The sequence below is a fragment of the Micromonospora sp. NPDC047527 genome, from assembly GCF_040643015.1.
In the GTDB taxonomy this organism is placed as follows: Bacteria; Actinomycetota; Actinomycetes; order Mycobacteriales; family Micromonosporaceae; genus Micromonospora.
In genome coordinates, this window is sequence record NZ_JBEYTK010000001.1 from 431,530 (window position 1) to 892,902 (window position 461,373).

Consider the following 461,373-nt stretch of genomic DNA (forward strand, 5'->3'; position numbering starts at 1 on the left):
TCTGTACCTCGTCGAGGACAACTGCGACGCGGTCGGTTCGACGTACCGTGGCCGACTGACCGGCACCTTCGGCGACCTCACCACGGTGAGCTTCTACCCGGCGCACCACATCACCGCCGGCGAGGGGGGCTGCGTGTTGACCGGCAGCCTGGAGTTGGCCCGCATCGTCGAGTCGCTGCGGGACTGGGGCCGGGACTGCTGGTGCGAGCCCGGCACCGACAACACCTGCCTCAAGCGGTTCGACTACCAGTTGGGCACCCTGCCCGCCGGCTACGACCACAAGTACGTCTACTCGCACGTCGGCTACAACCTGAAGGCCACCGACCCGCAGGCCGCGCTCGTGCTCAGTCAGTTGCGCCGGCTCCCGGAGTTCGTCGAGGCCCGGCGGCGCAACTTCCGCCACCTGTACGAGGGGCTGGCGGACCTGCCCGGCCTCCTGCTGCCGGAGGCGACCCCGGGCAGCGACCCGAGCTGGTTCGGCTTCCCGATCAGCGTGCGGCCCGAGGCCCCGTTCACCCGCCAGGAGTTGGTGGCGTGCCTGGAGGACCGGAAGATCGGCACCCGCCGGCTCTTCGCCGGCAACCTGACCCGGCACCCGGCGTACCAGGACGTGCCGTGCCGCATCGTGGGGGACCTGGCCAACTCGGACTTCGTCACCGAGCACACCTTCTGGATCGGCGTGTACCCCGGCATCACGCTGGAGATGGCCGACTTCGTCATCGACACCGTCCGCACCTTCGTGACCGGGCGGCACTGACGCTCAGCCCTGCTCCCACAGGGCCTCGATCGACTCCCGGACCCCGATGCGCGGGGTCCACCCCAGCAGGCGTTGGGCCTTGCGGATGTCGGCTCGCGTCCACGGGCCCCCGTTGCTGGGCACCGGGGCTTCGATCAGGGACACCGCCTCCGGTCGGATGCCGGACGTCGTCAGCAGGATCCGGACCAAATCCCGAACGTCCTCGGCGACGCCCCGCCCGATGTTGATCGCCTGCCCGGTGACCGGGGCACGGCCCGCCAGCACCACCGCCTCGGCCAGGTCGCGGGCGTCGACGAAGTCCCGGCGGGCCGCGGCGAGGCGTACCGTCAGCCCTTCCGGGCCGGCCCGTCGCAGCCGGTCGCGCAGCGCCCCCAGGAAGCTCGCGGGCGTGGTGTACGGGCCGTACACGTTTACCGCCCGCAGCACCACGGCGTCCACCGTGCCGGCCTGCGCCGCCCGGAGCACGATCCCGCTCCCGGCCCGTTTCACCCGACCGTAGGCGGTGTCCGGCCGGAGCTCGGCCGTCTCGCTGACGCTGGTGCCCTCGGCGACCACGCCGTACTCGTGAACCGAGCCGATGTGCACCAGCCGAGGCCGGGTCTCCATCGCGCCGAGGGCGGCGACGAGCCGGCGGACGAGCTGGACGTGGCTCCGCTTCAGCTCCTCGGCGCGTGCCCACCCGCCAGCGGCGTTGACCACTGTGTCCACGCCCTCGTCGGCGAGGATCCGGGCCAGGTCGGCGGGCGCGGTCGCGGCGATGTCGAGGGGGAGCAGAGCGGCGCCGACGTCGGGCAGCGGTGTCCGGGCGACGGCGAGGACCCGGTCGCCGCGCCGGGCGTACGCCGCGCAGACGGCACGCCCGACGCAGCCGGTCGCGCCCAGCACGGCGACCCGCGTCGGGCCGTCGGTGGTCGTCGCGTCGATCATCCCCACACCTCCGTACGGCCCTGCGTCAGGTGGCGGGACGGCAGCCGCCCCGCCGCCGCCGTGCCGGGCCGTGCGGGGCGGCGGCGGGGCTCGGGTACGTCGGCGGGGCCGACAGGTGGTGGCAGCGTAGGTCGTGCCGCTCGACGGCCGGTTGAACCTTGATCGAGGGCCGTCGAACGCGACGCGGAGGGCGGCGGGCACGGTAGAGGATGCGGACGCGACGTGCCGCCGATGACCATAAACATCCGCTCACGTCGACACGAGCAGGGGCGCGCGTGAAAGCTACGGATCAACCTATCGAGATGGCCGTGCTGGGACCAATGTCCGTACGCGTGCGGGGAGTCGACTGGACGCCGACGGCGCCGAAGGTACGCAACGTCCTCGCCGTGCTGATCGCGCACGCCGACCAGCTGGTGCCCGCGTCCTCGCTGAGTACCGAGCTGTGGGGGGACGACCCGCCAGCCAGCGCGTCGACGACCGTGCAGACGTACATCCTCAGCCTGCGCAAGCACCTCGCGGCCGCGACCGGCTGGCCCGTGGCGGCGGTCAGCACCGATCTCCTGGAGACCCGCACCGGCGGGTACCTGCTGCGTAGCCGTCTGACCGGCCTGGACCTGCGTCGGTACGAGCTGCTGGCCCTGCGGGGGCGGCAGGCGCTGGCCGACGGTGACGACGACCGGGCCGTGCGGCACCTGTCGGAGGCGTTGCGGCTGTGGCAGGGACGGGCGTTGGTGGACGTGTCCGTGGGCCGGCTGCTGGAGGCGCGACGCCGGCAGCTGGAGGAGTCCCGGCTGGTCACCCTGGAGTACCTGGTCGACGCCGAGCTGCGGCTGGGCATGCACCGCGAGGTGCTGACCGAGCTGGCCGCCCTGATCGTGGAGAACCCGCTGCACGAGGGGCTGCACGCGCAGTACATGTGGGCGCTGCACCTCAGTGGCCGGCGGGCGCAGGCGCTTGAGGTCTTCCACCGGGTGCGGGGCAACCTCGTCACCGAGTTGGGCCTCGAACCCGGTGCTCCGGTCCAGCGCCTGCACCAGGCGATCCTCAACGCCGACAACGACGTGGACGCCTGGTCGTCGCAGCGCAGGCCCTTCGTGGGGCCGCGTCCGTCCCCGGCCGGACGGCCGTGACAAACGGGTGATCGCCCCGCTCCGCAAGGCGGAAGAAGCATCCGTGTACGGGGGGCGACGACACTACCGGGGAGATCGACAGTTGCACGTGGCGCTCGGCGCCAGCGACGGGGTCGCCAGTCTCCGTCCCATCGTTTTCGTCAATTCAAGGGGAGGAGAGGGGCATGCGCGTAGTCGTATCCGGCCGACGTGGCCGGGCCCGATCAACCAGGGCGGCCCAGGCCGGGGTCGTCGCACTCGTGGTGGCTGCCGGGGTGGGGCTCAGCGGCCCGGCCCACGCCGGTGGCGGCTCGGACCGGGTCCTCGGTCTCTGGGAGGTGCAGAGCATCGACGGCTCCGGTAACAACCGGGCGAACCCCACCTGGGGCATGATCGACACCATCTACCCCCGGGTCGGGCCGGCCTGGTACGCCGACGGAATCAGCGAGATCGTCGACCTGCCGCCCGAGCGGTACGTCAGCAACCGGATCTTCAACGACACCGACGTGAACATCTACTCGCCGAACCAGGTGAGCCAGTGGGGCTTCGTGTGGGGCCAGTTCGTCGACCACTCCGTCGCCCAGCGGCTCGGCCGGCGCCTGGTCAGCCCTCCCGGCGAGACCCGCAACATCGTGTTCGACAACGCCGACCCGATGGAGTCGTTCCGCAACGACATCGGCATCGTCCCGTTCGACCGGTCCCGCCCGGCCGACAACACCGGCGTCACCACACCCCGGGACCAGATCAACACGGTCAGCTCCCAGCTCGACGCCGCCGCCGTCTACGGCAACAGCCACGACCGGCTGGACTGGATGCGCGAGGGCGTCGTCGACGGCAATCCGCGCAACAACAAGGCCAAGCTGCTGATGGCCGACGGTTATCTGCCCCGACGGGACGCCCGGGGGGACGCGTCCACGGCGCCGAACATGGTCGCCGGTGGGCAACTGTTCAACACCCCGGAGAAGGCGGCGGTCGCCGGTGACCAGCGAGCCAACGAGAACCCGGGGCTGCTGGCCATCCAGACGCTCTTCGCCCGGGAACACAACCGGATCGTCGCGCAGCTGCCGAAGTGGCTCTCCGAGCAGGACAGGTTCGAGATCGCCCGGGCGGTGGTCATCGCCGAGCAGCAGCACATCACCTACACCCAGTTCCTGCCGTCGCTCGGCGTCGAGCTGCCCCGCTACACCGGCTACAAGCCCGGGGTGGACCTCTCGGTGAGCAACGAGTTCGCGACCGTCGGATACCGCGCGCACAGCCAGATCCGCGGTGACTTCCGGCTTGAGGCCGAGGTCGGTCGGTACAGCCAGCAGACCCTCGACCGGTTGCGGGAGCTGGACGTCGAGGTGACCGTCCAGGGCAACACCGTCCGGCTGATGATTCCGTTCGGCGAGGACGCCTTCTTCAACCCCGACCTGCTGGAACTGATCCAACTCGGACCGATGCTGCACGGCGTCGGGCTGCGTCCGCAGACCCGCAACGACGAGCTGATCAGCAACATGCTGCGCAGCTTCCCGTTCTTCATCCCCGTGCCGGGCAACCCCAGTTGCTCGGACGACCCCGCACTGCCGGCCTGCCTGCCGGGCCGCAACGACCTGGGCTCGATCGACATCGCGCGCAGCCGCGACCACGGCATGCCGAGCTACAACGACATGCGGAGGGCCTACGGGCTGCCGGTCAAGCGGTCGTTCACCGCGATCACCGGGGAGCGGTCGGAGTCGTTCCCGGCCGACCCGAAGCTCACCCCCGGCGCGGAGATCGACGACCTGGACAGCCTGGACTTCACCGCCCTCTACAACGTCGCTGGGAAGAAGACCACGGTGGCGGCCGACGACGCCGTACGCGCCGAGCGTCGTACGCCGCTCGCGGCCCGACTCAAGGCCGTCTACGGCAGCGTCGACCGGCTCGACGCGTTCGTGGGCATGTCGGCCGAGCCGAACCTGCCCGGCAAGGAGTTCGGTGAGCTGCAACTGGCGATCTGGCGCAAGCAGTTCACCGCGATGCGCGACGGGGACCGGTTCTACTACGGCAACGACCCGCTGCTGCCGCTGATCCGGGCCGCGTTCAAGATTGACTACCGGAAGTCGCTCGGCGACATCATCGCCCTGAACACCGACGTTCCCCGATCAAAACTGTCGGCCGACGTGTTCCGTACGCCGCAGGGCCAGCACCGGTCCGTCCGTGCTCCCGGCGGCGAGAAGCTGCTGCCCGGCAGCGGGACGCGTGGTCTCGGCATCGGGAAGGCCGGCTCCGCGAAATCGTCGCCGGCCGTGCTGCTCCCGCCGGGCCTGGCGCCGAGCGGCTCGGGGGCGCGGGCACCCCGGCGCGGGTCGCGCCGTGACAACCGTCCATAACCGCTGACCGATCACGATCGGGCCGGGTGCGTCGCGCACCCGGCCCGATCCGCGGGCTCACCCGACGGGTCAGGTCGAGTCGGTGACGTTGTCCCGCGCCGACGCTTCGCGCGTCGGAGTGCCGCCGGAGGGCGTGCGGTCCGTCTGGTGCTGGGCCGTCAGGAGGGCGAGCAGGCGCAGGTTGTCGTGCGAGAGGCTTCCGGGGTCGGTGGTGTAGACGAACAGCGTCTGCTCCTCGTCGCCGGGCAGCGCCAGCGCCTCGTACCGGATGGTGATGGGGCCTACGGCGGGGTGGCGCATGTGCTTGGTGCCGTGCGTGCGCTCGTGCACGCGGTGGCCGTTCCACCAGGTGCGGAATTCCGGGCTCTTGATGGTCAGCTCGCCGACCAGTTCGTTGAGCTGGGGGTCGTCGGGGAACCGCCCGGCGTAGAGACGCAGGGTGCCGACCACCTCGGCCGCCACCGTCGGCCAGTTGAGAAAGGCGTCCCGGGCCGCCGGGTCGAGGAAGACCCACCGGGTGTAGTTGCGGTGCCGGGGCGGCAGGCGTGTCCAGTCGGTGAGCAGGGCGCGTGCCAGCACGTTCGAGGCGAGGACGTCCGTGCGGCGGCCGACGACGAAGGCCGGGTGGTCGACCATCGAGGCGATCATCTGTTGCAGTGCCGGCCGGACCCGCTGAGGCGGGGCCTGCTCGACGCGGCGCCGGGCCGGCCGAGCCAGGTCGGTGAGGTGGGCGCGGGCAGCCGCGTCGAGCCCGAAGACCCGCCCCAGCGCGTCCAGGACCGCTCGGTGACCCCGTGAAGGCCGCCGCCGCGATCATCACCATCGCCCGAGCCGGCACCGCGCCCCTGCACCAGGTCCTCGGCTCCGACTCGTACGCGCTGGCCACCGCCCAGGTCCAGAACCTCGTCACCGACCTCGAAGCCGGCCACGCCCTCGCCACCACCACCGACATCACCGAGGAGTCGAGGTGACGACGCCGCGTCGGTGAGTTCGCCGGAGCAGGCCGCCGGGGTGTGCGCGGCGAGCGCGCCCCGGCGGTCGGCCGGTGGTGTCAGGCGTCGGGTGGAAGAGGGTTCCGGCGCGAGACCGCCACCAGCAGAGCCGTCACCGCACCCCGGTTGTGCAGCGCCCGCAGCGGCAGAGCGGCCAGCCACAGCACGTCGCCGCACCCGACGGTCTGTCGCGTGCCGCTGACCGCCTCCAGCTCGACCTGGCCCTGCTCGATCACGACGATCGCGTCCCGCCAGTCGGCCTCGTCGTAGTCGAGTGCACCGCCCGGCGGCAGGGCCACCACCCGCATCCCCATGTCCGGCCCGAGTCGGGAGCGCAGGAAGGAGAACGGTCCCTCGCCATCGTCCATCAGCAGGCGGCACGCAGGCCGTACGCGCCGCGTGCGCAGGGGAGTGGGGATCGGGTCGCCTGAACCACTGTCACGTACCACTCCCCGGTCGTCTGTCGGCCTCGTGCCGTGCTTGCAGATATGACGGCCGGGGGCCGGAAAAGTCATCGCCTCCGTCGCGGGGTCGCCAGCGGAGCGCCGTTTTTGGGCCGTGAGCCCAAACCTGGTCGTCGAAAGTGCGCAACCGTGAAGAAGAGTGACGGCTCGGTGACGCCTAGTGTGTGTGCTGAGATATCCAGCCCCCTGGATGGAGTTGACACATGAGCGTGGCCAAGGAAAGCACCTCGCGTCGCGGGCTGATGGGTGCGATCAACGGACCGCACCATCGCACGGTCCTCTGGTTGTACATGGCCATCGTGCTCGCCCACTGGGCCGAGCATCTGGTGCAGGCCTTCCAGATCTGGGGGCTCGGATGGGCCCGCCCGCAGGCGCGTGGCGTCCTGGGCATGCCGTTCCCGTGGCTGGTCAGCTCGGAATGGCTGCACTACGCGTACGCGATCGTCATGCTGATCGGCTTGTTCGCCCTGCGTCCCGGATTCGTCGGCCGGGCGAAAACCTGGTGGACGATCGCTCTGGTGATCCAGTTCTGGCATCACATCGAGCACCTGCTGCTGCTGTTGCAGGTCCAGATGGGCTTCCTGCTGCCCGGCACGGCCGCCCCAACCAGCCTGGCGCAGCTCATCGTGCCCCGCGTCGAGCTGCACCTGTTCTACAACTCGGTCGTCTTCATCCCGATGCTGGTCGCGATGTACCTGCACCTGCGTCCGAACGACGACGAGCTGCGGCAGACGCAGTGCACCTGCGCCCCCACGGACCAGCGCCAGCTGACGTCCGTCGGCTGAGCGGGCCGTCTTGTCCGCCGCACGCCGTCGCACCCTGGCGGTCGCCACCGCCCTGGCCTCCGTCGGGGTCGCCGCCGTCGTCGGGGTCGCCGTCCGACAGTCCGGCAGCGAACCGGCTCGCGTGCTGGCGGTGACCCCGGCCGGCGACTCCGTGCTGGCGACCACGCCGGACGAGATCACCCTGCGGCTCTCGACCAGCGCCGACCCGGTGCTGTCGCACGTCACCGTCCGCGACAGCACCGGGGCCACGGTCAACGACGGGAAGGTCAGCACCGCCGGGGAGACCGGGTTACGCCAGCCGGTTCGCGTCACCCTGGCCGGTGACTACAGCGTCGCCTACCACGTCACCTTCACCAACGGGCAGGACGACAGCGGCGCGCTGCGGTTCAGTGTCGGCACCGGCACGGTGCCCCGCGACACCGGCGAGATCCTCGACGCCATCCCGGACAACGAGGGGCATGCCCACGGCATCGACCCGTTCGGCGCCACCCTGCTGGTCGCCGACGGCCTCGTGCTCATCGTCGTGCTCGTCCTGTTGCTGCGTCCCGCGCGCCGACGTCGCACCGTCGCGTCGGAGCCAGCGGAGCACGGATACGCGTCGGAGCCAGCGGACCGCGGATAGGCGCCGCTGACCGAGATCGGACGTTGTGTGACGCGTGACCCGCTCACCGCGGGCGGATGAGACACATTCCGCCCGTGGTGGGCTGGTCCATCGTGGCCAACGCGTCGGGCACGTCGTCGAGGCCGATGGTGCGGGTGATCAGGTCGGCCGGGCGCAGCACGCCGGCGGTGACCAGCCCCAGAAGCTCCGGGTAGGCGTGTGCGGCCATGCCGTGGCTGCCGCGCAGCTCCAACTCGTACGCGATCACGAACTCCATCGGCAGCGCCGGACGACCCTGGGCGGGGGGAAGCAGCCCGACCTGGATGTGGCGTCCCCTGCGCCGCAGGCTCTCGATCGAGGCGGTGCAGGTGGCGTGACTGCCCAGGGCGTCGAGGGACAGGTGCGCTCCGCCACCGGTCACGTCCCGAACGGCGGCGGCCACCGCGCCGGGGCCGGTGAGAGCGCCGCCGTCGAGGCAGACCGTGGCCCCGAAGCTCCGGGCCAGGTCGAGTGCGCCCGGTGCGATGTCGACCGCCACCACCCGCGCACCGCAGGCCGCGGCGATCATCACCGCGGACAGTCCCACACCGCCGCAGCCGTGCACCGCCACCCACTCACCCGCGGCCACCCGCCCCTGCTGCACCACCGCGCGGAACGCCGTGGCGAACCGGCAGCCGAGCGCCGCGGCGGCCGGGTAGCCCAGCTCGTCGGGGAGCCGGACCAGGTTGACGTCGGCGTCGTGCAGCGCCACGTACCCGGCGAACGACCCCCAGTGGGTGAAGCCGGGCTGCGTCTGCCGCTCGCAGACCTGCTGGTCGCCGGCGAGGCAGGCCGGGCACCGCCCACACGCGCACACGAAGGGCGCGGTGACCCGGTCGCCGGGCCGCCAGCCGCGTACGTCGGCGCCGACCGCCGTGACGACACCGGCGAACTCGTGACCGGGGACGTGGGGTGGGCGGATGTCGGGATCGTGTCCCTGCCATCCGTGCCAGTCGCTGCGGCACAGGCCGGTCGCCTCGACCTGGATGACGGCGCCTCCGGGCGGCGGCACCGGGTCCGGGACGTCGCGGACCTCGGGGCGGGCTCCGAACTCGTCGAAGATCACGGCACGCATGGCCCGTATCCTCACACGTTCGCTGGGCTGCCGGTTCAGCTGCCCGCCGGGGCCGGCCAGGTGTGGCCGACCCCGGCGGACACGCCGGTCAGGGCGCCCAGGGCGTGGTGATGTTCCAGGTGCTGTCGGCCGCCCACAGCGCTGGTGTGTTGTACGCGTCGCCGCCGGTGCCGTTGCTGAGCCAGACCTCCGAGTTGTAATGCCGCAGGAACTTGCCGCGGAAGTTGTACGACTCCAGCGACACGCCGCTGCCGGTCAGACCGACCCGGGCGCACCAGGTGGCGTCGGCACGCAGCAGCGCGGTCCCGTCGTTCGGCGAGTTGCGGACCCGGGACTCCTGGTGCCGCAGGTACTGCCCGGGGAAGTTGACCGACTCGAACGAGTAGCAGTTGGTGTCGGCCAGGCCGGGCCGGACGGTGTACGTGGCGTCGTTCTTGAGCAGGGCCGAGCTGCCCGCCTCGACCACCTCGGTGTACGCGAGGCTGTTCTGGTGGCGCAGGTACCTGTTCGTGTAGCCGGGCGTGGTCACCTGCAACGACCGGCGGGTGTTGACCGGCAGGGCGACGGGTGCGGAGCTGCCGATCGACTTCGAGGCGTTGATGAGGGCGGTGTTGGCGGCGCGGACCCGGGCCTGATCCATCTTGACCACCTGCCGGTCGTAGGTGAGGAAGCCGTTCAGCTCCCCCTCCTGATCGGTGATCTCGGTGTAGACGGAGACGCTCAGTCCCTTGCCGAGCATCAGGTTCTGGGTGCCCTGCACCAGCCCCACGTAGCGATCGGTGAGCGCCGCCGACGTGGGTTGCCACTCGTAGGCGAAGAACTGGCCGTTGGGGCTGTATTCGTGGCCGGGCGTGTGCAGGCCCAGACCGCCGAACTCGCCGAGCACGGCGATCCGGCTGGCCGACGGCGAGGGGGAGTCCGGGCCCAGGTAGACGTGCCAGTCGTCGATGTCGCCGTTGCCGGGGTTGCCGAGCGACTGGCAGCAGTTGTAGCCACTGTGGGTGTTGACCAGCCGGGTGGGATCCTGGTTCTTGATGTTCTGCCCGACCCGCCGGGTGTCGGCCAGGTTCCGCTCACCCCAACCCTCGTTGTACGTCGTGTAGGCGACGACCGCCGGGGAGCTGCGATGCTCGTCGACGATCTCCCGCGCCTCGGTCTCGAACTGCGCCTGCTGGGCGTCGTTGGCGTCGACGTCCTGTGCGGTCATCGACGGGATGTCCTGCCAGACGAGCAGGCCGAGGCGGTCGGCATGGTAGAACCAGCGCTGCGGCTCGACCTTGATGTGTTTGCGGACCATGTTGAAGCCGAGGTCCTTGTGCTTCTGCAGGTCGAAGGCGAGCGCCGCGTCGGTGGGTGCGGTGTACAACCCGTCCGGCCAGAAGCCCTGGTCGAGGGTGCCCACCTGGAACACGAACTGACCGTTGAGCTTGGGGCGCAGCACCCCGTTCACCAGGCCCGTGGTGATCTCGCGCATGCCGAAGTAGTGCGTGGTGCGGTCCACCGTCGCGCCGCCGGCGTTGCGCAGCGTGACCCGCAGGTTGTAGAGGAACGGGTCGTCGGGTGACCAGCGGCGCGCGTTGGGCACCGGCACACTGAACTCGGTGAAGCCGCCGGTGGCCGAGCCGACCACGGTGCTGCCGTTCAGCGCCTCGGCGAGCACGCTGTGACCGCTGACGTCGCCCCGGGTGAAGACCCGTACGCGCAGGGTGTTGTTGGCGAGGTTCGGGTAGACGTCCACGCTGCTGATCGACGCGGCCGGCACGGGCTCCATCCACACCGTCTGCCAGATGCCGGAGCTGGGCGTGTAGAAGATCCCGCTGGGTGTCTTGGTCTGCTTGCCGATCGCCGGGAGACTGCCGTTCTGCCGGGTGTCGGTGGGGTCCCACACCTTGACGACGATCTCGTTCGAGCCGGCACGCAGTTGCGGGGTCACGTCGAAGGTGAAGGCGTCATAGCCGCCGGTGTGCGCCCCGACGCGTACGCCGTTGACCCAGACGGTGCTCTGCCAGTCGACCGCGCCGAAGTGCAGCAGCGTCCGTCGGCCCGACCAGTTCGGCGGGACGGTGACCGTACGCCGGTAGAAGAGGTAGTTGCGGTTGTCGTTGGCGGCCCGCTGGATCCCGGAGAGGGCGCTCTCCACCGGGAACGGCACGTTCACCCGTTCGGGCAGGTTGGTGCCGAACTGTGGGGCGTCGTCGGTGGCGGACTGGCGCAGTTGCCACTCACCGTTGAGGTTGAGCCAGTCCGGTCGGGTCATCTGCGGTCGCGGGTACTCCGGCAGCGGTGTGCCGACCAGCGCCTGACTGGTCCAGGGAGTGGTCAGCGGCGGGGTCTTGGCCGGGGCGGCCTGTGCCTCCCGGGTGGGCGCGGCGAGTACGCCGGCGACCAGGGTGAGGATGAGTAGCAGGGGCAGGGCGGGGCGGATGGGGACTCGACGTGTCATGCCGTCTCCGGGGGACGAGTCGCCGCGGGCGGTGCAGCTGGCCCGAAGCGCGCGGGCGGTGGGCATCCGGTGGTCGCTGGGCAGGGGCGGAGGACGTCGGCGGGGGGTTCCATCAACGACGATCGGCAACACTATTGACATCCGCCGTATCTATATAACGTTATAGATGAGCGGCGGACGTTCGGTCAATGTCTGTCGATGCATACTCGGGTGGTCCGCGCCGACCGCCACCCTCGGGTGGTCTCCGGAAAGGGTGGGTCGATGGGCGTCAGCCTGAAGGACATCGCCGAGCGCGCGGGTGTCTCGCTGGCCACGGTCTCCAATGTGGTCAACGGATACCGACCGGTGGGGGAGCGGACCCGCCAGCGCGTGCAGCAGGCGGTCGACGAACTCGGCTACAGCCCCAACCTCAGCGCCCGGCACCTACGCCGGGGGCGTACCGGGTTGATCGCCCTGGCCATTCCGGAGCTGACCAACCCCTACTTCGCCGAGCTTGCCGAGATCGCCATCCGGGAGGCGGCCGGGCTCGGCTACACCCTGGTGATGGAGAACACCGCCGCCGACCGCGATGCGGAACAGTTGCTCCTCGACGGCTCCCGGCGCCAGATCATCGACGGTCTGATTCTCAGCCCGGTACGTGTCGGCCGCGCCGAGGTGCTCGACCGCAGGGCCGGCACGCCCCTGGTGCTCATCGGCGAGGGCGTCTACGACACGCCGTACGACCACATCGCCATCGACAACGTGGCCGCGAGCCACGCGGCGATCCGGCACCTGGTGGCGATCGGCCGCCGCCGGATAGCGTTCATCGGCGCGCCGCCCGGCGACGAGCGACAGTCGGCGCAGTTGCGCCTCCGTGGCTACCGGGAGGCCCTGGCCACGGCCGGCCTGCCGTTCAGCCCCCAGTTGGTCGCCCGCACCGACGGGTTCGACCGGATGGAGGGCAGGCGCGCCATGCGGGACCTCCTCGCCCTCGACGAGCCACCGGACGCGGTGTTCGGCTACAACGACCTGATCGCGATAGGCGCGCTGCGTGCCCTCACCGAGGCCGGCCGCCGGGTGCCCGAGGATGTCGCGGTGGTCGGCATCGACGACATCGAGGAGGGGCGGTTCGGCGCGCCGACCCTCACCACCATCGCGCCGGACAAGGAGGCGATCGGCCGGCTGGCGGTGCGGCGCCTCGTCGCCCGGATCGAGAGCACGCCGGCGGCCGGCCCGCTCACGGTGCAGACGCCGTTCCAGCTGATCCGCCGGGAGAGCACCGCCGCGCGGGCCGGCTGAACCGGCCCGCGCGAGCCACTACACCGGCCCGCAGACGCGCGGCGCTGTCAGCCGGCGGGGCGGGGTTCGATGCCGAACTGTTCGCAGGCCTCCCGGTACATCCGGACCACCTCGCGGCGGATCTCGGCACGTTCGGTGAGCCGGTGGGCGAACGGGACCCGGACCGCCACATCGAGGCCGTCCACCGTGGCCACGAAGTCCATCCCGTCGGCGTCCAGACCGGTCGTCCGGGCCTGGGTGGCCGTCGGGCAGCCGCCGAGAGAGCGGCAGATCAGCAGGGTGTCCGCGGCGTGGTCGTCGTTCATGTGCCGGCTGACGGCAGCGACCACGTCCGGGCCGAACGGCTGCCCGCTCATGCCACGGCCGCCGTGGCATCGGTGCCGCCACCGGCCGGCACGTGTCCGGCCAGCGCGGCGAAGACGTCGGTGTTGTACTGGTATGCCACGAGTACCTCCTCCAGCAGCGCGTTCGCCGTCGCCTCGTCGAGTGGCAGCGCGTCCAACCGGGCCCGGTAGGCGTCCTTGTACACCTTGGGGCGCGGGATGTCGTCGAAGCGGTAGAAGGCCACCCCCGCTCCGTCGTCGAGACCGTAGTGTCGGGCCACCGACCGGCCGATGTGCAAGCCGCCGGAGAGGTCGCCCAGGTAACGGGTGTAGTGGTGGGCGATGAAGCGCTCCGGCGAGTCCGCGCAGACCTCCCGGATCCGCTCTACGTACGCAACGGTGGCCGGAGTCCGTACGGTCCGGTCGGCCCAGTCGGGGCCGACCAGGTGCGCCAGATCCGCTTCGAGGGCGGGGAGCCGGATCAGCGCGGCGTCGACGAAGGGCCCGGCCAGCGGGTCATCGTGCAACCGGTCACCGGCGGCTTCCAACGCGGCGTAGATGGCGTGGTGCTGCACCACCAGGTCGGCGTATCCGGCCAGGTCGAGCTCTCCGGCCAGCAGGGCGGAGACGTACCGCTGGGACTCCGCGGTCTCGTGGGCTCCCGCGGTGGCGGCCCGGACGCGGGCCGAGAACGGGGTCGTGGTGTCACTCATGTCTTCTCCGAAGTCGCGGTAAGGCCGGTCGATGGCGTCGTTGACGGGTGCGCGGCGGGGTGGTGGCGGAGGGGTACGACCAGCGGCAGTTGGTTGCGCGGGTGCGGGACGACCTCGATGTCGTGCCGGTACACCTCGCTGAGCAGCGCGGCGGTGAGCACCTCGGCGGGTGGGCCGACGGCGCGGACCCGGCCGTCGCCGAGCAGGGTGATCACATCGGCGTACGCCCCGGCCAGAGCCAGGTCGTGCAGCACGACGACGACGGCGTCCCCGTCTGCGGCGCGATCCCGGGCGATCCGCATGACCAACTCCTGATGGTGCAGGTCGAGCGCGGCGGTCGGCTCGTCGAGCAGGAGGACCGCGGCGCGCTGGGCCAGCACCCGGGCCAGCGCGGCGCGGGCCTGCTCCCCACCGGAGAGCGACGGGAACTGCCGGGAGGCGAGGCGGGCGACGTCGCACAGGCTCATGGCCTCGGCGACGATGGCGTCGTCCTGCTCCTCCTCGGGCAGACCGGCCCACGGCGCCCGTCCCATCCGGACCGTCTCCTCGACGGTGAAGGGGAAGCTCAGTGTGCTGCGCTGGGTCAACACCGCCCGGCGCATGGCCAGCTCCGCCGGCGACCACTCCCGCAGCGCGCGGCCGTCCACCTCGATGGTGCCGGTGGCCGGCAGATCGCCGCTGATCGCGGCCAGCAGGGTGGACTTGCCGGCGCCGTTCGGGCCGACCAGGGCGTGCACCTCGCCGGCGCGTACCCGCAGGTCGACCTGGTCCAGCACGGGCCGGCCGGCGCGCTGCACCCGCAGTCCGGCGACGTCGATGCGTACGTCCGGGGTGTGGGTCGGCGCGTGCGGCGGGGCGACCCGCCGTCGCCGGCCGAACAGCCGGAAACGTTCGGCGCCCATCCGTTCGGTCCGGCTCATCCCCAACCTCCGGAGCGTTCCCGGGTGCGCCGCAGCAGCCAGAAGAACGCCGGCCCGCCGACCACCGCCGTGAGCACGCCGAGCGGAAGTTCCTGGTGCTCGACGATGGTACGGGCGAAGAGGTCGGCGAGGACCACCACGATCGCGCCGCCGAGCGCGCTGGCCGGCAGCAGCACCCGGTGGCCCGGCCCGGCGACCATCCGCACCAGGTGCGGGACGACCAGGCCGACGAAGCTGATGATGCCGGTGAAGGCGACCGCGGCGGCCCCGAGCAGCGCGGTGACCACGATCATGCGGATCCGCAGCCGCTCCACGTCGACGCCGAGGTGCCGGGCCGAGCGCTCGCCGAGCGCGAGCAGGTCGAGCCGGCGGGCGTCGACGAGAGCGACGGCCAGACCGAGTGCCAGGCACGGCGCGGCCAGATAGACCGCCGACCAGTTGGCCTGGGCCAGGCTGCCGAGGTTCCAGAAGGCGATGGACTGTACGCCGGACTCGTCGGCGACGAACATGAGCAGCCCGATGGCCGCCCCGGCGACCGCGTTGACCGCGACGCCGGTGAGCACCAGGGTCACCACCTCGGTCCGGCCGTTGGACCGGGCCAGCAGGTAGACCAGGTACGTGGTGACGAGCCCACCGGCGAACGCGGCCGCCGGCACGGTCCAGGCGCCGAGGACGGTGACCCCGGCGGCGATGGCCAGCGCGGCGCCGACCGCGGCTCCGGCGGAGACGCCGATGACACCTGGCTCGGCCAGTGGGTTGCCGAAGACGCCCTGCATGATGGCCCCGGCAGAGCCGAGCGCGGCGCCGACCACGGCGGCGAGCACCACCCGGGGAAAGCGGACGATCCAGAGCGCGTTCTCGCCCTGCGGGGCGGCCGGCAGGCTGCCGACGTCCAGACCGAGCCGGTGCAGAATCGAGCCGAGCACCTCGGCCGGGGAGATCTGGACCTGCCCGCGACCCGCCGCGACCAGGGCGACCACCAGCAGGGCGAGCGCGAGCCCGGCGACCAGCAGCCGGCCACGCCGGGGGTGCTTCCCGGCGGGGCGTCCGGGGCCCGGCCGTGCGACGGGACGTGTGTCCACATCGGTCATGACGCCGCTCCGCACGCGTGTACGGCGCGGGCCAGGGCCTGGACGGCCTGCCCGGAACGGGTGCCGAAGGTGAGCAGGACGCCGTCGTCCATGTCGACGATCCGACGGGCGGCACCAGCGGGGGTCTGCGCGACGCCGGGGAGTTTCAGCAACCCGTCGACACCGCCGACGGATGCCAGCCCACCGCTCATCACCAGGATCACGTCCGGGGCGGCGTTGATCAGACCTTCGCTGGTCAGCGGACGGAACTTCGACAGCCCGATCGCGCTGCCGGCGTCCTCGCCGCCCGCTGCCTCGATCATGGCGTCGGAGCCGGCGCCCTCGCCGCCGATCAGGTAGACACCGGCGGTGCCGCGCAGGTAGAGGAAGGCGACCCGGGGTGCCGTGTTCCGGGGTACGCCGCGCTTCGCCTCGGCGATCTCGCCTTCGACCCGGCTGACGAGCTGGTCGCCGGCCTCGACGACGCCGAGAGCGGCGGCGACCGCGCGGACGTGTGCACCCACCCCGGCGAGCGTCTGCTCGGCGTCGACCAGCACGACCGGGATCCCGGAGGCGCGGAACTGCTTCAGCGCCTCCGGTGGGCCGATGCTGTCGTCGGCGATGATCACGCTCGGGTTCAGGTCGAGCACCGCCTCGGCGGAGAGGTCGTGCCCGGCTGGGGTGACCACGGGCAGGTGCGCGGCGGCGGGGAAGGTGGTGGCGGTGTCCCGGCCGATGACGTTGCCGCCGAGGCCGAGACTGAACACGATCTCGGCGATCGAGCCGTACAGGTTCACCGGCAGGATCCGGTCGGCGTTGGTGACCGTGGTGCGGACGCCGTCGGCGGAGGTGATGGTCACCGGCAGGGCGGGAACCGGTGTCGGGGTGAGCGGTGTGACGTCGGACTGGCCGACGGTGGCGGTGACCGGACCGCAGGTGGTGGCCGACGGGGCGGCGACGGTCTGCTCGGCGCAGCCGAACGCGGTGCCGGCGAGCAGGACGAGCAGGGCGGAGAGGACGGCGGTGCGGCGGTTCACTGGGCCAGCTTCCGTCGCCGGCGGCGCAGTCCGATCAGGAGCGTCACGAGCACGAGGATCGCGCCGAGCGCGACCGGCCACCAGCGGCCGACGTCGACGTTCGATGCCGCGCTGACCCGGGTGACCTCGGCCTGCGCGGACGCGGTGCCGCCGGTCGGGGCGGTGCCGCCCGCGTCGACCGGTGCGCCGCCGGTCGCACCGCCGCCAGCGGTGGTCCCGGCGGCCGACGGGAGCGCCGCGGTCGACGGCCCGGCGGCAACCGTGCCGGCGCTGCCCGGCTGGGCCGCACCGGCGGCGGTGCCACTGCCGGTCGTCGGTGGTGCCGCGCTGCTGCGGCTCGGCGCGGGCGCGGCGGCGAAGGTCACCGGCACCCGTACGTCCTGGGATCGGTCGGCGGGTCGGGTGTGGTCGGTGCGGGTGGCGACCACGCACCGGCGAACCGTGCAGTCGACGTCGCCGATCGTCGGGGTGATCTTCACGGTGACCCGGAACGAGCCACCCGAGCCGTACGGGGTGGCCAGGTCACCCGCGTAGCTGGGCGGGTTGTTCGAGATCCAGTGCGAGGCGCCGAGGCTGCCGCTGGTGTCGGCTCCGCCGCCGCAGGGTGTCGGTGTCTGGCCGGCGCCGTTGTCGACGCAGTATCCGACGTAGATGCCCTTGGTGGTGTCGTACCCACTGCCGGTGACGGTGACGCTCGTCCCGGCTCGGCTCACCCCGGTGCTCGGCGTGGCGGTGAGGGTCTGACCTCCGGGGCCGCGGGCGGTGCCGGCGTATGCCGGAAGCGCACCGACGACGACACTCACCGTAATCAAGGCGGCGGGCAGAGCGGCGCGACGCAGTGCTCGCATCGGACTCCTCACAAGATGGATCGCCAGAGAATTGGCTAAGGTTTGGCTAACCTAAGTTAGAAACACGCAGGTCACAAGGGGTTCTTCGGATGAAGATCTTTTAGCCGAACGAGTGAGGGTGTACTTAGTTAGGTTTGCCTAACCTTTGCGGGTCCGCAGTGCGTTCCGTGAAGGGAAACAACATGGTCCGATCCAGAGCCGGTACCGCCTGGCGCCGGTCGATGCTGTGGGCGGCAATCGTCGCCCTCGGCGCGTCGGCCGCCCTCGTAGGGGCCGGCCCCGCCTCGGCGGCCGAGGCCGAGATCACCGGAGGCAGCCTGAACTGGGGTTTCAAGTCGTCGTTCCGCAGCTACGTGAAGACCGGCAACGGGAATCCGCCGCTCGCGGCGAGTGACGGCGCCACCATCAAGGCCGACGGGACCTTCACCTTCCCGTCGACGGGTGGCACCCACGACCCCGCCACCGGGGCGATCACCGCCGAGTACGGCGGGAAGGTCGTCTTCTCCTACCCGGCGCACTTCTTCACCATCACCCTGGCCAACCCGACGGTCTCCGTCTCCGGCGGCTCCGCCGAGTTGAAGGCCGACGTGGAACTGGTCACCAACGAGGTCGAGCCGGTCTCGGTCCACCAGGCCACCATCGCCACCATCGCCGGCAACCCCGCCAGCAGTGGCGGTACGGTGACCGGCACCAACCTGGCGGCCACGCTGACCGCCGCGGGTGCCAGCGCCTTCAACGGCTTCTACGCCGCCGGCGAGGCGCTCGACCCGCTGTCGTTCACCTTCACCACGGGCGATGCCGAACCGGCCGGCCCGGCGGTCACCGTCACCCCGCCCGGCGGGCTCGACCCGAACGGGTCGACCATCACCGTGCGGGGCAGCGGCTTCGACCCGGAGGCCAACGGCGCGGCCGGCTTCTACGTCTCCTTCGGACCGAAGGTCGCCGAGCACTGGGCCAACGCGGGAATCCTGCAGACCACCAAGTGGGTGAACAAGACCAACGAGCCGACCGACGCCCGGGACCGGCTCAACGCCGACGGCACCTTCAACACCACCCTGTCGGTCAGCGCGGCCTACACCGCCCGTACCGGTGAGGAGGTCGACTGCATCGCCGTGCAGTGCTACGTGATCACCTTCGCCGCCCGCGGCTCGGCCGACCGCAGCCAGGACACCTTCACCCCGGTCACCTTCGCCGGCGGTGGTTCGGGCGGCGCGAACGCCAGTCAGCGGATCACCGCCACCGTCACCGGCGGCCCGCTGACCCTCGGTGTGGCCGGTGACACGGTCGCCCTGCCCGCGGTGAGCAACGGCCAGGTCGCCAGCGGGGCGCTGCACGCCGCCACGGTGGCGGACCTGCGCGGCACCAACGCCGGCTGGAGCCTGGTCGGTCAGGTCTCCGACTTCACCTCGGCCGGCGGCAGCATCGCCGCCGACAACCTGGGCTGGGTGCCGAGCGCCAGCGTGGTCGCCGACCCCCTGGGTGGTACGCCCGGTGTGGTCACCCCGGGTGCGACCGCCGCACCCGGTGCCGGCCTGGGTGGGGCGCGTGCGCTCTGCACCTCGCCCACCGGCACGAGCAACGGCACCTTCAACTGCGGTGCCCAGCTCAACCTGGGGATCCCGGCGTCGGCCACGGCCGGCGACTACGCCGCGACCCTCACCCTGACCCTCTCCTAGGTCAGCGTCGGTAGCCGGTGGGGCGGGAACTCCCCGTCCCGCCCCACCGGCCCGACCGCACCTGGTAACACCCCGGAGCCGCACCCATGCCTCGCACCACCGCCCTGTCCCGGACCTGCGCCGCGCTCGTCGCCGTGCTGGCCGCGACGGTCCCGGCCTCGCTGGCCGTCGCCGCACCGAGCCCCACCCCTGCTCCGGCCGCCGGCAACTCGGTCGCGCGGTGGGCGGTACAGCCGTCCAGCCCCGACGGGCCCACCGGACGCAACTACTTCATCTACGACCTGACACCCGGCAGCACGCTCACCGACCATCTCGGCGTCACCAACCTGAGCGATCGGCCGCTCACCTTCGACGTGTACGGCACCGACGCCCACACTACGACCGACGGCGCGTTCGCCCTGCTCCCCGCCGACCAGGCCGCCGTGGACGTGGGCTCCTGGATGCGCCTGGAGCAGCGTCGCTGGACGGTGCCGCCCGGCAAGCGGGCCGACATCCCGTTCCGGCTGACCGTGCCGAGGAACGCCTCCCCGGGCGACCACGCCGGTGGGATGATCGCCTCCCTGTGGCAGGCCGGCACCACCGCCGACGGTCAGCGGGTCCGGATGGACCAGCGGCTCGCGGCCCGGGTCTACCTCCGGGTGACAGGGGACGTGCGACCCGCCGTCGCCGTCGAGTCGGTCAGGGTGGCGTACGACAATCCGGTCAACCCGCTCGGCGGCGGCGACCTGACGGTCAGCTACCTGCTGCGCAACACCGGCAATGTTCGGGTCGGCGGAACGGGCTCGGTCATCGTCGACGGGCCCTTCGGCTGGGAACTCGCCCGGACCGCCCCCGTGGACCTACCGGAGTTGCTGCCCGGCGCCACCTTCGCGGTGACCGAACGGATCACCGGGGTTCCGCCGACACTGCGCTTGTCCGCCACTGTGGACCTCGCCCCGACCACCACCGACACCGCGCTACCTCCGGTGCTCCGCACGGCGGGCGTCTGGGCACCCCCGTGGCTGCTCATCGCCCTGCTCGCCACGGCGGTCGGCTGGTTCGGCGTACGGCGCTGGCGTCGCCGCTCCGCCACCCGCCCGGCGACCACGACCACCGCATCGGCTTCCGCGAGCAGGTCACCGACCGCTGCCGAGCCGACCGCTGCCGAGCCGCGCGGTGGCGACCCGCGCGGTGCTGAGCCGCTCAGCGGCACGTCGTGAAGCGGCTTGCACTGCTCGTCCTCTCTGTCGTCGCCGTCCTGCTGTCGTCCACCGGGTCGGCCCTCGGCACCGACCGGGCACCTGACGTTCAGCCCCGCGTGGCGCTGCCCGAGGGGACCCACCGGGTGGGAGACCGGGTGCTGGTGGCGCTCGACGGTTGGCCGGCCGGCGTGGTCCAGATTCTGCTGTTCGCCGGCGCCGGTCGGCGTGTCAGACGGAGATGACCACTTTCGCCCGGGCGTGTTCCCCTTCGAGGTACCGGATGGCGTCGGGCACCTCGTGGAGCGGATAGGTCCGGTCGACGATCGGCGTGAGGCGGCCGGCCTCGGCGTGGGCGCGCAGCGATTCGAGGTGCTGCCGGCTGGGGGCCGCGGTGAGGGTGACGATGCGCTGCCGGACGAACGGCGCCAGCAGCCGTCCGCGAGCGAGGAGCCAGACCGGTCCGACGAGGCTTCTGCCGTGGTAGACCCCGCCGCCGGAGAGCACCAGCGTCCCGGTCGGGGTGAGCGCCTGCCGGAGCGCGGTGAGTGAGCGGTTGCCGACCAGGTCGAACACGACGTCGTGTCGGCGTGCGTCGTGGGTGAAGTCGTCGCGCGTGTAGTCGACGATGTGGTCGGCGCCGAGAGCGCGGACCAGGTCGACGTTGCGGGTGCTGCACACCCCGGTCACGGTCGCGCCGAGCGCCTTGGCCAGTTGCACGGCGAGGGTGCCGACACCGCCGGAGGCGCCGTTGACGAGGACACGGTGCCCTGGCTGGACCTGCCCGACATCGCACAGTCCCATGAGCGCGGTGACGCCGGCCAGCGGCAGCGCGGCGGCTTGCTGCGGCGTCAGGTTCGCCGGGGTCGGTGCGACCAGGTTCGCGGGCACGCACACGTACTCGGCGAAGGCGCCGTTGGCGTCGCCGAGATCGCCGAAGACGGCGTCGCCCGGGCGGACCTGTCGAACGTCGGCGCCGACCGCCTCGACGCGGCCGGCGAAGTCGCGGCCACGGATTCGCGCGCGGGGCCGTGACCCGCCCATGGCCAACCGCGCCATCCGTGGCTCACCCCGCATGATGTGCCAGTCGTACGCGTTGAGCGCGGCGGCCTCGACCCGCACGAGTACCTCGTCGGCGGCGGGCACCGGTGTGTCGACGTCCGCGAGTTGGAGCGTCTCCGGCGGGCCGTAGCGGTCCTGGACGATCGCCTTCATCTTCGCCTCCCTCTCAGGTGTACGGCGTACACCTCCTGTGTCGACCAGCGTAGGTGTACGCCGTACACCAGTCAATGCGGTTATGGTTTCTACCGCCGCCGGAAGACGAGGATCGAGATGGCTGAGCAGGTGGAGATGCTGCGCCGGACGCCGCTGAGCAGGGATCGGATCCTGCGCGCCGCCGTCGCGCTCGCCGACGAGGCCGGGATCGAGTCCTTGAGCATGCGCAACCTCGCCAAGGACCTCGGGGTCGTGCCGATGGCCCTCTACAAGCACGTGGCCAACAAGGACGAGTTGCTCGACGGCATGATCGACGTGGTTGTCGCCGAGATCGACCCGCCGGCACCCGGTGACTGGAAGCACGTGGTGCGCGGACGCATCCTCTCCGCACGGCGGGCGCTGCTGCGCCACCCCTGGGCGCCGCTCGCGATCGATACGCGGAACATGGCGACGCCGGCCGTCCTCGCCTACCTCGACTCGATGGTCGGGACGCTCCGGGCCGGGGGGTTCTCCGCCGATCTGACCCACCACGTGATGCACGCGATGGGCAGCCGGATCCTGGGCTTCAGCCAGGAGTTGTTCGGCGACTCCCGGCGCGCCGGCCGGTCCGGCACGACCAACGCGGAGCCGCCAGCGCCCCTGCCGCCGGAGGTCGCGCTCCGGTTCCCGTACCTCGCGGAGATCGCCACGGCGGCGTCGCACGACGACGCCTCGGTCGTGGGGCAGGGCTGCGACGACCAGTTCGAGTTCGAGTTCGCGCTGGACCTGCTGCTGGACGGCATCGAGCGGCTGCAACGGCAGGGCTGGACCTCCGCGCACCCACCCCGCTGAGCAAACGCCGCCGCCTGGCGAGATCGTGCTCGAACGCGGAAGTAGTGGCATCCCCAGCACGCGGAGGCCACTACTTCCTGGATCGAGCACGACCATGAAGGGCCGGCGGGCGCCTCGTGTCGCAGCGGTCAGCGGGCCCGCGCAGCGGCGATGACCCGTCCGCGCTCCGACTCGGGGAAGCGGTCGAGCATGGCACGCACCTCGTCCGCGCTCACGTTGGCGCCGAACAACTCGCTACCCGGTTCGAGTCGTACGCCCTCGGCGAGGCCACCGGCGACGACCGGGTCGAAGCCCAGCGCGTCCACGAGGGAGGCGACCGCGGTGAGGTCGGCGGCGTCGTCGCCGGCGATGGCGATGGCCTTGCGGTCGGCCGCTCCCGCCGGCCGCGCCCCCTCCTCGAGATCGTGGTAGCCCATGTGGTTGAACGCCTTGACGACCCGCGCGCCGGGCAGGAACGCCCGCACGGTCTCACTGGACGACGTGCCCGGGTCGGTGAGGTCGTCGCGGATGCCGTCGACCTCCCACCAGTAGTTCATGGCGTCGATCACGAGCTTGCCGCGCAGCGCCTCGGCGGGAACGGTGCGGTACCTGCCCAGCGGCAGGGCGAGGATGACCACGTCGGCGACGGCCGCCGCGTCGACCGCTGTGGTGGCGACCGCCCCGGGCGTCAGCACCTCGACGGTGAGGGCGATCTTCGCCGGATCGCCGGAGCCGGCGATGAGCACCCGGTAGCCGGCGGCGAGGGCGAGCCTGCCGAGCACGGTGCCCACCTTGCCGGCACCGAGCACGGCGAGGGTCTGGCCGTTGTCGAGCATGTCTTCCCTCCGGGTACGCGCGGGACCGGTCAGCTGGCCAGCATGTCGCGGACCATGGGGATCACCGTCGAGCCGTACAGCTCGACCGCTCGCATCCGGGCACTGACCGGCTGCGCTCCCGCCGTGTAGATGAGATCGAACCGGCCGACGCCGAGGCCGCGGATCGCGTCGGCCATCCGGCGGGCCACGGTCTGCGGCGAGCCGATGTAGAGGGATCCGTGCTCCACCTCGGCGTCGAACTCGGCACGGCGGATCGGCGCCCAGCCCCGCAGCGCACCGATCCGGTCCCGCATGATCCGGTAGTGCGGCCAGTAGATCTCCTTGGCCTCCTCGTCGGTGTCGGCGATGAAGCCCGGCGAGTGCATCCCGACCGGGTGCGCGGTCGTGCCGAGCTGGTCGGCCGCCCTGCGGTACAGGTCGATGTAGGGCGCGAAGCGCTCGGGTGAGCCGCCGATGATGGCGAGCATCAGCGGGAGACCGTAGCGGGCGGTACGCACGACCGACTGCGGTGAGCCGCCCACGCCGACCCAGGTGTTCAGGTGGCCCGATTCCGTCTTCGGGAAGACGTCGGCGTTGTCCAGCGCGGCACGCAGGGTGCCGTTCCAGGTGACCGGCTTCTCGTCCAGGAGCTTCACGAACAGCTCGATCTTCTCCTCGAACAGCGTGTCGTAGTCGCGCAGGTCGTAGCCGAAGAGGGGAAAGGACTCGGTGAACGAGCCACGACCGAGGATGACCTCGGCCCGGCCGTGCGACAGCGCGTCCACCGTGGCGAAGCGCTGGAACACCCGGACCGGGTCGTCCGAGCTCAGCACTGTCACCCCGGACGCCAGCCGGATCCGCGACGTACGGGTGGCGATCCCCGCCAGCACCGTTTCCGGCGTCGACACCGAGTACTCCGGCCGGTGGTGCTCGCCCAGGGCGATGACGTCGACGCCGAGCCCGTCGGCGAGCACCGCCTCGTCGACGACCTGCCGGATCGCGGCGGCGTGCGAGAGGGGCATGCCGGCGTCGTCCTGCGGTACGTCGCCGAAGGTGTCGAGCCCGAACTCGAGGTCAGACATGGTGTGCTCCTTTGCGGTCGAACCAGCCGTGAAGGCGTCTCGCCGGTTGACGTGTCAATGATGCTAACGTGGTGATTGACACGTCAATTCCGGGGGAGCAGATGACGGAGGCCACACCCGAGCGGCGGCGACGCCAACTGCCGACGGCGGAGGAACTACGGATCTGGCGAGACTTCATCGAGACGACGGGGGCACTCAATTCCCAGCTCACGTCACGCCTCCAGGTCGAGTCCTCGCTGTCACCGGGGGACTACGCCGTCCTGCTCGCGCTCAGCGAGGCACCGGACCAGCAGATGCGCTCCTCCGAACTCGCGTCGCACATCGGGTGGGAGCGCAGCCGGCTCTCCCACCACCTCGGCCGGATGGAGCGGCGCGGGCTCATCCGCCGCCAGGAGTGCCCGACCGTCCCCCGAGGGGCGGAGGTGCTCCTCACGCCGAGCGGAGCGGAGGCTTTCCGGCGGGCGACCGTTCCGCACCTGCGCGCCATCCGTGAACTCTTCGTCGACGCTCTCACGCCGGATCAGCTCCGCGCGGCCGGCGAGATAGCCGCGGCACTTCGCGCGCATCTCGATCAGCGAGGTCGCGGCCTCACTGAACGATAGGCAGGAACACCCGGCCCCGAGGGCGGGCTCCGGAAATTCCCCGGCCCGACCGGATCGCCGACCGTGCTCGGCCCGCCGCCGCGAATGCATGCGCCGCGGCGCGACGGGTACGCCGCTACTCGATCCAGGGAGGCTGCGATGTGCCCGAAGGCTGCCCAGGCCGACGTGAGTCGGATGTCGAGCGTCGAGAGCCTCGACACGAAGCTTGAGGTGATCGCCGTACCGGTGTCGGACGTCGACCGCGCGAAGGCGTTCTACGAGCGCCTCGGGTGGAGGCTCGACCAGACACCGCCCGGCGTGGTCCAGTTCACCCCGCACGGCAGTGGATGCTCGGTGCAGTTCGGCCCGAGCCTCACGTCGGCCACGCCCGGTTCGTCCACGGCGTACCTGATCGTGTCCGACCTTGAGGCGGCCCGCGACGCCCTGGTCGGCGTCGGCGTCGAGGTGGGCGACGTCTTCCATGTCGGGCCGGACGGCCCGGTCGCCGGGCTGGATCCCGAGCGGCGCAGCTACTTCTCGCGCGCCACGCTCCGCGACCCGGACGGCAACACCTGGCTGATGCAGGAGATCACGACCAGGCTGCCCGGCCGCGTCGAGGGCGGCCTGACGTCGTTCGGCTCGGCGAGTGACCTGGCGAGCGCGCTCCGGCGCGCAGCGGACGCTCACGGCGAGCACGAGAAGCGCACCGGCGCGAGGGATGACAACTGGCCCGACTGGTACGCGGCGTACATGGTGAGCGAGCAGTCGGGAGCCAAGCCGCCGGAGTGAGCCGTGCCGTCACCGCACCCTGCGCGAGGCGCGCTCGTGCCGGTCGACAGCTCGGGCGTGGGCCACCGTGAGCAGCCGGTCGATCTCGGGCAACATCTGCGGGCCGGGCATGACGATGCTGCCGAAGCCGTGCAGCGCGTAGCCGGGGTGCGGCACGACGGTGTCCAGCCTCGCGAAGTCGAAGCTGTCGCGATGGGCCTCGAAGTCCTTGGGCGCGAAGCCGAACAACCTTTCGAACTCGACTCGGCCCAGATCCAGGTTGAGCCGGAAGACGCCGGGCCGGTCGAGCTGGGAGCTCTCGTCGAAGCCGGGTACGTCGTGCTCGACGATGGTCGCGAACGGCTGGCGGCGGTCCGGGCCGACGTAGAAGAAGCGGTCACCCCAGGCGCCCTCCGGTGCCCCGCTCTCGGCGCTCGCCACGAGCTGCTCGGCGCCGGGCAACGCGAGAATCCGATCGGCGAGCGCCGCCGGGTCGATGCCGGTCGGAATGTGCAGCACCCCGTCCGCGTGCGCGATCGTGGCCTCGTCGAGCGGGAAGTACCGGTAGTCGTGCGACCTCTTCTCGGCCGGCTCCACGTCGGCGGCGCGGACGTACCGGGGAAGGTGTGTCAGGCGCTGGAGCGTGCCCTCGTACGTCGAGGCGGCGGGCGCGTCGATGCCGAGCGCGGGGCTCGCGCCCAGGCTGCCGACAAGCACCGCGTACCGGTCACCGAGCAGCGCGCCGACGATCGCGCCGGCACCGAACCACGGCTGATCGGTTCCGGCCACGGTCATCGTGCTCGGATTGCGCTGGAGGTGCCGGTTGTGCGCGAAGGCCAACGTCGGTCCACGGTGCGCCTCGGCCGCGCGGATCGCGAGCAGGTTCTCGGCCATCAGCGCGTCCCGGACCTGGGCCAGTCGGGCGAAGCGTTCCTCCCGCGCGAGCGGTGCGGCGGCCTCGGCGTGGTAGCGCAGCAGGGCGACCGCGCTGGTCGCCGCCACGTTCGCCGCCGGCCAACCCTCGGGTCGCCGGGGTGCCCGCAGGTACATCTCGGTCAGCAGGTCGTCGGCGATCACCCGCAGCCGCTGGGCGTCGGCGGAGCGTCCGACCGACCGGCCCGGCTCCCAGATCGCGGCCGGGTCGCTCCATCGGGCGTCGTCACCGATCAGGCCGTCGATCTCGGCGAAGCGGCCCGAGCCGAGATAGTCGCAGACCTGGGCGAGGTGACGCCGCGGGCTCGGCGCGTGATCCATCTCCAGCGGGGCGTCGAAGCCGTGGAACGTCAGGCGCTCGGCCGCCGGCCGCCCGCTGTTCCACTCGCGCATCCACAGCAGCAGGTCACGGTTGGCCGGTGCGGAGCCGAGCCCGTGGCTGAAGCCCTCGGTGAGCGCGCGGTCGAGCGTCACGCCGATGTCGCCCTGGACGAACGCGTCGGCGATCAGCCCCGCCGCCCGGTCGCTCTCCACCGCGATCGACCGGTAGCCACTCTCGGTCAGTTGCGCGAAGGCCTCGTTGCGGATCTGGAGGAAGGCGGATTCGCCGTGCGTCGGCTCGCCGAGCGCGAGCAGGGCCGGCGGTATGGCAAGTAGGTCGAGTGGGAACGTCATTCCATCAACCGTATCGTTGAACCACCGTTTGAGACTTCCGAGCGATTGAGCGCGATGACACCCACAAAACCTTCAAACCCGGGGGTACGTCGGCCAGTCGACCTCGCGCGGGCGCACGGCCTCTCCGCGCAGGCCGTGCGCAACTACGAGCGAGACGGGGTCCTGCCGCCGGCGCAGCGCAGCCCGAGCGGCTACCGCCGGTTCACCGAGGCGCACGCCTTGGCGCTGGGCGCCTACCTCGCGCTCATCCCCGGCCACGGTTACGCGGCCGGTGGCGAGATCATGCGCGCGGTCAACCGGGGCGAGATCGACACGGCGTTGCGGGTCATCGACCGCGGCCACGCCCTGCTGCAACGTGACCGGGAGACTCTGGACGCGGTGGAGGCGGCGGTCCCGCTCCTCGTCGGGATCGAGCGTGAGCCGCAGGGCCGCAATGTCGTGCCGATCAGCGCGCTGGCGCACCGGCTCGGCGTACGACCGGCGACCCTGCGCAAGTGGGAGCGCGCCGGCCTGCTCCAGCCGGCGCGCGACTCGGCGACCCGCCACCGCCTCTACTCGCCGGACGACGTCCGTGACGCCGAACTCGCCCACCTGCTGCGCCGCGGCGGGTACCGGCTCGACCACATCGCCGGCGTCCTGGGTCAGGTGCGCGACGCCGGCGGCGCGGAACCGCTCGCCGCGTCACTGCGCCAGTGGCGGCACCGGCTCACCGTGCGCGGCCAGGCCATGCTCAACGGCGCGGCCCGGCTCTCCGAGTACCTCGACAGCGGCGCCGGCACCGGGTGACCGGGTGGGGTCCGAACCGGGCGAAAACCTCCTCTTCGCTCTATATGCTGCATCGAGTATCGGGAGGTCGATAATCACGAGACGGACCGCCGCAAGCCCCGCAACAGTGGAGATCCGATGGCCAGCACTGGATCCGGGCAGCCAGCGCGCCCTCCGAGTCAGCTCGACCCGCAGGACGCCTACCGCGAGTTCCGCTATCCGATCCTGGCCCTGGCGGTGACCACGGCTATCGCCGGCCTCGTCGACGCCTTCGCGTTCCTGCGTTACGGCGTCTTCGTCGCCAACCAGTCCGGCAACGCGATCTTCCTCGGCATCGGTCCGGCCGGGCGGCACCCGGCCTGGCCGGCCGCGTTGACCTCACTGGTGGCGTTCGGCGCCGGTGCGGGGGTGGTGGCGCGACTGCGAGCGATGGGCCCTCCCCGTAGGTCGGCGACCCGCGGTCTCGCCGCCACCGTGATCGCCGTGGCGGTCTGGTCGGCGGTCAACGTCCTCCTCGAGTACGGCCGCACCAGCCCGCAGTCCCGGGCGGTGCTGGCTGCCTTCGGCGGCTTGGCCATGGGCTCCCTGGCGACGCTGTTCGTGCGTACCGCCGGGGTCGCCACCACCATCACGTACCAGTCGGGCACCGTCGCGAAGACCGGGGAGCGGATCGTCGGCTGGATCGCTGGTCCGGGCAACAAACGGTCGCAGGCCCGGAAAGGCTCACTGCTCGGGCTGCTGACCCTCGCCACGTACGTGGTCGGGGGTGCGCTCGGCACGTTGGCGCAGCAGTGGCCCCTCTGGGTGCCGGTCTGGGCGACGCTCGTCCTGGCGGCAATGGCGCCCGCGCTCCGTCGTTCCTGAGCTGGAGGCCCGGTCGGGGGACGTTCTGCCGATTCTGGCCGGGCGGGGCCGCCCCTGCCGTAGCCTCGGTGGCCGGTGATCTCATCCATCGGGCGTCGATTCCAGGCGCTGCCCCGCGAGCGGCCGGGCAGCCCGCAACGCGGTCCAGCAGCCACCGGGCCGCGTTGGCCCGCTCCGCCGGGTGGGCGGGACGTGAGCGAGCCGAGGCCGGCGACAAACTTGATTTATTCCAAAACAGCGGGCTATGGTCTGCACGTGACGTCCGACATCGAGGCCCAGCTTCGGGCGGTCTCGATGCGTGTGACCCGGCCCCGGCTGGCTGTGCTCGCGGCGCTGCGGGACCATCCGCACGTCGACACCGACACGGTGATCGCGCTGGTCCGGGCGGACCACCCCACGATCTCCCACCAGGCGGTGTACGACGTGCTGCGCGCGCTCACCGACGCCGGTCTGGTGCGGCGCATCCAGCCGGCCCGTGCGACAGCCCGTTACGAGTCGCGGGTGGGGGACAACCACCACCACGTCGTGTGTCGCTCCTGCGGCGCGATCGCCGACGTCGAATGCGCCGTCGGCCACGCACCCTGTCTCACCGCCTCCGATGACCACGGCTTCGTGGTCGACGAGGCGGAGGTCGTCTACTGGGGCACCTGCCCCGGCTGCGCGACCGCACGCACCTCCCAGTGATCCGCCAGTTCGGAAGGAAGTACATGAGCGACACCCAGGACAACCGTCCCTCCAGCGCCCAGGGCGTGGATGAGAAGGCGGCGGCCGGCTGCCCCGTTGCGCACGACTCCGTGACCGCGCACGGCAGCGAGAGCGAGAACCCGGCGATCGACTCGCCGACCCCGAAGACCGGCGGTCGTCCGCGTACGAACCGGGACTGGTGGCCCAACCAGCTCGACCTCTCGGTGCTGCACGCGCACTCGCCGAAGGGCAACCCGCTGGGGGCGGACTTCAGCTACGCCAAGGAGTTCGCCAAGCTCGACGTCGAGGCCCTCAAGCAGGACATCACCACGGTCCTCACGACCTCGCAGGACTGGTGGCCGGCCGACTTCGGCCACTACGGCGGCCTGATGATCCGGATGAGCTGGCACGCCGCCGGCACCTACCGCATCCAGGACGGCCGTGGCGGCGCCGGCGACGGTGGCCAGCGGTTCGCCCCGCTCAACAGCTGGCCGGACAACGCCAACCTCGACAAGGCCCGGCGGCTCCTGTGGCCGGTCAAGCAGAAGTACGGCCAGCAGATCTCGTGGGCCGACCTGCTCGTGCTCGCCGGCAACGTGGCCCTGGAGTCGATGGGCTTCAAGACCTTCGGCTTCGGCTTCGGCCGGGAGGACGTCTGGGAGCCCGAGGAGATCTTCTGGGGCCCGGAGGACGCCTGGCTCGGCGACGAGCGCTACGTCTCCGAGAAGGAGATGGCGGCCGACGTCGGCGCCACCGAGATGGGGCTCATCTACGTCAACCCGGAGGGCCCGCGCGGTAACGCGGACCCGCTCGCGGCGGCGCACTTCATCCGGCAGACCTTCGCCCGGATGGCGATGAACGACGAGGAGACCGTCGCCCTCATCGCCGGTGGCCACACCTTCGGCAAGACCCACGGCGCCGGTGTCGCCGACGACCACGTCGGCCCCGAGCCCGAGGGCGCCCCCCTGGAGGCGCAGGGCCTGGGCTGGCTGAGCACCTACGGCAGCGGCAAGGGCGGGGACACGATCACCAGCGGTCTCGAGGTGACGTGGACCGACCGGCCGACGCAGTGGAGCAACCGGTTCTTCGAGATCCTCTTCGGCCACGAGTGGGAGCTCACCACCAGCCCGGGTGGGGCGAAGCAGTGGGTCGCCAAGGACGCCGAGGCGATCATCCCGGACGCGCACGACCCGTCGAAGAAGCACATCCCGTACATGCTGACGACCGACCTGTCGCTGCGCGTCGACCCGGCGTACGAGAAGATCTCGCGGCGCTTCCTGGAGAACCCCGACGAGTTCGCGCTCGCGTTCGCCAAGGCCTGGTACAAGCTGCTGCACCGCGACATGGGTCCGGTGGACCGCTTCCTCGGGCCGTGGGTCCCGGAGGCCCAGCTGTGGCAGGACCCGGTGCCGGCCGTCGACCACGAGCTCGTGGGTGACGCCGATGTCGCCGCCCTCAAGGCGAAGGTGCTGGAGTCCGGCCTCACGACCGCCCAGCTGATCTCGACCGCCTGGGCGTCGGCTGCCAGCTTCCGGTCCACCGACAAGCGCGGCGGTGCCAACGGTGCCCGGATCCGCCTTGAGCCGCAGCGCAGCTGGGAGGTCAACCAGCCGGAGCAGCTCGCGACGGTCCTGGAGACCCTCGAAGGCATCCAGCGGGAGTTCAACTCCGCCGGTGGCGCGAAGATCTCGCTCGCGGACCTGATCGTGCTCGCCGGCTCGGCCGCGGTCGAGAAGGCGGCGCGTGACGCCGGCGTCGAGGTGACCGTGCCGTTCCGGCCGGGCCGCACCGACGCCACCCAGGAGCAGACCGACGTCGAGTCGTTCCGGGTCCTCGAGCCGCGCGCGGATGGCTTCCGCAACTACCTGCGTCCCGGCGAGAAGACCCAGCCGGAGGTGCTGCTCATCGACCGCGCGTACATGCTCAACCTGACCGCGCCCGAGATGACCGTCCTCATCGGCGGCCTGCGCTCCCTCGGGAACAACGTCGGCGGAGCGGCCCACGGTGTCCTCACCGACCGGCCCGGCGTGCTCACCAACGACTTCTTCGCCAACCTGCTCTCCCCGGGCACCCGGTGGAAGGCGTCGGAGTCCGAGGAGCACGTCTACGAGATCCGGGACCTGGCCACCGACGAGGTGAAGTGGACCGCCACCGCGGTCGACCTCATCTTCGGCTCCAACTCCCAGCTGCGGGCCCTCGCCGAGGTCTACGCCAGCCAGGACGCGCGGGACAAGTTCGTGGCCGACTTCGTCGCGGCCTGGACGAAGGTCATGGAACTCGACCGGTTCGACGTGGCCTGACCCCTGCCCCAACCGACGAGCCCTGGTCGATCCTCAGCGATCGACCGGGGCTCGTTCGTCGTCGTGACGCGCCGTCGCGACAGGTCGGTGTCCGGTCGATGAGTTTGGGATGCTGTGGCGGTCTACCTGCTGACATCACCTGATTCGAAGGAGCACCGCCATGGCGAAGGTCATCTCCACGCTGTTCATCTCGGCCGACGGGGTGGCCGAGATCGACCCCGACTGGCACTTCCCGTACTTCGACGAGAACATGGGCCGCGCCGTCGGCGAGGACTACGACACCTCCGACGTGCTGCTCATCGGCCGCGAGACGTACGACAGTTTCGCGGGCGCCTGGCCTGAACGTGAGGCCGCGGGCGGGGAGGACGCCGGGTTCGCCAAGCAGCTCGGGGACGTCCGCAAGGTGGTCGTCTCGCGCCAGCCGCTGGAGTTCACCTGGCGCAACTCGGAACTGGTCGAGGGTGACCTGGTCGCCGCGGTCGCCGCGCTCAAGGCCGACGCCGGCATCAAGGGCATCCTCATCCCCGGCTCGATCTCCGTGGTGCAGCAGCTGCTCGCCGCGGGGCTGGTCGACGAGCTGCGTCTGCTGGTGCACCCGGTGGCGGCGCGCAAGGGCCGCCGGCTCTTCGACGACGGCGACACGCCGTACCACCTGAGGGTCACCGCGACCGAGGTGTTCCCGACCGGCGCGATCCGCGTGATCTACACGCCGACCGACGCGCCCGCGACGGTCACCTACGACGAGGTCACGGACCTGGTCCCGGCCGGCGAATAGCTCCCCGGCCGTGCCTCGTCGCGCCTTCGCGCCGACGTGGGATGTGACCGCCGGGACTCCGGGGAGGTGCGCGGGCCGCGCACCTCCCCGGAGTCCGCCGTCCTCAGGCGAGGGTGCAGGACGCGCCGTTGAGGGTGAACGAGGCGGGTCGAGCGGTGTTACCGGTGTGGGTGGCCTGGAAGCCGATGGTGACCGATCCGTTGGCGGGGATGGTGGCGTTGTAGGAAAGGTTTCGGGCCGTCACCTGCCCCGAGGTGGGGGAGTAGGAGGCGTTCCAGCCCGAGGTGATGTTCTGCCCGCTGGGCAGGGCGAAGGCGAGGGACCAGCCGTTGATGGCGGTCGCGCCGGTGTTGGTGATGGTGATGTTCTCCGTCAGCCCGTTGTTCCAGGCGTTGACGGCCACGGTCACACCACAGCCGCTGGCCGGGGGCGGAGTCGTCGGCGGCGGGGTGGTCGGGGGCGGAGTCGTGGGCGGCGGGGTGGTGGGCGGCGGCGTGGTCGGCGGTGGGGTGGTGGGCGGCGGGGTGGTCGGCGGGTTGGTCAGGCCGAAGAACTGGACGGCGGCCGCGGCCATGCCGGAGCTGGGCAGGCTGTGCCCGGCGCCCTGGACGCTGTACGCCTCGACCTGGACGGTGCCGCTGGTGTCGGCGTACCTGCGTCGGTTCCAGTTCGCCTGCGGCGTGTCGGTGGAGGTGGGTGTCTGGCTGAGCCCGAACACGTTGGTCCACTGCTCGATCGTCTCCTGCAGCAGCGAGAACGGCACGAGCGTGTCGTTGGTGCCGTGCCACAACTGCACGCGGGGGCGAGTGCCGGAGTAGCCGGGGTATGCCTGGCGGACCGCGTCCCCCCACTGCTGTGGCGTCCGGTTCATGTTCCCGCCGGTGCACTGGCTGGCCCCCGGCGGGTAGTCCGCCGCGTTGGCGAAGCAGTTGAAGGGCACGCCCATGAAGGCCGCCCCTGCCTTGAACACGTCGGGGTAGAGCGCCAGCATGTGGTTGGTCATCATGCCGCCGGACGAGCTGCCGGTGGCGTACACCCGGTTGGCGTCGCCGCCGTACTGCTGCTGGGCGTAACGGATCATGGAGATGATCGACACCGGGTCGCTGCCGCCGCCGCGGCGCTTGGCGGCGTCGGACCACGTGTCGAAGCAGTTGCCGAACCCGGCCTGTTGGGTCGCGCTCGGGTAGATCACGATGAATCCGTACCGGTCGGCCTGGCTGGCGAACTCACTGCCGGAGTAGAAGCCGGGGCCGGAGCCACCGCAGCCGTGCATGGCCACCACGATCGCCGGCCTGGCCGGGCGGTTGTCCGGCACGTAGACGTGCATGCGCATCCGGCCCGGGTTGTCGCCGAAGCTGGTCACCTCGGCCAGCGACGCGGCGTATGCGGGTTGGAATGCGGGGATCACCAGGCCGATCGCGGCCAGTGACGCGGTGAGGCCGAGCAACAGTTTCCTTCTGATTCTCACGGGGACGACTCCTTCGATCAGCTGTGCGGGCTGGGATCGGCCACGCGCGTCCGGCTCGCGGGAACTCCCGGCTCCCCGCGGTGATCGCGCATCGCCTACAACGTGTGCTCGCCCTGTGCCCGGCTCAGTGCGGCGTCGCGTTGCAGATAGTGTTATCCCCGGGCCAAGAAGTGTCAATCGACGTGCCTCGATCAGGTTTGGTCGGTTCCGCCGGCCTCTGCGACCATGGCTCGCCGACGGTCCGTCTACAGTCGGTAGACCGTTCCTGAGCAGAGCCCGGAGTGCCTGTGGCGATTCCGTTCAACATCGAGGAGATCTATCCGGACGATGGGGAGCACTCGCTCCGGATGCCCCGGCGACAGGCCGGCAGCTCACCGCAGGGCGTCACGGTGACCCTGCTGGCGGACTACACACTGCGAGCCCGCGCCACGCTCCCGTCCGCCGCCATCGTCGCGTTGCTCGCCGAGTCCGGCGTGACGACGGCCGGCGCCCGTGCCGCGATCAGCCGACTGGCCCGTCGGGGTGTTCTTGAGGGCAGCCGGCAGGGACGACACAGCTCCTACCGGCTCACTCAGGCCGCCGCCGTCAGCCTCTCGGCCGGAGGCCACTGGATCCTCGCCTCCACCACGGCGGCCGAGCCCTGGGACGGGTGCTGGACGACAGTCGCCTTCTCGCTACCCCAGGACCGCGGCGCGCAGCGGCGGGCCCTGCGTGGCCAGCTCCGCTGGCTGGGGTACGCGCCGCTGTACGACGGGCTGTGGATCTCACCGTACGAGTTGACTCCGCCGGCTCGGGCGCAACTCGCCCAGCTCGCCGGTGGCGCCGTCACGGTGTTCCGGGGACGACAGGTGGCGCTCGACGCGGACAGCCAGCGCGCTCCCATCGATGCCTGGGACATCGACGCGATCAGGGGGCACTACGAGGCGTTCCTGCGGAGGTGGGCGCCCCTGGTGCCGCAGGTGCGCTCGGGACAGGTCGACGGCGCGGCGGCGGTGCGGACGCGTACCGAGGTCATGGACACCTTCCGGCGCTTCCCCATCCTCGACCCGCAACTGCCCCGGGAGATCCTCCCGGCCGGATGGCTCCGGCAGCCGGCCCGGGAGTTGTTCGCGGCCGTCTACGACGGTCTCGCCGAACCGGCGGAGCGACACGTGCGAGCGGTCGTCGGGCAGTTCACCGACAGTGCGCAGCCCGGCATCCAGGCGCACACCACCACCGACCTGCTCGCCGGGGTGCGCGGCGACGTGGGCCGGGCGAGACCGGCCCAGCGCGGGCCGGCCCTCGCATCGACGGCTGACTGTGTATCTGGTGGAGAGCGACGCGGCGACAGGGGGCCCGGGTGACCATCCGCAGCGGAGAGCCTCGGCGGGCGGACGCGCCGCAGCCACGCCCGTCCGACCAGGACGTGTCCTTCAACGGCGCCGTCGCCCGCGTCGGCTGAGGACAGCGCGCCGGGGGCGTACCACCGACCTCGCCCTGAGCGATCGTCGGTGCGGCCCGCCGGCCGCGGTCGGCTAGCTGGCCCGCATCAGCGGGTCTTCTTCGTCGGCCGCTTGCGAGGCGGCGTCAGCAGGTCGGCGATCGCCGCGATCGCGGACGGCACGATCCGGTAGTACGCCCAGACGCCGCGCTTTTCGCGCTCGATCAGGCCGGCCTCGGTGAGGATCCGGAGGTGATGGCTCACGGTCGGCTGGGAGAGATTGAGCGGCGCGGTCAGGTCGGTGACCGACGCCTCGCCCTCCGGCGCCGACTGGATCAGGCTGAGCAGGCGCAGGCGGGCCGGGTCGGCGAACGCCTTCAGCACCCCCGCGAGTCGCTCGGCGTCGGCGCGCTTGATCGGCTCACCAGCGAGGGGCGAGATGACAGGCATAGAAGTTTCCGCAGTTCCCACGTCATGCATAGTTCCACCAAGACTGTCGGTTGACCGGCGGAATCGGACACTTCGCCAAACCAGTGGTACGAGTCACGCCCGACGGCGGCCTGCTCCGCGTACCGGACACGGGCGGCGCCCAGGCGCGTCTGGAGCAGCGAGAGCAGTCGAGCTGAGGTCCTCGGCACAGCCGTCGATGGCACCCTACGAGAGGCGGACACAGCCTGACCTCTTCACCTGCGATCGTCGTCTCGTGCCCGACACCGACCGGAAGGACGCGTCGCCATGACCGCCACGACCACCCCAGCCGCGGTGCTCGACCCGGAGCGGACCGACCTGCTCGACCAAAGCGCCCGCCTCGCCCTGATCACCACGTCACCCGCCATCCGAGACCGCCGAGGCGCCCGATGACGGTTCTCGACAACCGGGCGCTCAACCGCGCGACGCTCGCCCGGCAGCTGCTGCTCGATCGCGCCGACCCGCCGGTGCCCGGGGCCGTCGCGCAGCTCGGCGGACTCCAGGCACAGGAACCGCAGGAGCCGTTCGTCGGGCTCTGGTCGCGACTGCGTGCCTTCGATCCGGCGGTGCTGTCGGACCTGCTGGTCCAGCGGCAGGTGGTGCGGACGCACCTGATGCGCCGTACCGTCCATCTGGTCGTCGCCGCCGACGCCCTGGCCTGGCGCGCCCGGCACGACGCCATGCTGCGCCAACGGACGCTCGGGGCCTACCGGCGCGAGCTGGACGGGGTGGACCTCGACGAGGTGGTCGCGGCGGGCCGGGCGCTGATGGCCGACGGCGTGCCCCGCACGATGACCGAGATCGCGCGGGCGCTCGCCGATCGCTGGCCGACGCCGGGGCCGCGGGCACTGGGTGAAATGGTGGTCGCCGCGCTCGTTCCGATGGTCCAGTTGCCGCCGCGCGGGGTGTGGCGCGCGAAGGCAGGTGTGCGCAACGTCCCGCTCTCCCTGTGGCTGGGTCGGGAGATCGACTCGCCGTCGCTGGAGCCCTCCGACCCCGCCGGTCAGGCGCTCGTACGGCGGTATCTGGCCGCGTTCGGCCCCGCGGCCACGGCCGACCTGCGGGCCTGGTGCGGCCTCACCGGCCTGCCACCCGCGGTGGCCGCGCTGCGCGAGGAGCTGGTGACCTTCCGAGACGAGCGTGGCCGCGAACTGATCGACCTCCCCGACGCGCCGCGTCCCGACCCCGACACACCCGCGCCGGTACGGTTTCTGCCGGCGTTCGACAACGCGATACTCGGCTACGAGGATCGCAGCCGGATCATCGACCACGCTCATCGCGGCCTGTCGGTCGCCGGTGAGCGGGTGGTGCTGGTCGACGGCCGGGTCGCCGCGACCTGGACCGTCGACGCCGAAACCGTGCGCGTCACACCGCTGGGCCGCCTGTCCCGAGGCGATATCGCCGCCGTGACCGAGGAGGGGGAGGCTCTGGCGTCGTTCCTCTCCGACGGCGACAGCGACCGGGTCCGCGTCGACCTCTGAGGGCGGTGCGCCGTGCCGGCGCTGGTCCTGCGGGGCGTCCGCCGCCCGCCCCGCAGGACCAGGTCCCGAAGGTCAGCCCGCGGTGCAGGAGCGGATCTGTGGTCGGGCGTTGCTGTTGCCGTTGAACATCGTGGTGAAGCCGAAGGTGTTGCCGCTGCCATTGGACCGCACGGTCATGACGTTGCCGCTGCTGTCCCAGGTGGCGCTGCCGTTCCAGACGCTGGAGACCTTCTGCGGCGCGGTGAGGGCGACGACCACGGACCAGGTGCTGGCGCCGCTGACGGTCACCGACGTGTTGTAGCGGTCACCCCAGACGTTGGGGGTCGTCGCGGTCGCCGTGCAGCTGCCGCCGGAGGGCGGCGGCGTCGTGGCAGGCGGCGGGGTCGTGCCGGGTGGCGGGGTCGTGGCGGGTGGCGGCGTCGTGCCGTCCGGCGCGACCGCACGACCGGTGGACGGCGAGATCATGCCGGGGCACAGGTTGCGGCTGGTGAGGTTGGCCATGATCTGCCCGATGGCGTCGCGGGTGTTCTGGATCCCGTCGTGCATGAGGATGACCTGGCCGGCCTGGAGGCGACTGGCGTTGGACACGATCTGACTGACGCTGGCGCCGTTCCAGTCCTGGGAGTCCACGTCCCAGATCACCTGTCGCATGCCGAGCGACGAGGCGACGGACTGGAGGGTGGAGTTGGTCTCCCCGTACGGGGGCCGGAACAGCTGTGGCCGGCTGCCGGTGGCCGACTGGATAGCCGAGCTGGTCTGTGACAGGTCGGACTGCATCTGCGCCTGGCTCATCGACGTCATGTGGGCGTGGTTCCAGCTGTGGTTGCCGACCCACATGCCGGCGGCCACCTGGGCCTGTGCCGCCGAGCGGTTGTTCTGGACGTTCTGACCGACGTTGAACATCGTGGCCCGCGCGCCGTTGTTGCGCAGCACGCTCAGCAGCGCGCTGGTGCTGCCGCTCGGTCCGTCGTCGAAGGTGAGCCCGACGTAGCCGTTGCAGGTGGCGGCGCTGGACGGGGTCGCGGTGGCCGCGACGACGACGCCGCACGCCGCGACGGCGGTGGCGAGGATGGACAGCCCCGCGCGTAGTCGCTTCGACCGTACGAGGGTGCGGAGGGGGACGGTGCTCATCTGGTGCCCCTTCTACCGGGCTGGGAGGCGTGGAGGCGCACGCCGGCCATCCGGATGGTGGTGGGGAGATCGACCGAAACCCGACGAAGCGGGGCTGCATCGACCGTGATGGATCGGAGTATTACAGCGGGAATTCCGACGCGTCAACAACTTCCGGAAGCGCTCTCGGCGGGGAGATCTGATCCGGAAGTTGATCGGAACTATCGGCCTCGATCGGCGTGCCGGGCGGACGCCGCCGCCGAGGGCCGCAACCATGCTCGGGAAGGCAGCCTCGCAGCCTGGGTCAACGAGCCGCCTCCGGAGCCGTTGGCCGGCGAGGGTTACCGCAATGTTTCCGAGAAATGTTGACAGCGCGTCGTGGCCGTACCAATACTTTCGCCATCGGCGGACCTCGACGGCTGTCGATCAAGGCCGCCGCAGTTCCACACCATGCCGGCACGCCGCCCCCCGCCGGCACTCACAAGGAGGAAGCATCACATGACCGATGTTTCCACCCACCCGAAGAGCCGGCGGCTGCTCCGCCACGCTGTCTGCCGGCCAGCAGTGGGGCGACCGCTACAACCTCAACGTCGCGGTCTCGGGCTCCAACAACTGGACGGTGACGATGAACGTGCCGTCCCCGGCCAAGGTCCTCTCCACCTGGAACATCAACGCCAGCTACCCCAATGCCCAGACGCTGACCGCGACGCCCAACGGCAGCGGCAACAACTTCGGCGTCACCATCGGGACCAACGGCAACTGGACCTGGCCATCGGTCTCCTGTAGCGCGAGCTGACCCTCGTACACCCGGATCAGCGCACTGTGGCACGGCGGCTCCCGGCCGCCGCGCCACGAGGCTGTCACGGCCTGCCAGTACGCGGATCAGCGACGGGGCGGGTGCGGGCAACGACCTCCTCGGGGGTCAGCGGCGCCCTCGGATGATGCGTGAGGCACAGCGGGGTGCGGACCTTGACGAACGAGAAGCCCGCCCCAGCCACGTAGAACTCACCGCTGCTCAAAAGGCCGATGTCGGGCAGCCGTCCGCCCTTGGCCTCGGCCAGCTGGCGGGCGGCGTCGATCTGCGCCGGCGCGTTGAGCAGCCCGAAGAACTGGGTCGTCGCGTTGCCGGAGATCTGGTTGTGTAGACCCTTCGGCGCCTGGGTGGCGAAGACCAACCCGAGCCCGTACTTCCGGGCCTGGGAGGCGAGCGCGATGGAGCTGGCCGTGCAGGCCGTGTTGCCCGTCGACGGCGCGAGTGTCTGCGCTTCGTCCATCACGAAGAGGCCGCCCAGCGGACGGTCACCCGCCGGGTGCCGCTTCACCCAGGCGAAGAGCGCCATCTGCAACTGGTTGACGAAGCTCTGGCGTTCCTGGTCGGAGGTGAGGCCGACGAAGCTGATGACCGAGACCCGTGCCCGCCGCCCCGGCGACGGCGTCAGCAGCAGCCCTGGGTCGGCCGGCGCGCCGACCCCACCGAAGAGCGGGTCGGTGACCATAGCCGCCTTGAGCGTCTCGGCCAGTTCCTGGGCGAGCTTGTCGGCCCGCGTCAGACGGCTGACCCCGTCGGGCAGATCGGCGAGGAACTCGGTGAAGCCGTGCAGTCCGACCATGCCGCTGCGCGCGTACGCCTGAAGGGCCTCGGTGAGCACCGCCTTGCCCTGCTGGGCCAGCTTGGTGGGCCGGTCGACGCCGGCCCGTGGTGCGAGCGCCTCCACGGCGGACCGGATCGCCTGGTCGAATTCGTCGGGCCATTCGCGCAACGACGTGAAGTCGGGCAGTGGTTGGAAACTCAGCGGACGGCCGGCGGTGACGCGGGGCGTCCACACGACCACCTCGGTGTGGGCGAGATAGTCGGCGGCACGCTCAGCGTCACCGGAACCCCAGCCGGCGGGTGCCTCGGGCCACGGGTCGCCCAGCCGCGCGAGGTCGTTGTTGGGGTCGAGCACGATCGAGGAAACGCCCTGCCGGGCGCACTCCTCGACGAGCCGGCGGATGAGCACCGTCTTGCCGGAACCCGACCCGGCGAACAGCACGGCGTGCCTGCGGAGAGACTCCAGGTCCACCGTGAAGGGACGGCCACCCTCGATCGTGCGTCCCAACCCGATCGACCGTCCGTCGCGGGCGGCCGCGGAGTCGGGCGGATCAGCGGCGGGCGGCGAGGACGAGACGACCGGGTCCACGGACGTTTCGCCGGCGATGCCGACGGTCGTGCCAGACGGGCCGGGCGCGGTGGTGAGGGGCGCGGTGGTGGCGGGAGCCGGTTCCGGCCCCGGCAGGACCGCCCGCAAGAGTGCCGTTGTGCTTGCCGGGCGGCGGGCGATCAGCCACTCCTGCAAAGCCGCGGACGGCTCGCCCGCCATCACCTGCAGGGCCGCGAAGACCCGCAGGTCCGCCTCTGTCACCGCGCAGCGGACGCCGCCGGCCGCGTCGAAGGCGGTCAACACCTCCGTGGTACGTCTGCCCGTCGGCCACGGACCGTTGCGCAACAGCACCAGTCGCCGCTGCGGCAGGTCCCGGTCCAGCCCGGCCATGGTGCACGCGGCCTTGACCCGCGCGGTGACCGCGATCGCGTTGGGATGCGCGATCGCCCGGAAGCACCAGTGCGCCTCGTTCTCGGTGGCCTCGTCGAGGACCTCGATCAACCGTCCGTGCAGCGCGGGCTTGCGGCTGGGCGGTGGGTCGTACTTGTAGGTGGCGCCGGTCGGCGCCTGCTCGGCGATCCAGGCGGCCAGGCCGGCCGCGAGCAGCGGTGGCATCCGCTCGTCCTCGCCGGCCGGCGTGAGCGCGGCCGATACGTCCGCCGCGGCCACCAGTTCGGCGAACCGGGCGTCCAACGTGCGCAGCTTCTGCTCGTCGGCCGCCTGGTCGTTCGGCCGGCCAGGCACGACGGCCGGGGACGGTGCGGCGTCGACGCCGTCGATGAGCCGGTCGAGTTCGGTGACCTCGTCGCGGTCCCGGCACCAGGCGACGTGGCGGTCCACCCGCCGCAGCAGAGCACGTGGCGTCAGGGTTGGCGCGTCGGCGAAAGCGGAGGGGTCGATGGGCCAGGTCGGGTACGGCGGGTCGAAGCGCGATCCCGCGAACGCGGCGGTGAGCCGTTTCACCACGATCGCCAGGCCGATCTCCGGAGTGGGTATCCGGTCCGGCAGGGTCGCCTGCCGGAACCGGTCACTGACCGGCGTGGGCGCGCTGCGGGTCAGCAACTCCCAGGTGTCGGGTAGGCAGGAGACGACGATCAGCGTGCGACGGGTGACGTCCCGGAGCTTGAGCAGGCCGTCGGCGATCGGGCCGACCACCCGCGCCTGGCCGTCCTCCAGGCCGGCGTGCTGCTCCCACAGCGAGGTGCTGCTCTGGGCGAAGAGCGTGTCGAGCTGATCCACGGCGATGACCGTCGGGTCCAACGTCAGAGCCATCAGCCGGGAAATGTCCTGCACGATCTGCTGCGGGGTCCGCAGCCCAGGGCTCAACCCCCACGCCGCTCGCGCCTGCGGGTCGCCCGGCTCGGAGATCAGGTGGGCGTAACCGACGTCCTGCGCCTCGAAGTCGATGGCGCCGTGCAGGATCAGCGCCCGGGCGGTGTCCTGGCAGTCCCGCCCGACCTCCCGGTCGCGGCTGCGCAGCCCTCGGATGAAGGCGTCCAGGTGTTCGCGGGTCACCGGCTGGGTGCCGGCGACCGCGTCCCGGACCTCGACCGGCAGGCCGAGCTGGGCGGTGAGCCGGCGCAGGAAGGTACGCAACTGGGTGCCCCAGCCGATCGCGTCGCGACCCATGCCCTCCACCAGGGCGAGGGCGACGCTCTCCCAGAACGTCTTGCCGCTGACCATGTCGACCAGGAAAAAGTAGCCGCCGTCGCGCTGGACGCGCTCACGGACCGCGCCGAGCAGGTGCGTCTTGCCGGCACCCGCCCGACCCTGCATGGCCACGCCGAGCGGCACGGTCGTGTCGTCGGTGCGCGCCCGTCCCACCCCGCGCAGGATCTCCGCGACCACCTTCTCGTGCAGCTCGGGGACGTTGTGCGGGCTGGCCCGCCAGACGTCGTCCGGGGTGACGGCCGGGTTGAAGCTCACCGCCTCCAGGGCGGCCCGCTGCTCGTCGGAGATCATGCCGGGCCGATCGCCATGGCGTGATTGTCCTCGTTGCCGATCCGCACGGCCGCCGCCCGGTCGCGCGCGGTCAGCGACTTGGTGTTCGCCACCGGGATGATGCGTACATCCGCACGCTCGACCATGGCCCGCAGCGCGGTGTCGACGGCGGACCGATCGGTGTCGGCGAGGCGGTCCCGTACGTCGGCGAGACCGACCCAGGCGCCCGGTGCGGCGGCCAGATCCCGGTACGCCGCGCGTACCAGCGCCTCCACGTCCACGGCGGGGGCGCGGGCGGGGGGCTCCGGCGTGGCGGCGACCGGCGCCCCACCGTCGGTCTGCTTGAAGAAGTCGCCGTGGCTGAGCCGGAGTCGGTCCAGCGAGCGGTGCAGGTTGGTCAGGACGGTGAGCAGTGAGCGGGTCGCCGAGCCGGCCGCCTTCGGTGGGGCGGCGGTGTGCAGCTGACGGACCACCCGCCAGCCCTCGTCGGTCAGCTCGTGGGCGAACGGACGGTGCTGCCGGTCCGTCACGACCAGGCCCAGGTCGACGAGCCGCTTGTTGTCCTTACCGGTCAACGTGAAGCCAGCCAGCTCACGCAGCTCGACGTTGGTGAGTCGGCGCGCCTCGACCATCAGCACCACGAGGGCGTTGATCTGGTTCGGCGTCAGGCTCGGTACGTCCGCCGGGCTCGTCATGATGTCTCATCTCCAAGGGGATGCGTGCCGTCCGCGCGTCTGCGCGCCAGCAGCCGACGGATCCCGTCAACCACCGCCGGTACGTCGGACAGCACCTGCTCATTGGTGAAGCGGAGCACGCTCAGCCCGAGCAGTTGCAGCCGAACGTCTCTCCGCCGGTCGTTGGCGAAAGCGATTCGCCCCCGATGCTCCGGCCCGTCCACCTCGACCGCAAGACCCTCGGCGGGCCAAAAGAGATCCAGCCGGTAGGGCTCGCCGAGCGGATGCGGCTCGTACGTCTGATTCCACCGTCGGCCCCGCGCCCAGAGGTGTGGCGTGAGCGCGCGTTCCAGCGCCTGTTCGGCCGCGCTGTCGCCGCGCGGTACACCGGCGATCGGTGGCCAGGCCAGCAACGCGGGCTCCGGTGGGCCGACCATGTCTGGTACCTGACCAGTCGCGTTGGCCAGGTCGACGAAGCGGGCCGGCACCGTGACCGGCACCGAACGGACCCGGTCCGTGTGATGCATTCCAGCGCCAGCCAGCCACACTGTGAAGTCGCCGTGCCGCACCAGCCACTCGGCGGCAGCCACGAGTGTCCGTTCGGCGTCCGGGCCCAGCTCGGGCACGGTGACGAGAAGGACGCACTCCTTACGGCCGTACGCCTCGGCGATCACCCGGGCGAGCCCGGCGGCGCGTACCTCCGCCGGAAAGCGGAACCGGTCGCCGGGCCGCCGGGAACCGCGTGTCGAGCGCTCGGCCAGGTCGGTCAGGAACGGACCGAAGTGCCGCGAGCGGACAGCGGTGCGGGCCGCCAGCGAGCGGGCCGCCGCCACGCTCAGCGTGCCCTGACCGTCAAAGCCGTCCGCGCCCGGCAACCAGCTGGGAAACATCGCGACCGCCACGCTGTCCAACTGGTCGAGGAGGGTGCTCACCAGGTCACCCAGCGGACCCACGACCACGGGCCGGTAGTGCACGAGAGCTGGCGCTTCCGGCGGCAGCGGGTCGAGCGCGACCCGCAGCAGTTCGGGATCGACGCCCGGCAGGTGGCTGACACGTCGGGGCGCCGAAGCGGCCCACCAGGTCGGGCTCATCGTGCGGTGGCACCGCGATTCCGGCTGTGGCTGCCCCCGTACGCCCCACAATGCTGGGCCTCAGGCCGAGCCGGGCGCGCCATGCTGGCACCATACGACAGGGATCGGTCCGACCGCCGCCCCGGGACAACACCTCTCGGTGAACTGAGAGCCAAGATCGGGGCGTGCCCAGGCGCCCGACGAGGTTCCGGGGCCACCGCCCCGCTCGTGGCGGCACCGTCGGCGCTCCTCCGGGTCAGCGACGTCGCAGCGTCGGGTCGAGCAGGGCGGGCGGGGTGTCGAACTTCTCGTGGGCGGCCAGGTCGACGCCCGGAGCGACGATCGAGTCGATGGCGTCGAGCACGTCGCCGGAGAGCACGGTGTCCGCGGCGGCGAGCTGGGAGCGCAGGTGGTCCATGGTGCGGGGGCCGATGAGCGCGCTGGTCACGGCGGGGTGCGCGGTGACGAACCCGAGCGCGAGCTGGATCATGGTGAGGCCGGCCTCGTCGGCGACGGCGGCCAACTTCTCGACGGCGTCCATCCTGGCCTGGTTGGCCGCGATGGTGGTGTCGAAGCGCTCCGGCAGTATCGTCGAGCGGCTGGTGGTGATCTCCCGGCCGGCCCGGACCGCGCCCGACAACCAGCCCGTGGCCAGCGGGCTCCAGGCCAGGACGCCGAGGCCGTACTGCTGCGTGACCGGCAGGACGTGGGTCTCGATCCCGCGCTGCAAGATCGAGTAGCTGGGCTGCTCGGTGACGTAGCGGCTCAGGCGGTGCTCCCGGGCGGCCCACTCGGCCTGCACGATGCGGTACGCGGGGGCGGTCGAGGAGCCGAAGTAGCGGATCTTGCCGGCCCGTTGTAGGTCGGTCAGCGCCGACAGGGTTTCCTCGTCGCTGGTGGTCGGGTCCCACCGGTGGATCTGGTAGAGGTCGACGTGGTCGACGCCGAGGCGTCGCAGGCTGTTGTCCAGCTCGGTGACCAGCCAGCGGCGCGAGCTGCCCCGATGGTTGCGCTCGTCGCCCATGGGCAGGCCCGCCTTCGTGGCCAGCACGATGTCGTCGCGGCGGCCGGCGATGGCCCTGCCGACCAGCTCCTCCGACTCGCCCTGGCTGTACATGTCGGCGGTGTCGATGAGGTTGATGCCCGCGTTCAGGGCGGCGTCGACGATCGCCGTCGCCTCCTCCTGGGTGGTTCGTCCGATCTTGCCGAAGTTCATCGCGCCGAGCGCGAGCGTGCTGACCTGGACGCCGGTGCGACCCAAGGTGCGGTACTGCATGGCTGTTCCTCCGTGCGGTAGGGGTGAAGCTGGCTGCGGCCCGCCTGTTCTGGCACACTGAACAAGTGGAACCATGTTCCGCTAAAGAATATACGGAACACTGTTCCGTTTGGCAACCAGGGTGACGGAGGTAGCGGCGCAGTGGCCGACATCGACAGCGGATCAGCGCGGCCGGCACCGCGGAAACGGGCCGACGCCCGGCGCAACGAGGCGACGCTCCTGGACGCCGCCGCCTCGGCCTTCATCGCCTCCGGCGTCGACGTGCCCGTCCGCGACATCGCGGCCCGGGCCGGCGTCGGTGTCGGCACGATCTACCGCCACTTCCCGACGCGCGCCGACCTCATCGTGGCCGTCTACCGACACCAGGTGGAGGCGTGCGCCGAGGCCGGACCGACCCTGCTGGCCAGCGGCGGCACACCGCGTGCTGCCCTGGCGCGATGGATCGACCTCTTCGTCGACTTCCTCGTCACCAAGCACGGCCTCGCCGAGGCACTACAGTCCGACAACGCCGCCTTCCAGTCGCTGCACGCCTACTTCCTCGACCGCCTGGTGCCCGTGTGCGCCCAACTGCTCGACGCCGCCGCCACGGCGGGCGAGATCCGATCCGACCTGACCGCCATCGAACTGCTGCGCGGCGTCGGCAACCTCTGCGTCGGCGCGGACGACCCCCGCTACGACGCGCGTCGCATGGTCGGCATCCTCGTCGCGGGGCTGGGCGTCATCGACGACGACTGAGCAGCGACGGCGGTCGCACGGCGACGCGACCGTGCGATGAGCGCTCAGGGTTCCTCGGTGGAAGACCTGAGGCGAAGACCGGGGCTGTGCCAGGGCAGCGCCCGGAGGTCGGACCGACGCCGACGGCCAGAGGATGGCATTCATGAGAAGAGCTTCGATCTTTCTGGTCGCCGGGCCGACCTGCATCGTCGGCTACGGACTCCTCCGGCTGTGGGGGAGGTCCGACGGAACGTACGGGCCGGGCCTGGACTGGCAGGCCGCGCACCTGGTCGGCCTCGCGGGCATGGTGTTCTTCGTACCGGCCGTCCTGGCGTTGGCCCGCCTGCTGCCCCGCAGCCCGTGGCGCACCGGCGTGGTGGCCCTCACGCTGGTCGGGCTCGCCGCCACGATGGTGCAGTTCGGCGCCGACATCGTGGAGGGGCTGATGGCGGCGGACCGGGCGGAGATGTCGGCGCTCGGCGCCGACTTCAAGGACATCCCCGGCGTCGAGATCGCCTTCTACGACGTCGTACCCCAGCTCTTCTTCCTCGGTCTGGTCGTCCTCGCGGGCATGCTGGTCGCCAGCCGGCGACTGCCGTGGTGGAGCGTTCCGCTGCTGCTCGCCGGCATCGTCGCGCCGGTCGTCACGCTCGATCTGCTTCCGCTGGGCGGCCTGTGCATGCTGGTGGCGCTCGCGCCGGCTCTGCCGGCCCTGCGGCAGCGACCGATGCGATCTGTCGGGATCCACTGAGGACTGCGCTCCCAGGTCCGCCGGGCGTTGGCCTATCGTGGGGCAGGCCGCGGGGGAGTGCCGCGCGGACGGCACCGAGGCGCTTCCGGAGTGCGGCGGCCGGGCGCGGGGCGGGAGGAACTGTGGCGTCCGACGACCACTGGCTGGTGAACACCCCTATCGCACACCGTGGACTGACCGGCGACGGCCGGCCGGCCAACTCGCTCGCGGCATTCGAGGCCGCCGCCGACAACGGCTACGCCAGCGAGTTGGACGTGCAGCTCACCCGGGCGGGCGAACTCGTCGTCGTCCACGACTACGAATTGACCGCGCTCACCGGCAGGCCGATCCGGACGGCGGAACTCACTCCGACCGATCGGCGGCAACTGCGGTTGCAGGGCACCGACCAGTGCATTCCCACCCTGGTCGAGGTGTTGGACCTGGTCGCCGGTCGTGTCCCGCTGCTGATCGAACTCAAACGGCCGACTCTGTCACTGAACTTCGACCTCGTGAACGAATTGTTACGTCAGACGGCCGACTACTCGGGGCGATACGCGGTCGAATCCTTCGACCCGTTACTGGTGGCGGCGCTGCGGGTCGCGGTGGTGCGAATGCCGGCCGACCGACGCGTGCCGGTGGGGCGAATCTGCGGACTCCTACGCACGGCCGGGCCGCTGACCCGGATGGTCGGCCGCAGCATGGTCAGCAACCTGGTCAGCCGCCCGGACTTTCTGACCTACGAGGTCGACGGATTTCCCTCCGCCCTGACGGCGTGGTGGCGACGGCGCGGCGTTCCGGTGATTGCCTGGCCGGTCGCTTCCGCCGACCAGGAGTCGTACGCCCGTCAATTCTCCGACAACATCGTATTCTCGGGCTATAGACCGTCTTCTGGCCAGGACCTAGCATCGTGACGTGTCTGTTGAACAGGGGCAGAGCGGTTCGGTGACCGTGATTACGGTCGACCCACTACAGACCTATCGCGCGCTCGCCGAAGAGAGCGTCAACAAGCTCCGCGACCAATACGACTGGCGGGCGAAATGGCACCGCCGACTGTTCCGTTTCAGCGGCATCCTGGTCATCGTCCTCAGCGCGTCCCTGCCGTTGCTCGCCGGCTTCGGCTATCCGGGAAAGAACATGGTGATCGCGGTCACGGGTGTGGTCATCGCGACGGCCACCGCGCTGCGGACCTTCTACCAGTGGGACCAGATGTGGGCACTGCTGCGGCGTACCCACTTCGGGCTCATCGAGGCGAGCAGCCAGTGGAGACTGGCGTTCGCCCGCGCCGAGGCGACAGTGGATCCTGTGGAGCGGGAACAGCGAGCGTACGAGGCCACCGACACTCTGCTCGCGAAGATCGAGGGCCTTCGCAGTGCCGAGACGGAGAAGTTCTTCAGCTCGCTGGCCTTCCCGGAGGATTCGCCCCTGGCCGGCAAGCCGTTCCGCTCCTGAGCCCCGAACGGGGCCTGCCACGGTTCAGTCGTCGGCGACGGCCACCGGCTCCGAGCCGATGCAGCGCACCTTCAGCTCGTGCTCGCCGGTCGACCCCTCGAACGTGACCTCGACGTCGTCGTCCGGGCCCCGGTCCACGTCGCGGACCCGGTAGCCCTGCGCGGGCGCCCAGGAGACGAGGCGTACCCCGTCGGGGCCACACTCGGCCACGGCCGTGCCGCCCACGGTGGCGAACACCCGGCGGACCCCGGAGCTGGCGCTCGGCGCGGCGCTCGTCGTGCCCGGCGCGACGCCCGTCGTGCCGGTGGGTGTCGGCTCCGGCGACGCGAGCGCTCGCTCGATCTCCGCCTCGCTGCGCACCCCGCCGGGGGTGCCGGTGATGCTCTCGCCTACCAGCCGGATCGCACCCAACCCGATCAGGGTGGCCACGGCGGCGGTCGCCACCCACCCGGTGGCGACGAGGATCGAACGACGGCCCATTCCCTGACTATCCCCGATCCATGGTTGTGGCCGGCACATCCGGGCGTTAAGGCAGTGCTAACGCGCGCCCCGGTCCGGGCCGCAGCGGCTAGCCTGCCAGCTGTGGCCCGCCTGCTGCTCGTCGAGGACGACCTGACCATCCGTACGCCGCTGATCCGGGCTCTGCGCGAACGCGGGCACGCGGTGGCCGCGGCCTCGACCGCGATGGCGGGGCTCCGCGACGCCCTGGAGGACCGACCCGACCTCGTCGTGCTCGACCTGGGCCTGCCCGACCTGGACGGGCGTGAGCTGCTGCGGATGCTGCGCGCGGTCAGCTCGGTGCCGGTCATCGTGGCCACCGCCCGCGACGACGAGACCGAGATCGTCCGGGTCCTCGACGCGGGCGCCGACGACTACGTGGTCAAGCCGTTCACCGCGGCGCAGCTCGACGCCCGCGTCCGCGCGGTGCTGCGGCGTGGCCCCGCCGGCGCCGACGCGCAGGACCCGGCGCTCGTCGTCGGCGGCCTGCGCATCGACCCCCGGGGCCGGCAGGTCACCCTGGACGGATCGACGGTGGAGCTGACGCCCCGCGAGTTCGACCTGCTGCACCACCTCGCGGGACGCCCCGGCCAGGTGGTCACCAAACGTGAGCTGCTCACCGAGGTGTGGCAGATCCCGTACGGCGGCGCCGACAAGACCGTCGACGTGCACCTGTCCTGGCTGCGCCGCAAGCTGGGCGAGAGCGCCCAGCAGCCCCGCTACCTGCACACCGTGCGTGGCGTCGGGGTGCGGCTGGAGGCGCCGGTGGCGCAGCGGTGAGGGCCCGCCTCGCGCTGCTGGTCGCGGCGGTCAGCGTGCTCACCCTCATCGCGTTCCTGGTGCCGCTGGCGCTGCTGGTGCGTACCGTCGCCGAGGACCGGGCCACCGTCCGGGCCACCGCCGACGCGCAGAGCCTGGTGCCGGTGGTCGGCACCGCCGACCCGGCGACCATCCGGCTCACCGTCGAGCAGCTCGCCGCCGAGTCCGGTCGACCGGTGAGCGTCTTCCTGCCCGACGGCACGGTGCTCGGCGCCCCGGCACCCCGTACGCCCGCGGTGGCCCTAGCCGCACGCGGGCAGAGCCTGACCGGTGAGTCGGCGGCCGGCCGGGAGGTGGTCATCGCCGTGCAGGGCCGGGCGGACGGCACCGGAGTGATCCGCACCGTCGTTCCGAGGCAGGAGCTGACCGCCGGCGTGACCCGAGCCTGGCTGGTGTTGGCCCTGCTCGGCGTGCTCCTTGTGCTGATCGGGCTGGCGGTCGCCGACCGGCTGGCGCGCACGCTGGTCCGGCCGATCAGCGAGCTGTCCGCCGTGTCGCACCGACTGGCGAACGCCGAGTTGGACGCCCGGGTGGTGCCGGCCGGCCCGGCGGAGCTGCGCGAGGTCGCCGGGGCGCTCAACCACCTGGCGGGCCGGATCCAGGTCCTCCTGGTGCAGGAGCGTGAGCAGGTCGCCGACCTGTCGCACCGGCTGCGTACACCGTTGACGGCGCTGCGGCTGGAGGCCGAGGCGCTGCGCGACCCGGACGACGCGGCCCGGATCACGGCCGCCGCCGACGGGCTCGAACGGGCGGTCACCGGGCTGATCCGGCAGGCCCGCTGGCGTACACCGACGCCAGGCGCCGCAGCCTCGGACGCCGCGGCGATCGTCGCCGACCGGGTCGCGTTCTGGTCGGTGCTGGCCGAGGACACCGGCCGGGCCGTCAGCCTCGACCTGGCCCCCGGCCCGCTCCTCGTCGGTGTGCCTGCCGACGACCTGACGGCCGCCGTGGACGCCCTGCTGGGCAACGTCTTCGCGCACACCCCCGACGGGACACCGTTCGCCGTGCGGCTGGCCGCCGAGGCGGGGGAGGTGCTGCTCACCGTCGCCGACGAGGGCCCGGGAATGCCGGCCGGCGCGGTCCAGCGGGGCGCCAGCCCGGGCGGGTCGACCGGCCTCGGCCTGGACATCGCCCGCCGCGCCGCGCAGGCCGGCGGTGGCCGGCTGGAGCTGCGGACCGGCCCGGCAGGCGGGACGCAGGTGCTGCTCCGGCTCGGACCGCCGACGCCGGCGCGCCCGGGCGGCGGCGGGTCCACGCCGGCCGCCGACGGCTTAACCGGGCCTTAGCGTCCGCGCAGCGCGCCCCTATCGGACTTTGGTCGATCCTCGAACTACCAACGAGGAAGGGTGACACCACGATGAAGCGCAGCTCTCTGCTCCTGGCGTCGGTCGGCGGGGCGGCCGTGCTGGCCGTGGCCGGGGCCGCCGTCGGCGTCAGCGCCGCCGCCGACCCGCCGAGCCGTGGTACGGCGCTCGCCGCCGCCACGGTCAACCCCACGGCCACGCCGGATGACAGCGCCACCAGCAGCGGCACCCCCACTCCGGGGACCAGCGTCGCTCCGTCGAGTGCCAGCGCACCGGCCGGCGGGGCGGTCGACCAGCAGCGCGCCGGTGAGATCGCGCTGGCCCGCGCCGGCGGCGGTCAGATCGTCGAGGTCGAGGCCGAGCAGGAGAACGGCCGACCGGTCTGGAGCATCGAGATCGTCGCGGGCGACACCGAGCACGAGGTGGACGTCGACCGGGACAACGGCACGGTGGTCAAGGCCGAGCAGGAGCCGGTCGATGACGACGATGACGACGACGATGACGACGACGATGACGAGGCCGGCGACGACGACTGACCCCGGCCGAGCGTCGCCGCCCACCACGGGCTCACCGTGGTGGGCGGCGCCCTGCGGGCACTGCTCAGACGGCCACGACGCGCTCCTGCGGGGCCGCCGGCTCGTCCTGGTCGAACTGGGTGCGGTAGAGATCCTGGTACCGGCCACCGGCGGCGAGCAGTTCGCTGTGTCGTCCGCGTTCGACGATGCGGCCGTCCTCGACGACGAGGATCTGGTCCGCCGCCCGGATGGTGGACAGCCGGTGTGCGATGACCACACTGGTCCGGCCGTCCAGCGCCTCGGCGAGCGCCTCCTGAACGGCGGCCTCCGACGTGGAGTCCAGATGTGCCGTGGCCTCGTCGAGAATCACCACACGGGGACGGGCAAGCAGGAGCCGCGCGATGGTGAGCCGCTGCCGCTCCCCGCCCGACAACCGGTATCCCCGCTCACCGACGACCGTGTCGAGCCCGTCCGGAAGTGAGCGGATCAGAGTGTCCAGCCGGGCCCGCCGCAGCACATCCCACATCTCCTCCTCGGTCGCGCCCGGCGCGGCGAACTCCAGGTTGGCGCGGATGCTCTCGTGGAACAGGTGCCCGTCCTGAGTGACCACGCCGAGCGCCGCACGGATCGAATCGGCCGACAGGTCGCGTACGTCGACGTCGGCGAGCCGCACCGCGCCCTCCTCGACGTCGTACAGGCGCGGCACGAGTTGGGCGATTGTCGACTTGCCCGCCCCGGAGGAGCCGACGAGGGCGACCATCTGGCCCGCCTCGGCGCGGAACGACACGCCGTGCAGCACCTCATCGCCGCCGCGCGCATCGAGCTTCGCCACATCCTCCAGGGACGCGAGCGACACCTTCTCGGCCGACGGGTAGCCGAACCGTACCCCGTCGAACTCCACCGCGACCGGTCCGTCCGGAAGCGGCCGGGCGTCGGACTTGTCGAGGATCAGCGGCTTGAGGTCGAGGACCTCGAACACCCGCTCGAAGCTCACCAGCGCGCTCATCACCTCGACCCGGGCGCTGGCCAGCGAGGTCAACGGCGCGTAGAGACGGGACAGCAGCAGCGCGAGCGCGACCACGGTGCCGGCGTCGAGGCTGCCCCGCAGGGCGTACAGCCCGCCCAGCCCGTAGACCAGGGCCAGCGCCAGCGAGCCGACGACGGTCAGCGCGGTGATGAAGACCCACTGGAGCATGGCGGTGCGGATGCCGATGTCGCGTACCCGCCGGGCCCTTGCCGCGAACTCGGCCGACTCCTCGGCCGGACGTCCGTACAGCTTGACAAGCGTCGCCCCGGGCGCGGAGAAACGTTCGGTCATCCGGGTGCTCATGGCCGCGTTGTGTTCGGCCGCCTCGCGCTGCAACCGGGCGAGCCGCGAACCCATCCGTCGGGCCGGGAGCACGAAGATCGGCAGGAGTACGAGCGCCAGCAGCGTGATCTGCCACGAGAAGGTGAGCATCACCGCCAGGGTCAGGGCCAGGGTGACGGCGTTGCCGACCACGCCCGACAGGGTGTCGCTGAAGGCCCGCTGCGCACCGATCACGTCGTTGTTCAAACGACTGACCAGCGCACCGGTACGGGTCCGGGTGAAGAACGCCACCGGCATGCGCTGGACGTGGTCGAAGACGGCTGTCCGCAGTTGGACGATCAGCCCCTCACCGATGCTGGCGGACAGGAAACGCGTCACCAGGCCGAGGCCGGCCTCGGCCAGGGCGATCACGGCGATCAGCACCGCCAACCGGATCACGACGCCGCTGTCGGCGCCGTCGACGATCGCCTCGATCACTCGGCCGGCGAGGACCGGCGCGGCCACCGTGAGTACGGCTGTCACCACGCTCAACAGCAGGAACCTGACGATCAGGGCGCGGTGCGGCTTCGCGAACCGCCCGATGCGCTTCAGGGTGGCACGGGACAGTGGTCGCTCGTCCTGCGCGTTCATGGCGTGGTGCAGGGACGTCCACGCCGCAAATTCCATACTCATTCCGTACCTCCGCAAGGAGGCTAGAACCTCGCGTGCGGTTGAGGTCAAGACGGCACGCAGGACGCATAGCCGGTGTGGTGTCGGGTAGCTGCGATCCATGGCGCGGTACACGAAGCCCGAGCTTCGGGAGCAGATCAAGGAAGAGATCAAGGCTTCCGACAAGGGCGGCAGGCAGGGACAGTGGTCGGCTCGCAAGTCGCAGCTGCTCACTCAGGAGTACAAGCGGCGCGGCGGGGGATTCCTGGGCGAAAAGGACGAGCGGCAGAAGTCTCTCCAGCGCTGGGGCAACGAGAAGTGGCAGACCAAGGAGGGCGACACCCGTGCCCGCCGGGGCGGTACGACGAGTCGCTACCTGCCCAAGCGCGCGTGGGAGGAACTGTCGGACAGCCAGAAGCGCGCGACCGACGCCAAGAAGCGTGACGCGTCCCGCTCCGGCAGGCAGTACGTCGCCAACACCGGCCCGGCCAAGCGGGCGCGCAAGGACGCCACCGGCCCGGCCAAACGGGCGCGCAAGGACGCCACGACGGCCGGCCGGATGTCGGAGATGTCGGTCGCCGAGGCGGCCAAGCTCGTTCGTGGCCTGGACACACGGCAGCTCCGGACCGCCCTGCGCAACGAACGCGACGGCAAGGGCCGCAAGACGCTCATCCAGCGGCTCCAGGCGGAACTCGACCGCCGCTGACGGTCACAGGCCGGCGTGCGCGGCCAGGGTCTGCCGCAGATAGGTCTTCGGCCTGGACCCGACGATCGAGCCGACGACCTCGCCACGGCGGAACACCAGCAGCGTCGGTAGGGACATGACGGCGTACGTCCGCGTGGTCCGCGGGTTGTCGTCGCTGTTGAGCTTGGCCACGACCATCTGGCCGGCGAACTCCCGCGCCAGCTCGGCGAGGCTCTTCTCGATCATCTTGCAGGGCGGGCACCAATCCGCCCAGAAGTCGACCACCACGGGCCGCTCGCTGGCCAGCACCAGCTCGGCGAACGTGTCGTCGGTGACGGTGATCAATGATCCGACTGCCGTTTCCTGGGGCATGATTCCTCCCGGTGTGCGATGGCGTGACTGAGTTGGGTGTGCAACTGCTGACGTACCGCGCCGAGCCGGTCGAGGTAGTCGTCGACCTCCGCGAGCTTGCGTCGCAGCACGAGCACCGAGTCCGGACAGACGTCGCCGGACGCGTTGCCCGCCCGCAGGCAGGCCACGAACGGGCGGACGTCGTCGAGGCCGAAGCCGACATCGAGCAGCGCCCGGATCTCCCGCACGACCCGCAGCTCCGCCTCGTCGTAGACGCGGTAGCCGTTGGCTGACCGCTGTGGCCGCACCAACCCGTGCGCCTCGTAGTAGCGCAGCGCGCGGGTGCTCGTGCCGGCCCGCTCCGCCAGCTCGCCGATCAGCATCCGACCTCCTCGACCAACCCTGGCGACCACGCTAAACGTTGTCGCCAGCGTCAAGGCAAGGGGCGCACGGTCACCGCGGGCCACGGCGCCGCGCGGTCGAGAACCGTCGCGCCTGCGAGGTCGGGTTCGCCGGGGCGGGTAGCGTCGCTCACCGATGCGTCAGTTGCTGGCGACCGGTCGACGCGCAGGCAACGGGGTGCCGTCGCAGCGATGAGTCTGCGGGTGCCCACGGGTCTACCTTCCGACCGAGACAACCCACTCATCGGGGGTACGGCATGGGCCTGATCCACATCGAGATGTTCGCAACCCTCGACCTCGTCGGGCAGGCGCCCGGCGGCCCCGAGGAGGACCCGGCGGGGTTCCCGTTCGGCGGCTGGCAGGCGCCCCTGCTGGACGAGGTCTCCGGGGCGCAGGTCTTAGCCGCGTACGAGGGCACCGACGCCCTGCTGCTGGGCCGGCGGACGTACGACATCTTCGCCGCCTACTGGCCGCACCAGGAGGGCGGCCAGGACAACGCGTTCGCCACGCTCTTCAACAGCGTCCCCAAGTACGTGGCCTCCCGGGGCAGGCCCGACCTGTCGTGGGCCGGGTCCACTCGGCTCGGCACTGATCTGGCCGGCGCGGTGCGCGAGATCCGCGACCGGCACGAGCACGTCAAGGTCGTGGGGAGCCTCAACCTGGTGCAGACCCTCCTTCGGGAGAGGCTCTTCGACCGCCTCGACCTCTGGGTGCACCCGATCGTGCTGGGCGTCGGTAAGAAGGTGTTCGACGGTGGCGCGGTGCCCACCAACGTCACCCTCCTCGAACCGCCGGTGGCCAGCCCGACGGGCACGGTCTACCTGCGCTACGGCCTCGCCGACGGCACGCCCGGCACGGGCGACATGAGCGCACCCGATCGCGGGCGCGACGGCTGAGCCGCCCCGCGCCGGCGGGCTAGCCGATCCGGAACTGGTCGCCGTAGACGGCGAACACCAGCGGCGTGTTCAGGTTGAGGTTGCCGTTGTTGAGGAACACCCGCTGGGCCGTGTCGACGCGGGACGTGTCCGAGTGGGCCGCCTCCTTGCGCATCTCGATGACCCGCTCGTCGAGGAACGCGTGGAGCCAGGCCCGCTCGTCGCCACCCTGGGCCGGCGGCTTCGCGCGGGCGAGGGCCCGACTGCGGATCTGACGCATGCCCTCGTACCCGTGCATCACCGCCGCGTCGTAGTAGGCGAACTGGCCGAGCGCCCGGACCTGGTCGTTCTTGCCGTCGCGTACCGACGGGTTGAAGTACACCCGGTCCCGCTCGGCCTCCTGGGCGTCCCGGAACACCGGGTCGGTGGCCGCGGCCCGCCAGTCGCGGGGGAAGTTGGGGTCGAGGCCCGCGTGCGACGCCGTGCCGTTGACGGCGCGCAGCGCCGGCAGGTACGCGGCCAGCACGTTCCCCGGCTTGGTGCGGGTGTACGCCTCGACCAGTTCGAGCATGTCGCCGGTGCCGGAGCAGAAGCCGATGATGCCGGCGGTGTAGCCTCGCCCGTCGCCGATGTCCTCGATGTAGGAGAACTGCGCCCGCCAGTCGAGCGAGGAGTTCTCCGCCGCCGAGACGAGTTGCATGGCGACGTCCTTCTTGGTCGGGTCGTCGAGGTTGACCCCGGCCGGAGTGGTCGGGGTGGGGGTGCCGCCACCGCCGCCGGGAAGCGTCCAGCGCTGGTTGGTGGTGCCCGAGCAGGTCCAGATCTGCAACCGGGTGCCGTTGGCCGTGCTCCGGTCGGTCACGTCGAGGCACTTGCCCGAGCCGGTGTTGACCAGCGCGCCGTTGCTGGCCGCCCATGTCTGGGCGCCGGTGTTGTTGCAGTCGTACAACTGGACCTTCGCGCCGTCGGCCGTCGACGCGGCGGTGACGTCGAGGCACTTGCCGAGCGCGCGGATCGAGGTGTCGGTGTTGCCGACCGTCCACGTCTGGGCCGCGGTGCCGTTGCAGTCGTAGAGCTGGACCGGTGTGCCGTTGGCCGTGGCGGCCCCGGCGACGTCGACGCACTTGCCGCCGAGGCCGGTGATCGGGCCGGCGGTCGCGGCGCTGGCCGACGGCAGGCCGAAGCCGACCGCCGCGACGCCGATCAGCAGCGCGCCCACGACGTAGGCGGTTGTCCTCATGCGCACCATGATGCTCCTCGGGGGATGCGGCGGCGCACCGCCGGCCGGCCGCTGGCGTGTCGGCCGTGGACGTCGCAAAATCAGGAAACTGTATTTACAGTTACCAGTACGTCGATGCGACGTCAAACGTTCAATCGGCCGGCCAAGCTGCGGTGCCGACCGGGAGAAGGATCGCTTCCCCGGTCGGCACCCCCCGTCGTCAGTGCTCCTGATAGGTGGCCAGGTCGAAGTCGGCGTACACGCCGTCGCCGCCGAGATCCTGCACCCACAGGCCGAGGAACGCCCCGGTGAAGCCCCACGCCGCCGGCTCGCCGTCGATGATCAGTGCCGCGTGCTCGTCGGACAGGATGGTCGCGTCCAGGTCGACGGGGAGCCGCTGCCAACCGCCGCCGAGGTCGTAGTCGAAGCGCACCACCGGCCCGTCGAACACCGCCCGCAGACCGACCCGGGTGACGCCGCTGGCGTCGACGGTCAGCTCCGGGTGCGCGGTGCGCCGACCGTTGTCGGAGCTGAGCAACTCCAGAACCGTACGCCCGTCGTCGGCACGGGTCAGGTAGAGGTGGTGCCAGTTGAGGCTGTTGTAGTAGGCGGTGATCCCGGCGAGCTGCCGGTGGTCGAGCGGGTCGAACTCGACCGAGGTCTCCAGCGAGCAGTGCGTCGCGCCGACGCGCCGTGCCACCAGACTCGGGGCCTGCCGCCCCACCGGCGACTGTCCGCCGTGCACCCGCAGGTGCGACGGACGCGAGCGCAGGTCGATCCAGTCCGCGGTGGCCGGTCGGCGCAACGTCGACCAGCACGGCCCCAACTCGGGTTCGTCGAAGTGGTCGGTGGCGGGCTCCGCCGGCCACGGGTGCGGAGGCAGGTCGGGGGCGACGACCTCCTCGGCCGGCACGCCTCCGTCGATCCGGGGCCAGCCACCCGAGGGCCACTCGACCCGCTGGATCGCGGTCTCGCGCCCCAGCACGCAGTTGCCCAGCGGCGAGTAGGGCCGGGCCACCAGGTGCGCCAGATACCACCCGCCGTCCGGGGTGCGGACCAGGCTGCCGTGGCCGGCCTTCTGCAACCGCAGGTCGGGGCGGCCGACGGAGGTGAGCAGCGGCCCGTCCGGGTCCACCTCGTACGGCCCGAACAACTCCCGCGACCGCGCCACGGTGACCTGGTGCTCCCAGCTGGTGCCGCCCTCGGCGGTGATCAGCCAGTACCAGCCGTCGTGGCGGTACAGGTGCGGGCCTTCGGTGACCCCGACCGGCGTGCCGGTGAACAGGATCCGGGGTCGGCCGACGAGACGGCGCGCGGCCCGGTCGTACTGCTGGATCTCGATGCCGCCGAAGCGGTCCCGGCCGGGTCGCCAGTCGGCGCTCATGCTCAGCAGCCAGCTGGTGCCGTCGTCGTCGTGGAACAGCGCGGCGTCGAAACCTCGGCCGTGCAGTTTCACCGGGTCCGACCAGGGCCCGGCGATGTCGGGCGCGGTCACCAGGAAGTTCTGCGGGTCCCAGTAGCCGCTGGCGAAGCTGGCCACGTCGCTGTAGACGAGGTGGAACTCGCCGTCGTGGTACGTCAGGTCGGGCGCCCATACACCGTTGGAGTCGCCACATCCCCGCAGGTCGAGCAGGCGGCGGTCGGTGATGATCCCGCCCAGGGTGCGCCAGTTGACGAGGTCGCGCGAGTGGTGCACGCGGACCCCCGGATACCACTCGAAGGTCGAGGTAGCCAGGTAGAAGTCGTCGCCGACGCGCAGCATCGACGGATCCGGGTGGAACCCGGCGAGGACGGGGTTGCGGATCAACCAGGCAGCGGTCGCCACGTCAGCGGTGTCGGTCGACACGAGGGCTCCTCTGTGCGCGGGTTTAAGAAATTTCCGGAAATTATGCGGTACCAAGCCATAGGAAGTCTTCACTACGCTAGCCGGTCTTTTCCCGACTGGACAGGGGTCTTGACCGCCACCGAAACTGCTCGTAGCGTGCCGGCCATCGATCGGCAATACCGACGAAGCATTGAAAGTTCCGGAGATCCAGGTCTGAACCCTTGCCGGCCTGGCCGGCGTTTCCGCACCGTCAGTGAGTCCCCGAAGGGATGGATCATGACCACCCACCTCACCCGCCGAACGCTGCTCGGCCTCGCCGGTGCCGGCGCCGGTGCCTACCTGCTCAGCGCGTGCAGCGGCGACGAAGCGTCGAGCGACCCGAACGCCCCGCAGACCATCAACTGGTGGCACATCCAGAACACCGAACCGATGCTGCCCGTGTGGGCCGCGCTGTCCGAGGAGTACAAGACCGCGCACAGCAACGTTTCCTTCTCCATCCAGCCGCTGGAGAACGAGGCGTTCAAGGCCAAGCTCACCACCGCCACCCAGGCCGGCGACCCTCCGGACCTCTTCCAGTCCTGGGGTGGCGGCGTGCTCAAGCAGCAGGTCGATGCCGGTCTGGTCAAGGACCTCACCGACGACGTGAAGGACGTGGTCGGCGGCATCCTGCCCGCCGCCATGGAGCCGTACACGATCGACGGCAAGGTCTACGGCATCCCGTTCGACATCGGCATGGTCGGGTTCTGGTACAACAAGGACCACTTCGCCCACGCCGGCATCACCGAAGCCCCCACCACCTGGGCGGCACTGCTCGACGCGGTCCGCAAGCTCAAGGCCGCCGGGGTCACCCCGGTCGCCCTGGCCGGCAAGGACAAGTGGCCGGCCCACTTCTACTGGTCCTACCTGGCCATGCGAATCGGTGGGGTCGACGCGCTGCAGAAGGCCGTAGACGGCAAGAACTTCGACACCCCCGACCTCGTCGCCGCTGGTGAGCGGCTCAAGGAACTCGTCGACCTGCAACCGTTCCAGAAGGGCTTCCTCGGCGCTGAGTACGGCTCACCCGACGGTCAGGCCGCCACCATGGGCAATGGCAACGCCGGCATGGAGCTGATGGGGCAGTGGGCGCCGGCGGTGCAGGCGTCCAGTTCCACCAGCAAGAAGGGCCTCGGCGACAAGCTGGGCTTCTTCCCGTTCCCGTCCGTGGACGGCGGCAAGGGGTCCTCCACCGAGGTGTTCGGCGGCGGCAACGGCTTCGCTGTCGGCAAGGACGCGCCGGGGGCCACCATCGACTTCCTGAAGTTCCTGCTCAGCGCCGCGAACCAGCGTCGATCCGCGGAGACCGGCGCGGTGCTGCCCACGGTGAAGGAGGCCACCTCGGCCATCAGCGACCCCAACAACAAGGTCGTCGCGGAGGCCCTGGCCAAGAACACCGGCTTCCAGCTCTACCTCGACCAGGCGTACGCGCCCGCACTCGGCCAGCAGATCAACGACAGCGTGGCCGAACTGATCGCCGGCAACAAGCAGCCCGCGGCGATCGTCAAGGACATCACGCAGGTGGCGAAGACCGTCTGATCGTGTCGACCCGCCCATCCGTAGCCGGCCGTAGAACCCGAGTGGAGCAGGCATGACCAGGCCATCGACCGTGTCGGACGTCAGACGCGGCGACACGGCGACCGACCCGCCGGCACCGGGGCCGGGCACCGCGCGACAGCGCGGCCGCCAGCCCCGGCCCGGCCGGGGTCGCGTGCTCGCTGTCTTCCTGGCGCCTGCCCTGGCGCTGTTCCTGCTGCTGGTCGTCGCCCCCATCGTGGTGGCCGGCTACGCCAGCTTCTACAAGTGGAACGGCTTCGGGCTGCCCGAGAACTTCGTCGGGCTGGACAACTACACCCGCGCCTTCAGCGACCCGACCTTCCGCGGGGACCTGTGGCGCGGGTTCGTGCTGGTGGTGCTGTCCCTGGCCGTGCAGTTGCCCGCCGCGCTGGCCCTGGCCATGCTCCTCAACCAGCCGCTGCGTGGTCGGGCCGCCTACCGGCTGATCTTCTTCGCGCCGTACGTCCTCTCCGAGGTCACCACGGCCGTCCTGTTCACGCTGGTGTTCTCACCCAACCGGGGCCTGGGCGAGGGGGTCGCCCGGTGGTTGGGTGCCGACGCGGGCACGATCTTCGCCGACCCGGACACCGTGCTGTTCGCCGTCTTCCTGGTGGTGTCCTGGAAGTACTTCGGCCTCTACATGATGCTGTTCCTGGCCGCTCGCCAGGGCATCCCCAAGGAGCTGTCCGAGGCCGCGGTCACCGACGGCGCCACCGCCTGGCAGGCGTTCCGACACGTCACGCTGCCGCTGCTCGGGCCCACGATCCGGATCAGCGTGTTCCTGTCGGTCATCGGCACCATCCAACTGTTCGACATGGTCTGGGTGCTCACCGGCGGCGGCCCGGTCCACTCCTCGGAGACCCTCGCCGTGACGATGTACCAGTACGGCTTCCGCCGCTTCGAGGTCGGCTACGCCAGCGCGATCAGCATCATCATGTTCCTGCTGAGCCTCGTCTTCGCACTGTTCTACCAGCGCATCGTTCTGCGCCGGGACACCGCGGGCGCGATCACCAACCAGGGAGACCAGCGATGAGCGGCACGGTGAACCGCGCCCAGCGAACCCGCAGCGTCGTTCTGCACCTCGTCTGCGTCGCCGTCGGCGCGCTGATCGTCGTACCGGTCTGGTTCGGGGTGCTCGGCGGCTTCAAGGACAACGGACAGCTGTCCACCAACCCGCTCGGCTGGCCCGATCCCTGGGTGCCGAACTACCTGGAGATCCTGGGCACCGAGGTGTTCTGGCGGCAGCTCGGCAACAGCCTGCTCATCGCCGTGAGCAGCACCCTCATCGTCGTCGGCGCGGCGGCGATGGCGGCGTTCGTCTTCGCCCGCTACGCCTTCCGGGGCCGTGAACTCCTGGTGACCCTGTTCGCGATCGGCCTGATGTTCCCGTTCGCGGTGGCCATCCTGCCGCTGTTCGTCCTGCTGCGCAGCGTTGGTCTGCTGGACAACCCGCTCGGCGTGATCCTGCCCCAGGCCGCCTTCGGGCTGCCGATCACCATCATCATCCTGCGGCAGTTCTTCCGCACCATCCCCGCCGAGGTCGAGGAGGCCGCCGTCCTCGACGGGTGCGGCCCCTTCGGCTTCTTCTGGCGGGTCCTGCTGCCGATGGCCCGTCCCGCCCTGGCCACCGTCTCCGTACTGGCGATCGTGACCAGTTGGAACAACTTCATGCTGCCGCTGGTGGTCTTCAGCGACCAGAGTTGGTGGACCCTGCCCGTCGGGGTCCAGGCGTTCCAGGGCCAGTACGCCGACGACACGGCCCGGGTGCTCGCCTACGTCGTCCTGTCCATGCTTCCCGCCCTGGGCTTCTACGCCGTGGCCGAACGGCAGCTCATCGGCGGCCTGACCGGCAGCGTCAAGGGGTGACAGCGAACCGTCAGCCGACCTGAAGCAACCCGCCAGACGAAGGAGGGGACCGTGGGCTCCGACAACGGCCGAAACGTCACCATCGCCATGATCGCGCGACTGGCCGGTGTCTCCGTGCCCACGGTCTCCCGGGTCATCAACGGCCGCTCCGACGTCGCCCCCGGCACCCGGGAACGCGTCGAGGCGCTGCTGAACCAGCACGGCTACCGTCGTCGCTCGCAGGCCAGGCGGACCGACGCCGCCCTCATCGACCTGGTCTTCAACGACCTGGACAGCCCCTGGGCCGTGGAGATCATCCGCGGGGTGGAGGACGTCGCCCAGAGCAGCGGCGTCGGCACCGTCGTCTCCGCCATCCACTGGCGCATCACCTCGGCCAAACAGTGGCTGGACAACATGCGTACCCGCTCCACCGAGGGCGTCATCTTCGTGACCTCGATGGTGAACCCACCGCTGCAGGCCGAACTGCGCCGGCTGCACCTGCCGGTGGTCATCATCGACCCCGCCGGTGTCGACCCGCTGGAGTCACCCACCATCGGCGCCACCAACTGGGCGGGCAGCCTGAGCGCCAACCAGTACCTGCTCGAACTCGGCCACCGCCGCATCGGCTTCATCGCCGGGCCGCCGCACCTGATGTGCAGCCGGGCCAGGATGGACGGCTACCGCGCCGCACTCGGCGCCGCCGGTGTCCCCGTCGACGAAGCACTCATCCGACCCGGCAACTTCTATCACGAGGCCGGCTACACCTCGGCCATCCAACTGCTGGCCCTGCCCGACCCGCCCACCGCCATCTTCGCCTCCAGCGACCAGATGGCCCTCGGCGTCTACGAGGCGGTTCGTAAGCGGGGCCTGCGCGTTCCCGACGACATCAGCGTGGTCGGCTTCGACGACCTGCCGGAGGTCCGCTGGTGCTCCCCGCCGCTGACGACGATCCGCCAGCCCCTGGCCGAGATGGGCATGCTGGCCGCGCGAACCGTGCTGCGGCTCGCCAGCGGCGAGAAGACCGAGAGCCCGCGCATCGAACTCGCCACCGAACTCGTCATCCGCGACAGCGCCCGACCGCCGCGCTGACCAGCCCGACCCCCGTCAGGCGTCGCGCAGAGCGTCGTCGACGCCGGTCTCCCGGCGTCCGAGGTGCGCCGGATCCCGGCCGGAGAGCACGTCCAGCGCCGCCTTCAGACAGGCGCCGTTCTCGCGTACGGAGCTGACCCGCCACGTCTGGGCGTACCGCCTCGCGGTCTCGTCACCCACACCGTTCGCGTCGATGCCCAGGCGGCGGCACAGCGCCACGGCGCGGGGGAGGTGGAAGGACTGGGTCACCACCGTGGCCCGGGTCACCCCGAAGATCCGCTCCGCCCGCGCGCACGAGTCGTACGTGTCGAAGCCCGCGTAGTCCAGCACCACGTTCCGCGCCGGCACACCCCGGTCGACCAGCCACCGCAGCATCGCGGCCGGCTCGTTGTAATCGGCGTTCATGTTGTCGCCGGACACCAGGATCGCCCGCACCTTGCCGGCGTCGAACAGCCGCCGGGCGATCTCCAGCCGGGCCGCGAGGAACGGTGACGGCGTGCCGTCGGTGTCCACCTTGGTGCCCAGGACCAGGGCCACCGGCGCGTCCGGCACGTCGACCTCGCTGTAGAGGTGGCCGTCCGCGGCGCCGCGGACCCACGTCACGCTGCCCACCGTGCCGCCGGCCAGCGTCACCGCGCCCGCCACCAGCACGAGGAGCGTCCAACGGACGTACCGTCGGCGTCCCGCGTACCAGCGTCTGGCCGCACGCAATCGTCCCCGCATCTCGCGAGACTATTCCGGCGGCGCTCCCGACGACCGCCTCGGGGTCGAGCTACGTAAGGGCCGTGCTGGCGCGGGTCGCGTGGCGTACCCCTTGAGATCGTCGAACCGTCCGTGACATTCTTGGCCGTCGATGAAGCCACGCGCGGGGCTGACCGCCGTCCAATGGGCAGCCGGGACGCAGCACGGGTCCCGGGGGACGGTGACACGAGCGATGGAGCACCGGGAGCCATCCGTCCACGGGTCCGCCCGCCGCCGCGCCGCACCCTGACCGGCTGGGCGACTCACTGTTCAGTCTCCGCGAAGGAACTCCGCCCATGCGTAAACCGAAAGCCCGCACGGCATTTCTGGTGAGCCTGTTGCTCACCGCGGGCGCGCTCTCCGGCATCAACTCCTCCACCGCCAGCGCGGCGGCCGACCCGGTCGCCGTGACCGTGAACGCCCGCGCGGGGCTGGCGACCGTGCCCGACACGGCGTTGGGCGTCAACCACGCCATCTGGGACCAGAACCTGGGCACCGCCGAGACGTCGGACCTGCTGCGCGACGCCGGTGTGCAGATGATGCGCTACCCCGGCGGCTCGTACGCCGACATCTACCACTGGAAGGACCACACCGCGCCCGGCGGGTACGTGGCGCCCAACACCGACTTCGACACCTTCATGGCGGCGGTCAAGCGGGCCGGCGCCCAGCCGATGATCATCGCGAACTATGGCACCGGCACGCCGGCCGAGGCCGCCGACTGGGTGCGGTACGCCAACGTGACGAAGGGCTACGGCACGCGGTACTGGACCGTCGGCAACGAGAACTACGGCAACGGGCACTACGGCTCGGCGTGGGAGGCGGACGACCACCCGGACAAGAGCGCGAGCCAGTACGCGCGGCTGGTCGTCGAGTACGCCGACGCGATGAAGGCGGTCGACCCGAGCATCAAGGTCGGCGCGGTGCTGACGATGCCGGGCAACTGGCCGGACGGGATCACCGCCGGCAGTGACCCCGGCCCCTGGAACCGGACCGTGCTCTCCATCGCCGGCCCGAAGATCGACTTCGTGGACGTGCACTGGTACCCGGGCGGCACGGCCGCCGACTCGCTGGCCCGGACCAACCACCTTCCCGACGCGACGTACCTGCTCCGCCAGCAACTCGCCAAGTACGCGGGCCCGAACGCCGGGCGCATCGGCATCAGCTTCACCGAGTTGAACGTCGACGTCGGCCGCACCACCCAGCCGGCGGCACTCTTCCTGGCCGACGTCTACAGCGGGCTGCTGTCCAGCGGTGTCTTCACCGTTCAGTGGTGGAACGTGCACAACGGCATCGGCACGGTGTCCGAGGTGGCAGGCCAGACCGACTACGGCGACTTCGGGCTCCTGTCCAGCGGCGCCTGCACCGAGGACGGCTCGGTGTGTGAACCGCCGCTGAACACGCCGTTCGCGCCGTACCACGGGCTCACCATGATGAAGCTGTTCGCCAAGGCCGGCGACCAGTTCGTTCGCGCCGGCACGAGCGACTCGCTGGTCAGCGCGCACGCGGTACGCCGCCCCAACGGTGACCTCGCGGTGCTGCTGATCAACAAGGACCCGGACGCCGCGCACACCGTCGCCATCGACTACGCCGGGTTCACCCCGTCGACCGCCGCGCCGACAGTGTCCACCTTCACCAACGGGGCGACGGGCATCACCACCAGCCAGTCCGGCTCCGCTACCAGTCGGACGCTGCCCGCGTACTCGCTGACCACGCTTGTGCTGCGACCGGCCGGCGCGACCGCCGGGCGGCCGTCGGCGCCGGGCCAGCCCACCGCCAGTGGCGTCACCGACCGCACCGCGACGATCACCTGGCCGGCGGCCACGCCGGGCGGCAGCCCGATCGCCAAGTACGAGGTGTACCGGCAGAACAGTGCCGTCAGCGAGCAGTTCGGCGAGACGGCGGGCACCTCGTTCACTGTCGGCAACCTGGTGCCGGGCAGCAGGTACACGGTGAACGTCCTGGCCCGGGACACCGCCGGACGGGTGTCGTGGTCGTCGCCGCCGCTCACCTTCGCCACCGGCAGCCCGACCACGAGCGCCTGCACCGTCCGCTTCACCACCAACAACGACTGGGGCAACGGCTACATCGGGGGAGTCGAGATCATCAACAACGGGACGAAGCCGATCACCGGCTGGACGCTCACCTGGACCTGGCCGACCGGCTGGCAGCAGATGAGCAGCGGCTGGAGCGCCAACTGGGAGCAGGTTGGCACGGCCGTGCGGGTCACCCCGACCGACGACAACCGGCAGATCGCCGCCGGGGCCAGCGTGAGTGCCGGCTTCGTCGGCGCGTACAGCGGCCCGAACGTGCTGCCCACGGCGTTCACAGTGAACGGCACCGTCTGCACGAGCGGCTGACGCCGTGCCGGTGGGCTGACGCCGTGCCGGCGGGCGGCGCTGCGCCGGCGGGCTGACGCTGTGCCGTCCGGCTGGCCCGCTCCTCGGGCCAGCCGGACGCGCGGTCAGTCGACCTGCCGGACAGCGGGTGTGGTCGCCCCAGCGCGCCGCCGCCTGCGGGTCGGCGGCGAGCCGGCGGGTCCGCGCCGACTCTCACCTTGGCCGCCGACAGCGGCGATGGCCGGTAGACCGCTGAAACCGCCCGTCGATTGCAGATCTTGGACAGTTTCCGTCAGCCCCGGTAACTGTCAGCCCCGGTAACGGAAACTGTCCAAGATCTACTCGTGTGCCCGGTCGCGGCGAGGTGGGGTCGGAGTCCAGCCAGTGGCCATGAGGGCGCAGCGGACCGTCGCGGCGACCTCGTCGGGGCGGGCGCGGATCCGCCAGGCCGGGAAGCGCAGGATCCGATCGCCGCTGGTCCAGACATCGTTCTGGCGGCGCATGTCAGCCGCCCAGTGCCGGGCGTCCATGTGGTGCGCACCGTCGATTTCACCCTGCACCCGCCATTCTCGCCAGTACGCATCCAGCCAGCGGTTACGGCCCGCCTCGTCAACCCGATGTTCCTGGAGGTCGGGGTGGGTAGGCGGTGTCGGCGGCACAGCCGCAGGAATCGATCTCGGAGAGCGCCTGCGCACCGCCCGCGATGTCGCTGACGGCCTGCCCGATCAGCCGCCGGCGAGGTGCCCGAGGGAGCACGTCGAGCACCGCCCGCAACTCCTCGGGCAGCACCCGGCGCTGCTGGCAACCGGCGGCCAGCACCGCCTGCGCCTCATCCGCGGTGAAGAATCGTTAGAAGCTAGGGTCGATGTTGCCGACACGAACGTCGATCTAGGGGGACGGGCGCTTTGGCCGAGCTGCGGGTGCGGGCGCTCCTAGCCATGCGCCCTCGTCTGGACCGGGTGAGTCGTGCACATGCCGCAACCACCCAGCTCGTCATGGCTACCCGAAGTCATCGACCGACCTCCCGCCGTATCCTCACAGCATGCGGCAGGCAGCGAGATAGATCAATGCCGGCAGTGCGCATCTGGCTAACCGCATGATGCCCATAGGTACGCACAGCAGAGCCGTCCCGACGACACCCCGGTCAAGCGGGCGACCCTGGTCGCTGGTCGCTGGACGCGATCGGCTGGCTCGGTGACTTCTCGCCGACCTGAACGCCCAGCACGTGTTCACCCCACCGGTGCCGCTTAGCGACACGCGCCCCTGGCCGACGAACTACCGCAGAAACTGTCGTAACAGCGCCCTGACGTGCGGGCTGGCGTGCGCCGGCTGCCCACTGGCCCGCATGGAGCCCACGTGCAAGAGGCCGCGTCCAACAGGTGAGCCTGCCAAAGAATTTTTCGTCGTGTCGGCCGGACTGAGGACGACCGCGACGGACGGAGGTGGATCTGTTAGCACCCATCCGGACCGTTGGCAAGAGTCGGTGACCGACCTGTGGTGAATCAGTGGTTGACTTCATCGGCTTTCCGGGGCGTAATGGAGTTACGTTCCCGCAGCGCTGGTTGGCGCGGTCGGCCACACACGCAGCGGGCAGGCACCCCAGACCGGGGTGCCTGCCGTTGTTCGTGCCGACGCCGCGCGGGGGCGTTGAGAGTAGGGAGGCCCCCGCATGAAGGATCGCCTGTCGGCGAGTTGAGCCGCCGCACTACCTGAACGCTTCTGTGGCGTTGACGGTGGTCAGTGTTGATCTGGTGTGGCTCGGCGTGGCCGTCTGCCCTGTGTCCGCGCGCTGATCGCAGCCTGCTGTGCGGGTTGTGGCGACGCCTGCTGCCCTGGTGCCTGCCCCTGCGCGGGGTGGGGCGTGTTCGTTGACTCGACCATCGTGACTGTTTGCCGTTTCCTGTACGCACGAGGGGTCCGCCCGGCCGGGCGTCACCCGGCAGGGTCGCGCCTGCCCGGAAGCTGACCCGAGTGGGCGGGTGCGACCCAGGGGCCGATCCCTGCCGCGCGCCTACAACCTAATTCGAGGAGCAGAACGTGATGTCACACCACACCAACCCGTCCGTGACGGCGGCTGCCGTCGCGGACCGCCGTCACACGACAACGCCGACCGCGGCCGTGCACGCGCCGCCTGGACCCAGGTGGTGGGCCGTTGGCGACACCTGACCAACGACACCCCGACTCACCCACCCTGGTGGCTGCGAGGCGGGAGCGGTGGGAGGACCGCGCCCAGGTAGCGATCATGCTGTTGATCGGCGGCGCGGCTGGTGCAGCGTCGTTCACCCATGTGCACGACGTTGCCGCCGCGCACGGCCAGCCGGGCTGGCTGGCCTGGGCCGACGCGATCGTCCTCGAGCTGATGTCGATCGCCGCCGGTCTGGAGCTACGGCGCAAACGGCGCCTCGGCACGTCCGTCGCCTTCCCCGCCGCGATGCTCGTGGTGGCGGTGCTGCTGTCGCTGGCGGCGCAGGTGGTGGAGGCGGAGGCATCGGTGATCGGCTGGATCGCCGCCGCCCTACCAGCCCTGGGCTTCCTGGCGATGGTGAAGATCGCACTCGGCCGCGCCGACTCTGAACCGCCCAACCAGACCACTCAGCCCGAGCGGACGAAGCCCGGACCGACGTCCGCTGTCGACGCGTCGGTCCCGGACACCACAGCGCCGGTCCCCGGCACCGCCGCCGCGGTCCCGGACCGCGGGACCGCAGTCCCCGCCGTCACGGACCAACCCCTGGCGGTCCTGGACCGCCGAGACACCGAGGCCCCCAGAGACGAGGACGGCCCGGAGGTCACCGCGCTGGTGCCTGCCGCCCGGACCGCCGCCCGCGCCCTCACCGCCGAGGGGACACCGCTGTCCCGCAAAGCCCTCGCCCACCAACTACGCGCGGACGGGCACCAGCTGTCCAACGCCACCGCCTCCGCGCTCGTGCGCGCCCTGCGCGCCGAGACCACCCCGCCCCAACCGGATCTGTCAGCCCGGGAGGCCGCGTGACAGAACTTCGACCCACGGCTTCTGTCAGATCGAGCCGCCGCTGTCAGACCCGCGTCTCCCCGGAGGCGCGGCAGCTGACACCACCTGACCAGACCTGTCAGCGTGTTCCCGCCGCAGCGTTCGGCGCGCACCGCACACCCACCCACATCTTCGACCTTGGAGCTACAACGATGACGACCCAACCCCACGACCTCCACCGGCGTCGCCGACCGGAGGCACGCACACTCTCACGGCACCGTCGTACGGCACCCGCTGCGCCCGGCGGTTCAGCAGTCAGTGCCGCTCTCCGTTTGACCGTCCGCCTTGATCCTGACCCCCAACCCGACCCCCCGCAGCCACTCACAGCCCAGGTCAACCCCGCCGTCAGCAGTCGGGGACCGCTCCAGACAGACCCTCCAGTCTCGGGTCTCCCCCCAGGGGCTTCTGCCCATGGGTAAACACCTACCGACCGTGGACCCACTGCTGCGACTGCAGGCCAGCATCACCGCCCGCGACGACCGGCTCCTCGGCTGGCTCTACGACCACGGCGTCCTCACCACCGACCAGATCGCCGCTGCCCTGTTCCCGTCCCTGGACTTCACCCAACGCCGCCTACGCCGCCTCACCGCCCTGCGAGCGGTCGACCGGTTCCGACCCAACAAGGCTGATGGAGGCTCCTACCCGTACCACTACGTCCTGGACCAGCTCGGCTACGACCACGTTCACGTCCAACGCGGCCTTCCACGAGGACGCCGGGACCAGGCCCGCCGCCGCAAACAATCGCTGACCTCCCGGCCGGACCTGCCGCACCTGCTCGGCGGTAACCAGGTCTTCATCGACCTCGCCGCCCACGCCCGCACACACCCCGACACCGAACTGGTCCGCTGGCAGCCCGCGTCCGCCTACCACCAGCCCGGCACCCTCTACCGCGCAGGCGGCGACCCGCAGATCATCATCGCCGGAGCGACCGGTTTCCCCCGCCCGGACGGCGCCGGGGTGTGGACCGAGCACGGACGGTCCGTGCCGTTCTTCCTCGAGTACGACACCAGCGGTGAGAACCTGCAGGTCCTCATCGACAAGGTCATCAAATACGAGCGGCTGTACACGATGAGCGCTTGGGCGTGGCCGGTGTTGTTCCACCTACCCTCCGCCCGCCGCGAAGCGAACCTGCACCACCGGATCGCCGGCACCGGCCTGGCCACCGTCATCGCCACCACCACCGCCGAGCTACGCACCGCCCTCGCCGCCAGCCCCGCCCACCAGGTCTGGCAACTGCACGGCCGTGCCGGCCGTCACCGCCTCATCGACCTGCCCTATACCGACACCCGCCACGACGAGGAATACCCCAGCCACGACCAGCCCGCCCCGGATGAGCGGCCCGCCTGATGAGGCCAGGCGGGACATGCGGCGCGTGCGGCGGCCTGAAGGCCCACACACCGCGGGCGATAGCCGTTGTTCGCGTACAGGCGCGCACCGAGGCGACGAGAGCGGACCGCGCGCGTCGGACGGGAGCTGTCAGATTCTGTCAGCAGTGCTGTTCGGCGACGGATCAGCGCCCGCCCGCGTACTCACACCGGCGGCACGCCGCTGTGAGTCGCTGTGAGTGGCGAACGCCTTTACTTCCGCGGCCACCGGAGGCACCGTCCGCGGCCCTCCACGCGCTACACGCCGCAGCCGAGGTCACCCGACCGGCGACCGCGTCGATCCGCCGCCCGACACCGGCTGGCGGTATCCGGCGATCGATCTTCAGAACTCCCTGCCGACCGAGAGGAGATGCCATGGCCCTACACCTCACCCCCACGCCACGAGCCGTCCTGGGAGGGACATGGCCACACGCCGTGACCAGAGATCACGCGCGAACACAACGCACCCCTCGCCGTCGCCCCCGCCCACGCGGGCGGCCGACGACGAGGCTCCGACCGGCCCCACCGACACTGCCCCTCTGGTCCTGCCGGGGACGCTGTCGATGGCCCGTCACCTGACCGACCCCGCCACCGAGACCGAAATCCAAGCCCTGGCCGCTGAAGCCGGCCTCCCCACTGTTGACCAAGCCGCCACCCTCGCCCGCCTGCTCCGCCTACACCAACCCGCACCGCCACGCGCCGCCTAACCTGCGCCCGCCCCGCCTCGGGGCGGGCGCAGCCCTCTCCACCCGAATGCCCGCCGAGTGAGCAGCCATCGCGGCGGCGATCTCTGCCGCCCGCGACGAGGCGCGGAGCGAGAAAGCATGGGCTTGACGATCACCACCACGGGGTGACATGGCGGACGTAACAGGGTTCAGGAACCGAGTTCTACCGTGGCGTACGGTTCCCACACGTACATGCCCTCGTCCCGGTTGAGGACGATGAGCTGGCACGAGGTGATCAGGGCGTCCGCGCTGATCTTCGGGGCGGAGGAGAGTGCCTCGATGAGCGGCGCTGCGGGAGCGTCGGTGTTGGTGTAGGCCAGGCTGAGGTGAGGGTTGTAGGGCTCGGCGGCTTCGGGTACGCGGTCCTGCCCCCAGACGTCGGCGATGGCGGCACGAATGGCGGCGCGTAGTTGCCGCACGGGCTCGATCGGGTCGACAGCGATCTGGATGGACTCGGGATCGACACGGGGGGTGCCGATGGTGAGATTGAAGGGTGACAGGCGCGAGCATCGGTCAGTGGCGGCGGCCACGATGGCGTTGACGTCGTCGGTGGCGACATCTTGGACGAAGCCGATGCCCTGCATGGTGAGGTGAAGCCATCGGTTCGGAATGACGTCGAGGCTGGGCTGCGAAGACAGTAGGGACCGGTACTGGTCAGCGAGCTTCTCGATCTCGGGCTGCCCGTCGAAGGTGATGTGCCAGGTGTAGAAGCGGGAGCCGATGCCCCAACCCGGTCGCCAGTACCAGTGGTTACGGATATTGGTGGCGTGCGGGACTGCCATGGGTTCTCCAGGTTTCATGGAAGTTGCCGGGCGGCGCCGGTGGCGCAGAACTCGGTGATGGCTGCTTGGACACTGCGGGCCTCGATGCTCGTGCGCAGCGACGGGTTGCCGGCGATGTTGCGCCCAACGCCGCGCAGGCGGTGCACCAACGGGTCGAGTCTCTGTTCGGGTGGCAGAGCGAGCACCGGTGACAGGACCGAGACCGCGCCGTCGAGGCTGCCGGCTTTGAGATGTGCTGCGGCGGCCCAGATGCGGATCTGGGCGAGCGTGCCGTAGGCGACCGAGGGGTCCGCGGCGGCTTCCGTCAGGGCGTGCTCGGCGTGCTGGATGGCGTTGGCGGCCTCGCCGATGCGGAGCAGCACCGAACCAGCGTAGTTGTGTTGGCGCACTGTGCCGCAGGCGAGAAGGCCACCCACCGGGTCGCGGCTGGCATGTTGGCGGGCCTGTTCGGCGCGTTGCAGTGCTGCCCGGGCCGGCTCGACAGCGCCGATCTCCGCCCACGCGTCCGCTTCCTGGCACGCCAGCATGACCGCCGCGCTGCCCTCGGCGGCATGGCCGTAGCCGCGCACAGCGGCGTTGGCCGCGTCTTCGAACCGCCGCTCCCACAGGTGGGTCTTGCTGATCGTGGAGAGAACCCAGGCGCGGAGGGTGTTGTCGCGGACGGTCTCGGCGCACATCCAGGCGGTGCGTGCCTGGGACTCGGCTGCGGCCGGGTGTCCGAGATCGCCGGCCATCCAGGCGAGCAGTGTGCAGAGGTAGCCCGCCCAGGTGTAGAGCTCCCGCGACTGATCAGGGTTCTGACGCCCGGTCTGCAGAAGGCGGAATACGCGGTCGGCAAGAAGCCCGGCCCGCGCATAGACGACGACGGGCGGCTCGGTCAGGTAGTCGACGGCAATCCTGCGGGTGGAGGCAGCGACATCGTCGAGGGTGAAAGGCCCGACGTTGGAGGCTTGGGCCCATGTGCCGAAGCTCGCCGTGCGTTCTGCCACCGCTATCACCAGTTCCGTCTCGTCCTGCAGGGCGCCGAGGTCCCACCGCAGAGGCTCAGCCATCGAGCCAGGCGGTGCTGAGGATGCGACCGATGGTGCAGGCATCGGGGCGGCGTTCCTGCCGCTTAGCGCCGCTCGGTCTGCTTCTGTCATAGCGGTCAGGTCGTCGAGGTCGACCAGACTGCCCGGTTCGGTGCCGAAGACCTGCGCCAGTGCGTTCAAGGCGGCAAAGGTGGGCCGACGACCGCCGAAGGGCCACCGTTCGTAGTCGCTGATCCGCGCCCCGGTGAACGTCGCCGAACCGTTTCCTTTGGCGTTCAATTTCTCGGCTACCGCGTCCTGGGTCCAACCATGGGCCTGGCGGAAGGCATCTCGGGGACGCAGCCCGAAGCGGCGCTGCAGCTCGGCGGCGATGGCTGTGGGTGTCGCTCCGAAACCGGCCAGTGTCTGGCGTACGTGATCGCGCTGCGCCTTGGTGCCCGTCGTCCTTGCCATCGCGGTCACCTCCTACGTGCGGCTTCCTGTCGCACGGTATCGCCCCTCTCATCGGAATCGGTACGGGGCGCGGCGAGGCCAGCGGCCGTGAGGTGGGTAGCTCGCCGCTAATTGATCAAAGTATGTGCAGGTCGTGGGCGTGCGCGGGTGGGGGAAAATCTCACCACCGCTGGGGATCCATTCACGTAGATGCGCTTGGCAAGCTTGCCGAGCCGGATCACCGTCGGTCCGGATGTAGCCACCGCCGGTGACGAATGGAGTGGCTGCCATAGCAACGTCAACCGCGGATGCCCGTCGCCGCCGGGTCGCTGACGGCCACCCGGCAGGCGTCTCTCCGCGCCCTGCTCGCGCTTCTCATCCTCGTGAGGATTACCGATGACAACCTCGAACGACCTGGCCCGCTACGGCTATCGGCAGGAACTCAGTCGCCAGCTGCGGTTTCGGGACCTGTTGGCGTACGGCTTGGTGTACATGGTCCCGATCGCGCCGATGGCGATCTTCGGCAGCGTCTACGCGGGCTCTGGCGGCATGGTGGCCCTCGCCTACGCCATCGGTGTGGTGGCGCTGGTGTTCACCGCGTTCTCGTACGCGCAGATGGTGAAGGCGTTCCCGATGTCAGGCAGCGTCTACAACTACGCGGGTCGGGGTATCAGCCCGCCCGTCGGGTTCCTCGCCGGCTGGGTGATCCTCCTCGACTACGTGCTCGTTCCCGGCCTGCTGTACCTGGTGGCGTCGGTGGCGATGCACTCCACGGTGCCGGCGGTGCCGGTGTGGCTGTGGCTGCTCGGGTTCGTCGCGGTCAACACCGTCGTCAACTCGGTCGGCATCCGCATGACGGCGGTGGTCACTCGGGTGATGCTTGTCGGTGAGCTGATCGTCCTGGCGTTGTTCCTGGTCGTCGCCGGTTGGGCCCTCGCGACGGGTAGGGGCCGGTTCAGCTGGGACCCGTTCTACAACGCCGACACCTTCACCTGGTCCCTCGTGGCGGGGGCGGTGTCAATCGCGGTTCTGTCGTTCCTGGGCTTCGACGGCATCTCCATGTTGGCGGAGGAGACCCGTGACGGCGCCCGGCAGATCGGCCGGGCGATGGCGGCCGTGCTCGTCCTGGCGGGGGTGCTGTTCATCGCGCAGACATGGCTGGCGGCGATGCTCGTGCCCAACCCCGGCGGGCTGCTGGCCGAGGGCGACGTGAACGGCACCGCCTTCTACGACGCCGCCGCAGTGGCCGGCGGGAGCTGGCTGGCGACGGTGTGCGCGGTGGCGACCGCGATTGCATGGGGTTTGCCGAACTCGATGGTCGCGCAGGTCGCCACGTCCAGGCTGCTGTACGCGATGGCCCGTGATCGGCAGCTCCCCGCATTCCTGGCGAAGGTGTCGGTGCGCCGCAGCGTGCCGATCAACGCGACCCTGCTCACCGGCGTCGTGTCCCTCGCCCTGGGCTTGTACATGGCGACGCGGGCGGATGGCATCACGCTGTTGTCGTCGCTGATCAACTTCGGGGCGATGGTGGCGTTCCTGGTCCTGCACGTCTCCGTGGTCGTGCACCACCTGATCCGCCGTCGCAGCGGCAACTGGTTCGCGCACCTGCTCATGCCCGGAATCGGGTTCGTGATCCTCGCCTACGTGGTGGTGAACGCCAACATCGCCGCCCAGCGCCTCGGCCTGGCCTGGCTTGGCCTCGGCGTGCTGGTCCTGGCCGGTCTGTACCTGACCGGCCGCCGGCCGGTGCTGTCCGGCCTGGCCCCCACCCAGGCCGCCGGGCATGACATGGAGCGGGTGTGATCTCGATGAGTCAATTCACCTACCGGCCTGCCCGTGACGAGTTGGCCTACACCTTCGGCGGCCGTCTCCCGGTGGCTCACGTCCGCTCCGGCGACGTGTTCACCGTGCACACGCAGGACTGCTTCGGCGGCCTCGTACGCGGCCCTGCGGACCTGCCCTCGCAGGTCTGCCAGATGCCGTATCTGAACCCGGTGTCGGGGCCGTTCTTCGTCGAGGACGCTGAGCCCGGCGACACCCTCGCCGTGCACCTCCTGTCGATCGAACCGGCCCGGGACTGGGGCGTATCGGCTACCTTCCCGTACTTCGGGGCACTCACATCGACCTCGCACACAGCCACCCTGCAGCCGCCGCTGGAGGAGCGGGTGTGGGTGTACGACATCGACCGGCACGCGGGCATCGTCCGCTACCGGGCCACCGCCAGCGAGCACACCGTCGAGCTGCCGCTGGATCCCATGATCGGCACCATCGGCGTCGCCCCAGGTGGCATGGAGTCCCGGTCCACGATCGTTCCGGACTACTACGGCGGGAACCTCGACACCCCGGAACTGCGCGCCGGGACCACCCTGTATCTCGGGGTGAACGTGCACGGGGCGATGCTCGCCCTCGGCGACGGTCACGCCCGCCAGGGAGACGGCGAAGCCTGCGGCGTCGGCGTCGAGATCGCCACCGTCACCACCCTCGCCGTCGAGGTCGTCAAGGGCGCCGCCACCGCCTGGCCGCGCCTGGAAACTGACACGACCATCATGTCGGTCGGCTGCGCCCGCCCTCTGGAGGACGCCTACCGCATGGCCCACCAGGACCTCACCGCCTGGACCGTCGACATGTGCGGCCTGCAAACCCTGGACGCCTATCAGCTCATCTCGCAGGCCGGGCGTGCACCCATCGGCAACGTCTGCGACCCCAACTACACCGTTCTGGCGGCCATCGACAAAGCCCTGCTCCCGCAGCCGCAGGCTGCCTACCGCGACGCTCACGCCCGGCTGCGGGACATTGCCGCAGTTCAGGAATAGGGGCATCTGATGACCGCGTCGATACCCCAGCTGTCGCTGCGCGACGAGCTGTTCCTGCTCGGGCACCACGACGACACCGGCCAGCCGCACGTGCACCGTCAAGCCTTGGCCCTCGGCATGGCCGGCGGAGTGCTAATCGACCTGTTCCTCGCCGGACGGATCACCCTCGACTCCTACGGCGACCATCCGGCCACGGACCGGTGGCTACGCCTGAACTCCGACCAGGCAGTCGGTGACCTGATCGCCGACACCGCCCTCGCCGCGATCCACCACTCCCGGACCACCCCGACCGTGAAGGCGTTCCTGCGTAGCTTCGCCGACGATCTGTACGAACGCACCCGCGCCGGACTCGTCGCCGCCGGCATCCTGCGCCACACCGCCCGCCGCCGCCTCGGCGGCCTGGTCCGCGCCGACGCCTACCTCGCCACCGACACCAAGTGGGCCGTCGTCGCCCGCGCCCGGCTGCGCTACCTCGCCGCCGGCCGTGAACAACCGGACAACCACACCGCCGCGCTCGCCGGACTCGTCGCCGTCCTCGGCCTCGCCGACCACCTCTACCTCGACGACGACACCGCCACCCTCACCGCCCACCTGAAAACCATCGCCGCCCAACACCACCGCCCCATCCGGGAGATCACCGCCGCCGTCGACGCCGTGCTCGGTGACCTCGCCACCGCCACCTACCGATAGACCGCCGAGAGGGACGACAACGCCGTGGACTCAAACGTTCGTATCCGCGCCGCTCGCTGGACAGACAGACAGGCCGTCGCCGCGTTGATCGCCGACGCCCTGCACCCCAGCCCGCTCGGTGCCTGGCTGGTGCCGGACGCGGCGCAGCGCCGCCAGGTGATGACCGACGTCGTCGCGGTGTGGGTGGAGCACGCGATGTTCTTCGGCGACGTGCACCTCACCGACGACCTCACCGCCGCCATCGTCGGCTTTCACCGCTACCGACCGATCCCGCCACCGGCCAACTACCCGACCCGCCTCGTGGAGGCCGCCGGAGCACACGCTGAGCGCTTCAACGCCCTTGAGGGCCTGATCGCACAGCAGCAGCCCACCGAACCGCACTACCACATGGCGCTCCTCGCCGTATCCCCAACCCGGCAGAAGACCGGCTACGGCGGCGCCCTGCTCAGCCATCACCGCGCCCGCCTCGACCGCATCGACCTGCCCTCCTGGACCACCGTTCCCGCAGAACCGGAGCACCTGCTCGCCCGCTATGGGTACACGCTCCGCCCGCCCCTCACCGTGCCGAACGGGCCGAGCCTGCGACCCATGCGCCGTAACCCGCACCGCGCCAGTAACCCAATGCCGATCAACTCCCCGCGTCCAGTCGGCAACCGCTGGCAAGACAACACCACCCACACCGGCACCCCCCTACGGCCCTGACAGGCCGTGCACCGGCCGCCGCCCTACCAAGGACCAAGGAGGCTCACCCATGCCCCTCCGTTCCGTCGGTGACCCACCACTCGCCCCCGACCCGCAGCGTTGTCCACCGCTGCCCAGCTCAGACCTGATCACCAATACGTTCGGCGGCCATCCGCGGGTTCTGTCAGAGGTTTGGGCGGTGCCCCTTCACGCGGCGTCTCGGATTTTTCACCTCTGACGGGCGTGCGTCCTCGGCTGGACCCACCACCGCCACTCGCCCCCGACTGATGTCCGACCGGAAGTTCCCCCCCCATGCCACGAGCCGTCCATGGCCACACGCCGTGACCAGACATCACGCGCGAACACACCACACCCGTCGCCGCCGACCCCGCCCACGCGGGCAGCCGGCGGTGAGGCCCCGACCGCACACCCCGACCCCGACCGCGAGCCTGCCGTTCTGCCGGGGACGCTGTCGATGGCCCGATACCTGACCGACCCCGACACCGAAACCGAGATCCAAGCCCTCGCAGCCGAAGCCGGCCTCCCCACCGTCGACCAAGCCACCACACTCGCCCGCCTGCTCCGCCTGCATCAACCCGCACCGCCACGCGCCGCGTGACCTGCGCCCGCCCCGCCTGGGGCGGGCGCAGCCGAGGCCGCCAGTCCCAACTCTCGCAGGTAGGACATCGTCAACAGCGGTAAAGCGAGCAGACCGACTTGGCGTACGTCGCCCAGACGGAGAAGTCACGCGGACCCGAGCACGTCTCCCGACTACCGGTAAAAATGCGCGAGCTGATGCTCACGCCACAGCAGCTCTGCTTTCCATCCTCGTCGTGGAGGGGCCACACCGCCGTGCACGTCCAGCCGCCGCCCGCGTGGCGCCCGAATCTAGCTGCCGATCGATCGCTCATACACGGCGCGGTGCTTCCCCGGCCCCTTGTAGTCGTAGATCACGGACACGCCTTGTTCAGTGGTATCGCCTGAGCGATTACTGAAGCCCAAGCCGAGCCATGCGCTGTGCGCTGCGCGGTTGTCCGGTTCCGACGTGAGGAAGAGGCGTCGGCATCCCCAGAGGGCGCCTTGGCGATGAACCTCTTCCACGAGCGCCCGCGTGACCCCGTGACGGCGGTGGCTGGGATGCGTCATCACGTCCTGCAGGTAGATCTCGGACGGGTCGACCTGGCTCCGGAAGGCGATCACGCTGCCGACGACCTGCCCGTCGATGATGGCGAGTGGGCAGGTGTTGGCGAACAGCGTGGCGTACAGCCAGTAGTCCGATGAGCCTCTCAGCCTGATGTACGGCTCTCCCAGCGCCAGCAGTTTCTCGAGGTCGGGGATCCGGTCGACCGTGAGCGGGGTGATGATCACGAGCAGTGCCCTTCGGTGAGTTCGATCGATGCGGCGAGATCCCGTGCGGCGACGGCGGGATCCAGGGAATCGGTGACTCCGCGACCGACGACGAGGATGTCCCATGAGCGTCGTCGGCTGGCCTCAACGTCGGTGGGTTCGAAACCACCGGAGACCGCGACCGGCAGCTTCGTCCACGACCTGATGAGTTGTGCCTGGTCGAGAGGGTGAAAGCCGGCCACGCCCAGGTCGATGTTCGTAGTGATGGCGAAGCCGTCGACTCCCGCGCGCTCCATGTCCTGCACCCAGCCCTGGACCAGCCGGCCCTCGGGCACGTCGATCATGACGGGGACCCCCAACCGTCTGCTCGCTTCGGCCGCTGCGGACACGCTGGCGATGCTGGCGGGTCCGATGAGCAGTACGACGTCGGCTCCCGCCTCGGTCGCGAGGACCACCTGGTCGCGTCCCCAGTCTGCGGACATCATCTCGGCGACGATCCAGGCACCAGGGGCTCGCTGCTTGACCGCGCTGATGGCCTGAACGCCGACACTCTTGATGAGCGGGTCGCCGACCTCGATGAATTGCACGCTCGCGCTGGCTGCGGCCTGCGCGACGGCGATCGCGTGGTCGACGTCGCGGACGTCGAGCGCGACCTGTAGGGCGCGTCCACCTCGGAGCCGCCGGAAGGCTTCCTTGCTGATGCCTGCGGCTGCGCTCGTGGCTGTGCCGTGGTGTTCGAGGAGGTTGGCTTCGGTGCGTACGAGCCAGTCGGTCGAGGCGACGCCTTGACGGATCAGAGCTGACTGGACGTTCGTGGGTAGCCGCAGGGCACCGGTACGGATCTCGCGGAGCAGGCCGAACAGAGCGCTACGGGAGGAGTCCTCGTCCTGTAGGGGTTTTCTGCCGCATTTGAGTAGAAGTCGCTGGGCGGCGACCCGAACGTTTCGAGGGCCATGGCGCCATGCTTCTTGGCCCCGGATGACAAGGTCTGCGGCCGAGTCCTCGTCCCCAACTCTGATGGATAGCCCTTGGAGGAGGCGTTCGCGAACATGCCAGTTCTGGTCTTCGAGGAGCGCGGCCAGTAGGTGTTCCAGGCCGGGTGCGGTCGATTGGCCGGCGGCTTCGGCGACAGCGGCGCGGACCTTGTAGTCGCGGTCCGCAGCCAACGACTCCATGATCGAAATCGTCGTGTGGTGTGGGATCGCGTGGCCCGCTCGGATCCCCTCGGCGAGGGCGGCGCGGGCTCGCCAATCGGGATGGGCGAGGAGCGTCTTCAGCTCCTGGGAAGCGCCGTCGTCAGCGCTGAGGAAGACGTAGAAGTGCCGGGCGAGGAACACCGCGTCCTCTACGGTGTCGAGCTGCGCGAGGCGGACGAAGTCGTGGACGGCCGCGACGGGCAGCTGCGTCTCGACGCACGCCACGATGTCGGACCAGACTGCCGGCCCGAAGCGGCGCAGCACCCGCAGCATCCAGCGGGGGTACTCCCCGCCCAGCGCGGTAGCGGCTGCGTTGGTGTGCAGGAGGGCTCTGGCAAGCGGTAGGCCATTGTCGTGCAGACACCGGGAGGCGCACACGCGCAGCACCTCGGCGGTGGCGAAGGCTGGACTCTCACCAGTGAGTTCGAGCATCAATGGCAGGGTTTCGGTGATGCTGATCGACGGCGACTGAGCGACGGCCGCCAGCAGCTCCGGTGACGTCGCATCCAAGCCCTGCAACAAGAACTCCAAGACGCCTCGCAAATCGCCCGACAGGCTCGTGCGAGCAGCAAGGTCGTTGAGCAGCTCGATGGTGACGGTCGAACGTCCGTGAGACTCGATGAGCTGGGCGAGCCACCGCGCGAACAGAAACTCACGAATCACGTCGTGATGGAACGTCAGGCTGCCGGACGGGCCGGACCGAACGAGTCTCGCGATCGGAGACGCGGTGAGGTCACCGACGTTCCCTGGCGGATCAACTTTGATCGCAGGAAGCAGGTGGTGCGGCCATGCCGCAGCGAGCTGCTTCCGCGCGAGTGCTGTCAGGTCCGCCGTCGCGCGGTCGACGTCCAGGCTCGCCGCCTTCAAGATCGAGGCGACGCAGAATTCCACGAGCCGGTAGGCGTTGGCTTGCCCGGGCGGCTCGGTCGACTTGGCGGCCCGGATGAGGCTCATGTACAGCGGCAGGCGGGCCAGGTTGCGAATCTTCGGAGGGAGGGCGTCGTACGGAGGTTCATTGGAATGCCGCTGCGCGTTCCACACCTCCCGGGCGGTGGGGGCGTCCCAGCGGTCCAGCCGCAGCGACGGCTCGGCACCCTTGCCCTGACCGGGCATGACCGCTGCCGACAGGACGGGGTAGGGGGCGAGTTCGATCTCCGGCGGTGTGCGCAGTACGAGGAGAAACCTGAGGTTGCCCGAGAGTACCTGTCGCAGTGTGCCGTCGAGCTGGCGGCAGACTTTGTCCACCACGGCGCGGGACTGCGGGCTGTCGATGACGACGAGCAGCGGCCGGGACAGGTTCCGGCTCTCATCTTCCAGGGTCAGTTGTGGATCCTCGCCGGCCGGCTGGGAGCCGTAGCGGAGTATTTCCCGCGCCAGGTCGGTGTCCTCGGTCCACGAGTCCGCGGTCAGCAGTTGAACATCGACTCCGGGGGCCTGCGAAGCCAGGTGGCGGGTGAAGCTGGTCTTGCCGCAACCCGGAGGCCCGATGATCAGATAGACGCGCGCGGTCGAGGCGAGGAAGTCCGCAATCAGGCGCTGAACGTTGGCCGGGGGCGTGTACACGAGATCATCGGGTTGTTGGCCACCGAGCGCCGCGAGGACGGCGGCCGTCCGTTCATGGGCACGGGTACCGAAATCTTGCCTCGTGGGCCGGCTGCCGTCGACAGGCACGATTGAGGCGCTCGGATCTGCGGTCGCTAACGCCTTGAGGGTCTGGGCGAACCGCTGCTTGACCTCGGTTGGTGACCGTGCCAGGTCGACATCGAGCATCTGTTGGGTCTCGTAGCGCATGCGGGTCGCTGAACCCCGCTTCTCCCAGTTAGAGATGGCAGCCGGATTGACGCCCAAGTGCTCGGCGAATCCGCGCACACTCATGCGTAGAGCCAGGCGTAATGCTTTTGCCTCGCGGCCGGTCCACCGCCGTACCGTCTCCACGGGATTGCCCCCAGGCTATGCACTCAGCGTCATTGTCGCAGTCGGCAGCGTAGTAGACGACGGCGGGCGCAGACGAGCTGAAACTAGGACAACACTAGAACGTCCACGCGTCGTCAGGGGACGGGCCGGACCCGCAGGCTGATAGCACAGACAACCACGGCGATGGATGGGCGATTCGAATTTCGCCACCCCTCCGCCGCTGTGGCCAGCCCTCGCGTTTGCGAGCAGCGGTAACGGTGGAGGTGCCCTGTGGCCATAGACGTGCGAAGCGACATTGTGCGCGACCGCGTTCGCTGTGTCGCATCCCGCCGCAGCGGTGAACGGCCAGCGCAGTCCGAACCGCCTGTCTCGAAGGTCTTCACCCTTGAAGGGCTGCTGCTCTGCCGCGGCTGCGGCACGTCGCTGCAGCCCGTGCGGATGCTCGGTCAGCGTGCCTACCGAGGGCCTTGCGGTTGTCGGCTGACCGCCGTGGATGCCGAGGACATCGAACAGCTCGTCCTGGAGGCGGTGGCGGCACCAGTTCCGGGGCTGGTGGCGGACGCGGCACCTGAGGAACTCGGCGGCATTTTCCGCCGCTTGTTCGTCGCCGTGCGGGTCGGCGGCTGCGCCCAGGACTTGGCCATCGTCTGGCGCCTCTAGCAGCCGATCCAGCAGTTCCTGGCTATGCGTCTGCCTGCTGAGCCGCTGCCACCGCTTGCCCAACTCCATCATTGCCGCGAGAGCACCGGCATCGATGACAGACAGGAAGGAACGAAACACCATGCACACCAGGCAGACAACGCCTCCACCGGAGATTGGCGTGGCGCAGGTGCCGCCGGACTCGTCGCGGTTCGGGTACCGGCCTGAGCTGCGCCGCTCACTCGGCTTCGCCGACCTGCTCTTCTACGGGCTGGTGTTCATGGTGCCGATCGCGCCGATGGGCATCTTCGGATCCGTCTACGCAGGTGCCGGCGGGATGGTCGCGCTGGCGTACGTCATCGGCATGGTGGCGCTGGTGTTCACCGCCGCCTCGTACGCCCAGATGGTCAAGGCGTTCCCGCTGGCCGGCAGCGTCTACAACTACGCGGGCCGGGGGATCGGCGCACCGGTCGGCTTCCTCGCGGGCTGGGCCATCCTGTTGGACTACGTGCTGGTGCCGAGCCTGCTGTACCTGATCGCGGCAGTGGCGATGCACTCGACCGTACCGGCGGTCCCGGTCTGGGTCTGGCTGGTCGGCTTCGTGCTGCTCAACACGGTGGTCAACTACCGAGGGATCCGGATGACCGCCCTGATCACTCGCGTGATGCTCATCGGTGAGGTCATCGTCCTGGTGATCTTCCTGGCCGCAGCCGGTCGTGCTCTCGTGCAGGGCAAGGGACAGGGCTTCTCCTGGACGCCGCTCTACAACCCTGACACCTTCACCTGGGCGCTGGTGTTCGGCGCGGTGTCGATCGCCGTGCTCAGCTTCCTCGGCTTCGACGGCATCTCCATGCTCGCCGAGGAGAACAAGGGCGGCGCGGGACAGATCGGCCGTGCCATGGCCGCAGCCCTGGGCGTGGCCGGACTGCTGTTCATCACCCAGACCTGGATGGCCGCGCTGCTGGTGCCCGACCCGGGCGGCCTGCTCGCGAACGGTGACCCAGACGGGACGGCGTTCTACGACGCCGCGCGAATCGCCGGTGGACCCTGGCTCGCCACCCTGTGCGCGGTCGCCACCGCCGTCGCCTGGGGCATGGCGAACTCCCTCGTCGCGCAGGTCGCCACCTCGCGGCTGCTGTACGCCATGGCCCGCGACCGGCAACTGCCGAAGTTCCTGGCCACGGTGTCGGTACGCCACAGCGTGCCCACCCACGCCATCACCCTCACCGCCGTGGTGTCGCTGGCGATCGGCCTTTACATGAACTGGCGCACCGACGGCATCACGCTGCTGTCCAGCCTGATCAACTTCGGCGCGATGACCGCGTTCCTCGTACTGCACCTCGCCGTCGTCTGGCACTACCTGGTCCGCCGCCGCAGCCGCAACTACGTCGCGCACCTGATCCTTCCGGGAATCGGGTTCACGATCCTTGCCTACGTCGTGGTCAACGCCAACGTGGCCGCCCAACGCCTCGGCTTCGTCTGGCTCACCCTCGGCCTGCTGACCCTGGCCGGTCTGTACGCCGCTGGTCGTCGTCCCGAGCTCTCCGGCCTCGCCAGCGGACGGGAGTCGGCATGACCAGCACGGTCACCTACCAGCCGACCGAGAACGAGCTGCGCTACACCTTCGGCGGCAGTCCGGCGGTCGCCGAGATCAAGCCCGGCAGCCTCCTGGTCACCAGCACCGAGGACTGCTTCGGCGGCGCCGTACCCACCGTCGACGACCTGCCCTCGAAGGTGTGCCAGGCGTTCAACCCCGTCACCGGCCCCTTCCACGTGGCCGGCGCGGAACCCGGCGACACCCTCGCGCTGCACTTCGCGGCCATCACCCCCGCCCGCGACTGGGGCATGTCCGCCACCTTCCCGCACTTCGGAGCACTGACCGGCACCCACACCACAGCGATGCTGCACCCGCCGATCGAGGAGCGAGTCTGGCGCTACACCATCGACAGCGCCGCCGGCACCGTCACCTACCACGCCCGCCGCTCCGACCACGCGATCGTCATGCCCCTGGAACCGATGCTCGGCACCGTGGGAGTCGCGCCGGCCGGAGGGGAAGCACGCTCCACGATCGTGCCCGACGCGCACGGCGGCAACCTTGACACCCCGGAGATCCGCCCAGGAGTCACCGTCTACCTCGGCGTCAACGTCCCCGGCGCGCTGTTCGCTATCGGCGACGGCCACGCCCGCCAAGGACAGGGCGAGGTGTGCGGCGTCGCGGTGGAGACCGCCATGAACGTCACCATCGCCGTCGACCTGATCAAAGGCGTGACCACACCATGGCCGCGCATCGAGACCGACCACCGGATCATCTCGATCGGCGCCGCCCGCCCTCTAGAGGACGCGTACCGAATCAGCCAGCACGACCTGGTCACCTGGACGGCACAACTGACCGGACTGGAACTGCTAGACGCCTACCAACTCGTCTCACAGGCCGGCCGCGCCGCACCCGGCAACGTCTGCGACCCGCTCTACACCATGCACGCCGCCCTCACCAAAGCCGTCCTGGCGGGCGCGAGCCCTTACGGCGGGGTGCACCAGCGGCTGCGCCGCATCGCCGAGCCGACCCGGTGACCGGCCATGAGCCACGCCGTCTTCCACACCCCGCCGGTCCGCCTCCCGCTGCGCGTCGAGCTGTTCGTGCTGACCCACAACGACAGCGGCGCTCCGCTGGCCCACCTGCCGTCCCTGTCGCTCGCGCTGGCCGGGGCTATCCTTACCAACCTGGTCGCACCGATCGAGCGGATACGCGTCGTCGGCGACGCTGCCATCGCCGTGCACCGACAACCGATCGGCGATCCGGTCGCCGACTGGGCACTGACGTTCATGGCCCGCAACCACCGTGCGCTGTCCGTCCGTGAGGCCGTGCGGCTGCTGGGCGAACACGCCTACGACAAGGTCACCGCGGGGCTCATCGCCGGCGGCCTTGTCGAGCAAATCACCAGACGCCGCATGCTCGGCCGGTCAATCGCCTACCCGCCGACAGACCCGGCGGCCATCCACCGCGTCCGTGGGCGGCTGCGTTACGGCGTCCTCGGTTACGACGCCCCCGACCCGCAGACCGATGCTCTCGCCGGTCTACTACGGGCCCTGCGACTCGAATCTGAGCTGTACCTCGACGGCTTCGACACCGACCTACGCGACCGGCTCCGCCAGATGCTCGCCCGCGCCGGACAACACACACCCGCCACCGAAAAGATCATCTGCGCCGTCGAAGACCTCATCGGCGAGACCGCCGTATCGGTGTACCGATGAGCGCCCACGCCACCGCCACAAGCAGCGGGCAGCCACCACCACCGAGGGCCATCACGAACTCCCGAACCGGCACCAGGGGAACGACCATGGGAACTGAGGCGATGAGCTGGGCACCCGCCGAGCTTGATCTGAGCCGCCCGAACGCCGCGCGGATGTACGACTACTTCCTCGGCGGCAGCCACAACTTCGCCGCCGACCGTCAAGCAGCCGACGCCGTCCTCGCCGTCGCACCCCACGTCGCTGACGCTGCCCGCGCCAACCGAGCGTTCCTGCGCCGCTCCGTCCGATACGCGCTGCAGCAGGGCATACGCCAATTCATCGACCTCGGCTCAGGCATACCGACCGTCGGCAACGTCCATGACATCGCCCACGCCGTCAACGCCAAGGCGCGGGTCCTCTACGTCGACGTCGAGCCGGTAGCCGTGGCACACGCCAGGGCCCTGCTGGGCGCCGACCCGCGAGTCGACGTCATCCAAGCCGACATCTGCTTCCCGGACTTCATCCTCGACAACCCCGCCACCCAGCGGCTGATCGACCTCGCCCGCCCGGTGGCCATCCTGTTCGTCTCGGTCCTGCACTTCATCCCCGGCGACGTCAACGCCATCGTGGAACCCTTCCGCGCCGCGGCGAATCCCGGCAGCGCCCTCGTCATCTCCCACGCGACCTCCGGCATGGCCACCAGCCAGACCGAGGAGGTCCAGCGGCTGTACCAGCGCACCCCCACTCCACTGCAACTCCGCCACCTCGCCGATGTCCAGGCGCTGTTCGGTGACTTCGCCATGGTCGCGCCCCAACCTGGCGCAGCGTCACGCCCAGGCGGCGCCGCGCTCGTCCCGGTGTCTCACTGGCGCCCCGACCCCGAGGACCACCTCCCGGCGGACGGGTCGTCGGCGAGCCCCTTCCTCGCCGGAGTTGGCATGAAAGGACCCGCTGTCATGACGGAACAGCCAAGGCCAGAACCGGCCGGACAAAGGGCAACCCGACCGTCGGGCAGGCGCTGATGTTCATCGGACACGCCGGGCCGACGGGCGCCGGCAAGACGACCCTCGCACAGCGACTCGCCGAGCGTCTCGGAGCGCGTCTGATGCGCGACCCGTTCGTCCACAACCCCGCTCTACCGAAGCTCTACGGCTCGGGGAAGACCAGCACCGTGGCCCTGGCCCTCCAGGTCGAGTTGACCTTCCTGGCGCTGCGCGTCGCGCAACTTCGCGAGATCCACGACCTGCTCGCCCGCGGCACCCCCGTCGTGGCGGACTGGTCCATGGCGCAGCAGGTCATCTTCGCCCACACCACCCTGCCGCCCGAGGACGCCAGCCGGGTGAGGAAGACCTGCGCCACCTGGAGCGACGCCGCCGCACGACCCGACCTTCTCATCGCACTGACCGCACCGGCGTCGGTCCTGGCCCGCCGGATCACGCAACGCGGCAGACCCATGGAATCCGCGCTGTCCACCGCCTACCTCGAACACCTCACCCGAGCCTTCGACACACCGCTCGGTGACTACGCCAGCCGAATCATCCGGCTCGACACCAGCGAGTTCGACGCCTTTAACGACGAAGACGTCGACGCGCTCCTTGCCCGCCTACCAGCCCTGGAGAGGTCATGACCGAAACCGACGTCGCACAGCCACGAACTGCCCACGCGCCTCCCTGCAGCAGGGTCATGATCACCGGTCCGGGCCAGGTGGAGATCGTCCGCGAGCACCTGCCCGCACTCGGCCTCGACGACGTCTACGCCGAATCCGTCGTCTCCGGCATCAGCCACGGCACCGAAATGGCTTGGGTAGCCGGAGACGCCGCCACGCTGCACCGGTCGTGGGACCCGCAGCGACGCATCTTCCTCGACGGTGCCGGCAGGGACTTTCCGGTAGCGCCCGGCTACGAGACCATCGCGCGGGTCACCGCCGTCGGTGAGGCCGCTGTCGGCAAAGTCAACATCGGCGACCTTGTCACTCTCGACCGCCCGCACGGCACCGCGCACATCATCCCCGCAGACGCCGCCGCATCGAGCCGGTTACCGACTGGCATCGACGCCGAACGCGCGGTCTTCTTCATCCTGGCGCGCGTCGCCCTCGGCGGTGTCCACGACGCCGAGGTGCGCCTCGGCGACACCGTTGTCGTGGTCGGGCTCGGCACCGTCGGCCTTCTCGCCGGCCAGCTCGCGCGGCTCGCCGGTGCCGCCAAGGTCATCGGGGTGGATCGTTACCCGCTGCGCCTGGACACCGCCGACTCCCTCGGCATCACACCCGTGCACGCCGCCACCGCTGACGACGTCGCCGTGCAGGTTCGCAAGCTTTGCGGCCCGCAGGGCGCGGACGTCGCCGTCGAAGCCTCCGGCTCCTACCGTGGTCTGCACGAGGCGATCCGCTGCGTCCGGGTGGGTGGACGGGTCGCGACGGTCGCCTCCTATCACGGCGACCAGAACGGCCTACGACTCGGCGAGGAGTACCACCGCAACCGCATCACCCTGATCTCCTCCATGACCGTCAACGGCTGCCCACAGCGCGCCCACCCCGCCTGGGACCTACCCCGACTCAGCAGCGCCGCCCGAAACCTGGTCATCACTGGGCAGGTGCATGTCGACAGCCTGGTAACCCACCGCTTCCCCTTCAGCGAGGCGGCCAAGGCGTACCGCCTGATCGCACAGCGCCCCGAGGAGACCATCAAGGTGGTGCTCACCTATGACAAGTAGCAGCCACGACGTCCTCAACCCTGTCGACGACCGGTACACCCCTCCACCCTGCGGCGAACTGGACGAAATTCGGGCCACGCTCGGCGACGGCCGCCTCTCCGGCGGCGCCCCGGTCCTTGCCATCTACGAACACGCGCTGGCCAAACGCTTCGGTGCCCGCCGCGCCATCGCCGTCAACTCGGGAACTTCCGCGCTGCACGCCGCGCTCATCGCCCTCGGCGTCGGGCCCGGCATCGAGGTCCTCGTGCCGGCCACCGCGCCCCTGCCGACCGCCATGCCGGTACTCACCTGCGGGGCCACGCCCGTCCCCGTCGACACCCTGCCCGAATCCCTCGCCCTCGACCCCGTAGACCTTCAGCGCAAGCTCACCGGACGCACCCGTGCCGCCATCACGCTGCCGCTCTGGGGCTACCCCAACGACGAACGAGCCAGCGCAGACCTGCTAGCCCAGGCCGGAGTGCCCGTCATCGAGGACGCATGCCAAGCCCACGGCACCCGAGTCGGCAACAAGTTCGCCGGCACCCACGGCGCAGTCGGCTGCTTCTCCACCCACGACCGCAAGCTCCTATCCACCGGCGAGGGCGGATTCGTCCTCACCAACGACGAGGAACTCGGCGAACGCATCCACTGGTACACCCACCTTGGCCACCTGCGCGGCACCACCCACGGCGTCAACTACAAACTCGCAGGACCCCTGGCCGCCATCGGCCTGCGCCGGCTCAAACTGCTCGACGGCCAACTCGACCGACGCCGCCGCAACGCCCAACGCATCCTCGCCGCGCTACCCCCGGGCGGCCTGCTGCGGGAACTGCCGTACGGAGTCCAGGACAAGCCGAACTACTACAACCTCGTCCTTACCATCAAGGACCACATCCCGCAGATCGCCGCCGCATTCGAAGCCGCCGGACTCCCATCCGACTCGATCCGGTGGCGCTACCGGCCGCTGTACCACCAGCCCATCTTCCAGCCCTACGCCAACCAGTGTCCCAACGCCGAAAACCTCGCCACGACCACCATCCAGCTCCCAGTTCACCCCGGACTGACGGACGCGACCGTAGCGTGGATGGCCGACCGCGTGGCCCAGATCGCCCAGGGAGACACCAGAGCATGATCCGCCACTTCACCAGCTCAGCCATCGTCTTCAATGACGAAGGCCACGTCCTGCTCGTGCACCACAACAAGATCGGCCTATGGCTGTACCCCGGCGGACACATCGACCCCGACGAAGACCCCGCCGAAGCTGCGCTCCGCGAGGTACATGAGGAAACCGGGATCGTCGCCGACGTCCTCGGCCCACAACCGTTCCGGCACCCCGCTGTACGCAGCATCCCGACCCCGTTCGCCATCATCGAGATGGACATCGAAGACCGCAAGGTCGGACCACACCGACACATCGACTTCGTCTACGTCTGCCGAGCGACCGGCGGCAACCTGACGACCCAAGCGGAAGAAATCGGCGGCACCAAGTGGGTACCCGTCGAGGACTTGGCGGCCCTTTGCACGCCCGCCGAACTCCCCGCTCTCATCACCGAAGCCGCCAGGTTGATTCCTCAACCGGCTTGAAGCTGCGGCGGCGAGAACAAGCCGGAGGACGCTGGCGCAGTTCGCCCGGCGTCCTCCGGCCACGGGCGACCCCCGACAGACGGCAGTCACGAGATCGCGCGCCGAGCCACGTGCCGCCGAACGTCAAGGCGATCGGCATGCCGAAGTTCAGTTCTGGTGGGTCAAGGCAACTCGCGCTGCAGCGAACCGGTCCGTCTGGGAGCCGGAGACCTACGTCGACGTCAGCTTCTACATGCGCAAGGACACCCTGGTCGACAAGGGCAAGCCCCACATGCTGGCGACCGTGGCCAGAATCCTCACCGGCAGGGCCGAGGACGTGGCCCTGACCCTCAACGGCGACGTGCTGATGCTGACGCGCGTCGCGGGAACCATCCAGAAGCACAACACCGACGGCTGGTACGACGAAGACTACGACAGAATTTTTCATCCCTGACGGGCGTGCGTCCTCGGCTGGACCCACCACCGCCACTCGCCCCCGACTGATGTCCGACCGGAAGTGCCTCACCCGCTGTTGCGGATCGGCGACAACTGACAGGCCAGTGGCATTCACGCCCGCCGCGCCGACCGAATCGTTGCCCTACGCCACGGCGTCTTGGTAACTACCGGGCCGCGACGCCTCTACCGCCAGCGGCGGTTCGCCGCCCGGGATCACGGATGACACTCCCGGTCATGAAGTCGCCGACCAACGCGACACCGATGCCCAGCCATACCGACCCATCGGCCGGAGGGACCGCCGCCATGAACGATGTGCCCTACCTGCAGCCCCGACACGATTCTGATCTGCTGCCGCTGCCGCTGCCGGAGTGCGGGTAGCTAGCGGGCAGACCACCAGCGGGTGAAGCGTTCGATCAGGTCGGCCGGCGGGGCGGTTGGGTTCAGGGCGGCCAGGTTGCTGGCGGCCTCGGCCTGAAGCGTCGCCAGACGGCGAGCAGGGCCGCGCGGTCGAACGGGTAGGTGGCGAGAAGGCGAAGCTTCGCGGGCGAGTAGGGCCAGGCGATGCCACACGTCGTCGGTGTGCGGGACTCCGAGGAGCCCGAAGGGCCAGCGCTGGCCTTCGAGCCGGCTTCCTGGCGGGCGTTCGTCAGCCGAGGTCGGCGTGGGGCTGTCGGCGCCGGACGCGCGAGGTCGCCTGGCGGTCGTAGCCGACCTCGGATCGCGCAGAAGCGCCCGCCCCCAGCTGAGGGGACGGGCGCTTCGCTGTGCCGGGTCGGTCAGCCCACCACGGATCGCAGCGGCACCTGGGCGTCGCGCAGGGCGCGTACCAGGTTGGCGAGGAACGGGTGTTCGTCGACCTGGCGTCCCTCCGGGTTCGGGATCACGACGTACACCGAGCCGTTTTTCGCGGACATCTTCGCGTCGGTGGTGAAGCGTTCGACGATGGCCTGGGCGCGCGGCAGGTCCGCGGCCGCGACCTGGATGGTGATGGGCCGCCACCCGCCGCCCAGGTCCGCCGCGACGGGCGCGGCTGCGGCGCTGGCCCGCGCCGGGTCGACCCCGGCTGAGCGCCGGGCGTCCGGCGCGCCGGACGGGTAGAGCAGCGCGTTGGCCACCAGGTGCAGACCATTTTCGTTGTACGCCCGGAACAGCGGGTTGAACGCGAACAGCACCGCCCGACCCGCGCCGGTCGGCTCGTCGACGACGGCTGCCGTGCCCTTGAGCGTGTCCGCGCCCACTGTGTAGCCGTTGGCCCAGAACGTGTCGCCCGTCGGGTAGGTGAGTACGTTCGTCCCGGTGGTGCTCGGGTTGAGGATCGGGTCGCTGTTGTTGAACTCGAAGTCCTCGGCGGGACGGCCCAGGGCGACAGGGCTGTCGCGGTCGACGTCGACCCGCAGGTGTGAGCCGATCACCAGGTAGTCGGCCGGTTTGGGCTTCTCGGTGGTGGACGTGAGCCCGGCCGCGCGGGCCATCCGTGTGCCCTCGTTGCGCAGTCCGATGTAGGTGTGGCCCTGCGCGATCCAGTCGCGCAGGTTTGCCTGCCCGGTGGCGGTGAGCCCGCCGGTGGCGTTGCTGCCGTCGGGCACCAGCAGCACGGTACGGCCGGTGAACGCCTCGGTGTTGTCGTTGATGTCGGCGGTGGTGACCGGCTTCAGGTCCAGGCCCCACCGCTTGCCGAGCACGTACCGGGCCTCGCCGTGCGAACCCGACGTGGTGGAGATGCCGGTGCCCTGGAACAGCCCGACGTCGGGCAGGCTGAGGCGGGTGCCGGTGGGCCGCCCGGCCGGCGTCAGGGTGACGCCGAGCGACCGGGCCAGGTCGTCGACGCTCCGGCTCACCTTCGACGCCGCGATGGCCACCGTGTTCGTCGTCAGGTCCCGCACGAGGGGTACGCCACGGTCGAGCACTGTGAAGGTGAACTCCGCGGCGGCAGCCGAGTCCAGCTTGTACGTGTACGAGCCCCACGGCCAGGCCACCCCGGACCGGCCGCCGGAGACCTTGCGGACGAGCTGCGCCTTGGGCCGGACGGTGTCGCCGGTGTAGAGGGTGGACACGCCCATCAGCAGCGGGTTGCTCCAGGACGACACGTCGTAGAAGTACGGGAACGGCACGTACGGGTCCTCGCCCATGATCGCCTGGATCCAGTGTTTCTGCGGCTGGTCCATCGGGATCCAGTACGCGCCCTCGGGCACTGTCACGTTCGTGGCGCTGCGGCCGCCAAAGATCCGGGCGTTGGGTACGCGGGTCGGCTTCTGCACCTCGTAGACCTCGACGTCCATCCGGCGCAGCCGTTCGACGAGCTGCCGGACGTCGGCGAGCTGCCGGTCGGGCAGCAGGAAGTACGAGCGGATCGTGATGTCCGGTACCGGGAACTGGACCTCGTTTGTGGGTTGCACCACCTCGTTGGGCTCCAGCGTGCCCGCCCTGCCCTGCGCCAGCGCGTCGGTCCAGATGTCGAAGTAGCCGCTGAGCACCTCGCGCTTGTTGGCGGCGGCCCAGCCGAGCGTCGACCACTGGGTGTGGAACTGCTGCTGCACCCGGTCGGCGACGGCGGAAGCGCTGCCCTTCTCGTACGTCATGCCGGCCGCGCCGAAGCCGGTGGTCGGCACCGTGTCGCCGTAGCCCATGAAGAACATGTCGTACGTGTCGTAGTTGAAGTAGCACTCGGTCGTGACGGTGTCGTCGCAGGCGCCGTTGTAGCCGAAGCCGGCCTTGTTGGCCTCGCCGATCCGGTTGATCCAGTCCACCGCCTCGCCGGCGATCTCGTGGTGGATCGGGTCGGCGTTGGGCGGGAAGAAGTACTGCCGGCCACCCATCTCGTGGGCGTCGATGAAGACCTGCGGCGGGTAGCGGCGCAGCAGTTCGAGCTTGCCGTCGGTCTCCTGCTGGGTGCGGGCGAACCAGTCCCGGTTCATGTCGAAACCGAACTCGTTCTGCCGACGGGTCGCGTCACGGCCGTCCGGGTTCTGCGTCGGGACGATGATGGTGACCAGGTTGTCGTTGCGCTGGGCGACCGCGCAGGACAGGCCCGCCGCCAACTCGTGCAGCGTCTTGAGGGCGGCGTCGGTGCCGCTCTTCTCGCCGCCGTGCACGTTGGCGGTGACCCAGACGATGGCCGGGCTGTCCTTCGCGGTCCGGGCGGCCGTCCGGGCGCTGGTCCGGCGGGGGTCGCGCAGGTCCCGTACGTCGTCGGCGATCTTCCGCAGCGCGGCGGGCCGCACGTTGCGCTCGTTGGACACCACCGCGTACGGCAGCGGCTGGCCGAGCACGCTGGTCGCCATCACGCCGGTGACGACCCGGTCGGAGGCGCGGTCCACGGCTCCGAGGTATCTGCGCACCTCGTCGTTGGTGACGACCCGCTCCTGGCCCGCGCCGAGGGGGAAGCCGAGCACAGCCTCCGGGCTCGGCACCGTGCTGAGTCGGGCCGTCGGGTCACTGCTGCACCGCGACGGTGGGGCGGCGCTCGCTGTCGACGTGCCGCTGACCAGGGGAGTCATGCCAAGCAGGAGCGCGACGGTGGCGGCACCCGCCAGCCGTTTCGGAGGGACCGTCCAGAACGGACGCGACGATGAGGGCATGTCTCGGGTTCCCTTCTGGGGAAGAGCCTCGCAGTGGCCGGAGCCTATGAACAGTGGATACGGCGGTCAAGGCCTGATCGACTTCGGTGAGTCCGTGGGGCTGCCGAAGGCGACACCGGCTGGCAGGATGAGGGAGGGGGGTTTGCCTTCGCCGAAGGGAGAAGACGGTGCCCGCGTCTCAGGAGACCATTACGCTCTCGGTCGATCCGGATCTGCCCTCTGCCGATGCTCGGCGCTCCCTTGCCTCCTGGCTGCGCGCCGAGGACCGGCTCCGCGGGCACGTGACCGCCGCGCCGGCGCCCGGCTCGACGGCTCGGACCGACGAGATGTCGGCCGGGGCCACCGACGTGCTGCTGGTGGCGGTCGGCAGTGGCGGCGCGGTCATGGTGCTGGTGCAGGCCATCGCCGGATGGTTGACCCACCGCCGCGAGGACGTGACGGTGAAGCTGACCCTTCCGGGCGGGTCGTCCGCCGAGTTGGACGTCCGCCGGGCCCGTGACATGGATCAGGTCACCACGCTCATCGATGCTGCCGTCCGCGCGCTGGCCGAGCACGAACCGTCTGCCGAGACGAACGACAGGTGAGCCGCCCCGACCCAACCAGGTCGACCGCGCTGCTGATCGGCACTGCCACGCACAGCCAACAGTCACTTGAAGACCTACCCGCGGTACGGGCTAACGTCACTGAGTTGGCCCGATTGGTGACCACCGGGCCCGTCGATCTGGTCGCCGTGGAACGCTGCACGCAACTCCTCGACCTTGCGCATCCGGGCGAGGCGGGCGTGACCATCGCGGAGCGCTGTGGCGAGGCGGAGGACCTGTTGCTGGTCTACTACGCCGGCCATGGGCTCCTGGACGACAACGGGGAGTTGTTCCTCGCGCTGTCGGGCACGAACCCCCGACCGGACTGGTTGAAGTACACGGCCATCCCGTTCGCCTGGATCCGGGACGCGATGCGAGACAGCCCCGCACGTACCCGGGTGCTGATCCTCGACTGCTGCTTCGCGGGCCGCGCGCTCAACACCATGTCCGCCGCCGATGTCGAGAACGGGTTGGCTGACCGTAGCGAGATCCAGGGGACGTTCACCCTGACCGCTACCTCCGACAACGTCGCCGCCATCGCCCCGGTCGGCGCCGAACACACGGCGTTTACCGGCGAGCTGCTCAGCCTGTTGCGCCACGGGCCCCCGGTGCGCGACGGCCATCCCGACGGGAAAGACCTCACCCTGAGCGCCGTGTACCGGCACCTGGCGGTGACCCTGCCCAGCCAGGGCCTACCCCGTCCGCGTCAACGCAACACCGACCTCGCGGCCGACCTGGTGTTGCGTCCCGCCCCCGCAACTGCGGCCGCGCCGGTGGCCGAGGATCAGCCAGCGAACGAACCGCCCGCCGCCACGCCAGCGGTCGGCCTGCCCACCTCGGCCGAAACCCGGCCGGTGATCGACACACTCAGCCGACCGCAGCGGCTGTTTCACCCGTTGCACCGCGAACTGCTGAGGGCACATTGGCGACGGCTGACGCAGGCCGCCGGCGTCGAAGCCGTGTGGCTCGTCCTGCTGCTGGGATGGTCCATCTCCAGGGGGACCATGCCGGACCAGGTGGGGTGGGTCGACGGTGACCTGATGCTCACGTTCTTGGAACTGGGTGCTGCGGCGATCATCACCGCGTTGGCGGCCACCGCTGCGGGCGACGTGCGGGAAGGGTTCCCGCGAGTTGCAAGGATCAAGTGGGGACTGGCCATCGCCACCTGGGGTGTGGTCGTCGTGATCCTGCTCGTGACGGTCATCGTCTGGGTTCTGACGCCCATTTTCGGTAACGAAATGATCATCGCCGTTCCGTTCAGTGCCTGCGTCCTCGCCTGGTTCGCATGGTGGCTCGGGAGCCGTCGGGTGAATATGTGGTGGCGTACCCCGGTCGCGCTCGCCACCACGGTCGGCGTCGTCTTGTACGCGACTCGGGGTCCGGCGGAGGAGGGAACCCTGTGGTGGCAACTGCTCGAGACCCACACCCTCGGGCTGCTGTGGACGGTGACCGGGATCTTCGTGATCGGCTTTCTGGTCGTCTCCCAACTCGAGGACGTGGTGACCGGCCACCTCGCTCTGGCGAGACGCCCGCTCGTCGTCTCCCTCTCCAGGCAGGGCATCGGCATCCAGACCAGCACACACAACAGGTTCATCGCCTGGCACCACCTCGACCGGATCTTCGTTGCCGGCAACGTCCTCGTCATCGCCTTCAAACGGGACTATCCCGAGGTGGAGAAGCCACGCGAGTTCACCTACTCCACACAGCTGGGCGGCTTTCCGGTGGCCGACCTCCGGCACTTCCCGCACAGCCGGTCGGAGATCCTGCACGCCCTCTCGCACTTCGCGGGGGCCGCCCTGCACGGGGTCACCCCACCCGGCCCGGACGACGATCGGCTTCCCACCAGGCCGGACGGCGGCCTGGCTCGGCGGTACAGCGAGCGCTGGAGCACCCAGTGAGGTGACGGCCCGTCGCCAGTCGAGGAATCGGCCGGCGACGGGCCAGGGGACCGCCGGTTGGTCTGGGTACGCCTACCAGGTGGTCAGGCCGAGACCTATCGTCTTGGTCAGGGTGGCGTTGTCGTCGTCGCCGTCCAGCGACCACATCATGGCGCCGGCCAGGCCGACCCGCCGGATGTAGAGCGTCTTCTGCAGCACGACCGCCGGGTCGTCGTACGTCCACAGCGTCGTACCGTCGAACAGCCAGGCGTGCCCGGCGCGCAGGTCGCGGTGCACGGTGTAGCCCTTGCCGGCGAGGGTTTTGAGCTGCTTGTAGTCCTCGTAACCGGCCTCGTAGGTGGCCGGCGCGGGGCCGGTGGCCGGTTGGAAGAGACCGTTGCCGCCGCCGGTGATGCCGGTCCAACCCCGGCCGTAGTACGGGATGCCGAGGACCAGTTTGTCGCGCGGCGCGCCACGGGCGATCCAGCCGTCGATCGCCACCTCGGCGGAGAAGTCCGGGTTGTCCGGCGCGCCCGCCGGCACACGCAGTGCCGACTGCTGGTTGGCCTTCGCGTCCCAGCCGCCGTGGAAGTCGTAGCCCTGCACGGTGGCGAAGTCCAGGTACTTGAAGATTTTGCGGCCCTCGTAGCCGGCGTCCATCGTGGCCGGGTTGGCCGGCAGGAACGCGGTCAGCGGGTGGTGTTTGCGGGTCGTGCGTCCGTACCCGTCGAGTTGCCGGCGGAACTCGGCGAGCAGCTTGGTGAAGTTCTCCCGGTCCTCCGGGCGGATGACGTTGCCGGGCTCACCGTCCCAGTTGGGCCACTCCCAGTCGAGGTCGATGCCGTCGAAGACGCCGGCTGCGGCACCCGGGCTGCCCGGCAGGTTGCCCTTGAGGTAGATGTCGATGCAGGACGCGACGAAGGCCTTGCGGGAGGCGTCGGTGCGGGCGGCGTTCGAGAAGTACGTCGACCAGCTCCACCCGCCCAGCGAGATGAGCACCTTCAGTTTGGGGTGCTTGGCCTTCAGCTTGGCGAGCTGGCCGAAGTTGCCGTTGAGCGCCTGACCCGGGGCGTCGGCGACACCGTCGACGCTCTCCTCGGCGGGGACGGGTCGCTGGTAGTCGGCCCAGGCGTCGCCCTCGCCCGGCCCGCCGTCCACAAAGCAGCGTCCGTCCTCGGTGACGTTGCCGAAGGCGTAGTTGACGTGGGTGAGGCGGCTCGCCGCCCCGGAGGTGTCGAGCTTCTTGACCGGGAAGGCCCGGCCGTAGATGCCCCACTGGGTGAAGTAGCCGACCCGGTGGTAGCCGGTCCGGTCGGGTTTGGCGCCGGCGCTCGCGGCGGTGGGCGGGGCGGCGGTGATCAGCAGGGTCGCCAGGGCGACGACTGCGGTGAGACGGCGGTGGCGGAATGGTCGCATCGGCACACTCCCACGAGGTATCAAGCAGAATTAGTTAAGAGACTTATCTGATTGATGAAGTTAAGCCGGCTGCCGTCCAGGGTCAAGGGCCGTCCAGCCACATGGGGGATTGTGACGGCGTTACCTGGTGGTAACGATGTTGTGCCATGGACTCAGCATTGACACTGATCGGTCTGCCCATCGCCCTCGGCGTCATCATGCTCGGTCTGGGTCTCGGGCTGACCACCGAGGACTTCCGCCGGGTGGCCCAGCATCCGAGGGCCGCCGTCATCGCGCTGGTGTGCCAGGTGCTGGTGCTGCCGGCGCTCTGCTTCGGCCTCGTCCTCGCCTTCGACCTGGCACCGGAGTTGGCCGTCGGCATGATGCTGCTGGCCGCGTCCCCTGGCGGCACGACGGCCAACCTCTTCAGTCACCTGTTCGGTGGGCACGTGGCCCTGAACATCACCCTGACCGCCATCAACTCGGTGCTGGCCGTGTTCACCCTGCCGATCCTGGTCAACCTGTCGGCGGCGTACTTCCTGCCCGACGGGCGCAGCATCGGCCTGCAGTTCGACAAGGTGCTCCAGGTCTTCGCCATCGTGCTCGTCCCGGTCGCGATCGGCATGCTGATCCGCGCCCGGCTGCCACACGTCGCCGAGCGTCTGAACCGCCCGGTCCGGGTGCTGTCCGTCGTCGTGCTCGTCGCGGTGATCGCCGGGGCGGTGCTCGGCGAGCGCGAGAACATCGCCGACTACTTCGTCTCGGTCGGCCTGGCCGTCCTCGCGTTCAACCTGCTGAGCCTCGCCATCGGGTACGGGGTGCCCCGGCTGGCCGGCGTCGACCGGAGCGCCGCGACGGCCGCCGGGTTCGAGATCGGCATCCACAACAGCACCCTGGCCATCACGATCGCGCTCAGTCCGGCGCTGCTCAACAGCACCCAGATGGCGATCCCGGGAGCCGTCTACGGCATCGTCATGTTCTTCACCGCGGCGGCCTTCGGCTACCTGGTGAACCGCGTCGGCACCCGCTCCGCAACCGCCGTGACGCCCTGACGGCGGGTGTCAGCCGACCTGGCTGTTGTCCTTGAGTGAGCCCCAGCCATGCCAGCGATCGATCTCGATCAGGGCGCTGACCCGATCGCGCTCCCGCCGTGGATAGGCGTTACCCGTGTAGTGCTGTGACAACCGGTCGATGTCCGCGAGGCCCTCGTCCGCGCGCAGTTCCGCGACGTGCCCGATGATGCTGACGTGGGTGTACCAGCCGTCCTCGTCCAGCACGGTGAGGGAGACCCGGGGGTCGTTGCGGATGTGGTCCAGCCGGCGGCGGCTCGCGTCCATGTTCACCAGAACCCGACCGTCCTCCCACAGGTACCAGGTGGCGGCCGACACCGGCTGACCACCCGACTGGAGGGTCGTCATGACGGCCGGGTTCGGCTTGCGCAGCATGGCGATCGCGGGCTCGGGCAGCGGTGGCTTGGACATGGACGTCTCCTCCTCGCGTGAGCGTTACCCCTGCACGTTACGCACCCGCGGCGCGCCGCACGCCGGGACGCGGGCCCCTTCACTCAGCGGCGGGGGATGCGGGGCAGGCGGCTCAGCGAAGCTCCTGAATGCGGACCATGTTGCCGGCCGGGTCGCGGAAGGCGCAGTCGCGGATGCCGTAGGGCTGCTCGGTCGGCTCCTGGACGACCTCGGCGTCGCCGGCCTGCACCTTCTCGAAGGTGTCGTCGAGATTCCGGGTGGCCAGCAGAATCCAACCGTAGGTGCCCTTGGCCATCATCTCGGCGATCATGCGGCGCTCGTCCTCGGTGAGGCCGGGGTCGGCGGTCGGCGGCGCCAGGAGGATGGACGTGCCGGGCTGCTCGACGGGGCCGACGGTGATCCACCGCATCGTGCCCTGCCCGACGTCGGTACGGACCTCGAAGCCGAGGACGTCGCGGTAGAAGGCCAGGGAGGCGTCTGGGTCGACGTGCGGAAGAACGGTGGTGTGAATGGTGATGTCCATGCCGGTCATGCTAGGTACGGACGCAGGCACCGCACTTCTCGATTCCTGATCGATCCGCCAAGTGCGCGTGGGTCGGGTGCGCGATGCCGCACCCCGCCGGAGAGGATGGGGACATGACCGTTCCCGTACTCCCCAGGCGCGTCGTTGTCACAGGCGCCACCGGCAAGCTTGGCCGCGCCGTGGTCGCCCACCTGCGCGGCGTGGGTGTCGACGTGCTGGCGGTGGACCGTGACGGTGGACGCGATCCGCGCGACCTGGACGGCGAGTTCCTCCTCGTCGACCTCACCGACTACGGGCAGGTGGTGGAGGCGTTCACCGGGGGCGCCGACGAGCACGCCGGCGGCATCGAGGCGATCGTGCATCTGGCGGCGGTCCCGGCCCCGGGGCTGATGTCCAACGCGAGGACGTTCGCGAACAACTCCGCCGCCACGTACAACGTCTTCGCGGCGGCCAGGGCGGCCGGCATCAGGCGGGTGGTGTGGGCGTCGAGCGAGACGGTCCTCGGGCTGCCGTTCGACACCCCGCCGCCGTACGCGCCCGTGGACGAGGAGTACGCGCCGCGACCGGAGTCGACGTACTCGTTGAACAAGGCCCTTGAGGAGGAGATGGCGCGGCACTTCTGCCGCTGGGACCCGGAGTTGGTCATGGTGGGTCTGCGGTTCTCCAACGTGATGGACGTCGAGGACTACGCGCCGTTCCCCTCGTTCGACGCCGACCCGCGGTTGCGGCGGTGGAACCTGTGGGGCTACATCGACGCCCGCGACGGCGCCCAGGCGGTCGAGCGGGCACTCGCCCACGACCGGCCCGGCGCCGACGTCTTCATCATCGCCAACGCCGACACCGTCATGACCAGGTCCAGTGCCAGTCTCATGGCGGAGGTCTACCCGGGCGTCGAGATCCGCGGGGAGCTGGGCGAACACGAAACCCTGCTCAGCATCGACAAGGCACGCCGGGTCCTGGGCTACGAGCCTCGGCACTCGTGGCGCGACCATGTGGACACGCCGGTTTCCGAGGCGTGACGCACGCGTCGCGGCGATACTGTCGGCAGCACGGCGGCGACGGGGCTCGACCCGGAGCGATTGCGACACCAGAGCACACGACTTGAGGAGTGCCGGTTGAACTGGACGTTGGAAGTGGTGGTCGTACCGGTCTCGGACCTGGACCGCGCGAAGGAGTTCTATGCCGACCGTCTCGGCTTCGTCGTGGACCACGACACGGCGATCAACGACGACACGCGGCTGGTGCAGCTGACGCCGCCGGGCTCGGGCTGTTCCGTCGTCATCGGCAAGGGACTGGTGCCGGACATGCCGCCCGGCTCGATCAAGGGGCTGCAACTGGTGGTGCCCGACCTGCAGAAGGCTCGCGCGGAGCTGGTGGAGCGAGGTGTCGAGGTCAGCGAGATCCAGGTGATGGGCAAGAACCCCCGTCCGGTGCCGGACCCGCTGGACAACGTGGGCTTCATCTACTTCACCGACCCGGACGGCAACGCCTGGGCGGTGCAGCAGATCTCCAGCCGCGCCTGACCCTGGGCCTGCCGCTGGATCCGCCATAACCGCCAGGGGCCCGCGAAGATCGGGATAAAGTGCCTCAACGGGTACGGGGTGGACCCGTCGGCGAGGGGGCGCGGGGCGATGGTGGCCGTGCTGACGCGATCCTGGATGCGCGGGCTGGGCGAGAGCCGGAGCCCGCGCGGGGCGACCGTCCTGGAGCTGCTCTTCGACATCGTCTACGTCTTCGCGCTGGCCCGCCTGGCCGGACGCGTCGCGGACGACCTGACCATCGTCCGGCACACGCTGCTGTCGGAGGCGGGTCAGACACTGCTGATCTTCACGGCGATGTGGATGATCTGGTCCCTCAACGCCCTGATGGCCAGCAGCTACGACCCCCGGCGCAGCGACATCCAGGTCATCCTGCTGGCGACGATGTTCGGCACACTGGTGCTGGCGGTCTCCCTGCCGCAGGCGTTCGGCCAGCGAGGTCTGATCTTCGCCTGCACGTACGTCATCGTCCAGGTCGGCCGCCCGCTCTACCTCACGCTGGCGTTGCGGGGTCAGCTCGGCGGGCTGCTCGCCGCCCGCGTGCTGGCCTGGCACGTGGCGTCCGGCGTGCTGTGGATCGGCGGCGGCATCAGCGGCGGAATGGGGCGTGGGGTCTTCTGGACCATCGCCCTCGCCATCGAGGTCATCGGCGCCGCGAGCCACTGGCCCGCACCCCGCCTCGGCGCACAACGGTTCACCCGCATGGTCGTGATCTCCGAGGTGCACCTCGCGGAGCGGTACAACCAGTTCTTCATGATCGCGTTGGCCGAGGTGGTGCTCGAAGCCGGTGCCGCAGTCAGCTTCCCGGGCTTCTCGACCGCGCGGACCGTCACCCTCATCGCGGCGTTCGTGGCGGTCGTCGCGTACTGGCGGATCTACTTCTACCACGTCGCTCCGGGGCAGACCGCGACGGGATTGTCGGCCGGGGGCGCCCTGCGGTTGGCCCATTCGGCGGGCTTCAGCCTGCTGCTCATCGTCGGCGGCATCATCTGCACGGCGGTCGGCTTCGGACAGGTCATCGAGGACCCGGACCCGCCGATCGACTGGGCGTTGGTGGTCATCATCTTCGGCGGCCCGGTGCTGTTCCTGATCGGGCGCAGCTTTCTGGAGCGCCCATCCCCGTTCCGGCCGCGCCGCCGGTTGCTGTTGGTGGGCGTCCTGGTGTTGATCGTGGCGGCCCCGCCCATGGTGCTCCTCCCGCCGGTCGCCGTGGCTGCCGTCGCGGCGCTGATCCTGGCCGCGATCGCCGTCGTCGACGGGCTGGCCCACCGGCGCGGAGCGCAGACCAACCCACCGCTGTAGCCCGCCCGCCCAAGATCGCACTCGATGCGGGGCAGAGCGGTGCGGACGAGCACACGACATCCAGGATCGAGCACGATCAGGTCACCGCGACCCGAACGCGCGGGTGGGGCAGCCCGAACACGTCGGACTGCCCCACCCGGGGTACGAACTCGACCTCAGAACCCGAGGGCGGACCGTCCGCCGACCACCGGCAGCCGCAGCTCACTGTCGTTGGGCGCGACCCGCAACTCGGTGCCGCCCAGCGGCAGCAGCGTGTACTCCTGGTCGCTGGAGAAGACGACCACGCCGATCCGGTGACCGGCTGGGAAGACGTAGTCCTTCGGCTCCATCGTCCAGCGGTAGTCGTACAGCTTGCCCTGCTTCACCGGCTCGGTGCGCGCGGCGCTCTTGCGGTTCTGCGGGTCCATCCAGCCCCGGGTCACCACGGTCGGCGCGGCGGTCGAGCCGACCGGGCCGTAGTCGACCAGGTACGCGGTGAGGTTCGCGTCCGGCTTGTTGTCGATCGCCATCCGCAGCCGCATCTCCGGACGGCCGGAGATACGCACGCTCTGGGTCAGCGCGGGGGAGCGGTAGGCGAGCCGGTTCGCGCTCGCCGCGTCCGGGTTGGCGACCAGGGTGTCCGGGTGGATGGTCCGGCCCTCGTCGACGAAGCTCTGCTCGACCTTGGCCTTCGGCGGCTTGCCCGTGGTGAGCGCGCCCGGGGCCGTGGCGTCGGTGGCGGCGAACCGCAGCCCGACCTCGCGTGCGCCCGGGTCGGGCCAGTTGGCGTACGTGGTGTAGGCCCGGTCCTCGCGCTGTAGCACGGCGGTCGGCTCGTCCATGATCCCGTTGCGCACGTTCCACAGCCAGAAGTCGAACCAGCGGTTCTCGGTCTGCTTGTAGGTCCACGTCCGACCGTCGGGCAGGGTCACCGAGGCATTGCTGCCCGGACCGCCGTGCCCGCCCTGGTGCAGCCAGATCTTGCGCGGTACGTCGCGCTTGGCGAGCTGGTCCCACCAGCCGGCGAAGTGCTCGGTCTTCACGTTCCAGTCGTTGAGACCGTGCACGACGAAGACACTCGCCTTGACGTCGCGGGCGTCGAGGTAGTCGCGCTCCTGCCAGAACTTCGAGTAGTCGCCGGTGACCCGGTCCTGCTCCTCGGTGATCGTCGCGAGCTCGTCGGCGCAGGGCCCCTCGGCCCGTGCCTGCCCGGCCGTGTACTGGGCCAGGATGTCGAGATCCTCACCCTGGAACGTGCCGGGGGCGACGACCAGACCGTTGGCCCGGTAGTAGTCGTACCAACTGCTGATCGCCGAGACCGGCACGATCGTCTTCAGGCCCTTGACCCCGGTGGTCGCCACCTGGTTCGGCAGCGTCCCGTTGTAGGAGACACCGGTCATGCCGACCGCGCCCGTGGTCCAGCCGGCGGTGACCGGGGCGCCGCTCGCGTCGTACCCCTTGGCCCGCCCGTTCAGCCAGTCGATGACGGCCTTGGTGCCGAGCGTCTCGGCCTGGTCACCGCTGGTCGGGCAGCCGTCCGAGTCGCCGGTGCCGACGCTCTGACCGAGCACCACGGCGTACCCGCGCGGGACGTAGTAGTCGTCCAGCGAGCCGGGCAGGTTGGCCTTCGCCTGGGCGCGCTGGGCCTCCACGTCGAGCGCCCGACGCCCGGAGTGGCCGTTCAGGCCGTTCTGCGGGAGGTCGTCGACCAGCACGCTCGGGTACGGCACGTCACCCCAGGTGCCCTTGCGGTACGGGCTGTGCTCGAAGATGACCGGCACCTTGAAGCCCTGCGTGGCGGTCTCCCGAGGTCGGGAGATGTCGATGGCCACCCGGTCGGGGCGGCCGTCGTGGTCGGTGTCCACCGGCGTCTGGACGTACACCCGCTCCTCGATGGCGTCGGCGAGTGAGAACACCGGCTGGGTCATGCCGTCGGCGACCACGATGCCGGTCGGAGCGGGGGCCTTGGGTGGGGCCGCCGTCGCCGGGGCAGCGCTGAGGACCAGGACGCCGGACACACCGACGCTGAGTAGTGCCAGATAACGGGGTCGACGCATGCGCGTCTCCCTTCGGTTGGGCTGGTTGCCGGGTTTCGGCAGGGGCCAATCTCGAAGATCCATTCGTCGACATGCTAGGTCCGGGCCGGCGTTCCGTCGATCCCGTCGGGCCGTGCGGCGAGTGAACACGTCCGCGGTGGCCGGCCCGTTCGGAGGCGGTAATCGAACCGACATCGAACCGGGTACGGCGGTGACACATCGCCGAAATCCCTGTCGGGCGGGCGAAGGAGAGGTGTCGTCCAGGGGCCCCGAAGATCACGTACTCGTGCATATGATCTTGCTCGGAGCCGCCGATAAGGCGCGTTTGTCCACATCAGACAGGGAGCAGGATGCTCAAGAGAACACGGTGGCTGCTGGCCGTCGCCGTCACGGCCACGGCGCTGACCGCCGTACCGGGCGGCACCGCCACAGCCGGCCCCAACGACGCCACCCCGGCGGGCGCGCCCGACGCCTCCGCCGACCGGAAGACACACACCGTCACCCTGCTCACCGGGGACGTGGTGACCGTACGGACCACCGGACCGGGATGCCCGCAGGCCACGGTGCAGCCCGCCGACCCCAACACGGTGATCCACCAGAACTGCGGCCCCGACGGCCACCTGCACGTCATCCCCGCCCGCGTCGCGTCCCAGGTCGGCTCGGTCCTCGACCCCGACCTCTTCGACGTCACCGCGCTGATCGCCGACGGGTACGACGACGAGAACACCACGGAGCTGCCGCTCATCGTGCAGCCCGCCACCGCCTCCGCCCGGGTGGCCGCCCTCGGCGACGTCCTGCCGCTGCCCAGCATCGGCGCGGTGGCCGGCCACGTACCCAAGAAGAGCCCGACCACCGCGAAGCTGGCCACCAATTCGCTGCTCGCCGGCGCGAAGAAGGTCTGGCTCGACCGCAAGGTCCACGCCACCGCGCTGACCGGCGGCGGGCACGGCGCCGGCAAGCCCGCCGGCCTCGACCGCAACCTGGCGCAGATCGCCGCGCCCGACGCGTGGAAGGCCGGCTACACCGGCAAGGGCGTCCGGGTCGCGGTGCTCGACAGCGGCGCCGACTTCACCCACCCCGACCTGGTCGGCCGGGTCGCCGACCGCGCCGACTTCACCGTCGACGGCGGCGACGCCGTCGACCACAACGGCCACGGTACGCACGTCGCGTCGACCATCGCCGGCACCGGCGCTGCCTCGAACGGCCAGCGTCGCGGCGTCGCGCCGGACGCCAAGCTGGTCATCGGCAAGGTCCTCGACGACCACGGCTCCGGCGAGGACTCCGGCATCATCGCCGGCATGGAGTGGGCCGCCGCCCGCGCCGACGTCATCAACATGAGCCTCGGCGGCAGCTACCCGGACGACGGCAGCGACCCGCTGTCGCTCGCCGTCGACGCGCTGAGCAAGCAGACCGGCGCGCTCTTCGTGATCGCCTCCGGCAACAACGGTGGCGCCATCTCCTCGCCCGGCTCCGCCGCCAGCGCCCTGACCGTCGGCGCCGTCGACCGCGACGACAAACTCGCCGAGTTCTCCAGCCGTGGGCCGCTGGTCACCAGCAACGTGGCCAAGCCGGAACTCGTCGCACCCGGTGTCGACATCGTCGCCGCCCGCGCCGCCGGCACGGACCTACAGGACCCGATCGACCAGTTCTACGAGGGCAGCACCGGCACCTCGATGGCCACCCCGCACGCCGCGGGCGCGGCCGCGCTGCTCGCCCAGCGGCACCCGGACTGGACGGGGGAGCGGCTCAAGGCGGCGCTCGTCGGCGCGGCCGACCCGCTGACCGGCGTCGACCCGTACGCCGTCGGGGCCGGCCGGCTCAACGCGGCCCGCGCCCTCGGTGGCCCGACCAGCGACCAGCCGGTGGTCAACCTCGGCACCTTCGCGTACCCGCAGTCAGGGACCAGCGAGACGAAGCTGACCTGGACGGGCGACGCCACCCCGGCGACGACCCACCTCGACCTCGACGTGTCGATCGTCAACCACGACGGCCAGCCCGTGCCGCGCGGCGCGGCGTCGCTGTCGACGAGCCGGGTGACGCTCAAGCGCGGCAGCACCGCCGACACGACCCTGCGCGTCAACCGCGCGGCGCTGGCCGCACGGCCCGGCTTCTACCTGGCCACCGTCACCGCCCGCACCGCCGGCCACAAGCTGGTCTCGACCACCCCGGTCAGCTTCTACGTCGAGCCGCCCAGCTACGACCTGACGATCCGCACGAAGCCGCTGCCCGGCCTCAAGGACGGCGCGGAGAGCTGGATCAACATTCTGGTCACCAACCTCGCCGACCCCGTCCTCTACTACGGCGGACCGGGCGGTGTGCCCGGAGACACCTTCACCATCCGGGTGCCGGCCGGCCGGTACGCGCTCCTCGGCTCGTCGGTCGCCTACTACGTCGACAGCGACGTGCTGGAGACGACGCTCGTCGGGGAGTCCGACCTGAACGTCAACGGCCCTCGTAGCGTGACGCTCGACCCGGCGCGGGCCAAGCCGGTGACGGCGACGGTCGACGGCGTCGCCACCACGCCGACGCGGGTCGACCTCACCATCCAGCAGACCGCGCCGAACGGCCTGTCCTGGTGGAGCCAGGCCTTCGGGTACGGGACCGCGACGAGCGTCCGCACCTCCGCGCTGCCGAAGCCCAGCGTCGGTACGCGGCGCAGCTGGGCGGCCGTCAACCTGAACTCGCCCGCCGGCACCGCCAAGCCGTACCGCTACAACTTGGTGCACGAGTACCCGAACGGCGTACCGGCCGACCCTGCCTTCCGGGTGGGCGCCGCCGAGCAGGCCCGGTTGGCGCGGATCGACGAGCGGTTCCACCAGATGGACTCGCCGGGAATGATCACCCAGCTGATCCGGACCGGGTTCACCGCCGACGGGGTGGGCGTGACCCAGACCCACGAGGGGGACCTTCCGCCGAACCGCACCGACTACCTCTCGCCGGAGATCCTCTGGGCCGACGAGGGTGTCTACGGTGGGCTGTCGGCACAGGAGGCGCCCCGCCGCTACCAGCCCGGCAGCAGGCAGTCCAAGGTCTGGGCACGCCAGCCGCTGCACTCCGGCTGGTACGACGACCCGGCCGACAACGGGTGGACCTGCGCCACCCCACCGTCGCGGACCCGGGGCAACCTGCACATCGACCTGGTGTCGCTCACCGACCAGCACCAACGCGCCGACTGCCTGCAGGGCAACTCCATCGGCGTGAAGCGCACCCTGTCGCTGTACCGCAACGGCAAGCTGGTCGAGCAGCGGGACCGACCGCTCGCCGACATCACCGTCGGGCAGCAGGCGGCCGACTACCGGCTGACCCTCGACGTCGACACGAGCCTGATCCTGCCGATCTCCACCAGGGTCTCCACGTCCTGGACGTTCCGGTCCGCCGGGCCGGACGGGACCGGAAGCGTGCCGTTGCCGCTGCTCGCGGTGGACTACGCGCTGCCGATGGACACCGCCAACCACGCCACCGGCGGAACGGCGGAGTTCGCCGTCCGCCAGGCGCACGGCGTCAAGGCGCAGAAGGTGACGTCGTTCCAGGTGTGGGCCTCGACCGACGACGGCGCCACCTGGAAGTCGGCCCGGGTCACCCGCAGCGGGGACACCTACCGGGCCGAGCTGCCCAAGGCCGCCACCGGCAAGCCCGTCTCGCTTCGGGTGAAGGCCGACGGCGACGGCGGTAGCGGCATCGACCAGACCATCATCCGGGCGTACACCGCCGGCTGACGGTCAACGCGGTGGTGCGGGCCAGCTCCGGCTGGGCCGCACCACCGTTTTCCGGGCCGTCACTGGCCCTCCCAGACCGCCATCGCGCCGGAGTCGCCGGTGCGGATCACGTAGTACACGGCGACAGCGGCGGCCACCAGCGACAACACCTGCAACGCCACGGTGAGCGCCCGACCGGGCCGTGCGTCAGTGCTCGTGTCGGCGGGTCGCGCGTCCGCGTTCGTGGTGGCGGCAGGTCGCGGCGCGACGAACCGGACCAGCGCCAGCGCCACGATCGCCAGCCCGATGCTGGCCCAGAGCGTGAAGTCGCCGAACTCCTGGTGTGCCTCCAGCTTCGGCAGGAACTCGGGAGTGACCCGGTTGGCCGACCGCATGCGCTCGAAGAACGCGTCACCGGAGAGCTTCGCCAACAGCGCGGACAGTGGCGCGCCCACGGCCAGCAGCCCCAGCACCCAGCGGGTGTGCGGCCGGATCGGCGGGACGAACGCGTACCCGACCGTCAGGAGAGCCAGCAGCGGCACGAACACGACCGCTGCGTGCAGCACGAGAGGGTGGGCGGGAATGCCCATGAACTCCTCGAACATCGGCGACTCCTCCGGTGAAGACGGACCTCGATGATCCAGGCATGGACGCTATCGGTACCGGCCGGACGTGTCACCCCATGATCGCCGATGGACACTCGACTCAGGTCACCGCGGAGCGGACACCAAGGCCGAGCAGGATCACCCCGGTCAGCCGGTCGAGCACGCGTCGGACGGCGGCCGTGCGAAGCAGCCGGGCGGCGGCGCCGGAAATGGCCGTCCACCCCGCGAGCCAGCAGGTGTGCAGCGCGGAGTGCGCCGTGGCGAGGAGCAGCATGGGTATCAGCACCGGTCGACCTGGTTCGAGGAACTGCGGTGCGAGCGTGAGGTAGATGGCGGCGGCCTTGGGATTGAGGACGTTGCCCAGCAGCCCCTGGAGATAGGGGTGGTCCACCCGCCACGGCAGCTTCCGCACCCGGGTCGGCGCTGACGTGGAGCGCCGGGTCGCGTGGACGAGCATCCAGAGCCCGAGCCCGACGAGATAGGCGGCACCGACCAGCTTGACGACCCAGAACGCCTGCGCCGAGCGGAGCACCAGCGCGGCCAGGCCGACAGCGGCCAGGGTGGCGTGCACGTAGAGGCCGGTGATCGTACCCAGGATCACCCACCACCCCTGCCGCCGGCCACCGGTGGCGACCCGCGAGACGACGAGGGTCAGGCTCGCGCCCGGTGTGGCGGTGATCGGCGCGACGGCGACCAGGAAGCCGAGCACGGCCACGCCCCGCACGCTCAGACCACCACCCGGTAGTGGGTGGTGAACAGGCCGGTGTCGTCGTACACGTGGAACGCGACGCCGGGCGGCTGGGCCTGGGTGGTCAACGCTCCCTCGCCCTCCCAGGGCATCCGCAGGGTGGAGACCACGCCCGGCGCGATCCGGAGTGGACGACCGGCGAAGGTGCTCGCGGCGGCCGTGTGGAAATGCCCGGTCAGCACGGCGACGACCTGAGGGTGGGCGGCGACCAGATCGGCCAGGGGATCGGCGGGCAGCAGCCGCATCGGGTCGATGACCGGGTGGTGCAGCACGACCGGCGGGTGATGCAGGGCGATGAACGTCGGCGTTCCCGCCGGCACCGTCCCCAACTCGTCGGCGAGCCACGCCAGGGTCTCCCCATCCAGGTGGCCGTGGTCCTCGCCGGGCACGGACGAGTCGGCGAGGAGGAAAACCGCGCCGGCGACGTCGTGGCGGGTGTTGATCGGGCCGGTGCCGCCGCCGTCGTCACCGAGCAGACCCTTGCGGTACGCGGCGCGCACGTCGTGGTTGCCGGGGCACGTCAGGACCGGCAGCGGGGAGTCGAAGAGCCTCGCGGCGGTCTCGTACTCGGCCACCTCGCCGTGATCGGCGATGTCCCCGGTGATCAGGACCGCGTCGACCGGTCGCGGCAGGGCGTGCAGGTGCTCCATCACCCGGGCGGCCCGCTCGGCCGACCGAGGGTGGTCGTCGATGTGGGTGTCACTGAGGTGCGCGATGACCAACACGACAACCCCCTAATGGTTCACGATCCCAACCGCGCCCCGCTACCACCAGCGGCACACCACCGCACGATAGCCGCCGCCCTCAGCTGCGGGACCGGGGCAGGCAGTCCTTCTTGTACTTGAGGCCCGAACCGCACCAGCAGGCGTCGTTGCGCTCCGGCGGCCAGGGGATCCGCGCCGCCGGCCGGGCCGCCAGCTCCCGCGCGTACCCGGCCCGGACCTCCCGGTCGGACGGGTCGCCGTCGCGCCGTTTTGCGAACGCGTCCAGCCCGTCGACCGTCGCGCTGAGCACACCCAGCCCGACCTGGCCGGCGCCGGCCAGCCGCACCAGCTCCTTCTCCAGCCGCGCCCGGTGTGCGTCCCAGTCCGGCCCGTACACCTCGGTCAGCTCGCCGTGCGTGGAGAGCAGCCGGTCGAACTCGGCCCGGGGCCAGAAGATCAGATCCGGCTCACCGCCGCCGCGTTCCCCCGCCCGGCGGACGAGTTGGGCCTCCAACCGGTCCGCCAGATCGTCCTGCCGGTCGTGCGGCAGGTTGAGATCCCGGCGTACCCGGTGGCGCTGTTGCAGCAGGAAGAACAGGACGCCGGGCGACTCGGGCGGCCCCACCTCCACCGCCGGCTCGACGGCGGTGATGGCCTGCGCCGACGCCCCGGCGGCTGTGGCGCGCTCGCCCAGCAGGGTGTCGACCGCCTCACTCAGCCACCGCTCGGCGATCGCCGACCGGCCGGCGGCGTCCAACGCCGCACTGACGTAGGCGGGGGCGTCGGGCTGCACGAGCAGCAACGGGCGCAGCGCGGTCAGCTCCGCCATCGCCTCGTCCTCCCGGCCGCCGGCCTGCAACAGCGCCCGTGCCCGCAGCGCCCGGGCGAAGCCGGCCCGAGGATCATCGCCGGACGGGTACGCCGCCAGAGCCTGCTCCGCGTACCGGAGAGCGGCGTCCGGTCTCACCCGGATCTCCGCGATCTCGGCGGCGAGCGTCAGCGCATCCCCAGCGTCGTCCGGATCCTCCAGCCGGCCCTGCTGGACCGCCTCGGCGATCTCGGCGGCGACACCGAGCGGGTTGGCCGTCCCGAGCGCCGAGCGGCGAAGTTCGACCAGGTCAGCCTTGGTGAGTACGTCTTTCGTCGACACGGCTACACGCTACGTCGGGGTGCCCCCGGCCTGCCGGCAGATCACCCGTTACGCCCAACCGCGCGCAGTGATGCCTCCCACTCATCACGCTCGTCCGGGCATCATGTTCTGTAATTGCCCAGCCTCTCCCCGTCAGTCGCCCGCACGATCAGCGCGGCGACGCTTCGCTCAGAACTCCTCGTACACCGCCGGGTCCTGATCCGCGAGGCGCCCGTCCGGGCGGCCCAACGCCGTGATGGCCTCGACCTGCGCGTCGGTAAGCTTCACCTCGAAGACGTCCAGGTTTTCGACCTGCCGCTGCGGCGAGGCGGCCTTGGGCAGCGGGATCACCTGGCGGGCCACGTGCCAGGCGAGAATGGCCTGCGCCGGGCTGACGCCGTGGGCTGCCGCGATGTCCACGATCGTGGGGTGCTGCCGCACGTCGTTGCCCCGGCCCAACGGGCTCCACGCCTGCACGAGGATCCCCCGCGCCCGGTGGTAGTCGATCGCCTCCTGTTGCGGGAAGTACGGGTGCACCTCGATCTGGTTGACCAGCGGGGTGACACCCGTCTCGGCCACCAGGCGGTCGATGTGCTCGGGCAGGAAGTTGGACAGCCCGATGTGCCGGACCAGGCCGCGCTCACGGGCCTCGATCAGCGCCCGCCACGCCTGCACGTACAGGTCGGTCTTGGGGTTGGGCCAGTGGATGAGGTACAGGTCGATCCGGTCCAGGCCGGTGCGGAACACGCTCTCCTCGATCGTGGTCAGCGCCTCGTCGAAGCGGTGGTGCCGCCCCGGCAGCTTCGAGGTGACGACCAACTCGTCCCGAACGTCGCCCGCCGCGCGGACGGCCCGGCCCACCGCCCCCTCGTTCTCGTAGTTCACCGCCGAGTCGATCAACCGGTAGCCCGCCCGGATCGCCTGACCGATCGCGTCGGCACCCGTCGAACCATTCAGCTGGTACGTGCCAAGCCCGATCGCCGGCAGACTCGTGCCGTCACCAGCCGTCAGGTGGGGAATCGTCATGGTGGTATTTGCCCTTCTATCGCCCGTGCCTGGACCCTACCGGCACGAGCTACGCGTTCCGGCGGAGCCCCATTCCGCTATCGGGTGATTGCCTCCCTCGTCGAGGACACGCCGCTCAGCAGTGGGTCGCTACGCCGCTCGCTCTCGGGTAGATCCATCGCTGCGGCCAGGAGATTGCCAAGCCGGCAGGCGTCGTCCAGCCCTTTCCCCTTGCCGGCCCAGTCATCGAAAGTGAGCCTGATGTTCTCGTCCGTGGTGATGACGTCCAGAACGGGGCCGCGCTTGTCGCGTTCGCGGAACCGTACGTAGCGAATCTCCGAGAGCGGGATCTCGCGCTCGATCGTGCCTTGCTTGCGCACGGCGCTCTGCGTCGAGATGAAGAAGCGTTCGGGTGTCACTCCGAGGTAGGCGTCGTCGCCGACGAGGCGGTCGAGATTGACATCGGCGATAGCCAGCAAGGGTTCCTCGCCAGGCACGATCCACCGTAGGATCCGCAGTACTTCCTCCGGCACAGCATCACTGAAGACCGTGAGTGGCGGATCCAGCGGAGCGCGTTGAGTGTGAGTGCGGTTGCGAAGGGCCGCCACCCGTTCGGCCAACGCCTCGGCCATGCCAACGCTGTCTCGGATGCTCTGACGCTTGGCGGTGAACGGCAGACTGAGTTCGGCCGGGAGTTCGGCGATCAAACGGCACTGACGTTCGAGGTCGGCGAGGAGATTCGCCACCTCGTCCATGGCCAGGGTGTGCTCGCGCTGGGTGTCGGCGACCAACTCGGCCAGAAGCCGTTCGTTTTCGACAGCATTCGCCTCGTCGCGGCTGATGTGGCCGGCGCGCAACACCTGCGAGCGATACCAGGACCACTCCGCCATGAGCATGCCGTGAGTGTCGGCGAGAATCTGCTCGATGTTCTTATGGATATGGGCGCGACGGCTCTGTCCGTCAGTAGCGAGTGCCTTGATGTGTCCGCGGACGAGGGACCGGAAGAGGTGCCGTTGCTTGCGTAGGTCTGCGTCCCTGGTGGCGATGGAGGCGAAGATGTGGTCATTGACCGTGCCGGCCGCCTGAGACTCCCGCACAGCGCGCATCGTCGTCTCGTGCAGGCCGAGCAGCGTCGTCCACTGATCCTCGTGTAGCGCTTGGAGAACGTCACGGGTGAGTTTGACGTTCTCGTCGATACGACGCGAGATCGACGCCAACTGCACCTGCAGCGCCAGGAGTGCGGCGGCCGGCCCGAGAGCGGAGAGTATGGAGGCGGTCTGCGCCCCTGTCACGGGCGCCCAGCGCACCGAGGCGGCGATCTTTCCGTTGCTCGTGACGAGCGAACCCAGGTTCCAGCCGCCTGACGTCATCGGTTGCGCCGTCTTGAGTGCCTGCAGAGTCTCGGGCGCCAGACGCACCAGCCCTTGCACGGTAGTCGCAGCCTGTGCACCCTGTGCCGCCAGATTGGCGATGCCCGAGGCCATCGCGAGCTTGTCGGTCAGGCCTTGGCTTGCTTGAGCACCCATCATCTCGAAAGGGATCAGGTCGAAGCCGACGGGCGGCTGGTCCGCGAAGAGTACGGCCACTCCCGGTTCGATCTCGACCAGGCTGACCTCCGGGTCATCGCCAGGGGGCACAGTGGCAACGGGGGCTTGGTCAGCGGGTATGGAGAGTTCGGTCTCGGATCCCTCGGCCTCAGGAGCCATCCCACATCCTTCATGATCGACAATGGGAGCAAACAGTACGTGTCAATGCGGTCACCCCGGTTCAACCGGAGGGGCACCTCATCCTGCGAAGTGTCCAGACGCGAGTGGCTGAACAGGTCTAGTACGCCGAGATCGGTGCCTGCGGGCGGGCGAGGTCGTATCCGGGCTGGTAGGACAAGGCGAAAATCCCTCTTGGTTGAGCCATCTGTCGGGGTCAACTCGTGCAGTTGGCGTTCGGCTGGAGTTGCGCGAGCAGGGTGCTCACCTCGGCGTGCAGCCGGCGCAGCTCCGCCGCAGTGGGGGCCAGTTCGTAGCAGTGGTGGTGCGTGGCCGCGGACAGCGACGCCCAGGCGAACGCCACCCGGCGGGCGGTCTCCGTGCCCGGGCCGAGCCGGCCACGCAGCATCAACTGCTTCGCGCGACCCTGCCGGCACGCCGCCACGGTCGGCTTCACCTGCCGCCAGTAGCCGTCGATCGCCTCTTCGAGGGCGAGCCGGATCAGGCAGGCGCAGGCCCGGGGCCACCAGCCGGCGCCCACCGCCGCGGCACCGAGCAGACCGGCCCCGCGCAGCAACTGGTCGGCCGCCGCCAGGCAGCGCTGCGGCGTCGGCGGGGTCACGACAGCACCGCCGCGAGGAGGCGGGCGTCCGCGACCAGCCCGGGCAGGTCCGCCAGGTTCGCGCCGTGCACGCCTTCCCGACACGCCTGGTACGCGTTGACGGCTCGCCGCCCGTGCCGTCGGCTGAGCCAGCCGAGCACGTCGCCGCCCTTCTCGGCGTCGTCGAAGACCGCCAGGGCGACGGTTGTGGTGACCCGTCGGGAGGCGTCCTCGATCGCCTTCTCGATGTCAGCGTGCGGGACGCCCCGCGCCACCCTGTTCCGCCAGACCGCCCGGTGGCAGGACGCCTCCACCGCAGAGCGGCACAGCTCCGCGACCACCGGTCCGCGTACCTCTGCGGTGATCTCCTCGTTGCGCGCCAGCGCGTACGCGTCGTCCAGATAGCGGGTCACCGGGTCGGAGCCGGGCCGCAACGTCACCACCGACCGCTCCGCGCGGGTCACCTCGATGATCCGCGCCCGGCCCAGGTCGAGCCGTCCGACCGCGTCCGGCAGCCGGGTGTCATGCGTGAAGACCACCACCTGCCGCTGCTCGGCCAGCTCGGCGAGCACTCGTGCGAGACCATCCACCTTCGACGGGTCCATGCTCTGCACCGGGTCGTCGACCACGATGAACCGGAACGGGCTCTCCGGGGCGCAACTGCGCGGCAGGAACGTCGCCAACCCGAGGGCCTGCATCTCACCCTGGCTCATCACCCCCAGCGCGGTGCCGTTGTCGGCGCCATCCACGCTGACCGGAAAGACGACCCGCCGCCGGGTGTTCGCGCCTTCGAGCGTCATCGCCCCCAACTCGACGTTGCTCTCCTGACGCAGTTGCGCCCAGATCCGCTGAGAGTGCCCGGCGAAGGGCGCGACCCGCTCGTTGCGAATCTTCGTACTGGCGTCCTTCAGCCACGCTCGCGCGGTCTTCAACCGGCTCAGGGTCGCCTCCCGCTTGGGCATCTCGCCGGCGGCGGCCACCCACTCGCGTACCCCGGCCACCGCCGCCCGCCAGCCGGTGTCGCGCTGTCGCAGGAACCCCTCGGCGTACGCGCGGGCCGCGTCCGCCGCGGTCACCACCGCCGGGTACCGCGCGGCCAGGTGGTCGGCCAGTTCGGCCGGCTCCCCGGGTACGCGCCACAGCGCGGCCACGGCGTCGCGCAGCGCCTCGACCGACGGCTCCGTCCCCGGGCCGTCGGGCACCACGAGGTCGTCGATCAGGTGATGCGTCTGCCGCAGCAGAGCCGTGAGCCGGGTCGCCGCCGTCTGGGCGGCGACGCTGCGCTGCCGAAGCTCGGTCAGCGCCTCCGTCGCAGCCGCGCGCCACCCACCGTCGAGCGTGCCGGTCGCGCACACCGGACACGATCCGTCGCCCTCGTCCTCGTGATGTTCGAGGGCGAGGCGGAGCAGTTCCGCGCTGCGTAGCGCGGCCCGGGACCGGCCGCCGTCGTACCGCTGAGCCTCGGCCTCCGCGTCCCGTAGTTGACCGGCCAGGCGGATCACCTCGTCGACCGGCGGTGGGGCGAAAGCGGCGAGTTCCCGGCAGAGCATGACGGTCGGGCCGTTGGACGCCTCGTCGGGCTCGTCGAGGATCGCCGACACCGCGGCGAGGTCGACCGCGCCCCGACCACCCAGCAACGCGGCGGTCCGACGAGCCCGGTCGTCGGCGACTCCGCTGAGCGCTTCGACCAGGGCGGCGCGCTGTGCGCGTACCTCCTTGATGGTGGTGTCGTGCGGCCGGGCGGCGCGCAGGAGACGCTGGTCGGCGTCGGTGAGCGCGTCCAGGCCGAGGATCGCGAAGAGCGCGTCGAAGAGCTGGCTCTGCGTGCCGGCGGCAAGCTTGCCCAGCTCCGCGGCGGTGAGGAACGGCCGGTACAGCTCCAGCGGGCGGGCCAGACCCAACTCGGACAGGCCGGCGTGCCGACCCTGGGCGCTGGTGACGGTCACCTCGGCGTCGGTCAGCTCGGCCCCGACCGGCCAGGCCCGGTGCACCCGGGTCGACGTCGCCACCCCGTCGGCGCGCAGCTCCACGCCTACCCAGCACGGGTCCGGGTTGTGCAGGTTGCGCCACCCCGTACGCCAGACGCTGGTCTTGTCGGCCCACCGGGCGCTGTCACCGGTGAGCGCGAACTCGACGGCCTCGGCGAAGCTGGACTTGCCGGAGCCGTTGCGGCCCACGACCAGGGTGAGGCCCGGACCAGGGTCGATCTGGAGGGTCCGCTCCGGGCCGACGCCGCGGAACCCGGCGACGGTCACCGACTTCAACCAGATGCGCTCCGCCGGACCGTCTCCGGTGGGGGAGCGGAGGGCGAGCCGGGTGGGGGTGCCGGCGAGGGCGGCGGTGAGGTCGTCGTCGCCCGTGAGCGCGGCGAGGACCAGCTCGGCGGTCTCGACAGGTACGCCGTCAGCGGCGGCCAACTGGTCGAAGATCAGTTCGATCAGGGGCGCGGTGGGCTGCGGAGGCTGGGTCATGGTCGTCTCCAGGCGTGTGGTGTCCGCGGGTCGACCGGCTCGTCGGCCCGCCCGGGGGAGCGGTCAGAGCGTGGCGTTCGCGTGCCAGTCGAGCAGGAACGCGTCGACCAGGGCGTGCGCCCGAGGACGCAGGTCGAAGGACTCCTCCCGCCGGCGGCGGGCCATGTGCGACAGGCCGTCGGCGGCCTCGTTGAGGGGGTGGCCGCTGTGCCCCTTGACGTGCGCGAACGTCAGGTCGGGGCGGCGGGCCACCTGCTCGGCGAGCCGGACCAGTGTGGGCTGCTCGGACCAGCGGCGCTCCCGCAGGCTGTAGCCGGGCGGCATCGCGCCGGTCTCGCCGGCCTGCCAGCGATGCAGGTAGCGCAGGGCGGCGAGGCAGTCCAGCAGCACCGTCATCCCCACCGGCGTCTCGTCGTACCCGGTCAACAGGTAGTCGACCGCGCGCAGCTCGTTGATCAGCACCCGGGAGACGCCGGTCGGGTCGAGCCGGCCGGTGCCCCGGCCGAGCAGGCCGTAGTGGCCATCGCTGACGACGTACCCGAGACCGCCGACGCGGCCCTTCCAACTGGCGTCGGTCGCGGCGACAAGCGGCGCGGACGTCGTCGCCCAGCGGACCACCCGGCCGCGACCGCGCTGCTGGTCGTCGCCGGACCGGCGGTGGATGTCGTGGTCGGCGGCCAGCCGCTCGGCGGTGTCGAGCAGTTCGCCGGCGGAGGCCAGCTCGTCGTAGTGGGCGGCGGTGAGGGCCAAGCGAACGGCGTCGCCGATGCGCTGGCAGTCGTCGCAGCGGGTGGGACGGGTGAAGGCGCGCAGGGTGAGGGCGCGGTCGTGCAGCGGAGGGGGGAGCAGGGCCAGGGCGCGGAGGAACTCATCGGGACGCACGACGCCTCCTGACGTCTTGTGATGGGGACACACTCATTGAGTTCTCACAGCTCGGACACGTCGGTCACGACGGCGGTCAGCTTGTCGCCGGAGCGCTTCGTGCTGGCCGTCTCCTCCTGCTGGACGGAGGCGGAGTCACCGGTCACCTCGAAGGTGTTGATGATGGGGTCCTCGGCACCCTTGACCTCGTACGTCACCTCGTAGGTTTCGGACGGGTCGAGGCCGTCGCCGGTGTAGGTGACGTCGATCCGGTAGGTGATGTTGCAACCAGCGCTGCCGAAGCACTGCTTCCGCAGGGTCTTGACGTTGAGCTTGAAGTCGCTCTTCGTCGGTTCGTCGTAGGCGGGTGCGGGCGGCGCCGTCGTCGCGGGCGCGGTGGTCGGTGCGGCGGCACTGGTCGGGGCGGACGCGCCGGCCCGCGACTGGGAGGCAGCGGTGTGGTCAGCCTTCCCTTGATCGGATGGCTCGTCACCGTTCGTCATGGCCATTAGCACGCCGAAGCAGACCAGCAGCACCAGAACGGCAGCGCCGACGATGATCCACCGCCCCTGGGACATCTTGCCGACGATGGGCTGCGGATCCGTTGCGCCCACAGTCTCGCGTTGGGCCGGGGTCTCGGGCTGAGCCGAGACCTCGGCCGGCGGGTCCGGCTGGTGGTGGGGCTCGGTCATGACTCTCTCCTCTGTTGGGTGGGAAGCTGTGGAGCTGATGTCGTGAACGGATCAGGTGGAAGGAATGCCGACGACCTCGACCTCGACGCCCTCGTTGCGCAAGGACTTCATCGCCCGGTAGAGCGCGACCTGGGCGAAGGTGAAGAGCGAGTCCACGGTCAACGGCTTGCCGGAACCAAGGGCGATCGCGTAGATGACCTTCCGGGGCTGGAAGTTCAGGTCGATCGCTCGCCCCGACGGCTGCCGCTTGACCATCTCGACGAGCGCGTTGCGGGCGTCAGCCTCGTAGCGCAGAGCGTCGACCGAGACCGCGCCCTGAGCGAAGAGGTGACTCAACGCCGAGCTGCCGGTTGCCCGCTTCACGTGGATCAGCTCGCCGTTGGGACCGAGCAGGTCGCAGGCCTCGATGCGGCGGGGGTGCTGGTTGGTCCGCAGCAGCCGGCGGTCCAGGAGGGTGAGGCCGCAGACCTTCGCGGCGCGGATGTTGTACGCCTCCTCGTCCAGCAGGTCGGCAGTCCATGCCGGGAGCGCGAAGCTGGCCGGGCCGGCCAGGATCTGCTCGATCTCGTCGCGGAGGAACGTCCGGTGCTGGTCACCGATCTCGTACCAGCCGCCCTCGTGCAGCAGGAGCTGACTCGCGCCGTGGGGAAGCTGCGCGGTGAGCCACCGCGACACGGCCGTGGAGCCGATCACCTCGTCGCCGGCCGCGTCCGCGTAGAGGGTGACGCGCCCGTTGCAGAGCGACGTCCACCGCTCGCCGTCCGGAACGCCCTCGGTCTGCGCGAGCACGTCCGCCAGCGTGAGCTCCGCCAGGCGCGCCGGAGGAAGTCCCGACTTCGGCACCCGCAGCTTGTAGGACTGGACCCGGTCGATTTCGCTGACGACCCGGCCCGGCACGGCCAGCCCGACGTCCGCAGGATCCGGTAGCCGGAGCAGCCGGTCCAGCTGCTCCTCCACCTTCGACAGCCGGGGGTCCCGGGCCTGCACCGGTCGGATCTGGGTGATGAACTCCAGGTCAGCGAAGGGTGCTTCCTGCTTGCAGACCCGGTCGATCTCCCGCAGGTCGGCGAGCAAGCTCGCAGGTTCGACACCGAGGTGGATGCGCAGGGTGTCGCTGCCCTCGACCGGGGTGGCCTTACCCGTGGACCGGCAGACGGTGAGGTTCGGGTTGAACGTCCGCCCGCAGACCTGGCCGACGATCTCGCCCCACTTGTCGATGCCGTACATCCGGATGTGCTGACCGCCCGGGACCATGTTGCGGTCGACCCGGCCGGTGGTGCCGAACACCCGCCGTCGTACCTGCTTGATCTCGTCGGGGGCGAGCGAACGCACCGCGAAGCCGATCCCGAAGCCCGAGTTGGCCAGGTCCAGATCGATCATGTGACGGCCGACCGTGCCGTAGGCGAGCGCATAGACGTGGTTGTCGACCGCGACGAGCAGCGCGGCACCGCCACTGCTGAAACCCAGGTCGGTCGCCTCCCCGATCAGCGAGGCGAGCACATCGCACCAGTCGGCCCGTTGGCGCGGCACCGTCCCGTGCACCAGCAGCGCTGGCGCGCCGGCGACCAGGCGCTCCTCGACCATGAAGTCGTGCTGTCGCACATAGCGGTGGTTCACCGCGTCATGCAGTCCCTCGACCGTCGGCGTCACCCGTTCGAGCTGGTAGACCGACGTCAGGTAGGTGCCCTCCGGCCTCTCAGGCAGGTCGAGGTCGAGGTCGAAGAGGGTGGGCGCGTCGTAGGGCGGACGGGTGTCGTCCTTGCGGACGGCACGGCGGTTGGTCGGTCTGGTCGTGGTGCTTCTGGTCGTGGTCGGCTGGCTCGCACGGCGCACGTCGATCTCCTCGCGTTGAGAATCGGGGTGGCGGTGGTGCGGGGGAGGGGTGCGCCGAGGGCGGGCTTCGCGGGTCCTGCCCTCGGCGCGGGTGGTCAGCTGAGGGTGACGTCGACGCCGCCGGAGAACGGCGAGTCGTGCAGCTCGAGCTTGGTGAGCTTGACGTTCTTCGGGATGTCGAAGACCACGACTCCGTTGACCTGGTTGCCGGGGTTGATGTCGTTGAGGAACGTCTCGGCGTTCTTGTTGGCGTAGATCGCCGCGCCGGTGTCGGCGGAGTACTCGGTGCCGTCGGCCGCGTACGCCTTCTGGCTGCTGCCGTCGAACATCTGCGCTTCCTTGCCGATGTTCTTCACGTTGAGCGTGACCAGGCAGAACTGGCCCTGCGCCTTCTGGTCGAGCGGGGCGCTGCCGACCTTGGCCACGCCGCACTTGGACGACTTGACCGTGAACTCGAACTTCCCGTCCCGGGCCGGCTGACCGATCTTCGCGGTCTTGGCCGGCTTCTCCTCGCTCTTGGCGCCGCCCGCGTTGTCACTGGCGCCGCCCGCGTCGTTGCTGGAGCTGCTCGCGTTGTCGGTCGAGCCAGCGCCGCAGCCGAGGGCGACGACAGCGGTGGCGAGCAGAGCGAAGGTGGCCATCTTGCGCATGGAGGTACTCCTGTCGTTACGAAAAGGGGGATGCCGCGGCTTCGTGCCGCCGGCTCGGTGATGCCGCTGAATCAAAACAGCTACGAACGCGTCAGCGCGAGCACAAAGCCATCGAAGCACTGATAACCCGGGTTACCAGAGATGCGGCTGGACCGAGCGCCGGTAGGCGTCTACTGTCGACGCGACTGCAGAAGACGTTCCGGGAAGGAGGTGACGGCCATGAACACCCTGCTCACCGACCTGATCTCGCTGCCTGAGGTCGCGGCTCTGGCCGGTGTGCGCCGTCCGGTCGTCACGACGTGGCGTCGTCGCCACCCATCCTTTCCGGCCCCCGCTCAGGTCGAGGCGGGGCGCCCGCTCTTCAAGGCACGCGACGTCGTCGAGTGGTTGGTGGAGACCAATCGAGCGGTCCGCTCCACCATCGAGCCCGACCTTCGGCTCCACCTGCTCGCCTGCCTGCCACTGCAGGCCGGCGTCTCGACAGGTGTCGGCCGTCGTCGCAATCTGCGACCGCAGGATTTGGTGGGCACGATGACCGCGCTCATCTGCCTGCACCACCTCGATGACGAGCCGCTGCGCCCCGCTGGCTACACGGACCGGCAGGTGATCGACGCCCTCCGCGAACGAGCGGCCGAGGCCGACTGGGACGACGAGCTGCTGCGCAGCGAAATTGACGCCCTGCCGTCGGACGCCGCCTGGCTCGCTGAGGTCGTCGACGAGCTGATCGAGGCCGCCTGGGGTTGCGCCCAGGCGTACGAGCGGGTGCTCGCCGCCCGACAGCGGTTCGGCGTGCAGGCGCTCTACGAGGAAGCGGTCACGCCGCAGCTAGCCCGATTGATGGCCAGCCTCTCCGGTGCCCGGGAACGCGCCGACGAGCAGGGGTACCTTCAGGTGGCCGACTATCGGGCTGGTGCTGGTGATCTGCTGATGGCGGTCCGGCATGAGCTCGGCGATCACGAGCCCGTGGCGATCCACGCGGCCGACTCCGACCCGTTCCTGGTCCGCATCCTGCGTCGTCGGCTGGCGGTGCAGGGCCTGTCACGCGGCAGCTGGCAGGTGGAAATCGCGCCGGGCCCGGCCGCGGGCAGCTCGCCCGCCGATGTCGTGCTCGTGCACGTGCCGTACCGGCCGTCCGAATCGCGCACCGACACAGACCCGTTCGCCGAGATCAACGAGGTCGCCCGTGGGCTCGCCCCGGGCCAGACCGCCGTGGTGCTCGGGCCGGCGGAGCTGCTGGTGGACGCACTGCCGCCCTATCGGACGGCGGCCCGCTCCCGTAATGAACTGCTGAGCACCGGTCGGGTCGAGGCAGTCGTGCAGCTTCCCGGCGGCCTTGCATCCTTTCGGCCCGGCTACCGGACCGCGCTCTGGGTGCTTCGCAGGGAGGATCCGTCACCGTGGCAGGGGCGGGTGCTCCTCGCTGACGTCTCCGACCGCGCGTTGACGGAACGTGTCGTGGACGAGCTCATCGTCGACATCGTGACCTGGCGACGGAACGGGCACCGCCCCGAGGAGCACCTCCGGGCGTACGCCAGCCAGGTGAACATCGCCGATCTCACTGCGCCTCGACGCCCCCTCACGGCCCGGCGGCCAGCCCGTGCGCGGGACGCCGTACGCGACGGTCGGGTGACGGTCGCCGAGGTCACCGAGATGGAGGTCGCGCTCGACGACCTCGCGGGGCCACGGCCACGCCTGCGCAGCCGCCTGGCCGCGCGCGACGAACGGGAGCAACCCGTCACCCGGTCGATCAGCGCCCTGGTCCGCAGCGGGCACCTGCAGATCGTCTCCGGCGTGCGGGTCGTCAGTGACGACGCGCTGACGGACGGCCACCATCCAGTGATCGGTTCGAACGAGGTGGTCGGGCGAGCGCCGATCGGCTCCCGGCTGATCGACCGTGTGGTCTTCGCCGAGCGCTACCCGCGGGCGCGTCCGACAGAGCCGGGGGACGTGGTCGTCAGCCTGACGCCCACGCTGCGCGCCCATCACGACGAGGAGGGCTTCTCCGTTGTCGAGTTCCCGACCCGGGTGGTGCGGATCCTGCCCGACGGGCGATCCGGGTTAACGCCACGGGTGCTCACCGCGCTGATCAACGCCACGCCGCAGCGACGGGCACCCGGCGCGATACGGCCCTCGTCCCGGCTCACCGACCTGCAGCTCCCCCTGCTGGCACCGGCCGACGTCGCCCGCCTCGACGTGCTGCTCGCCGCGTCAGAGGTGCGTCGTAATCTGGCCCGCCGTGAACTCGACCTGCTTGACGGCCTCGACCGCCGTGCTGTGGCCGGGCTCACCGACGGCATCCTGACCATCGCGGACGGGCCGCCACTGACTGGACCGCCTCGCGCCGAAGAGCAAGACTGACCGCACCGCAACGAACGCAAGGAGCAGCATGCCCCCCAGGAAGAGGGCTGCCGGGCAGAACGCATTGCCTGGCATGCCGACCATGGCCGACCTGCGCGACACCCTCTGGAAGGCCGCCGACAAGCTCCGCGGCTCGATGGACGCCGGGCAGTACAAGGACTTCGTCCTGGGGCTGGTCTTCCTCAAGTACGTCTCCGACTCGTTCGAGGAGCGGCGCCAGCAGATCAAGCAGGAGGTGCTTGACCAGGGCATCCCTGAGGATCGGGTCGAGGCCTTCCTCGACGACGCCGACGAGTACGCCGGGCAGGGCGTCTTCTGGGTGCCGGAGGAGGCGCGCTGGGCGTATCTGGCCGAACGGGCCAAGGGCGGCGAGATCGGGCTGCTGCTCGACCACGCCATGGACGTCATCATGAAGGCCAACCAATCGCTGCTCGGCGTGCTGCCGAAGATCTTCAACCGGGACAACGTCGACCAGCGGCGTCTCAGCGAGCTGGTAGACCTCATCACCGACGCCCGCTTCACCGGCCACGGCGACCGGCCCGCCCGAGACGTGCTCGGGGAGGTCTACGAGTACTTCCTGGAGAAGTTCGCCCGCGCCGAGGGCAAGCGCGGCGGCGAGTTCTACACCCCGCGCAGCGTCGTGGGGCTGTTGGTCGAGATGCTGGAGCCGTACTCCGGCCGCGTCTACGACCCATGCTGCGGATCCGGCGGCATGTTCGTGCAGGCCGAGAAGTTCGTGCTCAACCACCGGGGCCGGCGCGACGACATCGCCGTCTACGGCCAGGAGTTGAACGAGCGCACCTGGCGGCTAGCGAAGATGAACCTTGCCATCCATGGCGTCACCGGCAACCTCAGCACGCGCTGGGAAGACACCTTCCACGCCGACAAGCACCCCGACCTGCGCGCCGATTTCATCCTCGCCAACCCGCCGTTCAACATGTCGGACTGGGCTCGCAGCGTCGAGGACCCGCGCTGGCGCTACGGCGTGCCGCCGGCCGGCAACGCCAACTTCGCCTGGCTGCAACACATCGTCTCGAAGCTCGCCGAGCGCGGCACCGCCGGCGTGGTTCTCGCGAACGGCTCGATGTCGTCGAAGCAGTCCGGCGAGGGTGAGATCCGCGCGGCGATGGTCGAGGCGGACCTGGTGTCGTGCATGGTGGCGCTGCCGCCGCAGCTCTTCCGCACGACGGCAATTCCGGTGTGCCTCTGGTTCTTCGCCAAGGACAAGGGACCGCAGGGAGCGAAGAAGCTGGCCGACCGGCGCGGCGAGGTGCTCTTCATCGACGCCCGCAACATGGGGACGATGGTCGACCGTACCGAGCGCATCCTCACCGACGAGGACATCGCGAAGATCGCCTGGACGTACCACGCCTGGCGCGGCACGGCGTCCGCCCGCGTCGAGGATCGAAGGTACGAGGATGAGGCGGGCTTCTGCCACTCGGCCGACCTTGACGAGATTCGCCAGCACGATCACATGCTCACCCCGGGCCGCTACGTTGGCGCTGCGGACGTCGTCGTCTCCGACGACGAGCTGCTCGCCGATAAGATCGAACGCCTCAAGAAGGAGTTGTACACGCATTTCGAGGAGTCTGCGCGCCTCGAGCAGGTTGTCCGAACTCAGATGGAGCGTCTCGATGTCTGAGTGGAAGTCTGTCGCTATCGCGGATATTGCTGTCACTAAGGGGCTTGTAGGTGGGCCTTTCGGGTCATCGCTTGTCAGCAAAGATTATCGACCTGCGGGTGTGCCCGTTATTCGGGGCGTCAATCTCGCGACCGAGGGCCGATTCAATGATAGTGAATTTGTCTTCGTGTCGCCAGAGAAGGTTGATCGGGACCTTAGTCGTAACCTCGCCATGCCGGGCGATGTGATCTTCACTCAGCGGGGGACTCTTGGGCAAGTTGGCATAGTTCCTTCCGGCAGATACGACAGGTACGTCGTGTCGCAGAGCCAGATGCGCCTGAGGGTCAACCGAGAGGTCGCCCTGCCAGAGTTCGTCTACCACTACTTCCGCTCACCCATCGCAGTTGCAAGTATCAAGAAGCATGCAATTGCGACCGGCGTTCCACATATAAATTTGGGGATCCTTGCCTCGCTGCAGATTCCTCTGCCGCACTTGATCGTGCAGCGAGGCATCTGTGAAGTGCTTGAGGCGCTGGACGGCAAGATCGCGGTCGACGAAGCGATAGTGGGCCGTTCCCATGGGCTTCTGCAAACGCTCTGGAAGAAGTCGTCTTTCGGCGTTCGGGACTTCATTCCTGTAGGTGAGTTGGCGAGCGTTGACAAAGGCCTGTCATATAAGGGGTCGGGTCTCGGTAGTGGTGTGCCACTCATCAATCTGGGCAACTTCAGCACGAACGGTCAATTCAAAAGCTCTGCACTTAAGTATTATGACGGCGCTGCGAAGGAGCGCCACTGGGTGAAGCGCGGTGACTTGGTCATGGCGAACACCGACCTTACCCAACGTCGAGAAATATTGGGGCGGCCGGCCCTGGCCTTAACTAGCGCAGCAGAGTCGCTCTTTACGCACCATGTCTTCGCGATTCGCCCGCATGCTGCCGCCCAAGATGATCTGCTCTGGCTGTACGCGGCCTTCAGAGATCCCAACTTTCGGGAGCGTGCCGTGACTTACGCCACTGGGACTACCGTTTTGGCGCTTCCGCGAGATGCCGTCCTGACATATGAGCTCCCCTGGCCAGAGCGGGCTGTCAGACAAGATTGGAACCATAAAGCCCGGGCCCTCATAGACAGCGCGGCCGCACTAAGTAGTGAAATCGAGGGCCTGTCACGGCTGCGTGATGTATTGCTTTCCGGATTGATGTCCGGTGCGATTCGGGTGCGGGACGCCGAGAAGGCTGTGGAGGATGCTATATGAGCGCGGACGGGCCACTGCCACTCAGCGACATGACTGAGGCTCAGTGGGAGACCCTCGCGCTGGAGGCCTTGGCCGAGGTTGGTTGGGAGCCCGTACTCGGATCGTCGATCTCTCCGGGGACGGGAGAGCGCGAGTCGTGGTCGGAGCTGATCCTGCCCGCCCGGCTGCGCGACGCCATCGCTCGCCTCAACCCGCAGCTTCCTCCGGCGCAGGTCGACGAGGCGGTCACCCAGGTGCTGACGGCCCGGTCGCGCGACGCCGTCACCGAGAACCGGCGACTACACGAGTTGATGGTGAAGGGCCTCCGGTCCGTGGTCTACACCGACCAGCACGGCGCCGAACACAACCCGACCGTGCGGCTCGTCGACTTTCGGGACGAGGCAGCCAACGACTACCTGGTCGCCAGCCAGATGACCGTGACCGATGGCGACCACAAACGTCGCTTCGACGTCGTCTGCTACCTCAATGGGCTGCCGGTCGGTCTGATTGAGTTGAAGAAGGCCGGCGACGCGTACGCCGATCTGCGGGGTGCCCACCGGCAGGTCGGCACTTACGTCGAGGAGTTGCCGCTGGCCTTCCGGGCCAACGTGGTCTGCCTGGTCTCCGACGGGATCACCGCCCGCTACGGCACCGCCTTCACCCCCTTCGAGCACTTCGCCCCCTGGAACGTCGACGACTCCGGCGAGCCGGTGCCGCAGCCGCCGAAGCACGACGACGACCTAGCGCTGAACCTGGCCCTCTACGGCCTGTTCACGCCGCGCCGGTTCCTGGAGCTGCTCCGCGGCTACGTCGCCTTCGCCGACGGGGGAGGTGGCGCGGTCAAGCGGATCGCCAAGCCGCACCAGTACTTCGCGGTGGAGAAGGCCGTCCGTAAGACCATCGAGGCGACCCGCAGTGACGGCAAGGCCGGCGTCGTGTGGCACACCCAGGGCTCCGGCAAGTCGATGGAGATGGAGTTCTACGCCCACCAGGTCGCCACCCACCCGAGCCTCGGCAACCCGACCATCGTCGTCATCACCGACCGCACCGACTTGGACGAGCAGCTCCTGGAGGCGTTCGTCGCGAGTGAGCTGCTGCCGGAGCGGCCGGTGCAGGCCGTCACCCGGGAGAGCCTCCGCACCGAGCTGACCAACCGCCGTACCGGCGGGATCATCTTCACCACGCTGCAGAAGTTCGGGCGTACGCGGGAAGAGCGCGAAGCGGGCCGCCACCACCCGCTGCTGTCGGACCGGCGCAACATCATCGTCGTCGTCGACGAGGCGCACCGCAGCCACTACGACAGCCTCGACGGCTATGCGCGGCACCTCCGTGACGCGCTGCCGCACGCGACGCTCATCGCCTTCACCGGCACGCCGATCTCCCACGTGGACCGGGACACCCAGGCGGTGTTCGGCAACTACATCGACATCTACGACCTGACCCGCGCCGTGGACGACGGCGCCACCGTCCGGGTCTACCACGAGAGCCGGCTCATCCCGGTCGACCTGCCCGCCGACATTGACCCGGAGACCATCGACGAGCGAGCCGACACCGTGACCGCCGGGCTGGACGACGCCGAGAAGGCCCGCATCCAGCGCACCGTCGCGGTGATGAACGCTGTCTACGGTGCCCCCGACCGGGTGGAAGCCCTCGCCGCCGACCTGGTCGCGCACTGGCAGACCCGTTCCGAGCAGATGCGCAAGTACATCGGCGGGCCGGGCAAGGCGATGATCGTCTGCGCCACCCGGGACATCTGTGCCCGCCTCTACGACGAGATGATCGCGCTGCTGCCCCAGGGGTGGCACTCGGACGCCGACGATCTCGGCAAGATCAAGGTCATCTACACCGGCGGACCGGACGACGAGCCGCACATCCGCAAGCACGTCCGTCGGCCGTCACAGACCAAGGTGATCCGTGCTCGGGCGAAGAACCCCGACGACGAGCTGGAACTCATCATCGTCCAGTCGATGCTTCTCACCGGCTTCGACTCCCCGCCGCTACACACGCTCTATCTCGACAAGCCGATGCGTGGCGCGGCGTTGATGCAGGCGCTCGCCCGGGTCAACCGGACCTTCCGTGGCAAGGAGGACGGCCTTCTGGTCGGGTATGCCCCGATCACGCAGAGCCTGCACGAGGCGCTCGCCGAATACACCAAGAGCGACCAGGACACCAAGCCCGTCGGACGGGACACCGACGAGGCGGTCGCCAAGCTGCGTGACCTGCACGGCGTGCTCTGTGGCACGATCCTCGCCGGTTACGACTGGCGGGGCGTGCTGAGCTCCGGTGCGAAGAACGCCTTCATGAACGCAGCCTTCGGCACCATCGACTGCCTGCGCGACCCGAGTCTGCCGGAGAACCAGCCGGAGCCGGGCGAGCCGAACCTCGCCGAACGCTTCCGGCGGGCTGCCGCCAGCCTGGACCGGCTCTATGCGCTCTGCTCCAGCAGTGGCGACATCAACGAGCTGCGCGACGACATCGCGTTCTTCCAGGCCGTACGCGTCTGGATGGCCAAGTTTGACGTGGAGGACCGCCGCTCGCGCGGGCTGCCCATCCCGGCGGAGGTTGCGCTGTACCTGCGGCAACTGACCGCTGGCGTCATCGAGGCCGGCGGGGTCACCGACATCTACGCCGCCGCCGGCATTGACCGCCCGGACCTATCTCATCTGGACGAGGCGTACCTGGAGCGGCTGCGTGCCTCCAAGACCCCGAACCTGGCGATCGAGGCGCTCCGGCGAGCCATCGAAATGACGATGCGCAAGGTGACCAGGCACAACATCGTCCGGCAGGAGGCATTCTCCGCACGGCTGTTGGAGCTGATGCGCCGCTACACCAATCAGAACCTGACCTCGGCCGAGATCATTGCGCAGTTGGTTGCGATGGCCAAGGAAGTGAGCGCCGAGGCCGAGCGGGGTCAGCAGTTCAGCCCCGCGCTCACCGACGACGAGTTGGCCTTCTACGACGCGGTCGCGGAGAGCGAGTCGGCCGTCGCGGTGATGGGGGAGGGCCAACTCGCCGCCATCGCACGCGATCTGGTCACGTCCGTCCGCCGGTCCATCACCATCGACTGGACCTCCCGCGACGACGTACGCGCTAAGCTCCGCTCCACCATCAAGCGTCTACTCGCCGTGCACGGCTACCCCCCGGACGCCGCAGAGGAAGCCATCCGGCGAGTGCTCCTGCAGACCGAAACCTTCGCCGAGGAGTGGTCGCCCGATGCAATCCGCCGAGACTGAGGTTCATTCAGCTGACACCGCTTCGACGTCCGGTGTGCCCTACCGGACCGCGTTCGAACTGTCGCTCGATTTCAACGAAGCGATAGCGAGAGTGAAGGAGCAGCTTCGGTCCTGGCTGCGCTTCAAGCAATACGACGTCGAGCAGTTCGATGCAGGGATACCGACTCTCGCACCTCAGGTAGTGCTGCTGCATGCTGCGACCCACGACGCATGCGGCTGGCAGCTACGAGAGACCCGGTCAGACAAGGTGACGTGGGTCAGCACAGTCGCGGTGGTGCGCAGCAAGTCGCAGCGGCGCAGTTGGTTCACGATCAACATTGAGCCCCTTGCCCCGCGCAACGTCTCCGTTGTCTCACCCCGTACCCCTCGGCTTGTCCGGCTGCTGTTGGACGCCGTGGACGCAATCGACGGTGAGGCCATCCTGCGCAGCGCGCCCATCGCCGTAAGTGCTTCAGACGTCGATGATTTGCTCGATATCGTCTGTATGGACGGCCGCCGACTGCCGGTCGTCATCGGTGCGGCGCCGAGCGACACCTCCTTCGAGAACTGGCGCCGTGACTCGGAACGCCTCATGGGGGAACTGGCAGGGCTCGCCAGCCTCTACATCCTCGACCCTGCTGCCGTTCAAGCATTCAACGAGGGCATAGGTGGTACCCATTGGATCGGTCCTGGCAGCGTTCGTACCTACCTGCCTGACGTCGATCCTGCCCTGGTGGAAGACAGCCTGCGGCACCGGGTGCTGAGCAGACGACGCATCGAAGCCGAGCCGCGTCGGGCCGCCCGAGTGCTGTCCGCGCTGCCACGCCAACTTGCGGCGAATTCACTGCCGCCAGTAGCGGTGAAGGGTCTTGAGCTCTCCCTACGGGACTTCACCCGCGGTGCCGGCGCTCGCAACGAGTACGACGACAGGTTGGCCGCTTTCGCAGACCAGGTGCAGATTCTAAATGCACTGCTGGAGACTGCTGACGACGCGGACAGAAGATCGAAGACGGTCATCAGTCGGCAACAGGATGAGCTGTTGGATCTAACTGCGGACCTTGAGTTCAGTCGTAATGAGATCGAAGCGCGAGATGCCACGATCCGTGCGCTGCGACAGCGACTCGCTGCCTTGAACCGACACGCAGAAGCATACGCGCCCGCCCAGATTCCCGACCCGTTGCCCACCTCGTTCGCCGAACTCCTCGATCGGCTTGACGCCATCTCTCCGTATCTCGAATTCACGGGCGACACGGGGCCGGCTCTCGACCTCGATGAGCACCCAGCCCACTCCAACTGGGCGCAGTTGGCGTGGCAGGCGATGTTGGCGCTCGCCGATTATGCCAAAGCCAAGCAGGGCGGGTGGTCCCGCGGCGATTTCAAGTTCTGGTGCGAGTCGCCGGCTGACGATGGCAGGGTGATCTCCGCCGGCAAGGTTGCCAGGGATGAGTCTCAGACAGTGCGGAATAACCGGAAGATGGCCTCCGAGCGGACACTGCCCGTCCCGCGGCAAGTTGATCCTCGGGAAGTTGTCTTCATGGGCACTCACATCAGGCTCGGCACGTCGGCGACGGTATCTCCGCGCCTTCACTTCTTCGACGCGTCCTCCGTTGACGGTAAGGTGTATGTCGGTTACATCGGCCGTCATCTTACAAACACGATGACGTCTTAGCTCTGCTCCACGATTCCTGCTCTCAAGCCAATGCCATAACGTGAGGGTTCGCGCCCGGTGATCGAACTTCAGATAGCCGAACTCTCTCGCGGGCAGTTTCGCCGTTATCCGCGTTGCTCGATACCAAACGTGGTTGCTGCTAGGAGAACCCCTGGCAGTATTTCCGCCATTACAGGAGCTATCGGGGTAGGCGTTGCGGTATCAGATCCACTTCGAGCAGGAACTGCCAGCCGATGCACTGTGTCGATTTCTCAATGAGGGCTACGGCACTCTCACCGGACGCCGCCTACGTGGGACGCGTCGAGGGTCGAGCAGTCGATGACCCTCGGCCGGTCGCCATGCTCAGCCCTCCCCTGGGGGATGATGTGTTCGGCTGGACCCTGGTCGGTGACAACGAGGTCGCCGACGCTACTGGTCAGGGTGAACGAGAGTTGGCGGTTACGTTGGCCCGAACCATCGGGGTGCGGCGTTGGTCGACGACGGAAGCATTTCCCCAGCCGGTGGCTGCTGGTCAGCACCGACGGCAGCAGTGCCGCGTCCTGATCGGCGAGGACGCAGCGGCCGACGGGAAGCTGCGGGTGGTGCACCTCTTGCACCGATAAATGGAGAGCGGCACCTCGCCGTCGGGCACCGCCGCCGGAGTGGGCTCGTGACTGGTGAGCGATTGAAGTAGGCGGCGCCCGCGCACGTGCCTGCACACCGTCGGCGAAGCCGACCTTCAGCTGGCGAGGCCCTCACGTTTGGCAGCCGCGATGAAGTCGGTCCATGCCTGGGCGGCGAAGGTGAGTAGCGGTCCCGTGGAATCCTTCGAGTCGCGGACAGCGACAGCGTCAGGGATGTTGGTGGCGACCTCGACGCAGTTGCCGCCGTTGTCGCCGCTGCGGGTGCTCTTGCGCCAGACGGCGCCGGTCAGGTCAGTCATGCCGCATCTCCCCGACGATTCGCTTGATCATGTCCCTTGAGTCTGCCTGACCGAGCGCGAGCGCATCCAGACCCTTCCAGACGTCTTCGTAGGCCCGAAGCTCGTCTGGCTTGTCGAGGTAGAGCGCCCCGGTCAGCGACTCGCTGTAGACGACCGACGGTTCCGGTGCAGCCCGGCCGCCCTTCGTGGCCGGGAAGTCCAGGAGCACGAAGGATCCTGCGACCGCACCGGGATGTGGCCCTGCCGCGAGCGGCACAATACGAACCGACACGTTGGGCAGTTCCGATGCTTCGAGGAGACGAACGAGCTGTTCACTCATCACGGTCGGGCCGCCGACGACACGGCGTAGCACCGCTTCCGAGAGAACGGCGTCCAGGTGCGGCGGCTGTGGAAGCCGACGGGTGAGCAGGGTCTGACGCTGCAGCCGCACCTCAACCGCCCGTTCGCGCTCCTCGATGCTCAACCGGCTCGTGGGTCGGAAGAGACCGAGTGCGTAGGCGCGGGTCTGGAGCAGTCCGGGGATCAAGTTCTCGCCGTACTCGCGGAGGTGGGCGGCGGCGGATTCCAGCCCCACGTACAGCTCGAACCAGTTCGGCACCGCGTCGCCGTACGCGTGCCACCAGCCCTTCGACTTCGTCTCGGCGGCCAGGCCGCGCATCGCCTCGGTCATCTCGGGTGACACCCCGTACAGCTCGCACATGGCCTTGACGTCGAGCACCCGGACCGAGCCCTGGCCGCATTCGAGGCGCCAGATCTTCTGCCGGCTGTATTCGAGGGCTTCGGCGGCGGCGTCGAGTGTCACGCCGGCCTCGTTGCGGAACTGCCGAAGCAGCCGGCCGAGTTGCCGGCGCGGCACGGTCGATCCGATGTCGTCGGGCATCCGCACACTCCCTGGTTCCATCACGCAACACTGCGTGACCTGCTGCTGCAACTCCTACGGGTTTCAGCAAAGAAAGTCAATGCACAACGGCGAAATTGCGGTCTGGAACGTTGCGCTTTGGCTGCGGACTGTCGCAGGCTGATCACAGCACGGCGGCCGTCGGTCCCCCCGAACGGTCGCCGTGCTTCCCCGACACCCTCGCCCCTGCGTACCAGGAAGGCAGGCAGACATGAGTGCCAGAAACCAGCGACCAGAGCCGGCGAGCGGTGGTACGACGTACCGCTCCGGCGCGTACACCAGTCTGCTGCCGTGGCAGGTGCGTGAGCGCCGCTTCGCGCCGACCGGGCTCGGGCGTCGCGGTCTGAACCCCGACGACGTGTACGCCTTCCTCGACCGGGTCGCCGTCGACATGGCTGCCGTCTACGCCGCTCTCGCCGAGAGTCGCCTCGAAACCGCCCGGATCAAGCACGCGCTGCGTCGCTGGCAGACCGACCACGCCCGCGCTCGCAACGACCGGGACCACAATCGATGAGCCAGCGGTACGTCATCCACCTGCCCGTCGTCGCTGCGGACCTGCCCGCCGCGCAGCGCCTGGCCCGGGTGGTCGGCCACTGGATGCTGGTGCTGCCGATGGCGGACCCGGGGGAGACCACGGTCTCCGAAGAGGACGCGCAGTTTCTGCGCCACCGGGTCTTCTGCGACAGGCTGATGCCTGGCGGCCGGCGCTGTCTGCTCCGCGATGGCCACGACGGCGGCTGTTCCCGCCGCCTGCGAAGGTGAGGGTCACCCGCCCACGCCGTCGCGCAGGTGCCGCAGGCGGTGGGCCGTTAGGCCAGCGGGCTGAAGCTGCGCCCGTCGAGCACGTTGATGAGCTCGTCGTCGCGGGTCACCTCGTAGCCGCGTCGGCGCAGCTCCGCCACCAGCTCGGCCTCTTGATCAAGGGGAATGTTGAGGTAGTCGCCGTTGTGCGCGGTGAACTCGCGCTTCCCGAACTGGGCCTGCACGTCTACGGGAAGCAGTTCGAGCCCTCGCTCGGTGACCATCGGGGGCCAGTCGCCCTCTACGACCGAGCTCACCTCGTTGAGCGTGAAGGGCTTGCCGTCGGCGTACTCTCCGTCCGGCTCGTAGCAGTCCGCGCCGGCGGGGTTCCAGAGGTGAGTCATCTGGACCTTCCGGGCTTCGTCCCAGGTGCGGGCGGCGGCGAGCGCCTTGATTTCTCCGGCCTCCTCGGCTGCGGTGTTCGCGTCGGCGAAGGCGAGGCAGTCGTGCAACTGTGCGTGACCGTAGATCAGGTGCTGAGTGGCGGGGCGTGTTGTCGTCATGATCGACATCCTGCCAGAGAGGTACGACAGCCAAGATCGGATCTTGAAGCGCGTCTTCTGTGACCTGTGGGTGCCGGGCGTCCGGCGCTGCCTCCTCCGCGATGGTCACGGCGGCGACTGCTCTCGCCGCCTGTGTCGGTGACCGGGTCTGACCGAGGTCGCGCAGGAGCGCACTCTCGACGTGTTCCGGCATCACAAGAGCTACCGGGGGTATGAGGTGCAGTACCAGATCCACTTCGAGGCCGCGTTGCCCGCCGATACGCTGCGCCGGCACCTGCAACAGGATTACGGCATCGCCCCCGAGGCCGTGTATGTCGGTCGGATCGGGGACCGGGCGGTGGACGATCCCCGGCCGATGGCCATGTTCACCCCGCCCGACGAGGACGAGGAATTCGGCTGGATACTCACCGGCGACACCGAACTCGCCGACGCCACCGGATGCAACGAGCGGGATCTCGCCATCAGCCTCGCCCGTACCTTCGGGGTGCGGGCTCTTACCGACGACGGCAGTATCTATCCGGACCGGTGGCTGCTGGTCAGCGCCGATGGCAGCAGCGGACGGGTCATGACCGACGAGGACGCCGCCGCCGACGGAGACCTGCGGATCGTGTACGCGCTGGAGCCGATCTCCGGTGAACCGCAGCTCGCCGTGCTGCCACCGCCGGAGTGGGCGCGCGGCTAGCCTCCGCGCGCCGTCGGGGCGCGGAACCGGATGATTCGTCACCTCTATTGCCCGTAGGGCCGAGTGCCCGCGTGATCACGACGTCGCTAACCTCCGCAGCACGGAGGTGACGGGGATGGCCGTTCAGCGTTGGGATGCCCGGTTCGAGGGGGAGCAACTTGTCCTCCGGCGTTGGCGGTTGCTGCCGTGGCCGAAGGCCTACGGCAGGCGGATACCGCTGGCGGCGATCCGCGGTATCCGCTCGGCCACCGACGCAGACCGCGCGAAGCGACGCGCGCAACTCACCGTCCAGGACGCTTCGGCCCCCCACGCCGTCGAGGCAATTCCGGTCAGGTTTACCGCGGAGCAGTGGACGCTTGCCGGCTGGTTCCTTGAGGGGTGGCAGGAGGCCCGGATCCAACCGCCAGGCCCCGGTGCGGCGACACCGTCGGTCGGGGCGGCTCCGCCACGTCCGGCTGCCGAGGTCCCGGCGCGGTCGCGCGGAGAGGCGCGGCCGTCGGTCGCGTCGCAGGCCCACCTCTCGGCCAAGGCGGCCGCGCCCTCGCCGTCGTCCCAGCCCGCCACCCCTGTCATGCGGGTCGACGACGGCAAGCGGCAGGTGTGGTTGTGGCTCCAGAACGGGAAGGTTCAGGGCTCTCTCGTGCCGGTGGCTAATGCCCCGCGACGATTGCTGAGCCCCGCCGAAGTTGCCCATCTCCTGCTCGCTGACCTGTCCAGGACGATGCCGGCGATTCACGCGTTGACGGGCATCTCCGACAGACAACAGGCACTGGCTCAGCTACGGATCTGGCAGCGGTCGGAACCGGTCGTCGTCAACCTTCGTGCCTCCGACCTTGCGGGACGGCGGGTGACGGAGGCGCAGCAAAAACCGGGCCGGAGCAACCCCGACGGCACCGTACGCACCGTGTCCGGCGGACTTCCCAGTCTGAACAAGCGCAGGCGTTGAGCCCCTCGTCGCCCCAGTACCCGGCAACGGTGCAGGCCACCTCCCGAATCCGGGAGGTGGCCTGCGTGCCGCGTCAGACGCGACGAACTACCTGTTGATCAGCCCGCTCGGCAGGAGGAGAGGACGCCGATCACGCCCACCCCGGTCGGCTTGAGCGGCAGCCTCGTCGATGCCGCCGGGCAGCGCGGAACGGTGAGGTCGTAGACGCTCCGACCGAAGGTCGCCGCGGTGAGCTGCCGGCTCGGCTCGTGGTAGCGCAGGTACATGATGGGCGCCTGCGGCAGGTTGGTGCCCAGCGCCGCCCACTCGCCGCCGTTCCACGCCGACATGAAGACCCCGACGTCGGTGCCGACCAGCAGCAGGCCGTCGGCGGTCGCGACGATGGAGTTCACCGGGGCGTCCGGCAGGCCGCGGCCGATGTTGCTCCAGGTCCGGCCGCCGTCGCGGGTCATCATCACGTGCGACCGGTCGCTGCCGGACCGGAAGGCGGAGAAGGTGGCGTACGCGATGTTCTTGTCGGCGGGGTTGACCGCCACCCGGGTGACCCAGGTGCCGGGCAGCTGGCGGGGGGCGACCTGCTGCCAGTTCTGCCCGAGGTTGTCGGTCCACCACAGCTTTCCGTCGTCCGTGCCGACGTAGATCTTGTTGCCGTCGGTGGGCGCGGGGGCGACGGTGGTGATCGTGCCCCACGGGTAGCCGTTCGGGTCGTTGGGGCCGCCGCCGGTGAGGTCGGGGCTGATCGGCGTCCAGGTACGACCGTTGTCCGTCGAGCGGTTCAGGATGTTCCCGGCGTAGTACATGACGTTCGGGTCGCTCGGGTCGAACTGCAGCGGGGTCAGCCAGTTGCGGCGCTGCGAGGTCGTCTGGTTGGTGCCGATGGTCTGGCGGGGGGTGCCGCCGGAGTTCTCCGACCGGTAGCAGGAGCCGTACTGGCTGCACCCGAAGACGATGTTCGGGTACTCCGGGTGGATGATCACCTGGAGGCCGTCACCGCAGCCGATGGCGTTCCAGGGGCCCCCGACGCCGTTGTAGCCGCGGTTGCAGCCGTTGTCCTGCGCGCCACCGACCTTCAGCACCGGGTCGGTCTCCGCGACGTCCACGGTGTAGAACTGCGTGTAGGGCTCGTAGGTGGCCTTGACCCAGCCGCTCGCGCCGTTCGCCTCGGATCGGTAGAGGCCGCCGTCGTTGCCCAGGTAGACCCGACCGGGCACCTTCGGGTCCCAGCGCAGGATGTGCTGGTCGGCGTGGACGCCGCCCACGGACGAGAAGCTCTGCGCGCCGTTGGTCGAGCGCATGAGGTTCACGCCGGTGAGGAAGACGTGATCGGCGTTGTTCGGGTCGACGAAGAGCTTGCCGAACCACCAGCTGAACGTGGACTGCGATGCCTGACCGGCGGTGACCGGGGTCTGCGTCCAGGTGTCGCCGCCGTTGTCGGAGCGGTAGAAGGCGCGGAACGGGCCGAGCGCGGTGCCGACGTACGCGTACAGCCGCTGGGGGTTGTCCGGTGCGACAGCGATGCCCCAGCGACCCTGGTCGGCGTCGGTGGGCAGGCCGTTGGTCATCCGCGACCAGGTGCGGCCGGCGTCGTCGGAGCGCCAGAGGCTGGAGCCGAGCCCGCCGTAGGTGCGCTGGTGCGGTTCACGCAGGTGGTCCCACATCGCCGCGTACATCCGGCGCGGGTTGCTGGGGTCGATGATGACCTCGGTGGCGCCGGTGGTGGCGTTCGGCGGCGCGAGCACCTGCTTCCAACTGTTCCCACCGTTCTCGGAAAGGTAGACGCCGCGCTGGCCACCCGGTACGAAGAGGTTGCCGCTGGCGGCGGCGAAGATCCGGTCCTCGTTTGTCGGGTCGATGGCGAAGCGGCCGATGGCGTGGCTGTCCTTCAGGCCGACGTGCTGCCAGGTCTTACCCCGGTTCTTCGAGCGGTAGATGCCGTCACCGCCGAAGGTGATCGAGCCGCCACCGGGCTGGGCCTCGCCGGTCCCGGCGAAGAGGACGCCCTTGCTGGTCATCGCGACCGCGCCCATGCTCTGCGTACCGTCGTCCGGCCAGGCCGTCTCAAACGTGGCGCCGGCGTCGTCGGACTTCCAGATGCCGCCGGACGCGGCGGCGATGAAGATCTGGTCGGGGACCTGCGGGTCGACGGCGATGTCCACGACCCGGCCACCGATGTTGCTGGGGCCGAAGAAGCTCCACTTTCGCTCCGCCAGGTGGCGGTAGAGGAGGTTGGTGCGCAGGCTGAGACTGAGGGCCTCGCCGCGAGCCTTCACGTACTTGGCCGCCGAGAGTTCCCGGCTGCCGTCGCTCATCCGCTGAGCGGTCATCCATTCGTCGGGGACTTCCATCGGCCCGGTCGGCGAGTTGGTGGCTAACGACTCCTGGACCGGTCGGGGCACGGACGAGCCGGTCAGCGCGAGCGCGATGACCAGGCCCAGGCCTGTTGTCATTGCGAGCCCGCGGTACCTTCGGACGAGCGTGAGTCGCATGTAGTCTCCCTGTCGACGCGCCATGTGACCGCGAAAGCGATTCTGAGCGCACGCTAGACAGTGCATCGGTCGACGTCACTGCTCATCTGTCGCGACTCGTCGGGTCCGATTAGGACACCTGTCGAGCGGGTTCGATGATCAGTTGCTCTGGAACTCCGGGAGGCCGGCCTCATCCGAGTCCGGCCCGATCACCGCGGTCAGCGTCGTGCCGTCCGCGCAGAGCGCGGTGGCCCGCAGGTACGTCCGTCGTTCCTGCGCCCGCATCAGCACCTCGGCCTCGAACACCTCGTCCTCGGCGCGCAGCAGGTCGATGTCGCCACGGCTCTCGTAGTGGGCGCGGACGTCCAGCGGCGTCATCCGGATGGTGGCCGCGACCGTGGTGAGGGCACCCTGCTCGACCACCGAGGTGACCCGCGCGCCGTCCGGCAACAGCAGACCGGTGACCTTGCTGTCGACCTCGGCGTCGGCGTCCAGCGGCACCCGGTCGCAGCTGGGCAGGTTCGCGAGCATTCCCGGCCCCCGGCCGGTGGCCTGCCCGGAGGTGGTGCCGCCGCAGGCGGCGAGCAGCGGAACCATGGCCACGACGGCGATCATCCGGAGTCTCACCACAGCAGGATGGCACGCTCAGCGCAGGACCCGCCAGCGTCGCACGAGCAGCAGCAGCACGGTGATGATGACACCGGTGACCACCATGAGAACGCTTGTGATCATGGCTCCGTAGGCGAAACCGGAGAACTCGAAGACCTGGTCGAAGATGTAGACGGGCAGGTAGAGCGTGGCGTTGGCGGGTCTTCCGTCGGTGAGGACGTACGCGGGCACGAAGTTGACCTGCAGGGTGAGGATCGTGTCGCGGACGGCGAGCAGCAGCAGCACCGGCGCGAGCAGCGGCAGTGTGAGCCGGCGCAGTTGGCCGAACGGCCCGCAGCCCTCCAACGCGGCCGCCTCGTAAAGGCGACCGTCGAGCATCCGTCGGGCGGCGAGCACGACGATGAAACCCTCACCGATCGGGAATGCGAGCATCAGCGCCACGGCCAGCCGCGCGGAGCCGGGCTCCGCGAGCCAGTTCAGGCCCGGGTGGCCGAAGAGCCCGAGCAGTTGGTTGAGCGGGCCGTAGAGGGGGTTGAGCACCCACAGGAAGAGCACCGCGAGGGCCACGTCGGGCACGACGGTCGGCAGGTAGACCGCGACCCGGAACCAGCGGCCACCGGGGCGCGGCGCGGCCAACAGCAGGCCGAGTCCGATGGCGGCCAGCAGCCGCAGCGGTACGGCCAGCGCCAGGTGGATCGCGGAGGCGCGGACGCTGTCGACGAGGAAGTCGTCGGAGAGCAGGCGGCGTACGTTGTCCAGGCCCACGAACCGCGGATCCCGGGTCAGTCCGGTGTGGTCGGTGAACGCGTAGCCGAGGTTGAGCAGGGCGGGTAGCGCGATCAGCAGTACGACGGCCACCGCGTACGGCGCGAGGAACGCCCACGCGGTCAGCTGCCGGCGTACCCGACCGCTGCTCACCGGCGTCGCCCGGTGGCGGCGTCGAAGCGGTGGATCCGCCCAGGGTCGGCGAGTAGTCGTACCTGCTCGCCCGGCCCCACGCCGGGTCGGGGCCCGGTGCGGACGATCAGTCGGGTGCCGTCGCCGCAGCGGGTCAGCAGGACGGCCTCGCTGCCGAGCGCCTCCACCGCCTCGACTGTCGCCTCCACCGGTCCGTCGGGGTCGAGGCGCAGGTCCTCCGGGCGTACGCCGATGGTGGTGTCGGTGGCGCCGCCCAGGACGCCGCCGCCGGGCACCAGGTTCATGGGCGGGCTGCCCAGGAAGCCCGCGACGAAGGTGTCCGCGGGCTCGTCGTACACCTGTTGAGGTGGGCCGATCTGGCGGATCTGCCCGCGGTCCAGGACGACCACGCGGTCGCCGAGCGTCATGGCCTCGGCCTGGTCGTGGGTGACGTGGATGGTGGTGGTGCCCAGTTCACGGTGCAGGGTGAGCAGGTCGGCGCGGGTGGCGAAGCGCAACGGCGCGTCCAGGCTGGCCAGCGGCTCGTCGAGCAGGTAGACGGTCGGCTCGCGCAGCAGCGCGCGGGCGAGGGCGATGCGCTGGCGCTGCCCGCCGGAGGTCTCGTCGGGGTAGCGGTCGAGCAGGTCGGCGATGCCGAGCCGCTCGGCCGCCGCCCGGGCCCGCTCCTCGGCCTCCGCGCGCCGGACGCGGCGGACCCGTAGACCGAACAGCAGGTTGCCGCGGACGGTGAGGTGGGGATAGAGCGCGTAGTCCTGGAAGACCATCGCCACCGCGCGGCGGTGCGGTGGCACCTGGGCGACGTCCTGCCCGTCGACGACGACCCGGCCACCGTCCGGCCGGTCCAGCCCGGCGATCAGCCGCAGGATCGTCGACTTGCCGGAGCCGGACGGACCGACCAGGGTCACCATCTCACCGGCGTGTACCGCCAGGTCGACGCCGCCGAGGGCGACGACCTTCCCGTACGACTTGGTCAGCGATTCGAGCCGGATCACGCCCCGCTCAGCCACCGCCGCCCACCTGGAGTGCGAAGAGCGGCCGGAGCTTGTCCTCCAGTTGTCGCAAGCCCTTCTCGCGCTCGACCCGGCCGTAGAAGACCTCCTCGAGCAGGCCGCCTCCCTCGCGCTCCACACGCGACCAGGTGCCCGTGCGCGGGGTGGCGCGCAGGTGCGGCTCGGCGTCGAGGTAGACCCGCGACGACCGGGGAGGCTGCTGTGGGTCGAGGAAATCGGGGGAGTTGGCCACGTCGAGCCGGGACGGCACCGTACGGCCCGACTCGGCGAGGATCCGCTGGCCCTGCCCGCCCATCGCGAACTCGATGAACCGCCAGGCCCGGTCGTGGTCGCGCAGCCCGGCGCTCATGCAGTAGGCGTCGCTGTGCAGGATCGACGCGGGTACGCCTCCGGGCGCGATCGGCAGTGGCGCCGCGTCCCAGGTGAAGTTGTCGATGGCGCGCAGCGTCGGCACGGCGACCCGGCTGTTGAGGTACATGCCGAGTTTGCCGCGCATGAACCGGGCCTCGCTCGACTCGCTCTGCTCCTCGGCGTCCGGCGGCACGACGCCGTGCTTCAGTTGCAGGTCGAGGAACCAGTCGACGGCGGCGCGGCTGGCCGGGTTGCCGGTGAGGGTCAGGGTGGTCGGCTTGTCCGGGTTGTCGACCAGTTCGCCCCGGTTGGACCAGACGAACGGGGCGAGCCGCGGCAGGGACGGCTCCACGCCCGCGCCGTACGTGCCGTCGCCGGTCATGGCCTGCGCGGCGGACAGGAAGTCGTCCCACGTCCAGCCGGCCTTCGGCAGCGGCACACCGGCCCTCGCGAACAGGTCTGCGTTGTAGTAGACGACCAGGGAGGACATGTTCTGCGGCAGGCAGGTGAGGGTCTTGCCGTCGAACCGGAAGGCGTCCAGGGCCCGGGGCGAGAAGTCGCTCTCCTTCAGCGTCGTGCTGCGATCCAGGTACCCCTGCGCCGGTTCGATCGCCTGCTGGGCGGCGAACTGGCCGTAGCGGCGGTAGTTGAGCAGGAACACGTCCGGCGGCTGCCCACCCGCGAACGAGGTGGTCAGGCGGGCCATCAGGTCGTCCTGGGTGGCGACGGGGGAGAGGTTGACGGGCACGTCCGGGTGAGCCTTCTCGAACGCGGCCACCAGGCTGCGGTAGCCGGCGATCTCCTCGGCGTCGCCGAAGAGCACGACGGTGATCCCCTTCCGGTCGGCCGCGCGGTCGCCGGCGCCGCAGCCCGCCGCGTAGCCGAGCAGCAGCACGGCGGTGACCACTGCAATCCATTGTCGAGCGCGGAACGTGCTCACCTACGACCTCCAGATCTCAGTGCCGCCAGCGGATCGTCGTTGAGCAGGATCCGCTGAGCGAGCAGGAACACCACCACGCACGGTGCTGTGGCGACAACGCAGGCGGCCATCAGCAGCGGCCAGTCCGTCGGGTTCAGCAGCCGTAGGAACTGCAGGCCGAGTGGGTACGTGTAGCGGTCACCGCTCTGTAGGTAGAGCAGCGGATCGATCAGGTTGGACCAGTGCAGCGTGAAGGCGAGCACGCCGACGGCCAGCGTCGCCGGGCGCACCTGCGGCAGCGCCACCCGGAGCCAGATCGTCAACCACCCGGCGCCCTCCAACCGGGCCGCCCCGAGCTGGGTGTCCGGCACCCCACCGAAGCTCCAGGCGTAGAGCAGCACCAGGAAGGGGCTGCCGGCGAGCAGCGCCGGGGCCAGCAGCGGGACGTACGTGTCGACCACGCCGGCCAGCCGGAACAGCTCGAACCGGGTGGCCCACACCGCTGTGACCGGCACCATCAGCACCGCCAGCAGGCCCAGGACGGCGCGGCGTCGGGCCGCCGGCGTCAACAGCCGCAGCCCGAAGCCGGTCAGCGAGGCGACGACGACGGTCAGCGGCACGGCGACCGCTACGACCAGCGCCGAGTTGGCCAGGTACCGGAACAGCGGGATCAGCTCCGGCAACCGGGTGTACGCGGCAACGGTCGGGTCGGGCGGCAGCACTTCGAGGGTGCGGGGTGGCGGCAGACCGGCGGGCCGCAGCGAGCCGATCACCATGAACCACAGTGGCGCCGCGAAGAGCGCCGCGAACGCCGCCGGCACCAGGAACCGCCCGATGAACCGCGGGATCACGGCTGGGCCCGAGAACCGCACATCCCGCCCTTCCCGTCGCCCGGCAATCGGTGGGCGCGCTCGTCTCCGATGCCGCCGAGGCTCCGCCGGTGACTCTGGGTGACGGTCAGCTCGGCCGGCGGAGGTGGTGCGGCGAACCTATGGCCGGGCGGCCGGGACGTCATCGGCCACGTGTCGGAATCACCCGGCACCCGGTCCTACGTCTGTCGCATCTCGACAGACGTAGGACCGGCTGACGGCCACCTTCCGCATCTGTCTGATGATCAGTTGTGAATCCGTTTCTAGGGTGCGAGGCGACCGTCGCACCGCCGGCCCGACACCTCGCTCGGGACGACCGGGTCCACGGCTGGTGCCGGAGATGAGAAGGAGCACGATGCGAACTACTAAGAGCTGGTGGCGAACGTCAGTGGTGGTCGCTGCGACCATCGCTGTCGCCCTGCCGGCGGCAACCGCGACGGCGCATCCGACGAAGGACCGCACCAAGCCGGTCATCCAGGACGGTGTCACCCAGCCGGTGTTCGGCTATGCCGACGCGATCCGCGAGCGGGTCTTCGTCACCTCCGACGTCGACTCCGACGGCGACGGCGCCCGCGACATTGTTTCGATGGACATCATCCGGCCCAAGGCCAGCGCCAACGGCCTCAAGGTGCCGGTGATCATGGACGCCAGCCCCTACTACTCCACGGTGTGTCGGGGCAACGAGACCGAGTGCAAGCGCGACCTCGACGGCGACGGCCTCAACGACCAGTGGCCGCTGTTCTACGACAACTACTTCGTCCCGCGCGGCTACGCGGTGGTCCTGCTCGACATGATCGGCACCAACAACTCGACCGGCTGCCCGGTCACCGGTGGTCGGGCCGACAACATCAGCGCGCCGACCGCCATCGACTGGCTCAACGGCCGCCGGGCCGGCACCGACGCCTCCGGTAAGAAGGTCGTCGCCAACTGGCACAACGGCAAGACCGGCATGATCGGCAAGTCGTACGACGGCACCCTCGCCAACGCCGCCGCGGCCAGCGGCGTCAAGGGACTCTCCACCATCGTCCCGATCTCGGCGATCTCCAGCTGGTACGACTACTCGCGCAGCAACGGCCTGGTCACCCGGGCCAACAACTACTCCGGCAGCCTCGCCAACACGGTGACGAACCCGGAGCGGCGCTCGTACTGCGCGCCGGTGCGGACGCAACTCGGCGTGGACAGCGACGACACCACCGGCGACTACAGCCCGTTCTGGGCCGAGCGGGACTACGTGCCGAGCGCCGACAAGGTGCGCGCCAGCGTCTTCGTGGTCCACGGCATCAACGACAACAACGTCCGGGCCGACCACTTCAGCAAGTGGTGGGACGCGCTGGCCGAGGAGAACGTGCCGCGCAAGCTCTGGCTGACCGGCACCGGTCACATCGACCCGTTCGACTTCCGTCGCGGCGAGTGGGTGGACACCCTGCACCGTTGGTTCGACTTCTGGCTGTACGACGTGCGCAACGGCATCATGAACGAGCCGATGGCCGACATCGAGCGCGCCCCGGACGTCTGGGAGACCCACCGCAACTGGCCGGTTCCGGGAACCAAGAACACCGAGGTGGCACTGCGTCCGGGCGCCGACGGCGCTCCCGGTGAGCTCGCCGTCTCGACGCCGGGCAAGGGCCCGAAGGGCCCCAAGGCACCCCAGGAGACCCGAACCTTCCAGGACACTCCGACGATGAGCCAGGCCAACGCGATCCGGCACCCGTCGGAGCCGCAGGCCAACACCGACAACCGGCTGGTCTTCCTCTCCCAGCCGCTGAAGGCGCCGCTGCACATCTCCGGCTCGCCGATCGTCAAGATCAATGCGTCGGTGAACGGCGAGGACACCAGCTTCGCCGGCCTGCTCGTCGACTACGGCACGCAGCCCCGGTTCAGCACCGTCGGCGACGGCATCCGCACCCTGACCGAGGAGGACTGCTGGGGTGAGCAGGCCACCTTCGGTGGGTTCGGCGAGAACGCCTGCTACCGGCAGGCCGAGAAGACCATCGCCACCAGCCCGCAGGAGCTGGTGACCAAGGGGATCCTCGACGGCCTCAACCTGAAGTCGCTCTCGGTGTCGCGGCCGCTGGTGCCGGGCAAGAAGAACGCCGTCGAGGTGCCGCTGCTGGCCGAGGACTACGTGTTCGCGGCCGGCAACCAGATCGGCGTGGTGCTGCTCGGCTCGTACTCCGGCTACAGCAGCCGGGCCAAGCAGACCCGGGCCGAGATCACCGTGCACTTCGACCGCAGTGTGATCGAGCTGCCGATCGTCGGCGGCCGGCCCGCCGCCGTGCGGGCAGGTCTGTAGTAGGGACATCGGCGGGCGGGGCGGCACACGCCCCGCCCGCCGGCGTCACTCCGTCGGCTGGTAGGCCCCGGTCAGCCGGCTCAACTTCAGCGCGAGATGCAGGCAGAGCCGCTCGTTGCCGTCCTTGAGGTCGGTGTCGGCGAGATCCTCGATCCGCCGCAGCCGGTAATAGAGCGTCGTGCGGTGCAGCCGCAACTGCTCGGCCGTGGCGTGCGCGTTACCGGCCAGATCCAGATAACGCTCCAGGGTCTGCAGCAGCACCGGGTTCGTCTGATCCCTCAGCAGCCGCTGCAACCCGGGATGGACGTCGGCGATGTTCAGGTGCCGACTGTCCAATCGGGTCAACAGCCGGTAGATGCCCAGCCTCGGCCAGGACACCACCGGGCCGAGCGCCGGCATCCGGACACCCAGCCGGGCGGCCTGCAACGCCTCCTCGTACGACCCGACCGCCTCGGCGAGCCCCGGGCGCGTCTGCCCGATGCCCACCACGACGCGTTCCACCGTGCCGAGCCCGCGCGTGGCCTGGCGCAGGTTGTCGTCGAGCAGCTTCGCGGCGACCTCGGGGGAGAGTCGTCCGCCGCCCCGCCCTCCGCAGAGCAGCAGGACCGCGTGGTCGTCGCGGACGAGATGCAGGGCATCCCGGGTGCCGATCCACCGCCGGGTGGTCACCAGAGCCTGCTCCAGAGCCAGGCGGGTCACCTCGTCCGGCAGGTCGTCGGTCGACCCCACCAGTTGCGCCACGACTGCGGTGGCCGGGCCGTCCCCGGCGATCAGGCCCGCCTCGCGCAGGATCCGCACCGACTCGTCGCGCGTCGCCTCGCTGTCGGAGAGCAGCGTCCGCGCCGTCTCGGTCTCCCGCTGCGAGGCCAACTCGCCGAGCAGATTCGCCCGGTACATCGTCAGGGACAGCTCGCTCATCAGGCCGGAGGCGGCAATGTCCGCGTCGGCCATCGTGCCGTCCGGGTCGATGAACCAGACGAAGCCCAGCAGCAGGTCCCGGTGGCGGATCGGCACGCAGAACCGGGGCAACAGGCCGAGTTCCTGTGATGCCGGAGTGTGCACCGGCGTACGGGCGTGCATGACACCGACGTCCCGCAGCCAGGCCATGACCTCCGGGGTGCTCTGGCGGCGCAGGATCGACGCCTTTCGTACGCCGTCCATCAGTCCGGTGTGTTCGCTGTAGACCACCACCCGTTGGCGGCGGTCTTCGATCAGCGCCGGGCGGCCCGCGTACGCGGCGAGAGCGTCGACAAGGCGTTGCAGTTCCCCTTGCATGAGATCCTCCCGTCGCCTCCGCACTGGTCACCGCAGCAGCACCCCGAAGGGACTGCCCAGGTCTGCGGCGACTCGGTGTGCCCACCGTGCCACAAGACGATCATGCTGGCCGACGCGGACGTTCACAACGGTCTGTCGTGCCGTAGCTGGCCGTTTGTGCTGCGGATACCGCCCAGCTACCCGTCAAGATCGGCCGATCCCCGGACACACCGACACCGGCACTGTGGCCGAGGCAACACCGCGTTTGGACCACTGTGGACCCGCGCGAGCTGGGGGATAGGCGACCAGCTACCCTGTGCCTCCGTCATCGATGGAACGGGAACTGAGCGGCCCACCAACGGATCGATCCGAGGCCCGCCCACGGCCGGGGTCGATTCCACGCGGCTCGTCGGGGGATCGGTGCGGCGGCTTCGACGGGTTGCCTCCCCGGTCGAACCGCGTCAGCTCAGCTTGTGCTCGTCCAAGCCGGTGTTGAGGACCCAGGCCAGGGGCATGGTCGCGCGGGCGACGTACTTATCGCCTTCCAGGCGGTTCATTGTTACCGTCTGGGCCGAATCCTGGTCGACCACCCAGTATTGGGGAATCCCAGCGGCAGCGTATTCGCTGCGCTTGGTCACCGTGTCGATGCCTTCGGAGCCGGGTGAAACGATCTCGACCACAAGGAGTACGTCGGCCACCGGCAACCAGACACCGTCTGACTGAGCCTTGCTCCAGACGACAAGATCAGGAATGCGGCCGCCGACACCGCCGTCACGACCCGGGATGCGTAGCCCGACAGCTTGAGCAACGTGCTCTGCCGGAACGCCTCCCTGGGCTAGCCACACCATGAGCCGGGTTGCGATGATCGCGTGGCTGTATCCCGGTGGCGGCATGATCGAGACGACTCCCTCGGGACTCATTTCGTACCGGTGGTTCTCGTCCGCGGCCATCATCGCCGTCAAGTCGTCGAGCGTCACGACCGGGGGCATGTACCTGCCAACCGCCTCTGAGCTCATGGCCGCATCGTACCTGTTTACCGTCTGGCCCTGGCGCAGGTGGAGCACAGCAACGCCGACCAACAAATAGCCGATTCAGTGGTACCCGAGGATTCGCATCGCTTCCTCTCCGGCCAATTGGAGCCGATCCTCTCGGAGGTCTGGCACGCGATAATCGTGGCCGCGCACTGTCTCGAGGAATTCCGTGGGCAGGCGCACGTGGTACGTGGCGAAATAGAAGCGCAGATCGTCGCGCCACAACCATTCGCCGTCCGTCAGCACCGAAGCGCCTCCGACCAGGTGCCGGCCGCTACCAAACACGTCGACCTCCGCGCCCATGACGTCGATGAGGCCATGCCCCTGGCGGAGATAGCCTTCGACCAGCAAGGCGTCGGGGGTTGGCTCCGAGTCGGCGCGCGAGTGGATGCTTCCCACGTAGACGTCGGTCTGGTGGGGGTCCAGCTCCCGAAAGAACCCCACGGTCTTCATTGGTGCCCCCTTGCACGCGGTACGAAGACCTCCCAGGTGCCGCCGCTCTCGATGACTGGCGGCTGGGGTTCGGAAGCCCACCGTTGGGTACCCACCCGGGCCGTCGGCGCGAGCACGCTGACCCCGAGTTCGTCGGCGACCTGTTGACCGAGTGGCACAGCGTCGATGCCGGGGTTGACAGCGCCGGCGTAGCAGGAGACCAAACGGAGCGGGCCGCCGTCGTAGGCAGGGTGATCTGCGCCGGGTCGCCGGCGAGCCAGTCGAGGGCCTCGCTGAGTGGCTTGACGTGTTCGATGAGCCAGGCGATGCCGTACTGGAGGAGGGCGCCGACGGGGTCGGTGACGAGGGCGAGGGCGTCGAGGCCGGCGCTGACCACGCCGAGGCTGCCGTCGATCCAGCTGCCGTTGCGGACGCCGTGCGCGATGAGTTCGATGTCCTCGCAGATCCACACGCCCGCCCATGCGCTGGGCGGGGTGTCCGCTGCGGCGGCGACGAGCGGGTTGGCTGTCACCGGCGCTGCCGCACCCCGTCGAGCAGTTGCTTGGCGTGGGTGTCGGAGCGTCGGTAGCCGTCGGCGCTGGTCCGCAGCTTCCCGGCGGTGTCGCGTACCGAGCCGGCGGTGTCGCGTACCGAGCCGGCGGCGGCGCCGATGCCGTCGACCAGGGTCCGTTGCAGGCCGTCGAGCAGCATCGGCATCATTGCGCAGAGCTGCCCGTAGGCGTCGGTGCCCAACCGGACGTGCTGGCCGGCCCGCTGGGCGGTGTCGAGGCTGCCGGCGCAGCGGTCCAGGCGTGCGGCGTGGGCGGTCAGGTCGGCCGGGTCGACCTGGATGCCGTCACCGGCCGGCATCGTTGGACCCCGGGTCGCGGACCAACCGGCTGCGGTACGAGTCGATGACGGCCTGGGCGCTCGGGTCGTCGCCGAGGGCGTCCGTGGTCACGGCCGTGAGCTGCGTCAGCAGGTCTGTCTGCGCGGCGCGGGTGGTCGCCAGGATCTGCCGGGCGGTGCCTGCGGCCGGTTGGTTCCGGACGCGTTCGTCGAGCCGCAGGTCGATCAGGAGGCCAGCCGAGTCGACATTGACCTCGATCGTCCGGTCGGGGCTGCAGGCGGTGCCGGTCAGAGCCTGCACCCTCGCCGCCAGCGTCCTCGCCCGCTCCGCCCGTTCGGTGAGCGACGACTCCCACTCGTCGAGCCGGCGTCCCGCCGCGTCGAGCGCCGCGTCGTCCGCCCACATGCCGACCCTCCCCAGGGGACCACTGCCGGCGGCGGCCGGCGAGATCATCGGTACGCTATCAACCGGTGGCGCTCTGTGCGTGCCCTGATTGTCGCGCCGAGCGGGAGGGACGCGAACACCCAGTCGCCCGAATCCGGGCCGGTTGACGATCAGTTCGGGGAGGATTGTCCCCGTGACGAGCAGCGACCCGCCCCGGGGATGGTCCGCACGGACCGCCTGGGAGGGCCGGATCAACGTCCCGCTGCGCGCCTTTCTGCAAACCGAGACCGGCGGCGCTCGGGTGGTGCTGGTTACCGCGGTGGCGGCCCTGGTGTGGGCCAACCTGCACGTGTCGTCGTACGAGTCGCTGTGGAGCACACCCTTCTCCGTTCAGTTCGGCGACTGGCGGGTGTCACACGACCTGCGATTCTGGATCAACAGCGGCCTCATGACGTTCTTCTTCCTGGTCGCCGGGTTGGAGCTGCGCCGGGAGTTCGACATCGGCGAGCTGCGGGAGCGCCGTCGGTTGGCGTTGCCGATGCTGGCCGGGATCGGCGGCATGCTCCTGCCGGTCGGCATCTATCTCGCGATCACCGCCGGGCACCCCAGCGCCGCGGGCTGGGGCGCGGTGATGGCCACGGACACGGCGCTCGCGCTCGGCGCGCTGGCCGTCTTCGGGCCGCGCTTCTCGGATCGGCTGCGAGGATTCCTGCTGACGGTCGCCGTCATCGACGACGTGGTCGCGATCGCGGTGCTGGCGATCGCGTACCCCCACCATCCGTCGCCGACGGCTCTGCTCGTGGCGGCGGGAATCTTCGGCGTGGTCCTGCTCGTCCGGGCGTGGGGCGTGCGGTTCGGACCGGTCTTCGCGCTGCTCGGGGTGGCGGCCTGGGTCGCGGTGTCGGAGTCCGGTGTCGACCCGGTCGTGGTGGGTCTGGTGATGGGGTTGCTGACCTACGCCTACGCCCCCGGCCGCACCGAGCTGGAACGGGCGAGCGACCAGTTCCGACTCTTCCGGGAACAGCCCACCCCGCAGCTCGCCCGGATCGCCCAGGCAGGGCTCACCTCGGCGTTGTCGCCGAACGAGCGGTTGCAGACGCTCTACCATCCGTTGGCGAGCTACGTTGTGGTGCCGCTCTTCGCGCTGGCCAACGTCGGGATCGTGATCGACGGCGAGCTTCTGGCCGGGGCCGTCACCTCACCGGTCACGCTCGGTGTCGTGGCGGCGTACATCGTCGGCAAGCCGGCCGGAATCGTGGTCACCTCGTGGCTGGTCACGCGGGTGAGTGGCGACCGGTTGCGGACGCCGGTCGGCTGGCTCGCCGTCGCCGGGGTGGGCACGGTCTCCGGCATCGGGTTCACCGTCGCCCTGCTGATCGCCACCCACGCCCTGAGCGGCCCGGCCCTGGACGAGGCGAAGCTCGGCATCCTCGTCGCGACGGTCGGCGCCTCCGTCATCACCTGGCTGGTGTTCCGCTTCGCCGCCCGGCTCCCGCCGGCGCGGCGTGCACGGGCGCTGCTGGGCGTCGCCGAGGGGATCGTCGACCTGATGCATCCGGTCGACCCGGAGCGCGACCACATGCGCGGGCCGGGCGAGGCGCCGGTGACGGTCGTGGAGTACGGGGACTTCGAGTGCCCCTACTGCGGGCAGGCCGAACCGGTGGTGCGGGACCTGCTGGCCGCCTTCGCCAACGTCCGGTACGTCTGGCGGCACCTGCCGCTGACCGACGTCCACTCGCGTGCGCAGATCGCCGCCGAGGCGGCCGAGGCGGCGGGCGAGCAGGGCGCGTTCTGGGAGATGCACGACCTGCTTCTCGCGCACCAGGACGCACTCGACCCCCCTGACGTGCTCAGCTACGCCGACCAGCTCGGCCTGGACCTCGACCGGTTCCGTGCGCACATGGTCGAGCGGATGGGCGTCGATCGGATCGCCGAGGACGTCGACTCCGCCGACCTCAGCGGTGTCACAGGCACTCCGACCTTCTTCATCAATGGTCGGCGTCACCACGGCGCCTACGACATGGTCGCGCTCTCGGCGGCGGTGCAGGCGGCGTTCGCCAGCGCGGAGCTTCGCCCCGAGTACCACCGCCGGGATCCCGAGGGCTCCGAGGGGGACCGGGGAGCTGACCGCGAGGGCGAGTAGTCCGCCCCGCGACACGCGGGCCGCCGGTAGCGATCAGCCCGGCCAGACACGGCGCCGGCTGTGGACACGCATGCCGCGAAACAGGTGTGCGCTGGTGGGATGTGGTGGGCGGTGCCTTTGGAGCTGAATCGTTTGTGATATCGCCGGCCGGGCCGCGGGCCGCGGGCCGCGGGCTGCGGGCTCCGGCGGCCGCGTGCTCCGCACTGCGAACCGCAGGCGGCTCCAGCCAACAGATCTGAATCGCTTACGACATCAGCTCCAAAGGCAGCGCACACCCAACCCCAGCCCCTCGCCGCCCCGGGCGACAGCTGGGAGCGGTCGCTGCGGAACGTATTTGTGGAATCACGATCGACTCAAGCTCTTGACTCTCACGAAACGTGGGTCCACCATCTGACAACGTTGTCACCGACCACGTAGGCCACGCCTGACAGCGTTGTCATCTCTGGAGGCAAGATGTCCGACCCATCGCCCCTGTCGCGGCGTACCTTCCTCTCCGCCGGAGCCACGCTGCTGGCGTCGGTCGGGGTGACCGCGGTCCTACCGGACGCCGTCGCGGCCGCCGCTCCGGCGACTCCGCCGCCACCCGGCACCCCGGCGCCCACCGACCTTGCCCGGTACCGCCCGGTGGTGGCCTCCTCGACCGACTACGCGCCGACGCCGGCCTCCTTCGCCGTGGACGGTCTGCCGCAGGTCGGGGTACGGGGGAGTGGATGGCGGGCCGCCAACAGTGATCCACAGTGGATTTCGGTGGATCTGCAGGCTCCCTGTCGCATCGAGGCCGTGAACCTGGTCTTCGAGGCCACGCTCACCGACGGGCCGTTCGACGGCAACTACACCGACACCGACGGCGACGAGATCCTCTCCAGCGCGGCGACGGCGTACCGGATCGAGGTCTCCACCGACGGCCGTGACTGGCGGTCGGTGTACGAGACCACCGAGGGCCAGGGCGGCGTGCAGGCCATCAAGCTGTCGCAGCCGGTCACCGCGCGCTGGATCCGCATGACGGCCACGAAACGCTCGAACAGCAACCCGGTGGGCCTGAACGGGTTCCAGGTCTACGGCGTTCCTCTGGCGGGCCGGCCGAAGGCCGAGGGCTGGACCAGCTGGGAGGGCGGCAACACCGGCCCGGCACCCGAGCTGACGGTGGCCGCCGACGGTACGGTCGCGCTGGAGTCGGGCTGGTCGCTGACGATGGATGACTTCGCGGGTACCGCCGACGGCGCCGAACTCTCCCGCGCTGGCGTCGACGTCCGGTCCTGGTTGCCGGCCACCGTCCCCGGCACCGTGCTGGGAACGCTTGTCGACCAGGGCCACCTGCCCGACCCGGTGGCCGGCTTCAACAACCTGCGCATCCCGGAGGCGCTGTCCCGGCACACCTGGTGGTATCGGCGGGCGCTGCGCCTGCCGCGCGGTCTGGACACCTCGGCCGGTCGTCGAATCTGGCTCGAATTCGACGGCATCAACCACGAGGCCACCGCCTGGGTCAACGGCGTGCACGTCGGCAGCGTGAAGCACCCCTTCGCGCGGGCGGCCTTCGACATCACCGACGCCCTGGCCGGTCACCGGGGCGAGCACGTCCTCGCCGTCCGGGTCACCCCGATGCCGCACGCGGGCACGCCCGGCGACAAGGGCACCGACGGTCGTACCTTCCTCCAGTCGGCCCACCACTACCTCGACGCGCCGACCTACCTGGCTGTGTCCGGGTGGGACTGGATGCCCGCCGTCCGCGACCGGGTCACCGGCCTCTGGGACCACGTCCGGCTGCGCAGCACCGGCGCCGTGGTCGTCGGCGACCCCCACGTGCAGACCACGCTGCCCGACCTGCCGGACACCCGTACCGCCGAGGTCACCATCCGGGTCCCGGTGCGCAACGCGGCGGCCACCGCCACCACGGTCACCGTCCGCGCCGAGTTCGACAAGGTACGCGTCGAGTCCACGGTCACCGTTCCCGCCGGCGGCGACACGATCGTCACCTTCACGCCGGAGCGCTTCCGTGAGCTGCGCCTGCGCAACCCCCGGCTGTGGTGGCCCAACGGCTACGGCGAACCCCACCTGTACGACCTCACGCTCACCGCCACCGTCAAGCGTGCGGTCAGCGACAGGCGCCAGCTCCGGTTCGGCATTCGCGAGTTCGCCTACGACTGGCACCAGCCGATCGTGATCTCACCGCCCGGTAAGCCGCCGCTGGAGTTCGTCGACGGCGCCGCGACCCAGACCGTCACGTTCGCCCGGCAGCGCGCCCGGCACGTACGCATCCAGGCCGGCCAGCGCGCCACCGGGTGGGGCATCTCGATGTGGTCGCTGTCGGTCGCCGACGGCACCGGCCCGGATCTCGCCCTGCGCCGGGACGCCACCGCGTCGTCCTCGGAGAACGACGCCAACGGGCCCGACAAGGCTGTCGACGGCAACCCCGCGACCCGCTGGGCCTCACATGCCGAGGACAACCAGTCGATCCAGGTCGACCTCGGCGCGACGGTCGACGTCGACCGGGTCACCATCGTCTGGGAGCAGGCGTACGCGCTCGACTACCGCGTCCAGGTCTCCGTCGACGGCGACACCTGGAGCGACGTGGCGTCGGTCAGCAACGACACGCCGCTCGGCAGCCGCGCCACCCAGGTGGAGACGTTCACCGCCCAGACCGCCCAGCACCTGCGCATCCAGACCGGCTCGCGGGCGACGTCGTGGGGAGTGTCCATGTGGGCGCTCACCGTGCAGCGGCAGGCCGAGCCGGACGTCGACCTGGCCCTGCGCGCCACCGCCACCGCGTCGTCGTCCGACGGCGACTCGAACGGCCCGGACCGGGCCGTCGACGGCAACCCCCGCACCCGGTGGTCGTCGAAGTTCGAGGACAACCAGTGGATTCAGGTCGACCTCGGCAAGCCGGTCAGCTTCGACCAGGTCACGATCGTCTGGGAGCAGGCGTACGCCCGCGACTTCGTCATCCAGGTCTCGAACGACGGGCAGCGGTGGACCGACGTGAAGTCGGTCAGCAACAAGATCACTGAGCTGAAGATCAGCGTCAACGGCGTGCCGGTGTTCGCCCGGGGCGGCAACTGGGGCTGGGACGAACTGCTGCGCCGGGTGCTGCCCGACCGGCTGGCGGACACGGTCGAGATGCACCGCGACATGAACTTCACGATGATCCGCAACTGGCTCGGCAGCAGCAACCGCGAGGAGCTGTACCAGGCCTGCGACGAGCAGGGCATCCTGGTCTGGAACGACTTCTGGCAGGCCGGCGGGTTCCTGCCCAACCCGCCCGGCTACGTCGACATCGCCGCCGACACCATCCGGCGTTTCCGCCACCATCCGAGCATCGTGGTCTGGTGCGGCGCCAACGAGGGCGACCCGCCGCCGATCGTCGACGCCGGCCTCAAGGCGGCCGTCACCACGGAACACCCGGAGATTCTCTACATCCCCAACTCCGCCAGCGGCATCGTGAGCGGGCGCGGGCCTTACCACTGGGTCGACCCGACGACCTACACCGACGTGAAGATGTACGAGGCCGACTCCTTCGGCTTCCACACCGAGATCGGAATGCCGGTGGTGTCGGTGGTCGAGAGCATGCGCAACCTGGTCGGTGACGCGCCGGAGTGGCCGATCGGCGAGGTGTGGAACTACCACGACTGGTCGACCATCGGTAACCAGCGCGTCGGCACGTACCAGGCGGCGATCGACGCGCGGCTCGGCGAGTCCGTCTCCCTCGACGAGTTCGCCACGCGGGCGCAGTTCGTCAACTACGAGAGCCACCGCGCCATGTTCGAGGCGTGGAACGCCAACCTGTGGCAGGACGCCACCGGCCTGCTGCTGTGGATGTCGCACCCGGCGTGGCACAGCACGGTGTGGCAGACCTACGACTACGACCTCGACGTGAACGGCGCCTACTACGGCGCCCGCAAGGGTTGCGAACCGGTGCACGTCCAGGCCGACCCGGGCACCTGGCAGGTGCGGGTGGTCAACCACACCGCCGAGGCGCTGGGCGGCGTCACGGTCGCCGCCCGCCGCTACGACCTCAACGGCCGATCACTGGGTACGCCGCAGCGTCAGCGGGTGGACGTCGCCCGTTCGGCCACGACGCCGGTCTTCCCGCTCGCCGCGCCCGACGGTGGCGGGCTGCACCTGGTCCGGCTGGAGCTGCGGGACAGCCGCGACCGGCTGTTGGCGGACAACACCTACTGGCGGTACGACAACGCCGAGCAGATGCGGGTGCTCAACGACGTGCCGAGCACCCGACTGTCGACGTCGTCGAGCACGGTGCGCGTCGTGGACGGCCGGAACACGGTCACCACGACGGTCCGCAACCAGGGCCGCACGGTCGCGGCGCTGGTTCGGCTCGCCGTGCGCGACCAGCACGGTAAGCGGGTTCTCCCGGCCCGCTACGACGACAACTACTTCTGGCTCCTGCCGGGGGAGACCCGCGAGGTGCGGATCTCCTGGCCCGCGCGGGCCGGCCTCGCCCGTCAGGTGAAGGTGACGGCGCAGGCGTACAACTCGGCCGTCAGCTAGGAGTACGCGGTGGGGCTGGATCGTGCCACCTGATGCGGGCGTTTAAGGGCCGTAACCGCACCCTCCGTCAAGGTCAAGACCCATGCTGTACGCGGGGTCGGGCGCCGCGACGAGAGGGTGCGGGCGGTGCCTCGCGGCAGGTGTCGAGCCGGAGGGACTGATCATGTCCAACGCCAGCCAGGCGGACGGCGCGATGGCACGGCCCAGCTCCACCTCCGCTGCGGTGCGGGTCGCGTTCGCGTTCTGGATCACGCTCGTCGGCACCACCGTGCCGACCCCGCTCTACCCGCTCTACGAGATGGAGTTCGGCTTCTCGTCGTTGACCGTGACCGTGGTCTACGCGTTGTACGCGCTGGGGGTGGTCGTCGGGTTGCTGGTCTTCGGTCGGCTGTCCGACCAGATCGGCCGGCGCCCCGTCATCCTCGCCGCGCTGCTCCTCTCCGTGGCCGCGGACGCCGTGTTCCTGGGCGCCGTGGACCTGGCGATGATCATCGTGGGCCGGGTGATCGCCGGTCTCTCCGCCGCGCTGATCATCGGAGCGGCGACCGCCGCGCTGGCAGAGCTGATCGGCCCGCGGCATCCGAGGCGAGCCGCCACCGTGTCGATCTTCGCCAACCTGGGTGGTCTCGCCACCGGCACCCTGCTGGCCGGGGTCGTGTCGGATGTGGCGCCCGAGCCGCTCCGGCTGCCCTGGGCCATCGTGCTGGTCCTGGCGGTGGTCGCGATCCTGGCGCTGCGCGGCGTACCGGAGACGGTCCGGGAGCGCTCGCCGGTGATCCTGCGGATCCAGCGGCTGTACGTGCCGGCGAACATTCGCGGCGCCTTCGTCCGCTCCGCGATCACCGCTGGTGCGGGCTTCGCCGCGCTCGGGGTGCTCACGTCGGTGAGTGGGCTGTTCCTCGGGATGGTCCTGCGCGAGACGTCGCACACCCTCGCCGCGCTGGTGGTCTTCGTGGCCTTCGCCGGCGCCGCGTTCGGTCAGCTGTTGACCCGCGTCCTGTCCTCGCGCGCCGCGCTGGCCAGCGCCTGCGCCGGCCTGATCGTCGGGGCCGGCCTGCTCGCGTTCAGCATGTGGATGCCCGCGCTGGTGACGCTCGCCGCCAGCGCGGCGGTCATCGGGGTCGCGTCCGGGGTGGCGGTCGGTGACGGCATCGCGACGATCACGATGAAGACCGCGCCGCAGCACCAGGCCGCGGCGGTGTCGACCTTCTTCGCCATCCTGTTCGCCATGCTCGGCGTGCCCGCGGTCGGGGTCGGCCTGCTGATCCAGGTGGTCGGTCTGCGTCCGGCTGGCGGGATCTTCAGCGCGGTGGTGGCGGTGCTCGCACTCCTCGTCCTGCTCAGCCTTGTGCGCCGCGGTCCGGCCCAGCCCGCCGCAGCGCGATCCGCAGGTTGATCTGCCGGCTCACCTCCGGTTGGTCGGTCGGTGTGGTGGTCGGATCGCCCACGCGGACGCGCCCACACCGGGCGCGAAAGAGGCGTCGAGAGGCAGTCACGGAGGTCTTGCGGCAGTCATCGTATACAACATACGCTCCCCGAATCGCCCACTCGAGGAGCTCTCCATGACGAACCTCTCCGTCAGCGAAACGAGCCTGCCGCGCCGCCGCTTACTCCGGGTCGCGGTGGCGGCGGCCGCTGTCGTCTGCGCGGTCGCTGCCTGCTCACCGGTGTCGAACAGCGGGAGCGACGACCAGTCCGGCGGCGACCAGTCGACCGGCCAGGACTCCTTCGGTACGCCGGCCGACCCCGCCGCCGTCAAACAGGGCGGCAAGCTGGTCATCGCCCTCTCCGCCGAGCCCGACGCCCTGGACCCGACGCTGTCGCGCAGCCTCTACTCCCGCTACGTCTTCCAGGCGATGTGCCAGAAGCTCTACGACGTCAACGAGCAGGCGCAGGTCGTACCGCAGCTCGCGACAGCCCTGCCCACGACGAGCGGTGACGGCCGGACGGTGACCATCGCGCTGCGTCAGGGCGTGCGCTTCGCGGACGGCACGCCGTTCGACTCGGCCGCGGTGAAGGCCACCCTCCAGCGTCACCTCACCAACGACCGGTCGGCGCGCAAGAGCGAACTCGGTCCCATCGACGGCGTCGACACCCCGGACGCGCAGACCGTCGTCCTGCGGCTGAAGCAGCCGTTCGCGCCCCTGCTCGGCGCCCTCGCCGACCGGGCCGGCATGATCATGAGCGCCAAGGCGTTGCAGAGCCTCGGCGACGACTTCGCCTCGGCGCCGGTCTGCGTCGGTCCCTTCAAATTCGCCAAGCGGGTGCCGCAGAACTCGATCGACGTGGTGAGGGACCCGAACTTCTACGAGGCTGACAAGGTGCACCTCGACGCCATCTCGTGGCGCATCCTCAGCGACGCGAGCATCCGCGCCGCCAACCTGCGCTCCGGCGACGCCCAGGTCGCCGACAGCATCTCCACCCAGGACGTCGCCTCCCTGCGACAGGAATCCTCCGTGTCGGTCCTCCAGTCGCAGTCGCTGGGCTACCAGGGCCTCACCATCAACATCGGCAACGTCGACGGTGTCGGCACCGCGCCCAAGCCGATCAACCGCCCCCTCGCCCAGAACGCCAAGGTGCGGCAGGCCTTCGAGCACGCGATCGACCGCAAGGCCCTGGTCGACGCCGTCTTCAACGGCGTACACACCGCCGCCTGCTCGCCCATCTCGCCCGCCAGCCCGTTCTCGTCGCCGGAGGCGCAGACCTGCCCGGCGCACGACCCCGCCAAGGCGAAGCAGCTCCTCACCGAGGCGGGCGTGCAGATGCCGTACGAGATCACGATGCTCGCGTCGAACACACCCGACACGTTGCGCCTCGCGCAGGCGTTGCAGTCCATGCTCAAGGACGGTGGATTCGAGCTGAAGATCAACCCGGTGGAGTACTCGTCGCTCCTCGACGAGCAGGACCGTGGCAACTTCGAACTGTTGCAGCTCGGCTGGAGTGGGCGCATCGACCCGGACGCCAACATCACGAACTTCGTCGGCACCGGCGCCAGCCAGAACGTCTCCGGCTACAGCAACCCCCAGCTCGACACCCTGCTGACCCAGGCCCGCCAGGCCGGCGACGTCGAGGAGCGCAAGAAGCTGTACGGGCAGGCGGTCACCCTCCTCCAGCAGGACGACGCGCTGATCTACCTCTACCGGCAGCGGAACCTCACCGCCGTCAGCAAGCAGATCCAGGGTCTGCAGGTGTTCCCGGACGGCGTGATCCGCGCGGCCTTCGCCGGCTTCACCAAGTAGGTCGCCGTGGCCCGGTATCTCCTCACCCGCGCCTGGCAGTCGGCGCTGACCCTGCTGTTGTCGACGATCGTGGTGTTCTTCGGCGTCCGGGCGCTCCCCGGTGATCCGGCCCTCGCGCTGGCGGGGGAGGACCGGTCACCGGAGGCGCTGGAGGCCATCCGTCGCCACTACGGGCTGGACCAGCCGCTGCCCCTGCAGTTCACGCAGTACGTGGAACGCATGGCGCAGGGCGACTTCGGGGTGTCGATCCGGACCGGAACGCCTGTCTCGTCGATGCTGACGACAGCCCTGCCGGTCACCGTCGAACTCGCCGTCCTGGCGATCCTCATCGCCACGGCGCTCGGCGTCGGCGCCGGGGTGCTCGCGGCCGTACGCCGTGGGCGCCCGGCGGAGTGGGCGGCCAACGGCCTGGCCCTGATCGGCCTGTCGGTGCCGCACTTCTGGCTCGGGCTGCTCGCGATCCTCTACCTGTCCGTGGCGACCGGGCTGTTCCCCGCCTCCGGCTTCGTGCCGATCCTGGAGGATCCCGTGGACAACCTGCACCACATCGTCCTGCCGGCGGTGATCCTCGGGACCGGCCTCGCCGCCATCATCATGCGGCAGACCCGGTCGGCGATGCTGGACTCGCTCTCCTCGGACTATGTGCGGACGGCGAAGGCGAAGGGCCTGCGACCTCGTGCCGTCATCACCCGGCACGCCCTGCGCAACAGCCTCATCGTGGTGGTGACCGTCGTGGGTCTGCAACTCGGAGGTCTGATCTCGGGAGCGGTCGTCACCGAGCAGATCTTCGGGCTGCCGGGCTTCGGCAAGATGACGATCGACGCGGTGTTCCAACGGGACTACCCGGTGATCCAGGCCGTCGTCCTGCTCACCGCGACGGCCTACATCGTGATCAACTTCTTCGTGGACCTGCTCTACTCGGTCATCGATCCACGGATCCGGGTGACGGGAGATCCGGCATGACCGTCCTCACCGTACCGATGGCGGAGACCGCCGTCAGCGTCACCCGGCGCGCCCGCGTGCTGCGCCGGTTGCGCCGCAATCCGCTCGCTGTCGTGAGCTTCGTCGTGCTCGCGCTCGCGGCCATCATCGCGCTGCTCTCGCCGTGGATCGCGCCGTACTCCGTCGACCAGACCGACTTCGCCCGTACGTTCGCACCTCCCGGCACCCCCGGGCACGTGCTCGGCACCGACGACCTCGGTCGCGACGTCCTCTCCCGCATCATGCTCGGCGCGCGGGCGTCGTTGCAGGTGGGGCTCCTGGCGGTGGCCACCTCCCTGGTCATCGGGGTGCCGCTCGGCCTCGCGGCCGGCTACTTCCGCGCCTGGGACGCCGTGATCTCGCGCTTCACCGACCTGCTGCTCGCGTTTCCGTTCCTGATCATGGCGGTGGGGCTGGCGGCCATTCGGGGGGCCAGCCTCGGCAACGCCGCGGTGGCCATCGGCATCGCCCAGATCCCCGGGGTGATCCGGGTCGTCCGCTCGGACACGCTGCGCCTCAAGTCGCTGGACTTCGTCGCGGCGGCCGTCGTGGACGGGGCGAGTGACCTGTGGGTGCTGGCCCGGCACATCCTGCCGAACGCGACGTCGGTGATCCTGGTGCAGGCCACTGTCGCGATCCCGGCCGCGATCCTCGGCGAGGCCGTGCTGTCGTTCCTCGGCCTCGGCATCCAACCCCCGGCGCCCAGTCTGGGCACCATGCTGGCCACCGCCCAGCAGTTCGCCGCCCGAGCGCCGTGGGCGGCGGTCCTCCCCGGTGTCGTGATCATGGGTCTCGCGCTGGCGTTCAACGTCTTCGGCGATGCCCTCCGCGACGCCCTCGACCCGAAGGGAGACCGACGATGACCACGGCCACCGCAGGCGCCACGGCCACGGCGGGCACTACCGCGCCCGTCCTGGCGATACGCGACCTCTCGGTGTCGTTCCCCACCGAGACCGGCACCGTGTCGGCGGTCGACGGCGTCAGTCTGGATCTCGCACCCGGGGAGATCGTCGGGATGGTGGGCGAGTCGGGGTGCGGCAAGAGCGTCACCGCGATGAGCATCGCCGGTCTGCTGCCCGGCAGTGCCCGGATCACCGGCTCCGTACGCCTCGACGGCACCGAACTGGTCGGCGCCCGTGAGTCGGCGCTGCGCCGGGTACGCGGCCAGGAGATCGCCTACATCTTCCAGGAGCCGATGACGTCCTTGAACCCGGTGCTCACCGTCGGGCGGCAGATCGGGGAGGTGCTCCAGGTCCACGAGCGGATGTCCCGGCGGGCGGCGCGGGCCCGTGCCGTCGAGCTGCTGACGCTCGTCGGGATCCCGTCCGCGGCCCAACGGGTCGACACGTACCCGCACCAGCTCTCCGGGGGCATGCGCCAGCGCGTGATGATCGCGATGGCGGTGGCCTGTGGCCCGAAGGTGCTGGTGGCCGACGAGCCGACCACGGCGCTGGACGTCACCGTCCAGGCCGGCATCCTCCAGGTGCTGCGGGACCTGCGGGACCGGCTCGGCACCAGCGTCCTCATCATCACGCACGACCTCGGCGTGATCGCCGACATCGCCGACCGGGTCGTCGTCATGTACGCGGGACGGGTGGTGGAGCGGGCACCGGTCAACGACCTGTTCGCGTACCCGCGCCACCGTTACACCGCCGGGCTGCTGTCGGCGTCACCGCAGCCGGGCCGGCACGCCGGCACGGACCGGCTGACGGAGATCCCCGGGCTGGTGCCCGTCCTGTCGACCCAGCCCGACGCGTGCACGTTCGCGGACCGCTGCCCGGCCGCCGACGAGCGGTGCCGGGACGCCGCCCCGCCCCTGGCGGGGGTCGGCGGCACGCAGCACCTCGCGGCCTGTTGGCACCCCTGCACCATGGCACCTGAGGAGGCGAACCGATGACGCCGCAGCCGAACGCCCTGGAGATCGAGGATCTGGTGATGCACTTCGGCCCGGTCCGCGCCGTGGACGGGGTGTCCCTCACGATCCCGCGAGGCCGGGTCACGGCCCTGGTGGGGGAGAGCGGTTCCGGCAAGTCGACAGTGGGTCGATGCGTGGTGCGGCTCGTCGAGCCGACCGCGGGGACGGTCCGGATCGCCGGGACGGACGTCACCCACCTGTCCCGACGGCAGCTGCGCCCACACCGGAGCACGGTGTCGATCGTCTTCCAGGACCCGGCCGCGTCACTGGACCCGCGCATGCTGGTCGGCGAGATCGTCGCCGAGCCGCTGCGGCTGGCCGGCAGGCGGCTCTCACGGCGTGACCGGGACGCCCGCGTCGCCCCGCAACTGGAGCGGGTCGGTCTGCGCGCCGAGGTGGCGCGTCGCTACCCCCACGAGCTGTCCGGCGGGCAACGCCAACGGGTCAGCATCGCCCGCGCGCTGATCTCCGATCCCATGCTGCTCATCGCCGACGAACCCACCAGCGCACTCGACGTGTCGGTGCAGGCGTCGGTGCTCAACCTCCTCGCCGACCTGCAACGCGACATCGGGTTCGCCTGCCTGTTCATCACCCACGACCTGTCCGCCGTCGAGTACCTGGCCGACGACATCGCCGTCATGTACCTGGGCCAACTCGTCGAGAAGGGCAGCCGCGAGCGGATCTTCGCCCGGCCCGCGCACCCGTACACGCAGGCACTGCTGTCCGCCGCTCCGGTGGCCGACCCGGTGCGCCAACGGCAGCGGCAGCCGGTGCTGCTCGGCGACGACCTGCCGTCCGCGCTCGACCCGCCGTCCGGCTGCCGGTTCCGCACCCGGTGCCCGCTCGCGTTCGACAGGTGCGCGACGGAGGTTCCGGCGCAGACGGCGATCGGCGACGGCATGGCCGCGTGTCACCTGGTCCAACCGGACGGCACCGGCCCCGACGTACGCACCGCAGACCCCAGTGAGGTGTTGTCATGACGTTCACCACCCGACCGACCCTCCAGGGCACCTTCGGCATGGTGTCCTCGACGCACTGGCTCGCCAGCCAGGCGGCGATGGGCATCCTCGAACGCGGGGGCAACGCCTTCGACGCCGCAGTCACCGCCGGCTTCGTCCTGCACGTGGTCGAACCGCACCTGAACGGGCCGGGCGGTGAGGTGCCGGCCATCGTGGCCACCGCCGAGGACCCGCGGCCGAAGGTGCTGTGCGGGCAGGGGCCTGCGCCGGCCGGTGCCACCATCGCCCATTTCCGGTCCCTCGGGATGGACCTCATCCCCGGCGCGGGGCCGCTCGCGGCGGCCGTACCCGGTGCGGTGGACGCCTGGCTCCTGCTGCTGCGCGAGCACGGCACGCTCACCCTCGCCGAGGTGCTGGAGCCGGCGATCGGCTACGCCGGCGCCGGCCACCCGCTGCTGGGCCGGGTCGGTGACACCGTGGCGGCCGTGCGGTCGCTGTTCGAGGAGCACTGGCCGACCTCCGCCGCACTCTGGCTGCGCGGCGGCCGGCCGCCGGCCGCGGGGGAGATGGTCGCCAATCCGGCGTACGCGCACACCCTGCGACGGCTGGTCGAGGCGGGACAGGCCGCCGGCGCCGACCGGGAGGCGCAGATCGAGGCCGCCCGCCGGGCCTGGAGTACGGGCTTCGTCGCCGAGGCGATCGACAGGTTCAGCCGGCAGCCGTTCCAGGACTCCAGTGGACGACCGCACGCCGGGCTCGTCACCGGCGACGACCTGGCCGCGTACTCGGCGTCCTGGGAGGCGCCCGCCACCCTCGACTGGCACGGCTACTCGGTGGCGAAGACCGGGTTCTGGGGCCAGGGGCCGGTGCTGCTGGAGACGCTTGCCACCCTCGACGCGCTCGACGACCCCGGCGCGTACGACGCGGCGACGGCGGCCGGCATCCACGCTCAGGTCGAGGCGCTCAAGCTCTCCTTCGCCGACCGGGAGGCCTGGTACGGCGACGGCGACGTGCCCGCCAAGGCGTTGCTCTCCGCGGAGTACGCGCGGGAGCGGGCCGCCCTGATCGGTGACCGCGCGTCGGCGGAGCTGCGGCCGGGACGTCCCGACGGGGCGCAACCCCACCTGCCGGCCCACGTCCGGCCCGGTGCCGGGCGTCGCGCCGACCCGGCGGACCCGACGACGGGGGAGCCGACGGTGCAGTCCGACGGGGTGACCCGTGGCGACACCTGTCACGTGGACGTGGTCGACCGCTGGGGCAACATGATCTCGGCGACCCCCAGTGGTGGCTGGTTGCAGAGTTCGCCCACGATTCCGGAACTCGGCTTTCCGCTGGGCAGCAGGTTGCAGATGTTCTGGCTGGAGGAGGGTCTCGCCTCGTCGTTGGCGCCGGGCCGCCGACCGCGTACGACGTTGAGCCCGACCATGGTGCACCGCGACGGGGAGCCGGTGCTGGCGTGCGGCACACCCGGCGGCGACCAGCAGGACCAGTGGCAGTTGCCGTTCCTGCTGCGGCATCTCGTCGGCGGCCAGACCTTGCAGGAGGCCATCGACGCGCCCGCGTGGCACACGGTCAGCCTGCCGGGGTCGTTCTATCCACGGGACATGGAGCCCGGCGTCCTGGTGGTGGAGGACCGGCTCGACGAGGGGGTGCTGGCGGCCCTGCGGGCGTACGGGCACGAGGTGCGGGTCACCGACGGGTGGAGCCTCGGTCGGCTCTGCGCCGTGACCCGCGACCCGGGCACGGGTGTGCTGGCCGCCGGCGCGAACCCCCGGGGGATGCAGGGCTACGCGTGCGGCCGTTAGTGCGCCGCCACGTATCCGCCCTCGGCGTTCTCGAAGGCGGCGGCGGATGCCGCGGCGAGGTGGATGAGCGCGGCCTGCTCGGCGCGGTCACCGTCACCCGACTCGATGGCGTCGACGAGTTGGATGTGCTCGGCCCACGAGTGTGGTGCGCGTTCGGCCGCCCCGAGCCGGAACACCCACTGGACATGGAGGTAGAGCGACTTGGCGATCGACGACAGCCAGGGGTTTCCGCTGATCTGGAGGATGCGCAGGTGCAGTGTGCTGTTGAGCTCGGCGACCCGGGCCAGGTCCTGTCGCTGCGTCGCCTCGCGGCCCTGGTCGAGCAGGGCACGCAGGGCCGCCACGTCCGCCGGGGTGGCCCGCTCGGCGGCGAGCCGGGCGGCCAGCGACTCCAGGCGCTCGCGGACGGCGAACATGTCGGCGATGGTCCCGCTGCTCGGTGAGGCGACGACGGCTCCCCGGCGGGGGAGGATCACGACGAAGCCCTCCGCCTCGGCGACACGCAGCGCCTCCCGGACGGGGTTACGGGAGACGCCGAAGTCCTCGGCCAGCCGGTCCTCGGTGAGCCGTTCCCCGGGGAGGTAGTCGCCGTCGATGATGGCGGTCCGCAGGGCGGCGAGGACCTGATCGCGTAGCGGCAGGTGTTGCGCGCCGAGCTTGTCCCGCAGGTCTTCAGCCACCTGTTTGCCTCTCCGTGAACGTGTCCCGACCGAGTGTATACGAAGAACAATTTTGTGAGGTAGCCGACAGTGCCGAGCACAGCGCCCCGCGTCATCCGCCCCCGCGTCGCCGCTGCGGGGGACCAGCACCTCCTGCGGCGACGGCAGGCGCTCGTCGTCGTGCTCACCTTCCTGACCGGGTGTGCCGACGCCATCGGGTTCCTCTCCCTCGGAGGTGCCTTCGCCAGCGTCATGACCGGCAACATGGTCCTGGTCGGACTCTCGGCGGGCAGAGGCGACGCCGAGCTGGCCCTGACGTCGGCCTGCGCCATCCTCAGCTTCATCGTCGGCGTCCTCGCGGGCGCTCGCGTCGTCGGCTCGGCACAACCGGACGATCCGGTCTGGCCACGGCGGGTCACCTGGGCGCTGGTCCTGGAACTGCTGGTGTTCGTCGTGTTCCTCGTCGTCTGGGAGGTCAACCTCCCCGCTCACGACGAGCGCGTCCATCTCGCGCTGCTGATGCTGTCCGCGGTGGCGCTGGGCGTGCAGAGCAGTGCGATCCAACGGTTCGGCGTACCCGGTCTGTCGTCCACATACCTCACCGGCACCCTCACGAGCCTGATCGCCGGCGTCGCCGCACGTAGTCCGTGGCGCAGCCTGCGGCCCAAGGCCCACGTCCTGCTGGCCCTGATGACCGGCGCCGCGATCGGCGCCCTGGTCGCCCTGCACCTGCCGGTCGTCGCACCGGCGCTGCTGATCGTGCCGCTGGTGCTGGTCATCGCCGTGTCCTGGCGGATGCGGTCGTAGCTACCCGAAGCGCTGGATCCGGCCGCCCCGGCCGCCGTACGGCGCCCAGCCCCACTCGGTCAACGCCTGCGCGCCGCCGGTGGCGAACGACAGCCAGGCCGCGCGCAGCGGACCGCCGCGCGCGGCCACCTCGGCCCAGGTCTGCCCGGCGAGCATCGGCGCCCGCGCCCAGTCGGCCTCGTCACCGAAGAGCAGCGGAAGATCGCTGCAGTGGCAGGCGTGGTACGGCGACGTCGGGGCCGGCCCGTCGATGCGGTACGCGAAGACCTGCGCGCCCGCCTGCGCCAACTGCCTGCCGAACCGCAGGGTGGGCCGGGTGAAGACCGACCGGGTCCCCAGCCTGATCGCCCCGTTCTCCACGGCACGACCCACCAGCGGCACGCGCCGGGAGATCGGGCCACCGGCCAGGAAGTACGCGATCTCGCGGTGGGTGGTGCCCAGCACCACCTCAAGGCCCGGGGCACCCGACCGCCAGGCGGCCCGCCAACCTGCCACGTCCGGCAGGGGAGACACACCGGCCACCGGCTGGTAGGCCGGGGCGAGCCCGAACCGGCTGCGCCCGGCCACGTCGCGCTCGGCCAGCTGCTGCGCGGCGACGATCTCCGTGAGGGACGCCTCCCGTGGATCGCGCCCGAGCCGGGCGAGGAACCGGTCGGCGACCCGGCGGGCCGCGGCGTCGCCGGCCAGCCCGAGACCGAGCGGTGGACTCTGCAACACCGCCCGGCGGAACAGCGGTCGGGCCTGCTCCACCCCGAGCAGGCAGGCCACCGAGTGGGCGCCCGACGACTGCCCCACCACTGTCACGTTCGCCGGGTCGCCGCCCAGGTCGGCCGCGTTGTCGCGGACCCAGCGCAATGCCTCGATCTGGTCCAGCAGACCCAGGTTGCCCGGGGACACGCCCGGCGCCCGCAGGTAGCCGAGCGCCCCGAGCCGGTAGTTGACGCTCACCACGACTACGTCGCCCTCGCGGGCCAGCCGGTCGGTGCGGTAGCGGTCCCAGGATCCCGCGCCGGAACGGTACGAGCCGCCGTGCAGCCAGACAAGCACCGGCCGCGCGGCGCGGTCGGCCGCCGGGGTGACGACGGTCAGGTTCAGGCAGTCCTCCGACTGCACGCCCACCTCGCACCAGCCGCCGGCTGTCGTGGCCCGGGCCGGAGGTTGGGGGCTGACGGCACCATGCTCCCGCGCGTCGCGGACCCCCGACCACTGCCGCTCCGGCACCGGCGCCGCGAAACGCTCTGCGGTGGCGTACCGGACGCCCCGCAGGACCGTGAGCCCGTCCGCTCGCCGAGCGCGCAGCGTGCCCCCGCGTACGGTGACGAGCACGTCCGTTCCGGCCGCCGCCGCGTCCACGTCGCGTCGATCGGTCGGGACACTGCGGGTGACCGGCTCGGACGTCACCGCCAACCCCGCCGCTCGGACGACACTGCCACGACCCCGCCTCTCGTAGACGCCGCCACCGCTGGCGGACCGCGCGTTGGCGACCGGCCGAGTGGCGCGAGGGCCACCGTAATCCGCCGCCCGGACGCCCGGAGCGTGGCGTCGCCGCCACGAGACGCAGGTCATCCGGGCACGCCGACCGTCGAACCCTCAGCGGCTGCGCGCGAACAGGGCAAGGCGTACCCGATTGGGGCTGTCGGTCTTGGTCATGAGGCTCGTGACGTGGGTCTTGACCGTGGTGACGCCGATGTGCAGCCGTTCGGCGATCTCGGCGTTGGTCAGGCCCTCGGCGACCAGGGTGAGCACGTCCTGCTCGCGGGCGGTCAAGCCGCGCACCGGTCGCGGCGTCCCGGCGCGGGCGTGCACCGCGCGCTGGACGAGGCGTTGCAGCACCTCCGGGCTGAACGGGCTGTCGCCCGCGGCGGCCCGGCGGATGCCGTCCAGCAGTTCGGTCGGGGGCGCGTCCTTGAGTAGGAACCCGCAGGCGCCGGCGGTGAGGGCGGGGTAGAGATGGTCGTCGTCGCCGAACGTGGTCAGCACCAGCACGCGGGCGGCGGGCCGCTCGGCGAGGATGCGGGTGGTGGCGGTGATCCCGTCGACGCCCGGCATGCGCAGGTCCATGACGACGACGTCGGGGACGAGCCGCGCGGCGAGGGGGACCGCCTCCCGGCCGTTGTCGGCCTCGCCGACCACCTCGATGTCGGGCTGCGCCTCGCACAGCATGCGCAGGCCCGCGCGGATGAGGTGCTGGTCGTCGACCAGCAGGACGCGGATCATGCGGGCTCGGGCTCGGGCGCGGGTGACCCGGCCGGCGCCACCCGGGGCGGCGACACGACCGGCTTTCCGGCGGCGGAGGCGGCCCCGACGTGCGGGAGGACGGCGCGCACCCGCCATCCCGTATCGGTCGGCCCCACCTCCAGCCGGCCGCCGAGGACCTCGACACGTTCCCGCATGCCGGTGATGCCGTGCCCGCCGCCATCCGGCACCACCGCCGGCCGGCCGCCGCGCCCGCTGCCGCGCCCGTCGTCCGTGACCTCCCAGTGCACGGCCCCGTCCTGGACGGCGACGACCAGCTGCGCCAGCGCGGACGGGCCGGCGTGCCGGGCCACGTTGGTCAGCGCCTCCTGGGTCAGCCGCAGCACCGCCAGGCCCCGCACCGCGTCGAGCGAGCCGACAGCCGGGTCGATGTCGGCCTGCACGGTGATGCCGGCCCGGCGCGCACGGTCCACTGTCGCGCCGAGCGCCGCCGGGAGCGCCGAGGGCTCGATCGCGGTCAGCGCCGCGTCACCGCGTACCCCGTCGGGGTCGCGCAGCACCGCGACCAGCCGGCGCAGCTCCGACAGGGCGGCGCTGCCCGTGCCGTGCACGTCGTCGAACACCTCGTCCACCCGGGGGTCCAGGTCGGTGAGCACGTGCCGGGCCACGCCGACCCGCAGCACCATCGACGCCACGTGGTGCGCGACGACGTCGTGCAACTCGCGGGCGATGGCGCTGCGCTCGTCGGCGCGGGCCGCCCGGCCCTCCGACTCGCGTCGGCGCTGCTCGGCCACCGTCCGCTCGACGGCCTGCCGGCTGAGCTCCCGGTTGGTGCGGATGACCAGCCCGAGCAGCACCGGTACGCCGACTTCCAGGGCCAGCCCGACGACGCCGGACGCGACCTTGCCGGGCGGGTCGCCGATCGAGTCGGTCAGGTCGACCACGGCCAGCAGCGTGGCGGCCAGCCAGATGGTGCGGGCGCGACGTGCCCGCATGGTGACCTCGAGTAGCGCCCAGCTCGCGCCCACCTGGTTGATCATGATGTCGTCGACCAGGCAGATCGCGACCGCGAGCAGTGCCGTCTGCACCACCAGGTTGACCACCGGCCGACGATGCAGCAGCAGGGCCACCCCGAACGCGGCGACCGCGAGGATCCACTGTGTCCCCGTCGGCGGGTGGCCGGCCTGGGTGCCGAAGACCAGGTAGCCCACCCCGCTGAGGTCGAGCAGCACCGTCCGCACGAGCGTGTCCCGCGCGTCGAACAGTCGTCCCGCCCACCCCACCGGGTCAGCCTAGGTGCTGCGGCCCGGTGGCACGAGGGTCCTGCCAGCGGGTCCGCACCGCCAGATAGGCGGCCAGGCCGAGCGGTCCGAGCAGGATGGTCAGCACCAGCACCGGAGCCATGACCAGCGCCGGCACCCCCCGTTCCCGGCTGTCCAGCCACGCCCAGCGACCGACGAACAGATCGAACGCGATCATGTGCGCCCAGGCCGCCGCCGCGCCGTCGGAGGTGCCCAGCAGGTCGCGCACCCCCTCCAGGGTCGGTGCGGCCACGGCCGGCAGCACCTCGCCCACCGCCGGGACCACCAGCAGCCCGTAGATCACCACGACCGGCAGCACGATCAGCGGCGAACCGATGATCCGGGCGGTCCACGACCAGCGCGGCAGCAGGATCATCAGCGCCCAGAACGGCGCGGCAACCGCGAACGTCAGGGTGAACAGCGTCGCGGTCATGCGACCAACTCCAGTTCCGGTCGGCGTCGACGGGCCAGCACCAGTCTGGTGGCGATCGCGGTCGTGACCACCAGGGCCGCCACGGCGGCCACCGTGAGGGCGTCCGGGCGCAGCAGCGGCTGCCCGCGCAGGGCCTGCCAGGTCAACAACACCGTGAGTACGCCGTACGCCGCGCCCGCGACGACCAGCAGCCGGGCGCGGGTACGGTCGTCCAGTCGCGTGCCGAGGAACCGGGCCAGCAGGATCGCCAGGATCGGCAGCACCTGCAGGGCGTGCAGACCCATGAAGTGCCCGATCCGCAGGTCACCCCCGGTGGTGCTCCAGCCGACCAGCGGCAGCCCCGCACCGCCGTCGGCTACGCCCACGCTGTGTGCTCCGCTGATCCCCTCGATGCCCGGATCCTGGGTGGGCAGCGTCATCGGCACCGCCACCAGCATGCCTAGCAGCGACAGGCCGAGCCCCCAGCCGACGGCGGTCGCGGCGACCCGGTCGGCAATCCGCCGGATCAACACGACGATCCCGACGACGAGGTGCGCGGTGAACAGCACCATGATCGCCGCACCCATCGCCCCGAACAGGGCGGCGTTCAGCGGCGTCGTGTCGTTGAAGTGACTGGCCGTACCCCGGATCACCTGCGCGACGATGATCACCATCTCGATCACCGCCATCGCGACGATGACCGTGACGGCCCACTCCGCGATCCGGCTGCGGCGCGGCAGCAGGGAGAGCATCCAGGCCAGCGTCGTGCCGTACAGCACGAACGACATGGCGAACTTGAGCGGCTTGAGCCAGATCGGTGCCCCGGTGACGAGGCGGGGGTCGGCGAGGACGCCGATCGCGGAGACGACGGCGAGCACCGCCATCGCGGCGACGAAGAGCAGCATGGGGCGGTGCTGTGCCGCCCGGCGCAGAACAGTGGTCATGCCTGTAGATGCTTCTGGCGGGACCGGGCGACCGCGTCCGACCGGGAGCCCCGCCTGCGGCCTGCGGTCGGAGCGCCGCCTCCTCCCTGGGTAGGAGACGAAAGGCGCGCGACACCTCGTCGACGCTGGCACAATGGCCGGCCTGTCTACGGGATCGGAAGTGGCATGACGACCATCGAGGACCGCGTCCACCCCAACGAGACCACCGTTCCGCTGCTGCACTGTGTGTCGCCCGAGGAGACCCTGGCGTTCTGGCGCGCCCTCGGCTTCGACGTGACCTACGAGCAGACCCGGCCGTACGTGTACCTGGCCTTCGCGTGGAGCGGGTTCCAACTGCACTACGGCCCCACGCCCAAGGACCTGGACCCGACGAAGGAGACCACCGGCGGCTGTCTCGTGATGGTCGACGCGGTCGCGCCCTACCACGCGGCGTTCAGCGAGGCGATGCGCCGCGCCTACGGCAAGGTGCTGGTCAAGGGTCTGCCCCGGATGACCCGCTACCGTGCCGGGGCATCGCGGTTCACCGTCGTCGACCCGTCGGGAAACTCCATCGTCTTCATCCAGCGCGACGAGCCGCAGGATCTGGAGTACGGCGGGTCGAAGGAGTTACAAGGGCTGGCCCGGGTGCTCGACAACGCGCGGATCCTGCGCGAGTTCAAGATGGACGACCGGGCGGCCTACCGGGCGCTGGACTCGGGGATGCGACGGCGGGCCGAGGACGCGCCGGTGGTCGAGCAGGCGAAGGCGCTCGCCGGGCTGATCGAACTGTCAGTCGCGCTGGGCAAGACCGATCGGGTGCCCGAATGGGGAGCCCGTCTGCGCGAGCTCACGTTGACCGATCCGGAGCGCACGCAGGTCAGGAGCTACGTCGCCGACCCGGCCCTGCTCGAACCGTGGTGGCGGCCCGAGGCGACCTGATGCCCGACGACCGGCGGCCTGACCGGCGGGGGTCAGCCGCGTTTGGCGGGGACGTCTACTCTCGCCGCCATGGGAGCAATCAAGCCGTGGCACCTGGCAGTCCTGTCGATCTGTTGTCTCCTGCCGACGGCGGCGGCGGTCGTCGGGGGAGTCTGGGCACTTCGTCGACGTCGCACCCCCCGCTGAGGCCGCTCTGCGTCTCAGCGGGGCTGGAGCAGCCCGCGTTCGGCCATGAAGGCTCGCAACGTTTCGTCGTCCTCGGCCGACATCAGGCGGCGCGGGATCACGGTCGCCGGCATCCGGTCGACGAATACGATCCAGAACTCCGGGGTGTCCCTCACCTCGGCGACCCCGTCCCAGGCGATGCCGCCGGACTCCGAGCCGCTGCGCATCATGATGTTGTCGTCGGTGATGTCGTACGCGCCCTCGACGGCGTAGCCACCGGAGCGGCGCCGGGCGCGCCACCGCACCCACGGCGCGTACAGCATCGACAGCACGCCAGCCACGACAAGCGTTATGCACAGCGACGAGACCCGGTCGCCCCACGTGAACCCCCGCGAGACGACGAAGGCGATCACCCCGACCGCAGCCAGCACGGCACCGATGAGACTGAACCGGCGCAGTCGGACACTGCTGAGCGCGGCGGCCACGCGGCCCGGGTAGGCGGGATCGGCGGGGACGTCAAAACGAATGTGCACGCCAGAACGATAGTGCCCCCGCCCGCCCCGGGGTCGCGCCCCGCTGGCCACGCTCTTGATCTGAACCATGGTTGAGGTTCTACCGTCGTGTTCAACAGTCCACCACGGGAGGCAGATCTCATGACGATGCAGGAGTTGTCCGACGTCGAGCTCGCGGGCCAACCTGCGGCCTATTGGACAGGTGTCGCCTACGAGGCTCTCATCGCCTTTACCCGTGCCCGGCACGCCGAACACGGCTTCACGCAGCCTCAGTTCTGGCTGCTGCGCAACCTCTCCGCGAACGACCTTCTGCCGCAAGGTGGTGGGATGACCGTCCCCGAGCTCCGCCAGGCGATGAGCTCATATCTCAGGGCCGACGACGATCTGGACGCCGAAGCGGAGGTGCTGCTGGAGCGCGGGTGGCTGACTCGTGACGAGGAAGGAAGACTGCGGATCACCGAAGCGGGGGAAGGGGCTCGCGTCACCCTCAAACAGCACGCGCCGGCCATCCGAGCCCGCATCCACAAGGGCATCGATGACGCGGACTACGTGACGACCCTCAAGGTGCTCCAACAGATGATCCGGAACACCGGCGGCCCGGTGTAGTGACTTTCGGCGCGAGATTTCTCCGGCCCTCGTCGATTCGCGGGTCGCCCGTTCGACGTGTGGGTGCGAGGGTCGGGAGGTGACCCTGCCGGATGAGGAGAAACGCGATGTCGAAGTATATGCTGATCATGCGGGGCACCGATGAGACGAACGCGGCCATGATGGCGTCGATCGACGAGGCGATGGCCGCCACCGGCCGGTTCATCGAGGAGATGATCGAGGCCGGCGTTCTCCTCGCGGCCGAAGGGCTGGACGATCCGGGCCGGGGCGTCGTGGTCGACTTCAGCGGCGAGGCCCCGGTGGTCACCGACGGGCCGTACGGAGAGACCAAGGAACTGTTCGGGGGCTACTTCCTGCTCGATGTCGCATCGATTCAGGAGGCGGTCGAGTGGGCCAAGCGGGTCCCGGCGGTCCCCGGCTCCAAGATCGAGGTTCGTCGGGTGGCCGAGGCCGAAGAGGTCCCGCAGGGCAGCGAGAGCAACGGCCAGATCTGATGGGTACGGCCGACGTCGAGGCCGTCTGGCGGATCGAGTCAGCGCGGATCGTCGCCGCGCTGACCCGGTTCACCGGCGATTTCGGGCTGGCCGAGGACGCGGCCCAGGAGGCGGTGGCCGAGGCGCTGGTGTCGTGGCCGCTCGCCTCTCCGGCCAATCCGGCCGGCTGGCTGATGGCCACGGCTCGGCGGCGGGCGATCGACGCGATCCGCCGCCGTACCGCCCTCCAGGACCGGTACGCCCTGCTGGCGACCGACCCGACGGTCGACGAGGAGATCGATCCCGACAAGATCGACGACGATGTCCTGGCGCTGATGTTCGTCAGTTGCCACCCGGTGCTCTCCGCCGAGGCGCGGGTGGCGCTGACCCTGCGCGTGGTCGGCGGCCTCTCCAGCGAGGAGATCGCCCGCGCGTTCCTCGTGCCCGTGCCGACCGTGCAGGCCCGCATCACCCGGGCGAAGAAGACGATCGCGGCGGCCGGGGTGCCGTTCGAACTGCCGGCGGCCGGTGAGCGCCGCGCACGGCTGGGCGGTGTGCTCAGCGTCCTTTACGTGATCTTCACCGAAGGGTCGACGGCCACGTCGGGCGACCGGCTGCTGCGCCCCGACGTCGCGTACGAGGCGATCCGGCTGGCCCGCACGCTGGCCGCGCTGCAGCCGGACGAGCCCGAGGTGCACGGCCTGCTCGCGTTGTGCGAGCTGACGGCCGCGCGCTTCCCGGCCCGGACCGGCCACGACGGCTCACCGGTCCTGCTCGAGGACCAGGACCGGCGGCTGTGGGACGTGCCGGCGATCCGCCGTGGGCTCGCCGCGCTGGTCAGGGCATCGACTCGCGGCCTCGGCCCCTACGGTCTACAGGCCGCGATCGCCGCCGCCCACGCGTCGGCGCCCTCTGTCGAGGCGACCGAGTGGGATCGGATCGTGGCGCTCTACGAGGGGCTCGGCCGGGTCGCGCCGTCGCCGGTGGTCGAGCTCAACCGTGCCGTCGCCGTGGCCATGGCCTCGGGTCCGGCGCAAGCCCTGGCCATCGTGGACGAGCTGATCGCCTCGAACCGACTCCCCGGGTCGTACCTGGTTCCGACCGTACGCGGTGAGCTGCTGGCCCGGCTCGGCCGGCGTCAGGAGGCGCGTGCCGAGTTGGAGCTGGCGGCCAGGCTGTGCGCCAACCAGCGTGAGCGCTCAGTGCTGCTGCGCAAGGCAGCCGAGGTGGGCTGATGCGTGACTCGTCGGCACGAACGACGGTGCGGACGTCACGACGGGCAGATGACTCACGCTGACGGTGGGATGATGCGGCGGGCAATGATCGGGGTTCGTCTCGACGGAGAGCCGAACCACGCGATGGCGGGGAGGTGGGTGGCGCCGATGACCCCGACGCAACTGCGCGCATACGTCGCCGTGGTCCGGCTGGGGTCCGTCAAGCAGGCCGCCGCCGAGCTGGAGGTCTCCGAGTCGGCCGTGTCGCTGCACGTCGCACAGCTACGCAAGGAGTTCGGGGACAAGCTGTTCACCAAGACGGCGGCGGGGCTCGCGTTCACCCCCGGGGGGCTCCGGTTGGCCAGCCGCGCGGCGGAGCTGCTGGGTCTGCAGGACCGCACGATGCTTGAGGTGAGCGCCGCGAAACGCGGCCGGCGGCTGCTGCGGGTGGCCGCGTCCAGCCTGTTCGCCGAATTCGCCGCGCCGGGCCTGATCGAGCTGTTCGCGAAGCGGGCCGCCGACCTCGACGTCGAGCTGAGTGTGCGCAACCCGGGCTCGTTCGAGTCGCTGTTGCTGACCCGGGCCGCGGACATCGCGGTCGGCCCGCAGCCGCCGGTTGTCGACGAGGCGATCACCTGCCGGCCGATGATGAACTACCGTCTCGTGCTCGTCGTCGGCCCGGACCATCCGCTGGCCGGTGTGTCGGCCTCCCCGGGGCAGTTGCGGGAGCAGACCTGGTTGCTCGGGCCGTCGGCGGCTACCGACCTGGGCGCGGTTCCCGTGATGCTGCGCCGGCTGGCCGTGCCCGACGACCGGCAGCAGATCTTCCAGAGCCACGCGGCGGCGCTGGGGGAGGCCAAGCGGGGCAGGGGCGTCTCGCCGGCGCTCTCGTTCACCGTCGCACCGGACGTGCGCGACGGCCAACTCCAGCAGGTGGTGGGGCCACACGCGACCGTCGAGGCGGTGTGGCATTCACAGGTGCTGACCAGTCCGGGCCCGTTGTCGGCCGCCGCCGAGCTGTCGCGGTTCTCGTCGACACCCCGGGCGATTCAGGCGATGATGCGCGGCGCGGGCGTCAGCATCGGCCACTTCAAACCGTCGGTGCACGTGACGCTCTGGAGCTGACGGGCGGCGACCAGCAGGTCCTGGAACGTCCCGGCCGGCAGCAGCCGGTCGCAGTAGGGGAGCGCGGCGGCCATGCCCGCCGTGCGGGGGGCGAAGCCGGGGGCGCCGGCCCGGGGATTCAACCAGACGATCCGGTACGCGCGGCGGCGCAGCCGGGCCATCACGGCGGCGAGTTCGTCGGGCGGATCGCTGTCCCAGCCGTCCGAGCCGATCACCAGCACAGCCCCGCGGACGGCTTCCGCGCGCTGGGAGGTGAGCAGGGCACGCAGGTTCGTGGCGATCCGGGTGCCGCCATACCGGTCGGTCACCGCCGCGCTGGCCTGCGCGACCGCCTCCGCGGCCGAGTGGTGCCGCAGCACCACCGTGAGCCGGGTCAAGGTCGTCGCGAACGCGAACACCTCCGCCTCGGCGACCACCGCGAACGCCCGCATCAGATGCAGGTACGCGGTCGCCTGCGCCCGCATCGACTCGCTGACGTCGCAGAGCAGCACGACCCGGCGCGGTCGCCGTACCGCCCGTTCGCGGACGACCTCGACGGGTTCCCATCCGGTACGGCGGGCCCGGTTGATCGTGGACCGCAACGCGATCCGCCGTCCGGTCGGGCTGACGGCGTGCCGTCTCGTGCGGCGGGTCGGCCAGGCGACGACGGCCGCGCGCAGGGCGTCGCCGAGCATCGTGACCTGTGTGGCGTCGAGTTCGTCGAACGGCCTCTCGGCGAGCCCGGCGAGGGCGCTGGGGTGCCGCTCGGGCAGCCGCAGCGCGGTGTCCGACTCCGGCGACTGAGCGACGGCCGGCGGCAGCGTCGCCCACGGCAGGCCGCCGCCCGGACCATCCTCGGCCGTGGCGGTGGGCAGCGGCACGTGGACGTCGTCGCGGTCTCCTTCCGCCGGGGCCGCGGACCGGTTCGGTGGTGGCAGCGGCGGCGCGTCCGCGAACACCGCTGCGAAGACGCGGTCGAACGCGTCGAGGTCGGCGTGCCGCCGGACCAGGCTGATCCGGGCGGTCCAGTAGAGCGTGGACATCGAGTCGGGTGGGCTGGCGTCGAGGGCCCGGACGAAGCCGTCGACGTCGGTGAGCCCGGCCGGAACGCCGGCGCGCCGCAGACGGGCGGTGAACGCCACGGCGAACGCGGCCCGGTCGATCCCGCGCAGCAGGGCAGGGCTCACCGCCGCGCGACCAGCCAGGCGATCACCGCGCCGACCGCGACGAGGCCGACGATCGCGGGTACGAGCCGCTTGGTGATCGACCCGCCCGCGATGCCGAGCAGGTCGAGCGCCTCTGGCTCGGCCATCGGCGTGGTGCGCGGGCTGGCAGCCGACGATTCGGCGGTCGGCGGCTCGACGGGCTGCCTGGGGAGCGGCGACGGCTCGGCAGACGACGCGGTCAGCGGCGGCGGCTCGACCGGGGAGGGCGCGACGGCGGCGGTGGCGGGAGTGGTCGTGACCGCCGTGGCGGACGCGGCCGGAGACAGCTCGGGCGCGGGCGGAGTGGCGGACGCGGACGCGGCGGGATCGTCCCCGGTCCGCGCGGCCGGCACTGCCGTAGCGGCCGGCACTGCCGTAGCGTCGCCTTCGGCAGCCGGCGTCGACTGCTCGGCTGCCAGCTTCGCCTCCAGGTTGGCGACGAACTGGGCCAGCAGCTTGCCCGACACCTCCTTGATCAGGCCGCTGCCGAACTGGGCCAGCTTCCCCGAGATCTTCAGGTCGGTGTCGACCCTGACCAACGTCCGGTCGCCGTCCGGCCGGAGTTGGGCGGTGACCAGCGCGGAGGCGTTCCCCGCCGACCGGGCGTCGCGGCCCTTCGCGTCGATCACCCCGTGGTATGCGGCGTCGTCCTTTTCGACGAACTGCGCGGTGCCCGCGAACTCCGAGATGACCGGTCCGACCTTCACCTTCACCCTGCCCCGGTAGACGTCGCCGTCGACGCCGGTCAACTGGGCGCCCGGCAGGCACGGCGCGAGCCCCTCCAGGTCGGTGAGCACCGCCCAGGCCCGCTCGACGGGGACGGTGACCGCGAACTCGTTGGTGATCTTCATGGCTGACTCTCCTGGTAGGCGCCGAGCGCGGCGGCGACCACGGCGCGGTCGTCGGGGGTCTTGGCGATCGTGCCGATGGTGTGCGCGACGTCGTCGGCGGCCAGGTCGGCAGCGCCGAGCACGGACAGGGCGGCCACCCAGTCGATGGCCTCCGCCATCCCGGGCGCCTTCTCCAACTCCCGGCCGCGTACGCCGCCGACGAACTGCACTGCCGCTCGGATCAGCGGCTCGGTCGCGCCCGGTACGGCCCGGCGGACGATCTCCACGGCGCGAGACGGCTCGGGGAAGTCGATCCAGTGGTAGAGGCAGCGGCGGCGCAGCGCGTCGTGCAGTTCCCGGCTGCGGTTGGAGGTGAGCACCACGACGGGCGGCGTGCGGGCGGTGAACGTGCCGAGTTCGGGGATGGTGATGCCGGCCTCTCCGAGGAACTCGAACAGCAGCGCCTCGAACTCGTCGTCGGCGCGGTCGATCTCGTCGATCAGCAGCACCGGCGGGACCGGCCCTCGGTGGCGTACGGCGCGCAGGATCGGGCGTTCCTGAAGGAATTCGGCGCTGAACAGGTCCGCGTCGGTGAGTCGCGCCTGCTGAGCCTCGGCGAGCCGGATCGCCAGCAGTTGCCGCTGGTAGTTCCATTCGTAGAGCGCCTCGCCGGCGGTCAGCCCCTCGTAGCACTGCAACCGGATCAGCGGCGTCTCCAACGCCCTCGCCAGTGCCTTCGCGGCGGCGGTCTTGCCGACACCGGGCTCGCCCTCCAGCAGCAGGGGCCGACCGAGGCGCAACGCCAGGAACAGGGCCATCGCCATGCCGTCGTCGACCAGGTAGTCGACGGCGTCGAGGCGGTGCCGGACGGTCAGCGCGTCCCTCATGCCTCGCCCGCCAGCAGGCGCTCGTAGTCCGCCCGGGTGTCCACGTCCACGGGCACCGGCCCGTCGGCGGGCACCTCGGTCACCGGATGGCGGCCGGAGTGCAGCAGCTTCCATACGGCCTTGTCGCCGTGCAGGTCGTACAACTCGGGAATGACCTCGCGGCCGAAGCGGAACGGATGGCCCAACCCGTCGGCGTACCGGCAGACGGCCAGTGGGGTGGTCGCCGTGGCGACCCGGCGGACGTCGGCGGCGCGGACGCCGGGTTGGTCGCCGAGGAGCAGCACGAGCGCGTCGGCGCGCGGGTCCACCGCGCGGGCGGCGGTGCTGACCGACGACCCGCAACCGCTGCTGAACGCCGGGTTCTCGACGACCTGGCAGCCGGTGAGGTCCACCCGGTCGCGGACCGCGCCCGCCGCGCCGCCGAGGGTGACGAGCAGTTGGTCGAAGCCACACGAGCGGGCCAGGTCGAGGGTGGCGTCGAGCAGCGTCCGCCCCCGGTACGGCAGCAACTGCTTCGCCTCGCCGAGCCGCGTCGAGGCCCCCGCGGCGAGGACCAGGCCGGTCGTGAACACGGGCTACGCCGCCGTGTACGTCGCGAGGCAGCCGGCGCAGCAGAACCAGACGTCCTGCCCGTCGACCCGCGCGTACGGGGTGCCCGGCCCGACCAGCACGGTCATCCCACACACCGGGTCGACGGCCTGCTGTGGTCGGGTGACCGGCGCGCCGGTGGCCGGGGCCAGCCCGTCCACCCGGATCGCCCGAACCACCTCACCCATGATCGACAGCGCGATCTCCGCTGGCGTCCGCGCGCCGATGTCCAGCCCGGCCGGCGAGTGGACGCGGGACCGATCGGCGTCGGTCAACCCCAACTCGTCGAGTACGACCGCGCCGCGCTTGTGGCTGGCGACCAGCGCGACGTACCCGACGCCCGCGTCGAGCGCGGCCCGGATCGCCTCCTGCTCGCCCCTGCCCAGCCCGGCCACCACGACGGCCGTGCAGCCGGCGTAGTCGTCGGAGGTCACGACGTCGAAGTCGAGGAACGCGGCGAGGGTCGCCACCGCGGCGCTGATCGGCGTGTCGCCTACCACGCGCAGTGCCGGCGCGGGCAGCATCGGCCGGAGGAAGACCTCGATCGCGCCGCCGGAGTGGCACGGGTTGACCACCACCCGCGCCCCCGGAGTCTCCGGGAACGGGGCAGCTCCCTCCGGCAGCACCCGCAGCAGCAGGGCGGTGCCGTCGCGCAGTGCGTCCAGGGCCGCCGCCCGCACCGAACTCTCGGCGCACACCCCGCCCACGAAGCCCTCGATCGACCCGTCCGATCGGATCACCGCGTCGTCGCCCGGCCGGGCCGATGTCGGCTCCTGGGCGCGGACCACTGTGGCGTGCACGAACGGCTCCCGGGTGACTGTCAACTCCCGGGCGCGCTCCGCGATGGTGGTCATCCTCGGCCCTCTCAGATCGGCGGCCGGGCCTGGCCGCGCATCGCGTCCCAGACCCGCGACGGCGTCAGCGGCATGTCGGCGTGGCGTACGCCGAAGGGCTTCAGGGCGTCGATGACGGCGTTGACGATCGCTGGCGGCGAACCGACGGTGGCCGACTCGCCCACACCCTTCGCGCCGATCGGGTGGTGCGGCGACGGGGTGACGGTGAAGCCGGTCTCCCAGTCGGGCACCTCCAGCGACGTCGGGATCAGGTAGTCCATCAGGGACGCGCCGAGGCAGTTGCCGTCCTCGTCGAACGCGATCATCTCCATCAGGGCCATGCCGACCCCGTCGGTCAGCCCACCGTGCACCTGACCCTCGATGATCATCGGGTTGATCCGGGTGCCGCAGTCGTCGACCGCGATGAACCGCCGGACCGTGACCTGCGCGGTGCCGGGGTCGATGTCCACCACGCAGATGTACGCGCCGTGCGGGTACGTCAGGTTCGACGGGTTGTAGCAGATCTGCGCCTCCAACCCACCCTCGATGCCCTCGGGCAGGTCACCCGCGCCGTGTGCGCGCAGGGCGATGTCCTGGATCGTGACGGACCGCCCCGGGTCACCCGCGACGTGGAACGCGCCCTTCTCCCACTCCAGGTCCGCCACCGACACCTCAAGCATTCCGGAGGCGATGATCCGGGCCTTGTCGCGGACCTTGCGCGCCACCAGGGCCGCCGCCGCGCCCGAGACGGGTGTGGAACGGCTGCCGTACGTGCCGAGGCCGAACGGGGTGTTGTCGGTGTCGCCGTGCAGCACCTCGATGTCCGCCGGGGGGATCCCGATCTCCTCGGCGACGATCTGCGCGAACGTCGTCTCGTGCCCCTGGCCCTGGGACTGCACGCTGAGGCGTACCACGGCCTTTCCGGTCGGGTGGACACGCAGCTCGCAGCCGTCGGCCATGCCCAGCCCGAGAATGTCCATGTTCTTGCGCGGCCCGGCGCCGACGGCCTCGGTGAAGAACGCGATGCCGATGCCCATCAGCTCGCCCCGGGCCCGCTTCTCCGCCTGCTCGCGGCGCAACTCGTCGTAGCCGGCCATCTCCATCGCCAGCCGCATCGTCGGCTCGTAGTTGCCCGAGTCGTACACCCAGCCGGTCTTCGTCGTGTACGGGAACTGCTCCGGCTGGATGAAGTTCTTCAACCGCAGCTCGGCCGGGTCCATGCCCAACTCGTCGGCGAGGCAGTCGACGATCCGCTCGACCAGGTAGACCGCCTCGGTGATCCGGAACGAGCAGGCGTACGCGACGCCACCGGGGGCCTTGTTGGTGTAGACCGCCGTCATCGAGCAGTACGCGGCCTCGATGTCGTAGCTGCCGGTGAAGACCCCGAAGAAACCGGCCGGGTACTTCACCGGGGCGGCGGTGCCGTTGAACGCGCCGTGGTCGGCCAGCACGTTGGTGCGGATGCCGAGGATCCGACCGTCGCGGGTCGCCGCGATCTCGCCGCGCATGATGTAGTCGCGGGCGAAGCCGGTGCTGATCAGGTTCTCCGACCGGTCCTCCATCCACTTCACCGGCTTGCCGGTGACGATCGAGGCGACGATCGCGCAGACGTACCCGGGATAGATCGGCACCTTGTTGCCGAACCCGCCGCCGATGTCCGGCGAGATCACCTGGATCTTGTGCTCGGGCAGGCCCGCCACGATGGCGTAGAGGGTGCGGTGCGCGTGCGGGGCCTGGGTCGTCGACCAGAGCCGCAGCTTGCCGTCGACCGCGTCGTAGTCGGCGACCGCCCCGCACGTCTCCATCGGCGCCGGGTGCACCCGGGGGTAGACGAGGTCCTGGCTGACCACGACGTCGGCGCGGGCGAAGACCGCCTCGGTGGCCGCCCTGTCGCCGGTCTCCCAGTCGAAGCAGTGGTTGTTCGTCTTGCCGTCCAGGTCGTCGCGGATCAGCGGGGCGTCCGGCTCCAGCGCGCGACGCGCGTCGATCACCGGGTCGAGGACGTCGTACTCGACGTCGATCAGCTCCAGCGCGTCGCGGGCCGCGTACCGGTCGTCGGCCACCACGAAGGCGACCTCCTGGCCCTGGAAGCGCACCTTGTCGGTGGCGAGCACGGCCTGCACGTCGTTGGAGAGCGTCGGCATCCAGGCCAGGTTCTGCTCCGCCAGCATCGCCCCGGTCACCACCGCCCGCACCCCGGGCGACGCCTCGGCGGCGCTCGTGTCGATACTGACGATCCGGGCGTGCGCCACCGGCGACCGGAGGATCGCGAGGTGCAGCATGCCGGGCAGTTGGACGTCGTCGACGTACCGGCCGGGACCGCGCAGGAAGCGCGGGTCCTCCTTGCGCAGCATCCGGCCGTACCCGACGGGCTTCTGGTCGTTGTCGTGGAACGTGTCCACGCGCTCGTGCACGATGGTCATGCGACGGCCTCCGCGGGCTGGCCGGCGTTGTCGATCTCGCCGGCCTCGGGCGATTCGGTGGTCTCGGTGACCTCGGCCGCGGCCTGCGCCTCGGCGACGGCGGCCCAGCGCACCGAGCGGACGATTGTGGCGTAACCCGTGCAGCGGCAGATCTGACCCGAGATCGCCTCCCGGATCTCCGCCTCGCTCGGATCGGGGTTGCGGTCGAGCAGCGCCCGCGCGGTCATCATCATCCCCGGCGTGCAGAAACCGCACTGAAGGCCGTGGCACTGCATGAAGCCCTGCTGGATCGGGTCCAGCTCGGCACCCTTGGCGAGGCCCTCGACGGTACGCACCTGGTGGCCGCCGGCCATCGCCGCGAGCACCGTGCACGACTTCACCGGCTCGCCGTCCAACCAGACCACGCAGGTGCCGCAGTTGCTGGTGTCGCAGCCCCAGTGCGTGCCGGTCAGACCCAGCACGTCCCGCAGGAAGTGCACCAGCAGCAGCCGGGCCTCGATCTCCCGGGTGACCTCGACGTCGTTGACGGTCATGGTGACCTGCATGCTCAGCTCCTCGCCCGTTCGACGGCCCGGCGCAGGGTCCGCCTGGTCAGCTCGGCGGCCAGATGCCGCTTGTAGTCGGCACTGCCGCGCTGGTCGGTCACCGGGTCGCAGCTGCGCGCCGCGATCGCCCCGGCCTGCTCGTAGAGCCCCTCCGACGGTTCCTGCCCGCGCAGCGCCGCCGAGATCTCCGGAATGCCCGTCGTGTTGGGGCCGACCGCCGCGAGCCCGACCCGGGCGTCGACTATCTCGCCGCCGTCGAGCCACACCGCCGCGCCGGCCGACACCACGGCCCAGTCGCCGGCCCTGCGCTCCACCTTGGCGTACGCGCTGCCGCAACCGGGTCGCACCGGCAGCCGTACCTCGACGAGCATCTCGCCGTCGGCGACGGCCGTCTCGTACGGCCCGACGTGGAACTCCTCCATCGACACGACCCGCTCCGCGCCGCCCGGACCACGGATCACACACCGCGCGTCAAGCGTCGTGCAGACCGCCGAGAGATCCTCGGACGGGTCCGCCTGGCAGAGCGAGCCGCCCAGCGTGCCCCGGTTGCGCACCACCGGGTCGGCGATCACCCGCTCGGCGTCGGCGAAGATGGGGAACGCCGCCGCCAGCACGGGAGAGTCGAGCAGCTCCCGATGTCGGGTGAGCGCCCCGATGCGTACGTCGTCCGGGCCCGCCTCGATGTAGCCCAGCTCGGCGTGCAGGTCGTTGATGTCGATCAGGTAGTCGAAGTTGGCCAGCCGAAGCTTCATCATCGGCAGCAGGCTGTGCCCGCCGGCGATCAGGCGGGCCGTGCCGCCCAACCGCTCCAGAAGGCTTATCGCATGGTCCACACTTGTTGCGCGCTCGTACTCGAACGGTGCCGGCACCTGCATGTCGTACCTCCGCGGTCCGGCAAAATCTCTGCCCGGCGGTGGTCAAAGTCAACGGCGACCTAAGCAACTGCTTAGGTCGCCGTTGACGCTGCCGCCGGGGCTCACGGAAGGTGCGGCCATGCGAGACATCGTCGACGGGCTCACGGGCTGGCGCACTCGCGGCGTCGCGTTCGCCGTCGCGACAGTCGTGCGGACCTGGCAGTCGGCACCCCGGCAGCCCGGCGCGGCGATGGCCGTCTCGCTGCACGGCGAGGTCCTCGGCAGCATCTCGGGCGGCTGCGTCGAGGGTGCCGTCTACGAACTCTGCCGCACCGCGCTGGAGACCGGAACGGCCCACACCCAGACCTTCGGCGTCAGCGACGACGACGCGTTCGACATCGGCCTGACCTGCGGCGGAACGATCCAGATCCTGGTGCAGCCGGACGTCGCGATGACCGAGCCCGACGAGGTGCTCGCCGCGATCCGGGACAGCCGCCCGGTTGCCACCGCATCGGTCGAGAACGCCCAACTGGTGATCTGGCCCGACCGGGTCGCGGGCAGCCTCGGCGCGCCCGACCTGGACGACGCGGCGGCCCGGCAGGCGGCCGGAATGCTCGCCCTCGGCACCACCGGCATGATCCATCTGGGCCGGCAGGGGGAGCAGCGCGGCGACGACGTGGCCGTGTTCGTCCAGTCGTACGTGCCGCCGCCCCGAATGATCATTTTCGGCGCGATCGACTTCGCCGCCGCGATGGCCCGGATGGGCAGGTTCCTCGGCTATCACGTCACGGTCTGCGACGCCCGTCCGGTGTTCGCCACCCGCGCACGTTTCCCGGACGCCCACGACCTCGTCGTCCGGTGGCCGCACGCGTACCTGGAGTCGACGACCGTCGACGATCGGACGGTGCTCTGCGTCCTGACCCACGACCCCAAGTTCGACGTGCCGCTGCTCCAGGTCGCCCTCGGGACACCCGCCCGCTACATCGGCGTGATGGGCAGCCGACGCGCACACGACGACCGGATGCGCCGGTTACGCGAGGCCGGTGTGCCGGAGGACGGGCTGGCCCGGCTCTGCTCGCCGATCGGGCTGGACCTGGGCGCGCGGACACCGGAGGAGACCGCCGTGGCGATCGCCGCCGAGATCACCGCGCAGGCCTGGGGCGGCTCGGGTCGCCCGCTCAGCGAACTGGAGACCCCGATCCACCACGTCTGACCACGGCCCGCCGATGGCTCGCGACGTGGGGCACGACCTGTCCCGGTGCGATCGTCTGCTGGCCAAACCCGGGGCGTGTGCCGATCCGCCGTGCTGCGGGCCCCTCCGTCGTGAATGGATCACTATGCTCGGCGCGTGATCCCCCCAGCACTCGAGATCCGCGGCCTGGTAAAGACCTTCGGGGCGCATCGCGCGGTGAACGACCTCGATCTGACCGTCCGCTCCGGCACGTTCCACGGCATCGTCGGACCCAACGGCGCCGGCAAGTCCACCACCATCGGGATGGCGGTCGGGCTGATCACTCCGGATGCGGGGGAGATCCGGATCCTCGGCCACGACGCGCTGCGCGACCGTGGCGTGACCCGCGCGTTGACCGGCGTGCTGCCCGACGGTCTCGACTTCCCGGAGCGACTCACCGGCGCCGAGTTGCTGCGCTACAGCGCCGGCCTGCGCGGGCTGCACCGCGCCGCGGCCGCCAATCGGGCCGCCGAGCTGATCGACGTCCTCGGACTGGCCAAGGGTGCCGGCACCCCACTCGCCGACTGCTCCACCGGCACCCGCAAGAAGCTCGGCCTCGCCCAGGCGCTGCTGCACGCGCCCCGGCTGCTCGTGCTCGACGAGCCGTTCGAGGCGGTCGACCCGGTCTCCGCGGCCACCATCCGTCGGGTGCTGCGCCGGTTCGTGTCCGGCGGAGGCACCTGCGTACTGTCCACCCACTCGATGCTGCTGGTCGAGCAGATGTGCGACGACGTCACCGTCATCCACCAGGGTCAGGTGGTCGCCGCCGGGCCGGTCACCGAGGTCGCCGACGGCAGCAGCCTTGAGGATCGATTCGTCGAGCTGGTCGGCGCCGACGTCTCCGGCAGCGCCGGCCTGGACTGGCTGACCGGGCCCCGATGAGCGCGGAACCTCTCGCCCACGGTTCGCTGGCCGGCACCCTCGGCAAGATGGCGGTGCCGGCACGGATGCGCTCCGCCATGCTGCGTCGGTCGCTGCGCGAGCATCCCGGGCCCGCGGTGGCCGGCCTGGTCGGCCTGCTCGCCGCCGCCTGGCTGATCCGGTACGCGCTCCACGGCGACCGGCACACTCTCGCCCTGCTGGCCGGGGCGTGGGTGCTCGGCTGGATCGTGTTGCCGCTGCTGCTCGGTGGCGGGCGCGGCCGGGTCCGTCCAACCCACCTGCGGCTGGAGCCGATCGGCGGTGTCCCGGCCGCGATGGGTCTGCTCGCCGCGTCCGCGATCGGCATCGGCCCGGCCGTCTCGCTGGTGGCGCTCGCCGCGCTGCCGGTGCACGCCGCTCGTCACGGCGCTGTCGCCGTCCTCGTCACCGCCTCCGGCGCGGCGCTGCTCTGGCTACTCGGGCTGATCGGCTCGGCGATCGCGCTGGAGGTCGTCGGCCACGCCGGCGGGCCGGCCGGGGCGCTGCTCACCGGCATCGTCACCGGGACGGCGATGGGTGTCGCCGGGTCGCTCTGGGCGGTCTTCCCCTGGGTGTCGGTCCTGCTGGTCGAGGCGCCGGACACGGTGGTCCGGGTCATGGAGTACGTGCCGAGCGGCTGGCCGCTCTCCGCCGTGGCCGGGCCACCCGACCGAGGTGCGCTGAAGATGGCGACCCTGGTGGGCATCGTGGTGCTCTGCGCCGCCGCGTACATCATGCTCGTCCGAAGGGTGATCTCCGCCGGCGTGCCGTTCCGGCCGCGCGGGACCACCGCGGTCCCGCTCCCCAGCGAACCTCGCCGCACCACGGCGGCATCCCCGGCCGGGAATGTTCGTGAGCAGCGCGGGTGGCTCGGATGGTTGCCGGCCGCGACGCGGGCGGTTGCCGGCCGCGAGTTGCGTGCCTGGATGCGGCATCCGCTGCGGTTGCAGTATCTGGCGTTCGCGGTGGTGTACGGCGCGCTGCTCGCCGGATTGCCGCTGCTGTCCGACGTGGATCTGCTGCTGCCGTGGGCCGGGTCGCTCGCTGTGCTCGGAGCGGCGGCGATGTCGGCCGGCCTGGTCGGACTGGACGGCACCGCGCTCTGGCTGCCGCTCACCACACCGGGCGGCGAACGTGCCGAGATCCGAGGGCGAGCCATCGCGTGGCTGGTCCTGGTCACCCCGATCGGGGTGCTGCTGGCCGTCGCCGGCGTCATCCTCGCGCCCCAGGTCGACGCGCTGGCGGCGCTCTCCACTCTGCCGGCACTGCTCGGCGCCGGCGCCTCGGTGCCGGTGTGGATGTCGCTGCTGCGGGTGCGCCCGGTAGCCGACCCACGGCATCCCACCTCGGCCGACAACCCGACCGACATCGTCAGCGTGCTGGTCGCCACCGCTGGTGGGCTGCTCGCCGCGGCGCCCGTACTCGCGCTGGTTGTCTGGGGCCCGCCGTGGGTGACGCCGCTGCTGCCGCTGGTTGGGCTGCTGTCGGGTGCTGCGGCGTGGTGGGGTGGCATCAGGCTGGCCGACGACCGCCTCACCCGGCGCGGGACCGAGGTGCTCGCCGCGGCCGGGCAACGCAGCCGACCGCCGGAGACGGTGATTCCGCTGAAGTGGGATGCGGAGTGGTACCGGGAGAACAAGGCGACGGCGTGGGCGCTGGGGTTGCTGACGGTCGGATGGATCCCGGTGATCCCGCAGGGGGTGATGCCGCTGGCGTTCGGGATCGACGGTGGGTGGATCGTGGCGGGTCACCTGGAGGGAGGCGCGCACACAGCGGTGGGGTTGGCAATGGTCGCGCTGGGCGTTGCGATGCTGCTCACCGGCCTGGTGTTGTGGGACCGCCGACCGCAGCGAGCAGTCGTAGTCGCCGACCGGTCGGGGTAGATGCGCTGCGTCGGGCGGTGAGCAGTGCCCACGTGTTGTGGATGTTGAGGTCCGTGAAGGGGCGGCCAGCGTCGAGGCGTCCGACCAGGTGTCGGAGGAGCCGGGAGCCTCGCCAGTCGGAGAGCGCTGCCGGCATGAAGGAGTCGTCGCGCTGGCGGTACGGGATCTCGCCGACCCAGTAGGCCGAGTAGTTCAGGGCGGCGCGTTCGCAGGCATCGTCCGGATGGGCTCGGGCAATGAAGTCGCGAAGTGGTTCCGGATCGCCCTGGTTGGCGAGGGAGGTTGCTACCGAGCGGGCGTCGGGCCACAGAGGCGTCCAGGTGTGGAAGGTGGTCGCTGGGCGAGATCTGCGTCCTTTGCTCTGCTTCAATCCACGCAACACCACGCGTCCGATATCCGGACACTCCCCGTTGCGTCCGTTGAAGCAGAGCAAAGGACCCGTGAGCACCCCGACCACCAGGCGGCCGGGCGCCTTGTCGACGCCGTCCCTCGCGGCTCGTCGGATCGCCGTAACCTCCGCGCATGGAACTCGATAATCTTCCGCTTGCCGAGTTCGCGTTTCCAGGGCCGCTGCGGGACAGACTCGTAGCCGAGCCGGGCGATCCCGGCGTCACCGCGATACTCAGGCAGCCGCGCTGACGTACGAGGGCGCCGAACGTCGGTCGGCGCAGGCTCTTTTGGCGGAGGCGCTGGGGCTGGCGCAGATGTTCCTCGCCTATCAGCCAGCCGCGGAGGTGCTGTGGCGCGTCGCCGACCGCGCGATGATTGCGGCGCAGGAGTCCGGTGATCCCGAGGCGCTGGCGGGCGCGGGGTGGTTCCTGTGCCAGGTGCATCGTGACGCGGGAGACTGGGACACCGCCATGGCGGTGACGCTCGACATCGTCTCGGCCCTTGAGCCGAGGGTCGGCGGTGCTAACGCGAACCTTCTCACCCTCTGGGGTGCGTTGCATTTCGAGGCCGCCTACACCGCCGCCCGCGCCGGCGAGGAAGGCCGCGCTTGGCGGTACTGGGACCGCGCTGATGCGGTCGCGCAGCGTTTGCCACAGGGCTTCTACCAGCCGCAGACGTCGTTTTCCCGGGTCGTCATGGGCGCTCACGCGGTGACCGTGGCCGTGGAGTTGCAGAAGTCCGGCGAGGCGGTGCGGCAGGCGCGTCGCCACGAGGCGGCGGTCATCCCGTCGCGGCCGCGCCGAGCGCGTCATCTGATCGAGGTCGCTCGTGCTCAGTACGGCAAGGACGAGAAGGAGGCCGCCGTGAGGACGCTCCGCCGGGCGTACGAGTCGGCGCCCGAGACAATCCGCTTCAACGGCTACGCCCGGCGGATCACCCTGGATCTGCTCGACGGGCCGCGCGCTACCCGGGATGACGCCCATGACCTGGCGCTGAAGGTCGGCCTCGTCTCCTGAAGAGGGTACGAACCTTACCCATTCCGCCCTGGATCGTCCGTAGCAGGACCGCCATCCACAGTGCCTCGCTCCGGGCCGCCCTCGTCTGCTCGGAGCCGGGTGCGTCGAGGCACCCGGCCTGTTGTGAGCTCAGGGATTCCAGTCCACGACGGCGTACACGCCGTCGAAGCGCCGCGCGGCCAGGTCGTCGCGCTGGATCCCCCAGTAAAGGGCGGCACCGCCTGGCCTCATCTCCGAGCTGCACAAGAACTCGGCCAGCAGCACCCAGTCCTCGGCGCGCGGTGAGGGGCTGCGGGAGCCGTGCCAGTAGCCCAACTGCTCCGCCTTTCCTGCGTACTCCGCGACGACTCCGAGAGGGCCGTCCTTTCCGCGGAAGTCGCAGGCCGAGGCGTGCCCACCAATCTGCACGCCGCCCCACTTGCCGCTGACGGGGGCCTTGTCATTCCAATAATCGATCAGTTTGGGGTTGAGATGCTCCGGGGTGTGTGAGGGCAGGGAGACATCGATCGTCAGGTGTATGTCGCCCTGTGGGAAACTCTGACAAACCTGGAGAAATTCCTCGTCCTCGTCCTCGTCCAGTTCTTCGTCCTCCGGCGGTTCCTCGACGGCTACGCCAGCCGGGACGTACAAGGCCGAGCCCTGCGAGTAGTACTCGCCGCCTTCGGGATAGCCGAAGAGCAGCAGTTGGCCGTCGGGCGGTAGTGGAAGATTCGTCGCCTGCCTGGGCAGGGCCGCGCAGTCGATGGTGGCGACGAGGGGATTTCCGGGAACGTGGGTGCCCCGGGGAACCATCGCGGTGCCGCCGAACCGGCCGACGACCGGCCCGTCTCCGCCGGGCGCCAGTGTCCCGCAGGGAATGGCGGTGGCGATCCATCGTTCGACATCGTCGACCGGGAATCCCTGTTCGAGTGCGTCGGTGCGGATCTGCGCCAACTGCTGAGGCATGGTCAGAATCACGTGGGCAGCCTAGTGCGGCAGCCGCCCTTTGAGATGGCGCTGGACGGCAGGGGTGGGCTGACCTGCCGCATACACCATGCCGTCCCCGGCTCGCCCGAAAAGGGCCGAGGGCACCATCGCTCCTTCTGATCCCGCCATGATCAGCCGGCACCTCGTCTAATGTCAGGCTGTTCACATTTGGCGGCATTGGTCGGAAAGGTGCGGCGATGGGGGTGCGGAGCTGGATCGAGGGCTGGCCGCTCTATCGCCAGCTCACCGGCACCGACCCGCTCGGCCGGGGCGCCGCGGCCAAGTCCGCCCGCTCGCTGTCGCTGACCGCCCGAACCGAGACCGCCGACAGTGTCGCGCGGTCCGTGTGCCCGTACTGCGCGGTGGGTTGTGGTCAGCGGGTGTTCGTCAAGGACGGGCAGGTCACGCAGATCGAGGGCGATCCGGACAGCCCGATCTCGCGGGGTCGGCTCTGTCCGAAGGGCTCGGCGAGCAAGAGCCTGGTGACCAGCCCTCTGCGGCCGACGACGGTGCGCTACCGCCGGCCGTACGGCACGGAGTGGGAGGATCTCGACCTCGACACGGCGCTGAACATGATCGCCGATCGGGTCCTGGCGGCTCGGGACGAGACCTGGGAGGACGTCGACGACGAGGGCCGGCCGCTCAACCGGACGCTGGGGATCTCCAGCCTGGGTGGGGCGACGCTGGACAACGAGGAGAACTACCTCATCAAGAAGTTGTTCACCGCGATGGGGGCACTCCAGATCGAGAACCAGGCCCGTATTTGACACTCCGCCACCGTCCCCGGTCTGGGGACCAGCTTCGGTCGCGGCGGCGCCACCCAGTTCCAGCAGGACATGTCGAACTCCGACCTGATCGTCATTCAGGGTTCGAACATGGCCGAGGCGCACCCGGTGGGCTTCCAGTGGGTGATGGAGGCCAAGCGTCGCGGTGCGAAGGTGATCCACGTCGACCCGCGGTTCACCCGCACCAGCGCTGTCGCTGATGCGTACCTGCCGATCCGGGCGGGCACGGACATCGCGCTGCTCGGCGGGGTCGTGCGCTACATCCTGGAGAACGAGCTGGACTTCCGGGAGTACGTCGTCGCCTACACCAACGCCGCGACGATCGTGACCGAGGAGTACCTCGACACCGAGGATCTGCACGGGCTCTTCTCCGGCTTCAACGAGGACAACGCCAGCTATGACCAGACCAGCTGGCAGTACGAGGGGAACGAGGAGAACGCCTCCATCCACGACACCGAGACACAGCGCGAAACCGCGGCCGGGTTGGAGCACGAGTCGCACGGCGCGCCGGTGGGCGGGCAGACCCAGCGCGACGAGACGTTGCAGCACCCGCGCTGCGTCTACCAGATCCTGAAGCGGCACTACGCGCGGTACACGCCGGAGATGGTGGAGCGGGTCTGCGGCATCCCGCAGGAGAAGTTCCTCGAACTGGCGCAGGCGTGGACGGCGAACTCGGGCCGGGAGCGGACGAGCATGCTCGTCTACTCGGTCGGCTGGACCCAGCACAGCGTGGGTGTGCAGTACATCCGGACCGGCGCGATCATTCAGCTGCTGCTGGGCAACATGGGCCGTCCGGGTGGTGGGGTCATGGCGTTGCGCGGGCACGCCAGCATCCAGGGCTCCACCGACATTCCGACCTTGTTCAACCTGCTGCCGGGTTACCTGCCGATGCCGCACCACGCCGACCACCCGACCTTCGACGAGTGGGTGGACAGCATCCGGCACCCGGGCCAGAAGGGCTTCTGGGGCGACGCCCGGGCCTACGCGGTGAACCTGCTCAAGGCGTACTGGGGTGACGCGGCCACCGCCGAGAACGACTACTGCTACGGGTACATGCCCCGGATGACCGGCGATCACGGCACGTACCAACAGGTGTTGAACATGATCGACGGGAAGATCAAGGGGTACTTCCTGCTCGGCCAGAACCCGGCGGTCGGCTCGGCGCACGGGCGGGCACAGCGGCTCGGGATGGCGAACCTGGACTGGTTGGTGGTCCGGGACCTGTTCATGATCGAGAGCGCGACGTTCTGGCAGAACGCGCCGGAGATCGAGACCGGCGAGATCGTTCCGGAGGAGTGCCGCACGGAGGTGTTCTTCCTGCCCGCTGCCTCGCATGTGGAGAAGGAAGGAACCTTCACGCAGACGCAGCGGCTGTTGCAGTGGCGGGAGAAGGCCGTCGAGCCGCCGGGCGACGCCCGCTCCGAGCTGTGGTTCTTCTACCACCTCGGCCGCATCATCCGGGAACGCCTGGCGCAGTCGACCCGACCCCGCGACCGGGCGCTGCTCGACCTGAACTGGCACTACCCGACCCACGGCCCGAACGCCGAGCCGAGCGCCGAGTCGGTGCTCTACGAGATCAACGGGTACGACGTGGCCAGCGGCCGACCGCTGTCGAGCTACACCGAGATGAAGGACGACGGCTCCACCGCCGGCGGCTGCTGGATCTACACCGGCGTGTACGCCGACGGCGTCAACCAGGCCGCCCGGCGCAAGCCCGGCGCGGAGCAGCCCCTGGTGGCCCTGGAGTGGGGCTGGGCCTGGCCGTCGAACCGCCGGATCCTCTACAACCGTGCCTCCGCCGACCCGGACGGCAGACCGTGGAGCGAGCGCAAGAAATACGTCTGGTGGGACCCGGACAAGGGCGAGTGGACCGGCGACGACGTGCCCGACTTCGAGAAGACCAAGCCGCCGTCGTACCGGCCGCCGCCGAACGCCTCGGGCGTGGCGGGCATCGCCGGCGACGACCCGTTCATCCTGCAGGGCGACGGCAAGGGCTGGCTGTACGCGCCCAGCGGCGTCCTGGACGGGCCGCTGCCCACGCACTACGAGCCGGTCGAGTCGCCGGTGCGCAATCCGCTCTACCGGCAGCAGGCCAACCCGACCCGCAAGGTCTACACGCACCCGATCAACACGCTCAACCCGAGCCCACCCGAGGAGCACAGCGACGTCTTCCCGTACGTGTTCACGGTCAGCCGGCTCACCGAGCACCACACCGCCGGCGCGATGAGCCGGAACGTGCCGCACCTCGCCGAGTTGCAGCCGGAGATGTTCGTCGAGGTGTCGCCGGAGTTGGCGGTCCTTCGAGGGCTGACCCACCTGGGCTGGGCGCACCTGGTCAGCACCCGCGCGGCCATCGAGGCGAGGGTCCTGGTGACGGACCGCATCACCCCGCTGCGGGTGGACGGCCGGATCATCCACCAGGTGTGGCTGCCGTACCACTTCGGCTACGAGGGCCTGGTGACCGGCGATTCGGCCAACGACCTGTTCGGCATCACGCTCGACCCCAACGTGCTGATCCAGGAGAGCAAGGTCGGCACCTGCGACGTGCGGCCCGGACGACGCCCGAGAGGACAGGCTCTGTTGGACCTCGTCTTCGACTACCGGCGGCGGTCGGGGGATCTGAGCCACCACTACCCACCGATGGTCACGACCGACGTCGCCGACAGCAGCAGCGACCAGGAGGCCTGACCGATGCCGCACGCCAACGCCCTGTACGGGCCGCTCGACCCGGCGCCCGACGCTGGCTACGTGGACGCGCCGCCGCGGATGGGGTTCTTCACCGACACCAGCGTCTGCATCGGCTGCAAGGCCTGCGAGGTGGCCTGCAAGGAGTGGAACCTGGTCCCGGAGAGCGGCCTGGACCTGCTGGGCATGTCGTACGACAACACGGGCGCGCTGACCGCGAACTCGTGGCGCCACGTCGCGTTCGTCGAACAGCCCCGCTCGGCCGGCTGGGCGACCCCGGCGTTCGAGGGCGACCCGGACGGGCCGGCGGTCAGCCCGGCGACGGCGACGGTCGGCGCGCGTACGCACACCGACACCGGGACGAACCCGGGCCTGCCGGCCGGCTCGCCAGCGGCGGCCGCCCGGATGGCGGCCGGACCGGAGTTCCTGGGGATGCCGGGGGCGCAGCCGCCGGGTCGGGGTACCGGCGTCGAGGGGCGTAGTGATTTCCGGTGGTTGATGATGTCGGATGTGTGTAAGCACTGCACTCATGCGGCGTGTCTGGATGTGTGTCCGACGGGTTCGTTGTTTCGGACCGAGTTCGGGACGGTGGTGGTGCAGGAGGACATCTGTAATGGGTGTGGTTACTGCATTTCGGCGTGTCCGTATGGGGTGATTGATCAGCGTAAGGGTGATGGTCGGGCGTGGAAGTGCACGCTGTGTTATGACCGGTTGGGTGCGGGGATGACGCCGGCGTGTGCGCAGGCGTGTCCGACGGAGTCGATCCAGTACGGGCCCCTCGATGAGTTGCGGGAGCGGGCCGCGACGCGGGTCGCCACGCTGCATGAGCGGGGGGTGCCTGAGGCGCGGTTGTATGGGCATGACCCGAACGACGGTGTCGGTGGGGATGGGGCGTTCTTCCTGCTGTTGGATGAGCCGGAGGTGTATGGGTTGCCGCCGGATCCGGTGGTGACCACGCGGGACCTGCCGGCGATGTGGAAACGCGCCGGCCTCGCCGCACTGACGATGGCCGCCGTCACGGCTGTCGCTTTCCTCGGCAGGCGGCCATGACCGGCGCGACGCCACCGAACGAGCCGGTCGGATCCCGGTTCCGCGAGTTCCAGGCCCGACTCGACCAACCTGACGGGCAGCGTCGTCGCGGGCGGGGGCGCGGCCACGACGGTGAGCAGCTCACCGTGCCGCCAGCCGACTTCACCGCCTACTACGGCCGGCCGGTGCTCAAACCGCCCGTGTGGAAGTACGACATCGCCGGGTACCTGTTCACCGGTGGCCTCGCCGCCGGAGGCGCGCTGATCGGTGCGGGCGCCCAGCTGACCGGGCGCCCCGACCTGCGCAAGGTGGGCCGGTGGACAGCCCTCGGTGGCGTCGCCGCCAGCACGTACCTGCTGGTTCACGACCTCGGTCGGCCGGACCGGTTCCACCACATGCTCCGGGTCGCCAAGCTGACCTCGCCGATGTCCGTCGGCACCTGGATCCTCGCCGCGTTCGGCCCGCTGGCCGGTGTGGCCGCGATCGCCGAGCTCGCGCCCCGGCTCCCACAGCACGGCGTGTTCGGTCTCGCCCGCCGGCTGGCGCTCCCCGTCGGCAACGCCGCCGGCCTGGCCGCCGCCGCCACCGCGCCGGCGCTGGCCACGTACACCGGGGTGCTGCTCGCCGACACCGCCGTGCCGTCCTGGCATGAGGCGTACCCGTCATTGCCGTTCGTCTTCGCCGGCAGCGCCCTCGCCGCCGCGTCCGGAGTCGGCCTGATCGCGGCGCCAGCCACGCAGACCGCCCCCCTGCGGCGGCTCGCCCTCGCCGCCGCGACCGTCGAGTTCGCCGGCGGTCACCGGCTGGAGCGGATGGGCCTGACCGGCGAGCCCTACGTACGCGGGCGCAGCGGCCGTCTGGTCACGGCCGGCCGGGTGCTGCTCGCCGTCGGCACCGCGGCGGCGCTGGTCAGCCGCCGCAGTCGACTCCTGGCGGCGGTCTCCGGTGCGGCGCTCGTGGCCTCGTCGGTCGCCACCCGGTTCGGCGTCTTCGAGGCGGGCAGGGTGTCGGCCCGCGATCCGAAATACACGGTCGTGCCCCAGCGGGAGCGAGTCGACCAGAACCGGTCGACGACCGCGCGCTGAGCCGATCAGGAGGGCGCCCGTGGGCGCCCTCCTGCGTCCGGTCGCGACGCGCGTCAGCCGGTGAACAGTTTCGCGGCGGTGATGGCGGTCTGGACGATGCCGTACCCAAGGAGCAACGCCACGAGCAGCCACGACAACCAGAGCCGCCCGGTCTGCGTGCCGACGTGCTCGGGCACCGGAGGTTTGCTCTGTGGGCCCAGAGCGACCGGCTCGGTGATGCTGGCCTTCGCCACGGGCGACGTCGAACCCCGATCCGGCTCGTGGAACCGTTCGGGCACGGGCCGGACCAGCAGGTTGGCGATGAAACCGATGGCGAGGACGCCGACCATGGTGAACAGCGCGGGTCGGTACGCCGAGGCGGTGAGGGTGCCGGGCTTGCCCTGCGTGTCGAGGATCCCGTTGACGATCAGCGGGCCGGCGACGCCCGCGGCCGACCAGGCGGTCAGCAGCCGTCCGTGGATGGCGCCGACCTGGAAGGTGCCGAAGAGGTCACGCAGGTAGGCGGGCATGGTGGCGAAGCCGCCGCCGTAGAAGGAGATGATCGCGGCGGCGATCAGCACGAAGACCGCGGTGGCGGAGTGCCCGGCCACGGCGAGCAGCGCGTACAGCACCATGCCGAGGCCGAGGTAGACCATGTAGATGGGCTTGCGGCCGATGAGGTCTGAGGTCGTGGACCAGACGAACCGGCCGGCCATGTTGAACAACGACAGCACCCCCACGAAGCCGGCCGCCGCCGACACCGAGACGGCCGTGGACCCGTTGTCCCGGAAGAAGTCCTGGATCATCGGGCTGGCCTGCTCCAGGATGCCGATGCCCGCCGTGACGTTGCAGAACAGCACGATCCACAGCAGCCAGAACGCCCGGGTACGCACGGCGCTCGTCGCGGACACGCTCGCCCTCGTCACCAGCGGCCGGCTGGCGACGCTCGCGGGGTCGAACCCGGCGGGCCGCCAGTCCGGCGGGGGAACCCGGACGTTGAACGGGCCGAACATCATGATCACGAAGTAGCCGATGCCGAACGTGACGAAGAGCGCCACGAGGGCGTGCCCCGACGCCACGGCGGCCGGATTGTCGGGGTTGTAGCCGGAGTCGTAGAGGGAGAGCAGTTGGCGGGCGAGCGGGCCGGCGACCAGGGCGCCACCGCCGAACCCCATGATGGCCATGCCGGTGGCGAGGCCCGGCCGGTCCGGGAACCATTTGATCAGGGTCGAGACGGGCGAGATGTAGCCGATGCCGAGCCCGATGCCGCCGATGACGCCGTAGCCGAGGTAGAGCAGCCAGAGTTGCTGGGTCGCGATGCCGAGCGCGCCGACCAGGAACCCGGTGGCCCAGAAGCAGGCCGAGGCGAACATCGCCCGGCGCGGTCCGTTGCGCTCCACCCACCGGCCACCCACCGCCGCGGACGAGCCCAGCATGACGATGGCGATGCTGAAGATCGCCCCGATCGCCGTCTGACTGGTGTCGAAGTGGGCGATGAGGGAGTTCTTGTAGACGCTGGTCGCGTAGACCTGCCCGATGCACACGTGCACGGCCAGCGCCGCGGTCGGGATGAGCCAACGGCTGTATCCCGGGGGAGCGACGGTGTGCCGAGGGTTGAAGACCGACAGCATGGACATCGTCCGCGCCTCCTGCGGCTGAGTAGGCCGGCGGCGGTGCAGGGCTGTCGTCTCGGCAGTTGGCCGAGCGCCGCCCCGGTGGCGGCCCGTGCACGCCTGCGTCAGCCGTTGGCCGGCTGCATTCTCACGTTACGTGGCGGTCGGATGGCGCCCTGTCGTTACGGCAAAACGCGAGTACGGAGACGTCGGCGTCGGCCCGCCAGCGGAGGGGGCGGGTGTCAGCCAGCCAGCCAGCAGGCGGGCGCAGAACGGGGGCGGGCCGACCGGCCCGCCCCCGACTGTTGTCGTACGCCTCAGTGAATCGCGGCCTTCGCGGCCGCCTCCTCCTGGGCGCGTCGTTCGTCTCCGCTGAGGGTGTGCAGCGGCTTCTCCTTGATGAACAGCACGACGATCAGCGCAACCAGCGCGATCGGCGCACCGACCAGGAAGAGGTCGGCGGTCGCGATGCCGTAGACGTCCTGGATGATGAGCCGCACCGGCTCGGGCAGGGTGGACAGGTCGGGCACCTCAGCGGTGCCGCCGCCGGTCGCCGCCGGGCCGAGCCGCTCGGTCGTCAGCGAGGTCACCCGGCTCGCCAGGACCGCGCCGAGCGCGCTGACGCCGATGGCGCCGCCCATGCTGCGGAAGAACGTCAGCACGGAGGTCGCGGCGCCGAGTTCGTGGGCCGGGACGTCATTCTGTGCGGCGAGCACGAGGTTCTGCATGAGCATTCCGACGCCGACGCCCAGCACGGCCATGTAGATCGACAGGACGGCGACGCTGGTCTGGGCGTCGATGGTGCCCAGGAGCGTCATCCCGACTGTCATCACCGCGGCGCCGGCCACCAGGAAGGCCTTCCACCGGCCGTACTTCGTGATGAGCTGGCCGGCCACCGTCGACGAGACGAGCAGACCGAAGATCATCGGGAGGCTCATCAGGCCCGCGACGGTGGGCGACTTGCCCAGCGAGATCTGGAAGTACTGGGACAGGAAGACCGTGCCGCCGAACATCGCGACACCGACCAGCACGCTGGCGATCGTGGTCAGCGAGACCGTGCGGCTGCGGAAGATCGTCAGCGGGACGATCGGCTCCGCCGCGCGTGACTCGACGAACACCGCCAATCCCAGCAGGACCAGGCCGCCGATGACCATCAGCGCCGTCCAACCGGAGGCCCAGTCGAACTTGTTGCCGGCCAGCGAGGACCAGATCAGCAGCGTGGAGACACCCGAGGTGATCAGCAGGGCGCCCAGCCAGTCGATCTTGGCCTTGCGGCGGACGACCGGGAGGTGCAGGGTCCGTTGCAGCAGGAAGATGGAGATGATGCTGAACGGGACGCCGATCAGGAAGCACCAGCGCCATCCCAACCACGAGGTGTCGACGAGAACCCCACCGATCAGCGGGCCGGCGATCGTGCCGACACCGAAGACCGCGCCGAAGATACCGGCGTAACGGCCCAGCTCACGCGGCGGGATCATGGCCGCCATGACGATCATGGCCAGCGCCGTCATGCCGCCGGCCCCGATGCCCTGGACGACACGGCTGACCAGCAGCACCTCGACGTTCGGCGTGAAGCCCGCGATGAGTGAACCCACCACGAACAGCCCCAGCGAGAGTTGGATCAGCAGCTTCTTGCTGTACAGGTCGGCCATCTTGCCCCACAGCGGCACGGTCGCCGTCATGGCGAGCAGTTCGCTGGTGACGATCCAGGTGTAGACGGTCTGGCTGCCGTTCAGGTCGGCGATGATCCGCGGCAGCGCGTTCGCCACCACCGTGGAGGCGAGGATGGACACGAACATGCCGACCATCAGGCCGGAAAGGGCCTGGAGAACCTCCCGACGCGACATGCGCGTGCCGACGGCGGCGGTGTCGGCGGGCGGGATGGTGGTGGTCATTGACGCTCCCTTGTCGGGTTTGTAGCGGAGTGATTGGCCCCGCAGCGGTTGCGGCGGGGGAGTGGTTCGGCCCCGGAGCGGTTGCGGCGGGGCGGACTGGTGGGTCAGGAGGGGCTGGTCGGATCCGGCAGGCCGGCGGCAAGCGCGGTGAACGCCTCGTCCACGAAGGCGCGCAGGGGCCGGGTGTCGTCGCCGGAGGCCCAGCGCAGCAGCGCGGCGCGGAAGGCGGCAGCGGTCACGGCGACGACCAGCGGCGGGTGGGCATGCTCCGGGCCCACGCCGAGGCGGTTGGCGATGATCGTGACCATGTCCCGCTCGGTCGCGATGTTGCCGGCCACCAGCCGGGGCAGCAGCGCGGGGTTCTGGGCGATGACCGCCAGTCGCAGTCGCCACAGCTCCCGGTCGGCCTGGATCGCGTCGATCGCCTCGTCGAGGGCGAGCCGGACGGCCCGTAACGCCGGCACCCGCGCGGGGACGGCGGCCAGCCGCGCCACGAACGGGGTGCCGTCGAGCGCCGGATCATCGGTGAGCGCCTCGTCCTTGCAGGCGAAGTAGTTGAAGAAGGTCCGCGAGGAGACGTCCGCGGCCTCGCTGATCTCCTCCACCGTCACGTGCTCCAGGCCGCGTTCGGCGACCAGCCGCAGCGCGGCGGCGGTCAGCGCGGCCCGCGTCTGCGCCTTCTTGCGGTCCCTTCGGCCGGTGGCGGCGGTGTCGGTCACGTCGGCGAGGCTAGAAGCCAACTTGCACAGACTGCAAGTTTTTATTCTGTGAAGTGATTTTCCTGACCTGCGCTGCCAGCCGGCGACCGAAGGTCGGTGCGGGGCACGGCGCCGGTGGTCTCCAGGATGAGCGCGGCGACCAGGTCCGGGTCGTCGCTCATCGGCACGTGCCCGCAGCCGGGCAGCGTCACCACCCGGGCCGCCGGCAGCCCGGACCGGGCGCGTTCGGCCTGGTGGACGCCGAAGATACGGTCGCGGTCGCCCCAGCCGATGGTCACCGGCACCGCCGTGTCGGTGAGCCGGACACCGTCGAAGCGGTAGTCGCGGGCGGCTCGGGCCACGGCGGTGAAGCCGAGGCCGCGCCGCAGGGCGAGCGCGTCTCCCAACGCGCGGTCGGCGTCCAGCAGCGTCGGGCGGGCCACCAGCGGCCCGAAGCACATCGTCCGCAGGTACGCCGAGCGCAGCGCGACCCGCATGATCGGCGTGGGCAGGTACGAGTTGACCCGCAACATCCGCAGGATCGCCAGTGCCCGGCGGCACTCGCTCGGTGTGAAGAAGCCGGCGGGGGAGAAGGCGGTGGCCGAGGCGACCGCCCCGCTGGCGGCGAGCTCCAGGCTGATCGCCCCACCGAGGCTGTAACCGGCCACGTGCGGACGCTCCAACCCCCATTCGGTCAGGACCGGCAGCACGGCGGCGACGGTGGCGGCCATGTCGGCGGGCATGCCGGCGGAGGGCATCGGGGAGTTGCCGAATCCGGGCAGGTCCAGCGCGATCACCTCGTGGTGGGCGGCGAGCCGGTCGAAGACCGGCTCCCACGCCTGGTGGCGGTGGCCGATGCCGTGGATGAGCACGAGCGGCTCGCCGCTGCCCCCGCGACGGACGTGAACGCTCACGACCGGTCTCCCACCGACGTCCTGCCGAAGGAGCGCCCGAGCTGGCGTACCTCGTCCTCCATCTGGCCGACCATGGTCCGACCGCCGAAACGGGAGATCAACGCGTCCGAGAAGCCGCTCAGCACCACCGGCCGCAGCGCCTGCACGATGGCCAGCGAACGCGGCACGTACACCTTGCGCTTTCGGCGCTCGATGCCGCGCAGCAGGGCGTCGGCGCACTGCTCGACCGGGACGACGGTGGACAGCGGCCACGGCAGCCGGCGCAGCGTGGTGCGGAACGACGCCAGGTCGTCGCTGATGTCGCGGACCAGGTCGGTGTCGATCCAGATCGGGTGGGCGGTGCCGACGGTGACACCGCGTGCGCGGGTCTCCAGGCGCAGCACGTTGGCGAACTGCTCCACGCCCGCCTTGGACGCGCAGTAGGCGGCCATGCCGGGCATCGCCGCGAAGGCGGCGGCCGACGAGATGATCAGGACGTGCCCCCGGGCGGCGGTGACGTGCGGCAACGCCGCGCTGACCGTGCGGATCGCGCCGCAGAGGTTCACCTCGACGGTACGCACCAACGCGTCGACCGGCCCCACCGCGACGGTGCCCAGGTTCGCGATGCCCGCGTTCGCGACCACCACGTCGATGCCGCCGAAGCGGTCCACGGTGGAGGCCACCGCCTCGTCCAGCGCCGCCTGGTCGGTGACGTCGCACTCGTACCAGTGCGCGTCGAGGTCGGTGCTGAGCTGCTGGAGCAGCTCGCCCTCCAGGCCCACGAGGGCGACCTGTGCGCCCCGGGCGACGGCGTCGCGGGCCATCTGTGCCCCGATGCCGCGCGCCGCTCCGGTGATGAGCAGGGTCCTGCCCGCGAGGTCATACCGCATCGGCGTGCTCCCGTTCCGTTTCGTTGGGGGTGCGGTCAGCCGGAACGACCCGGTGGTCGGCCGGACGGAAGCGGCGCAGCCGCAGCCGGAAGCCGGTGGCGAAGCCCGGCCAGATGGTGGTGTTGCGGCCGGTGGCGTCGAGGTACCAGCTCGAACAGCCGGTCTGCCAGACGGTGCCGGTCATCTTCTGGTCGACCCGTTCGGTCCAGCGTCGTTGCGCCTCGGCGGTGGGCTCGATGGCCGGGATGCCCTTGGCCCGCATGTGGCGCAGCGCGGCGAGCACCAGGCGCAACTGCGCCTCGATCATCAGCACCACGGAGGTGTGCCCGAGCCCGGTGTTCGGGCCGAGCAGGAAGAACAGGTTGGGGAAGCCGTTGATGGTGGTGCCCCGGTACGCGTGCATGCTGGGGGTCCAGGCCTCGCCCAGGTTGCGCCCGCCCCGGCCGTGGATGAGCCGCACGACGGGGGAGTCGGTGACGTGGAAGCCGGTGCCGAGGATGATCGTGTCCGCCCGGTGGTGCACGCCGTCGGCGCTGACCAGGCCGTCCGGCACGATCCGGGTGATGCCGGCGGTGACCACGTCGACGTTCGGCCGGGTGAGCGACGGCCAGTAGTCGTTGGAGATCAGCACCCGCTTGCAGCCCATCGCGTACCGGGGGGTGAGCTTGTCCCGCAGGGCCGGATCGGTGACCTGACGCCGCAGCGTACGCAGGGACAGCCGCGAGGCGAGGCGGTTGACCGCCGGGTGCAGGAAGCCCAGGCCCATGCCCTCGCGGACCAGGTAGAGCCCGGCTCGGGCGGCCCGCTGCGCGCCGGGCAGGGTGCGGAACACGGCCTGCTCGACCCGGCTGATCCGGCGCGAGCGCCTCGGCATGATCCACGCGGGGGAGCGTTGGAACAGCGTCAGCCTCTCGACGGCCGGCTGGATCTCCGGCACGAACTGGACCGCCGACGCGCCGGTGCCGATGACCGCGACACGACGGCCGGTCAGATCGTGGTCGTGCCGCCAGCGCGCGGAGTGGAAGACCGTGCCCGCGAAGTCGTCCATCCCCGGCAGGTCGGGGACGGCGGGGTCGCTGAGCGGGCCGGCCGCGCAGATCAGGACCCGGGCGGTGTGGTCGCCACCGGACGTCCGCAGCAACCAGCGCTGGCGCTGGTCGTCCCAGCGCGCGTCGAGGACCTCGTGGCGCAGCCGCACCTTCGGGCGTATCCCGAGGCGGTCGACGCAGTCGCGCAGATAGGCCCAGATCTCCGGCTGGCTGGAGAAGGTGTTGGACCAGCGGGGGTTGGGGGCGAAGGAGAAGGAGTAGAGGTGCGACGGCACGTCGCAGGCGCAGCCGGGGTAGGTGTTGTCCCGCCACGTGCCGCCGACCTCGTCGCCCCGGTCGAAGACGAGAAAGTCGGTGAAGCCGGCCCGTTGCAGGGCGACGGCGGCACCCAGGCCGCCGAAGCCGGCGCCGACGATGGCGATGTCCGTCTCCATCACTCCTCCGCATCCTCGGGCCCCGGCTCGGCCGGCGGCGGCCAGGGCGGTTCGCCCACTCCGGTGACCCGTACGCCGCCCCACGGGTCGATCTCGGCCAGTCGGGCCGGCCGGGCCCGGCCGGCGATGCGCAGCTCGACGTCGCGCCGGCCGGAGCGCACCAGCCTCGCCACCGTCAGGTCGGGCTCGATCCGCCCACCCCAGTGGTAGCGGCCGTCGACAGGCTCCCACCGCCCACTGAGGTGTGCCCGGACCGGGGTGCCCGCGACGCTCGCCGGGCCGTGGTAGCTCACGGCACGACCCGCTCGTGGGCACGGGTGAGCTCGGGCGGCAGGTCGGCGCTGGCCCGGACCCCCTCGATCCCGCTCCACAGCAGAGCGGTCAGGTAGTCGGTGAGGGCCGCCCGGCTGATCGGCTGGCCGTGCGTGGTCCACCAGTCACCGACCGCCTGCACGAACCCCACCAGGCCGTACGCCCAGGGTTCCGCCGGGCCGGCGTCCAGGCCGAGCGCGCGGAGCCGGTCACCGATCACCCGGGCCAGCCCGGCGGCCACCTGCCGGCTGGTCCCCGCGACGACCTGGTGGATGCCGGGCTGGCCGGACTGGCGCATCAGGAACCGGTAGAGGGTGGGCTGTGACTCGATCACGCCGAGGTACGCGTCGATCGTCGCCCGCACGAGGTCACGCTCCTCGCGGACCTGGTCGATCGCGGGCGCGATGGCGTCGACGACCCGGGCCGCCACCACCTCGCTCACCGCGACCCAGAGCTGCGACTTGTCGGCGAAGTAGCGGTAGAGGACCGGCTTGCTGACGCCCGCGGTGGCGGCCACCTGGTCCATGTCGACGTCCGGGCCGTGCCGCAGCAGGGCCTGCACGGCGGCGCCGATCAGTGCGTGTCTGCGCTGCTCACGGTGGTCGGCCCAGCGATCCCGACGGCCGTTGCCCTTGGTCTTCGGGTCGCTGTCAGTGGCCGCGGTCGGCGGGTCGGATCCATTGACATCCTTGCGCGGCGATTGCATGCTACTACTCGTAACAGTTACCGGTCGTCACGTCAATATGGAGGGACCATGGAGGCGACGGAACCCGAGGGTACGGCGGTCGCCGAGCGACTGCTCACGTCGTCGCTGCGGACCAGCTACGACCCCGTTGTCGAGATCGACTGGGACGCGCCGCACACCCCGGGCGCCTACTGGCTCCCGCCGCACCGCAGCAGCCTCTACGGCACTCCACTCTGGTCGGGTCTGAGCGAGGAGCAGCGTGTCGAGCTCACCAAACACGAGGTGGCCAGCGCCGCCAGCGCCGGGCTGTGGTTCGAGACGATCCTCATGCAGATGCTGATCCGGCAGTACTACGACGACGACCCCACCAGCCGGCACGCCCAGTACGCGCTGACCGAGGTCGCCGACGAGTGCCGGCACTCGATCATGTTCGGTCGGCTGATCGAGGCGACGGGCTGCCCCGTCTACCGAGCGAGCCCGGTCGACCACTGGCTCGGCCGGTTCCTCAAGGCCACCGCCAGCGGCCCCCGGATGTACGCCGCGATCCTCATCGCCGAGGAGATCCTCGACGCGTTCCAGCGCGAGATCATGGCGGACGAGTCGCTCCAACCGCTGATCCGGATGGTCTCGCGCATCCACGTGGTGGAGGAGGCGCGACACGTCCGGTTCGCCCGCGACGAGTTGGTCCGCCAGGTCGCGGCAGCCGGCCCGGTCGGCATGGCGTACGCCCGGCTGTTGATCGGACGCGCCGCCTACACGATCGCCAACCGCCTGGTCCACCCGGACGCCTACGCGGCGGTGGGCATCGCGCCCCAGGTGGGCCGGGCGGCCGCCCGCGCCAACCCGCACTGGCGGGCCACCCTGCGCTGGTCGGCGGCCCGGGTGCACGACCACCTCGCGGACGCCGGCCTGGTGGCCGGGCCGGGTCGGCTGCTGTGGGCCCGCGCCGGGCTGATCTGACGGCCGGCTCGGCGCCACTGTCGTCGGTCGACCACCTCGCGTGGCGCGACGGTCGGATCAGGCGGCGCTGATCAACTGCCCACATCAGGCAGGCGTCAGGCGCGCCCGATCCGGGGCTCCTGCCGGTCGGTGAGCAGCAGGCCGACGCCCCGCACCGCCTCGATCGTGGCAGCGGTGCCGAGGTCGAGCAGCTTGCGCCGCAGGCGCTTCACGAGGGACTGCACGTCGGCCTTACGCTCGCGCCCCTCGTCATGCCAGACCGACCGGTGCAGCTCGGCGTAGCTCCACACCCGGACCGGCTCGGTGGTCAGGCAGGTGAGCAGGTCGCGTTCCAACCGGGTGAGGTCGACCTCGCGGGTCCCGTACCGTGCGGTGGACCGGGCCGAGTCGATGACCAGGGCGAAGTCGGCCACCACGGCGGGCGTCGGCCCGGCCGGTGACTCATCGGGCGGTTCGGCCGGCTGCGGTGGCCCGATCAGCCGGCGCAGCTCGTCGAGGTCGGCCACCAGCAGCAGCGGCGCGATGCCCTCGAGACGTTCCGCGAGCCGGATCCGCTCGGTCGCCGACGGGGTCACCGCGATCAGGAGTGGGAACGGCTCGTCAGTCGGAGCAGCCCCGCCCACCGCAGCTTCGTCGTCCTCGGCCACCACACCCGCCCGGGATAGATGGGCATTCCTGCCCAGCTCTCGTCATGGTCCTGACAGTGATTGGCAAGCGCGTCGCCACCAGGGCAACCGTTAGCGACAAGTTGCTCACAGCAAGTTCTTGATCGTCCTTTCCTCTCGATCATAGTGTCCACTCGGGCAACCGGCGTGACCCGCGCGGTGCATGGAGGGGCATGAAGGGGTTCGTCCGCTCGGCTCAACGGCGGCGAACCAACCGCACCCTCACCATGGCCCATTACACCCCTGGGTCGTTCTGAGGGAGGCAGCACCGATGTTCAGACGTCCACAATGGAGGCGCACAGCCAGATCACTGGTGAGCGCCGGAGCGGCGATGATCCTCGCCGCCACAGGCCTGGCCACCATCGGCTCCAGCGCCCAGGCGGCGCCCGGCCAGATGGGGTCGGGCACCGCCGCGGGCGACAAGATCCGACCGGAACTCGCCAAGCAACTCCAGGCCAAGAACGCAGGGGACTTCTGGATCCGGTTCAAGGACCGGGCGGACCTGAGCAAGGTCAGCACCATCAAGGACTGGACGAAGCGCGGCGCGGCGGTGGCCGAGACGCTGCGCAAGACCGCCGCCGAGAGCCAGGGCAAGATCCGGGCCGAACTCGACAGCTCGGGCGCCAAGTACGAGACCTTCTGGGCCACCAACGCCATCAAGGTGAACAGCGGTACGCTCGCCATGGCGCAGAAGTTCGCCGCACACTCGGAGGTCGAGGGCCTCTACGCCCCGGTCGCGTACGAGGTGCCGGAGACCATCAAGGGCGCCGACGAGAAGACCGTCAACGCGCTCGAGTGGGGCATCGCCAACATCAACGCCGACGACGTCTGGTCCCAGTACGGCGTCACCGGCGAGGGCATCACCATCGCCAACATCGACACCGGCGTGCAGTTCGACCACCCCGCGCTGGTGAACTCCTACCGCGGCAACAACGGCGACGGCACGTTCGACCACAACTACAACTGGTTCAACGCCGCCGGCACCTGCTCGGCTGCGCCCTGTGACAACGATGGCCACGGTACGCACACCATGGGCACCATGGCCGGCTCCGCCGGCGCGAACCAGATCGGTGTCGCACCCGGGGTCAAGTGGATCGCCGCGAACGGCTGCTGCCCCAGCGACGCCGCCCTGATCGAATCCGGTCAGTGGATGCTCGAACCGACTGACCTGAACGGCCAGAACCCGGACGCCAGCAAGCGGCCGAACATCATCAACAACTCCTGGGGCACCCGGCTGCCGTCGAACGAGCCCTTCATGGAGGACGTGACGCTGGCCTGGACCGCGTCGGGCATCTTCGGTGTCTGGTCCAACGGCAACAGCGGACCGGCCTGCCAGACCAGCGGCTCGCCGGGCAGCCTCGCCAGCAACTACTCGACCGGCGCGTACGACGTCAACAACAACGTCGCGGGCTTCTCGGCCCGTGGCGCCGGGCAGAACGGTGAGATCAAGCCCAACATCTCCGCGCCGGGCGTGAACATCCGGTCGAGCATCCCGGGCAGCACGTACGGCAGCATCAGCGGCACCTCGATGGCAGCCCCGCACCTCGCGGGCGCTATCGCGTTGCTCTACTCGGCCGCGCCGTCGCTCGTCGGTGACGTCAACGCGACCCGTACCCTGCTCAACGGCGCCGCCATCGACAAGGCCGACAGCCAGTGCGGTGGCACCGCGGCGGACAACAACGTCTACGGCGAGGGCCGGCTGGACGCCCTCGCGCTGCTCAACGCCGCACCGACCGGCGACGTCGGCACCCTCGCCGGCACGGTCACCGACGCCGCCACCGGCACCCCGATCGCCGGCGCGACCCTGACGCTCACCGGCCCCACCGCACGCGAGGTGACCACCGGGGCCGACGGGACGTACTCGACCCAACTCCCGGTCGGTGACTACCAGGTCGCCGTGTCCGCCTTCGGTTACGGCACCACCACGAAGTCGGCGACCGTCACCAACCGCGCCACCACGACGCTCGACGTCGCACTGACGGCGGTGGCGAGCGTCAACATCACCGGCGCGGTCACCGACGGCTCCGGGCACGGCTGGCCGTTGTACGCCAAGGTGACCGTGACCGGCCTGTCGGGCGTCTACGACTACACCACGCCGTCCAACGGTCGCTACACCATCAAGCTGCCGGCCGGGCAGACCTACACCCTGAAGTACGAGCCGCAGTACCCGGGCTACCAGACGGTCACCAAGACGGTCGTGGTCGGCACCCGCAACGTGACCACCAACGTCGCGGTGCCGGTGGACACCACCAGGTGCACGACGGCGCCCGGCTACGAGTTCGGGGCGGACGGCGAGTACGAGACCTTCGACGGCACGACCACGCCGGCCGGCTGGACCGTGGTGGACAACGCGGGCAGCGGCCAGGTCTGGAAGTTCACCGACGACGGCAGGCGAGGCAACCTGACCGGCGGCACCGGCAACTTCGCGATGATCGACAGTGACGCGTACGGCGCGGGCAACAGCCAGGACACCTCGCTGGTCAGCCCGGTTGTCGACCTGACCGGCGTCACCGCCCCGTTCATCCGGTTCAACCAGGACTTCAACCAGTTGGACCAGGACACCGCCGACGTCGACCTCAGCATCGACGGTGGCACCACCTGGACGAACGTGCTCCGCCAGGAGACCGACGTCCGTGGGCCGAGGGTCACCGAGGTCCCGATCCCGCAGGCCGCCGGCAAGGCGCAGGTCCAGGTGCGGTTCCGCTACTACGACGCCTCCTACGAGTGGTGGTGGGAGGTCGACAACGTCCTGATCGGCAGCCAGGTCACCTGTGTGCCGGTCGACGGCGGTCTGGTCGTCGGCAACGTCCGCGACAAGAACGACGACAGCTACATCAACGGCGCGACCGTCACCAGCAGCGACCGGCCCAGCGAGAAGGCCGTCACCGTGGCGACCCCGGACGACCCGGGGCTGGCCGACGGCTTCTACTGGATTTACTCGACGCTGACCGGCACGCACAAGTTCACCGCGACGGCCGGCAACTACGCCAGCCAGAGCAAGCAGATCGACGTCGAGCCCGACTGGGCGACCGCCACGAACTTCGCCCTCGCGGCGGGCCAACTGTCGGTGACACCCACCCAGTTGAGCGCGACGCTCCAGATGCCCGGAGGCAAGACCAACAAGACGTTCACGGTGACCAACACCGGCGGCGCGCCCGTCGCGGTCGGCTTCAGTGAGCGTGACAACGGCTTCGAGCTCCTGCGGGCGGACGGCTCCCGGGTGACCCGGCAGCAGGTGCTCGGTGCCGCCGGTGCGCCGGAGCAGCGGCTCTCCGTCCCGACGTCGTTCGCCGCCAAGGCGTCCGGCATGGCGCCGACGGTGGCTTCCCCCGCGGTCGGCCCGCAGGCCGCGCCGTGGACGGACATCGCCGACTACCCGGCCAACATCATGGACAACCGGGTGGTGACCCTGGACGGCAAGGTGTACTCGATCGGCGGTGGTGACGGCAGCGCCTCCACCACGAAGAACTACGCCTACGACCCGACCGCGCAGACCTGGACGGCGATCGCCGATCTTCCGGGCGCGCGCAACGCCCTGACGGTGGGCGTCGTGGACGGGAAGATCATCGCCTCGGGTGGTTGGGGTGACAACGGCCCGGACGCGGCCACCTGGTCCTACGACCCGGCGGCCAACACCTGGACGGCACGGGCCGCCAACCCGGCGCCGCGGGCCGCGGCCGGGCAGGCGGTCGTCGACGGCAAGCTGTACGCCATCGGTGGCTGCACCACCGCGGGCTGCCTGCCGATGTCGAACAGCGTCGTCCGGTACGACCCGGCCAGCAACGCCTGGGAGACGCTGGCCAACTACCCGAAGTCGGTGGCGTTCGCCTCCTGCGGCGGGATCGACGGGATCGTCTACTGCACCGGCGGTAACGACGGGTCCGTCGCGCAGAAGGCCAGCTACGCCTTCGACCCGGGTGCCAACACCTGGACCGCCATCGCTGACGCGCCGGCCGACAACTGGGCCAGCTCGTACGCGGTGGCCAGCGGCAAGCTCCTCGTGGTGGGCGGTTCGCAGGGTGGGGCCATCAGCAACGCCGGCTTCGCCTTCGACCCGGCCACCAGCTCGTGGTCCAACCTGCCGAACGCCAACACCGCCCGGTACCGGGGTGGCGCGGCGTGTGGCTTCTACAAGGTCGGCGGCTCGTCGGGCAGCTTCAACGCCGCTGCCGACAGCGAGGTGCTGCCGGGCTTCGAGGGCTGCGCCGAGGCGGCGGCCGACGTCAGCTGGATGACGATCGACAAGTCGTCGGTCACCCTCGCGCCGGGTGCGAAGGTCACGGTCACCGTCGGGATGACGGCGAACGTGGACCAGCCGGGCACCTACTCCGGCGCGGTAGCGATCAAGGAGAACACGCCGTACTCGGTGGCACCGGTCGAGGTGACCATGACGGCGACGCCCCCGAAGACCTGGGGCAAGCTGATGGGTACGGTGACCGGCACCAGCTGCCAGGGTGCGACCTCGCCGATCTCCGGCGCGGTGGTCCAGGTCGACTCGTGGGCGATGTCGTTCACGTTCGCGACCGACACCGCCGGCAAGTACGCCTACTGGATGGACCGTCGCAACAACCCGCTCACGATGATCGTCGCCAAGGACGGCTGGAAGCCCCAGACCCGTCAGGCGAGGATCGACACCACCACTCCCACGGTGGAGAACTTCGGGTTGTCTCCCATCCGGTGCTGACGCCTGAGCGGTAGTACACAGATCCGGCCCGCCTGGTCACCGACCAGGCGGGCCGGACCCGTTCCGGCGGCGCCTCAGACGGTGGCGAGCCGGAAGCCGACCCCGCGGACCGCGTCGATCGTGGCCGCGGCGTCGAGCCGGGCGAGCTTGCGGCGGACCCGCCGCACGACCGAGTGCATGTCGGACCCCCGGCCGAGGTGCCGGTTGCCCCAGACCTCAAGGTGCAGTCGCTCGTAGGTCCAGACCTGCCCGGGCGCGTCGACCAGGCAGAGCAGGACGTCGTGCTCCAGCCGGGTCAGGTCGATCTCCTGGTCACGCCAGCGCAGGACCCGACGGTCGGAGTCGACGGCCAGGTCGGGCGGAGGCGGCTGCGCAGCCGGCACCACCTCGGCGCGGACAGCCTGTGCCGGCAGCGCGGCGACCGGTGGCATCTCGACCACCCCGAGAAACTCCCGCGCCTGGTCGACGTTCGAGACGATCAGAAAGGCGTCGCTCCCACCGAGCAGCCGGGCCAGCTGCCGGCGCTCGGCCGGCGACGACGCGATGCCGATGACCAGCGAGGCGACCGGAACGTGTTGCATTGCCCCACCCCTTCCGGGTCCCCACAAACACTCCGGATGGTTTCGTGCCGCCGACCAGAGCATCGATCGGCATCTTGACCTTAGTGGCGACGAGTCTCGGCTGGGTAAAACATAGTTGCATGTAAGCATGTGAATCCCGTTCGGGTCGTATCTCTCCGGGCGGTGCCGGCGGTTGTGACAGAACCAAGACACAGCACGGACGGAGCACGGACCTGCCGGGCGGACGATGGCCGGCATGTCCCTTCGATCGTCGTACCCCGTCGGCCGGTCGTCGGTCGCCTCCACGCTGCCGCCGCCGACCGGTGTCGTGCGACAGGTGCCGTCCGGCCGCGTGGCCGCGCCCCTGGGCCCGCGGCTGCTCGGGGCGGCCGTGTGCTTCCTGGTCGCGCTGGGTCTGACCGGCGTGCTGTTCGTGTGGACGTACCCCGGTCAGTGGGTGGACGGCCTGCTCCTGCCGCGCGCCGAGCGGGGTGGGGGTTACGAGCAGCAGACCGACCTGGTCGGGCCGGCGAAGGCCGTGCTGGCGACCTTCGGCGACCGGACGCTGCTGGCCGCGCTGCTCGGCGGGCTGCTGCTGGTGGGCCTGCTCGGTCGGCGTCTGCTGGCCGGCGTCGTGGGTGCCGCCATGGTGCTCGGCGCGGCCGTGGCGGCCGGCGCGGCGAAGTCGGCGCTGCCCCGCCCGGATCTGGCGATCCAGAGCTCGACCACCCACAACAGCTTCCCCAGCGGTCATGTCGCGGTCGCGGCGGCCCTGCTGTTGGCGTACATGCTGGTCCTGCCCGGATGGGCCCGACGGTGGCTGGCGCTGCCGGGCGCGGCTGGCGTCTCGGTGATCGGCGCGGCCACCATGATCGCGGGCTGGCACCGCTTCAGCGATGTGCTCGGCGGCGTCCTGCTGAGCGCGACGCTGTTCTGCCTGGCCGCAGCCACCCTCGCGGGCAGGCCGGGCGGCGGCGCACCCCGCTCGCCTGGCCGGCTGGACGGCGGCGGCGTCGGGCGCCGGTTGGCCGAGGGCCTGGTGGGGCTGGTCGTCCTCGTCTGGGCGTCGATGGCGGTGGCGCCCGATCTGGCCGCTTCGGTGCGGCGGGGCCCGTTGTTGGCCATCGTGGCGGCGGCCGGGCTGACGATGCTCGCGGTGGGCGTGGCGGTGTTTCTGGTGCGGTCGGCGGATTTCGCGGCACCGGCGGGGCACAGAACGACGCCGACGAAAGGCGACGTATATCCGTGATGGGATACTTGGTGGCATGTCCCAGGTCCTGCTGATCGAAGATCACCAGACGGTCCGCGACGGGTTGCAGTTGGCGCTGACCCGACAGGGCCACACGGTGGACGCCGTGGCGACCGGTGAGCAGGGGCTGCAACGGCTGCGCGAGGCCGAGGTCGTGGTCCTCGATCTCATGCTGCCCGGCATGGACGGGTTCGAGGTCTGTCGCCGGATCCGCCAGCTCGGCGACCTGCCGATCATCATGCTCACCGCCCGCAACGACGACATGGACGTGGTGGCGGGTCTGGAGGCCGGTGCCGACGACTACGTGGTCAAGCCGGTGCAGCCCCGGGTACTGGAGGCCCGCATCCGCGCGGTGCTGCGCCGGACGGCGGTCGAACCGCGGCGCGCCGACAGCGAACGGCCCGGCCTGCGTCAGCACGGCTCGCTGACCATCGACCGGGCCGCGCTGGTGGTCAGCAAGGACGGCACGCCGGTCAGCCTGGCCCCGACGGAGCTGCGCCTGCTGCTCGAACTGTCCCACACCCCGGGGCAGGTGCTCAGCCGCCAGCAGTTGCTGGAGGCCGTGTGGGAGCACGGCTACCTCGGCGACTCGCGCCTGGTGGACGCCTGCGTGCAGCGGCTGCGCGCCAAGATCGAGGACGAGCCGTCGGCCCCGGTCTTCATCCAGACGGTCCGCGGGTTCGGCTACCGGTTCGGGCCGTTGTGACACGGTGGCGCTGGGCCGGCACCAGGGCTTCGGGCCTGCGGCTCCGGCTGGTCCTGGCGTTCGCCCTGCTGGGCGTCACCACCACGGCGGTGGTGGCCAGCGTGAGCTACGTCCAGGCCCGCACCGTGATCCTCCAGCTGGCGCAGGATGCCGAGGTGGCGTCGCTGACCGACCAGATCGCGAAGCTGTACCCGGTCGTCAACCTGCCACCCACCCAGGAGGACCTCGACCTGATGGCGCAGCGCCTCTCCGACCGGGACGGGTACGCGGTGGTGCGGTATCGGGATCTGCGGGGCCAGGGCGCCCAGGTGCGCGCACCCCTCACCCCGGAGGTGCAGGCGGCGGTCGCCGATGGTCGCATCGCCTGGCAACGTGTGAGCCGGGACGGGGTGCCCACGCTGCTCATCGGCACCCAGCTGAGGATCGAACGCCCGGACGGCAGCTCCGTGCCGTCCGGGCTGGAGGTCTACTCGGTGCGCAGCCTCGCCTCCGAGCAGCGGAGCATCGACCGGCTCGCCACCTACGCGTGGCTGACCGGCGGGCTATCCCTGATCCTCGCGGTCCTGCTGGCCCTGCTGGCCGCTCGGGGCGTGCTGCGGCCGGTACGCGAGCTGGGTCAGGCGGCCCGCCGGCTCGGCGAGGGCGACCTGTCCACCCGGCTGACCGTCCGTGGCGTGGACGAGCTGGCCGACGTGGCGCGGACCTTCAACGACACCGCCGGGAGACTGGAGCGGCAGGTCGGTGAGCTGCGGCGGATGGAGGCCGACGCCCGGCGCTTCGTCGCCGACGTGTCACACGAACTCCGCACGCCGCTGGCCGCGATGACGGCGGTCACCGACGTGCTCGACGAGGAGGCGGACCGGCTGCCGGGGGACGCCGGCCGGGCCGCCCGGCTGGTCAGTCAGGAGACGCAGAGCCTCACCCAACTGGTCAACGACCTCATCGAGGTCAGCAGGTTCGACTCGGGAACGGCGCGGCTCGCCCTCGACGACATCGACGTCGCCGCGGCGGTCACCGCGACCCTGCGGGTGCGGGGCTGGGCCGAGCGGGTGCGGACGGAACTGCCACCGGGTGTGGTCGCCCGGCTCGACCCCCGCCGGCTCGACGTCATCGTCGCCAACCTGGTCGGAAACGCCTTCCGGCACGGCGCCGAGCCGGTGTCGGTACGCCTGAGCGCCGAGGAGGACTGGATCACCATCGAGGTCAGCGACCACGGGCCGGGATTGGACCAGCAGGTGCTGCCGCACGTCTTCGACCGCTTCTACAAGGCCGACACCGCGCGGACCCGCTCCGAGGGCAGCGGTCTCGGCCTCGCCATCGCCTGGGAGAACGCACGGCTGCACCGGCGCGCCGGGCAGTCCGGACGTCTCGTCGCGGGCAACGCGCCGACCGGCGGCGCGGTGTTCACGCTCCGCCTGCCCCGCCTGGCGTCGGACACGGCGGACGAGGCAGGCGTACGGTGAGCGGCCGTCGAGCGCTGCTGGTCGCGGTGGGGCTCCTGTTCGCGCTGCTCGCCACGGGCTGCGGCGTCCGGCCCAGCGAGGTCATCAACGGCCGCCCCGCGGTGACCGGCCCGTCCGAGGGCACCGGGATCTACCTGATCGCGGATGGGCAGGTCGCCTTGGTGATCCGGCAGACGAAGACGCCGTCGCCGCCGCTGTCGCCGGCCGCGACGCTCGCCCTGCTCGCCAAGGGGGCCAGCGAGACCGAGCGGAGTGCGGGGCTCACCAGCGAGGTGCCGGCCGACCTCGTTCCGGCCGACGTGGGGCCGACAGTCGACGGACCCGGCGTCACGGTGACGGTGGCGGGTGCCGTGTTGCCGCTGTCGCCGCTCGCCGCCGACCAACTCGTCTGCACCGTGGCCGATGCCGTGGCACGCACCGCCCAGGGGACGAGTTTCGCCCCGGTCACCCTGGTCGGGCCGGACGGCACCCGCCCGGCCCGGACCTGCCCGCTGGCGTGACCGGGGCGATGGCCGCTCACACCAGGCCGACCGCCCGGGGCATCCCGCCGAACGAGCGCTGGCCCGCATCGGCCAGCGCGCCGTCGATCAGGATGTCGAGCAGGGCGGGGAACGCGATGCCGGCCCGCCGCCAGATCTGCGGGAACTGCGACGCGGCAGTGAAACCGGGGAAGGTGTTGACCTCGTTCACGATCGGCTCCGCGCCCTCGCCGGGAAGGAAGAAGTCGACCCGCAGCAGCCCCCGACAGTCGAGGGCGTCGAAGGCGCGGATCGCACGGTCCTGGAGCGCCTCGGTGGTGGCGGCGTCGAGCGGGGCGGGGATCTCGAAGACCGCCCCACCGTCGTACTTCGCGTCGTAGTCGAAGAAGCCGGCGCCGGCCACCCGGATCTCCAGGGGCGGCCCGGCCTGCACCCGACCGTCGGGGTGCTGGAGGACGGCCACGTCGATCTCCCGACCACGCGCGCCCTGCTCGACGAGCACCTTCGGGTCGAGCGCGCGGGCCCGCTCCAGCGCGTCCGGTAGGTCCGCCCAGTCCGTCACCTTGACGACGCCGAGGCTGGACCCGGCCCGCGCGGGTTTGACGAAGACCGGCAGGCCCAGGCGCCGCCGGTCGGCCGGCGACAGGTCCTCCCCGGATCGCAGGGTCACCCCGGGGCTGACCCGCAGGCCCTCCGCGGCGAGGAGCCGCTTGGTGACGCCCTTGTCCATGCCCGCCGCGCTGGCGAAGACCCCGTTGCCCACGTATGGCACGCCGAGCCACTCCAGCAGCGACGCGACAGTGCCGTCCTCGCCGTACGGGCCGTGCAGGGCCGGGAACACCACGTCCTGGGCGCGTACCACCCGCAGTGCCTGGGGCAGCGGCATCGGCTGGCCGTCGACGTGCCACTCGCCGTCGGTGTCGATGAGCACCTCGGTGACCTGGTACCGCTCGCGGTCCAGCGCGGCCAGGATGCTCTCGCCCGATCGGCGCGACACCGCGTGCTCGCCGCTCCGCCCGCCGTACAGCACTGCCAGTCGTGTGGTCATGAGACGTCCGTCCTTTCGTGGAGGTGGTCGCGGCCCACCCGGGCCCCGATGCCGGTCAAGATCTCGTGCGGGTTGGTGCCGGCCCACCGCGCCCACTCGGTGACGGTCGGCGCGGCTGTGCCGTCCCCGCCGGGGCCGAACACGACGACCGGATCCCCGATCGCCACGGGCGCCTCGCCGACGTCGACCACGCACTGGTCCATGGCGATGCGCCCGACGACCGGGCGGCGTCGACCGCCGAGCCATACCTCGGCGCGGCCCTCGGTGGCCCGGGGAAGGCCGTCGGCGTAACCGAGCGGCAGCAGCGCCAACGTCGTCGGCCGCTCGGTCACGTACTCCGGGCCGTAGGACACGCCGGTGCCGGTGGGCACCCGCTTCAGGTTGATCACGGTGGTCCGCAGCGTCATGGCGGGCCGCAGCCCGAACGCGCCTGGCCCGTCCGCGCCGAACGGGTCCACGCCGTAGAGGGCGAGCCCGATCCGGCAGAGGTCGAAGCGGGTCCGGGGCGCCGACAGGGCCGCGGCCGAGTTGGCCAGGTGCACGAGGTCGGGGGAGAGGCCGGCGTGCCGGGCGACCCGCAGTGCCTCCTCGAACATCGCCACCTGGTGGGGCAGGCCGGGGCTGCCCGGCACGTCCGCGTCGGCCAGGTGGGACCACACACCGCGAACCCGGACCCCGCCCTCCACCTCGTACTTGCGGGCCCACGCCACCAGGTCGGGCCAGTCGTCGCCGCTGGCCCCGTTGCGGGACAACCCGGTGTCGACCTTGAGCTGCACCGTCGCGGGCAGGCCGACCCGGTGGGCCGCGTCGACGATCGCGTGCAGATGGGTGGTCGTCGACACGCCGACGTCGACGCCCGCGCTGATCAACGCGGCGAAGTCGTCGTCCGGGCGGTGCAGCCAGCTCAGCGTGGGCGCGGTGATGCCCGCGCCGCGCAGGGCCAGCGCCTCGGCGGCCGAGGTCACACCCAACCAGCCGGCGCTGGCGTTCAGCGCGGCCCGCGCGACCGGCACCGCACCGTGGCCGAACCCGTCCGCCTTCACCACGGCCATCACGTCGGTGCCGGTGGTCGCCGCGACCGCCCGCACGTTGTCGGCGATCGCCCCGAGGTCGACCACCGCCTCGGCCAACGCGCTCATCGGGCGGCCCCCGGACGGGCCCCTCGCGGGGCCGCCGCCCGGCGGGGTCCGGGGAGCGCGAACAGCCAGCCGGCGCGCACCGCCAGCAGCCCGCGGTGGACGGCCAGGCTCAGGCCGATGATGAGCCCGGTCAGCAGGATCGGATAGCCGAGCACCACCAGGCCCTGACCGGCCGGGTCCAGCCCTGAGACCGGGCCGAGCAGCACATGGTGCAGCAGTGCCAGGACGGGCATGTGAATGACGTAGATGGGCAGGGTGATGCGCCCGAGGGTGGCCAGCCGGTCGCTCAGCGCACGCCATCGGCACAACCGGGCGGCGGCGGTGATGCCGAAGGCCACCGCCACGACGGAGACCACCGGCCACACGCCGAACCACCGCTGCGCGCCGGCCGCCGCCATCGCGGCGAGCGCGACGGCGTACGCGCCCGAGGTCAGCGCGAGGCGGCGCCGGGTGGCGGTCGCCGCCCACCGTTCGATCTGCGGGCGCAGGTGCAGGCCGGCGAGGAAGAAGACCAGGTTCTGGTAGAGGCCGGCACGGTTGCCCGGGGTGTCGAGCAGGCCGGCCGCGGCGACGGCCGACAACACCGCCGCGGGTACGAGCACCAGCACCCGGGGCGCCCGCCGGAGCACCTTGGCGAGCGTGAAGTAGAGCGCCAGGGCGTACAGGTACCACAGGTTGGACGGGGTGATCGTGAGCTGTTCCAGGAGTTTGAGGGCGGACGTGGCACGGTCGGTCGGGAGGTCCGGCGTCGCCGCGAGGACCGCGGTGTGGATCAGCAGCCAGAGGGCGTACAGGTAGAGGAACCCGGCGATGCGGGTACGGGCGACGGTCCGCCAGGGCCGCCCGACGGCGTTCGCCGCGAAGACGCCGGAGATGGTGAAGAACAGGGGCATCCGCAGCGGCAGGAACTGCTCGCCGAGCGCACCCCACAGACCCGGCACGGGTACGCCGAGGTGCCAGTCGATCTGCAGGTAGTCCTTGACGACGACGTGCCACAGGACGACGAGGATGATGCAGACGCCCTTCGCCGCGTCGGCCCACTGCGCCCGACCGGACCCGGCGGGGACGGGTCCGGCGAGAGCCCAGGGCCTCCGGTGGCGGGACCGGGCGCGCGGCGCGTCGGGCTGGTGCTCGGCGGGCCGGGAGACGGTGGATGTGGGCGGTTGGATCACCTACCAGAAGTTGCCAGCGGGATATCCGCAGGTGATCCACGAAATGTCATGAACCGGTAATGGACGTCGCCGGACCCGGCTCGCGGGCACCGTCGACAGCCATGCCGGTGACGCCGTGGGCCACTAGGCTCGTTCCGGAGGTGCCGAGATGAATCTTGGTCTGCACTACTGGAGTTTCTCGACCCCGGCCGCGCCGGCCACGATCGCGCCGACGCTGGCGGAGGCGGCCGTCGCCGCCGAGCAGGCCGGCGTCGCCTCGTTCACCGTGATGGACCACTTCTTCCAGATGGACGCGGTGGCTCCGGCCGAGGAGCCGATGCTGGAGGCGTACACGACGCTTGGCTACGTCGCGGCGAAGACCCAACGAATGACGCTGGGCGTGTTGGTCACCGGCGTGATGTACCGGTACCCGGGTCTGCTCGCCAAGACGGTGACGACCCTCGACGTGCTCTCCGGCGGTCGCGCCCGCCTCGGCATCGGGGCGTCCTGGTACGAGCGGGAGCAGCGCGGCCTCGGTGTGCCCGTGGTGCCGGTGGCGGAGCGGTTCGAGCGGCTGGAGGAGACGCTGCGCATCTGCCTGCAGATGTGGAGCGACGACAACGGGCCGTTCGAGGGGCGGCACTACCAGCTCGCCGAGACGATCAACTCGCCGCAGGCGTTGAGCCGTCCCCGCCCGCCCATCATGATCGGCGGTGGCGGCGAGAAGAAGACCCTGCGCCTGGTGGCCCGGTACGCCGACGCCTGCAACCTGTTCGGCACGGCCGACGGCGCCGGGGAGGTGGCGCGCAAGCTGGACGTGCTGCGTGAGCACTGTGCCGCCGAGGGCCGCGACTACGACAGCATCGTCAAGACGGTGGTCGCCCACCGGCCACCGTTGGACGACGTCGACGCGTTCCTCGCCGAGGTTGCCGACTACGCCGCGCTCGGCGTCACCGAGGTGCAGGTCACGCCGGCCGGGCACCCGGTGGAGTTCGCCCAGCGGCTCGGCGACGAGGTGCTGCCCCGGCTGGCCAACATCGGCTGATCCGGCAACGGCACAGTGGCGGGGCCGCCCTCCGCGCGAAGCGGAGGGCGGCCCCTGGTCGTGCTCTACCGCCGGTCAGGCGACCGAGGCGGGGAACCTCTCCCACACCCGGTGTGCGGCCATCAGCCGTTGCACCGCCGTCAGCGCCTCCGGGCCGGAGCCCGCCGACACGATGCCCGCGGTGCCGGCCACCCCGGCCTGCTCCAGGACCGTGACGCCGGCACCCCAGGCGCCGATCGCCTTGGCGTGCCGCCAGCACTCCTCCACCAGCAGCAGCACGCGGGGGTCGACGGTCGCCTGGCCCGGTTTGCCGGCCTTGGCGTCGCGGGCGGGCAGCGCGTCCGGCGCGGGGGCCGGGGCCGCGGCCAGCAGGAGCGCGTCCAGCTCGACCGACCGGCCGGTGGCGAAGGTCCGCTGCACGGGCATGTCGCCGACCAGGCCGCCGTGCGGGGCGATCAGCAGCGGCACCATGCCGGCCGCGAACACGGCCCGACGGACCTCATCGACGCCGTCGAGGTCACCGTTGGGGTCGACGACGATCCCGACCATCCGGCCGTCGGCCGGCCACTCCTGGCCGACCTGCGACAACGCGGGGCTCGGCGTGACGTCGGCCAGCGGCGCCGTCGGCTGCGGCGCGGGCAGGCCGAGGCCGGTGGCGACCTGCTCGCACAGCACCGGGTCGATGTTGGCGAGGCACTGGAGCTGCCGCTCCTTGATCGCCTGGTGGTAGCACTTGCCCAGCTCGAAGGTGTAGGCCCGGATGATGTGCTCCTTCTCGACCGGCGACATGCTCAGCCAGAACAGGCGTGCCTGGCTGTAGTGGTCGTCGAAGGAGACCGGATTCGCGCGGACCTTGGGCGCCTGCGCCACCGTCACCGGCACGTCCAGGAACGCCTGCTCGTCGTCGCCCGCCGGGAACGGGTTGCCACCGTCGAGCGAGTTCGGCCGGTACGGCGCGACCCCGGCGTGGACGGCGTGCTGGTGGAAGCCATCGCGCAGCATGTCGTTGACGGCGGCGTGCGGCCGGTTGATCGGGATCTGCGTGAAGTTCGGCCCGCCCAGCCGGGTGAGCTGCGTGTCGACGTAGGAGAACAGCCGGCCCTGTAGCAGCGGGTCGTTCGTGACGTCGATGCCCGGCGGCAGGTGGCCGAGGTGGAAGGCGACCTGCTCGGTCTCGGCGAAGAAGTTCCTCGGCGTCCGGTTGAGGACGAGCCTGCCGACGGGCTGCACCGGCGCGAGCTCCTCCGGCACGATCTTCGTCGGGTCCAGCAGGTCGATCCCGGCGAAGGTCTCCTCGGGGGTGTCGGGGAAGACCTGGATGCCCAGCTCCCACTCGGGGAACGCGCCGGCCTCGATCGCGTCGTAGAGGTCCCGACGGTGGAAGTCCGGGTCGATGCCGCTGAGCATCTGCGCCTCCTCCCAGTCCAGGGAGTGCACGCCGAGCTTCGGCTTCCAGTGGAACTTGGCCAGCGCCGTCTCCCCGGCCTCGTTGACGAGGCGGAAGGTGTGCACACCGAAACCCTCCATGGTCCGGTACGAGCGCGGGATGCCCCGGTCGGACATGTTCCACAGGGCGTGGTGCTGCGCCTCGGTGTGCAGCGAGACGAAGTCCCAGAAGGTGTCGTGGGCGCTCTGCGCCTGCGGGATCTCCCGGTCCGGGTGCGGCTTGCCGGCGTGGATGACGTCAGGGAACTTGATGGCGTCCTGGATGAAGAACACCGGGATGTTGTTGCCGACCAGGTCGAAGGTGCCCTCGTCGGTGTAGAACTTCGTCGCGAAGCCGCGGGTGTCGCGGACCGTGTCGGCCGAACCGCGCGAGCCGAGGACGGTGGAGAACCGGACGAAGACCTCGGTCTCCCGGCCCTTCTTGAGGAAGCCGGCCCGGGTGACCTCCTCGGCGGTGCCGTAGGCGGTGAACAGGCCGTGCGCGCCCGCACCCCGGGCGTGCACCACCCGCTCCGGGATGCGCTCGTGGTCGAAGTGCGTGATCTTCTCGCGGAAATGGTGGTCCTGGAGCAGGACCGGCCCCCGTGGCCCGGCCTTGAGCGAGTGGTCGGTGTCGCGCAGCCGGGCTCCGTTGGCCGTGGTGAGGTACGCGCCCTGCTGGCCCTTCGCGGTCTTCGGCGCCCCGGTCCGCGCGCCCGTCGGCGTACGGGTCTGCGGCGCTCCCTGTTCCGGCTTGGGCGGCAGCGGGTCGTGGGGCGTCGTCGGCTCGTCGACGGTCGGCGGCGCGCTGCCGGGCGCGCCGGGCACCTCCGGCGTCAGGGCATCGGTGATCTTGTCTGAGGCGGTCTTCACGACGTTCTTGACCGCCTCGGCGGGCTTGCTGGAATCCACGGAACGGAACCCCTCCGTTGAGCGCTTACGAGCGGGCGTCTGCCCTGCTACCCCAGGTCAGGGGGTCAAAACACGACCGAGTCGGGCGGGACTGGTGATTTCGCCGATGCGGGGGGCGCGCGGGGCGGCCGACACTGACGCACGTCGATATCGCTCGACTCTAGGGAGTGCCCGACGTGTCGTCACCAACCACCACCCGTCCCCGTTCCGTGGCAGCCCGAGCCGTCCGGCTCGCGCTGACAGCCGCCCTCGTCGCCGGCGGCGTCCTGGCCGGACCCTCCGGCGCCGCACAGGCGGCCAGCCCGTACGAGCGGGGCCCCGCCCCGACCACCGCGATCCTGGAGGCCAGCCGCGGCCCCTTCGCCACCGCCTCGCAGAGCGTCTCCTCGCTGAGCGTCACCGGCTTCGGCGGCGGCGTCATCTACTACCCGACCAGCACCAGCGAGGGCACCTTCGGCGCCATCGCCATCTCGCCCGGCTACACGGCGGCCTGGTCCAGCATCAGTTGGCTCGGCCCGCGGATCGCCTCGCACGGCTTCGTGGTGATCGGCATCGAGACCAACACCCGGCTCGACCAGCCGGACAGCCGGGGCCGGCAGTTGCTGGCCGCGCTTGACTACCTCACCGAGCGCAGTTCGGTGCGGAGCCGGATCGACAGCAGCCGGCTCGCCGTGGCCGGTCACTCGATGGGTGGCGGGGGCAGCCTGGAGGCGGCCTCGTCGCGGCCGTCGTTGCAGGCCGCCGTGCCGCTGGCACCGTGGAACCTGGACAAGAGCTGGTCCGAGCTGCGGGTGCCGACGCTGATCATCGGTGGCGAGAGCGACTCGGTCGCGCCGGTCTCGTCGCACTCGGTGCCGTTCTACAACAGCATCCCGGCCTCCGCCGAGAAGGCGTACCTGGAGCTGAACGGGGCGAGCCACTTCTTCCCGCAGACGACGAACACGCCGACCGCGCGGCAGATGGTGGCCTGGCTGAAGCGGTTCGTCGACGACGACACCCGCTACGAGCAGTTCCTCTGCCCCGGGCCGAGCGGCTCGCAGATCCAGGAGTACCGCAACACCTGCCCCAGCTACTGAGCGCGACAACCGGGGCGGCCGCCGGTGGCGGCCGCCCCGTCCGCGTGCCGCCCGACGGTGTCCTGCTCGGGGGTATCGAAGGTATTGACGCCGTACCCGAGAAACGTACACTGCGAGTGTAAATAACACCCGCCACGACAAGAGGGATGGGTGATGGAACGCGGGCTCGAACTGCACCACATCGGCGTCCGTTTCGGCGGCCTCACCGCCCTCGACGACGTCTCGCTGCGGGTGCCACCCAACCGGGTGGTGGGCGTGATCGGGCCCAACGGCGCGGGCAAGACCACCCTGTTCAACGTGATCTGCGGTTTCGTGACCCCGGAGACGGGTTCGCTCACTCTGGACGGTCGGCCGCTGCGACCACGGCCGCACGGCCTGACCCGGCTCGGCATCGCCCGGACCCTGCAGGGGACCGGGCTCTTCGCCGGGCTCACCGTCGTGGAGAACGTGATGACCGGCGCTTCGCACACCGCCCGTGCGGGCTTCGCGTCCGCGCTGTTCGGCCTGCCCCGCAGCGACCGCGACGAACGGCGGCTGCGCCAGCAGGCACTGGACATCCTGGATGACCTGGGCATCGCCGGGCACGCCGACGCCGCGCCGACCACGCTGCCCTTCGCCGTACGCCAGCGGGTCGCCCTGGCCCGCGCGCTGGCCGCACGGCCCCGGCTGCTGCTGCTCGACGAGCCCGCCGGCGGCCTCGGCGCCGACGACATCACCGAGCTGGCGGAGCTGGTCCGGCAACTGCCGCGACGCGACGCCGACCCGTGCGCGGTCCTCCTCGTCGAGCACCACATGGACCTGGTGATGGCCGTCTGCGACGAGCTCGTGGTGCTCGACTTCGGCCGGGTCATCGCCGCCGGGACGCCGGACGAGATCCGCGACGACCCGGCGGTCACCGACGCCTACCTGGGCGCGGCGACCGAGGACGCCGCCGTCGACGGTGCCACCCCGTGAGCGCGGCGGACCTGCTCGTCGTGCGCGGGCTGGTGGCGGGTTACGGCGCCGCGCCGGTGTTGCAGGCCATCGACCTGACCGTGCCGGCCGGCACCATCGCGGCGGTCGTGGGCGCCAACGGCGCCGGCAAGACCACTCTGCTGCGCGCCCTCTCCGGCATGATCCGCCCGACCGCCGGCCAGGTCGTCCTCGCCGGGGAGGACCTCCGCGGTACGCCCGTCGAGCAGCTCGTCCGGCGCGGCATGGCACACGTGCCGGAGGGGCGGGGCGTGATCAACGAACTCACCGTCGACGAGAACCTGCGGCTCGGCGGGCTGTGGCGGCGCGACCGGGCGGACGCCGGCCGCGCCCTCGACGAGGTCTACCAGCTCTTCGAGCCGCTCGCCCGGCGTCGCCGGCACCTCGGCCACCAACTGTCCGGCGGTGAGCGACAGATGCTCGCACTCGGACGGGCGCTGGTCGGCCGGCCGCGCCTGCTGCTGCTCGACGAGCCCTCGCTCGGCCTGGCCCCACGGGTGGTCGCCCGGACCATGGCGCTGCTACGTCAGCTGCGCGACGCCAGCGGCCTGACCGTCCTGCTGGTCGAGCAGAACGTGCGCAGCGCGCTCGCCGTGGCCGACCAGGGCGTGGTGATGTCGCTGGGAAGGGTGGTGATCGCCGCACCGGCGGCCACACTGCGCGACGACCACGACCTGCGCCACGCGTACCTCGGCTTCTGACCACCACCTCGTTCCCGAAGGGAGGACTGTTGGACCGCTTCGTCTTCCTCACCATCGACGGCCTGTCCCGGGGCGCGGTGTACGCCGCGTTCGCGCTGGCCCTGGTGCTCATCTGGCGGGCGGCGCGGGTCGTCAACTTCGCCCAGGGAGCGATGGCCGTCGCCGCCGCGTACGTCGCGTACACGGTGTCCACCGCGACCGGCTCCTACTGGCTGGGCTTCGTCGTCGCCATCGTCGCCGGGCTGCTGCTCGGCGCACTGGTGGACCGCGTCGTGATGCGGCACGTCGACCACGCGTCGCCGCTCAACCCGGTCATTGTCGCGCTCGGACTGGTGCTGTTGATCCAGGCCGTGCTCGGCATGGTGTACGGCAACGAGTTCCGGCCCGCCGAGGCGCCGTTCAGCCGGTCCGCCCTCACCGTGGGCGGGGTCGCGGTGCTGTCGCCGTACGACCTGTTCGTCTTCGCCACGATCGGAGTGGTGGTCAGCGCGCTGGCGTGGATGTTCGCGCGTACCCCGGTGGGGTTGCGGATGCGGGCGGCGGCCTTCGCGCCGGAGGTCTCCCGCCTGCTCGGCGTCAACGTCGGCGGGATGTTGACGCTCGGCTGGGCGCTCGCCTCCGGCGTGGGCGCGCTCGCCGCCATGCTGGTCATCCCCACCGAGCTGGGCCTGCACCCGCACGCCATGGATCTGGTCTTCGTCTCGGCGTTCACTGCGGCGGTGGTCGGTGGGCTGGACAGTCCACCGGGTGCCGTGGTCGGCGGCCTGGTGGTGGGTCTGCTGCTCTCCTACGTCAGCGGCTACGCCGGCAGTGACCTCACCCCGCTGGCGGTGCTGGTCCTGCTGCTGGCGGTGCTGCTGGTCCGGCCCGGTGGGCTGTTCGCCCCGGTCGCGGCGAGGCGGGTGTGAGCGCCACCCGGGCGGCCCTGCCGCCGCGACACCGACCGAGCGAGGCCGGCGACCGTCCGGTCGACCGCCGACGCGGCTCCACCCTGCTGCGGCATCTCGCCGTGGTGCTCGCCGTGGGGCTGGTGCTGGTGGCGGTCAGCTACGCCATCGAGCCGTTCCGCAACTTCCAGCTCGCCACGGTGGCGGCATATCTCTGTGCCACCGCCGGGCTGACCGTCCTCACCGGGCTCAACGGCCAGCTCTCGCTGGGGCACGGGGCGCTGATGGCCGTCGGCGCGTACACGGTGGCGCTGTGTCAGACCGCGTTCCTCGACCGGGGGTTGACCGGCGGCTGGCTGTTGCCGATCTCGCTCGGCGTGGCGGTGCTCAGCACTGTCGCGGTCGGCGCGGTGGTCGGCGTGGCCGCCGCCCGGCTGCGGGGGCCCTACCTGGCCGGTGTGACCCTCGCCGTGGCCGTCGTCGTGCCGGCGCTGGCCGTGACCTTCGACGGCGTCCTCAACGGCGAGCAGGGGTTGTCGGTGCCGGTGGAGCCGCCGCCGATGGCACTCGGCGCGTACTTCCCCTACGAGCGGTGGCAGCTCTGGATCTCGGGTGCGGCCACCCTGCTCGCGCTGTTGCTGCTGGCCAACCTGATCCGCAGCCGGTACGGGCGGACGTTCCGGGCGGTCCGCGACGACGAGGTGGCGGCCCGCCTCGCCGGCATCCACGTGGCGCGTACCCAGGTCCTCGCGTTCGTGGTCAGCGCCGCCACCGCCGGTCTCGGTGGCGCGCTGCTCGCGGTGCTCGCGCAGAGCGTCTCGCCCGGCGCGTTCTCGTTGACCCTGTCGCTCTTCCTGCTGATGGCCGTGGTGATCGGGGGCCTCGGTCGCCTCGCCGGTGCGCTGTGGGGGGCCGTGCTGCTGGTCGCCCTGCCCGACCTCACCCATTCCGTGACCGAGCTGTTCACCCTCTCGCCCGCGGTGGCGCAGCGGCTGGAGGGCAACCTCCCGCTGGCGATCTTCGGCGTCACGTTGATCGTCGTGATGATCGTCGCGCCGGGCGGCGTGCAGGGCCTGCTGTCCCGCCTCGGCCGGGCCCTGCTGGCCCGGTGGCCGGCGCGGCGTTCCTGAGCTGTCCTCGGCCCGGCCTCGGCCGGGCGCCCCACCACCACACCGTTCCCCCGAGAATCGGACCGAGAAAGGTCGGTGTTTCCCATGCACCGTACGGCACAACGCGGTCTCGCGATCGCCAGCACCATCGCCCTGCTCATCGCCGCCGCCGGCTGTAGCGGCGACGACCCCGGCTCCGGCGGGGCGTCGGTGCCGGGTGTCACCGACACCGAGATCGTCGTCGGTACGCACATGCCGCTCACCGGCCCGGCCTCGGCCGGCTACTCCAAGATCGCCCCGGCGACGAAGGCGTACTTCGACTACGTCAACGCCAACGGCGGCGTGCACGGCCGGAAGATCACCTACAAGATCATGGACGACGGTTACAACCCGGCGAACACGCAGCAGGTGGTACGCCAGCTCGTCCTTCAGGACAAGGTCTTCGCCGTCCTCAACGGCCTCGGCACGCCGACGCACACCGGCGTGCTCGACTTCCTCAAGAGCAACCGGGTGCCCGACCTGTTCGTCGCCTCCGGCAGCCGCAGCTGGGACCAGCCGGACAAGTATCCGGGCACGTTCGGGTTCAACCCGGACTACACGATCGAGGGCAAGATCCTCGCCAACTACGTGAAGGCGAACCACGCCGGCCAGAAGGTCTGCTTCCTGGGCCAGGACGACGACTTCGGCCGCGACAGTCTGGTGGGCGTGGAGAAGGTGCTCGGGGCCGTGGCGGTCAAGCAGACCTACGTCACCAGCAACACGAACGTCGCGCCGCAGATCGGCGCGTTCAAGGCGGCCGGCTGCCAGGTCGTCGTGCTCGCCACCGTGCCGGGCTTCACCGCGCTCTCCGTCGGCACGGCCGCGCGGCTGGGCTTCAAGCCGCAGTGGCTGGTCTCCAACGTCGGCGGGGACCACCCCACCCTGGCCAAGCAGCTCGGCGAGGCCGCCCCGCTGCTGGAGGGCATGGTCGGCGCCAACTACCTGCCGATGCAGAACGACACCGCGAACCCGTGGATCCAGCTCTTCACGAAAATCAACAAGGAGCACAACGGTGACGCGCCGTTCGACGGCAACACCGTCTACGGCATGTCGGTGGGTTACCTCTTCGTGCAGGTGCTGCTCGCCGCCGGCAAGGACGTGACCCGGGAGAAGGTGCTCGCCGCCGTGGAGAAGGGCGGCTTCCAGGGGCCCGGCCTCGCGCCGCTGCGCTTCGCCGCCGACGACCACTCCGGCTACGGCGGGCAGCGGCTGACCCGGGTGAGCGGGGGAGTGCAGAGCTACTTCGGGCCGACGTACGAGACCGATGAGGAGGGCGGCCCGGTCACCGAGTACTCGGCCGCGCCGGTCGCGCCGCCCGCCAATGGGGTGCCGACCGTCTCCTGACGACTCGTTTACCCGGCCGTCGACCGGGCGTGGTCACCGTGGACCGCGTCCGGTCGTACGGCTGCGCCCTGACTGCCGACGGTGGTGCCACCGGGATTCGGGGGCGTGCGGCCGGGCGTTGACCGACACCGATCACCCCTCCTACTATCTGCACTGTGGATGCAGAATCACGTAGGCTCGTGGATCGGGTCGCCATCGTCACCGGCGCCAGTCGGGGGATCGGGCTGGCCATCGCGCGGCGGCTGGTGGCCGAGGGCGCGCGGGTGGGCCTCACCGCCCGCCATCCGGAGGCGTTGGCCGAGGCTGTCGCCGCCCTCGGCGGTCCCGCGTACGCGGTCGCTGTCCCCGGCCGGGCCGACGACGCCGCACACCGGGCCGAGGCGGTGCGGCAGGTCAGCGCGGCGTTCGGGCCGGTGGACCTCCTGGTCAACAACACCGGCATCAACCCCGTGCACGGCCCGCTGGTCGAGCTGGACCTCGCGGCGGCGCGCAAGATCCTCGACGTCAACCTGGTCGCCGCACTGGGCTGGGTGCAGGAGGTCTGCGCCGCCGGCATGGCCGACCGGGGTGGCTGCGTGGTCAACGTCTCGTCGATCGCGGGGCTCGCCCCGTCACCCGGCATCGCCCTCTACGGGGTGAGCAAGGCCGCGCTCAACCACCTCACCGCCAGCCTCGCCGTCGAGCTGGGGCCGGCGATCCGGGTCAACGCCGTGGCCCCCGGCGTGGTCAAGACCCGCTTCGCCGCCACGCTGTACGAGGGCCGGGAGGACGAGGTCGCCGCGCGGTACCCACTCGGCCGACTCGGCGTCCCCGACGACGTGGCGGGCGCGGTCGCCTTCCTGGCATCTGCCGACGCCGCCTGGATCACCGGGCAGACCATCGTCTGCGACGGCGGCTTCACGCTGTCCGGCCGGTCCGGGTGACTCGGCCCGTGGTCGCCCGGAGCTGGCTGATCACCGCCTGTCTAGACTCGGCGGTGCGTCGGGGGACGCCGTGGCGGTGAGAGGGCGGGGGCGGATGAACAAGGTCGAGGCCCCGGGTCGCGTCGACGGGCGCACGGCCCGTGCCGAGCGCACCCGGGCGGCCATCGTCGAGGCGCACCTGGCGCTTATCGCCGAGGGTGACCTGCGGCCGACCGGCGAACGCATCGCCGAGCGGGCCGGCATCTCGCTGCGGACGCTCTGGACCAACTTCAAGGACATGGAGACGCTGTTCGAGGCGAGCGGCGCGGAAGTGCTGCGTCAGCAGGACGCCGCGTACCGGCCGATCTCGCCCGCTTTGCCGCTGGCCAAGCGGGTCGACGCGTACTGCCGGCAGCGGGCCCGGCTGCTCCAGCTCATCGCGCCGTCGGCACGGGCCGCGCAGATGCGCGAGCCGGTCTCCGACCAGCTGCACCTCAACCGCCTCAAGCACATCGACCGGGTACGCGACGAGGTCGAGCAGCTCTTCGCCGCCGAGTTGGCGCAGGCCGGGCAGGGGCGCGAGCAACTGCTCAACGCGCTTGTCGCGGCGAGCATGTGGCCGGCCTGGTCGATGATGCGCTACGGCCTCGGGCTGGGCGTGGATCAGGCGCGGGCGGTCATGGCCCGGACGATCGGCGCGCTGTTGGCCGAGGTGGCGGCCGACTGATCCCGGCCTGTCCTCTTTCCATCCGCTTATCGATGAGTGACACTGTGACGCATGGTTACTGCATCACGAGTGCAAATAACTGTGCTGCGCGGCCGGGATGACCAGTGCCGGGCCGTCCGGAGCCTTCTCGACGGCGTGAGCGACGGCGGCGGGGCGCTGCTGCTGCACGGCGAACCGGGGTCGGGGCGTACGGCGCTGGTCTCCTACGCCCACCGGTACGCCGGGAACTGTGTCGTGCTGGCCGGTGCCGGGCTGCCCGAGGAGGCGACGCTGCCCTACGCCGGCCTGCAACGCCTGCTTGATCCGGTGCGCGACCGGGCCGCCGACCTGCCGGAGCCGCAGTGGCACCTGCTGCGCCGGGCGCTGGACGGGGAGAGCTGCCCGCCCGACCGTCGGCTGGCCCTCTCGGTCGCGGTGCTCGGGCTGCTCGCCGCCGCCGCCCGGGAGCGCCCACTCCTGGCCACCATGGACGACGTCGACCGGGGCGACCCCGAGACCGCGCAGGTGTTGGCGTTCGTGGCCCGCCGGCTGCGGCACCTGCCGGTCGCCGTCCTGCTCACCGCCGACGTCACCGCCACGGTCGACGGGATCACGACGTACCGGCTCCCGCCGCTGGACGAGGGGGACAGCATCGCCGTCCTGGCCGACCTGCTCCCCGAGCGACCCACCGCGCCGGTGGCGGCCACGCTCGCCGCGGTCGGCGGCGGCAACCCGCAGGCCCTGGTGGATCTCGCCGAGGTGTTGAGCCCGGGGCAGTGGCGGGGGGAGGAGCCGTTACCCGCCGCGCCACCGGCCGACGGCGCGCTCGGCCGCGCCTACCGGGCACGCCTGGACCGGTTGCCGCCGGACACCCGCCGGATGCTGCTGCTCGCCGCGCTCGACGATTCGAACGAGCCGACGATCCTCGCCCGCGCGGCCGACACCGCCGGCGTGGCCGTCGAGGCACTCGCCCCGGCGGAGGTCGCCGGCCTGGTCCGCGTCGAGCACGAGGGCGTCACGTTTCCGCAGCCACTGGCCCGGGCGATGGTCGCGGCCAGCGCGTCGCTCGCGCAGCGGCGAGCGGCGCACCTGCTGCTCGCCGGCGTCCTCGACGGGCAGCGGCTGCGCCGGGCGATGCACCTCGCCGCCGCGACGGCGAGCACCGATGCGGCCCTCGCCGCCGAGTTGGAGCAGGCGGCGGCGGCCGGCGGCCCGAACGACTGGGCCATGGCGTCGGCCGCGCTGTGCCGGGCCGCCGAGCTCAGCGACCGCCCGCGCGACGCCGCCGGCCGCCTCCTGGCCGCCGCCAGGTACGCCTGGACGGCCGGTCTGCCCGGTCGGGCCCGGTTGCTGCTCGACCGTCTTCACGCGACCTGCGCGGACCCCTCCGTCACCGGGCACGCCGACCTGTTGCGCGGTGAGCTGGAGCTGCGCTGCGACGGCGCCTCGGGCGCGGCGTCCACGCTGCTGGCCGCCGCCGCGACGGTGGCGGCCACTGACCGCGCCCTGGCCGTGCAGGCGCTGGCGAGGGCCGGCGAGGCGGTGTGCTTCGCCGGCGACCAGTACCGGTACGCGGAGGTTGGCCGCCAGGCGGCGGCGTTGCGCCGCCCGCACGATCCACCAGCGGTCGAGCTGGCGAGTTCGCTTGTCGCCGGTGTGGCGGCCACGCTGCGGGGCGACCACGAGCGGGCCGGTCCCGCGCTGCGCCGGGCGGTCGTCCTGGGTGGCCGGTTGACCGGGCCGGAGCTGACCCCGACCGCGCTCACCTGCGCGGCGGCGGCCGGTCTGGTGGTGGCCGTGGACGGCGCGGCGCACCGGCTCGCCGAGCGTGCCGCCGGGTTGGCCCGGGAGCGGGGCGAGCTGTCCATGCTGTCCCGGGCGTTGGAGCTGCGGGCGGTCGCCGAGTACTGGCTGGGTCGGCACGAGGCGGCGGCGGAGACGTCCCGGGACGGGCTGCGGGTCGCCCGTGCCGCCGGTCAGGTCAACTGCGCCAACGTCCACCTGGGCATGCTCGCCGTGCTGGCCGCCGTCCGGGCCGACCGGGAGGCCAGCCTGCGCCGGATCCGGGAGATCGGCGAAGCCCCGACACCGGGCAGCCGGCCGCACGCGCTGGCGGCGTGGGCGCTGGCCGTTCTCGACCTGGCTGACAACCGGCATGCCGAGGCGGCGGCCCGGCTGGCGTCGCTGGCCCGACTCGGCACCGGTCGAGGTCAGGTGCTCGTCCAGGTGATGGCCACCCCGTACCTGGTGGAGGCCGCCGCCCACCTGGCGCACCGGCCGGCGGCGACGGCCGCGCTCGCCGTCTTCGACAGGTGGGCCAGCAGCACCGCGAGCCCGTTGCGGCGGGCCCTGTCGGCCCGGTGTCACGCGCTGCTCGCCCCCCGGGGCGGCGCCGAGGCGGAGCGCGAGTTCCGGACGGCGCTACGGCTGCACCCGACGGAGGCCGGCGCGTTCGAACGGGCCCGCACCGAGCTGCTCTTCGGGCAGGAGCTGCGGCGCAGCCGTCGCCCGCGCGACGCCCGGGGGCACCTGCACCAGGCCCGCGAGACGTTCACGCTGCTTGGGGCGAGTCGCTGGGCCGAGCAGGCCACGGCGGAGCTGCGGGCCGCCGGGGAGTCGGTCGGCCCGCCCGATCTGCCGGCCGCGCGGCTGCTGACCGGCCAGCAACTGCGGATCGCCCAACTGGTCGCGGAGGGGGCCACCAACCGGGAGATCGCCGCCCGGATGTTCCTCTCCACCCGCACGGTCGACCATCACCTGCGAAATGTGTTCCACCGGCTGGGCATCCGGTCGCGCACCGAGCTGGCCCGCGCGTTCGCCACCGATCGGCACGCCGGGTTGGCCTCCGACCGGTGACCGTCCGGTCTGGACGACGTAAACTATCACCGCTAGTTTATTCGCCATGGAGCTGACCCTCACCGCCGAGCAGGCTGCCGTCCGCCAGCTCGCCGCCGAGTTCGCCGACCGGGAGCTGCTGCCGCACGCGGCCGAGTGGGACCGGCACGAGTCGGTCGACCCGGCCATCGTCGGCCAACTCGGCGACCTGGGCTTTCTGGGGCTGACCATCGCCGAGGCCGACGGCGGCTCCGGCGGCGACCACCTCGCGTACTGCCTGGTCCTGGAGGAACTCGGCCGGGGCGACTCGGCGGTGCGCGGCATCGTCTCGGTCTCGCTCGGCCTCGTCGCGAAGTCGATCGCCGCCCACGGTTCGGCGGCGCAGCGGGCCGAGTGGCTGCCCCGGCTCTGCTCCGGCACCGCGCTCGGCTGCTTCGCGCTGACCGAGCCGGACAGCGGCTCGGACGCCGCCGCGCTGCGCACCCGCGCCGTCCGCGACGGCGACGACTGGCTGCTCACCGGCACGAAGATGTTCATCACCAACGGCACCACCGCCGACGTCGCCCTGGTCTTCGCGCGCACCGGCGGTCCCGGGCACCGGGGCGTCACCGCGTTCCTGGTGCCCACCGACAGCCCGGGCCTGACCCGCCGGGAGATCCACGGCAAGCTCGGCCTGCGCGGGCAGGCCACCGGTGAGCTGCGCCTCGACGACGTACGGGTGCCCGACGCGGCCCGCCTCGGCGACGAGGGCGGCGGCTTCCGCCTGGCCCTTTCCACCCTCGCCAAGGGCCGGATGTCGGTGGCCGCCGGCTGTGTCGGCATCGCCCAGGGCTGCCTCGACGCGTCGGTCGGCTACGCGGGGCAGCGGACCCAGTTCGGCAAGCCGATCGCCGGCCATCAGCTCGTGCAGCAGTTGCTCGCGGCCATCGCCGTGGACACCGCCGCCGCGCGGCTCCTGGTCTGGCAGGTGGCCGACCTGATCGACCGCGGCCAACCGTTCGCCACCGAGGCGTCGATGGCCAAGCTCTTCGCCAGCGAGGCCGCCGTCCGGGCGGCCAACAACGCGGTCCAGGTCTTCGGGGGGTACGGCTACATCGACGAGTACCCGGTCGGCAAATACCTGCGTGACGCCCGGGTCGCCACCCTCTACGAGGGCACCAGCCAGATCCAGCAGCTCCTGATCGGACGCGCGCTCACCGGCGTCAACGCCTTCTGACCCAAAGGACACCCGGATGCGAGTCTTCACCTCCGTCGACGAGTTGGCCGCCGCGGTCGGCGAGACCATCGGCCCCGGCCCCTGGCAGCGGGTCGAACAGAGCCGGGTGGACCTCTTCGCCGACGCCACCGACGACCACCAGTGGATCCACGTCGACCCCGCGCGGGCGGCGTCGGGACCGTTCGGTGGCACGATCGCGCACGGCTACCTGACCCTGTCGTTGCTGCCGGCGCTGGCCGGCCAGCTCTACCGGGTCGAGGGCGTCGCGATGGGGGTCAACTACGGGCTGAACCGGGTGCGCTTCCCCGCGCCGCTGCGGGTCGGCGCCGCCGTACGAGCCACCGCCACCATCGCCGAGGTGTCCCCGGTGAGCGGCGGTGTGCAACTGGTCGTGACGGTCGCGGTGGAGACCGACGGCGGCGGCAAGCCGGTCTGCGTCGCCGAGACGATCAGCCGTCTCTACCCCCGCACGGATCGCTGACCCTTCCGCTGGCCTGCGGGTGTCAGTGATGCGGGCGGCAGGAGGAGCGGATGACCAGCTCGGTGGGGAGCCGGATGTGGGTGTCGCGTTCGACGCCGGCGATCAGGTCGATGAGCAGGCGCAACGCCTCGGCGCCCATCCGCTGCAGCGGTTGCATGATGGTCGTCAGCGGCGGGTTGACCAGCGCCGACTCCGGTACGTTGTCGAAGCCGATCACCGACAGGTCGTCGGGCACCGAGAGGCCCATGTCGCGGGCCACGTCCATCGTGGATATCGCGGAGAGGTCGTTACCCGCGAAGATCGCGCTCGGCCGGTCGGTGAGGGCGAGGAGCTCCGCGGCCGTACCGGCGGCGCTCTCGATCCGGAACCCGCCGACGCGGACGAGTCGCTCGTCCACCGGCACGCCGGCATCGGCCATCGCACTGCGGAAGCCGGCCTCGCGCAGCTGCGCCGACTTCAGGTCGGCGCGTCCACTGATGTGCCCGATCCGCCGATGGCCGAGGGACAGCAGGTAGTTGGTGGCCAGCACCGCGCCGGCGAAGTTGTCCGAATCGACGGTGGGCAGGTCGGACGGCCCGGTGTGCGGGTCGACGGCTACGACGTGGAAGCTGTGTTCGGTCTCGACCACGGTCGGCGTGACGATCACGGCCCCGTCGATGAGAGTGCCCGAGAGGCGGGCGAGCGAGCGCCGCTCCCACCCCACGGCGGCGCCCTCGCCGTCGCCGCTGGAGTAGGCCAGCAGCTGGTATCCGCTGCCCGCGACCTCCTGGGACGCCCCCTTGAGCAGCTCGGTCGAGAACGGTTCGAACTCGGCGACCAGGATGCCGAGCACGTTGGTGCGGTGGCTGCGCAGGCTCTGCGCCCCCAGGCTCGCCTCGTAGCCGAGCTCGTGGATGACCTGCTGGACGCGCTCCACGGTTGCCTGGGCCACGCCGTACCGCCCATTGACAACCTTCGATACGGTCGCGACCGAGACGCCGGCGGCACGTGCGACATCCGACATCTTGACACGCTGCTGAAACACCACGCCGATGATGATAGGGCCGCCGCCTGGGGTGCGTCCCGAGCGATTCGAAAACGTTATCGATACCGATTGACATCAAGTTACATGACTGTAAAACTTCGCGAAACCCGAGTACCGCGACTGAGTAGTCGAGGAGACATCGATGGCAACGAAGCGCCGTGCAGGTGCCGTTCTGGCAGTACTAATGACAAGTGTTCTCGTAGTCGCCGGGTGCAGCGGCGGCGGCGAAGAGGCAGCCCCTCAGAGCGAGTTGTACAAGGACCCGGTGACCCTGACCTGGTGGCACAACGCCTCACAGGACGGGCCCGGCAAGACCTACTGGGAGAAGGTCGCCAAGGACTTCTCCGCGCTCCACCCCACCGTCAAGATCGAGATTGAGGCGATCGAGACCAACCAGCTCCAGCGCACCCGGCTCCCCGCCGCGCTGCTGAGCAGCGACCCGCCGGACATCTTCCAGGCCTGGGGCGGTGGCGAGATGGTCGAGCAGGTGGAGGCCGACTATCTCAAGGACATCACCGACCAGGCCAAGACCGAGGTGGGCAACATCGGTAGCGCCGCCGAGATCTGGCAGGTGAAGGGCAAGCAGTACGGCCTGCCGTACCGGATGGGCATCGAGGGCATCTGGTACAACAAGGACATGTTCGCCCAGGCGGGCATCGCGGCGCCGCCGACCAATTTCGAGGAACTCAACGCCGCGGTCGCCAAGCTCAAGGCGATCAACGTCGTCCCGATCGCGGTGGGCGCCGGTGACAAGTGGCCGGCCGCGCACTGGTGGTACAACATGGCGCTGCGCGCCTGCTCGGTCGACACGCTCAAGAAGGCGTCCACGGACAAGGTCTTCGACGACCCGTGCTTCGTGAAGGCCGGCCAGGACCTGAAGGCCTTCATCGACACCAAGCCGTTCCAGGCCAACTTCATCGCCACGCCGGGCCAGAACGACCCGACCAGCGCCAACGGCATGCTCGCCAACGGCAAGGCCGCGATGGAGCTCATGGGTGACTGGAACCGCGGCACGCTCGACACCGTCGCCACGGACAAGGCGAAGCTCGCCTCGTTCCTCGGCTGGTTCCCGGTGCCGGCGATCGCCGGTTCCCCGGGTGACCCGAAGGCGGCCCTCGGTGGTGGCGACGGCTTCTCCTGCTCCAAGAACGCCCCCGCAGAGTGCGTCGAGTTCCTCAAGTACATCGTGAGCCCCGAGGTGCAGAAGGCCTACGCCGAAACCGGCACCGGCCTGCCTGTGGTCAAGGGCGCGGCCGACGGCGTGACGGACCCCGCGCTGAAGTCCATCCTGGAGGCCACCTCCAGCGCGAGCTACGTCCAGCTCTGGCTGGACACGGCTTACGGCAGCACCGTCGGCACGGCGATGAACGACGCCATCGTCGCCATCTTCGCCGGCAGCGGGACGCCTGAGAAGGTCGTCTCGGCGATGAAGGCGGCCGCAAGCAAGTGACCTCCGTCAACCAGATCCGTACGCCCGCCGGCGGCGCTTCCGCGTCGCCGGCGGGCTCCCACAAGGCCGGGCGCGCGCCCGCCCGCCGAGCCGATACCCGCCGCAAGTGGTACGAGATCATCGGACTCACGACGCCCGCCGTCGTCATCTACGTGATGTTCGTGCTGGTGCCGATGGGCTTCGCGGTCTACTACAGCCTGTTCCGGTGGCGTGGGGTCGGGCCTCCCACCGAGTTCGTCGGTCTGCGGAACTACACCCTCGCCTTCCAGGATCCGATCTTCCTCGACGCGTTGCGCAACAACGCCATCATCGTGTTCGGGTCGCTGCTGATCCAGGGCCCGATCGCCCTGGGCATCGCCCTGCTGCTCAACCGTCGTTTCCGTGGGCGCTCCGTGTTCCGCCTGCTGGTGTTCGTGCCGTACGTGCTCGCCGAGGTCACCGTCGGCATCATGTGGAAGCTGCTCCTGACCGGCGGCGGCACGGTCGACGCGATGCTGGAGTCACTGGGCCTGGGCAGTCTGGTGCAGCCCTGGCTCGCGGACCTGGACCTGGTCATCTGGACGCTGCTGGCCATCCTCACCTGGAAGTACGTCGGCTTCGCCATCATCCTGCTACTCGCCGGGCTGTCCAACGTGCCCGACGAGCTGACCGAGGCGGCGGCCATCGACGGCGCGAGCTGGTGGCAGATTCAACGGCACGTCACGATTCCGCTGCTCGGCCCGACGATCCGGATCTGGATGTTCCTGTCCATGATCGGCTCACTGCAGATCTTCGACATGATCTGGGTTACCTCGGTGCCCGCGGTGCGGTCGCTCGGCGCGTCGGCCACCATGGCGACCTACATGGTGGACAACGGGTTCTTCGCCCGGCTGTGGGGCTACGGCAACGCCGTTGCCGTGATCCTGTTCGTCATCTCCTTCGTGGCGGCACTGCTGTTCCAGCGGTTCCTGCTCCGCCGCGACATCGAGGGCGCCATCACCGGAAAGGCGAAGTGACGATGGCTGTGAACTCCGTTCCTTCCCCGTCCGCCGGGCGCCGTCAGGTGTCCTGGGGCACGCCGCTCACCTACGCGCTCGCGCTCGCGATCGCGGCCGTGTCGATCGCCCCGGTCGTCTACGTGGTCATCGGCGGCTTCCGCACCACCCCGCAGATCGTCGCGAACCCGGCCGGCCTGCCCGACCCCTTCGTCTGGGACAACTACGCCAGGGTGCTGACCCAGAGCAACTTCTGGCAGCAGGCGTTCAACAGCGCGGTCATCGCCCTCGGCACCACACTCGCCGTCGTCGTGCTCGGGCTGGCCGCCGCGTTCGTGCTCGCCCGTTACACCTTCCGCGGACGGGAGGCGCTCTACACCTTCTTCACACTCGGCCTGCTGTTTCCCGCCGGCGCGGCGATCCTGCCGCTCTACCTCATGCTGCGTGACCTGAGCCTGATCAACTCCTACTACGCGGTGATCCTCCCGCAGGTCGCCTTCTCACTGCCACTGACGATCGTGATCCTGCGTCCCTTCCTGTCGGCCATCCCGAGAGAGTTGGAGGACGCCGCCGCCATCGATGGTGCGAGTCGGCTCGGCTTCCTCTGGCGCGTCGCTATGCCGCTGTCGCGGCCCGCGCTCGTCACCGTTGGCGTTCTGGCGTTCGTGGCGAGTTGGAACTCGTTCCTCCTGCCGCTGCTCGTTCTCAGCGATGTCAACCTGCACACCCTGCCGCTGGGCGTGCAGAACTTCTCCAGCCAGTACACCACCGACACGGCAGGCGTCCTCGCCTTCACCTCGCTCGCGATGCTGCCGGCACTGCTCTTCTTCACGCTCGCGGAGAAGCAGATCGTCGGCGGCCTTCAGGGTGCGGTCAAGGGCTGAGCGGCAGCGGTACGGGCACAACCAGAGGAAGGCACAGCATGACTGAGGTCCACACACTGGTGGACGGGCCGGCGCCGGCTCAGGCAGGTCCGGACCACGGTCGACCGGACGGGCACGACGGCGCGGCACGCCTACGCGATCTCCTCGGCCGGATGACGATCGAGGAGAAGATCGCTCAGCTCGTCGGCTTCTGGGAGAAGGAGGACGGCGAGGCCGTCGCGCCGTTGCAGGGGGAGTTCGGCGAGGCCGTCAAGCTCGAGGAGTTCTCCCGGCACGGGCTCGGTCACCTCACCCGCGCCTACGGCACCCGCCCGGTGGACGCGGCGGCACGCGCGTCCTGGCTGTGGAAGTTCCAGCGGGACCTGGTCACGGGGACCCGGCTCGGCATCCCGGCGATCGTCCACGAGGAGTGCCTCACCGGGCTGTCGGCATGGAAAGCGGCCACCTTCCCCACGCCGCTGGCCTGGGGCGCCGCGTTCGACCCCGAACTGGTCACCGAGATGGCCGCGGCGATCGGCGCCTCGATGCGGACCCTGGGTATCCACCAGGGGCTCTCTCCGGTGCTCGACGTCATCCGTGACCCCCGCTGGGGTCGGGTGGACGAGTGCATAGCCGAAGACCCGTACCTTGTCGGCACCATCGGCACGTCGTACGTGCGCGGGCTGCAGTCGCAGGGGGTGCACGCCACCCTCAAGCACTTCGCCGGCTACTCCGCGTCGCAGTCGGGGCGCAACTTCGGCCCGGTGCACATGGGCCGCCGGGAGTTGGCCGACGTGCTGCTCGTCCCGTTCGAGATGGCGATCCTCGACGGTGACGCCCGCAGTGTCATGCACTCGTACGCCGAGATCGACGGGGTGCCCGTCGCCGCCGATCCGACGATGCTGACCGGCGTCCTGCGGGAGCAGTGGGGTTTCGACGGCACGGTGGTGGCCGACTATTACGGGGTCGCGTTCCTGAACCTGCTGCACCACGTGGCGGGCGATCACGCCGAGGCGGCCGGACAGGCGCTGACGGCCGGTGTCGACGTCGAACTGCCGACCGGCGACGCCTATCTGACCCTGCGGGAGTCGGTGCGGGCGGGCGCGCTCGACGAGGCGTTCCTCGACCGCGCGGTGCTGCGGGTGCTGCGACAGAAGCAGGACCTGGGTCTGCTCGACGCGACCTTCACCGACGAGCCGCCCCAGGCGATCGACCTCGACTCTCCCGAGCACCGGTCGATCGCCCGCCGGCTCGCCGAGGAGTCGATCGTGCTGGTCGCCAACCGGGACGCGCTGCCGCTGCCGGCAGGGCGACGGGTGGCACTTATCGGCCCGAACGCCGACCGGCAGGGCGCGCTCTTCGGGTGCTACTCGTTCCTCAACCACGTCCTCGTCCAACACCCCGGTGTGGAGACCGGCATCGAGGTGCCGACCGTGCTCGACGCGGTGCGGGTCGAGTTCGGCGGCGATCTCGTCACCTGGGCACACGGCTGTGACGTGGACACCGACGACCGATCCGGCTTCGACGAGGCTGTCGCCACGGCCGCCGCCGCGGATGTCGCCGTCCTGGTCGTCGGTGACCACGCCGGTCTCTTCGGGCGCGGCACGGTCGGCGAGGGCTGTGACCGGGACGACCTGGAGCTGCCCGGCGTCCAGCGCGAACTGGTCGAGGCGGTGCTGGCAACCGGCACGCCGGTTGTCCTCGTGCTGGTCACTGGCCGGCCGTACACGGTCGGCTGGGCGCTTGCGCGCTGTGCGGCGGTGGTGCAGGCATTCTTCCCGGGGGAGGAGGGCGCCGGGGCGATCGCGGGGGTGCTCTCCGGGCGGGTCAACCCGTCGGGCAGGCTGCCGGTCACCCTGCCCGGGTCGGCCGGCGCGCAGCCGTACTCCTACCTGCACCCCACCCTGGGCGCGGGCAACGAGGTGACCAACCTGCCGGCGACGCCCGTGGCGCCGTTCGGCCACGGCCTGTCCTACACGACGTTCGCGTACAGCGAGCTCACCGTGCCCACCACGGTGCCCACCGACGGGGCGGTAGGCGTGACGGTGCGGGTGACGAACACCGGCGCGGTCGCCGGCGACGACGTGGTCCAGCTCTACGGTCGTGACCTGGTGGCCTCGGTGACCCGGCCGGTGGCGCAACTGCTCGGCTACCGGCGAGTCCACCTGGAACCGGGCCAGTCCGTCACGGTCGAGCTGACGGTCCCCACCACCCGCCTGGCGTTCTCCGATCGCACGCTCACCCGCGTCGTGGAGCCGGGCGACGTCGAGCTCTGGGTCGGTACCAGCGCGCAGCGTGCCACCCAGGCGGTGACCACGCTTGTCGGTGACACCGTCGCGGTCACCAACGCGTCCCCACGCTGGACCACCGCCGACATCCGCTGAGGCCGGTCCGCCGTCGTCCTGGGGGGACGGTCGGCGGACCGCTCACGCTCGCGTGCCGGTTCTCCGCGCTGCTGCTGATGGCTCGTTGGTGCGTGGTCGCGGTGTCACGCCCCGGGCCGAGACTGTCAGTATCGTGTTGAGGAAGCCGATTCGCGGAGGCAAGGAGAAGGCATGAGCGACTGGAACGACAAGATCATCGCTGAGTTTCGCGCCAACGGTGGGCAGGTCGGCGGCCAGTTCGCTGGCGAGCCGCTGCTGCTGTTGCACACGGTCGGCGCCAAGAGCGGCCAGCCTCGCGTGAACCCGATGATGTACCAGAAGGTGGACGGCGGCTACGCCGTGTTCGCGTCCAAGGCCGGTGCGCCCACCAATCCCGACTGGTACTACAACCTGCTCGCTCATCCGCAGGCCCGAGCGGAGATCGGCACCGACAAGGTCGAGTTGGTCGCCAGAGTTGCCGCCGGGGACGAGCGGGAGCGGATCTGGACCGCGCAGAAGACCGCGTATCCCGGCTTCGCCGACTACGAGCGGAAGACCACCCGCCAGATCCCAGTCGTCGTGCTGGAACCTGCGCCGTAGGCAGAGACGGTACAACCCGGTGCCGCTTGTGCGGGCCACGCCGCTGATTAGCGCATATCCGCCGCCGACCGTGCACACGGCACGGCAGCGGGTGGGTGTCGCCTCGCTGTGGAGGGCACCTCCGGCGTACCCCGAACGCCTGAGCCGCCCGCCGCGTCCGCTGCGACCTACCCTGGCCCTCCCGGACGCGGGAGCTGTCGGCAACGTCCGCCCATGTCGAGATCGGTACGGCTGATCCTGTGACGTGCCGGGCTGCCGTTAACATCGTCGGCATGGCAACGCGGCTCGTTCAGATCAACATGAAGGCTCGGGACGACTCGGCGCTCGGCGGTTTCTGGGCGGAGGTGCTCGGCTGGGACGTTTCCAGTGAGGGACCCGGCGTGACCAACCTCGAACCCGAGGGCTTCGTCTACCCCGACCCCGTCGCTGTCTGCCTCGACCTCGTCCTCTCCCCGGAACCCAAGACGGTGAAGAACCGCGTACACGTCGACCTCGCCACCACCTCGGTGGCCCATCAGGCGGAGGTGGTCGCGCGCCTGAGGGATCTCGGCGCGACACCCACCGACGTGGGCCAGGGCGACGTGCCGTGGACGGTCATGGCCGATCCGGAGGGCAACGAGTTCTGCGTGCTGGACCCCCGACCGCTCTACCGGGACACCGGACCGATCGCCGCGGTGGTGGTCGACTGCGTGGACCCGCGAGTCATGGCCCGCTTCTGGGGCAGCGCGATGGACTGGACCCTGCACGAGGTGACCGACGACAAGGCGGTGCTGCGCTCCGCCAAGGGCGTCGGCCCATATCTGGAGTTCATCCGCACGCCCGAGGTGAAGACCGTGTGGAACCGTGTCCACCTCGATGTCCGCCCGTACCCGGGTGGCGACGTGGAGGTCGAGGCGGCCAGGCTGCGGGCTCTCGGCGCCACCGCCATCGACCTGGACGTGCCGTGGACGGTCCTCGCCGACCCGGAGGGCAACGAGTTCTGCCTCCTCGCTCCAGGCTGACCCAGACCGGGCGGTGAAACCTAGGTCAGACCCCGCTCGCCAGGACGTCAGGAAGGGCAACGGCGGTGCCGGTCACCGCGATCCCGCTTCCGGCTTCGGCGGGGATCCCTACCGTGAGAAGGCTTGGACGGCCCATGTCCTGGCCCTGCCGCACGGTGACCGTCGCGGGCGGTGTCACCAGGTGCAGCTCGCGCAGATAGCCACCCAACGCCGCGGCGGCCGCACCTGTCGCGGCGTCCTCGACAACACCACCGGGTGGGAACGGGTTGCGCGCGTGGAACACCAGCGGGGACTCGCGGTAGACCAGGTCGATGGTCGTCCAGTCGCGCTGGGCCATCAGGCTGCCCAACGCCGCCATGTCGTAGTCCAGGTTGGCCAGGCGTTGCCGGCTCGCGGCGGCCACGATGGGATGCCATGCTCCGGCGAACGCGACCCGCGGCGGCAGCGTCGCGTCGAGGTCGTCCAGCTCCCAACGCAGCGCGTCGAGCAGCGCCGCAAGGTCGCCGGGGGCGATGGGTCTGCTCTGCGGTTCGACGCTGATCAGCGTGGCGGTGGTGGCCCCGTCCGCCCGCACCTCGGTGGAGACCTCGACCAGGCCGGCGCGGGTGTCCAAACGCAAGGCTCCCGGACCGTGCCGCTCGGCGTAGGCAACTGCCGACGCGATGGTCGCGTGGCCGCAGAAGGGGACCTCTGCCTTCGGGCTGAAATAGCGCACCGTGAAGTGCCCATCGCGGCCAGGAACGAGGAACGCCGTTTCGGAGTACCCGACCTGGGCCGCCACCCGCTGCATCTCCGCGTCGTCGAGCCCGGTGGCATCCAGGACCACACCAGCCGGGTTGCCACCGGCTGGATCGGCGGTGAACGCGGCGTACCGCAGGATCTCCATGATCAGGATTCTAGCTCCGTAGGTCGTGGGCGAACCTGGCTCATCGTTGGTCGCCGTCGGTGATGGTGTACTCGCGCCGCCGCAAGGGCACCCAGCTTCGGGCGGGCCGCCCCAGCGGTCAACACGATGCGACGTGTCCCTGCCCCTGCCGACGGGTCAGATGAACCTGCGCCGGCAGCTCATGATCGAAGCGATAGGGTCCTGCGCGTGACGCGCCCCGTGCTGCTCGACTGTGACCCCGGCATCGACGATATGGTGGCCATCCTTACGGCGGTGGCCAGCCCGGAGGTGGAACTTGTCGGGGTCACCACCGTCGGCGGCAACGTCGGAATCGACACCACCACCCGCAACGCGTTGGATGTGCTCGCGCTGGCCGGCCGGGCCGACATCCCGGTGGCCCGCGGGGCGGACCGACCGTATCTGCGCTCATTGAGCGACCGCGCCGCGTCGGTGCACGGAGACAGCGGGCTGGGCGGCATCACGCTGCCGACCTCCGGCGTCGGTCCGATCGAGGCCACCGCGCTGGAGTTGATCGTCGAGACGGTACGGGCCGCCACGGAACCGGTGACGCTGGTCGCGACCGGACCCCTGACCAACGTGGCGCACCTGTTCGCGGTGCACCCCGACGTGGCATCGCGGTTGGCCCGGCTGGTGGTCATGGGCGGCTCGATCGGCGCCGGCAACCGAACGCCGGCCGCCGAGTTCAACATCTGGGCCGACCCGGAGGCCGCCTACCGAGTGCTCACCGAGCCGGGGCTACCCCGGCCGGTGCCGACCACGCTGGTCGGGCTGGACGTCACGTACCGCACCGCCTACGGTCCGGACGACCTGCACCGGCTCCGCGCGGCCGGCAGAGTGGCCGCTCTCTGCGCGGACGCGCTCGAGTACTACCTCTCGGCGTATCGGCGGGACCACGGAACGGACGTCGTACCGCTGCACGACCCGCTGGCGATGGCGGAGGCGATCCGGCCCGGCCTGGTCACCGCCGACCCGGCGTACGTCGAGGTGGACACCACAACCGGGCCGAGCCGTGGCAACACTCTGGTGGACCTGCGCGGCCTGCACGGCCCGCCGACCGTCGAGATGGGGGTGGACGTCGATGTGCCATCCGCGTTGGAGTTCATCACGAGTCGGCTGGCGATCCTGTGAGCTGGACGCGGTGCCGGGCAGCCCGTTGCTGCCCGGCACCGCGACGGGATCGTCAGGCGACCGCGCAGGCGGCGCCGTTGAGGGTGAAGGCGGACGGCCTGCCGGAGTTGCCGGTGTGGGTGGCCTGGAAGCCGATGTCGACCGTCGTGTTCGGAGTGATCGTGCCGTTGTAGGAGACGTTGCGGGCGGTCACCGCCCCGCTCGACGGCGAGTACGTGGCGTTCCATCCGCCGGTGATGGCCTGGCCGCTCGGCAGCGTGAACGCCAGCGCCCACCCGTTGACCGGGGCGCTGCCCGTGTTGGTCACCGAGATCGACGCGGTGAGGCCGTTGTTCCAGGCGTTGACCGTGTACGCGACCCGGCACGCACCGGCCGGCGGCGGCGTGCTCGGCGGGGGAGTCGTCGGCGGGACGGTGGTGGGCGGGGGAGTCGTCGGCGGGACGGTGGTGGGCGGAGGCGTCGTCGGCGGTGTGTCGCCGCCGATGCTGCCGGGCACCGAGCGGAGCGCGTCGTACCAGGCGACGGCCATCTTGCGGTAGCCCGTGGCGTTGGGGTGGACGCCGTCGGCGAGATCGCTCAACGTCAGGGCGCGGTACATGTCGACCAGGTGGACGCGTTTGCCGGCGGCGGCCCGGGTCTGCACGATCCCGGGGATCGCGGCGTTGTATGCCCGGACCTGGTTGTCCGCACCGGATTTCGGCACGATCGTCGCGACGAACACGTCCGCGTTCGGGGCGGTGTTGGTGATCTTGTCGACGAGTGCGGCAAGCCGGCCCGGAGCACCGGAGGTGTCGCCGTACATGTCGTTGGTGCCGATGTGCAGCAGCACCGTCCGGGGGGTCGTCGCCCGTAGCCAGTTGACGACGTTGGCGTCGATCTGGGCGATGGTCCAGCCGGAGTGCCCCTCGTGGTCGTGGTCGCCGAGGCTGGCCGGGCCGTTGAACTGGGAGCCGACGAAGTCGATCCGGTATCCGCCGGTCGTGAACCGCTGCCAGAGTTCGATGCGGTATCCGCCGGCGACGTTGAAGCCGTCGGTGATCGAATCGCCCAGCGGCATCACGCGTACCCCGCCGTTGGATTCGGCGCTGGCGGGCATGGTCGCCACCGGGACGGCGGCGGCCACGGCCGCGACGGCGGCCAGGGCCGCCCACCACAGGCGAGCCCGTCGGGGCCTCGGCGTCGTGGCGGGCGTCGCGGGTGCGGGGGGAACCGGGTGGTCGAGGTAGGGACTGCTCATGAGGGCTTCCTCCGGTGGTGGGGGAGCGTGCGCCAGCAGGGCGGCGCCGCGACGGCGCCACCATTTCGCGGTACGCGTGGATCAGCTGGCAGGACGGCCAGGAACCCGGACGTCAGCACTGGTGGTCGACGCTGCCTGTGCCGCTGGTCATCGACGGGCCGGCTGCGACGGATCGATGGACCGCGACGGGAGTGTGCCCTGCACCCCGTCGGACGCACGATAGCGTGTTATCGCTAACAAGGGCAATCGATCGACATCGCGCTATGGCTGTGTCACGGCCGGTTCGAGCGTCGACGCCAGCCAGCGCAGCTGCCGTCGGACGTGGACGGCCTCACCGCCCTCGTGACCGTTGAACGGGTAGACGTGCATCTCCCGCTCCGGCGGTACGGGCCGGCCGGTCGCGGCGCCGTACTGGTTGTAGGCGGCGAAGCCGGTGCTCGGCGGGCAGACGGTGTCGCGCAGGCCGATGCCGAAGTGCGCCGGAGCCGTGGCCCGGCGGGCGAAGCTCACCCCGTCGACATAGGACAACGTGTGCCGCACGGCTTCCTCGGCCTCCCGGTGCACCGACAGGTAGCGGGCGATCTCCCCGTACGGCGAGGCGTCGCTGAGCGCGATGGCCCGCTGCACGTCGCAGAGGAACGGGGCGGTGGTCAGCACCGCCGTGAGGTCGCCGACGAGACCCGCCACCGCCAGAGCCAGGCCGCCGCCCTGACTGTTGCCGACCACGGCGATCCGGCCTCCGTCGACTCCGGGCAGCGCGCGAGCCGCGTCGACGGCCCGGACCGCGTCGGTGATCAGGCGTCGGTAGTGGTAGTCGTGCGGGTCGAGGATTCCCCAGGTGGCGGGCCAGGGGCCGCCGGGTGCGCCGTGCGGGTCGGTGGTGTCGCCGGCGCCGTACTGCCCGGCCTGCCCCCGGTTGTCCATCAGCAGGTGGGCGTACCCGGCGACCGGCCAGGTCAGCCGCTCGTGCGGCAGGCCCCGGCCACGCCCGTAGCCGGCGTACTCGACAACGGTGGGCAGCGGGTCCGCAACGCCCGCCGGACGCGTATACCAGGCCCGCACCGGGTCACCTCCGTAGCCGGCGAACGTGACGTCCCACGAGTCGAGCAGGCGCAGGTCGGTGGGTTCCGGGCGAACGTCCACGAGCGCCGGACGGGCGGACGCCGCGGCGAGGGTGTCGCGCCAGAACCGGTCGAAGTCGTCAGGCTCGACGACGGTTGGCGCGTAGCGCCGCAACTCGTCCAGGGCGTGGGCGGGCTCGGGCATGGCTCCTCGCAGGTCAGCGCGGGTGGGCGGGCGGGGCGGTGCTCTCCCGTACGACCAGCTCGGTCACCAGGTCGATCCGGCTGGTCGCCGGCTCGTTGCCGTTGGCCAGGTCGAGCAGCATCTGGGTGGCGATGCCGGCCATGTCGCCCAGCGGCTGGTTGATCGTGGTCAGCGCGGGGTCGGTCCAGGCCGAGACAGGCAGGTTGTCGTACCCGATGACCGAGAGGTCCTCGGGCACTCGCAGGCCGCACTTGCGGGCGGCCCGGAGCACCCCCATGGCCTGGATGTCCGAGCCGGCGAAGATCGCCGTGGGTCGGTCCGGTCGGCTCAGCAGCCGCAGGCCGTGGGCGTGCCCGGCGTGCGCGGAGAAGCTGCCGTAGCTGACCAGTTCGCGGTCGACGGCGACCCCGGCCTCCTCGTGGGCGGAGTGGAAACCGGCGGCGCGGGCCCGGCTGCACAGCATGTCGGTTGGCCCGGAGATGACGGCGATCCGTCGATGGCCCAGCTCCAGCAGGTGCCGGGCGGCCAGCAGGCCGCCGTTGAAGTTGTTCGAGCCGACGGTGGGCACCGAGGCGGAGGTCGCGCTGTCGGTGTCGACGACGACGAACGGGATGCCCTGCCGCCGCAGCTGCTGCTGCTGGCTGTCGGTCAGGTGGCAGAGCACGAGCAGCACGCCCAGGGGGCGATCGGCGAGCAGCGTGTCCAGCCACCGCGACGGCGGTCGGTGTGCGCCGCCGAGTTGGGACACGGCGAGGCCGATCCCGGCGGCGGCGGTCACCGCCTCGGCCCCGCGCAGAATCTCCAGCGCCCAGCCGGTGTCGAACTCGTGGAACACCAGATCGATCCGGCGCTGGCCGGTCGACGGCCGCCGGTTGCGGCGCTGGTACTGGTGGCGGTCGAGACTCGCCTCGACCCGGGCCCTGGTGGCGGGGGCGACATCCTCGCGTCCGTTGAGGACCTTGGACACCGTCGCGACCGACACGCCCACGTCGTTGGCGATCGTCGCGATGGTGGAGGCGGGTGGGTCGAGCGGGCGGTGCTCTGTCATCGCAGCCTCTACAGCGTCCGAAAATTTCGGAAGACCATAACACGATCGATTGGGCCGGCCGACGCACGAGATTCGGGTTGCTCGATCTCTGCCACTGGCCCACCTCTCGGATCGCGGATCGTGCTGGTCGGCTCAACCGGCTGGGTAGCGGGGGATCCATCGTCACATCGAAACTCTTGACACGCTTAGGCGGTGCACTTAGGTTGCCGAAAAGGTTACGCGGGTTTCCGGAAAGTTTCGGATCGCGGTCACCCGTCACGAACCGATCCCGCGAGGGTGCGGGATGTGGCCGGAGCTAAGGGGTCTCGGCATGAGAAACGACGTGCCCGTCGACGGCGCACCGGCGTCCCACGACGCCACACCGTGGCGTGACGCGCGGCTGTCGCCGGTCGAACGGGCCGAGGCGCTGTTGCCGCTGATGTCGCTGGAGGAGAAGCTCGCCCAGCTCGTCGGGGTCTGGGTGGGCGCCGACGCATCCGGTGAGGGCGTCGCCCCGCACCAGGCCGACATGCTCGACGAGCTGCCGCCGTGGAGCACCGTCATCCGGCACGGGTTGGGCCAGCTCACCCGGCCGTTCGGCACCGCACCTGTCGACCCGGTGCTCGGCGCCCGGTCGCTTGCCGCGTCCCAGGCGCAGATCGTGGCCGCCAGCCGGTTCGGCATCCCGGCGCAGGTGCACGAGGAGTGCCTCACCGGCTTCGCGGCCTGGCGGGCCACCGTCTACCCGACCCCGCTGAGCTGGGGCGCCTCGTTCGACCCGGAACTGGTCGAGGAGATGGCCACACGGATCGGCCAGTCGATGCGCGCCGCAGGCGTGCACCAGGGGCTCGCCCCGGTCCTGGACGTCACCCGCGACTACCGCTGGGGACGCACCGAGGAGACCATCGGCGAGGACCCGTACCTGGTGGGGACGACCGGCGCGGCGTACGTGCGGGGCCTGGAGGGCACCGGCGTGGTGGCCACGCTGAAGCATTTCGCCGGATACTCCGCCTCCCGGGGAGGGCGCAACCTCGCGCCGGTGCCGATGGGCCACCGGGAGCTGGCCGACGTGATCCTGCCACCGTTCGAGATGGCCCTGCGGCTCGGCGGCGCCCGCTCGGTGATGAACTCCTACGCCGAGATCGACGGTCTGCCCGTCGCCGCCGACGAGGAACTGCTGACCGGGCTCCTGCGTGACGAGTGGGGCTTCACCGGCACCGTGGTCGCCGACTACTTCGCCGTGCGTTTCCTGCAGACCCTGCACGGGGTGGCCGAGCGCCCCGCCGACGCCGCCGGCCTCGCCCTGCGGGCCGGGATCGACATCGAGCTGCCCACCGTGGACGCGTTCGGCGCCCCGCTGCTGGCGGCGGTCCGCGCCGGTGAGGTCGACGAGGCGCTGATCGACCGGGCGGTGCGGCGGGTGCTCATCCAGAAGATCGAGATCGGTCTGCTCGACGACGGTTGGCGGGAGCTGCCCGACGACGTGGCGAGCCTGCGACTCGACGACGAGGCCAGCCAGGACGTCGCCGTACGACTGGCCCGGGAGGCCATCGTGCTGCTGCGCAACACCGGCGTGCTGCCGCTGCCCGCCGGTCGTCGGGTGGCCCTCGTCGGCCCGCTCGCCGACGACCCGATGGCCATGCTCGGCTGCTACACCTTCCCCAACCACGTCGGCGTCAACCACAGCGAGTACGGCCTCGGCGTGGACATCCCCTCGCTCCGCGACGAGCTGGCCCGACACGTCCCGCACCTCAGCTTCGAGCCCGGCTGCGCCATCACCGGCGAGGACACCTCGGGCATTCCCGCCGCGGTCGCCGCGGCGGTGGCCGCCGACGTGTGCGTGCTCGCCGTCGGCGACCGGGCGGGCATGTTCGGCCGGGGCACCTCCGGGGAGGGCTGCGACGCCGTCGACCTGGCGCTGCCCGGGGTGCAGGCCGACCTGGTCCGGGCCGTCCTGGCCGCCGGCACCCCGGTCGTGCTGGTGCTGATGACCGGCAGGCCGTACGCGCTCGGCCCGGAGTTCGACGCGGCGGCGGCCGTGGTGCAGGGGTTCTTCCTCGGACAACGTGGCGGGCAGGCGCTCGCCGAGGTGCTCACCGGAGCGGTGAACCCGTCCGGGCGGCTTCCGGTCAGCGTGCCCCGCGACGCGGGCGGCCTGCCGGGCACCTACCTGGCGCCACCGCTGGGGCGCCGCAACAAGGTCTCCTCGATCGACCCGACGCCCGCGTACCCGTTCGGCCACGGGCTGAGCTACACGACCTTCGACTGGTCCGGCGCGGCCGTCGTCAGGCCGGCGGACGACGTGTACGACGACGCGGCCGAGACGGTCGCCTGGCCGGTCGACGGCGAGGCGCGGGTACGCGTCACCGTTCGCAACACCGGTTCCCGGCCCGGCACCGAGGTGGTGCAGCTCTACCTGCACGACCCCGTCGCGCAGACGACCCGGCCGGTGACGCGGCTCGTCGGCTACGCCCGGGTGCCGTTGGAGCCCGGCGCGGCGGCCGACGTGACGTTCGGCGTACCGGCCGATGTCGCGTCGTTCACCGGGCGGGCTGGCCGGCGCGTCGTCGAGCCCGGCGCGGTCGAGCTGCGGTTCGGCCGCTCCAGCGGCGACACGGTGGCCGCCCTCGCGTTACGGCTGACCGGCGAGGAACGCCAGGTGGGCCACGAGCGGGAGCTGCTCACGGCAGTGCGGATCGAGCACCTTCTGGCCGTCCCGCAGTCCGCATAGGAGTCCGAGGATGACCTCCGGGACGTTACGGCCGCCGCCAGCGCCGCCTCCCGCTCCGGCGGCGGCCCCCGCGCCCGCCCCGCGTGCTCCGCGACGTCGCCGAACCTGGCGGCAGGCGTTGCGCCGGGACTGGCAGCTCTACTCGCTCGCCGTCCTGCCGCTGCTGTTCTTCCTGGTCTTCCGGTACCTGCCGATGATCGGGAACGTCATCGCGTTCCGCCGGTTCAAGCCGGGCGGCAGCATCTTCGGTGAGTACTGGGTCGGGCTGCGGTACTTCCGGATGTTCCTCACCGACCCGACGTTCTGGGAGGTCTTCACCAACACGCTGGTGCTCGGGACGCTGACCCTGCTGTTCTGCTTCCCACTGCCGATCGTGTTGGCGCTCCTGCTCAACGAGGTGCGTGCCCGGCGGTTCAAGCGGTTCGTCCAGTCGGTGTCCTACCTGCCGCACTTCCTGTCGATCGTGATCGTGGCGGCGATGGTCATGCAGCTGACCTCGATCGACGGCACCGCCAACCAGCTCGTCCGGCTGTTCGGCGGCGATGCGGTGGCGTTCCTGCAACAGCCCGAGTGGTTCCGCACCATCTACGTCTCGTCCGAGGTCTGGCAGACCGTCGGCTGGGGCACCATCCTCTACCTCGCGGCCCTCACCACGATCGACGAGGACCTCTACGAGGCCGCGCGGATCGACGGTGCCAACCGGCTGCGGCAGACCTGGCACGTGACGCTGCCCGGGATCCGGCCGACGATGGTGACCCTGCTGATCCTCAACATCGGCAGCTTCATGGCGGTCGGGTTCGAGAAGATCCTGCTGCTCTACAACCCGCTGACCTACCCGACGGCGGACGTGCTCTCCACGTACCTGTTCCGGATGGGCTTCCAGTCCAGCAACTTCAGTTACGCCGCCGCGATCGGTCTCTTCGAGGCCGTGATCGGGCTGGTCCTGGTCCTGTCGGCGAACCTCATCTCCCGTCGCACGGTGGGGACGAGCCTGTGGTGACCCTCGGTACGAAGGCGGACGCCCCGACGACGCGCGGGCCGGTGGACAGCCGGGGCTACCGGATCTTCCGGATCGTCAACACGGTCGTCCTGACCGGCGTGGTGATCGTGACGCTCTACCCGTTCCTCACCATCGTGGCCCGCTCGCTCAGCGAGGAGGCGTACATCATCGCCGGGAAGGTGAGCCTGGTCCCGCGCGGGTTCGACCTGACCTCGTACAAGCTGGTGATGTCCGACGCGATGTTCTGGACGAACTACCGCAACACCGTCGTCTACACGGTCGTCGCCACGATCATTTCGATCGTCCTGACCACCTGCTACGCGTACGTGCTGTCGAAGCCACAGCTCAAGGGGCGCGCCGTCCTCGTCGGCGTCGCGCTGTTCACCATGTTCTTCTCCGGCGGTCTGATCCCCAACTACGTGCTGGTCACCAGCCTGGGGATGAAGAACACCATCTGGGCCATCGTGATCCCCAACGCCATCAGCGTGTTCAACCTGTTGGTGATGAAGGCGTTCTTCGAGAGCCTGCCGACCGAGTTGGAGGAGGCCGCGGCGGTCGACGGGCTGAACACGTACGGCATCCTGCTGCGCATCGTGCTGCCCCTGTCGAAGGCGATCATCGCCACGATGGTGCTCTTCTACGCGGTCGCCTTCTGGAACTCGTGGTTCACCGCGTTCCTCTACATCGACCGGCAGGACCTGCTCCCGGTCACCGTGTACCTGCGCAACCTGATCGCGGGCGCCACCAGCGCCGAGTCGGCCGCCGCCGACGCGGACAAGGTCCAGGCCGCGGCCACGCTCCAGGCTGTGACGATCGTGCTCACGACCCTGCCGATCCTGGCGGTCTATCCCTTCGTCCAGCGGTACTTCGTCCGTGGCGTGATGCTCGGCGCGGTCAAGGGCTGAGCCACGCACGTCGCAGCGCTCCACCCCCCACCCCCCACCGAAAGGACCAGCCATGCTCCACCAGACGTGGCGCCGCGTGGCGTTAGCCACCGCGGGTCTGCTCGCGCTCAGCCTGACCACCGCCTGTTCCGAGGATCCTGCCGAGTCGTCGGACCTCTCGGAGAACCGTGCCGGCGCGATGGCCAACTATGGTGTCGGCGACCAGTTCAAGGCCACCGAGGCGCTCTCCTTCTCCACCCTCTACAACAACCACACGTTCTATCCGCTCAAGGAGGACTGGCCGTTCTGGTCCGAGTTGACCAAGCGGACCAACGTCACGATCGAGCCGGTGGCGGTCCCGCTCAGTGACTACGAGCAGAAGCGCAGCCTGCTGATCGGCGCCGGGGACGCCCCGCTGATCATTCCGAAGACGTACCACCCGCAGGAGAACGCGTTCGTGTCCTCCGGGGCGATCCTCCCGGTGAGCGACTACCTGGACCTGATGCCCAACCTCAAGGACAAGATCGCCAAGTGGAACCTCAAGCCGGAGATCGACAACCTGCGGCAGTCCGACGGTAAGTTCTACCTGCTGCCCGGCCTGCACGAGAAGCCCACGCAGGACTACACGGTGCTGGTGCGCACCGACATCATGCAGGAGCTCAACCTGGCGACCCCGAAGACCTGGGACGACCTGTACGCCGTGCTCAAGGCGATGAAGGCGAAGTACCCGAACGTCTATCCGTACTCCGACCTCTTCAGCAAGCCCAACCCCACCGGCGCCCTGCTGAACATCCTCGGCTCGGCCCACGGCACCCAGGCTGGCTGGGACTACCAGCACGCCACCTGGGACCCGGCGGCGAAGAAGTTCAACTACACCGGCGCGTCCGAGCAGTACAAGCAAATGGTCACCTTCCTGCACAAGCTCGTCGCCGAGGGCCTGCTCGACCCGGAGAGCTTCACCCAGACCGACGACCAGGCACGCCAGAAGCTGGCCAACGGCAAGTCCTTCGTGGTCACCGGCAACGCGCAGACCCTAGTCAACAACCACCGCCCCGACCTGGCCAAGACCCTGCCGAACGCGAAGATGGCCAAGATCCCGCTGCCGATCGGCCCGGCCGGCGAGGTCAACCCCTTCCCCCGGCTGGAGAACGGCATCATGATCTCCACGAAGGCCCGGGAGAGCAAGAACTTCGTCGCCATGATGCAGTTCATCGACTGGTTGTGGTATTCGGACGCCGGCCTGGAGTTCGCGCGCTGGGGCATCGAGGGCACGACCTTCACCAAGGACGCGTCCGGGAAGCGCTCGCTCAACCCCGGCGTCGACTTCCTCGGCCTCAACCCGAAGGCGCCCAAGCACCTGCAGAAGGACTTCGGCTTCCAGAACGGCGTCTTCGCCTACGGCGGTTCCCCCGACCTGGTCCGCGGGTTCTTCTCCCCGGAGGAGTTGGAGTTCCAGAAGGTGATGGACGCCCGCACCCCGAGGCTGGTGCCGCCGCCCGCCCCGTTGACCGACGAGGAGCGCGAGCAGGTGTCGCTCTGGGAGACCCCGCTGAAGGACTTCGTCACCCAGAACACGCTCAAGTTCGCCCTGGGCCAACGGCCCCTCACCGAGTGGGACGCGTACGTGGCCGAGCTGAAGGCCAAGAACTCCGACCAGTACATCGACATGGTCAACAAGGCGTACGAACGGTTCCAGAAGAGCAACGGCTGATCAGCGGGGAGCCCGGTCGGGCGGCTGATCGCGGCCCGACCGGACTTCCCGGCGACCACCGGCCGGCGCGGTGCGCGTGCCCCGCCCGCCGCCGGCCAGGACGACCAGAGGACAGCGATGCCCATCACCGGTCCCGACCAGGCCACCGGCCGGCTCACCGACGCCGGGCGGCGCTGCGCGCTGCCGCCCGCCGCCGACCGGGCGGAGCAGCGGTGAGCACCGCCCACGCCTGGCGACAGTTCGGCGACGGGCCACTGTCGCGGATCACCTCCCGCGTCTACGTCCTGCTCGTCGTCGAGCTGCTGCTCCTGCTCACCACCCTGCCCGGCCTGCTCCCGTTGCTGCTGCTGGGCCGCGACCCCAGCAACCTGCCGCTGGTCGCGGTCCTCCTGCTGCCGGTCGGCCCCGCGATCTCCGCCGCCCTGTACGCCCTGCGGCACCAGCGCCCCGACCTGACCGACCTGCGGCCCGCCGCCCTGTTCTGGCGCGGGTACCGGGCCAACCTGTCCGAGGTGCTGCGCGTCTGGGTGCCGACGCTGCTGTGGCTGACCGTGCTCGCCGTGAACCTCGCCTACCGCGACGCGGTCGGCCTCGCGGCCTGGTGGGCGGTGCCGCTGCTCCTGATCGCGGTGGGGGTGACGCTCTGCGCGGCCAACGCCCTGGTCGTCACCTCGCTGTTCGACTTCCGCACCCGCGACGTGCTCCGGCTGGCCGTGCACTTCCTCGTGCGTACCCCCGGTGTCACAGTCGGCAACGCCCTGCTGCTGGCCGCGGCGGCCGGGATCACCGCGGTCCTCTCCGAGGCGGTCCTGGCGATGCTCGGTTCGATCGCGGTCCTGGCGTTCCTGCGGGTCGGCGATCCGATGGTCCGGCTGATCCGCAAGGAGTTCACCTCGTGAGCGCACCGGAGTCCGTAAAGCTGGAGGAGCCGATGTTCGTGGCGGACCCGCTGGACGTCGGGGAACCCCGCGTGCACGCCGCCTGGCTGCCACCGGAGGCGTTCCGGTCGCTCGGCGCGCGCCGCGTCCTCGTGCACGGCGACGGGCCGCTCGTCGACACCGTCCTCGACGAGGTGGCCCGCGCCTGCGCCCGCTACGGCGGACGGATGTGGCACTCCCCGTCCTGGGACGTGGACGTCGATCTGGTGCTGACGCTGCGCGGCGCGGGCGAGCTGCCCAGCTCGACGGCGCAGGGGGCGCGGGCGGCGGGCGAGGCGGCGCTGACCGAGGACGGCCGGACGCTCGGCGACGAGGGGTTCCTGCTGGCGCGGGCCGGTGACGTGACGGTCGTGCTGGCCGACGCGCCCGCCGGCCTGCTGTACGGGCTGTTCCACGTGGTCCGGCTCTGCGCGGCTGCCTTCGACCCGGCCCGCCCGCCGGAGCTGCACCGGCCCGCACTGCGCCGCCGGATGCTGAACCACTGGGACAACGTGGCCGTGCACCCGGTGATGGGCCAGGTCGAACGGGGGTACGCCGGTGGCTCGATCTTCTGGCGTGACGGCCTTCCGTGCGGCGACCTGTCCCGGATCCGGTCGTACGGGCGGCTGCTGGCGGCCAGCGGGGTCAACGCGATCTCGGTGAACAACGTCAACGTGGGGCGGACGGAGGCGCGGCTGCTCACCGACCGGATCGGTGACGTCGCCGAGATCGCGGACGTCCTGCGTCCGTACGGCATCCGGGTGCACCTGTCGGTCACCTTCGCCGCGCCGGTGGTCCTCGGCGGTCTGACCACCGCCGACCCGGCCGACGAGGCGGTGCGGGCGTGGTGGGCCGACACCACCCGGGGGGTGTACGAGCGCATCCCGGATTTCGGCGGCTACCTGGTGAAGGCGGACTCCGAGGGGCAACCCGGCCCGTTCACCTACGGCCGGGACCACGCCGACGGGGCGAACCTGCTCGCCGAGGCCCTCGCCCCGCACGGGGGAGTGGTGCACTGGCGGGCGTTCGTCTACAACCACCACCAGGACTGGCGGGACCGGTCCACCGATCGGGCGCGAGCCGCGTACGACCACTTCACGCCGCTCGACGGGCGGTTCCGTACCAATGTGGTCGTGCAGGTGAAGTTCGGCCCGGTGGATTTCCAGGTGCGCGAGCCGGTCTCTCCGGTGCTCGCCGCGATGCCCGCCACCCGGCTCGCCGTGGAGGTGCAGGTCACGCAGGAGTACACGGGTCAGCAGCGGCACGTCTGCCATCTCGGCCCGTGGTGGAGCGAGGTGTTGCGGTTCGCGCCCTGGGGCCCCGACGGGCGGACGATCGCCGACATCGCCATCGGGGAGGCGGGGGAGGGCGGCGGCCTGGTCGCCGTTGCCAACACCGGCGACGACCCGTTCTGGACCGGGCACCCGCTGGCGCAGGCCAACCTGTACACGTTCGGTCGGCTCGCCTGGGATCCCCGGCTGGATCCTCGGGCCGTCCTCGACGAGTGGATCACGCTGACCTTCCCGCCGTCGGCGACCGCCGATCCGGAGCCGGTGCGACGGACGCTGCACGAGATCATGGACGGCTCCTGGCGCACCTACGAGCGGTACACCGCCCCGCTGGGCGTCGGCTTCATGGTCCACCCGGGTGACCACTACGGGCCCGACGTCGACGGGTACGAGTACTCGCGGTGGGGCACCTACCACTTCGCCGACCGCGACGGCGTCGGCGTGGACCGCAGCCGCGCGACCGGCACCGGCTTCGCCGGCCAGTACCCGCCGTACTGGGCGGACGTGTACGAGTCGCCCGAGCGGTGCCCGGACGAGCTGCTGCTCTTCTTCCACCACGTCCCGTACGGGCACGTCCTGCACAACGGCTCCACCGTCATCCAGCACATCTACGACACCCACTTCGCGGGAGTCGAGGAGGTGGAGGCGATGCGGCGGCGGTGGCAGACGTTGAACGGGATGATCGACCCGGCCGTGTACGTGCGGGTGGCCGAGCGCCTCGACGAGCAGGTGCGTTCGGCCACCGAGTGGCGGGATCAGATCAACACGTACTTCCTGCGCAAGTCCGGGGTGCCGGACGCGCGGGGTCGGCGCATCTACTGACCCCGCTGCCCGCGCTCACCAGGGGTGCACCGTGCCGTCCTCCAGGCGGTTCACCGGCAGGTACGCCGGGGTGTACGGGTACCGGGCCGCCGCCTCCTCGTCGATGTCCACCCCGAGGCCGGGGGTCTCGGCGGGGTGCAGGTAGCCGTCGGCGTAGTGGTACCCGTGGGGGAACACCTCGTCGGTCTCGGCGGTGTGCCGCATGTATTCCTGTAGACCGAAGTTGGGGATCGAGATGTCGAGTTGGAGCGCGGCGGCCATGCAGACCGGTGAGAGGTCGGTGGCGCCGTGCGAGCCGCTACGCACGTGGTGCAGCGCCGCGAGGTCGAAGATGCGGCGCAGGTGGGTGATCCCGCCGGCGTGCACGACGGTGGCCCGGATGTAGTCGATGAGCTGTTCGCGGATGAGCGAGGCGGCGTCGAAGATGCTGTTGAAGACCTCGCCCACGGCGATCGGGGTGGTGGTGTGCTGCCGGATCAGCCGGAAGCCCTCCTGGAGGTCGGCGGGGACCGGGTCCTCCATCCAGGTCAGCGCGTACGGCTCCAGGCTGCGACCGAGCCGGGCCGCCTCGATCGGGGTGAGCCGGTGGTGCACGTCGTGCAGCAGCCGCAGGGTGGGGCCGAACTCATCGCGGACACGGGCGAACACCGTCGGCACGTGCGCCAGGTAGCGGGCGGTGGACCAGGTGGCCTCGCTGGGCAGCGCCGCGTCGGCCGGCTCGTAGAAGAGCTTGTCGGCGCTGACCCCGTACGTCTGGGGCAGGCCGGGCACGCCGCACTGCACCCGCACCGCCCGGTAACCGAGGTCGTGGTAGCGGGCGACCTCCACCAGCACCTCCTCGACGGACTCGCCGTTGGCGTGCCCGTACACCGTGACGCCCTCGCGGGACCGGCCGCCGAGCAGTTGGTAGACCGGAAGACCGGCGACCTTGCCCTTGATGTCCCACAGGGCGGTGTCCACCGCCGCGATCGCGCTCATCGTGACCGGCCCGCGCCGCCAGTACGCCCCCTGGTACAGGTACTGCCAGGTGTCCTCGATCCGCGCCGGATCCCGGCCGATCAGCAGCGGCGCCACGTGGTCGCGCAGGTATGACGCGACGGCCAACTCCCGACCGTTGAGGGTGGCGTCCCCGACGCCGGTGACGCCCTCGTCCGTGACGATCTTGAGGGTGACGAAGTTTCGGCCCGGACTGGTCACGATGACCCGGGCGTCGACGATCTTCACTCGATCTCCTTCGTGCCCACGGGTCGGGTGTGGACGCCGCAGGGGGGTGGCGCGAGGGATGGGGCACGTGCGATGTGCCTATCGGGAACGTCCCGATAATAGCCCTCTCCAGGTCGGCGGTAACCGACGTCGGGTAGCCGCCCTGGTGTGCAGGTCGCCCGCAATCCGTTGCGCCGAAAGGTTTCCGGAAGACTTGACAATCGAGTGCGCTCGATTGAAGCTGACGTTGGTCACGCGAGCCGCGGTCACGGTCGGGCGAAGGGCAGTCCTCGACTCACCCCCTTCCATGCGCCATGCTCCCGAGGGAATCGCGAACGATGACACTGAAGACAAGGATGCTTGGCGTCGTCATGGCGGTCGTGACACTGGCCGCAGCCGCGCTGGCATTCGCCGCACCCGCGTCGGCGGCGACGCTCACCCAGGTGACCGGCTTCGGCACCAACCCCACCAATCTTCAGATGCACCTGTACGTCCCCGACCGGGTTGCCGCCCGACCGGCGGTCCTGCTCGCCCTGCACTACTGCACAGGAACGGGCCCGGCGTTCCACTCCGGCACCCAGTACGCGTCCCTCGCCGACCGGTACGGGTTCATCGTGATCTACCCGTCGGCGACCCGTAGCAGCCGCTGTTGGGATGTGGCCTCGCCGCAGGCGCTGCGCCGAGGCGGGGGCAGCGACCCGGTCGGGCTCATGTCGATGGTCGACTACGTGCGGCAGCGGTACGCCGTCGACCCGGCCCGGATCTTCGCCACCGGCACCTCGTCCGGAGCGATGATGACCAACGTCATGCTGGGCGACTACCCGGACGTGTTCGCGGCGGGTGCGTCCTTCGCCGGGGTGCCCTTCAGCTGCTTCGCCACCGGCGGCAGTTCGGAGTGGAACAGCGAGTGCGCGAACGGCCAGCTCATCAGGACTCCCCAGCAGTGGGGGGACCTCGTCCGCGGGGCGTACCCCGGTTACACCGGCCAGCGGCCACGCATGCAGATCTGGCACGGCACCAACGACGAGACGCTGCGCTACCCGAACTTCGGTGAGCAGGTCAAGCAGTGGACCAACGTGCACGGGCTGAGCCAGACCCCCACGTACACCGACTCGCCGCAGTCCGGTTACACCCGCACCCGGTACGGCAGCAGCGGCCCGATGGCGCCGGTCGAGGCGATCAGCATGCAGGGCGTCTCGCACAACCTGCCGGTCGACGCCGCGCAGGTGATCCGCTTCTTCGGCCTGGACGGCTCCACGCCGCCTCCGACGACCCCACCGCCGACGACGCCGCCCCCGACCACCCCGCCACCGACGACCCCGCCACCAACCACGCCCCCTCCGACCACGCCGCCCCCGACGGCGGGTGCCTGCCGGGTCGGTTACACGGTCAACGCCTGGAACACCGGTCTCACCGCCAGCGTGACCATCACCAACACCGGGACCGCCCCGGTGAACGGATGGGCGCTGACCTTCACGCTGCCCACCGGCCAGAGCATCACCAACGGCTGGAACGCGCAGTACTCCCCGACCAGCGGCGCGGTGACCGCTCGCAACGTCTCCTACAACGCCACCATCGCGCCGAACGCGTCCGTCGAGATCGGCTTCCAGGCCACCCACAGTGGCGGCACCGGCAAGCCTGCGTCCTTCGCCCTCAACGGGGCGACCTGTTCGGTCTCCTGACCACCCCTTCACACCACCAGTTCAGAAACGGAGTAGCACGATGAGAAACGCGAAATGGAGGGCGGCAACGAAAGCCGCCCTCGCGCTGACCGGCGCGGGCGCCCTCGCCGCCAGCATGGCGATCTTCCTGCCCGGTACGGCGAGCGCGGGGACGACGTTGGGCGCGTCCGCCGCCGAGAAGGGCCGCTACTTCGGCACGGCGGTGGCCGCCAACCGGCTCTCCGACGGCGCGTACACGACGATCCTCAATCGTGAGTTCAACTCGGTGACGCCCGAGAACGAGATGAAGATCGACGCCACGGAGCCGCAGCAGGGGCAGTTCACCTTCACCAACGCCGATCGGATCGTCAACCACGCCCGCAGCCAGGGCATGAGCGTGCGCGGACACACGTTGGCGTGGCACCAGCAGCAGCCGGGCTGGATGCAGAACATGAGTGGCAGCGCGCTGCGGCAGGCGATGCTCAACCACGTCACCCAGGTGGCGACGTACTACCGGGGCAAGATCGCGGCCTGGGACGTGGTGAACGAGGCGTTCGCCGACGGCAGCTCGGGTGCCCGGCGTGACTCGAACCTGCAGCGCACGGGCAACGACTGGATCGAGGCCGCGTTCCGGGCCGCTCGCGCGGCCGACCCGGGCGCGAAGCTCTGCTACAACGACTACAACACCGACAACTGGACGCACGCGAAGACGCAGGCCGTCTACAACATGGTCCGCGACTTCAAGTCCCGTGGCGTGCCGATCGACTGCGTTGGTCTCCAGTCGCACTTCAACAACGACTCGCCGTACGTGAGCAACTACCGCACCACGCTGTCCAGCTTCGCCGCCCTCGGCGTCGACGTGCAGATCACCGAGCTGGACATCCAGAACGCGCCGGCGAACACGTACCGGGCCGTCGTCGAGGACTGCCTCGCCGTTCCCCGCTGCAACGGGATCACGGTGTGGGGCATCCGCGACAGCGACTCGTGGCGCTCCGAGCAGAGCCCGCTGCTGTTCACAAGTGGTGGTGCGAAGAAGGCGGCGTACGACGCGGTCCTGGCCGCGTTGAACGCCGGTGGCACCACGCCGCCGCCCACCACGGCGCCGCCGACCACTCCTCCGCCCACCACCGCGCCGCCCACGACGCCTCCGCCCACGACTCCGCCGCCGACCACCCCGCCGCCCACTGGTTCCTGCACCGCGACGGTGTCGGTGAACCAGTGGCCGGGCGGTTTCGTGGCCAACGTCCGGGTGACGGCGGGATCCTCGGCACTCAACTCCTGGGCGACGACTATCACGTTGCCGTCGGGCGCCGCGGTCACCAACGCCTGGAGCGCCAACCGCAGTGGTAACAGCGGCACGGTCCGCTTCACGAACGTCGACTACAACAGTCAGGTCGGCGCTGGGCAGACCATCGAGTTCGGCTTCCAGGGCACCGGCACCGCCGGCAACCTGAGCGCGACCTGCGCGTGAGGCTGACGTGACACCGGCCGGTGCGGAGGCTCGTCCTCCGCACCGGCCACCGGTCAGCCTTTGCAGATCTTCTTGTCGGGCTGGACGTCCAGCTTGTTGAACACGTTGTCGACCTGTCCGATGCCGGCACTTGCCGCGATCGGCCCCGCGTTGAACAGGTCCAGGAACTTGTTGATCACCCTCGCCAGGCCGCCGGGGATTGTGTAACCGACGCCGTAGTCCACGGACAGGCCGAGTTGGGTGCTGCGGCACAGCGCGAGTGGCGCTCCCAGAGCGGAACCGACAGTCAGCCCCGCAGAGGCGGTGACGATCGCGTACAACCCGGCCGTGAAACCGAACATACCCAGGCCGGCCCGGAACGCCGCCTGGTAGTAGATGATGATTCCGTTCACGCCAACCGACGGTCCGCTGATCGAGTCGGTGATGCTGTTGTGGACGGTGAGGTTCCAGGGCTTCGTGACACCGAACACGCCGTCGGCGTAACCGAACCCGACGGAGCCCTCCAGCGACCACTCGCCGGCCGCCTTGATGTTGCCCTCCTTGGAGCTGAAGGCCGTCTGTATCCCGATGACCTGGTTGGCGGTGACGGAGAACGGCACCCCGAGGATCTTGCCCACCGGCACGCTGAAATCCAGCGGGATCGGGATGCGCTTGTTGATGTTCTGACCCCTGTCGGTTGCCCCCTTGATCTCGATCCGCAGCCCGGCCATCCCGCTGACCCGCAACTCCGCCCTCCGGATCGTGGCGCCGCGAATTTCGAGGTAGAACTGGGCCGTCGGGCTCTTCATCAGCAATGTCGCCAAGCCCACGATGCGGATCCCGCCGCCGTCATAGCTGAACCGCGCGCCCACCGCGTTCACGCAACAGATCGACGTGACGTCGAAACCGGCGATCCGCCGAACGCCAGAGAGGACCGCCGGGGACACGCCGACACCACTGCCGACCGGTCGCACCCCGGACGAGGAGGGCGGCGTCAACGCCGCAGGCACAGCCGCGCCGCCACCCGCCCCGCCATCCGCCGCGTCGTACTCGGCCCAGAAGGGTGTACCCGCGTCGTACCGGACCGGTTTCTCCAGGGAGACCGGGCCGTCACTGGCGAAGGTGCCGTCACGGATCACGTCGGTGATGTCCACCGGCCCCAGGACCACCGCCAGGTCGTCGCCGTCGCGTCGGACGTCGAGCACCCGCCCGACCACCCGCCCGGTGAGGAACAGGACCTTGCCCCGGGCGAGCTTGTCGGCTCCGCTGGCCTGGGGGTCGATGCGCCAGGTCAGCGCGTCGTCGGAGAGCCCGCGTACCGAGCCGCCCCCGCCGCCCACGAACACCACGTCGGGCTGGTAGGTCACCTTCGGGTCCGGCGCCGGTGCCGCCCCGTACCGCTGGTCCGCATTCGCGGCGTCGGCCGGCGGGCGGGGCGGTTTCGGGCCGGCCTCACCCCGCTGGCAGGCGGCGAGAAGCACCAGGGTCACCGTGAGCAGCACGGCCACCGCCCGGCGACGCCGCGATCCCCGTGCCACCACCTCGCCTCCCTCGCCGTTCAAAGGCGGCCGGCGACCGTGCGGGCCGCGGTTTCCAGAGCCGCGCGGTAGGTGGCCGGATCCTCCAGGCGAACCAACCGGACGCAGACCCACACCCCGCCCTTGCTGACGAAGACCGTGCCGTCCTCGGCGTACGACTCGTCACCCACTCCACTGATCGGGGTCAGCTTGTGCCCGAGTTCGCGATCGATGTCGAGGAACTTCTTCGCGCCGTCACCGACGTACACCTCCACTTGGGCGGTCGGCCCGGTCGCCGGTCCGGTGTAGGTGCAGGAGTCCCGATCCTCCGGCTTCTCCAGCGGGTCCTGCAGCGGGGTGCCGGCCAGCTTCTCGGCGTCGCCCTTCGTGACCAGTGCGCAGGCGTCGACCTTCGCTGCGGCCGGCGGCGCCTCCGCCGGCGGCGCCTCCGCCGACGGCGGCGCGGCCGGGTCGCCCTCGGGCGTGGCGGCCCCGCTCTGCCCTGCGCCGGCCGCCGGGGTGCCGCCGTCGTCTTCCGTGCCGCCGATCATCCCGCAGCCGCCGAGCGCGGTGAGCGTCGACACGGCGGCTGCGGCGGCCAGGAGTTGGACACGCCGCCGCGTGCCGGTTCCGAGGTGAGTCATCGTGGCTCCACTTCCTGTCGCAGGGTCGGCCGCTCGGGGGCTGTGCATCACAGCGGGAGGGCGTCGAGCACCTTGCGCAGCGTCGGCTCGTACCCGCCGGGGCTGGCACTGATCGCCTGGAAGCTGCTGAGGATCACGGTGTAGCTGCCCTTGTCGCTGACCACGACGGCCTCACCTTCGATGTCCTTCACCGCGAGGTACGCCTTGCGGCCCTTGTCGACGTCCTTCACCTCCCGGTAGATCTGGGTGGCCTGCTGGCGCTGGTAGGCGTAGGTGCTCTCACCGGCGAGCGGCGAGGCGACGGTGATGGTGAGCGAGGCGACGCCCTTGCCGTCGCCGAACAGGCAGTTGCCCTGGTCCTCCATCGGTTGTCCGACGAGGTCGGTGACCTGGGCCGCGCTGAACGGGCACGCCGGCCGTGGAGCGTCGGGCAGGGCGCCGTCGCCGTCGCCCTCGGCGTCGACCCCGACACCGGCTCCGGCGGCGGGGTCGGCGCTCCCGGTGTCGTCGGGGCCGCAGGCGACGAGCGGCAACAGCAGCAGCGAGCACCACAGAGGTGCGATCAGTCGGCGCACAGTCATGCTTCCTTCACCTGTCGGGGGAGATCCGGGTTGGTGGAGCTGATCTGAGGTGGACGGATCCACCGGGCCGGAATCAGCCGGTCGACACGCCACGCGCTGTCGGCGGCGGCCGCGGCCACCACCTCCGCGTCGGGGCCCTCGACCAGCGCGATCACGACATCGTCGGTGGGCAACCGGATGGCGGCGACCAGCCGACAGCCCGGAGTGGTGATCAGCGGCGCCGCCGTGCCCGCCTCGGAGGAGCAGTCGTACTGCTCCAGGACGAACAGGTGGTTGGCCATGACCTGACGCTAGGTCCCGGCGGGCGGCGAGGAATCGGGCGTTTCCCTATGCTTGCGAGTCCGCCCTGGTCATCGCCGCGCCCAGCTCGGCGCGAGTGGAGATGCCGAGCTTGCGGTAGACCCGGGCGAGATTGGCCTCGACGGTCTTCGGGCTGACGAACAACTCGTCGGCGATGGCGCGGTTGGTCCTGCCGCGCGCCGCCAGCCGGGCCACCCGCTCCTCGGTGGGGGTGAGGTGCCGTGGTGTCGGGGCGCGACCGCCGACGCGAGCCAGTTCGGCCCGGGCGCGCTCGGCGAACGCCGCCGCGCCGATCGCGCTGAACTCCGCCACCGCTGTCTCCAGCGCCTGCCGGGCCGGCAGCTTCCGGCGGGACCGCCGGTGCGCCATCCCGGCCACGAACAGGCAGCGGGCGCGATCCAGCGGAAGCACATCCGGTGGTACGGCGTCCCGCGCCGCCGCCAACGCGTCGAGCGCCGGGCCGGGGTCCTGGCCGGTGGCGCTGTCCAGCAGTACGCGAGCCCGCGCGGCGCCCAGGGTCGTCCAGGGCCGTGGCAGCCGGCGATGTCGGGCGTTCAGCCGTTCCAGCACCGCCCCCGCCCGGTCGAGTTCGCCGGCTCCGACACACGCCTCGATCCAGTCCGGCTCGAAGCGCATCGAGAGGGGCTCCACCAGACCCCGCGCGTCGATCGTGGCGGCCAGGGCGGTGTAGGCGGCGGCGGCCTCTCCCATCCGGCCGGCTGACAGGGCCACGAACCCGGCCAACTGCTGGTGGATACGTCGGCACCAGTCGTCGTCCAGATCCTCGGCGAGTCGCAGGCCGGACTCGGCGACCCGGGCCGCCTCGTCCAGCCGGCCCCGATGGGCGTCGAGCAGGGCGGCCAGCCAGGTCTCGGCGACCAGACCGCTGCCGAGCTGGTCACCGAGGTCCCGCGCGGCGGCGATGTGCCGTTCCGCCTCGTCCCACCGCCCGGCCAGCAACTCGGCCTCGCCCAGGTGTGTGAGCAACTCGTGTTGCAGGGGCTCGTCCCCGCGTGCCTCCGCCCGCCCGAGCATCCGGTGCAGTCGACTGCGGGCACGCTCCGCGTCGTCCATCGACTTCCACCAGATCGCGGGCACCGTGCTCGCCAGCCACGCCGGCTCGTCGCCCTCCAGGGTGAGAGCCCGTTCCAGCAGGTCGGTGCGTGGTGCCCGGCCGAGGCGTACCTCCTGGAAGAAGAGCAGGACCAGCGCGGCCGCGAGCAAATCGTGTTCGCCGTCGCGACCGTCCAAGAGGGCGGCGGCGGCCTCGGCGTGCGCCCGTGCCGGCTCGGTGTGGTCGTTGAAGACGGCCAGGTGGGCGTGGATGCGGCCGGCCAGGGCCGAGTCGGGTCGGGCCGCCGCCAGGGCCCGGGTGCCGAACTCCACCGCCGCCTGGCCGGCCTCGCCGCTGGACCAGGCGACGACGGCGCGCAGCAGCAGGGACTCGGCCCGTACGTCGCCGGGGAAGTCGGCCGCGACCGCCTCGGCCGCCTGCCGGGCCGCCGGGAGGTCACCGCTGTCGAGCCGGCAGCGCGCCGCCGCGAGCCGCCGCTGGCCCAGCCGCACCTGGTCGTCGACCGGGGTGAGCTGGCCGGCGCGGTCGTGCAGATCGGCGGCGAGGTCGGGCGCGCCCCGACTGTGCCATCGGTCGGCTGCGGCGGCGAGGGTGTCCGCGACCGCCGGGTCCGGTTCCGTCGTACACAGTGCCAGGTGCCGGGCCCGCTCGTCCGGGTCGGCCACCAGGTCGGCCAGCCTGCGGTGCAGTCGGCGGCGCACCCCCGGCGGAATCCCGGCCCGTACGGCGGCGGCGTGCACCGGGTGGGTGAACCGCACGCCCGTCGGCGTCACGACGATCAGCCCCGCCTCCTCCGGCGCGTCCAGCGCCGCGGCGGACACCCCCGCCGCCGTCAGGTCGACGAGCGTGGGCACGGTCAGCAGCGCGGCCAGTCGTACCGCGTCGCGGCTGGCGGGGGACAGCCCGGCGACCACGTCCGCGAGCAGGTGGTGCATGGACGCCGCCACCGGCAGGTCGTCGCCGGGCGAGGGGTGGCGCGGCAGGCGTTGGATGGCGCGGACCACCTCGATGGTCAGCAGTGGATTGCCCTCGGCCTCCCGCGCCACCCGCACCAGCATCGGTCGGGTGAGCGTGACGCCGAGCTGATCGCGCAGGACGTGGTGCAGAGCGCCGACGTCGAGCGGTGGCAGTTCCACCCGGTCGAGCCGGCTGCCGTCGCGGCCATCGTCGAGCCCGAGGGGCACGCTCTCGGGGTCGCCCCGGCCGCGTCGGCGGCTCACCAGCACGCTCAGACCCGCCACGCGGCGCAGCGCGTACCGCAACGCGCGTTCGCTCGGCCGGTCCAGCCAGGGCGCGTCGTCCACGGCCACCAGCGTCGCCGGGTGGCCGTCCTGCGCTGCGGCTTCCAGCAGGGAGCGGGTCGCCGCCCCGACCACCCGTACGTCGACGGCCTCGTGGACGTCGCCGGCGAGGAGCACGACCTCGGCCGCGGTCCGCTGCGGCTCGGGCAGCGCGGCGACCCGGTCGGCGAGCGGGCGCAGCAGGTCGGCCAGGGCGGCGTACGGAAGCTCCGCCTCGGCCTCGGTGGGCGCGCAGCTCAGCACCAGCCAACCCGCCTGCGTGGCCCGCGCGACAAGCGCCCGCCAGAGTTCGGATTTGCCGATGCCGGCAGGCCCCTCCACCAGCACCGGCCCGGATCGGGCCAACTGCTGCCAGGCCCGGTCGAACACCTCGTCCCGCCCGACGATGGCGTGTCGCATGGGGAAATTCTGGCACTGGAGACGGTCACCGGGGCATCCCGCCAACGGGTGACCGGGGATGGCCCGCAGGCCCGGCTGACCGGCGGAGACTAGCCGTCGATGCGAGTGATGTTGCGGATCTTGTTGGACGCGTCCAGGGCGGCCACCTTGTACGCCTCGGCCAGGGTGGGGTAGTTGAACACCGCGTCCACCAGGTAGTCGATCGTGCCGCCGCAGCCGATGACGGCCTGCCCGATGTGGACGATCTCGGTGGCGGCGGTGCCGAACACGTGCACCCCGAGCAGCCGGCCGTCGTCGGGGGAGACGAGCAACTTCAGCATCCCGTACGAGTCGCCCACGATCTGGCCCCGGGCCAGCTCGCGGTACCGCGCGATGCCCACCTCGAACGGCGTCGAGGAGTCGGTGAGCTGCGCCTCGGTCTGCCCGACGAAGCTGATCTCGGGGATGGTGTAGATGCCGATCGGCTGGAGGCCGTGCATCTCGCGGATCGGCTCGCCGCAGGCGTGCTGCGCGGCCAGCCGGCCCTGCTCCATCGAGGTGGACGCCAGCGCCGGGAAGCCGATCACGTCGCCAACCGCGTAGATGTTGTCGACCGGGGTGCGGTAGTTGGCGTCGACCGCGATCCGGCCGCGTCGGTCCGCCTCCAGCCCGGCCGCCTCCAGAGCCAGGTCGTCGGTCTGGCCCTGCCGGCCGGCCGAGTACATCACCGTGTCCGCGACGATCTTCTTGCCGCTCTTGAGGATGCACAGCGCGGCGGTCTGGTGCTTCTCCACGGCGGCGACCTCCTCGCCGAAGCGGAACGCCACGGACAGGTCGCGCAGGTGGTATTTGAGCGACTCGACGACCTCCTCGTCGCAGAAGTCGAGCATCCGGTCGCGGCGTTCCACGACTGTCACCTTGGTGCCGAGCGCGGCGAACATCGACGCGTACTCCATGCCGATCACACCCGCGCCGACCACGACCATGCTGCGGGGTACGGCCTGGAGGTTGATGACGCCGTCGGAGTCCACGATGGTCCGGTCGTCGAAGTCGACACTGTCCGGCCGGGCCGGGCGGGTGCCCGCCGCGATGATGGCCTTGTCGAAGGTCACCTTGGACTCGCGCCCCGAGCCGGCGTCCACCCAGATGGAGTGGGCGTCCGCGAACCGCCCGGTCCCGGTGATCATCGCGACCCGGTTGCGGGCGAGCTGGTTGCGGATGACGTCGGTCTGCCGGGTGATCACGTGCTGGGTCCGGGCGGCCAGGTCGCTGACCGTGATCTCCTCCTTGACCCGGTAACTGCTGCCGTAGAGATCCCGCTGGCTCAGGCCGGTCAGATAGAGCACGGCCTCGCGCAGTGTCTTGGAGGGGACGGTGCCGGTGTTGATGCACACCCCACCGATCATGTCGCGGCGGTCCACGATGCCGACCCGCCTGCCGAGCTTGGCGGCGGCGATCGCGGCCTTCTGACCACTGGGTCCGGAGCCCAGCACCAACAGGTCGTAGTCATACATGATCGCTAGCGTCCCAAGATGTCGGCGAGCGCGCCAGAGCCGATCGTTGCTCGTCCGCCCGCGCAGGCGCCGACACTCCTCCTCCGGTGCGGCGCGCGGTTGCCCGAGGGGGCCGCTCTCCAAAGCCGGCACAGGGAACGAGCCGTTCGCGTCGGTGGGGGATGTGTCGGTCGCTGCCTTTGGAGCTGAATCGTTTGCGACATCGCCGGCCAACTTCACCCGGACGTCATCGGGCGGACGTCAGCGGGCCGACTTCACCCCTGGCGGACGCCGCCAGCGGACTTCGGCGGGGCCGACATCACCGACCGGACCAGGTGGGCGTAGTTCACGATCCGCGATCCCAGACAGTGCGGCCGAATCGTTTACGGCATCAGCTCCAAAGGGCGCCGCACCCACATCCATCCCCCTGCGAGCCCGCGTCGGCGAGGCCGCACCCGGCGAGGCCGCGTCCGCGAGCGCGCGTCTGCTAGGCCGCGCCCCGGCGGGCCGGTCAGCCCCTGTTGCCGGACCCGCCCTAACCGACGAGGCGGCGCTCCCAGGCCCAGGCGGCGATCTCGACCCGGTTCCGGGCCGGCAGTTTCATCTGCACGCTGGCCAGGTGGGTCTTGACCGTGCCGACGGCGATGAAGAGTTGGGCGGCGATCTCGGCGTTGGTCAGGCCCCGGGCGACCAGCTTCACGACGTCGAGTTCCCGTGGGGACAACCCGGCGTCGTCGTGCGTCGACGCGGGCCGGCTGAGGTGCTCCAGCAGCCGTACCGTGATGGACGGGCTGATCAGCGCTTCACCGGAGACGGCCGCGCGGACCGCCTCCACCAGCAGCGCCGGGCCGGAGTCCTTGAGCAGGAAGCCGCAGGCGCCGTTGGCGAGCGCGGTGTGCACGTACTCGTCGAGGTCGAAGGTCGTCACCACGACGACCCGGATCGGGTCGGCGACGCCCGGCCCGGCGAGCAGCCGCAGCGCCTCCAGGCCGTCGAGGCGGGGCATCCGGATGTCCAGCAGCACCACGTCCGGGCGCAGGCGCCGGGCCATCTCGACCGCGGCGACTCCGTCGGCGGCTTCGCCGACCACCGCCATGTCCGGCTGTGCCTCAATGATCATGCCGAAGCCGGTCCGCACCATCGCCTGGTCGTCGGCGATCAACACCCGGATCATCGCCCCACCGCCGAGCGCAACGGGAACGCGGCGTCGAGCACCCAGCCGCCGCCGACGCCCGGCCCGGCGGTGATCGTGCCGTCGAGGGCGCGTACCCGCTCGGTGAGGCCGAGTAGGCCGAAACCGTGCCCTCGGGCCGGCGCGGTGCGTGGGGTCGCGCCGTCGTCGGCCACCCGGACCAGCAGCCAGTCCGGTGTACGGCGCACGGACACGTCCACCGATCGCGCATCCGGGGCATGTTGGCGGGTGTTGGTCAGCCCCTCCATCACCACCCGGTACGCCGAGGTCGACACCTCCACCGGCAGTCCTTCCAGGTCACCGTCGACGTGCAGCCGTGCCGGCGCGCTCGCCGTGCCGTTGAACCCGGACAGCAGGGGCGCCAGGTCGGTCACCCCGGCCAGCGGGGCCAGCGGCGCGTCCGGCGGTGCGTCCGGGTTCCGCAGGATCCCCACCATCCTCCTCATCGAGGCCATCGTCTCGGCGCCGGCCCGCTCGATCTGCTCCAGGGCGACGATCACCCGACGCGGATCCTGCTCGGCGACGAACCGCGCACCCTGCGCCTGCACCACGATGCCTGTCACGTGGTGGGCGATGAAGTCGTGCAGGTCACGCGCGAACTCCGCACGCTGCTCGGCCCTGACCAGCGCGATCGCCCGGTCGCGACCGGCGGCGATCACCCGCAGATAGAGCCCCACTCCGGCGGCAGCGACCGCCGCGAGCGCCTGGAGCAGACCGAAGATCACGAGCAGGCTGTCGGTGCCGATGCGCAGCGGCATCGCGGCGACGGCGAGCCCGGCGGCCATCGCCGCCCACAGGGCGAACCGGGGTGCGCCCCAACGGCTCACCACGAAGACCACCCCGATCAACCCGGCCGACTCGGCGAGCCCCCAGGTGCGGGCGAACACGGTGCCGCCGGTGAGAACCACCAGCATTGCGGTCACCGCCAGTGAGACGGTGGCGAGTGCCAGCGCGGCCAGCGGCAGCCGGTGGGAACCCAGCCGATGCACCGGAAGCCAGAGCGGCACCGTCGCCACCGCCAACCCCATCGACACCAGCAGGAGTACGAGAGCGGTGATGCCGAGGCCATCGGTCGCGCTGACCGTGAGGTCGAAGAGGGCGAGCAGCCCAAAGGCCACCAGCCCGGCAGCCTGGGCCAGGCGTACCCACCAACGTCGAAGATCCGGCGCGCTCATGATGACCCAGCGTAGCCAGCCGGGCGGAGATGACAGATCAGCCGAAAGGCAGACCCGACGCCGGCGATACCCGGCCCCGGACCGATGCGCCCGCCCGCCGGTGGCGGCGACGCTTTCCCGGTCACATCGCAGCCACTGGAGGAACAATGACAACCCACGCCCCGCCTCAGACCAGCCACGCCGCGGTCGCCGCGGTCGACCTGGTGAAGGTGTACGGCAGCGGCGACACCGCCGTCCGCGCCCTGGACGGGGTGTCGGTGGGCTTCGGCCGGGCCGAGTTCACCGCGATCATGGGCGCGTCCGGGTCCGGCAAGTCGACGCTGATGCACTGCCTCGCCGGCCTGGACACGGCCACCTCCGGCCGGGTCCTGCTCGGCGGCACCGACCTCACCGGGCAGTCCGACCGCACGCTGACCCGGGTACGCCGCGACCGGATCGGGTTCGTCTTCCAGTCCTTCAACCTGCTGCCGCAGCTCACCGCCGCGCAGAACATCACCCTCCCGCTGGATCTCGCCGGCCGGCAGCCCGACGCCGACCTCCTTGCTCACCTGGTCGACGTGCTGGGGCTTGGCCAGCGGCTGGGCCACCGGCCCAGTGAGCTCTCCGGTGGTCAGCAGCAGCGGGTCGCGCTGGCCCGGGCGCTGGTGGCGCGGCCCGAGGTGGTCTTCGCCGACGAGCCGACCGGCAACCTCGACTCCCGATCCGGCGCGGAGGTGCTCACCATCCTGCGCGACTCGGTCCGCGACCTCGGCCAGACCGTCGTCATGGTCACCCACGACCCGATCGCCGCCGCGTACGCCGACCGGGTGGTGCTGCTCGCCGACGGCCGGGTCGCCGGCGAGATCGACAAGCCGGATCAGGTGTCGGTCACCGACGCACTGCGTGATCTGGCGGCCCGCGCATGAGGGCGACCGTGCTGCGTAGCCAGATGAGCGCCGCCGCCCGGCGGCCGGGCCGGCTGATCCTGACCGGTCTGGCGATCCTGGTCGCGTCCTTCGTCGTCTTCGGCACCGTGCTGGTGCAGGGGATCACCGAACGGACCGTGCGGGACAACCTGAGCGGCACCCCGGCCGCCACCGACCTGGTGATCGGCAGCAACGACGAGCCCTCGCCCACCGTGGCGGAGTTGGCGCGGCTGCGCGCCGTGCCCGGTGTGGCCGAGGCGGTGGGCCGGGTGGAGATCGGGGTGTCCGTCGACGACGGGTACGTCAACCTCCAGGCCGATCCGGGCACCGGCCCGCTGAGCAGGGTCACCGTCGTCGAGGGCAGCTATCCGGCCCGGCCCGGCGAGATCGCGGTCACGCCCCGTACCGCCCAGCGGGCAGGGCTGTCGGTCGGCAGTACCGTCAGCGGCGAGGGCGGTGAACTCACCGCGCCCGCCCGCCTCGTCGTGACCGGCATCGTGGACACCAACGCCGACTCCGGTTTCGACGCGTACGCCCCGGACAGCGCCGTGACCTCCTGGGCGCGCCTGAACACCCTCGATCGCGTCGACGTTCGGGTGGCACCCGGCGAGTCGACGGAGGCCGTGCACCAGCGGGTGACCGCAGCGGTCGCTGGCCAGCCGATCCGCTCCGGCGACGAGGTACGCGAGGCGGAGGCCAACGCCGCGGCCACAGAGGTCGCGACCCTGTTCATCCTGGTCGGCGTGTTCGTGTCGATCGCGGTCGTCGCGGCAGCGCTGGTGGTGACCTCCACCTTCCGGATCGTCTTCGCCCAGCGGATGCGGCAGCTCGCGCTGCTGCGCGCGGTCGGCGCGGGCCGAGGCACCCTGGCCGTGGCGATGACCGCCGAGGGAGCGTTGACCGGGCTCGTGGCCGGCGTCACGGGGGTCGCCGCTGCTCTCGCTCTCGGCATCGCGCTGCCGGCGATCCTGCGCTCCGCCGGTCACGCCGTCTCGTCGCCGGCCCCGCCGCTCGCGGCGGCGGTAGCCGTGGTGATCGGCGCGGTCGTGATCACGGTGCTGGCCGTCCTGGCACCGGCGCTCTCGGCGGCCCGTGTGTCCCCGCTGGAGGCGTTGCGGACGGCGAGCATCACGGCCGGCCGGCGCGGCATCGGGGTGCTGCGCCTCGTGTTCGGGCTGCTCCTGGTCGCCGGCGCGGTCCTGGCCGCCGTCGTGGCGATCAGCCGGTTGCCGAAGCCTGAGCAGACGACGTACGACCCGCTAGTGCCACTGCTCCTGCTGGTCGGGTCCGGCACGCTGGCATTCTTCGCGCTGGTGGCCCTCGGGCCGCTGCTGGTGCGTCCCGTGCTGGCCGTGGTGGGTTGGCCGCTGCGCCAGCTCGGGCCGCTCGGGCGGATGTCGGTCGGCGGGGTCGGCGGGGCGCCGCGTCGGGCCGCGGCGGTCTCCGTCGTGGTGGCGCTCGGCGTGACCCTGATCTCCGGGGTGATCATCGGCGGTGCGTCGTTGCAGGTCCTCGCCGACCGCGAGCTGGCGCTGTCGGCGCCGACCGACTTCGAGGTCGTCGGCAACGGTGAGCCGTTGCCGGCGGATGTCGTGACCCGGGTCGAGGCGGCGCGGGGCACGCTGGCCCGGGTGGTGCCGTACCGGCGGGTCGGCGACGTCACGCTCATGCGCGGTGCCGACAAGCTGGGCGACGTCGAGTCCAGCTATGTGACGAACGACCTGGACCTGAGCGCGTTGCCGACCACCGGTGACCTGGACGTGGCCCAGGGCGCGCTGGCCGATCGCGGCCCCGGCCGGATCGTGCTCGACAGGTGGGTTGCCCGGGACACCGGTCTGCGGGCCGGCGACGCCGTCACCCTCGCCATCGCCACGCGCCGGGTCGACGTGCGGGTGGCGGCGGTCCTGGGCGGCGACGGCCCGCTGCGCGCCGGCATTCTCACCGACCCGGCCGACCTGGACCAGCTCGGCGTGCCGGCCGCGTACACGGGTCTGCTGGCCGACGCGGCCGAGTCCGGTGAGGACGGTCGGACCGCGGGTGTGCGGGCGTTGCGTGCCGCGATCGGGGACAACGACGGGGTGGGCCTCGTGGTGCTCGCCGATGAACGGGACCGCAACGACGAGGTGGTGCGCACCCTGGTCTGGCTCGGCGTCGGTCTGGTCAGCCTGACCGTGCTGATCGCGGTCGTCGGCGTGGGTTCCACGACGGCGCTCTCGGTGGTGGAACGGGTACGCGAATCCGGGTTGCTCCGCGCGATCGGTCTGTCCCGCACCGGCCTGCGCACGATGCTGACCGTCGAGTCCGGTCTCTACGGGGTGGTCGGTGCGACCCTCGGCCTGCTGCTCGGCGTCCCGTACGCCTGGGTCGCGGTGCAGTCCCTCGGGATCAACGCCCCGTTGACCGTGCCGGTGCTGCCACTGGTCGGGCTCTTCGTGACGCTGGTCGTGCTGACCGCGCTGGCCGGGGTCCTGCCGGCCCGGCGGGCGTCGCGGGTCAGCCCGGTGGTGGCGCTGGGGGCCGATGGCTGAGCCACGGTGGCGGGTCGGTGCCGAGTCTCTCGGTGCCGACCCGCTGGGTGCGGTCTCAGACGACCTGGGCGCCGATGACGGAGAGCAGCCGCAGTTTCTCGTCGCTCTCCGACCCGGGCACGGCCGTGAAGACCAGCAGCGTCTGGGACTGGTCGGGATCCACCAGGGTCTGACAGTGCAGCTCCAGTGCCCCGACCTCCGGGTGGAGGAAGCGCTTCGCCGGGCAGTAGCCGCCCGGCACCGGGTGCTCCTGCCACCGCCGGGTGAACTCCGGGCTCCGGGCCAGCAGGTCGTCGACGATCGTCGCCGCCCGCGAACCCCGGCCATCCCGGGTGTACGCCGCGTGCAGGTGCGCCACGAGGAGGCCGCTCTGCGTCTCGTGGTCCTGCGCCGGGTGCCGTTGCCGAACCCGGGGGTCGGTGAACCAGCGGTGGTGCGCGCTGCGCGCCAGCCCGGTGTGCCGGGTCTCGTCACCGAGCAGCGCGATCGCCGACGCGGTCTGGGCCAGGGTCTCGCCGAGGTGGTTGACCACCTGGGCGGGGGTGTCCTGCAACCGGTCGAGGATCCGCATCATCCCCGGGTTGACGTGGTCGGCCCGGACCGACCGGTGCGGGACGGCGTGGCCGGCGAGCTGGAACAGGTGGTCCCGCTCGGCCAGGGAGAGCCGCAGGCCCCGGGCCAGCGCGGCGAGCATCTGGGCGGAGGGGTGCGGACCCCGCTGCTGCTCCAGCCGACTGTAGTAGTCGGTGGACATACCGCTCAACGTGGCGACTTCCTCGCGCCGCAACCCTCCGGTACGCCGGCGCTGGCCCCGGGGCAGCCCCACGTCCTCGGGCTGGAGCGCCTCGCGTCGGGTCCGCAGGAAACTGGCGAGTTCGGCGCGGTTCACGGCTGGCTTCTCCTTCACCCGGGCGGACCGGCGGGACCGGCACGTCGACTGCAACAGGCGTACCCCGGTGTGGTGTTCCGGGGTACCCGGCGACTCAGCGTTGGATGGACTTGATCTCCAGGAACTCCTCCAGACCGAAGCGGCCGAACTCGCGGCCGTTGCCGGACTGTCGGTAGCCGCCGAAGGGCGCGAGCGGGTTCCAGTGGCCGGCGTTGACGTCGACCTGGCCCACGCGTAGCCGCCGGGCGACCGCCAGCGCGTGCTCCGGCTCTCCGAAGACGCCGCTGGTCAGCCCGTACAGCGTGCCGTTGGCGATAGCCACGGCCTCGTCCTCGTCGGCATACGGGATGATCGTCAGCACCGGGCCGAAGATCTCCTCCTGGGCGATCGCGGACGTCGGGTCGACGTCGGCGAAGATCGTCGGCTGGACGTAGGCGCCGTTCGGCAGGCCGGCGGGCCGGTCCGGGCCACCGAACACGAGGCGGGCACCGTCGGCGATGCCCCGTTCGATGTACCGGAGCACCTTCTGGCGGTGCGCCTCGGACGCCATCGGCCCGATCCGGGTGGTCTCGTCGGTCGGGTCGCCGACGGTGTGCTGCCGGGCCGCCTCGACGGCCAGTGCGACGACCTCGTCCTGCCGGGAGGCGGGCACGAGCATCCGGGGCCACGCGCCGCAGACCTGCCCGCCGTTGGCGAACGCCATCAGCATGCCCGTGGTGACCGCAGCGGGCAGGTCGGCGTCGTCGAGGATGATGTTCGCGCCCTTGCCGCCCAGCTCCAGCGTGACCCGCTTGACGGTCTGCGCCGCCACCTCGGAGATGCGTCGTCCGGCCCGGGTGGAGCCGGTGAAGGAGATCATGTCGATGTCCGGGTGGGCGGAGATCGCCTCACCGACGACCGCCCCGGTGCCGTACACCACGTTGAACACGCCCGCCGGTACGCCCGCCTCCGCGGCCACCTCGGCGAGGATCCGCGCGGTCAACGGGGCGTTCTCGGACGGCTTGAAGACCATCGTGTTGCCCGCGAGCAGCGCCGGCGCCAGCTTGGAGACGATCTGCTGCAGCGGGAAGTTCCACGGGGTGATCGCGCCGACCACGCCGATCGACTCGCGGACGATCAGCGAGTTGCCGACCTCCTCGGTCCAGGCGAAGTCGTCGGCCAGGCCGGCCACGGACTCGATCACCGCGGCGGGGAAGGCGACCTGAGCGGTCCGGGACATCCCGATCGGGGAGCCCATCTCGGCGGTGATCACCGCCGCGATCTCCTCCTTGCGGGCGGCGAGGCCGGCGCCCAGGCGGCGCAGCACCTCGGCCCGCTGCGCCGGGGCGGTCGCCGCCCAGTCGGGGAAGGCCGCCCGGGCGGCGGCGACGGCCCGGTCGACGTCGGCGGCGGTGCCGGCCGGGGTTTCGGCGACGAGGTCGCCGGTCGCCGGGTTCACGACGGGAAGGGTGCCGGCCGAGCCGGCGAGTGTCTCGCCACCGATCCAGTGGCCGGTGACGGTGTGGGTGGAAGTGGTCATGCACCGACCGTGGCACCGTCCCGAACCCCCAACCAGGTGCGGTTCATCCACGGATTCGCGGTCCCTGGCTGAGCGCTGGGCCTCGGGTCGCCTGCCGTTCGGTGCTGGCCGACGGCTTGATCGCCTCGCCGACTGATTGACACCCCGACAACCGACCGTAATCGAACGGCCGGACGGATCCGGCGCCGCTCGGCGTCACGAAACCTGGCGGCGAACCGTCACAACTGACGGCTAGTCTGCCTGCGCGCGTCGTCGCCTCGGTACGTCGCGCTCCGCGCCTGGTGGGCGCGGCATCGCCGCCACCGCCGACCAACGCGTGCTCAACCGACCTCAGGAGAGTTTGTGACACAGCAATCTGTCGCGACATCGGACAGACTCGACGCCGCGGTGCTCAAGGTGGCGGGCGTCGTCGTCCTTGGCGCGATCATGTCGATTCTCGACGTGACGGTGGTCAGCGTCGCGCTGCCCACGTTCCAGAGCGAGTTCGACGCGTCCCTCGCGCGAGTCGCGTGGACGATGACCGGCTACACCCTCGCGCTGGCCACGGTGATCCCGCTCAGCGGGTGGGCGGCCGACCGGTTCGGCACCAAACGCCTCTACATGGTGGCGCTCGCGCTGTTCACCATCGGGTCCGGTCTCTGTGCGACCGCCGACTCGATCGGCGAGCTGATCGCCTACCGCGTCCTGCAGGGCCTCGGTGGCGGCATGCTCATGCCACTGGGCATGACCATCATGACCCGGGCGGCCGGGCCGCACCGGATCGGCCGGCTGATGGCCGTCCTCGGCATCCCGATGCTGCTCGGCCCGATCGGCGGCCCGATCCTCGGCGGCTGGCTGATCGACGTGGCGAGCTGGCACTGGATCTTCCTGATCAACCTGCCGATCGGTGTCATCGCCCTGATCTACGCGCAGGTCGCGCTCCCGAAGGACGCGCCCGAGCCGTCGGAGTCGTTCGACTTCCTCGGCATGCTGATGCTCTCGCCGGGCCTCGCCCTCTTCCTCTACGGCGTCTCGTCGCTGCCGGAGGCGGGCACCTTCAGTGAGACCAAGGTGTGGGGGCCGATGCTCGTCGGCGGCGCGCTGCTGGTGGCCTTCGTGCTCTACTCCTTCAAGCCCCAGCACCCGCTGCTCGACCTGCGGCTGTTCCGCAACCGCAACCTGACCATCGCCTCGCTGACCCTGTTCGTGTTCATCATCGCGTTCATGGGTGCCGGCCTGCTGTTCCCGAGCTACTTCCTGCAGGTGCGGGGCGAGTCGACGCTGGCCGCCGGCCTGCTGATCGCACCCCAGGGGCTCGGCGCGATGATCACCATGCCGATCGCCGGAACGCTCGCCGACCGGGTGCCGATCGGTCGCACCGTGCCGTTCGCGCTGGCGCTGATCGTGATCGGGTTCTTCAGCTTCACGCAGGTCGACCCGGAGACCTCGTACTGGCTGCTCGGCGCGTCGCTGTTCGTGATGGGCCTGGGCATGGGCGGCACGATGATGCCGATCATGACGTCGGCGCTGCGGACATTGCAGGCGCAGGAGGTGGCGCGCGGCTCGACGCTTGTCAACATCCTCCAGCAGATCGGCGGGTCGATCGGCGCTGCCGTGATGTCGGTGATCCTCACCAACGAGCTGAACGGCTCCCGGCCGATCCCCGGTGCGGTGGACCCGGACGGCAAGCCGATCACCGAGGCCGGCCTGGCCATCGCCTCCCAGCAGCGGCCGGAGGTGCTCCAGCAGTTCCCGGTGGACCCGTCGGTCATCGAGCGCGGGCTCGACTTCGCCGCGAAGTCGTTCGCCCACACGTTCTGGGTGGCGTTCGCGTTGGTGGTGGCCACGTTCATCCCGGCCGCCCTGCTGCAGCGGCGGCGTCGGCCCGCGCAGCCGCTCGACGACCAGGCCGAGCCGGCCAGGCCGCCCGTCGTCATCCACTGAGCGAGCGCACTGCCGCGCCCGACGCCCCTTGCGGTGTCGGGCGCGGCGGTGTGCTTTCAGCGCTGGAGCAGCTCCACCACGGCCGCGGTGAACTCCGCGGGCTGCTCGATGTGCCCGAAGTGACCGCTGTTCTCCAGCACCACCAGGCGGGAGTCCTTGAGACCCGCGTGCAGCTGCTCGGCCCAGCGGGGGCCGCAGATGAAGTCGTGCGCGCCCACGACCACCACGGCGGGCACGGTGATCTCACCCAGGTCGCCCCGCACATCGAATCCGGTGGGGTCCTGCGCGCCCGCCGGGGCCGCCGAGATCCGCACGGCCGCCTGGAACGGGGCGAACTCGTCCCGCCGGCCCCAGAAGTCCGCGAAGTAGACCGGCACGGCCGCACGCAGCGCGGCGCCCAACGTCTCGTCGTCGGTGGCGGCGCCGATCTGAGCGAAGGCAGCCGGCATCGCCGCCGCCTCCGGCCGATCCGGGTGCCGCTGCGGGTACGCGGCGAGAGCGTCCATCGCCTCGGCCCAGAACTCGGCGCCGGTGACGGGTGAGGTGTCGTACAGGGCGAGACCGGCGACCCGGAGTGGGTGCGTCAGCGCGTACCGCTGGACGACGAAACCGCCGTGCGAGTGCCCGAGGAGGTACACCCGGGGCGCCCCGAGGTGCTCGACGACGGCGTCGAGGAACCGGACATACGTGTCGAGGCGGTAGTCGTCGGCGTTGTCGAGCCGCCCCGAGGCGCCGGTGCCGACCGGCTCGACGTACACCATCGTGAAGTGCTCTTCGAGGCTCGGCGTCCGCAGGTAGGCCCATTCGATGCCGGGGCCGCCGGAGTGCGCCACGCACACCGGGCCGGTGCCGGCGACGTGGTAGACCTGCCGCACGCCGTCGACGGTGAAGGTGTGGGCGCCCGGTGCGAGGGCGCTGACGTCGTGGCTGATGGAACCCATGAGCTATCTCCCGATCCGAGACCCGTGTGGCGCGTGCCGACACGGCGGCTGGTGAATGACGCGGACCAGACGCGTGGGTCGGGCCAAGAGTTCGCTCGGATGGAAGAGTTTTTCTCAGGCCAGCGCCGGCTGGCGGATCTCCCGAGGCGCGACGGGGTGGAAGAGGGTGAGTTGGCGCACCCGGCCCTCACGCAACTCCTGCAACCACAGCGCTGCGGGTGGGCAGTGCTCCGGGTCGTCGGGCGGGCTGATCAGGTCGGTTTCCCAGATCAGCACGTCGCCGCTGGCCACGACGTTGCGCAACCGCTGGCGTACCCCGGCGGTCAGGTCGCGGGTCATGCCGGCGACCGCCAGGTCACGGCCGCCGCGCCGGCCACCCGGCACGATCATCTCGGCGTCCGCCCACCAGCTCTCGCGGACCACCTGGTCGAAGTCGCCGTTCATCGCCATGGCGATCATGTCGAGGCCCTCGCGCCACCGGGCGTCGCTCGACGCGGTGACGTCGGCATGCGCCGCGGTCGCCTCCGATCGCAGACCGCCGGCGAGCGCACGGCGGGCGTGGCTGAGGCGGCTGCGGACGGTGCCGACCGGCACGCCGCAGACGGCCGCGATCTGCTCGTACGACGACGCGTCGCTGAAATACCGCAGCAGGGTGACGAGCCGGTCAGTCGGGGACAACTGCCCGATGGCGTGCCACACCCAGTCGCGCATCGCGCCCCGGTCCAGTGCCTCCTCCGGGGTGGGTGTGTCGGCGGGGCCGGCGAACCACTCCGGCTCGGCGACCGGGACCGGCCGGGGCCGGCGCAGCGTCGTCCGACTGTTGTTGCGGACGATGGCACGCAGCCACGGGCCGACGGCGTTCGGGTCGCGGACCTCCCCGATGCGGCGCAACGCCACCACCATGGCGTCCTGGACCGCGTCCTCGGCGTCCGGTCCGTACCCGAGGATGCTCAGCGCGACGGCCCGCATGGCGGCTTCGTGGCGGGCCAGCAGCGCGCCGAGCGCCGCCGGGTCGCCCGCCTGCGCGAGCACAACCAGCTCTGCGTCACCCTGCGTCACGCTCACGTCCTCCTGTACGCTCCGAGGCGTTCCATCTATGGCGGTCTGGGCGTTTTGCTCGGCCGCACCGCCGTACCAGCCTACGGCGGGTGATGGGCTGCGGCCCAGGCCAGCGCCCCTGCCGGCGATACCGGTCGGAAACTGACGTACCCCGCTCGTAGCGTGGCGGCATGAGGACCCGCGCCTTCTGCGAGAGCCCGCGATGACCGACCTGAGCTGGGCGCGGGTGTCCGCCCGGCGTCTTGCCCGGCACGGGCTCTCGGCACCGGCGTCACCCGGGTCGCCCTCGGCACCTGATGCTGAGGGCGTCGCCGACGTGGTGTCCGCGATGTGCGGCGCGCACGCCCAGGTCGCCTCCGCCGCCGAGTTGTCCGTCGGGCTGCGGGTCCCGGGTGCCACCCGAGCCCACGTGCGACAGGCGCTCTGGAGGGATCGCACCCTGGTCAAGACCCGTGGGCCGCGCGGGACGGTGCATCTGCTCGCCGCCGCGGACCTGCCGATGTGGATCGGCGCGCTTACCGCGTTGCCGGCTCCGGCGTGGGAGCAGAGCCGCGACCTGTTGACGCCCGAGCAGACCGAGCAGGTCCTCGCCGCCATGGGTGACGCGTTGGCCGAGGCCGAGTTGACGACCGCCGAGTTGACCGAGGAGATCGTCGCCCGCACCGGCCCGTGGGCGGGCGAACGGGTCATGGAGGCATTCCAGGATCGGTGGCCACGGTGGATCGCGGCGATGACGGCCGCCACCCGGGGCGGGGTGATCTGCTTCGGCCCGAACAGGGGCCGCGCCACCACCTACACCAGCCCGACGCGCTGGCTGCCGGGGTTCACGCCGATGGCCGGCCCCGCCGCGCTGGCCGATCTCGTCCGCCGTTACCTGTTCGCGTACGGGCCGGCGACCCCGGCGCAGTTCGCCCAGTGGCTCTCGGCGCCGGTGCGGTGGGCGACGTGGCTGTTCGACTCGGTCGACCTGGCCGAGGTGACGGTGGAGGGCACACCGGCGTGGGTGGCCGCCGATGACGCCGACTTTCCGGACGACCGGCCGTCCGGGGTGCGGCTGCTGCCCTACTTCGACGCGTACGCGGTCGGCTGCCACCCGCGTGAGCGGCTCTATCCCGGCGGTGCGGCCGAGCGGGCGCTGGCGCGTGGCCAGGCCGGCAACTATCCGGTGCTGCTGGTCGACGGGGTGGTCGCCGGAGTGTGGCACCAACGGCGCTCCGGCCGCACGATCCACGTCACCGTCGAGCCGTTGCGGGCGCTCGGCTCGGGTCGGCAGCGGGAGTTGGAGGAGGAGGTCGAGCGGGTCGGCCAGATCCTGGAGGGCAGAGCCTCGCTCACCCTGGGCACGGTGAGTGTCGGCCCGCACGCCTGAGTCAGGATGGAGGCGTGGACATCGAACCGGTCGACTGCGCGCCCCGACAGACGTTCACCGGGGCGGTCCTGCGGCAGCGCTGGGAGGACCTCACCTTCCTGCACTGGGCCGTGGCACCGGAGGTGGTCGCGCCGTTGCTACCCGCCGGCACTCATCCGGACACGGTGGACGGCGTCAGCTACGTCGGCCTGATCGGCTTCCGGATGGTGGGGCTGGGCTTCGGTCGCGGGCCGGGGGTGCCGTACTTCGGCACGTTCTGGGAGACCAACGTCCGGCTCTACTCTGTCGACGACAGCGGCCGGCGGGCGGTGGTGTTCCGGTCGCTGGACGCGTCCCGCCTGGTGCCGGTGCTGGTCGCCCGGGCGACGCTGCGCCTGCCGTACCTCTGGTCCTCGATGCGGTTGGCCCGCGACGGTGACCGGCTCACCTACCGGTGCCGGCGGCGCTGGCCCGGCCCGGCGGGTACGACGAGCCGGATGGACGTGCGGGTGGGGGAGCCGATCGCCGATCCGACGCCCCTGGAGCGCTTCGTCACCGCCCGCTGGGGGCTGCACACCCGCGCGTACGGGCGCACCCTGCACCTGCCGAACTGGCACCCACGCTGGCCGCTGCACCGGGCCGAGCTGCTGCACCTCGACGACGAGTTGGTCACCGCCGCCGGGCTGCCGGCACCGGACGGGCCGCCGGTCAGCGTGTTGTATTCCCCCGGTGTCGGGGTGCGGTTCGGCTCGCCGGCCGTCGCCGCCGCCAGGCCCGCCTGACGACGGCGGCCCGGGCTGGTCGCGGCCAAGGGTGGCCCGCGACCAGCCCGGCGCCGGGCGGCGATGGTCAGTAGCGTCCGCCCTCGGGAGCGGGCAGGGCGTCGAGGTCGGCCAGATCCTCGGCGCTGAGCCGCACGTCGCCAGCCGCGCAGTTGTCCACAAGGTACTTCGGGGTCTTCGTGCCGGGGATCGGAATGACCTGCTCGCCCTGGGCGACCACCCACGCGAGGGCGACCTGCGCGGGGCTGGCCCCGGCCCGGTCGGCGATCTCGCGGACCCGGGCGACGATGGCCAGGTTGGCGCGCAGCGCGTCCTGTTGGAAACGCGGCAGGCCACGGCGGAAGTCGTCGGCGGGCAGGTCGTCGAAGGACGCGAACCGGCCGGTGAGGAAGCCCCGACCCAGCGGCGAGAACGGCAGGAAGGCGATGCCCTGCTGCTCGCAGTAAGGCAGCACCTCGGTCAACGGGTCACGGGTCCACAGCGACAGCTCGGACTGCACCGACGCCACCGGATGCACCGCCTGAGCCCGCACGATCTGCTCCACGGTCACCTCGGACAGCCCGATCTGCCGCGCCTTGCCCGCCGCGACGACCTCCGCCATCGCGCCCCAGGACTCCTCGATGGGGACCTGCGGGTCGACGCGGTGCAGTTGATAGAGGTCGACGTGATCGGTGCCGAGCCGGCGCAGGCTGGCGTCGATCGCCGCCCGGATGTGCTCCGGCTGGCCGTTGTTGCCGATCGCCGGCGAGTTGCCGGGGCCGCCGGTCGGGGAGGTGGCCACCAGCCCGACCTTGGTGGCCAGGACGGCCCGCTCCCGGTGGCCGCCGGCCAGCGCCCGGCCGACCAACTCCTCGTTCGTGTACGGCCCGTACACGTCGGACGTGTCGATCAACGTGGCGCCCAGGTCCAGCGCCTGTCGGATCACGGCGATCGACGTGTCGTCGTCGCGGGGGCCGGTGATGTCGTAGCCGTGGCTCATGCCCATGCACCCGAGGCCGATGACGCCGACCTCGGGCCCCGCACTGCCCAGCGTGGTGGTTCGCATACGCGACACGCTACGCCGGAGGGTGCCCTCTGCCGGCGGCGCATGACGCGGAGTCCGGCGACCGCCGATGTGCGGGGTGGTGACGACTCTCACCGGATTCGGACTCGGGAGTCCGGTACGGTCGAAGCTAACCGGACCCACGAGTCCGAATATGACCGGCAGTGACCGACGAGGAGTTCCCATGACCCAGGTGCGAATCAGCGACGCTCTCCGTGCGGTGGCCTTCGAGCCGACGCGCGACCTGACCGAGGCGCTGGACGAGTTCTACGCCCCCGACTACACCCACCGCAGCGATGGAAAGACGATCAATCGGGCCGAATTCGCCCAGATGGTGACAGAGGTGCGCGGCCAGATCGTCAGCGCCACAGTGACAGTCCTGGACGAGCAGCGTGACGGCCTCCACTACGCCGAACGCCACGTCTTCGAGATCACCATGGTCGACGGATCGACCGCCAAGCGGGAGATCGCGATCTTCGGGACGTACGCCGAGGACGGCCGCTTCCGCCACCTCAGCGAGACGGGGTTCGACCTCCCGGCCTGAACCCCATCTCGACGACAGCACACGAGCGACGACTACACAGGAGAGACAGCCATGCCCCGACTTACCGATCCCGACCCGAACGCGGTTCCTGCCGACGTCCGCGACTTCCTGTCCGCGCTGCCACCCGATCCGATGGTCAAGATGATGACCCACTCGGTCGCCACGGTGAAACTGTTCATCCAGCTCGCGAGGGCGCAGTTCACCTCACTGGAGCTGCCCGCCCGCTCGCGGGAACTCGTCATCCTGACCGTGGCCGAGTATGCGGAGAGTGAGTTCGTGGCGGCCCAGCACCGCCCGATATCCGAGGCGGTCGGCGTCGACCAGCGCACCCGCGAGATCATCGGCAGCCGGGACATCGACAGTCCGGACCTCTCGGCGTACGACGGGACGCTCATCCGGTTTGCCGCCGAGGTGGTGCGGTCGCCGCGTGTCCCCGACGACCTCTTTGACCAGGTGCGACACATCCTCAGTGAGCGCGAGATCGTCGAAGTGCTCCAGGTGGTGGGCTACTACTGGTCGTTCGGCCGGATGGCCACGGCGCTGAACGTCGAGGTCACCGCCGTGTACGGCGACGAGCCGCTGATCGCCGACTAGACCGACCGGGCAGACTGTGACAATGACCCCGCCCGACGCCGCGCAGATGGCGAGTGACCCGGACGCTCCGCGTCGGCGTATCGACGCCCGCCGCAACCAGGAGCGGGTCATCGCGACGGCCCGGGAGCTGTTCGCCGAGCAAGGGCTCCAGGTGACCGTTCCGCAGGTGGCGGAGCGCGCCGGGGTGGGCCGGGCCACCGTCTACCGCAGCTACCCCCGCAAGGAAGACTTGATCATCGCGGTCGTACGGGAGCAGTTCCAGGAGTTGGAGCAGCGCACGAACGCGGCGCTCGACGGCGCGGACGCGTACCGGGAGCTGTGTTCCTACGTCCCCGACCTGTTCGAACGCCTCGCGCGCGACAGGGTCCTCGCTGATGTCTTCTTCGAGGGCAGGCTGCTGCCCGCCGCGCGCATCCTGAATCAGATCGGACGGTTGGTGGCGGCGGCCGGGGCGTCCGGTCTGATCCGTCCGGACGTCGACGAGCGGGACATCCGGGTGATCCTCTGCGGGGCGGTGCGGCAGCTCATCGTGCTGGATCAGCGCGAACCGGCGGTCTGGCGCCGGTACGCGGACATGGTGCTCAACGCCCTGCGTCCTGCCTGATCCGCTCCCCACGGAGTGGACGGCGGCGCTCTGGCGCGTCGAACTCACTTAGCCCTTGACCTAAGTAATATGGCTCTGCATAGTTAGGCACATGGCTAAGCGTGCGGGGGAGGGGGAGGGCAGCGCTCTCGACCGGGTGTTCCACGCGCTGTCCGACCCCACCCGCCGGCAGGTCGTCGAACGCCTGAGCCAAGGCCCGGCCACGACAAGCGACCTGGCTCGTCCGTTCGACATGGCACTGCCGTCGTTCACTCAGCACCTGCACGTCCTCGAAAAGTCCGGTCTGGTGACGTCGGAGAAGAAGGGCCGGGTTCGCACCTACCGGCTTGCGCCCCAGTCGCTGGAGCGCCTCGACACCTGGCTCGCCGCGCAGCGGGCGCGGTGGACCCGACGCCTCGACCAACTCGACTCGCTTCTCTACGACCTGAAGGAGCAACAGCGATGATCTTCTACACCGTGAACCCCGAGCTCGATCTCGTCCTGGAGCGCACCGTCGACGTGGCGCCGGAGCTGGTCTGGCGGGCCTGGACCACGCCCGAGTTGCTCATGCGGTGGTTCACCCCGAAGCCCTGGTCGACCGTCGCCTGTGAGATCGACCTGCGGCCCGGCGGCAGGTTCGACACGACAATGCGCTCGCCCGAGGGCGAGGAATACCCGAGCAGCGGCTGCATCCTGGTGGCCGAGGAGGGTTCGATGCTGGTCTTCACCTCCGGCCTGGGGCCCGGCTTCCGCCCGCAGGTCGCCCAGGACGGCTTCCCGTTCACCGCGGTGGTCCGGATCGAGGCGGACGGTGCGGGCACGAAGTACACCGCCATCGCGATCCACGCCGACGCGTCGGCGAAGAAGTCGCACGAGGAGATGGGCTTCCACGAGGGATGGGGTGCGGCACTGGACCAACTGGTCGATCTCATGAAGGCCAACTGAGCTCCGCGCTCCGCCCACGCGCTCCCCGGCGCGTTCAAGGGCGACCGCGCACCCTTGAACGTATCGCAGAAGATCGATATTGTCGGCTCTGGCGCCGCCCCGCCTCAGACCATCACCGTCGATCCGAAGCGGGTTCAGCATGCGCAAACTGAGACTTGTCACGTCGCTGGCCGTCGCCGGCCTGATCGCCGGCGCGGTGGCGATCGCCGCCACGCCGGCCAGCGCCGCGACCGCCGTGTTCTCCGTGACGAACAACTGGGGCAGCGGCTACCAGGGCCAGGTCACCGTCACCAACAACACCTCGGCGCAGATCACCAGTTGGCGCGTCGAGTTCGACCTGCCGGCCTCCTCCAGCGTCAGCCAGTCGTGGAACGCGCAGCAGACGACCTCCGGCAGCCACTACACCTTCACCAACGTGTCCTGGAACGGCACCCTGGCCGCCGGAGCGTCGACGTCGTTCGGCTTCCTCGTCAACGGCTCCGGCACCCCGGTCAACTGCACGGTCAACGGCACGTCCTGCGCCGGAGGCCCACCCCCGACGCCCACCACTCCCGCGCCGACGACTCCGGCGCCCACGACACCGCCGCCGACCACCCCGCCGCCCACGAGCCCGCCGCCGACCACCGGCACGCCTGTCGAGCGGCACGGGCAACTGCGGGTGTGCGGCACGACGATGTGCGACAAGTCCGGCGCGCGGGTGCAGCTACGCGGCATCAGCAGCATGTGGCTCAACTGGGAGACCGCCCCGTACGCCGAGAACCTCTCCGCGCTGAGGTGGATGCGCGACAACTGGAACCTCCAGGTGATCCGCGCGGCGATGGGTGTGGAGCCGGCCGGGGCGTACCTCAGTGACCCGGTCAAGGCACGTAACCAGGTGGAGACCATCATCAACAACGCGGTCACCGCCGGCGTGTACGTGATCGTCGACTGGCACGCGCACGAGGCGCAGAACAACCAGTCCCAGGCGGTCGCCTTCTTCGGCGACCTGGCCCGCCGCTACGGCCACCTGCCCAACGTCATCTGGGAGCCCTACAACGAGCCACTACAGGTGAGCTGGACGAACGTCATCAAGCCGTACCACCAGGCGGTCGTCTCCGCGATCCGCGCCGCCGACCCGGACAACATCGTCGTGCTCGGCACCCCGACCTGGTCGCAGGACGTCGACGTCGCGGCGGCCAGCCCACTCTCCGGCACCAACCTCATGTACACGCTGCACTTCTACTCGTGCACCCACGGGGCGTCGCTGCGGGCCAAGGGTGACGCGGCGATCCGGGCCGGCCTGGCGCTGTTCGTCACCGAGTGGGGCGCCAGCCACGCCGACGGTGGCCTGGACGGCCGTGCCTGCCTGCCGGAGGCGCAGTCGTGGATCGACTGGATGAAGGCCAACAGCATCTCCTGGACGGCCTGGAAGCTCGACGTCGGCACCGACACCACCAATTTGCTCAGCCCCGGCGCCCCGGTGACCGGCGGGTGGAACAACTACCTGCACGGCCACGCGCCGTTCGTGGTCCAGAACATGAGGTGATCCGCTCGGCGTGATCAAAGATCGGCGATGTCGGGGTATCCGCGCCTTGGGATACCCCGACATCGCCGATCTCGTGTCGATCTCGCTGAACAGGCCCAGGCAGAACGGCTCGTCACCTTAACGCGCCGGAAACACCCCCGGTACCAACCCTGGGAACGCTCGTCGGACAAGTCGACACACCGACACGCGAACCGGGGTGACCATGGCCGACAACACCACGAACGCGGCGACCTTCGACGGGCCGGTGGGCCGGTCCGGCAACGGCCGGACGGTGCCCGCATCCCGCGCCCAGCCGGTCACGCCGGTGGGCGACGCCGACCCGGCGGACCTGGCCACGATCGGTGTGGAGGAGGAGTTCCACGTCGTCGACCTGCATACCCGCGAGCTGGTGCCCCGCGCGGGCGAGCTGCTCGACCGGCTTCCGGCCACCTCGTTCACCGCCGAACTCCACCGCAGTGTCGTGGAGACCAACACCGCGGTCTGCCGCACCCTGGACGAGATCCGCGCCGAGCTGACCCGGCTGCGCCAGGCGGCGGTCCAGGTCGCCGACCGGGCCGGGCTGGGCATCGTCGCGGCCGGCACGGTGCCGCTGCGCGCCGACGGCGACCCGAGCGTCACCCCCACCTCGCGCTACCGGCGGATGGTCGACGAATACCAGCTGCTCGCCCGGGAGCAGCTGATCTGCGGCGCGCAGGTGCACGTCGGGGTGTCCGACCGGGACCTGGCGGTCGCCGTCACCCGGCGGGTCCAACCGTGGCTGCCGGTCCTGCTCGCCCTGTCCACCAGCTCGCCGTACTGGATGGGCCAGGACAGCGGCTACGCCAGTGTCCGCTCGCTGGTCTGGCAGCGCTGGCCCACGGCCGGCGACCCGGGCGAGGTGACCAGCGCGGCCGACCACGAGGCGCTGGTCGCGGAGCTGATCTCCTCGGGCACCATCACCGACCCCGCCATGATCTACTTCGATGTACGGCCGTCGGCCCACGTGCCCACGGTGGAGCTGCGCATCACCGACGCCAACTCCGACGTCGAGACCATCGTCCTGCTCACCGGCCTGTTCCGGGCGATCGTCCGCCGGGAGGTCGCCGCTCTGCGCGCCGGGGTGCACCGCACGGCCGTACGGCCACCGGTGCTGCGCGCCGCCGTGTGGCGGGCCGCCCGCTCCGGCCTGGAGGGCGACCTGCTGGACCTGCCCCGCTCGGCCCGACCGGTGCCGGCCGCCGAGGCGGTCCGCCGTCTGGTCACCGACCTGCGTCCGGTGCTGGAGGCGACCGGCGACTGGGCGCAGATCCGCGAGCTGACCGAGTACGCGCTGCGGCGCGGCAGCTCCGCGGCACGGCAGCGGCGGGCGTACGAGCGGCGCGGCCGGCTGGCCGACGTGGTCGACCTGCTGCTCGACGAGACCCGGGGCAGGATCCGCGCGCCCGGCCCCGGTGCGCCGCCACCGCCCGCCCTGCCCACCTACGTCGACGCCGCCGACGAGGTCTTCGGCCCAGCCGGACCGGAGCCGGCGTACCGTCCGCTGCTCGCCGCCCTGCGCGGCCTCGGCGCCGGCGGCCTGCGCCAACGCGAGCACGACCGCGACGAGGAGCAGCGCGCCCGGGGCGTGACCTTCAGCGTGGCTGGTGAGGCGAGCACCCGGCTCTTCCCGGTCGACCTGGTGCCCCGGGTGGTGCCCGCCGACGACTGGCGGACGCTGCGCACCGGCCTGGTGCAGCGCGCCCGCGCGCTCGACGCCTTCCTGCGCGACGTCTACGGCGACCGGGCCGTGGTGGCCGACGGCGTGGTGCCGGCCTGGGTGGTGGAGTCCTCACCCGGGCTGCGCCCCACCGGTGCGCTCATGGGCCGGCGCGGCACCCGCGCCCAGGTGTCCGGAACCGATCTGGTCCGCGACCCCGACGGCGGCTGGTACGTGCTGGAGGACAACCTGCGGGTGCCCTCGGGCCTCGGCTACGCGGTGCAGAACCGCCGGCTGACCCGGGCGGTCCTGCCGGAGCTGCCGGTGCCCGACGACCTGCTGCCCGCCGACGAGACCCCCGCGATGCTGCACCGGGCGCTTGTCGCCGCCGCGCCCGCCGCCGTCGACGACCCCGCCGTGGTGGTGCTCAGCAGCGGCCCCGGCGACCCGGCCTGGTTCGAGCATCGGCTGCTCGCCGACGAGATGGGCGTGCCGCTGACCGGGAGCAGCGACCTGCTGGTGGAGGACGGCCGGGTGTGCCTGGTGCGCGAGGGCCGCCGCAGCCAGGTCGACGTGATCTACCTGCGGATGGACGAGGAGGCGCTGCTGCACGCGCCGGGCGCCGACGGGGTGCCGCTGGGCTGGCCGCTGCTCGCCGCGGTGCACGCCGGACGGCTCACGCTGGCCAACGCGCTCGGCAACGGCGTCGGCGACGACAAGGCGCTGTACGCGTACGTGCCCCGGCTCATCGAGTACTACCTGGGGGAGAAGGCGCTGCTTCCGGACGTGCCGACATACCTGTGCGGGCTGCCCGACCAGCGCGCCGAGGTGCTGGCCCGGCTCGACGAGTTGGTGCTCAAACCGGTCGACGGGTACGGCGGGGACCGGGTGGTGATCGGCCCGCGCGCCGAGGCGGAGGAGTTGAACGCCGTCCGGGAGCAGATCCTCGCCGCGCCGCACCGGTGGATCGCCCAGGAGATGGTCGCGCTCACCACCCACCCGGTGTTCGACGGCACCGCCCTCGCACCCCGGCACGTCGACCTGCGGGCGTTCGTCTTCCTCGGCGACACGGCCGAGGTCGCGCCGGTGGCGCTGACCCGGGTGGCACCGGCCGGCAGCATGATCGTCAACTCGTCGCGGGGCGGTGGGTCGAAGGACACCTGGCTGCTCGGCGGAGCCGATCAGCTCCCGGCGTAACTCACGCTTGACCCAGATGTCATCGGGACGCAACCCGGTCCGCCAAATCTGGACCGGTCAGCGGCCCGAGCGACCGAGCCGATGAGAGGTGAGTGCCATGTGCGGTATCGGAGGCGAGTTCCGCCTCGACGGGGCGCCCCCGGACATGGCGGCCGTCGAGCGGATGCTCCCCGCCCTCGCCTCCCGGGGCCCGGACGGCGAAGGCCGGTGGCGGCACGGGCCGGCGGCGCTCGTGCACCGCCGGCTGCGCATCATCGACCTGTCCGACACCGGCGCCCAACCGATGGTCGACTCCGAGCTGGGCCTGGCCCTGGTATTCAACGGCTGCATCTACAACTACCGGGAACTGCGCGACGAGCTGACCGCCGCCGGCTACTCCTTCCGGTCCACCTCGGACACCGAGGTGATCCTCAAGGCGTACCACCGGTGGGGGACCGCGTGCGTGGAACGGTTCTACGGGATGTTCGCCTTCGCCCTGGTCGACCTGACCACGTCCACCCTGGTGCTGGCCCGCGACCGGCTCGGCATCAAGCCGCTCTATCTCGCCGAGAGGCCGGGCCGGGTCCGCTTCGCCTCGACCCTGCCGGCGCTGCTCGCCGCCGGTGACGTGGACACCGACATCGACCCGGTGGCGCTGCACCACTACATGAGCTTCCACTCGGTGGTGCCGCCGCCGCGCACCATCCTGGCCGGCGTCCGCAAACTGCCCCCGGCCACCGTACGCGTGATCACCGGCGACGGCCGCAGCACCGACACCGTCTACTGGCGGCCGGAGTTCACCCGCGCGGCCGCGCCGCCGATGTCCACAGGCGAGTGGCAGGAGCGGATCATGTCGGCGCTGCGCACCGCCGTACGCCGCCGGATGGTCGCCGACGTGCCGGTCGGGGTGCTGCTCTCCGGCGGCATCGACTCCAGCCTGATCGTCGCCCTACTGGCCGAGCAGGGTCAGGAAGGGCTGGCCACCTTCAGCATCGGGTTCGAGGCGAAGGCGGGGGAGAGCGGCGACGAGTTCCACTACTCCGACCTGGTGGCCCGCGAGTTCGGCACCGACCACCAGCAGATCCGTATCGGCGGGGACCGGTTCGTGCCGGCCGTGCACGCCGCCATCGGGGCGATGAGCGAGCCGATGGTCAGCCACGACTGCGTCGCGTTCCACCTGCTCTCCGAGGAGGTGTCGCAGCGGATCACGGTGGTGCAGTCCGGCCAGGGCGCCGACGAGATCTTCGCCGGCTACGACTGGTACCCGCCGATCGCCAACGTGGCCCGCGCCGACGCCGTCGAGGCGTACGCCCGGGTGTTCTTCGACCGCCGCCACGACGAGCTCGGCGGGCACCTGGCACCGGAGTGGATGCTCGACCACGACGCGAGCCTGGAGTTCGTCACCGCGCACTTCGCCGCGCCGGGCGCGGACACCGCGCTGGACGCGGCGCTGCGCCAGGACAGCCTGGTGATGCTGGTCGACGACCCGGTGAAGCGGGTGGACAACATGACGATGGCCTGGGGGTTGGAGGCGCGGGTGCCGTTCCTCGACCACGAGGTGGTCGAGCTGGCCGCCGCCTGCCCTCCGGCGTTGAAGCTGGCGCACGGCGGCAAGGGCGTGCTGAAGGCGGCGAGCCGGGGCATCGTCCCGGACGAGGTGATCGACCGCCCGAAGGGCTACTTCCCGGTGCCCGCGATCCGGCACCTCTCCGGCCCGCTGCTCGACGACGTCCGGGACGCGTTGACCGCGCGGCCGGCACGCGAGCGGGGCCTGTTCCGCAAGGACTACCTGGAGGAGTTGCTGGACGCGCCGAACGCCCGGCGGACCACGTTGGGTTCGAACGCGCTCTGGCAGCTCGGGCTGCTGGAGCTCTGGTTGCAGCGGATCGGGGTTTAGATGAGCGTACGGACCGAGGCGTTGCGCACCAGTCGTCGGAGCCGCCCGACCGGTCGGCTGCCGGTGTCGCCGCCGCCCGTCGGCGCGGACTTCGCACCCGCGCCCTCGCCGGACGGCCGGCGGGTGGCGTTCCTGTCCGACCGGGCCGGGACGCCCGGCGTCTGGATCCGCGACGTCGGCGCCGCCGAAGCCGTCGTGGTGCCCACCGGGGACGAGCCGGTGCTGGCGGTGAGTTGGTCGCCGGACGGGCGGTGGCTGGCCTGCGTCGTCGCGCCCGGCGGCGCGCCCCGCACCGAGCTGTGGGTGCTGCGCCCGGACGGTACGCGCCGCCGGCAGGTCGCCGGCTTCGGCCGCCGCAGCGCGTCCCTGTCCGGGTGGCTGCCCGGCTGCGCGCTGATGGTGGTCACCGAGACCGCCGAGCGGGGCGCGGCCGTGCTGATCGACGCCGGCACCGGGCACCGGCGGGTGCTGGTCGAGGACGACCTGCTCACCCTGTTGGACGTCACCCCGGATGCCGGGGCCGCGCTGCTGCGCCGTGGCCCGCGCAACGCCCGCTGGTTGGAACTGCTCGACGTGGCGACCGGCGTCCGGCGGCGGCTGCTGCCGGACACCGGCCGGGGCAGCACCGACCAGGGCTGGTTCGGCCCGGACGGGACGAGCGTGCTGGCCCGTACCGACGCGTTCTCCGAACTGGCCGCGCTGGTGCGGGTCGACCTGACGCGAGCGGAGCGCGTGCCGGTGCGGCTCGCCGGGCGACCGGACGCCGAGCTGGAGCACGTCGCGGTGAGCACCGACCGCTGCCGCGCCGCACTGCTCTGGAACACCTATGGCGGGCGCAGCGAGGTGAGCCTGTTCGACCTGGTCGGTGGCGTGCAGCGGGCCGTCGCCGCCCCGGGTGAGGTGCTCGATGGCGCCGTCTTCGCCGCCGGCGGGGACCTGCTCTGTCTCGCCGCGCAGGGGCCGGTGCAGCCCCGTGAGGTGTGGCTCGTCGACCCGGCGACCGCCGCGACGCGTCCTCTGCGGCCGGACACCGGCGCCCCGCGTACCGGTGGCAGTGGTGTCGCGCCGCAACTGGTCGACCTGCGCGCCCGCGACGGGTTGCCGCTGTCCGGCTGGCTGTATCGCCCGGCCGGCCCTGGGCCGTGGCCGACGGCGATCAGCCTGCACGGTGGCCCCGAGGCGCAGGAACGGCCCTGCTACAACCCGCTGTTCCAGTCCCTCGTCGCGCAGGGCGTCGCGGTCTTCGCGCCGAACGTGCGGGGCTCGTCCGGCTTCGGCCGTACCTTCGTCGCCGCCGACAACCTGGCCGGCCGGTACGGCGCGATCGCCGACGTGGCCGCGTGCGCGGACTTCCTGCTCGACAGCGGCGTGGCCCGGCCCGGTCAGCTCGGCTGCCTGGGCCGCTCCTACGGTGGCTACCTGGTCCTCGCGGTGCTGGTGAACTTCCCCGGGCTGTTCGCCGCCGGGGTGGCCGAGTGCGGCATCTCCGACTTCCGCACGTTCTTCGCCGGCACCGAGCCGTGGATCGCCGCCGCCGCCGTCAGCAAGTACGGCGACCCGGTGCGCGACGCGGAACTGCTGCGGGACCTGTCACCGATGACCCACCTCGACCGGCTCGACGTGCCGGTGCTGCTCATCCACGGCGCCAACGACACAAACGTGCCGGCCGGCGAGTCGGCGCAGGTGGCGCAGGCCCTCGCCGCCCGCGACGCCCCGCACGGGCACCTGGTCCTGGCCGGCGAGGGGCACGACTTCCTGGCCCGCGTCAACGCCGAGGCGGCACGGACGGCCACCACCGCGTGGCTGACCCTGCACCTCGCCGCGACCGCGACCGCTGTCGGCTGAGGCGTCCGGCACCGCGACCGCTGTCGGCTGAGGCGTCCCGGCACCTTGGCGCGACCGCGACCGCCGTCGGTCGAGGCGTTATCCTGCGCCGGTGGAGGTCACGGCGCAGGGTGAGCGGCTGGCCGCGGACCTGGGCCGCTGGCTGGTCGACCTGACCTTCGTCGACCTGGCCACCGACGAGGTCACCGCACGGGTCATCGAGTCGGTGGAAGGCTGGGCGCAGGCGCAGGGCTGGCGGGTCTACCGGCGGGCGCCGAGCGTCCTGCCGTTGCCGCCGCCCCTGCAGGAGCGACACTCGGTTCTCGACGTGGCGTGCGCCCGCCCGGACGGGCCGCCGGTCGTCGTGGAGGTCGACCACACCGACCGGGCCCGGACGGTGCAGAAACTGCGGGCGGAGGCGGACGCCGGCCGGATCCCGATCTGGGTGCGCTGGGGCGTCGGGCGCTTCACCGCGCCGCCACCGCCGGTGCGGATGGTGACCGTCGAGGTGACCCGGCGTGCCGGACCGGCGGGGCGCGGACGCCTGCACAGCCGCACCGGCGACCGCCCCGCGCCGGCACACTCGGCCGGCGGCGGCACGGCTGCCACGCAGGCGCTGCCGATCCCGCTGACCGACCCGGATACCGGCACCTGAGACGGAACGTCGGCGCGGGACGGCACGGTCCTGAATGTCACCGGCGAACACGACCGGCGGCCCGGAGGTCGGACGGCTGGCGGGGTCGGACACCTACCCGTCGCCTCCGCCGCCGCCGCCATCGTCGTCGTCGAACCCGTTGTCGACGACGCTGACCGCAGCACGGCGCGGGTGCGCCTCCCACCCGTCCGGGCGAAGTTCCCGGCTTCGGGCATGGCGTGCGGACGCTTCACCGGGTACAAACGGGATCAGAGAGCGCTCTCACAGCCCGCCCCCAGCTGCGCCGGGAGTACGATCCGGCCAGCGGAGAGGACGAACCGCATGACAACCCCGTCCCGTCGTACCCTCCTGCTCGCCCTGCTGGTGACCGCCGCGGTCACCCTGACCAGCACCGCCGCCACCGCCGGCCGCCCGACACACGGCGCACCCGACTTCGGCCCCAACGTGACGATCTTCGACCCGGCCACGCCGGTCGGCGAGATCCAGCGAACCCTCGACGCGGCGCACGCCCGTCAGGTCGACAACGAGATGGGCACCGAGCGGCACGCCTACCTGTTCAAGCCGGGCACCTACGGCACGGCCGGGCAGCCGTTGCAGGCCAAGGTCGGCTACTACACCGAGGTGTCCGGCCTGGGCGCCTCGCCCACCGACGTCACCGTCAACGGCAAGCTGGAGGTCTACAACCGCTGCCTGGCCGACGGCGGCACCGGCAACTGCCTCGCGCTTGTCAACTTCTGGCGCACCCTGTCCAACCTTTCGCTCACCATCAACGCGGCGGGTCAGGACGACTGCCGGGCCACGGCGAACTTCTGGGCGGTGTCCCAGGCGGTGTCGATGCGCCGGCTCAACATCGGCGGCGGCGGGCTGTCGCTGATGGACTACTGCACCGCCGGCCCGCAGTACGCCAGCGGCGGCTTCATCGCCGACTCGCGGCTACCGGCCACCACCAACGGGTCCCAGCAGCAGTGGCTTACCCGCAACAGCGAGGTCGCCGGCTGGTCCAACGCCGTGTGGAACCAGGTCTTCGCCGGGGTCGAGGGCGCGCCCGACGACGCCACGTTCCCCGACCCGCCGTACACCACCCTGGACACCACGCCGTTGAGCCGGGAGAAGCCGTACCTGTACGTCGACGGCAAGGGCCGCTACAACGTGCGGGTGCCCGCGGCGCAGCGCGACAGCCGGGGCGTCTCCTGGGCCAAGGGCATGACGCCGGGGCGGACCATCCCGATCGGCGACTTCTTCGTCGCCAAGCCGTCCGACCCGGTGCGCGTCATCAACAGCCAACTCGCACGCGGCAAGCACCTGCTGCTCACCCCCGGCGTGTACGACATCGCCCGCAGCATCGAGATCCGCCGCGCCAACACGGTGGTCCTCGGCATCGGGCACGCCACGCTCACCGCGGTCAACGGCGCCGTCCCGCTCGACGTCGCCGGCGTCCCCGGCGTGATCGTCGCGGGCGTCACCATCGACGCCGGCCGCGTCGAGTCACCGGTCCTGCTGCGGGTGGGTCGGCAGCACGGGCACAACGCCAGCAGCGCGGCCAACCCGACAACGCTCTCCGACGTGTACTTCCGGGTCGGCGGCCCGCACATCGGCCGCACGAACACCGCGCTGGAGGTCAACAGCGACAACGTGCTCATCGACCACACCTGGGTGTGGCGCGGCGACCACGGCGTCGAGGGCTTCACCGAGGGCGTCAACGGTGACACCGACCGCTGGCGTACCAACACCGGTCGCTACGGCGCCGTCATCAACGGCGACCACGTGACCGCCACCGGCCTCTTCGTTGAGCACTTCCAGCGCTACAACACCATCTGGAACGGCGAGCACGGCACCACGATCCTCTACCAGAACGAGCTGCCGTACGACCCGCCGACGCAGGCCGACTGGATGAACGGCCGGGTCAAGGGGTGGGCCGGCTACAAGGTCGGCGACCGGGTACGGCACCACACCCTGTACGGCGGCGGGGTCTACGTCTTCAACCAGAACAACCCGTCGATCCGCACCGAGAACGGCTTCGAGGTGCCGAACAGGCCGGGCGTGAAGCTGCACCACATCATGACCGTCAACCTCAGCGCCGGAACGATCGACCACGTGGTCAACGGCGTCGGGGACGCGGCCGACATGACGAAGGTCGGCGCGCCGGTCTACATCGCGCAGTACCCGAGTTCGTAGCGCTTGGGTAACCAGCGCAACCGGGGGCGGAGCCGCAGTGGCTCCGCCCCCGTCGCGCGATCCGATCCTGGTCGCTTCCTTCCGACTACGTGAGCGAATATTCCATCAATCAGTCGTACTCTTGCGGGGTGGTATTCAGTGCTGCCACGATGACCGTCAATGCCTTCCGTCCCGAAGGAAGTGGTCGTCATGGCGGTCTCCCGCCGCAGGTTCGTCACGTCCGTGCTGGCGGGTTCCGCCCTCGCCGCCACCTCCACCACCGAGCTGCTCACCACCCTCGCCAGCCCCGCGTATGCCGCCAGCCCGGTAGGGGACGTGGTCGGCAAGGTGACGGTCGGCTACCAGGGCTGGTTCAGCGCTCCCGGCGACTCCGCGCCCATCGGCGGCTGGTGGCACTGGAGCCGCGACCGCTTCCAGCCGCCGTCGCCGTCCAACACCACCATCGTGTCCTGGCCGGACATGCGCGAGTACACGCGTAGCTATCCCACCGCGTACCCCAACCTCGGCAACGGCTCGCCGGCCACCCTCTTCTCCTCCTACGACCAGCAGACCGTGGACACCCACTTCCGCTGGATGCAGGAGTACGGCTGTGACACCGCCGCCCTGCAACGGTTCAACCCGACGGGCGACGAGGGGCCGACCCGCGACGCGATGACGCAGAAGGTCCGCGCGGCGGCCGAGCGCTACGGCCGCAAGTTCTACATCATGTACGACGTCACCGACTGGCTGACCATGCAGACGGACATCAAGACCGACTGGACGACGAAGATGTCCGCGCACACGGCCTCGGGCGCGTACGCCCGCCAGAACGGCAAGCCGGTCGTCTGCATCTGGGGCTTCGGCTTCAGCGAACCCAGCCGGCCCTTCGCCCCCGGGCCGTGCCTGGAGGTCGTCAACTGGTTCAAGGCACAGGGCTGCTACGTCATCGGTGGCGTGCCCACCTGGTGGCGGCAGGGCATCGAGGACTCCCGCTCCGGCTTCCTCGACGTCTACCACGCGTTCCACGCGATCTCGCCGTGGATGGTCTACCGGGCCAGGACGGTGGAGGAACTCGACTCGTACTACAACAACGTCAATGTCGGCGACATGGCCGACTGCGCGGCGCGCGGCATCGACTACCTGCCCTGCGTGATGCCCGGTGACCTGGCCGGTGGGCACCGCAAGCACGGCGACTTCTACTGGCGGCACATCTACAACATGGTCCGGCTCGGCTCCCAGGGCCTCTACGTGTCCATGTTCGACGAGTACAACGAGGGCAACCAGATCGCCAAGACGTCCGAGACCCAGGCGACCACCCCGGCCGGCGCGAACATCCGCGCCCTGGACGAGGACGGCGTGGCCTGCTCCTCGGACTACTACCTGCGCATCACCGCCGATGGCGGCCGGATGCTCAAGGAACAGCTCGCGCTCACCGCCGTACGCCCGACGCTGCCGACGCTCGGCACCCCGCCGCCGGTCAGTGGCAACCTGGCCGCCGGCCGGTTCACCTCGGCGAGCAGCCAGAACGGCCCGTTCGTGGCGTCGAACGCGGTGGACTCCGACGCCGGCACGTACTGGGAGAGCGGCAGCGGCTCGTTCCCGCACTGGTGGCAGGTCGACCTCGGCGCCAGCCACCAGGTCAACAAGCTCGTCGTGCGGCTGCCCGCCAGTTGGGGCGCGCGTACCCAGACCATCACGGTGCTGGGCAGCGTCGACGGCAGTTCCTTCTCGACCATCACCGGAGCCTCCGCGTTCGCCTTCGACCCGGCGACCGGCAACACCGTGACCCGCACGCTCACGACCACTGCGGCCCGCCACATCCGGCTGAGCGTCGCCGGCAACACCGGCTGGCCGGCGGGCCAGCTCGCCCAGGTCGAGGTGTACGCCGCCAGCGGCACCACGGACAACCCGCCGTCCGCCCCGAGCGGCCTCACCGTGACCGGCCGGACGGCGAGCAGTGTCTCCCTGGGCTGGACGGCGTCGACCGACGACAATGGCGTGACCGGCTACCAGGTGCGCCAGAGCGGCACGGTGGTCAGCACGGTCACGGGCACCACGGCGACCGTGAGTGGGCTCAACGCGTCCACCTCGTACACCTTCACCGTCACCGCGCGCGACGCCGCCGGCAACATCTCGACGGCCTCGAACGCGGTCACCGTGACCACCGACGCCCCGACCAACGCCGACCTGGCCCGGGCCCGGTCCACCAGCGAGAGCAGCCACGTCCAGAGCTACGGCTCGGGCAACGTGGTCGACGGCGATGCGAACAGCTACTGGGAGAGCGCCAACAACGCCTTCCCCCAGTGGGTGCAGGTCGACCTGGGAGCGACGCGCACGGTCGGGCGGGTGGTGCTCAAGCTGCCGCCGTCACCGGCCTGGGCCACCCGAACCCAGACCCTCGCCGTGGCGGGCAGCACCGACGGCGGCAGCTTCGGCACGCTGGTCGGCTCGGCGGCGCGCACCTTCGACCCGTCGACGGGTAACCAGGTGAGCCTCTCGTTCAGCGCCGCTCAGGCTCGCTACGTACGCGTCACCGTGACCGGTAACACCGGCTGGCCGGCCGGGCAACTGGCGGCACTGGAGGTGTACGCCAGCTGACCGGGCGTGGGGCGGCCGCCGACCGGCGGCCGCCCATCCCGTCAAGCCTCAGGCCCTAGTAGGGCTTCACCGAGGGCGTCAACGGTGACACCGACCGCTGGCGTACCAACACCGGTCGCTACGGCGCCGTCATCAACGGCGACCACGTGACCGCCACCGGCCTCTTCGTTGAGCACTTCCAGCGCTACAACACCATCTGGAACGGCGAGCACGGCACCACGATCCTCTACCAGAACGAGCTGCCGTACGACCCGCCGACGCAGGCCGACTGGATGAACGGCCGGGTCAAGGGGTGGGCCGGCTACAAGGTCGGCGACCGGGTACGGCACCACACCCTGTACGGCGGCGGGGTCTACGTCTTCAACCAGAACAACCCGTCGATCCGCACCGAGAACGGCTTCGAGGTGCCGAACAGGCCGGGCGTGAAGCTGCACCACATCATGACCGTCAACCTCAGCCCATCAGCGCTGGGGTCGGGTGCTGCGCAGGGACGCGCCGGAGGTCTACGTGCGCCGGGCGATGGTCAACACGGCGATCTCCTGGCGGCGTCGGCGGCGTCCGTTGGAGGTGCCGCTGCTGACCGTCGACACCGCGCCAACGCCGGACGCGTACGCGCAGGTGGAGGAGCGGCAGCTGGTTCTGGCCGCGCTGCGGCGGTTGCCGCCCAGGACCCAGGCCGTTCTGGTGCCAGGGCCCCGGCAAAGTCGTGACGATGTCTGACTTGTGGGGCTTGGAGTAAAAGCGCCGCTGTTGGTGGCAGCAAGACGGGCATGACCTCCTCAGAAGTGCCGCCGGAGTGGTGTTTGGAGCGGGCTGATCGCCTGTCGACTGACGCCGCAATCGTGCTGCATCATTGCGCCATGCCGACCGGAGTTGCAGGCCGGGGCCCGCTTGGGGGCGCCGAGAACGAGCTGGGTGGCGACTTCCGCGCGGACTATGCCGCCTACGTCGCCGCTCACGGTCTCCGCGGGATGAGCATCAAGGTGAGCGGGGATGAGCGAACGCATGGGTTGCCGTGTGTGATCCGGGCGGAGGTCGACGAGGCGGTGGACGACCTCGAGGTCACCTTCACCGATGGGCGGCGGGTCCTACTTCAGCTGAAGAAGTCGCTGAAGCTGACGACGGCGGGCGGTAGCCCGCTGCGCAAGGTGATCGATCAGTGGGTGGAGCAGGTCACGGCGGATCCTGGTGGTCGCGCACCGATGGTGGCGCTCGCGGCGACCGTTGATGACGAGATCGAGCATCTCGCCGGTGCCCTGGACCGTAGGCGGGATTGTCACGCCGGCCTACCTTCCCCGAGCGAACACAAGGCACTAGCCAAGCTGACCGACGCCTTGTCGCAGGTCACGCCCGAAGTTCGGGATGCAGTGCTTGCCCGCGCATCAGTCGCGACCTTTCCATGGCACGCTCGGCGCGGCGGTCCGCCGGTCGCTGCCGCTCTCTTGGACGGCAACGTGGTGGCTGCCGGGCAGGGTGAGGCCGCCGCCTCGGAGTTGGCAAAGGCTCATCGCCGATCCGCATCGCTCCGCACGGGGCTGGACCTCGATCAGTGGATTGACCGTCTCGGCCGCCCGCCGTTCGACCTAGTCAGTGATTCAGCCGCGAGCGCCTCGGCGCGCAGGGTCGCGGAGCGTGCCGCGATCGACCGGTACTACCAGCGCATCGGAGGTTCCAGCGGGATCGATTTACTCGCCTTCGGCGCGGACCTGCCGCTTATCGACGCCTCCGTCTGTTGCGATGTCCGGCCCTCCGACGGAGATAGCGACCGGGTGGATCTCGAGATCTTCTTCCGGCGCTACGGGCGGGTCCTGCTGCTCGGTGCCCCGGGATCGGGGAAATCCACGGCCTTGCGAGAGATCGTGCGGCAGGAGGCGGAACGCCGGTGGACCCTGCCCGTCCCGGTGGACCTCCGGTCCCTGCTTCGCTCCGGCGATCCGGGCAGTTCCTATTTGCCAGACCTCGTCGCCGAGCGACACCCACTGGTGCAACTCGCGGCGATCGCCGCCGAGGTGGTTGAACCGGCGGATCGTGGACTGTTGATAGAGGCAATCCACCGGGCGGCCGACGAGGGTTGGTTGCTGCTGTGTCTGGATTCGCTTGACGAGACGCGCGAACACCGGCGTGAGGTTGTCCGTTGGGTCCGTCGCCTCCTGACTGAACTGCACCCTGACTGCGATGTGCTGCTGGCGACTCGGACCAGTGCCTATGCCTCCGCGGCTGTGCTCGGCTGGCGGGAAGCGACCGTGCTGCCTCCGGTCTGGCCACGGGCGATCAGCGAACCGATCGTTCGGGCGATCGCGCGCCGCGCCGGCCGCGACGGCGAATGGGTTGAGGACCGCCTGCGGGAGATCGACGGCCGCCTACGGGAGGCGCCTTACCTGGGGGAGACGCCGCTGCTTGTCACGGCTCTAGCGCTCGAGACGGCTGGGCACGGGAAGTCGGCGAAACATGCTGGTGCGGCTGCGCTGATGGACGCGGTGATCCGGCGGGTGGCGCACGACTGGGAGCGTCGGACCGGCCGCCGGGGGGTCGGCATGCCGGCGCTGCCCTCCCACCAAATCGAGGAGGCGCTCATCGACGCCTTGGCCATAGTCGGCTGGGAGAGCGTCACGAGGGCGTCTCCACCGTCGGAGAGAAGCGTCGTCCACCTGCTTGCGCGTCGGTTCCGAACCGAACACGGCCTGGTGCCGGGGGTAGCACGCGCCCTCTCCGGCGGTTGCCTTGACTTCTGGGACGAAGCGGGCGTGCTCGTCCGGGACGACAACGGTGGAATCGATCCGCAGGCCCGCAACGTCATTGAGGTATCTGCCGCCCGTCATCTCGCCGAGTCACCCGAGCCCGTGCGCCGTGATCTGCTGCTCCAGGCCGCAGCTGATCCGTCGATGACGCAGATTCTGTCTCTAGCAGTTTCGCTCGAACCGGACCTGCTTATCCCACTTGCTGACGTGGTCGACCAAAACGACGACGTCGACCTGCTGCTAGCCCTGGCCCGCGGCATTCCCGGTGGAGAGGATGCACCGGAGCGAGCCACCGCGGCCCTCATAGCAAAGTTGGGAGGGAAAGCGGCCACACACGAGGAGCGCGCGATGGACATCGTCGAAGCAGTCGCGCGTGTTCCCTCCCCTCCAGGGTCTAGCGAGCAGATACGGACACTTGTGCGGCGAGTGGTGCCGCCCGACCACCTGCCCACGTGGGAGGCGCTGCTGGCGCACCGGTGGAACGAGCCGCAGGCGTTCTCCGCGTGCCTCTCGGTGGCGATGTCTGTACCCCCCGTCGATGACTCCGATCAGCCGTACGTCAACGAGGAAGGGGTTCTCGACCTCGGCACAACCAGTCCGCACAAGGTCGCCTTCTCTGAGGTCGTCCTTGGAGCAGCAGTCCGCCTTCCTACCGGGAAGCCTGATATCGCCAAGCGCATCGAAGAAGTCGCCTATCGCCGCTGCGCTCATACCACTTTCGAGAAAATACAAGCGGTGTTGGCCTTGCGGGGATACGTACCCAGTAAACGCGGCTCGCGGTACGACATGAAAGGCATGGGAGACTGGGTCGGACGCAGCCGTGCGGCCCGTCAATGGCTACTTCAGCAGGCGCAGGAGTTGGGAACGCCGCGCAACCTGAAGCCAGTGGAGCGGCGCCGTTTGGAAAACCTTGGGATGCTCGTCAGCGGCCTTGCCTTTATGACACTAGAGGCTGGAGCATTAGAGAGAGCCATCGCTGCGGATTCGGCTAACCTCACACGGATGATGGCATTCGTCGTCCAGTGCGGCGGTATCGACAAAGACACGCTCTCCTCGGAAGCCGCTGCGCGATTGGCGGAGCTCACGATAACGCAGGACCTTCGCATCGGGCTCGATCACGACCTGCCTTCATTCCGGCTGACACGCTGGGAAAGGGTCGACGTCTCAGCAACAATCGACTGGCTAGGCACGTTGTTCGAGACAAGCTATCTGCTCGCACGACAAGCACAGCTTGCCCTTGCGCAGGCTCCCGCCGAGCACAGGCCACAAGCGAGCCGCCATGCCGAAATTGCGGCGTCGGACACGACAGTACCCACCCGAAATCGGTTCCTTGCAGCCCACCTCGCGCTCTTCCTTAACCGAGACACGCTCGTGCGGCGGTGGCGGCACGGCGATAACCCGGTGCTACTCAGTGCCGTAATGGCGTGGGTCCGCAACGACCCGGAGCGACAGGCCATCCTCACCGAAGGACTGAAACACGGTGACGCCTTGGTCATGAGCTACGCAGCGGAGAACATCGTGGACGCCGATATTGCCAACATCGGCATCATGCAGGCCCTACAAGAAGCGTTGCGAACCGAACTTGAGGCGACCTGCCGATACTGCGGACTCGGCTACCAAGACGTTCGGCAGGGGAATTGCTCTCAATGCAAACTAGCACTCCCCAACCCGCTGTCAGCGATAAAGAAGGTGCTCGCCAGCCGTCGGGACCTAGCCGGCCCCGCCCATGGCCAGCAACGTTGACCGTCGTAAGAGTTTTGACTAATTCGGGGATGGTGCGGCGCCACTTTCGTCGGCACGCCGCTGCAAGGGCTTTATTTGGCTTGTCGCGGAGCGGGGCGCCGAGCAGAGCGCAGAATTTGCGGCTGTCCTCGGCGACCTCGTCAGTTGGTTGCTCGGCGTGCACCTGGCCGCAGTCAAGACACGCTAAAAGCTGAATCGCCCGAGAACGCGGGCGTGACAAGGGCGATAGCCTTTGTTCTGGGCTTGACGCCGGGCTCGTCCGCACCTGTCGTGCTCAGAGTTCTGTCGGTGGCCCCGACTAAGGTGGGTCGCGCTCAGCTGGCGCAGGGCGCGCGTGTAGGACCAGGCCAACATCGGGAGAATCCATGGAACCCGTCGTTTCAGGAGCCGTGCTGAAGGCCGCTGGTTTGGCGTCCGGGCCCATTGCGCGACAGGTCGGTCGAGCGACGGTCCGCTTACGTGTCGCGTGGAGTGTTGCCAGGCAGGCTCGCAAACGCGGCATCAGGTTGAAGTGGTCGGAGCTGCGACGGTGGCTAGCGCGGCCGGAGGCACAAGATCAGCTCCGAACGGGCAGCGCGAAGACGCTGTCCACCGCTGTGGAAAGCCTGGCCTTGCTGCTTCCAGGGGAGGAGCAACAACGCAGCCGCGACGCCGAGGTGGTCTTGGTGTTGGTCCTGGCCGCATTCCTGCGCGCCCAGGACCCTGCGGCCGCGACCGCAGTCGCCCATCACTGGGAGGTCGAACACCTTCGAGCGGAAGGGTCCGCGACGCGCGAGGCGGTAGCGACCACCGGCCGATCTATCCTGGACCGTCTTTCTGCTTCTGGGATGTTCATGGAGCAGGTGAGGAAGCTGCACCCGTGGCGCCGAGACCGTGCGGTGGAGTTGCGCGACTCGTGGCCGCTCATCGAGCAGGTAGTGCAGGCTATTGCATCGGCCAGCGACCGGGGTGCTCTGCTCAAGCAGTGGGCGGAGGTGCCACCAAGTTGGTACGCCGATGCTCCCGCTGACGTGGCCTGCTGGCTGGGCGAGCTGGCCGTTGATCACGGGCGGCCGATGGTGGCTGCTCGCTACATCGCCGCCGGGCTGGAAAGAGGTGCGTTCCCCGCCGGATACTGGCAGGCACGTCGCTCGATGTGTCTGTCCGAGGATAACCTGCCGGAAGCGGAACACATTCTGGAGGCCGCTGAGGCACAGCACCCGCTGGCACATTGTCTGCTGGCCACGCATCGTGAGGAGTGGCAGGAGGCTATTAAGGCGATATCGGCCTGGAACGTCGAGTCACCCAGTGATCGCGCCCTGAAACTCCAACTGTTGGCACGGTTGACGGTGAGGGTCGGGGACCTAAATGGTGGTGTGACGCTGGCGCTACAGGCCGCAGATATCGAGGGTGCAAGTGGAAGTGCTCTCCTGGCGGCGGAGTTGTTGCTATCGCGGGGTCGTTACGGGCAGACGGTCCATCGGCTGGCTGATGCCTTGCAGGCGGGGGATTTGGCCATCCGGGCGCGCAACGCCCGCCGCAAATGGCAAGGCGACAGCGTCGCCGCGATCTTGGTCGCTGTCAAGGCGGCGGCGTTGGGGGGCAACCACGTCGAAGCATGGAAACTAACTCAACCATTGCCGGATGGTGACGCAAGCGATGCCGAGGCAGCCGATCCACGGCTGCGACGGGAGGCCGCGCAGCTCGCCGCCTGGACCGGACGATTCGATCTAGCCCGCGCAGCAGCTGACGGCCTTGAAGACCCATTTACTGAAGCTGCGATTCTCGCCCTCGAGCTGACCGCCCAGCGGAGAACGGCCGAGGCGATCGCAGCCTGGGAGACTGCGTTGAGCAGAGCTAACGACGACGCGGAAATCCTCATCGCGGCCAGGAGCTTGGCCGAGCTTGGTGCGTCAGTACCCGATCTCGGTGGCCTGGAGAGGACTCATCCTGACTTGGTTCACGAGATAAGGGTCATCCAGCAGGCCATGAGCGCAGATGGGGGGAGTCTGGAGGCGCTCCGGGCCGGGGCTGGGCAAAGCCCCACCTTGACTATCGCCCTAGCTGAACGACACCGCGATCGAGACGAACCGCGGATGGCCGCCGAGGTCCTGAAAGCCGGCGGGGAGCGCTGGATGGAGCCCCGAATGATGCTGATGGCTGCCCGTGAGTTCAGAGACGCGGGTGACCTGGAGACGGCACGCCGAGCTGCGGAGTCCGCTGTGACTATGGGCGGCCCGGGATGGGCGGGACAGTTCAACGCCCGAGCCCTTCTGTTCGAAATCCATGACCAGTCCGGTGACTGGGAGCAGGCCAGCCAACAAGCGCGTGCCCTGGTGACGCTCGATCCCCACGACGCAGATGCCCGCTGGGCCTTGGTGCACTCGTTAGTCCGACGAAACGACCTCCCGGCGGCCTGGAGCGCCCTCACGCCAGACGGCGACCCAGTGCCACCCCGTGACCGTCACGACGCCTTGACCTGGATCAGTCTCGCGGCTAGGTACGACGCCAGTCCACAGTTCGTCCCGCGCGCCTTGGCGACGATGGGCAGATGGCCTGACGACGAGCAACTGGTCGGTGTCTTCATCGCCCAGATCTACGCCGGCCTGCGACGACAGAAGCTCACACCGTCGACGGTGGACCTAGCCGCGCTACACGCAGCGACTGCGGATTACACGGAGCGTTTCCCCGACAGTGCCGTGTTCAGAGCGGTGCAGATCCCTAAGGATCGCCCACTAACTGCCCTTATCCCGGATCTTCGCGCTCGGCATGAAGCTCTAGAGGACATTTTCGCGAAGGTCCATAAAGGTGAGCTGCCCGTGGGTCTGCTGGCGGAGGCGACCGGCGCCAGCTATGCCGAGGTATCCCTGCAACGTGGGGCGGGCTTTGTCCGCTCTCACAACCCCGCCCATGAGGCGCAAAGCCGAGCGGCCGTGACGGCCGCCCTAGACCACCCTGTGGTCGTGGACACCACTGCAGCCCAGACACTGGCCCTACTGGACGCCGACACTCGCTCCCGTCTCCTAGCCGTGTTCGGACAGGTCCTCGCGGCCGATCCGGCCTACCGTGATGCCTTACACGGGCACGAATCCCTGGGCTTGCGGTCCACCACGTCGATAACTTGGGATCCCGCTGCCGGCCAGCCCAGAGTCGTCACCATCGAGGAATCCGAAGCGGATGGTCTAGCCGATCAGGCCGAGCAGGTTTGCAACATCTTGCGCGACGCCGTGCGGCGGCCGTGGCCGCAGCTGAAAACCCTCGAGGAGACGCCGGGTCAATCTGATTGGCTGGCATCACTCGATATGGCGGCTACCGACGGCCTCCCGTTCTGGTGCGACGACGCGGTGCTTCGCACCCTCGCTGCACACCTCGGAGTACCCACCTTCGGCACAGTCGACTTGCTACGACACCTCGCCAACCGGGGACGCTTGCAACGCGACCTACTGCCAGTGATCGAAGCAACCCTCATCTACAACTACTACGCCGACCTCGGATTCGACCGTGCTGCGTTCGACCTTGCTGCCACGATGGACGAGTGGAGGCCACGGGGCGCGGCATTCGCCATCACCCGCGCCGCCGCATGGGTCCACCCCGCCGACGTCCTCGAATTCGCCTTCGCCGCAGTGCAGCGATGCGCCGACATAGCGCTCGACGACGTCGAGGGCTGGATTTCGGCCGCAGCCGTTGGCTTGGTCCGGTGCGCACCAAACGAGACCGCGGCAAGCATGAACCTGCGAATCCTGCTGGGGCATTGCCTGGCTAAATCCTGGATGCGTCCGGACCGATTGCCGGTTGTGCTCCGCGGGATCAGAGCCGCCATGAAAGAACGCTCCGGTACTACCGATCCGGTGGAGCCCGTGCTAGCTGATACCTATCGGCGCCTTGTCGCCCGGCATGGTCATGCCCTGGCCACACCGCTGCTGATGAGTCTAGTCCAGTTCGCTCCACAGACGGACCGGTTCACCGCAGCGCGAGTTGCTCTGACCCACCAGAATTAGACTCCAAGTTGTGGCGCCCTTGGCGTTCGACACCTGGCTGGTCGTCGCCCATCGCCACGTCCCCCCTCTTGGGACAACTGGATATGCGTGGCTGACAAACCCGACAGATCCCGTCCGACGCGCAGTCCGCTTTGGTCGCCTCGGTGCGCACCGCACGGCGGGCGACGGCTACCGCCCCGGCGGGTTTGGCGGCCACGGGCGGCTTCGGCGGCGCGTCGGGCATCCAGGCCGCCGCACGCGCCGCGTGTCCCGCCCTGCCTCATCAGGCTGCCCACTCGTCCGGGGCGGGCTGCTCATCGCTGCCCGCCGGGGTGCCCGAGGCACGCCGCTGAACGACACCAACCTGCGTAACTTCGTGGAGACGGCACTCGTGAACAGTCGCCTCCCGGCTGCCGGGACGACGGTACGGTTGCGGTGGTCGGGCAGCGAGCACGGCCAAGACGCCGCACTGCTCACCGTGCAGCCCGCTGGCGGCGGGGTGATCGCGTACGCCATGCACGGCGACGACCGAACCGGTTGGTCGACCGACCTGCGGTTGCTGCTGCCGGCCGAGGGCGCCGACCAGCGACCGATCGGCTGGCGAATCCGGGCCGACGACAGCACTCGCACGCCGACGGGCCAGGCGCGGGTGATCGCACCGCCGGACGCGGCCCGCGTCACGGTCACGGTCGGGGGCGCACCCCCGGTCACGGTCACCCTCGACGCGTCGAACGCCGGCATCGTCCGGATACCGCCGGACCAGTCGGCCGTCCTCACCGCGTACTCGGCGGACGGCAACGTCCTCGGAACCACTCCGCTGCCGCCGGTCGAGGTCGACGTGTCGGGCCTGCCGGGTGACAGCCCGGCTACCCGGCTGACCCCGTGACACCGCGCAACCCACCCACCGTGCCGCCGAACGCCGCGTCAGCCGGTCGTCTGCCGCATCCGGCGCAGGTCCTCCGCCGGGTCGATGGTGCGTACCGGACGTGGCGTCGGCCCGCGCCGACGCCACTCGCGCGGATAACCCAGCGAGACCTCCTCGAAACGCACCCCGTCGTGGAAGGTCGTACGAGGGATGTGCAGGTGCCCGTAGACCATGGTGGCCGCGCCGAAGCGCAGGTGCCAGTCGCGGGTGCGGACCGTGCCGCACCACTGGGCGAACAGCGGGTACCACAGCACGTCGGTCGGCTCCCGGACCAGCGGGTAGTGGTTGACGAGCACGGTCGGCAGCGCCGGGTCGCGCAGGGCCAGCCGGCGCTCGGTCTCGGTGACCCGGGCGTCGCACCACGCCTCCCGGCTCGGGTAGGGGTCGGGGTGCAGCAGCGCCTCGTCGGTGCACACCACCCCGGCCGCGTGCGCCAGGTCCAGCGACTGCTGCTTGGTGCGCGCCTCGGGCACCCGGAACGTGTAGTCGTAGAGCACGAAGAGCGGGGCGATCATGGCCGGCCCGCCCACGCCGTCCCACACCGGGTACGGATCCTCCGGCGTGACGACCCCCAGCCGCCGGCACAGCCGCACCAACTCCTGGTAGCGCGCCTCGCCACGCAGCTGCACCGGGTCGTTGGGTGGCGTCCACAGCTCGTGGTTGCCCGGCGCCCAGACGACCTTCGCGAAGCGACTGCTCAGCAGCCCGAGCGCCCACTCGATGTCGGCGTACCGCTCGGCCACGTCACCGGCGACCAGCAGCCAGTCGCCGTCGTGCTCCGGGCGTAGCTCCTGGACGAACGCGCGGTTCTCCGGATAGCCGATGTGCAGGTCGCTGACGGCCCGCAGCCGAGGGGAAGGAGTCACGCCCCAACGCTAGGCGGCGCCACCCGATCGGAAAACCCCCGTTCCTGCCCTGCCGGGCGAATCCGGTGACCCGCATATCCGGCGACCCGGCGGGAACGCACCCGACGTCCGACAGCCCCGATCCGGAGCAGGAGACAAACATGCCTTTCATCACCGTGGGGACCGAAAACTCCGCGCCCATCGACCTGTACTACGAGGACCACGGATCCGGTCAGCCGGTGGTGCTGATCCACGGCTTCCCGTTCAACGGGGCGACGTGGGAGAAGGAGACCAGCGCGTTGCTGAATGCCGGATACCGGACGATCACCTACGACCGGCGCGGTTTCGGCAACTCGGCCCAACCGGCGTTCGGATTCGACTACAACACCTTCGCGGCGGATCTCGACGTGCTGATGACCGAGCTGGACCTGCGTGACGCGATCCTGGTGGGTCACTCGATGGGCACCGGCGAGGTCGTCCGTTACCTGGGCAACTACGGCTCGCAGCGAGTGAGCAAGGCCGTGCTGCTCAGCCCGCTGCAACCGATGCTGGCCAAGGCCAAGGACAACCCGGAGGGCGTGGACACCAGCCTCTTCAAGGGCTTCCAGGACGCCATCATCAAGGACCGCTTCGCCTACCTCACCCAGTTCTGCGACGCGTTCTTCAACTACAGCGAGAACAAGGGCAAGCTGGTCAGCGACGAGGCGTACCGGGCGCACTGGCAGATCGGCGCGATGGGCTCGGCCAAGGCCACCCACGACAGCGTGGACGCCTGGCAGGAGGACTTCCGCCCCGACCTGCCGAAGATCGACGTGCCGGTGCTGATCGTCCAGGGTGACAAGGACAACGTGCTGCCCTACCCGGTGACCGGTCAGCGGCTCGCGCCCATGATGCCGACCGCCCAACTCGTCACCCTCAAGGGCGCGCCGCACGGTATCCCGTGGACGAACGCCAACGAGGTCAACAAGGCGATCATGGACTTCCTGAAGCAGCCGGCGAAGGCTCGCGCCTGATCGCTCCGGATCGGCGCGACCAGCGCGGCGACGTAGTCGCCACGCCCGACCCGTGCTGGCCTCCGGCCGGCGCGGGTCGGGCCGCCCCGTTCGTGCCATCCACGATGGTCGGGCGCGCGGCGGTCAGGCCCGGATCAACGTGACCAGCCCGGCCGCGACCAGCACACCCGCCCAGAGCCGGTCGACGTTGAACCACGCCCGGCGCAGCACCCCGACCCCGAGCACCTGGTAGACCAGCACCGCGACGACCAGGGCGGTGCCGAGCATGGCCACGGTGTGCACCCCGGCCGCCGCCAGCCCGGGCAGCGCGCCCACCGGCGCGGCGGACAGGTGCCCGGCGTGGCCCCCGCTCACCGGCTCGTTGACCAGCACCGGCAGCAGCATCAACCCCGCGCCGTGCGCCGACGACATGAGAAACGACCAGCCGGCGAGCTGCGCCGCGGACATCCGCATCCCCGCCCAGCGGAAGTGCCGTTCGGAGAGCAGCCGCCACAGCCCGAAACCGACCAGCAGCACGCCGCCGCCCACCGCCAGGGCGGTGCTCGCCGTCACCGACCGGGTCGCGGTGACCAACGCGGCGACGATCCCCACCGAGGCCAGGTGCCCCGCCGCGATCGGCGGCAACGAGCGCAGCAGGGCCGTCCTGCTGCGCTCCTGTAGGCCGCGGGCCACCGCGAACAGCCAGCCCATCGCCGGATTCAGGCCATGGAACGCGCCGAGCGCGGCGAGCGTCACCCAGGTGCCGACGGTCACGGGAAGCAGTACGAGTCGGAGGACGCGTCCCCGCCCTGCAACCGCGTCTGGTGCACCCGCAGGCCACGGAACTCGTCGCCGTGCGGGAAGAACCTCGGGTCGAGGGCGAGCCCGCCGGCGTCCACGTCGACGTCCAGCTTGGCGAGCCACGCGCCCACCCCGTCGGGGTAGAACTGGTCATCCCAGGCGCCGTAGAGGGAGTTGCTGACGTAGACCCGCCGGCCGTCCCGGCTCACCTCGACCATCTGCGGGCCGCCGGCCAACGCCTCGTCCGGCGCGGTCGGGTGGGCGGTACGGCGGACGATCCCGCCGAGGTGCACCGAGCCCGTCAGCACCGGGTGCAGCGGGTCGCTGACGTCGTACTGGCGCAGCTCCCCGGTGCCCCAGCAGGAGACGTACAGGAAGCGGTCGTCGACCGACAGGTCGATGTCGGTCACCAGCGGCGGCACCGCGCCGAACGGCTTGAGCAGGTCGGGCAGGTCCGCCGGGTCGGCCGGCTCGGCCGGAATGTCGATCACCTTGGTGACCGCCCAGGCGTCGCCGTCGCGGTGCCACAGCCAGATCGAGGCGGACAGGTCCTCGACGCTGATCACCACCCCGACGAACCCGTACGACTTCGTCGGGTCGTGCGCCGGGCGCAGCTCCAGCGGCATCTGGTACTGGTCGCCAAGGTCGACCCGCTGCACGTGCCGACGCTTCGCGAGATCCCAGAAGTGGATGGCGTGACCGTAGCGCCGGCCCAGCAGCAGCTCACCGATGATGCCGTCCTCGACCATCGACGGGGTGCCCCACTCGCTGGTGACAAGCACGTCCTGGGTGAGGTGCCACCACAGGTCGTACGCCAGGAACTGCGGCCCCCGGTCGGCCTCCCACGCCCCGCGTACCTCGAAGGTGGTGTGGTCCAGGATGGCGATGCCGCCCGGACCCTCCGCGCCGTCCGCGCCGCCGAGAGCGGAGACGTAGATGCCGTCCGGTCCGCAGTGCACGGTGTGCGGGCGGGAGTAGCCGGCGCGCTTGGCCAGCTCCTCCGGCCCGATCACCTTCACCACCTGGGGTTGGCGCGGGTCGGGTTGGGTGTCGATGACGTGGATCCGCGACGAGCGCAGACCGGGAACGATCAGGTACCGCCGCTCGACGTGCGGGTGCGGGGCGGTCGGGCAGAGCGCGCTGCTGCACGCGTTCCAGCCGAAGTGGTGCACCTCGTCGCCGAGGTGCGGCAGGTCGGTCCAGCCGACGACTTTGCCGTAGTCGGGGGAGTCGGGGTCGGTGTCCAGCACCACGATGGCGTCCGGGCGGCTGGCCGTCCGGTCGAAGGCCGCCACGTAGGCGAGCTTCTCCGCCGGGGCCGTCACCGCCTGGCCGGGGGAGGGGTAGAAGGTGGGATCGGGGGTCCAGCGAGTCATCGGGGGTCTCCGCTCGTCAGGTGGTGGGAACGCCGAGTTGGTCGAGCAGGTGGCGGCGCAGCGCGCCGAAGGCCGGGTCGTCCGGCGTACGGGTGGGGGTCAGGTCGACGGGCAGGTCCGCGGCGATGCGGCAGGCGTCGAGGAGCAGGATCCGGTCGGCGAGCAGCAGGGCCTCCTCCACGTCGTGGGTGACCAGCAGGGCGGCGAAGCCGTGCTCGGCGCGCAGCCGGCGCAGCAGCACCTGCATCCGCAGGCGGGTCAGCGCGTCCAGGGCGCCGAACGGCTCGTCGAGCAGCAGCAGGTCCGGCTCGCGGACCAGGGCACGCGCGACCGCCACGCGCTGCGCCTGCCCGCCGGACAGTTCGGCCGGCCAGGCCCGGTGCCGGTCGGCCAGCCCGACCTCGGTCAGCGCCCGCTCGATGCGTCCGGCGCGGTCCGGGCCGGTCAGCCCGAGCCCGACGTTGTCGGCGACCCGTTTCCAGGGCAGCAGCCGGTGTTCCTGGAACACCACGGCGGCGGTGCCGTGCACGGCGATCTCGCCACCGGCCGCCGTGTCCAGCCCGGCGAGGATCCGCAGCAGGGTGCTCTTGCCGGAACCGCTGCCGCCCAGCAGGGCGACGACCTCACCCCGGGCGATGCTCAGGTCGACCCCGGACAGCACGACCGTCGGCCCGAATGCCCGGCGGACCGCGTGGGCGGTGAGCACGGGTTTCGCGTCGGTCAGGTGGCCCGCAGTCCGCGACGCCATGTCAACATCCTCCTCTCCGCAACGCGCAGGGCAAGGTCGGATATCAGTCCGAGTAGCGCGTAGACGAGCAGGCCGAGCACCACCACATCGGTCTGGCTGAACTCCCGCGCCTCCATCATCAGGAAACCGATTCCGGTCTGGGCGTTGACCTGTTCGCCGACGACGAGGCTGAGCCAGGCCGCCCCGATGGCCAGTCGCAGGCCCAGGAACAGCGCGGGCAGCGCCCCGGGCAGCACGACGTGGCGCAGTCGGGCGGCCTGGCCCAGTCCACAGGTACGGGCGGCCTCGACCAGCCGCTCGTCGATGTCACGGATGCCGGCGTACGTGTTGAAGTAGATCGGGAAGAACGCACCGAGGGCGACCAGGCTGATCTTGAGCGGTTCACCGATGCCGACCCAGATGATCAGCAACGGGACCAGGCCCAGGTGCGGCAGCATCCGGGCCATCTGCACCGGCGGGTCCACCAGGTCATCGCCGAGGCGCAGCAACCCCGCCACGGTGCCCAGGGCCAGCGCCAGGACGCCGCCGATCAGCAGCCCGGCCCCGGCGCGGGTGAGCGAGTCGACCAGGTGCACGGCGAGCGTCCCGTCGCGGCTCAGCCGCCAGCCGGCGGCCAGCACGTCGCTCGGCGCGGGCAGCTTCTCCGGCGCCAGCACCCCGACCCGGGCGGCCAGCTCCCAGCCCGCCACCAGCACGACCGGACTGACCAGCCGCCGCCACCGCCGGGCCGGCCGCTGGCGGCGGGCCGTGACCGGCGCGGCGGCGACCTCGGCGGGAGCCTCGACGAGAGTCGTGCGGCTCACCGGAACACCTCGCTGAACCGGTCGTCGATCCGGGACCGGATGTCGACCGGGCCCGGAATGAGGTCCAGGGCGATGAAGCTGTCGGTGATCGCCTGGAGCTCGTCGCCGATGGCCGGACTGACCGGGGCGAGCGGCTTGGCACTGCGGGCCAGGGCGCGGCTGGTGACGTCCTCGGGGATCTTCAGCTCCGGTGCGAGGGTGCTGGCCCGCTCCTGCGGGTTGGCGATGCCCCAGTCGGTCACCTCGCGGTACCGCCGCAGGAACGCGCGGACCTCGTCCGTGCGGTGCTCGACCGCGTCCGGGGCGGCCAGGACGTACTCACGGTTGCTGGCCAGGCCTGTCGCGTCGGCGAGCACCCGGACGCCCGGCTGTTCGGCCAGCGCGAAGTACGGATCCCAGATCACCCAGGCGTCGACCTGCCCACTGTCGAACGCGGGTCGCCCCTCGGCGGGCTTGAGGTACGTGACGTCGATGTCCCGCAACGTCATGTTGTTCGCCTCCAGCAGCCGGACCAGCAGCCAGTGCACATTGGAGCCCTTGTTGAGGGCGACCCTCTTGCCCTTCAGGTCGGCGAAGGTGCGGTAGCCGCTGTCGGCCTTGACCAGCACGGCCTCGCCCTGCGGGATCGGCTCGGAGGTGCCGATGACGGAGAACGGGATCTTCCCGGCCGCGGCGAAGACCGGCGGCGCCTCTCCGACCTGTCCGATGTCGATGGAGCCGGCCTTGAGCGCCTCGGTGAGCGCCGGGCCGCTCTCGAACAGCGACCACTGGACGCCCGGCGTCGCGCCGCGCGCCTTGACCAGGCTCAGCCCGCCGAAGCGTTGGTAGCCGATTCGGAGTGCTCCGGCGTCGTCCTTCGCGTCGGCGGACCCGCCGCAGGCGCTCACGGCGGCCGTGGCGAGCAGGGCCACGGCCGTGAGGGCGGCCGTGGCGAGTCGGCGGCGGTGCGGCTGGCGACTCGTCGAAAGGGTGGGCATGGCGACTCCTTGGGTCGGGCGGGTAAGCCGGGCCACGTCGACCGGTGCGGGTAGGCGGTCGGTAGCCTACTAACCCGATAGGTTTTATGGGTAGAGTGGCGGCGCGATCGTCCCAAACCTCAGGAGGGGCCAGCCGCGCGTGCCCCGACCACCGAAGGAAAGAGCCGAGATGACCCTCACCTTCCACTGGTTCCTGCCCACCAACGGCGACAGCAGGGACATCGTCGGCGGCGGACACGGCATGCCGGCCGGCACCGCCGGGCGTGCCCGACCGGCCAGCGTCGCCTACCTCGGGCAGATCGCCCGCACCGCCGAGCAACTCGGCTTCGTCGGCGCACTCACCCCGGCCGGCGCCTGGTGCGAGGACGCCTGGCTGAGCACCGCGATGCTCACCGAGGTGACCGAACGCCTCAAGTTCCTGGTCGCCTTCCGACCCGGGCTGCTGGCACCCACCCTGGCCGCCCAGATGGCCTCCACCTTCCAGCGGCTGTCCCGGGGCCGGCTGCTGCTCAACGTGGTCACCGGCGGCGAGTCCCACGAGCAGCGGGCCTACGGCGACTTCCTGGACAAGGGCGCCCGGTACGCGCGGGCCGACGAGTTCCTGCACATCGTGCGTGCGCTGTGGCGGGGTGAGACGGTCGACCACACCGGCACCCACCTGCGGGTCGAGCAGGCGCGGCTGCACCGGCTGCCCGATCCGACGCCGCCGGTCTACTTCGGTGGCTCGTCGGCCGCCGCCCTACCGGTGGCGGTGCGGCACAGCGACGTCTACCTCACCTGGGGCGAACCTCCGGCCCTGGTCGCCGAGAAGCTGGACCGGGTCCGGTCGCTGGCCGCCGCCGCCGGACGCGAGCTGCGCTTCGGCATCCGGCTGCACGTCATCGCCCGGGACACCGCCGACCAGGCCTGGGCGCAGGCGCGCCGCCTGCTCGACGGCATCGCCGAGGCCGACATCCAGGCCGTGCAGAACGGGCTACGTCGCAGCGAGTCCGAGGGGCAGCGCCGGATGCTCGACCTGCACGGCGGCTCCCGCGACGGACTGGAGATCGCACCCAACCTGTGGGCCGGCGTCGGGCTGGTCCGTGGCGGCGCCGGCACCGCCCTCGTGGGCAGCCACACCGAGATCGCCGACCGGATCGCCGAATACCACGCGCTCGGCATCGACGAGTTCATCCTCTCCGGCTATCCGCACCTGGAGGAGGCGTACTGGTTCGGGGAGGGGGTGCTGCCGATCCTGCACGAGCGCGGGCTGTGGCGGCACCCCGACGGCCAGCCGGCGGCGGAGCACGTCGACGTGCCCTTCGCCGGGTAACCGGTGCCCTAGCGGCTCCGGCTGGCCCGCCGTCGGCCGATGCGCCGCCCCGCGAGGCTCACCGCCGTGCTGCCGGCCGCCATGCCGATCAGCATCAGAACGGCACCGACCGCCCACAACCCGCTGTCGTCACTCGACGCGGCCTGCCACGACCAGGCCACCGTGAAGGCGACAGTCATCACCGGCGCCACCAGCCACGGGCTCAGCCGCATCCCGGCCAGGGCGGCGAGCAGCACCAGCGTCACCACACAGCCGATCACCTGCCACGGCTCGTACGGGCCGCTGGTCGAGTTGGTCTCCGGGTCGACCGTGTACTCGGTGTCCCAGCCCAGCCAGAGCAGCCACACCCCGACGGTGGCCACCGCCAGGAACAACGCGCCGAGCAGTTTCTGGGTACCTCTGGTCGTCGTCACCGGGTGATCATCCCCTGTGCGACGCCGTACGCGATGAGCACCCGTACCCACCGTCGCGGGGGCGGCCGTGATCCCGAGCGGACTGTTGCCCCGGCCGGTGGTGGTCCTCTACGGTCTGCTCAAGCGGTGGGCGGTGCGGTCCGCATCCGACCGGAAGCCGCCGGGTGCTCGTCGCGCGGGCCGGGATGGTGGAGTCCCGGGTCACCCCGTCGGCAGCGGGCCTGGCGGTCGTGTGACTCCAGCTCGTACCCCGGGGTGTGTCGCTGCCCGGTGCGGCTCCGCGCGGAGCCGGCGAGCCGGGCGCGCCGATCCCACCGGGAGATCCCGTGTTCCTCAGCCCGCACGAGCAGGACCGCCTGCTCATCCATGTCGCGGCCGATGTCGCCCGCCGTCGCCGCGAGCGCGGCCTGCGACTCAACTACCCCGAAGCCGTCGCGCTCATCACCGTGTTCCTGCTCGAAGGCGCCCGCGACGGCCGGTCGGTGGTCGACCTGATGTCGGCCGGCCGGACCGTGCTCGACCGCGACGACGTCCAGGACGGCATCCCCGAGCTGCTGAGGGAGGTGCAGGTGGAGGCGACGTTCCCGGACGGCACCAAGCTCGTGACGGTGCACCACCCGATCCCGTGATCCCCGGGGAGATCCTGCCGGCGGACGGCCCGGTCGAGATCAACGCCGGCCGTCCGGTGACCACCCTGCTGGTGGTGAACACCGCCGACCGGCCGGTGCAGGTGGGCTCGCACTACCACTTCGCCGAGACCAACCCGGCGCTGGCCTTCGACCGGGACGCGGCCTGGGGGCAGCGGCTCGCCGTGCCGGCGGGCACGTCGGTCCGGTTCGAGCCGGGTGTCAGCCGCAGCGTGGACCTGGTGCCACTCGGCGGCGCGCGCATCGTGCCCGGTCTGCGCGGGGAGTGCGCCGGGCGGCTGGACCCGGCTGCGGCGACGGCCGACGGGCCGGCGCGGTGAGCGCCGTGCGGAGGGACCGCTACATCGACCTGTACGGGCCCACCACCGGCGACCGCATCCGGCTCGCCGACACGAACCTGCTCATCGAGGTGGAGACCGACCACTGTGTCGGCGGCGACGAGGTGGTCTTCGGCGGCGGCAAGGTGATCCGCGAGTCGATGGGGCAGTCCCGGGCCACCCGCGCCGAGGGAGCCCTCGACACCGTCATCACCGGCGCCGTGGTGCTCGACCACTGGGGTGTGGTCAAGGCCGACGTCGGGTTACGCGACGGCCGGATCGTCGCCCTGGGTCGCGCCGGCAACCCGGACACCATGCCCGGCGTCCACCCCGACCTGGTGATCGGCCCGGCCACCGAGGTGATCGCCGGCAACGGTCGGATCCTCACCGCGGGCGCGGTCGACACCCACGTGCACCTCATCTGCCCGCAGATCGTCACCGAGGCGCTGGCCAGTGGCATCACCACGCTCGTCGGCGGTGGCACCGGCCCCGCCGAGGGCACCCGAGCCACCACCGTCACCCCGAACGCGTGGCACCTGGCCCGGATGCACGAGGCGCTGGACACCCTGCCGGTAAACGTCCTGCTGCTCGGCAAGGGCAACACCGTCTCCACCGAGGCGCTCTGGGAGCAGTTGCGGGCCGGTGCGGGCGGGTTCAAGCTGCACGAGGACTGGGGGACCACCCCGGCGGCGATCGACGCCTGCCTGCGGGTGGCGGACGCCTCCGGTGTCCAGGTGTCGATCCACACCGACACGCTCAACGAGGCCGGTTTCGTGGCCGACACCCTGCGCGCGATCGGCGGGCGGGCCATCCACTCGTACCACACCGAGGGCGCCGGAGGCGGGCACGCGCCGGACATCATCACGGTGGCCGGCGAGCCGAACGTGCTGCCGTCGTCGACCAACCCGACCCGGCCGTACACCCGCAACACCCTCGCCGAGCACCTGGACATGCTGATGGTCTGCCACCACCTCAACCCGTCCGTGCCGGAGGACCTGGCCTTCGCCGAGAGCCGCATCAGACCGTCCACGATGGCCGCCGAGGACCTGCTGCACGATCTCGGGGCGATCTCCATCATCGGCTCCGACGCGCAGGCGATGGGCCGGGTCGGCGAGGTGATCCTGCGAACCTGGCAGAGCGCGCACGTGATGAAGGAACGGGTGGGCGCGCTGCCGGGCGACGGCGCGGCGGACAACCACCGCGCCCGACGGTACGTGGCGAAATACACCATCTGCGCCGCGATGGCCAACGGGCTGGAACGGGAGATCGGCTCCGTCGAGCCGGGCAAGCTCGCCGACCTGGTGCTCTGGGACCCGGCGTTCTTCGGGGTACGCCCACACCTGGTCATCAAGGGCGGCATGATCGCGTACGCCCAGATGGGTGACGCCAACGCGTCGATCCCCACCCCGCAGCCCATGCTGCCGCGCCCGATGTTCGGGGCGTACGGGGCTGCGGCGGCGGCCACCAGCCTGACCTTCGTGGCGCCGGCGGCGCTCGAGGCCGGGCTGCGCCTGGACGTGCGGCGGCGGGTGGTGCCGGTCGCCGACGTACGGTCCCGGGGCAAGGCCGACCTGCCGGAGAACAACGCGATGCCCCTGATCGAGGTGGACCCGGACACCTTCACCGTCCGGATCGACGGGCAGGTGGTGGAACCGGACCCGGTGTCCCGGCTGCCGCTGGCCCAGCGGTACTTCCTGTTCTGATGGCCACGTCCAGCCTGCTCCTGCTACTGGCCGACGGGCGCTTCCCGGCCGGCGCGCACGCGCACTCCGGCGGCCTGGAGGCGGCCGTCGCCGCCGGCCGGGTCGGCGACCTGGCCTCGTTGGGGGCGTTCCTGCTCGGCCGACTGGCCACCGCCGGGCTGGTCGGTGCGGCGTTCGCTGCGGCGGCACACCGGGCGGTGGCACCGGACGGCGCCGGGGCGACCGACGGCGCCGGGGCGGCCGACCGCGCCGTGGCAGCCGACCGCGCCGATCCGGTCGCGGCGTCGACCCCGGCCGGGTCAGTCCGCCGTCGGGCCATCCTGGCGCGGCTCGACGCCGAGTTGGACGCGCGGACCGCCTCCCCGGCGCTGCGCGCGGTGTCCCGCAGGCAGGGCCGGGCGCTGCTGCGCGCCGGTCGGACTATCTGGCCGGACGCCGCGTTCGCCGACCTGCCCACGACACCCGGGGGAGCGCACCAGCCGCTGGTCCTCGGGCTGCTCTGCGCCGCCGCCGGGTTGAGTCGCACCGAAACCGCCACCATCGCCGCGTACGGCACGGTGACCGGTGCGGCCAGTGCCGGCGTGCGCCTGCTCGGCCTCGACCCGTACCAGGTCCAGGCCCTGCTGGTCGGCCTCGCCGACAGTTGCGACGGCACCGCCGCCGAGGCGGCCCGGTCCGCCGACGATCCACCGGAGCGGCTGCCGGCCGCCGCCGCTCCGCTCGCCGACATCCATGCCGAAGTGCATGCCACCTGGGAGGTGCGTCTCTTTGCGTCCTGACATCGCTGTACCGACTGCTGTGCCCGCCGCCGGGCCGACCGCTGTGCCGCACGACGAGTCCGTGCCGCACACACATCCGGAACCGGGGGTGGACCCGCACCCGCCGCTGGCGCGAGCCGGTCAGGCCCTGCGGGTCGGCATCGGGGGGCCGGTCGGCTCCGGCAAGACCGCCCTGGTGGCCGCGCTCTGCCGGGCCTTCGCCGACGAGTTGCGGCTCGGCGTGGTCACCAACGACATCTACACCACCGAGGACGCCGATTTCCTCAAGCGGGCCGGCGTGCTGGATCCGGAGCGCATCCGCGCGGTGGAGACCGGCTGCTGCCCCCACACGGCCATCCGGGACGACATCGGCGCCAACCTGGATGCCGTGGACGAGTTGGCCGAGGCGGTCGGCCCGCTGGACCTGGTGCTGGTGGAGAGCGGCGGCGACAACCTGACCGCCACCTTCAGCCGGGGCCTGGTCGACCGGCAGATCTTCGTGGTGGACGTGGCCGGCGGGGACAAGGTGCCGCGCAAGGGCGGGCCGGGAGTCACCGCCGCCGACCTGCTCGTGATCAACAAGACCGATCTGGCGCCGATGGTGGGCGCCGACCTGGCGGTGATGGACCGGGACGCCCGCGCCCGGCGGGGCGACCTGCCGACCCTCTTCCTGTCCATCGTGGCCGATCCGACAGCGGGTCGGGTCGCCGACTGGATTCGGCACGAGCTGGCCCGCCACGCGGCACTGCACCCGCTTGCCGCACCGGTCCGCCGGACCTGATGCGTGCGCTCGCTCGACTGGTGGCCCGCGCCGACGGCAGGGGTGGCACGGCGCTGGTCGAGGTGCACGGCGAGACGCCGCTGCTGCTGCGTCAGACCCCGGCCCGGAACGGCACCCCCACGGTGTACGTCGTGGGGGGCGCCGCCGGCCCGCTGGCCGGTGACGACCTTCGGTTGGACATCGAGGTGGGGCCCGGGGCGGCGGTCCGATTGCACACGGTCGCCGCGTCGGTCGCCCTGCCCGGCCGTCCGGGCGCCGTGTCCCGGATGGTCGTGCGGGCGGTGGTGCACGCCGGAGCCACGCTGCACTGGCTGCCGGAGCAACTGGTCGCGGCGGCCGGCTGCGCGCACCTCGCCGAGTCCCACGTGGAGTTGGCCGCAGGGGCGAGCCTGCGCTGGCGCGACGAGTTGATCTGCGGCCGGTTCGGTGAGGAGCCCGGCAGCGCCGTCGTGCACACGCGGGTCGACTACGAGAACCGTCCACTGCTGCGGCAGTCGCTGGCCGTGGGGCCGCACGCGCCCGGCTGGGCCGGCCCCGCGGTGCTCGGCGGCGCGCCGGCCACCGGTTCGCTGCTGGTGGTCGACCCGTCGCGCCCCGCCGAACCAGCACAGGTGCGGGCCGACCGGAGCGTCGCCCGGTTACCGCTGGCCGGTGGCCCGGCGACACTGTGGAGCGCGACGGCCCCCGACGCACACACCCTGCGGGCGCGGCTCACCGTCTAGGGCTGACCGCGCGCTGGCTCGCCGCGCGCTGGCTCGCCCGGGGACCCACGAGGCCGGTACCCCTCAACGGCGATATACCTGTGGGTCACAACTATGACCCACAGGTATATCGCTCCCGGTGGTGTCCGCCCTCGACGCCGGCCGCAGGTGCGCCGGGCGTCGCCCGTCGGTGCGGGTGTGGGTCAGTGCGAGCCGACCGTGTCGGCGCGGTCGCGGCGGCGGGCCGGGTCGAGTCGGCCGATCAGGTCGTCGAGCTGGTTGATCAGGTCGGCGCCCTCGGGGGCGCCCAACTCGGCCAGGCTGGCGCGGACCCGCTGATCGAGGCGCTCGTGCTCGCGCCGGCCCCGGGCCGTCAGGTACGCGCGGATCCGCCGACGGTCCAGCGCGTCCACGCGGCGGAAGACGAGGTTCTGGTCGACGAGCTGGTCGACCAGCTTGGTGAGGGTGCCGGGCGGCAGTGACGCCTCGGCGGACACCTCACTCATCGGGTGGCCCTGACCGTCGGCGAGCAGGCAGAGCACCCGCCACGCCTCGATGGTCAGCCCGTCGTCGGCGAGGACGGCACCCAAGCGGCGGGAGAGCAGCCGTTCGGCGCGAGTGAGCGAGCGCAGCAGGTCGGCTGGCGCCCCGGGCACGTCTGACATGGATCTCCCTGGTCCGGTGGCACCGTCATGTTACCGAGTGATCCCGGTCAGTGCCGAGCTCTGGTCTTCCGACGTGGACCGGGCAATCATGTGCTCATGTCCGCGCTGGCAGCGCCGTGGCTCACCGTCGATTCGGCGGTGGTCAGCATCGCGCTGGTGTATCCGATGCGCGGGCCGGCGGGAATGTTCGGCCCGACCTGCGAACTCTGCGCCCAGCTCGCGGTCGAGGAGATCAACCGGTGCGGTGGCGTGCTGGGCCGGGAGGCGCGGCTGATCCCGGTCGACGGCGGCGCTCCGCCAGCCGAGGTGGCCGCCGAGGTCGAGGCGCTGGTGTCGGTGGGGGCCGTGCAGGGGGTGACCGGATGGCACATCTCGTCGGTGCGTCAGGCGCTGGCGCCCCGGGTCGCGCACCGGGTGCCCTACGTCTACACCGCCCTGTACGAGGGCGGTGAACGTACCGAGGGGGTCTTCCTGACCAGCGAGACGCCGGACGCTCAACTGTGGCCGGCCATTCGGTTGCTCGCCGGGGAGCAGGGCGTACGTCGCTGGTTCGTGGTCGGCAACGACTACGTGTGGCCCCGGCGCACCGCGCGGGCCGCGCAGCGGTACGCGTTGCGTGCTGGTGGTCGGGTGGTGGGGCAGAGCTTCCTGCCGCTGGAGGCGCACGACTTCGACGCGGTGCTGCGCCGTATCGAGCACAGCGAGGCCGACGCGGTGCTGATGCTGCTGGTCGGCGCGGACGCGGTGCGGTTCAACCGGGCGTTCGCCCGGTCCGGTCTGGACCAGCGCTGCCTGCGCCTGAGCACCCTCATGGACGAGAACATGCTGCTGGCCAGCGGCGTCGGCGCGACGAGACGGCTCTACAGCACGGCGGGTTTCTTCGCCGGCCTGGTGACCCAGGAGAACCTCGACTTCCACGGGGAGTTCGCCCGCCGCTTCGGAGTGGAGGCGCCGCCGCTGGGCAGCCTGGGGGAGTCCTGCTACGAGGGTGTGATGCTGCTCGCCGCCCTCATCGGACAGGCGCGCACCCTGGACGTGCGGGCCATCGAGACGGCCGCCGACACGGTGGCCTACCACGGGCCGCGGGGGCGACTGCGGCTGCGGCGGCGGCACGTGCGCCAGCGGATCTACCTGGCCGAGGCCGACGGGCTCGACTTCACTGTGCTCGCCCAACTCTGACCGGCGGCCCCCGCCCGTGCGGCAGGCCCTTGACAGCCGCACCCAACCGCGCCCTAAGATGCTTCCTGCGTGAAGTATCCGGTCTGCGAGGCCGGATGTCGCCAATGTGCTTGCCCATCGGTGAAAACGATCACCGACCATTGTGGCGACGCTATTCCCTAGATTCCTGAACGGCCGACACCGCTTTTCCAGTCGCGGTGTCGGCCGTTTTCGCGTGCGTACCGTCCACCAGCGCGGAAACAGTCAATTAAGGACCGGGAAACATTCGCGCAATGATGCCGGTCAACGCTTTCGGTGCCCATATCCGAGTCGGTGCCCGGTCGGCGTCCACCCGTCGCACCCGGCATCGCCCGCCTCAGCTCCACGGACCGCACCGACCGTCCATTCGCCACTTCAACTGCATCGCAGGGAGAATTGATGTCACTATTCCGGGGCCGCCGCATCCTGGCGGGTGCCATGACCCTGGTCGCCGCGGCAGCGATGACCGCGTGCGGCAGCAAGACCAGCGACGAGGGCGGCGCGGCCGGCGTCAGCGCCGACATCTCCGGCGACACCGTCAAGGTGGGCCTGCTCAACTCGCTCTCCGGGACCATGGCGATCAGCGAGGTCACCGTCCGCGACTCCATCATGCTCGCGGTCGAGGAGATCAACGCGGCCGGTGGCGTCCTCGGCAGGAAGATCCAGCCGGTCGGTGAGGACGGCGCCTCGGACTGGCCCACCTTCGCCGAGAAGGCCGAGAAACTCGTCTCCGTGGATCGCGTCGCGGCCGTCTTCGGCTGCTGGACGTCGGCCAGCCGCAAGGCGGTCAAGCCGGTGTTCGAGAAGAACAAGGCGTTGTTGTTCTATCCGGTGCAGTACGAGGGGCTGGAACAGTCGCCCTACATCTTCTACACCGGAGCGACGACCAACCAGCAGATCGTTCCCGGGCTCGACTACCTCAAGGCGCAGGGGGTCAAGTCGGTCTATCTGGTCGGCAGCGACTACGTCTTTCCCCGGACGGCCAACAAAATCATCAAGGCGTACGCGGCGGCGAACGGGATGAGCGTGCTGGGCGAGGATTACGCCCCGCTGGGCTCGACCGAGTTCGGCACGATCGTCAACAAGGTCAAGTCGTCCGGTGCCGCCGCTGTGTTCAACACCCTCAACGGTGACAGCAATGTGGCCTTCTTCAAGGAGTACAAGTCGGCCGGCCTGACCGCCGCCGCGATGCCGGTGGTGTCGGTGTCGATCGCCGAGGAGGAGGTCAAGGGCATCGGCACGCAGTACCTGCAGGGCCAACTGACGGCCTGGAACTACTACCAGACCACGCCCGGCGCGGCGAACGCGAAGTTCGTGGCCGCGTACAAGGCGAAGTACGGCGCGGACAAGCCGACAAGCGACCCGATGGAGGCCGCGTACGTCGGGGTGTACCTGTGGAAGGCGATGGTCGAGAAGGCCGGCGCGTTCGACGTGGAGAAGGTCCGTGCCGCCTCCGACGGGATCACCTTCGACGCGCCCGAGGGCCTGGTGACCGTCGACGGAGAGACCCAGCACATCTCCAAGACCGCCCGGATCGGCAAGATCGGCGCCGACGGTCTGATCACCGAGGTGTGGAACTCCGGCAAGCCGGTCGAGCCGGACCCGTACCTCAAGAGCTACCCGTGGGCGAGCGGCCTGAGCTGACGACGCCGGCCCGGGCGGGGCGTGTTGCCGCGCGGCCCGCCCGGGCCACCCGACCAGCAGTTCGGAGTACGCACCGTGACAGTCCTCTTCGGTCAACTCTTCACCGGCATCAGCATCGGCGCGGTGCTGCTGCTCATCGCGCTCGGGTTGGCACTGACCTTCGGGCAGATGGGCGTGATCAACATGGCGCACGGCGAGTTCATCATGGCCGGCGCCTACACCACCTACGTGTTGCAGCAGAGCATCACCGGCGCCGGCTGGTCGCTGCTTGTCGCGTTGCCGGTGGCATTCGTGGTGGCCGGCACGATGGGTGTGCTGCTGGAGATCCTGCTGATCCGCCGGCTCTACGCCCGGCCGCTGGACACCCTGCTGGTCACCTGGGGCGTGTCGATGATGCTGCAGCAACTGGCCCGCGACGTCTTCGGCAGCCCGAACGTGCAGACCGGCGCGCCGGAGCTGCTCACCGGCAACGTGGCGCTGCCCGGCGGGCTGACCGTCGCCAACAACCGGCTGTTCATCCTGGCCCTGGCGCTGGCCGCCGTCGCGGCGCTCACCCTGGCGCTGCGGCTCACCCCGCTCGGGCGTCGGATCCGCGCCGTCGTGCAGAACCGCGACCTCGCGGCAGTTTCCGGCATCCCCACCGCCCGCGTCGACCGGACGACCTTCTTCATCGGCTCCGGCCTGGCCGGGCTCGCCGGGGTCGCGCTCACCCTGCTCGGCCCGATCGGCCCGACCATGGGCACCAACCTGATCATCGACGCCTTCCTGGTCGTCGTGGTCGGCGGGATCGGCCAGCTCAAGGGCAGCGTGATCGTCGCCTTCGCCCTCGGCGTGCTCCAGGCCACGGGGGAGTACCTGACCACCCTCAGTGTCGCCAAGGTGATCGTGTTCGTGGCGATCGTCGCGTTCCTCCAGTGGCGACCACAGGGCCTGTTCACCCTGCGGACCAGGAGCCTCGCATGACCGCCGTGACACCCGCGCCGCCGGACACCGCCACCCGCCCGGCCCCCGTGAGCGCCGTACCGCCGGGCCGGCGAGGCGGCCGGTCGAGGCTGCGGACGGCGGCGGGCTTCGCGTTCGGCGCGGCGCTGCTGTTCGCCGTGGCGCCGCTGGTGCTGTCGGACTTCCGGCTGTCCCTGCTCGCCAAGTACCTCTGCGTCGCCATGGTCGCGGTCGGCATCGGGATCGCCTGGGGCCGGGGCGGGATGCTGACGCTCGGCCAGGGCGTCTTCTTCGGCCTCGGTGGCTACGCGATGGCCATGCACCTCAAGCTCGCCGACGCGGGTCCCGGCGGGATGCCCGACTTCATGCAGCTGTACGGGCAGCTCGACGAACTGCCGGTGTGGTGGCGGCCGTTCGCCAGCCCGTGGTTCGCGCTGCCCGCCACGGTGCTGCTGCCGATGGCTGTCGCGTTCGGGCTCGGCTCGCTGGTGTTCCGTCGCCGGGTGCGGGGCGCGTACTTCGCCATCCTCAGCCAGGCCCTCGCCGCCGCGATGGTGATCCTGCTGATCGGCCAGCAGGGCACCACGGGCGGCACCAACGGGCTCACCGACATCCAGGGCTTCTTCGGCTACGACCTGGACGACCCGGTCAACCAGCGGATGGTCTACTTCATCATCGCCGGTGTCCTGCTGGCGCTGCTCGCGCTGACGCGCCAGCTCATCCACAGCCGCTACGGCGAACTGCTGGTGGCGGTCCGCGACGGCGAGGAACGGGTCCGCTTCCTCGGCTACGACCCGGCGTCGGTCAAACTCGTCGCGTACGTCGTCGCGGCCGGCATGGCGGGGCTGGCCGGTGCGCTGTTCGTGCCTGCGGTGGGCATCATCTCGCCGGCGCTGATCGGCATCGTCCCGTCGATCGAGTTCGTCATCGGGGTCGCGGTGGGTGGCCGGGCCACCCTGCTCGGCCCGGTGCTCGGCGCGGTCGCGGTGGCGTGGGCGCGTACCGCCCTCTCCGAGCGTTTTCCCGGCACCTGGACGTACCTTCAGGGGCTGCTCTTCGTGGTGGTGGTCGCGTTCCTTCCCGGCGGCCTGGCGTCGCTGTGGGCGCTGGCCCGCCGCCGCGACGACGGCGCGCGACCGCGTCGGCGCGGGTGGTCGCCGCTGGGCCGACGGCGCGCGGAGCGGACGGAGGTGCCGGTGGCATGAGCGAACGCACCGAGCGCAGCGAGGGCCGTGAGCGCGTGCCCGGCCAGCACGGCATGAGCGAGCGCACCGAGCGCAGCGAGGGCCGTGAGCGCGTGCCCAGCCAGCACAGCATGAGCGGCGACCGGCTGGACGGGTTGTCCGTCCGTGACCTACGGGTCAGCTTCGACGGGTTCACGGCCGTCGACGGCGTCTCGCTGGAGGTGCCTGCCGGTGACATCCGGTTTCTGATCGGGCCCAACGGCGCCGGCAAGACCACGCTGGTCGACGCGGTCACCGGCCTGGTCCGGGCCACCGGCTCGGTCCGGTTCGGCGACCAGGAGCTGCTCGGTCGCCCGGTGCACCGGATCAGCCGGCTGGGCATCGGACGGACCTTCCAGACCTCGACGGTCTTCGAGGAGCTGTCGGTGGTGCAGAATCTCGACATCGCGGCGGGCGCCCGGCGCAGCTGGGCGACCCTGGCCCGTCGCCGCCGTGGCATCCCCGACGAGGTTGCCGCCGCGCTGGACACGATCGGACTGACCGGGCGGGCCGAGCAGCTCGCCGGGACGCTCGCGCACGGCCAGAAGCAGTGGCTGGAGATCGGCATGCTGCTGGTGCAGGACGCGCGGCTGCTGCTGCTCGACGAGCCCGTCGCCGGGATGAGCCACGAGGAACGCGACGCGACCGGCACGCTGCTGGAGACGGTGAGCCGGGATCGCACGGTCGTCGTGATCGAGCACGACATGGACTTCCTGCGTCGGTTCGCCCGCAGCGTCACAGTGCTGCACGCCGGCCGGGTGCTCAGCGAGGGCACGGTGGCGCAGGTCCAGGCGGACCCGCGCGTGCAGGAGGTCTACCTTGGTCACCCGGTCGACGCCGGGTCGGCCCCCAGCGGTCTGGAGGCATGATGCTGACCCTGCGTGGGGTGCACGCCGGATACGGGCGCAGTCGGGTGCTGCACGGGGTCGACCTCGCCGTCCCGCCCGACGGGGTGGCCGCGGTGCTCGGGCACAACGGCGCCGGCAAGAGCACCCTGCTCCGGGTCGCGGCCGGCCTGCTGCGCCCGAGCGCCGGCATCGTCGAGCTGGACGGCGAGGACGTCAGCCGGCTCGGCCCGCACGAGCGGGTGGCGCGCGGGATGGCGTACGTCCCGCAGGGTCAGCAGTGTTTCCCGCACCTGACGGCGGCGGAGAACCTGCGCCTGGTCGCCGACGGCAGGCGCGACGGGGCGGTGGCGACGGCGGAGGTGCTGGACCTGTTCCCGGCGCTGCGCCCGCTGCTGCGCCGACGGGCCGGGCTGCTCTCCGGCGGTCAGCGCCAGCAGTTGGCCATCGCCCGCGCGCTGATCACCCGGCCGCGGCTGCTGATGCTCGACGAGCCGACCGAGGGCATCCAGCCGTCGGTCGTCGCGGAGATCCAGGAGCGGATCGTCGAGCTGACCCGGCAACCCGGCTTCAGCGTGCTCCTCGTCGAGCAGCACCTGGGTTTCGCGCTGCGGGTGGCGAGCCGCTACCACGTGCTGGAATCCGGTCGGGTCACCTCGCGCGGCGACGGCGGTGTCACGGCGGAAGGGGAGGTCCGGGCGGCCCTGGCGGTCTGAGCCGAGGCCGGCGTGGCCGTCGCGCGGCGCATCGCCGTCACCCGTCAGCCCACATCCCGGCGGCGACGGATGCCCGGTTCGTAGAATTCCTCCCATGTCGCGGATCGTCGAGTTGCTGGCCTCGCCGGTGCATCGCTTCCTGGGCCGGCCTGCCGACGGCCCGGCGCCGGCCCCGCCCGGTGAGCTGGTCGACGTCGTCCAGATCCGGGCGGGCCTCGGCATCGTCGGCGACCGCTACTTCGGCAAGCCGGCGCACCGCGACGCCAGCGTGACGGTGATCGCCCAGGAGTCGTTGCCCGCCGGCATCGGCCTGGCGCAGGTGCGGCGCAACGTCCTCACCACGGGGATCGCGGTGGACGAGCTGATCGGGAAGGTGCTCGTCCTCGACTCCGGCGACGGCCCGGTCAGCCTGCGGGTGAACCGCGCGGCCCGCCCGTGCGCGTGGATGGACGTCACGGTCAGCCCCGGGGCGTGGAAGGCGCTGCGCACCACCGGTGGCGTCCGCTGTACGCCCCTCAACGACGGTTTGCTGCGCGTCGGCCCGATCGACGTCACCGTCGAACGGGCGCCCGCGTCCTAGCGTCCACGCCCCAGGGTCAGACGGGGCTGATGTGTGCGGCCAGCACGCGCCATCCGTGCGGGTCGTCGTGGACCCACGTCCGGGTGTAGCGCAGGCGCGCCGTGACCGGCTCACCGTTGAACACCCCGGTGACCCGGCCGACGAAGAACGTCACCCCGGTCGACCCGGCGACGAGCAGATCCAGCTCCTCCTCCACGAGGTCCTCGATGACCGAGGTGCGGTCCCGGTGCGCGGCCAGGTCCTCCCGCTTGGTGAACTGGCGGCCGTCGGGGCCGACCGCGATCAGCTGGTCGACGAGCAGTTGGTCGAGGGCGGCGACGTCGCCGGCCCGCTGCGCGGCCTGCAGGGTGCGCTCGGCGTCGAGCAGCTCCGCCTCGCGTTCGCTGTCCGGCATGGTGCCATCCCTCCTGGTCTGCGTCCTCCGGGCTGACCGCATTGTGGCAGCCGGCCCGGCTCGTACGGGTGCGGCGCGGCGCGGGCCGTGCTCACATGCCCAGACGGATCCGCACCACGGTCCCGTCGGGGTCGCTGAGCACGGCCACCTCGTCGCAGACCTGCTCGACGATGGCGAGCCCTCGACCTCGTACCGCGTCGGCGGTGGGCATCCCGCGACCGAACGCCCGCACCGGCCCCTGGTCGACCACGTCGCAGAACAGTTGGCCCCCCTCGGCCCAGAGCCGGACCTGACCCCCACCGGTGGTGTGCTGCAACGTGTTGGTGGCCAACTCGCTGACCGCCAGCGTCAGCAACTCCACCCGCTGCGGCGACAGGCCCCGGGCCAGGGCCTCGGCGCCGACGAAGGTGCGCAGCGCCCGCAGGTCGGTCGCCACCTCGTACGTCATGGTGTCGACGATCGGGGGTGTCGACTGCCCGGCCACGGTGCGGGTCTCCCGCCGGTCGGCCGGCATCAGCCCGCCAACCGCGGGTCGTCGGCGGGCGGGCGCAGCAGGTTGCCGATGCCGGTGATGTCCAGCACGGCGGCGACCGGCCCGGCGGCGTTCACCGCGTAGAGATGCCGGCCCTCCGCCCGCGCCGCCTGATAGGCGGTCACCAGGCCGTGCAGGCCGGTGGAGTCGAGGAACCGTAACCCACCCACGTCGACGACCACCACCGGCGCGGCGCGGACCGCCGCGGACAGCACGGTGGTCAGCTCACCCTGGGCCGCCAGGTCGCACTCACCTGTCAGCTCGACCACGATCCGCCCGGGTGCCGCGGACGTGCGGGCCTCGAAGTGCGCCATGAGACAGCAGCACCTTCCTCGTCGTGACAGCTGTTGTCGGCACATCATGTCACCCGTCTGCCGGTGGGGCGCTTCGTCCGTTCGGCGACGTTCCGCAAACGGGCCGTTCGCGCCGGTCAGCCGGTCGCTACGGGCGGATGTCGAGGGCGCCGATCAGGTCGCCGCGGAGCGTGAACCGGTACCGCAGCTCGATCGGGCTGCCCGCGAAGTCGCCCGAAACCCGGGTGAGGACCAGGTACGAGTCGCCGGCCTGGGGAGTGACCCGCACCGGCTCGGCGGTGTACGAGTAGGCCGCCACGGTTCGTTCCCGCCAGGAGCGGATCGAGGCGCGGCCGTCGTAGAGCCGGTCCTCGTCGGCCACGCTCGCGGTGTCCGCGAAGCAGGCGACGAACGCGTCCACGTCGCCGTCGCCGATGGCCTGGAAGTACCGGTCGATCACGTCGGGCAGGTCGACCGCCATCTGCTCCTCCTGCGGCGCGGGCCGCTTTGGGCGGCCGCCGTGGTCCCGGTCCGACCTCACCGTACGAGACGGGGCTGGCGGGGCGGGGAGCAACCGACAGAACCGTGCCGGTCGCACCGGGGTTTGCCGCAGGTGCGCCCGGGTAGCCACGCGTCTCCGGAACGGGAAGGGCGGGGGCATGGCCGAGCTGACGTTCGTCGACAAGGTTGCGGCACGGGCGGGTGTCCCGCCGGCGCAGGCACGCCCGCTGACCGAGGCCGTTCTGCGTACGCTCACCGAGCGGCTCAGCGGCGGCGAGGCTGCCGCGCTGGCTCCCCACCTGGCCGCCGAGCTGAGCCCGCTGCTGGTCAAGGCCGCCGAACCGCCGGAGGCGTTCGGGTTCGACGAGTTCCTGCGGCGGGTGGCCGAGCGCGCCGGCACCGACCGGCCGGGAGCCGAGCGGGGAGTGCGGGCGGTGCTCCAGACGATGCACCGGGTGGTCGGGCACCGGGAGTTCGAGGACGCCCTGTCCCAGCTCCCGGCGGACCTGCGGGCTCTGGCCCAGCCGCTGCCGCACGGGCCCTGACCGGGCCGGCCGGTCTCGCCGGCTCCGGACGGTGTGTCAGCCCTGGGGGCGGCCGCGGCGAGCCGGTCGGCGGCTCGTTCCCGCTCGCGGGCGGGCAGCGGTGCCGGATCGGCGCGGTGCCGGCTTGCGGCTCGTTCGTCCACCCGGGCGGGCGGCGCCACCGGACCGGGCCGGTGCCGGCTTGCGGCGGGCCGCCACCACGATGATCGCGCCGACGACCACCACGACCGCGGCGGGCAACAGCCATGGCGGAAGCCCTCCGTCCGGCTCGGACGCCGCAGGCTGGGCCACCGGGGTGCCGGTCGCACCGGGCGCGGGGGACGCCGATGCGGTGCCCTCGATCAGGGCGAGCAGGGCGGGGGCCGGCTCGTCCGTGGGGGCCGTCCAACCGGCCGGAGCCGCCGTGCCCGGACCCTGGTAGTCGAACGTGACGTTGCCCCGCACCGCCTCGCCGTCGGAGGCGACGGAGAGGTACGTGGCGGTGTACCTCCCCTTCGCCGGCCAGTGCGCGACGGCCACCATGGCCGGGAACCCGGTGTGGTAGAGCCGCGGCTCGAAGACGCCGTTGACCATGAAGTACTCCTGGACCGGCTTGTCCAGTCGCTTCGGCTCGCCGAACGACCAGCCGTTGTCCACCCGCTTCCCGTCCGGCCCGGTGACGGTGAAGTGCGCGTTGGCGGCGGGCTTCTCGGTGAAGTACAAGCCGACCTGGGCCAGCGGCTGCCGGACCACGGTGCCGGTCAATGGGGTGGAGGTCGCCAACTGCCCGTGGGCGGACGCCGGAGCGGCGGGCAACAGCAGCGACACCGCCAGCACCGCGACCAGCGCCGCGGCGGCGCGGCTCAGGACGTGACGGGCAGTGGCCAACCTCGATCGCATTCGTTCATCATGGTCATTTCCCAGGTGCCGAACAAGACGTAGAGTTCACCTCCCCGACGATCACCTCGACACCCGTCCCCTCGCGTCGTTCGGAGTCCGCCCGTGTACGTCCGTGCCCCCGGTTCCCGCCTCTCCGCCGCCCTCGCCACCGGTCTCGTCACCGCGCTGCTCGCCACCGGGTGCGGGCAGGGCGACGACCCGTCCGTGGCCACCCCCTCGGCGGCACCGACGTCCGCCGTACCGAGCACCACCCCGACCGCGGCGGACAGCCCCACTCCCAGCCCCACCGCCAGCACGCCCACGGTCGACCGGGAGATCACCGTGACCATCGCGAAGCGACGGGTCAACCCGCCGACCGGCCGGGTCACCGTGGGCAAGGGCGAGCTGGTCCGGATCACGGTCACCTCGGACACGGCCGACGAACTGCACGTGCACGGGTACGACCTGGGTGCCCGGCTGCCGGCCGGCGTACCCGGCTCCGTGCAGTTCCGCGCCGACAAGACCGGACTGTTCGAGGTGGAGACGCACGAGACCGAGCTGGTGCTGTTCCAGCTCGTCGTGCGCTGAGCGGATGAGCGGCGCTCCGGTGCTGTTGGCGCACGGCGTCGGCGGCCGGCAGGACCTGCCGATCACGCTGGCGCAGCTCGTCGTCGCCGCGGCCCTGACCCTCGTCGTCACGTTCGTCGCGCTGGGCGTGCTCTGGCGCGAGCCGCGCCTGGACCGGGACGCGACCAGCGGCCGACCGGTGCCGGACTGGTTGGCCCGACTCGTCGACGCCCCCGCGTTCCTGGGGGTGTTGCGCGGGCTGGGGCTGCTCGCCGCCGGCTGGTTCTGCGTGGGCCTGCTCAGAGGGCCGGACACGGCCGACAATCCGACGGCCGGCGCCCTCTACGTGCTGCTCTGGGTCGGTCTGGTGCCCGTCTCGCTGCTGTTCGGCCCGGTCTGGCGTGCGGTCAATCCACTGCGTACGGTGCACCTTCTCGTCGCGCTCGCGGCGCGGCGGGATCCGGCGCGCGGCGTCCGCGACCTGCCGCCCGGTCTGGGCCTCTGGCCCGCCGCCGTCACCCTGTTCTCGTTCGTCTGGCTGGAGCTGGTCGCGCCGGACCGGGCCACCCTGCCGGTGATCGGCGCGTGGCTCGCCGGGTACGCCGTGGTCATGCTCGCCGGTGCGGTGCTGTTCGGCGCGACCTGGTTCGACCGGGCCGACCCGTTCGAGGTCTACAGCGCGCTGGTCGGCCGGCTCGCCCCGATCGGCCGCGCCGCCGACGGGGTGCTGGTGTGGCGCAATCCGCTCGACGGCATCGCCGGGTTACGACCCCGCCCCGGGCTGGTCGCCGTGGTGATCGTGCTGCTCGGCTCGACCATGTTCGACAGTCTCTCCAACGCGCCGGCCTGGCTGCGCTTCGTCCAGGAGAACGGCCTGCCCCCGGCGGTCACCGGCAGCGCCGGGCTGGTCCTGGTCATCGGCGTGGTCGCCGTGGCGTACCTCGTCGCGGTGGCCGCCGCGGCCCGCATCGGCCGGGCCGGTCCGGCCGGTGACGCGGCCTCGGCCGATGGTGCGGCCTCGGCTCGGCGAGCGGCTGGGGAGATCGCCCACCCGATCGTGCCGATCGCGGTGGGGTACGTGGTGGCGCACTACTACTCGCTGCTGATCCTGGAGGGTCAGCGCACCGTCGCCCTGCTCTCCGACCCCCTGGACACGGGCGCGGACTGGCTCGGCACCGCCGGTTGGCAGCCGCACACCGCGCTGGTCACCCCGTCCGGGGTGGCCAGTCTCCAGATCACCGTCATCATCCTCGGGCACCTGCTCGGCACGCTGCTCGCCCACGACCGCGCCCTGTATCTGTTCCCCCGGGCGCGAGCGGTGGCCGGTCAGCTCCCACTGCTCGCGCTGATGGTCGCCTACACCGTCGCCGGCCTGCTGCTGCTCTACGCCGGCTAGGACCGCCAGCCTCGACGCGGCCGGCGGCCCGGCTCCGCGCGTCATCGCCTCGCGCGCGGACCGGGCCGACCGTCGTCGAGGTCAGTGCCGTCCGGCGCCGTTCTCGCTGACCGGCTGCCCGAAGGCCAGAAACGGCACCGGCGTCGGGTCGGCGTCGGGCCGGGACAGGAACCGGTCGGCGTCGTCGCCGGGCTCCTCGGACGCGACCGTGCGGTCGGACGTGTCGTCCGCGACGGTCGGCGCGTCCGACCGTTCGCCACCGGGTTGGTCGGCACGCGACTGGTCGTCGCCGATCTGGTCGGCACGCGGCTGGTCGTCACCGAACTGGCCGGTACGCGGCTGGTCGTCACCGAACTGGCCGGTACGCGACGCGTCGCCGGCGAACTGGCCGTCGGGCCGGTCGCCGTCGGTCTGGGCGACGTCGGCGGGCCGGTCCGGGCCCAGGCGTTCGACACCGGCCTGAGGTGCGCTCTGCCGGTCGACGATGGAGGGCCCGGGGTGGGGGCGGGCGCCCACCATCGGGTACTCCGCGGTCTCCGTACCACCGGCGGCGGCGGCCATCACGGCGGCGGCGGCCAGGTCGGCCACCCGCTTCGCCTCCCGCTGCACCCGGGCACGGACGTCCTTGGCGTGCCGCTCGGCGGAATCTCCGGCCCGGCGGGCCTCGTCCAGCCTGGTCGCCTCGGCGGTGAGGTCCCGGCGGACCTCGACGAGCCGCTGCTGCATGCGGGACAGCTCGTTCTCCAGGGTCTCGCCCTCGATGCGGATCTCAGCGAGCTGCCGCTCGGCGGTCTCCAACTCGGCGTGCAGCTGGGTCGACTCCTGCCGGCGCTCCTCGATCTCCTGTTGCAGCGCGGCAAGCTGCTCCTGGTGGCTGGCAGCCTGCTCGTCGGCCCGGTTACGCAGCTCGGTCACGTGCTGCTGCGCCTCGGCCAGCAGCGACGCGATCTGCTGCTCGGTCGACCGGCGCTGCTCGGCCAGCTCCTCCTGGGAGGCGGCCTTCAGCTCGGCGATCTCCTGCTCGGCGGCGGTGCGCCGCTCGGCGACCTCACGCTCCACCCCGGCCTGCCACTGGGCCATCTCCTGCTGGCTCTTGGCCCGGGCCGTCTGGACCTCCTGCTGGATCTGCGTGCGCGCCGACTTCATCAGGGCGTCGGCGGCGACCCGGGTCTGGTTGAGCTGCTGCGCGCTCTGTTCGGTGATGCGCTTCGCCTCGTGCTGCGCGCGTTCGTACGCGGCCTCACCGTCAGAGCGCAGTTGCTCCGCGCGCTCCCGGATCGTGGTCAGCTCGGCCTCGGCCACGCTGCGCCGCTCCTCGTACGCCTGCTCCTGCTCGGCGCGTCGCGCGGCCACCTCCTCGGACAGGTCCTGGCGTGCCTGCGCGGCCCGCTCGCGGGTGTCGGTGAGGATCCGCTCCGCCTCGGTGCGTAGCTCGTTCGCCCGGTCGGTGGCTGATTCGGTGATGAGAGCGGCCTGCTTCTCGGCGAGGGTCAGGATCTCCGCGACCATCGGGCCCAGATCCTGGAACGAGGCGCGGTCCACCTGCACCGGCTGCTCGTGCAGCTCGGCCAGTTCGGCGCGCAGTCGCTGCACCTCGGCGGTCAGCTCGCGGACCCGCACGGCGGACCGTCCATGCTCACCGCTGAGCATCGCGATCTGACCATCGAGCTGCTCCAGGTGCCGGTCCACCTGGCGTTTGTCGTAGCCGCGCAGGGCGAGCTCGAAGCTCGGCCGCGAGGCCGCGTCGTCGCGTGCTGCGAGCGGCTCAGCGCCGATGGTCATGCACCATCCTCCGTACGATCGGGGGCGCCGGGGCGGGCGGTGCACCGCCCGCGGGCCGCGAGTGTCGCGCAACGCTACCGCCGCACCCGCCCCCGTGCGAAGGCCCGCCCCGATCCCGATTTCCGAACCGTCCCCGCCCTGGTCGATCATGGCGTCGTGGTGCCCGGAAGGCCCTGATCCGTCGCTCTTGTCGTGTAGTACGACGCCATGATCGACGCCACGGGTTGGTGGACGGGTCAGTGGCGGCGGGCCACCAGGACCGCGTCGTGGAAGGTGACGTCCGGCTCCGGTCCGGGGCGGGGCCGGGCCTCGCTGGCGAGGACGTCCCACTGGGCCGGGTCCAACGACGCGGCAACCTCCTCGGCGGTATACATCATGTCCGGCATGTGCATGCGGTGCCCCGACGTCCACAGGTCCGACGGGTGGTGCCCGACGATCAGCAGGACGCCACCGGGGGCCACCGCGGCGGCAAGTCGGGCGAACAACTCCCGCCGGGGCTCCGGGGGCAGGTGCATGAACTGCGCCGACACCAGGTCGTACGCCTGCTCGGCCGGCGGCTTCTCGCGCAGGTCGACGTGCGTGAACTCGACCCGGTCAGCGACGCCTGCGGCCTCGGCGTGCTCGGCCGCCCGGGTCAGGGCGGTGGTCGAGATGTCGACCGCCGTCACCTGCCAACCCCGCTCGGCCAGCCACACCGCGTCGGCGCCCTCCCCGCTGCCCACATCCAGCGCCCGACCGGGCGTCAGGTCGGCGGCCTCGGTGACCAGTTGGGGGTTCGGCCGACCACTCCACACCACCGGCTTCGACTGGTAACGCTCCTCCCACGCCGGCTCCTCGAAGGCGGTGGCGACCGTCTGCCGGTACGCGGCCACCGCGTCGCGGGTGTCCTCGGCGATCAGGTCCGCGTTGATCGCCGCACCGGCCATCAGGCCGTTCGCGGCGGACGTGATCACCTGGCCGCGGATGTCGGCCACGTTGCCGGCCACCCACACGCCCGGCACTGTCGTGGCTCCGACCGCGTCGGTCGGGATCTGGGTGCCGATCACGTGCCCGGCGATCGTCACCTCCTCCGGGGCCAGGCCCAGCCCGACCAGCAGGTCGGCGCGGGCGACGGTCCGGGGTGCCACCACGACCGCGTCCAGCGCCACCACCCGGCCGTCGGCGAGGCGTACGCCGGTCAGCGCGTCCCCGGTCACCTCCAGCGCGGCGATCGGCCCCGGCACCACGGCGATGCCCCGTGCGGCGAGCCGCTCGGCCGTCTCCTCGTCCGGAGTCGGGGCGTCGTGCAGCAGGAGCAGCACATTCGGGCTCCACTGTCGCCACATCTCGGCCTGGTATACGGCCATCGGCCCGGTCGCCAGCACGCCGATCCGCCGGTCCCGGACCTCCCAGCCGTGGCAGTACGGGCAGTGCAGCACGTCACGGCCCCACCGCTGGGCCACCCCGGGCACGTCGGGTAGCTCGTCCTTCAGCCCGGTGGCCACCAGCAGCCGGCGGGCCCGCACCGTCGCGCCGTCGTCGAGGGTGAGCCGGAACCCGTCGTCGTCCCGGGTGACGGCCTCCACCCGGCCGGCGCGGAACTGCCCGCCGTACCCGGCCACCTCGGCACGCCCGACCGCGATCAGCTCGGCCGGCGGGGTGCCCTCCCTGCCCAGGTAGTTGTGCACGTGGTCGGCCGGCGCGTTGCGCGGCTCGCCCGAGTCGATCACCAGCACCGACCGTCGCGCCCGGCTCAGCGACAGGGCTGCGCTGAGCCCGGCCGCGCCCCCGCCGACCACCACTACGTCGTATGTCTCGCTCACCGGTTTTTCCCCTTAGCTGTCGGCTGGCCTCCACCATCCGCCGCCGTCGCCCCGGCGGCAACTATCCTTGCCGTTATGGCAAACGAGGACAGTGCGGCGCTGGCCGCTGTCGGCCCCCGGCTGCGCGCCCTGCGCCACCAGCGTGGGACGACCCTGACCCAGCTCGCCGAGCTGACCGGCATCTCGGTGAGCACCCTCTCCCGGTTGGAGTCCGGAACCCGCAAGCCCACCCTGGAGCTGCTGCTCCCGCTGGCGAGGGCCCACCAGGTGCCGCTGGACGAGCTGGTGGACACACCGATCACCGGTGACCCCCGGGTACGCCCCAAGCCGATCGTCCGGCACGGCATCACGTTCCTGCCACTGACCCGCCGACCGGGCGGCGTCCAGGCGTTCAAAGTGATCTTCCCGCCGGACGGCCCGGCCGGCGAGCGGAACCAGCAGTCGCACGAGGGCTACGAGTGGCTCTACGTGCTCTCCGGACGGCTGCGCCTGCTGCTCGGTGAAAACGACCTGACGCTGACCGAGGGGGAGGTGGCCGAGTTCGACACCCGGATCCCGCACCGCATCCTCAATCCGGGCCCGGGTGCCGCCGAGGGCCTCATCCTCTTCGGGCCGCAGGGGGAGCGGCTGCACGTCCGCGCCCGCCCCGCCGCCGCCGAGAAGCGGTAGCGCGGGTCGGGGCGCTGGCCCGGCCGGAGTCAGCGGCGCAGGGCGGTCTCCTGCCGCATGTGCGAGAGCTTCTCCGGATTGCGCACGGCGTACAGCTCGGTGATGAGCCCGTCGTCGATGCGCAGCGCTACGACCGCGTCGATCTCGCCGTCGAGTCGCAGAACCAATGCCGGATAGCCGTTGGCCTCGACCGGCTCCGCCGACAGGTCGGCGACCAGGTCCGGCCTCGCGGTCAGCAGGCGGGCCACCTTGACGGCTCCGATGATCGGCCGCGGGATCGCCTGCCGGATCCCACCACCGTCGCCGATCAGCACGACGTCCGGTGCGAGGATGTCGAGCAGCCCTTGCAGGTCACCGGTCTCGACCGCCCGGCGGAACGCCTCGACCGCCTGTCGGGCCTCGGCCCGGGAGACGATCCCGCGCGGCCGACGTGCCGCTACATGTGCCTGCGCCCGGTGGGCGATCTGGCGGACCGCCGCCGGGCTCTTGTCGACGGCTTCAGCGATCTCGTCATAGGCCAGACCGAAGACCTCACGCAGGACGAACACCGCCCGCTCGGTCGGGCCGAGCGTTTCGAGCACCAGCAGCATGGCCATCGAGACGCTCTCGGCCAACTCGACGTCCTCGGCGACGTCGGGCGCGGTCAGCAGCGGCGCGGGAAGCCACGAGCCGACGTAGGACTCCCGGCGCCGGCCGAGGGTCCGCAGCCGGTTGAGCGACTGACGCGTGGTGATCCGGACGAGGTAGGCGCGCTGGTCCCGCACCGTGGAAAGGTCGACGTCCGCCCACCGCAGCCACGTCTCCTGGAGGACGTCCTCGGCGTCGGCGGCCGAGCCGAGCATCTCGTACGCCACAGTGAAGAGCAGGTTGCGGTGGTCGACGAACGCCTCGACGGCCGGGTCCGGACACTGCCCATCCGACGTGCTGGTCACGCGCGGCTCCTGTCTCCTCGATCGGGACGTCTCCGCATAAGACACCGATCCGCCGCCTGTTGTGACACAGCGCCCGCACCCACGGCACATCGACGGTTCTGTCGGTGCATCCGACCACAATTGGCGGATGGTCGTACAACTGGGCACTGTCATCGTCACGGGCGCCGCCGGGCGCATCGGTTCGACAGTTCGCGAACACCTGCGCGGCGAGGTCACGCAGCTCGTGCTTGTCGACCGGGTCCCCGTGCGGCCGACCGCACCAACAGAGCGGGCGATCCAACTGGATCTGACGGACCTCGACGCGGTGGTGGACGCGTTGGAGGGTGCGGACGCCGTGGTGCATCTGGCCGGCCTTGCGGACGAGGCGCCGTTCGCCGACCTCCTCGACAGCAACGTGCTGGGCACCTACCACGTGCTGGAGGCGGCCCGCCGGCACGGGGTGCGGCGGGTCGTCCTGGCCAGCAGCAACCGCGTCACCGGGTTCTACCCGGTGGGGCAGGTCGTCGACCCGGACACACCCGTACGGCCTGACGGTTTCTACGGGGTGAGCAAGGTCGCCGTCGAAGCACTCGGCCGGCTCTACGCCGACAAGTTCGGACTCTCGGTGGTGTGCCTGCGCATCGGCAGCTTCGAGGACGAGCCGACCGAGGCCCGCTATCTGGCAACGTGGTTGAGCCCGCGCGACGGTGTGGGCTTCATCCGCGCGGCCATCACGGTGCCGGACGTGCACTTCGTGACCGCCTACGCCGTCTCGGCAAACACCCGCGCCTTCTGGGACACCGCTGCCGGAGCGCAACTCGGATACCTGCCGGTGGACGACGCCGAGCGGTACGCCGCGCGGGTACCCGGCTCGGAGGCGCCCTCGGACGCCACCGCATTCCAGGGCGGCGCCTACACCAGCCCGGAATACTCCCTGCGGCACGTCATGGCACCTCCTTCGCCGTCCTGAACGCGCCGACGTGCGCGCCGTGGCCCTGCGTGCCACGGCGCGTCCGGCCCGGGTCAGCGCGGTGCGGCCAGCGGCGGCGGCGCCGTCCCGAACGTGGTCAGGAAACGGTCGCGGAAGGTGTCCATCGGCCACACCGGAGCCTGCGGACCGGGCCGCAACCCGTCCTGCCAGCCCCAGCCCGTCACCCGGTCCAGCACGCCCCGGTCCCGGGCGACGATGGTGATCGGCACGTCCCGGCTCGCACCCTCGCCGGTCACCACCGGGGAGGGCTGGTGGTCACCGAGAAACACCAGCACCAGGTCGTCGTCCCCGTACGTCTGCACGTACGAGATCAGCGTCCGAAGCGAGTAGGCGATGGCCTGCCGGTAGCCCGCGCGAGCCCGCCCGGCGTCCCGCTCGTCGGTCTCGCCGTCGTCGGCCGAGGCGGCGTCACCGTGGTAGATCGAGCCGTCGCCCACCTCGTCCCAGCCGATCATCTGAGGCACCGCCGTCCACGGCGAGTGGCTGGAGATCAGCGGGATCTGCGCCATGATCGGACGGTCCGCCCTCGCGCGGACCTGCCGCTGGAAGAACGACAGCGTGTACTGGTCGGGCATCGGGGCGTAACTGAAATTCGGACCGCGGTAGCCGAGCGCCTCGGCGTCGTAATAGCGATCGTAGGAGAAGAAGCCCTGCTCCGGCCACGGCTGGGTGGCTGCCGGCAGCACCCCGACGGTCTGCCAGCCGGCCCGACGGAACGCGCCGTTGAGGGTCAGCCGATCGCTGGACAGCAGGGCGCGGTGCCGCTGCTCGTTGTCCGTCCACAGCCCGGACAGCAGGGTGTCGTGCGCCAACCAGCTGCCGCCGCCGAACGTCGGGGAGGTGAGAAAGCCGCTGCGGCTGCCGTACCCGGCTGAGCGCAGCGTTTCGGTCCCGGCGTCCAGCACCGCGTTGACCTGCGGCGCCAGCGCCGGGTTCTCCACCGCGTCACGCCCATAGCTCTCCACGAACGCGAGGATGACGTCCTTGCCGCGCAGCCCGGTCAGCAGCTGCTCACCCGGTACCTCCCGGAACGGGTCGCTGCCGATCTTCGCGGTGAACCGCCCACTGTCGCGCAACCTGTCGTCCACCTGGGCGGCGTGCGCGCCGACGAGCGCTGTGACACCGGCGTCGGCCACCGGCACGCCGGGAACGATCCGCACCCCGACCACGGCGCACGCCACCCAGGCGACGGTCAGCGCGGCCACCACCCGGGTCGCCGCCCGCTCGTGGCCCACCAGCAGCGACGCGAACCGTCGCAGCGCCACGGTCACCCCCAGCAACAGCACGCCGATCAGCAGCACGACGCCGACCGCCGCGCCGAGGGCGCCGGCCCGACCGGCCGAGTCCCGGACGAAACCGAACGCGTCATCGAGCAGCAGCCAGTCCAGCACCAGGTCGAACGGGCGGTCCAGAGCCGTGCGGAAGCCCAGGTCGGCGAGCTTCACGACGGCCAGCAGACCGAGCAGCGGCCCGACGACGGCCACCACCACCCGCCGGGGCCGCGCCGGCAACGCCAGCAGCAGCGCGGCGATGAGCAGCCCCTCCAGCGGGATGCGCAGAAACGCGCCGGGGGTCAGCTCGCTGAGCCGGTCCGGGCCGACCAGGACGGCGTACACCAACAGAACCGCCAGCACCGCACCGAGCGCCCGCCGCGTCCGGCGTCGCGGCACCGACGACACCGCTGGGGTACGCGCGTCGCCCGCCGCCCCCGCGCGCGGGCCGGCCAGCCGGCGCAGCCGGGCGGGAAGGGTCATCACCGCCTCCAGTCGGAGTGGACGGTCCCGCCCGAGCGGGCAGCCATCGCCCGCACCGGCAACAGCGGCAGCACGATGAGCGGTGTCTGCCCACCGGTCGGCAGCAGGGGTGGCGCCACCGGCGTGTGGCCGGGTGCCCGGACGGGTGGCGTGGTCGCGGCCTGCGCGGCGACCCGCCGTGCGGCCGGCGCGGGAGCCAGCGCCGAGGTGACCGGCGTGGCGAGTCGAGCGGGTGCCGACAGTCGCCGGTGAGGCATCGGGCGGCGTCGCCACAGCCAGGCCACGTCCCTGCCGAACGACTCGACCAGCAGCGCCAGGGCCGCCACCAGCACCAGCGTGGTCCACGGCTGCGGCAGCACCCCCGCCGCGGCGACCGCCAGCAGCACCCCCTGTGCTGCGGCCACCACCTTGCGCCACAGGCGCGGCGGCAGCGACCCACCCAGCCAGGGCAGCGCCGCGCTCGCCGCGACGAACGCGTACCGCATGGCGCCGATGGCCAGCACCCAACTGCCGGCGGTCGGGGCGACGTACACGCTGAGCACCAGGATGAGGAACGCGTCGACCTCCATGTCGAAGCGGGCGCCGAGCGCGCTGACCGTGCCGGTCCGCCGCGCGACCTGGCCGTCCACCGCGTCCAGCAGCAGGGCCACCGCCGTCACCGTGACCAGCAGCCCCACCGGCGTGGGCCGGGAGAACGAGTCCACCACCAGCGCGGTGACCGCGCCGACCAGGACGGCCCGGGTCAGCGTCACCCGGTCGGCCGGGCCGAGACCTGACGCGCCGGCCCGGCGCAGACCCCTGCTCAGCGCGAGGCAGGTGACCGTCGCGTAGCCGACCCCGACCAGCCAGCCGGCCCAGGTCAGACCCACGGTGGCGGCCAACGCCGCCAGCACGACCAGTTGGGCGCTCAGCCCGATCATCGGACCACTTCGAACTGTGGGCACCGTACCTCCGTGTTTATGATCGACGACCCCGACAGGGAACACGGAAAATGTGGCCGTTCGGTTCGGCCCGCAGCGAAGGTGAGGTGCGCGACGGTGATCCGCGAGGCGTACGCCTGCTGGGTGCGTGAGCCCGGCGCGGCGGAGATCCGGCCGCTGTCGCTGCCCGAGCCGGGGCCCGACGAGGTGCTCGTGCGGGCGCGCTACTCCGGGGTCAGCCGGGGCACCGAGACGCTGGTCTTCGCCGGCCGGGTGCCCCCCGACCAGTACGCCTCGATGCGCGCCCCGTTCCAGGAGGGCGACTTCCCCGGCCCTGTGAAGTACGGCTACCTCAACGTCGGCGTGGTCGAGCAGGGTCCGCCGGAGTTGCTCGGGCGGACCGTGTTCTGCCTGCACCCGCACCAGAGCGCGTACGTCGTGCCGGCCAGCGCCGTGGTGCCGGTGCCGGATGACGTGCCGCCCGCCCGCGCGGTGCTCGCCGGCACCGTGGAGACCGCCGTGAACGCGCTGTGGGACGCCGCGCCGCTGGTCGGCGACCGGGTCACCGTGGTCGGCGCGGGCATGGTGGGTTGCTGCGTCGCGGCGCTGCTGGCCCGGTTCCCCGGCGTGCACGTCGAACTGGTCGACACCGACGCCCGTCGGGCCGGGGTGGCCGGCGCTCTCGGTGTCGGGTTCGCCCAGCCGGACGACGCGGCCGGCGACCGGGACCTGGTGGTGCACGCCAGCGCCACCGCCGCCGGGCTGCAACGTTCGCTGGACCTGCTCGCGCCCGAGGGCACCGTGGTCGAGCTGAGCTGGTACGGGGACCGCCCGGTGCAGGTGTCGCTGGGCGGGGCCTTCCACTCCGGACGGCTGACCGTGCGCAGCAGCCAGGTCGGCATGGTCGCACCCGCCCGGCGGGGCCGGCGCAGCTACAGCGATCGGCTGTCCCTGGCCCTGGACCTGCTCGACGATCCGGCCTTCGACGCGCTGATCACCGGCGCGTCCCGGTTCGGGGAACTGCCCGACGTACTCGCCCGACTGAGCACGGGCGACCTGCCCGCGCTCTGCCACCTCATCACCTACGACGACGGGGAGTGACCGTGTTCAGCGTGACCGTTCGAGATCACATGATGATCGCCCACAGTTTCCGGGGCGAGGTCTTCGGCCCGGCCCAGCGCCTGCACGGCGCGACGTTCGTGGTGGACGCGACGTTCCGCCGGCCCGACCTGGACGCCGACGGCATCGTGGTCGACATCGGCCTGGCCACCGAGCAGCTGCGGGCGGTGGTCGGTGAGCTGTCCTACCGCAACCTCGACGACGAGCCGGCGTTCGCCGGGGTGAACACCACCACCGAGGTGCTGGCGCGTACGGTCGCCGACCGGCTGGCCGAGCGGGTCCACGCCGGTGCGCTGGGCGACGGGGCACGCGACCTGGCCGGCATCACCGTCACCCTGCACGAGTCACACGTCGCCTGGGCCAGCTACGAACGGTCGCTGTGACGGGTGCCGGCCGGGCGTCGCACGATCGGCCCGACGCCGACGCCGACGCCGACGCCGACGCCGACGCCGACGCCGACGCCGACGCCGACGGCCGCGTGGTGCACGTGGTCCTGCCCGGCGACATCGACGACCCGGGCACGCCCAGCGGCGGCAACACCTACGACCGGCGGGTCTGCGCGGGCCTCGGCGAGCAGGGCTGGACGGTGCGCGAGCACCAGGTGCCCGGTGCGTGGCCGCACCCCGATGCGGCCGCCTGGACGGCGCTGGCCCGGCTGCTCGCCGCCGTGCCGGACGACGCGGTGGTGCTGCTGGACGGCCTGATCGCCTCGACCGTGCCGGACCTGCTCAGCCCGCACGCCGAGCGGCTGCGCCTGGTCGTCCTGGTGCACATGCCGCTCGACGACGAGGCCGAGGCCCGCGCGCTGGCCACCGCCCGTGCCGTGGTGACCACCAGCGAGTGGACCCGCCGCCGGCTGCTGGCCCGTCACCCGCTCACCGCCAGCCGGGTCCACGTCGCGCCGCCGGGGGTGACTCCCGCACCGGTCAGCAGTGGTTCCGCCACCGGCGACCGGTTGCTCTGCGTCGCGGCTGTCACCCACCACAAGGGGCACGACGTGCTTGTCGACGCCTTGACGGTCCTGGCCGACGTGCCGTGGACGCTGGTCTGCGCCGGCACGCTCACCCGGGAACCCGAGCTGGCGCACCGGCTGCGCGAGCGGCTCGCGGGTGCCGGCCTGAGTGATCGGGTGTCGTTCGCCGGCCCGTTGACCGGCGAGGCGCTGGACGGCGCGTACGCCGCCGCCGACCTGCTCGTGCTGCCGTCCCGGGGCGAGACGTACGGCATGGTTGTCACCGAGGCGCTGGCCCGGGGCCTGCCGGTGCTGGCCACCCGGGTGGGCGGGTTGCCGGAGGCGCTCGGCCGGACGCCCGGCGGTGAGCTGCCGGGGCTGCTGGTCCCGTCGGACGATTCGGCCGCCCTGGCCGGCGCGCTGAGCTGGTGGTTGGGCGACGACGCGTTGCGGGCCCGGTTGCGGCGTGCGGCCCTCGCCCGCCGCGACACCCTGACCGACTGGTCGGTGACCGTCGCGTCGCTGGCCGCCGTACTGCGGGAGGTGGCACGTTGACCGTCGAGGAGACCTTGCCGTTCGCCGACTGGCTGCGGCTGCGTGAGCCGGCCGACGCCTCCGCCCGCGCGGAGGACCTGGTGGACGCGGTTCGGCCCCGGCTGACCGGTGCCGCCCCGATCATCGTCCACGACCTGGGCAGCGGCACCGGCTCGATGAGCCGCTGGCTGGCGACCCGACTGCCCGGCCCGCAGCACTGGGTGCTGTACGACCGGGACCCGGACCTGCTGGCCCGGGCGGCGGAGGGCATGGCCGGGGTGGCCGCCGCCGACGGTGCTCAGGTCACCGTGGACACCCGATGCGGTGACCTCACCCGGCTGACCGCCGCCGACCTGGCCGACGGCGCGCTGGTCACCGCGTCCGCGCTGCTGGACATGCTGACCACCGAGGAGGTCGAGCGGGTGGTGGACGCCTGCGTCGGTGCCGGCTGCCCGACCCTGTTCGCGGTCTCGGTGACCGGGCGGGTCCGGTTCACCCCGGCCGACCCGTTGGACGCCGCCGTGCAGGACGCGTTCAACGACCACCAGCGGCGTACCGTCGACGGACGTCGGCTGCTCGGCCCGGACGCGGTGACGGCCACCGCCGCCGCGTTCACCCGCCGGGGCGTGGACGTGCGGGAGCGGCTCACCCCGTGGCGGCTCGGCCCGGAGCAGGCCGGCCTGGCCGCCGAGTGGTTCCGCGGCTGGCTGGGCGCCGCCTGCGAGCAGCGCCCGGAACTGGCCGACCCGGCGCGGTCGTACGCCGAGCGCCGGCTGGCCGACGCGGCCGCCGGCCGGCTCGCCGTGCTGGTCGAGCACCGGGATCTCCTCGCGGGCGGATGAACCGCAGACAGCCTGGGTACGTGCACTAGGGCAAGTGGACGATCTTCAGGGAGGACCGGCGCCGATGGTGTGGGCCTGGGCACGAGTGGTCGGCGGGGTGGGTCTGCTCGCCGTCCTGCTGTGGCAGGTGGGCAGCGGTCCGTTCCTGGCCGGGGTGCGGCTGATCGACGCGCCGGCGCTGACCGCGGCGCTGCTCATCGGTGTCCTCACGACGGTCTGCGCGGCGTGGCGGTGGAGTCTCGTCGCCGGCGGCCTCGGCGTGCGGCTGCCGCTGGTGACCGCGGTGGCGCACTGCTACCGGGCGGTGTTCCTCAACGCCACGCTGCCCGGCGGGGTGCTCGGCGACGTCCACCGTGCGGTGCGGCACGGCCGCGACGCCGGCGACGTGAGCCGGGGCATCCGCGCGGTGGTCTGGGAACGTGCCGCAGGCCAGGTGGTCCTGGTGGGTGTCGCGCTGGTGGTCCTCGCCGCGTTCCCGTCCCCGGTGCGGCCCTACCTGCCGGCCGCCGCCGCGTTGCTGCTGGCGGGCGGGTTGGTCGCCGTGCTGCTGGCGCGGGTCCTGCCCCGGACCGGCCGGTCCCGGTGGGCCCGGGGGATGCGGACGGCCGTCGCGGACGTGCGGTCCGGGCTGTTGTCCCGGCGGACCTGGCTCGGTGTGCTGATCGCCTCCGCCGTCATGGTCGCCGGCCACCTGGCGACCTTCCTGGTGGCGGCACGTACCGCCGGGTCGGACGCCCCGCTGTCGCGGCTGCTGCCGCTGACCCTGCTCGCCCTGCTCGCCATGGGCCTGCCGCTGAACATCGCCGGCTTCGGCCCGCGCGAGGGAGTGGCCGCCTGGGCGTTCGGCGCGGCCGGGCTCACCGCCGCCGAGGGCGTCGCCACCGCCACTGTCTACGGTGCCCTGGTTCTGGTCGCCAGCCTGCCCGGCGCCGCCGTGCTACTCGCCCGCCGCGCCCGCAATCCCACCACCGTTCGGGAAGCCGCCGCCGGTGGCGGCGGTTGAACCGTTGGTGAGACGGTTACGCGTCGCCGTGGGACGGTGGCGCCGGACAAAGGAGTCCCATGCTCGAAGCACTCCCGGTCGCCACGATCCGAACCCAGGTCACGGTGCCTCTGGCGTTCCCCGACGGCTATGCCACGACCGTCCGCGTGTTCTCGTTCAAGGGCCTGGTGGACGGTCGGGAGCACCTCGCCCTCGGGCTCGGTGACTGGGCGGGCGCACTGGACCGGCTCGCCGCCGGTGGTGAGCCGCCGCTGGTCCGCCCGCACAGCGAGTGCCTGACCGGCGACGTGTTCGGCAGCCAGCGCTGCGACTGCGGGCCGCAGTTGCGCGAGGCGGTGCAGCGGATCGCCGACACCGGCGGTTTCCTGCTGTACATGCGGCAGGAGGGCCGGGGCATCGGCCTCTACGCCAAGCTCGACGCGTACGCCCTGCAGGACGCCGGACTGGACACCTACCAGGCCAACGTCGCGCTCGGCCGGGGCGAGGACGAACGGGACTACAGCGCCGCCGCGCAGATGCTCGCCACCCTCGGCGTGCCGCGCATCCGGCTGCTCAGCAACAACCCCGACAAGGAAGAGCAGCTGACCCGGCTGGGTGTCGCGGTCACCGAGCGCGTCCCCACCGGCGTCTTCCTCTCCCCGGCCAACGCCGACTACCTGGCGGCGAAGGCGGCGAAGGCGGCCGAGACCGAGGCGGCGGAGGCGCGGGTGGGCCGGACCCCTGACCGGTCCGTCTCCCGGTGAGCTGCCGCCCGGCGCCACCACGGCCGTACGTGCTGCTGAGCTGCGCCGCCTCCATCGACGGGTACATCGACGACGCCTCCGACCAGCGGTTGCTGCTGTCCAACGAGGACGACCTGGACCGCGTCGACGCGGTCCGTGCCTCCTGTGACGCGATCCTGGTCGGCGCCGCGACGGTCCGCCGCGACGATCCCCGGCTGCTGGTGCGCTCCGCGGCGCGCCGGGCCGAGCGGGTGGCGTGCGGCCGGCCCGCCACGCCGACCAAGGTGACCCTGACCGCCCGGGGCGACCTCGACCCGACCGCCCGGTTCTTCACCGCCGGCGACCCGGCCCGGCTCGTCTACTGCGCCACCGGCGCGCTGGAGAAGGCCACGGAACGGCTCGGCCGGCTGGCGACAGTGGTGGACGCGGGTGAGCCGGTCGAGCCGGCGTGGATCCTGGCCGATCTGGCAGGTCGGGGTGTGCGCCGGCTGATGGTGGAGGGCGGCGGGACGGTGCACGCCCAGTTCCTCACCGCGGGTCTCGCCGACGAACTGCACCTGGTGGTCGCCCCGTTCTTCGTCGGTGACGGCCGGGCGCCCCGGTTCGTCGGCGAGGGGCGCTTTCCCTGGAATCCGGGTCGTCGCGCCCGACTGGCCGAGGCCCGCCAGATCGGCGACGTGGTGCTGCTGCGCTACGCCCTCTCCGACCGGTTCACCGACACCGACGGTTGACCCATCAGGGCAGCCGGCCCGACAGTGCCGGCCCGACGGGCAGCCCTGGCGCAAGCGTGATGTCGCTGAGACATATTGATGTCTCAGCGACATCGCCCTCAAACGCGGAACCGGGCCGAGAAGTGCCTGTCGCACCGCGTGATCAGGACACCGGCGTCGGCTGCGTACCATGCGGGGCTGGGTTTCCTCGTCGCGGCGGAGGTATCGGGCACATGGCAGGCCAGCACGAGGGTTTCGCCCTCGGCGTCGACCTCGGTACGTCCAACACGGTCGCGGTGCTGCGCTGGCCCGACGGGCGGACCCGTCCACTGCTGATGGACGGTCAGCCGGTCAGCCCGTCCGGCGTGTACGCCGATCCGGACGGCACCCTGCACGCCGGCTGGGACGCTCGACGGCTGGCGCAGGCCGACCCGGCCCGGTTCGAGCCGAACCCGAAGCGCCGGGTGGACGAGCCGGCCGTGCTGCTCGGTGACCGCTCGTACCTCCCGGCCGAGCTGCTCGCCGCCGTGCTGGCGGCGGTCGGACGGGCCGCGGTCAACACGGTCGGCTTCCTGCCTCCGGCCGTGCTCACCTGCCCGGCGGCCTGGGACGGGACGCGGCGGCAGGTGCTCGCCGACGCGCTGCTGCAAGCCGGTTGGCCGCAGGCCGCCGAGCACACGCTCGCCGGGCCGACGCCGCCGGGCACCCGGTTGCTGCGCGAGCCGGTGGCCGCCGCCCGCTACTACGCGCAGGTGCTGCACCGCCCGGTGCCGGTCGGCGGCGCGATCGCGGTGTTCGACTTCGGCGGCGGGACGCTCGACGTCGCGGTGCTGCGCAACGAGGGCGCCGACCCGTGGGGCGACTCGGGCTTCAGCGTGATCGCCGATGGCGGCCTGCCCGACCTGGGTGGCCTGGATCTCGACGCGGCGCTGGTGCGGCGGGTCGGTGAGCTGCTCGGCCAGCGGCACGCCGCGCAGTGGGCCCGGCTGGTCGGGCCGTCAGGCCCGGAGCAGCGCCGTGACCAGGTCCGACTGTGGGACGAGGTTCGGGGCGCGAAGGAGACGTTGTCCCGGTCCACGGTGGCGCCGGTCGCGGTGCCCGGGGTGGCCGAGGCGGTGCAGCTGACCCGGGCGGACGTCGAGCGGGTGGCCACGCCACTGCTGCGCCGCGCGGTGGACCGGGCACGGGAGGTGATCGGCGCCGCCGGGCTCAGCCCCGACCAGCTCGCCGGGCTGTTCCTCGTCGGTGGCTCGTCGCGGATCCCGCTGGTGGCCCGGCTGCTGCACGCCGAGCTGGGGGTGGCGCCGACGGTGCTCGACCAGCCGGAGCTGCCGGTGGCCGAGGGCGCGCTGACGGACCTGCCGCTGCGTCGTCAGCTGCCCGCACCGGCGTACGCGGGACCGCCCGCCGCCCCGCCAGCGCCGCCCGCCGCCCCGCCAGCGCCGCCCGCCGCCCCGCCCGCGCCGCACGTGGCCCCGCCAGCGCCGCACATGCCCCCGCCGGGGTCGCCCGTACCGTCGCCGGTGAGTCCGCCCGCGATGCCCGTGCCGTCGTCACCCGCGCCCACCGCGCCGACCGTACCGTCGCAACCCGGGCCGGGCTGGCCGGCGGCGACCGTGCCGGGGCCGGCGGGCGTACCCCGAACCCTGGTCGGTGGATCGGGTGCGACCCCGCCGCACACGCCGTCCGCCGCGATGTCCTGGCGGAGGGCCCGCTGGGTGGTGCTCGGCGCGGTGCTCGCCCTGGCCGGGGTGGCCACCGCGGCGACGCTCTACCTGACCCGGGACCGCTATCCGGATCTGGAGTTCGGGTCGCTGCGTGAGGTGGCGCGGCACCAGGCCGGAGCCGAGCGCCCGCGCGGCATGTGGACGGCGGTGCTCGGCGACCGGGCCTACCTCGGGTATCCGCTGCCGGACAACCGGCTGGAGGTGGTCGCCGTCGACACCGGCACCGGCGACCAGTTGTGGCGCAAGCCGACGGGCGTGACCGCCGACAGTTGGACGGGGCTGGTCGCCGTCCCGGGGGCGGTCGCGGTCCTCGCCAACGCTTCGGGCAGCAGCACGCCGCGCGCGCTGGCCGTCCTCGACGGCCGCTCGGGCGCGCAGCGCTGGCACCGGTCGATTCGCGGTGACGATGACGTCTACTTCTCCGACGACATGGCGGTGGTGGTGGACCGCGCCGCCGGCCAGTTGGTTGGTCTGCGCATGGGCGACGGCACCGAGAAGTGGAACAGGCCCAACCCCCGCGACCAAGGCGGCGGATTCCGCACCGTCGTCCGGCCGGTGGGCAGCGACAAGGCCGCCGGCGGGCCGGCCTTCCTCGACGGCACACCTCGCGACCCGTGGGCCGGCAAGGGGCGGCGGCTCGTACAGATCGGCGCGGACCGGTCGGCGCGACTGCTCGACATGGCCTCCGGCGCCGTACTGCGGGAGTGGGGCAACGTCGCCGACCTCGACGACCTGGTGGTGGCGCACGAGGACCGGCTCTTCGTGGCCGCCAACGAGGGTGGGTTCCAGCTGCTGGCGTACGACCTGGGCTCCGATGCCGCCCCGGTGGTCCTCTACCGGGCCGGGAACGACCAGCATCGGCCGAAGGGGCTGGTGGCCTGCGGCGAACGGCGGGCGTGCCTGATGCAGACGCAGAGCAGCGACGCCGAGCGTACCGAGGTGGTGGCGGCTGCCGAGGGCGAGACCCCGGTCCGCTGGTCGGCGCCCGGCACGACCGGCCTGGTGCCGCTGGGCGAGCACGTGCTCACCCAGCGGGAGTACCCGAAGCCGACGGTCACCCTCTTCGACGCCGCCGGCAAGCCGCTGGCGCTGCGCGACCGCCCCGGCGTGGCAGCCCGGCTGGACGCGGGGAACCTGCTGGTCTTCGCCGAGGCGCCGAGCATGGTGGCGGACAACCGCAGCGTGGCCGGCGTGTGGGCCGGGTCGGGCGAGTTCGACGAGCTGGGCGAGCTGCGGAACGTCCGCAGCGCGTCCTGCTCCTGGAACACCCGGGTGATCGCCTGCGGTGCGGACAAGGACTTCGTGCTGTACCGCTTCACCGACGCCTGACGCGCTGCCCCGCAACGGTCAGGCGCGGACGATGCTCGTCCCGTCGACCCGAACGGGGATCTCGGTGAGCCCCCGCGTGGCGGGGCCACCGAGGCGGGCGCCGTCGCTGACCGCGAAGGTCGAGTTGTGCGCCGGGCAGGTGATCACCCCGTCGCGGGGAGCGCCGACCCGCACGCCCTGGTGCGGGCAGGTCGCGTCGTACGCCGTGAAGGTGCCGGCCTCGGGCTGCACGACCAGCACCCCGCCGACGATCGTGCCGCCGCCGACCGGCACGTCGCCGGTGCTGGCCAGCACGCTGCCGGGCTCGGCGGCCGCCGGAGCGGAGGGACTGTCATCGGCGCCGCAGGCGCTCAGCACTCCGGCCGCGCCGATCGCGCCGGCCCCGGTCAGCAGCGCCCGCCTGCTCAGGCACCAGCGCTTGTCGCGGAGGAACTCCTGCCCGTCGTACACCGTCGTCACCTCTTTCGTCGCGGCCCGGACCGCCGGCGGCGTCCCGTGCTCGCCGGACCAGCCTGCCCCACCCGGCTGGACGCGCGATGCGACGAACCTGGACGTTGGCTGGGTGCGGAGCGGCTCCCAGCGGCGGCCCGTACGATGCTCCGATGATTCTTCGGGGTACGGTCCGAGCCGATCGTCCGCTGGTGGTGCTCGCCGTGGGGGAGGAGGCCCGCTACCTGCCGCCCGAGCTGCCGGTGCTGCTCACCGGGATGGGCAAGGTGAACGCCGCCAGCGCGGTCGCGGCGGTGCTGGCCGCCGGGCCGCGCCCCAGCCTGCTGCTCAACCTGGGTACGGCCGGGGCGCTGCGCCCCGGCTGGGCGGGCATCCACGAGGTCGCCTCCGTGCTCCAGCACGACCTGGACACGGCCCTGCTGCGCACGCTCACCGGCGAGACCTACGGGGCGCCGCTGGCGCTGGCCGCCGAGGGGGCGGTGCTGGCTACCGGCGACACGTTCGTGGCCGACGACGACGCGCGGGACCGGTTGGCGCAGCGCGCCGACCTGGTCGACATGGAGGGGTACGCGATCGCGTGGGCCGCCGCGCAGGCCGGTGTGCCGTGCCGGCTGATCAAGCAGGTCAGTGACGAGGCGGGCGAGGGTGCGGCCCGGACCTGGCGGGAGTCGGTGGACGCGTGCGCCCGGGACCTCGCCGAGTGGGCCGGTCGACACCTCGCCTGACCGGTGCGGTCAGGTGCCGGCCCCGTGCCCCAACGCCGCCGGCCTGGTATCGCGTTGCTCCGGGGGGATCATCACGTGGCCGGCGAGCGCGAGGGCCACGACCACGCTGACCAGCAGCGGTGGCCAGCCGCCGGCCCACGGCAGCGCCAGCAGGGGCAGGAGCTGCCATCCTGCCCGCCACCACGGCACGTGGCCGGCCACGATCAGCGCGAAGAGGGCGCGGCCGAGCACGAACAGCATCGGGCCACCGATGATCAGTACCAGTAACCGCACAGGTGTCGTTCCGACCGGGTGTTCGACGACCAGGTGGAAGGCGGACGCCGTGACGACCACGCCGACCAGCATCACCAGATGGGTGTACGGGGCGATCCGGGCGGCGCGTCGCCCCGTGATCCCGGCCTCCAGCAACTGCCCGGCCCGGAAGACGTAGATGTGCCAGAGCAGCAGCATGGTGGCGAACGCGCAGAGCAGGGCACCAGCCGGGAGGTGATCGAAACCGCTCCGGCCGACCTGTAGGACGGGCATCAGGATGATGTCGCCGAGGGCCAGGATGACGAACTGCTGGTAGCGCTCGCCCAGGTGCTCGGTCGTCCCCTTGTACTGCTGCAGCGGCACGCGGCCCAGACGGGGGGTGGGGTAGCGCAGCGCGGCGGCGGTCAGGTCGATGGCCATCGCGACGGTCCAGAGCTGCCATTTCACCGTGCCGCTGATCCCTCCGCCGATCCAGAAGACGCCGGACACCAGGAACCAGAACAGGAATCGTGCGGCGCGGGCGGTGGCAGCCCGATGCCGATGCCGGGACAGCGTGGTGATCAGGATGATGCCGCGCACCACGTGCGTGGCGACGTACGAGAGCGCGAAGATGAGCCCGTACTGGCTGGGCAGGGCGGCCGCCATGCCCACCGACCCGACCATGGCCACCATGAGGATGGCCTGGATGGGGCCTTGCTGCGGGTCGTAGAACTCGGTCGTGGTGGTGGTGACCGACCAGGTCCACCAGATCGCCGTCAGCATCAGCAGCACCGACGCGACACCGGGCCAGCCGTCGTGCTCGGCGACGAGCCGCGACACCATCGCGAGCGCCGCCACGAAGACCACGTCGAAGAGCAGCTCCAACAGGGTGGCCCGGGTCGACCCATCCTGGTCGCGGACCAGCGCTGCGGTGTCTCCGGTGGTCATGCCGGCCTCCCGTGTCTCCGGAATTATCAGCGGCACCGGTGCGGCCCGTCCGGGGATCAACGATTCCGGTCGGCCCGGTGTTGCCCTGGCCACGGCTACCGGGCGATGCTTCTTGCATCCACACATTTCGATCTTATTCGGAGGTTCGGATGCGTCGCTCCCCGCTCGTCGCTCTGGTCCTGACCGCCCTCCTGCTCGTCGCGCCCGGCGCCGCGCAGGCCGCCGTGCCCGACCGGGTCACCGCCGACCCGGCCGCCGTGCTGGCCGGGGTCCGCACGGCGGGCACCGCCTGGGGCCTCGACCCGGCCACCGGCCGGATGACCCTCACCGTCGACGACACCGTGACCCCCGCCGAGGTGGCGACGCTGCGGGCTGTCGCCGACCGGGCCGGCGCCCTGCTGCGTCGGGAACCCGGCACGCTGCGCACCCTGATCGCCGCCGGGCAGGGCATCTACGGCGGTGGTGGCCGGTGCTCGCTGGGCGCCAACGTGCGCAGCGGCAGCACCTACTACGTGGTCACCGCCGGGCACTGCACCACTGCCGTCAGCGCCTGGTACGCCGACAGCGCCCAGACCACCGTGCTCGGCACCCGCACCGCCACCAGCTATCCCGGCAACGACTACGGGCTGATCCGCTACACCGGCCGGATCGCCCACCCGAGCGCGGTCTACACCTATCCGGGGCTGCTGACCATCAACAGCCACGGCAGCGCGTACGTGGGTCAGGCGGTGTGCCGCAGCGGTGTGACCACGGGAGTGCGGTGCGGCACGGTCACCGGCCTCAACCAGACCGTCAACTACGGCGGCGGCAACAGTGTCTCCGGTCTGATCAGGACGAACATCTGCGCCGAGCCGGGTGACAGCGGCGGGCCGCTCTACGTGGCGTCGACCGGAGTCATCCTCGGCATCCTCTCCGGTGGCAGCGGCAACTGCACCTCCGGCGGCGTCTCCTACTACCAGCCGATCGGGGAGGTGCTGGCCGCGTACGGGCTGACGCTGCCCTGACCGCCGTTGCGCTCAGCGCAACGGTTGCTCAGGCAGCGCAACGGGCCTAGGCTCGGCGGCATCCCGGACCCCCTCCGCGAGGACGTGTGCCCCCATGCCGACCGAGCCCCGACCCGACGACGCGGCCTCCCCGGCCGGCTCACCGCCGGCCGAGGTGGTCACGGTGGGGGAGACCATGGTCGTGCTCTGCCCCGCCCCCGGCGAGCCGCTGGAGCACGCCGAGCGGGTCGCCCTCTCGGTCGGCGGCGCGGAGTCCAACGTGGCCGGCTACCTGGCCCGGCTGGGGCACCGTGCGGCCTGGGTGAGCCGGGTCGGCGACGACCCCTTCGGCCGGGCCGTCGTGCGGCATGTCGCCGCTGATGGCGTCGACGTCGACCTGGTGACTGTGGATCCGACCGCCCCCACCGGCCTGTACGTCAAGGACCCCGGTGCCACGGCCACCACCGTGCACTACTACCGGGCCGGCTCGGCGGCCTCCCGGATGGACGCCGACGCGCTGGCCGACCCTCGGCTGACCGGCGCGGCGGTGCTGCACCTGTCCGGCATCACCCCGGCGCTCTCCGACTCGTGCCGGGCGCTGGTCACCCACGCGGTCACCGACCGGCCGCTGCCGGGCGCGCTGGTCAGCTTCGACGTCAACCACCGGGCGCGGCTCTGGCCGGCCGAACGGGCCGCGCCGGTACTGCGGGACCTCGCCGACCGCAGCGACCTCGTCTTCGTCGGTCAGGACGAGGCCGACGCCCTGTGGGGCACGGCAGACCCGCTGGCCGTACGCCGGCTGCTGCCCGGGCCGCGGACGGTGGTCGTCAAGGACGGCGCGGTGGGCGCCACGGCCCTGTTCCGCGACGCCGAGCCGGTCTTCGTCCCGGCGCCCCGCGTGGCGGTGGTGGAGCCGGTCGGCGCAGGGGACGCGTTCGCCGCCGGCTACCTGGCCGGGGTGCTGCGCGGCCTCGATCCCGTCGGCCGGCTGCGCCTCGGTCACCTGGTCGCCGCGCAGGCGCTGGGCAGCAGCGGCGACAACGCCCCGGTGCCGCCGTGGTCGTGGTTCGAGCGGCTGCTCGGCGACCCCTGGTCACCACCGGACCTGACCGGCGCGCGGACGGAGGGCTGAGGCGTGTCCGAGGGCGTCGACCGGGCGATACGCGTGCTCGAACTGCTGGCGCGTGAGCCGGCCCCACTCGGGGCTGTGGCCGCGGACCTGGGAGTGCACAAGTCCACCGCGCTGCGCCTGTTGCAGACCCTGGAGGCGGGTGGATTCGCGCGCCGCAGCGACGGTGGCTGGGCGGTCGGGCTGCGGTTGATCGATCTCGCCCAGCAGGCACTGGACTCCCTGGACGTGCGCGCGGTGGCCCGCCCGCATCTGGCGGCGCTCGGGCGCGACTGCGGGCACACCATCCACCTGGCCCAACTCGTCGACGACGACCTCGTCTACGTGGACAAGATCGAGGCCCGTGGTCAGGTGCGGATGTACTCCCGGATCGGTCGCACCGCGCCACTGCACGCCAGCGGGGTGGGCAAGGTGGTGCTCGCGTACGGCCCGGAGTCCCGGCTGACCCGGCTGGTCGAGGGTGCCGAGTTGCGGGCGTACACGCCGGCCACCATCTGTGACCCGGCCGCCCTGCGCGCGGAGCTGGCGACCGTCGCGGAGCAGGGCTGGGCCGCCGACGACGGCGAGTTCGAAACGCTGATCACCTGCGTGGCGGCACCCGTGCGGCAGGCCGACGGGTCGGTCACCGCGGCGGTGTCGGTGACCGCGCCGACGGTGGTCGCCACCCTCGCCGACCTGCGCCGCCTGCTGCCCCGGCTGCTGACCACCACCCAGCAGATCTCCCGCGACCTCGGATGGAGTGCACCATGACCACGACAGATTTCGACCACATCTTCGGCGGTGCCCGGGTGATGGCGATCCTGCGCGGCCTTCCGGTCGCCGAGACCGTCCGGCTCGCCGAGCGCGCCTGGGATCTCGGCATCGACGTGGTGGAGGTCCCGGTGGCCACGCCCGACGCGGTGCCGGCGCTGCGTGCCGCAGTCGACGCCGGCCGGGAGCGCGGCCGGATCGTGGGCGCGGGCACCGTGCTCGACGAGGAGCAGGTCGCGGCGGCGGCCGACGCGGGTGCCGCGTTCACCGTCGCGCCCGGCCTCGACCTCACGGTCGTCGACGCCGCCGCCACGCGTGGCCTGCCGCACCTGCCCGGCGTGGCCACGCCGACCGAGGCGCAGCAGGCGCTGCGGCACGGCCTCACCTGGCTCAAGGCGTTCCCTGCCATCTCGCTCGGCCCGGCCTGGTTCAAGGCCGTCGCCGGCCCGCTGCCACAGTTGCGCTTCGTCGCCACCGGCGGCCTCGACGCCAGCAACGCCGCCGCGTTCCTCGAAGCAGGCGTACGGGTGGCAGCCGTCGGTTCGGCCCTGTCCGACCCGACCCAGCTCGACCAGTTGGCCAAGCTGGCGACACATCCGCGCTGATCTTGCACGTACTGCCCCGTCGAAAGCTGCCAATCGGGACAGATCGGCGACCATAAGTGCAAGATCGACGGGGTGGGGTCAGCGGGGGGTGGTCGCCGGTCGGTTGAGGAAGAACAGCCGGGCGCGTTTGTTCGGCAGGTCGATCAGCGGGCCGGCCTGGAACCCGGTGCGCAGCAGGCGCTCGGTCATCCGGTCGTTGCGCGCGTCCGGCTCCATCACGACCCGCAGCCGCGTCGGGTCGGCCAGGACGAAGTCGAGGATCGCGCCGAACAGCGCGCCGGTGAAGCCGGGCTCGACCGCGACGGGCGGCCCGATCAGCAGGTGGACACCGACGTCGCCGGGGCGTACCTCGTAGCATTCGCCGACCGGGTCGGCCGCGGGCTGGTAGGTCTGCGCCAGGGCCGCCGGCACACCGTCGCGGTGCACCAGGTACGCGTGGTGGGTGTCCAGCGAGTCGAGGTACGCGTAGATCTCGTGCACCCGCTCGCGACTCGCGTCGAGCATCCCCCAGAACCGGGCCCGATCCTGGGTGACCCAACCGTGCAGCAGGTCGGCGTCCTCGTCCGGCCGCACCGGCCGGATGGTGACCACCCCGAACCCGGCGACATCCTGCCGGAAGTGCTGCCCGTCAGTGCTCATCTGGCTCCTCGCCGAGTTGGGTCCAGTCCGTGGTCACCGGCAGCAGTTCACCGGTCAACCAGGCGGGGCTCTGGTCGCCGTGGTGCGGGTCGCCGGGCACCCCGCTGGCACCCAGCGGGACGACCCAGCGGCTGTCCTCGCGTCGGGCCAGGTCCCACACGAAACGCGCTGCCGGCCCCCGGAAGCACCAGTGGGTCACCCCGGGCACGCTGGACGTCGCCAGCACGCAGTCGTGGTCGCCGTTCAGCCGGGGACCGGGCACGGCCGCCGGGTCGGGCAGCGCCCGCCACGGCGCCAGCCGGTGCAGGTCCCCCCAGGGCACCGGCCCGTCCGCCGAGCCCGCGACCTCCTCGGCCGCCGCCCGGACCAGCGCCGCCGCGTCCACGCCGGGCAGCGCGGTGGTGCCGAGCAGGTGCTCCAGCGCGTAACCCACCCGCGGCGTCAGCGCCAGCCAGGGCGCGAACAGCTCGGGGTACGCGGGCGGATCGGCCAGCGCGGCCAGCGCCGGATGGGCGGCGAACCGGCGGACGACGGCGGCCCGCAGCGTGGCGAAATCCGCGGCGTCGGTGCTGTCGGCGCTCATCCGCCGGTCCCAGCGCAGCAGCCGTTCGCGCAGCGCGGCGGCGGCCGGGCCGAGCCCGCTCAGGTCCCGCAGCACCGCCAGCAGCGGGCCGGCCGAGCCCAGGTACGTGTCGGTGTGCACCGTGGCCATCTGGTCGGCCGTCCAGCTCTGCCCGGCGTCGAGCAGTTCGGCGAGCCGGTGCGCCCGGTGCGGTGGGGCGAACTCCACCCCGAGCGGCGCCGCCAACCCGCGCTCGTTGGCCATCACCGCCCGGCCGGTCACCTCGGCGCGGGGCATCGGAGCGTGCCAGCCGCCCCAGGCGTGTGCCGCCTCCCAGGCCGGGACCACCCGCCGGCCGTTGTCCGGATGCCGTACCGGAACGGCGCCGGCGACCCGGTGCAGCAGCCCGCCCGCCGTGTCCGCCGCCAGCACCACGTTGACCGGCTCCACCCAGCGCTCCACCGCCCGGTCCACATCGGACACGGTGCGGGCGCGCAGCAGCGCCGGCAGGACGGCCAAGCCCAGCTCGGCGCGGACCCGGGGCGGATAGCGCAGGCTGATGCCCGTCGGGTCGTCCGGCCCGCCGACGATCAGCGGACCCCGGTCGGTCTCCATCACCTCGACGCGTACCGGGTCGGCCCCGGCCACCTCGATCGTCTCGACGTGGTGGTGGACCTCCCGCCAGCCGTCCGGGCCGAGCGCCTGCACCCGCGTCCCGTGCCGGCGCAGCCGCTCGGCGTACAGGTCCTGATAGTCGGCCATCGCGTTGGTGATCGCCCACGCCACCGTGCCGGTGTGCCCGAAGTGCGCGATGCCCGGCACGCCCGGCACAGCCAGCCCCACCACGTCGTACTCCGGGCAGGCCAACCGGATCTGCTGGTAGACGCCCGGGTCCTCGATGAAGCGGTGCGGGTCGCCGGCGAGCAGCGCGGCGCCCGTGCCGGTGCGCCCGGCGGCGAGCAGCCAGCCGTTGCTGCCGGCGACGGCCGGCCCGTCGGTGGCGAACAGGTCGACGGCGGCCGGGCCGAGCTGGTGTGCGACGTGCTCGCGCCAGAGCTTGCCGGGGAACCCGGCGAACAGGATGTGGTGGCCCAGCCACACCGCGAGTGGCGTCCACGGCTCCCAGCGGCCCGGGGTCAGCCCGGTCGCGGCGAACTCCGGTGTCCGCTCCGCCCCGGCGGCGAGACCGGCGTTGACCCCGTCGACGTACGCGCCCACCCACTCGGCGGTCGCCGCGTCGAGCGCGGCGTGACAGCGGCGGGCGGTGTCGGCGAGCCGGACCTGCCGGGCGAAGCGGTCCCAGCCGAGCGCGTCGACGCCGAGGAACGCGGCGCTGGTGCCCTGGGCCCGGTGCCGTTCCACCTCGAGCTGCCACGCCCGGTCGTACGCGGTCACCCGGCCCTGCGCCGCCGCGAGGGCGAGCGGGTCGTCGGCGCGCAGGTGCGGCACACCCCACCGGTCGCGGAACCGCCCGGCCCGTTCGCTCACGCCAGCTCCGGCACCGTCGAGGTGACCCGGCGGCGGGCGGCGGGGACGACCAGCGGGGTGCCGGTCTCCGGGTCGTCGATCACCCGACAGGGCAGCCCGAACACGTCGCCCACGAGGTCGGCGGTGACCACCGAGGCCGGCTCGCCGGAGGCCACCACCCGTCCGTCGCGCATCGCGATCAGATGGGTGGCGTAGCGGGCCGCGTGGTTCAGGTCGTGCAGCACCGCGACCAGCGTGCGCCCCTGCTCCTCGTGCAGCCGGGCGCAGAGGTCCAGGATCTCGATCTGGTGGGCGATGTCGAGGTACGTGGTCGGCTCGTCGAGCAGCAGCAACGGGGTCTGCTGGGCCAGCGCCATGGCGATCCAGACCCGCTGCCGCTGCCCGCCGGACAGCTCGTCGACGGGCCGGTCGGCGAGGTCGGCGACGCCGGTGGCGCCCATCGACTCCTCGACGATCCGTTCGTCCTCGCGCGACCACTGCCGCAGCAGCCCCTGATGCGGGTAGCGGCCCCGGGCGACCAACTCGGCGACGCTGATGCCGTCCGGCGCGATCGACGACTGCGGCAGCAGACCGAGGGTACGGGCCACCTTCCGGGCCGGCAGGTCGTGGATGTCCCGACCGTCCAGCAGCACCGTGCCGGCACTCGGGCGCAGCATCCGCGACAGGGCGCGCAGCAGCGTCGACTTGCCGCAGGCGTTCGGGCCGATGATCACCGTGAACGACCGGTCGGGCACCGCCACGGTCAGGTCCTCGGCGATGGTGCGCCGGTCGTAGGCGAGAGTCAGCCCGGTGCCACCGAGCCGGGAACTGCCGTGCATGGGTGCTCCTTCGAGGGCGTCGCGGGTGTTCACAGCCGACCCGCCCGGCGTTCGACGGCCAGCAGCCAGACCAGATAGCCGCCGCCGATCACTCCGGTCACCACACCGACCGGAAGCTGGTGCCCGGTGAACGCGCGCTGGGCCAGCAGGTCGGCGCCGACCATCAGGGCCGCCCCGACCGCCATCGACGGCAGCAGGTTCGGGCCGGGCGCCCGGGTGAGCCGCTTCGCCAGGTGTGGCGCGACAAGCGCCAGGAAGGACACCGGGCCGGCGGCGGCCGCAGCGAACGAGACCAGCAGCACCGCCGCGGCGAGCAGCACCAGACGCAACGCGCGCACGGGCACACCGAGGGCGCCGGCCGTGTCGTCACCCAACTCCATCATCCGCAGCGCCGGACCGCAGGCGACGAGCACCAGCGGCGCCACCACGGCGGTGACGGCGAGCAGCGGCCCGGCGTTGGCCCAGCCACGCCCGTCCAGGCTGCCGGTGAGCCAGAGGACCGCGCGGGCGGCGTCCATCAGTGGCGCCCGGGTCAGCAGATAGCCGTTGACCCCGGTGAGGATCGCGGCGACGCCGATGCCGACCAGGATGAGTCGGAAGCCGTGCACGCCGCGTCGCCAGGCGAGCGCGTAGATCAGGAGGCCGGTGCAGAGCCCGCCGACGACCGCCGCGCCCGCCAGGGCCAGGCTGCTGCCACCGAGGACGACCACCACCAGCGCGCCGGTCGACGCGCCCTGGGTGAAGCCGAGCATGTCCGGGCTGCCCAGCGGGTTGCGCACCAGCGACTGGAAGATCGTGCCGGCGAGCGCCAGCGCAGCGCCGACCAGAAGGGCGGTGACCAGCCGGGGCAGCCGCAGCTCGGTCACGATGAACTGCTCCGCCGGGGTGCCGCCGCCGGCCAGGGTGCGCAGCACGTCGGCCGCGCCCATCGGGTAGTCGCCGCTGCCCACGGCCACCAGGCCGAGCCCGGCCGCGAGCAGGGCGGCGCCCGCGCCGACGGCCAGCGCGCGGGGGCGGAACCGCAGGGACAACCCACCGGGGGTACGGATGACTGTCACGCCACCGCTCCGCTTCGCTCCGCGATGGCGCGACGCGCCATGCTGCTGTGCCTGCTGGTTCGCTCGCTACGCTCGCTCACGGGTGCGCCACCCGTGAGCGGGTGACCAGCCAGAGGAACAGCGGGCCGCCGAGCACGGCGGTCACCATGCCGACCTGGAGTTCGCCCGGTCGGCCGAGCACGCGGCCCAGCACGTCGGCGCCGAGCAGCAGCACCGGCGCGAGCACCGCGCAGTACGGCAGGAGCCAGCGCAGGTCGGGCCCGGTCAGGGCGCGGACGAGGTGCGGCACCAGCAGACCGACGAAGACGATCGGGCCGCAGGCCGCCGTCGCCGCGCCGCAGAGCAGGGTGACCGCGACGATCACGGCCGCCCGGATGAGCGCGGGGCGGGCGCCGAGGGCGCGGGCCGCGTCGTCGCCGAGCGCGAGGGCGTTCAGCGGGCGGGCGGCGCCGAGGGCCACCAGCAGGCCGACCAGGATGAACGGCGCCACCTGGCTCACCGTCGCGGCGTCCGCGCTGGCCAGTGAGCCGACCGTCCAGAACCGCAGCCGGTCCAGCGAGGCGGTGTCCAGCATCATGACCGCGCTCACGTACGAGTAGAGGGTGGCGTTCAGCGCCGCGCCGGCCAGCGCGAGGCGGGCCGGGGTGGCACCACGTCCACCGCCGACGGCGTAGACGAGAGCGGTGACCACCGCGGCGCCGGCCAGCGCGAACCAGACGTACCCGCCGATGGCGGTGACGCCCAGGAACGCGGCGGTGGCCACGGCGGCGGACGCGCCCGCGTTGATGCCGAGCAGCCCGGGATCGGCCAGGGGGTTGCGGGTGAGGGCCTGCATCACCGCGCCGGCCACCCCGAGCGCCGCGCCGGCGAGCAGCCCGAGCAGGGTGCGTGGCAGGCGCATCTGGTGCACCACGGCGTACTCGGTGGCGTCGCGGTCCAGCAGCCCGGACCAGACGTCGCCCAGCGGCAGGGACTTGGCGCCGACCGCGATGCTGAGCACCAGGATCACGCCGAGCAGCGCCACGGCGGCGACCAGGCCGGCGGCACGGGCGGCCTGGCGGGAGCGCCGCGCCGGCTGTGGCGCGGGAGGTGGCTCCGCCGACCCGAGCACTATTCGTGTTCGGGTGCGGACGGACGGTGTGGCGTCCAGTGTGGGCTCCGAAGGTGTGGCGACACGGCGAACCGCTGTTGACAATGTCCGAGGTTAGGCTAACCTAAGCCCCGCTGTCCGGTCGACCCCGGCCGTCCCTTGATCGAAAGACGACACCATGCCCGAATCTCTGTCCGCCCGTCGCCTGACCCGTCGCGGCCTGCTCGCCGCCGGTGGCGCCGCCACGCTGGCCACCCTCCTCGCCGGCTGCGGCAAGGACGACACCGCGAAGCCCGCCTCCGACAGCGGAAGCGGCCCCTGGTCGTTCACGGACGACCGCAACAAGAAGGTCGAGGCGGCAGCCCGCCCGGCACGCGTGGTGGCCTTCACCGGGGTGGCGGCGGCGCTGGTCGATTTCGGTCTCGACAAGCAGATCGTCGGCGTGTTCGGCGAAACCAAGCGCGCCGACGGCACGGCCGACCCGCAGGCCGGCGACCTGAGCGTCGAGTCGGTGGAAATCCTCGGCAACGTGTGGGGCGAGTTCAGCCTGGAGAAGTACGCGGCCCTGCGCCCCGAGCTGCTCGTCACCCACATGTACGACCCGGACGCCCTCTGGTACGTGCCGGACGAGAGCAAGGACAAGATCCTGCCGCTCGCGCCCAGCGTCGCGATCACCACCGCCCGGGTGCCGATGACCAAGCCCATCGAGCGGTACGCCGCGCTGGCCGAGTCGCTCGGCGCGGACCTGTCCGCCAAGAAGGTCACCGACGCCAAGGCCCGCTTCGACGCCGCCTCCGAGAGCGTCCGCCAGGCCGTCAAGGACAACCCCGGCATCAAGGTGATGGCCTGCTCCGGCAGCCCCGACCTGTTCTACGTCTCCAACCCCAAGGTGAGCACCGACCTGATGTACTTCGCCGAGCTGGGCGTCGACATCGTGGTCCCCACCAAGCTCGAAGCCGGCGACTACTTCGAGGCACTGAGCTGGGAGAACACCGCCAAGTTCCCCGCCGACCTGATCCTGCTGGACAACCGCAGCACCGCGCTGCAGCCCAAGGACCTGGCCGCCAAGCCCACCTGGGGTCAGCTGCCGGCGGTCAAGGCCAACCAGGTGAGCCCGTGGGACGCGGTGCCCCGCTTCTCGTACGCCGGCTCCGCGCCGCTGCTGGAGAACCTGGCCACCGCCATCAAGAACGCCAAGAAGGTCAGCTGACGCCATGAGGGCGCGCACCGCCGTGGCCGCTCCCGGCGATCGGGTGCCGCGGCTCGGCCCGGCGGTGCGCGACAGCCCCAGCGTCTGAGCGGCGATCCAACCGAGAGACAGCACGGCCCCCGGGCGCGACCGCGACGGGGGAGGGTTCTGGCTGCCCACCGCCGAGAACGTGGAGGACATCGCGTGACCGTGCCGACGCACTCTGTCGAGGCCGACCCGCCGCCGCGGGCACCAGTCACACCGCCACCGGTGCCCGCCGCACCAGCCGCCGCGCGGGCGCAGCTGCTGCACGACGGCTCGGTCGAGCAGTACCGACGGGCCATCGCCGACGGCGTCGACCGGGTGGCCCGACGGGTGGCCACCGTGCAGCAGCCCGGCACCGGCATCGCCCCCGCCGAGCTGGCCCCCCTGGTCGACCGGGTCGACCTGGACCGGCCACTGGGTGACGCCGGCGCGGCCCTGGACGAGCTGGAGGACGTCTACCTGCGCGACGCCGTCTGGTTCCACCACCCCCGCTACCTCGCCCACCTCAACTGCCCGGTGGTCATCCCGGCGCTGCTCGGCGAGGCGGTGCTCAGCGCGGTCAACTCCTCCCTGGACACCTGGGACCAGAGCGCGGGCGCCACCCTCATCGAGCGACGACTGATCGACTGGACCGCCGCGCGGGTCGGCCTCGGCGCGCACGCCGACGGCGTGTTCACCAGCGGTGGCAGTCAGTCCAACTTCCAGGCGCTGCTGCTGGCCCGGGAGGAGGCGTGCGCGGCCGCGACCTCGCCGGCCGCCCGTGCCGAGCTGCTGCCCCGGCTGCGCGTGCTCACGTCCGCCGCCGGCCACTTCAGCGTGCAGAAGTCGGCCAAGCTGCTCGGTCTCGCCCCGGACGCGGTGATCGCGGTGCCCACCGACGCGCGGCGGCGGATCCGACCGACCGCCGTCCGTGACGAGATCGCCCGGTGCCAGCAGACCGGGCAGGTGGTGATGGCGGTCGTCGGCACCGCCGGCACCACCGACTTCGGCTCCATCGACCCCCTCGCCGAGCTGGCCGGGATCTGCGCGGCGGCCGGCGTCTGGCTGCACGTGGACGCCGCGTATGGCTGCGGGCTGCTCGTCTCACCGACGCGCCGGCACCTGCTCGACGGCATCGAGCAGGCCGACTCGGTGACCGTCGACTACCACAAGTCGTTCTTCCAGCCGGTCAGCTCCAGCGCGCTGCTGGTCCGCGACCGGCGGATGCTGCGACACGCCACCTACCACGCCGACTACCTCAACCCGGCGCGGATGGTGGAGCAGCAGATCCCCAACCAGGTCGACAAGAGCCTCCAGACCACCCGCCGCTTCGACGCGCTGAAGCTGTGGCTGACGCTGCGGGTGATGGGCCCGGACGCGCTCGGCGCGCTCTTCGACGAGGTGGTCGACCGGGCCGCCGAGGCCTGGCAACTGGTCAGCGAGGATCCCCGTTTCGAGGTGGTGACCCGCTCCGAGTTGAGCACGGTGGTCTTCCGCTACCTGCCCACCGGGCCGGGCCGCGAGTTCGCCGACGCGGCCAACCTGCACGCCCGGGAGGCGCTGGCCGCGTCCGGCGCCGCGCTGGTCGCCGGGACCCGGGTCGACGGCCGCCACTTCCTGAAGTTCACCCTGCTCAACCCGGCCACCACCGTCGCGGATGTGGGCCACGTGCTCGAACTGATCGCCGGCCACGCCGGCCGGTACGTGCAGGAGCGCACCGCCGCCGACCTGACCTGCCACGTCGGCTGACGCCGTGACCCCGAAACCGCGCCGGGAGGGCCGGACGATGTCCACCCATGATTTCATCGCCATCGGGCTCGGCCCGTACAACCTGGGCCTGGCCTGTCTCACCGCGCCGATCGACGAGCTGGACGGGGTGTTCCTGGAGGCCCGGCCCAGCCTGGCCTGGCATCCGGGCATGCTGCTGGAGTCGGCCCGGTTGCAGACCCCGTTCATCGCCGACCTGGTCAGCCTCGCCGACCCCACGTCGCCGTACTCCTTCCTCAACTACCTCAAGGAGATCGGCCGGCTCTACCCGTTCTACATCCGGGAGAGCTTCTACCCGCTGCGCAGCGAGTACGACGCGTACTGCCGGTGGGCGGCGGCCAAGCTGCCGAACCTGCGCTTCGGCCAGTCGGTGACCACAGTGGAGTACGACCCTGCCGACGAGCGGTACGTCGTGCGGGCCGACACCGGCGCGGGGGAGAGCGTCGAGTACCGCGCCGGGCACCTGGTGCTCGGCACCGGCACCCCACCGCACCTGCCCGCCGCTGTGGACGGGCTGCCCGGCGACGCGGTGCACAACTCGCGCTACCTGGAGCACCGAGACGTGTTGCGCACCAAGCGCAGCATCACGGTGGTGGGCAGCGGGCAGAGCGCCGCCGAGATCTACCACGACCTGCTCGGCGACCTCGACCGGTACGGCTACCAGCTCAACTGGGTCACCCGCTCGCCGCGGTTCTTTCCCCTGGAATACACCAAGCTGACGTTGGAGATGACGTCACCGGACTACGTGGACTACTTCCACGCGCTGCCCGAGCAGACCCGCTACCGGCTGGAGGCCGAGCAGAAGGGCCTGTTCAAGGGCATCAACGCCGACCTGATCAACGACATCTTCGACCTGCTCTACGCGCACAGCGTCGACGGGCCGGTGAACACCCGGCTGCTGACCAACACCGAGCTGGTCAGTGCCGAGCACCACGATGGCGCGTACACGCTGGGGTTGCGGCACGTGGAGCAGGAGCGGGCCTTCACCCTGCGCACCGAGGGGTTGGTGTTGGCCACCGGCTACCACTACCGGGTGCCGGAGTTCCTCGCCCCGGTGCGCGAGAGGATCCGCTGGGACGCGCACGGCCGGTTCGACGTGGCCCGCAACTACAGCATCGACCACACCGGGCGGGGGATCTTCCTGCAGAACGCGGGCACCCACACGCACAGCATCACCTCGCCCGACCTGGGCATGGGCCCATACCGCAACTCCTGGATCATCCGTGAGCTGCTCGGCCGGGAGCACTACCCGGTCGAGAAGAGCATCACCTTCCAGGAGTTCGGCGCACCCGCCGGGGTGTCGTCGTGAGCGTCGCCTTCCAGCGCGCCGACGAGCGGCTCGGCGAGTTCGCGCTGCGTACCCTCGACCCGGCCGCCGACGCCGCGCTGCTGCACACCTGGGTGACCCATCCGAAGGCGGCGTTCTGGCTGATGCAGGACGCCGACGAGGCCGCGGTGGTCGAGGAGTACCGGCGGATCGCCGAGCATCCGCACCACGACGCGTACCTCGGCCTGTGGCGGGGGAGCCCCGCCTTCCTGGCCGAGCGGTACGACCCGGCCCACGTCGAACTGGTCGGCCTCTACGACAACCAGCCCGGCGACGTGGGCATGCACTTCCTCTGCGCGCCGGTCGGCACACCCGTGCACGGCTTCACCCGGGCGGTCATCACCACCGTCATGGCCTGGCTGTTCGCCGATCCGGCGACGCGGCGGGTGGTGGTCGAGCCGGACGTGCGCAACACCGCCGTGCACGCGTTGAACGCCGCCGTCGGCTTCGAGGTCGTCGGCCCGATCGCGAAGCCCGAGAAGGAAGCGCTGCTCAGCGTCTGCACCCGAGCCCAGTTCCAGGCCGCCGTCACCACCGTCGAAGGAGCCCAGGCGTGACCGCCACCGCCGTCCCCACCCCGACGACCACGTCCGACCCGGTCGGGCATCTCACCCCGCAGCGCTGGGCGCGGGCCAACCGGCTGCTGGTCCGCAAGGCGCTCGCGGAGTTCACCCACGAACGGCTGATCACGCCCGCGCCGGTGCCCGGCGAGGACGACCGGCAGTGGTACGAGGTCGGCAGCGACGACGGCACGGTCACCTACCGGTTCGCGGCCCGCCTGCTCGCCCTGGAGCACTGGCAGATCGACGTGGACAGCATCACCCGGCGGCGCGACGGCACCCCGCTGCCGCCGGACGCGGTGGACCTGATCGTCGAGCTGCGCGGCACCCTCGGACTCTCCGCGCGGGTGCTGCCGGTCTATCTGGAGGAGATCACCTCCACGCTGGCCGGCACCGCGTACAAGCTGGCCCAGGCCGGGCCGAGCGCCGCCGAGTTGGCCGGGGCGGACTTCCAGACCATCGAGACGTCGATGACCGAGGGGCATCCCTGCTTCGTGGCCAACAACGGCCGGCTCGGCTTCGGCGTCGACGAATACCACCGGTACGCCCCGGAGACCGCCTCCCCGGTACGGCTGGAGTGGCTGGCCGCGCACCGGGACCACTCGGCGTTCAGCAGTGCCGCCGACCTCGACTACGACACGCTGATCGAGGGGGAGCTGGACCCGGAGACCCGAGCCCGGTTCGCGGCCACGATGGCCGGTCTCGGCCTGGACCTCGCCGACTACCACCTGATCCCGGCGCACCCGTGGCAGTGGTGGAACAAATTGGCGGTCACCTTCGCCGGTGAGCTGGCGCAGCGCCGGCTGGTGCACCTCGGCCCCGGGCCGGACGCGTACCTCGCCCAGCAGTCCATCCGGACCTTCTTCAACGTCACCGAGCCGAGCCGGCACTATGTCAAGACGGCGCTGTCGGTGCTGAACATGGGCTTCATGCGCGGGCTGTCCGCCGCGTACATGGCCGCCACCCCGGCGATCAACGACTGGCTGGCCGACCTCATCGCGAACGACGAGGTGCTGGCCGGCACCGGCCTGACCGTCATCCGGGAACGGGCCGCGGTGGGTTACCGGCACCGACAGTACGAGGCGGCCACCGAGCGCACCTCCCCGTACCGCAAGATGTTGGCCGCCCTGTGGCGGGAGAGCCCGGTGCCCGGCCTCGCGCCGGGGCGGCGACTGTCCACGATGGCCGCGCTGCTGCACGTCGACAGTGACGGCGGCTCGCTGGCGGCGGAGCTGATCGCCCGGTCGCCGCTGGCGCCCGAGGTGTGGCTGCGTCGCTACCTGGACGCCTACCTGACCCCGCTGCTGCACAGCTTCTACGCCCACGACCTGGCCTTCATGCCGCACGGCGAGAACGTCATCCTGGTCCTCGACGAGCAGTCCACCGTCGAACGGGTGATCTTCAAGGACATCGCCGAGGAGATCGCGGTGATGAGCGCCGACGTCGAGTTGCCGGAGGCGGTGGAGCGGATTCGGATCGAGGTGCCCGACGACACGAAGCTGCTGACCATCTTCACCGACGTGGTCGACTGCTTCCTGCGCCACCTGAACGCGGTGCTGGTCGAGGCCGGCGTGCTCGCCGAGGACGACTTCTGGCGTACGGTCGCGGCCTGCGCGTCCGACTACTTCGACCGGGTACCGCACCTGGCCGAGCGGATCCGCCACTACGACCTGTTCGCACCGGAGTTCACGCTGTCCTGCCTCAACCGGCTGCAACTGCGCGACAACCAGCAGATGATCGATCTGGCCGACCCGTCGGCCGCGCTCCAGTTCGTCGGCACCCTGACCAACCCGCTGGCCGCCCACGCTCCACGCCGCTGACGCCGCCTGGGCCGCCGGTGTTATCGATAACACCGGCGGCACCAGCGCATCAGGACCGGTAACAGCGCTGATCAACGGCTGCACGGCAGTCATCATCTTGAATAGAAGTGGCCCTCCGCCGTAACATGCCGGACACGGATGTGAGCGTTAACGCTCACATCTGACCGTCCTGTCGAGCCCCGTCCCGCCCGGCTGTGCTCCGTCGCCTGTTGCGCTCACCGTGGAGGTCCCATGTCACCCCTGCCCATCAGTCGTCGCCGCGTGCTGCAGGCCGCCGGCGCCACCGCCGTCGTCTCCGCCACCGGCGGCACCCTCCTCGCCGCCGGCCCCGCCGCCGCTGCCGTGGTCCCTCCGGCGCGGTCGGACCTCGGCGTCGGGGCGTACCCCTTCGACCTGGGTCAGGTGCGACTGACCGCCGGTCGTTGGCTGGACAACCAGAACCGGACCCTCAACTACCTGCGCTTCGTCGACGTCGACCGGCTGCTCTACAACTTCCGGGCCAACCACCGGCTGTCCACCAACGGCGCCGCGGCCAACGGAGGCTGGGACGCCCCGTCGTTCCCGTTCCGCACCCACATGCAGGGGCACTTCCTGACCGCCTGGGCCCATGGCTACGCCGTGCTGGGCGACACCACCTGCCGGGACAAGGCGAACTACATGGTGGCCGAGCTGGCGAAGTGCCAGGCGAACAACGCCTCTGCCGGGTTTGGCACGGGATACCTCTCTGGTTTCCCGGAGTCCGACTTCACCGCGCTCGAGGCGCGGACGTTGTCCAACGGCAACGTGCCCTACTACTGCATCCACAAGACCCTCGCCGGGTTGCTCGACGTGTGGCGCTACACCGGCAACACGCAGGCCCGCTCGGTGCTGCTGGCGCTGGCGGGCTGGGTCGACACCCGGACGAGTCGACTGAGCGCCAGCCAGATGCAGTCGATGCTGGGCACCGAGTTCGGTGGCATGAACGAGGTGCTGACCGACATCTGCCAGCAGACCGGCGACGCGCGGTGGCTCACCACCGCCCAGCGGTTCGACCACGCCGCCGTGTTCAACCCGCTGGCCTCCAACCAGGACCAACTCAACGGCCTGCACGCCAACACGCAGGTGCCCAAGTGGGTGGGCGCGGCCCGGGAGTTCAAGGCCACCGGAACCACCCGCTACCGCGACATCGCCGCCAACGCCTGGAACATCACCGTCGGCGCGCACACCTACGTGATCGGCGGCAACAGCCAGGCAGAGCACTTTCGGGCGCCGAACGCGATCGCCGGGTACCTCAGCAACGACACCTGCGAGCAGTGCAACACCTACAACATGCTCAAGCTGACCCGGGAGCTGTGGCTGCTTGACCCGAACCGGACGGACTACTTCGACTTCTACGAGCGCGCCCTGATCAACCACCTGATCGGCGGTCAGAACCCGGCCGACAGCCACGGCCACATCACCTACTTCACTCCACTGCGGCCGGGCGGGCGCCGGGGCGTGGGCCCAGCGTGGGGCGGCGGCACCTGGAGCACCGACTACAACTCGTTCTGGTGTTGCCAGGGCACCGGCCTGGAGATCAACACGAAGCTGATGGACTCCATCTACTTCCACAACGGCACGACGCTGACGGTGAACCTGTTCGTGCCGTCGGTGCTGACCTGGTCGCAGCGCGGTGTCACGGTCACCCAGACCACCAGCTACCCGGTGGGTGACACCACCACCCTCACCCTGTCGGGCACGATGAGCGGCTCGTGGAGCATCCGGGTCCGCATCCCGGCGTGGACCAGCGGCGCGACCATCAGCGTCAACGGTGTGGCGCAGTCGGTCACCAGCACGCCCGGCAGCTACGCGACGGTCACCCGGGCCTGGGCCGCGGGCGACACCATCACCGTACGACTGCCGATGCGGGTGATCATGCGAGCCGCCAACGACAACGCGTCGGTCGCCGCCGTCACCTACGGGCCGAGCGTGCTCTGCGGCAACTACGGCAACACCACGCTGAACGCGCTGCCGTCACTCGCTGTCTCGTCCATCGCCCGGACCAGCACCAGCTCGCTCGCGTTCACCGCCACCGCGAACGGGGCGACCGTCAACCTCGGGCCGTTCCAGGACGCCCACGGCTACAACTACACCGTCTACTGGAACACCGCCGGCAGCGGCGGCGGTGGCAGTCACCGGCTGGTCAACGTCGGCACCGGCCTCGTGCTCGGCATCCAGAACATGTCCACCGCCGACGGTGGGCTCGCCGTGCAGTGGGGTGACACCGGCACCGCCGACCACAACTGGGTCATGGTGACCGACGGCAACGCCGTGCGGTTCCGCAACGTCAACAGCGGCAAGGTCCTCGGGGTGGAGAACATGTCCACCGCCGACAATGCCCGGGTCCTGCAGTGGGCCGACAACGGCACCGCCGACCACCGGTGGATCCTGGTGGACAACGGGGATGGCACCTACCGGATCCGCAACGTCAACAGCGGCAAGCTGCTGGGCATCCTGAACGGGTCGACGGCGTGGGGAGCGCAGGCCGTGCAGGACTCGGACAATGGCAGCGCGGACAACCGCTGGCGGCTCGTGCCCAACGCCTGAGCGCAGGGTTCGGCCTGGCTCAGTCGGCCGTGCCGACCCGCTCGAACGCGCGGGCCAGCTGAGCCAGGTCGAGGCCCTCGAAGTGTCGCAGGAACCGCCGGCGGATGGCGGCCAGGTGGCTCGGCCACGACTCCTGCAGGCGGGCCAGACCCGCGTCGGTGAGGATGGCGTTCCAGCCGCGGGCGTCCTCCTCGCACCGTTCCCGCTTGACCAGGCCCTGGGTCTCCAGCCGGGCCACCGTGCGGGTCATGCCGCTGAGTGAGAGGTGGCAGGCCGAGGCGAGCTCGTGCATGCGCATCCGCCGCTCCGGCGCCTCGGAGAGGTGCATGAGGGCTGTGTACTCGGTCAGCGGCAGTTGGCGGTCGCCGGCCATGTCGGCGTCGATCGTGCGGGGCAGTACGTACATCACCTTGACCACGGCGCGGACCAGGGCCTCCTCGTCGGGGCCGAGGGGACGTGGACGGGCGGGGCTGTCGGACATCTCTTCAGCATAGTTGCTTGATTGAGCAAGTGCTCACGCTCCGTGTGACGACGGTCATGGGTGCTGTTGTTGCTTGACCAAGCAAGTAATGGCTACGGTTCTCGACGGCACGTAGACCACGAACCTTTCGGAAAGGCGCCAACACCATGACCAGGATCGGGATCATCCTCGGAAGCACCCGCCCCGGGCGTAACGGTGAGGCCGTGGCCCGCTGGGTCCTCGACGTCGCCCGGCAGCGCTCCGACGCGGAGTTCGAGCTGATCGACCTGCTCGACTACAAGCTGCCGCACCTCGACGAGGCGTACCCGCCGGCGATGGGGCAGTACACCCAGCCGCACACCCTGCGGTGGGCCGAGACGATCGCGTCGTTCGACGGGTTCGTGATGGTCACCCCCGAGTACAACCACTCCACCTCCGGGGCCCTGAAGAACGCCATCGACTTCCTCTACGCCGAGTGGAACAACAAGGCTGTCGGCTTCGTCAGCTACGGCTCGGTGGGTGGGGCGCGGGCCGTCGAGCACCTGCGCCTGGTCGCCGGTGAGCTTCAGATGGCCGACGTACGCTCGCAGGTCGCGCTCTCGCTCTACACCGACTTCGAGAACTTCAGCGTCTTCACGCCCAACCAGCACCAGCAGGACGCGCTCGGCGTGACCCTCGACCAGGTCGTGGCCTGGAGCACGGCGCTCGCACCGCTGCGCCAGAGCTGACCCCGTCCCCACCGGAGGGTTCACGCTCGAGGCGGCACCGGTAGTGGGGTTGAGACGCTTTGGAGCTGATGTCGTAAACGGTTCACGCGGCGCCCGCAGCCGATTCGTCTACGACATCAGCTCCAAAGGCGGCAGTGCTACCAGGCCCGGGGGAGCCGCCCGGCGGCCGTCCGCCATCCGCGCCGGGCACGCCGGGGGTCCGCCACCGACGATCGACCACCTGACCCAGGCGTCTCCCCGATGTCGCGGTATCCGGTGCGCCTGGACACCCCGACATCGCCGAAATGGAGTCGATCAAGGGCCAGGCCGGTCAGAGCTCCTGGTACATGACGTGCAGGCCGACCCGGCCGAGGGTGGGGTGGCGGAACGCGCCCGGCACGGTGCCGACCACGTCGAAGCCCTCCCGCCGGTACAGCTCCACCGCCGACCGGTTGCTCTCGACCACGGCGTTGAACTGCATGCCGGCGTACCCCTGGTGGCGGGCCCAGGTCAGGGCGTCGCGGCACAGCGCGGTGCCGACGCCCCGGCCCCGGGCGTCGGCGGCGACCATGAAGCTCGCGGTGGACACGTGCGCGCCCGGCCCGGGCCGGTTGGTGCCCATCTTCGCGGTGCCGAGCACCCGCGTGCCGTCCACCGCCACGACGGTCCGCCCGGGTGGGGCCTCCGCCCACATGCCGTACGCCGCGTCCGGGGTCATCGCCGGGTCGTAGGGGAAGGTTTCCTGTGCCCCGATCACCTCCTGGATGATCGGCCACACCTGCGACCAGTCCTGCTCGACGAACTCGCGAATCACCACCGGCGCAGGCTATGCAGACGTTCCGGAGCGGACAACGGGTTTCCGGTGCGAAGCGTCGATCGTGACGAGACGTCAGGCCCGGCCGAGCGCCACGATCTCCTCGTCGAGCAGGGCCGACAGCCGGGCGTGCCGCCCGGGGTGGCTCCGCTCGGTCATGCCTCGGCTGGGCATCTCCACCGTCATGAGCAGGTACAGGTGCAGCCGGTAGAGGCCCAGCCGCCGCCGGGCGGAGCCGTCCAACAGCAGTGGCGTGCCGGCCGCGCTGCGATAGCCGCGCAGCAGAGGATGCTCCGGCTCGTCCTCGATACGGCGGAAGAGCAGCGGCGAGACCAGGTCCAGCAGCGGATCGCCGTACAGGAAACGCTCCCCGTCCACCAGACCGCACAGCCGCAGTTGGCCCTCCGCGTCGGGCGCGGCCAGCACGTTGCCGTCCCAGCAGTCGAAGTGCAGCAGCGCCGGCCGGCGAACCTCGTCCAGCACGTCGGCGTTCCGTCCCACCAGCGCGTGTAGCTGTTCCGGGGTGACCGGCAGCGTGACGTCCCAGTCGGCGGCGTCGGCCAAGAGCGCGTCGAGCATCGCGGTGAACGCCGCCCGCCAGGTCGCCCCGCTGGCCCGACCGCCGTCGTAGCCGAACCGGTCGCCGGTGATCTCGTGCAGCGCGGCGAGGGCAGTCCCCAGGTCGTACCGCGCCGGGCCGTCGTCCACCGGGACACCGCCCGCGGCCAGGTCCGGCAGCGACCGGCCGGGCAGCAGCCCGGTGACCAGCCACTCGCCGTACGCCGGGTCGGTGCCGTGGTGCAGGACCGGGGGTACGGGAACGTGCGGCACCCGCTCGGCGACCAGCCGGAAGTAGCGCGCCTCGGCCGCGCACAGCCCTCGCTCGTAGCGCAGCAGGCGCGTTCCGGCCGGCGGGAACACCTTCAGCACCACCCGGCGGTCGTCGTCGAGCAGAACCCACCAGACCGTCGCGTACCCGCCGCCGGTCAGCGGGCCGGTGTCGCGTACCCGGGTCGACGACCCGAACGACGCGCGGACCAGGTACGTCACGTCGTCCGTCGTGAGGGGACGCTGCGTCGGGCTGGTCACGAGGCGGTGTCGGCCCGGCGGGCATCGGGCGGCGAACCGGCGGTGTCCCACCCGGGATGCGGTGCGGGGCCGGTGGTGCCCCGGCGGACCAGTTCGGCGGGGAGCACCTCGACCCGTGGCGCCGGCCCCTGCGCGCCGAGCACCAGGGACATCGCCCGGACTCCCATGTCGACCAGCGGCAGCCGCACGGTGGTCAGCGCCGGAGTCACGTCCCGGGCGATCGGCATGTCGTCGAAGCCCACCACGGAGATCTGCTGCGGCACGGCCAGCGAGCGGGACCGCAGGGTGGCGAGCGCGCCGATGGCCATCGAGTCGTTGAGCGCCACGATCGCGGTCAGGTCCGGGTCGGCGTCGAGCAGCCGGGCGGTGGCCTCGGCGCCGCCGTCGCGGTCGAACTCGGCGTACCGGATGCGTCGTTCGGGCAGCTCGCGGCCCTGCTCGCCGAGTGCCTGCCGGAGCCCCGCGAGCCGGTCGGTGGTGGTGGTGAGGATGCGCGGGCCGGCGACCACGCCGATCGCCCGGTGCCCCAGCTCGCACAGCTCCCGGCCGGCGAGGTGGCCGCCGGTCCGGTTGTCGGGCATCACCGCGTCGCCGGAGTGCTCGTGCCGGCCGATCACCGCGACCCGCCCGCCGGTCGCCTCGTACGCGGCGAGCTTCTCGTTGAGCTGCCGGGTGAAGGCGTCGTCGTGGTAGCCGGAGCCGGCCAGGATCAGCGCCGCCACCTGGTGGCCGCGCAGCAGCTCCACGTACTCCAGCTCGCGGTCCGGGTCGCGGTAGCTGTTGCAGATCATCAGCAGCCGGCCCTGGTCGGTGGCGACCCGTTGCAGCCCACGGGTGATCTCGGCGAAGTACGGGTCGGAGACGTCGTGCACGATCACGCCGACCGCGCTGCGGTGCGAACGGGCCAGCAGTTGGGCGTGCGCGTTCGGCACGTACTGCAACTCGGCGACGGCGGCGAGCACCCGTTCGCGTAGCTCGTCGGTGACCGGCTTGCTGCTGCCGTTGATCACGCGGGAGGCGGTGGCGGGTGAGACGCCCGCGCGCCGTGCCACGTCGGACAGGGTCGCCATGGCCGCCCCCTCGGTCTGTCGCCGGCGTTCCGCCGTGCCGGTCAGCGTCACGGTACCGCAGTGAAAGCCCTTTCCCGTCGGGAGGCCCCGGGGGTGTGACGTGGATCGAGGAAAGGCCTTGCCTGCCGTCGGAGGCCCGCCTACGCTCGCGGGAAAGCGTTTGCCTGATACGCCATCCGGCCCGCTCCACGGCTGCCGTGTCGGGCTCAGAGGAGGTTCCGCGTGACCATGACCCGCAGGTCGATCGGCATCATCGTCAACGGTGTGACCGGCAGGATGGGCTATCGCCAGCACCTCGTCCGGTCGCTGCTGGCGATCCGTGAAGCCGGCGGCGTGACCATGGCCGACGGCACGACCATCTGGCCGGAGCCCGTCCTGGTCGGCCGCAACGAGACCAAGCTCCGGGAGCTCGCCGAGCGGCACGGCCTGACCGACTGGACCACCGACCTGACCTCCGCGCTGGCCCGCGACGACGTCGAGATCTACTTCGACGCGCAGGTCACCCAGCAGCGGGAGAAGGCGATCCGGCAGGCCATCGAGGCCGGCAAGCACATCTACACGGAGAAGCCCCTCGCGGAGGACACCGCCGCCGCGCTCGACCTCGCCCGGGCCGCCGACGCGGCCGGGGTCCGCACCGGCGTCGTCCAGGACAAGCTCTTCCTGCCCGGCCTGCGCAAACTCAAGCGGCTCGTCGACGGCGGCTTCTTCGGCCGGATCCTCTCGGTGCGCGGCGAGTTCGGCTACTGGGTCTTCGAGGGTGACTGGCAGCCGGCGCAGCGTCCGTCGTGGAACTACCGGGCCGAGGACGGCGGCGGCATCGTCGTCGACATGTTCCCGCACTGGCACTACGTGCTGGAGGAGCTGTTCGGGCGGGTGAACGCCGTCTCCTGCGTCACCGCCACCCACGTGCCGGAGCGGGTCGACGAGGGTGGCCGCGCCTACCCGGCCACCGCCGACGACGCCGCGTACGCCGTCTTCGAACTGGACGGCGGTGTGATCGCGCAGCTCAACTCGTCCTGGAGTGTGCGGGTCTACCGCGACGAGCTGGTGGAGTTCCAGGTCGACGGCACCGAGGGCAGCGCGGTGGCGGGGCTGCGTAACTGCCGGGTGCAGCACCGGGCGGTGACGCCGAAGCCGGTGTGGAACCCGGACCTGCCGGTCACCGAGGACTTCCGGGCACAGTGGGCCGAGGTGCCCGACAACGAGGAGTTCGACAACGGGTTCAAGGTGCAGTGGGAGGCGTTCCTGCGGCACGTCGTGGCCGGCGAGCCGTTCCGCTGGGACTTCCTCGCCGGGGCACGCGGTGTGCAGCTCGCGGAGTTGGGGCTGCGCGCGGCCCGCGAGGGCGTCCGCGTCGAGGTGCCGGAGCTGCACTCATGAGCGCTGCCGACGTGGTGTTGCCCGGCGGGCGGCGGCACCGGCTGGCCGGGGGGAGCGGCTTCGCCCGTCCGGCCGCGCCGGCCACCAGCCGGATCGCGTACGCCGCCGCGCACGTGGTCGCCGACCCGGGCGCGGAGAACGTGCCCGGTGCCCCGGCCGGGGTCGACTGGGACACCACCCTCGCGTTCCGGCGGCACCTGTGGTCGTACGGGCTGGGGGTCGCCGAGGCGATGGACACGGCCCAGCGCGGGATGGGGCTGGACTACCCGGCGACCCGGGAGCTGATCCGGCGCAGCGCCGCCGAGGCCCGCGCGGTGGGTGGACGGATCGTCGCCGGGGTCGGCACCGACCAGCTGCCGGCCGGCCCGGCCACCCTCGCCCAGGTCACCGCCGCGTACACCGAGCAGCTCGACGACGTCCGCGCGGCCGGCGCCCGCCCGGTGCTGATGTGCAGCCGGCACCTGGCCGCCGCCGCCCGCAGCCCCGAGGACTACCTGCGGGTGTACGACGAGCTGCTGACCGCCGCCGACGAACCGGTGGTGCTGCACTGGCTGGGCCCGATGTTCGACCCGGCGCTGACCGGCTACTGGGGTGCGTCCGACCTGGACCTGGCCGCCGACACGGTGGTCGAGCTGATCAAGGCGCACCAGTCGAAGGTGGACGGCATCAAGGTGTCGCTGCTGGACGCGGGCCGGGAGGTCGCGCTGCGCCGCCGGCTGCCGGCGGGGGTACGCCTCTACACCGGCGACGACTTCCACTATCCGGAGCTGATCCGGGGTGACGAGGTGGGCCACTCCGACGCGCTGCTCGGGGTGTTCGCGGCCATCGCACCGGCCGCCGCCGCCGCGCTGGCGGCCCTCGACCGGGGGGACACCGCGGCGTACGACGAGATCTTCGCGCCGACCGTGCCGCTGGCCCGGCACCTGTTCGCGGCCCCGACCTGGCACTACAAGACGGGGATCGTGTTCCTGGCCTGGCTGGCCGGGCATCAGGACCACTTCACGATGGTCGGCGGCGCGCAGTCCGGGCGGTCCCCGGCGCACCTGGCCACCCTGCTCGTCCTGGCCGACGCGGCCGGGCTGCTGCCCGACGCCGACCTGGCCGCCGCCCGCGCGCGGGCGCTGTTCACCGTCGCGGGGGTGGCCCAGTGAGTCTGCGACGGTTTTCGTTCAACCAGGCGACCGCCCAGCGCTGGCCGCTGCCCGACGTGGTGGCCGGCTGCGTGGCCGCCGGCGTACCGGGGATCGGGTTGTGGCGCGAGCCCGTCGCGGAGTACGGGCTGGCCCGCTCGGCGAAGCTGGTCCGCGACGCCGGCCTCACCGTCACCTCGCTATGCCGGGGTGGCTTCTTCGCCGCCGACGACTGGCGTTCGGAGAACCTGCGGGCCATCGAGGAGGCCGCCACGCTGGGCGCGCCCGAGTTGGTGCTCGTCTCCGGCGGGCTGCCGGCGGGCGGTCGGGACATCGACGGCGCCCGGCGTCGGGTCGGCGACGCGATCGGTGAGCTGGCTCCGCACGCGGCGGCGGCCGGCGTACGGCTGGCGATCGAGCCGCTGCACCCGATGTTCGCCGCCGACCGTTGCGTCATCGCCACCCTCGGTCAGGCGCTGGACATCGCCGAGCGGTTCGACCCGGCGGTGGTCGGCGTGGTCGTGGACGCGTACCACGTGTGGTGGGACGACACGGTGTACGCGCAGATCGCGCGTGCCGGCGCGCGGATCGCCGCGTTCCAGGTCTGCGACTGGGTGACGCCGCTGCCGGAGGGGGTGCTGCTCGGGCGGGCGCTGCCCGGTGACGGGTGCATCGAGCTGCGCCGGCTGCGGGAGGCGGTCGACGCGGCCGGTTACGCCGGCCCGATCGAGGTGGAGGTTTTCTCCGCCGAGATCTGGGAGCGTCCCGGCGTGGAGGTGCTGGACGCGGCGATCACCGGCTACCTGCGCCACGTCGTCTGAGGCGCTCGACCGCCGCCGCGCCAGCGCCCTCGGGCGCGGTGATCGGGGCGGACTGGAGAGCCCAGCGCCCTGCCCGAATTGCCGTTTTTGGTCATGTCGGTCGCGGGCAGGTGTGAAACTGGCCCGGTGCCACCGCCGACGGTGCCTCAGCGCCCGCAGGCCCGACCCGGTAAGTGGGAGAGATGTCCGACGTCACCGAAATCCGCCCCTTCCGACTCGACGCGCCGGAAGAGACGCTCGCCGATCTGCGTCGCCGGATCGAGGCGACCCGTTGGCCCACCCGCGAGCTGGTCACCGACCGTTCGCAGGGCGTGCAACTGGCGACGATCCAGGAGTTGGCCCGGTACTGGAGGACCGACTACGACTGGCGACCGGTCGAGGCGACGCTCAACGCGCTACCGCAGTACACGACCTACCTCGACGGCGTCGAGATCCACTTCATCCACGTGCGGTCACCGCACGAGAACGCCCTGCCGTTGATCATGACGCACGGCTGGCCGGGCTCGGTCGTCGAGCTGCTCGGGGTCATCGGCCCGCTCACCGACCCGACCGCGCACGGCGGCAGCGCCGAGGACGCCTTCCACCTGGTGCTGCCGTCCCTGCCCGGCTACGGCTTCTCGGGTGAGCCGACCGAGCTCGGCTGGAACTCCGCCCGCATCGCCGGAGCGTGGGCGGAGCTGATGAAGCGTCTCGGCTACTCGCGCTACGTCGCCCAGGGAGGCGACGTGGGCGCCTCCATCACCGACGCGATGGGTCGCCAGGGACCCGAAGGACTGCTCGGCATCCACCTCAACCTGCTCGCCGGCGCGATCGGCATCAAGGACAAGCTGCCGGCGACCTCCCCGCAGGAACGCGCGGCGCTCGACGCGCTCAACCTGTTCATGCAGGACGGCTTCGGCTATTTCCTGGAGCAGTCCACGCGTCCGCAGACGATCGGCTACACCCTGCTGGACTCACCCGTCGGGCTGGCCTCCTGGATGCTCGACCACGACACGGACAGCTACTACAAGATGTCCCGGGTGTTTGTCGACGGCGAGCCGGCGGCCGGGTTCACCCGGGACTCCATTCTCGACAACATCACGCTCTACTGGCTGACCGGCACCGGCGCGTCAGCCGCCCGGTGGTACTGGGAGAACGGACGCGCGCTGGCCTCCGGCCAGACCCCTCCGCCGGTCTCGGTTCCGGTGGGCTTCACGACGTTCCCCGGCGAGATCTGGGCGGCCCCGCGTGGCTGGGCCGAGGCGGTCTACCCCGGCCTGGCGTACTTCAATGAGGTCGACCGCGGCGGCCACTTCGCGGCCTGGGAGCAACCCGACTTGTTCGCGAGCGAGGTGCGTGCCGCGTTCCGGCCGCTGCGGACGTCCTGAACGCGCTGACCGCCGTCAGGCCAGCGGCATCCGCGCCGACCGGCCGCCCTCACCTGCGGCCGTGAGGATCGCCGTAGCCGCCGCCACCCCGGGTTCTGAGGCGCCCTAACGGCAGAGGGTTGATGCCTGGCTGGGTCGGGTCCTGGCAAAGCCGTGGATCGCGAAGGTCCGGCTCGACCTGGTCGCACGCACGGTGATCTTGCAGGTACCGGCGTTCCGTAACACCGCGCAAACCCCTGTTTAACCATGGCTGCCTTAGGTATGGGAGCGCTAACAACGCGGAAGTTGTGCAGAATGATCTTCGCTCCACAGGGGAGCACGCGAAAGGAGTCTCGTGGCTAACAGCACGAGCAGAGCCAGGCTGCGAAGATTGGCGATACCGACGCTGGTCGTCGCCATGATCACCGGCACAACCGGTGTCGCGGCATCGGCAGCCCCCGGAGAACAGCCGGCCAACAGCGGCCCGGGCTACTTCTCCGCCGGGTCCGACCGGAAGGTCACCCTGACCGGCGGCGCCGACCGTCGCCCCGACGGCAGCCGCGCGGTCAGCCCGAGGTCCGCAGTGGATTCGACCGGAGCCGGCCTGTACGTCGTCGAACTGGCCGAGGACCCGCTGACCCGGTACGCCGGGGGAGTGTCCGGGTTGACGCGGACCCGTCCGGAGCCGGGCACCCGACTGGACGTGACGTCGATGCCGGCGCAGGCGTACCGCCGACACCTCGACGCGCAGCGGACCGCCGTCGCCGGCGCGGCCGGCGTCGAGATCAAGACGGCCTACACCGCGGCCTTCAACGGATTCTCGGCACGGCTGACCGCCCAGCAGGCCACCGCGTTGCGGGCGGACAAGCGCGTCCGTGCCGTCACCGCGGCGCAGGCGCTCGGCACCCGGACGACGTCGCCCGGTCCGACCGCTGCCACCCCCACCGGGGCTGCGGGGGTCGCGCCGCCGCCGACCACGGGTGCGGACCGCCCCGAGCCGGGTAAGCCCGGCAAGCCGGGTAAGCCTGGAAAGCCGGCCAAGCCGGGTCCCGACACGGGTGCGGGCATGGTGATCGGTGTCCTGGACACCGGCATCTGGCCGGAGAGCGCGTCGTTCGCCAAGAAGATGCCCCCGCCGGCGGGTTGGCACGGCACCTGCCAGACCGGTGTCGCCTTCGTGGCCGAGCACTGCAACGGCAAGATCGTCGGCGCCCGGTACTTCGCCGACTCGTGGCTCGCCTACGGCGGCTCGGTACCCGAGGGTGAAATGCTGTCCCCCCGCGACATGGTCGGGCACGGCACCCACACCGCCTCCACCGCGGCGGGTCTGCCACTGCCGAACGTCACGATCGACGGCCGCCGCTTCGGTCCCGTCTCCGGGGTTGCCCCGGACGCCCAGATCGCCGTCTACAAGGTGCTCTGGGGCGGCACCGGCTACGACGCCGACATCATCGCCGGCATCGACGCCGCGGTCGCCGACGGGGTGAACGTCCTCAACTTCTCGATCGGCAGCGAACTCGGTGACTGGGAGGCCAACACCCCCATCGGCATCGCGTTCCTCAACGCCTCGCTGGCCGGGGTCTTCGTGGCCGCGTCGGCGGGCAACACCGGCATCGTGAGCGGGGCGATCAGCAACGCGGCGCCGTGGGTGACCACTGTCGGCGCGGCGGTGACGAAGCTCGACGAGGCGACGCTCAAGCTGGGCGACGGCACGACGCTCGTCGGCGGTTCGCTGGACGCTATGCCCGACGGCGCCTCCCGCCCGCTCGTCTTCGGCGAGCAGGCCGGGTCGTTGGAGCGGTGGGCCGCGTACTGCGAACCGGGGAGCCTCGACCCTGCCAAGATCAAGGGCAAGGTGGTCGCCTGCGCGCTGTCCGACCTGTTCGGATCGGTCGCCGAGATCAAGGCCAAGGGCGGCGTGGGGATGGTGGTGTTCGACCCGGCCGGCAACTACCGGATCAACTCCATCTTCAACTTCCCGGTGGTCTACCTGCCGACCAAGAAGCAGGCCGGCACGTTGTTCACCTATCTGATGCGCCACCCCACCGACGCGACGGTCTCTCTGCGCAGCGGCGGTGACGGCTCCAGCGTCCCGGGCATTCCCAGCGTCGCGGACTTCTCCTCGACCGGCCCGGACAAGGTGACGCTCGGCGTCTTCAAGCCGGACCTGGTCGCGCCGGGGTCGAACATCATCGCCGCGGTCTCGCCGGCGGGCAACTTCGGGCGGGACTACGACGCGTACTCCGGCACCTCGATGGCCTCGCCGTACGTGGCGGGAGCGGCGGCGATCCTGCGCGCCATCCACCCGGACTGGTCACCCGGTGCGGTCGCCTCGGCGTTGCGGACCACCGCCACCGACACCGTCGGCACCAGCAACCCCCTGGACCAGGGCAGTGGGTTCATCAACCTGGCCAAGGCCACCGACCCCGGCCTGGTCATCCAGCCGACGGCGGCGGAACTGGTCACGTTCAGTGAGACCGCCCAGCCCGACGGCAAGGAACTCAACCTGCCGGCCATCTCGTTGCGCGAGTACGACGGCACCCGCCCGGTGACGCTCACCCGCACCCTGACCAACGTGGGCAAGGCGCGGGAGACCTACCGTTCGTCGGTGTCCGGCCTGGACGACATGAAGGTCAGCGTGACGCCGGCATCGGTGACGCTGGAGCCGGGCAAGTCCGCCACGGTGACCATCACCGTGCGCCGGGGCAACGCGCCCTGGGACCGGTACGTGACCGGGTCGATCACCTGGCGCGGCAAGGCCCACAGTGCCCGCATCCCGGTCGCCGCCCGACCGTGGGGCATCAGCCCCCGGCCCTACGCCGACGACGGTGAGGAGTACGGCCGGATGGTCAACGGCGCGTTCGGCGCCCTCCAGCCGGGCTTCACGGGGCCACTCGCCGGCCGCAGCACCGGCTACACGCCGATGGTGCGGACGGCGTACTCGATGCCGGCCGGCGTCGACGGCGGGGTGTTCGACCCGAACGCCACCGGCGTGAAGAAGGTCGACTTCACCGTGCCGGCGAACACCGCCGGCATCGTCGTCGAGGTCAACACCGACAACCCGAACGCGAACCTGGATCTCTACCTGTACAAGGGTGACACCCTGATCCACCGCAGTGACAGATCCTGGACCAGCGCGGAGCAGGCGTACAAGTTCCTGCCCGAGCCGGGGCGCTACACCGCGTACGTGTTCGCCCAGGTGCCCGGTGGCCCGGTCGTCAACTTCGAACTGGGCCACGCCATCATCGGTCGTAACGCCACGTACTCGGCCGCCACGCTGACCGTCCCTCGCACGGCGGAGCGCGGCATGTCGACCAACTTCACTCTGAAGCCGAACACGCCGCTGCCGGAGGGCGACGTCTGGGGCTACACCGAGTGGAGCACGAACGGCACGGTCATCCCCGGAAACCTCGTCTACACGCGGCGAGACGCCTGGGAGTAACAGGTACCGACCGGTGGGGTGGTGCGTCCCGGACGCACCACCCCACCGGAGTGTCATCTCGTCAGCCCAGCGGCTGTGCCGACCGGCCGCCGTCGGTGGCCACGCCCGCACCCTTGGGCACGGTGATCGGTGCGGTGACGATGCGGCTGGGCAGCACCGGCGCGTCGCGGCCCGTGCCCCGCCGGCCGCCGCCACCGGAGGTCGTCTGCTCGTGGTAGTCCTGCTCGACGTTGACCGACCAGACGTCGTGCGTACTGCCGGTGGCGATGTTCTCCACCGTGAGCATCGCGGTGAGCATCGAGTGGTCCTGGTTGTTGTAGCGGTGCATGCCGTTGCGCCCCACCGGGTGCACGTTCGGCACCGCCTCGGCCAGCCACGCCCGGATCACGTCCACGTTGTGCTGGTAGCGCTCGTCGTACACCGGGTAGGCCTTCGGCATCCGCACGACGTGGCCGGCCTCGACCACGCCGGGCCGGACCAACCCCAACCGCTCCAGCTCCGCGGTGGCCAACGCCACGAGGTCGGCGTCCGGGGTACGCCACATCTCGTCGTCCTCGAAGACGAAGTACTCCAGGCCCAGGCAGGTGCGGCCGTCCTTGACCAGGTACGGCGACCAGGAGCCGAAGTTCTGGATCCGACCCACCCGCACCGCCGGGTCGTGCACGTAGATCCAGTTGTCCGGGAACGAGAACTCCGCCGGCACCACCAGGGCGACCGTCAGGAAGTCGCGGTAGCGCAGGTCGGCGGCACAGGCCAGCACCTCCGGCGGCGCGGGCGGACGCAGCGCGGCCACCAGCTCCGAGATCGGCATCGACGAGATCACGTCGTCGGCCGGTTCGGTGCGCTGCCCGCCCGCGCCGTTGACCGTCACGCTGATCGCCCGCCGCCGCTGCGGGTCGCGGTGCACGGCGGTCACCCAGGTGCCGGTCGAGAGGTGCCCGCCGCGCTGGCGGACCTGCTCGGCGCAGCGTTCCCACATCATTCCCGGCCCGAACTTCGGGTACTGGAACTCCTCGATCAGGCTTGTCACGTCGGTGCGCCGCCGCCGGGGCAGCAGCGCGTTGCGGATCGCCGTGGCCAGCGACAGGTTCTTGATCCGCTGCGCGGCCCAGTCGGCCTGCAACCGGTCCGCCGGCATCCCCCAGACCTTCTCGGTGTACGTCTTGAAGAAGATCGAATACAGCCGCCAGCCGAACCGGGCCGACACCCAGCCCTCGAAGTGGGACTGGTCGCGGGGTGGGCGCAGCCGCGCCCGGGCGTACGAGCCGAGGCAGCGGACGGCCTCCGGCAGCCCCAGGTTGCGCAACGCGTTGGTGGCGCTGAGCGGGTAGTTGAACAGGGCGCCCCGGTAGAAGATCCGGCTCATCCGCGGCCGGGTCAGGAAGTCCTCGTCCGGCAGGATCTCGTGCCAGAACGCCTCCACCCGGGGCACCTTCGTGAAGAACCGGTGCCCGCCGATGTCGAACCGCCACCCGTCGCGCTCCACGGTCCGGCTGATCCCGCCGACCACCTCGTCGGCCTCGAAGACCCGGACGGACCGGCCGTGCCGGAGCAGCTCGTACGCCGCCGTGAGCCCCGCCGGCCCCGCACCGATGACCACCGTGCCGTGCTGCTCGCTCATGCCGCCGTACTCCCTGGTCACTGCCGTGGTTGAGGCGCGGCGCGTACCCGTTCCGCGGCAGATGTCACCTTCGCGACCCCGGTGGTCCTGAGTTTTCACTCCGGGATTTCGCTCCGGGGTTTTCGCTCCGGCGGGGCGTGATGGGGCGTACAACGGGAGGGGCGAACCCCCGCGCGGCGGGTGGGCCGGTCGGACCGGGGGAGCGGGGCGGATGCACCGGTGGCGAGGCGGCCGGCGGCGCGCGGCGGCGCTGGCCGCGCTGGTGGCCCACGTCGGCGTGCGCGTGGCCCGCCGGGTGCCGGCGCCCTGGCCGTACGTGATCGGGCTGTTCGTCGGCGCGAAGGTGCTGCTGACCCTCCTCGGGCTGCTGGTCCTGCACGCCTGGGACGGCATCCCCGGAGCGCCGCCACCGGACGAGACGTTGATGTGGGCGCAGCAGCGGGAAGTCTCCGGGCACCGGTGGATCTCCTTCTGGTTCGCCTGGGACGCGCTGCTCTACCTGCGGCTGAGCGAGCTGCCGCTGACCGGACGACCGTGGAACGACTTCGGCTTTCCGCTGCTGTATCCGTTCCTGGCCCGACCGGTCGGCGCGCTGCTCGGCGGCGACAACGCCCTGGCCCTGCTGCTGATCAGCAACGTCGCGTTCCTGCTGGCCCTCTGGTACGGCTACCGGCTGGCCGAGGTGCTGCTCGGCGACGCGGACGCGGCTCGCCGGTTCACCCGGTACCTGGTGCTGCTGCCGACCGCGTTCCTCTTCCAGGCGGCGCTGACCGAGTCGCTCTTCGTCTGCCTCGCGTTGGCCGCGTTCTACTACGCCGAGCGGCGGCGGTGGCTGCTGGTCGGAGTGCTCGGCTACTTCCTGGCGATGAGTCGGTCGGTCGGCCTGCTCGTCGCGCTGCCGCTGGCCCTGGTGCTGCTGCGCCAACACGACTGGCGGCTCGGCCCCCGCGCGCTGCTCGGGTACCTGCGGATCGGATGGCCGTTACTGCTGCTGCCGGCCGGCTGGTTCACCTTCATGGCGTTCTGCCGGTGGCGCGGCGGGGACTGGTTCGCCTACCAGCACGCCCAGCGGGTCGGCTGGGGCATCGAGGTGCAAAACCCCGTGCCGGTGCTGCTGGGCGGGTTGGCCGGAGAGCCGCGCGACGCCGCCCGGGTCGCCTTCGCCGTGGCCGTGCTGGCCGTCCTGGCCGCCGGGTTCCGCCGCCGGGAGGTGGCGTACGTGGTCTACGGCGTCCTCATGGTGCTGGTGCCGTTGTCGATGGGGCCGCCGGTCTACAAGAGCCTGCTGCGCTACCTGCTCGCGGTGTTCCCGGTCGCCCTGGTGCTGGCCCGCTGGGCACGTCGGGCCACCGTCGATGTGTGGTTGACCGCAGTGCTCGCCGTGGTGCAGGGCGCGCTGTTCGCGCTCTGGCTCAGCTACTGGACCCACATGATCATCTGATCCCGGGCCGCTCCGCCCGCCGATGCTGAGCGCGAGGCCGGCGCCGCCCCGGCGTCGGGCCTGTGCGAGCCTGCTACCGACGTTCGTAGCGCACCCCGACTGGAGGCCCGGTGTTCGCCCTGCCGCTGACCGACGAGGTCGAACTGCGCCCGCTCGACCCGTGGCGGGCCGAGGAGTTCCTCGCCAACCTGGACCGCTCCCGCGAGCACATCCAGCCCTGGGTGTCGCCGTCCTTCGTCGCCACCGACCTGCCGTCGGCCCGTGCGGTGTTGCAGCGGTACGCCGACCGTTGGGCCAGTGACAACGGCGGCATCTGGGGGCTGTGGTGGCGGGGCACACTCGTCGGCGGGGTCATGTTCGTGTCGTTCGACGTGACCCGGGGCGTCTGCGAGGTCGGCTGCTGGGTGGAGCCGGAGGCGCAGGGGAGGGGCATGGTCGCGCCGGCCGTCCGCCGGATCGTCGACTGGGCAATCCGCGAGCGCGGCATCCAACGGGTGGAATGGCGTACCAACGCCGACAACACCCGCAGCAAGGCGCTTGCCCGCCGGCTCGGTCTGCGCCTCGACGGCACCCTGCGCCAGGTCAGCCCAGGCCCGCACGGCCGGATCGACCTCGAGGTCTGGTCGGTGCTGGCCGACGAGTGGCTGACCGAGTCGAACGAATCACGGCCCACTGTCCACTGACGACGGCGGATTAGTGTCGTACCCGGGCGGCACCATGCATCCATGGCCGTCCCCGCGCTCACCCCGCATCCCGACCCGCCGCGTTCCGTGCCGCTGCGTGAGGCGCGCACCCGGTTCAGCCAGCTCGTCGCGCTGGCCGAGCTGACCGACGCGGTCACCGTCGTCACCCGCGACGGCGATCCCCGCCCGGTCGCCGCGATCGTCCCCGCCGCAGCCGCCCGCAGCGGCGCGCAGGCCCGCGCCGACGCCGACCGGCTCGCCGCGGTCACCGCCGGTTGGGCCCGCCGCCTCGACGAACAGCACCGCCGCAGCACCCAGCGGCACGCCGCCGAGCTGGGTGCGGTCCGTGCGGCGCTGGCCGAGGTGTGGGCCGAGCTGGATCGCCGGGTCACGCCGGGCAGCGATCCGGCACTGGCCCGACTGCGCGCCGCGCACGCCGACCTGCTCGCCGGCTGACCCGACGCCGAATCGGCCGTGCTCGCGGGCGGCCTGTGCCGGGTCCGTGCCGGGGGCTCGTGTCCGTGCGGCCTGTGCCGCGCCTGGTGACCGTGTCCGTGCCGGTGGTGTCGGTTGTCAGCCGGTGGCCGGGTACGCGTTTGTCTCGGCCGCCTTGACCGCCACCCAGACCGGCTGGCCGGGGATCAACCGCAGTTGGGCGGCGGCGGCGGGCGTGACGTCCGCGGCCACCCCGATCGGCCCGTCGACCTGCACCCGCACGTTGTCACCGTGGCGCTGGACGCCGGCCACCGTGCCCGCCCAGGTGTTGCGCGGGCTGCCCTCCGGGCGGGTCGGGTGCAGGGCCACCGCTGCCGGGCGGAACGCCACGAAGGCCTCGCCGTCCAGCCGATCGGCGACGGCGAGGGTCAGCTCCGGCGCGACCCGTACCCCGTGCCCCTCGGCCCGACCCCGGTAGAGGTTCAGCCCGACCAACCGGGCCACGTAGTCGGTGCGCGGGCGGGCGGTGACGCTCGGCCCGTCCCCCTCCTGCACCACCCGGCCACCCTCCACGATGACCAGGCGGTCGGCCAGCGCCAACGCGTCCAGCGGATCGTGGGTGACCAGCACCGTGGCGCCCGGGTGCGCGGACAGATGCCGGTGCAGCTCCGCGCGGGTGTCCAGCCGGGTGCGGGCGTCCAGGGCGGCGAGGGGCTCGTCCAGCAGCAGCAGCGACGGTGCCAGGGCCAGTGCGCGGGCCAGCGCCACCCGCTGCGCCTGACCGCCGGAGAGCTGCCGGGGCCGGCAGTGCTCCTGCCCGGTCAGGCCCACCCGGCCGAGCCAGTCGCGGGCCGTGGCGCGGGCGGTCCGCCGGTCGACGCCGTGCCGGCGCGGCCCGAACGCCACGTTGTCGAGCGCGCTGAGGTGTGGAAAGAGCAGGTAGTCCTGGAAGACCACGCCGACCGACCGGCGCTCGGTGGGCACCCAGCCGCGCGTCGACGGGCGGTCCAGCTCGGTGCCGTCGAGGGTGACGTGCCCGTCGGTGAGTGGGTGCAGGCCGGCCAGCGCGCGCAGCGCGGTGGTCTTGCCGGCGCCGTTCGGGCCGAGCAGCGCGACGACCTCGCCGGGCGCGACCCGCAGCGGCACGTCGAGGCGGAAGGCACCCCGGTCGACGACGAGCCGGGCGTCGAGCAGTGGGCCGCTCATGCGCTGGTCATCCAACGGTCCCGCAGCGCGGCCAGGATCCCCACCGACACGATGAGCAGCACCAGACTGAGGACGATCGCGGACTCCAGGTCGGTCTCCAACGCCAGATAGACGGCGAGCGGCATGGTCTGCGTCCGGCCGGGATAGTTGCCGGCGAAGGTGATGGTGGCACCGAACTCGCCGAGCGCCCGCGCCCAGCACAGCACCGCGCCCGCCGCCAGACCCGGTGCCACCAGCGGCAGCGTGACGTGGGTGAAGGTGGTCCATCGGCTGGCGCCCAGCGTCGCGGCGGCCTCCTCGTAGCGGTGGTCGGCGGCGCGCAGCGCACCCTCCACGGCGATGACCAGGAACGGCATGGCGACGAACGACTCGGCCAGCACGACACCGGCCGTGGTGAACGGCAGGGTGATGCCGAACGTGGCGTCGAGCCAGCCCCCGAGCAGCCCGCGCCGCCCGAAGACCAGCAGCAGCGCCACGCCACCGACCACCGGTGGCAGCACCAGCGGCACGGTGACCAGCGCGCGGACCAGCCGGCGGCCGGGGAACTCGACCCGGGCCAGCAGCCAGGCCAACGGCACCCCGAGCAGCAGGCAGAGCACCGTGGCGAGGGTGGCGGTCTGCACCGACAGCCGCAACGCGGTCAGCGCGCCCGGCTCGGTGAGCCGCTGCGGCAGGGTCGTCCACGGTGCCCGGATCACCAGCCCGGCCAGCGGCAGGACGAGGAACAGCAGGCCCAGCCCGGCTGGGATCAGCAGCGCCGCCGGAACCCGCCCCCTGCGGCGCGGCACGGCGACGGTGTGGACCCGGCTCACGGAGCCTGGAACCCCGCCTCGGCGAGGACCGCCTGCGCCGGCGCCGAACGGACGTACGCGACGAAGGCCCGCGCGCCGGCCGGGTTCGGCGCGTCCTTCAGCGCGACGATCGGGTAGTCGTTGACCGCCCGCGCCGACTCGGGGAACTCCACGCCGGTCACGTCCGCGCTCGCCGCCCGCGCGTCTGTGCGGTAGACCAGGGCCGCGTCGACCTCACCGAGCTTTACCTTGGCCAGAGCGCCCTTGACGTCCTGCTCCAGGGTGACCGGCGTCAGTTTCACCCCGGAGGCGTCCAGGGCGGTGCGGGCCGCCGCGCCGCACGGCACCTGGTCGGCGCAGATCGCCACCTTCACGCCCGGTCGGGTCAGGTCGGCCAGCCCGGTCACCGCCTTCGGGTTGCCGACGGGCACCGCGATCACCAGTTGGTTGCGGGCGAAGGTCACCGGTGTGCCGTCGGCGTTGCCGGCCTCGGTCACCGTCGTCATGTTCTTCGGGGCGGCCGAGGCGAAGACGTCCGCCGGTGCGCCCTGGTTGACCTGGTTGGCCAGGGCGGAGCTGCCGGCGAAGTTGAGGGTCACGGTGCTGCCCGGATTGGCGGCCTCGAAATCCTTGCCGATCCGGGTGAACGATTCGGTCAGCGAGGCGGCGGCGAACACCGTGACCCGGCCGCCTCCGGTGCCGCCCGACGCCGGGTCGTCGCCTCCGCCGCAACCGGCCGCCGCCAGCCCGGCCACCGCCACCAGGACGGCCACCGCCGCGCGCATCGTCCGTACGCTCATCCGCCCGACCGTCCCCTGGCCGGCGTGGATGCGGCCCGCTCCACCACCACCGTGGTCGACTTGATCACCGCGACGGCCACCGAGCCGACCCGCAGGCCAAGCTCGTCGACGGCCTCCCGGCTCATCAGCGACACGATCCGGAACGGGCCGGCCTGGATGTCGACCTGGGCCATCACCGTGTCCTTGCGGACGTCGACGACGATGCCGCGCAGCCGGTTGCGGGCCGAGGAGAGCTCGGCCCCCGCGTCCGGATCGGCGGCCTGGGCGCGGGCGAAGGCGGCGAGGTCGACGCCGTCGATGACCCGGTGGCCGTGCTCGTCGCGCCCGGCGGGCAGCCGACCCGCGTCCACCCATCGGCGGATCGTGTCGGCGCTGACGCCGAGCAGGCCAGCCGCCTCGCCGATCCGGAACATCGTCACAGGCTCACCCTAGCGCCCGCATCTGCAAGTACAAAAGAACCTCAGGGCCGGCATCCGCAGGAGAATTCAGGCATCAGAGCCAGCAATTGCGCCGCAGAGCAGTCGCCTCCCGCCGCTTGCGTCAACACGCCCGGCGCCCCCGCATGATCGTGCTCGATCCTGGATGTAGTGGTGTCGGTGCGTTGGTGAGGCCACTACTTCCTGGTTCGTGCACGATCTTGGCGCGGGGCGCGGGGCGCGGGGCGCGGGGCGCGGGGCGCGGGGCGCGGGGCGCGGGGCGCGGGGCGCGGGGCGCGGGGCGCGGGGCGGTCAGGGGCGGTCAGGGGCGGCGGGGGTGGCCTTTGAGGTGCCGGCCCAGTTCGCGGGCGATCTCGCGGTTGGCGTCCCGCTCGGCCAGCGTCTGCCGCTTGTCGTAGGAGCGCTTGCCCTTGGCCAGGGCCAGCTCGACCTTGGCGTAGCCGTTCTCGAAGTACATCGACAGCGGGACCATGGTCACCCCACCCTCGCGTACCTTGTCCAGGATCCGGTCGATCTCCGCGCGGTGCAGCAGCAGCTTGCGGTTGCGGCGGGGGGCGTGGTTGGTCCACGTGCCGTAGGCGTACTCGGCGATGTGCAGGCCGTACAGCACGATCTCGCCGTCGCGCTCGTGCGCGAACGCGTCCACCAGCGAGGCCCGCCCCTCGCGCAGCGATTTCACCTCGGTGCCGACCAGCACGATGCCCGCCTCGTACGTGCGGAGCACGGTGTACTCGTGCCGGGCCTTCTTGTTGGAGGCGATCAGTCGGCGTTGCGGCTGCTGGGACCTGCTCACGCGGTGACGATATCCGGGCGCCGGGTCAGTCGGTGCGCCGCCGTCCGGCTCGCAGCCGGTCGGCCAGGTCCCGCACGGCCACCGCGAACGCCTCCTGCGACTCGCAGGGCAGGTGCGCGAGGATCGGCGGCGGCACGCTGTCGCTGGGCGGCGGCACCACCCCCTGCGGGTCCTTCAATCGGCGGTCGACCGTCGCCGACGGGCCGGTCAACGACTCGGTGTCGCCCGGGCGGTGCGCGGCGAAGATCCAGCCGCCGATCGGGTCGGTGTCCCGCCACAGGTTCAGCCAGCGCCAGCCGACCCGCTGGCCGATCTCGTGCAGCGCCGCGTCGTCGACGTACGCGGGGAACAGCGGCGAGTACAGCCGTTTCAGCGGGGACCCGTAGGTCAGCAGGGCGACCCGGTCGGTGACCCGGTGCGGCAGTTGCAGCACCGTGGCGGCGAGCAGGACCGAGCCGTGACTGTGCCCGGCCAGCAGCACCCCGTTGCCCTGGTCCACGAGGTAGGTGATCCGTTTGGTCAGCTCCGGCACGGCCCGCTCGGCATAGCAGGGCGGCGCGAAGGGATGCGCTGCCCGGGGCCAGAAGGTCCCCAGGTCCCACAGCACGCCCACGTACCGGCGGAACGGCGCCGTGCGGTAGGCGAAGATGCCGCCGAGGACCAGCCCGAGAATGATGGCGGCGATCAGGTAGCTGCCCAGCCCGATCATGAAGTTGATCAGGTCGGCGGGCACCCCGATGAAGTGTTGCAGCTCGTCGCCGGGGAAGAGCTGGATCAGGCCCAGCACGCTGGTCGCCAGGCCCAGCGCGGCCAGACAGGCGTAGACCACGGTCAGCGGCTCCAGCCGTTCGGTGAACCGGGCTCGGGCCACCGCCTGCTCGACCTGCCGCAGCCGCTGCGCCGCCGCTGGCGGCGCGTCGGGGAAGTCGGCCGCAACGATGGCGGCCGCCGCGCGCCGCCGCTTGCGCCGGGTCAGCACGGTGATCACCCCGGCGACCAGCAACGCGGTCATCACCGCCAGGAAAAACCCGAAGATCGCCCATTTGTACGCTAGCGGCGGGCTGGTTTCCAGGGTATCGGCGGTTTCCCCCTCACGGTCCAGCAGGTCCGACACCCGGTAGACCAGCTCCGCCGAGAACGCCACGGCGAGCCCGGCGGCGATCGTCATGAAGACCGGCGCGCCCAGTGCGCGCAGCGCCCCGCTTCGCCGCCCTCCGCCCCGCCGCGCGATGACCACCACGGCGAGGATGGCCACCAGTACGGTCTGGCTGACGAACAGCCAGGCCATGGTCGCGCCGTACCCGGGCAGTGAGCCGCCCTGCGGCCACGGTGCCGGACTTCTGATGACGTGCACGATCACCAGGATCGTCAGGCCGCAGGTGACAGTGCGCAGTGCGCGGGTGAACCCGTCCACCGGGTGTTCGCGACCGAGCTGGTCGATGATCCGTACGGAGGTGAGCAGCGCCAGGCAGGTGACCAGCACCGCCCCGCAGGCCACCAGCAGCGCCACCATCACCGGTGAGGAGTGCTGGCTGGCCCGGGCGACCAGCAGGCTGCCGTCCAGGGTGGCGAACGCGCCCGCCACGTGCACCGAGCGCAGCCGGCCGACCAGCGGCGCGGCGTCCCACTGGCCGACGCCGCTCAACCGGTGCGCCGAGGTCTCCTCCACCGGGGTCCGGAAGGCGTCGAACGTCTGGCCCTGGCGTGAGCCCAGCCACCAGACGATTCCGATGGCGGCGACCGGCACCACCGACAGCACCGCCAGGCGCAGCCCGGGCGAGCGCCCGCCGAGCCAGGACAGCCAGCTCCGCCCGGCCATGCAGGACGGGGTGCCCATGCAGCGCCAGGCGACCAGGTCCAGTGCCACACCGACGATGGACAGGACGTAGAGCATCGTGAGGGTCAGCGCGAGCACCCGGCACAGCGCGAGGACGACGTGCTTCGAGGCGGGGTTTCCCGGGCGCATCCACAGCGCCACGTTGCAGAGCATGAAGGGCAGCAGGAACACCAGCGACAGCGTCCGCACGGCCGTGCCGGACGGCAGGTCACTCCAGCGGTACGCCTCCATCGTCACCCCGCCGGGTCCGGTGGCGCCCGGATAGCCGGCGCGGGGACGGTAGAAGCCGCCGTTGCGGTCCCCGGCGACCTGTTCCAGGTGTGGCCGGTTCAGCACCTGGTCGGCGCCCGCTCGGGAGACGCCGTGCACACGAAGCTCCACGACCTGGCCCGACGTCGTCGGTTCGGTCGGCGACGCGTCCGCCATTGGCCCCCCGAGGTGTGCACGGCAGTCGGGCGGGTCGGCATGTGCGTCCGCCCGCGCGGCACACCGGCTTACCCATCCCGAGCCTGGTCAACCGTGGCTCCGAGGGCTGGGCGCTGGTGCGGTCGACCCCCGGCAGGTGGTTTCATGGGCGCCATGGCGAACCCGGTGATCCTGACCGTCGACGACGACCCGGTGGTCTCCCGGGCGGTGGCTCGGGACATCCGCCGCCGCTACGGCGACCGCTACCGGGTGTTGCGCGCCGTGTCGGGTCCGGAGGCGCTGGACGCGCTGCGGGAGGTCAAGCTGCGCGGTGAGCAGGTGGCGCTGCTGCTGGCCGACCACCGGATGCCGGAGATGACCGGTGTCGAGTTCCTCGAAGCGGCGATGGACATCTTCCCGGCCGCCCGCCGGGTGCTGCTCACCGCGTACGCGGACACCGACGCCGCGATCGAGGCGATCAACGTGGTCGACCTGGACCACTACCTGCTCAAGCCCTGGCATCCGCCGGAGGAGAAGCTGTACCCGGTGGTGGACGGCCTGCTGGAGGCGTGGTCGGTCACCCCGGACGCGGCGTCCACCGAGATCCGGGTCGTCGGGCACCGCTGGTCGTCGCCGTCGTTCAAGGTCCGCGACTTCCTGGCCCGCAACCTGGTGCCGTACCGCTGGTTGCTGGCGGACGACCCGGAGGGCGCCCGGCTGCTCGACGCGGCGGGAGCCACCGAGGCGGACGTACCGCTGGTGGTGACCGCCGAGGGTAAGGCGCTGATCTCCCCGACCCAGGCCGAGTTGGCGGCGTTGGCCGGGTTGACCGTGGTGCCGGCGTCCGACTTCTACGACCTCGTGGTGATCGGCGCCGGCCCGGCCGGTCTGGGCTCGGCGGTCTACGGCGCGTCGGAGGGGCTGCGCACCGTGCTGGTCGAGCGGCGGGCGACCGGCGGGCAGGCCGGGCAGAGCAGCCGGATCGAGAACTACCTGGGCTTCCCGGACGGCGTATCCGGCGCGCAGTTGACCGACCGCGCCCGGCGACAGGCGGTGAAGTTCGGCGCCGAGCTGCTCAGCTCCCGGGAGGTGGTCGGCCTGAGCGAGGCCGGTTCCGCCCGGCTGCTGCGGTTCGGCGACGGCACCGAGATCGCCGCGCACACCGTCGTGCTGGCCACCGGCGTCTCCTACCGGGTGCTCGACGCCCCCGGGCTGGCCGACTTCACCGGCCGGGGCGTGTTCTACGGCGCCGCCGCCACCGAGGCGCCCAGCTGCGTCGACCAGGACGTCTACATCGTCGGCGGGGCCAACTCGGCCGGCCAGGCCGCGGTGCACTTCTCCCGGTACGCCGCCCGCGTGCACCTGTTGATCCGTGGCGCGGACCTGACCGCGTCGATGTCGCGCTACCTCATCGATCAGCTGGAACGGATGGACCGGATCACCGTGCACCCGCACACGGCGGTCGTCGGCGGCACCGGGCAGGGCCACCTGCAACAGCTCACCCTCTGCGATACCCGCACCGGGCAGAGCCGCTCGGTCGACACGTCCTGGCTGTTCATCTTCATTGGCGCGGAGCCCCGGACGGACTGGTTGGACGGGGTGTTGGTCCGCGACGGGCGCGGGTTCATCGTCACCGGCCCGGACCTGCTCACCGACGGCCGTAGGCCGGCCGGCTGGTCGTTGTCGCGCGACCCGTACCACCTGGAGACCAGCGTGCCGGGGGTGTTCGCCGCCGGTGACGTGCGCGCCGAGTCGGTCAAGCGGGTCGCCTCGGCCGTCGGCGAGGGGGCGATGGCCGTGTCGCTCGTGCACCGTTACCTGGAGGCCCAGTGACCACCGAGTCTGAACGGCTGACACCCGCGCAGCTGCGCACCCTGTTCCTGTTCGAGGCCCTCGACGACGGGCAGCTCGACTGGCTGGCCGAGCATGGCCGGGTCGAGCGGCACGCCGGCGGCACCCTCGTCTACGCCGAGGGTGAGCCCGCGACCTGCTTCTTCGTCCTGGTGCGCGGCGCGGTGGCGTTGAGCCGGCAGGTGCGCGGCGACGACGTGGAGGTGAGCCGCACCGAGCAGCGCGGCGTGTATGGCGGGGCCACGCAGGCGTACCTGGGCGACCAGGTCGACCAGGTCTACCGCAACAGCCTGCGGGCGGTGGTGGACGCGGAGTTCTTCGTGTTGCCGGCGGAGGACTTCGCGTACGCCCTGCGGTCCTGGTTCCCGATGCCCATGCACCTGCTGGAGGGGTTGTTCTTCGGCATGCGGGACTCGCAGACCATCGTCGGTGAGCGGGAGCGGCTGCTGGCGCTCGGCTCGCTCTCGGCGGGGCTGACCCACGAGCTGAACAACCCGGCGGCGGCGGCGGTGCGGGCCACCTCGGTGTTGCGCGACCGGGTCGCCGGGATGCGGCACAAGCTCGCCATGATCGCCGACGGCCGGCTCGACGGGCGTGCGCTGCACGGGCTCGTCGCGTTGCAGGAGGAGGCGGTGGCCCGGGTCGCCACCGCGCCGAAGCTGACCCCGATGGCCACCGCCGACGCCGAGGACACCCTCTCCGACTGGCTGGAGGAGCACGGGGTCGGTGGCGCCTGGGACCTGGCGCCCATCCTGGTCGGCGGCGGGCTCGACGTGCCCTGGCTGGCGCAGGTGAAGGCGGCGGTCGGCCCGGCCGATCTGGAGGCCGCGGTGCGCTGGCTCACCTACACCGTCGACACCGAGTTGCTGATGCGCGAGATCGATGACGCGGTGAGTCGGATCTCCGGCCTGGTGGGCGCCGCCAAGCAGTACTCCCAGCTGGACCGCGCGCCGCACCGGGTGGTGGACGTACACGACCTGCTCGACGCCACGCTGGTGATGTTCAAGGGGAAGATCCCCGCCGAGGTCAAGCTGGTCCGCGAGTACGACCGCGACCTCCCTCCGGTCCCGGCGTACCCGGCCGAGCTGAACCAGGTGTGGACCAACCTGATCGACAACGCGCTGGGCGCGATGGGGGACAAGGGCGTGCTGACCGTCCGCACCGGGCGCGTCGGTGACCTGCTGGCCGTGGAGGTCACCGACACCGGCCCCGGCATCCCACCGGAGGTGCGCCCGCGCATCTTTGAGCCGTTCTTCACCACCAAGCCCGTCGGCGCGGGTACCGGGTTGGGGCTGGACATCTCGTACCGGATCGTGGTGCACAAGCACCACGGCGACATCCGGGTGGAGACGGAGCCCGGTCGGACGACGTTCCGGGTGCTGCTGCCGGTCAACGAGGACGCGTCGCCGGGTTCCTGACACACGCGTACGACGCGCCGACTACCTGGAGACATCGAACGGTGGCTGGCAGTAGTCTCGGGCGGCGTTCGTGCCCACGCCCCCCGAGGAGTGTCCGTGGAGTCGATGGCCCGTCAGCGCACGGCTGGCCCGGACGACGACCCGCCGGTCGACCCGCCATCCGGCGGCACCATGCTGCCGGAGCTGGAGGACCGCGACTGGTTGCACCACGCGCAGGAGTTCGCGCACACCAGCTTCTGGGCGGTGGCCCGCCGACTGCCCCGGCTGGTTCGGGAGGCGGTGGGGCTGGCCTGGGCCACCAACCGTCGCGACACGGTCGTCTCCATCGGCCTCAACATCGCCGCCGGGGTGATGACCACGTTCGGCCTGCTCGCCACCACCAGCGTGCTGCGGGAGCTGTTCGCCGCCGGCCCCACCCCGGACCGGGTCCGCTCGGCCCTGCCGGCGCTGATCGTGGCCGCGGCGGCGGTGTCTGCCCGGGGCGGCCTGACGATCGCGGCCGGTTGGGCGCAGGCCCGGCTGATCCCGCAGATCAACTACCAGGTGGAGTTGCGGCTGTTCGAGGCCACCACGGCGGTGGACCTGGCCGCGTTCGACGACGCCGGCTTCGCCGAGGAGATGGACCGCGCACGGGACCGGGGGATGGCCGAGGCGGCGTTCATCGTCGACCACACCGTCAACCTGGTCACCGGCGTGGTCGGGATGCTCGCCACCGCCGTCGCGGTGACCGTCATCCAGCCGCTGCTGCTGCCCTGCCTGCTGCTCGCGGCGGTGCCGCAGGCGATCACGGCGGTGCGGATGGCCCGCCGGGAGTACCTGGCGATGTTGGCCCGGATCACCCGTCGACGGCGGATGTGGATGTTGGCCCATCTGATGGCCAACCGGCGCACCGCCGCCGAGGTGCGCGCGTACCAGATGCGCGATTTTCTGCTCGCCGAGTACCGCGGGGTGATGACCGTGGAGACCCGGGCGCAGTTGCACCTGGTCCGTTCGCAGACCGGCACGCGGGTGGTCGGCGCCACCGTCGCGGGCCTGGCCACCTTCGGGGTGTACGCGGTGCTGGGCGGCCTGCTGCTCAACGGGATGGTGGCCCTCGCCGCCGCGGCGACCGCCCTGCTGGCCCTCCAGTCGGCGCGGACCAGCCTGGGTGTCGCGGTTGTCGCCACCAACTCGCTCTACGAGGACGCCCTCTACTACCAGGATTACCGGGACTTCCTGGCCCGCGCCCACGCCCGGGTGCCAATCGGCGGCGACCGGGTGACCGACGGCGTCGACGCCATCGAGTTGGACGAGGTGAGCCTGACCTACCCGGACACCGACGCCCCGGCGGTGGACCGGGTCAGCCTGACCGTCCGCCGGGGTGAGGTGATCGCGCTGGTCGGTGAGAACGGCTCCGGCAAGACCACGCTGGCCAAGCTGATCGCGGGGCTCTATCGACCGACCGGCGGGGTGATCCGCTGGGACGGCGTCGACGCCGCCGAGCTGGACCCGCGTACCCTCGGCGCCCAGGTGGCCGTGATGACCCAGGAGTGGTGGAAGTTCCCGTTCACCGCCGGGCAGAACATCCGCGTCGGCCGGCACGACCGCCCGCCGGACCGACCCGGCCCGAGCGTGCAGGAGGCCGCCGCGTCGGCGGCGGCACACGAGATGATCGTCGGCCTGCCGCACGGCTACGACACCCTGCTGGACCGGGAGTTCAAGGACGGCCAGGAACTGTCCGGCGGGCAGTGGCAGCGGCTGGTCGCCGCCCGCGGCCTCTACCGCGACGCCGCCCTGCTCATCTGTGACGAGCCGTCAGCGGCCTTGGACGCCCGCGCCGAACACGCCCTGTTCCAGCACCTGCGCCGCCGACCCGACCGGGCGGTCGTGCTGATCACCCACCGGCTGGCCAACGTCCGACACGCCGACCGGATCTTCGTGATGGAGCGTGGTCGCCTCGTCCAGCACGGCAACCACGACGAGTTGATGGCGGCCGGTGGCCTCTACCGCGAGTTGTTCGCCCTTCAGGCCAGCGGCTACCTGACCGGCACCGACGACGCCCTGCCCCGCTGACACCCGGCCGTGTGACTGTGGCCGCCCGTGTGCGGTCAGGCGGAGCGGGCGGGGGTGAGGAAGTCGGCGAGGACGCGGGTGTGGGTGGAGAACGCCAACTCGACCGGGTCGGTGAGGATCAGCCACTCCGTCGCCTCTTCGGTCGGCGCGGACGGCGGAAGGTCCTCGGCGGCCCGTTCGGGCAGTACCCCGAAGATCATCATCGTGCCGCCCGCCGTGGCGCTGTGCACCGCGAAGAGCCGGGCGTCCTCGGCCGCCGCGATCAGCCCGGTCTCCTCCCGCAGCTCCCGGACCAGCGCGTCGGACCACCCCTCGCCGTACTCGATGAAGCCGCCGGGCAGCGCGAGCAGCCCGCGGGCCGGCTCGATGTCCCGGCGGACCACCACCACGCCCAGGCCCTCGGCGGTGCGGACCGGCAGCACCGCGACCGCGACGGGCAGGGGGTTGCGCCAGACGCTCTCACCGCAGACCGCGCAGACCCGCGGCCACCCGGCGTCCGCCGGGTAGGCGGCGCCGCAGTAGGAGCAGTGCGAGTACGGCGTACCGGTCATGCCGCAGCACGTTACCCGGGCCACCCCTTGCGCTGCCGGTCACGATGCTCGCGCGGCCGTCACCGCACTTGCCTGCGGCTGGTCGAGGCGCCGCTCGCGCTTCGGCGGGGATCAGGCTGCCGGGGTGCCGGTGTAGAAGGCGGTGGTGCGCTCGGCGGCGGCCTTCGCCTCGTCGGCGTCGGTGCCGGCGGCGATGCTCGCCTCACCCCACAGTTGGCTGCTCAACTCCATGGCCCGACGCCCCTCGTCGGAGGCGCTCCACTCGGCGCTCTGCTCCGGGGTGACTCCGCTGCCGTCGCCGGCCAGGTACGAGGCGAGGCCGAGCAGCCCCAGGTCCCAGCCGACGCCGACGGCGCCCGGCCCGAACTGGGCCCACCGGTCCTGGTCGACGTGGGCGATGTGCTCCAGCTCGAACCGGGTCCGCTCGGTGTCGACGGGGGTGAGTCGCACCTCGATCCAGCTCACCTCGTCGCCGTACTCCCAGGTGGCGGTGAAGCGGTGCGGCGGCTCGCAGCTCTCGATGGTGCCGTGGGCGTTGCCCTGGAGCTGGTACGTGCCGTGCAGCCGCAGATCGCCGGAGATCGGCAGGAACCAGCGGGGGATGCGTTCGGCGTTGGTGCAGGCGTCCCACAGATCCTCGACCGTGGTCTGGTAGGTCTGGCTGATCGTGGACACCCGAGCCTCGCCGGCTTCCAGGGTGCGGCTGCCGACCTGCCGCTGGACGGCGTTGATCTGCTCGGTCGCGTCGTACATCAGGTGTTCCTCTCGTCAGGTGGGTCAGAGGCCTCGCGCAGCCGGCGTTCGCGTCGGCCCCGCGCCAGCTCGGTGGCGAGTGCCGCCAGGGGCGGGGTCCAGAACCGACGGAAGTGCTCCAGCCAGCCGTCGACCTCGCGTAGTGGGCGCGGGTCGACCGCGTAGAGCCGCCGGGTGCCCTCGGGTCGCACGGTGGCGAAGCCGTTGTCCCGCAACACCTTGAGGTGCTGCGACACGGCGGGTTGGGAGATGCCGAACTCGTCGCGGATGACCGCGCTGACCGCGCCGGCGGTCTGCTCGCCGGTGGCGAGCAGCTCCAGGATGCGGCGCCGGACCGGATCGCCCAGCACGTCGAAGGCGTGCACGACGACCTTTATATCACCACGGGCTTATTTAAGCGAGGGATGATGTGTAGATCAGCTTGTCCAACCGGATCGGCAGGTCACGGATCCGTACGCCGGTGGCGTGGTGCACCGCGTTCGCGACCGCCGCCGCCGTGCCGACGATGCCGACCTCGCCGATGCCCTTCACCCCGGCCGGGTTCAGCTCGTCGTCGTGCTCGTCGAGCCAGTACGCCTCGATGGACTCCACGTCGGCGCAGCCGGCGATGTGGTACGTGGCCAGGTCGTGGTTGACCCAGTCGCCGTACCGCTCGTCGAGCAGCCCCTCCTCGTGCAGCGCCATCGACAGCCCCATCGTCATGCCGCCGATGAGCTGGCTGCGCGCCGTCGTCGGGTTCACCACCCGCCCGGCGGCGAACACTCCGAGCATCCGGTTCACCCGCACCTCGCCGGTGTCCGCGTCCACCCGGACCTCGACGAACTGCGCCCCGTACGCGTATCGGGGCCGTGCGGGCTGCCCGGCCACCTCGTCCTCGGTGCTCACCTGGGCGGTCACCTCGCCGCCGGGGGCGTCCCGCAGCTTCTCGCGCAGCGCCTGACAGGCCCGGATCACCGCCCAGCTCCACGACGCGGTGCCCATCGAGCCACCGGCCAGCGGGGCCGTGGGCAGGTCGCTGTCGCCGATGCGGATGTCCACCCGCTCCGGCGGCACCCCGAGCGCGTCGGCGGCCACCTGCCAGAGCGCCGTCCGAGCGCCGGTGCCGATGTCGGTGGCGTTGACGCGTACCAGGAAACGACCGTCGGGTCGGGCGGTGGCCGCCGCCGACGAGGGCCTGGTGCGAGCCGGGTAGCTCGACCCGGCCACTCCGGTGCCGATCAGCCAACGCCCGTCACGCCGCGCCCGGGGTGTCGGGTCCCGGCCGTCCCAGCCGAACCGGTCGGCCCCCTCGCGCAGGCAGGCCACCAGGTTGCGGCTGGTGAACGGCTCACCCTGGTCGGGGTCGACCTGGGCGTCGTTGCGGACGCGCAGCTCCACCGGGTCGATGCCGACGGCGAAGGCCAGCTCGTCCATCGCCGACTCCAGGGCGTACGCGCCGGGGCACTCGCCGGGGGCACGCATCCAGAACGGGGTGGGCACGTCGAGGCGGACCAGCCGGTGGGTGGTGCGCCGGTGCGGTGCCGCGTACATGCTGCGGGTGTAGACGGCGGTCTGCTCGGCGAACTCCCGCGTGGTCGAGGTCTGGCTGATCGCGTCGTGGCAGATCGCGGTGAGCCGCCCGTCGGCGTCGGCGGCGAGGCGTACCCGCTGGATGGTGGGGGTGCGGTAGCCGACGGGGCCGAACAGTTGCTGCCGAGTCAGCGCCAGCTTGACCGGCCGGTCCACGTGCCGGGCGGCGAGCGCGGCGAGCACCACCGCCGCCTTGGCGTACCCCTTGCTGCCGAAACCCCCGCCGACGTGCTCGGTGACCACCCGGATCGAGTCCGGCGGCAGCTCGAACAACTCGGCGAGCGTGGCCCGCACCGGCGTGGCGCCCTGGTTGGAGTCGTGCACCAGCAGCCGCCCGTCGTGCCACCGCGCCGTGGTGGCGTGCGGCTCCATCGGGTTGTTGTGGTAGGCCGGCGTGCGGTACGTGGCGTCCATCCGGACCGGCGCGGCGGCGTATCCGGCGTCGAAGTCGCCCTCGGCGGTGTCCGTCGGGTAGCTGGGGTTGACGTGGTCGGGCCGGTACAGGCCGGGATGGTCGGCGGTGAGCACGGTGCTGTGCGGGCCGGTGTCGTAGTCGATCCGGACCAGCCGGGCGCCCTCCCGGGCCGCCTCCAGGCTGGTGGCCACCACCACCGCGACCAGTTGCCCCCGGCAGTGCACCGCCGGGGTCTGCAACAGCCACAGGTCCGCCTCCGGCCCGGGGGCGAGGCGGGGCGCGTTGCCGTGGTGCAGCACCGCCAGCACGCCGGGCGACGCGAGCGCCTCCGCCGTGTCGACCCGGGTGATCCGGCCCCGGACCACCGTCGCCGGCACCGCCCAGCCGTAGGTGACGCCGTCCACCGGGTACTCCACCGCGTAGCGGGCCGTGCCGGTGACCTTCTCCGGGCCCTCCAGCCGGGGATGGGCCCGGCCGACCGCGTCGGCGCTCACGACGACGCCAGCTCGGTGAGCGCCCGCACGGTGATCGCCCGGGTCAGCGGCAGCTTGAAGCCGTTGTGCCGCAGCGGTCGCGCCTCGGCCAGTTCGGCGTCGGCGGCCCGCGCCGCGAGCTCCGGGCTGAACGGCCGGCCCCGCAGCTCCTCCTCCGCCCGGTACGCCCGCCACGGCCGGTGCGCCACAGCCCCGTACGCCAGCCGGACGTTGCGGACCACGTCGCCGTCGAGGTCGAGCACCGCGGCCACCGAGCCGGCGGCGAAGGCGAAGGACGCCCGGTCGCGCACCTTCAGGTACGTCGAGCGGTGGGCAGCCGGCAGCGCCGGCAGTCGGACGGCGGTGATCAGCGCTCCCCGGGCAAGGGTGGTTTCCCGCTCCGGATGGTCGCCGGGGGAGCGGTGCAGCGCGGTGAGCGGGACGTCGCGGGCGCCGTCGGCCTCGTGCACCTCCACCACGGCGTCCAGCGCGGCGAGGGCGACCGCCAGGTCGGACGGGTGGGTGGCCACGCACTGCTCGGACCAGTCCAGCACGGCCAGGTCGCGGTTCTGCCCGTGCAGGGCGGCGCAGCCGCTGCCCGGGTCGCGTTTGTTGCACGCCTTGCCGGTGTCCTGGAAGTAGACACAGCGGGTGCGCTGCAACAGGTTGCCGCCGGTGGTGGCCATGTTGCGCAGCTGGCCGGAGGCGGCGGCGAGCAGGGCGCGGGCCAGCACCGGGTAGTCGCGGCGGACCACCGGGTGGGCGGCGAGGTCGCTGTTGCGCACCGTCGCGCCGATCCGCAGCCCGCCGTCGGGCAGTTCCTGGACGGTGTCCAGGGGCAGCCGGGTCACGTCCACCAGCAGGTCCGGCCGCTGCACCCCGAGTTTCATCAGGTCGACGAGGTTGGTCCCTCCGCCCAGGTACGCCGCGTGCGGTTCAGCGGTCAGCACGGCGACGGCATCGGCCACGTCGGTCGGCCGGTGGTAGCGGAACGGCCTCACCGCGCGGCCGCCGTCTCGCGGACCGCCGCGACGATGTGCGGGTACGCGGCGCAGCGGCAGAGGTTGCCGGCCATCCGTTCGCGAATCTCCGCGTCGGTCAGCTCGGCGGGGGAGGTGAGGTCGCCGGTGACCGCGCTGGGCCAGCCTCGGGCCACCTCGTCGAGCATGCCGCGGGCGGAGCAGAGCTGCCCGGGGGTGCAGTAGCCGCATTGGAACGCGTCGTGGGCGATGAACGCGGCCTGGAGCGGGGACAGTCCGTCCGGGTCGGCCAGCCCTTCCACGGTGAGCACCGACCGGCCGTCCAGGGTGACCGCGAGGACGAGGCAGCTCTTCACCCGCCGGCCGTCCAGCAGCACCGTGCAGGAGCCGCACTGGCCGTGGTCGCAGCCCTTCTTCGCCCCGGTCAGGCCGAGGTGTTCGCGCAGCGCGTCCAGGAGGGTGGTGCGGTTGTCGAGGGTCACCTCGCGGGACGCGCCGTTGACCTCGAACGCCACTTCCGACGAGTGTCGCTCGTCGGTGATCGTCTCGTTCCGGGGTCCGCCCTGCACCCGCCCAGGCTATCTCTAGTGGTACATACAGGGGCGAATAACGCGGGAGGCTGCCGACGCCGCACGACGTACCCGGAAAGCGTCGGGCATGCGACTCTCGGCGCGTCCGGTGCGATGATCGCGGCCCACTGACCTGGCATCGACGGTCCTATACTTGGTGCCAATCGGTCGTGGAACCCGTGAGCGGAGGCGGGGCGTGCCACTCTTCTTCCTGAGCTACGCCCAAGAGGACAACCGCAACGGTCAGGTGCAGGCGTTCTTCGGCGATCTCAGTGAGGCGGTGGCCGGGCTCGCCGGGGTCCGCTGGGACAAGGCCGGCTTCATCGACGGGCAGATGCTGCTCGGCAGCACCTGGACGGACGCGCTGTCCAACGCGCTGACCACCAGCGCGTGCCTGATCGCGCTGACCTCCCCCCGGTACGTCGTCAGCGACTACTGCGGCCGGGAGTTCCGGGTCTTCGCCGACCGCATCGACGAGCACGAACGGCAGTTCCACGTGCGGCCACCGGCGGTGGTGCCGGTGCAGTGGATCCCCTGCGACCGGCTGCCCGACGTGGTCGCCGACTTCCAGTACCGCAACTTCCCGACCGGCACCGTCTACGCGCAGGACGGGCTGCTCACGCTCAAGCAGCGCCGCCGGCACGAGGACGAGTACAAGGACTTCGTCGACGCGTTGGCCAAGCACATCGTGCAGACCGCCCGCGACCACACCCTGCACCGCCCGGTGCAGCGGCCGGTGCTGTCCAAGGTGACAAGTGCCTTCGGCCTGCCGGCCCGGTCGCAGACGCACGACGGCCCCACCGCGTCGGCCGCGGCGCAGCGGGCCACCAGCGCGCGGCACGTGCACATCGTCCTGGTCGCCGGCAGTTCCGCCGAGCTGACCGGCAGTCGGCCCGGCGCCGAAGACCGCTACGGCGCGGTCTCGCGGGACTGGCGACCGTACCGGCCCGAGTTGGAGGTGCCGATCGGCAGCTGGGCCGGTGCCATCGCCACCACCAAGAGCTACGGCTGGACGGTGGAGGACGCCGAGGAGTTGGCGGTGGTCCGGGAGTGGGCCCGGGACCACAACCAGATCGTCGTGCTGGTGGTCGACGTCTGGTCCGCCGACCTGCCGCGCTACCAGGTCAGCCTGACCCGCCACGACCGTCACGTGGACTCCCCACGGGCGCCGGTTCTGGTGCCCTGGACGGCCGCCGACGACACGGCGGCGGGCGGCAACCGCAAGATGTGGGACACCCTGGCCCGGGTGCTCCCGCATCACGTGCTGCACAACACCCGTGACGTGTGGCGCACCGAGATCGCGACGTCCGCCCAGTTCCAGGAGGAGTTGGAGGACGTGCTCGTCGTCGAGCAGGGCCGGATCTACCGCACGGGCACGGTCTACCAGGAGCCGCCCACCGACGGCTCCGGTCAACGCCCGATCCTCGAAGGTCCCTAGGGGAGGCACGCCATGGCGGTGAACGAGACGGCACGCGGCCAGATCGTGACCTTCTACTCGTACAAGGGCGGCACCGGCCGGACGATGGCGCTGGCCAACGTGGCCTGGATCCTGGCCAGCCAGGGCCTGCAGGTGCTGGTCGTCGACTGGGACCTGGAGTCCCCGGGTCTGCACCGCTACTTCCACCCGTTCCTGCGGGACAAGGAACTCCGCGCCACCCCCGGCGTCATCGAGATGATCTGGGATTACTCGATCGCGACCATGCAGCGCAACCGCGACGACGACTCCCAGGAGCTGCTCGCCGGCCATGCCAAGATCCAACGCCGGGCGGTCTCGCTGAACTGGGACTTCAGCCACGGCGGCGTGATCGACTTCGTGGCCGCCGGGCAGCAGGACTCGGCGTACTCCCGGCTGGTGAGCACCTTCGACTGGGCCAACTTCTACGAACGGCAGGGCGGCGCGTCGTTCATCGACGCGGTCCGGGCGCAGATGCGCGCCGAGTACGACGTGGTGCTGATCGACAGCCGCACCGGGCTCAGCGACGTGGCCGGCATCTGCACCGTGCAGCTGCCCGACCTGGTGGTCAACTGCTTCACCATGTCCACCCAGAGCATCCGTGGCGCGGCGGCGGTGGCCCGGTCGATCCGCGGTCAGCGTCCGGACGACCCGCCGCTGCTGCTGCCGGTGCCGATGCGCGTGGAGGACGCCGAACTGCGCAAACTGGAGACCGGCCGGGACCTGGTGCGCGCCGAGTTCGCCCCGTTCCTCGACCACCTCTCCGATGCGGCGGCGGCCCGCTACTGGAACACCATCGAGGTGCCCTACCGCACGTTCTACGCGTACGAGGAGATCCTCGCCGCCTTCGGCGACCGGCCCGAGCAGGTCGGCACCCTGCTCGCCGCGTACGAGCAGCTCGCCTCGGTGATCACCGGCGGGCGGGTCACCACGCTGCACCCCATGCGGGAGGAGGACCGGCGTCGCTCGCTGACCGAGTTCGAGCGCAGCCGGCTCACCGCCGAGCAGGCCGTGCTGCTCAGCTACGCCTCCGCCGACCGGCTCTGGGCCGAGTGGATCACCGACCAGTTGGAGGACGCCGGCCTGCGGGTGGACCGCCGCGCGCTGGACGTGCCGCTGCGCGACGGAGGACGCGCCGAGTTCGAGCGGGCCCTCACCGGTGCCAGCCGGGTGCTGGCCGTGCTCACCCGGCACTACGCGGGCACCGCGCTCGCCGGCGAGGTGTGGAAGACCGCCAGCGGCCGTGATCAGCTCGGCGGTGGGGGAGTCCTGGTGCCGCTGCGGGTGGACGAGTCGAGGCTCACCCTCCCGTACAGCGACCACAGCCCCGTGGACCTCACCGACGTCGACCCGTCCACCGCGCGGACCCGACTGTTGGAGGCGGCCGGTGCCACGACGATCGCGGTCGGCGGACGCGTGGTAGGCCGGTTCCCCGGCCCCTTCCCGGCGATCTCCAACGTCCGCCAGCACGGCACCCCGTTCGTCGGCCGGGCCGCCCAGTTGGAGGCGCTGCGCGACCGGCTCACCACCTCACCGGACTCGGCGACGCAGGTCGTGCACGGCCTCGGCGGGGTCGGCAAGACCCAGCTCGCCGCCGAGTACGCGCTGCGCTTCGGCCGCGACTACGACCTGGTCTGGTGGGTCCCGGCCGACAGCGAGGACCGCATCCGGGGCGGCCTCGCCGACCTCGGCCAGGCGATGGGGTTGGGCACCGGCGGCGGCGCCGACGCGGCCCGCCGGGTGCTCGACGCGCTGCGTCGGGGCGGCCCCGACCGGCGCTGGCTGATCATCCTGGACAACGCCGACAAGCCCACCCGGGCCACCCGGGCGCTGCTGCCGCAGGGCCCCGGCCACGTGCTGCTCACCACCCGGGACCAGAGCTGGGGTGAGTACGCCACCGCGACCGAGCTGACGGTCTTCGACCGGGCCGAGAGCGTCCAACTGCTGCGCGACCGGGTGCGCGGGCTCACCGAGGCCGAGGCGACCCAGGTGGCCGAGAAGCTCGGCGACCTGCCGCTCGCGGTGGAGCAGGGCGCGGCGTATCTGCGGGCCAGCGCCATGCAGGTCCAGAAGTACCTCAGCTCACTGGACACCCCCGGCCTGCTGCGGATCCTCGACGGTCGGCAGTCCGCCGGCTATTCCAAGGCCCTCGCCGCCACCTGGCTGTTCACCCTGGGGCAGTTGCGCGAGGAGAAACCGGCGGCGGCCCGGCTGCTGGAGCTGTGTTCGTTCTACGCTCCGGAGCCCATCCCGGTCGCCATGCTCACCGGTGACCGCTTCGCCAGCTTCATGGCGCCGATCGACCCGACGCTGACCGATCCGATCCTGCAGGGCCTGGTCACCGCCGAGCTGGGCCGGTACGGGCTGGCCCAGGTCGATGCGGAGAACAACTCGGTGCGGATCCACCGGCTGGTGCAGTTGGTCATCCAGGACCAGCTCGGTGACCCGGAGGAGGCCCGCCGCCAGGCGCAGTTGCTGCTGGCCGGCGCCAGCCCTCGCGACCCCGACAGGCCGGTCAACTGGCCCCGGTACGCCGAGCTGTGGCCGCACGTACGCCCCAGCGGGCTGCACCTGTCCACCATGGACGAGGCACGGCAGTTGGTCGTGGACATCGTGCGCTACCTCTATCGGCGCGGCGACTACGACACCAGCCGGGCGCTCGCGGAGGAGTCGCTGGCCGGCTGGCGGGACACCGACGAGGACGACCCGACCAAGCTGCGGATGCGCTTCCACCTGGCCAACGTGCTCCGCGCGCAGAGTCACTTCGACCGGGCGTACGACATCGACCGGGACGTCTACGACCGGCAGCGGCGGATCTTCGGCGAGGAGCACCTCTACACGCTGATGACCGCTCGGAGTCTCGGCGCGGACCTGCGTGCCCAGGGCCTCTACCACGAGGCCGAGGCGCAGGACCGTCGCACTCTGGAGCTGAGTGTGCGCAGCTTCGGCGACGACAGCGGCCGTACGCTCGTCGCGGAGAACAACCTCGCGGTGTCGTTGCGGCTGGTCGGCGACTTCCGTGGCGCCGCCGCACTGGACCAGCACATCCACGAGCGACGGCGGGACCGCTTCGGCGAGGAGGATCCGTCCACCCTCGCCTCGGCCAGCAACTACGGGCGCGGGCTGCGCGACGTCGGCGAGCTGTGGCGTTCGCACAGCGTGCTGCAACGCACCTACGCCGTCCAGCAGAAGGTGAACGGCGCGGACCACCCGGAGACCCTGCGGACGGCCAAGGAGTTGGCGCTCACCCTGCGCCAGCTCGGCCGGTTCGCCGACGCGCACCGGCTGATCGAGCGGACGGTCGTCCGATATCAGCGCACCCTCGGCGGCGACCACGCCGACACCCTGTCCGCCGAGATGGCCCTGGCCACCACCTGGTCGGCGGTGGGCGACAACGAGACGGCGCTGCGGGTGGCCCGCCGGCTGCGCGACGGCTACAACGAGGTGCTCGGCGAGACGCACGCCATCACCCTGGCCTGTCTGAACAACCTCGGCGTGCTGCTGCGCAAGCAGGGCGACCACCCCCAGGCCCGGGAGCTGTCCCAGCGGGTCCGCGACCAGTTGCTCGCCAACCTCGGTGAGCGGCACCCGCACACCCTGCTGGCCACCCTCAATCTGGCCAACGACCTGTTCGCCCTCGGTGACCGGGACACCGCGCTGCTGCTGGACACCACCGCCTACGTGGAGTTGACCCGGGCGCTGGGCGCCGAGCACCCGGACACTCTCTCGGCGTCGGTCAACCTGGCGTTGAGCCGCCTCGCCACCGAGAGTGAGGCGGACGCGGGGCGGGCCCTCTACGACGAGGCGTTCGGGCAGTTGGTGCAGCTCTTCGGCGGGGACAATCCTCGGGTGGTGCAGGCCCGCCAGCAGGAACGCTCCAACGCGTACATCGAGCCAGCGCTGCTCTGACCGGCCCCGCCGCCCCGCCGCCCCGCCGCCCCGCCCCCGCCGTGGGGTCGCATCACTTTCCGCGCCCCGGCCCGTCCCCCTTCGCGCGTCCTTTGCTCTGCTTCACCCCACGCAACACTTGTGGCCGACGAGTGTTGCGTCTGTTGAAGCAGAGCAAAGGACGCAACCCGAGCCCTGGGGGCGCGGCCGGTGGCGTGTGCGCCTCGGCTTTCGCGCTGGCAGGTGGGCCGCCGGTCTGTCTCGCAAGGAAGCCTGGCCCCGGTGCCGGGTCGCGGCTATCGCCGTGATTCGGGATCGGCGGCGGGGATGGTCTGCGCCAGCCAGTCCGCGAGGGCGAGCGGGTCGGTGTCGGGCAGCGTCTGACTGAGCGCCCGTACCAGTTCGGGCCGGCAGACCAGCGCCCCGGCCGCCCCCGGCCGCCCGGTGTGGTGGGCGGCCAGGGCCAAGCCCACCCAGGCGTCGACGTCCGCGGGGTCGGCGGTCAGCCGTCGGCGGTACCCGGCCAGCGCGTTCTCCAGATTGCCCGCCGCGTAGGCCTGGTCGCTCGGGTTCGACCCGGATGGCCCGCCGGAACCCAGGAGTCGCCGTCGCACCGCCGCCTCGGGACCACTGTCGGCGGCCAGGGCCGGGCGGGCCGGGGCCGGCACGACGGTCGGAGCCGGCACACCGGCCTCGGGCGGCACGCCGTGCCGCCAGGCCCGCGCCAGCCGGCTCACCCCCTCCGGGTCGGGCAGCAGATTGGCCAGGCCCCAGCGCACCGCGCCGGCGTCGGCCACGTCCCGTACCGCCGCCTCGACCCGACCGTCGACCGGGTCACGCCAGTCACGCAGGGTCCGCGCCATGCCCGCCACGAAGGACCGGCCGGCATCGGTCAACTCGGCCGCGCCGGCGAGCTGCCGGGCCGCCCGGGTGGTCTGCTCCCGCCAGTACGCGTACTCGAAGGTGGCAGCGACCCCCTCGTGCCGCCGGCAGCGCCACACCTCGGCCACCCCCAGGTGCGCGTACGCGCCCTGCAACAGCGCGCCGACCGGACGTGGGTCGAGCCGCCACGGCGCCCGGTAGCGGGCTGGCCCACCCGTCCGGTACAGCGGCACCAGGTCCAGCAGGGCACCGAGTTTGGTGTGTTGCAGCTCGTGCACCAGCAGCAGCGCGAGGGTCCGCGCGTCGGCCGGCACGGAGAGCGCGATGGCGCCCAGAGCGTCCCTGCTGGTGGCGCTCACCGGGTTTCCCGACGGCGGGGGGAGCAGCGGCACCAGCGAGCGCAGCAGAACGGTCAGCGCGTCGGCGTGCGCCGGAAGGTGCGCCCGGAGCCACTGCCAGCCGTCGGCCGTGAGCCGGCCCAACCGGGCCGCCGCCGCGTCGTCCAGTCGCGCAGCCGACGGCCGGTGATAGCAGTGGCGCCACGGGTCCTGGTCGTCGACCACCACCCCGAAACCCTCGACGAGGCTGATCCGTCGCACCGGCGACCAGCACACCCCGCCGCCGTCCGCGCCGATGCGGTGGCCGTCGACGATGCCGATCCGCACCCTGTCGCCCGCGCCGCCACGGTCAGCGCCGATCCGCAGTGTGCCGGCCTCGCCGCGCAGCAGCACCGGGCCGGTGGGCAGACCCGACGCGGCGCCGACGGTCGGCAGCGGCAGCACACCGTCGACGGGGCCGGGCACCGTCAGCGTGAACGTCAGGCCGGCGCGGGTCGCCGCCACCGCCGCGAGCGCCGCCAGGTAGGTGGGACCGGCGGTGCCGTCGAGCGCGGCCCGAGCCCAACCGGTGACCGGAGGATGGGCCAGCGCGTCGGCCACCGTGACCGGGTCGGCCTGCTCGGCCCGCGTCAACAGGGCCAGGCTCTGCCCCACCAGCGGCTGGTCGTCGGCGGCGCGAGCGGCGGCGACTGTCAACAGCCGGCGGCGGCCAAGCTGCCCGCCGCGTAGCACCGCGAGCGTGTCGGCGTCACCGTGCCCCCCGGCCAGGCCGGCGAGCTGCACCGCAGAGAGGGGCTCGGCCACGCCCTCACCGCTCCGCTGGGACGGTCGGGGCGGCGACGCGGCGGCGCAGCGTGCCCAGGTCGGCGGTCACCGTGGACCGTACGTGCCCGATCAGCCGGAACAGGTCGGCACAGTAGACCGACGGGTGGGCGAAGCCGGCGCCGTCGCGGAAGCGGTGTGCGTACAGGCCGCCGCCGCAGGCGCCGACGACCGGGCAGGCCCGACACGTCGCGGCCAGGGCGTCGACCCCGGTGGGACGCCCGGCCAGCGACGGGTGCCCCAGCGCCTCGTCGAGGCTGTGCCGGAACACGTCGAACCCGGTACGCATCGCCGACGCGGTGGTCGTCTTGAGGGTGTCGGTGCCCTCGATGGTGCCGTCGGTCTCGATCGTCATGACGTCCGGCTCCGCGCTGCCGAGCGCCCGGGTGCCGCTGCGCCCGCCGAGCAGCAGCGCGATAAGCGACTCGAACAGCCGGATGCCCGTGCGTCGTGGCGTCTCCGCGTACCAGCGGTCGAAGACGGTGATCAGCCAGTCCGCGTACGGGGTGGCGGGGTCGTCGGGCTGCCGCCCGGGCGGCGGGGTGCTCCAGTTGCCGTGCGGCAGCAGCAGATCGAGCCGGGGCGGGTCGAACTCGCGCAGGCCCTCGTAGACGGCGATCGGGTCGTTGACCAGGTCCACGGTGCAGAGCAGGCCGGCGTAGCGCTGCCGGTGCTCGGGTCGGGCCAGCAGGCGCAGCGCGGCGGCCACCTCGGCGAAGCTGCCCCGCCCGTCGGCGTGCCGGCGGCTGCGGTCGTTGGACGTACGATCACCGTCCAGGCTCACGCCGACGTCGATGCCGTGGGTGTGGCACAGGTCGAGTGCCGCCTCGTCGAGGAGCAGCCCGTTGGTCTGCATCGCCATGTCGAGGGTGGTGCCGGTGGGCATCGCGGCGCGCAGGGTGCGGACCGTCCGGTCGAGCGTGGGCAGGCCGGCGAGCAGCGGCTCCCCGCCGTGCAGCACCACCCGGACCCGGTCGGTGCGGTGCCGCTCGACGTGTGCGGCGAGCCGGTCGGCGACCCGGGCCACGGTGCCCGGCCCGATGACCCGGGGCCGGTCCCGCCAGCCCTGGTCGGCGTGCCGGTAGACATAGCAGTAGTCGCAGGCCAGGTTGCAGCGGGAGTGGACCTTCAACACCAGTTGGCGGACACGGGGCACCGGCGCGACCACGTCAGGGCGGTGTCGAACGGCCGACGGCGAGGCGTCGGCCGGCACGGTCAGAAGCTCGATTCGAAAGCCGACACGACGCCGGGCCGGCCCGGCTCACCCTCGGCGACCAGCGTGCCCAACACGTGGGCCAGGACACCGTCGCCAGCGCCGGCCAGCAGATCCGCCAGGGGTACGTCGCCGAGCTGCACCAGAGCGGCGCCGGCGGTGAGGGGAGTGGGCGACTGGTCGTGGTCAGCCACCGTGGACCGTCCTGCCGTCGAAGGCCGGCACCTGCGTCACCGCTGCGCTCACTCCGCCTTTCTACACCATCGCACCCGGCCCACGACGGCGCGACACCACAGCCCGTACGCGCTGGTCATCGGGCCGTCACCTGGCGTACCACCGGCGCAGCCCCGACGGCCCGGCGCACGCCCGCGACCTGGACCGACGCGGACCGGCTGAAACCGCCGCCGGCGGCCTGTCGAGGCGGGCGATGGCGATTCGTGTGGAGGATGGGAGATCGGCGTCGGGCCGGTCGCCGCCGCGAGGAGGAAACGATGACGCTGTACCTGCTCAGCATCCACCAGCCCCAGGGCGAACGGCCGCCGGAGCCGGAGTTCCTGGCCGGGGTGATGCGTCAGGTCGACGAGCTGCACGACGAGCTGACCGCCGCCGGGTCGTGGGTCTTCGGGCAGGGCCTGCACGGCCCGGAGACCGCCACCGTGCTGCGCGTCCGCGACGGGGACGTGCAGATCACCGACGGGCCGTTCGTCGAGGGCAAGGAGCACCTCGGCGGCATCGTCGTCATCGACGTGCCGGACCTGGACGTCGCCCTGGCCTGGGGTCGTCGCTATGCGCTGGCCACCACCCTGCCGATCGAGGTCCGCCCGTTCCAGGGTGGAGCCGGGGCCTGAGCGTGCCCGACGTGGAGGCGGTGTTCCGCGCCGAGTACGGCCGGGCGGTCGCCGTGCTGGTCCGACTCCTCGGGGACATCGACCTCGCCGAGGACGCCGTCCAGGAGGCGTTCGTCATCGCGGCACGGCGGTGGCCGAGCGGCGGCGCACCGCCCAGCCCGGCTGGCTGGATCATCACCACCGCCCGCAACCGGGCCATCGACCGGCTGCGCCGGGAGGCGTCCCGGGCGGACCGGCACGCCCAGGCGGCCCTGCTGTACGCCGTCGACCCACCCGCCGAGGAGGGACCGGTGCGCGACGACCGGCTACGCCTGATCTTCACCTGCTGCCACCCGGCGCTCGCCCCGGCCGCCCGGATCGCGCTCACCCTGCGTCTGCTCGGTGGCCTGAGCACCGCCGAGATCGCCCGCGCGTTCCTGGTGCCCGAGTCGACGATGGCGCAGCGGCTGGTCCGCGCCAAGTCGAAGATCCGCGACGCCCGTGTCCCGTACCGGGTGCCGCGCGACGCCGACCTGCCCGACCGGCTGCACGCCGTGCTCGCGGTGCTCTACCTGATCTTCAACGAGGGGTACACGGCCAGCGCTGGCCCGCACCTGGTCCGCGCCGACCTGTGCGCCGAGGCGACCCGGCTGGCCCGGCTGCTCGTCGAGCTGATGCCGGACGAGCCGGAGGCCCTCGGACTGCTCGCGTTGATGCTGCTCACCGAGTCGCGCCGGGAGGCGCGGACCACGGCCGACGGAGAGCTGGTGCCGTTGCCCCGCCAGGACCGCGGCCGGTGGGATGCCGCGTTGATCGCCGAGGGGCAGGCGATGGTGCGCCGCTGCCTGCGCCGCGACCGCCCGGGGCCGTACCAGATCCAGGCCGCGATCGCCGCCGTGCACAGCGCCGCGCCGCGCGCCGCCGACACCGACTGGGGTCAGATCATGCGGCTGTACGACCAGCTGACGGTCCTCGCCCCCGGCCCGGTGGTGGCGCTGAACCGGGCGGTCGCGCTCGCCGAGGTCGCCGGGCCGGCGGCGGCGCTGGCCGAGGTGGACCGCCTCGACCTGGCCGGCTACCACGTGCGGCACGCCGTCCGCGCCGACCTCCTGGCCCGCCTCGGTCGGGGCGGGGAGGCCGCCGAGGCGTTCCGGACGGCCGCCGCGCTGACCGACAACGCGGCCGAGCGGGCCTTCCTCGCCGCCCGTGCGGCGGCGGTGTCACCGGACTGACCGGCGGGCCGGCGGCGGCCGGGCTACTGGTCCGTCACCACGCGGCGCGTCGGCTGGCCGGGGACGGTCGCCGCCTCGGCGAGGATGCCGTGCATCACGTCCTCGACGTTGGGCACCTGGGCAAGCTCGCCCAGCCCTTCCACGTAGCGCAGCAACCGGCGCTGCATCGCCGCCAGCTCCGCGCGGCACTCCGCGTCGTCCGGCCAGGCGGACTCCGGCCCGTCCGGATTGGACCGCTCCCACGCCCTCAGGCGTGGATGCCACTTCGAGAGGAACGGCCGAAGCTCGTTGTTGAGCATGGCGATCGCGAGGTGCTCGACGGTCGGGCGACCGGTGGTACGAATGGAGGGTGCCGCCTGGCCCAGGATCTCCCGGGTGATCCCGAACAGCTGGTACAGCGACGACAGCGCCTCCCGGACGAGCCCCGTGCCGGTGGCCAGCGGCTGGCCGGACACCCGGGTGACCGCCTCGACGAACAGCCGCCACGCGGTCTGCTTGTTGTCCCGGGTGACCGCGAACTTCAGCTCGCTGAACTGCGGGACCGAGACGGTCACCTCCGCCAACTGGAACATCCGCGAGTAGGTGGACGCCACCACCGCCGCGACGCCGCCCGCCGTCGTGCCGCAGAGCGCGAAGAGTGCGGGGCCGGTGAGTCGACTGGCCAGGTAGACCGCCAGCCCCACGACGGCACCGACGACCAGACCCAGGGCGATGTTGAACCACCGAGAAGTGCGCCAGCGCATCAGCATCCGTGCATCGTCGCAGACAATCCACTGCGGAGGCACGTGGCAAGCGACGCGGCGTGCCGGTGGCGGTGGGGGGTGCCATCGGGTGTTCTCGTCCACCGCGTCACGCTTGTTCCCAGCCTCGCCGGTGGTCTCGGCCGTCCCGTTTCGCTCGCGCGTTTGCCGCGGGCCCAACCCGGGAAACCGAGGCGCCCCGGCCACGGGTCCACCCGTGGCCGCGAAAGCGGATGGAGGCGGCCATGGCGTACCGTCCGACGACCGTCGACACCGTGCCCGACCTCGGCGTCCTCACGCTCGGCGTGGAGGAGGAGTTCCTGCTGCTCGACCCGGACAGCGGGCGCAACCTGCCGGTGGCCGCCGAGGTGCTGACCGCGCTGCGCGGTGCGGCCCGCGACCAGAGCCGCCAGGAGTTCCGGCACAGCATGGTCGAGATGGTCACCCCCGTCTGCGCCGACCTCACCGAGCTGCGCGGCCATCTGGTGGCGCTGCGCCGATCCGCCGCCGAGGCCGCCGCCGCTGCCGGCGCCCGACTGGTGGCGGTCGGTGCCACCCCGGTGGCCGAGCCGCACCGGACGGTGCCGGACAAGCCGCGCTACCACGCGATGTCGCGCCGGTACGGGCCGGTGGCGCACGACCCGGCGGTGTGCGGGTGTCACGTGCACGTCGGGCTGCCCGACCGGGAGTTGGCCGTGCAGGTCTGCAACCACCTGCGGGTGTGGCTGCCGGTGGTGCAGGCCATCACCACCAACTCGCCCCTGCACGACGGGCAGGACACCGGCCACGCCAGTTGGCGGTCGATGCAGCTGGAGCGGTGGCCGAGCATCGGCCCGACGCCGTACTTCGCGTCCGCCGCCGACTACGACCGGACCGTCGACGAACTGATCGCCGCCGGCATCATGCTCGACGCCGCGATGGTCTACTGGTACGCCCGCCCGTCGTCGGCCTACCCGACCGTGGAGGTACGGGTGGGCGACGTCTGCCCGGACGTGGACGACACGGTGCTGGTCGCCGCGCTGGTCCGGTCACTGGTCGCCACCGTCGCCGATGACGTACGCGCCGGGGTGACCGCCCCGGATACCCGCGACTGCCTGGTCGCTGCCGCGCACTGGCGAGCCGCCCACGACGGTCTCGACGGTGAGCTGATCGACCTGCGCGCCGGTGGCACCCGACCGGCCTGGGCGCTCGTCGACGAGATGATGGCGATGATCGCCCCGGCTCTGCTGCGCCACGGCGACCTCGGGTACGTGCTGGCGCAACTGGCTCGGCTGCGCCGTGACGGCACCGGCGCGACCCGGCAGCGGCGGGTGTTGGAGCGTACCGGTGATCTGCGCGCGGTGATCGACGACCTGGTGGCGCGCACCAACGCCGGCTGACCGGCGCGGCTCAGCGGATGTCGTGCGACTGTAGCCACAGCTCCAGCAGGCCGAGCTGCCACAGTTTGTTGCTGCCGGCCGCCGCCTCGGCCCGGTCCGGCTCGGCGAGCAGCCGCGCCACGTACTCCGAGCGGAACAGCCCTCGTTCGCGTGCGGCCGGCGCCTGCAACGCCTCGGCGACCAGCTCACGGACCGGCCCGTCCACGTTGCGCAGCGCCGGCACCGGGAAGTAGCCCTTCGGACGGTCGATCACCTCGGCCGGCACCACCTCCCGGGCGACCTCCTTGAGCACGCCCTTGCCGCCCTGGGCCACCTTGTGCTCCGGCGGGCAGTGCGCGGCCAGGGTGACCAGGTCCTGGTCGAGGAACGGGGTGCGGACCTCCAGCCCCCACGCCATGCTCATGCTGTCCACCCGCTTGACCGGGTCGTCGGGGAGCATCAGGTGGGTGTCCAGGCGCAGCACCGCGTCGAGCGCGGTCTGCGCGCCGGGCGCGGCGAGATGCCCGGCGAGCAGGTCCCGGCTGGCGTCGTGGTCCAGCGCGTACGCCGGGCCGACCATGCTGCGCAGCTCGTCGTGGTCGCGGTCGAAGAAGGCGGCGGCGAACGTCTCGGCGGCGCCGTGTCGGGGTGCCTCGGTGAGCGGCTGGTGGTAGCCGTACCCGGCGAACACCTCGTCGGCGCCCTGCCCGGACTGCGCCACCTTCACGTGCCGGGCCACCTGCTCGGAGAGCAGGTGGAAGGCGACCACGTCATGGCTGCCCATCGGCTCGTTCATGGCCAGCACGGCTCGTCGTACGGCGGGCACGAGGTCGTCGTTCGACAGCCGGATCCGCTGGTGGTCGGTGTCGTACGCGCGGGCCACCAGGTCGGAGTAGTGGAACTCGTCGCCGGACTCGTCGCCACGGCTGTCGAAGCCGATGCTGAACGTGCGCAGGTGCTGCTGACCGGCCTCGGCGAGCAGCGCCACGATGAGGCTGGAGTCCAGACCGCCGGAGAGCAGCACGCCGACCGGGACGTCGGCGACCAGCCGTCGGCGTACCGCCGTGCGTAGCGCGTCGCCGACGGCGGCCCGCCAGTCGGCGGCGTCCATCCCGGCGTCGGCGGGCTCCCGCACGTAGTCGGGCTGCCAGTACACCTCCTCCCGGCTGCGCCCGTCCGCCTCGATCACGCGCAGGGTGGCCGGCGGCAGCTTGCGCACACCGCGCAGCACGGTCCGGGGCGCGGGCACGATGGAGTGCCAGGACAGGTAGTGGTGCAGCGCCACCGGGTCGATGCTGGTGTCCACGTCGCCGGCGCTCAGCAGCGCGGGCAGGGTGGAGGCGAACCGGAGCCGTCCGGCCGTCTCGGCGAGGTAGAGCGGTTTGATGCCGAGCCGGTCCCGGGCGAGGATCAGTCGGCGTCGGTCTCGGTCGACCAGGCCGATCGCGAACATGCCGACGAGGTGGTCGACGAAGCGTTCACCCCAGTGGGCGTACGCCACCAGGATCACCTCGGTGTCGCTGGTGGAGCGGAACTGGTATCCGGCGTTCCGTAGCTCCTCGCGCAGTTCGGGGTAGTTGTAGATGCAGCCGTTGAAGACCAGCGCGAGGCCCAGGTCGTCGCGCACCATCGGCTGGCCGCCGGCCTCGGACAGGTCGATGATGGTCAGCCGGCGATGCCCGAGCGTCACCCAGTCGGCGGTGTGGAGCCCTTCGCCGTCCGGGCCGCGGGAGCGCATCGCCTCGGTCATCCGGGTGACCGCCTCCGCGTCGGGCGTCCGGCCGTCGAAGCGGGCCTCTCCGCTGATCCCGCACATCAGGCGGGGTGGTGGGTCAGCTGGGACACCAGTGGCACGGCCATCCTCCTGTCGCGTCCCCGGCCGGTCGTGGCCGGTCCCGCCGACCGGACGGGGGCGCTGGCTACCCGGGCGCGGGGTGGGCAAACCCGCTGGTTCTTGACGCCAGGCCGGTGCTGCGCCTCAGCCGCGCAGGGTGCGCAGGATGCGGGTGAGTTCGGCGCGGTCGGTGTCGTCCAGGTGGCCGAAGAAGCGGTCCGCCTCGGCGCGGCGGGCGGCCCGGATGGCGGTGCTGACCCGGTTGCCCTCGTCGGTGAGGGCGACGAGGGTCGCTCTCCGGTCAGCCGGGTCGCGTCGGCGTTCGACGAGCCCGCGCGCCTGGAGGTCGTCGATGACCTCGGTGGCCGAGCGGGGGGCGATGCGCAGGTGCTCGGCGAGGGTGCCGGGACGGACCTCGCCGTGCCGGGCCAGCACACCCAGGGCCCGGGACTGGCTGGGGGTGATGTCCCACGGCGCCAGCGCCTCGCGGGTCTGCCGGCGTAAATGGGACGCGACACCCCAGAACGCCTCCGCGAGGCTCTCGTCCTCGCCGCTGTCGGTGGTGTCCGCGGTCACCGGAATACCGTAGCAGCCAATGCTGTTGTTCCCTCATGTTGAGGTAACCTCAGCATATCCCCGACCGAGAGGTGGTACCCCCTTGGAACCCACCCCCATGGGCCGCGACCGTGGCCACCACACCGTCAGCGCCGAGGAGAAGTCGCAGGCCCGCCAGGTGTCCCTGCGCCGCATCGGCCGCCTGTTCACCCCCCACCGGCCCGCGCTGGCCGCCGTCACCGCGATCATCGTGCTCTCCTCGATCATCGCGATGGCCACCCCGTTCCTCCTGCGCGCCGTGATCGACCGCGCCCTCCCGCAGGGTGACGTGACCCTGCTGGTGTGGCTGGTCCTCGGCATGGTCGCCGTCGCCGCGGTGACCGCCGCCCTCGGCGTCGTGCAGACCTGGATCTCCACCCAGGTCGGCCAGCGGGTCATGCACCGGCTGCGCACCGACGTCTTCAGCCACCTCCAGCGCCAGTCGCTGGGCTTCTTCACCCGCACCCGCACCGGCGAGGTGCAGTCCCGCATCACCAACGACATCGGCGGCATGCAGTCGGTGGTCACCTCCACCGCGACCGCCGTCGCCGCCAACCTCACCACCGTGGTCGCCACCGCGGTCGCCATGATCGCGCTCTCCTGGCAGCTCTCCCTGGTCTCCCTCGTCGTGTTGCCGCCGGCCATCTGGCTGACCCGCCGGGTCGCCCGGATGCGCCGCGAGATCACCGCCCAGCGACAGCGTGAACTCGCCGACCTCAACGTCACAGTGGAGGAGGGGCTCTCGATCAGCGGCGTGCAGCTCGCCAAGACCCTCGGCACCGGCCCGGCGCTCATCGACCGGTTCACCGCCTCCTCGGCCCGCCTGGTCGACCTGGAGCTGCGCAGCGAGCTCGCCGGCCGCTGGCGGATGGCCTCGATGAGCATCATCTTCGCCGCCGTACCGGCCGTCATCTACCTCGCCGCCGGCCTGCCCGGCACCGCCGGCACGCTGAGCATCGGCACCCTGGTCGCCTTCACCGCCCTGCAGGGCGGCCTGTTCCGGCCACTGATGGGGCTGCTCAACGTGGGCGTGTCGCTGACCGCCTCGCTGGCCCTGTTCGCCCGCATCTTCGAATACCTCGACCTGCCGATCGACGTGGCCGACCCCACCGAACCGGTCGCGGTCGACCCCGCCCGGGTACGCGGCCACCTGCGCCTGGACGACGTCACCTTCGGCTACCCCGGCAGCGACACCGCCGCCCTCGCCGGAATCACCCTCGACGTGCCCGCCGGCACCAGCCTCGCCCTGGTCGGCGAGACCGGCTCCGGCAAGAGCACCCTCGCCGGGCTGATCAGCCGCCTGCACGACCCCACCGCCGGCCGGATCACCATCGACGGCGTCGACCTGCGCGACCTGCGCCTGGCCGACCTGGCCTCGATCGTCGGCGTGGTCAGTCAGGAGACGTACCTGCTGCACACCACCGTGCGGGAGAACCTGCGCTACGCCCGCCCCGACGCGACCGACGCCGAGATCGAGGACGCGGCCCGCGCCGCCCAGATCCACGACCTGATCGCCGACCTCCCCGACGGGTACGACACCATGGTCGGCTCGCGGGGGCACCGGTTCTCCGGCGGCGAGAAGCAGCGGCTGGCCATCGCCCGTACGCTGCTGCGCGACCCGCGCATCCTGGTCCTCGACGAGGCCACCAGCGCGCTGGACACCGAGACCGAGCGGGCCGTGCAGCGGGCCTTCGACGTGCTCGCCGAAGGCCGTACCACGATCACGATCGCGCACCGGCTCTCCACGGTCCGCGACGCCGACCAGATCGCGGTCCTCGACCACGGTCGGATCGTCGAGGCCGGCGACCACGACAGCCTGCTGCACCGCAACGGCCGGTACGCCACCCTGGCCGCCTGAGCCTGGCTCAGAACTATCTCAAAACTGTCGTAGAATCGTCTCGTTATTATGCGGTCAGGTGCCGGTAGACGGTGGCCCGTGAGACACCCAGCGCGGCGGCGATGGCATCCACCGAATGGGTGCCCGCCGCGTGCATCCGCCGGGCAGCCTCCACCTGCTCCCGGCCCAGCGCCCGGGGCCGCCCCGGCTGTCGACGCCGGTCGACCGTAGCGCCGCGGGTGGCCGCGCCCCGCGACGTCGTCGCTGGTGGCGCCCCGTCGGCCGGGGCCGCGTCGGTCAGGGCTCCTTCGGTCGGGGTGCCGGGCGGCGACGGGGCCAGCAGCCGGCGTACGCCGTCGAGCATGTCGGCGCGCAGCACCTCGTCGGACACGTCGGTGAAGAAGACGACCGGGTCGCTGCACGTGGCCACCGCCTGCACCGCCCGCACCCGCTCGCGGCGTCCCGCGCCCGGTCCGGCGATGAGGTCGTTGGCCCGCATGGCGATCTCCATGAGGCGGTGGTACGTGTCGCCCCGACCGACCAGCGCGATGTCGTGAAAGAGCATGCCGAGCGGCCGGCGATGGGCGAGCATGATGTCCACCCAGCCCTCCACCACCGTCCACCGGGCCGACTCCGCGGGCTGCGTCCGGGCCGAGTCCAGCAGCGCCTCCAGGTCCGCCACCAACGGCTCGACCAGGGCGGCGAGCAGATGCTCCTTGGCCGGGAAGTGGTACAGGATCGCGGCCTTGGTCAGCCGCAGCCGCTCGGCGATCTGGCGCAGCGAGGTGCGCTGGTAGCCGTGTTCGGCGAAGAGGTCGAGCGCGGCGCGCAGGATCCGGGTGCGGGTGTCGTCCGCGGGATCGGCGGTCATGCCGGCCAGCCTAGCGACGCCCTGACCGGTGGGCGACATTGCCGTTGAAGTTACTGACCGTCGGTCAGTACAGTGGGGACGGTCGACGCAGCCAACGGCAGGAGGGGCGATGCCCGTCATCTCGATCGGTAACCTGGTCAAGACGTTCGGCGCCATCCGGGCTCTCGACGGGCTGGATCTGCGCGTCGAGCAGGGGGAGGTGCACGGCTTCCTCGGGCCGAACGGCTCCGGAAAGTCCACCACCATCCGGGTCCTGCTCGGGTTGCTCCGCCGCGACTCCGGCGAGGCCCAGGTGCTCGGCGCGGACCCGTGGCGCGACGCGGTCCGCCTGCACCGCCGGCTGACGTACGTGCCGGGCGACGTCAGCCTCTGGCCCAACCTCACCGGCGGGGAGGCCATCGACCTGCTGGGCCAGCTGAGGGGCGGCCTCGACCGGCGTCGCCGCGACGAGCTGCTGCACCGCTTCGACCTCGACCCCACCCGCCGCTGCCGCACGTACTCCAAGGGCAACCGGCAGAAGGTCGCCATCGTCGCCGCCTTCTCCTCCCCGGTCGAGCTGTACGTGCTCGACGAGCCGACCTCCGGCCTCGACCCGCTGATGGAGGCGGTGTTCCAGGACGAGGTCCGACGGATCAAGCAGGCCGGGGCCACCGTGCTGCTCTCCAGCCACGTCCTCGCCGAGGTCGAGGCGCTCTGCGACCGGGTCAGCATCATCCGCGAGGGTCGTACCGTCGAGTCCGGCACCCTCACCGAGCTGCGCCACCTCACCCGCACGGCGGTGACCGTCGAGACCGCCCGGCCCATCACCGGCCTGGCGGCGCTGCCGGGTGTGCACGACGTGCACGAGGTCGACGGGCGCACCCACCTGGAGGTCGAACCGGCCCACCTCGACGAGCTGCTCGGTCAGCTCATCCGCTTCGGCGTCCGCGCGCTGACCAGCACCCCACCCACCCTGGAACAGCTCTTCCTGCGCCACTACGGCGACGACCCCGCCGCCAACGGTCCGGCCGCCGCCCCGGCCGCCGCCGCCCGGCAGGTCGGCGCCCGATGAGCGGCCTCACCGGCACGCCCCGGCTGGCCCGGCTCGTGCTGCGCCGCGACCGGATCCGGCTCGCGATCTGGGTCCTCGGCACGCCGCTGCTCGGCTACGCCCTCGCCGCCAGCGTCGCCGACATCTACCCGGACCAGGCCGCCCGCCTGGGCTACGCCACCACCTCGGCGTCCAGTCTGGTCGCCCGCGCCTTCAACGGCCCCATCGCCGGCACCGATCTGGGCGCCGTGGTGGTCGCCGAGACGTACGTGACGTTGGCTCTGATCGCCGCGCTGCTGAGCACCTTCGCGGTGACCCGGCACACCCGGCAGAACGAGGAGACCGGTCGGGCCGAGCTGCTCGGGTCCTCCGTGGTCGGCCGGTACGCGCCGCTCACCGCCGCGCTCCTCGTCGTCGTCGCGGCGAACGCCCTGGCCGCGGCGCTGCTCGCCGTCGCGCTGGTCGGCGCCGGCCTGCCGCTCGCCGGCTCGGTCGCCGCCGCAGCCGCGATCGGTGGCGTCGGGGTCGCCTGCACGGCGATCGCCGCGGTCACCGCCCAGCTCTCCGTCACCTCGCGCGGCGCCAACGCGCTCGCCGCCACCGCCGTCGGGCTGTCCTTTGTGCTGCGGGCCGTCGGCGACATGTTCGGCGACCAGAGTGCCGACGGGACCCAGGTGCGCAGCGCCTGGCCGTCATGGATCTCCCCGCTCGGCTGGGGCAACCAGGTCCGCGCCTTCGCCGGCGACCGCTGGTGGGTGCTGGCCCTGCCCGTCGCGCTGCTGCTCGCCGGGGTGGCGGTGGCGTACGCCCTCGCCGAGCGGCGTGACCTCGGCGCCGGGCTGATCGCCCCCCGACGCGGACCGGCGACCGGGGCGTCCTGGCTGCTCAGCCCCGCCGGGTTGGCCTGGCGCACGCAGCGCGGCACGCTGCTCGGCTGGGCGGTCGGGGTGGCGGTGCTCGGCCTCTCCATGGGTGCCGCCGGCGACGAGTTCAACGCCATGCTCGACCAGAACCCGGCCGCCGCCGAGGCGATCAACGCGATGGGCGGCGGAGGCGACCTGATCAACGCGTACCTGGCCGCGATGCTCGGCCTCTTCGCCCTGACCCTCGGCGCGTACGTCGTGCAGGCCCTGCTCCGGGTACGCGGCGAAGAATCCGACGGGACGCTGGAGGCGGCGCTGGCCACGGCGGTCAGCCGCACCCGCTGGCTCGGCACCCAGGTGCTCGCCGCCACCCTCGGCGCTGCCGCCCTGCTCCTGCTCGCCGGCCTGACCACCGGCCTCGGCTACGGTCTGGTCACCGGCGACCCCCTCGGCGAGGCCGGCGACCTCGGTGGCGCGGCGCTGCTGCGACTGCCGGCCCTGCTCGTGGTCGCCGGGGTGGTGACGGCACTGTTCGGTCTGCTGCCCCGCTGGTCGGTCGTGCTGTCCTGGGTGGTGCTGCTGGTCTTCCTGCTCCTCGGGCAGCTCGGGGCGGTGCTGAAGGTGCCGCAGGCCGCGCTCGACCTGTCGCCGTACACCCATGTGCCGTCCGTGCCCGCCGCCGACCCGGCGGCGCTACCCCTGGTGGTGCTGACCACGGTGGCCGCGCTGCTCGTCGCGACCGGTGTGGTCGCGTTCGGCCGACGCGACGTCCCGAGCTGACTGTCCGGTGACCCGTTGACCACCCTGCGGCATTGACACCCGCCACAATCCAACCCATCGTCGATGGATCATTTCTCCGTCGAAGGGCCGCAGGATGGTCAGCAGCGAGCACAGGTACGTCATCGTCGGGGCCGGACCCGCCGGCCTCCAACTGAGCTACTACCTCCAGCAGCAGGGTGCCGACTACCTGACGGTCGAAAGTGGCGACGGGCCGGGCGGGTTCTTCCGGCGGTTTCCGCGCCACCGCCGGCTCATCTCGCTGAACAAGGTGCACACCGACAGCCCCGATCCTGAGATTCGCCTTCGCTGGGACTGGAACTCGCTGCTCAACGACCACCCGGATCTGCTGTTCCCGCGATTCAGCGAGGAGTACCTGCCGGCGGCCGACGACCTGGTGCGCTACCTCGCCGAGTTCCAACGGGTCCACCAGCTCAACGTCCGCTACGGCACGACCGTCGAGCGGATCACCCGAACCGACGACGGCTTCACGGTGAACACCGACCAGGGTGACGTGCGTGCGCGCTGCCTGGTCGTCGCGACCGGCTGGGGCAAGCCGTTCGTGCCCGCCATCAAGGGCATCGAACACGCCATCGGGTACGAGGACATGACCGTCGACCCCACCGCGTACGACGGTCAACGGGTCCTGATCATCGGTAAGGGCAACTCCGCGTTCGAGACCGCGTCGTCCATCCTCGGCCGGGCGTCGATGGTGCACCTGGCCAGCCGGCAACCCCTGCGACTGGCCTGGAACACCAAACACCCCGGCGACGTCCGTGGTCAGTACGGCGCGATCCTCGACAGCTACCAGTTCAAGACGCTGCACTCGGTGCTCGACTGCACGATCGACGAGATCCGGCCCGTCGACGGGCGGTTCCAGGTGTCGATCACCTACACCCACGCGCAGGGGGAGACCGCCGTTCTCGACTACCACACGGTGTTGAGGTGCACCGGCTTCCGGATGAACACGGCGCTGTTCGACGAGACGGCCCGGCCCGACATGGTGCGGGACGGCCGGATGCCCGGGCTACGCCCCGACTGGCAGTCCAGCAACGTCGACGACCTGTACTTCGCCGGCACCATCGCCCAGGCCCGGGACGTCAAGCACGCGTCGTCGCCCTTCATCGACGGCTTCCGGTACAACCTGCGCACGTTCACCCGGATCCTGCGTGAGCGCTACGACGACGTGCCGCTGTCATACGCGACGACGCCGGCCGACCCCGCGTCACTGACCAAGCTGATGCTCGACCGGGTCAACTGGTCCTCGGCGCTGTGGACCCAGTTCGAATACCTCTGCGACGTCTTCGTCCGCGACGACGCCACCGGCGACTTCCACCACTACGAGGACCTGCCGGAGGACTACGCCGTGGAGCGCTTCGCGGACGCCACGCAGTGGTACACGCTCGCGCTGCGGTGGGGCCGCGACGACTACGGCGACGTCTTCGCCATCGACCGGCACCCGACCCCCGACCGGGCCCGGGAGAGCGCCTTCATCCACCCGGTCATCCGTCGGTACCGGGGCACGGAACTGCTCGCCGAGCAGCACCTGCTGGAGGATCTGCTGGCCGAGTGGCGGCGCCCGGACCGACACGTCGAGCCGCTGGTCGAGTTCCTGACCGAGGACCTCACCAGCGGACCATGACCTCGTCGAGGGGTTTGCGGGTCAGGTCGGGGACGTGGGCGTCCGGCGTGGGATACCCGACGGGCATCACCACGTACGGGCGCTCCTCCGGCGGCCGTTCACACACCTCGTTGAGGAACCGCATCGGGCTGGGCGTGTGGGTCAGGGTCACCAGGCCGGCGTGGTGCAGCGCGGTGATCAGCAGACCGACCGCGATGCCCACGGACTCCTTGACGTAGTACGGCTTCGGGCTGCGCGGCCCCTGGTGCACCTCGAAGACGACGATCACGGCCGGTGCGGTCTCCAGGAACGGCTTCCGCCAGTCGGTGCCGAGCCCGGCGATCGCACCCAGCCACTCCGCCGAGGCGCGGCGGTCGTAGAACGCGCGTTCCTCGGCCTCCGCCGCCTCGCGTAGCCGGCGTTTGCGGGCCGGGTCGGTCAGCACCACGAACCGCCACGGCTGCACGTTCGCACCACTGGGCGCGGTCGAGGCGGCCCGGATCGCGGCCTCGATCACCCCGTCGGGCACGGGGTCGCTGGCGAAGTCGCGCACGGAACGGCGTCGCTCCATCCGGTCGGCGAACGCCTCCGCGTCGCGCACCATCTCCGCCGGGGGTCTACGGTCGTGTTGGATGGGGACCTTGGACAGCAGGTCTGCGTCGTTCACCTGGGACCTCCCCTGATCCGGTGGTGCCGGTTTCCACGGGAGGGCCTGCCTGCCGCCGACATCCGGTTCCTCCAGCATTTCGGAGGCGGGGCGGCTTGTCGTTACGCAAGTGTGCTTTCTTCAGACATGGGCACGTTGGGCGCGGTCTGCGCCACGATCTCGTCGACCACGTCGGTCAGGCGTCCGCGCAGCGCCGCGGCGGCCCGCTGGCGGGTCGCCCCGTCGCCGTCCGCGGCGAGCCACCCCAGCCAGGCCTCCACCCGCTCGCCGTCGCCCGCCTCGTCCAGTGCCGGTCGGGCGAGCGCCACCAGCCGCTCGGCGAGGGCCGCCGCGGGCAGCAGTCGGCCCGTGGTGACGTCGACGCCGTGGCCGCCCATCCCGTCGCGGGCTGCCCGCCAGTACGCGAGCCGCAGCAGCTCGGGGACCAGCTCCGGGCCCTCGTCGCCGCCGTCGACGGCATCCCCGGCCACGACCACCAGAGCCCGCACGAGGGCCGCGAGCGCCGCGGACTCGGCGGCGGTCAGGGGTACGTCGGCCACCCGCACCTCGAGCGTGGGATGGTTCGTCGACAGGCGGAGATCCCAGAAGATCGTGCCCTGGTCGACCAGCGCGCCCGCGTCGAGCAGCATGTCGACGTGCTCGTCGTACTGCCGCGCGGACGTCAGGAACGGCGGCGGGCCGGCAACCGGCCAGCGCCCCCACGTGACGCTGCGCCAACTCGCGTACCCGGTGTCGCGCTCGGGCCAGTAGGGCGAGTTGGCCGTGAGGGCGAGCAACGCCGGCAAATGCTGGCGCAGATGGTTGCCGATCAGCACGGCGCGGTCCCGGTCGGGCTGCTCCACGTGGACGTGGACGGCGCAGATCGCCAGCTCGTCGTGCAGCCCACGAAAGGTGGCGGTGCCCCGGTCCTGGCGAGGCCCCTCGGTGATGGGCGGCGGCACGGCACGGCCCAGCACCGGCGAGCCGCTGGCGATCACCCGCAGACCCGCCGACAGCGCCGCGGCCTGGACGGCGGCGCGGCCCTCGACGAGCTGCCCGTGGAGATCGTCCACGCGTTGGCACGGGTCGGTGCGGGTCTCCACCTGCAACTTGGTGATCTCACCACCCACCCGGGTGCCGAGGGCCGGTCTCGCGCGGCCGACGACGGTGGCCGCCTCCGGCACGACCTCACCCCGATCGGTGTCGACGACGAGGAACTCCTCCTCGACACCGAGCAGGGGAATGGGCGGTCCCGAGCGCTGTCCCACAGTCATGCCGACGCCGACCTCTCGCTGCCGGTCGTGCGCCGGCGGTCAGCACGTTACGGGATTTCGTCGATGGGTTGCGATTCGAAACGCTCCATGGTGGACAACGCGTCGACGAGTCCGGCCAAGAGTGCCGTCCGTTCGGGCATTCGGTCGAGGCGGACGTACTCGTCGGCGGCGTGCGCTCCGCCTCCCACCGCGCCCAGGCCGTCCAGGGTCGGCACACCCAGCGCGGCGGTGAAGTTGCCGTCGGACGCGCCAGCGGCGTACGCGCCGACGAGCCCCGGGATGCCCAGCTGGCAGGCGATCGACTGAGCCAGCTCCAGAAGCGGTCGCGCGAGCTCCGGGGACATCGGGTAGCGGTTGATCCCGCCCTCCACCGCCAGCGTCGCCTCCGGCAGGAACGGCACCAGCCCGCGGATGGCGTGATCGACGCGTTCCAGCTCGTCCCTGGTCCAGGCGCGGACGTCGACGGCCAGGCTGGCGCGCTCCGGCACCGTGTTCGTCGTGGTGCCGGCGGAGAGCAGGGTCGGTGTGACAGAGGTGCCGCCGCTGTCCGCCGCGCCGAGCGCACCCAACGTGAGAACCTGGTGGGCGACCTCCACCGTGGCGTTGACCCCGCGCTGCGGTTCGACACCGGCGTGCGCGGCGCGACCCGAGACGGTGAGCCGGTAGACCGAGCCGCCCTTGCGAGCCACCTTCACGTGCCCGTCCGGGGTGGCCGCCTCGCAGACGAGCACCGCACCCGAGCGCCGCGCCTCACGTTCGATCAGGGACCGTGACGTGACGGAGCCACTCTCCTCGTCGCAGGTGAGCAGCACGCCGACCGCCGAGGTGTCCTCGATCAGGCGCAGTGCCGTGAACATCTGCACGATCCCGGCCTTCATGTCACACACGCCAGGCCCCGTCGCCACGTCCCCGCGTACGGTGAAGGGCCTGGATCGGGTCGTGCCGACCGGGAAGACCGTGTCGAAATGGCCCAGCAGCAGCACACGCTGGTCAGCGGCCGGCCACAGCAGGTGCGGCAGGCCGTCGACCACGACCCGATGGACGGGCCGACCGAGCGCCTCCTCCCCCCAGCGGGCGAGCAGGTCGGCACAGGACCCGAGGTGGGGCAGCGAGCCCGGCGCCGACTCGCAGGCGACGAGCGCGCCCAGTCGGTCGACCATCTCGGTTCGGAACTTCTCAGCGGCATCGAGCAGACAGCGCGGGTGCTCCATCGATCCCTCCAACTGCACGGCTGACGGGCTTGGCCGGGCGTGCTCATCGACGATCGCAGGGGGATCGGGGTGCGGTCACCCTTGTCTGTGCTCAGATGACGGGTGAAGCGGTTGGCCGCCGCGGTTCGCCGTCGGCCGCTTGATCTGGTGCCGGTGGTGGCTGCTTGGGCGATACGCGCAAGCGCTGGCGTGGTGGCGATCCTCGCCGCCTGCTGACGGGCCCTAGGATCTCTGACATGCAGGAGGGTCGGTGGACGACGATCACGCCGTCGCAGTTCGCGCACGAGCGGGAGGCGTTGGCGCACGTCCAGGCGTTGTTGCCGGACAGCGAGCCCTACCGTGCCTGGTCGAACTTCACGTTCACCGCCCAGACCGGGCACCCCTACGAGGTCGACCTCCTGGTCGCCGCGCCGGGCGGGCTCTACCTCATCGAGATCAAGAGCCTGACCGGCAGGCTGCGTTCCAGCGGCTCCAACTGGATCCTCCAAGGGCCGAACAGCACCCGTACCTTCGACAACCCCCTGCACCTCGCGGACGGCAAGGCGAAGAAGCTCAAGTCCCTGCTCCAGGTGGCCGCGACGCGACGCAAGGGCCAGCCGGTCAAGATCCCCTTCGTGCAGGCGGCGGTGTTCCTCTCCAAGCCCGGCCTGCGGGTGGAGCTGTCGGAGCATCACCTGCATGGCATCTTCGGTCCGGAGCCCGCTCAGGGTCACGAGCCTGGGCCGTTGCCGACGATCACTTCGCTGCTGGAGCGCCCGCCGCAGGACGAACGCCAGCGGGTCACCAAGGAGATGTCCGCGGCCCTGCCCGACCTCCTCGAGGCTGTCGGCATCGCCCGTAGCCGCCGGCACTACCAGGTCGGCGCCTGGGAGTTGGAGCCCCGCCCGTTCGACGTCGGCCCCACCTGGCAGGACCACGAGGCGCGGCACCGTGACCTGGAGCGCGAACGCCGCCGGGTGCGGATCTATCTGGTCGAGCGCAACGCCGTGCAGACCGAACGGGCCAGCATCGAACGCGCCGCCAGGCGGGAGATGCTGGCACTGCACGGCATCAACCACCCGGGCATTGTGCAGGTCGACTCGATGGAGTCGCACGAGGCCGGCCCCGCACTCATCTTCCGGTACGATCGTCGCTCGGTGCGACTGGACCACTACATGGCGCAGTATGGCGACCGCCTCGACGGGCTGAGCCGACTCGCGATGATCCGACAACTCGCCGAGACAGTGGCGTACGCCCACGGTCGGCGGCTTCACCACCGTGCGCTCTCTGCGCGCAGCGTGCTGGTCAACCCTGGCCGGACGCGGCGCGGTGGCAGCGACGACGAAGCGTGGCTGACACCTCAACTGCAGATCAGCGACTGGCAGGCGGCGACGCGAGGCGCGGACAGCGCCGGCGGCAGCAGCGGTGAGCCGGTTGCGCTGTCCTCGCACGCGACCGCGCACATCGAACGCTCGGCTGAGGCGTACCTCGCACCGGAGTTGACCGCGCCGACGCCTGACGCGGTGGCGATGGATGTCTTCGGCCTCGGCGCCCTGGCGTACCTGATCCTGACCGGCCAACCGCCGGCCGCGAAGCGCCCGGAGTTGCTCGCCCGGCTGGCCCGGGACAACGGCCTGCGGGCCGGCGCTGTCGCTGACGGCATCAGTGAGTTCGCCGACGAGCTGATCCAGGCTGCCACCGCGCCGGTTCCGGCGCAGCGGCTGACCACGGTCGCCGACTTCGTCGAGATGCTCCAACTCGTCGAGGACGAGCTGACCACTCCACCCCCCGGTTCGGTGCACCCGCAGGACCCGGAGCCCGAGCAGCCTGACCCGCTGGAGGCGCGAGGCGGCGACCGGATCGGCGAGTGGAAGATCGTTCGGCGCCTCGGCACCGGCTCGACCTGCCGGGCGTTCCTCGGTTTCAACGAGCGCACCCGCCGGGAAGAGGTTTTGAAGGTCGGGCTCTCCGACGAGAAGGGTGCCCGACTGGCTCACGAGGCCCGGGTGCTGGGCCCGCTCACCGACTCCCGGGTGATCCGGCTGGCCCGGCCCGAGCCGTTGCAGCTGGGCAACCGCACGGTCGTGGTGCTGGAGCACGCCGGGGACCACACTCTGGCGCGCAAGCTGCGCGACGACGGCCGGCTCACCGTCGACGAGCTGGAGACCTACAGCGACTACCTCTTTGGTGCCCTCGACTACCTGGAGGGCGAGGGGGTCTACCACCGCGACATCAAGCCGGACAACATCGCAATCCGGATCCGGCCCAACCGCACCCGACAACTGGTGCTCTTCGACTTTTCCCTGGCCGGCGTCTCGGTCAAGGAGATCAGCGCCGGCACGCCTCGCTACCTGGACCCGTTCCTCGGCACTGCCAATCGCCCCGTCTACGACAAGCACGCCGAGTGGTACGCCCTTGCGGTCACCCTGCACGAGATGGCATCGGGGGAGCTGCCGGTCTGGGGCGACGGCGGCACCGAACCGCAGCTCACCGAAGGTCCTCCGGCGCTGGCCGCCGAGGCGTTCGACCCGGCGATCCGCGACGGACTGGCCGAGTTCTTCCAGCGAGCCCTACACCGCGACCACCGCCAGCGCCCAGCCTCGCTGAAGGACCTGCGCGACGACTGGCAGCAGGTCTTCCGCCGCTCCGATGCGAGCACTCCGGTCGGCACCGAGCATCCGGACGTCGATGTCGACGAGCTGGACGAGCAGGCAGCCGCGGCGGCACGCGACGAGGCCGCCGGCAAGTCCACCCGGGCCACCGCGCTGGAGGCCGCCGGTCTCACCCCACGCGCGGTCTCGGCCGCGCACCGCTTGGATGCCACGACCGTCGGTGAGCTGCTCGTGGTCGCGAACAAGCTCGCGCACCTGCCGGGCCTGGGCGCGAAGACCCGCCAGGAGCTGCAACGCCGGGTCAAGGAGTGGCGCCAACGGCTGGGGGAGCGGGAGACGCTGCCCACCACGCCTGCCGCCCGCAAGGCTGCCAGCCAAGAGGCGGCCACCGAAACCACCGCCGGCCACGGCGACACCGATCTGGTACGCGTCGGCCTGGACGCGATCGCCACCCTGCTCGTCCCGGCGAAAAACGGCCGCAACGCCACCGAGATCGAGGGCATCCGGCTGCTGCTGCACCTGCCCGACGAGTCGGGGGCGCTGCCGGCGCTGCCGCTCTGGCCTCAGCAGCCGCAGGTGGCGAACGCGCTGGGTGTCACCGCCGGTCGGGTCGCGCAGATCCTCGGCAAGCAGCGCAAACGCTGGCACGACCTTCCGGTGGTCGGCAGCGTGCGTACCCAGATCATCGAGCTTTTGCACGACGGTGGCCGGGTGATGGGTGTCGCCGAGTTGGCTGCGGCGCTGTTGAGCAGCCGCGGCTCGGTGCGCACCGGGGATGGCCTGCGTCTCGCGGTGGCCGTCGCGGCGGTACGCGCCGCCGTGGAGGTCGACGCGCTCGCCGACGAGCCGCGCCTGCTGCTGCGCCGGCACACCCGCGCCGACATCAACGGCAAGCCGCACCCGCGCGGCGACCGGCTGCTGGTGGCGCTGGAGGTCAGCGACGACGACGCACCGGACACCCCGGCCGCGCCGGCGCTGCTCGATTACGCCGACGCGCTCGGCAAGGCCGCCGACAAGCTCGCCGCCAGTGAGGTGCTGCCCAGCCCCGCGACTGTGCTGCGTACCCTCGCGGCAGTGAGCGCGCCCGGCGGAGCCGCCGACGCCTTCGACGAGCGACGCCGTGTGTTGCTCGCCGCGGTGGCCTCGGAGCGGGCCGCCGCCACCGCGCGGCTGGAGCTCTACCCGCGTGACCTTGACCCGGTGCGGGCGCTGCGGCTGGCCCAGGCGGGCGTGGTGCCGCCCACCGTCGCTTCCGACGGTCGGCGTGGGCTGACTCCGACGCACGTCGCCGACCGGGTCGCCGCGCGCTTCCCGGAGCTAGACCCGCTGCCGGGTCACCCCAAACTGGACCGGCTGCTCGCCGAGGCGGGCTTCGAGCTGCGCTGGGAGCGGGACCGGTACGTCTCGCCGCCGCCGCGTGCGGCCTCGTCGTCGGTGTCGATCGTCCAGCGGCGGCCGTCGGCCACGGCCGCGCCGAGCCGGTGGGCGGCGGAGTCGCCGGAGTTGGCGGCGGCGATGCGCGCCGAGGAGCGGCTTGCCGGTGCGCGGTCCGCGGGAGGGTTCCGGGCGCTGACGGTACGCCTCAGCCGCTATCACCTGGCCCGCGAGGAGCTGGCGCGGCGCTTCGACGCTCGACCGGTCAACGTGGCGGCGCACTTCCTGGATCACCTGCACGCCCTGGTCGACGCCCGCCCGAAGCCGACCTGGGAGACGGTGCTTAGCGCGGACATCGCCAAGGAGGGGTCGCGGCCGGCGATCAAGCTGGGGGAGTACGTCGAGCAGGCGTGGCAGCTGACCGTGCCGTCGCTGCGCGAATCGCTGTCGGCTGCGGATGGGCCGGTGCTGCTGCACGACGCGGCGGTGCTGGCGCGGTACCGGGCGATGGAGCGGCTGCACGAGCTGGCTGATGCGGCGCGCGGTGGGGCGGGGGACGTCTGGCTGCTCTGCCCGATGGAGGATCCGGCGCTGTTGCCAAAGCTGGACGGTGCGGTGGTGCGGGTGGGCGACAACGAGTGGATCGCCCTACCGGACGCCTGGGTCGTCAACGCCCACCGCAGCACAGTGGCAGCCTCCTGACCGGTTGCCGTGGTCGACCGGATTGGCGGGAGGCCAAAGCGGCGGCACCTCAAGAGTTACCGGCAGCGGACATAGCCCGGTGCGCCGGTGGTGGGATCAGCGTGTCCCCGAGCGGTCCGTGACCAGGTGCGGATCGAGTGTGAGGAGGCGGCCCGACACCTGACGGTCGCTGAGTGTCGGGCCCCCCGTGCACGGCCGATTTTCCGACAGCGTCCGCAGTCCCAACGGCGTACCGTCCCGGGTCAAGCATGGGGAGGAGTCGGATGAGTTTCCTGCAGCAGGCAGAGCAGTCGCCGGACACCGAGCGGATGTTCGATGCCGACACGAAGGCGATGGGCTACCTGCCCAACTACACCAGGTTGTTCGCCCAGAGCCCGGCGGTATACCTGGCATGGCAGCAGCTCAACGGCGCGGTGAAGGCCGGGATGGAGCTGCGCCGCTATGAGTTGGCGACCCTCGCCGCGGCCCGGGCCCTGAAATCCTCCTACTGCGGCCTGGCACATGGAAAGGTCCTACGCGACAAGTTCTTCGACGCGGCGACCGTCGCCGCCATCGCGTCGGACCACGGCAGCGCCGGTCTCTCCGCGCAGGAGGTGGCAGTCGTCAACTTCGCCGGAAAGGTCGCGGCCCATGCGAACTCCGTCACCGAGGCCGACGTCGCGGGCCTGCGCGGCCAGGGTCTCGATGACACGGAGATCTTCCACGTGATCCTCGCCGTTGGCGCCAGATGCTTCTTCAGCACCGTCCTCAGCGCTGCCGGGGCTGAGCCCGATCCGCGGTACAACGAGAGCCTGGACGTGGATCTGCGGAAGGCGCTGAGCTTCGGCGGTTAGACCCAGAGAGAACGCACCGACCACGCTCCCAGCGCCAGCGGTCGAGCCGGACTTGTCGAGGAGGTAGCGTTCGCCGCTCACGACGCCCGATCGCGACGTCTCACATGACGTGTGCGCCGTACAGGTTCAGCAGGGCCGTCTGCTCGGGCGTCAGACGCAGCAGGGGTGTTCCGTTGGTGCCGGGGAAGATCCGAGCCGCGTCGAGGTCTGCCCGGCGGATGCTCGTCGCGATGCCGATCTTGACGCCCCGACTCGTCAGCGTTTCGAGTAGGCGGCGGGTGTCGAAGAGGTACGCCGCGGATATTTGCCACTGATGGTGCCGTACGGCATCGAGTGGCCGCGGCGGACCGCTGAATACCAGGTAGAAGTCGCAGGGATGAGGGCTGATGTCGATGCCGGTGAAGACGTCGCCGTAGGTCTTGACGTTCACGGTCCGGCCGGCGAACGGACCGGACCGGAAGATGCCGTCGTAGCCGGCCTGGATCGCCGTACTTGCCAGGTCGATGTCGAACACCTGCTCGGCGATGAACTCGCCGATGTCGCCCGGCCGGGCTGATCGCCCGGTGAGCGCCGCGATCCTGGCGTCCAGGTCGTCGCGAGCCTGCAGGAGCGCCGCCAACTGGTGCAACTTCTCGGTCACGGGGGTGATTCTCTGCGTTGCGCGCTGGCTTGACCAGTGAGGCATCGATAACTTTTCGTCATGACGACCTCCGCACGGCAGCGCGTTGCGGCCTTCTGGGACGCCCGCATCGAGTCCTGGCTCAACGGCGAAGATCCACTACCGCCACCACTGCCCGAGTGGTTCGGCTCGCTTGCAGGCGTCGGCCCCGGACAGGTCACCCGAGATGGATTCCCCGAGCCCTACCATGGCGACCTGCTCGGGCTGGAACAGACGCCCCGGATGGTGGTGCTCGGGCTGAACCCGGGCGAGTACCGGCAGCGCTTCCAATCGCGGGAGGGCATCTTTGCCGACGAGATTCGGGAGGCTGGGTCGTACAGCAGGTGGACTACAACCTGCCCGTACAACCGGCCGCCGTGGACCCTGCCCCACGAGATGGGGCGCAACCAGTACTACCAGGCGCGGCTTGAGTTCACCCGCCGATGGCTGCAGGACCCGAGCGGCGACCACCGTGATCTGCTGATCTTCGAGTGCTACCCATGGCACTCGAAGGCCATCACGGCTCCGCTGAGGCCGCCACCCGAGGTCATCGAGGAGTTTGTCTGGCAGCCGATCGCCGAATTGCCGGTGCAGGACGTGTTCGCCTTCGGCCGGCCCTGGAACAACCTTGCCCAAGCGCTCGGGCTGCCACTGAAGGGCAGCCTGGGATTTGGCGGCACCGACTACGGATCAGCGGTGCCAAGCCGGGCGGTGCGGGCGTACTCGCTGCCCTCGGGCCAACGGCTCGTCGTCGAGTGGCACGCCGGCGCGGCCGGACCGCCGAGCGCGGAAGAGACTGCGCTCCTCCGAGAAGCGCTCACCGGAGAGGGAGTTGATGGCAGCGAGCTACCGGCGCCTCGACCCACGGCCGGAGGCTCTGTCGAACCTGGACTCCTCGTCAGCGCGGCCGAGGAGCCTTCGCCATGAGCGTCGCCAGCGACGCGTTGGCCACAGCCGGGCGGGTAGACAAGCTGCGCCGGTACATGGCTGAGCAGGTTCTCGGACCATCGGGCAACTGCGTCTGCCGAAGGTTAGGCAGTTGCCAACGGGCCGTCCTGTTCGACGGACGTGGGGTGCGCCGCCCGGAGGTGGAGTTCGCTGCCGGGCAGCTTTCGCACGTCGGCCGCCACTACGACCTGACGCTCGACGGGGTACCGATCCGGATCCTGGTCATCGCCATGGACACGGCGCGACTGCGAGAGAGCGTGACCCTCGAACAGCGGCACGCCGAGGTGATGGAATCCGCCAGGCTGCCGTTCAACAGCCGCAATCCGCATATGCAGGGTGTCGCCAGCGCTCTCAGGCTGGCGGTGGGCCGTGAGACGGGGTCCGATCGAGCAGGCGAGCTGCTTCACCTGGACGGCGTACGAGCGCCCGTGCACCTCTTTGACGCCTACGCCATGGCGAACATGCGACTCTGCTCGGCCACAGTCGGGGAGACGATGAAGTCGCTGAGCAATCCCACGATGAGCCGTAACTGTCTCCCGCACATGGCCGCGACGATCAAGACTCTCCAGCCGACCCTGTGCATCGTGCAGGGGGTCGAGGTCTACAAGACAATCACCGCGTTGATGACCAGTCGCCGTCAGCTTGCCCCGCACCTGGAGCACGCGCGACTGGCGGGCGTCGACATGCTCGTCGCGGCATTCACCCACCCCTCCGCCCGAGGGATTCACCGCTGGGGACGGTTGACCGGCGTTCCGTACCTCTACGAGACGGTCGTTCCTGCGCTCTGGGCCGCGCACCGGCTGATGGCGGGCCGATCCGACGCGGCCGGCAACGCCACTGTGCAGCAGCAACGGAGGCCGGCGGTCACGAATCGTCAGCCGCCGGGGTAGCGGCTCCACCAGTGTGGGTCGGTCGCGTCGACGTACTCGCCACCGGACGGGCTGTCCGCCAGTTGGGTCACGAGGTCCCGGGCCAGGGTGTCAGCCGGCCACGCCAGTTCCAGCCGGGAGAGCCAGTCGACCGGTAGCGCGTCGGGTCCGTGTGCCGTTCCCAGCAATGCGCCGGCAACCGTCGCGGCGTGGCCGCCGTCGCCGGCCGAGGCGGCGAACAGGAGCGCTTCGCGGACCGTTTCCCGCGCAGCAAACGATGCGGCCGTGTAGACCCCGCCGGCCAGCGCGGAAACGGCCCTCGCGTCGGGTGCGAGGCGGGTGAGTTCCTGGAGCGTGCCTGGGCGGGACCTGGCCGCGGCCACGGCTGGCGCCAGTGACCGCTCCGCCACCTCGCGCCACTCTGCAGCGTGCAGCCGAGCACTTTCCAGGGCGTCGCTGAGGCGATGTCCAGCCGCGACCAGGCGAACCACCGTGGCACCCAGCCATGCCGCCCCCAGCGCCTCACCCGAGTGCGTGAGCGCGGCGACGTCCACCGGGTTGCAGGACGGGTACAGGCCGACCGGCAGAGTCCGCGTGAGGGCGTGCGCCCCGGTGCTCGTGCCACCGGGCTTGGCGATGGTGCCCATCGTCTGCCGCTGCAACGCCGCTACCGTCGCCGGCGCTGAACCACGTCGCGCTGCCAGCGCCGGCGCCATGGACAGCCAACCGGTCGGCGGGTTCTTGTCCGCCATCGGCTCCAGGCCGGAGATGCCCTGGATGGTGGCCCAGCGATGGTAGGAACGCCAGACGACGCTGGGCGGGTGGCAGATCCCCTTGTGGGCGCCGCGCACATCAGCGCGGATGAGGCCCTCGACGGTGAAGCAGGCGAGCTGGCCGGCGCTGGTGGCCCGCAAGCTTCCGCTGGCCGGCACGTTGCCGCCCGTCGCGCCGATCGCGTCACCGAGCATCAGCCCGAGTACGCAGCCCCGGGCGGTCGCGAGCTGCTCTGCCGTCACCTTGGTCATTCCGCGAAGCATAGGGGCGGGTAGCCCGGGACCGTCTCGGGGCCGGGGTGCTGGTAGCGGGGCGGAGGCCGGCGAGTTGGACGTAGACCTCGCGCTTGGCGGTCGCCTCGCCGCGCCGGTTGAGGACGTAGCCGGTCAGCCAGATCCAACCGTAGTACGTCGGCTGGTCGGACACTGAGACGACACGGAAGGTCAGAGCGCGGTTCCCGGCGAACTGCACCGAGGCCCGACCGTCGATGGTGAGCAGGTCGCCGGGGGAGGGCCGCACGGTCACCAGTGACCGGAGTTGTGGGGGTGTTCCTGCGGCGGCCCGCACTCCCGCGCGTGCAGCGTCTGCCAGTCGCGCAGCGCCCGCTTGATTCGGTCGTTCTCCTGGCTGAGCAGCCGTACCGCCTCGTTGAGCATGGCCAGCTCGTCGGCCACTCGGGCCTGGAACTCGCGTACCTCATCAGGGTCGACGCCGCGCCGGCATGCGGCGAAGTCGTGGGTCCGCACCTCGTGCGGCGTCAACCGGGCCGGGTAGCCGGCGGGGTAGGGCTGGCCACCTCGATACACCTGAGCCACGACGATCCTCTCTGAGGGCAGGCGGGAGCGCGGAAGGTCCCGGTGGTGGGTCTGGAAGGGCGGGTCGTCCGCGCGGGGGCTGCGGACGACCCGCCCGCTCCGCCGCCGCAGCCCAATGCAGCGGTACGACAGCAGAGCAGTCCGGTGGGTCGGGACGGGCACGCACACCCGCCCCGACCAGGGGATGAGCCGAACTCGTTGCCACGCGAGGAGCAGCTCAGGCTCAAGAGTAACGACTTAGTCGTTTAAGTCAACCACTGATTGTTGTCGTTCCTGGGCGGTTCGTGATCGAATTGGCGAGCCACGCAAGGAGCGCCATGCCTACAACACCTGACTACATCCGCATCGCCGATGACATCATCGCTGGAGTCAAGGCGAAGAGGCTCAAACCTGAAGACAAGCTGCCGCCGATCGCGCAGATGGCAACGGACTACCGGGTCGGCACGTCCACCATCCAGATGGTCTACGTGCGGCTCGAAGCCCTGCGTGTCATCCGACGCCATCAGGGCAAGGGCATCTTCATCACTGAACCGAAGCTCTGGATGCGGGAGCCATAGGTAGCGGCCCGACAGCCAACACGGTCCTTACGGGTACCCCCCTCCCGCCCAGGCGACGACTAGAGTCGGCGCGTGATCGACCGGAAACTGCTCTTGTCCGACCTGCAGAAGCAGGTCAAGAACCTGGAAAAGGACCTGCGAGAGCAGGCCGAGTCGGTCGAGGAGGTGCGCCTCCGACTGCGTGGCGAGTACGACCACGCCTTCAAGGTCGGACGCACCGCCGCCACCTGGGCAGCCTGGCGGGACGAGCGTGTCACCCAGTCCGCCGTCGCCTGGGTGCTCGGCACGGTCTTCGTACGCTTCTGCGAGGACAACGGTCTGCTGCCCGACCCCTACTTGGCCGGCCCGGGGGACCGCCTGGTCCTGGCCGAGGAGGCCGAGGCGCAGTTCTTCCGCGATCAGCCCGACAAGACCCTCCGCGACTGGCTGCACCAGGGCTACGTTGCCATCGCCAGCACCCAGGCCGGCAATTCACTCTTCGACAAGCGGCACAACCCGCTGTACCAGATTCCGCTGTCCCACGACGAGGCCAAGAACCTCATCGCCTTCTGGCGCCGTCGCGGCGAGACCGGTGGCCTGGTGCACGACTTCACCGACCCGGAGTGGGACACCCGCTTCCTAGGCGACCTCTACCAGGATCTCTCCGAGTCGGCACGCAAGACCTACGCCCTGCTCCAGACTCCAGAGTTCGTCGAAGAGTTCATCCTTGACCTGACCCTGACTCCAGCGATCGAAGAGTTCGGCCACGACGTGGTCAAGATGATCGACCCGACGTGCGGCTCGGGCCACTTCGTCCTCGGCGTCTTTCACCGTCTGCTGAAGGAGTGGGAGCAACACGCCCCCAACCGCGACCCCCACGAGCGAGCACGCCTCGCCCTCGACGCCGTCCACGGCGTCGACATCAACCCCTTCGCCGTCGCCATCGCCCGCTTCCGCCTCCTGGTCGCCGCCCTCCGCGCCAGCGGCGTCAAGACCCTCGCTGACGCGGCTGGGTACGTCCTCCCGATGCACCTCGCTGTCGGCGACTCGCTGATCAAGCGGCGACAGGCCATGCTGTTCGGCGAGGACCCGATGACCGAGTTCGCCTACGCGACCGAGGACGTGCAGGAGCACCCGAGCATCCTCAGCCCTGGCAGCTATCACGTCGTGGTCGGCAACCCGCCCTACATCACGGTCAAGGACAAGGGCCTCAACGAGGCTTACCGGGAGATGTACGACGCCTGCTCCGGCAAGTACGCCCTATCGGTGCCTTTCGCTCAACGGTTCTTTGAGCTCGCTAAGACTGGCGATTCAGACGGCAAGAGCGCCGGCTACGTCGGGCAAATTACTGCCAACTCCTTCATGAAGCGTGAGTTTGGCAAAAGGATGATCGGAGATTTGTTCGGTGTCCGAGTCAACCTCACTCATGTTATCGACACGTCTGGTGTCCACGTTCCCGGACACGGTACCCCGACTGTCATTGTGGTAGGGCGCAACACCAACCTGAACCGTGGCAGCACCATCCGTACGGTCATGGGAATTCGAGGCGAGCCGAGTGTGCCGGAGAGGCCGGAGTTGGGCCTTGTCTGGGGGGCGATCCTTGCTCAGCTTGCCGACCCGGGATCGGAATCCGAATGGGTTAGTGTCGCTGACCTGCCACGTGATCGCCTTGCGAAGTACCCGTGGAGCCTAAGCGGGGGCGGCGCTAAGGAGTTGACTTCCCGCGTAGAAGAAATGGGGAAACAGCGGCTTAAAGTAGTCGCGGATTCGATTGGGTTCATGGCCGTTACTGGCTTTGATGAGGCCTATGCTTCCCAGAACAACCTGCCACCACAGTGGTCTCGCTCAGGGCTCAGCATCCGGCCCTTCATGATTGGCGACGGTGTCAGGGGATGGAGTTCTAGCCATCGATGGGCGCTCTTCCCTTACTCCGCAGGGCTTGAACCGACAACCAGGGAGCAGGAGTGCGCACCCTACTGGCAGCTTCGATCGGTTCTCCGCGCTGGTCTAGCGTTTGGCAAGACCCGCGAACAGCGTGGCCTGTCATGGCACGAGTATACGATGCTCTCCTCGGCCCGCCTGACCTCAGAATTTCTCATTGGGTTTGCTTTCCTCGCGACGCATAACCATTTCTACCTTCGACGCTCTCGCGATGTGTTGAACCACTCTGCGCCAGTTCTAACTTTGCCTTCCGGGGCCTCTGAAGATGATTATCTTCAGTTGTTAAGCGTCCTCAATAGCTCGACAGCTTGTTACTGGCTGAAGGAGGTTTGTCACGACAAGGGCAATGGTGGCATCGGAGGTGGCATCGCAAGCGAGGACTGGGAACGTTTTTACGAGTTCACGGGTACCAAGTTGCAGGCGTTTCCACTGCCTTCGGCGTACCCCCTTGAACTGAGCCGGGAGATCGACGGCCTGGCGCAGCGGCTCGCCACGGTGACCCCGGCGGCGGTCGCGGCTTCTGGAGTGCCCACCCGCGAGCGGCTCTACGTCGGCGAGCGGGAGTGGCATTCGATCCGGGCGCGGATGATCGCGTTGCAGGAGGAGTTGGACTGGCAGGTCTACTCGCTCTACGGGCTGCTGGACGAGGAGTTGACCGCGCGAACCGGCTCCGTGCCGGAGTTGAAGCTGGGGGAGCGGGCGTTCGAGATCGTGCTCGCCCGCGAGGTGGCCGCCGGTGAGGCGGAGACGCAGTGGTTTGCCCGGCACGGGTCGACGCCGATCACGGAGCTGCCGGCGCACTGGTCGGACGAGTACAAGGCGATCGTGGAGCGGCGGATCGCGATCATCGAGGGCAATCGCAACATCGGGCTGATCGAGCGGCCGGAGTGCAAGCGCCGCTGGGCCACCGACGGCTGGGACGCGATGCAGCAAAAGGCGCTGCGTGACTGGCTGCTGGACCGGTGTGAGGCGCGGGAGCTGTGGTACCAGCACGTCGACGGCCTCGAACAGCCACGTCCGCTGACCACCGCGCAGCTCGCCGACGAACTGCGCCGCGACGTCGACGTGCTCACCGTCGCCAACCTCTACGCGCCCGGTCAGGATCTCGGCAAGGTGATCGCCGACCTGGTCGCCGACGAGCATGTGCCGCACCTGGCCGCGCTGCGCTACAAGGACACCGGCCTGGCCAAGCGGGCCGACTGGGAGCAGGTGTGGGACCTGCAGCGGCAGGAGGACGCACTGCCCGACGAGGCGGCGAAGCGGGAGTTCCGCAAGCAGATCCCGGTGCCGCCGAAGTACACCTCGGCGGACTTCCTCAAGAGCAGCTTCTGGAAGCATCGGGGCAAGCTCGACGTACCCAAGGAGCGGTTCGTCTCGTACCCCGGCGCCAGCCGCGACGGTGACCCGTCGCTGCTGGTCGGCTGGGCCGGCTGGGACCACCGCGAGCAGGCCCAGGCCCTCGCCACCCTGATCGTGGCCCGCGAGCAGGAGGACGGCTGGGCTGACGACCGGCTGTTGCCGCTGGTCGCGGGGTTGCGCGAGATCCTTCCCTGGGTACGCCAGTGGCACGGCGAGTTCGACCCGGAGTGGGGCGCCTCGCCGGCGGACATCTACGACGGCTTCCTCGCCGAGACCACCAACCGCCTGCACCTCACCGACGAGGCGCTCACGTCGTGGCGCCCGCCGAAGGCGACCCGCGGCCGCAAGGCCAAGGCGTGACGACTGAGTCAGTGCCGACCGGCCTCTGGTCAACGGGTGACGTCGAGGAGCTGACCGGGATCCTGGCGGCCCGCCGTTCCCGGCTGTGGCAGATCATCCAGCCGGCCGACCTCGCGGCGTGGGTGTTCGCCGATCCAGAGCCTGCGCCGCTCGACCCGCCGCCGACCGCCTTCGACGGCAACTGGGCCGATGGGCTGGACGAGCGGCAGCGCGCGGCGTGGATCCTGGCTGGATGGGTGGCTCGGATGGCGGTGCCCGAAGCCGCGCCGACCGCCGGCAGGCACTGGCTACTGTCGCGGGTGAACGAGGGCCGTGGTCCGCTGCTGCGGTTGACCGTCGGAGTGCTGGAAACCCTCGGCGTGTACGAGTCCGGCGAGGAGGTGTGGCTGCGTGTGGCAGGAGCGCCGATCGTCCTCGCCATGGACGCGGGCGCGGCAGACCTGGAGGAGTGGGGACGGCGCGGCATCGACGTGCAGGAAGACCGGACGAAGACCCTCGCCGAGGAGAAGTTGCTTCTCACCTGCCCCGACATCGGCACGGCGCTGTGGCTGCTCCGGCAGCCGCCGGTCATGGCCGCCGCCCGGATGCTCAACGCCTGGGTGTCGGCCGGCCCGTTCCCGTTCGAGAGCCGGTACCGGCCCGAGGTCGTCGGTCGTGCCTGGCAAGCTGCCGAGACCCCGCTCGTCGATGCGGCGTCCGTCCAAGCCGCCGGGGAGAAGGGCTTCGACCGGGAGTACGCCGGATCGGCAGCGCCGGTCGACCTGCCGGCGCAACGGTCGTTCGACGCGGACGCCTACCGGGCCGGGGTGCGTGAACACGATCGGCTGTGCCGCGCACTGATCGATCACCTCACCGCCGAGGGCCTGCGGGTTGGTGCGGGATTGCGTGGCGTACCGGTAGATCTGGCCTGGCGGGATGCCGAAGGGCGGCCGTTCATCGCTGAGGTGAAGAGCGTGGTCGGAGTCAATGAGGTCGAGCAGCTTCGGCTGGGCCTCGGTCAGGTCCTCGAATACCGCCACCGCCTCGCGGCGTGCGGAATCGTCGCGACGCCGGTCCTGGTCGTATCGCGATGCACGGACCGGGCCTGGTTGGCCATCTGCGGTGAGAACCGCGTCGTCCTGCTACAGGGTGAGACCACTTCGGATTGGACCGCTGAGCTGCAATCAGCGGCTTGAGGCTGTTGTTGGTCTCGCTACCACCGCCTATGGTGATGTCAGTTTGGGGAGGGGACAAGACGTGACAACCGATAGCCAGGCAGCCGTGCCAGTGTGGACACTCACAACAGAGGCTGTGAGCGTGCCGGATGTGCTGGGTGATGAGGGCATGACCCCGGCCCGACTCACAGAATTGAGAACAGTCCTGGCAACACTTGCGGATTCCCCCATCGCCACGCTGGAAGCGTATCCCGTGTCGACCAAGCGCGATCGGAACGGCGGGATTCCGCTGCATGCGGCCAGCCCGCTCGCTCAGCAGCTATCGCAGCTTGTGACTCAGACAGCGAAGTCGGCACCTCCGACCGTGAATGTCGCCGCTACGGGCGACGTGCTCTACCGAATGGTGGTGCCGGCAAAGGTCGCCGCACAGGTCGGTAAAGGGCTTGTCCGCCCCATGATTTCGAAAGCATCCGCAGGAGGTGTCTACGGTGACTTGGTCAACTCCACCGGCATCGTAGCCAAAGCAACGCTCGTGCCCGTTGCCGGCAAGGCTGCGGTTGCAGGTGCGGCAACCGGCTCGGCCGCCACAGCTGGTGTGGCCGCAGCCAGCGCCGGAGCGTTGACAGTAGCCGCGCCACTCGTGCTGATGGCCGTGGCGGTCGGCGTCAGCGCCTACGCAGATAATCAACGCCAGCAAGCGATCGAGCGAATCACCGACCTCTTGGAGCAGTTGCACGAAGACAGCCTGGAGAAGGAACGCAGCGAGCTGGACGGCTGTCGTGACGCGATCGACAAGGCGACGTCGGTCCTCCTCGACCAGGGAAGAATCGGCCTGTCGCTAGGGCTGGATTCCTCGTCGTACGCGATCAGCACGGCGATCGAACGAACCAAGCGCCGACTCTTAAAATGGCAAGATGCGCTAGCGACGCTGCCCGACGGTCCGGTTGAGGTCAGCGCATTGACGAAATCGTTCCCCGGTATCAACGAGGAAGGTGGCGCATTCCGCGCCCACTTGGAGCTTGCGCGGCTCGCTATTGCTCTCAAACGCCGAGTGCTCGTGCTCCAGGCAGTCGAACACGCTCAGCAGGTCGAGACGAACAATCCGTTCAAGAGCTTTATCGGAAACTTGCAGAACGACGAGCGTCGCGTCGATGAGTTGGAGTCAGGCATCAACTCGGTCCTCCTTCGACTGTCGACTCTCGAGTTGAGGCGCCACGGTGGCTTCCGAAGCATCATGTTCACGCCAGGTGAGGTCGATGACCTTCTCAAAACCGCATATCGCCTTCGCGCCTTGGGTGATGGCCTCGCTTTGGGAATCCGTCAAGCCGACGTTGCGATTGAGATCGAACGAAGCAGCGACGGGTCGCTCGTAGTGTTCCCTGCAGTCGCTGCCTAACTGGGCGCCGCGCTCCGAGCAATGTGACGGCGGGGCTGTCTGCGTCAACTGAAGGACCTGAACTGTCCTCACCGTGAAGTCGGTCTCAGCGGCCGGGCGGGATGGAGGGAGCGGTAGTAGTGGGAGACATCCCGTTCGGCTGGCGCATCAGGGAAATGCTTCCCGTCCGGGGGCGACTGCAGCAGTACCGGCTTCAGTCATCTGTGACCTTTCCTTGCGGCCGCTGCGGCCGTGATACGTCGACTCAGACAGTCGCCACCCTTGATTGGGACTGGTCAGCCCCGATGTGCGAGGTCTGCCACGGCGAGTTGTCCAAGACCACGCATGCCGATCCCATCTGGCCGGTGGTTCCCGAGCCGTGGAAGCCGTCCGCTCCGGAATCGCGGAAACCTGAATCAACCAATGCGAAGCCGCAGAAGCGGGAGGGCCGGACGGGGTCACAGGGGAGCCTGCGCAGGAACTTCGTACAACTGGCCACCGTCCTGCGGGACCGGGCTGCCGGGGTGAAGCTGAACACCGAAGAGCGGCAGGCGCTTGAAGTCCTCGCGGGCGAGCCCATTTTTCCGGTGGCGTTGCGTTATGCGGAGCTGCTCGATGAGGGCGAAGCCATGGTGGCCAGGCACAGCGGACGCTCCGTCACCAAGCACGTCAAGTCGCTGACTCGGCAACGTATCGATGCTGTGCTGAGATTTGAAAACAACCACCAGCAACGGCTCTCACGCGTCCGGGGCACGAGCAGCCCTCCAGATCGACTAAGCGTTCTGGTAATGCGGGAGTTAGCTGGAAAAGAGTACGACCGGGCACTCGCCTCCGTCCTGCGACGACATGGTCTGAGCTCCGAGGACATCAGTCTCCCTACCGTTCACCTCTGGTCCTGGCTCAACAAAGCCGCAGGCGCGCGGACGTCCGGCGACAGAGCTGTGCCCCCAGAGGTCCGCCGACTACTGCGTATGCCCGACGTGGCCTTCGTGCAGACCGTCGTGGCCGACGCGAAGAGCATTCAACCTGAGTCAGCTCTTGAACATCCCGCTGTTGTAGAGCGCTGGGCGGCGTGCACCGGCGAGGTCGAGTCTCGGTTGAGGTCTGCCCGTGACCAATGTGACCGGACGCTGCGTGGGAAGGTGTCGAAGCAACAGCGGGCTAAGGAAATCGGCAGGTTGCGCGCCGCCGCAGGCGCATACGCGATGGCGTCGGCACGCAACCTGATGGCTGACTTCGCGCTGAAGTCGCTTCGGCTGGAGGTGCTGCAAAAGTACGGGCAGGATCGATTCCAGCAGTTCCGTGCCGCACTCCTGAAGGAGGCCGCAGAGACGGTCTATCGGACCGAGCCGGCGATGGCAGCCGAGGTGGCGCGGGCCAGCACGGAGCACCGGAGGAACTGTCCTCGGTGGTCCCCGCGTAACCCCTGTTTGAGGTGCGCACCAGTAGTGGCGGCCGTCGTACGAGAGCGCCTGCCGGCACGGGCGGGTGCGAGTGCGGGCAAGGCACAGAATTTGACCTCCAAGCCACCTGGGGCCGAAGCCGAGGAAGTCACTGGGAGCACCTGTAGCGGCGGACCCGACTCCTTTACCTGCCCCGAGATTCGCCGGCAACTGTCGACGAATCTCGAGCGGACGGTCGGAGTCACTGAGCTGCGGCATGACAGTGGAACGGGGCACTTCGGCTATGGCTGGGTGACCGAGCACGGGGAGTGGGGCACCGGAGTCGGAGAGGCCGTCAATGTGCATGACGCGTGGCTACAGGCCGTCTGCCGTACGGCTCTGGATTTTGGCAGTGGGGTGTCTCGCATCTATGTTCTCGGTCGCGACCAGCGAGCAGCCTCCGTGGTTAACCACGTCATAAAGGCCAAGTTCGTTGCTGATGCTCTGGGATTTCCGGTCACCGAGCAGACCCGCGGGCTGCTGACACAGCTGATTGAGAGTCGCGGAAAAGTATCGGCCTCAGCTAACTGCTGCCAGGAGTGCCATCGTGGAGCCGAGGCGGCAGGGCGACTGGCCGACCTCGCGATCCGCCCTCGCCAGCCGGGCGGGCCAGATGTCATCAAGGCTGCGGGGGACAAGATCGCAGAGGAGCTTCGCAGTCTGTCAGAGAAGACCAGTTTGCAGTCACCGGAGGAAAGCGGCAGGGCCCTTTGGGTGCCGGGTGGGTCCAACGCGGGCGAACTCCACTGGCGAGGCGCGTTGCTTCGGGTTCACCTAGCCGATGGCTGGACCGAACTTCCCGACGGGCTGAAGGACACGGTCGAGGACAGGCAGCGCCTTCGCCTCGTCTTTGACCATCCCCGTCGAGGGTCCGCGCCCCTTCAGATCGAGAGCGAGGTGCTGCTACGTCGTACCGGCCGACGATGGGAGTTGCACGGCGTGAGCTGGCCCGGAGGGGTGCTTCCGGGAACGCTGGTCACCTACCGCTGGCGTTCGAGCGAACGCCTCATCAGGGCGAGTAGCGAACTGCTGCCGCAACCAGAGCGGATTGATGCGCTGACCTACCGACACCGGTATGACATACGGGTTGTCACCAGGGAGAACGCACCCGGAGCGGAACAGGGTGGGCAAGGCCATGATTTGTCGGATGTCGCCTGGGTGATGCGTACCCTGCGAATCTTGGGTCACCTCAGTGCGGACGGCAGCGCGATCCTGGCTGAGGAAGCGCTCGTGCGTAACTGCCTGGAGTTGGGCCTGCCGCAGCAGAGGGTGAACCGCGTCCATCCTGCGGTCGAGCGGCTGTTGAAGGAGCAGCGTATCGGGCGCGTGTGGGGCAGCCTAGACGGCAGCGATCAACCCAACTATCCGCCGCGACGCGGAGAAACCCGAGTCCGACTTCTCCGCTACGCACCGCGACTGGAACGCCTCGCCCCGCCCTCACCCACGCGCCCGGCAGCGCAATCCACTGGCCGCGAAGAGGTGGTGAACGGATTTGTCCGTCGCCTCCCGGCCGGACGGCAGGCATCCGATGAACAGAAAGAACTGCATCATGAGGCGGTCCGCTCCAAGCAAATAGTGAACCGCCCACTGCCCGACGGCCATACGTTCGTGCGCCCCCACCATCGCAAGCGGTGAGTCAGCCGACGACCTGCGTCCGGCTGAGGAGCCGGACCTGACGGATCGGCCAAGCGTCAGCGGAGCGGTCTTGACGAATGCTCGTCCTCCGGCAGACTTTCCGGATGGGTTTGTTCGAGATGACCGCCGACGGGGAACTCGTTCCCGTGCCGTCCTCCACCTTCGCCGCTGAACAGATCCTGGAGCGAGCGGATCTTCAGCGAGCCCTTCGGGAACACATCGCCGCCCTCGGCGAGGACCTGCTCGTCGTCGCGGAGGAGTTCGGTGACTTCGAAGTACGCCGCCGCGTCGACCTACTCTGCGTCGACCGCAGTGGCCGGCTGGTGGTCGTGGAACTGAAGCGCACCGAGGACGGTGGCCACATGGAGTTGCAGGCGCTCCGCTATGCCGCGATGGTGTCGGCGATGACCTTTGACCAGCTCGTCGATACGTACGAACGGCATCTGACGCAGACCGATCCCGAGAATGCGGACAGCGCCCGTGAGCGCCTCGCCGAATGGCTGGAGGAGGCCGGCGGGGACGCCGCCGTCATCCAGCGTCAGGTCCGGATCGTCCTCGCCTCCGCCGGCTTCGATCCTCAGATCACCACCACCGTTCTCTGGTTGAATGACATCTATGGTTTGGACATCACCTGCGTCCGCCTGACTCCCTATCGCATCGGCGAGAGGCGACTCCTTGACGTGCAGCAGGTCATTCCGCTACCCGAGGCCGCGGAACTGACGGTGCAGTTGCGCCGCCGCGAGACGGCGGCACGAGCCGCACAGGCGAGCAGCGGTCGAGACCTGACCCGGTACGCAGTCGTTACCCCCTTAGGAGCGACAGAACCGCTGCCAAAGCGCCGGGCAATGCTCGCGCTCGTCACCGCGCTGCACGAGGCTGGTGTGGACGTCGCCGACATGACGAAAGTGCTTCCCAGATGGCCACGACTACTGCCGGTCGACGGCACTCTTACCGGTCAAGTGCACGAGGAAGCGTTCGCCCGGGCCTACCCCAGGTATGCCAATCAACTTCAGCGGTGGTTTTTCGAGCGGCCCTTCCACCGGGACGGCAAGACTTGGGTGCTGTCGAAGATGTGGGGTGCGGACACCGTGGACGGCCTCGACGCGCTACTAGCGCTCGCGCAACTGCCCGGGTATGACTACGAACCGGTCGAAGCCCAATCGTGAACGTCGCCCGCCTGTTGCGGTCGTAGGCACTTGTTTCAGGTCAAGGGGCGTCGGCGTCGCCTCTCTGCGAGGCACCTCCCGTACTCCCAGAGTGCCCGCTCCACGACGTCAGTCTCCGTACCGGCACCCCATCCCCTTGCTGTCTCCTGGGCCCAGGAGAGGTACTCACCGTACTGATCCGCCGTCCACGGGCCGAGTGGCTTCCATGCTGTGTTCCGGAACGCGTTCAGGCCGATCACAACGTACTGGTCCATGATCAGAGGCCGATGATTTCCCGCCGCTGAATCCCAGCCGAGGAAATAGAGCAGCTTGGTGAAGAAGGAAGCACCCAACCGCCTCAAGTTGTGGTCGCCGCCGTGATTAAGGCCTTCGTAGGCGGCGAAAGGGCCTCCACTTCGCAGAAGGCGGACGGTCTCACCAAGGTGCTGCTCGACGCGGCCGATGTTGCGGTCGAACACTTGGCGTAGGCGTGCAGGCCCCCGCCGGGCGGGCAACCCGTGGCCCCACGCATACGCTCCGATCAGAACGTCGACTGCCAGGCGGCCAGTGTCTGCTGCGGCGCCGCCCCTCAGCAGGTCACCCCGTGTGATACGCGGCCAGCGACCGGCGCGCGGGAGATCACCGAACCAGGCCGGCAGGTCGATCCCGTCAGGCAAGCGCCGTCGCCAGGTATCCGGATTGAACCGGAAGCCGTGATCAAGGATGTACGTCTCACGTGGGGGTGGTTCCTCATCGAAGAGCGGCGTGCAAGCTGGTGTCCCCGTCACCGGGACGTCCTCTGCTGTGGGACGAACCGAACTGTGCCACGGGCAAGATCCGGATGAGCTGTGAATCCGGCGTCGCCCCACGACCGGCTGTGCGGATGGCTTGGGTCGCCGTTGGCCCACCACGCCTCGTACCGATACGCCGACGGGGGAAGCCCACCCGGGACCAAATCAGAGACCTCCTTCAGCGTGTACCTGACCTCACCTGTCCGGCACCGGAGGTGATCGCGTAGGGCGTTGTACTTCGACATGTCGTCCACCGTCGACCTTGTCCGGAAATCGGCACCCTGTTGTATTCGTCAGGTGAGGAGGGAGCCTATTTGCCGGCGTCGGGCGCAGGCTTCGTCCGATCGGCTAGGCCGGGGCCACGGGCGGCCTGTAGGCGGCCGGACCATCAGCGGTACGCCGACGTCCATCGGATTCGTTAAGGTCAACGTCCGGGACCAGGCGAGGGGAGCCGGTGTGGCGAAGCCAGGTGGTGTCTTCTGCTTCGAGGGCGAGTGGGAGGATGATCTGGCGGAGCGAGGATCCGTTTTGCCGACCCTCGAATTGCTTGAACGGCTCGGCAGCATCCGCTTCATCCACCGTGACACCGCGACCCCACAGGAACTGCGCTACTTCCTGGAACGGTGGCTGTCTCGCAAGTACTCCGCCTACCAGGTCGGCTTCTTTGCGCTGCATGGCTCGCCCACTCGGCTGCACTTGTCCGGTTCGCACTCGGTGGGGCTCGCCGAGATCGCGAGCTGGATGTCAGGTCAGTGCGAGGGTAAGCGGTTCTACTTCGGAAGCTGCTCGGTGCTTCGCGCCTCGGATACCACGCTCGCCGAGTTCCTTCGCGAGACGAAGGCAGCGATGCTGTGCGGCTTTACGAAGGAAATCGACTGGATCGAGTCTGCGGCATTTGAGACGGTAGTCCTCAACAGCATGGTCAACGGTGGCAAGGTCGACAGCGTGGAGCGGCTGGTCAGGTCGTCGCGCTGGGCAGCGCTGGCGCAGCACTATGGGTTCAGGATCGTCTACCAGAATGGCCGTTCGACGTAAGCCTCGCCCGTGGCGACTTGCCGGCCCGCATTGGCTAGTAGAGGACCAACGCTCACGCATGGCGGCGTTATTGCGAGGTGTGTTGACCTGGTCGGGTCATGACGCCGTGTTCGGTGATCGGTACGGTATGCACCATGTCCTCGCCCAGCCCCGCGCCGCTGCTTCGGGAGTTCATCCACATCCCGGAGCGCACGAGCCAGAGCGACTTCGTGCTCAAGCTTGCCGACAGCGTTACCGACGCCGATGCGACCCTGCGCGACTATGTCGTCACGGACCGGCTGCTCGGTAATTTCGACGAGGCACTGGGGCTGATCCGCTCCGCCGTCGAGGGGCACGCGTCCAAGGCCGCCTACCTGCACGGGTCGTTCGGTTCTGGCAAGTCGCACTTCATGGCGGTGCTGCACGCCCTGCTGCGTGGTGAGTCCGCGGCTCGGGGCCGCGATGAGTTGGCGCCGCTGGTCGCCAAGCACAGCGTCTGGCTGGACGGCCGCAAGTTTCTGCTGATCCCATACCACCTGCTTGACGCCCGCTCGCTGGAGCAGCGAGTGCTCGGTGGTTACGTCGACCGGGTCCGCGCGCTACACCCTGACGCGCCCATCCCTGCGGTCCATCGCACCGACGCGCTGCTGGAGCAGGCCGCCTCGCTGCGCGAGAAGATCGGCGACAAGCAGTTCATCGACGGTCTGCCCGGTGGGAACGTCGAAGACGAGTGGGGCGAGAGCGAGACGTTCTGGACGCCGGAGCGTCTGGACGGGGCGTTCGGTGGCGCGTACTCCGAAGAGCTACGCCGCAAACTGGTCAATGACCTGCTGACGAGCTGGAACGTCGGCTTCTTCAGCAACGCGCGGGAGGACGCCGAAGCCTTCGTCTCGCTCGACCGAGGCCTGACCGAGATCAGCCGCCACGCGAAGGAACTCGGCTACCACGGGCTGATCCTCTTCCTCGACGAGCTGATCCTCTGGCTGGCCAACTCGATCGGCGACCAGCAGTTCGTCTCCCGAGAGATCCAGAAGATCACCAACTTCGTCGAGGGCGGCGACACCCGCCGGCCGATCCCGGTGGTCAGTTTCATCGCCCGCCAGCGCGACCTGCGCGAGCTGGTCGGCGAGGAGGTCACCGGTGCCAACGAGTTGAGCTACCAGGACACTCTCAACCTCGCCAGCGGCCGGTTCGACGTGATCAAGCTGGAGGACCGAAACCTCCCGGAGATCGCTCGCCGCCGGCTGCTCAAACCCCTCGACACCACGGCTGGCGAGGCCATCACCCGCGCCTTCGACGCCACCACCAAGGTACGCCGGGAGGTGTTCGACACTCTGCTAGGCACCGACTCCGGCAGCGGCGCCGACATCGACGCCTTCCGGTCGACGTACCCGTTCAGCCCGGCTTTCCTCTCTACGTTGGTGCACGTCTCCAGTGCGTTGCAGCGGTCCCGGACGGCGTTGAAGCTGATGCGCCAGCTGTTGGTTGACCGCCGTGACACTCTCCGCCTCGGTCAGCTCGTGCCTCTCGGCGACCTCTACGACGTGATCAGCACCGGCGGTGATCAGCCGTTCACCGAGAAGCTCAAGGCCGAGTTCGAGATGGCCCAGAAGCTCTACGACCTGAAGCTGCGTCCGTACCTGCTCAGCCAGTACGACCTCACCGACGACGACCTGGACGCGGCCCGCCGCGGTGACGCCCAGCCAGCCGAGACGGCCGGACGAATCCGCGCCTTCACCGGCGACGACCGGTTGATCAAGACGTTGCTGCTGGCCGCGCTGGCGCCGAGCGTTCCGGCGCTGCGCAATCTGACTGCCCGACGGCTCTCGGCCCTCAACCACGGCAGCATCACGAGCCCGATCCCGGGAGGCGAGGTCGGCCAGGTCAGCCGGAAGCTGACCGACTGGGCGGGCCGATTCGCCGAGATCCGCATCGGGGAGGGCGACGACCCGATCGTGTCGCTGGAGCTGGTCGGCGTGGACGTCGACAGCGTGCTCGCCACCGCCAAGCACTACGACAACGAGGGTGCCCGCAAGCACCTCGTGCAGCGACTGCTCTGGAAGCAGCTCGGCGTGCCGTGGAGCGACTCGTTCTTCGCCGAGGCCGGGCTGACCTGGCGGGGGAGTCGCCGCACGATCGAGCTGGTGTACGGCAACGTCCGGGACCCCCACGACATCCGGGACGAGGCGTTTCCCCCGAACGACCCGACTGGCTGGCGGCTGATCGTCGACTATCCGTTCGATGACGGCAGTCACGGGCCGGCCGACGACCGGCAGCGGGTCCAGGAGCTGAGCGGCCGGATGAACCCGCGCACGGTCTGCTGGATCCCGGCCGCCCTGACCATCGAGCGCCGTACCGAGTTGGGCAAGCTCGCCATCATCGACAAGCTGCTGGAAGGCCAGCGCTTCGACAGCCACGCTGAGCACCTCAACCCCGACGACCGCCGGCGGGCACACGCGGCGCTGACCAACCAGCGCAGCGCGCTGCTCAACAAGATGCAGGCCGTGCTGCGCCAGGCGTACGGGCTGGCTGGCAAGCAGCCCTCGGATGTCCAGCTCGGCTTCGATGACCATTTGCAGTCGCTCACTCGCGCGTTGGAGCCGAAACTGCCGATGGGCGCCACATTCGCTGACGCGCTGCGCAGTCTTGGCGACCAGATGCTCGGTCAGCAGTTCCCCGCTCATCCTGACTTCGACCCGGATCGCAAGGGCGAGCCTGTGCGTCTGCCCGACGTGAAGGTCGTACTCGACCACGTCCGGCGGGCGGTGGAGTCGCCCGAGGGACGCGTCGAGGTCGAGCGGGTGCACCGGCAGACCATGCGCAGGATCGCCAACCCGCTCGGGCTCGGCACGATGCACGAGGCGGCGTTCGTCGTCGAGGGTCAGTGGGCGCAGCATTTCCACCACAAGGCTGCTGCCGAGGGCGTCACCGGTGAACTGCGCGTTGCCGACCTGCTGCGCTGGATCGACGAACCCAGCCCACGCGGTCTTGACCCGATAGTCGCGCAGCTCGTTGTGGCTACCTTCGCCGAGCAAACCGACCGTGCCTTCCACCTGCACGGAAGCGCAGTCACACCTGCTCCCGAGCCCGGCAAGATCACGGCCGACCATGCTCTGCGCGAGGAGCGGCTGCCCAGCGAGGAGGACTGGGCAGAGGCTCGTGCGCGAGCTGGCGCGATCTTCGGCGTACATAACCTGAACCTGCGACGGGGGCGGCTGGTGGCGATGTTCGGTCGCGACCTCAGCAACGAGGCCGGCCGCTACCGGGAACCCGCACACAGCCTCACGTCCCGCCTCGAGCAGCACAGCAAGTGGCTGGGTATCGACCAGACGTCCCCGACAGGTCGGCTCGCCACCGCTCGTTCGGCGGCCGACCTGCTGGAGCGGTTGACGCCTGGGCGTACCGCGGTGGAAACCATCGAGCGGCTGGCACAGGCGGAGCTTTCTGGGCCAGCAGACCGGGTAGGGAAGAGCATCAAGAGCGCGACGCAGGTGTCTACGGACCTGGCGAGCGTGGCCTGGGACAACTTCGAGATCATTGCCGGCCTCGGCGAACCCTACGCCGCGGAGGCTGACGCGATCCTCGCCGATCTGCGCCGCGTCGGCCAAGCCGACGAGTTGACGGCTCCGCTGAGCCCTGCTCTCCGGCGCGCGCAGTCCGACGCGGTGGCACTCATCCGGCGGGCCACCAAGAAACTCCCGCCGCCCCCTCCGCCGCCGCCCCCGCCCCCGCCCGTCGGGGGTAAGGCAGTCGTTTCGGCCGGGCTTCCGGAGGAGGCGGTGAACGAGCTTCGCCAGTACGTAGCCGCCCACCCGGACGCCACCATCGAGGTGACCTGGAGAATCGTTTCGTGACTCAGGCACCTGCACCGGCTCAAGCACTGCGGATCAGCCCCGTGGCGCTGCGCCAGAAGGTGGCGCAGCAGCTCGAAAGGCATCGCAACGGCGACGCGTACCCGGTGATGGTGATCCGGGCCGAGCCGGTGTGGCCGCATGATCCGACGGTGCTGTTGTCGGACGGACGCCCGGTCCGGGTAGTGCCGTGCGTTTCCCCGTTGGCCGTGTGGGAGCACCTCGTCGCCGACCGCGGGGAGGAGGTGCTTGTCCTGCTGACCGATGTTCCGGAGTCGGTGCTGCACCACGGAGTGCGCAGCCGGGTCTTCCGTCAGCGCGTCATCACGGTGGAACCGTGGGACCTGGTCGTCGACGCGTTTGGTGCGCACCTGCCGGATACCGCCTTGGAACGCGAGGTGTGGGCCGGGGAGGCATTGCTCGACGCCATGCCGCCGGCCGGCTGGCCGAGGCTGGCGACGTCGGTGCTGACCCGGGACATCGCTCTGCGGCATCTCGCGGCGGCGCGGCTCGGTCTCGAGCGGCAGGGCATCGGCCCGGAC

The 461,373-nt window shown here is 71.1% G+C and carries 386 protein-coding genes and 5 pseudogenes (2 of these 391 cut by a window edge); 219 read left to right on the forward strand and 172 right to left on the reverse strand.

Annotated elements, in window-relative coordinates:
• Positions 1-757 carry the 3' portion of a lipopolysaccharide biosynthesis protein RfbH gene (gene rfbH, locus ABZ808_RS01780; protein WP_356999478.1) on the forward strand. Its footprint begins 545 nt before the window's first position, so the window shows 757 of its 1,302 coding nt (coding positions 546-1,302); the start codon falls outside the window, past its left edge; the stop codon is at positions 755-757.
• Positions 758-760: 3 nt separating this feature from the next.
• Here rfbH and ABZ808_RS01785 read toward each other — a convergent pair whose 3' ends face one another.
• Positions 761-1,684: an NAD-dependent epimerase/dehydratase gene (locus tag ABZ808_RS01785; protein ID WP_356999481.1), complete on the reverse strand. Its 924-nt coding sequence runs from the start codon at positions 1,682-1,684 to the stop codon at positions 761-763.
• A 302-nt stretch (positions 1,685-1,986) separates the two neighbouring features.
• Here ABZ808_RS01785 and ABZ808_RS01790 point away from each other — a divergent pair, with 302 nt between their 5' ends.
• Both ABZ808_RS01790 and ABZ808_RS01795 read left to right on the forward strand, forming a co-directional pair.
• Entirely contained in the window at positions 1,987-2,814 is an 828-nt protein-coding gene (locus tag ABZ808_RS01790; RefSeq protein ID WP_356999484.1) for an AfsR/SARP family transcriptional regulator, read from the forward strand.
• Positions 2,815-2,978: 164 nt separating this feature from the next.
• A complete protein-coding gene (locus tag ABZ808_RS01795) occupies positions 2,979-5,144 on the forward strand; it encodes a peroxidase family protein (protein WP_356999486.1) in 2,166 nt (721 codons plus the stop codon).
• A gap of 69 nt (positions 5,145-5,213) precedes the next feature.
• Here ABZ808_RS01795 and ABZ808_RS01800 read toward each other — a convergent pair whose 3' ends face one another.
• Complete coding sequence (locus ABZ808_RS01800; RefSeq protein ID WP_357002696.1) at positions 5,214-5,921, reverse strand: transcriptional regulator; 708 nt, start codon at positions 5,919-5,921, stop codon at positions 5,214-5,216.
• 17 nt (positions 5,922-5,938) lie between these two features.
• On the opposite strand from ABZ808_RS01800, the gene ABZ808_RS01805 reads away from it, so the two are divergent.
• The gene (locus ABZ808_RS01805) at positions 5,939-6,115 is read left to right on the forward strand and encodes a hypothetical protein (RefSeq protein ID WP_356999489.1); all 177 of its coding nucleotides are present in this window, start codon (positions 5,939-5,941) and stop codon (positions 6,113-6,115) included.
• A gap of 80 nt (positions 6,116-6,195) precedes the next feature.
• On the opposite strand, the gene ABZ808_RS01810 is transcribed toward ABZ808_RS01805, so the two are convergent.
• Positions 6,196-6,504 carry a hypothetical protein gene (locus tag ABZ808_RS01810; RefSeq protein ID WP_356999491.1) on the reverse strand — a complete coding sequence of 103 codons (309 nt, stop codon included), beginning with the start codon at positions 6,502-6,504 and terminating at the stop codon, positions 6,196-6,198.
• Positions 6,505-6,803: 299 nt separating this feature from the next.
• On the opposite strand from ABZ808_RS01810, the gene ABZ808_RS01815 reads away from it, so the two are divergent.
• Positions 6,804-7,385, forward strand: coding sequence for a hypothetical protein (locus ABZ808_RS01815; protein WP_356999494.1), 582 nt, complete (start codon positions 6,804-6,806; stop codon positions 7,383-7,385).
• 10 nt (positions 7,386-7,395) lie between these two features.
• Complete coding sequence (locus ABZ808_RS01820; protein WP_356999497.1) at positions 7,396-8,007, forward strand: copper resistance CopC family protein; 612 nt, start codon at positions 7,396-7,398, stop codon at positions 8,005-8,007.
• Positions 8,008-8,050: 43 nt separating this feature from the next.
• On the opposite strand, the gene ABZ808_RS01825 is transcribed toward ABZ808_RS01820, so the two are convergent.
• Positions 8,051-9,100: a zinc-dependent alcohol dehydrogenase family protein gene (locus ABZ808_RS01825; RefSeq protein WP_356999500.1), complete on the reverse strand. Its 1,050-nt coding sequence runs from the start codon at positions 9,098-9,100 to the stop codon at positions 8,051-8,053.
• 88 nt (positions 9,101-9,188) lie between these two features.
• Complete coding sequence (locus ABZ808_RS01830; RefSeq protein WP_356999502.1) at positions 9,189-11,543, reverse strand: AbfB domain-containing protein; 2,355 nt, start codon at positions 11,541-11,543, stop codon at positions 9,189-9,191.
• 261 nt (positions 11,544-11,804) lie between these two features.
• On the opposite strand from ABZ808_RS01830, the gene ABZ808_RS01835 reads away from it, so the two are divergent.
• Positions 11,805-12,821: a LacI family DNA-binding transcriptional regulator gene (locus tag ABZ808_RS01835; RefSeq protein ID WP_356999505.1), complete on the forward strand. Its 1,017-nt coding sequence runs from the start codon at positions 11,805-11,807 to the stop codon at positions 12,819-12,821.
• 47 nt (positions 12,822-12,868) lie between these two features.
• Here ABZ808_RS01835 and ABZ808_RS01840 read toward each other — a convergent pair whose 3' ends face one another.
• From ABZ808_RS01840 to ABZ808_RS01865, 6 genes are read right to left on the reverse strand one after another with little or no spacing between them, the layout of a single operon-like run.
• On the reverse strand, positions 12,869-13,177 hold the full coding sequence (locus tag ABZ808_RS01840; RefSeq protein WP_356999507.1) for a DUF2470 domain-containing protein: 309 nt from the start codon (positions 13,175-13,177) through the stop codon (positions 12,869-12,871).
• The gene (locus tag ABZ808_RS01845) at positions 13,174-13,857 is read right to left on the reverse strand and encodes a biliverdin-producing heme oxygenase (RefSeq protein ID WP_356999510.1); all 684 of its coding nucleotides are present in this window, start codon (positions 13,855-13,857) and stop codon (positions 13,174-13,176) included. The genes ABZ808_RS01840 and ABZ808_RS01845 overlap by 4 nt, the downstream gene beginning before the upstream one ends.
• Positions 13,854-14,777: a heme ABC transporter ATP-binding protein gene (locus ABZ808_RS01850; RefSeq protein WP_356999512.1), complete on the reverse strand. Its 924-nt coding sequence runs from the start codon at positions 14,775-14,777 to the stop codon at positions 13,854-13,856. The genes ABZ808_RS01845 and ABZ808_RS01850 overlap by 4 nt, the downstream gene beginning before the upstream one ends.
• On the reverse strand, positions 14,774-15,868 hold the full coding sequence (locus ABZ808_RS01855; protein WP_356999515.1) for an iron ABC transporter permease: 1,095 nt from the start codon (positions 15,866-15,868) through the stop codon (positions 14,774-14,776). The genes ABZ808_RS01850 and ABZ808_RS01855 overlap by 4 nt, the downstream gene beginning before the upstream one ends.
• A complete protein-coding gene (locus ABZ808_RS01860; protein ID WP_356999517.1) occupies positions 15,865-16,884 on the reverse strand; it encodes an ABC transporter substrate-binding protein in 1,020 nt (339 codons plus the stop codon). The genes ABZ808_RS01855 and ABZ808_RS01860 overlap by 4 nt, the downstream gene beginning before the upstream one ends.
• Complete coding sequence (locus ABZ808_RS01865; protein WP_356999519.1) at positions 16,881-17,732, reverse strand: hypothetical protein; 852 nt, start codon at positions 17,730-17,732, stop codon at positions 16,881-16,883. The genes ABZ808_RS01860 and ABZ808_RS01865 overlap by 4 nt, the downstream gene beginning before the upstream one ends.
• Before the next feature lie 182 nt (positions 17,733-17,914).
• On the opposite strand from ABZ808_RS01865, the gene ABZ808_RS01870 reads away from it, so the two are divergent.
• The 3 genes from ABZ808_RS01870 (at position 17,915) to ABZ808_RS01880 (ending at position 20,831) form a co-directional block, all read left to right on the forward strand.
• Positions 17,915-19,408, forward strand: a complete 1,494-nt coding sequence (locus ABZ808_RS01870; RefSeq protein ID WP_356999522.1) for an HtaA domain-containing protein — start codon at positions 17,915-17,917, stop codon at positions 19,406-19,408.
• Between the two features lie 86 nt (positions 19,409-19,494).
• Positions 19,495-20,607 (forward strand): DUF916 domain-containing protein, encoded by a 1,113-nt coding sequence (locus tag ABZ808_RS01875; RefSeq protein WP_356999525.1) that lies wholly within the window; start codon positions 19,495-19,497, stop codon positions 20,605-20,607.
• Positions 20,604-20,831, forward strand: a complete 228-nt coding sequence (locus tag ABZ808_RS01880) for a hypothetical protein (RefSeq protein WP_356999527.1) — start codon at positions 20,604-20,606, stop codon at positions 20,829-20,831. The genes ABZ808_RS01875 and ABZ808_RS01880 overlap by 4 nt, the downstream gene beginning before the upstream one ends.
• Here the strand turns inward: ABZ808_RS01880 and ABZ808_RS01885 are convergent.
• Positions 20,818-21,801 (reverse strand): NAD(P)-dependent alcohol dehydrogenase, encoded by a 984-nt coding sequence (locus tag ABZ808_RS01885; RefSeq protein WP_356999531.1) that lies wholly within the window; start codon positions 21,799-21,801, stop codon positions 20,818-20,820. The two genes, ABZ808_RS01880 and ABZ808_RS01885, sit on opposite strands and share 14 nt — an antisense overlap.
• Positions 21,802-21,918: 117 nt before the next feature.
• Here ABZ808_RS01885 and ABZ808_RS01890 point away from each other — a divergent pair, with 117 nt between their 5' ends.
• Positions 21,919-22,632 (forward strand): TetR/AcrR family transcriptional regulator C-terminal domain-containing protein, encoded by a 714-nt coding sequence (locus ABZ808_RS01890; RefSeq protein WP_356999534.1) that lies wholly within the window; start codon positions 21,919-21,921, stop codon positions 22,630-22,632.
• A 128-nt stretch (positions 22,633-22,760) separates the two neighbouring features.
• Here ABZ808_RS01890 and ABZ808_RS01895 read toward each other — a convergent pair whose 3' ends face one another.
• Positions 22,761-23,447 (reverse strand): NAD(P)-binding domain-containing protein, encoded by a 687-nt coding sequence (locus ABZ808_RS01895; RefSeq protein ID WP_356999536.1) that lies wholly within the window; start codon positions 23,445-23,447, stop codon positions 22,761-22,763.
• A gap of 29 nt (positions 23,448-23,476) precedes the next feature.
• Positions 23,477-24,508: an LLM class flavin-dependent oxidoreductase gene (locus ABZ808_RS01900; RefSeq protein ID WP_356999539.1), complete on the reverse strand. Its 1,032-nt coding sequence runs from the start codon at positions 24,506-24,508 to the stop codon at positions 23,477-23,479.
• A 71-nt stretch (positions 24,509-24,579) separates the two neighbouring features.
• Here ABZ808_RS01900 and ABZ808_RS01905 point away from each other — a divergent pair, with 71 nt between their 5' ends.
• Complete coding sequence (locus tag ABZ808_RS01905) at positions 24,580-25,110, forward strand: MarR family transcriptional regulator (RefSeq protein WP_356999541.1); 531 nt, start codon at positions 24,580-24,582, stop codon at positions 25,108-25,110.
• 174 nt (positions 25,111-25,284) lie between these two features.
• The gene (locus tag ABZ808_RS01910) at positions 25,285-25,878 is read left to right on the forward strand and encodes a VOC family protein (RefSeq protein ID WP_356999543.1); all 594 of its coding nucleotides are present in this window, start codon (positions 25,285-25,287) and stop codon (positions 25,876-25,878) included.
• Positions 25,879-25,887: 9 nt separating this feature from the next.
• Here the strand turns inward: ABZ808_RS01910 and ABZ808_RS01915 are convergent, their stop codons facing one another.
• Positions 25,888-27,465, reverse strand: a complete 1,578-nt coding sequence (locus tag ABZ808_RS01915; protein ID WP_356999546.1) for a DUF6194 family protein — start codon at positions 27,463-27,465, stop codon at positions 25,888-25,890.
• 54 nt (positions 27,466-27,519) lie between these two features.
• On the opposite strand from ABZ808_RS01915, the gene ABZ808_RS01920 reads away from it, so the two are divergent.
• The 5 genes from ABZ808_RS01920 (at position 27,520) to ABZ808_RS01940 (ending at position 32,853) form a co-directional block, all read left to right on the forward strand.
• Positions 27,520-28,251, forward strand: a complete 732-nt coding sequence (locus ABZ808_RS01920; protein ID WP_356999548.1) for a TioE family transcriptional regulator — start codon at positions 27,520-27,522, stop codon at positions 28,249-28,251.
• 117 nt (positions 28,252-28,368) lie between these two features.
• Complete coding sequence (locus tag ABZ808_RS01925; protein ID WP_356999550.1) at positions 28,369-29,094, forward strand: YoaK family protein; 726 nt, start codon at positions 28,369-28,371, stop codon at positions 29,092-29,094.
• Between the two features lie 255 nt (positions 29,095-29,349).
• Entirely contained in the window at positions 29,350-29,778 is a 429-nt protein-coding gene (locus ABZ808_RS01930; protein ID WP_356999553.1) for a Fur family transcriptional regulator, read from the forward strand.
• Positions 29,779-29,801: 23 nt separating this feature from the next.
• Entirely contained in the window at positions 29,802-32,078 is a 2,277-nt protein-coding gene (katG, locus tag ABZ808_RS01935; protein WP_356999555.1) for a catalase/peroxidase HPI, read from the forward strand.
• A 160-nt stretch (positions 32,079-32,238) separates the two neighbouring features.
• Positions 32,239-32,853, forward strand: coding sequence for a dihydrofolate reductase family protein (locus ABZ808_RS01940; RefSeq protein WP_356999557.1), 615 nt, complete (start codon positions 32,239-32,241; stop codon positions 32,851-32,853).
• A 103-nt stretch (positions 32,854-32,956) separates the two neighbouring features.
• Here ABZ808_RS01940 and ABZ808_RS01945 read toward each other — a convergent pair whose 3' ends face one another.
• Positions 32,957-34,321, reverse strand: a complete 1,365-nt coding sequence (locus ABZ808_RS01945; protein ID WP_356999560.1) for a PHB depolymerase family esterase — start codon at positions 34,319-34,321, stop codon at positions 32,957-32,959.
• A gap of 287 nt (positions 34,322-34,608) precedes the next feature.
• Here ABZ808_RS01945 and ABZ808_RS01950 point away from each other — a divergent pair, with 287 nt between their 5' ends.
• Entirely contained in the window at positions 34,609-35,664 is a 1,056-nt protein-coding gene (locus ABZ808_RS01950) for a PaaX family transcriptional regulator C-terminal domain-containing protein (protein ID WP_356999563.1), read from the forward strand.
• A 185-nt stretch (positions 35,665-35,849) separates the two neighbouring features.
• On the opposite strand, the gene ABZ808_RS01955 is transcribed toward ABZ808_RS01950, so the two are convergent.
• On the reverse strand, positions 35,850-36,221 hold the full coding sequence (locus tag ABZ808_RS01955; RefSeq protein ID WP_167944206.1) for a metalloregulator ArsR/SmtB family transcription factor: 372 nt from the start codon (positions 36,219-36,221) through the stop codon (positions 35,850-35,852).
• Positions 36,222-36,476: 255 nt separating this feature from the next.
• On the opposite strand from ABZ808_RS01955, the gene ABZ808_RS01960 reads away from it, so the two are divergent.
• Positions 36,477-36,602, forward strand: a complete 126-nt coding sequence (locus ABZ808_RS01960) for a hypothetical protein (RefSeq protein WP_356999566.1) — start codon at positions 36,477-36,479, stop codon at positions 36,600-36,602.
• Complete coding sequence (locus ABZ808_RS01965) at positions 36,599-37,690, forward strand: winged helix DNA-binding domain-containing protein (protein WP_356999568.1); 1,092 nt, start codon at positions 36,599-36,601, stop codon at positions 37,688-37,690. The genes ABZ808_RS01960 and ABZ808_RS01965 overlap by 4 nt, the downstream gene beginning before the upstream one ends.
• 72 nt (positions 37,691-37,762) lie before the next feature.
• On the opposite strand, the gene ABZ808_RS01970 is transcribed toward ABZ808_RS01965, so the two are convergent.
• Positions 37,763-38,821, reverse strand: a complete 1,059-nt coding sequence (locus tag ABZ808_RS01970) for a polysaccharide deacetylase family protein (RefSeq protein WP_356999570.1) — start codon at positions 38,819-38,821, stop codon at positions 37,763-37,765.
• Positions 38,822-39,305: 484 nt separating this feature from the next.
• Between ABZ808_RS01970 and ABZ808_RS01975 the strand changes: the two genes are divergently transcribed.
• The gene (locus ABZ808_RS01975) at positions 39,306-39,596 is read left to right on the forward strand and encodes a hypothetical protein (protein WP_356999572.1); all 291 of its coding nucleotides are present in this window, start codon (positions 39,306-39,308) and stop codon (positions 39,594-39,596) included.
• 64 nt (positions 39,597-39,660) lie between these two features.
• Here ABZ808_RS01975 and ABZ808_RS01980 read toward each other — a convergent pair whose 3' ends face one another.
• The 4 genes from ABZ808_RS01980 to ABZ808_RS01995 form a co-directional block, all read right to left on the reverse strand.
• Complete coding sequence (locus ABZ808_RS01980) at positions 39,661-42,903, reverse strand: DUF87 domain-containing protein (protein WP_356999575.1); 3,243 nt, start codon at positions 42,901-42,903, stop codon at positions 39,661-39,663.
• Entirely contained in the window at positions 42,900-43,577 is a 678-nt protein-coding gene (locus ABZ808_RS01985) for a hypothetical protein (RefSeq protein ID WP_356999577.1), read from the reverse strand. Before ABZ808_RS01985 ends, ABZ808_RS01980 begins: the two co-directional genes overlap by 4 nt.
• Complete coding sequence (locus tag ABZ808_RS01990; RefSeq protein ID WP_356999580.1) at positions 43,574-44,647, reverse strand: DUF559 domain-containing protein; 1,074 nt, start codon at positions 44,645-44,647, stop codon at positions 43,574-43,576. The genes ABZ808_RS01985 and ABZ808_RS01990 overlap by 4 nt, the downstream gene beginning before the upstream one ends.
• Positions 44,648-44,882: 235 nt before the next feature.
• On the reverse strand, positions 44,883-45,902 hold the full coding sequence (locus tag ABZ808_RS01995; RefSeq protein WP_356999583.1) for an aldo/keto reductase: 1,020 nt from the start codon (positions 45,900-45,902) through the stop codon (positions 44,883-44,885).
• A 150-nt stretch (positions 45,903-46,052) separates the two neighbouring features.
• Here ABZ808_RS01995 and ABZ808_RS02000 point away from each other — a divergent pair, with 150 nt between their 5' ends.
• The 4 genes from ABZ808_RS02000 to ABZ808_RS02015 all read left to right on the forward strand — a co-directional run bounded on the left by ABZ808_RS02000 (position 46,053) and on the right by ABZ808_RS02015 (position 48,795).
• Positions 46,053-46,637, forward strand: coding sequence for a helix-turn-helix domain-containing protein (locus tag ABZ808_RS02000; protein WP_357002698.1), 585 nt, complete (start codon positions 46,053-46,055; stop codon positions 46,635-46,637).
• Positions 46,638-46,779: 142 nt separating this feature from the next.
• Complete coding sequence (locus tag ABZ808_RS02005) at positions 46,780-47,367, forward strand: hypothetical protein (RefSeq protein WP_356999586.1); 588 nt, start codon at positions 46,780-46,782, stop codon at positions 47,365-47,367.
• Positions 47,368-47,513: 146 nt separating this feature from the next.
• Complete coding sequence (locus ABZ808_RS02010; protein ID WP_357002700.1) at positions 47,514-48,257, forward strand: glycerophosphodiester phosphodiesterase family protein; 744 nt, start codon at positions 47,514-47,516, stop codon at positions 48,255-48,257.
• A 1-nt stretch (position 48,258) separates the two neighbouring features.
• Positions 48,259-48,795, forward strand: a complete 537-nt coding sequence (locus tag ABZ808_RS02015; protein ID WP_356999589.1) for an SLATT domain-containing protein — start codon at positions 48,259-48,261, stop codon at positions 48,793-48,795.
• A gap of 24 nt (positions 48,796-48,819) precedes the next feature.
• Here ABZ808_RS02015 and ABZ808_RS02020 read toward each other — a convergent pair whose 3' ends face one another.
• Positions 48,820-49,275 (reverse strand): septum formation initiator, encoded by a 456-nt coding sequence (locus ABZ808_RS02020; protein WP_356999592.1) that lies wholly within the window; start codon positions 49,273-49,275, stop codon positions 48,820-48,822.
• Between the two features lie 102 nt (positions 49,276-49,377).
• On the opposite strand from ABZ808_RS02020, the gene ABZ808_RS02025 reads away from it, so the two are divergent.
• The 3 genes from ABZ808_RS02025 (at position 49,378) to ABZ808_RS02035 (ending at position 51,952) form a co-directional block, all read left to right on the forward strand.
• Positions 49,378-50,073: a response regulator transcription factor gene (locus ABZ808_RS02025; protein ID WP_356999595.1), complete on the forward strand. Its 696-nt coding sequence runs from the start codon at positions 49,378-49,380 to the stop codon at positions 50,071-50,073.
• Positions 50,070-51,398, forward strand: coding sequence for a HAMP domain-containing sensor histidine kinase (locus ABZ808_RS02030; RefSeq protein ID WP_356999598.1), 1,329 nt, complete (start codon positions 50,070-50,072; stop codon positions 51,396-51,398). The genes ABZ808_RS02025 and ABZ808_RS02030 overlap by 4 nt, the downstream gene beginning before the upstream one ends.
• A gap of 71 nt (positions 51,399-51,469) precedes the next feature.
• The gene (locus ABZ808_RS02035) at positions 51,470-51,952 is read left to right on the forward strand and encodes a PepSY domain-containing protein (protein WP_356999601.1); all 483 of its coding nucleotides are present in this window, start codon (positions 51,470-51,472) and stop codon (positions 51,950-51,952) included.
• A gap of 64 nt (positions 51,953-52,016) precedes the next feature.
• Here ABZ808_RS02035 and ABZ808_RS02040 read toward each other — a convergent pair whose 3' ends face one another.
• Positions 52,017-53,870: an ABC transporter ATP-binding protein gene (locus tag ABZ808_RS02040; protein WP_357002702.1), complete on the reverse strand. Its 1,854-nt coding sequence runs from the start codon at positions 53,868-53,870 to the stop codon at positions 52,017-52,019.
• A 139-nt stretch (positions 53,871-54,009) separates the two neighbouring features.
• Here ABZ808_RS02040 and ABZ808_RS02045 point away from each other — a divergent pair, with 139 nt between their 5' ends.
• Complete coding sequence (locus ABZ808_RS02045) at positions 54,010-54,594, forward strand: DUF5872 domain-containing protein (RefSeq protein WP_356999604.1); 585 nt, start codon at positions 54,010-54,012, stop codon at positions 54,592-54,594.
• A gap of 3 nt (positions 54,595-54,597) precedes the next feature.
• On the opposite strand, the gene trxA is transcribed toward ABZ808_RS02045, so the two are convergent.
• Together trxA and ABZ808_RS02055 are read right to left on the reverse strand one after the other, a co-directional pair.
• The gene (trxA, locus tag ABZ808_RS02050) at positions 54,598-54,945 is read right to left on the reverse strand and encodes a thioredoxin (protein ID WP_356999607.1); all 348 of its coding nucleotides are present in this window, start codon (positions 54,943-54,945) and stop codon (positions 54,598-54,600) included.
• A complete protein-coding gene (locus tag ABZ808_RS02055) occupies positions 54,915-55,307 on the reverse strand; it encodes a MerR family transcriptional regulator (RefSeq protein WP_356999610.1) in 393 nt (130 codons plus the stop codon). Before ABZ808_RS02055 ends, trxA begins: the two co-directional genes overlap by 31 nt.
• Before the next feature lie 275 nt (positions 55,308-55,582).
• Between ABZ808_RS02055 and ABZ808_RS02060 the strand changes: the two genes are divergently transcribed.
• Positions 55,583-56,221 carry a dihydrofolate reductase family protein gene (locus ABZ808_RS02060; protein ID WP_356999613.1) on the forward strand — a complete coding sequence of 213 codons (639 nt, stop codon included), beginning with the start codon at positions 55,583-55,585 and terminating at the stop codon, positions 56,219-56,221.
• A gap of 19 nt (positions 56,222-56,240) precedes the next feature.
• On the opposite strand, the gene ABZ808_RS02065 is transcribed toward ABZ808_RS02060, so the two are convergent.
• Positions 56,241-57,449 carry a chitosanase gene (locus ABZ808_RS02065; RefSeq protein WP_356999616.1) on the reverse strand — a complete coding sequence of 403 codons (1,209 nt, stop codon included), beginning with the start codon at positions 57,447-57,449 and terminating at the stop codon, positions 56,241-56,243.
• 190 nt (positions 57,450-57,639) lie between these two features.
• Complete coding sequence (locus ABZ808_RS02070) at positions 57,640-59,265, reverse strand: glycoside hydrolase family 43 protein (RefSeq protein WP_356999619.1); 1,626 nt, start codon at positions 59,263-59,265, stop codon at positions 57,640-57,642.
• Positions 59,266-59,520: 255 nt separating this feature from the next.
• On the opposite strand from ABZ808_RS02070, the gene ABZ808_RS02075 reads away from it, so the two are divergent.
• Genes ABZ808_RS02075 through ABZ808_RS02090 form a run of 4 tightly spaced genes read left to right on the forward strand, consistent with a single transcriptional unit; the run spans position 59,521 to position 63,768 of the window.
• The gene (locus ABZ808_RS02075) at positions 59,521-60,816 is read left to right on the forward strand and encodes an extracellular solute-binding protein (RefSeq protein WP_356999622.1); all 1,296 of its coding nucleotides are present in this window, start codon (positions 59,521-59,523) and stop codon (positions 60,814-60,816) included.
• 52 nt (positions 60,817-60,868) lie between these two features.
• Positions 60,869-61,867, forward strand: a complete 999-nt coding sequence (locus ABZ808_RS02080) for a sugar ABC transporter permease (protein ID WP_356999626.1) — start codon at positions 60,869-60,871, stop codon at positions 61,865-61,867.
• Entirely contained in the window at positions 61,864-62,700 is an 837-nt protein-coding gene (locus ABZ808_RS02085; protein WP_356999629.1) for a carbohydrate ABC transporter permease, read from the forward strand. The genes ABZ808_RS02080 and ABZ808_RS02085 overlap by 4 nt, the downstream gene beginning before the upstream one ends.
• Positions 62,701-62,751: 51 nt before the next feature.
• A complete protein-coding gene (locus ABZ808_RS02090; protein ID WP_356999632.1) occupies positions 62,752-63,768 on the forward strand; it encodes a LacI family DNA-binding transcriptional regulator in 1,017 nt (338 codons plus the stop codon).
• A gap of 15 nt (positions 63,769-63,783) precedes the next feature.
• Here the strand turns inward: ABZ808_RS02090 and ABZ808_RS02095 are convergent, their stop codons facing one another.
• Positions 63,784-64,491, reverse strand: a complete 708-nt coding sequence (locus tag ABZ808_RS02095) for an ElyC/SanA/YdcF family protein (RefSeq protein WP_356999635.1) — start codon at positions 64,489-64,491, stop codon at positions 63,784-63,786.
• A 314-nt stretch (positions 64,492-64,805) separates the two neighbouring features.
• Here ABZ808_RS02095 and ABZ808_RS02100 point away from each other — a divergent pair, with 314 nt between their 5' ends.
• Positions 64,806-66,866 (forward strand): cellulose binding domain-containing protein, encoded by a 2,061-nt coding sequence (locus tag ABZ808_RS02100; RefSeq protein ID WP_356999638.1) that lies wholly within the window; start codon positions 64,806-64,808, stop codon positions 66,864-66,866.
• A gap of 317 nt (positions 66,867-67,183) precedes the next feature.
• Here ABZ808_RS02100 and ABZ808_RS02105 read toward each other — a convergent pair whose 3' ends face one another.
• Both ABZ808_RS02105 and ABZ808_RS02110 read right to left on the reverse strand, forming a co-directional pair.
• Positions 67,184-67,405 (reverse strand): hypothetical protein, encoded by a 222-nt coding sequence (locus ABZ808_RS02105; RefSeq protein WP_356999641.1) that lies wholly within the window; start codon positions 67,403-67,405, stop codon positions 67,184-67,186.
• A 49-nt stretch (positions 67,406-67,454) separates the two neighbouring features.
• Complete coding sequence (locus tag ABZ808_RS02110) at positions 67,455-67,664, reverse strand: hypothetical protein (protein ID WP_356999644.1); 210 nt, start codon at positions 67,662-67,664, stop codon at positions 67,455-67,457.
• Between the two features lie 1,333 nt (positions 67,665-68,997).
• On the opposite strand from ABZ808_RS02110, the gene ABZ808_RS02115 reads away from it, so the two are divergent.
• Both ABZ808_RS02115 and ABZ808_RS02120 read left to right on the forward strand, forming a co-directional pair.
• Positions 68,998-69,834 (forward strand): DUF2637 domain-containing protein, encoded by an 837-nt coding sequence (locus tag ABZ808_RS02115; protein ID WP_356999647.1) that lies wholly within the window; start codon positions 68,998-69,000, stop codon positions 69,832-69,834.
• Positions 69,835-70,263: 429 nt separating this feature from the next.
• Entirely contained in the window at positions 70,264-71,199 is a 936-nt protein-coding gene (locus ABZ808_RS02120) for a replication-relaxation family protein (protein WP_356999650.1), read from the forward strand.
• 891 nt (positions 71,200-72,090) lie between these two features.
• Here ABZ808_RS02120 and ABZ808_RS02125 read toward each other — a convergent pair.
• Both ABZ808_RS02125 and ABZ808_RS02130 read right to left on the reverse strand, forming a co-directional pair.
• The gene (locus ABZ808_RS02125; protein WP_356999653.1) at positions 72,091-72,723 is read right to left on the reverse strand and encodes a 2'-5' RNA ligase family protein; all 633 of its coding nucleotides are present in this window, start codon (positions 72,721-72,723) and stop codon (positions 72,091-72,093) included.
• A gap of 14 nt (positions 72,724-72,737) precedes the next feature.
• Complete coding sequence (locus tag ABZ808_RS02130) at positions 72,738-74,207, reverse strand: helix-turn-helix transcriptional regulator (RefSeq protein WP_356999656.1); 1,470 nt, start codon at positions 74,205-74,207, stop codon at positions 72,738-72,740.
• A gap of 375 nt (positions 74,208-74,582) precedes the next feature.
• Between ABZ808_RS02130 and ABZ808_RS02135 the strand changes: the two genes are divergently transcribed.
• The 4 genes from ABZ808_RS02135 to ABZ808_RS02150 are packed head-to-tail and all read left to right on the forward strand — an operon-like array spanning position 74,583 to position 78,391.
• Positions 74,583-75,989 (forward strand): APC family permease, encoded by a 1,407-nt coding sequence (locus ABZ808_RS02135; RefSeq protein ID WP_356999658.1) that lies wholly within the window; start codon positions 74,583-74,585, stop codon positions 75,987-75,989.
• Positions 75,986-76,999, forward strand: a complete 1,014-nt coding sequence (locus ABZ808_RS02140; RefSeq protein WP_356999660.1) for an acetamidase/formamidase family protein — start codon at positions 75,986-75,988, stop codon at positions 76,997-76,999. The genes ABZ808_RS02135 and ABZ808_RS02140 overlap by 4 nt, the downstream gene beginning before the upstream one ends.
• 9 nt (positions 77,000-77,008) lie before the next feature.
• The gene (locus ABZ808_RS02145; RefSeq protein ID WP_356999662.1) at positions 77,009-77,689 is read left to right on the forward strand and encodes a GPP34 family phosphoprotein; all 681 of its coding nucleotides are present in this window, start codon (positions 77,009-77,011) and stop codon (positions 77,687-77,689) included.
• Positions 77,690-77,713: 24 nt separating this feature from the next.
• On the forward strand, positions 77,714-78,391 hold the full coding sequence (locus ABZ808_RS02150; protein ID WP_356999664.1) for an N-acetyltransferase: 678 nt from the start codon (positions 77,714-77,716) through the stop codon (positions 78,389-78,391).
• Positions 78,392-79,258: 867 nt separating this feature from the next.
• On the opposite strand, the gene ABZ808_RS02155 is transcribed toward ABZ808_RS02150, so the two are convergent.
• Both ABZ808_RS02155 and ABZ808_RS02160 read right to left on the reverse strand, forming a co-directional pair.
• Positions 79,259-79,738: a GNAT family N-acetyltransferase gene (locus ABZ808_RS02155; RefSeq protein ID WP_356999667.1), complete on the reverse strand. Its 480-nt coding sequence runs from the start codon at positions 79,736-79,738 to the stop codon at positions 79,259-79,261.
• On the reverse strand, positions 79,735-82,788 hold the full coding sequence (locus tag ABZ808_RS02160) for an orotidine 5'-phosphate decarboxylase / HUMPS family protein (RefSeq protein ID WP_355631250.1): 3,054 nt from the start codon (positions 82,786-82,788) through the stop codon (positions 79,735-79,737). Before ABZ808_RS02160 ends, ABZ808_RS02155 begins: the two co-directional genes overlap by 4 nt.
• Before the next feature lie 309 nt (positions 82,789-83,097).
• Between ABZ808_RS02160 and ABZ808_RS02165 the strand changes: the two genes are divergently transcribed.
• The 11 genes and pseudogenes from ABZ808_RS02165 to ABZ808_RS02215 form a co-directional block, all read left to right on the forward strand.
• Positions 83,098-83,487, forward strand: a complete 390-nt coding sequence (locus ABZ808_RS02165) for a zinc ribbon domain-containing protein (protein ID WP_355631247.1) — start codon at positions 83,098-83,100, stop codon at positions 83,485-83,487.
• 121 nt (positions 83,488-83,608) lie between these two features.
• Positions 83,609-85,042 (forward strand): APC family permease, encoded by a 1,434-nt coding sequence (locus ABZ808_RS02170; protein WP_356999669.1) that lies wholly within the window; start codon positions 83,609-83,611, stop codon positions 85,040-85,042.
• Positions 85,039-86,037 (forward strand): acetamidase/formamidase family protein, encoded by a 999-nt coding sequence (locus ABZ808_RS02175; RefSeq protein WP_356999672.1) that lies wholly within the window; start codon positions 85,039-85,041, stop codon positions 86,035-86,037. Before ABZ808_RS02170 ends, ABZ808_RS02175 begins: the two co-directional genes overlap by 4 nt.
• Positions 86,038-86,043: 6 nt before the next feature.
• Positions 86,044-86,718, forward strand: a complete 675-nt coding sequence (locus tag ABZ808_RS02180; protein WP_356999675.1) for a GPP34 family phosphoprotein — start codon at positions 86,044-86,046, stop codon at positions 86,716-86,718.
• 101 nt (positions 86,719-86,819) lie between these two features.
• Positions 86,820-87,719: an SAM-dependent methyltransferase gene (locus ABZ808_RS02185; protein ID WP_356999678.1), complete on the forward strand. Its 900-nt coding sequence runs from the start codon at positions 86,820-86,822 to the stop codon at positions 87,717-87,719.
• Positions 87,719-88,324 (forward strand): deoxynucleoside kinase, encoded by a 606-nt coding sequence (locus ABZ808_RS02190; protein ID WP_356999681.1) that lies wholly within the window; start codon positions 87,719-87,721, stop codon positions 88,322-88,324. The genes ABZ808_RS02185 and ABZ808_RS02190 overlap by 1 nt, the downstream gene beginning before the upstream one ends.
• A gap of 56 nt (positions 88,325-88,380) precedes the next feature.
• Positions 88,381-89,409, forward strand: coding sequence for a zinc-binding alcohol dehydrogenase (locus tag ABZ808_RS02195; protein ID WP_356999683.1), 1,029 nt, complete (start codon positions 88,381-88,383; stop codon positions 89,407-89,409).
• Positions 89,399-90,520, forward strand: coding sequence for a DegT/DnrJ/EryC1/StrS family aminotransferase (locus tag ABZ808_RS02200; RefSeq protein ID WP_356999685.1), 1,122 nt, complete (start codon positions 89,399-89,401; stop codon positions 90,518-90,520). Before ABZ808_RS02195 ends, ABZ808_RS02200 begins: the two co-directional genes overlap by 11 nt.
• On the forward strand, positions 90,517-90,972 hold the full coding sequence (locus tag ABZ808_RS02205) for an NUDIX domain-containing protein (protein ID WP_356999688.1): 456 nt from the start codon (positions 90,517-90,519) through the stop codon (positions 90,970-90,972). The genes ABZ808_RS02200 and ABZ808_RS02205 overlap by 4 nt, the downstream gene beginning before the upstream one ends.
• Before the next feature lie 31 nt (positions 90,973-91,003).
• Complete coding sequence (locus ABZ808_RS02210) at positions 91,004-91,405, forward strand: SitI3 family protein (RefSeq protein ID WP_357002704.1); 402 nt, start codon at positions 91,004-91,006, stop codon at positions 91,403-91,405.
• Between the two features lie 563 nt (positions 91,406-91,968).
• Positions 91,969-92,061, forward strand: a pseudogene (locus ABZ808_RS02215) (DUF397 domain-containing protein); the annotation flags it as partial.
• 122 nt (positions 92,062-92,183) lie between these two features.
• Here the strand turns inward: ABZ808_RS02215 and ABZ808_RS02220 are convergent.
• On the reverse strand, positions 92,184-94,904 hold the full coding sequence (locus tag ABZ808_RS02220; protein WP_356999690.1) for a M14 family zinc carboxypeptidase: 2,721 nt from the start codon (positions 94,902-94,904) through the stop codon (positions 92,184-92,186).
• Between the two features lie 248 nt (positions 94,905-95,152).
• Between ABZ808_RS02220 and ABZ808_RS02225 the strand changes: the two genes are divergently transcribed.
• Positions 95,153-95,569, forward strand: a complete 417-nt coding sequence (locus ABZ808_RS02225; protein WP_356999693.1) for a hypothetical protein — start codon at positions 95,153-95,155, stop codon at positions 95,567-95,569.
• A 104-nt stretch (positions 95,570-95,673) separates the two neighbouring features.
• On the forward strand, positions 95,674-97,464 hold the full coding sequence (locus tag ABZ808_RS02230; RefSeq protein WP_356999695.1) for a caspase family protein: 1,791 nt from the start codon (positions 95,674-95,676) through the stop codon (positions 97,462-97,464).
• 72 nt (positions 97,465-97,536) lie between these two features.
• On the opposite strand, the gene ABZ808_RS02235 is transcribed toward ABZ808_RS02230, so the two are convergent.
• Positions 97,537-98,859, reverse strand: a complete 1,323-nt coding sequence (locus ABZ808_RS02235; RefSeq protein WP_356999699.1) for a glycoside hydrolase family 18 protein — start codon at positions 98,857-98,859, stop codon at positions 97,537-97,539.
• A gap of 146 nt (positions 98,860-99,005) precedes the next feature.
• On the opposite strand from ABZ808_RS02235, the gene ABZ808_RS02240 reads away from it, so the two are divergent.
• Positions 99,006-99,890 carry a bile acid:sodium symporter family protein gene (locus ABZ808_RS02240; RefSeq protein WP_356999702.1) on the forward strand — a complete coding sequence of 295 codons (885 nt, stop codon included), beginning with the start codon at positions 99,006-99,008 and terminating at the stop codon, positions 99,888-99,890.
• A 9-nt stretch (positions 99,891-99,899) separates the two neighbouring features.
• On the opposite strand, the gene ABZ808_RS02245 is transcribed toward ABZ808_RS02240, so the two are convergent.
• Together ABZ808_RS02245 and ABZ808_RS02250 are read right to left on the reverse strand one after the other, a co-directional pair.
• Positions 99,900-100,319, reverse strand: a complete 420-nt coding sequence (locus ABZ808_RS02245; protein WP_356999704.1) for a PPOX class F420-dependent oxidoreductase — start codon at positions 100,317-100,319, stop codon at positions 99,900-99,902.
• Between the two features lie 112 nt (positions 100,320-100,431).
• On the reverse strand, positions 100,432-100,842 hold the full coding sequence (locus ABZ808_RS02250) for a VOC family protein (protein ID WP_356999707.1): 411 nt from the start codon (positions 100,840-100,842) through the stop codon (positions 100,432-100,434).
• A 113-nt stretch (positions 100,843-100,955) separates the two neighbouring features.
• Between ABZ808_RS02250 and ABZ808_RS02255 the strand changes: the two genes are divergently transcribed.
• From ABZ808_RS02255 to ABZ808_RS02265, 3 genes are all read left to right on the forward strand, one after another.
• Positions 100,956-101,861, forward strand: coding sequence for an NAD(P)-dependent oxidoreductase (locus ABZ808_RS02255; RefSeq protein WP_356999710.1), 906 nt, complete (start codon positions 100,956-100,958; stop codon positions 101,859-101,861).
• A 96-nt stretch (positions 101,862-101,957) separates the two neighbouring features.
• Positions 101,958-102,365, forward strand: a complete 408-nt coding sequence (locus ABZ808_RS02260) for a VOC family protein (RefSeq protein ID WP_356999713.1) — start codon at positions 101,958-101,960, stop codon at positions 102,363-102,365.
• 117 nt (positions 102,366-102,482) lie between these two features.
• The gene (locus tag ABZ808_RS02265; RefSeq protein WP_356999716.1) at positions 102,483-103,682 is read left to right on the forward strand and encodes a low temperature requirement protein A; all 1,200 of its coding nucleotides are present in this window, start codon (positions 102,483-102,485) and stop codon (positions 103,680-103,682) included.
• A gap of 155 nt (positions 103,683-103,837) precedes the next feature.
• Here ABZ808_RS02265 and ABZ808_RS02270 read toward each other — a convergent pair whose 3' ends face one another.
• Positions 103,838-105,718, reverse strand: a complete 1,881-nt coding sequence (locus ABZ808_RS02270) for a Xaa-Pro dipeptidyl-peptidase (RefSeq protein ID WP_356999718.1) — start codon at positions 105,716-105,718, stop codon at positions 103,838-103,840.
• 329 nt (positions 105,719-106,047) lie between these two features.
• Between ABZ808_RS02270 and ABZ808_RS02275 the strand changes: the two genes are divergently transcribed.
• A complete protein-coding gene (locus ABZ808_RS02275; protein ID WP_356999720.1) occupies positions 106,048-109,413 on the forward strand; it encodes a S8 family serine peptidase in 3,366 nt (1,121 codons plus the stop codon).
• Positions 109,414-109,472: 59 nt separating this feature from the next.
• Here the strand turns inward: ABZ808_RS02275 and ABZ808_RS02280 are convergent, their stop codons facing one another.
• The 12 genes from ABZ808_RS02280 to ABZ808_RS02335 form a co-directional block, all read right to left on the reverse strand.
• On the reverse strand, positions 109,473-109,997 hold the full coding sequence (locus ABZ808_RS02280; protein ID WP_356999723.1) for a DUF2231 domain-containing protein: 525 nt from the start codon (positions 109,995-109,997) through the stop codon (positions 109,473-109,475).
• Positions 109,998-110,097: 100 nt separating this feature from the next.
• On the reverse strand, positions 110,098-110,721 hold the full coding sequence (locus ABZ808_RS02285) for a LysE family translocator (protein WP_356999725.1): 624 nt from the start codon (positions 110,719-110,721) through the stop codon (positions 110,098-110,100).
• A 2-nt stretch (positions 110,722-110,723) separates the two neighbouring features.
• Positions 110,724-111,470 carry a metallophosphoesterase gene (locus ABZ808_RS02290; protein ID WP_356999728.1) on the reverse strand — a complete coding sequence of 249 codons (747 nt, stop codon included), beginning with the start codon at positions 111,468-111,470 and terminating at the stop codon, positions 110,724-110,726.
• A gap of 79 nt (positions 111,471-111,549) precedes the next feature.
• Positions 111,550-112,599 carry an SEC-C domain-containing protein gene (locus ABZ808_RS02295; protein ID WP_356999731.1) on the reverse strand — a complete coding sequence of 350 codons (1,050 nt, stop codon included), beginning with the start codon at positions 112,597-112,599 and terminating at the stop codon, positions 111,550-111,552.
• Between the two features lie 168 nt (positions 112,600-112,767).
• Positions 112,768-113,604 (reverse strand): aldo/keto reductase, encoded by an 837-nt coding sequence (locus ABZ808_RS02300; RefSeq protein WP_356999734.1) that lies wholly within the window; start codon positions 113,602-113,604, stop codon positions 112,768-112,770.
• A 77-nt stretch (positions 113,605-113,681) separates the two neighbouring features.
• Positions 113,682-115,289, reverse strand: a complete 1,608-nt coding sequence (locus ABZ808_RS02305) for a hypothetical protein (protein ID WP_356999737.1) — start codon at positions 115,287-115,289, stop codon at positions 113,682-113,684.
• Between the two features lie 214 nt (positions 115,290-115,503).
• Positions 115,504-115,908, reverse strand: a complete 405-nt coding sequence (locus ABZ808_RS02310; protein ID WP_356999740.1) for a hypothetical protein — start codon at positions 115,906-115,908, stop codon at positions 115,504-115,506.
• Complete coding sequence (locus tag ABZ808_RS02315) at positions 115,905-118,358, reverse strand: AAA family ATPase (RefSeq protein WP_356999743.1); 2,454 nt, start codon at positions 118,356-118,358, stop codon at positions 115,905-115,907. The genes ABZ808_RS02310 and ABZ808_RS02315 overlap by 4 nt, the downstream gene beginning before the upstream one ends.
• 63 nt (positions 118,359-118,421) lie before the next feature.
• Positions 118,422-119,240 carry a hypothetical protein gene (locus ABZ808_RS02320; protein ID WP_356999745.1) on the reverse strand — a complete coding sequence of 273 codons (819 nt, stop codon included), beginning with the start codon at positions 119,238-119,240 and terminating at the stop codon, positions 118,422-118,424.
• A 44-nt stretch (positions 119,241-119,284) separates the two neighbouring features.
• Entirely contained in the window at positions 119,285-119,911 is a 627-nt protein-coding gene (locus tag ABZ808_RS02325; protein WP_356999747.1) for a hypothetical protein, read from the reverse strand.
• Between the two features lie 51 nt (positions 119,912-119,962).
• Positions 119,963-121,744 (reverse strand): DUF6119 family protein, encoded by a 1,782-nt coding sequence (locus ABZ808_RS02330; RefSeq protein ID WP_356999751.1) that lies wholly within the window; start codon positions 121,742-121,744, stop codon positions 119,963-119,965.
• A 95-nt stretch (positions 121,745-121,839) separates the two neighbouring features.
• A complete protein-coding gene (locus tag ABZ808_RS02335; protein WP_356999754.1) occupies positions 121,840-122,394 on the reverse strand; it encodes a DUF4352 domain-containing protein in 555 nt (184 codons plus the stop codon).
• A 219-nt stretch (positions 122,395-122,613) separates the two neighbouring features.
• Between ABZ808_RS02335 and ABZ808_RS02340 the strand changes: the two genes are divergently transcribed.
• The 5 genes from ABZ808_RS02340 to ABZ808_RS02360 are packed head-to-tail and all read left to right on the forward strand — an operon-like array spanning position 122,614 to position 132,485.
• On the forward strand, positions 122,614-124,752 hold the full coding sequence (locus ABZ808_RS02340; protein ID WP_356999757.1) for a hypothetical protein: 2,139 nt from the start codon (positions 122,614-122,616) through the stop codon (positions 124,750-124,752).
• 28 nt (positions 124,753-124,780) lie between these two features.
• Positions 124,781-126,394 carry a class I SAM-dependent DNA methyltransferase gene (locus tag ABZ808_RS02345; RefSeq protein WP_356999760.1) on the forward strand — a complete coding sequence of 538 codons (1,614 nt, stop codon included), beginning with the start codon at positions 124,781-124,783 and terminating at the stop codon, positions 126,392-126,394.
• Positions 126,387-127,625, forward strand: coding sequence for a restriction endonuclease subunit S (locus ABZ808_RS02350; protein ID WP_356999762.1), 1,239 nt, complete (start codon positions 126,387-126,389; stop codon positions 127,623-127,625). The genes ABZ808_RS02345 and ABZ808_RS02350 overlap by 8 nt, the downstream gene beginning before the upstream one ends.
• A gap of 29 nt (positions 127,626-127,654) precedes the next feature.
• Positions 127,655-130,837 carry a type I restriction endonuclease subunit R gene (locus ABZ808_RS02355; protein ID WP_356999764.1) on the forward strand — a complete coding sequence of 1,061 codons (3,183 nt, stop codon included), beginning with the start codon at positions 127,655-127,657 and terminating at the stop codon, positions 130,835-130,837.
• A complete protein-coding gene (locus ABZ808_RS02360; protein ID WP_356999767.1) occupies positions 130,818-132,485 on the forward strand; it encodes a hypothetical protein in 1,668 nt (555 codons plus the stop codon). The genes ABZ808_RS02355 and ABZ808_RS02360 overlap by 20 nt, the downstream gene beginning before the upstream one ends.
• A gap of 718 nt (positions 132,486-133,203) precedes the next feature.
• On the opposite strand, the gene ABZ808_RS02365 is transcribed toward ABZ808_RS02360, so the two are convergent.
• Entirely contained in the window at positions 133,204-133,407 is a 204-nt protein-coding gene (locus tag ABZ808_RS02365) for a DUF397 domain-containing protein (RefSeq protein WP_356999769.1), read from the reverse strand.
• The gene (locus ABZ808_RS02370; protein ID WP_356999771.1) at positions 133,400-134,338 is read right to left on the reverse strand and encodes a helix-turn-helix transcriptional regulator; all 939 of its coding nucleotides are present in this window, start codon (positions 134,336-134,338) and stop codon (positions 133,400-133,402) included. The genes ABZ808_RS02365 and ABZ808_RS02370 overlap by 8 nt, the downstream gene beginning before the upstream one ends.
• A 178-nt stretch (positions 134,339-134,516) precedes the next feature.
• Here ABZ808_RS02370 and ABZ808_RS02375 point away from each other — a divergent pair, with 178 nt between their 5' ends.
• On the forward strand, positions 134,517-134,819 hold the full coding sequence (locus ABZ808_RS02375) for a DivIVA domain-containing protein (RefSeq protein WP_356999774.1): 303 nt from the start codon (positions 134,517-134,519) through the stop codon (positions 134,817-134,819).
• Entirely contained in the window at positions 134,816-135,067 is a 252-nt protein-coding gene (locus ABZ808_RS02380; RefSeq protein ID WP_356999777.1) for a hypothetical protein, read from the forward strand. Before ABZ808_RS02375 ends, ABZ808_RS02380 begins: the two co-directional genes overlap by 4 nt.
• Before the next feature lie 47 nt (positions 135,068-135,114).
• Here ABZ808_RS02380 and ABZ808_RS02385 read toward each other — a convergent pair whose 3' ends face one another.
• Positions 135,115-135,609: a hypothetical protein gene (locus ABZ808_RS02385; RefSeq protein ID WP_356999779.1), complete on the reverse strand. Its 495-nt coding sequence runs from the start codon at positions 135,607-135,609 to the stop codon at positions 135,115-135,117.
• A gap of 181 nt (positions 135,610-135,790) precedes the next feature.
• Between ABZ808_RS02385 and ABZ808_RS02390 the strand changes: the two genes are divergently transcribed.
• Complete coding sequence (locus ABZ808_RS02390; RefSeq protein ID WP_356999781.1) at positions 135,791-136,291, forward strand: hypothetical protein; 501 nt, start codon at positions 135,791-135,793, stop codon at positions 136,289-136,291.
• Positions 136,292-136,406: 115 nt separating this feature from the next.
• A complete protein-coding gene (locus tag ABZ808_RS02395) occupies positions 136,407-137,237 on the forward strand; it encodes a hypothetical protein (RefSeq protein WP_356999784.1) in 831 nt (276 codons plus the stop codon).
• Positions 137,238-137,335: 98 nt separating this feature from the next.
• Here the strand turns inward: ABZ808_RS02395 and ABZ808_RS02400 are convergent, their stop codons facing one another.
• From ABZ808_RS02400 to ABZ808_RS02425, 6 genes are all read right to left on the reverse strand, one after another.
• Complete coding sequence (locus ABZ808_RS02400; protein ID WP_356999786.1) at positions 137,336-139,684, reverse strand: glycosyl hydrolase; 2,349 nt, start codon at positions 139,682-139,684, stop codon at positions 137,336-137,338.
• 177 nt (positions 139,685-139,861) lie between these two features.
• Positions 139,862-140,329 carry a hypothetical protein gene (locus ABZ808_RS02405; RefSeq protein ID WP_356999788.1) on the reverse strand — a complete coding sequence of 156 codons (468 nt, stop codon included), beginning with the start codon at positions 140,327-140,329 and terminating at the stop codon, positions 139,862-139,864.
• A gap of 18 nt (positions 140,330-140,347) precedes the next feature.
• Entirely contained in the window at positions 140,348-141,229 is an 882-nt protein-coding gene (locus ABZ808_RS02410) for a sugar ABC transporter permease (RefSeq protein ID WP_356999790.1), read from the reverse strand.
• Positions 141,226-142,236 (reverse strand): ABC transporter ATP-binding protein, encoded by a 1,011-nt coding sequence (locus ABZ808_RS02415; protein ID WP_356999793.1) that lies wholly within the window; start codon positions 142,234-142,236, stop codon positions 141,226-141,228. The genes ABZ808_RS02410 and ABZ808_RS02415 overlap by 4 nt, the downstream gene beginning before the upstream one ends.
• Positions 142,229-143,530: a sugar ABC transporter substrate-binding protein gene (locus ABZ808_RS02420; protein WP_356999795.1), complete on the reverse strand. Its 1,302-nt coding sequence runs from the start codon at positions 143,528-143,530 to the stop codon at positions 142,229-142,231. Before ABZ808_RS02420 ends, ABZ808_RS02415 begins: the two co-directional genes overlap by 8 nt.
• Positions 143,527-144,360 carry a carbohydrate ABC transporter permease gene (locus ABZ808_RS02425; RefSeq protein ID WP_356999797.1) on the reverse strand — a complete coding sequence of 278 codons (834 nt, stop codon included), beginning with the start codon at positions 144,358-144,360 and terminating at the stop codon, positions 143,527-143,529. Before ABZ808_RS02425 ends, ABZ808_RS02420 begins: the two co-directional genes overlap by 4 nt.
• A gap of 373 nt (positions 144,361-144,733) precedes the next feature.
• Here ABZ808_RS02425 and ABZ808_RS02430 point away from each other — a divergent pair, with 373 nt between their 5' ends.
• The gene (locus tag ABZ808_RS02430) at positions 144,734-146,671 is read left to right on the forward strand and encodes a Xaa-Pro dipeptidyl-peptidase (RefSeq protein ID WP_356999799.1); all 1,938 of its coding nucleotides are present in this window, start codon (positions 144,734-144,736) and stop codon (positions 146,669-146,671) included.
• 45 nt (positions 146,672-146,716) lie between these two features.
• Here ABZ808_RS02430 and ABZ808_RS02435 read toward each other — a convergent pair whose 3' ends face one another.
• From ABZ808_RS02435 to ABZ808_RS02455, 5 genes are all read right to left on the reverse strand, one after another.
• On the reverse strand, positions 146,717-147,946 hold the full coding sequence (locus ABZ808_RS02435) for a helix-turn-helix domain-containing protein (protein ID WP_356999802.1): 1,230 nt from the start codon (positions 147,944-147,946) through the stop codon (positions 146,717-146,719).
• Positions 147,947-148,386: 440 nt separating this feature from the next.
• Entirely contained in the window at positions 148,387-148,902 is a 516-nt protein-coding gene (locus tag ABZ808_RS02440) for a Uma2 family endonuclease (protein WP_356999805.1), read from the reverse strand.
• 114 nt (positions 148,903-149,016) lie between these two features.
• Positions 149,017-149,409 carry a hypothetical protein gene (locus ABZ808_RS02445; protein WP_356999808.1) on the reverse strand — a complete coding sequence of 131 codons (393 nt, stop codon included), beginning with the start codon at positions 149,407-149,409 and terminating at the stop codon, positions 149,017-149,019.
• Between the two features lie 507 nt (positions 149,410-149,916).
• Positions 149,917-150,258, reverse strand: coding sequence for a type VII secretion target (locus ABZ808_RS02450; RefSeq protein ID WP_356999811.1), 342 nt, complete (start codon positions 150,256-150,258; stop codon positions 149,917-149,919).
• Positions 150,245-150,643 (reverse strand): YbaB/EbfC family DNA-binding protein, encoded by a 399-nt coding sequence (locus ABZ808_RS02455; protein ID WP_356999814.1) that lies wholly within the window; start codon positions 150,641-150,643, stop codon positions 150,245-150,247. Before ABZ808_RS02455 ends, ABZ808_RS02450 begins: the two co-directional genes overlap by 14 nt.
• Positions 150,644-150,815: 172 nt before the next feature.
• Between ABZ808_RS02455 and nhaA the strand changes: the two genes are divergently transcribed.
• The 9 genes from nhaA to ABZ808_RS02500 all read left to right on the forward strand — a co-directional run bounded on the left by nhaA (position 150,816) and on the right by ABZ808_RS02500 (position 166,167).
• Positions 150,816-152,765 carry a Na+/H+ antiporter NhaA gene (gene nhaA, locus ABZ808_RS02460; RefSeq protein ID WP_356999817.1) on the forward strand — a complete coding sequence of 650 codons (1,950 nt, stop codon included), beginning with the start codon at positions 150,816-150,818 and terminating at the stop codon, positions 152,763-152,765.
• Between the two features lie 453 nt (positions 152,766-153,218).
• The gene (locus tag ABZ808_RS02465) at positions 153,219-157,268 is read left to right on the forward strand and encodes a discoidin domain-containing protein (protein WP_356999820.1); all 4,050 of its coding nucleotides are present in this window, start codon (positions 153,219-153,221) and stop codon (positions 157,266-157,268) included.
• 163 nt (positions 157,269-157,431) lie between these two features.
• Positions 157,432-158,664, forward strand: coding sequence for an MFS transporter (locus ABZ808_RS02470; protein WP_356999823.1), 1,233 nt, complete (start codon positions 157,432-157,434; stop codon positions 158,662-158,664).
• A gap of 166 nt (positions 158,665-158,830) precedes the next feature.
• A complete protein-coding gene (locus tag ABZ808_RS02475; RefSeq protein WP_356999826.1) occupies positions 158,831-160,507 on the forward strand; it encodes an ABC transporter substrate-binding protein in 1,677 nt (558 codons plus the stop codon).
• Positions 160,508-160,513: 6 nt separating this feature from the next.
• Entirely contained in the window at positions 160,514-161,470 is a 957-nt protein-coding gene (locus tag ABZ808_RS02480) for an ABC transporter permease (RefSeq protein ID WP_356999829.1), read from the forward strand.
• On the forward strand, positions 161,467-162,351 hold the full coding sequence (locus ABZ808_RS02485; RefSeq protein ID WP_356999831.1) for an ABC transporter permease: 885 nt from the start codon (positions 161,467-161,469) through the stop codon (positions 162,349-162,351). The genes ABZ808_RS02480 and ABZ808_RS02485 overlap by 4 nt, the downstream gene beginning before the upstream one ends.
• The gene (locus ABZ808_RS02490; protein WP_356999834.1) at positions 162,348-163,385 is read left to right on the forward strand and encodes an ABC transporter ATP-binding protein; all 1,038 of its coding nucleotides are present in this window, start codon (positions 162,348-162,350) and stop codon (positions 163,383-163,385) included. Before ABZ808_RS02485 ends, ABZ808_RS02490 begins: the two co-directional genes overlap by 4 nt.
• Positions 163,382-164,383 (forward strand): oligopeptide/dipeptide ABC transporter ATP-binding protein, encoded by a 1,002-nt coding sequence (locus ABZ808_RS02495; RefSeq protein WP_356999837.1) that lies wholly within the window; start codon positions 163,382-163,384, stop codon positions 164,381-164,383. The genes ABZ808_RS02490 and ABZ808_RS02495 overlap by 4 nt, the downstream gene beginning before the upstream one ends.
• On the forward strand, positions 164,380-166,167 hold the full coding sequence (locus tag ABZ808_RS02500; protein WP_356999839.1) for a gamma-glutamyltransferase family protein: 1,788 nt from the start codon (positions 164,380-164,382) through the stop codon (positions 166,165-166,167). The genes ABZ808_RS02495 and ABZ808_RS02500 overlap by 4 nt, the downstream gene beginning before the upstream one ends.
• Here ABZ808_RS02500 and ABZ808_RS02505 read toward each other — a convergent pair.
• Positions 166,164-166,847 (reverse strand): GntR family transcriptional regulator, encoded by a 684-nt coding sequence (locus ABZ808_RS02505; RefSeq protein ID WP_356999841.1) that lies wholly within the window; start codon positions 166,845-166,847, stop codon positions 166,164-166,166. The two genes, ABZ808_RS02500 and ABZ808_RS02505, sit on opposite strands and share 4 nt — an antisense overlap.
• A gap of 69 nt (positions 166,848-166,916) precedes the next feature.
• On the opposite strand from ABZ808_RS02505, the gene ABZ808_RS02510 reads away from it, so the two are divergent.
• Positions 166,917-167,633: a YoaK family protein gene (locus ABZ808_RS02510; protein ID WP_356999844.1), complete on the forward strand. Its 717-nt coding sequence runs from the start codon at positions 166,917-166,919 to the stop codon at positions 167,631-167,633.
• Here ABZ808_RS02510 and ABZ808_RS02515 read toward each other — a convergent pair whose 3' ends face one another.
• The 5 genes from ABZ808_RS02515 to ABZ808_RS02535 all read right to left on the reverse strand — a co-directional run bounded on the left by ABZ808_RS02515 (position 167,634) and on the right by ABZ808_RS02535 (position 172,486).
• Positions 167,634-169,034 carry a carboxylesterase family protein gene (locus ABZ808_RS02515; RefSeq protein WP_356999847.1) on the reverse strand — a complete coding sequence of 467 codons (1,401 nt, stop codon included), beginning with the start codon at positions 169,032-169,034 and terminating at the stop codon, positions 167,634-167,636.
• 189 nt (positions 169,035-169,223) lie between these two features.
• Complete coding sequence (locus tag ABZ808_RS02520; RefSeq protein WP_356999850.1) at positions 169,224-169,850, reverse strand: response regulator transcription factor; 627 nt, start codon at positions 169,848-169,850, stop codon at positions 169,224-169,226.
• Positions 169,847-171,112, reverse strand: a complete 1,266-nt coding sequence (locus ABZ808_RS02525) for a histidine kinase (protein WP_356999852.1) — start codon at positions 171,110-171,112, stop codon at positions 169,847-169,849. The genes ABZ808_RS02520 and ABZ808_RS02525 overlap by 4 nt, the downstream gene beginning before the upstream one ends.
• Before the next feature lie 4 nt (positions 171,113-171,116).
• Positions 171,117-171,563, reverse strand: coding sequence for an ABA4-like family protein (locus tag ABZ808_RS02530; protein ID WP_356999855.1), 447 nt, complete (start codon positions 171,561-171,563; stop codon positions 171,117-171,119).
• Positions 171,560-172,486 carry a hypothetical protein gene (locus ABZ808_RS02535; RefSeq protein WP_356999858.1) on the reverse strand — a complete coding sequence of 309 codons (927 nt, stop codon included), beginning with the start codon at positions 172,484-172,486 and terminating at the stop codon, positions 171,560-171,562. The genes ABZ808_RS02530 and ABZ808_RS02535 overlap by 4 nt, the downstream gene beginning before the upstream one ends.
• Before the next feature lie 165 nt (positions 172,487-172,651).
• Between ABZ808_RS02535 and ABZ808_RS02540 the strand changes: the two genes are divergently transcribed.
• Positions 172,652-173,404: a glyoxalase gene (locus ABZ808_RS02540; RefSeq protein ID WP_356999860.1), complete on the forward strand. Its 753-nt coding sequence runs from the start codon at positions 172,652-172,654 to the stop codon at positions 173,402-173,404.
• 200 nt (positions 173,405-173,604) lie between these two features.
• Here ABZ808_RS02540 and ABZ808_RS02545 read toward each other — a convergent pair whose 3' ends face one another.
• A complete protein-coding gene (locus ABZ808_RS02545) occupies positions 173,605-174,102 on the reverse strand; it encodes a YcxB family protein (protein ID WP_356999863.1) in 498 nt (165 codons plus the stop codon).
• Positions 174,103-174,222: 120 nt separating this feature from the next.
• Here ABZ808_RS02545 and ABZ808_RS02550 point away from each other — a divergent pair, with 120 nt between their 5' ends.
• From ABZ808_RS02550 to ABZ808_RS02565, 4 genes are all read left to right on the forward strand, one after another.
• Entirely contained in the window at positions 174,223-174,687 is a 465-nt protein-coding gene (locus tag ABZ808_RS02550; protein WP_356999866.1) for a MarR family winged helix-turn-helix transcriptional regulator, read from the forward strand.
• 107 nt (positions 174,688-174,794) lie between these two features.
• Positions 174,795-175,181: a YciI family protein gene (locus ABZ808_RS02555; protein ID WP_356999869.1), complete on the forward strand. Its 387-nt coding sequence runs from the start codon at positions 174,795-174,797 to the stop codon at positions 175,179-175,181.
• Positions 175,181-176,395, forward strand: coding sequence for a sigma-70 family RNA polymerase sigma factor (locus ABZ808_RS02560; protein ID WP_356999871.1), 1,215 nt, complete (start codon positions 175,181-175,183; stop codon positions 176,393-176,395). The genes ABZ808_RS02555 and ABZ808_RS02560 overlap by 1 nt, the downstream gene beginning before the upstream one ends.
• Before the next feature lie 147 nt (positions 176,396-176,542).
• Positions 176,543-177,499, forward strand: coding sequence for a LysR family transcriptional regulator (locus tag ABZ808_RS02565; protein WP_356999874.1), 957 nt, complete (start codon positions 176,543-176,545; stop codon positions 177,497-177,499).
• On the opposite strand, the gene ABZ808_RS02570 is transcribed toward ABZ808_RS02565, so the two are convergent.
• The 8 genes from ABZ808_RS02570 to ABZ808_RS02605 are packed head-to-tail and all read right to left on the reverse strand — an operon-like array spanning position 177,424 to position 185,664.
• Positions 177,424-178,665 carry a VWA domain-containing protein gene (locus tag ABZ808_RS02570; protein WP_356999877.1) on the reverse strand — a complete coding sequence of 414 codons (1,242 nt, stop codon included), beginning with the start codon at positions 178,663-178,665 and terminating at the stop codon, positions 177,424-177,426. The two genes, ABZ808_RS02565 and ABZ808_RS02570, sit on opposite strands and share 76 nt — an antisense overlap.
• The gene (locus tag ABZ808_RS02575; protein WP_356999880.1) at positions 178,662-179,534 is read right to left on the reverse strand and encodes an SRPBCC family protein; all 873 of its coding nucleotides are present in this window, start codon (positions 179,532-179,534) and stop codon (positions 178,662-178,664) included. The genes ABZ808_RS02570 and ABZ808_RS02575 overlap by 4 nt, the downstream gene beginning before the upstream one ends.
• The gene (locus ABZ808_RS02580; RefSeq protein ID WP_356999883.1) at positions 179,531-180,400 is read right to left on the reverse strand and encodes a MoxR family ATPase; all 870 of its coding nucleotides are present in this window, start codon (positions 180,398-180,400) and stop codon (positions 179,531-179,533) included. Before ABZ808_RS02580 ends, ABZ808_RS02575 begins: the two co-directional genes overlap by 4 nt.
• Positions 180,397-180,972, reverse strand: a complete 576-nt coding sequence (locus tag ABZ808_RS02585; RefSeq protein WP_356999886.1) for a nucleotidyltransferase family protein — start codon at positions 180,970-180,972, stop codon at positions 180,397-180,399. Before ABZ808_RS02585 ends, ABZ808_RS02580 begins: the two co-directional genes overlap by 4 nt.
• A 3-nt stretch (positions 180,973-180,975) precedes the next feature.
• Entirely contained in the window at positions 180,976-181,842 is an 867-nt protein-coding gene (locus ABZ808_RS02590) for an XdhC family protein (RefSeq protein ID WP_356999889.1), read from the reverse strand.
• 11 nt (positions 181,843-181,853) lie between these two features.
• Positions 181,854-184,244, reverse strand: coding sequence for an aerobic carbon-monoxide dehydrogenase large subunit (locus ABZ808_RS02595; protein ID WP_356999892.1), 2,391 nt, complete (start codon positions 184,242-184,244; stop codon positions 181,854-181,856).
• The gene (locus tag ABZ808_RS02600) at positions 184,241-184,789 is read right to left on the reverse strand and encodes a (2Fe-2S)-binding protein (RefSeq protein WP_356999895.1); all 549 of its coding nucleotides are present in this window, start codon (positions 184,787-184,789) and stop codon (positions 184,241-184,243) included. The genes ABZ808_RS02595 and ABZ808_RS02600 overlap by 4 nt, the downstream gene beginning before the upstream one ends.
• Positions 184,790-184,791: 2 nt before the next feature.
• Entirely contained in the window at positions 184,792-185,664 is an 873-nt protein-coding gene (locus tag ABZ808_RS02605; RefSeq protein ID WP_356999898.1) for a xanthine dehydrogenase family protein subunit M, read from the reverse strand.
• Between the two features lie 118 nt (positions 185,665-185,782).
• Here ABZ808_RS02605 and ABZ808_RS02610 point away from each other — a divergent pair, with 118 nt between their 5' ends.
• The 3 genes from ABZ808_RS02610 to ABZ808_RS02620 all read left to right on the forward strand — a co-directional run bounded on the left by ABZ808_RS02610 (position 185,783) and on the right by ABZ808_RS02620 (position 189,657).
• Entirely contained in the window at positions 185,783-186,856 is a 1,074-nt protein-coding gene (locus ABZ808_RS02610; RefSeq protein WP_356999900.1) for an XdhC/CoxI family protein, read from the forward strand.
• 135 nt (positions 186,857-186,991) lie between these two features.
• The gene (locus ABZ808_RS02615; RefSeq protein ID WP_356999903.1) at positions 186,992-187,756 is read left to right on the forward strand and encodes an ABC transporter ATP-binding protein; all 765 of its coding nucleotides are present in this window, start codon (positions 186,992-186,994) and stop codon (positions 187,754-187,756) included.
• Complete coding sequence (locus ABZ808_RS02620; protein ID WP_356999905.1) at positions 187,753-189,657, forward strand: hypothetical protein; 1,905 nt, start codon at positions 187,753-187,755, stop codon at positions 189,655-189,657. Before ABZ808_RS02615 ends, ABZ808_RS02620 begins: the two co-directional genes overlap by 4 nt.
• Positions 189,658-189,664: 7 nt before the next feature.
• Here ABZ808_RS02620 and ABZ808_RS02625 read toward each other — a convergent pair.
• A pseudogene (locus ABZ808_RS02625) lies at positions 189,665-190,006 on the reverse strand (transcriptional regulator); the annotation flags it as partial.
• A 304-nt stretch (positions 190,007-190,310) separates the two neighbouring features.
• Here ABZ808_RS02625 and ABZ808_RS02630 point away from each other — a divergent pair.
• Positions 190,311-191,063, forward strand: a pseudogene (locus ABZ808_RS02630) (XRE family transcriptional regulator); the annotation flags it as partial.
• Between the two features lie 129 nt (positions 191,064-191,192).
• Here ABZ808_RS02630 and ABZ808_RS02635 read toward each other — a convergent pair.
• Positions 191,193-192,020 carry a DUF1963 domain-containing protein gene (locus ABZ808_RS02635; protein WP_356999907.1) on the reverse strand — a complete coding sequence of 276 codons (828 nt, stop codon included), beginning with the start codon at positions 192,018-192,020 and terminating at the stop codon, positions 191,193-191,195.
• A gap of 206 nt (positions 192,021-192,226) precedes the next feature.
• On the opposite strand from ABZ808_RS02635, the gene fdh reads away from it, so the two are divergent.
• Genes fdh through nrfD form a run of 3 tightly spaced genes read left to right on the forward strand, consistent with a single transcriptional unit; the run spans position 192,227 to position 197,613 of the window.
• A complete protein-coding gene (gene fdh / locus ABZ808_RS02640; RefSeq protein WP_356999910.1) occupies positions 192,227-195,502 on the forward strand; it encodes a formate dehydrogenase in 3,276 nt (1,091 codons plus the stop codon).
• Positions 195,503-195,505: 3 nt separating this feature from the next.
• Positions 195,506-196,549, forward strand: a complete 1,044-nt coding sequence (locus tag ABZ808_RS02645; protein ID WP_356999912.1) for a 4Fe-4S dicluster domain-containing protein — start codon at positions 195,506-195,508, stop codon at positions 196,547-196,549.
• Positions 196,546-197,613: an NrfD/PsrC family molybdoenzyme membrane anchor subunit gene (gene nrfD, locus ABZ808_RS02650; RefSeq protein WP_356999915.1), complete on the forward strand. Its 1,068-nt coding sequence runs from the start codon at positions 196,546-196,548 to the stop codon at positions 197,611-197,613. The genes ABZ808_RS02645 and nrfD overlap by 4 nt, the downstream gene beginning before the upstream one ends.
• A gap of 53 nt (positions 197,614-197,666) precedes the next feature.
• Here the strand turns inward: nrfD and ABZ808_RS02655 are convergent, their stop codons facing one another.
• The 8 genes from ABZ808_RS02655 to ABZ808_RS02690 form a co-directional block, all read right to left on the reverse strand.
• Complete coding sequence (locus ABZ808_RS02655) at positions 197,667-199,223, reverse strand: OFA family MFS transporter (RefSeq protein ID WP_357002706.1); 1,557 nt, start codon at positions 199,221-199,223, stop codon at positions 197,667-197,669.
• A gap of 299 nt (positions 199,224-199,522) precedes the next feature.
• Positions 199,523-201,100: an MDR family MFS transporter gene (locus ABZ808_RS02660; protein WP_356999918.1), complete on the reverse strand. Its 1,578-nt coding sequence runs from the start codon at positions 201,098-201,100 to the stop codon at positions 199,523-199,525.
• Positions 201,101-201,204: 104 nt separating this feature from the next.
• Positions 201,205-201,819 carry a TetR family transcriptional regulator gene (locus ABZ808_RS02665; RefSeq protein WP_356999920.1) on the reverse strand — a complete coding sequence of 205 codons (615 nt, stop codon included), beginning with the start codon at positions 201,817-201,819 and terminating at the stop codon, positions 201,205-201,207.
• A gap of 41 nt (positions 201,820-201,860) precedes the next feature.
• Positions 201,861-202,712 carry an alpha/beta fold hydrolase gene (locus ABZ808_RS02670; RefSeq protein ID WP_356999923.1) on the reverse strand — a complete coding sequence of 284 codons (852 nt, stop codon included), beginning with the start codon at positions 202,710-202,712 and terminating at the stop codon, positions 201,861-201,863.
• Positions 202,709-203,581: an SDR family oxidoreductase gene (locus ABZ808_RS02675; protein ID WP_356999926.1), complete on the reverse strand. Its 873-nt coding sequence runs from the start codon at positions 203,579-203,581 to the stop codon at positions 202,709-202,711. The genes ABZ808_RS02670 and ABZ808_RS02675 overlap by 4 nt, the downstream gene beginning before the upstream one ends.
• On the reverse strand, positions 203,571-205,064 hold the full coding sequence (locus ABZ808_RS02680) for an NAD(P)/FAD-dependent oxidoreductase (RefSeq protein ID WP_356999929.1): 1,494 nt from the start codon (positions 205,062-205,064) through the stop codon (positions 203,571-203,573). Before ABZ808_RS02680 ends, ABZ808_RS02675 begins: the two co-directional genes overlap by 11 nt.
• Entirely contained in the window at positions 205,064-205,357 is a 294-nt protein-coding gene (locus tag ABZ808_RS02685) for a DUF4873 domain-containing protein (protein WP_356999933.1), read from the reverse strand. Before ABZ808_RS02685 ends, ABZ808_RS02680 begins: the two co-directional genes overlap by 1 nt.
• Complete coding sequence (locus ABZ808_RS02690) at positions 205,354-206,082, reverse strand: TetR/AcrR family transcriptional regulator (protein ID WP_356999935.1); 729 nt, start codon at positions 206,080-206,082, stop codon at positions 205,354-205,356. The genes ABZ808_RS02685 and ABZ808_RS02690 overlap by 4 nt, the downstream gene beginning before the upstream one ends.
• A gap of 48 nt (positions 206,083-206,130) precedes the next feature.
• Here ABZ808_RS02690 and ABZ808_RS02695 point away from each other — a divergent pair, with 48 nt between their 5' ends.
• Entirely contained in the window at positions 206,131-207,021 is an 891-nt protein-coding gene (locus ABZ808_RS02695) for a diiron oxygenase (RefSeq protein ID WP_356999938.1), read from the forward strand.
• Between the two features lie 95 nt (positions 207,022-207,116).
• Here the strand turns inward: ABZ808_RS02695 and ABZ808_RS02700 are convergent, their stop codons facing one another.
• Positions 207,117-207,668 (reverse strand): winged helix-turn-helix domain-containing protein, encoded by a 552-nt coding sequence (locus tag ABZ808_RS02700; protein ID WP_356999941.1) that lies wholly within the window; start codon positions 207,666-207,668, stop codon positions 207,117-207,119.
• A 331-nt stretch (positions 207,669-207,999) separates the two neighbouring features.
• On the opposite strand from ABZ808_RS02700, the gene ABZ808_RS02705 reads away from it, so the two are divergent.
• Positions 208,000-212,370, forward strand: a complete 4,371-nt coding sequence (locus ABZ808_RS02705) for a S8 family serine peptidase (protein ID WP_356999943.1) — start codon at positions 208,000-208,002, stop codon at positions 212,368-212,370.
• A gap of 74 nt (positions 212,371-212,444) precedes the next feature.
• Here ABZ808_RS02705 and ABZ808_RS02710 read toward each other — a convergent pair whose 3' ends face one another.
• A complete protein-coding gene (locus ABZ808_RS02710; protein WP_356999945.1) occupies positions 212,445-212,951 on the reverse strand; it encodes a winged helix-turn-helix domain-containing protein in 507 nt (168 codons plus the stop codon).
• A 235-nt stretch (positions 212,952-213,186) separates the two neighbouring features.
• Between ABZ808_RS02710 and ABZ808_RS02715 the strand changes: the two genes are divergently transcribed.
• From ABZ808_RS02715 to ABZ808_RS02730, 4 genes are read left to right on the forward strand one after another with little or no spacing between them, the layout of a single operon-like run.
• Positions 213,187-214,179 carry a phosphatase PAP2 family protein gene (locus tag ABZ808_RS02715; protein WP_356999948.1) on the forward strand — a complete coding sequence of 331 codons (993 nt, stop codon included), beginning with the start codon at positions 213,187-213,189 and terminating at the stop codon, positions 214,177-214,179.
• Positions 214,180-214,195: 16 nt separating this feature from the next.
• Positions 214,196-214,885, forward strand: coding sequence for a response regulator transcription factor (locus ABZ808_RS02720; RefSeq protein ID WP_356999951.1), 690 nt, complete (start codon positions 214,196-214,198; stop codon positions 214,883-214,885).
• The gene (locus ABZ808_RS02725) at positions 214,882-216,348 is read left to right on the forward strand and encodes an ATP-binding protein (protein WP_356999953.1); all 1,467 of its coding nucleotides are present in this window, start codon (positions 214,882-214,884) and stop codon (positions 216,346-216,348) included. Before ABZ808_RS02720 ends, ABZ808_RS02725 begins: the two co-directional genes overlap by 4 nt.
• Positions 216,345-216,848, forward strand: a complete 504-nt coding sequence (locus ABZ808_RS02730; RefSeq protein WP_356999956.1) for a hypothetical protein — start codon at positions 216,345-216,347, stop codon at positions 216,846-216,848. Before ABZ808_RS02725 ends, ABZ808_RS02730 begins: the two co-directional genes overlap by 4 nt.
• Before the next feature lie 16 nt (positions 216,849-216,864).
• Here ABZ808_RS02730 and ABZ808_RS02735 read toward each other — a convergent pair whose 3' ends face one another.
• From ABZ808_RS02735 to ABZ808_RS02745, 3 genes are read right to left on the reverse strand one after another with little or no spacing between them, the layout of a single operon-like run.
• Entirely contained in the window at positions 216,865-217,875 is a 1,011-nt protein-coding gene (locus tag ABZ808_RS02735; RefSeq protein ID WP_356999959.1) for a D-alanine--D-alanine ligase family protein, read from the reverse strand.
• Entirely contained in the window at positions 217,872-219,014 is a 1,143-nt protein-coding gene (alr, locus tag ABZ808_RS02740) for an alanine racemase (RefSeq protein WP_356999961.1), read from the reverse strand. Before alr ends, ABZ808_RS02735 begins: the two co-directional genes overlap by 4 nt.
• Positions 219,011-220,186: an acyltransferase gene (locus tag ABZ808_RS02745; RefSeq protein WP_356999963.1), complete on the reverse strand. Its 1,176-nt coding sequence runs from the start codon at positions 220,184-220,186 to the stop codon at positions 219,011-219,013. The genes alr and ABZ808_RS02745 overlap by 4 nt, the downstream gene beginning before the upstream one ends.
• A gap of 148 nt (positions 220,187-220,334) precedes the next feature.
• On the opposite strand from ABZ808_RS02745, the gene ABZ808_RS02750 reads away from it, so the two are divergent.
• Positions 220,335-221,210: an LLM class F420-dependent oxidoreductase gene (locus tag ABZ808_RS02750; RefSeq protein WP_356999965.1), complete on the forward strand. Its 876-nt coding sequence runs from the start codon at positions 220,335-220,337 to the stop codon at positions 221,208-221,210.
• A 75-nt stretch (positions 221,211-221,285) separates the two neighbouring features.
• Here the strand turns inward: ABZ808_RS02750 and ABZ808_RS02755 are convergent, their stop codons facing one another.
• Positions 221,286-223,547 carry a catalase gene (locus ABZ808_RS02755; RefSeq protein ID WP_356999967.1) on the reverse strand — a complete coding sequence of 754 codons (2,262 nt, stop codon included), beginning with the start codon at positions 223,545-223,547 and terminating at the stop codon, positions 221,286-221,288.
• A gap of 176 nt (positions 223,548-223,723) precedes the next feature.
• Here ABZ808_RS02755 and ABZ808_RS02760 point away from each other — a divergent pair, with 176 nt between their 5' ends.
• From ABZ808_RS02760 to ABZ808_RS02810, 11 genes are all read left to right on the forward strand, one after another.
• A complete protein-coding gene (locus tag ABZ808_RS02760) occupies positions 223,724-224,623 on the forward strand; it encodes an alpha/beta hydrolase (protein ID WP_356999970.1) in 900 nt (299 codons plus the stop codon).
• Positions 224,624-224,776: 153 nt separating this feature from the next.
• Complete coding sequence (locus ABZ808_RS02765) at positions 224,777-225,577, forward strand: ATP-binding cassette domain-containing protein (RefSeq protein WP_356999972.1); 801 nt, start codon at positions 224,777-224,779, stop codon at positions 225,575-225,577.
• Positions 225,574-226,296: an ABC transporter ATP-binding protein gene (locus ABZ808_RS02770; RefSeq protein WP_356999974.1), complete on the forward strand. Its 723-nt coding sequence runs from the start codon at positions 225,574-225,576 to the stop codon at positions 226,294-226,296. The genes ABZ808_RS02765 and ABZ808_RS02770 overlap by 4 nt, the downstream gene beginning before the upstream one ends.
• 29 nt (positions 226,297-226,325) lie before the next feature.
• Entirely contained in the window at positions 226,326-227,204 is an 879-nt protein-coding gene (locus tag ABZ808_RS02775) for a branched-chain amino acid ABC transporter permease (protein ID WP_356999977.1), read from the forward strand.
• On the forward strand, positions 227,201-228,313 hold the full coding sequence (locus tag ABZ808_RS02780) for a branched-chain amino acid ABC transporter permease (protein ID WP_356999980.1): 1,113 nt from the start codon (positions 227,201-227,203) through the stop codon (positions 228,311-228,313). Before ABZ808_RS02775 ends, ABZ808_RS02780 begins: the two co-directional genes overlap by 4 nt.
• Before the next feature lie 84 nt (positions 228,314-228,397).
• Positions 228,398-229,675 (forward strand): ABC transporter substrate-binding protein, encoded by a 1,278-nt coding sequence (locus ABZ808_RS02785; protein WP_356999983.1) that lies wholly within the window; start codon positions 228,398-228,400, stop codon positions 229,673-229,675.
• A 179-nt stretch (positions 229,676-229,854) separates the two neighbouring features.
• Entirely contained in the window at positions 229,855-230,598 is a 744-nt protein-coding gene (locus ABZ808_RS02790; protein ID WP_356999985.1) for an SDR family oxidoreductase, read from the forward strand.
• 94 nt (positions 230,599-230,692) lie between these two features.
• The gene (locus ABZ808_RS02795) at positions 230,693-231,304 is read left to right on the forward strand and encodes a TetR/AcrR family transcriptional regulator (protein ID WP_356999988.1); all 612 of its coding nucleotides are present in this window, start codon (positions 230,693-230,695) and stop codon (positions 231,302-231,304) included.
• Between the two features lie 51 nt (positions 231,305-231,355).
• Positions 231,356-234,139 carry an AAA family ATPase gene (locus tag ABZ808_RS02800; protein ID WP_356999990.1) on the forward strand — a complete coding sequence of 928 codons (2,784 nt, stop codon included), beginning with the start codon at positions 231,356-231,358 and terminating at the stop codon, positions 234,137-234,139.
• Positions 234,140-234,185: 46 nt separating this feature from the next.
• Positions 234,186-235,334 (forward strand): acyl-CoA dehydrogenase family protein, encoded by a 1,149-nt coding sequence (locus ABZ808_RS02805; RefSeq protein ID WP_356999993.1) that lies wholly within the window; start codon positions 234,186-234,188, stop codon positions 235,332-235,334.
• A 16-nt stretch (positions 235,335-235,350) separates the two neighbouring features.
• A complete protein-coding gene (locus ABZ808_RS02810; protein ID WP_356999996.1) occupies positions 235,351-235,815 on the forward strand; it encodes a MaoC family dehydratase in 465 nt (154 codons plus the stop codon).
• A gap of 22 nt (positions 235,816-235,837) precedes the next feature.
• Here ABZ808_RS02810 and ABZ808_RS02815 read toward each other — a convergent pair whose 3' ends face one another.
• Positions 235,838-236,818 (reverse strand): LacI family DNA-binding transcriptional regulator, encoded by a 981-nt coding sequence (locus tag ABZ808_RS02815; RefSeq protein WP_356999999.1) that lies wholly within the window; start codon positions 236,816-236,818, stop codon positions 235,838-235,840.
• A 286-nt stretch (positions 236,819-237,104) separates the two neighbouring features.
• Between ABZ808_RS02815 and ABZ808_RS02820 the strand changes: the two genes are divergently transcribed.
• The 6 genes from ABZ808_RS02820 to ABZ808_RS02845 all read left to right on the forward strand — a co-directional run bounded on the left by ABZ808_RS02820 (position 237,105) and on the right by ABZ808_RS02845 (position 244,090).
• Complete coding sequence (locus ABZ808_RS02820) at positions 237,105-238,289, forward strand: extracellular solute-binding protein (RefSeq protein ID WP_357000003.1); 1,185 nt, start codon at positions 237,105-237,107, stop codon at positions 238,287-238,289.
• Positions 238,286-239,284: a sugar ABC transporter permease gene (locus ABZ808_RS02825; protein ID WP_357000006.1), complete on the forward strand. Its 999-nt coding sequence runs from the start codon at positions 238,286-238,288 to the stop codon at positions 239,282-239,284. Before ABZ808_RS02820 ends, ABZ808_RS02825 begins: the two co-directional genes overlap by 4 nt.
• Positions 239,281-240,147, forward strand: a complete 867-nt coding sequence (locus tag ABZ808_RS02830; RefSeq protein WP_357000008.1) for a carbohydrate ABC transporter permease — start codon at positions 239,281-239,283, stop codon at positions 240,145-240,147. The genes ABZ808_RS02825 and ABZ808_RS02830 overlap by 4 nt, the downstream gene beginning before the upstream one ends.
• Positions 240,148-240,185: 38 nt before the next feature.
• Positions 240,186-242,510: a glycoside hydrolase family 3 N-terminal domain-containing protein gene (locus ABZ808_RS02835; RefSeq protein ID WP_357000011.1), complete on the forward strand. Its 2,325-nt coding sequence runs from the start codon at positions 240,186-240,188 to the stop codon at positions 242,508-242,510.
• A gap of 171 nt (positions 242,511-242,681) precedes the next feature.
• The gene (locus tag ABZ808_RS02840; RefSeq protein ID WP_357000015.1) at positions 242,682-243,089 is read left to right on the forward strand and encodes a nitroreductase family deazaflavin-dependent oxidoreductase; all 408 of its coding nucleotides are present in this window, start codon (positions 242,682-242,684) and stop codon (positions 243,087-243,089) included.
• 272 nt (positions 243,090-243,361) lie between these two features.
• On the forward strand, positions 243,362-244,090 hold the full coding sequence (locus tag ABZ808_RS02845) for a VOC family protein (protein ID WP_357000019.1): 729 nt from the start codon (positions 243,362-243,364) through the stop codon (positions 244,088-244,090).
• A 25-nt stretch (positions 244,091-244,115) separates the two neighbouring features.
• Here ABZ808_RS02845 and ABZ808_RS02850 read toward each other — a convergent pair whose 3' ends face one another.
• On the reverse strand, positions 244,116-244,976 hold the full coding sequence (locus tag ABZ808_RS02850) for a PhzF family phenazine biosynthesis isomerase (RefSeq protein WP_357000021.1): 861 nt from the start codon (positions 244,974-244,976) through the stop codon (positions 244,116-244,118).
• A gap of 207 nt (positions 244,977-245,183) precedes the next feature.
• Here ABZ808_RS02850 and ABZ808_RS02855 point away from each other — a divergent pair, with 207 nt between their 5' ends.
• The gene (locus tag ABZ808_RS02855) at positions 245,184-246,125 is read left to right on the forward strand and encodes a nucleoside hydrolase (RefSeq protein ID WP_357000024.1); all 942 of its coding nucleotides are present in this window, start codon (positions 245,184-245,186) and stop codon (positions 246,123-246,125) included.
• Between the two features lie 52 nt (positions 246,126-246,177).
• Here ABZ808_RS02855 and ABZ808_RS02860 read toward each other — a convergent pair whose 3' ends face one another.
• The 3 genes from ABZ808_RS02860 to ABZ808_RS02870 form a co-directional block, all read right to left on the reverse strand.
• Positions 246,178-247,362: a cellulose binding domain-containing protein gene (locus ABZ808_RS02860; RefSeq protein ID WP_357000027.1), complete on the reverse strand. Its 1,185-nt coding sequence runs from the start codon at positions 247,360-247,362 to the stop codon at positions 246,178-246,180.
• 261 nt (positions 247,363-247,623) lie between these two features.
• Positions 247,624-248,628 (reverse strand): acetylxylan esterase, encoded by a 1,005-nt coding sequence (locus tag ABZ808_RS02865; RefSeq protein ID WP_357000029.1) that lies wholly within the window; start codon positions 248,626-248,628, stop codon positions 247,624-247,626.
• 13 nt (positions 248,629-248,641) lie between these two features.
• Positions 248,642-249,676, reverse strand: a complete 1,035-nt coding sequence (locus ABZ808_RS02870) for a LacI family DNA-binding transcriptional regulator (protein WP_357000032.1) — start codon at positions 249,674-249,676, stop codon at positions 248,642-248,644.
• A 310-nt stretch (positions 249,677-249,986) separates the two neighbouring features.
• Here ABZ808_RS02870 and ABZ808_RS02875 point away from each other — a divergent pair, with 310 nt between their 5' ends.
• The 6 genes from ABZ808_RS02875 (at position 249,987) to ABZ808_RS02900 (ending at position 259,009) form a co-directional block, all read left to right on the forward strand.
• Complete coding sequence (locus ABZ808_RS02875; RefSeq protein ID WP_357000034.1) at positions 249,987-252,386, forward strand: glycoside hydrolase family 3 N-terminal domain-containing protein; 2,400 nt, start codon at positions 249,987-249,989, stop codon at positions 252,384-252,386.
• Positions 252,387-252,396: 10 nt separating this feature from the next.
• Positions 252,397-253,386 carry an ABC transporter permease subunit gene (locus tag ABZ808_RS02880; RefSeq protein WP_357000037.1) on the forward strand — a complete coding sequence of 330 codons (990 nt, stop codon included), beginning with the start codon at positions 252,397-252,399 and terminating at the stop codon, positions 253,384-253,386.
• On the forward strand, positions 253,383-254,291 hold the full coding sequence (locus ABZ808_RS02885) for a carbohydrate ABC transporter permease (protein ID WP_357000040.1): 909 nt from the start codon (positions 253,383-253,385) through the stop codon (positions 254,289-254,291). Before ABZ808_RS02880 ends, ABZ808_RS02885 begins: the two co-directional genes overlap by 4 nt.
• Positions 254,292-254,343: 52 nt before the next feature.
• A complete protein-coding gene (locus ABZ808_RS02890; protein WP_357000042.1) occupies positions 254,344-255,981 on the forward strand; it encodes an extracellular solute-binding protein in 1,638 nt (545 codons plus the stop codon).
• A gap of 212 nt (positions 255,982-256,193) precedes the next feature.
• The gene (locus tag ABZ808_RS02895; protein WP_357000044.1) at positions 256,194-256,880 is read left to right on the forward strand and encodes a DUF624 domain-containing protein; all 687 of its coding nucleotides are present in this window, start codon (positions 256,194-256,196) and stop codon (positions 256,878-256,880) included.
• A complete protein-coding gene (locus ABZ808_RS02900; RefSeq protein WP_357000046.1) occupies positions 256,877-259,009 on the forward strand; it encodes an alpha-glucuronidase in 2,133 nt (710 codons plus the stop codon). The genes ABZ808_RS02895 and ABZ808_RS02900 overlap by 4 nt, the downstream gene beginning before the upstream one ends.
• A 15-nt stretch (positions 259,010-259,024) precedes the next feature.
• Here ABZ808_RS02900 and manD read toward each other — a convergent pair whose 3' ends face one another.
• Entirely contained in the window at positions 259,025-260,233 is a 1,209-nt protein-coding gene (gene manD, locus ABZ808_RS02905) for a D-mannonate dehydratase ManD (protein WP_357000049.1), read from the reverse strand.
• Between the two features lie 317 nt (positions 260,234-260,550).
• On the opposite strand from manD, the gene ABZ808_RS02910 reads away from it, so the two are divergent.
• Complete coding sequence (locus ABZ808_RS02910; protein ID WP_357000051.1) at positions 260,551-261,894, forward strand: PHB depolymerase family esterase; 1,344 nt, start codon at positions 260,551-260,553, stop codon at positions 261,892-261,894.
• A 40-nt stretch (positions 261,895-261,934) separates the two neighbouring features.
• On the forward strand, positions 261,935-263,344 hold the full coding sequence (locus tag ABZ808_RS02915; protein WP_357000053.1) for an endo-1,4-beta-xylanase: 1,410 nt from the start codon (positions 261,935-261,937) through the stop codon (positions 263,342-263,344).
• A gap of 53 nt (positions 263,345-263,397) precedes the next feature.
• On the opposite strand, the gene ABZ808_RS02920 is transcribed toward ABZ808_RS02915, so the two are convergent.
• The 8 genes from ABZ808_RS02920 to ABZ808_RS02955 form a co-directional block, all read right to left on the reverse strand.
• Positions 263,398-264,861: a hypothetical protein gene (locus ABZ808_RS02920; protein WP_357000056.1), complete on the reverse strand. Its 1,464-nt coding sequence runs from the start codon at positions 264,859-264,861 to the stop codon at positions 263,398-263,400.
• A gap of 20 nt (positions 264,862-264,881) precedes the next feature.
• Positions 264,882-265,484, reverse strand: coding sequence for a hypothetical protein (locus tag ABZ808_RS02925; RefSeq protein WP_357000059.1), 603 nt, complete (start codon positions 265,482-265,484; stop codon positions 264,882-264,884).
• Between the two features lie 47 nt (positions 265,485-265,531).
• Positions 265,532-266,065, reverse strand: a complete 534-nt coding sequence (locus ABZ808_RS02930) for a hypothetical protein (RefSeq protein ID WP_357000061.1) — start codon at positions 266,063-266,065, stop codon at positions 265,532-265,534.
• Positions 266,062-266,346 (reverse strand): hypothetical protein, encoded by a 285-nt coding sequence (locus ABZ808_RS02935; RefSeq protein WP_357000063.1) that lies wholly within the window; start codon positions 266,344-266,346, stop codon positions 266,062-266,064. Before ABZ808_RS02935 ends, ABZ808_RS02930 begins: the two co-directional genes overlap by 4 nt.
• Before the next feature lie 46 nt (positions 266,347-266,392).
• Positions 266,393-269,140, reverse strand: a complete 2,748-nt coding sequence (locus tag ABZ808_RS02940; RefSeq protein WP_357000065.1) for an AAA family ATPase — start codon at positions 269,138-269,140, stop codon at positions 266,393-266,395.
• An 89-nt stretch (positions 269,141-269,229) separates the two neighbouring features.
• Complete coding sequence (gene sthA / locus ABZ808_RS02945; protein ID WP_357000067.1) at positions 269,230-270,633, reverse strand: Si-specific NAD(P)(+) transhydrogenase; 1,404 nt, start codon at positions 270,631-270,633, stop codon at positions 269,230-269,232.
• Between the two features lie 514 nt (positions 270,634-271,147).
• A complete protein-coding gene (locus tag ABZ808_RS02950; protein ID WP_357000070.1) occupies positions 271,148-271,786 on the reverse strand; it encodes a response regulator transcription factor in 639 nt (212 codons plus the stop codon).
• A complete protein-coding gene (locus tag ABZ808_RS02955; RefSeq protein ID WP_357000073.1) occupies positions 271,783-272,979 on the reverse strand; it encodes a histidine kinase in 1,197 nt (398 codons plus the stop codon). Before ABZ808_RS02955 ends, ABZ808_RS02950 begins: the two co-directional genes overlap by 4 nt.
• Before the next feature lie 146 nt (positions 272,980-273,125).
• Between ABZ808_RS02955 and ABZ808_RS02960 the strand changes: the two genes are divergently transcribed.
• Both ABZ808_RS02960 and ABZ808_RS02965 read left to right on the forward strand, forming a co-directional pair.
• A complete protein-coding gene (locus tag ABZ808_RS02960) occupies positions 273,126-273,884 on the forward strand; it encodes an ABC transporter ATP-binding protein (protein ID WP_357000076.1) in 759 nt (252 codons plus the stop codon).
• Positions 273,881-276,412 carry an ABC transporter permease gene (locus ABZ808_RS02965; RefSeq protein ID WP_357000078.1) on the forward strand — a complete coding sequence of 844 codons (2,532 nt, stop codon included), beginning with the start codon at positions 273,881-273,883 and terminating at the stop codon, positions 276,410-276,412. Before ABZ808_RS02960 ends, ABZ808_RS02965 begins: the two co-directional genes overlap by 4 nt.
• A 55-nt stretch (positions 276,413-276,467) precedes the next feature.
• Here the strand turns inward: ABZ808_RS02965 and ABZ808_RS02970 are convergent, their stop codons facing one another.
• Together ABZ808_RS02970 and ABZ808_RS02975 are read right to left on the reverse strand one after the other, a co-directional pair.
• The gene (locus ABZ808_RS02970; protein ID WP_357000081.1) at positions 276,468-277,301 is read right to left on the reverse strand and encodes a helix-turn-helix transcriptional regulator; all 834 of its coding nucleotides are present in this window, start codon (positions 277,299-277,301) and stop codon (positions 276,468-276,470) included.
• Between the two features lie 94 nt (positions 277,302-277,395).
• Complete coding sequence (locus ABZ808_RS02975) at positions 277,396-278,820, reverse strand: aldehyde dehydrogenase family protein (RefSeq protein ID WP_357000084.1); 1,425 nt, start codon at positions 278,818-278,820, stop codon at positions 277,396-277,398.
• 342 nt (positions 278,821-279,162) lie between these two features.
• On the opposite strand from ABZ808_RS02975, the gene ABZ808_RS02980 reads away from it, so the two are divergent.
• Complete coding sequence (locus tag ABZ808_RS02980) at positions 279,163-280,743, forward strand: DHA2 family efflux MFS transporter permease subunit (RefSeq protein WP_357000086.1); 1,581 nt, start codon at positions 279,163-279,165, stop codon at positions 280,741-280,743.
• Positions 280,744-280,799: 56 nt separating this feature from the next.
• Here ABZ808_RS02980 and ABZ808_RS02985 read toward each other — a convergent pair whose 3' ends face one another.
• Complete coding sequence (locus tag ABZ808_RS02985; RefSeq protein WP_357000089.1) at positions 280,800-281,684, reverse strand: alpha/beta hydrolase; 885 nt, start codon at positions 281,682-281,684, stop codon at positions 280,800-280,802.
• 114 nt (positions 281,685-281,798) lie between these two features.
• Positions 281,799-282,743 carry a sigma-70 family RNA polymerase sigma factor gene (locus ABZ808_RS02990; protein WP_357000093.1) on the reverse strand — a complete coding sequence of 315 codons (945 nt, stop codon included), beginning with the start codon at positions 282,741-282,743 and terminating at the stop codon, positions 281,799-281,801.
• A 202-nt stretch (positions 282,744-282,945) separates the two neighbouring features.
• Here ABZ808_RS02990 and ABZ808_RS02995 point away from each other — a divergent pair, with 202 nt between their 5' ends.
• Both ABZ808_RS02995 and ABZ808_RS03000 read left to right on the forward strand, forming a co-directional pair.
• Positions 282,946-284,112: a winged helix DNA-binding domain-containing protein gene (locus tag ABZ808_RS02995; RefSeq protein ID WP_357000096.1), complete on the forward strand. Its 1,167-nt coding sequence runs from the start codon at positions 282,946-282,948 to the stop codon at positions 284,110-284,112.
• A gap of 14 nt (positions 284,113-284,126) precedes the next feature.
• Positions 284,127-284,873, forward strand: coding sequence for a DUF2071 domain-containing protein (locus ABZ808_RS03000; protein WP_357000099.1), 747 nt, complete (start codon positions 284,127-284,129; stop codon positions 284,871-284,873).
• A gap of 67 nt (positions 284,874-284,940) precedes the next feature.
• On the opposite strand, the gene ABZ808_RS03005 is transcribed toward ABZ808_RS03000, so the two are convergent.
• Positions 284,941-285,918: an aldo/keto reductase gene (locus ABZ808_RS03005; protein ID WP_357000101.1), complete on the reverse strand. Its 978-nt coding sequence runs from the start codon at positions 285,916-285,918 to the stop codon at positions 284,941-284,943.
• A gap of 181 nt (positions 285,919-286,099) precedes the next feature.
• Between ABZ808_RS03005 and ABZ808_RS03010 the strand changes: the two genes are divergently transcribed.
• From ABZ808_RS03010 to ABZ808_RS03085, 16 genes and pseudogenes are all read left to right on the forward strand, one after another.
• The gene (locus ABZ808_RS03010) at positions 286,100-286,459 is read left to right on the forward strand and encodes a hypothetical protein (RefSeq protein ID WP_357000104.1); all 360 of its coding nucleotides are present in this window, start codon (positions 286,100-286,102) and stop codon (positions 286,457-286,459) included.
• A gap of 51 nt (positions 286,460-286,510) precedes the next feature.
• A complete protein-coding gene (locus ABZ808_RS03015) occupies positions 286,511-287,053 on the forward strand; it encodes a hypothetical protein (protein ID WP_357000106.1) in 543 nt (180 codons plus the stop codon).
• A gap of 22 nt (positions 287,054-287,075) precedes the next feature.
• Positions 287,076-287,657 carry a helix-turn-helix domain-containing protein gene (locus tag ABZ808_RS03020; protein WP_357000108.1) on the forward strand — a complete coding sequence of 194 codons (582 nt, stop codon included), beginning with the start codon at positions 287,076-287,078 and terminating at the stop codon, positions 287,655-287,657.
• A 91-nt stretch (positions 287,658-287,748) separates the two neighbouring features.
• Complete coding sequence (locus ABZ808_RS03025; protein ID WP_357000111.1) at positions 287,749-288,102, forward strand: metalloregulator ArsR/SmtB family transcription factor; 354 nt, start codon at positions 287,749-287,751, stop codon at positions 288,100-288,102.
• Positions 288,099-288,581, forward strand: coding sequence for an SRPBCC family protein (locus ABZ808_RS03030; RefSeq protein WP_357000114.1), 483 nt, complete (start codon positions 288,099-288,101; stop codon positions 288,579-288,581). The genes ABZ808_RS03025 and ABZ808_RS03030 overlap by 4 nt, the downstream gene beginning before the upstream one ends.
• 139 nt (positions 288,582-288,720) lie before the next feature.
• Entirely contained in the window at positions 288,721-290,106 is a 1,386-nt protein-coding gene (locus ABZ808_RS03035; protein WP_357000117.1) for a cellulase family glycosylhydrolase, read from the forward strand.
• Positions 290,107-290,308: 202 nt separating this feature from the next.
• Positions 290,309-292,978: a carboxylate--amine ligase/circularly permuted type 2 ATP-grasp protein gene (locus ABZ808_RS03040; protein WP_357000120.1), complete on the forward strand. Its 2,670-nt coding sequence runs from the start codon at positions 290,309-290,311 to the stop codon at positions 292,976-292,978.
• A gap of 97 nt (positions 292,979-293,075) precedes the next feature.
• The gene (locus ABZ808_RS03045; protein WP_357000122.1) at positions 293,076-294,854 is read left to right on the forward strand and encodes an N-acetylglutaminylglutamine amidotransferase; all 1,779 of its coding nucleotides are present in this window, start codon (positions 293,076-293,078) and stop codon (positions 294,852-294,854) included.
• Positions 294,855-296,699 carry a prolyl oligopeptidase family serine peptidase gene (locus ABZ808_RS03050; RefSeq protein ID WP_357000125.1) on the forward strand — a complete coding sequence of 615 codons (1,845 nt, stop codon included), beginning with the start codon at positions 294,855-294,857 and terminating at the stop codon, positions 296,697-296,699.
• Positions 296,700-296,790: 91 nt separating this feature from the next.
• On the forward strand, positions 296,791-297,333 hold the full coding sequence (locus ABZ808_RS03055) for a hypothetical protein (protein WP_357000128.1): 543 nt from the start codon (positions 296,791-296,793) through the stop codon (positions 297,331-297,333).
• Between the two features lie 321 nt (positions 297,334-297,654).
• Positions 297,655-299,508: an adenylyl cyclase gene (locus ABZ808_RS03060; RefSeq protein ID WP_357000131.1), complete on the forward strand. Its 1,854-nt coding sequence runs from the start codon at positions 297,655-297,657 to the stop codon at positions 299,506-299,508.
• 189 nt (positions 299,509-299,697) lie between these two features.
• Positions 299,698-302,085, forward strand: a complete 2,388-nt coding sequence (locus ABZ808_RS03065; RefSeq protein ID WP_357002708.1) for a discoidin domain-containing protein — start codon at positions 299,698-299,700, stop codon at positions 302,083-302,085.
• 65 nt (positions 302,086-302,150) lie between these two features.
• Positions 302,151-302,543, forward strand: a pseudogene (locus ABZ808_RS03070) (adenylyl cyclase); the annotation flags it as partial.
• A 312-nt stretch (positions 302,544-302,855) separates the two neighbouring features.
• On the forward strand, positions 302,856-306,566 hold the full coding sequence (locus ABZ808_RS03075; RefSeq protein WP_357000134.1) for an NACHT domain-containing protein: 3,711 nt from the start codon (positions 302,856-302,858) through the stop codon (positions 306,564-306,566).
• Between the two features lie 365 nt (positions 306,567-306,931).
• The gene (locus ABZ808_RS03080) at positions 306,932-310,543 is read left to right on the forward strand and encodes a hypothetical protein (RefSeq protein ID WP_357000136.1); all 3,612 of its coding nucleotides are present in this window, start codon (positions 306,932-306,934) and stop codon (positions 310,541-310,543) included.
• A gap of 244 nt (positions 310,544-310,787) precedes the next feature.
• Positions 310,788-311,408, forward strand: a complete 621-nt coding sequence (locus ABZ808_RS03085) for a hypothetical protein (RefSeq protein ID WP_357000139.1) — start codon at positions 310,788-310,790, stop codon at positions 311,406-311,408.
• Positions 311,409-311,446: 38 nt separating this feature from the next.
• Here the strand turns inward: ABZ808_RS03085 and ABZ808_RS03090 are convergent, their stop codons facing one another.
• Entirely contained in the window at positions 311,447-312,313 is an 867-nt protein-coding gene (locus tag ABZ808_RS03090; protein ID WP_357000141.1) for a metallophosphoesterase, read from the reverse strand.
• A gap of 140 nt (positions 312,314-312,453) precedes the next feature.
• On the opposite strand from ABZ808_RS03090, the gene ABZ808_RS03095 reads away from it, so the two are divergent.
• Positions 312,454-313,305, forward strand: a complete 852-nt coding sequence (locus tag ABZ808_RS03095; RefSeq protein WP_357000143.1) for an alpha/beta hydrolase — start codon at positions 312,454-312,456, stop codon at positions 313,303-313,305.
• 123 nt (positions 313,306-313,428) lie between these two features.
• On the opposite strand, the gene ABZ808_RS03100 is transcribed toward ABZ808_RS03095, so the two are convergent.
• Genes ABZ808_RS03100 through ABZ808_RS03120 form a run of 5 tightly spaced genes read right to left on the reverse strand, consistent with a single transcriptional unit; the run spans position 313,429 to position 317,989 of the window.
• On the reverse strand, positions 313,429-314,058 hold the full coding sequence (locus ABZ808_RS03100; RefSeq protein ID WP_357000146.1) for a hypothetical protein: 630 nt from the start codon (positions 314,056-314,058) through the stop codon (positions 313,429-313,431).
• Positions 314,055-315,461, reverse strand: a complete 1,407-nt coding sequence (locus ABZ808_RS03105) for a selenium-binding family protein (RefSeq protein WP_357000148.1) — start codon at positions 315,459-315,461, stop codon at positions 314,055-314,057. Before ABZ808_RS03105 ends, ABZ808_RS03100 begins: the two co-directional genes overlap by 4 nt.
• 16 nt (positions 315,462-315,477) lie before the next feature.
• Positions 315,478-316,209, reverse strand: a complete 732-nt coding sequence (locus ABZ808_RS03110) for an ABC transporter ATP-binding protein (protein ID WP_357000150.1) — start codon at positions 316,207-316,209, stop codon at positions 315,478-315,480.
• A complete protein-coding gene (locus ABZ808_RS03115) occupies positions 316,182-317,012 on the reverse strand; it encodes an ABC transporter permease subunit (RefSeq protein WP_357000153.1) in 831 nt (276 codons plus the stop codon). Before ABZ808_RS03115 ends, ABZ808_RS03110 begins: the two co-directional genes overlap by 28 nt.
• Positions 317,009-317,989, reverse strand: a complete 981-nt coding sequence (locus ABZ808_RS03120; RefSeq protein ID WP_357000156.1) for an aliphatic sulfonate ABC transporter substrate-binding protein — start codon at positions 317,987-317,989, stop codon at positions 317,009-317,011. The genes ABZ808_RS03115 and ABZ808_RS03120 overlap by 4 nt, the downstream gene beginning before the upstream one ends.
• Positions 317,990-318,158: 169 nt before the next feature.
• Between ABZ808_RS03120 and ABZ808_RS03125 the strand changes: the two genes are divergently transcribed.
• Entirely contained in the window at positions 318,159-319,301 is a 1,143-nt protein-coding gene (locus ABZ808_RS03125) for an LLM class flavin-dependent oxidoreductase (protein ID WP_357000159.1), read from the forward strand.
• 8 nt (positions 319,302-319,309) lie between these two features.
• Here ABZ808_RS03125 and ABZ808_RS03130 read toward each other — a convergent pair whose 3' ends face one another.
• A complete protein-coding gene (locus ABZ808_RS03130) occupies positions 319,310-319,714 on the reverse strand; it encodes a hypothetical protein (protein WP_357000162.1) in 405 nt (134 codons plus the stop codon).
• 326 nt (positions 319,715-320,040) lie between these two features.
• On the opposite strand from ABZ808_RS03130, the gene ABZ808_RS03135 reads away from it, so the two are divergent.
• From ABZ808_RS03135 to ABZ808_RS03160, 6 genes are all read left to right on the forward strand, one after another.
• The gene (locus ABZ808_RS03135) at positions 320,041-320,343 is read left to right on the forward strand and encodes an urease subunit gamma (protein ID WP_357000165.1); all 303 of its coding nucleotides are present in this window, start codon (positions 320,041-320,043) and stop codon (positions 320,341-320,343) included.
• Positions 320,340-320,681, forward strand: a complete 342-nt coding sequence (locus ABZ808_RS03140; protein ID WP_357000168.1) for an urease subunit beta — start codon at positions 320,340-320,342, stop codon at positions 320,679-320,681. The genes ABZ808_RS03135 and ABZ808_RS03140 overlap by 4 nt, the downstream gene beginning before the upstream one ends.
• Positions 320,678-322,381, forward strand: coding sequence for an urease subunit alpha (locus tag ABZ808_RS03145; RefSeq protein WP_357000171.1), 1,704 nt, complete (start codon positions 320,678-320,680; stop codon positions 322,379-322,381). Before ABZ808_RS03140 ends, ABZ808_RS03145 begins: the two co-directional genes overlap by 4 nt.
• Positions 322,381-323,160 carry an urease accessory UreF family protein gene (locus tag ABZ808_RS03150; protein ID WP_357000174.1) on the forward strand — a complete coding sequence of 260 codons (780 nt, stop codon included), beginning with the start codon at positions 322,381-322,383 and terminating at the stop codon, positions 323,158-323,160. The genes ABZ808_RS03145 and ABZ808_RS03150 overlap by 1 nt, the downstream gene beginning before the upstream one ends.
• 61 nt (positions 323,161-323,221) lie before the next feature.
• Positions 323,222-323,920 (forward strand): urease accessory protein UreG, encoded by a 699-nt coding sequence (gene ureG, locus ABZ808_RS03155; RefSeq protein WP_357000177.1) that lies wholly within the window; start codon positions 323,222-323,224, stop codon positions 323,918-323,920.
• Complete coding sequence (locus tag ABZ808_RS03160; RefSeq protein ID WP_357000180.1) at positions 323,920-324,642, forward strand: urease accessory protein UreD; 723 nt, start codon at positions 323,920-323,922, stop codon at positions 324,640-324,642. Before ureG ends, ABZ808_RS03160 begins: the two co-directional genes overlap by 1 nt.
• Before the next feature lie 182 nt (positions 324,643-324,824).
• Here ABZ808_RS03160 and ABZ808_RS03165 read toward each other — a convergent pair whose 3' ends face one another.
• On the reverse strand, positions 324,825-325,286 hold the full coding sequence (locus tag ABZ808_RS03165; protein WP_357000183.1) for a MarR family transcriptional regulator: 462 nt from the start codon (positions 325,284-325,286) through the stop codon (positions 324,825-324,827).
• Between the two features lie 96 nt (positions 325,287-325,382).
• On the opposite strand from ABZ808_RS03165, the gene ABZ808_RS03170 reads away from it, so the two are divergent.
• The 7 genes from ABZ808_RS03170 (at position 325,383) to ABZ808_RS03200 (ending at position 332,433) form a co-directional block, all read left to right on the forward strand.
• Positions 325,383-326,465 carry a substrate-binding domain-containing protein gene (locus ABZ808_RS03170; RefSeq protein WP_357000186.1) on the forward strand — a complete coding sequence of 361 codons (1,083 nt, stop codon included), beginning with the start codon at positions 325,383-325,385 and terminating at the stop codon, positions 326,463-326,465.
• 417 nt (positions 326,466-326,882) lie between these two features.
• Positions 326,883-328,127 (forward strand): urea ABC transporter substrate-binding protein, encoded by a 1,245-nt coding sequence (urtA, locus tag ABZ808_RS03175; protein ID WP_357000188.1) that lies wholly within the window; start codon positions 326,883-326,885, stop codon positions 328,125-328,127.
• A 75-nt stretch (positions 328,128-328,202) separates the two neighbouring features.
• Entirely contained in the window at positions 328,203-329,090 is an 888-nt protein-coding gene (urtB, locus tag ABZ808_RS03180; RefSeq protein ID WP_357000191.1) for an urea ABC transporter permease subunit UrtB, read from the forward strand.
• Entirely contained in the window at positions 329,087-330,274 is a 1,188-nt protein-coding gene (gene urtC, locus ABZ808_RS03185; protein WP_357000193.1) for an urea ABC transporter permease subunit UrtC, read from the forward strand. Before urtB ends, urtC begins: the two co-directional genes overlap by 4 nt.
• Positions 330,271-331,161 (forward strand): urea ABC transporter ATP-binding protein UrtD, encoded by an 891-nt coding sequence (gene urtD / locus ABZ808_RS03190; protein WP_357000195.1) that lies wholly within the window; start codon positions 330,271-330,273, stop codon positions 331,159-331,161. The genes urtC and urtD overlap by 4 nt, the downstream gene beginning before the upstream one ends.
• Positions 331,161-331,853, forward strand: a complete 693-nt coding sequence (gene urtE / locus ABZ808_RS03195) for an urea ABC transporter ATP-binding subunit UrtE (RefSeq protein ID WP_357000199.1) — start codon at positions 331,161-331,163, stop codon at positions 331,851-331,853. Before urtD ends, urtE begins: the two co-directional genes overlap by 1 nt.
• A 94-nt stretch (positions 331,854-331,947) precedes the next feature.
• Complete coding sequence (locus ABZ808_RS03200) at positions 331,948-332,433, forward strand: molybdenum cofactor biosysynthesis protein (RefSeq protein ID WP_357000202.1); 486 nt, start codon at positions 331,948-331,950, stop codon at positions 332,431-332,433.
• Between the two features lie 16 nt (positions 332,434-332,449).
• Here ABZ808_RS03200 and ABZ808_RS03205 read toward each other — a convergent pair whose 3' ends face one another.
• The 4 genes from ABZ808_RS03205 to ABZ808_RS03220 all read right to left on the reverse strand — a co-directional run bounded on the left by ABZ808_RS03205 (position 332,450) and on the right by ABZ808_RS03220 (position 334,133).
• On the reverse strand, positions 332,450-332,827 hold the full coding sequence (locus ABZ808_RS03205) for a nuclear transport factor 2 family protein (RefSeq protein ID WP_357000204.1): 378 nt from the start codon (positions 332,825-332,827) through the stop codon (positions 332,450-332,452).
• A 91-nt stretch (positions 332,828-332,918) separates the two neighbouring features.
• Positions 332,919-333,341, reverse strand: a complete 423-nt coding sequence (locus tag ABZ808_RS03210) for an ATP-binding protein (RefSeq protein ID WP_357000206.1) — start codon at positions 333,339-333,341, stop codon at positions 332,919-332,921.
• Complete coding sequence (locus ABZ808_RS03215; RefSeq protein ID WP_357000208.1) at positions 333,341-333,673, reverse strand: STAS domain-containing protein; 333 nt, start codon at positions 333,671-333,673, stop codon at positions 333,341-333,343. The genes ABZ808_RS03210 and ABZ808_RS03215 overlap by 1 nt, the downstream gene beginning before the upstream one ends.
• 127 nt (positions 333,674-333,800) lie before the next feature.
• Positions 333,801-334,133: a nuclear transport factor 2 family protein gene (locus ABZ808_RS03220; protein WP_357000210.1), complete on the reverse strand. Its 333-nt coding sequence runs from the start codon at positions 334,131-334,133 to the stop codon at positions 333,801-333,803.
• Positions 334,134-334,311: 178 nt separating this feature from the next.
• On the opposite strand from ABZ808_RS03220, the gene ABZ808_RS03225 reads away from it, so the two are divergent.
• Entirely contained in the window at positions 334,312-334,698 is a 387-nt protein-coding gene (locus tag ABZ808_RS03225; protein WP_357000212.1) for a DUF2267 domain-containing protein, read from the forward strand.
• Positions 334,699-334,734: 36 nt separating this feature from the next.
• On the opposite strand, the gene ABZ808_RS03230 is transcribed toward ABZ808_RS03225, so the two are convergent.
• Positions 334,735-335,577: a copper resistance protein CopC gene (locus ABZ808_RS03230; RefSeq protein WP_357000214.1), complete on the reverse strand. Its 843-nt coding sequence runs from the start codon at positions 335,575-335,577 to the stop codon at positions 334,735-334,737.
• A gap of 102 nt (positions 335,578-335,679) precedes the next feature.
• On the opposite strand from ABZ808_RS03230, the gene ABZ808_RS03235 reads away from it, so the two are divergent.
• Positions 335,680-336,144: a hypothetical protein gene (locus tag ABZ808_RS03235; RefSeq protein WP_357000216.1), complete on the forward strand. Its 465-nt coding sequence runs from the start codon at positions 335,680-335,682 to the stop codon at positions 336,142-336,144.
• A 4-nt stretch (positions 336,145-336,148) separates the two neighbouring features.
• The gene (locus ABZ808_RS03240; RefSeq protein WP_357000219.1) at positions 336,149-337,519 is read left to right on the forward strand and encodes a hypothetical protein; all 1,371 of its coding nucleotides are present in this window, start codon (positions 336,149-336,151) and stop codon (positions 337,517-337,519) included.
• Positions 337,520-337,600: 81 nt separating this feature from the next.
• Here the strand turns inward: ABZ808_RS03240 and ABZ808_RS03245 are convergent, their stop codons facing one another.
• Both ABZ808_RS03245 and ABZ808_RS03250 read right to left on the reverse strand, forming a co-directional pair.
• Positions 337,601-339,301 carry a hypothetical protein gene (locus ABZ808_RS03245; protein ID WP_357000221.1) on the reverse strand — a complete coding sequence of 567 codons (1,701 nt, stop codon included), beginning with the start codon at positions 339,299-339,301 and terminating at the stop codon, positions 337,601-337,603.
• A gap of 236 nt (positions 339,302-339,537) precedes the next feature.
• Positions 339,538-341,103, reverse strand: coding sequence for a bifunctional NAD(P)/FAD-dependent oxidoreductase/class I SAM-dependent methyltransferase (locus tag ABZ808_RS03250; RefSeq protein WP_357000224.1), 1,566 nt, complete (start codon positions 341,101-341,103; stop codon positions 339,538-339,540).
• A 75-nt stretch (positions 341,104-341,178) separates the two neighbouring features.
• Here ABZ808_RS03250 and ABZ808_RS03255 point away from each other — a divergent pair, with 75 nt between their 5' ends.
• Positions 341,179-341,772: an XRE family transcriptional regulator gene (locus ABZ808_RS03255; protein WP_357000226.1), complete on the forward strand. Its 594-nt coding sequence runs from the start codon at positions 341,179-341,181 to the stop codon at positions 341,770-341,772.
• Positions 341,773-341,801: 29 nt separating this feature from the next.
• On the opposite strand, the gene ABZ808_RS03260 is transcribed toward ABZ808_RS03255, so the two are convergent.
• Positions 341,802-342,704 carry an RNA polymerase sigma-70 factor gene (locus ABZ808_RS03260; protein WP_357000228.1) on the reverse strand — a complete coding sequence of 301 codons (903 nt, stop codon included), beginning with the start codon at positions 342,702-342,704 and terminating at the stop codon, positions 341,802-341,804.
• 127 nt (positions 342,705-342,831) lie between these two features.
• Between ABZ808_RS03260 and ABZ808_RS03265 the strand changes: the two genes are divergently transcribed.
• On the forward strand, positions 342,832-343,653 hold the full coding sequence (locus ABZ808_RS03265) for an NAD(P)-dependent oxidoreductase (protein ID WP_357000231.1): 822 nt from the start codon (positions 342,832-342,834) through the stop codon (positions 343,651-343,653).
• Positions 343,654-343,706: 53 nt separating this feature from the next.
• Here the strand turns inward: ABZ808_RS03265 and ABZ808_RS03270 are convergent, their stop codons facing one another.
• Positions 343,707-345,428, reverse strand: a complete 1,722-nt coding sequence (locus tag ABZ808_RS03270; RefSeq protein ID WP_357000233.1) for a sulfatase-like hydrolase/transferase — start codon at positions 345,426-345,428, stop codon at positions 343,707-343,709.
• Between the two features lie 266 nt (positions 345,429-345,694).
• Positions 345,695-346,348, reverse strand: a pseudogene (locus ABZ808_RS03275) (CDP-alcohol phosphatidyltransferase family protein); the annotation flags it as partial.
• A 117-nt stretch (positions 346,349-346,465) separates the two neighbouring features.
• Here ABZ808_RS03275 and ABZ808_RS03280 point away from each other — a divergent pair.
• From ABZ808_RS03280 to ABZ808_RS03315, 8 genes are all read left to right on the forward strand, one after another.
• Positions 346,466-347,449, forward strand: a complete 984-nt coding sequence (locus ABZ808_RS03280) for a dehydrogenase (protein WP_357000236.1) — start codon at positions 346,466-346,468, stop codon at positions 347,447-347,449.
• Positions 347,450-347,451: 2 nt separating this feature from the next.
• Positions 347,452-347,850 carry a 6-carboxytetrahydropterin synthase gene (locus tag ABZ808_RS03285; RefSeq protein ID WP_357000240.1) on the forward strand — a complete coding sequence of 133 codons (399 nt, stop codon included), beginning with the start codon at positions 347,452-347,454 and terminating at the stop codon, positions 347,848-347,850.
• A gap of 98 nt (positions 347,851-347,948) precedes the next feature.
• Positions 347,949-348,974, forward strand: coding sequence for a glycosyltransferase family 4 protein (locus ABZ808_RS03290; RefSeq protein WP_357002710.1), 1,026 nt, complete (start codon positions 347,949-347,951; stop codon positions 348,972-348,974).
• The gene (locus ABZ808_RS03295) at positions 348,971-349,795 is read left to right on the forward strand and encodes a class I SAM-dependent methyltransferase (protein WP_357000243.1); all 825 of its coding nucleotides are present in this window, start codon (positions 348,971-348,973) and stop codon (positions 349,793-349,795) included. Before ABZ808_RS03290 ends, ABZ808_RS03295 begins: the two co-directional genes overlap by 4 nt.
• 64 nt (positions 349,796-349,859) lie before the next feature.
• On the forward strand, positions 349,860-350,798 hold the full coding sequence (locus ABZ808_RS03300) for a lysylphosphatidylglycerol synthase transmembrane domain-containing protein (RefSeq protein ID WP_357002712.1): 939 nt from the start codon (positions 349,860-349,862) through the stop codon (positions 350,796-350,798).
• Between the two features lie 59 nt (positions 350,799-350,857).
• A complete protein-coding gene (gene ribA, locus ABZ808_RS03305) occupies positions 350,858-351,541 on the forward strand; it encodes a GTP cyclohydrolase II (protein ID WP_357000245.1) in 684 nt (227 codons plus the stop codon).
• Positions 351,538-352,251 carry a dihydrofolate reductase family protein gene (locus ABZ808_RS03310; protein WP_357000247.1) on the forward strand — a complete coding sequence of 238 codons (714 nt, stop codon included), beginning with the start codon at positions 351,538-351,540 and terminating at the stop codon, positions 352,249-352,251. The genes ribA and ABZ808_RS03310 overlap by 4 nt, the downstream gene beginning before the upstream one ends.
• A 212-nt stretch (positions 352,252-352,463) precedes the next feature.
• Positions 352,464-355,286 carry an Hsp70 family protein gene (locus ABZ808_RS03315; RefSeq protein WP_357000250.1) on the forward strand — a complete coding sequence of 941 codons (2,823 nt, stop codon included), beginning with the start codon at positions 352,464-352,466 and terminating at the stop codon, positions 355,284-355,286.
• A gap of 18 nt (positions 355,287-355,304) precedes the next feature.
• Here the strand turns inward: ABZ808_RS03315 and ABZ808_RS03320 are convergent, their stop codons facing one another.
• Positions 355,305-355,736 carry a Rieske (2Fe-2S) protein gene (locus tag ABZ808_RS03320; protein WP_357000252.1) on the reverse strand — a complete coding sequence of 144 codons (432 nt, stop codon included), beginning with the start codon at positions 355,734-355,736 and terminating at the stop codon, positions 355,305-355,307.
• A 152-nt stretch (positions 355,737-355,888) separates the two neighbouring features.
• Between ABZ808_RS03320 and ABZ808_RS03325 the strand changes: the two genes are divergently transcribed.
• Positions 355,889-356,461, forward strand: coding sequence for a nucleosidase (locus tag ABZ808_RS03325; protein ID WP_357000254.1), 573 nt, complete (start codon positions 355,889-355,891; stop codon positions 356,459-356,461).
• A 9-nt stretch (positions 356,462-356,470) separates the two neighbouring features.
• Here ABZ808_RS03325 and ABZ808_RS03330 read toward each other — a convergent pair whose 3' ends face one another.
• Complete coding sequence (locus tag ABZ808_RS03330; RefSeq protein ID WP_357000257.1) at positions 356,471-357,640, reverse strand: low temperature requirement protein A; 1,170 nt, start codon at positions 357,638-357,640, stop codon at positions 356,471-356,473.
• Between the two features lie 149 nt (positions 357,641-357,789).
• On the opposite strand from ABZ808_RS03330, the gene ABZ808_RS03335 reads away from it, so the two are divergent.
• The 4 genes from ABZ808_RS03335 to ABZ808_RS03350 all read left to right on the forward strand — a co-directional run bounded on the left by ABZ808_RS03335 (position 357,790) and on the right by ABZ808_RS03350 (position 361,107).
• Positions 357,790-358,644, forward strand: coding sequence for a S1 family peptidase (locus ABZ808_RS03335; RefSeq protein WP_357000260.1), 855 nt, complete (start codon positions 357,790-357,792; stop codon positions 358,642-358,644).
• 94 nt (positions 358,645-358,738) lie between these two features.
• Positions 358,739-359,755 (forward strand): sugar kinase, encoded by a 1,017-nt coding sequence (locus ABZ808_RS03340; RefSeq protein WP_357000263.1) that lies wholly within the window; start codon positions 358,739-358,741, stop codon positions 359,753-359,755.
• Positions 359,756-359,758: 3 nt separating this feature from the next.
• Positions 359,759-360,502: an IclR family transcriptional regulator gene (locus tag ABZ808_RS03345; protein ID WP_357000266.1), complete on the forward strand. Its 744-nt coding sequence runs from the start codon at positions 359,759-359,761 to the stop codon at positions 360,500-360,502.
• Entirely contained in the window at positions 360,499-361,107 is a 609-nt protein-coding gene (locus tag ABZ808_RS03350) for a bifunctional 4-hydroxy-2-oxoglutarate aldolase/2-dehydro-3-deoxy-phosphogluconate aldolase (protein WP_357000269.1), read from the forward strand. Before ABZ808_RS03345 ends, ABZ808_RS03350 begins: the two co-directional genes overlap by 4 nt.
• Positions 361,108-361,185: 78 nt before the next feature.
• Here the strand turns inward: ABZ808_RS03350 and ABZ808_RS03355 are convergent, their stop codons facing one another.
• From ABZ808_RS03355 to ABZ808_RS03375, 5 genes are all read right to left on the reverse strand, one after another.
• Positions 361,186-361,746, reverse strand: coding sequence for a GNAT family N-acetyltransferase (locus tag ABZ808_RS03355; RefSeq protein WP_357000272.1), 561 nt, complete (start codon positions 361,744-361,746; stop codon positions 361,186-361,188).
• Positions 361,736-363,796 (reverse strand): penicillin acylase family protein, encoded by a 2,061-nt coding sequence (locus ABZ808_RS03360; protein WP_357000275.1) that lies wholly within the window; start codon positions 363,794-363,796, stop codon positions 361,736-361,738. The genes ABZ808_RS03355 and ABZ808_RS03360 overlap by 11 nt, the downstream gene beginning before the upstream one ends.
• The gene (locus ABZ808_RS03365; protein WP_357000278.1) at positions 363,793-364,614 is read right to left on the reverse strand and encodes an ABC transporter ATP-binding protein; all 822 of its coding nucleotides are present in this window, start codon (positions 364,612-364,614) and stop codon (positions 363,793-363,795) included. The genes ABZ808_RS03360 and ABZ808_RS03365 overlap by 4 nt, the downstream gene beginning before the upstream one ends.
• Before the next feature lie 29 nt (positions 364,615-364,643).
• Positions 364,644-365,672 carry an iron chelate uptake ABC transporter family permease subunit gene (locus tag ABZ808_RS03370; RefSeq protein WP_357000281.1) on the reverse strand — a complete coding sequence of 343 codons (1,029 nt, stop codon included), beginning with the start codon at positions 365,670-365,672 and terminating at the stop codon, positions 364,644-364,646.
• Between the two features lie 76 nt (positions 365,673-365,748).
• Complete coding sequence (locus ABZ808_RS03375; protein ID WP_357002714.1) at positions 365,749-366,786, reverse strand: iron chelate uptake ABC transporter family permease subunit; 1,038 nt, start codon at positions 366,784-366,786, stop codon at positions 365,749-365,751.
• A 154-nt stretch (positions 366,787-366,940) separates the two neighbouring features.
• Between ABZ808_RS03375 and ABZ808_RS03380 the strand changes: the two genes are divergently transcribed.
• The 6 genes from ABZ808_RS03380 to ABZ808_RS03405 all read left to right on the forward strand — a co-directional run bounded on the left by ABZ808_RS03380 (position 366,941) and on the right by ABZ808_RS03405 (position 376,014).
• Complete coding sequence (locus ABZ808_RS03380; protein ID WP_357000284.1) at positions 366,941-367,972, forward strand: ABC transporter substrate-binding protein; 1,032 nt, start codon at positions 366,941-366,943, stop codon at positions 367,970-367,972.
• A 249-nt stretch (positions 367,973-368,221) separates the two neighbouring features.
• Positions 368,222-369,724 carry an aspartate aminotransferase family protein gene (locus tag ABZ808_RS03385; RefSeq protein WP_357000287.1) on the forward strand — a complete coding sequence of 501 codons (1,503 nt, stop codon included), beginning with the start codon at positions 368,222-368,224 and terminating at the stop codon, positions 369,722-369,724.
• A gap of 37 nt (positions 369,725-369,761) precedes the next feature.
• A complete protein-coding gene (locus ABZ808_RS03390; protein ID WP_357002716.1) occupies positions 369,762-371,051 on the forward strand; it encodes a lysine N(6)-hydroxylase/L-ornithine N(5)-oxygenase family protein in 1,290 nt (429 codons plus the stop codon).
• A complete protein-coding gene (locus tag ABZ808_RS03395; protein WP_357000290.1) occupies positions 371,048-371,626 on the forward strand; it encodes a GNAT family N-acetyltransferase in 579 nt (192 codons plus the stop codon). The genes ABZ808_RS03390 and ABZ808_RS03395 overlap by 4 nt, the downstream gene beginning before the upstream one ends.
• Positions 371,623-373,449 (forward strand): IucA/IucC family siderophore biosynthesis protein, encoded by a 1,827-nt coding sequence (locus tag ABZ808_RS03400; RefSeq protein ID WP_357000292.1) that lies wholly within the window; start codon positions 371,623-371,625, stop codon positions 373,447-373,449. The genes ABZ808_RS03395 and ABZ808_RS03400 overlap by 4 nt, the downstream gene beginning before the upstream one ends.
• A 231-nt stretch (positions 373,450-373,680) precedes the next feature.
• A complete protein-coding gene (locus tag ABZ808_RS03405) occupies positions 373,681-376,014 on the forward strand; it encodes a beta-L-arabinofuranosidase domain-containing protein (RefSeq protein WP_357000293.1) in 2,334 nt (777 codons plus the stop codon).
• 19 nt (positions 376,015-376,033) lie between these two features.
• Here ABZ808_RS03405 and ABZ808_RS03410 read toward each other — a convergent pair whose 3' ends face one another.
• Positions 376,034-376,495 carry a MarR family transcriptional regulator gene (locus ABZ808_RS03410; protein WP_357000296.1) on the reverse strand — a complete coding sequence of 154 codons (462 nt, stop codon included), beginning with the start codon at positions 376,493-376,495 and terminating at the stop codon, positions 376,034-376,036.
• 146 nt (positions 376,496-376,641) lie between these two features.
• Between ABZ808_RS03410 and ABZ808_RS03415 the strand changes: the two genes are divergently transcribed.
• On the forward strand, positions 376,642-377,202 hold the full coding sequence (locus ABZ808_RS03415) for an NAD(P)H-dependent oxidoreductase (protein ID WP_357000298.1): 561 nt from the start codon (positions 376,642-376,644) through the stop codon (positions 377,200-377,202).
• A 310-nt stretch (positions 377,203-377,512) separates the two neighbouring features.
• Here ABZ808_RS03415 and ABZ808_RS03420 read toward each other — a convergent pair whose 3' ends face one another.
• The 3 genes from ABZ808_RS03420 to ABZ808_RS03430 all read right to left on the reverse strand — a co-directional run bounded on the left by ABZ808_RS03420 (position 377,513) and on the right by ABZ808_RS03430 (position 380,154).
• Positions 377,513-377,998: a GNAT family N-acetyltransferase gene (locus tag ABZ808_RS03420; RefSeq protein WP_357000300.1), complete on the reverse strand. Its 486-nt coding sequence runs from the start codon at positions 377,996-377,998 to the stop codon at positions 377,513-377,515.
• Positions 377,999-378,070: 72 nt separating this feature from the next.
• Positions 378,071-379,045 (reverse strand): aminoglycoside phosphotransferase family protein, encoded by a 975-nt coding sequence (locus ABZ808_RS03425; RefSeq protein WP_357000303.1) that lies wholly within the window; start codon positions 379,043-379,045, stop codon positions 378,071-378,073.
• A gap of 35 nt (positions 379,046-379,080) precedes the next feature.
• Positions 379,081-380,154 (reverse strand): LacI family DNA-binding transcriptional regulator, encoded by a 1,074-nt coding sequence (locus ABZ808_RS03430; RefSeq protein WP_357000305.1) that lies wholly within the window; start codon positions 380,152-380,154, stop codon positions 379,081-379,083.
• Between the two features lie 228 nt (positions 380,155-380,382).
• Here ABZ808_RS03430 and ABZ808_RS03435 point away from each other — a divergent pair, with 228 nt between their 5' ends.
• From ABZ808_RS03435 to ABZ808_RS03455, 5 genes are all read left to right on the forward strand, one after another.
• On the forward strand, positions 380,383-381,534 hold the full coding sequence (locus ABZ808_RS03435) for a Gfo/Idh/MocA family oxidoreductase (protein ID WP_357002718.1): 1,152 nt from the start codon (positions 380,383-380,385) through the stop codon (positions 381,532-381,534).
• A complete protein-coding gene (locus ABZ808_RS03440; protein WP_357000308.1) occupies positions 381,531-382,685 on the forward strand; it encodes a dihydrodipicolinate synthase family protein in 1,155 nt (384 codons plus the stop codon). The genes ABZ808_RS03435 and ABZ808_RS03440 overlap by 4 nt, the downstream gene beginning before the upstream one ends.
• 2 nt (positions 382,686-382,687) lie before the next feature.
• Positions 382,688-383,485, forward strand: coding sequence for a sugar phosphate isomerase/epimerase family protein (locus tag ABZ808_RS03445; RefSeq protein WP_357002720.1), 798 nt, complete (start codon positions 382,688-382,690; stop codon positions 383,483-383,485).
• A 182-nt stretch (positions 383,486-383,667) separates the two neighbouring features.
• The gene (locus ABZ808_RS03450) at positions 383,668-384,852 is read left to right on the forward strand and encodes an epoxide hydrolase family protein (protein ID WP_357000310.1); all 1,185 of its coding nucleotides are present in this window, start codon (positions 383,668-383,670) and stop codon (positions 384,850-384,852) included.
• 370 nt (positions 384,853-385,222) lie between these two features.
• On the forward strand, positions 385,223-388,273 hold the full coding sequence (locus tag ABZ808_RS03455) for a S8 family peptidase (protein ID WP_357000312.1): 3,051 nt from the start codon (positions 385,223-385,225) through the stop codon (positions 388,271-388,273).
• A 61-nt stretch (positions 388,274-388,334) separates the two neighbouring features.
• On the opposite strand, the gene ABZ808_RS03460 is transcribed toward ABZ808_RS03455, so the two are convergent.
• On the reverse strand, positions 388,335-389,894 hold the full coding sequence (locus ABZ808_RS03460; RefSeq protein ID WP_357000314.1) for an NAD(P)/FAD-dependent oxidoreductase: 1,560 nt from the start codon (positions 389,892-389,894) through the stop codon (positions 388,335-388,337).
• Positions 389,895-390,105: 211 nt separating this feature from the next.
• On the opposite strand from ABZ808_RS03460, the gene ABZ808_RS03465 reads away from it, so the two are divergent.
• The 3 genes from ABZ808_RS03465 (at position 390,106) to ABZ808_RS03475 (ending at position 392,474) form a co-directional block, all read left to right on the forward strand.
• On the forward strand, positions 390,106-391,335 hold the full coding sequence (locus tag ABZ808_RS03465) for a hypothetical protein (RefSeq protein ID WP_357000317.1): 1,230 nt from the start codon (positions 390,106-390,108) through the stop codon (positions 391,333-391,335).
• Between the two features lie 110 nt (positions 391,336-391,445).
• Positions 391,446-392,018, forward strand: a complete 573-nt coding sequence (locus tag ABZ808_RS03470) for a GNAT family protein (RefSeq protein ID WP_357000319.1) — start codon at positions 391,446-391,448, stop codon at positions 392,016-392,018.
• Between the two features lie 42 nt (positions 392,019-392,060).
• Positions 392,061-392,474 (forward strand): type II toxin-antitoxin system Phd/YefM family antitoxin, encoded by a 414-nt coding sequence (locus tag ABZ808_RS03475; RefSeq protein ID WP_357000322.1) that lies wholly within the window; start codon positions 392,061-392,063, stop codon positions 392,472-392,474.
• Between the two features lie 117 nt (positions 392,475-392,591).
• Here the strand turns inward: ABZ808_RS03475 and ABZ808_RS03480 are convergent, their stop codons facing one another.
• The 6 genes from ABZ808_RS03480 to ABZ808_RS03505 all read right to left on the reverse strand — a co-directional run bounded on the left by ABZ808_RS03480 (position 392,592) and on the right by ABZ808_RS03505 (position 398,743).
• On the reverse strand, positions 392,592-393,659 hold the full coding sequence (locus ABZ808_RS03480) for an ABC transporter ATP-binding protein (protein ID WP_357000325.1): 1,068 nt from the start codon (positions 393,657-393,659) through the stop codon (positions 392,592-392,594).
• Entirely contained in the window at positions 393,656-394,471 is an 816-nt protein-coding gene (locus ABZ808_RS03485) for an ABC transporter permease (RefSeq protein WP_357000327.1), read from the reverse strand. The genes ABZ808_RS03480 and ABZ808_RS03485 overlap by 4 nt, the downstream gene beginning before the upstream one ends.
• On the reverse strand, positions 394,468-395,235 hold the full coding sequence (gene modA / locus ABZ808_RS03490) for a molybdate ABC transporter substrate-binding protein (protein WP_357002722.1): 768 nt from the start codon (positions 395,233-395,235) through the stop codon (positions 394,468-394,470). Before modA ends, ABZ808_RS03485 begins: the two co-directional genes overlap by 4 nt.
• A gap of 11 nt (positions 395,236-395,246) precedes the next feature.
• A complete protein-coding gene (locus ABZ808_RS03495) occupies positions 395,247-395,669 on the reverse strand; it encodes a TOBE domain-containing protein (protein WP_357000331.1) in 423 nt (140 codons plus the stop codon).
• Positions 395,670-395,988: 319 nt separating this feature from the next.
• Positions 395,989-396,480, reverse strand: a complete 492-nt coding sequence (gene smpB, locus ABZ808_RS03500; protein ID WP_357000333.1) for an SsrA-binding protein SmpB — start codon at positions 396,478-396,480, stop codon at positions 395,989-395,991.
• A 25-nt stretch (positions 396,481-396,505) separates the two neighbouring features.
• Positions 396,506-398,743, reverse strand: coding sequence for a hypothetical protein (locus ABZ808_RS03505; RefSeq protein WP_357000336.1), 2,238 nt, complete (start codon positions 398,741-398,743; stop codon positions 396,506-396,508).
• A gap of 144 nt (positions 398,744-398,887) precedes the next feature.
• Between ABZ808_RS03505 and ABZ808_RS03510 the strand changes: the two genes are divergently transcribed.
• The 3 genes from ABZ808_RS03510 to ABZ808_RS03520 all read left to right on the forward strand — a co-directional run bounded on the left by ABZ808_RS03510 (position 398,888) and on the right by ABZ808_RS03520 (position 404,043).
• Positions 398,888-400,555 (forward strand): FAD-dependent oxidoreductase, encoded by a 1,668-nt coding sequence (locus ABZ808_RS03510; RefSeq protein WP_357000339.1) that lies wholly within the window; start codon positions 398,888-398,890, stop codon positions 400,553-400,555.
• Positions 400,552-401,991 (forward strand): ATP-binding protein, encoded by a 1,440-nt coding sequence (locus ABZ808_RS03515; protein WP_357000342.1) that lies wholly within the window; start codon positions 400,552-400,554, stop codon positions 401,989-401,991. The genes ABZ808_RS03510 and ABZ808_RS03515 overlap by 4 nt, the downstream gene beginning before the upstream one ends.
• A gap of 105 nt (positions 401,992-402,096) precedes the next feature.
• The gene (locus ABZ808_RS03520; protein ID WP_357002724.1) at positions 402,097-404,043 is read left to right on the forward strand and encodes an ABC transporter ATP-binding protein; all 1,947 of its coding nucleotides are present in this window, start codon (positions 402,097-402,099) and stop codon (positions 404,041-404,043) included.
• A gap of 35 nt (positions 404,044-404,078) precedes the next feature.
• Here the strand turns inward: ABZ808_RS03520 and ABZ808_RS03525 are convergent, their stop codons facing one another.
• From ABZ808_RS03525 to ABZ808_RS03550, 6 genes are all read right to left on the reverse strand, one after another.
• Entirely contained in the window at positions 404,079-404,594 is a 516-nt protein-coding gene (locus ABZ808_RS03525) for an NUDIX domain-containing protein (RefSeq protein WP_357000344.1), read from the reverse strand.
• Between the two features lie 111 nt (positions 404,595-404,705).
• Positions 404,706-405,347 (reverse strand): SRPBCC family protein, encoded by a 642-nt coding sequence (locus ABZ808_RS03530; RefSeq protein ID WP_357000346.1) that lies wholly within the window; start codon positions 405,345-405,347, stop codon positions 404,706-404,708.
• Positions 405,347-405,712, reverse strand: a complete 366-nt coding sequence (locus tag ABZ808_RS03535) for a metalloregulator ArsR/SmtB family transcription factor (protein ID WP_357000349.1) — start codon at positions 405,710-405,712, stop codon at positions 405,347-405,349. The genes ABZ808_RS03530 and ABZ808_RS03535 overlap by 1 nt, the downstream gene beginning before the upstream one ends.
• A 28-nt stretch (positions 405,713-405,740) precedes the next feature.
• Positions 405,741-407,825 (reverse strand): xanthine dehydrogenase family protein molybdopterin-binding subunit, encoded by a 2,085-nt coding sequence (locus ABZ808_RS03540; RefSeq protein ID WP_357000352.1) that lies wholly within the window; start codon positions 407,823-407,825, stop codon positions 405,741-405,743.
• Positions 407,822-408,805: a xanthine dehydrogenase family protein subunit M gene (locus ABZ808_RS03545; protein WP_357000356.1), complete on the reverse strand. Its 984-nt coding sequence runs from the start codon at positions 408,803-408,805 to the stop codon at positions 407,822-407,824. The genes ABZ808_RS03540 and ABZ808_RS03545 overlap by 4 nt, the downstream gene beginning before the upstream one ends.
• Positions 408,802-409,299, reverse strand: a complete 498-nt coding sequence (locus tag ABZ808_RS03550; protein ID WP_357002726.1) for a 2Fe-2S iron-sulfur cluster-binding protein — start codon at positions 409,297-409,299, stop codon at positions 408,802-408,804. The genes ABZ808_RS03545 and ABZ808_RS03550 overlap by 4 nt, the downstream gene beginning before the upstream one ends.
• A 250-nt stretch (positions 409,300-409,549) precedes the next feature.
• Between ABZ808_RS03550 and ABZ808_RS03555 the strand changes: the two genes are divergently transcribed.
• Together ABZ808_RS03555 and fxsT are read left to right on the forward strand one after the other, a co-directional pair.
• The gene (locus ABZ808_RS03555) at positions 409,550-410,791 is read left to right on the forward strand and encodes a TIR-like protein FxsC (protein WP_357000359.1); all 1,242 of its coding nucleotides are present in this window, start codon (positions 409,550-409,552) and stop codon (positions 410,789-410,791) included.
• Positions 410,792-410,803: 12 nt separating this feature from the next.
• The gene (gene fxsT / locus ABZ808_RS03560) at positions 410,804-414,715 is read left to right on the forward strand and encodes an FxSxx-COOH system tetratricopeptide repeat protein (RefSeq protein WP_357000362.1); all 3,912 of its coding nucleotides are present in this window, start codon (positions 410,804-410,806) and stop codon (positions 414,713-414,715) included.
• 275 nt (positions 414,716-414,990) lie between these two features.
• On the opposite strand, the gene ABZ808_RS03565 is transcribed toward fxsT, so the two are convergent.
• From ABZ808_RS03565 to fxsA, 3 genes are read right to left on the reverse strand one after another with little or no spacing between them, the layout of a single operon-like run.
• The gene (locus ABZ808_RS03565) at positions 414,991-416,718 is read right to left on the reverse strand and encodes an HEXXH motif-containing putative peptide modification protein (protein WP_357000365.1); all 1,728 of its coding nucleotides are present in this window, start codon (positions 416,716-416,718) and stop codon (positions 414,991-414,993) included.
• 4 nt (positions 416,719-416,722) lie between these two features.
• Entirely contained in the window at positions 416,723-417,892 is a 1,170-nt protein-coding gene (locus ABZ808_RS03570; RefSeq protein WP_357000367.1) for an FxsB family cyclophane-forming radical SAM/SPASM peptide maturase, read from the reverse strand.
• A gap of 59 nt (positions 417,893-417,951) precedes the next feature.
• Positions 417,952-418,143: an FxSxx-COOH cyclophane-containing RiPP peptide gene (fxsA, locus tag ABZ808_RS03575; RefSeq protein ID WP_357000370.1), complete on the reverse strand. Its 192-nt coding sequence runs from the start codon at positions 418,141-418,143 to the stop codon at positions 417,952-417,954.
• A gap of 297 nt (positions 418,144-418,440) precedes the next feature.
• On the opposite strand from fxsA, the gene ABZ808_RS03580 reads away from it, so the two are divergent.
• Positions 418,441-418,797: a YciI family protein gene (locus ABZ808_RS03580; RefSeq protein ID WP_357000373.1), complete on the forward strand. Its 357-nt coding sequence runs from the start codon at positions 418,441-418,443 to the stop codon at positions 418,795-418,797.
• Between the two features lie 2 nt (positions 418,798-418,799).
• Positions 418,800-420,008 carry a sigma-70 family RNA polymerase sigma factor gene (locus ABZ808_RS03585; RefSeq protein WP_357000376.1) on the forward strand — a complete coding sequence of 403 codons (1,209 nt, stop codon included), beginning with the start codon at positions 418,800-418,802 and terminating at the stop codon, positions 420,006-420,008.
• A gap of 23 nt (positions 420,009-420,031) precedes the next feature.
• On the opposite strand, the gene ABZ808_RS03590 is transcribed toward ABZ808_RS03585, so the two are convergent.
• Entirely contained in the window at positions 420,032-420,757 is a 726-nt protein-coding gene (locus tag ABZ808_RS03590; RefSeq protein WP_357000379.1) for a hypothetical protein, read from the reverse strand.
• Positions 420,758-420,993: 236 nt separating this feature from the next.
• On the opposite strand from ABZ808_RS03590, the gene ABZ808_RS03595 reads away from it, so the two are divergent.
• Complete coding sequence (locus ABZ808_RS03595) at positions 420,994-422,127, forward strand: glutamate--cysteine ligase (protein ID WP_357000381.1); 1,134 nt, start codon at positions 420,994-420,996, stop codon at positions 422,125-422,127.
• A 10-nt stretch (positions 422,128-422,137) separates the two neighbouring features.
• On the opposite strand, the gene ABZ808_RS03600 is transcribed toward ABZ808_RS03595, so the two are convergent.
• Complete coding sequence (locus tag ABZ808_RS03600) at positions 422,138-423,922, reverse strand: N-acetylglutaminylglutamine amidotransferase (protein WP_357000384.1); 1,785 nt, start codon at positions 423,920-423,922, stop codon at positions 422,138-422,140.
• A 162-nt stretch (positions 423,923-424,084) separates the two neighbouring features.
• Positions 424,085-424,516 (reverse strand): MarR family winged helix-turn-helix transcriptional regulator, encoded by a 432-nt coding sequence (locus ABZ808_RS03605; protein ID WP_357000386.1) that lies wholly within the window; start codon positions 424,514-424,516, stop codon positions 424,085-424,087.
• Between the two features lie 97 nt (positions 424,517-424,613).
• On the opposite strand from ABZ808_RS03605, the gene ABZ808_RS03610 reads away from it, so the two are divergent.
• Positions 424,614-426,392, forward strand: a complete 1,779-nt coding sequence (locus tag ABZ808_RS03610) for an ABC transporter ATP-binding protein (protein WP_357002728.1) — start codon at positions 424,614-424,616, stop codon at positions 426,390-426,392.
• Between the two features lie 46 nt (positions 426,393-426,438).
• Here ABZ808_RS03610 and ABZ808_RS03615 read toward each other — a convergent pair whose 3' ends face one another.
• Entirely contained in the window at positions 426,439-427,242 is an 804-nt protein-coding gene (locus ABZ808_RS03615) for a TetR family transcriptional regulator (RefSeq protein ID WP_357000388.1), read from the reverse strand.
• Between the two features lie 109 nt (positions 427,243-427,351).
• Here ABZ808_RS03615 and ABZ808_RS03620 point away from each other — a divergent pair, with 109 nt between their 5' ends.
• From ABZ808_RS03620 to ABZ808_RS03630, 3 genes are all read left to right on the forward strand, one after another.
• Complete coding sequence (locus ABZ808_RS03620; protein WP_357000390.1) at positions 427,352-428,293, forward strand: ABC transporter ATP-binding protein; 942 nt, start codon at positions 427,352-427,354, stop codon at positions 428,291-428,293.
• Positions 428,290-429,915 (forward strand): anibiotic ABC transporter, encoded by a 1,626-nt coding sequence (locus tag ABZ808_RS03625; RefSeq protein ID WP_357000393.1) that lies wholly within the window; start codon positions 428,290-428,292, stop codon positions 429,913-429,915. Before ABZ808_RS03620 ends, ABZ808_RS03625 begins: the two co-directional genes overlap by 4 nt.
• Positions 429,916-430,009: 94 nt before the next feature.
• The gene (locus tag ABZ808_RS03630; RefSeq protein ID WP_357000395.1) at positions 430,010-431,554 is read left to right on the forward strand and encodes an NAD(P)-binding domain-containing protein; all 1,545 of its coding nucleotides are present in this window, start codon (positions 430,010-430,012) and stop codon (positions 431,552-431,554) included.
• Here ABZ808_RS03630 and ABZ808_RS03635 read toward each other — a convergent pair.
• The 3 genes from ABZ808_RS03635 to ABZ808_RS03645 all read right to left on the reverse strand — a co-directional run bounded on the left by ABZ808_RS03635 (position 431,538) and on the right by ABZ808_RS03645 (position 434,664).
• On the reverse strand, positions 431,538-432,137 hold the full coding sequence (locus ABZ808_RS03635; RefSeq protein WP_357002730.1) for a nitroreductase family protein: 600 nt from the start codon (positions 432,135-432,137) through the stop codon (positions 431,538-431,540). The genes ABZ808_RS03630 and ABZ808_RS03635 overlap by 17 nt on opposite strands.
• A gap of 164 nt (positions 432,138-432,301) precedes the next feature.
• Positions 432,302-433,453 carry a glutamate--cysteine ligase gene (locus tag ABZ808_RS03640; RefSeq protein WP_357000397.1) on the reverse strand — a complete coding sequence of 384 codons (1,152 nt, stop codon included), beginning with the start codon at positions 433,451-433,453 and terminating at the stop codon, positions 432,302-432,304.
• Between the two features lie 47 nt (positions 433,454-433,500).
• Positions 433,501-434,664, reverse strand: coding sequence for a M20/M25/M40 family metallo-hydrolase (locus tag ABZ808_RS03645; protein ID WP_357000399.1), 1,164 nt, complete (start codon positions 434,662-434,664; stop codon positions 433,501-433,503).
• Between the two features lie 236 nt (positions 434,665-434,900).
• On the opposite strand from ABZ808_RS03645, the gene pglW reads away from it, so the two are divergent.
• Together pglW and ABZ808_RS03655 are read left to right on the forward strand one after the other, a co-directional pair.
• Positions 434,901-439,331 carry a BREX system serine/threonine kinase PglW gene (gene pglW, locus ABZ808_RS03650; RefSeq protein WP_357000401.1) on the forward strand — a complete coding sequence of 1,477 codons (4,431 nt, stop codon included), beginning with the start codon at positions 434,901-434,903 and terminating at the stop codon, positions 439,329-439,331.
• Between the two features lie 263 nt (positions 439,332-439,594).
• A complete protein-coding gene (locus ABZ808_RS03655; RefSeq protein WP_357000403.1) occupies positions 439,595-440,164 on the forward strand; it encodes a peroxidase in 570 nt (189 codons plus the stop codon).
• 100 nt (positions 440,165-440,264) lie between these two features.
• Here the strand turns inward: ABZ808_RS03655 and ABZ808_RS03660 are convergent, their stop codons facing one another.
• Positions 440,265-440,804: a hypothetical protein gene (locus ABZ808_RS03660; RefSeq protein ID WP_357000406.1), complete on the reverse strand. Its 540-nt coding sequence runs from the start codon at positions 440,802-440,804 to the stop codon at positions 440,265-440,267.
• A gap of 60 nt (positions 440,805-440,864) precedes the next feature.
• Here ABZ808_RS03660 and ABZ808_RS03665 point away from each other — a divergent pair, with 60 nt between their 5' ends.
• Together ABZ808_RS03665 and ABZ808_RS03670 are read left to right on the forward strand one after the other, a co-directional pair.
• Positions 440,865-441,749 (forward strand): hypothetical protein, encoded by an 885-nt coding sequence (locus ABZ808_RS03665; RefSeq protein WP_357000408.1) that lies wholly within the window; start codon positions 440,865-440,867, stop codon positions 441,747-441,749.
• Positions 441,746-442,660, forward strand: a complete 915-nt coding sequence (locus tag ABZ808_RS03670; protein ID WP_357000411.1) for a hypothetical protein — start codon at positions 441,746-441,748, stop codon at positions 442,658-442,660. Before ABZ808_RS03665 ends, ABZ808_RS03670 begins: the two co-directional genes overlap by 4 nt.
• Here ABZ808_RS03670 and ABZ808_RS03675 read toward each other — a convergent pair.
• Both ABZ808_RS03675 and ABZ808_RS03680 read right to left on the reverse strand, forming a co-directional pair.
• Positions 442,645-443,664, reverse strand: coding sequence for an ADP-ribosylglycohydrolase family protein (locus ABZ808_RS03675; RefSeq protein ID WP_357000413.1), 1,020 nt, complete (start codon positions 443,662-443,664; stop codon positions 442,645-442,647). The genes ABZ808_RS03670 and ABZ808_RS03675 overlap by 16 nt on opposite strands.
• 270 nt (positions 443,665-443,934) lie before the next feature.
• Complete coding sequence (locus tag ABZ808_RS03680) at positions 443,935-444,174, reverse strand: DivIVA domain-containing protein (RefSeq protein ID WP_357002732.1); 240 nt, start codon at positions 444,172-444,174, stop codon at positions 443,935-443,937.
• A gap of 371 nt (positions 444,175-444,545) precedes the next feature.
• Here ABZ808_RS03680 and ABZ808_RS03685 point away from each other — a divergent pair, with 371 nt between their 5' ends.
• The 6 genes from ABZ808_RS03685 to ABZ808_RS03710 all read left to right on the forward strand — a co-directional run bounded on the left by ABZ808_RS03685 (position 444,546) and on the right by ABZ808_RS03710 (position 455,196).
• A complete protein-coding gene (locus ABZ808_RS03685) occupies positions 444,546-444,785 on the forward strand; it encodes a winged helix-turn-helix domain-containing protein (RefSeq protein ID WP_357000415.1) in 240 nt (79 codons plus the stop codon).
• 72 nt (positions 444,786-444,857) lie between these two features.
• A complete protein-coding gene (gene pglX / locus ABZ808_RS03690; protein WP_357000418.1) occupies positions 444,858-448,424 on the forward strand; it encodes a BREX-2 system adenine-specific DNA-methyltransferase PglX in 3,567 nt (1,188 codons plus the stop codon).
• Positions 448,421-449,599 carry a hypothetical protein gene (locus ABZ808_RS03695; RefSeq protein WP_357000420.1) on the forward strand — a complete coding sequence of 393 codons (1,179 nt, stop codon included), beginning with the start codon at positions 448,421-448,423 and terminating at the stop codon, positions 449,597-449,599. Before pglX ends, ABZ808_RS03695 begins: the two co-directional genes overlap by 4 nt.
• Before the next feature lie 121 nt (positions 449,600-449,720).
• Positions 449,721-450,974 (forward strand): hypothetical protein, encoded by a 1,254-nt coding sequence (locus tag ABZ808_RS03700; protein ID WP_357000422.1) that lies wholly within the window; start codon positions 449,721-449,723, stop codon positions 450,972-450,974.
• A gap of 119 nt (positions 450,975-451,093) precedes the next feature.
• A complete protein-coding gene (locus tag ABZ808_RS03705; protein ID WP_357000424.1) occupies positions 451,094-454,030 on the forward strand; it encodes a hypothetical protein in 2,937 nt (978 codons plus the stop codon).
• Between the two features lie 104 nt (positions 454,031-454,134).
• Positions 454,135-455,196: a hypothetical protein gene (locus ABZ808_RS03710; protein WP_357000426.1), complete on the forward strand. Its 1,062-nt coding sequence runs from the start codon at positions 454,135-454,137 to the stop codon at positions 455,194-455,196.
• 35 nt (positions 455,197-455,231) lie between these two features.
• On the opposite strand, the gene ABZ808_RS03715 is transcribed toward ABZ808_RS03710, so the two are convergent.
• Positions 455,232-456,086: a hypothetical protein gene (locus ABZ808_RS03715; protein WP_357000428.1), complete on the reverse strand. Its 855-nt coding sequence runs from the start codon at positions 456,084-456,086 to the stop codon at positions 455,232-455,234.
• Between the two features lie 336 nt (positions 456,087-456,422).
• Between ABZ808_RS03715 and ABZ808_RS03720 the strand changes: the two genes are divergently transcribed.
• The 3 genes from ABZ808_RS03720 to pglZ all read left to right on the forward strand — a co-directional run.
• Positions 456,423-457,001 carry a hypothetical protein gene (locus tag ABZ808_RS03720; RefSeq protein ID WP_357000430.1) on the forward strand — a complete coding sequence of 193 codons (579 nt, stop codon included), beginning with the start codon at positions 456,423-456,425 and terminating at the stop codon, positions 456,999-457,001.
• Positions 457,002-457,135: 134 nt separating this feature from the next.
• Entirely contained in the window at positions 457,136-460,834 is a 3,699-nt protein-coding gene (locus ABZ808_RS03725; RefSeq protein ID WP_357000432.1) for a hypothetical protein, read from the forward strand.
• Positions 460,831-461,373 carry the beginning of a BREX-2 system phosphatase PglZ gene (gene pglZ / locus ABZ808_RS03730; protein ID WP_357000434.1) on the forward strand. Its footprint extends 2,199 nt past the window's final position, so 543 of the gene's 2,742 nt are visible here — the first part of the coding sequence; the start codon lies at positions 460,831-460,833; its stop codon lies off the right edge, out of view. The genes ABZ808_RS03725 and pglZ overlap by 4 nt, the downstream gene beginning before the upstream one ends.

Excerpts from the sequence above, each read along its gene's own strand:
- ABZ808_RS02360 (WP_356999767.1), top strand. The coding sequence starts at position 130,818 with ATGCAATCCGCCGAGACTGAGGTTCATTCAGCTGACACCGCTTCGACG.
- ABZ808_RS01875 (WP_356999525.1), top strand. The coding sequence starts at position 19,495 with ATGCCTCGCACCACCGCCCTGTCCCGGACCTGCGCCGCGCTCGTCGCC.
- ABZ808_RS02205 (WP_356999688.1), top strand. The coding sequence starts at position 90,517 with ATGATCCGCCACTTCACCAGCTCAGCCATCGTCTTCAATGACGAAGGC.
- ABZ808_RS02450 (WP_356999811.1), bottom strand. The coding sequence starts at position 150,258 with ATGCCGGCCGGTGACGGCATCCAGGTCGACCCGGCCGACCTGACCGCC.
- ABZ808_RS01840 (WP_356999507.1), bottom strand. The coding sequence starts at position 13,177 with ATGAGCGGGCAGCCGTTCGGCCCGGACGTGGTCGCTGCCGTCAGCCGG.
- ABZ808_RS03075 (WP_357000134.1), top strand. The coding sequence starts at position 302,856 with ATGACCTCCTCAGAAGTGCCGCCGGAGTGGTGTTTGGAGCGGGCTGAT.
- ABZ808_RS01975 (WP_356999572.1), top strand. The coding sequence starts at position 39,306 with ATGTTTCCACCCACCCGAAGAGCCGGCGGCTGCTCCGCCACGCTGTCT.
- ABZ808_RS02175 (WP_356999672.1), top strand. The coding sequence starts at position 85,039 with ATGACCAGCACGGTCACCTACCAGCCGACCGAGAACGAGCTGCGCTAC.
- ABZ808_RS03430 (WP_357000305.1), bottom strand. The coding sequence starts at position 380,154 with ATGGCGACCCTGTCCGACGTGGCACGGCGCGCGGGCGTCTCACCCGCC.
- ABZ808_RS03315 (WP_357000250.1), top strand. The coding sequence starts at position 352,464 with ATGGCAGGCCAGCACGAGGGTTTCGCCCTCGGCGTCGACCTCGGTACG.
- ABZ808_RS02655 (WP_357002706.1), bottom strand. The coding sequence starts at position 199,223 with ATGCTGTCGGTCTTCAACCCTCGGCACACCGTCGCTCCCCCGGGATAC.
- ABZ808_RS03460 (WP_357000314.1), bottom strand. The coding sequence starts at position 389,894 with ATGAGCGAGCAGCACGGCACGGTGGTCATCGGTGCGGGGCCGGCGGGG.
- ABZ808_RS02465 (WP_356999820.1), top strand. The coding sequence starts at position 153,219 with ATGTCCGACCCATCGCCCCTGTCGCGGCGTACCTTCCTCTCCGCCGGA.
- ABZ808_RS03200 (WP_357000202.1), top strand. The coding sequence starts at position 331,948 with ATGTCGCGGATCGTCGAGTTGCTGGCCTCGCCGGTGCATCGCTTCCTG.
- ABZ808_RS02600 (WP_356999895.1), bottom strand. The coding sequence starts at position 184,789 with ATGCAGGTCACCATGACCGTCAACGACGTCGAGGTCACCCGGGAGATC.
- ABZ808_RS03170 (WP_357000186.1), top strand. The coding sequence starts at position 325,383 with ATGTCCGCGCTGGCAGCGCCGTGGCTCACCGTCGATTCGGCGGTGGTC.
- ABZ808_RS03595 (WP_357000381.1), top strand. The coding sequence starts at position 420,994 with ATGGCGTACCGTCCGACGACCGTCGACACCGTGCCCGACCTCGGCGTC.
- ABZ808_RS02045 (WP_356999604.1), top strand. The coding sequence starts at position 54,010 with ATGGCGCGGTACACGAAGCCCGAGCTTCGGGAGCAGATCAAGGAAGAG.
- ABZ808_RS01845 (WP_356999510.1), bottom strand. The coding sequence starts at position 13,857 with ATGAGTGACACCACGACCCCGTTCTCGGCCCGCGTCCGGGCCGCCACC.
- ABZ808_RS02365 (WP_356999769.1), bottom strand. The coding sequence starts at position 133,407 with ATGACTGACCTGACCGGCGCCGTCTGGCGCAAGAGCACCCGCAGCGGC.
- ABZ808_RS03025 (WP_357000111.1), top strand. The coding sequence starts at position 287,749 with ATGGCTAAGCGTGCGGGGGAGGGGGAGGGCAGCGCTCTCGACCGGGTG.
- ABZ808_RS02490 (WP_356999834.1), top strand. The coding sequence starts at position 162,348 with ATGACCACGGCCACCGCAGGCGCCACGGCCACGGCGGGCACTACCGCG.
- ABZ808_RS02170 (WP_356999669.1), top strand. The coding sequence starts at position 83,609 with ATGCACACCAGGCAGACAACGCCTCCACCGGAGATTGGCGTGGCGCAG.
- ABZ808_RS02910 (WP_357000051.1), top strand. The coding sequence starts at position 260,551 with ATGACACTGAAGACAAGGATGCTTGGCGTCGTCATGGCGGTCGTGACA.
- ABZ808_RS03665 (WP_357000408.1), top strand. The coding sequence starts at position 440,865 with ATGACGACCTCCGCACGGCAGCGCGTTGCGGCCTTCTGGGACGCCCGC.
- ABZ808_RS03355 (WP_357000272.1), bottom strand. The coding sequence starts at position 361,746 with ATGAGCACTGACGGGCAGCACTTCCGGCAGGATGTCGCCGGGTTCGGG.
- ABZ808_RS03590 (WP_357000379.1), bottom strand. The coding sequence starts at position 420,757 with ATGCTGATGCGCTGGCGCACTTCTCGGTGGTTCAACATCGCCCTGGGT.
- ABZ808_RS03150 (WP_357000174.1), top strand. The coding sequence starts at position 322,381 with ATGGCCACGTCCAGCCTGCTCCTGCTACTGGCCGACGGGCGCTTCCCG.
- ABZ808_RS01830 (WP_356999502.1), bottom strand. The coding sequence starts at position 11,543 with ATGACACGTCGAGTCCCCATCCGCCCCGCCCTGCCCCTGCTACTCATC.
- ABZ808_RS02190 (WP_356999681.1), top strand. The coding sequence starts at position 87,719 with ATGTTCATCGGACACGCCGGGCCGACGGGCGCCGGCAAGACGACCCTC.
- ABZ808_RS02605 (WP_356999898.1), bottom strand. The coding sequence starts at position 185,664 with ATGCAGGTGCCGGCACCGTTCGAGTACGAGCGCGCAACAAGTGTGGAC.
- urtD (WP_357000195.1), top strand. The coding sequence starts at position 330,271 with ATGAGCGAACGCACCGAGCGCAGCGAGGGCCGTGAGCGCGTGCCCGGC.
- ABZ808_RS03415 (WP_357000298.1), top strand. The coding sequence starts at position 376,642 with ATGACCAGGATCGGGATCATCCTCGGAAGCACCCGCCCCGGGCGTAAC.
- ABZ808_RS03410 (WP_357000296.1), bottom strand. The coding sequence starts at position 376,495 with ATGTCCGACAGCCCCGCCCGTCCACGTCCCCTCGGCCCCGACGAGGAG.
- ABZ808_RS02020 (WP_356999592.1), bottom strand. The coding sequence starts at position 49,275 with ATGGGCCGTCGTTCGATCCTCGTCGCCACCGGGTGGGTGGCGACCGCC.
- ABZ808_RS03270 (WP_357000233.1), bottom strand. The coding sequence starts at position 345,428 with ATGACCCTTCCCGCCCGGCTGCGCCGGCTGGCCGGCCCGCGCGCGGGG.
- ABZ808_RS03600 (WP_357000384.1), bottom strand. The coding sequence starts at position 423,922 with ATGTGCGGGATCAGCGGAGAGGCCCGCTTCGACGGCCGGACGCCCGAC.
- ABZ808_RS03475 (WP_357000322.1), top strand. The coding sequence starts at position 392,061 with ATGGCCGTCCCCGCGCTCACCCCGCATCCCGACCCGCCGCGTTCCGTG.
- ABZ808_RS02835 (WP_357000011.1), top strand. The coding sequence starts at position 240,186 with ATGACTGAGGTCCACACACTGGTGGACGGGCCGGCGCCGGCTCAGGCA.
- ABZ808_RS02960 (WP_357000076.1), top strand. The coding sequence starts at position 273,126 with ATGACAACCCACGCCCCGCCTCAGACCAGCCACGCCGCGGTCGCCGCG.
- ABZ808_RS03630 (WP_357000395.1), top strand. The coding sequence starts at position 430,010 with ATGGTCAGCAGCGAGCACAGGTACGTCATCGTCGGGGCCGGACCCGCC.
- ABZ808_RS03050 (WP_357000125.1), top strand. The coding sequence starts at position 294,855 with ATGAGCGTACGGACCGAGGCGTTGCGCACCAGTCGTCGGAGCCGCCCG.
- ABZ808_RS02865 (WP_357000029.1), bottom strand. The coding sequence starts at position 248,628 with ATGCCCGAGCCCGCCCACGCCCTGGACGAGTTGCGGCGCTACGCGCCA.
- ABZ808_RS02135 (WP_356999658.1), top strand. The coding sequence starts at position 74,583 with ATGACAACCTCGAACGACCTGGCCCGCTACGGCTATCGGCAGGAACTC.
- ABZ808_RS03350 (WP_357000269.1), top strand. The coding sequence starts at position 360,499 with ATGACCACGACAGATTTCGACCACATCTTCGGCGGTGCCCGGGTGATG.
- ABZ808_RS02380 (WP_356999777.1), top strand. The coding sequence starts at position 134,816 with ATGAGCCAGCGGTACGTCATCCACCTGCCCGTCGTCGCTGCGGACCTG.
- ABZ808_RS03580 (WP_357000373.1), top strand. The coding sequence starts at position 418,441 with ATGACGCTGTACCTGCTCAGCATCCACCAGCCCCAGGGCGAACGGCCG.
- ABZ808_RS01885 (WP_356999531.1), bottom strand. The coding sequence starts at position 21,801 with ATGAAGGCGATCGTCCAGGACCGCTACGGCCCGCCGGAGACGCTCCAA.
- katG (WP_356999555.1), top strand. The coding sequence starts at position 29,802 with ATGAGCGACACCCAGGACAACCGTCCCTCCAGCGCCCAGGGCGTGGAT.
- ABZ808_RS03030 (WP_357000114.1), top strand. The coding sequence starts at position 288,099 with ATGATCTTCTACACCGTGAACCCCGAGCTCGATCTCGTCCTGGAGCGC.
- ABZ808_RS02915 (WP_357000053.1), top strand. The coding sequence starts at position 261,935 with ATGAGAAACGCGAAATGGAGGGCGGCAACGAAAGCCGCCCTCGCGCTG.
- ABZ808_RS02470 (WP_356999823.1), top strand. The coding sequence starts at position 157,432 with ATGTCCAACGCCAGCCAGGCGGACGGCGCGATGGCACGGCCCAGCTCC.
- ABZ808_RS02805 (WP_356999993.1), top strand. The coding sequence starts at position 234,186 with ATGGAGCTGACCCTCACCGCCGAGCAGGCTGCCGTCCGCCAGCTCGCC.
- ABZ808_RS03240 (WP_357000219.1), top strand. The coding sequence starts at position 336,149 with ATGAGCGGCGCTCCGGTGCTGTTGGCGCACGGCGTCGGCGGCCGGCAG.
- ABZ808_RS02255 (WP_356999710.1), top strand. The coding sequence starts at position 100,956 with ATGACCGTTCCCGTACTCCCCAGGCGCGTCGTTGTCACAGGCGCCACC.
- ABZ808_RS03685 (WP_357000415.1), top strand. The coding sequence starts at position 444,546 with ATGCCTACAACACCTGACTACATCCGCATCGCCGATGACATCATCGCT.
- ABZ808_RS02200 (WP_356999685.1), top strand. The coding sequence starts at position 89,399 with ATGACAAGTAGCAGCCACGACGTCCTCAACCCTGTCGACGACCGGTAC.
- ABZ808_RS03530 (WP_357000346.1), bottom strand. The coding sequence starts at position 405,347 with ATGTACGACGCGACCGAGCAGATCAACGCCGTCCAGCGGCAGGTCGGC.
- ABZ808_RS03480 (WP_357000325.1), bottom strand. The coding sequence starts at position 393,659 with ATGAGCGGCCCACTGCTCGACGCCCGGCTCGTCGTCGACCGGGGTGCC.
- trxA (WP_356999607.1), bottom strand. The coding sequence starts at position 54,945 with ATGCCCCAGGAAACGGCAGTCGGATCATTGATCACCGTCACCGACGAC.
- ABZ808_RS02345 (WP_356999760.1), top strand. The coding sequence starts at position 124,781 with ATGCCCCCCAGGAAGAGGGCTGCCGGGCAGAACGCATTGCCTGGCATG.
- ABZ808_RS03645 (WP_357000399.1), bottom strand. The coding sequence starts at position 434,664 with ATGGAGCACCCGCGCTGTCTGCTCGATGCCGCTGAGAAGTTCCGAACC.
- ABZ808_RS03380 (WP_357000284.1), top strand. The coding sequence starts at position 366,941 with ATGCCCGAATCTCTGTCCGCCCGTCGCCTGACCCGTCGCGGCCTGCTC.
- ABZ808_RS01915 (WP_356999546.1), bottom strand. The coding sequence starts at position 27,465 with ATGACGTTCCCACTCGACCTACTTGCCATACCGCCGGCCCTGCTCGCG.
- ABZ808_RS02280 (WP_356999723.1), bottom strand. The coding sequence starts at position 109,997 with ATGTTCGAGGAGTTCATGGGCATTCCCGCCCACCCTCTCGTGCTGCAC.
- ABZ808_RS03060 (WP_357000131.1), top strand. The coding sequence starts at position 297,655 with ATGACAACCCCGTCCCGTCGTACCCTCCTGCTCGCCCTGCTGGTGACC.
- ABZ808_RS03010 (WP_357000104.1), top strand. The coding sequence starts at position 286,100 with ATGACCCAGGTGCGAATCAGCGACGCTCTCCGTGCGGTGGCCTTCGAG.
- ABZ808_RS01985 (WP_356999577.1), bottom strand. The coding sequence starts at position 43,577 with ATGACGAGCCCGGCGGACGTACCGAGCCTGACGCCGAACCAGATCAAC.
- urtE (WP_357000199.1), top strand. The coding sequence starts at position 331,161 with ATGCTGACCCTGCGTGGGGTGCACGCCGGATACGGGCGCAGTCGGGTG.
- ABZ808_RS02930 (WP_357000061.1), bottom strand. The coding sequence starts at position 266,065 with ATGACTGTGCGCCGACTGATCGCACCTCTGTGGTGCTCGCTGCTGCTG.
- ABZ808_RS02430 (WP_356999799.1), top strand. The coding sequence starts at position 144,734 with ATGCGAACTACTAAGAGCTGGTGGCGAACGTCAGTGGTGGTCGCTGCG.
- ABZ808_RS02270 (WP_356999718.1), bottom strand. The coding sequence starts at position 105,718 with ATGCGTCGACCCCGTTATCTGGCACTACTCAGCGTCGGTGTGTCCGGC.
- ABZ808_RS02325 (WP_356999747.1), bottom strand. The coding sequence starts at position 119,911 with ATGACCGAGCCCCACCACCAGCCGGACCCGCCGGCCGAGGTCTCGGCT.
- ABZ808_RS02005 (WP_356999586.1), top strand. The coding sequence starts at position 46,780 with ATGAGAAGAGCTTCGATCTTTCTGGTCGCCGGGCCGACCTGCATCGTC.
- ABZ808_RS02550 (WP_356999866.1), top strand. The coding sequence starts at position 174,223 with ATGACGATGCAGGAGTTGTCCGACGTCGAGCTCGCGGGCCAACCTGCG.
- ABZ808_RS01890 (WP_356999534.1), top strand. The coding sequence starts at position 21,919 with ATGGCTGAGCAGGTGGAGATGCTGCGCCGGACGCCGCTGAGCAGGGAT.
- ABZ808_RS02985 (WP_357000089.1), bottom strand. The coding sequence starts at position 281,684 with ATGGGTTCCATCAGCCACGACGTCAGCGCCCTCGCACCGGGCGCCCAC.
- ABZ808_RS02180 (WP_356999675.1), top strand. The coding sequence starts at position 86,044 with ATGAGCCACGCCGTCTTCCACACCCCGCCGGTCCGCCTCCCGCTGCGC.
- ABZ808_RS02535 (WP_356999858.1), bottom strand. The coding sequence starts at position 172,486 with ATGACCACTGTTCTGCGCCGGGCGGCACAGCACCGCCCCATGCTGCTC.
- ABZ808_RS01835 (WP_356999505.1), top strand. The coding sequence starts at position 11,805 with ATGGGCGTCAGCCTGAAGGACATCGCCGAGCGCGCGGGTGTCTCGCTG.
- urtC (WP_357000193.1), top strand. The coding sequence starts at position 329,087 with ATGACCGCCGTGACACCCGCGCCGCCGGACACCGCCACCCGCCCGGCC.
- ABZ808_RS02800 (WP_356999990.1), top strand. The coding sequence starts at position 231,356 with ATGGTTACTGCATCACGAGTGCAAATAACTGTGCTGCGCGGCCGGGAT.
- ABZ808_RS02750 (WP_356999965.1), top strand. The coding sequence starts at position 220,335 with ATGAATCTTGGTCTGCACTACTGGAGTTTCTCGACCCCGGCCGCGCCG.
- ABZ808_RS03620 (WP_357000390.1), top strand. The coding sequence starts at position 427,352 with ATGCCCGTCATCTCGATCGGTAACCTGGTCAAGACGTTCGGCGCCATC.
- modA (WP_357002722.1), bottom strand. The coding sequence starts at position 395,235 with ATGCGCGCGGCGGTGGCCGTCCTGGTGGCGGTGGCCGGGCTGGCGGCG.
- ABZ808_RS03625 (WP_357000393.1), top strand. The coding sequence starts at position 428,290 with ATGAGCGGCCTCACCGGCACGCCCCGGCTGGCCCGGCTCGTGCTGCGC.
- ABZ808_RS03210 (WP_357000206.1), bottom strand. The coding sequence starts at position 333,341 with ATGCCGGCCGACCGGCGGGAGACCCGCACCGTGGCCGGGCAGTCGACA.
- ABZ808_RS02565 (WP_356999874.1), top strand. The coding sequence starts at position 176,543 with ATGACCCCGACGCAACTGCGCGCATACGTCGCCGTGGTCCGGCTGGGG.
- ABZ808_RS02710 (WP_356999945.1), bottom strand. The coding sequence starts at position 212,951 with ATGCAACACGTTCCGGTCGCCTCGCTGGTCATCGGCATCGCGTCGTCG.
- ABZ808_RS02765 (WP_356999972.1), top strand. The coding sequence starts at position 224,777 with ATGGAACGCGGGCTCGAACTGCACCACATCGGCGTCCGTTTCGGCGGC.
- ABZ808_RS01980 (WP_356999575.1), bottom strand. The coding sequence starts at position 42,903 with ATGATCTCCGACGAGCAGCGGGCCGCCCTGGAGGCGGTGAGCTTCAAC.
- ABZ808_RS02690 (WP_356999935.1), bottom strand. The coding sequence starts at position 206,082 with ATGCAATCGCCGCGCAAGGATGTCAATGGATCCGACCCGCCGACCGCG.
- ABZ808_RS03615 (WP_357000388.1), bottom strand. The coding sequence starts at position 427,242 with ATGACCGCCGATCCCGCGGACGACACCCGCACCCGGATCCTGCGCGCC.
- ABZ808_RS02315 (WP_356999743.1), bottom strand. The coding sequence starts at position 118,358 with ATGACCCAGCCTCCGCAGCCCACCGCGCCCCTGATCGAACTGATCTTC.
- ABZ808_RS02245 (WP_356999704.1), bottom strand. The coding sequence starts at position 100,319 with ATGTCCAAGCCACCGCTGCCCGAGCCCGCGATCGCCATGCTGCGCAAG.
- ABZ808_RS02720 (WP_356999951.1), top strand. The coding sequence starts at position 214,196 with ATGTCCCAGGTCCTGCTGATCGAAGATCACCAGACGGTCCGCGACGGG.
- ABZ808_RS02845 (WP_357000019.1), top strand. The coding sequence starts at position 243,362 with ATGGCAACGCGGCTCGTTCAGATCAACATGAAGGCTCGGGACGACTCG.
- ABZ808_RS02100 (WP_356999638.1), top strand. The coding sequence starts at position 64,806 with ATGCGTAAACCGAAAGCCCGCACGGCATTTCTGGTGAGCCTGTTGCTC.
- ABZ808_RS01920 (WP_356999548.1), top strand. The coding sequence starts at position 27,520 with ATGACACCCACAAAACCTTCAAACCCGGGGGTACGTCGGCCAGTCGAC.
- ABZ808_RS02860 (WP_357000027.1), bottom strand. The coding sequence starts at position 247,362 with ATGAGCAGTCCCTACCTCGACCACCCGGTTCCCCCCGCACCCGCGACG.
- ABZ808_RS01795 (WP_356999486.1), top strand. The coding sequence starts at position 2,979 with ATGCGCGTAGTCGTATCCGGCCGACGTGGCCGGGCCCGATCAACCAGG.
- ABZ808_RS02880 (WP_357000037.1), top strand. The coding sequence starts at position 252,397 with ATGACCTCCGGGACGTTACGGCCGCCGCCAGCGCCGCCTCCCGCTCCG.
- ABZ808_RS02275 (WP_356999720.1), top strand. The coding sequence starts at position 106,048 with ATGCTCAAGAGAACACGGTGGCTGCTGGCCGTCGCCGTCACGGCCACG.
- ABZ808_RS02085 (WP_356999629.1), top strand. The coding sequence starts at position 61,864 with ATGAGCGGCACGGTGAACCGCGCCCAGCGAACCCGCAGCGTCGTTCTG.
- ribA (WP_357000245.1), top strand. The coding sequence starts at position 350,858 with ATGCTCGAAGCACTCCCGGTCGCCACGATCCGAACCCAGGTCACGGTG.
- ABZ808_RS01895 (WP_356999536.1), bottom strand. The coding sequence starts at position 23,447 with ATGCTCGACAACGGCCAGACCCTCGCCGTGCTCGGTGCCGGCAAGGTG.
- ABZ808_RS03095 (WP_357000143.1), top strand. The coding sequence starts at position 312,454 with ATGCCTTTCATCACCGTGGGGACCGAAAACTCCGCGCCCATCGACCTG.
- ABZ808_RS02455 (WP_356999814.1), bottom strand. The coding sequence starts at position 150,643 with ATGTGGGCGGACGACGCGGCGCTCGACGCGGCGGGACGCCGGCTCGAC.
- ABZ808_RS02940 (WP_357000065.1), bottom strand. The coding sequence starts at position 269,140 with ATGCGACACGCCATCGTCGGGCGGGACGAGGTGTTCGACCGGGCCTGG.
- ABZ808_RS01855 (WP_356999515.1), bottom strand. The coding sequence starts at position 15,868 with ATGACCGATGTGGACACACGTCCCGTCGCACGGCCGGGCCCCGGACGC.
- ABZ808_RS02715 (WP_356999948.1), top strand. The coding sequence starts at position 213,187 with ATGTCCCTTCGATCGTCGTACCCCGTCGGCCGGTCGTCGGTCGCCTCC.
- ABZ808_RS02435 (WP_356999802.1), bottom strand. The coding sequence starts at position 147,946 with ATGCAAGGGGAACTGCAACGCCTTGTCGACGCTCTCGCCGCGTACGCG.
- ABZ808_RS01995 (WP_356999583.1), bottom strand. The coding sequence starts at position 45,902 with ATGCAGTACCGCACCTTGGGTCGCACCGGCGTCCAGGTCAGCACGCTC.
- ABZ808_RS03020 (WP_357000108.1), top strand. The coding sequence starts at position 287,076 with ATGACCCCGCCCGACGCCGCGCAGATGGCGAGTGACCCGGACGCTCCG.
- ABZ808_RS02925 (WP_357000059.1), bottom strand. The coding sequence starts at position 265,484 with ATGACTCACCTCGGAACCGGCACGCGGCGGCGTGTCCAACTCCTGGCC.
- ABZ808_RS02305 (WP_356999737.1), bottom strand. The coding sequence starts at position 115,289 with ATGGCTCCTGAGGCCGAGGGATCCGAGACCGAACTCTCCATACCCGCT.
- ABZ808_RS02540 (WP_356999860.1), top strand. The coding sequence starts at position 172,652 with ATGACGACCATCGAGGACCGCGTCCACCCCAACGAGACCACCGTTCCG.
- ABZ808_RS02125 (WP_356999653.1), bottom strand. The coding sequence starts at position 72,723 with ATGGCAGTCCCGCACGCCACCAATATCCGTAACCACTGGTACTGGCGA.
- ABZ808_RS02950 (WP_357000070.1), bottom strand. The coding sequence starts at position 271,786 with ATGATCCGGGTGTTGATCGCCGACGACCAGGCGATGGTGCGGACCGGC.
- ABZ808_RS01815 (WP_356999494.1), top strand. The coding sequence starts at position 6,804 with ATGAGCGTGGCCAAGGAAAGCACCTCGCGTCGCGGGCTGATGGGTGCG.
- ABZ808_RS03125 (WP_357000159.1), top strand. The coding sequence starts at position 318,159 with ATGACCCTCACCTTCCACTGGTTCCTGCCCACCAACGGCGACAGCAGG.
- ABZ808_RS02735 (WP_356999959.1), bottom strand. The coding sequence starts at position 217,875 with ATGACCACACGACTGGCAGTGCTGTACGGCGGGCGGAGCGGCGAGCAC.
- ABZ808_RS02060 (WP_356999613.1), top strand. The coding sequence starts at position 55,583 with ATGGGCCTGATCCACATCGAGATGTTCGCAACCCTCGACCTCGTCGGG.
- ABZ808_RS02795 (WP_356999988.1), top strand. The coding sequence starts at position 230,693 with ATGAACAAGGTCGAGGCCCCGGGTCGCGTCGACGGGCGCACGGCCCGT.
- ABZ808_RS01850 (WP_356999512.1), bottom strand. The coding sequence starts at position 14,777 with ATGAGCCGGACCGAACGGATGGGCGCCGAACGTTTCCGGCTGTTCGGC.
- ABZ808_RS03330 (WP_357000257.1), bottom strand. The coding sequence starts at position 357,640 with ATGACCACCGGAGACACCGCAGCGCTGGTCCGCGACCAGGATGGGTCG.
- ABZ808_RS03110 (WP_357000150.1), bottom strand. The coding sequence starts at position 316,209 with ATGGCGTCGCGGACTGCGGGCCACCTGACCGACGCGAAACCCGTGCTC.
- ABZ808_RS03005 (WP_357000101.1), bottom strand. The coding sequence starts at position 285,918 with ATGCGAACCACCACGCTGGGCAGTGCGGGGCCCGAGGTCGGCGTCATC.
- ABZ808_RS02220 (WP_356999690.1), bottom strand. The coding sequence starts at position 94,904 with ATGACTCCCCTGGTCAGCGGCACGTCGACAGCGAGCGCCGCCCCACCG.
- ABZ808_RS02815 (WP_356999999.1), bottom strand. The coding sequence starts at position 236,818 with ATGTCGGATGTCGCACGTGCCGCCGGCGTCTCGGTCGCGACCGTATCG.
- ABZ808_RS03525 (WP_357000344.1), bottom strand. The coding sequence starts at position 404,594 with ATGACCGGTACGCCGTACTCGCACTGCTCCTACTGCGGCGCCGCCTAC.
- ABZ808_RS02530 (WP_356999855.1), bottom strand. The coding sequence starts at position 171,563 with ATGACCGCGACGCTGTTCACCCTGACGTTCGCGGTTGCCGCGCCGTTC.
- ABZ808_RS01865 (WP_356999519.1), bottom strand. The coding sequence starts at position 17,732 with ATGCGAGCACTGCGTCGCGCCGCTCTGCCCGCCGCCTTGATTACGGTG.
- ABZ808_RS02555 (WP_356999869.1), top strand. The coding sequence starts at position 174,795 with ATGTCGAAGTATATGCTGATCATGCGGGGCACCGATGAGACGAACGCG.
- ABZ808_RS03440 (WP_357000308.1), top strand. The coding sequence starts at position 381,531 with ATGAGCGCTGCCGACGTGGTGTTGCCCGGCGGGCGGCGGCACCGGCTG.
- ABZ808_RS02185 (WP_356999678.1), top strand. The coding sequence starts at position 86,820 with ATGAGCTGGGCACCCGCCGAGCTTGATCTGAGCCGCCCGAACGCCGCG.
- ABZ808_RS01955 (WP_167944206.1), bottom strand. The coding sequence starts at position 36,221 with ATGCATGACGTGGGAACTGCGGAAACTTCTATGCCTGTCATCTCGCCC.
- ABZ808_RS03655 (WP_357000403.1), top strand. The coding sequence starts at position 439,595 with ATGAGTTTCCTGCAGCAGGCAGAGCAGTCGCCGGACACCGAGCGGATG.
- ABZ808_RS02130 (WP_356999656.1), bottom strand. The coding sequence starts at position 74,207 with ATGGCAAGGACGACGGGCACCAAGGCGCAGCGCGATCACGTACGCCAG.
- ABZ808_RS02575 (WP_356999880.1), bottom strand. The coding sequence starts at position 179,534 with ATGAAGATCACCAACGAGTTCGCGGTCACCGTCCCCGTCGAGCGGGCC.
- sthA (WP_357000067.1), bottom strand. The coding sequence starts at position 270,633 with ATGTATGACTACGACCTGTTGGTGCTGGGCTCCGGACCCAGTGGTCAG.
- ABZ808_RS02580 (WP_356999883.1), bottom strand. The coding sequence starts at position 180,400 with ATGAGGGACGCGCTGACCGTCCGGCACCGCCTCGACGCCGTCGACTAC.
- ABZ808_RS02620 (WP_356999905.1), top strand. The coding sequence starts at position 187,753 with ATGAGCGCGGAACCTCTCGCCCACGGTTCGCTGGCCGGCACCCTCGGC.
- ABZ808_RS02875 (WP_357000034.1), top strand. The coding sequence starts at position 249,987 with ATGAGAAACGACGTGCCCGTCGACGGCGCACCGGCGTCCCACGACGCC.
- ABZ808_RS02095 (WP_356999635.1), bottom strand. The coding sequence starts at position 64,491 with ATGCGGGGACGATTGCGTGCGGCCAGACGCTGGTACGCGGGACGCCGA.
- ABZ808_RS02500 (WP_356999839.1), top strand. The coding sequence starts at position 164,380 with ATGACGTTCACCACCCGACCGACCCTCCAGGGCACCTTCGGCATGGTG.
- ABZ808_RS03435 (WP_357002718.1), top strand. The coding sequence starts at position 380,383 with ATGACCCGCAGGTCGATCGGCATCATCGTCAACGGTGTGACCGGCAGG.
- ABZ808_RS02035 (WP_356999601.1), top strand. The coding sequence starts at position 51,470 with ATGAAGCGCAGCTCTCTGCTCCTGGCGTCGGTCGGCGGGGCGGCCGTG.
- ABZ808_RS02840 (WP_357000015.1), top strand. The coding sequence starts at position 242,682 with ATGAGCGACTGGAACGACAAGATCATCGCTGAGTTTCGCGCCAACGGT.
- alr (WP_356999961.1), bottom strand. The coding sequence starts at position 219,014 with ATGAGCGCGTTGGCCGAGGCGGTGGTCGACCTCGGGGCGATCGCCGAC.
- ABZ808_RS01870 (WP_356999522.1), top strand. The coding sequence starts at position 17,915 with ATGGTCCGATCCAGAGCCGGTACCGCCTGGCGCCGGTCGATGCTGTGG.
- ABZ808_RS03405 (WP_357000293.1), top strand. The coding sequence starts at position 373,681 with ATGTCACCCCTGCCCATCAGTCGTCGCCGCGTGCTGCAGGCCGCCGGC.
- ABZ808_RS03725 (WP_357000432.1), top strand. The coding sequence starts at position 457,136 with ATGTCCTCGCCCAGCCCCGCGCCGCTGCTTCGGGAGTTCATCCACATC.
- ABZ808_RS02195 (WP_356999683.1), top strand. The coding sequence starts at position 88,381 with ATGATCACCGGTCCGGGCCAGGTGGAGATCGTCCGCGAGCACCTGCCC.
- ABZ808_RS02870 (WP_357000032.1), bottom strand. The coding sequence starts at position 249,676 with ATGACAGAGCACCGCCCGCTCGACCCACCCGCCTCCACCATCGCGACG.
- ABZ808_RS03265 (WP_357000231.1), top strand. The coding sequence starts at position 342,832 with ATGGTCGTACAACTGGGCACTGTCATCGTCACGGGCGCCGCCGGGCGC.
- ABZ808_RS03105 (WP_357000148.1), bottom strand. The coding sequence starts at position 315,461 with ATGACTCGCTGGACCCCCGATCCCACCTTCTACCCCTCCCCCGGCCAG.
- ABZ808_RS03300 (WP_357002712.1), top strand. The coding sequence starts at position 349,860 with ATGGTGTGGGCCTGGGCACGAGTGGTCGGCGGGGTGGGTCTGCTCGCC.
- ABZ808_RS02965 (WP_357000078.1), top strand. The coding sequence starts at position 273,881 with ATGAGGGCGACCGTGCTGCGTAGCCAGATGAGCGCCGCCGCCCGGCGG.
- ABZ808_RS03670 (WP_357000411.1), top strand. The coding sequence starts at position 441,746 with ATGAGCGTCGCCAGCGACGCGTTGGCCACAGCCGGGCGGGTAGACAAG.
- ABZ808_RS01965 (WP_356999568.1), top strand. The coding sequence starts at position 36,599 with ATGACGGTTCTCGACAACCGGGCGCTCAACCGCGCGACGCTCGCCCGG.
- ABZ808_RS02065 (WP_356999616.1), bottom strand. The coding sequence starts at position 57,449 with ATGGTGCGCATGAGGACAACCGCCTACGTCGTGGGCGCGCTGCTGATC.
- ABZ808_RS03340 (WP_357000263.1), top strand. The coding sequence starts at position 358,739 with ATGCCGACCGAGCCCCGACCCGACGACGCGGCCTCCCCGGCCGGCTCA.
- ABZ808_RS03520 (WP_357002724.1), top strand. The coding sequence starts at position 402,097 with ATGGCCCGTCAGCGCACGGCTGGCCCGGACGACGACCCGCCGGTCGAC.
- fxsT (WP_357000362.1), top strand. The coding sequence starts at position 410,804 with ATGGCGGTGAACGAGACGGCACGCGGCCAGATCGTGACCTTCTACTCG.
- ABZ808_RS01940 (WP_356999557.1), top strand. The coding sequence starts at position 32,239 with ATGGCGAAGGTCATCTCCACGCTGTTCATCTCGGCCGACGGGGTGGCC.
- ABZ808_RS02475 (WP_356999826.1), top strand. The coding sequence starts at position 158,831 with ATGACGAACCTCTCCGTCAGCGAAACGAGCCTGCCGCGCCGCCGCTTA.
- ABZ808_RS03225 (WP_357000212.1), top strand. The coding sequence starts at position 334,312 with ATGGCCGAGCTGACGTTCGTCGACAAGGTTGCGGCACGGGCGGGTGTC.
- ABZ808_RS03365 (WP_357000278.1), bottom strand. The coding sequence starts at position 364,614 with ATGCACGGCAGTTCCCGGCTCGGTGGCACCGGGCTGACTCTCGCCTAC.
- ABZ808_RS03065 (WP_357002708.1), top strand. The coding sequence starts at position 299,698 with ATGGCGGTCTCCCGCCGCAGGTTCGTCACGTCCGTGCTGGCGGGTTCC.
- ABZ808_RS03035 (WP_357000117.1), top strand. The coding sequence starts at position 288,721 with ATGCGCAAACTGAGACTTGTCACGTCGCTGGCCGTCGCCGGCCTGATC.
- ABZ808_RS02645 (WP_356999912.1), top strand. The coding sequence starts at position 195,506 with ATGCCGCACGCCAACGCCCTGTACGGGCCGCTCGACCCGGCGCCCGAC.
- ABZ808_RS03390 (WP_357002716.1), top strand. The coding sequence starts at position 369,762 with ATGTCCACCCATGATTTCATCGCCATCGGGCTCGGCCCGTACAACCTG.
- ABZ808_RS02590 (WP_356999889.1), bottom strand. The coding sequence starts at position 181,842 with ATGACCACCATCGCGGAGCGCGCCCGGGAGTTGACAGTCACCCGGGAG.
- urtA (WP_357000188.1), top strand. The coding sequence starts at position 326,883 with ATGTCACTATTCCGGGGCCGCCGCATCCTGGCGGGTGCCATGACCCTG.
- ABZ808_RS02400 (WP_356999786.1), bottom strand. The coding sequence starts at position 139,684 with ATGACAACAGGCCTGGGCCTGGTCATCGCGCTCGCGCTGACCGGCTCG.
- ABZ808_RS02975 (WP_357000084.1), bottom strand. The coding sequence starts at position 278,820 with ATGACCACTTCCACCCACACCGTCACCGGCCACTGGATCGGTGGCGAG.
- ABZ808_RS02160 (WP_355631250.1), bottom strand. The coding sequence starts at position 82,788 with ATGAGTGTGCGCGGATTCGCCGAGCACTTGGGCGTCAATCCGGCTGCC.
- ABZ808_RS01900 (WP_356999539.1), bottom strand. The coding sequence starts at position 24,508 with ATGTCTGACCTCGAGTTCGGGCTCGACACCTTCGGCGACGTACCGCAG.
- ABZ808_RS03505 (WP_357000336.1), bottom strand. The coding sequence starts at position 398,743 with ATGGCGGACGCGTCGCCGACCGAACCGACGACGTCGGGCCAGGTCGTG.
- ABZ808_RS02235 (WP_356999699.1), bottom strand. The coding sequence starts at position 98,859 with ATGCGACCATTCCGCCACCGCCGTCTCACCGCAGTCGTCGCCCTGGCG.
- ABZ808_RS02385 (WP_356999779.1), bottom strand. The coding sequence starts at position 135,609 with ATGACGACAACACGCCCCGCCACTCAGCACCTGATCTACGGTCACGCA.
- ABZ808_RS02250 (WP_356999707.1), bottom strand. The coding sequence starts at position 100,842 with ATGGACATCACCATTCACACCACCGTTCTTCCGCACGTCGACCCAGAC.
- ABZ808_RS02520 (WP_356999850.1), bottom strand. The coding sequence starts at position 169,850 with ATGATCCGCGTCCTGCTGGTCGACGACCAGCACCTCATCCGCGCGGGC.
- ABZ808_RS02955 (WP_357000073.1), bottom strand. The coding sequence starts at position 272,979 with ATGAGCGCGCCGGATCTTCGACGTTGGTGGGTACGCCTGGCCCAGGCT.
- ABZ808_RS03215 (WP_357000208.1), bottom strand. The coding sequence starts at position 333,673 with ATGGCGCACTTCGAGGCCCGCACGTCCGCGGCACCCGGGCGGATCGTG.
- ABZ808_RS03325 (WP_357000254.1), top strand. The coding sequence starts at position 355,889 with ATGATTCTTCGGGGTACGGTCCGAGCCGATCGTCCGCTGGTGGTGCTC.
- ABZ808_RS01990 (WP_356999580.1), bottom strand. The coding sequence starts at position 44,647 with ATGAGCCCGACCTGGTGGGCCGCTTCGGCGCCCCGACGTGTCAGCCAC.
- ABZ808_RS02375 (WP_356999774.1), top strand. The coding sequence starts at position 134,517 with ATGAGTGCCAGAAACCAGCGACCAGAGCCGGCGAGCGGTGGTACGACG.
- ABZ808_RS02075 (WP_356999622.1), top strand. The coding sequence starts at position 59,521 with ATGACCACCCACCTCACCCGCCGAACGCTGCTCGGCCTCGCCGGTGCC.
- ABZ808_RS02335 (WP_356999754.1), bottom strand. The coding sequence starts at position 122,394 with ATGCGCAAGATGGCCACCTTCGCTCTGCTCGCCACCGCTGTCGTCGCC.
- ABZ808_RS01790 (WP_356999484.1), top strand. The coding sequence starts at position 1,987 with ATGGCCGTGCTGGGACCAATGTCCGTACGCGTGCGGGGAGTCGACTGG.
- ABZ808_RS03220 (WP_357000210.1), bottom strand. The coding sequence starts at position 334,133 with ATGGCGGTCGACCTGCCCGACGTGATCGACCGGTACTTCCAGGCCATC.
- ABZ808_RS02610 (WP_356999900.1), top strand. The coding sequence starts at position 185,783 with ATGCGAGACATCGTCGACGGGCTCACGGGCTGGCGCACTCGCGGCGTC.
- ABZ808_RS03080 (WP_357000136.1), top strand. The coding sequence starts at position 306,932 with ATGGAACCCGTCGTTTCAGGAGCCGTGCTGAAGGCCGCTGGTTTGGCG.
- ABZ808_RS02350 (WP_356999762.1), top strand. The coding sequence starts at position 126,387 with ATGTCTGAGTGGAAGTCTGTCGCTATCGCGGATATTGCTGTCACTAAG.
- ABZ808_RS02495 (WP_356999837.1), top strand. The coding sequence starts at position 163,382 with ATGACGCCGCAGCCGAACGCCCTGGAGATCGAGGATCTGGTGATGCAC.
- ABZ808_RS02395 (WP_356999784.1), top strand. The coding sequence starts at position 136,407 with ATGGCCGTTCAGCGTTGGGATGCCCGGTTCGAGGGGGAGCAACTTGTC.
- ABZ808_RS02695 (WP_356999938.1), top strand. The coding sequence starts at position 206,131 with ATGGAGGCGACGGAACCCGAGGGTACGGCGGTCGCCGAGCGACTGCTC.
- ABZ808_RS01910 (WP_356999543.1), top strand. The coding sequence starts at position 25,285 with ATGTCGAGCGTCGAGAGCCTCGACACGAAGCTTGAGGTGATCGCCGTA.
- ABZ808_RS02785 (WP_356999983.1), top strand. The coding sequence starts at position 228,398 with ATGCACCGTACGGCACAACGCGGTCTCGCGATCGCCAGCACCATCGCC.
- ABZ808_RS02445 (WP_356999808.1), bottom strand. The coding sequence starts at position 149,409 with ATGAAGACCGTGGGGTTCTTTCGGGAGCTGGACCCCCACCAGACCGAC.
- ABZ808_RS03675 (WP_357000413.1), bottom strand. The coding sequence starts at position 443,664 with ATGACCAAGGTGACGGCAGAGCAGCTCGCGACCGCCCGGGGCTGCGTA.
- ABZ808_RS03335 (WP_357000260.1), top strand. The coding sequence starts at position 357,790 with ATGCGTCGCTCCCCGCTCGTCGCTCTGGTCCTGACCGCCCTCCTGCTC.
- ABZ808_RS01960 (WP_356999566.1), top strand. The coding sequence starts at position 36,477 with ATGACCGCCACGACCACCCCAGCCGCGGTGCTCGACCCGGAGCGGACC.
- ABZ808_RS02935 (WP_357000063.1), bottom strand. The coding sequence starts at position 266,346 with ATGGCCAACCACCTGTTCGTCCTGGAGCAGTACGACTGCTCCTCCGAG.
- ABZ808_RS02340 (WP_356999757.1), top strand. The coding sequence starts at position 122,614 with ATGAACACCCTGCTCACCGACCTGATCTCGCTGCCTGAGGTCGCGGCT.
- ABZ808_RS03205 (WP_357000204.1), bottom strand. The coding sequence starts at position 332,827 with ATGCCGGACAGCGAACGCGAGGCGGAGCTGCTCGACGCCGAGCGCACC.
- ABZ808_RS03230 (WP_357000214.1), bottom strand. The coding sequence starts at position 335,577 with ATGCGATCGAGGTTGGCCACTGCCCGTCACGTCCTGAGCCGCGCCGCC.
- ABZ808_RS02300 (WP_356999734.1), bottom strand. The coding sequence starts at position 113,604 with ATGACGATTCCCCACCTGACGGCTGGTGACGGCACGAGTCTGCCGGCG.
- ABZ808_RS03160 (WP_357000180.1), top strand. The coding sequence starts at position 323,920 with ATGCGTGCGCTCGCTCGACTGGTGGCCCGCGCCGACGGCAGGGGTGGC.
- ABZ808_RS02145 (WP_356999662.1), top strand. The coding sequence starts at position 77,009 with ATGACCGCGTCGATACCCCAGCTGTCGCTGCGCGACGAGCTGTTCCTG.
- ABZ808_RS03635 (WP_357002730.1), bottom strand. The coding sequence starts at position 432,137 with ATGGTGCGCGACGCGGAGGCGTTCGCCGACCGGATGGAGCGACGCCGT.
- ABZ808_RS03640 (WP_357000397.1), bottom strand. The coding sequence starts at position 433,453 with ATGACTGTGGGACAGCGCTCGGGACCGCCCATTCCCCTGCTCGGTGTC.
- ABZ808_RS02595 (WP_356999892.1), bottom strand. The coding sequence starts at position 184,244 with ATGACCATCGTGCACGAGCGCGTGGACACGTTCCACGACAACGACCAG.
- ABZ808_RS03610 (WP_357002728.1), top strand. The coding sequence starts at position 424,614 with ATGGGCCGCGACCGTGGCCACCACACCGTCAGCGCCGAGGAGAAGTCG.
- ABZ808_RS02485 (WP_356999831.1), top strand. The coding sequence starts at position 161,467 with ATGACCGTCCTCACCGTACCGATGGCGGAGACCGCCGTCAGCGTCACC.
- ABZ808_RS01970 (WP_356999570.1), bottom strand. The coding sequence starts at position 38,821 with ATGAGCACCGTCCCCCTCCGCACCCTCGTACGGTCGAAGCGACTACGC.
- ABZ808_RS02660 (WP_356999918.1), bottom strand. The coding sequence starts at position 201,100 with ATGACCACCACCATCCCGCCCGCCGACACCGCCGCCGTCGGCACGCGC.
- ABZ808_RS03465 (WP_357000317.1), top strand. The coding sequence starts at position 390,106 with ATGCACCGGTGGCGAGGCGGCCGGCGGCGCGCGGCGGCGCTGGCCGCG.
- ABZ808_RS01825 (WP_356999500.1), bottom strand. The coding sequence starts at position 9,100 with ATGCGTGCCGTGATCTTCGACGAGTTCGGAGCCCGCCCCGAGGTCCGC.
- ABZ808_RS03045 (WP_357000122.1), top strand. The coding sequence starts at position 293,076 with ATGTGCGGTATCGGAGGCGAGTTCCGCCTCGACGGGGCGCCCCCGGAC.
- ABZ808_RS03255 (WP_357000226.1), top strand. The coding sequence starts at position 341,179 with ATGGCAAACGAGGACAGTGCGGCGCTGGCCGCTGTCGGCCCCCGGCTG.
- ABZ808_RS01925 (WP_356999550.1), top strand. The coding sequence starts at position 28,369 with ATGGCCAGCACTGGATCCGGGCAGCCAGCGCGCCCTCCGAGTCAGCTC.
- ABZ808_RS02850 (WP_357000021.1), bottom strand. The coding sequence starts at position 244,976 with ATGGAGATCCTGCGGTACGCCGCGTTCACCGCCGATCCAGCCGGTGGC.
- ABZ808_RS03015 (WP_357000106.1), top strand. The coding sequence starts at position 286,511 with ATGCCCCGACTTACCGATCCCGACCCGAACGCGGTTCCTGCCGACGTC.
- ABZ808_RS02810 (WP_356999996.1), top strand. The coding sequence starts at position 235,351 with ATGCGAGTCTTCACCTCCGTCGACGAGTTGGCCGCCGCGGTCGGCGAG.
- ABZ808_RS03510 (WP_357000339.1), top strand. The coding sequence starts at position 398,888 with ATGGGCGCCATGGCGAACCCGGTGATCCTGACCGTCGACGACGACCCG.
- ABZ808_RS03450 (WP_357000310.1), top strand. The coding sequence starts at position 383,668 with ATGTCCGACGTCACCGAAATCCGCCCCTTCCGACTCGACGCGCCGGAA.
- ABZ808_RS02240 (WP_356999702.1), top strand. The coding sequence starts at position 99,006 with ATGGACTCAGCATTGACACTGATCGGTCTGCCCATCGCCCTCGGCGTC.
- ABZ808_RS03710 (WP_357000426.1), top strand. The coding sequence starts at position 454,135 with ATGGGTTTGTTCGAGATGACCGCCGACGGGGAACTCGTTCCCGTGCCG.
- ABZ808_RS02680 (WP_356999929.1), bottom strand. The coding sequence starts at position 205,064 with ATGGAGACGGACATCGCCATCGTCGGCGCCGGCTTCGGCGGCCTGGGT.
- ABZ808_RS02080 (WP_356999626.1), top strand. The coding sequence starts at position 60,869 with ATGACCAGGCCATCGACCGTGTCGGACGTCAGACGCGGCGACACGGCG.
- ABZ808_RS02890 (WP_357000042.1), top strand. The coding sequence starts at position 254,344 with ATGCTCCACCAGACGTGGCGCCGCGTGGCGTTAGCCACCGCGGGTCTG.
- ABZ808_RS03040 (WP_357000120.1), top strand. The coding sequence starts at position 290,309 with ATGGCCGACAACACCACGAACGCGGCGACCTTCGACGGGCCGGTGGGC.
- ABZ808_RS02355 (WP_356999764.1), top strand. The coding sequence starts at position 127,655 with ATGACTGAGGCTCAGTGGGAGACCCTCGCGCTGGAGGCCTTGGCCGAG.
- ABZ808_RS02675 (WP_356999926.1), bottom strand. The coding sequence starts at position 203,581 with ATGCGGTATGACCTCGCGGGCAGGACCCTGCTCATCACCGGAGCGGCG.
- ABZ808_RS03245 (WP_357000221.1), bottom strand. The coding sequence starts at position 339,301 with ATGACCATCGGCGCTGAGCCGCTCGCAGCACGCGACGACGCGGCCTCG.
- ABZ808_RS02055 (WP_356999610.1), bottom strand. The coding sequence starts at position 55,307 with ATGCTGATCGGCGAGCTGGCGGAGCGGGCCGGCACGAGCACCCGCGCG.
- ABZ808_RS01785 (WP_356999481.1), bottom strand. The coding sequence starts at position 1,684 with ATGATCGACGCGACGACCACCGACGGCCCGACGCGGGTCGCCGTGCTG.
- ABZ808_RS03165 (WP_357000183.1), bottom strand. The coding sequence starts at position 325,286 with ATGTCAGACGTGCCCGGGGCGCCAGCCGACCTGCTGCGCTCGCTCACT.
- ABZ808_RS02995 (WP_357000096.1), top strand. The coding sequence starts at position 282,946 with ATGACCGACCTGAGCTGGGCGCGGGTGTCCGCCCGGCGTCTTGCCCGG.
- ABZ808_RS02040 (WP_357002702.1), bottom strand. The coding sequence starts at position 53,870 with ATGAACGCGCAGGACGAGCGACCACTGTCCCGTGCCACCCTGAAGCGC.
- pglW (WP_357000401.1), top strand. The coding sequence starts at position 434,901 with ATGCAGGAGGGTCGGTGGACGACGATCACGCCGTCGCAGTTCGCGCAC.
- ABZ808_RS02560 (WP_356999871.1), top strand. The coding sequence starts at position 175,181 with ATGGGTACGGCCGACGTCGAGGCCGTCTGGCGGATCGAGTCAGCGCGG.
- ABZ808_RS01810 (WP_356999491.1), bottom strand. The coding sequence starts at position 6,504 with ATGGACGATGGCGAGGGACCGTTCTCCTTCCTGCGCTCCCGACTCGGG.
- ABZ808_RS03120 (WP_357000156.1), bottom strand. The coding sequence starts at position 317,989 with ATGCCCACCCTTTCGACGAGTCGCCAGCCGCACCGCCGCCGACTCGCC.
- nrfD (WP_356999915.1), top strand. The coding sequence starts at position 196,546 with ATGACCGGCGCGACGCCACCGAACGAGCCGGTCGGATCCCGGTTCCGC.
- ABZ808_RS02120 (WP_356999650.1), top strand. The coding sequence starts at position 70,264 with ATGGGTAAACACCTACCGACCGTGGACCCACTGCTGCGACTGCAGGCC.